The organism is Acinetobacter rudis, from assembly GCF_031157835.1.
Lineage (GTDB): Bacteria > Pseudomonadota > Gammaproteobacteria > Pseudomonadales > Moraxellaceae > Acinetobacter > Acinetobacter rudis_A.
Genome location: NZ_JAVIDR010000002.1, coordinates 1 through 412,137, shown reverse-complemented (window position 1 = coordinate 412,137; position 412,137 = coordinate 1). Strand labels below are relative to the sequence as shown.

At 38.1% G+C, this 412,137-nt stretch carries 399 protein-coding genes, 11 tRNA genes, 1 other RNA gene and 3 pseudogenes; 246 read left to right on the top strand and 168 right to left on the bottom strand.

Annotation, left to right across the window (positions count from 1 at the left end; translation table 11 throughout):
* From RFH42_RS03980 to RFH42_RS03970, 3 genes are all read left to right on the top strand, one after another.
* Positions 1 to 798, top strand: a 798-nt coding sequence (locus RFH42_RS03980; protein ID WP_308974260.1) for an aminotransferase class III-fold pyridoxal phosphate-dependent enzyme, incomplete at its 5' end; no start/stop codon positions are given.
* A 9-nt stretch (positions 799 to 807) separates the two neighbouring features.
* Positions 808 to 1,866, top strand: coding sequence for a GNAT family N-acetyltransferase (locus RFH42_RS03975; protein WP_308974259.1), 1,059 nt, complete (start codon positions 808 to 810; stop codon positions 1,864 to 1,866).
* A gap of 5 nt (positions 1,867 to 1,871) precedes the next feature.
* Positions 1,872 to 2,759: a hypothetical protein gene (locus tag RFH42_RS03970; RefSeq protein ID WP_308974257.1), complete on the top strand. Its 888-nt coding sequence runs from the start codon at positions 1,872 to 1,874 to the stop codon at positions 2,757 to 2,759.
* 61 nt (positions 2,760 to 2,820) lie between these two features.
* Here RFH42_RS03970 and RFH42_RS03965 read toward each other — a convergent pair whose 3' ends face one another.
* The 8 genes from RFH42_RS03965 to RFH42_RS03930 form a co-directional block, all read right to left on the bottom strand.
* Positions 2,821 to 3,315 (bottom strand): Mpo1 family 2-hydroxy fatty acid dioxygenase, encoded by a 495-nt coding sequence (locus RFH42_RS03965; RefSeq protein ID WP_308974256.1) that lies wholly within the window; start codon positions 3,313 to 3,315, stop codon positions 2,821 to 2,823.
* Between the two features lie 225 nt (positions 3,316 to 3,540).
* A complete protein-coding gene (locus RFH42_RS03960) occupies positions 3,541 to 4,152 on the bottom strand; it encodes a septal ring lytic transglycosylase RlpA family protein (RefSeq protein WP_308974255.1) in 612 nt (203 codons plus the stop codon).
* Between the two features lie 284 nt (positions 4,153 to 4,436).
* On the bottom strand, positions 4,437 to 5,438 hold the full coding sequence (mltB, locus tag RFH42_RS03955; protein WP_308974254.1) for a lytic murein transglycosylase B: 1,002 nt from the start codon (positions 5,436 to 5,438) through the stop codon (positions 4,437 to 4,439).
* 16 nt (positions 5,439 to 5,454) lie between these two features.
* Positions 5,455 to 6,597 carry a rod shape-determining protein RodA gene (rodA, locus tag RFH42_RS03950; RefSeq protein WP_308974253.1) on the bottom strand — a complete coding sequence of 381 codons (1,143 nt, stop codon included), beginning with the start codon at positions 6,595 to 6,597 and terminating at the stop codon, positions 5,455 to 5,457.
* Positions 6,598 to 6,726: 129 nt separating this feature from the next.
* On the bottom strand, positions 6,727 to 7,377 hold the full coding sequence (locus RFH42_RS03945; RefSeq protein ID WP_308974252.1) for a hypothetical protein: 651 nt from the start codon (positions 7,375 to 7,377) through the stop codon (positions 6,727 to 6,729).
* 17 nt (positions 7,378 to 7,394) lie between these two features.
* Positions 7,395 to 8,216 carry an NADPH-dependent 7-cyano-7-deazaguanine reductase QueF gene (queF, locus tag RFH42_RS03940; protein WP_308974251.1) on the bottom strand — a complete coding sequence of 274 codons (822 nt, stop codon included), beginning with the start codon at positions 8,214 to 8,216 and terminating at the stop codon, positions 7,395 to 7,397.
* Positions 8,213 to 8,986, bottom strand: coding sequence for an ABC transporter permease (locus RFH42_RS03935; protein WP_308974250.1), 774 nt, complete (start codon positions 8,984 to 8,986; stop codon positions 8,213 to 8,215). Before RFH42_RS03935 ends, queF begins: the two co-directional genes overlap by 4 nt.
* Positions 8,983 to 9,918: an ABC transporter ATP-binding protein gene (locus tag RFH42_RS03930; protein ID WP_308974249.1), complete on the bottom strand. Its 936-nt coding sequence runs from the start codon at positions 9,916 to 9,918 to the stop codon at positions 8,983 to 8,985. Before RFH42_RS03930 ends, RFH42_RS03935 begins: the two co-directional genes overlap by 4 nt.
* Before the next feature lie 183 nt (positions 9,919 to 10,101).
* Here RFH42_RS03930 and RFH42_RS03925 point away from each other — a divergent pair.
* Positions 10,102 to 10,177, top strand: a tRNA-Arg gene (locus RFH42_RS03925).
* A gap of 598 nt (positions 10,178 to 10,775) precedes the next feature.
* Here the strand turns inward: RFH42_RS03925 and RFH42_RS03920 are convergent.
* On the bottom strand, positions 10,776 to 10,985 hold the full coding sequence (locus RFH42_RS03920) for a type II toxin-antitoxin system RelB/DinJ family antitoxin (RefSeq protein ID WP_308974248.1): 210 nt from the start codon (positions 10,983 to 10,985) through the stop codon (positions 10,776 to 10,778).
* Positions 10,986 to 11,092: 107 nt separating this feature from the next.
* On the opposite strand from RFH42_RS03920, the gene RFH42_RS03915 reads away from it, so the two are divergent.
* Positions 11,093 to 11,575: a hypothetical protein gene (locus RFH42_RS03915; protein ID WP_308974247.1), complete on the top strand. Its 483-nt coding sequence runs from the start codon at positions 11,093 to 11,095 to the stop codon at positions 11,573 to 11,575.
* 254 nt (positions 11,576 to 11,829) lie between these two features.
* On the opposite strand, the gene RFH42_RS03910 is transcribed toward RFH42_RS03915, so the two are convergent.
* The gene (locus RFH42_RS03910) at positions 11,830 to 12,186 is read right to left on the bottom strand and encodes a lysozyme inhibitor LprI family protein (protein WP_308974246.1); all 357 of its coding nucleotides are present in this window, start codon (positions 12,184 to 12,186) and stop codon (positions 11,830 to 11,832) included.
* Positions 12,187 to 12,586: 400 nt separating this feature from the next.
* On the opposite strand from RFH42_RS03910, the gene RFH42_RS03905 reads away from it, so the two are divergent.
* The 5 genes from RFH42_RS03905 to RFH42_RS03885 all read left to right on the top strand — a co-directional run bounded on the left by RFH42_RS03905 (position 12,587) and on the right by RFH42_RS03885 (position 21,279).
* Positions 12,587 to 13,864: a 2-aminoadipate transaminase gene (locus tag RFH42_RS03905; RefSeq protein WP_308974245.1), complete on the top strand. Its 1,278-nt coding sequence runs from the start codon at positions 12,587 to 12,589 to the stop codon at positions 13,862 to 13,864.
* Entirely contained in the window at positions 13,864 to 15,249 is a 1,386-nt protein-coding gene (hglS, locus tag RFH42_RS03900; protein WP_308974244.1) for a 2-oxoadipate dioxygenase/decarboxylase HglS, read from the top strand. Before RFH42_RS03905 ends, hglS begins: the two co-directional genes overlap by 1 nt.
* A 46-nt stretch (positions 15,250 to 15,295) precedes the next feature.
* Positions 15,296 to 16,789 (top strand): L-piperidine-6-carboxylate dehydrogenase, encoded by a 1,494-nt coding sequence (amaB, locus tag RFH42_RS03895; protein ID WP_374990804.1) that lies wholly within the window; start codon positions 15,296 to 15,298, stop codon positions 16,787 to 16,789.
* A gap of 154 nt (positions 16,790 to 16,943) precedes the next feature.
* On the top strand, positions 16,944 to 18,227 hold the full coding sequence (amaA, locus tag RFH42_RS03890) for an L-pipecolate oxidase (RefSeq protein ID WP_308974243.1): 1,284 nt from the start codon (positions 16,944 to 16,946) through the stop codon (positions 18,225 to 18,227).
* A gap of 97 nt (positions 18,228 to 18,324) precedes the next feature.
* Positions 18,325 to 21,279, top strand: a complete 2,955-nt coding sequence (locus tag RFH42_RS03885) for an FAD-binding and (Fe-S)-binding domain-containing protein (protein ID WP_308974241.1) — start codon at positions 18,325 to 18,327, stop codon at positions 21,277 to 21,279.
* Between the two features lie 50 nt (positions 21,280 to 21,329).
* On the opposite strand, the gene RFH42_RS03880 is transcribed toward RFH42_RS03885, so the two are convergent.
* From RFH42_RS03880 to RFH42_RS03870, 3 genes are all read right to left on the bottom strand, one after another.
* The gene (locus RFH42_RS03880; RefSeq protein WP_308974240.1) at positions 21,330 to 22,265 is read right to left on the bottom strand and encodes a LysR substrate-binding domain-containing protein; all 936 of its coding nucleotides are present in this window, start codon (positions 22,263 to 22,265) and stop codon (positions 21,330 to 21,332) included.
* 284 nt (positions 22,266 to 22,549) lie between these two features.
* Positions 22,550 to 23,713: a hypothetical protein gene (locus tag RFH42_RS03875; RefSeq protein ID WP_308974239.1), complete on the bottom strand. Its 1,164-nt coding sequence runs from the start codon at positions 23,711 to 23,713 to the stop codon at positions 22,550 to 22,552.
* Between the two features lie 48 nt (positions 23,714 to 23,761).
* Positions 23,762 to 25,033, bottom strand: coding sequence for a Glu/Leu/Phe/Val family dehydrogenase (locus tag RFH42_RS03870; protein WP_308974238.1), 1,272 nt, complete (start codon positions 25,031 to 25,033; stop codon positions 23,762 to 23,764).
* Between the two features lie 445 nt (positions 25,034 to 25,478).
* On the opposite strand from RFH42_RS03870, the gene RFH42_RS03865 reads away from it, so the two are divergent.
* The 4 genes from RFH42_RS03865 (at position 25,479) to rnk (ending at position 30,544) form a co-directional block, all read left to right on the top strand.
* Entirely contained in the window at positions 25,479 to 26,870 is a 1,392-nt protein-coding gene (locus RFH42_RS03865; RefSeq protein WP_308974237.1) for an amino acid permease, read from the top strand.
* Positions 26,871 to 27,055: 185 nt separating this feature from the next.
* Positions 27,056 to 28,459: an amino acid permease gene (locus RFH42_RS03860; protein ID WP_374990810.1), complete on the top strand. Its 1,404-nt coding sequence runs from the start codon at positions 27,056 to 27,058 to the stop codon at positions 28,457 to 28,459.
* 13 nt (positions 28,460 to 28,472) lie between these two features.
* Complete coding sequence (locus RFH42_RS03855) at positions 28,473 to 29,489, top strand: Ldh family oxidoreductase (protein WP_308974235.1); 1,017 nt, start codon at positions 28,473 to 28,475, stop codon at positions 29,487 to 29,489.
* A 650-nt stretch (positions 29,490 to 30,139) separates the two neighbouring features.
* On the top strand, positions 30,140 to 30,544 hold the full coding sequence (gene rnk / locus RFH42_RS03850) for a nucleoside diphosphate kinase regulator (RefSeq protein ID WP_308974234.1): 405 nt from the start codon (positions 30,140 to 30,142) through the stop codon (positions 30,542 to 30,544).
* Between the two features lie 73 nt (positions 30,545 to 30,617).
* On the opposite strand, the gene RFH42_RS03845 is transcribed toward rnk, so the two are convergent.
* From RFH42_RS03845 to RFH42_RS03820, 6 genes are all read right to left on the bottom strand, one after another.
* A complete protein-coding gene (locus RFH42_RS03845; RefSeq protein ID WP_308974233.1) occupies positions 30,618 to 32,165 on the bottom strand; it encodes a DUF4139 domain-containing protein in 1,548 nt (515 codons plus the stop codon).
* 98 nt (positions 32,166 to 32,263) lie between these two features.
* A complete protein-coding gene (locus RFH42_RS03840) occupies positions 32,264 to 32,677 on the bottom strand; it encodes a DUF3106 domain-containing protein (protein ID WP_308974232.1) in 414 nt (137 codons plus the stop codon).
* The gene (locus tag RFH42_RS03835; protein WP_308974231.1) at positions 32,667 to 32,990 is read right to left on the bottom strand and encodes a hypothetical protein; all 324 of its coding nucleotides are present in this window, start codon (positions 32,988 to 32,990) and stop codon (positions 32,667 to 32,669) included. The genes RFH42_RS03840 and RFH42_RS03835 overlap by 11 nt, the downstream gene beginning before the upstream one ends.
* On the bottom strand, positions 32,980 to 33,594 hold the full coding sequence (locus RFH42_RS03830) for an RNA polymerase sigma factor (protein ID WP_308974230.1): 615 nt from the start codon (positions 33,592 to 33,594) through the stop codon (positions 32,980 to 32,982). The genes RFH42_RS03835 and RFH42_RS03830 overlap by 11 nt, the downstream gene beginning before the upstream one ends.
* Positions 33,595 to 33,790: 196 nt before the next feature.
* Positions 33,791 to 34,567, bottom strand: coding sequence for a TrmH family RNA methyltransferase (locus tag RFH42_RS03825; protein WP_308974229.1), 777 nt, complete (start codon positions 34,565 to 34,567; stop codon positions 33,791 to 33,793).
* A gap of 84 nt (positions 34,568 to 34,651) precedes the next feature.
* Positions 34,652 to 35,626, bottom strand: a complete 975-nt coding sequence (locus RFH42_RS03820; RefSeq protein WP_308974228.1) for a class 1 fructose-bisphosphatase — start codon at positions 35,624 to 35,626, stop codon at positions 34,652 to 34,654.
* A gap of 176 nt (positions 35,627 to 35,802) precedes the next feature.
* On the opposite strand from RFH42_RS03820, the gene RFH42_RS03815 reads away from it, so the two are divergent.
* Complete coding sequence (locus RFH42_RS03815; RefSeq protein ID WP_308974227.1) at positions 35,803 to 35,985, top strand: NF038105 family protein; 183 nt, start codon at positions 35,803 to 35,805, stop codon at positions 35,983 to 35,985.
* A gap of 80 nt (positions 35,986 to 36,065) precedes the next feature.
* Here RFH42_RS03815 and pal read toward each other — a convergent pair whose 3' ends face one another.
* From pal to ybgC, 7 genes are all read right to left on the bottom strand, one after another.
* The gene (gene pal, locus RFH42_RS03810) at positions 36,066 to 36,638 is read right to left on the bottom strand and encodes a peptidoglycan-associated lipoprotein Pal (RefSeq protein ID WP_308974226.1); all 573 of its coding nucleotides are present in this window, start codon (positions 36,636 to 36,638) and stop codon (positions 36,066 to 36,068) included.
* Between the two features lie 45 nt (positions 36,639 to 36,683).
* A complete protein-coding gene (gene tolB, locus RFH42_RS03805; RefSeq protein WP_308974224.1) occupies positions 36,684 to 37,967 on the bottom strand; it encodes a Tol-Pal system beta propeller repeat protein TolB in 1,284 nt (427 codons plus the stop codon).
* A gap of 414 nt (positions 37,968 to 38,381) precedes the next feature.
* Positions 38,382 to 38,837, bottom strand: coding sequence for a cell envelope integrity protein TolA (locus tag RFH42_RS03800; RefSeq protein ID WP_308974222.1), 456 nt, complete (start codon positions 38,835 to 38,837; stop codon positions 38,382 to 38,384).
* Positions 38,838 to 38,936: 99 nt separating this feature from the next.
* Positions 38,937 to 40,346: a cell envelope integrity protein TolA gene (tolA, locus tag RFH42_RS03795; RefSeq protein ID WP_308974221.1), complete on the bottom strand. Its 1,410-nt coding sequence runs from the start codon at positions 40,344 to 40,346 to the stop codon at positions 38,937 to 38,939.
* A gap of 3 nt (positions 40,347 to 40,349) precedes the next feature.
* Entirely contained in the window at positions 40,350 to 40,802 is a 453-nt protein-coding gene (gene tolR, locus RFH42_RS03790; protein WP_308974220.1) for a protein TolR, read from the bottom strand.
* Positions 40,802 to 41,500, bottom strand: a complete 699-nt coding sequence (gene tolQ / locus RFH42_RS03785; RefSeq protein WP_308974219.1) for a protein TolQ — start codon at positions 41,498 to 41,500, stop codon at positions 40,802 to 40,804. The genes tolR and tolQ overlap by 1 nt, the downstream gene beginning before the upstream one ends.
* Before the next feature lie 24 nt (positions 41,501 to 41,524).
* Entirely contained in the window at positions 41,525 to 41,932 is a 408-nt protein-coding gene (gene ybgC / locus RFH42_RS03780; RefSeq protein ID WP_016655396.1) for a tol-pal system-associated acyl-CoA thioesterase, read from the bottom strand.
* Positions 41,933 to 41,990: 58 nt separating this feature from the next.
* On the opposite strand from ybgC, the gene RFH42_RS03775 reads away from it, so the two are divergent.
* Positions 41,991 to 42,134 (top strand): hypothetical protein, encoded by a 144-nt coding sequence (locus RFH42_RS03775; protein ID WP_308974218.1) that lies wholly within the window; start codon positions 41,991 to 41,993, stop codon positions 42,132 to 42,134.
* A gap of 139 nt (positions 42,135 to 42,273) precedes the next feature.
* On the opposite strand, the gene ruvB is transcribed toward RFH42_RS03775, so the two are convergent.
* From ruvB to RFH42_RS03760, 3 genes are all read right to left on the bottom strand, one after another.
* Positions 42,274 to 43,281, bottom strand: coding sequence for a Holliday junction branch migration DNA helicase RuvB (gene ruvB, locus RFH42_RS03770; RefSeq protein ID WP_308974273.1), 1,008 nt, complete (start codon positions 43,279 to 43,281; stop codon positions 42,274 to 42,276).
* Between the two features lie 15 nt (positions 43,282 to 43,296).
* Positions 43,297 to 43,899: a Holliday junction branch migration protein RuvA gene (ruvA, locus tag RFH42_RS03765; RefSeq protein WP_308974217.1), complete on the bottom strand. Its 603-nt coding sequence runs from the start codon at positions 43,897 to 43,899 to the stop codon at positions 43,297 to 43,299.
* A 92-nt stretch (positions 43,900 to 43,991) separates the two neighbouring features.
* On the bottom strand, positions 43,992 to 45,332 hold the full coding sequence (locus RFH42_RS03760) for a deoxyguanosinetriphosphate triphosphohydrolase (RefSeq protein WP_308974216.1): 1,341 nt from the start codon (positions 45,330 to 45,332) through the stop codon (positions 43,992 to 43,994).
* A 309-nt stretch (positions 45,333 to 45,641) separates the two neighbouring features.
* On the opposite strand from RFH42_RS03760, the gene purL reads away from it, so the two are divergent.
* The 4 genes from purL (at position 45,642) to RFH42_RS03740 (ending at position 50,764) form a co-directional block, all read left to right on the top strand.
* Positions 45,642 to 49,478, top strand: a complete 3,837-nt coding sequence (purL, locus tag RFH42_RS03755) for a phosphoribosylformylglycinamidine synthase (protein WP_308974215.1) — start codon at positions 45,642 to 45,644, stop codon at positions 49,476 to 49,478.
* A gap of 224 nt (positions 49,479 to 49,702) precedes the next feature.
* Entirely contained in the window at positions 49,703 to 49,849 is a 147-nt protein-coding gene (locus tag RFH42_RS03750; RefSeq protein WP_308974214.1) for a hypothetical protein, read from the top strand.
* Between the two features lie 182 nt (positions 49,850 to 50,031).
* Positions 50,032 to 50,448: a hypothetical protein gene (locus RFH42_RS03745; RefSeq protein WP_308974213.1), complete on the top strand. Its 417-nt coding sequence runs from the start codon at positions 50,032 to 50,034 to the stop codon at positions 50,446 to 50,448.
* Between the two features lie 4 nt (positions 50,449 to 50,452).
* On the top strand, positions 50,453 to 50,764 hold the full coding sequence (locus tag RFH42_RS03740; protein WP_308974212.1) for an NGG1p interacting factor NIF3: 312 nt from the start codon (positions 50,453 to 50,455) through the stop codon (positions 50,762 to 50,764).
* A gap of 131 nt (positions 50,765 to 50,895) precedes the next feature.
* On the opposite strand, the gene RFH42_RS03735 is transcribed toward RFH42_RS03740, so the two are convergent.
* Positions 50,896 to 51,696 (bottom strand): enoyl-CoA hydratase-related protein, encoded by an 801-nt coding sequence (locus RFH42_RS03735; protein WP_308974211.1) that lies wholly within the window; start codon positions 51,694 to 51,696, stop codon positions 50,896 to 50,898.
* A gap of 100 nt (positions 51,697 to 51,796) precedes the next feature.
* On the opposite strand from RFH42_RS03735, the gene RFH42_RS03730 reads away from it, so the two are divergent.
* The 4 genes from RFH42_RS03730 to RFH42_RS03715 all read left to right on the top strand — a co-directional run bounded on the left by RFH42_RS03730 (position 51,797) and on the right by RFH42_RS03715 (position 54,795).
* On the top strand, positions 51,797 to 52,381 hold the full coding sequence (locus RFH42_RS03730; RefSeq protein ID WP_308974210.1) for a nicotinate-nicotinamide nucleotide adenylyltransferase: 585 nt from the start codon (positions 51,797 to 51,799) through the stop codon (positions 52,379 to 52,381).
* Positions 52,382 to 52,538: 157 nt separating this feature from the next.
* Positions 52,539 to 52,886: a DMT family transporter gene (locus tag RFH42_RS03725; protein WP_308974209.1), complete on the top strand. Its 348-nt coding sequence runs from the start codon at positions 52,539 to 52,541 to the stop codon at positions 52,884 to 52,886.
* An 85-nt stretch (positions 52,887 to 52,971) separates the two neighbouring features.
* On the top strand, positions 52,972 to 53,517 hold the full coding sequence (locus RFH42_RS03720) for a hypothetical protein (RefSeq protein WP_308974208.1): 546 nt from the start codon (positions 52,972 to 52,974) through the stop codon (positions 53,515 to 53,517).
* A 3-nt stretch (positions 53,518 to 53,520) separates the two neighbouring features.
* The gene (locus RFH42_RS03715) at positions 53,521 to 54,795 is read left to right on the top strand and encodes a glutathionylspermidine synthase family protein (RefSeq protein WP_308974207.1); all 1,275 of its coding nucleotides are present in this window, start codon (positions 53,521 to 53,523) and stop codon (positions 54,793 to 54,795) included.
* Between the two features lie 6 nt (positions 54,796 to 54,801).
* Here RFH42_RS03715 and RFH42_RS03710 read toward each other — a convergent pair whose 3' ends face one another.
* Positions 54,802 to 55,704, bottom strand: a complete 903-nt coding sequence (locus RFH42_RS03710; protein WP_308974206.1) for a LysR family transcriptional regulator ArgP — start codon at positions 55,702 to 55,704, stop codon at positions 54,802 to 54,804.
* 113 nt (positions 55,705 to 55,817) lie between these two features.
* On the opposite strand from RFH42_RS03710, the gene RFH42_RS03705 reads away from it, so the two are divergent.
* Entirely contained in the window at positions 55,818 to 56,426 is a 609-nt protein-coding gene (locus RFH42_RS03705; protein WP_308974205.1) for a LysE/ArgO family amino acid transporter, read from the top strand.
* A gap of 37 nt (positions 56,427 to 56,463) precedes the next feature.
* On the opposite strand, the gene RFH42_RS03700 is transcribed toward RFH42_RS03705, so the two are convergent.
* From RFH42_RS03700 to dapD, 5 genes are all read right to left on the bottom strand, one after another.
* The gene (locus tag RFH42_RS03700) at positions 56,464 to 56,931 is read right to left on the bottom strand and encodes a peroxiredoxin (RefSeq protein ID WP_308974204.1); all 468 of its coding nucleotides are present in this window, start codon (positions 56,929 to 56,931) and stop codon (positions 56,464 to 56,466) included.
* 106 nt (positions 56,932 to 57,037) lie between these two features.
* Positions 57,038 to 57,442 (bottom strand): hypothetical protein, encoded by a 405-nt coding sequence (locus RFH42_RS03695; RefSeq protein WP_308974203.1) that lies wholly within the window; start codon positions 57,440 to 57,442, stop codon positions 57,038 to 57,040.
* A gap of 14 nt (positions 57,443 to 57,456) precedes the next feature.
* On the bottom strand, positions 57,457 to 58,128 hold the full coding sequence (queC, locus tag RFH42_RS03690; RefSeq protein WP_308974202.1) for a 7-cyano-7-deazaguanine synthase QueC: 672 nt from the start codon (positions 58,126 to 58,128) through the stop codon (positions 57,457 to 57,459).
* Between the two features lie 41 nt (positions 58,129 to 58,169).
* Complete coding sequence (gene queE / locus RFH42_RS03685) at positions 58,170 to 58,880, bottom strand: 7-carboxy-7-deazaguanine synthase QueE (RefSeq protein WP_308974201.1); 711 nt, start codon at positions 58,878 to 58,880, stop codon at positions 58,170 to 58,172.
* Positions 58,881 to 58,956: 76 nt separating this feature from the next.
* Complete coding sequence (gene dapD, locus RFH42_RS03680; protein WP_308974200.1) at positions 58,957 to 59,778, bottom strand: 2,3,4,5-tetrahydropyridine-2,6-dicarboxylate N-succinyltransferase; 822 nt, start codon at positions 59,776 to 59,778, stop codon at positions 58,957 to 58,959.
* A 316-nt stretch (positions 59,779 to 60,094) separates the two neighbouring features.
* Here dapD and carO point away from each other — a divergent pair, with 316 nt between their 5' ends.
* Positions 60,095 to 60,835 carry an ornithine uptake porin CarO gene (gene carO, locus RFH42_RS03675; protein ID WP_308974198.1) on the top strand — a complete coding sequence of 247 codons (741 nt, stop codon included), beginning with the start codon at positions 60,095 to 60,097 and terminating at the stop codon, positions 60,833 to 60,835.
* A 92-nt stretch (positions 60,836 to 60,927) separates the two neighbouring features.
* Here carO and RFH42_RS03670 read toward each other — a convergent pair whose 3' ends face one another.
* The 6 genes from RFH42_RS03670 to RFH42_RS03645 form a co-directional block, all read right to left on the bottom strand.
* The gene (locus tag RFH42_RS03670) at positions 60,928 to 61,857 is read right to left on the bottom strand and encodes a CysB family HTH-type transcriptional regulator (RefSeq protein ID WP_308974197.1); all 930 of its coding nucleotides are present in this window, start codon (positions 61,855 to 61,857) and stop codon (positions 60,928 to 60,930) included.
* Positions 61,858 to 61,906: 49 nt separating this feature from the next.
* The gene (locus tag RFH42_RS03665) at positions 61,907 to 62,971 is read right to left on the bottom strand and encodes a sulfate/molybdate ABC transporter ATP-binding protein (protein ID WP_308974196.1); all 1,065 of its coding nucleotides are present in this window, start codon (positions 62,969 to 62,971) and stop codon (positions 61,907 to 61,909) included.
* 14 nt (positions 62,972 to 62,985) lie between these two features.
* Complete coding sequence (gene cysW / locus RFH42_RS03660; protein ID WP_308974195.1) at positions 62,986 to 63,876, bottom strand: sulfate ABC transporter permease subunit CysW; 891 nt, start codon at positions 63,874 to 63,876, stop codon at positions 62,986 to 62,988.
* Positions 63,873 to 64,706 carry a sulfate ABC transporter permease subunit CysT gene (cysT, locus tag RFH42_RS03655; RefSeq protein ID WP_308974193.1) on the bottom strand — a complete coding sequence of 278 codons (834 nt, stop codon included), beginning with the start codon at positions 64,704 to 64,706 and terminating at the stop codon, positions 63,873 to 63,875. Before cysT ends, cysW begins: the two co-directional genes overlap by 4 nt.
* A gap of 78 nt (positions 64,707 to 64,784) precedes the next feature.
* Positions 64,785 to 65,411: an RBBP9/YdeN family alpha/beta hydrolase gene (locus tag RFH42_RS03650; protein ID WP_308974192.1), complete on the bottom strand. Its 627-nt coding sequence runs from the start codon at positions 65,409 to 65,411 to the stop codon at positions 64,785 to 64,787.
* 38 nt (positions 65,412 to 65,449) lie between these two features.
* Positions 65,450 to 66,460 (bottom strand): sulfate ABC transporter substrate-binding protein, encoded by a 1,011-nt coding sequence (locus RFH42_RS03645; protein ID WP_308974191.1) that lies wholly within the window; start codon positions 66,458 to 66,460, stop codon positions 65,450 to 65,452.
* A 158-nt stretch (positions 66,461 to 66,618) separates the two neighbouring features.
* Between RFH42_RS03645 and pabC the strand changes: the two genes are divergently transcribed.
* The 7 genes from pabC (at position 66,619) to RFH42_RS03610 (ending at position 70,982) form a co-directional block, all read left to right on the top strand.
* The gene (gene pabC / locus RFH42_RS03640; protein ID WP_308974190.1) at positions 66,619 to 67,443 is read left to right on the top strand and encodes an aminodeoxychorismate lyase; all 825 of its coding nucleotides are present in this window, start codon (positions 66,619 to 66,621) and stop codon (positions 67,441 to 67,443) included.
* The gene (mltG, locus tag RFH42_RS03635) at positions 67,436 to 68,503 is read left to right on the top strand and encodes an endolytic transglycosylase MltG (protein ID WP_308974189.1); all 1,068 of its coding nucleotides are present in this window, start codon (positions 67,436 to 67,438) and stop codon (positions 68,501 to 68,503) included. The genes pabC and mltG overlap by 8 nt, the downstream gene beginning before the upstream one ends.
* Positions 68,503 to 69,111 carry a dTMP kinase gene (gene tmk, locus RFH42_RS03630; protein WP_308974188.1) on the top strand — a complete coding sequence of 203 codons (609 nt, stop codon included), beginning with the start codon at positions 68,503 to 68,505 and terminating at the stop codon, positions 69,109 to 69,111. Before mltG ends, tmk begins: the two co-directional genes overlap by 1 nt.
* 103 nt (positions 69,112 to 69,214) lie before the next feature.
* A complete protein-coding gene (locus RFH42_RS03625) occupies positions 69,215 to 69,628 on the top strand; it encodes a PaaI family thioesterase (RefSeq protein ID WP_308974187.1) in 414 nt (137 codons plus the stop codon).
* Between the two features lie 131 nt (positions 69,629 to 69,759).
* On the top strand, positions 69,760 to 69,963 hold the full coding sequence (locus tag RFH42_RS03620; RefSeq protein WP_308974186.1) for a hypothetical protein: 204 nt from the start codon (positions 69,760 to 69,762) through the stop codon (positions 69,961 to 69,963).
* Positions 69,964 to 69,975: 12 nt separating this feature from the next.
* A complete protein-coding gene (locus RFH42_RS03615; protein WP_308974185.1) occupies positions 69,976 to 70,143 on the top strand; it encodes a hypothetical protein in 168 nt (55 codons plus the stop codon).
* A gap of 20 nt (positions 70,144 to 70,163) precedes the next feature.
* The gene (locus tag RFH42_RS03610; RefSeq protein ID WP_308974184.1) at positions 70,164 to 70,982 is read left to right on the top strand and encodes a helix-turn-helix domain-containing protein; all 819 of its coding nucleotides are present in this window, start codon (positions 70,164 to 70,166) and stop codon (positions 70,980 to 70,982) included.
* 61 nt (positions 70,983 to 71,043) lie between these two features.
* On the opposite strand, the gene nadB is transcribed toward RFH42_RS03610, so the two are convergent.
* Complete coding sequence (nadB, locus tag RFH42_RS03605) at positions 71,044 to 72,702, bottom strand: L-aspartate oxidase (protein ID WP_308974183.1); 1,659 nt, start codon at positions 72,700 to 72,702, stop codon at positions 71,044 to 71,046.
* Positions 72,703 to 73,025: 323 nt separating this feature from the next.
* Here nadB and RFH42_RS03600 point away from each other — a divergent pair, with 323 nt between their 5' ends.
* Together RFH42_RS03600 and RFH42_RS03595 are read left to right on the top strand one after the other, a co-directional pair.
* Positions 73,026 to 74,417 carry a Do family serine endopeptidase gene (locus tag RFH42_RS03600; protein ID WP_308974182.1) on the top strand — a complete coding sequence of 464 codons (1,392 nt, stop codon included), beginning with the start codon at positions 73,026 to 73,028 and terminating at the stop codon, positions 74,415 to 74,417.
* Between the two features lie 256 nt (positions 74,418 to 74,673).
* Positions 74,674 to 75,684, top strand: coding sequence for a L,D-transpeptidase family protein (locus RFH42_RS03595; protein WP_308974181.1), 1,011 nt, complete (start codon positions 74,674 to 74,676; stop codon positions 75,682 to 75,684).
* Between the two features lie 86 nt (positions 75,685 to 75,770).
* Here the strand turns inward: RFH42_RS03595 and argG are convergent, their stop codons facing one another.
* On the bottom strand, positions 75,771 to 77,126 hold the full coding sequence (argG, locus tag RFH42_RS03590) for an argininosuccinate synthase (RefSeq protein ID WP_308974271.1): 1,356 nt from the start codon (positions 77,124 to 77,126) through the stop codon (positions 75,771 to 75,773).
* Between the two features lie 244 nt (positions 77,127 to 77,370).
* On the opposite strand from argG, the gene RFH42_RS03585 reads away from it, so the two are divergent.
* Positions 77,371 to 78,441, top strand: coding sequence for a 4-phosphoerythronate dehydrogenase (locus RFH42_RS03585; protein ID WP_308974180.1), 1,071 nt, complete (start codon positions 77,371 to 77,373; stop codon positions 78,439 to 78,441).
* Entirely contained in the window at positions 78,434 to 79,417 is a 984-nt protein-coding gene (epmA, locus tag RFH42_RS03580) for an EF-P lysine aminoacylase EpmA (RefSeq protein ID WP_374990803.1), read from the top strand. Before RFH42_RS03585 ends, epmA begins: the two co-directional genes overlap by 8 nt.
* A 42-nt stretch (positions 79,418 to 79,459) precedes the next feature.
* On the opposite strand, the gene RFH42_RS03575 is transcribed toward epmA, so the two are convergent.
* The 6 genes from RFH42_RS03575 to ahcY form a co-directional block, all read right to left on the bottom strand.
* Positions 79,460 to 80,692, bottom strand: coding sequence for a multifunctional CCA addition/repair protein (locus tag RFH42_RS03575; protein WP_308974179.1), 1,233 nt, complete (start codon positions 80,690 to 80,692; stop codon positions 79,460 to 79,462).
* Positions 80,693 to 80,781: 89 nt separating this feature from the next.
* A complete protein-coding gene (locus RFH42_RS03570; protein WP_308974178.1) occupies positions 80,782 to 83,052 on the bottom strand; it encodes an NADP-dependent malic enzyme in 2,271 nt (756 codons plus the stop codon).
* A gap of 109 nt (positions 83,053 to 83,161) precedes the next feature.
* Positions 83,162 to 85,936: a putative bifunctional diguanylate cyclase/phosphodiesterase gene (locus RFH42_RS03565; RefSeq protein WP_308974177.1), complete on the bottom strand. Its 2,775-nt coding sequence runs from the start codon at positions 85,934 to 85,936 to the stop codon at positions 83,162 to 83,164.
* Between the two features lie 113 nt (positions 85,937 to 86,049).
* The gene (locus RFH42_RS03560; protein ID WP_308974176.1) at positions 86,050 to 86,772 is read right to left on the bottom strand and encodes a 16S rRNA (uracil(1498)-N(3))-methyltransferase; all 723 of its coding nucleotides are present in this window, start codon (positions 86,770 to 86,772) and stop codon (positions 86,050 to 86,052) included.
* Positions 86,773 to 86,795: 23 nt separating this feature from the next.
* Complete coding sequence (gene metF / locus RFH42_RS03555; RefSeq protein ID WP_308974175.1) at positions 86,796 to 87,632, bottom strand: methylenetetrahydrofolate reductase [NAD(P)H]; 837 nt, start codon at positions 87,630 to 87,632, stop codon at positions 86,796 to 86,798.
* Positions 87,633 to 87,716: 84 nt separating this feature from the next.
* Positions 87,717 to 89,099, bottom strand: coding sequence for an adenosylhomocysteinase (gene ahcY / locus RFH42_RS03550; RefSeq protein WP_308974174.1), 1,383 nt, complete (start codon positions 89,097 to 89,099; stop codon positions 87,717 to 87,719).
* Positions 89,100 to 89,418: 319 nt separating this feature from the next.
* On the opposite strand from ahcY, the gene RFH42_RS03545 reads away from it, so the two are divergent.
* The 9 genes from RFH42_RS03545 to RFH42_RS03505 all read left to right on the top strand — a co-directional run bounded on the left by RFH42_RS03545 (position 89,419) and on the right by RFH42_RS03505 (position 97,254).
* On the top strand, positions 89,419 to 89,871 hold the full coding sequence (locus tag RFH42_RS03545) for an acyl-CoA thioesterase (RefSeq protein WP_374990759.1): 453 nt from the start codon (positions 89,419 to 89,421) through the stop codon (positions 89,869 to 89,871).
* Positions 89,872 to 90,271: 400 nt separating this feature from the next.
* Positions 90,272 to 92,092, top strand: coding sequence for a translation elongation factor 4 (gene lepA, locus RFH42_RS03540; RefSeq protein ID WP_308974172.1), 1,821 nt, complete (start codon positions 90,272 to 90,274; stop codon positions 92,090 to 92,092).
* Positions 92,093 to 92,105: 13 nt separating this feature from the next.
* On the top strand, positions 92,106 to 92,960 hold the full coding sequence (lepB, locus tag RFH42_RS03535; RefSeq protein ID WP_308974171.1) for a signal peptidase I: 855 nt from the start codon (positions 92,106 to 92,108) through the stop codon (positions 92,958 to 92,960).
* 196 nt (positions 92,961 to 93,156) lie between these two features.
* A complete protein-coding gene (gene rnc / locus RFH42_RS03530; RefSeq protein ID WP_308974169.1) occupies positions 93,157 to 93,849 on the top strand; it encodes a ribonuclease III in 693 nt (230 codons plus the stop codon).
* A gap of 5 nt (positions 93,850 to 93,854) precedes the next feature.
* Positions 93,855 to 94,883, top strand: coding sequence for a GTPase Era (era, locus tag RFH42_RS03525; RefSeq protein WP_308974168.1), 1,029 nt, complete (start codon positions 93,855 to 93,857; stop codon positions 94,881 to 94,883).
* A 30-nt stretch (positions 94,884 to 94,913) separates the two neighbouring features.
* Positions 94,914 to 95,111: an NF038104 family lipoprotein gene (locus tag RFH42_RS03520; protein WP_308974167.1), complete on the top strand. Its 198-nt coding sequence runs from the start codon at positions 94,914 to 94,916 to the stop codon at positions 95,109 to 95,111.
* 24 nt (positions 95,112 to 95,135) lie between these two features.
* On the top strand, positions 95,136 to 95,849 hold the full coding sequence (recO, locus tag RFH42_RS03515) for a DNA repair protein RecO (RefSeq protein WP_308974166.1): 714 nt from the start codon (positions 95,136 to 95,138) through the stop codon (positions 95,847 to 95,849).
* Between the two features lie 9 nt (positions 95,850 to 95,858).
* Entirely contained in the window at positions 95,859 to 96,584 is a 726-nt protein-coding gene (gene pdxJ, locus RFH42_RS03510) for a pyridoxine 5'-phosphate synthase (RefSeq protein ID WP_308974164.1), read from the top strand.
* Position 96,585: 1 nt separating this feature from the next.
* The gene (locus RFH42_RS03505) at positions 96,586 to 97,254 is read left to right on the top strand and encodes a tRNA-(ms[2]io[6]A)-hydroxylase (protein ID WP_308974269.1); all 669 of its coding nucleotides are present in this window, start codon (positions 96,586 to 96,588) and stop codon (positions 97,252 to 97,254) included.
* Positions 97,255 to 97,323: 69 nt separating this feature from the next.
* Here RFH42_RS03505 and RFH42_RS03500 read toward each other — a convergent pair whose 3' ends face one another.
* A complete protein-coding gene (locus tag RFH42_RS03500; RefSeq protein ID WP_308974163.1) occupies positions 97,324 to 97,848 on the bottom strand; it encodes a GNAT family N-acetyltransferase in 525 nt (174 codons plus the stop codon).
* A 156-nt stretch (positions 97,849 to 98,004) separates the two neighbouring features.
* Between RFH42_RS03500 and RFH42_RS03495 the strand changes: the two genes are divergently transcribed.
* Positions 98,005 to 98,646, top strand: a complete 642-nt coding sequence (locus RFH42_RS03495; RefSeq protein ID WP_308974161.1) for a tetratricopeptide repeat protein — start codon at positions 98,005 to 98,007, stop codon at positions 98,644 to 98,646.
* Between the two features lie 45 nt (positions 98,647 to 98,691).
* Here RFH42_RS03495 and RFH42_RS03490 read toward each other — a convergent pair.
* A tRNA-Asn gene (locus RFH42_RS03490) sits at positions 98,692 to 98,767 on the bottom strand.
* Positions 98,768 to 98,937: 170 nt separating this feature from the next.
* On the opposite strand from RFH42_RS03490, the gene RFH42_RS03485 reads away from it, so the two are divergent.
* Complete coding sequence (locus RFH42_RS03485) at positions 98,938 to 99,357, top strand: GFA family protein (protein ID WP_308974160.1); 420 nt, start codon at positions 98,938 to 98,940, stop codon at positions 99,355 to 99,357.
* 60 nt (positions 99,358 to 99,417) lie between these two features.
* Here RFH42_RS03485 and RFH42_RS03480 read toward each other — a convergent pair whose 3' ends face one another.
* Positions 99,418 to 100,653: a pyridoxal phosphate-dependent aminotransferase gene (locus RFH42_RS03480; RefSeq protein ID WP_308974159.1), complete on the bottom strand. Its 1,236-nt coding sequence runs from the start codon at positions 100,651 to 100,653 to the stop codon at positions 99,418 to 99,420.
* Positions 100,654 to 100,869: 216 nt separating this feature from the next.
* Between RFH42_RS03480 and RFH42_RS03475 the strand changes: the two genes are divergently transcribed.
* On the top strand, positions 100,870 to 101,037 hold the full coding sequence (locus tag RFH42_RS03475; protein WP_308974158.1) for a hypothetical protein: 168 nt from the start codon (positions 100,870 to 100,872) through the stop codon (positions 101,035 to 101,037).
* A gap of 206 nt (positions 101,038 to 101,243) precedes the next feature.
* Here the strand turns inward: RFH42_RS03475 and RFH42_RS03470 are convergent, their stop codons facing one another.
* Entirely contained in the window at positions 101,244 to 102,023 is a 780-nt protein-coding gene (locus RFH42_RS03470; protein WP_308974157.1) for an A1S_2505 family phage non-structural protein, read from the bottom strand.
* 310 nt (positions 102,024 to 102,333) lie between these two features.
* Between RFH42_RS03470 and uvrB the strand changes: the two genes are divergently transcribed.
* The 12 genes and pseudogenes from uvrB to mdlD all read left to right on the top strand — a co-directional run bounded on the left by uvrB (position 102,334) and on the right by mdlD (position 116,251).
* Positions 102,334 to 104,355, top strand: coding sequence for an excinuclease ABC subunit UvrB (gene uvrB / locus RFH42_RS03465; protein ID WP_308974156.1), 2,022 nt, complete (start codon positions 102,334 to 102,336; stop codon positions 104,353 to 104,355).
* A 110-nt stretch (positions 104,356 to 104,465) separates the two neighbouring features.
* Positions 104,466 to 105,026 (top strand): lipocalin family protein, encoded by a 561-nt coding sequence (locus tag RFH42_RS03460; protein WP_308974155.1) that lies wholly within the window; start codon positions 104,466 to 104,468, stop codon positions 105,024 to 105,026.
* 36 nt (positions 105,027 to 105,062) lie between these two features.
* On the top strand, positions 105,063 to 105,983 hold the full coding sequence (gene rarD, locus RFH42_RS03455; protein ID WP_308974154.1) for an EamA family transporter RarD: 921 nt from the start codon (positions 105,063 to 105,065) through the stop codon (positions 105,981 to 105,983).
* Positions 105,984 to 106,157: 174 nt separating this feature from the next.
* A complete protein-coding gene (locus RFH42_RS03450) occupies positions 106,158 to 107,615 on the top strand; it encodes a glyceraldehyde-3-phosphate dehydrogenase (RefSeq protein ID WP_308974153.1) in 1,458 nt (485 codons plus the stop codon).
* A gap of 406 nt (positions 107,616 to 108,021) precedes the next feature.
* Positions 108,022 to 108,732 (top strand): MFS transporter, encoded by a 711-nt coding sequence (locus RFH42_RS03445; RefSeq protein WP_374990809.1) that lies wholly within the window; start codon positions 108,022 to 108,024, stop codon positions 108,730 to 108,732.
* Between the two features lie 12 nt (positions 108,733 to 108,744).
* Positions 108,745 to 109,425 (top strand): annotated as a pseudogene (locus RFH42_RS03440) (hypothetical protein).
* 137 nt (positions 109,426 to 109,562) lie between these two features.
* Positions 109,563 to 109,937: a winged helix-turn-helix transcriptional regulator gene (locus tag RFH42_RS03435; protein WP_308974151.1), complete on the top strand. Its 375-nt coding sequence runs from the start codon at positions 109,563 to 109,565 to the stop codon at positions 109,935 to 109,937.
* Positions 109,938 to 110,076: 139 nt separating this feature from the next.
* Positions 110,077 to 111,288 carry an Obg family GTPase CgtA gene (cgtA, locus tag RFH42_RS03430; RefSeq protein WP_308974150.1) on the top strand — a complete coding sequence of 404 codons (1,212 nt, stop codon included), beginning with the start codon at positions 110,077 to 110,079 and terminating at the stop codon, positions 111,286 to 111,288.
* A 36-nt stretch (positions 111,289 to 111,324) separates the two neighbouring features.
* Entirely contained in the window at positions 111,325 to 112,458 is a 1,134-nt protein-coding gene (proB, locus tag RFH42_RS03425) for a glutamate 5-kinase (RefSeq protein WP_308974149.1), read from the top strand.
* A 162-nt stretch (positions 112,459 to 112,620) separates the two neighbouring features.
* The gene (locus RFH42_RS03420; protein WP_308974148.1) at positions 112,621 to 113,625 is read left to right on the top strand and encodes an AraC family transcriptional regulator; all 1,005 of its coding nucleotides are present in this window, start codon (positions 112,621 to 112,623) and stop codon (positions 113,623 to 113,625) included.
* A gap of 180 nt (positions 113,626 to 113,805) precedes the next feature.
* The gene (locus tag RFH42_RS03415) at positions 113,806 to 114,921 is read left to right on the top strand and encodes an NAD(P)-dependent alcohol dehydrogenase (RefSeq protein ID WP_065995598.1); all 1,116 of its coding nucleotides are present in this window, start codon (positions 113,806 to 113,808) and stop codon (positions 114,919 to 114,921) included.
* A 19-nt stretch (positions 114,922 to 114,940) separates the two neighbouring features.
* Positions 114,941 to 116,251 (top strand): NAD(P)-dependent benzaldehyde dehydrogenase MdlD, encoded by a 1,311-nt coding sequence (gene mdlD / locus RFH42_RS03410; protein ID WP_308974147.1) that lies wholly within the window; start codon positions 114,941 to 114,943, stop codon positions 116,249 to 116,251.
* Positions 116,252 to 116,320: 69 nt separating this feature from the next.
* Here mdlD and RFH42_RS03405 read toward each other — a convergent pair whose 3' ends face one another.
* Positions 116,321 to 116,971 (bottom strand): HAD-IB family phosphatase, encoded by a 651-nt coding sequence (locus RFH42_RS03405; RefSeq protein WP_308974146.1) that lies wholly within the window; start codon positions 116,969 to 116,971, stop codon positions 116,321 to 116,323.
* Positions 116,938 to 118,146, bottom strand: coding sequence for a DUF1615 domain-containing protein (locus RFH42_RS03400; RefSeq protein WP_308974145.1), 1,209 nt, complete (start codon positions 118,144 to 118,146; stop codon positions 116,938 to 116,940). The genes RFH42_RS03405 and RFH42_RS03400 overlap by 34 nt, the downstream gene beginning before the upstream one ends.
* Before the next feature lie 210 nt (positions 118,147 to 118,356).
* On the opposite strand from RFH42_RS03400, the gene RFH42_RS03395 reads away from it, so the two are divergent.
* The 3 genes from RFH42_RS03395 to dusB all read left to right on the top strand — a co-directional run bounded on the left by RFH42_RS03395 (position 118,357) and on the right by dusB (position 120,833).
* The gene (locus RFH42_RS03395; RefSeq protein ID WP_308974144.1) at positions 118,357 to 119,319 is read left to right on the top strand and encodes an acyltransferase family protein; all 963 of its coding nucleotides are present in this window, start codon (positions 118,357 to 118,359) and stop codon (positions 119,317 to 119,319) included.
* 99 nt (positions 119,320 to 119,418) lie between these two features.
* Entirely contained in the window at positions 119,419 to 119,673 is a 255-nt protein-coding gene (locus RFH42_RS03390; protein WP_308974143.1) for a hypothetical protein, read from the top strand.
* Positions 119,674 to 119,831: 158 nt separating this feature from the next.
* Positions 119,832 to 120,833 carry a tRNA dihydrouridine synthase DusB gene (gene dusB, locus RFH42_RS03385; protein ID WP_374990808.1) on the top strand — a complete coding sequence of 334 codons (1,002 nt, stop codon included), beginning with the start codon at positions 119,832 to 119,834 and terminating at the stop codon, positions 120,831 to 120,833.
* A gap of 20 nt (positions 120,834 to 120,853) precedes the next feature.
* On the opposite strand, the gene RFH42_RS03380 is transcribed toward dusB, so the two are convergent.
* Complete coding sequence (locus RFH42_RS03380) at positions 120,854 to 121,288, bottom strand: cytidine deaminase family protein (RefSeq protein ID WP_308974141.1); 435 nt, start codon at positions 121,286 to 121,288, stop codon at positions 120,854 to 120,856.
* Positions 121,289 to 121,693: 405 nt separating this feature from the next.
* Here RFH42_RS03380 and glnA point away from each other — a divergent pair, with 405 nt between their 5' ends.
* The 4 genes from glnA (at position 121,694) to RFH42_RS03360 (ending at position 129,191) form a co-directional block, all read left to right on the top strand.
* Complete coding sequence (gene glnA, locus RFH42_RS03375; protein WP_308974140.1) at positions 121,694 to 123,109, top strand: type I glutamate--ammonia ligase; 1,416 nt, start codon at positions 121,694 to 121,696, stop codon at positions 123,107 to 123,109.
* 139 nt (positions 123,110 to 123,248) lie between these two features.
* The gene (hrpA, locus tag RFH42_RS03370) at positions 123,249 to 127,079 is read left to right on the top strand and encodes an ATP-dependent RNA helicase HrpA (RefSeq protein ID WP_374990807.1); all 3,831 of its coding nucleotides are present in this window, start codon (positions 123,249 to 123,251) and stop codon (positions 127,077 to 127,079) included.
* 40 nt (positions 127,080 to 127,119) lie between these two features.
* A complete protein-coding gene (locus tag RFH42_RS03365) occupies positions 127,120 to 128,235 on the top strand; it encodes a beta-ketoacyl-ACP synthase III (RefSeq protein ID WP_308974138.1) in 1,116 nt (371 codons plus the stop codon).
* A gap of 344 nt (positions 128,236 to 128,579) precedes the next feature.
* Complete coding sequence (locus tag RFH42_RS03360; RefSeq protein ID WP_308974137.1) at positions 128,580 to 129,191, top strand: glutathione binding-like protein; 612 nt, start codon at positions 128,580 to 128,582, stop codon at positions 129,189 to 129,191.
* A gap of 71 nt (positions 129,192 to 129,262) precedes the next feature.
* On the opposite strand, the gene RFH42_RS03355 is transcribed toward RFH42_RS03360, so the two are convergent.
* The 5 genes from RFH42_RS03355 to RFH42_RS03335 form a co-directional block, all read right to left on the bottom strand.
* A complete protein-coding gene (locus RFH42_RS03355; protein WP_308974136.1) occupies positions 129,263 to 130,048 on the bottom strand; it encodes a thiazole synthase in 786 nt (261 codons plus the stop codon).
* Between the two features lie 14 nt (positions 130,049 to 130,062).
* The gene (gene thiS / locus RFH42_RS03350) at positions 130,063 to 130,260 is read right to left on the bottom strand and encodes a sulfur carrier protein ThiS (RefSeq protein WP_308974135.1); all 198 of its coding nucleotides are present in this window, start codon (positions 130,258 to 130,260) and stop codon (positions 130,063 to 130,065) included.
* A gap of 13 nt (positions 130,261 to 130,273) precedes the next feature.
* The gene (locus RFH42_RS03345) at positions 130,274 to 130,651 is read right to left on the bottom strand and encodes a DUF423 domain-containing protein (RefSeq protein WP_308974134.1); all 378 of its coding nucleotides are present in this window, start codon (positions 130,649 to 130,651) and stop codon (positions 130,274 to 130,276) included.
* A gap of 176 nt (positions 130,652 to 130,827) precedes the next feature.
* Complete coding sequence (gene rpoH, locus RFH42_RS03340) at positions 130,828 to 131,697, bottom strand: RNA polymerase sigma factor RpoH (protein WP_308974133.1); 870 nt, start codon at positions 131,695 to 131,697, stop codon at positions 130,828 to 130,830.
* 139 nt (positions 131,698 to 131,836) lie between these two features.
* The gene (locus RFH42_RS03335; RefSeq protein WP_308974132.1) at positions 131,837 to 132,061 is read right to left on the bottom strand and encodes a sulfurtransferase TusA family protein; all 225 of its coding nucleotides are present in this window, start codon (positions 132,059 to 132,061) and stop codon (positions 131,837 to 131,839) included.
* A 412-nt stretch (positions 132,062 to 132,473) separates the two neighbouring features.
* On the opposite strand from RFH42_RS03335, the gene RFH42_RS03330 reads away from it, so the two are divergent.
* Positions 132,474 to 132,686, top strand: coding sequence for a cold-shock protein (locus RFH42_RS03330; RefSeq protein ID WP_016655492.1), 213 nt, complete (start codon positions 132,474 to 132,476; stop codon positions 132,684 to 132,686).
* 107 nt (positions 132,687 to 132,793) lie between these two features.
* The gene (gene rhlB, locus RFH42_RS03325) at positions 132,794 to 133,945 is read left to right on the top strand and encodes an ATP-dependent RNA helicase RhlB (RefSeq protein ID WP_308974131.1); all 1,152 of its coding nucleotides are present in this window, start codon (positions 132,794 to 132,796) and stop codon (positions 133,943 to 133,945) included.
* 71 nt (positions 133,946 to 134,016) lie between these two features.
* Here rhlB and RFH42_RS03320 read toward each other — a convergent pair whose 3' ends face one another.
* Positions 134,017 to 134,802, bottom strand: coding sequence for a pseudouridine synthase (locus RFH42_RS03320; RefSeq protein ID WP_308974130.1), 786 nt, complete (start codon positions 134,800 to 134,802; stop codon positions 134,017 to 134,019).
* Between the two features lie 343 nt (positions 134,803 to 135,145).
* On the opposite strand from RFH42_RS03320, the gene RFH42_RS03315 reads away from it, so the two are divergent.
* Positions 135,146 to 135,652 (top strand): hypothetical protein, encoded by a 507-nt coding sequence (locus tag RFH42_RS03315; RefSeq protein WP_308974129.1) that lies wholly within the window; start codon positions 135,146 to 135,148, stop codon positions 135,650 to 135,652.
* A 328-nt stretch (positions 135,653 to 135,980) separates the two neighbouring features.
* Here the strand turns inward: RFH42_RS03315 and RFH42_RS03310 are convergent, their stop codons facing one another.
* The 10 genes from RFH42_RS03310 to RFH42_RS03265 form a co-directional block, all read right to left on the bottom strand.
* Positions 135,981 to 136,259 (bottom strand): DNA-binding protein, encoded by a 279-nt coding sequence (locus tag RFH42_RS03310; RefSeq protein ID WP_308974128.1) that lies wholly within the window; start codon positions 136,257 to 136,259, stop codon positions 135,981 to 135,983.
* Entirely contained in the window at positions 136,259 to 136,954 is a 696-nt protein-coding gene (locus tag RFH42_RS03305) for a phage antirepressor KilAC domain-containing protein (RefSeq protein ID WP_308974127.1), read from the bottom strand. Before RFH42_RS03305 ends, RFH42_RS03310 begins: the two co-directional genes overlap by 1 nt.
* Entirely contained in the window at positions 136,951 to 137,334 is a 384-nt protein-coding gene (locus tag RFH42_RS03300; RefSeq protein WP_308974126.1) for a hypothetical protein, read from the bottom strand. Before RFH42_RS03300 ends, RFH42_RS03305 begins: the two co-directional genes overlap by 4 nt.
* Positions 137,331 to 137,564 carry a hypothetical protein gene (locus RFH42_RS03295; RefSeq protein ID WP_308974125.1) on the bottom strand — a complete coding sequence of 78 codons (234 nt, stop codon included), beginning with the start codon at positions 137,562 to 137,564 and terminating at the stop codon, positions 137,331 to 137,333. The genes RFH42_RS03300 and RFH42_RS03295 overlap by 4 nt, the downstream gene beginning before the upstream one ends.
* Positions 137,564 to 137,749, bottom strand: a complete 186-nt coding sequence (locus tag RFH42_RS03290; protein WP_308974124.1) for a hypothetical protein — start codon at positions 137,747 to 137,749, stop codon at positions 137,564 to 137,566. Before RFH42_RS03290 ends, RFH42_RS03295 begins: the two co-directional genes overlap by 1 nt.
* Positions 137,746 to 138,114: a hypothetical protein gene (locus RFH42_RS03285; RefSeq protein ID WP_308974123.1), complete on the bottom strand. Its 369-nt coding sequence runs from the start codon at positions 138,112 to 138,114 to the stop codon at positions 137,746 to 137,748. The genes RFH42_RS03290 and RFH42_RS03285 overlap by 4 nt, the downstream gene beginning before the upstream one ends.
* A 9-nt stretch (positions 138,115 to 138,123) precedes the next feature.
* On the bottom strand, positions 138,124 to 138,912 hold the full coding sequence (locus RFH42_RS03280) for a hypothetical protein (RefSeq protein ID WP_308974122.1): 789 nt from the start codon (positions 138,910 to 138,912) through the stop codon (positions 138,124 to 138,126).
* A gap of 2 nt (positions 138,913 to 138,914) precedes the next feature.
* Positions 138,915 to 139,130, bottom strand: coding sequence for a hypothetical protein (locus RFH42_RS03275; protein ID WP_308974121.1), 216 nt, complete (start codon positions 139,128 to 139,130; stop codon positions 138,915 to 138,917).
* A 221-nt stretch (positions 139,131 to 139,351) separates the two neighbouring features.
* Entirely contained in the window at positions 139,352 to 140,518 is a 1,167-nt protein-coding gene (locus tag RFH42_RS03270; protein ID WP_308974120.1) for a type I restriction endonuclease, read from the bottom strand.
* A gap of 82 nt (positions 140,519 to 140,600) precedes the next feature.
* Positions 140,601 to 141,281, bottom strand: a complete 681-nt coding sequence (locus tag RFH42_RS03265) for a LexA family protein (protein ID WP_308974119.1) — start codon at positions 141,279 to 141,281, stop codon at positions 140,601 to 140,603.
* Positions 141,282 to 141,358: 77 nt separating this feature from the next.
* Here RFH42_RS03265 and RFH42_RS03260 point away from each other — a divergent pair, with 77 nt between their 5' ends.
* The 46 genes from RFH42_RS03260 (at position 141,359) to RFH42_RS03035 (ending at position 172,398) form a co-directional block, all read left to right on the top strand.
* On the top strand, positions 141,359 to 141,550 hold the full coding sequence (locus tag RFH42_RS03260; RefSeq protein ID WP_308974118.1) for a Cro/CI family transcriptional regulator: 192 nt from the start codon (positions 141,359 to 141,361) through the stop codon (positions 141,548 to 141,550).
* 68 nt (positions 141,551 to 141,618) lie between these two features.
* The gene (locus RFH42_RS03255) at positions 141,619 to 142,110 is read left to right on the top strand and encodes a phage regulatory CII family protein (protein ID WP_308974117.1); all 492 of its coding nucleotides are present in this window, start codon (positions 141,619 to 141,621) and stop codon (positions 142,108 to 142,110) included.
* A 41-nt stretch (positions 142,111 to 142,151) separates the two neighbouring features.
* Positions 142,152 to 142,337, top strand: coding sequence for a hypothetical protein (locus RFH42_RS03250; protein WP_308974116.1), 186 nt, complete (start codon positions 142,152 to 142,154; stop codon positions 142,335 to 142,337).
* Positions 142,334 to 143,221: a hypothetical protein gene (locus RFH42_RS03245; RefSeq protein WP_308974115.1), complete on the top strand. Its 888-nt coding sequence runs from the start codon at positions 142,334 to 142,336 to the stop codon at positions 143,219 to 143,221. The genes RFH42_RS03250 and RFH42_RS03245 overlap by 4 nt, the downstream gene beginning before the upstream one ends.
* Positions 143,221 to 144,594 carry a replicative DNA helicase gene (locus RFH42_RS03240; protein WP_308974268.1) on the top strand — a complete coding sequence of 458 codons (1,374 nt, stop codon included), beginning with the start codon at positions 143,221 to 143,223 and terminating at the stop codon, positions 144,592 to 144,594. Before RFH42_RS03245 ends, RFH42_RS03240 begins: the two co-directional genes overlap by 1 nt.
* Complete coding sequence (locus RFH42_RS03235; RefSeq protein ID WP_308974114.1) at positions 144,591 to 144,992, top strand: HNH endonuclease; 402 nt, start codon at positions 144,591 to 144,593, stop codon at positions 144,990 to 144,992. Before RFH42_RS03240 ends, RFH42_RS03235 begins: the two co-directional genes overlap by 4 nt.
* The gene (locus RFH42_RS03230; RefSeq protein ID WP_308974113.1) at positions 144,989 to 145,261 is read left to right on the top strand and encodes a hypothetical protein; all 273 of its coding nucleotides are present in this window, start codon (positions 144,989 to 144,991) and stop codon (positions 145,259 to 145,261) included. The genes RFH42_RS03235 and RFH42_RS03230 overlap by 4 nt, the downstream gene beginning before the upstream one ends.
* Before the next feature lie 129 nt (positions 145,262 to 145,390).
* On the top strand, positions 145,391 to 145,597 hold the full coding sequence (locus RFH42_RS03225) for a hypothetical protein (protein WP_308974112.1): 207 nt from the start codon (positions 145,391 to 145,393) through the stop codon (positions 145,595 to 145,597).
* On the top strand, positions 145,594 to 146,019 hold the full coding sequence (locus tag RFH42_RS03220) for a hypothetical protein (RefSeq protein WP_308974111.1): 426 nt from the start codon (positions 145,594 to 145,596) through the stop codon (positions 146,017 to 146,019). The genes RFH42_RS03225 and RFH42_RS03220 overlap by 4 nt, the downstream gene beginning before the upstream one ends.
* Positions 146,020 to 146,098: 79 nt before the next feature.
* Positions 146,099 to 146,434, top strand: coding sequence for a hypothetical protein (locus tag RFH42_RS03215; protein WP_308974110.1), 336 nt, complete (start codon positions 146,099 to 146,101; stop codon positions 146,432 to 146,434).
* Between the two features lie 87 nt (positions 146,435 to 146,521).
* Positions 146,522 to 146,923: an endonuclease domain-containing protein gene (locus tag RFH42_RS03210; RefSeq protein ID WP_308974109.1), complete on the top strand. Its 402-nt coding sequence runs from the start codon at positions 146,522 to 146,524 to the stop codon at positions 146,921 to 146,923.
* The gene (locus tag RFH42_RS03205; RefSeq protein WP_308974108.1) at positions 146,916 to 147,077 is read left to right on the top strand and encodes a hypothetical protein; all 162 of its coding nucleotides are present in this window, start codon (positions 146,916 to 146,918) and stop codon (positions 147,075 to 147,077) included. The genes RFH42_RS03210 and RFH42_RS03205 overlap by 8 nt, the downstream gene beginning before the upstream one ends.
* Positions 147,078 to 147,087: 10 nt before the next feature.
* Positions 147,088 to 147,597: a hypothetical protein gene (locus tag RFH42_RS03200; RefSeq protein ID WP_308974107.1), complete on the top strand. Its 510-nt coding sequence runs from the start codon at positions 147,088 to 147,090 to the stop codon at positions 147,595 to 147,597.
* Between the two features lie 238 nt (positions 147,598 to 147,835).
* Positions 147,836 to 147,912, top strand: a tRNA-Arg gene (locus RFH42_RS03195).
* A 31-nt stretch (positions 147,913 to 147,943) separates the two neighbouring features.
* The gene (locus tag RFH42_RS03190; RefSeq protein WP_308974106.1) at positions 147,944 to 148,126 is read left to right on the top strand and encodes a hypothetical protein; all 183 of its coding nucleotides are present in this window, start codon (positions 147,944 to 147,946) and stop codon (positions 148,124 to 148,126) included.
* 89 nt (positions 148,127 to 148,215) lie between these two features.
* Positions 148,216 to 148,599: a hypothetical protein gene (locus tag RFH42_RS03185; protein WP_308974105.1), complete on the top strand. Its 384-nt coding sequence runs from the start codon at positions 148,216 to 148,218 to the stop codon at positions 148,597 to 148,599.
* Positions 148,600 to 148,601: 2 nt separating this feature from the next.
* Positions 148,602 to 148,823 (top strand): hypothetical protein, encoded by a 222-nt coding sequence (locus RFH42_RS03180; RefSeq protein WP_308974104.1) that lies wholly within the window; start codon positions 148,602 to 148,604, stop codon positions 148,821 to 148,823.
* Positions 148,813 to 148,983 carry a hypothetical protein gene (locus tag RFH42_RS03175; RefSeq protein ID WP_308974103.1) on the top strand — a complete coding sequence of 57 codons (171 nt, stop codon included), beginning with the start codon at positions 148,813 to 148,815 and terminating at the stop codon, positions 148,981 to 148,983. Before RFH42_RS03180 ends, RFH42_RS03175 begins: the two co-directional genes overlap by 11 nt.
* A 2-nt stretch (positions 148,984 to 148,985) precedes the next feature.
* Positions 148,986 to 149,306: a hypothetical protein gene (locus tag RFH42_RS03170; protein WP_308974101.1), complete on the top strand. Its 321-nt coding sequence runs from the start codon at positions 148,986 to 148,988 to the stop codon at positions 149,304 to 149,306.
* Positions 149,299 to 149,682 (top strand): HNH endonuclease, encoded by a 384-nt coding sequence (locus RFH42_RS03165; RefSeq protein WP_308974100.1) that lies wholly within the window; start codon positions 149,299 to 149,301, stop codon positions 149,680 to 149,682. The genes RFH42_RS03170 and RFH42_RS03165 overlap by 8 nt, the downstream gene beginning before the upstream one ends.
* Positions 149,683 to 149,739: 57 nt before the next feature.
* Positions 149,740 to 150,186, top strand: coding sequence for a phage terminase small subunit P27 family (locus RFH42_RS03160; RefSeq protein ID WP_308974099.1), 447 nt, complete (start codon positions 149,740 to 149,742; stop codon positions 150,184 to 150,186).
* A 12-nt stretch (positions 150,187 to 150,198) separates the two neighbouring features.
* Positions 150,199 to 151,920 carry a terminase large subunit gene (locus RFH42_RS03155; protein ID WP_308974098.1) on the top strand — a complete coding sequence of 574 codons (1,722 nt, stop codon included), beginning with the start codon at positions 150,199 to 150,201 and terminating at the stop codon, positions 151,918 to 151,920.
* Complete coding sequence (locus RFH42_RS03150; protein ID WP_308974097.1) at positions 151,920 to 153,146, top strand: phage portal protein; 1,227 nt, start codon at positions 151,920 to 151,922, stop codon at positions 153,144 to 153,146. The genes RFH42_RS03155 and RFH42_RS03150 overlap by 1 nt, the downstream gene beginning before the upstream one ends.
* On the top strand, positions 153,127 to 153,795 hold the full coding sequence (locus tag RFH42_RS03145) for an HK97 family phage prohead protease (RefSeq protein ID WP_308974096.1): 669 nt from the start codon (positions 153,127 to 153,129) through the stop codon (positions 153,793 to 153,795). The genes RFH42_RS03150 and RFH42_RS03145 overlap by 20 nt, the downstream gene beginning before the upstream one ends.
* Before the next feature lie 3 nt (positions 153,796 to 153,798).
* Positions 153,799 to 154,998 (top strand): phage major capsid protein, encoded by a 1,200-nt coding sequence (locus RFH42_RS03140; RefSeq protein ID WP_308974095.1) that lies wholly within the window; start codon positions 153,799 to 153,801, stop codon positions 154,996 to 154,998.
* Between the two features lie 58 nt (positions 154,999 to 155,056).
* On the top strand, positions 155,057 to 155,260 hold the full coding sequence (locus RFH42_RS03135; RefSeq protein ID WP_308974094.1) for a hypothetical protein: 204 nt from the start codon (positions 155,057 to 155,059) through the stop codon (positions 155,258 to 155,260).
* Complete coding sequence (locus RFH42_RS03130) at positions 155,217 to 155,537, top strand: head-tail connector protein (RefSeq protein WP_308974093.1); 321 nt, start codon at positions 155,217 to 155,219, stop codon at positions 155,535 to 155,537. Before RFH42_RS03135 ends, RFH42_RS03130 begins: the two co-directional genes overlap by 44 nt.
* A 3-nt stretch (positions 155,538 to 155,540) precedes the next feature.
* Positions 155,541 to 155,888 carry a phage head closure protein gene (locus RFH42_RS03125; RefSeq protein ID WP_308974092.1) on the top strand — a complete coding sequence of 116 codons (348 nt, stop codon included), beginning with the start codon at positions 155,541 to 155,543 and terminating at the stop codon, positions 155,886 to 155,888.
* On the top strand, positions 155,878 to 156,327 hold the full coding sequence (locus RFH42_RS03120) for an HK97-gp10 family putative phage morphogenesis protein (RefSeq protein WP_308974091.1): 450 nt from the start codon (positions 155,878 to 155,880) through the stop codon (positions 156,325 to 156,327). The genes RFH42_RS03125 and RFH42_RS03120 overlap by 11 nt, the downstream gene beginning before the upstream one ends.
* Positions 156,324 to 156,680: a DUF3168 domain-containing protein gene (locus tag RFH42_RS03115; RefSeq protein ID WP_308974090.1), complete on the top strand. Its 357-nt coding sequence runs from the start codon at positions 156,324 to 156,326 to the stop codon at positions 156,678 to 156,680. The genes RFH42_RS03120 and RFH42_RS03115 overlap by 4 nt, the downstream gene beginning before the upstream one ends.
* A gap of 256 nt (positions 156,681 to 156,936) precedes the next feature.
* Positions 156,937 to 157,095 (top strand): hypothetical protein, encoded by a 159-nt coding sequence (locus tag RFH42_RS03110; RefSeq protein WP_308974089.1) that lies wholly within the window; start codon positions 156,937 to 156,939, stop codon positions 157,093 to 157,095.
* A 71-nt stretch (positions 157,096 to 157,166) separates the two neighbouring features.
* Entirely contained in the window at positions 157,167 to 157,637 is a 471-nt protein-coding gene (locus RFH42_RS03105; RefSeq protein WP_308974088.1) for a phage tail tube protein, read from the top strand.
* A gap of 50 nt (positions 157,638 to 157,687) precedes the next feature.
* Positions 157,688 to 158,173: a phage tail assembly chaperone family protein, TAC gene (locus tag RFH42_RS03100; protein ID WP_308974087.1), complete on the top strand. Its 486-nt coding sequence runs from the start codon at positions 157,688 to 157,690 to the stop codon at positions 158,171 to 158,173.
* Positions 158,174 to 158,365: 192 nt separating this feature from the next.
* A complete protein-coding gene (locus RFH42_RS03095; protein ID WP_308974086.1) occupies positions 158,366 to 158,932 on the top strand; it encodes a hypothetical protein in 567 nt (188 codons plus the stop codon).
* A gap of 130 nt (positions 158,933 to 159,062) precedes the next feature.
* The gene (locus RFH42_RS03090; protein ID WP_308974085.1) at positions 159,063 to 159,476 is read left to right on the top strand and encodes a hypothetical protein; all 414 of its coding nucleotides are present in this window, start codon (positions 159,063 to 159,065) and stop codon (positions 159,474 to 159,476) included.
* A 59-nt stretch (positions 159,477 to 159,535) separates the two neighbouring features.
* Positions 159,536 to 163,696 (top strand): tape measure protein, encoded by a 4,161-nt coding sequence (locus RFH42_RS03085; RefSeq protein WP_308974084.1) that lies wholly within the window; start codon positions 159,536 to 159,538, stop codon positions 163,694 to 163,696.
* Between the two features lie 2 nt (positions 163,697 to 163,698).
* Positions 163,699 to 164,178 carry a hypothetical protein gene (locus RFH42_RS03080; protein WP_308974083.1) on the top strand — a complete coding sequence of 160 codons (480 nt, stop codon included), beginning with the start codon at positions 163,699 to 163,701 and terminating at the stop codon, positions 164,176 to 164,178.
* Complete coding sequence (locus RFH42_RS03075) at positions 164,175 to 164,660, top strand: hypothetical protein (protein ID WP_308974082.1); 486 nt, start codon at positions 164,175 to 164,177, stop codon at positions 164,658 to 164,660. Before RFH42_RS03080 ends, RFH42_RS03075 begins: the two co-directional genes overlap by 4 nt.
* A complete protein-coding gene (locus tag RFH42_RS03070) occupies positions 164,660 to 164,980 on the top strand; it encodes a hypothetical protein (RefSeq protein WP_308974081.1) in 321 nt (106 codons plus the stop codon). The genes RFH42_RS03075 and RFH42_RS03070 overlap by 1 nt, the downstream gene beginning before the upstream one ends.
* Positions 164,977 to 167,829, top strand: a complete 2,853-nt coding sequence (locus RFH42_RS03065) for a host specificity factor TipJ family phage tail protein (RefSeq protein ID WP_308974080.1) — start codon at positions 164,977 to 164,979, stop codon at positions 167,827 to 167,829. Before RFH42_RS03070 ends, RFH42_RS03065 begins: the two co-directional genes overlap by 4 nt.
* A 57-nt stretch (positions 167,830 to 167,886) precedes the next feature.
* Positions 167,887 to 169,839: a CotH kinase family protein gene (locus tag RFH42_RS03060; RefSeq protein ID WP_308974079.1), complete on the top strand. Its 1,953-nt coding sequence runs from the start codon at positions 167,887 to 167,889 to the stop codon at positions 169,837 to 169,839.
* Positions 169,840 to 169,847: 8 nt separating this feature from the next.
* Complete coding sequence (locus RFH42_RS03055) at positions 169,848 to 170,927, top strand: hypothetical protein (protein ID WP_308974078.1); 1,080 nt, start codon at positions 169,848 to 169,850, stop codon at positions 170,925 to 170,927.
* 12 nt (positions 170,928 to 170,939) lie between these two features.
* Complete coding sequence (locus tag RFH42_RS03050; RefSeq protein ID WP_308974077.1) at positions 170,940 to 171,185, top strand: hypothetical protein; 246 nt, start codon at positions 170,940 to 170,942, stop codon at positions 171,183 to 171,185.
* 67 nt (positions 171,186 to 171,252) lie between these two features.
* Positions 171,253 to 171,546, top strand: coding sequence for a holin (locus RFH42_RS03045; protein WP_308974076.1), 294 nt, complete (start codon positions 171,253 to 171,255; stop codon positions 171,544 to 171,546).
* Positions 171,533 to 172,036, top strand: a complete 504-nt coding sequence (locus RFH42_RS03040; RefSeq protein WP_308974075.1) for a lysozyme — start codon at positions 171,533 to 171,535, stop codon at positions 172,034 to 172,036. Before RFH42_RS03045 ends, RFH42_RS03040 begins: the two co-directional genes overlap by 14 nt.
* Entirely contained in the window at positions 172,033 to 172,398 is a 366-nt protein-coding gene (locus tag RFH42_RS03035; RefSeq protein WP_308974074.1) for a hypothetical protein, read from the top strand. The genes RFH42_RS03040 and RFH42_RS03035 overlap by 4 nt, the downstream gene beginning before the upstream one ends.
* Before the next feature lie 154 nt (positions 172,399 to 172,552).
* Here the strand turns inward: RFH42_RS03035 and RFH42_RS03030 are convergent, their stop codons facing one another.
* Positions 172,553 to 173,272 carry an HIRAN domain-containing protein gene (locus tag RFH42_RS03030; RefSeq protein ID WP_308974073.1) on the bottom strand — a complete coding sequence of 240 codons (720 nt, stop codon included), beginning with the start codon at positions 173,270 to 173,272 and terminating at the stop codon, positions 172,553 to 172,555.
* A gap of 6 nt (positions 173,273 to 173,278) precedes the next feature.
* A complete protein-coding gene (locus tag RFH42_RS03025; protein ID WP_308974072.1) occupies positions 173,279 to 174,244 on the bottom strand; it encodes a hypothetical protein in 966 nt (321 codons plus the stop codon).
* A 104-nt stretch (positions 174,245 to 174,348) separates the two neighbouring features.
* Here RFH42_RS03025 and RFH42_RS03020 point away from each other — a divergent pair.
* Positions 174,349 to 174,537 (top strand): annotated as a pseudogene (locus tag RFH42_RS03020) (hypothetical protein); the annotation flags it as partial.
* 65 nt (positions 174,538 to 174,602) lie between these two features.
* Here the strand turns inward: RFH42_RS03020 and RFH42_RS03015 are convergent.
* The 5 genes from RFH42_RS03015 to RFH42_RS02995 all read right to left on the bottom strand — a co-directional run bounded on the left by RFH42_RS03015 (position 174,603) and on the right by RFH42_RS02995 (position 177,893).
* Entirely contained in the window at positions 174,603 to 175,268 is a 666-nt protein-coding gene (locus RFH42_RS03015; RefSeq protein ID WP_308974071.1) for a hypothetical protein, read from the bottom strand.
* Positions 175,261 to 176,613, bottom strand: a complete 1,353-nt coding sequence (locus RFH42_RS03010) for an integrase family protein (protein WP_308974070.1) — start codon at positions 176,611 to 176,613, stop codon at positions 175,261 to 175,263. Before RFH42_RS03010 ends, RFH42_RS03015 begins: the two co-directional genes overlap by 8 nt.
* A gap of 155 nt (positions 176,614 to 176,768) precedes the next feature.
* Positions 176,769 to 176,953, bottom strand: a non-coding RNA gene (gene ssrS / locus RFH42_RS03005) — 6S RNA.
* 101 nt (positions 176,954 to 177,054) lie between these two features.
* Entirely contained in the window at positions 177,055 to 177,339 is a 285-nt protein-coding gene (locus tag RFH42_RS03000; protein WP_308974069.1) for a cell division protein ZapA, read from the bottom strand.
* A 2-nt stretch (positions 177,340 to 177,341) separates the two neighbouring features.
* Positions 177,342 to 177,893 carry a hypothetical protein gene (locus RFH42_RS02995; RefSeq protein WP_308974266.1) on the bottom strand — a complete coding sequence of 184 codons (552 nt, stop codon included), beginning with the start codon at positions 177,891 to 177,893 and terminating at the stop codon, positions 177,342 to 177,344.
* A 65-nt stretch (positions 177,894 to 177,958) separates the two neighbouring features.
* On the opposite strand from RFH42_RS02995, the gene RFH42_RS02990 reads away from it, so the two are divergent.
* The 5 genes from RFH42_RS02990 to RFH42_RS02970 all read left to right on the top strand — a co-directional run bounded on the left by RFH42_RS02990 (position 177,959) and on the right by RFH42_RS02970 (position 183,007).
* Positions 177,959 to 178,585: a UPF0149 family protein gene (locus RFH42_RS02990; RefSeq protein WP_308974068.1), complete on the top strand. Its 627-nt coding sequence runs from the start codon at positions 177,959 to 177,961 to the stop codon at positions 178,583 to 178,585.
* Between the two features lie 131 nt (positions 178,586 to 178,716).
* Entirely contained in the window at positions 178,717 to 180,036 is a 1,320-nt protein-coding gene (gene pepP, locus RFH42_RS02985; RefSeq protein WP_308974067.1) for a Xaa-Pro aminopeptidase, read from the top strand.
* A 110-nt stretch (positions 180,037 to 180,146) separates the two neighbouring features.
* The gene (gene ubiH / locus RFH42_RS02980; protein WP_308974066.1) at positions 180,147 to 181,358 is read left to right on the top strand and encodes a 2-octaprenyl-6-methoxyphenyl hydroxylase; all 1,212 of its coding nucleotides are present in this window, start codon (positions 180,147 to 180,149) and stop codon (positions 181,356 to 181,358) included.
* Positions 181,355 to 182,599, top strand: coding sequence for an FAD-dependent monooxygenase (locus tag RFH42_RS02975; RefSeq protein ID WP_308974065.1), 1,245 nt, complete (start codon positions 181,355 to 181,357; stop codon positions 182,597 to 182,599). The genes ubiH and RFH42_RS02975 overlap by 4 nt, the downstream gene beginning before the upstream one ends.
* Before the next feature lie 159 nt (positions 182,600 to 182,758).
* On the top strand, positions 182,759 to 183,007 hold the full coding sequence (locus RFH42_RS02970) for a hypothetical protein (protein WP_308974064.1): 249 nt from the start codon (positions 182,759 to 182,761) through the stop codon (positions 183,005 to 183,007).
* A gap of 106 nt (positions 183,008 to 183,113) precedes the next feature.
* Here RFH42_RS02970 and rsmI read toward each other — a convergent pair whose 3' ends face one another.
* A complete protein-coding gene (rsmI, locus tag RFH42_RS02965) occupies positions 183,114 to 183,974 on the bottom strand; it encodes a 16S rRNA (cytidine(1402)-2'-O)-methyltransferase (RefSeq protein ID WP_308974063.1) in 861 nt (286 codons plus the stop codon).
* A gap of 192 nt (positions 183,975 to 184,166) precedes the next feature.
* Between rsmI and RFH42_RS02960 the strand changes: the two genes are divergently transcribed.
* Genes RFH42_RS02960 through RFH42_RS02950 form a run of 3 tightly spaced genes read left to right on the top strand, consistent with a single transcriptional unit; the run spans position 184,167 to position 186,213 of the window.
* Positions 184,167 to 184,574 (top strand): YraN family protein, encoded by a 408-nt coding sequence (locus RFH42_RS02960; protein WP_308974062.1) that lies wholly within the window; start codon positions 184,167 to 184,169, stop codon positions 184,572 to 184,574.
* A gap of 57 nt (positions 184,575 to 184,631) precedes the next feature.
* Positions 184,632 to 185,318 carry a BON domain-containing protein gene (locus RFH42_RS02955; RefSeq protein WP_308974061.1) on the top strand — a complete coding sequence of 229 codons (687 nt, stop codon included), beginning with the start codon at positions 184,632 to 184,634 and terminating at the stop codon, positions 185,316 to 185,318.
* A complete protein-coding gene (locus tag RFH42_RS02950) occupies positions 185,305 to 186,213 on the top strand; it encodes an alpha/beta hydrolase (protein ID WP_308974060.1) in 909 nt (302 codons plus the stop codon). Before RFH42_RS02955 ends, RFH42_RS02950 begins: the two co-directional genes overlap by 14 nt.
* A 3-nt stretch (positions 186,214 to 186,216) precedes the next feature.
* Here the strand turns inward: RFH42_RS02950 and nudC are convergent, their stop codons facing one another.
* Both nudC and dnaQ read right to left on the bottom strand, forming a co-directional pair.
* On the bottom strand, positions 186,217 to 186,984 hold the full coding sequence (gene nudC / locus RFH42_RS02945) for an NAD(+) diphosphatase (RefSeq protein WP_308974059.1): 768 nt from the start codon (positions 186,982 to 186,984) through the stop codon (positions 186,217 to 186,219).
* Between the two features lie 130 nt (positions 186,985 to 187,114).
* Positions 187,115 to 188,491, bottom strand: coding sequence for a DNA polymerase III subunit epsilon (gene dnaQ, locus RFH42_RS02940; protein ID WP_308974057.1), 1,377 nt, complete (start codon positions 188,489 to 188,491; stop codon positions 187,115 to 187,117).
* Between the two features lie 219 nt (positions 188,492 to 188,710).
* Here dnaQ and RFH42_RS02935 point away from each other — a divergent pair, with 219 nt between their 5' ends.
* The 6 genes from RFH42_RS02935 (at position 188,711) to RFH42_RS02910 (ending at position 198,795) form a co-directional block, all read left to right on the top strand.
* Positions 188,711 to 191,830, top strand: coding sequence for a LysM peptidoglycan-binding domain-containing protein (locus tag RFH42_RS02935; RefSeq protein WP_308974056.1), 3,120 nt, complete (start codon positions 188,711 to 188,713; stop codon positions 191,828 to 191,830).
* 42 nt (positions 191,831 to 191,872) lie between these two features.
* Positions 191,873 to 193,717 (top strand): extracellular solute-binding protein, encoded by a 1,845-nt coding sequence (locus tag RFH42_RS02930; RefSeq protein ID WP_374990802.1) that lies wholly within the window; start codon positions 191,873 to 191,875, stop codon positions 193,715 to 193,717.
* A gap of 53 nt (positions 193,718 to 193,770) precedes the next feature.
* Positions 193,771 to 194,841 (top strand): microcin C ABC transporter permease YejB, encoded by a 1,071-nt coding sequence (gene yejB / locus RFH42_RS02925; protein ID WP_308974055.1) that lies wholly within the window; start codon positions 193,771 to 193,773, stop codon positions 194,839 to 194,841.
* Entirely contained in the window at positions 194,841 to 195,854 is a 1,014-nt protein-coding gene (locus RFH42_RS02920; RefSeq protein ID WP_308974054.1) for an ABC transporter permease, read from the top strand. The genes yejB and RFH42_RS02920 overlap by 1 nt, the downstream gene beginning before the upstream one ends.
* On the top strand, positions 195,829 to 197,466 hold the full coding sequence (locus tag RFH42_RS02915; RefSeq protein WP_308974053.1) for a dipeptide ABC transporter ATP-binding protein: 1,638 nt from the start codon (positions 195,829 to 195,831) through the stop codon (positions 197,464 to 197,466). Before RFH42_RS02920 ends, RFH42_RS02915 begins: the two co-directional genes overlap by 26 nt.
* A gap of 84 nt (positions 197,467 to 197,550) precedes the next feature.
* Entirely contained in the window at positions 197,551 to 198,795 is a 1,245-nt protein-coding gene (locus tag RFH42_RS02910; RefSeq protein WP_308974052.1) for an NADH:flavin oxidoreductase/NADH oxidase family protein, read from the top strand.
* Positions 198,796 to 198,837: 42 nt separating this feature from the next.
* Here the strand turns inward: RFH42_RS02910 and RFH42_RS02905 are convergent, their stop codons facing one another.
* From RFH42_RS02905 to pyrC, 8 genes are all read right to left on the bottom strand, one after another.
* The gene (locus RFH42_RS02905; protein ID WP_308974051.1) at positions 198,838 to 200,787 is read right to left on the bottom strand and encodes an acyltransferase family protein; all 1,950 of its coding nucleotides are present in this window, start codon (positions 200,785 to 200,787) and stop codon (positions 198,838 to 198,840) included.
* 267 nt (positions 200,788 to 201,054) lie between these two features.
* Positions 201,055 to 201,130 (bottom strand) — tRNA-Glu (locus tag RFH42_RS02900).
* A gap of 31 nt (positions 201,131 to 201,161) precedes the next feature.
* Positions 201,162 to 201,237: transfer RNA gene (locus tag RFH42_RS02895), tRNA-Glu, on the bottom strand.
* A gap of 143 nt (positions 201,238 to 201,380) precedes the next feature.
* On the bottom strand, positions 201,381 to 202,250 hold the full coding sequence (locus tag RFH42_RS02890; RefSeq protein ID WP_308974050.1) for a hypothetical protein: 870 nt from the start codon (positions 202,248 to 202,250) through the stop codon (positions 201,381 to 201,383).
* 84 nt (positions 202,251 to 202,334) lie between these two features.
* The gene (locus tag RFH42_RS02885) at positions 202,335 to 203,759 is read right to left on the bottom strand and encodes an amino acid permease (protein ID WP_308974049.1); all 1,425 of its coding nucleotides are present in this window, start codon (positions 203,757 to 203,759) and stop codon (positions 202,335 to 202,337) included.
* 95 nt (positions 203,760 to 203,854) lie between these two features.
* Positions 203,855 to 203,930: transfer RNA gene (locus RFH42_RS02880), tRNA-Glu, on the bottom strand.
* Between the two features lie 678 nt (positions 203,931 to 204,608).
* Positions 204,609 to 205,271: a ribonuclease T gene (gene rnt / locus RFH42_RS02875; protein ID WP_308974048.1), complete on the bottom strand. Its 663-nt coding sequence runs from the start codon at positions 205,269 to 205,271 to the stop codon at positions 204,609 to 204,611.
* Positions 205,256 to 206,290 carry a dihydroorotase gene (pyrC, locus tag RFH42_RS02870; protein WP_308974047.1) on the bottom strand — a complete coding sequence of 345 codons (1,035 nt, stop codon included), beginning with the start codon at positions 206,288 to 206,290 and terminating at the stop codon, positions 205,256 to 205,258. The genes rnt and pyrC overlap by 16 nt, the downstream gene beginning before the upstream one ends.
* 415 nt (positions 206,291 to 206,705) lie before the next feature.
* On the opposite strand from pyrC, the gene RFH42_RS02865 reads away from it, so the two are divergent.
* From RFH42_RS02865 to RFH42_RS02855, 3 genes are all read left to right on the top strand, one after another.
* Positions 206,706 to 208,091, top strand: coding sequence for an L-cystine transporter (locus RFH42_RS02865; RefSeq protein WP_308974046.1), 1,386 nt, complete (start codon positions 206,706 to 206,708; stop codon positions 208,089 to 208,091).
* A 167-nt stretch (positions 208,092 to 208,258) separates the two neighbouring features.
* On the top strand, positions 208,259 to 209,092 hold the full coding sequence (locus RFH42_RS02860) for a PhzF family phenazine biosynthesis protein (protein WP_308974045.1): 834 nt from the start codon (positions 208,259 to 208,261) through the stop codon (positions 209,090 to 209,092).
* 108 nt (positions 209,093 to 209,200) lie between these two features.
* Positions 209,201 to 211,963 carry a M16 family metallopeptidase gene (locus RFH42_RS02855; protein ID WP_308974264.1) on the top strand — a complete coding sequence of 921 codons (2,763 nt, stop codon included), beginning with the start codon at positions 209,201 to 209,203 and terminating at the stop codon, positions 211,961 to 211,963.
* Positions 211,964 to 212,012: 49 nt separating this feature from the next.
* Here RFH42_RS02855 and RFH42_RS02850 read toward each other — a convergent pair whose 3' ends face one another.
* Positions 212,013 to 212,561 (bottom strand): GNAT family N-acetyltransferase, encoded by a 549-nt coding sequence (locus RFH42_RS02850; RefSeq protein ID WP_308974044.1) that lies wholly within the window; start codon positions 212,559 to 212,561, stop codon positions 212,013 to 212,015.
* 99 nt (positions 212,562 to 212,660) lie between these two features.
* Positions 212,661 to 213,053, bottom strand: a complete 393-nt coding sequence (locus RFH42_RS02845) for a DUF3144 domain-containing protein (RefSeq protein WP_308974043.1) — start codon at positions 213,051 to 213,053, stop codon at positions 212,661 to 212,663.
* Positions 213,054 to 213,196: 143 nt separating this feature from the next.
* Here RFH42_RS02845 and RFH42_RS02840 point away from each other — a divergent pair, with 143 nt between their 5' ends.
* Positions 213,197 to 213,829, top strand: coding sequence for a hypothetical protein (locus RFH42_RS02840; protein WP_308974042.1), 633 nt, complete (start codon positions 213,197 to 213,199; stop codon positions 213,827 to 213,829).
* A 79-nt stretch (positions 213,830 to 213,908) separates the two neighbouring features.
* On the opposite strand, the gene RFH42_RS02835 is transcribed toward RFH42_RS02840, so the two are convergent.
* Together RFH42_RS02835 and RFH42_RS02830 are read right to left on the bottom strand one after the other, a co-directional pair.
* Complete coding sequence (locus tag RFH42_RS02835) at positions 213,909 to 215,396, bottom strand: alanine/glycine:cation symporter family protein (RefSeq protein ID WP_308974040.1); 1,488 nt, start codon at positions 215,394 to 215,396, stop codon at positions 213,909 to 213,911.
* Between the two features lie 402 nt (positions 215,397 to 215,798).
* Positions 215,799 to 216,290, bottom strand: a complete 492-nt coding sequence (locus RFH42_RS02830; protein WP_308974039.1) for a DUF2938 family protein — start codon at positions 216,288 to 216,290, stop codon at positions 215,799 to 215,801.
* Between the two features lie 72 nt (positions 216,291 to 216,362).
* Between RFH42_RS02830 and RFH42_RS02825 the strand changes: the two genes are divergently transcribed.
* Both RFH42_RS02825 and RFH42_RS02820 read left to right on the top strand, forming a co-directional pair.
* A complete protein-coding gene (locus RFH42_RS02825; RefSeq protein ID WP_308974038.1) occupies positions 216,363 to 216,752 on the top strand; it encodes a MerR family transcriptional regulator in 390 nt (129 codons plus the stop codon).
* A gap of 126 nt (positions 216,753 to 216,878) precedes the next feature.
* Complete coding sequence (locus tag RFH42_RS02820) at positions 216,879 to 218,564, top strand: ABC transporter ATP-binding protein (protein ID WP_308974037.1); 1,686 nt, start codon at positions 216,879 to 216,881, stop codon at positions 218,562 to 218,564.
* A 62-nt stretch (positions 218,565 to 218,626) separates the two neighbouring features.
* On the opposite strand, the gene RFH42_RS02815 is transcribed toward RFH42_RS02820, so the two are convergent.
* The gene (locus RFH42_RS02815) at positions 218,627 to 220,084 is read right to left on the bottom strand and encodes a CYTH domain-containing protein (RefSeq protein ID WP_308974036.1); all 1,458 of its coding nucleotides are present in this window, start codon (positions 220,082 to 220,084) and stop codon (positions 218,627 to 218,629) included.
* Positions 220,085 to 220,338: 254 nt separating this feature from the next.
* On the opposite strand from RFH42_RS02815, the gene RFH42_RS02810 reads away from it, so the two are divergent.
* The 4 genes from RFH42_RS02810 (at position 220,339) to RFH42_RS02795 (ending at position 224,802) form a co-directional block, all read left to right on the top strand.
* Positions 220,339 to 220,716: a DUF962 domain-containing protein gene (locus RFH42_RS02810; protein WP_308974034.1), complete on the top strand. Its 378-nt coding sequence runs from the start codon at positions 220,339 to 220,341 to the stop codon at positions 220,714 to 220,716.
* Between the two features lie 352 nt (positions 220,717 to 221,068).
* Positions 221,069 to 221,701, top strand: coding sequence for a thiamine phosphate synthase (gene thiE / locus RFH42_RS02805; RefSeq protein WP_308974033.1), 633 nt, complete (start codon positions 221,069 to 221,071; stop codon positions 221,699 to 221,701).
* Between the two features lie 40 nt (positions 221,702 to 221,741).
* Positions 221,742 to 223,043 (top strand): glutamate-1-semialdehyde 2,1-aminomutase, encoded by a 1,302-nt coding sequence (gene hemL / locus RFH42_RS02800; protein WP_308974032.1) that lies wholly within the window; start codon positions 221,742 to 221,744, stop codon positions 223,041 to 223,043.
* Between the two features lie 235 nt (positions 223,044 to 223,278).
* The gene (locus RFH42_RS02795; RefSeq protein WP_308974031.1) at positions 223,279 to 224,802 is read left to right on the top strand and encodes a TerC family protein; all 1,524 of its coding nucleotides are present in this window, start codon (positions 223,279 to 223,281) and stop codon (positions 224,800 to 224,802) included.
* 117 nt (positions 224,803 to 224,919) lie between these two features.
* Here RFH42_RS02795 and RFH42_RS02790 read toward each other — a convergent pair whose 3' ends face one another.
* Entirely contained in the window at positions 224,920 to 225,378 is a 459-nt protein-coding gene (locus RFH42_RS02790; protein WP_308974030.1) for a DMT family transporter, read from the bottom strand.
* The gene (locus RFH42_RS02785) at positions 225,375 to 225,815 is read right to left on the bottom strand and encodes a DMT family transporter (protein ID WP_308974029.1); all 441 of its coding nucleotides are present in this window, start codon (positions 225,813 to 225,815) and stop codon (positions 225,375 to 225,377) included. Before RFH42_RS02785 ends, RFH42_RS02790 begins: the two co-directional genes overlap by 4 nt.
* Before the next feature lie 105 nt (positions 225,816 to 225,920).
* Here RFH42_RS02785 and RFH42_RS02780 point away from each other — a divergent pair, with 105 nt between their 5' ends.
* Entirely contained in the window at positions 225,921 to 226,844 is a 924-nt protein-coding gene (locus RFH42_RS02780; protein ID WP_308974028.1) for a LysR family transcriptional regulator, read from the top strand.
* 32 nt (positions 226,845 to 226,876) lie between these two features.
* Here the strand turns inward: RFH42_RS02780 and RFH42_RS02775 are convergent, their stop codons facing one another.
* Positions 226,877 to 227,806: a LysR family transcriptional regulator gene (locus RFH42_RS02775; protein ID WP_308974027.1), complete on the bottom strand. Its 930-nt coding sequence runs from the start codon at positions 227,804 to 227,806 to the stop codon at positions 226,877 to 226,879.
* 90 nt (positions 227,807 to 227,896) lie between these two features.
* Here RFH42_RS02775 and RFH42_RS02770 point away from each other — a divergent pair, with 90 nt between their 5' ends.
* The 4 genes from RFH42_RS02770 (at position 227,897) to RFH42_RS02755 (ending at position 231,957) form a co-directional block, all read left to right on the top strand.
* The gene (locus RFH42_RS02770; RefSeq protein WP_308974026.1) at positions 227,897 to 229,135 is read left to right on the top strand and encodes an acyl-CoA dehydrogenase family protein; all 1,239 of its coding nucleotides are present in this window, start codon (positions 227,897 to 227,899) and stop codon (positions 229,133 to 229,135) included.
* A 107-nt stretch (positions 229,136 to 229,242) separates the two neighbouring features.
* On the top strand, positions 229,243 to 230,364 hold the full coding sequence (locus tag RFH42_RS02765; protein WP_308974025.1) for a phosphotransferase family protein: 1,122 nt from the start codon (positions 229,243 to 229,245) through the stop codon (positions 230,362 to 230,364).
* Positions 230,361 to 231,116: a histidine phosphatase family protein gene (locus RFH42_RS02760; protein ID WP_308974024.1), complete on the top strand. Its 756-nt coding sequence runs from the start codon at positions 230,361 to 230,363 to the stop codon at positions 231,114 to 231,116. The genes RFH42_RS02765 and RFH42_RS02760 overlap by 4 nt, the downstream gene beginning before the upstream one ends.
* A 97-nt stretch (positions 231,117 to 231,213) precedes the next feature.
* Complete coding sequence (locus RFH42_RS02755; protein ID WP_308974023.1) at positions 231,214 to 231,957, top strand: SDR family oxidoreductase; 744 nt, start codon at positions 231,214 to 231,216, stop codon at positions 231,955 to 231,957.
* Between the two features lie 71 nt (positions 231,958 to 232,028).
* On the opposite strand, the gene RFH42_RS02750 is transcribed toward RFH42_RS02755, so the two are convergent.
* The 4 genes from RFH42_RS02750 to RFH42_RS02735 all read right to left on the bottom strand — a co-directional run bounded on the left by RFH42_RS02750 (position 232,029) and on the right by RFH42_RS02735 (position 236,738).
* Positions 232,029 to 232,814, bottom strand: a complete 786-nt coding sequence (locus RFH42_RS02750; RefSeq protein ID WP_308974022.1) for a 3-hydroxybutyrate dehydrogenase — start codon at positions 232,812 to 232,814, stop codon at positions 232,029 to 232,031.
* Between the two features lie 48 nt (positions 232,815 to 232,862).
* A complete protein-coding gene (locus RFH42_RS02745; RefSeq protein WP_308974020.1) occupies positions 232,863 to 234,296 on the bottom strand; it encodes a GntP family permease in 1,434 nt (477 codons plus the stop codon).
* A gap of 432 nt (positions 234,297 to 234,728) precedes the next feature.
* Positions 234,729 to 235,730, bottom strand: coding sequence for an aldo/keto reductase (locus RFH42_RS02740; RefSeq protein WP_308974018.1), 1,002 nt, complete (start codon positions 235,728 to 235,730; stop codon positions 234,729 to 234,731).
* 105 nt (positions 235,731 to 235,835) lie between these two features.
* A complete protein-coding gene (locus RFH42_RS02735) occupies positions 235,836 to 236,738 on the bottom strand; it encodes a helix-turn-helix domain-containing protein (protein WP_308974017.1) in 903 nt (300 codons plus the stop codon).
* Between the two features lie 398 nt (positions 236,739 to 237,136).
* Between RFH42_RS02735 and RFH42_RS02730 the strand changes: the two genes are divergently transcribed.
* On the top strand, positions 237,137 to 237,733 hold the full coding sequence (locus RFH42_RS02730; RefSeq protein WP_308974263.1) for an RluA family pseudouridine synthase: 597 nt from the start codon (positions 237,137 to 237,139) through the stop codon (positions 237,731 to 237,733).
* Positions 237,734 to 237,888: 155 nt separating this feature from the next.
* Entirely contained in the window at positions 237,889 to 240,726 is a 2,838-nt protein-coding gene (rapA, locus tag RFH42_RS02725) for an RNA polymerase-associated protein RapA (RefSeq protein WP_308974016.1), read from the top strand.
* Positions 240,727 to 240,810: 84 nt separating this feature from the next.
* Here the strand turns inward: rapA and RFH42_RS02720 are convergent, their stop codons facing one another.
* Together RFH42_RS02720 and fabR are read right to left on the bottom strand one after the other, a co-directional pair.
* The gene (locus RFH42_RS02720; protein ID WP_308974015.1) at positions 240,811 to 241,830 is read right to left on the bottom strand and encodes an AI-2E family transporter; all 1,020 of its coding nucleotides are present in this window, start codon (positions 241,828 to 241,830) and stop codon (positions 240,811 to 240,813) included.
* 168 nt (positions 241,831 to 241,998) lie between these two features.
* Complete coding sequence (fabR, locus tag RFH42_RS02715; protein ID WP_308974262.1) at positions 241,999 to 242,694, bottom strand: HTH-type transcriptional repressor FabR; 696 nt, start codon at positions 242,692 to 242,694, stop codon at positions 241,999 to 242,001.
* A gap of 138 nt (positions 242,695 to 242,832) precedes the next feature.
* On the opposite strand from fabR, the gene RFH42_RS02710 reads away from it, so the two are divergent.
* The gene (locus tag RFH42_RS02710) at positions 242,833 to 243,894 is read left to right on the top strand and encodes a flavin reductase family protein (RefSeq protein ID WP_308974014.1); all 1,062 of its coding nucleotides are present in this window, start codon (positions 242,833 to 242,835) and stop codon (positions 243,892 to 243,894) included.
* A gap of 12 nt (positions 243,895 to 243,906) precedes the next feature.
* The gene (locus RFH42_RS02705) at positions 243,907 to 245,001 is read left to right on the top strand and encodes a fatty acid desaturase family protein (RefSeq protein WP_308974013.1); all 1,095 of its coding nucleotides are present in this window, start codon (positions 243,907 to 243,909) and stop codon (positions 244,999 to 245,001) included.
* A gap of 71 nt (positions 245,002 to 245,072) precedes the next feature.
* Here the strand turns inward: RFH42_RS02705 and RFH42_RS02700 are convergent, their stop codons facing one another.
* Positions 245,073 to 245,777 (bottom strand): SIMPL domain-containing protein, encoded by a 705-nt coding sequence (locus tag RFH42_RS02700; protein ID WP_308974012.1) that lies wholly within the window; start codon positions 245,775 to 245,777, stop codon positions 245,073 to 245,075.
* A 487-nt stretch (positions 245,778 to 246,264) separates the two neighbouring features.
* Between RFH42_RS02700 and RFH42_RS02695 the strand changes: the two genes are divergently transcribed.
* Together RFH42_RS02695 and RFH42_RS02690 are read left to right on the top strand one after the other, a co-directional pair.
* The gene (locus RFH42_RS02695; protein ID WP_308974011.1) at positions 246,265 to 247,638 is read left to right on the top strand and encodes a diaminobutyrate--2-oxoglutarate transaminase; all 1,374 of its coding nucleotides are present in this window, start codon (positions 246,265 to 246,267) and stop codon (positions 247,636 to 247,638) included.
* 1 nt (position 247,639) lies between these two features.
* On the top strand, positions 247,640 to 249,172 hold the full coding sequence (locus tag RFH42_RS02690; RefSeq protein ID WP_308974010.1) for a pyridoxal phosphate-dependent decarboxylase family protein: 1,533 nt from the start codon (positions 247,640 to 247,642) through the stop codon (positions 249,170 to 249,172).
* A gap of 132 nt (positions 249,173 to 249,304) precedes the next feature.
* Here the strand turns inward: RFH42_RS02690 and RFH42_RS02685 are convergent, their stop codons facing one another.
* The gene (locus tag RFH42_RS02685; RefSeq protein WP_308974009.1) at positions 249,305 to 249,799 is read right to left on the bottom strand and encodes an Lrp/AsnC family transcriptional regulator; all 495 of its coding nucleotides are present in this window, start codon (positions 249,797 to 249,799) and stop codon (positions 249,305 to 249,307) included.
* Between the two features lie 129 nt (positions 249,800 to 249,928).
* Here RFH42_RS02685 and RFH42_RS02680 point away from each other — a divergent pair, with 129 nt between their 5' ends.
* From RFH42_RS02680 to sohB, 7 genes are all read left to right on the top strand, one after another.
* Positions 249,929 to 251,650, top strand: coding sequence for an alpha-keto acid decarboxylase family protein (locus RFH42_RS02680; RefSeq protein ID WP_308974008.1), 1,722 nt, complete (start codon positions 249,929 to 249,931; stop codon positions 251,648 to 251,650).
* A gap of 116 nt (positions 251,651 to 251,766) precedes the next feature.
* Entirely contained in the window at positions 251,767 to 253,137 is a 1,371-nt protein-coding gene (locus tag RFH42_RS02675) for an amino acid permease (protein ID WP_308974007.1), read from the top strand.
* A 524-nt stretch (positions 253,138 to 253,661) separates the two neighbouring features.
* On the top strand, positions 253,662 to 254,687 hold the full coding sequence (locus tag RFH42_RS02670) for a substrate-binding domain-containing protein (protein ID WP_308974006.1): 1,026 nt from the start codon (positions 253,662 to 253,664) through the stop codon (positions 254,685 to 254,687).
* Positions 254,688 to 254,782: 95 nt separating this feature from the next.
* Positions 254,783 to 256,162, top strand: a complete 1,380-nt coding sequence (gene pstC, locus RFH42_RS02665; RefSeq protein ID WP_308974005.1) for a phosphate ABC transporter permease subunit PstC — start codon at positions 254,783 to 254,785, stop codon at positions 256,160 to 256,162.
* Positions 256,159 to 257,553: a phosphate ABC transporter permease PstA gene (gene pstA, locus RFH42_RS02660; protein WP_308974004.1), complete on the top strand. Its 1,395-nt coding sequence runs from the start codon at positions 256,159 to 256,161 to the stop codon at positions 257,551 to 257,553. The genes pstC and pstA overlap by 4 nt, the downstream gene beginning before the upstream one ends.
* A gap of 16 nt (positions 257,554 to 257,569) precedes the next feature.
* Positions 257,570 to 258,478 (top strand): phosphate ABC transporter ATP-binding protein PstB, encoded by a 909-nt coding sequence (gene pstB / locus RFH42_RS02655; RefSeq protein WP_308974003.1) that lies wholly within the window; start codon positions 257,570 to 257,572, stop codon positions 258,476 to 258,478.
* A gap of 139 nt (positions 258,479 to 258,617) precedes the next feature.
* On the top strand, positions 258,618 to 259,580 hold the full coding sequence (gene sohB, locus RFH42_RS02650; RefSeq protein WP_308974002.1) for a protease SohB: 963 nt from the start codon (positions 258,618 to 258,620) through the stop codon (positions 259,578 to 259,580).
* Between the two features lie 36 nt (positions 259,581 to 259,616).
* On the opposite strand, the gene RFH42_RS02645 is transcribed toward sohB, so the two are convergent.
* From RFH42_RS02645 to RFH42_RS02615, 7 genes are all read right to left on the bottom strand, one after another.
* Entirely contained in the window at positions 259,617 to 260,267 is a 651-nt protein-coding gene (locus RFH42_RS02645) for a DUF2238 domain-containing protein (RefSeq protein WP_308974001.1), read from the bottom strand.
* A gap of 218 nt (positions 260,268 to 260,485) precedes the next feature.
* The gene (purB, locus tag RFH42_RS02640) at positions 260,486 to 261,874 is read right to left on the bottom strand and encodes an adenylosuccinate lyase (protein WP_308973999.1); all 1,389 of its coding nucleotides are present in this window, start codon (positions 261,872 to 261,874) and stop codon (positions 260,486 to 260,488) included.
* Positions 261,875 to 261,926: 52 nt separating this feature from the next.
* Positions 261,927 to 262,664, bottom strand: a complete 738-nt coding sequence (gene hflD, locus RFH42_RS02635) for a high frequency lysogenization protein HflD (protein WP_308973998.1) — start codon at positions 262,662 to 262,664, stop codon at positions 261,927 to 261,929.
* Between the two features lie 12 nt (positions 262,665 to 262,676).
* Positions 262,677 to 263,810 (bottom strand): tRNA 2-thiouridine(34) synthase MnmA, encoded by a 1,134-nt coding sequence (mnmA, locus tag RFH42_RS02630; protein WP_308973997.1) that lies wholly within the window; start codon positions 263,808 to 263,810, stop codon positions 262,677 to 262,679.
* Between the two features lie 4 nt (positions 263,811 to 263,814).
* Positions 263,815 to 264,300, bottom strand: coding sequence for an NUDIX hydrolase (locus RFH42_RS02625; RefSeq protein WP_308973996.1), 486 nt, complete (start codon positions 264,298 to 264,300; stop codon positions 263,815 to 263,817).
* Positions 264,301 to 264,394: 94 nt separating this feature from the next.
* Positions 264,395 to 265,543 carry a D-alanyl-D-alanine carboxypeptidase PBP5/6 gene (gene dacC / locus RFH42_RS02620; RefSeq protein ID WP_308973995.1) on the bottom strand — a complete coding sequence of 383 codons (1,149 nt, stop codon included), beginning with the start codon at positions 265,541 to 265,543 and terminating at the stop codon, positions 264,395 to 264,397.
* 109 nt (positions 265,544 to 265,652) lie between these two features.
* Positions 265,653 to 266,072 (bottom strand): MCR_0457 family protein, encoded by a 420-nt coding sequence (locus RFH42_RS02615; protein WP_308973994.1) that lies wholly within the window; start codon positions 266,070 to 266,072, stop codon positions 265,653 to 265,655.
* A gap of 341 nt (positions 266,073 to 266,413) precedes the next feature.
* Between RFH42_RS02615 and surE the strand changes: the two genes are divergently transcribed.
* The 5 genes from surE (at position 266,414) to RFH42_RS02590 (ending at position 271,197) form a co-directional block, all read left to right on the top strand.
* The gene (gene surE, locus RFH42_RS02610; RefSeq protein WP_308973993.1) at positions 266,414 to 267,193 is read left to right on the top strand and encodes a 5'/3'-nucleotidase SurE; all 780 of its coding nucleotides are present in this window, start codon (positions 266,414 to 266,416) and stop codon (positions 267,191 to 267,193) included.
* A 151-nt stretch (positions 267,194 to 267,344) separates the two neighbouring features.
* On the top strand, positions 267,345 to 268,145 hold the full coding sequence (locus RFH42_RS02605; RefSeq protein ID WP_308973992.1) for a peptidoglycan DD-metalloendopeptidase family protein: 801 nt from the start codon (positions 267,345 to 267,347) through the stop codon (positions 268,143 to 268,145).
* A 95-nt stretch (positions 268,146 to 268,240) separates the two neighbouring features.
* Complete coding sequence (locus RFH42_RS02600; RefSeq protein WP_308973991.1) at positions 268,241 to 269,173, top strand: LysR family transcriptional regulator; 933 nt, start codon at positions 268,241 to 268,243, stop codon at positions 269,171 to 269,173.
* A 205-nt stretch (positions 269,174 to 269,378) separates the two neighbouring features.
* Positions 269,379 to 269,720, top strand: coding sequence for a Grx4 family monothiol glutaredoxin (gene grxD, locus RFH42_RS02595; protein ID WP_308973990.1), 342 nt, complete (start codon positions 269,379 to 269,381; stop codon positions 269,718 to 269,720).
* Positions 269,721 to 269,961: 241 nt separating this feature from the next.
* The gene (locus RFH42_RS02590) at positions 269,962 to 271,197 is read left to right on the top strand and encodes a threonine ammonia-lyase (RefSeq protein ID WP_308973989.1); all 1,236 of its coding nucleotides are present in this window, start codon (positions 269,962 to 269,964) and stop codon (positions 271,195 to 271,197) included.
* Positions 271,198 to 271,281: 84 nt separating this feature from the next.
* Here the strand turns inward: RFH42_RS02590 and RFH42_RS02585 are convergent, their stop codons facing one another.
* A complete protein-coding gene (locus RFH42_RS02585) occupies positions 271,282 to 273,966 on the bottom strand; it encodes an ATP-binding protein (RefSeq protein ID WP_308973988.1) in 2,685 nt (894 codons plus the stop codon).
* A gap of 191 nt (positions 273,967 to 274,157) precedes the next feature.
* On the opposite strand from RFH42_RS02585, the gene RFH42_RS02580 reads away from it, so the two are divergent.
* The 4 genes from RFH42_RS02580 (at position 274,158) to rpmE (ending at position 278,345) form a co-directional block, all read left to right on the top strand.
* Positions 274,158 to 276,305 carry an AmpG family muropeptide MFS transporter gene (locus RFH42_RS02580; RefSeq protein WP_308973987.1) on the top strand — a complete coding sequence of 716 codons (2,148 nt, stop codon included), beginning with the start codon at positions 274,158 to 274,160 and terminating at the stop codon, positions 276,303 to 276,305.
* A gap of 37 nt (positions 276,306 to 276,342) precedes the next feature.
* Complete coding sequence (gene gloA, locus RFH42_RS02575) at positions 276,343 to 276,744, top strand: lactoylglutathione lyase (RefSeq protein WP_308973986.1); 402 nt, start codon at positions 276,343 to 276,345, stop codon at positions 276,742 to 276,744.
* Positions 276,745 to 276,912: 168 nt separating this feature from the next.
* Positions 276,913 to 277,887, top strand: a complete 975-nt coding sequence (locus RFH42_RS02570; protein ID WP_308973985.1) for a bile acid:sodium symporter family protein — start codon at positions 276,913 to 276,915, stop codon at positions 277,885 to 277,887.
* A 230-nt stretch (positions 277,888 to 278,117) separates the two neighbouring features.
* Positions 278,118 to 278,345 (top strand): 50S ribosomal protein L31, encoded by a 228-nt coding sequence (gene rpmE, locus RFH42_RS02565; protein WP_016655580.1) that lies wholly within the window; start codon positions 278,118 to 278,120, stop codon positions 278,343 to 278,345.
* Positions 278,346 to 278,400: 55 nt separating this feature from the next.
* On the opposite strand, the gene RFH42_RS02560 is transcribed toward rpmE, so the two are convergent.
* Both RFH42_RS02560 and epmB read right to left on the bottom strand, forming a co-directional pair.
* Positions 278,401 to 280,125, bottom strand: a complete 1,725-nt coding sequence (locus RFH42_RS02560) for a hypothetical protein (RefSeq protein ID WP_308973984.1) — start codon at positions 280,123 to 280,125, stop codon at positions 278,401 to 278,403.
* Positions 280,126 to 280,128: 3 nt separating this feature from the next.
* The gene (epmB, locus tag RFH42_RS02555) at positions 280,129 to 281,145 is read right to left on the bottom strand and encodes an EF-P beta-lysylation protein EpmB (protein WP_308973983.1); all 1,017 of its coding nucleotides are present in this window, start codon (positions 281,143 to 281,145) and stop codon (positions 280,129 to 280,131) included.
* A gap of 392 nt (positions 281,146 to 281,537) precedes the next feature.
* Here epmB and efp point away from each other — a divergent pair, with 392 nt between their 5' ends.
* The 4 genes from efp (at position 281,538) to RFH42_RS02535 (ending at position 285,715) form a co-directional block, all read left to right on the top strand.
* Positions 281,538 to 282,107 carry an elongation factor P gene (gene efp, locus RFH42_RS02550; RefSeq protein WP_308973982.1) on the top strand — a complete coding sequence of 190 codons (570 nt, stop codon included), beginning with the start codon at positions 281,538 to 281,540 and terminating at the stop codon, positions 282,105 to 282,107.
* 194 nt (positions 282,108 to 282,301) lie between these two features.
* On the top strand, positions 282,302 to 284,407 hold the full coding sequence (locus RFH42_RS02545) for a carbon starvation CstA family protein (RefSeq protein ID WP_308973981.1): 2,106 nt from the start codon (positions 282,302 to 282,304) through the stop codon (positions 284,405 to 284,407).
* 14 nt (positions 284,408 to 284,421) lie between these two features.
* Entirely contained in the window at positions 284,422 to 284,724 is a 303-nt protein-coding gene (locus RFH42_RS02540) for a YbdD/YjiX family protein (RefSeq protein ID WP_308973979.1), read from the top strand.
* 202 nt (positions 284,725 to 284,926) lie between these two features.
* Entirely contained in the window at positions 284,927 to 285,715 is a 789-nt protein-coding gene (locus RFH42_RS02535) for a bestrophin-like domain (RefSeq protein WP_308973978.1), read from the top strand.
* 205 nt (positions 285,716 to 285,920) lie between these two features.
* On the opposite strand, the gene leuA is transcribed toward RFH42_RS02535, so the two are convergent.
* Positions 285,921 to 287,615: a 2-isopropylmalate synthase gene (gene leuA / locus RFH42_RS02530; protein WP_308973977.1), complete on the bottom strand. Its 1,695-nt coding sequence runs from the start codon at positions 287,613 to 287,615 to the stop codon at positions 285,921 to 285,923.
* Between the two features lie 96 nt (positions 287,616 to 287,711).
* Positions 287,712 to 288,476 carry an AraC family transcriptional regulator gene (locus RFH42_RS02525; protein ID WP_308973976.1) on the bottom strand — a complete coding sequence of 255 codons (765 nt, stop codon included), beginning with the start codon at positions 288,474 to 288,476 and terminating at the stop codon, positions 287,712 to 287,714.
* Between the two features lie 347 nt (positions 288,477 to 288,823).
* Between RFH42_RS02525 and RFH42_RS02520 the strand changes: the two genes are divergently transcribed.
* The 4 genes from RFH42_RS02520 to RFH42_RS02505 all read left to right on the top strand — a co-directional run bounded on the left by RFH42_RS02520 (position 288,824) and on the right by RFH42_RS02505 (position 292,807).
* Positions 288,824 to 290,698: an amidohydrolase gene (locus RFH42_RS02520; protein WP_308973975.1), complete on the top strand. Its 1,875-nt coding sequence runs from the start codon at positions 288,824 to 288,826 to the stop codon at positions 290,696 to 290,698.
* 94 nt (positions 290,699 to 290,792) lie between these two features.
* A complete protein-coding gene (locus tag RFH42_RS02515) occupies positions 290,793 to 291,470 on the top strand; it encodes a YoaK family protein (protein WP_308973974.1) in 678 nt (225 codons plus the stop codon).
* A gap of 32 nt (positions 291,471 to 291,502) precedes the next feature.
* Positions 291,503 to 292,210, top strand: a complete 708-nt coding sequence (locus tag RFH42_RS02510) for a YoaK family protein (protein WP_308973972.1) — start codon at positions 291,503 to 291,505, stop codon at positions 292,208 to 292,210.
* A gap of 9 nt (positions 292,211 to 292,219) precedes the next feature.
* The gene (locus tag RFH42_RS02505; protein ID WP_308973970.1) at positions 292,220 to 292,807 is read left to right on the top strand and encodes a TMEM175 family protein; all 588 of its coding nucleotides are present in this window, start codon (positions 292,220 to 292,222) and stop codon (positions 292,805 to 292,807) included.
* 128 nt (positions 292,808 to 292,935) lie between these two features.
* Here the strand turns inward: RFH42_RS02505 and RFH42_RS02500 are convergent, their stop codons facing one another.
* Positions 292,936 to 293,523 carry a TetR family transcriptional regulator gene (locus RFH42_RS02500; RefSeq protein ID WP_308973969.1) on the bottom strand — a complete coding sequence of 196 codons (588 nt, stop codon included), beginning with the start codon at positions 293,521 to 293,523 and terminating at the stop codon, positions 292,936 to 292,938.
* A gap of 125 nt (positions 293,524 to 293,648) precedes the next feature.
* On the opposite strand from RFH42_RS02500, the gene RFH42_RS02495 reads away from it, so the two are divergent.
* From RFH42_RS02495 to RFH42_RS02475, 5 genes are all read left to right on the top strand, one after another.
* Positions 293,649 to 294,341, top strand: coding sequence for an SDR family NAD(P)-dependent oxidoreductase (locus RFH42_RS02495; RefSeq protein ID WP_308973967.1), 693 nt, complete (start codon positions 293,649 to 293,651; stop codon positions 294,339 to 294,341).
* A 43-nt stretch (positions 294,342 to 294,384) separates the two neighbouring features.
* Positions 294,385 to 295,002, top strand: coding sequence for an FMN-dependent NADH-azoreductase (locus RFH42_RS02490; RefSeq protein ID WP_308973966.1), 618 nt, complete (start codon positions 294,385 to 294,387; stop codon positions 295,000 to 295,002).
* A 286-nt stretch (positions 295,003 to 295,288) separates the two neighbouring features.
* Positions 295,289 to 295,414: a hypothetical protein gene (locus RFH42_RS02485; protein WP_308973965.1), complete on the top strand. Its 126-nt coding sequence runs from the start codon at positions 295,289 to 295,291 to the stop codon at positions 295,412 to 295,414.
* Between the two features lie 134 nt (positions 295,415 to 295,548).
* Positions 295,549 to 295,677 carry a hypothetical protein gene (locus tag RFH42_RS02480; protein WP_308973964.1) on the top strand — a complete coding sequence of 43 codons (129 nt, stop codon included), beginning with the start codon at positions 295,549 to 295,551 and terminating at the stop codon, positions 295,675 to 295,677.
* 474 nt (positions 295,678 to 296,151) lie between these two features.
* Complete coding sequence (locus tag RFH42_RS02475; protein WP_308973963.1) at positions 296,152 to 296,301, top strand: hypothetical protein; 150 nt, start codon at positions 296,152 to 296,154, stop codon at positions 296,299 to 296,301.
* Positions 296,302 to 296,404: 103 nt separating this feature from the next.
* Here RFH42_RS02475 and RFH42_RS02470 read toward each other — a convergent pair whose 3' ends face one another.
* Both RFH42_RS02470 and RFH42_RS02465 read right to left on the bottom strand, forming a co-directional pair.
* Complete coding sequence (locus RFH42_RS02470; protein ID WP_308973962.1) at positions 296,405 to 296,896, bottom strand: hypothetical protein; 492 nt, start codon at positions 296,894 to 296,896, stop codon at positions 296,405 to 296,407.
* A 350-nt stretch (positions 296,897 to 297,246) separates the two neighbouring features.
* Positions 297,247 to 297,323: transfer RNA gene (locus tag RFH42_RS02465), tRNA-Val, on the bottom strand.
* 168 nt (positions 297,324 to 297,491) lie between these two features.
* Here RFH42_RS02465 and RFH42_RS02460 point away from each other — a divergent pair.
* From RFH42_RS02460 to RFH42_RS02445, 4 genes are all read left to right on the top strand, one after another.
* On the top strand, positions 297,492 to 297,716 hold the full coding sequence (locus tag RFH42_RS02460; protein ID WP_308973961.1) for an HD domain-containing protein: 225 nt from the start codon (positions 297,492 to 297,494) through the stop codon (positions 297,714 to 297,716).
* 147 nt (positions 297,717 to 297,863) lie between these two features.
* Entirely contained in the window at positions 297,864 to 298,400 is a 537-nt protein-coding gene (locus RFH42_RS02455) for a hypothetical protein (RefSeq protein WP_308973960.1), read from the top strand.
* Positions 298,401 to 298,855: 455 nt separating this feature from the next.
* On the top strand, positions 298,856 to 300,175 hold the full coding sequence (locus RFH42_RS02450) for an NCS2 family permease (RefSeq protein ID WP_308973959.1): 1,320 nt from the start codon (positions 298,856 to 298,858) through the stop codon (positions 300,173 to 300,175).
* A 92-nt stretch (positions 300,176 to 300,267) separates the two neighbouring features.
* Positions 300,268 to 301,266 carry an adenosine deaminase gene (locus tag RFH42_RS02445; RefSeq protein WP_308973958.1) on the top strand — a complete coding sequence of 333 codons (999 nt, stop codon included), beginning with the start codon at positions 300,268 to 300,270 and terminating at the stop codon, positions 301,264 to 301,266.
* Between the two features lie 142 nt (positions 301,267 to 301,408).
* Here RFH42_RS02445 and RFH42_RS02440 read toward each other — a convergent pair whose 3' ends face one another.
* Positions 301,409 to 301,963: a cytochrome b gene (locus RFH42_RS02440; protein ID WP_308973956.1), complete on the bottom strand. Its 555-nt coding sequence runs from the start codon at positions 301,961 to 301,963 to the stop codon at positions 301,409 to 301,411.
* A gap of 197 nt (positions 301,964 to 302,160) precedes the next feature.
* On the opposite strand from RFH42_RS02440, the gene rnhB reads away from it, so the two are divergent.
* Positions 302,161 to 302,745: a ribonuclease HII gene (rnhB, locus tag RFH42_RS02435; RefSeq protein ID WP_308973954.1), complete on the top strand. Its 585-nt coding sequence runs from the start codon at positions 302,161 to 302,163 to the stop codon at positions 302,743 to 302,745.
* Between the two features lie 73 nt (positions 302,746 to 302,818).
* On the opposite strand, the gene csrA is transcribed toward rnhB, so the two are convergent.
* The 3 genes from csrA to alaS form a co-directional block, all read right to left on the bottom strand.
* The gene (gene csrA, locus RFH42_RS02430; protein WP_004989721.1) at positions 302,819 to 303,073 is read right to left on the bottom strand and encodes a carbon storage regulator CsrA; all 255 of its coding nucleotides are present in this window, start codon (positions 303,071 to 303,073) and stop codon (positions 302,819 to 302,821) included.
* Between the two features lie 240 nt (positions 303,074 to 303,313).
* Positions 303,314 to 304,594, bottom strand: coding sequence for an aspartate kinase (locus RFH42_RS02425; RefSeq protein WP_308973952.1), 1,281 nt, complete (start codon positions 304,592 to 304,594; stop codon positions 303,314 to 303,316).
* 63 nt (positions 304,595 to 304,657) lie between these two features.
* A complete protein-coding gene (gene alaS, locus RFH42_RS02420) occupies positions 304,658 to 307,351 on the bottom strand; it encodes an alanine--tRNA ligase (protein ID WP_308973951.1) in 2,694 nt (897 codons plus the stop codon).
* Between the two features lie 344 nt (positions 307,352 to 307,695).
* Between alaS and RFH42_RS02415 the strand changes: the two genes are divergently transcribed.
* Both RFH42_RS02415 and RFH42_RS02410 read left to right on the top strand, forming a co-directional pair.
* The gene (locus RFH42_RS02415) at positions 307,696 to 308,751 is read left to right on the top strand and encodes a type I glyceraldehyde-3-phosphate dehydrogenase (protein ID WP_308973950.1); all 1,056 of its coding nucleotides are present in this window, start codon (positions 307,696 to 307,698) and stop codon (positions 308,749 to 308,751) included.
* A complete protein-coding gene (locus RFH42_RS02410; RefSeq protein ID WP_308973949.1) occupies positions 308,752 to 309,339 on the top strand; it encodes a hypothetical protein in 588 nt (195 codons plus the stop codon). It abuts the gene before it with no gap.
* Positions 309,340 to 309,477: 138 nt separating this feature from the next.
* Here RFH42_RS02410 and RFH42_RS02405 read toward each other — a convergent pair whose 3' ends face one another.
* Entirely contained in the window at positions 309,478 to 309,891 is a 414-nt protein-coding gene (locus RFH42_RS02405; protein WP_308973948.1) for an Lrp/AsnC family transcriptional regulator, read from the bottom strand.
* Positions 309,892 to 310,014: 123 nt separating this feature from the next.
* Here RFH42_RS02405 and RFH42_RS02400 point away from each other — a divergent pair, with 123 nt between their 5' ends.
* Positions 310,015 to 310,575, top strand: a complete 561-nt coding sequence (locus RFH42_RS02400; RefSeq protein ID WP_308973947.1) for an isochorismatase family protein — start codon at positions 310,015 to 310,017, stop codon at positions 310,573 to 310,575.
* A 7-nt stretch (positions 310,576 to 310,582) separates the two neighbouring features.
* Here RFH42_RS02400 and RFH42_RS02395 read toward each other — a convergent pair whose 3' ends face one another.
* Entirely contained in the window at positions 310,583 to 311,371 is a 789-nt protein-coding gene (locus RFH42_RS02395) for a class I SAM-dependent methyltransferase (RefSeq protein WP_308973946.1), read from the bottom strand.
* A gap of 161 nt (positions 311,372 to 311,532) precedes the next feature.
* On the opposite strand from RFH42_RS02395, the gene RFH42_RS02390 reads away from it, so the two are divergent.
* The 4 genes from RFH42_RS02390 (at position 311,533) to RFH42_RS02375 (ending at position 315,488) form a co-directional block, all read left to right on the top strand.
* Positions 311,533 to 312,699: an ATP phosphoribosyltransferase regulatory subunit gene (locus RFH42_RS02390; protein ID WP_308973944.1), complete on the top strand. Its 1,167-nt coding sequence runs from the start codon at positions 311,533 to 311,535 to the stop codon at positions 312,697 to 312,699.
* A gap of 62 nt (positions 312,700 to 312,761) precedes the next feature.
* Entirely contained in the window at positions 312,762 to 314,081 is a 1,320-nt protein-coding gene (locus tag RFH42_RS02385) for an adenylosuccinate synthase (RefSeq protein WP_308973943.1), read from the top strand.
* A gap of 192 nt (positions 314,082 to 314,273) precedes the next feature.
* On the top strand, positions 314,274 to 314,591 hold the full coding sequence (locus RFH42_RS02380; protein WP_308973942.1) for a hypothetical protein: 318 nt from the start codon (positions 314,274 to 314,276) through the stop codon (positions 314,589 to 314,591).
* A gap of 117 nt (positions 314,592 to 314,708) precedes the next feature.
* On the top strand, positions 314,709 to 315,488 hold the full coding sequence (locus tag RFH42_RS02375) for a M48 family metallopeptidase (protein ID WP_308973941.1): 780 nt from the start codon (positions 314,709 to 314,711) through the stop codon (positions 315,486 to 315,488).
* 71 nt (positions 315,489 to 315,559) lie between these two features.
* Here the strand turns inward: RFH42_RS02375 and RFH42_RS02370 are convergent, their stop codons facing one another.
* Positions 315,560 to 316,687, bottom strand: a complete 1,128-nt coding sequence (locus RFH42_RS02370; protein ID WP_308973940.1) for a DUF6670 family protein — start codon at positions 316,685 to 316,687, stop codon at positions 315,560 to 315,562.
* A gap of 102 nt (positions 316,688 to 316,789) precedes the next feature.
* Entirely contained in the window at positions 316,790 to 317,668 is an 879-nt protein-coding gene (locus RFH42_RS02365) for an ATP-binding protein (RefSeq protein WP_308973939.1), read from the bottom strand.
* A 171-nt stretch (positions 317,669 to 317,839) separates the two neighbouring features.
* Here RFH42_RS02365 and RFH42_RS02360 point away from each other — a divergent pair, with 171 nt between their 5' ends.
* The 5 genes from RFH42_RS02360 (at position 317,840) to RFH42_RS02340 (ending at position 320,604) form a co-directional block, all read left to right on the top strand.
* Positions 317,840 to 319,348 carry a DUF3336 domain-containing protein gene (locus RFH42_RS02360; RefSeq protein ID WP_308973937.1) on the top strand — a complete coding sequence of 503 codons (1,509 nt, stop codon included), beginning with the start codon at positions 317,840 to 317,842 and terminating at the stop codon, positions 319,346 to 319,348.
* Positions 319,341 to 320,168: a protein kinase domain-containing protein gene (locus RFH42_RS02355; protein WP_308973935.1), complete on the top strand. Its 828-nt coding sequence runs from the start codon at positions 319,341 to 319,343 to the stop codon at positions 320,166 to 320,168. Before RFH42_RS02360 ends, RFH42_RS02355 begins: the two co-directional genes overlap by 8 nt.
* Positions 320,169 to 320,275: 107 nt before the next feature.
* Positions 320,276 to 320,360 (top strand) — tRNA-Leu (locus RFH42_RS02350).
* A gap of 44 nt (positions 320,361 to 320,404) precedes the next feature.
* Positions 320,405 to 320,478, top strand: a tRNA-Trp gene (locus RFH42_RS02345).
* A gap of 41 nt (positions 320,479 to 320,519) precedes the next feature.
* A tRNA-Leu gene (locus RFH42_RS02340) sits at positions 320,520 to 320,604 on the top strand.
* 222 nt (positions 320,605 to 320,826) lie between these two features.
* On the opposite strand, the gene RFH42_RS02335 is transcribed toward RFH42_RS02340, so the two are convergent.
* Both RFH42_RS02335 and gloB read right to left on the bottom strand, forming a co-directional pair.
* Complete coding sequence (locus RFH42_RS02335; protein ID WP_308973934.1) at positions 320,827 to 321,030, bottom strand: hypothetical protein; 204 nt, start codon at positions 321,028 to 321,030, stop codon at positions 320,827 to 320,829.
* Positions 321,031 to 321,489: 459 nt separating this feature from the next.
* The gene (gloB, locus tag RFH42_RS02330) at positions 321,490 to 322,221 is read right to left on the bottom strand and encodes a hydroxyacylglutathione hydrolase (protein ID WP_308973933.1); all 732 of its coding nucleotides are present in this window, start codon (positions 322,219 to 322,221) and stop codon (positions 321,490 to 321,492) included.
* A gap of 139 nt (positions 322,222 to 322,360) precedes the next feature.
* Here gloB and hutC point away from each other — a divergent pair, with 139 nt between their 5' ends.
* The 20 genes from hutC to RFH42_RS02230 all read left to right on the top strand — a co-directional run bounded on the left by hutC (position 322,361) and on the right by RFH42_RS02230 (position 355,883).
* Entirely contained in the window at positions 322,361 to 323,110 is a 750-nt protein-coding gene (hutC, locus tag RFH42_RS02325) for a histidine utilization repressor (RefSeq protein WP_308973932.1), read from the top strand.
* A complete protein-coding gene (locus tag RFH42_RS02320) occupies positions 323,107 to 323,688 on the top strand; it encodes a HutD/Ves family protein (protein ID WP_308973931.1) in 582 nt (193 codons plus the stop codon). The genes hutC and RFH42_RS02320 overlap by 4 nt, the downstream gene beginning before the upstream one ends.
* A gap of 226 nt (positions 323,689 to 323,914) precedes the next feature.
* A complete protein-coding gene (hutU, locus tag RFH42_RS02315; RefSeq protein ID WP_308973930.1) occupies positions 323,915 to 325,591 on the top strand; it encodes a urocanate hydratase in 1,677 nt (558 codons plus the stop codon).
* Positions 325,592 to 325,685: 94 nt separating this feature from the next.
* Entirely contained in the window at positions 325,686 to 327,215 is a 1,530-nt protein-coding gene (gene hutH / locus RFH42_RS02310; RefSeq protein WP_308973929.1) for a histidine ammonia-lyase, read from the top strand.
* A 62-nt stretch (positions 327,216 to 327,277) separates the two neighbouring features.
* Positions 327,278 to 328,687: an amino acid permease gene (locus RFH42_RS02305; protein ID WP_308973928.1), complete on the top strand. Its 1,410-nt coding sequence runs from the start codon at positions 327,278 to 327,280 to the stop codon at positions 328,685 to 328,687.
* Positions 328,688 to 328,809: 122 nt separating this feature from the next.
* A complete protein-coding gene (gene hutI, locus RFH42_RS02300) occupies positions 328,810 to 330,024 on the top strand; it encodes an imidazolonepropionase (RefSeq protein ID WP_308973927.1) in 1,215 nt (404 codons plus the stop codon).
* 69 nt (positions 330,025 to 330,093) lie between these two features.
* Entirely contained in the window at positions 330,094 to 331,029 is a 936-nt protein-coding gene (hutG, locus tag RFH42_RS02295) for a formimidoylglutamase (RefSeq protein ID WP_308973926.1), read from the top strand.
* A 34-nt stretch (positions 331,030 to 331,063) separates the two neighbouring features.
* Complete coding sequence (locus tag RFH42_RS02290) at positions 331,064 to 332,332, top strand: Glu/Leu/Phe/Val family dehydrogenase (RefSeq protein WP_308973925.1); 1,269 nt, start codon at positions 331,064 to 331,066, stop codon at positions 332,330 to 332,332.
* Between the two features lie 503 nt (positions 332,333 to 332,835).
* Entirely contained in the window at positions 332,836 to 334,386 is a 1,551-nt protein-coding gene (locus RFH42_RS02285) for a TolC family protein (RefSeq protein ID WP_374990806.1), read from the top strand.
* Positions 334,383 to 336,524, top strand: coding sequence for a type I secretion system permease/ATPase (locus tag RFH42_RS02280; RefSeq protein ID WP_308973923.1), 2,142 nt, complete (start codon positions 334,383 to 334,385; stop codon positions 336,522 to 336,524). Before RFH42_RS02285 ends, RFH42_RS02280 begins: the two co-directional genes overlap by 4 nt.
* Complete coding sequence (locus tag RFH42_RS02275; protein WP_308973922.1) at positions 336,521 to 337,711, top strand: HlyD family type I secretion periplasmic adaptor subunit; 1,191 nt, start codon at positions 336,521 to 336,523, stop codon at positions 337,709 to 337,711. The genes RFH42_RS02280 and RFH42_RS02275 overlap by 4 nt, the downstream gene beginning before the upstream one ends.
* A 913-nt stretch (positions 337,712 to 338,624) precedes the next feature.
* Positions 338,625 to 345,047 (top strand): BapA/Bap/LapF family large adhesin, encoded by a 6,423-nt coding sequence (locus RFH42_RS02270; protein WP_308973921.1) that lies wholly within the window; start codon positions 338,625 to 338,627, stop codon positions 345,045 to 345,047.
* 193 nt (positions 345,048 to 345,240) lie between these two features.
* Positions 345,241 to 346,902 carry a poly alpha-glucosyltransferase gene (locus RFH42_RS02265; RefSeq protein ID WP_308973920.1) on the top strand — a complete coding sequence of 554 codons (1,662 nt, stop codon included), beginning with the start codon at positions 345,241 to 345,243 and terminating at the stop codon, positions 346,900 to 346,902.
* A 60-nt stretch (positions 346,903 to 346,962) separates the two neighbouring features.
* Entirely contained in the window at positions 346,963 to 348,012 is a 1,050-nt protein-coding gene (locus RFH42_RS02260) for a YheC/YheD family protein (protein WP_308973919.1), read from the top strand.
* 9 nt (positions 348,013 to 348,021) lie between these two features.
* Positions 348,022 to 349,746, top strand: a complete 1,725-nt coding sequence (locus tag RFH42_RS02255) for a hypothetical protein (protein ID WP_308973918.1) — start codon at positions 348,022 to 348,024, stop codon at positions 349,744 to 349,746.
* 4 nt (positions 349,747 to 349,750) lie between these two features.
* Positions 349,751 to 350,116, top strand: coding sequence for a capsular biosynthesis protein (locus tag RFH42_RS02250; RefSeq protein WP_308973917.1), 366 nt, complete (start codon positions 349,751 to 349,753; stop codon positions 350,114 to 350,116).
* A gap of 10 nt (positions 350,117 to 350,126) precedes the next feature.
* The gene (locus tag RFH42_RS02245) at positions 350,127 to 350,843 is read left to right on the top strand and encodes a capsular biosynthesis protein (protein WP_308973916.1); all 717 of its coding nucleotides are present in this window, start codon (positions 350,127 to 350,129) and stop codon (positions 350,841 to 350,843) included.
* Positions 350,840 to 352,405 (top strand): hypothetical protein, encoded by a 1,566-nt coding sequence (locus RFH42_RS02240; RefSeq protein WP_308973915.1) that lies wholly within the window; start codon positions 350,840 to 350,842, stop codon positions 352,403 to 352,405. The genes RFH42_RS02245 and RFH42_RS02240 overlap by 4 nt, the downstream gene beginning before the upstream one ends.
* 34 nt (positions 352,406 to 352,439) lie before the next feature.
* Positions 352,440 to 353,936, top strand: a complete 1,497-nt coding sequence (locus tag RFH42_RS02235) for a glycosyltransferase (RefSeq protein ID WP_308973913.1) — start codon at positions 352,440 to 352,442, stop codon at positions 353,934 to 353,936.
* 663 nt (positions 353,937 to 354,599) lie between these two features.
* Complete coding sequence (locus RFH42_RS02230; protein ID WP_308973912.1) at positions 354,600 to 355,883, top strand: DcaP family trimeric outer membrane transporter; 1,284 nt, start codon at positions 354,600 to 354,602, stop codon at positions 355,881 to 355,883.
* A 225-nt stretch (positions 355,884 to 356,108) separates the two neighbouring features.
* Here the strand turns inward: RFH42_RS02230 and RFH42_RS02225 are convergent.
* A pseudogene (locus RFH42_RS02225) lies at positions 356,109 to 356,456 on the bottom strand (NUDIX domain-containing protein); the annotation flags it as partial.
* A 330-nt stretch (positions 356,457 to 356,786) separates the two neighbouring features.
* Between RFH42_RS02225 and RFH42_RS02220 the strand changes: the two are divergent.
* Positions 356,787 to 357,386 (top strand): LysE family translocator, encoded by a 600-nt coding sequence (locus RFH42_RS02220; protein ID WP_308973911.1) that lies wholly within the window; start codon positions 356,787 to 356,789, stop codon positions 357,384 to 357,386.
* A gap of 34 nt (positions 357,387 to 357,420) precedes the next feature.
* On the opposite strand, the gene RFH42_RS02215 is transcribed toward RFH42_RS02220, so the two are convergent.
* Together RFH42_RS02215 and RFH42_RS02210 are read right to left on the bottom strand one after the other, a co-directional pair.
* A complete protein-coding gene (locus tag RFH42_RS02215) occupies positions 357,421 to 357,843 on the bottom strand; it encodes a hypothetical protein (protein ID WP_308973910.1) in 423 nt (140 codons plus the stop codon).
* A 207-nt stretch (positions 357,844 to 358,050) separates the two neighbouring features.
* Complete coding sequence (locus RFH42_RS02210; RefSeq protein WP_308973909.1) at positions 358,051 to 359,358, bottom strand: MFS transporter; 1,308 nt, start codon at positions 359,356 to 359,358, stop codon at positions 358,051 to 358,053.
* A gap of 477 nt (positions 359,359 to 359,835) precedes the next feature.
* Here RFH42_RS02210 and RFH42_RS02205 point away from each other — a divergent pair, with 477 nt between their 5' ends.
* Both RFH42_RS02205 and RFH42_RS02200 read left to right on the top strand, forming a co-directional pair.
* Positions 359,836 to 360,327, top strand: a complete 492-nt coding sequence (locus RFH42_RS02205; protein WP_308973908.1) for a MarR family winged helix-turn-helix transcriptional regulator — start codon at positions 359,836 to 359,838, stop codon at positions 360,325 to 360,327.
* A gap of 195 nt (positions 360,328 to 360,522) precedes the next feature.
* Positions 360,523 to 362,160 carry an AMP-binding protein gene (locus tag RFH42_RS02200; RefSeq protein WP_308973907.1) on the top strand — a complete coding sequence of 546 codons (1,638 nt, stop codon included), beginning with the start codon at positions 360,523 to 360,525 and terminating at the stop codon, positions 362,158 to 362,160.
* Positions 362,161 to 362,220: 60 nt separating this feature from the next.
* Here the strand turns inward: RFH42_RS02200 and RFH42_RS02195 are convergent, their stop codons facing one another.
* The 3 genes from RFH42_RS02195 to RFH42_RS02185 form a co-directional block, all read right to left on the bottom strand.
* Entirely contained in the window at positions 362,221 to 363,624 is a 1,404-nt protein-coding gene (locus RFH42_RS02195; RefSeq protein ID WP_308973905.1) for an amino acid permease, read from the bottom strand.
* Between the two features lie 163 nt (positions 363,625 to 363,787).
* Entirely contained in the window at positions 363,788 to 365,284 is a 1,497-nt protein-coding gene (locus tag RFH42_RS02190; RefSeq protein WP_308973904.1) for a CoA-acylating methylmalonate-semialdehyde dehydrogenase, read from the bottom strand.
* An 85-nt stretch (positions 365,285 to 365,369) separates the two neighbouring features.
* Positions 365,370 to 366,701 carry an aspartate aminotransferase family protein gene (locus RFH42_RS02185; RefSeq protein ID WP_308973903.1) on the bottom strand — a complete coding sequence of 444 codons (1,332 nt, stop codon included), beginning with the start codon at positions 366,699 to 366,701 and terminating at the stop codon, positions 365,370 to 365,372.
* Between the two features lie 101 nt (positions 366,702 to 366,802).
* Between RFH42_RS02185 and RFH42_RS02180 the strand changes: the two genes are divergently transcribed.
* Complete coding sequence (locus tag RFH42_RS02180) at positions 366,803 to 367,726, top strand: LysR family transcriptional regulator (RefSeq protein WP_374990805.1); 924 nt, start codon at positions 366,803 to 366,805, stop codon at positions 367,724 to 367,726.
* A gap of 296 nt (positions 367,727 to 368,022) precedes the next feature.
* Positions 368,023 to 369,204: a hypothetical protein gene (locus tag RFH42_RS02175; RefSeq protein WP_308973901.1), complete on the top strand. Its 1,182-nt coding sequence runs from the start codon at positions 368,023 to 368,025 to the stop codon at positions 369,202 to 369,204.
* Positions 369,205 to 369,287: 83 nt separating this feature from the next.
* Here RFH42_RS02175 and RFH42_RS02170 read toward each other — a convergent pair whose 3' ends face one another.
* Positions 369,288 to 370,271: a LysR substrate-binding domain-containing protein gene (locus tag RFH42_RS02170; protein ID WP_308973900.1), complete on the bottom strand. Its 984-nt coding sequence runs from the start codon at positions 370,269 to 370,271 to the stop codon at positions 369,288 to 369,290.
* Between the two features lie 100 nt (positions 370,272 to 370,371).
* Between RFH42_RS02170 and RFH42_RS02165 the strand changes: the two genes are divergently transcribed.
* The 6 genes from RFH42_RS02165 (at position 370,372) to cntB (ending at position 377,896) form a co-directional block, all read left to right on the top strand.
* Positions 370,372 to 371,463 carry a tartrate dehydrogenase gene (locus tag RFH42_RS02165; RefSeq protein WP_308973899.1) on the top strand — a complete coding sequence of 364 codons (1,092 nt, stop codon included), beginning with the start codon at positions 370,372 to 370,374 and terminating at the stop codon, positions 371,461 to 371,463.
* A 34-nt stretch (positions 371,464 to 371,497) separates the two neighbouring features.
* Complete coding sequence (locus RFH42_RS02160; protein WP_308973898.1) at positions 371,498 to 373,150, top strand: BCCT family transporter; 1,653 nt, start codon at positions 371,498 to 371,500, stop codon at positions 373,148 to 373,150.
* Entirely contained in the window at positions 373,147 to 374,076 is a 930-nt protein-coding gene (locus RFH42_RS02155; RefSeq protein ID WP_308973897.1) for an alpha/beta hydrolase, read from the top strand. The genes RFH42_RS02160 and RFH42_RS02155 overlap by 4 nt, the downstream gene beginning before the upstream one ends.
* Positions 374,077 to 374,114: 38 nt before the next feature.
* The gene (gene cntA, locus RFH42_RS02150; protein WP_308974261.1) at positions 374,115 to 375,239 is read left to right on the top strand and encodes a carnitine monooxygenase subunit alpha; all 1,125 of its coding nucleotides are present in this window, start codon (positions 374,115 to 374,117) and stop codon (positions 375,237 to 375,239) included.
* A 79-nt stretch (positions 375,240 to 375,318) separates the two neighbouring features.
* Positions 375,319 to 376,770 (top strand): NAD-dependent succinate-semialdehyde dehydrogenase, encoded by a 1,452-nt coding sequence (locus RFH42_RS02145; protein ID WP_308973896.1) that lies wholly within the window; start codon positions 375,319 to 375,321, stop codon positions 376,768 to 376,770.
* Positions 376,771 to 376,936: 166 nt separating this feature from the next.
* Positions 376,937 to 377,896: a carnitine monooxygenase, reductase subunit CntB gene (cntB, locus tag RFH42_RS02140; protein WP_308973895.1), complete on the top strand. Its 960-nt coding sequence runs from the start codon at positions 376,937 to 376,939 to the stop codon at positions 377,894 to 377,896.
* Positions 377,897 to 377,950: 54 nt separating this feature from the next.
* On the opposite strand, the gene RFH42_RS02135 is transcribed toward cntB, so the two are convergent.
* From RFH42_RS02135 to RFH42_RS02125, 3 genes are read right to left on the bottom strand one after another with little or no spacing between them, the layout of a single operon-like run.
* Positions 377,951 to 379,381 carry an ABC transporter ATP-binding protein gene (locus RFH42_RS02135; RefSeq protein ID WP_308973893.1) on the bottom strand — a complete coding sequence of 477 codons (1,431 nt, stop codon included), beginning with the start codon at positions 379,379 to 379,381 and terminating at the stop codon, positions 377,951 to 377,953.
* A complete protein-coding gene (locus RFH42_RS02130) occupies positions 379,369 to 380,034 on the bottom strand; it encodes an energy-coupling factor transporter transmembrane component T family protein (protein ID WP_308973892.1) in 666 nt (221 codons plus the stop codon). The genes RFH42_RS02135 and RFH42_RS02130 overlap by 13 nt, the downstream gene beginning before the upstream one ends.
* Positions 380,035 to 380,646: an MptD family putative ECF transporter S component gene (locus RFH42_RS02125; RefSeq protein ID WP_308973890.1), complete on the bottom strand. Its 612-nt coding sequence runs from the start codon at positions 380,644 to 380,646 to the stop codon at positions 380,035 to 380,037.
* 245 nt (positions 380,647 to 380,891) lie between these two features.
* Here RFH42_RS02125 and RFH42_RS02120 point away from each other — a divergent pair.
* The 6 genes from RFH42_RS02120 (at position 380,892) to RFH42_RS02095 (ending at position 386,390) form a co-directional block, all read left to right on the top strand.
* Positions 380,892 to 380,968: transfer RNA gene (locus RFH42_RS02120), tRNA-Met, on the top strand.
* A 476-nt stretch (positions 380,969 to 381,444) separates the two neighbouring features.
* Positions 381,445 to 382,863 (top strand): TolC family protein, encoded by a 1,419-nt coding sequence (locus tag RFH42_RS02115; protein WP_308973889.1) that lies wholly within the window; start codon positions 381,445 to 381,447, stop codon positions 382,861 to 382,863.
* Positions 382,860 to 383,996 (top strand): ABC transporter permease, encoded by a 1,137-nt coding sequence (locus RFH42_RS02110; RefSeq protein WP_308973888.1) that lies wholly within the window; start codon positions 382,860 to 382,862, stop codon positions 383,994 to 383,996. Before RFH42_RS02115 ends, RFH42_RS02110 begins: the two co-directional genes overlap by 4 nt.
* A gap of 18 nt (positions 383,997 to 384,014) precedes the next feature.
* Positions 384,015 to 384,755, top strand: coding sequence for an ABC transporter ATP-binding protein (locus RFH42_RS02105; RefSeq protein ID WP_308973887.1), 741 nt, complete (start codon positions 384,015 to 384,017; stop codon positions 384,753 to 384,755).
* Positions 384,752 to 385,660 carry an HlyD family secretion protein gene (locus RFH42_RS02100; RefSeq protein ID WP_308973886.1) on the top strand — a complete coding sequence of 303 codons (909 nt, stop codon included), beginning with the start codon at positions 384,752 to 384,754 and terminating at the stop codon, positions 385,658 to 385,660. The genes RFH42_RS02105 and RFH42_RS02100 overlap by 4 nt, the downstream gene beginning before the upstream one ends.
* A complete protein-coding gene (locus tag RFH42_RS02095) occupies positions 385,647 to 386,390 on the top strand; it encodes an MtnX-like HAD-IB family phosphatase (RefSeq protein ID WP_308973885.1) in 744 nt (247 codons plus the stop codon). Before RFH42_RS02100 ends, RFH42_RS02095 begins: the two co-directional genes overlap by 14 nt.
* 59 nt (positions 386,391 to 386,449) lie before the next feature.
* Here RFH42_RS02095 and RFH42_RS02090 read toward each other — a convergent pair whose 3' ends face one another.
* From RFH42_RS02090 to madL, 9 genes are read right to left on the bottom strand one after another with little or no spacing between them, the layout of a single operon-like run.
* On the bottom strand, positions 386,450 to 387,364 hold the full coding sequence (locus tag RFH42_RS02090; RefSeq protein ID WP_308973884.1) for a malonate decarboxylase subunit epsilon: 915 nt from the start codon (positions 387,362 to 387,364) through the stop codon (positions 386,450 to 386,452).
* Positions 387,342 to 388,232: a triphosphoribosyl-dephospho-CoA synthase MdcB gene (gene mdcB / locus RFH42_RS02085; RefSeq protein WP_308973883.1), complete on the bottom strand. Its 891-nt coding sequence runs from the start codon at positions 388,230 to 388,232 to the stop codon at positions 387,342 to 387,344. Before mdcB ends, RFH42_RS02090 begins: the two co-directional genes overlap by 23 nt.
* A complete protein-coding gene (gene mdcG, locus RFH42_RS02080; protein ID WP_308973882.1) occupies positions 388,177 to 388,875 on the bottom strand; it encodes a malonate decarboxylase holo-[acyl-carrier-protein] synthase in 699 nt (232 codons plus the stop codon). The genes mdcB and mdcG overlap by 56 nt, the downstream gene beginning before the upstream one ends.
* Positions 388,876 to 388,887: 12 nt before the next feature.
* The gene (mdcE, locus tag RFH42_RS02075; protein ID WP_308973881.1) at positions 388,888 to 389,604 is read right to left on the bottom strand and encodes a biotin-independent malonate decarboxylase subunit gamma; all 717 of its coding nucleotides are present in this window, start codon (positions 389,602 to 389,604) and stop codon (positions 388,888 to 388,890) included.
* On the bottom strand, positions 389,594 to 390,493 hold the full coding sequence (locus tag RFH42_RS02070) for a biotin-independent malonate decarboxylase subunit beta (RefSeq protein WP_308973880.1): 900 nt from the start codon (positions 390,491 to 390,493) through the stop codon (positions 389,594 to 389,596). Before RFH42_RS02070 ends, mdcE begins: the two co-directional genes overlap by 11 nt.
* Entirely contained in the window at positions 390,486 to 390,803 is a 318-nt protein-coding gene (gene mdcC / locus RFH42_RS02065; protein ID WP_308973879.1) for a malonate decarboxylase acyl carrier protein, read from the bottom strand. Before mdcC ends, RFH42_RS02070 begins: the two co-directional genes overlap by 8 nt.
* Before the next feature lie 16 nt (positions 390,804 to 390,819).
* Complete coding sequence (gene mdcA / locus RFH42_RS02060; protein ID WP_308973878.1) at positions 390,820 to 392,475, bottom strand: malonate decarboxylase subunit alpha; 1,656 nt, start codon at positions 392,473 to 392,475, stop codon at positions 390,820 to 390,822.
* A 15-nt stretch (positions 392,476 to 392,490) separates the two neighbouring features.
* Positions 392,491 to 393,252 carry a malonate transporter subunit MadM gene (gene madM, locus RFH42_RS02055; RefSeq protein ID WP_308973877.1) on the bottom strand — a complete coding sequence of 254 codons (762 nt, stop codon included), beginning with the start codon at positions 393,250 to 393,252 and terminating at the stop codon, positions 392,491 to 392,493.
* Between the two features lie 44 nt (positions 393,253 to 393,296).
* Positions 393,297 to 393,704, bottom strand: a complete 408-nt coding sequence (gene madL / locus RFH42_RS02050) for a malonate transporter subunit MadL (RefSeq protein WP_308973876.1) — start codon at positions 393,702 to 393,704, stop codon at positions 393,297 to 393,299.
* A 135-nt stretch (positions 393,705 to 393,839) separates the two neighbouring features.
* On the opposite strand from madL, the gene RFH42_RS02045 reads away from it, so the two are divergent.
* Positions 393,840 to 394,508, top strand: coding sequence for a GntR family transcriptional regulator (locus RFH42_RS02045; protein WP_308973875.1), 669 nt, complete (start codon positions 393,840 to 393,842; stop codon positions 394,506 to 394,508).
* 167 nt (positions 394,509 to 394,675) lie between these two features.
* Here RFH42_RS02045 and RFH42_RS02040 read toward each other — a convergent pair whose 3' ends face one another.
* Positions 394,676 to 395,842, bottom strand: coding sequence for an MFS transporter (locus tag RFH42_RS02040; RefSeq protein WP_308973874.1), 1,167 nt, complete (start codon positions 395,840 to 395,842; stop codon positions 394,676 to 394,678).
* 92 nt (positions 395,843 to 395,934) lie between these two features.
* Between RFH42_RS02040 and RFH42_RS02035 the strand changes: the two genes are divergently transcribed.
* On the top strand, positions 395,935 to 396,885 hold the full coding sequence (locus RFH42_RS02035; protein ID WP_308973873.1) for a GlxA family transcriptional regulator: 951 nt from the start codon (positions 395,935 to 395,937) through the stop codon (positions 396,883 to 396,885).
* 401 nt (positions 396,886 to 397,286) lie between these two features.
* Here the strand turns inward: RFH42_RS02035 and RFH42_RS02030 are convergent, their stop codons facing one another.
* On the bottom strand, positions 397,287 to 398,114 hold the full coding sequence (locus RFH42_RS02030; RefSeq protein ID WP_308973872.1) for a restriction endonuclease: 828 nt from the start codon (positions 398,112 to 398,114) through the stop codon (positions 397,287 to 397,289).
* Between the two features lie 624 nt (positions 398,115 to 398,738).
* Here RFH42_RS02030 and RFH42_RS02025 point away from each other — a divergent pair.
* Positions 398,739 to 399,227 (top strand): GNAT family N-acetyltransferase, encoded by a 489-nt coding sequence (locus RFH42_RS02025; protein WP_308973871.1) that lies wholly within the window; start codon positions 398,739 to 398,741, stop codon positions 399,225 to 399,227.
* Between the two features lie 99 nt (positions 399,228 to 399,326).
* On the opposite strand, the gene RFH42_RS02020 is transcribed toward RFH42_RS02025, so the two are convergent.
* The gene (locus RFH42_RS02020) at positions 399,327 to 400,235 is read right to left on the bottom strand and encodes a LysR family transcriptional regulator (protein WP_308973870.1); all 909 of its coding nucleotides are present in this window, start codon (positions 400,233 to 400,235) and stop codon (positions 399,327 to 399,329) included.
* Positions 400,236 to 400,336: 101 nt separating this feature from the next.
* Here RFH42_RS02020 and lysA point away from each other — a divergent pair, with 101 nt between their 5' ends.
* On the top strand, positions 400,337 to 401,587 hold the full coding sequence (gene lysA / locus RFH42_RS02015; protein WP_308973869.1) for a diaminopimelate decarboxylase: 1,251 nt from the start codon (positions 400,337 to 400,339) through the stop codon (positions 401,585 to 401,587).
* Positions 401,588 to 402,086: 499 nt separating this feature from the next.
* Here the strand turns inward: lysA and RFH42_RS02010 are convergent, their stop codons facing one another.
* Positions 402,087 to 402,380, bottom strand: a complete 294-nt coding sequence (locus RFH42_RS02010) for a hypothetical protein (RefSeq protein ID WP_308973868.1) — start codon at positions 402,378 to 402,380, stop codon at positions 402,087 to 402,089.
* 623 nt (positions 402,381 to 403,003) lie between these two features.
* Here RFH42_RS02010 and RFH42_RS02005 point away from each other — a divergent pair.
* A complete protein-coding gene (locus RFH42_RS02005) occupies positions 403,004 to 403,327 on the top strand; it encodes a hypothetical protein (protein WP_308973867.1) in 324 nt (107 codons plus the stop codon).
* Positions 403,328 to 403,351: 24 nt separating this feature from the next.
* On the opposite strand, the gene RFH42_RS02000 is transcribed toward RFH42_RS02005, so the two are convergent.
* From RFH42_RS02000 to RFH42_RS01955, 10 genes are all read right to left on the bottom strand, one after another.
* The gene (locus tag RFH42_RS02000; protein ID WP_308973866.1) at positions 403,352 to 403,648 is read right to left on the bottom strand and encodes a hypothetical protein; all 297 of its coding nucleotides are present in this window, start codon (positions 403,646 to 403,648) and stop codon (positions 403,352 to 403,354) included.
* A 131-nt stretch (positions 403,649 to 403,779) separates the two neighbouring features.
* A complete protein-coding gene (locus tag RFH42_RS01995; protein WP_308973865.1) occupies positions 403,780 to 404,115 on the bottom strand; it encodes a hypothetical protein in 336 nt (111 codons plus the stop codon).
* Entirely contained in the window at positions 404,108 to 404,488 is a 381-nt protein-coding gene (locus RFH42_RS01990; protein ID WP_308973864.1) for a hypothetical protein, read from the bottom strand. The genes RFH42_RS01995 and RFH42_RS01990 overlap by 8 nt, the downstream gene beginning before the upstream one ends.
* Entirely contained in the window at positions 404,481 to 404,828 is a 348-nt protein-coding gene (locus tag RFH42_RS01985; protein WP_308973863.1) for a hypothetical protein, read from the bottom strand. Before RFH42_RS01985 ends, RFH42_RS01990 begins: the two co-directional genes overlap by 8 nt.
* Positions 404,825 to 405,151, bottom strand: a complete 327-nt coding sequence (locus RFH42_RS01980) for a hypothetical protein (protein WP_308973862.1) — start codon at positions 405,149 to 405,151, stop codon at positions 404,825 to 404,827. The genes RFH42_RS01985 and RFH42_RS01980 overlap by 4 nt, the downstream gene beginning before the upstream one ends.
* Positions 405,152 to 405,155: 4 nt before the next feature.
* Positions 405,156 to 405,386 (bottom strand): hypothetical protein, encoded by a 231-nt coding sequence (locus RFH42_RS01975; RefSeq protein WP_308973861.1) that lies wholly within the window; start codon positions 405,384 to 405,386, stop codon positions 405,156 to 405,158.
* 2 nt (positions 405,387 to 405,388) lie between these two features.
* Positions 405,389 to 406,723 carry a hypothetical protein gene (locus tag RFH42_RS01970; RefSeq protein WP_308973860.1) on the bottom strand — a complete coding sequence of 445 codons (1,335 nt, stop codon included), beginning with the start codon at positions 406,721 to 406,723 and terminating at the stop codon, positions 405,389 to 405,391.
* A complete protein-coding gene (locus RFH42_RS01965) occupies positions 406,720 to 407,835 on the bottom strand; it encodes an ATP-binding protein (RefSeq protein ID WP_308973859.1) in 1,116 nt (371 codons plus the stop codon). The genes RFH42_RS01970 and RFH42_RS01965 overlap by 4 nt, the downstream gene beginning before the upstream one ends.
* Before the next feature lies 1 nt (position 407,836).
* Entirely contained in the window at positions 407,837 to 408,145 is a 309-nt protein-coding gene (locus tag RFH42_RS01960; protein WP_308973858.1) for a hypothetical protein, read from the bottom strand.
* Positions 408,146 to 408,562 (bottom strand): hypothetical protein, encoded by a 417-nt coding sequence (locus tag RFH42_RS01955; RefSeq protein ID WP_308973857.1) that lies wholly within the window; start codon positions 408,560 to 408,562, stop codon positions 408,146 to 408,148. It lies immediately after the preceding gene.
* A 242-nt stretch (positions 408,563 to 408,804) separates the two neighbouring features.
* Between RFH42_RS01955 and RFH42_RS01950 the strand changes: the two genes are divergently transcribed.
* On the top strand, positions 408,805 to 409,044 hold the full coding sequence (locus RFH42_RS01950; protein ID WP_308973856.1) for a hypothetical protein: 240 nt from the start codon (positions 408,805 to 408,807) through the stop codon (positions 409,042 to 409,044).
* 4 nt (positions 409,045 to 409,048) lie between these two features.
* Here the strand turns inward: RFH42_RS01950 and RFH42_RS01945 are convergent, their stop codons facing one another.
* From RFH42_RS01945 to RFH42_RS01935, 3 genes are all read right to left on the bottom strand, one after another.
* Entirely contained in the window at positions 409,049 to 409,228 is a 180-nt protein-coding gene (locus RFH42_RS01945; protein ID WP_308973855.1) for a hypothetical protein, read from the bottom strand.
* Between the two features lie 477 nt (positions 409,229 to 409,705).
* Entirely contained in the window at positions 409,706 to 410,005 is a 300-nt protein-coding gene (locus RFH42_RS01940; RefSeq protein WP_308973854.1) for a hypothetical protein, read from the bottom strand.
* A 31-nt stretch (positions 410,006 to 410,036) separates the two neighbouring features.
* A complete protein-coding gene (locus tag RFH42_RS01935) occupies positions 410,037 to 410,777 on the bottom strand; it encodes an XRE family transcriptional regulator (RefSeq protein ID WP_308973853.1) in 741 nt (246 codons plus the stop codon).
* 118 nt (positions 410,778 to 410,895) lie between these two features.
* Between RFH42_RS01935 and RFH42_RS01930 the strand changes: the two genes are divergently transcribed.
* Genes RFH42_RS01930 through RFH42_RS01915 form a run of 4 tightly spaced genes read left to right on the top strand, consistent with a single transcriptional unit; the run spans position 410,896 to position 412,031 of the window.
* Positions 410,896 to 411,129, top strand: a complete 234-nt coding sequence (locus RFH42_RS01930) for a transcriptional regulator (RefSeq protein WP_308973852.1) — start codon at positions 410,896 to 410,898, stop codon at positions 411,127 to 411,129.
* A gap of 8 nt (positions 411,130 to 411,137) precedes the next feature.
* Positions 411,138 to 411,410 carry a hypothetical protein gene (locus tag RFH42_RS01925; RefSeq protein WP_308973851.1) on the top strand — a complete coding sequence of 91 codons (273 nt, stop codon included), beginning with the start codon at positions 411,138 to 411,140 and terminating at the stop codon, positions 411,408 to 411,410.
* 43 nt (positions 411,411 to 411,453) lie between these two features.
* Positions 411,454 to 411,765 carry a hypothetical protein gene (locus tag RFH42_RS01920; RefSeq protein WP_308973850.1) on the top strand — a complete coding sequence of 104 codons (312 nt, stop codon included), beginning with the start codon at positions 411,454 to 411,456 and terminating at the stop codon, positions 411,763 to 411,765.
* A complete protein-coding gene (locus RFH42_RS01915) occupies positions 411,762 to 412,031 on the top strand; it encodes a hypothetical protein (protein WP_308973849.1) in 270 nt (89 codons plus the stop codon). Before RFH42_RS01920 ends, RFH42_RS01915 begins: the two co-directional genes overlap by 4 nt.
* Positions 412,032 to 412,137: the final 106 nt, after the last annotated feature.

Genomic DNA, 412,137 nt, shown 5'->3' with positions numbered 1-412,137 from the left:
TTAGTTGCTGAATTTGCACGTTTATTTGAAACAGAGTATCACGGTGTTTGGGACCCTAAAGCGAATGAAAGCGAGTTTGCTGCATTCTATATTGAAACGATTCAGGGTACAGGGGGGTACGTTATCCCACCAATGAACTTCTATCCTGCATTGAAGAAAGTATTGGATCAATACGGTATTTTGTTGGTTGTAGATGAAGTACAAATGGGCTTCTACCGTACAGGTAAACTTTGGTCATTTGAACATTTTGGTATTAACCCAGATGTTGTGGTATTTGGTAAGGCATTAACAAACGGTCTTAATCCATTGGCTGGTTTATGGGCACGTGAAGAATTGATTAACCCAGAAATCTTCCCAGTTGGCTCAACTCACTCTACCTTTGCATCTAACCCATTAGGTACTGCACTTGGTTTAGAAGTGATGCGTATGACTGCTGAAAAAGATTATGAACAGCAAATTATGCAAAGCGGTGCTTACTTCTTAGAGGGCTTAAAAGATCTACAAAGCCGTCATCCAGAAATTGGTGATGTGGATGGTTTAGGTTTAGCTTTACGTGCAGAAATTTGCCAAGCAGATGGCTTTACACCAAACAAAGCATTATTAGACAAAATGGTTGATATCGGTTTGTCTGGTACTTTGGAATATCAAGGTCAGAAGTGTGGTCTTGTGTTAGATGTGGGTGGTTATTATAAGAACGTTATTACTTTTGCACCGTCATTAGAAATTAGCCGTGCTGAAATTGATCAGGCATTGGTTCTTCTTGAGCAATTATTGTTGCGTGCTAAGCGTGAGCTTTAATGCTTAACTATGAATAGGTTTCGCAATCAGTTAGAACCACAAAGTTTGGTGGATGCTTTTTTAAAGCATCCACCAGCGACTTTTCAGTTGCATCATGAATGTGGAAATTATTTCTTTTCAACAAATTTCGATTTGTTGACCACACTAGAAACACCTTTACGTCAGCGTTTGTTGGCAAGCCCAGGTTATCGTTATTGGTCTAAATTATTACAACGACCAAGTAGTTTTTTGGGAACGACAGTTACCGAATATTCAATTTTTCCGCAAGAACAAAGTGTAGAGCAGGTTATTGAAGGGCTGGCTGTTGCTATGCAGACCCAAGATTTAACCATTATTAAGGACTTGCCTATAGACTCTCCTTTATTAAGTGCTGAGGACAATCTGTATAGTCAACAATTAGTTGAGTATGCAACACAGCATGGTTTTCTTTCTGTTGAAGGTCAGGCTTTGGCTTATGTAGCGATTGATTTTCAGGATCAGGCAGATTATTTATCACGATTGTCTAAAAGTAGAAGAAAAAATCTAAAACGTAAATTGAGAAGTTTGGAGCAGCTAGATGTTGAAGTTGTTGCCACAGGCGATCCACGTTTTCAGGATGCTGCATTTCGTGCTGAATTATATGCCTTGTACCTTGAAGTATATCAGCAAAGTGAGATCCATTTTGATTTGCTGACGGCTGAATTCTTTGATCAAATCTTACAAGATCAGCAGGCACAAGGCCGAGTCTTTTTTTACCATGCCCAACAGCAGCTAGTGGGTTTTAATATTTGTTATGTTCATCAAAACAATTTAGTTGATAAATATATTGGTTTTAACTATGACTTAGCTTTGCAATTTAACTTGTATTTTGTCAGTTGGTTTGTGAACTTAAACTATGCAAAACAACAGCAATTAGACTTTTACATTGCAGGGTGGATTGATCCAGAGGTTAAGTCACAGTTGGGTGCCGAGTTTACTTTTACCCGTCATTTGGTTTGGATTAGACAGCCCATTTTGCGTTTTGTTCTGTCTAAGTTTAAACATAAGTTTGAGTCAGATGCACATTGGCATCAACAAAAAGTGGAGTAGAGAATATGTTGGAGGCCGAAAAGCGTCAGGCTTGGGTATTAAATTTCGATGATTCAGCTGGTCGGCCACAACAGAGTGCACAACTTGAGTTGCAGGACTGGCAAGAACGCATTCGTTTTTCATGTCAGTGGAAGACTTTTAAACAGTTTACAACTTTACTTGAACAACATTTACCTGCGGCCTCTGCCTTGGGTTGTACCTTATTGGGGAGTGGTGATTATCATCATGTTACGCAAGCGCTTTTATCTCGCTTAGACCCAAATGAGCAGATTCACTTAATTGTTTGTGATAATCATCCAGATAATATGCGTTATCCACTCGGGATTCACTGTGGCTCATGGGTGTATTGGGCAAGTCGTTTACCACAAGTTGCACGTATAGATGTGATTGGCATAAGTTCACCCGATATTAGTCTTAAGCATGCTTGGGAGAATCACTGCACCTCACTGATACGTGGCAAACTGCATTACTGGAGTGTGAATCAGTCAGCTGCTTGGACACGCTGGATTGGTGCGCAAGGGTCATGGCATGGGTATGAGCATCCTGATGCATTGATGCAAGATTTTATACAACAGTTAGGCCATGATTTACCTATTTATCTTTCTATAGATAAAGATGTATTTTCACAAGATGTGGTACAGACCAATTGGGATCAGGGGAGTTTTGCCGAGCAGCATTTGCTTGATTTAATTCAAGCATGTAGTGGTCGTTTGGTTGGAGCTGATATTACCGGAGATGTTTCAGCTTATCGCTATAAAAGTATACTCAAACGGATGTTAAGTGCAGGGGATGGTCAGAGTGAGCCATCTGAGGAAGATGTACAGCATTGGCAAGTGGAGCAGAAGCGCTTGAATCAACGTTTGATTGATGCGATTGATCAGCAATGGCGGTAGCGCAGTGAAGTAAGAATGAATTGAAAAGAGCAAGTTAAGTACTTGCTCTTTTTTTATGTATTTAACTCATTGAATCTATATGAGGCGATTCAGGCATAGGTAAAGATTGTATTTGAGATGATTGGCGCGATTTCCATCGACTTGGCCATAGTTTGGCAAGATAAGCGTCCATACACCACAATGGACCAATAAGTAGAAATTGTAGATCTTTGAAGAAGGATGGTTTTTTTCCTTCAACTTTGTGTCCATAAAATTGTCCGATCCAAGCAATTACAAACAACGCAATATAAAAACCTTGACCAAAAGGGAGGAGCAAAACAAGCCAGGCCATAAGAACAAGTAAAATGGCCATTACGATACTAAGAACTAAATCGAGTCGTGCATAGAAAACTAACATTAAGATGAGAATTAGCGCGGTCAGGGCTGCGCTCCACTGTGCCAGTATACCAATGATGGCGAATAATATCGTAGGGACACAGACCCAATGGATCTTTTTGTTGGTTTGATTTTGATGACTATCACTGTACTCCTCAAACCATTCATTTATGGACTTCATCTTGTACTCCACTTATGTAATATTCTTTTATGAAATATTCTATCAATACATATTACTGACTTTTTGTTTTATTGGGAATCTGAAAAACTGACTGCTATGTTTAGAGCCTAGAATAACCTATTCGAATCATTATGGGATATGACTAGCTTATTTCAGGACGGGACAACTTTTAAAATAAAAAAAGCCACTTTAAGTGGCTTTTTACGTTAAATGTGTCAAACCCAATTAAGAGTTAGGGCCATCAACACGTTCAATATTCACTTTGGCAGTACCAGAGTTGGTAATTCCTAGGCGCTTTGCTGCACCATAAGATAAGTCTACAACACGGTTGCCATGAAATGGACCACGGTCATTCACTTTTACCACAACGCTTTTACCATTTTCTTTATTGGTTACGCGAATATAACAGTTAAGCGGTAAGCTACGGTGTGCAGCAGTCAATTCGTTCATATCGAAAGTGTCACCACTTGCAGTCTTACGACCATGGAATTGACGACCGTACCAAGAGGCTACGCCTGTTTGGCTGAACTTACGGACAGTGTTGGATGCAACAGTGTTCAATTTATCAATGACTGAAGGTTCGTCAGCTGGAATTGCAATTTTGGCTGCAATAGTTTGGCGACGGATTTGATCGCCTGAAGTTTCAGTAATTGCCAAACTGTTTAGGTTTGAAAAGCGAGAGTTGAAGCCAGCAGCGTCTTTGCTAACAACACGGGATGCTAAACTTGAAGTATCAGCATTATTATTTAAATAAGATGATTGAACCATCTCGGCATTTGCTTGTGTAAGACCAAAACTAGTGGCCAATGCAAGCGCATATTTCAGCGATGTATGCATCTTTTAACTCCTTGGAACCCTATAATAAACTTTCTAAACTACAGAAAATTTAAACGATAGGTCTGTAAATTTAATGGTGCGACTACATTTAACGGTACGAGATAATATTCATGCAGCTATTAAGCTGTCTAGTATTATTTTTAAAACTCGACGAAAAAATACAAAAAAATGCTTATATTGGTTAATAATTAATCAAAATTGTAACAATATTTTTAAAAATGCCAAAATTTGATTAATTTCACAGTAAAAAATCTTGACATTTATAAAAGTTTTAAATTTCACACTTATCTATTGGCGATTTCTGTGCCTAATAACCATACAGCAGTTGCATATAAGCGGCTGCGATTATATTCAGTAATAACTTGATAATTTGGGTAAGTAATATAGTAAACGGGACCAAATTTCTCTTGTAATTGAATGACATTAACCATATCGAGGTCATCAATTTTTACCATAGGGTTAATTGGAGTAACCCCTAATTTTCGGATCGCACCATAGGGGGTAGGTTGCTTGAGATCCTTAGCAATAACTTCATCAGGTTGGTTACCCATATAACTTGCTTGAAAGCCTATAGGCTGATTTTTTTGCCATCCATGTTGAACCATGTAATTTGCAATAGAGCCAATTGCATCAACAGCAGAATTACGTAAATCGATATGTCCATTACTATCATAGTCAACGCCATATTTGGTAATGTTACTTGGCATAAATTGTGGATAGCCAATTGCACCTGCATATGAGCCAACAACAGAGCTGGTTGGGCTGCCATCTTTATATGTCCAAGCAATTAGAGCAGCTAGCTCATCTTGGAAGTATTCTGCACGTCTAGGGAAACCAAAACCAAGCGTTGCTAAAGCGTCACGGGTGATGAAACCACCTTTATTAGACCCAAAGCCTGTTTCCACACCTAAAATGCCTAAAATAACGGCTTGAGGAACACCAAATTCTTGTTCTGCACGGCGAAGCGTATCGGCATATTGATTTTTAAAGTTAACGCCTTTACGAATAGTACCTTCTGTAAGAAACATTGCTTTATAGTCGTACCAAGGTTTACTTTCACCTGGACGATTCATAATATTAATAATATTAGGTAGGTTTCTAGAACCGTACATGGCATTGTCAACTTGCGCTGCAGTTAGGCCATAGGTTTGCATTGTCTTTTGTTTGAAAGCGGCGTAGTCTGGATGTTGTGAAAAGTCATTTGCTTGGCAAAAGCTGGTGAAAGAAAGCGCTGCACTACATAAACCGATATTACGAATTTTTTTCCATAATTGTTGATTAAACATATATCAATATTCCAGATTAACGATGTGTATGAATGGACATGACAATTCCAAAGGTTGCCATTAAAGTAATAATTGCAGTTCCGCCATAACTCATGAAAGGCAAAGGAACACCTACAACAGGCAAAATGCCACTCACCATTCCCGCATTGACGAAGACATAAACAAAGAAGGACAAGCCAAAGGCACCAGCAACGAGACGTCCAAAATTGTGAAAACTTTGTAGGCTAATTTGAAAAGTTCTAAAAATCATACAAAAGTATAAAGTAATCAAGATAATGATTCCAATCAGCCCGAATTCTTCAGAGTAGGCCGCAATTACAAAGTCAGTATGGCCTTCAGGGAGGAAGTGTAAATGGGCCTGTGTGCCATCTAAAAAACCTTTGCCACTAAATCCACCAGAACCAATTGCTGTTTTTGATTGAATAATATTCCAACCTGTACCAAGTGCATCCGCTTCAGGGTCTAATAATGTCAAAACACGTTGACGTTGATAGTCATGCAATAAAAACATCCATGCAGGGGGGATCACAATGGCTACAGTCGCCAGTGCAGCTGCAATCATTTTCCAAGACAATCCACTTAAAAATAATACAAACATGCCACTAGCAAGAATAAGGAGAGAGGTTCCCAGATCTGGTTGTTTGGCAATCATGACAAATGGAACACAAATTAAAAGTAATGAAATCACAACATTCTTGAAGCTTGGGGGTAATGGTCTTAATGCTAAGAACCAAGCAATCATCAGTGGCATGCCAATTTTCATAAATTCACTTGGTTGGACACTACCAAAACCTGGAATATCAATCCAGCGCCGCGCCCCCATGCGAACTTCACCTATAAGCATAACTGCAAGTAAGCACACAACACCAAATGTATAAAAGTAAGGTGCAAAGGCTTGATAGACTTTCGGTGGAATTTGAGCCATTGCAATCATGACGGTAAAACCGATTGCAAAACTAATCGCCTGACGCGTGACAAGCATCGTATCTTGTGCAGATGCGCTGTAAAGCACAGTTAAGCCGAGTGCTGCATTCAAGATGAGAAACAGACATAACCATGGATCTATGTGTAAGCGTTGCCAACGTGTAGGTTGCATTGACGTGCTTAAACCATCACGTGGTGCTTGGCGTAAAAATTTATACTGGGAACTTGGTGACATGAGCAGATTTGTGAATTATACATTTGTTTTACGCATGCTATCACAAACAACTTTGAAGACAATCTGTAGACTCAAATTGAATAAAAAAAACCGAGCAATTGCTCGGTCTTGTTCATTTACAATGGGAAATTAGACATAGAACAAAGTGTCGTGATATTCAGCCAATGCATGAAGTTCCTCTTTAGTTAAATGAGGAATCAAACGATCTACTGCAATATGAACGGCTTTAGTCACGGCAGAAGTAGCAAGATCTGCAGCTTTGCGTTTAATCATCCCTAGATCCAGAGTCTTATTGAAGTCTGTCATAAAGTGACGAATCGCTGCATCAGCAAATTGTTTATACAGTTCACTTAACGCAGTACGGTTTACATCATTGCCTAACAAAATTTCAGCAAATTGATCTTTGAGGTCTTGAGTAAATTTAGAATCAAGTGCAAAACCAACACGGGTATTTTGTGCGGAATCTTTAAATAGGCTTGATTCTGAGAACTCAATGGACTGTCTTACAACTTCATTTGGTGACTTACTTAATAGTTGTTTAAGTAATACAGCAACAGTTGATTGAATAAAACCTGCAAGCTTTTCAGCTGTTTCTCTTTTGTCACTTACTGGGAAACGGTGAATAACTTCAATCAAAATTGCGTTAATAATCTCATCATTAATTAATAAAGCAGTTTCATCACGGGTAGGGTAAAGTGGTTCAGATGCGTTTTTTTTCTGTATACCAAAATGAATATTGTTGATTAACTTTTCAGATGGATTAAAACCAAAAAAAGACATGTATTTTCCTTAATATCTTATTGACGAGCTAAACGTATCGGGGTTGGCATCCATGATGGATCAGATACACGGCAAGGATTAATATCTAAACCACCACGTCGTGTATACGTTGCATAAACCATGAGTTGCTTTGGAGATAGTTTTTGCCAAATGTCTGCATAAATTTGCTCAACACATTGTTCATGAAAGCCATTATGCTGACGATAAGAAATAATATAAGCCAAAATACTTGGATAACAAGGTTTTTTGCCTTGATAGCGAATAAAAACTGTTCCCCAGTCTGGTTGACCTGTAACGGGGCAATTGCTTCTGAGCAGATGAGAATATAATTGTATTTCCTCAATCTGTTCATCTTGAGCCTCATGATCAAGCTTTAATAAACTTGCATCAGGGTGGGCAGAGAAGCCAGTAGGCTGTAATTGATCAAGGCATATTCCTTGAGGTTGAGAGATTGCTAAATCATCGACTTGAAACAGCTCAATTGTAACTTTAGCTTCGGCTGCACGTGAGAGATCTTGCTCTACAGTAGCAATAAAGTCAGCCTGACTATTAAAGCGAGTGAAATTTAAACTATTAAAATAGAGTTTGAGTGATTTCGATTCGATTAAGTTTGGTGATGATGCAGGCAAGCTCATGCGCGCAATCGCAACTTGTGGGACAGCATGTTGATTTAACCAAGATACCTCAAATATATGCCACCAATCTTGGCCCTGATAAATACCTACAATATCTTTATATTGTTCGCGTGCAGTAGCACGGGCGATAGGAAATAAAATGTCAGGTTGATATTCAGTAGGGTAAACAGTGTCTTTACCTAATAAAGAGAGTTCTACGGTCATTCACGCATTCCCGAACTATTTGCAAGTAAGTAATAAGCAATGCCATATAAAATGGCACAACAGAGAGTGATGACAATGAGTGAAATACTGACATTGACATCACTGTGTCCCAAAATGCCATATCGAAAAGCATTTACCATATAGACGATTGGGTTGATCAGCGACAGATTTTGCCAAAAAGGGCTAAGTGCGCTGATGGAGTAGAATACACCACCTAAATAGGTAAGCGGTGTAAGTACAAAGGTTGGAATGATGGAAATATCATCAAATGATTTGGCATAAACTGCATTAATAAAACCACCTAATGAAAATAACAATGAGGTGATAATAATGGTATATACCGTCACGAAGACATTATGTATTGTTAGTTCAGTGAAGAATAAACTCATTGCAGTGACAATGGCACCCACTAAGACACCCCGAGTTACACCACCAATGACATAACCCCAAAGTACGAGGTATAAAGGTACTGGACTCATAATGAGTTCTTCAATACTCTTTTGGAATTTTGCACTGAAAAAACTTGAAGAAACGTTAGCATAGCTATTGGTAATCACGGCCATCATGATGAGACCAGGGACAATGAATTGCATATAGCTAAAACCACTCATTTGTCCTATGCGTGATCCGACTAAATTACCAAAAATCACGAAGTATAGGCTCATTGTAATTGCTGGTGGCAATAATGTTTGCGGCCAAATACGCATAAAACGACGAATTTCTTTGTGCACTAGAGTAAATAGCGCAATCTTCATTTGGTTGAAATTCATGGTTGTGCTCCATCAAGATTTTTTTCAACCATTTTTACAAACAGTTCTTCAAGTCGGTTTGATTTGTTACGCATACTCCGTACTTGGATGCCTTGCGCTTGAAATAAAAGAAAGAGGTCATTCAGACTGTGTGCCTTATCCATGGTGACTTGTAAGGTCATTGGATCAATGAGCTCAAATTTAAGTCCAACAATTTCAATTTGTAAGGGTTCAATGGCTTGTTCAAGGTCAAAAATAAATGATTCTTCATTTAACTGGTTGAGGAAAGCTTTCATGGTTGTGTCTTCTTTTATGACACCACGATCAATGATTGCGATCTTACGACAAAGCATTTCTGCTTCTTCTAAATAGTGGGTTGTTAAAATAATTGAGGTGCCTTTCTCATTCATTTCGATTAGAAAGTCCCACATGGAACGACGTAACTCAATATCAACACCCGCAGTTGGTTCATCTAAAATGAGTAGTTTAGGCTCATTCATCATTGCACGGGCAATCATGAGGCGGCGTTTCATCCCACCTGAAAGCATACGTGCTTGCACATCTCGCTTGTCCCAAAGACCAAGTTTTTCAAGATAATGTTCTGCACGTTGTGACGCAATCGCTTTGGGTATACCGTAGTAACCTGCTTGAGTAACTAAAATATCTAAAGTTTTCTCAAAATGACCAAAATTGAATTCTTGTGGTACAACGCCAAGACATTGTTTGGCTTGAGATGGTTGCTGATCGAGATCATAGCCAAAAATATTGACTGAGCCTGCAGTCTTACGAGTTAATGAACTAATAATACCAATAGTAGTTGATTTTCCTGCGCCATTTGGCCCAAGTAGGGCATAAAACTCACCCTCAGGTACAGTCAAATTAATGCCTTTAAGTGCCTGAAAACCATTTCTATAGGTTTTAGATAAGTCCGTTAATGTCAATGCTGCAGTCATAAACCACCCACTTCGTTTAATGAGCCACTATTGTGAGTGATCTAGTACAATAAACCAAGTATTCTGTAAGTAATATACAGTTTCATATTTAGGACATTGAACAAAGTATAGACAGCAAAATCAGTGTATTTAGATAATCGCTTTACCTTGGGGTTTTTTTTGATATGATGTGCTCTACTTTTTGCGCTCATAGCTCAACTGGATAGAGTACAGGTCTCCGAAGCCTGTGGCGTGGGTTCGAGTCCCGCTGAGCGCACCACTTAACTAAAATAAAACATTAAATATCAATAACTTAATTTATATGCATGTGTATATTATATGTGATTTTAGCCCTAAAAATTCCCATTTCATTCCCATCAAAATAGCCGGAATAGTATAAAAAAAGAGCAAAATGCGTAAATGCTAGAATGTTTTTAAATTTAGGAGCTATAGAATTTTAGAGGTAATAAGGTAATATTATATAATTAACTATTTAAAAACAATATCTTATATTCATTTCACTAAGTAATTTTAAAGTAATATCAAAGTAATTTATTACTGTGTAAAATTGTCATTTATATGTTCTAAAACAAATAATAAAATCAATAACTTATAAAATATTACTTGTATTATTACAAAGAATTACACTTAAAAGTAATGTATTTATTTTATATATATCAATATGTTAAGAATAGTTATTACTTTATTACCTCACTTTAATTATAAGTCATAGAAAAAGATATATTTATGTTCGTTTTTTGGCATAGCGGTAATCACTGAGTGCTTGATCATAGTCGAACTTTATTTGTCATTTGGGCAAATGTGACGTTTTGCAGTGGAATGCAGTATTGAAAAATTCCCATATTGACTGAAAGTACCTATATATAGTCAATACTTGATACTTTTTCTGCTATTCCGTGCCTTGCAGTAAAACAGACACATTTAGAACGGGCTGGAGGGGTGCCAGTCATTGCAACGTATTCAAGGACATTTGTAAAAAACTCAGTAGGTGCAATACCGTGTTCTCTAAGAATTGAATAGGATTTTTCTTTAAGGGCTTCATCAACCCTGAAGTTAACAGTAGCCATCACTTTTCCCATATATTGAATGTATAGAAATATTGTAATGCGAATTGCATTACGTGTATGGTTGGCATAATGTGCATTATGTTAATTTTAGAAAAAGTGAACGATAAATGAACGACATAGAAAAATTTCAGTTCAAATTAGAATTAATATTAAATCTAAAATCGGCTAAAGATATTCAAGATTGGGCTATAAATAGAATAGAGAAAAATGTTACAGCTTTGGAAGCTTTGGAAATCTGTTTTTTTTCTAAAGAAGAACAAGTTTTAGATTACTTTTATAACATTAAATTTGAATGGTTGAACTTACCCTCTACTTTAAAGAAAAATTTTTTAAGGGAGGTGTTAAGACAATATATTGAATCATCACAAGCAATCGAATATTCAGAAGAATTAATAAGAAATATCTTTAGAATGTTACTTGAGCTTTCAGAAATTGCTGAAGACGAAGATTTATATGACTTCATAATCCACTATGATGATGAATTCTATTTGGCTTTAGATGGTATTTCTAACCTAATACCCGAAGAAATATGGCCAACATTCCTGTATGATCTTAAGAATTGGCTTTTATCAGATTTATTGTCCGCTTAATATAATAGCGCTTATGCTGCCTTTATTCTCTTGCTCAATCAGTGCTTCGATGTTCATTAGCAATTACGCCTAGGTTGATTCTTGTTTTGTCAAAAACGGTCTAAAGGATCACTTATAAGTAAATACCATTACTTGGTATTTGCTTTTCTAGATCTGAAAGCAAGTTATCAAGCTTTACTGTTCTACTAAGCAGATGATGGGCTATAGCTAGTTTTTTGATAATAAATGCTAATGTTATAAAAGCTTAGCCGAGTTTAGTGTAAATAACCTTGTAGCTCTTTTATTCTTTCGGCTGTTTTGTTCGCTACACAACTTAAAGTATTTAAGTAATTACCTGCACCAAGTGATTGTGAGCTGAAATAAGGCATTAAACCATTGCATTCTTTTTCTCGATAATCTATCCATGCTTTTTGTGATTCATTTAAAACAAGTTTTCCTTCGTCATCTAAAGAAGCATAAAAACCATTGTAGATTTTATTTAATTCACTTTTATCTACTTTGAGCTGTTTCTCATAACAAGCAATATCACTATAGACATTGTTTGTTTGGCATTCAGCGTGTGCATTTGAGTATGCCAGTACGAAGAGTGGTAGTAAAAATAACTTTTTCATTTTATTAGCCAATAATATAAATAATTAAACTTATGATAAGGCACTTACTGAAGAAAACAATAGTGTTTATGGTGTTATACACACACTTAAATAGAGGGCATATGTTTGAACATAAGTATGTGAATTAAGGACTTTATCTTGGTCGTAATAAAAGCGACTTTATGTGAAGTGACCAAGGTGAAAAAAATACCAGATGGCGCGTTTAATAGACTTATTTTTGGGTGGGTAAATTTTATTTATCTATCAATAAAATTAACTTTATTTGTATGATTTTAAATATTAAAAAATAAAAAAATAGCTTAAGAAAAAAAGGAATAGCACAAACACTTTTATTCGCTTGAGACATTTTGAACCAACTCTTAAATTGGCTTTATGAAATGGAGAACATAAGAGAATCTGAGTGGATAACCAAGGAATTTCTCAGGCACTAGGTCTGATTCACCCAATTACTTTAAGTCATGGCTTAAATGCTGAAGTTTGGGATGAAAATCAAAAACGATATATTGATTTTGTTGGTGGTATTGGTGTTTTAAATTTGGGGCATTGTCATCCTGATATTGTTGAGGCAATTCAAAAACAAGCTGGTTTATTAACACACTATGCATTTAATGCTGCTCGTCATCAGCCTTATTTATCTTTGATGAAAAAGTTAATTGAGTTTATTCCAATGCAACAGCCAGTTGCAGGGATGTTTACCAATAGTGGGGCAGAAGCTACAGAAAATGCACTTAAAATCGCAAGAATTAATACTGGTCGAACTGGTGTAATTGCCTTTGATGGAGGCTTTCATGGGCGAACTTTGGCAGCAGTAAATCTAAATGGTAAGACAACACCTTATAAAGATGGACTGGGAACTTTACCGGGGCCTGTTTATCACTTGCCATATCCGAGTCGAGATAATGATATTTCAGCTGCACAAGCACAGGCTGCATTAGAACGTTTGTTTCAAGTTGAAGTAGATGTGAAAAATATTGCTGCAATTATTTTTGAGCCTGTATTAGGTGAAGGCGGTTTTCAATTATTAGATGCAGATTTTGCGAAGTATTTAAGGGATTTCTGTAATAAACACGGCATCTTAATCATTATTGATGAAATTCAATCTGGTTTTGGCCGTACTGGTCAGGCCTTTGCATTCCCTTATTTAGGTATTGAACCTGATCTTTTATTACTTGCAAAAAGTATTGCTGGTGGTATGCCTTTGGGTGCTGTAATTGCAAAAAAAGCGCTCATGGATAAACCCATCAAAGGTGCTTTAGGTGGTACTTATTCGGGTAATCCGATTGCCTGTGCAGCAGGTTTGGCAACACTGCAAGTACTGGAGTCTACAGCTTTTCAACAGAGTTCAGCACATTATACGCAGCAGATTGAAATGCGCTATCAACAATGGAAAGAGCAAGCTTTAACACCATGGTTAGGTAAGTTAACTGGTATTGGTGCAATGCGTGGTATTGAGCTTCAGCATGTGGAACAAGGTCCGGGAACGGATCTTATGGGCAAAATACTGCAAAGAGCAAGAGAAAAAGGCTTGCTGTTGATGCCAAGCGGAAAGCATAAAAATATTATTCGATTATTGCCTCCGCTCACGATTACCGCTGAAGTATTAAAAGAAGGTCTCGATATTTTAGAAACAGTATTGGCCGAGACACGAGAAGAATCATTTTTTAAGGAAAGTGCTTGATGACTTTAATCAGTTCAAATGAAATTCGATCCAAATTCTCAGCATTAATGTCTGAGATGTACAAAAATGAAGTCCCCCTTTATGGTGATTTATTGGATTTAGTTAAAACAGTCAATCAACAGACGCTTGCACAAGATGTTCAATTACAAGCGCAATTGAAAATGACAGGTGAGCTAGATCGCCTTTCCTTAGAACGTCATGGTGCTATTCGCTTAGGAACAGCAGAAGAGTTGTTTAATATGCGACGTGTTTTTGCTGTGATGGGCATGGAACCAGTGGGATATTACGATCTTGTTCCAGCAGGCGTTCCTGTACATTCAACTGCTTTTCGGGCAGTTCGGGCCGATGATTTAAATCAAAGTCCATTTCGTGTATTTACTTCATTATTGCGCTTGGAGCTCATAGCAGATGAAAAATTACGTCAACTGGCAGAACAGACCTTAAGTCAGCGTCAAATTTTTACAGAACAGGCACTTGCTTTAACAGAGAAATTTGAACAGCAAGGTGCATTATCGGCACATGATGCTGATTGTTTTGTAAGAGAAGTATTAGAAACCTTTAGATGGCATACACAGGCCCCAGTTACAAAAGAGTTGTACGACTCATTGCATGAACAGCATCGACTCATTGCTGATGTGGTGGCATTTAAAGGGCCTCATATTAATCATTTAACGCCTCGCACATTGGATATTGATTTGATTCAAATGGGTATGATCAACCAAGGTATGGCACCCAAAGCGGTAATTGAAGGGCCACCACGCAGAAAATGCCCAATTTTATTAAGACAAACCAGTTTTAAAGCTTTAGAAGAGCAAGTGGCTTTTAAAACAGCTCAAGGTCAAGAGCTTGGAACACATACTGCTCGTTTTGGTGAAATTGAGCAACGTGGTGTGGCACTTACGCCTAAGGGTCGTAAGCTTTATGATGAATTGTTAAATAAAACCCGTCATCAGCTAGGTGGAGCACCAACTGAAAATAATGCTCAGCAATATATGGCGTTACTTGCTCAAAACTTTATGGCGTTCCCTGATAGTTATGCAGAATTACGTCAACAAAAGCTGGCATATTTCCATTATTTTGCAGAAGTTAAAGCAGATTGCTCATTGCAGATGTCAGATTCAACGGATGTTGAGGCGCTCATTGAACAAGGTTTACTTCATTTTGAACCTATCGTTTATGAAGACTTTTTGCCTGTTTCGGCTGCGGGAATTTTTCAGTCCAATTTAGGTGAAGGCTCACAGACAGATTATGTATCTGTATCTAATTTAGCAGTTTTTGAGCAGTGTTTAGGGCGTAAGGTGATTGATGAAATTCATCTATATGAAGGTATACAGCAAGATTCTTTGAAACGCGCTATCACCAAACTTACTCAATCAACAACATAAACATTTTAACCATTATTTTATTCATACATTTACCAAGGAAAGCATCGTGATTCAGGAAATTTTAAACAAAATTGGTGTAGATACAGCACAGTACCAAAATGGTCATTTAGAAGTTCGTACACCAATCGATGGCAGTGTGATTGCTCAAGTTGTTGTAAACAATTCGGAACAAACTGAGCAAAAAATTCAACAAGCACAGCAAGCATTTAAACAGTGGCGTAAAGTCCCTGCACCGCGCCGTGGCGAGTTAGTCCGAATTTTTGGTCAAGTACTACGTGAATATAAAGAAGAATTGGGCGCATTGGTTTCTTGGGAGGCTGGAAAAATCACGCAAGAGGGGCTTGGTGAAGTACAAGAAATGATAGATATCTGTGACTTTGCATTAGGTCTATCGCGTCAACTTTACGGTTTAACCATTGCATCAGAGCGTCCAGGGCATCATATGCGTGAAACTTGGCATCCACTGGGTGTAGTTGGGGTGATTTCTGCATTTAACTTTCCTGTTGCCGTATGGGCATGGAATACAGCATTAGCACTGGTTTGTGGTAATACCGTGATTTGGAAGCCATCTGAGAAAACACCATTAACAGCACTGGCTTGTCAGGCGTTGTTTAATAAGGCATTAGCAATTTTTGGTCAAGATGCACCAGAGCACGTATCGCAACTCTTAATTGGAGATGCTGAGATTGGTAATCTGTTGGTGACTGATGAGCGTATTGCATTGGTCAGTGCTACAGGAAGCACAAGAATGGGGAAAATCGTTGGGCCAAAAGTGGCAGAACGTTTTGGTAAATCGATTCTTGAGCTAGGTGGCAATAATGCAATGATTTTGGCACCAAGTGCAGATCTAGAATTGGCAATTCGTGGCATTTTATTCTCAGCTGTAGGTACAGCAGGTCAGCGTTGTACAACTTTACGTCGTCTAATTGTGCATAAATCAATTAAAAATGAAGTGGTTGAGAAGCTGAAAAAAGCATATGACACAGTAACAATTGGCAGTCCTTTGGAAGGTCACTTAGTTGGTCCTTTAATTGATCATGTTATTTTTAATCAAATGCAAGAGATGTTAACTCGTGCTCAACAGGCTGGTGGCAAGGTTTATGGTGGTCAGCGTGTGCTACAAGATCAGTATCCAAATGCCTATTATGTTCAACCTGCTTTGGTAGAAATGGATGAGCAAAATGATGTTGTGAAAACAGAAACTTTTGCACCTATTTTATATGTCATGACTTATGAAGATTTTGACGATGCAATTGAAATGCAAAATGATGTACCTCAAGGTTTATCTTCGTGTGTGTTCTCAAATGACCTTCGTGAAGCTGAAAAGTTTTTAAGTGATGTTGGTAGTGATTGCGGGATTGCAAACGTCAATATTGGTACCAGTGGTGCAGAAATTGGCGGTGCATTTGGTGGCGAAAAAGAAACTGGTGGTGGTCGTGAGTCAGGTTCAGATGCATGGAAAAATTATATGCGTCGCCAAACAAATACAGTGAATTATTCTCGTGAATTGCCATTGGCGCAGGGGATCAATTTCGGTTAAGTCTTAGGCAGTACATGAGTGTGCTCATGTACATTGTCACAATTGGATTCAGTAGCGGAAAATTCAAATAATATTTGTCGTGATCAAAATTGAAGTCGTTTTTGCTCAAAGACTGCCGCTACTGATAAAACGTTATGCTAAGGAAAGATAAGCTATGGTTAAAGATCAAGTTTTGTGGTCTGTTCTTGTTGATGAATGTCCAGAGTTTCCTCAAATACACCAAGATATTCAGGTTGATGTATGTGTAATTGGTGCCGGTTTTACTGGTCTTTCAACTGCAATCCATTTGGCTGAAAAAGGTTATACCGTCACTGTACTTGAGGCGCAGCGTGTAGGTTCAGGTGGGTCAGGACGAAATGTAGGTTTGGTGAATGCTGGAACATGGGCACAACCCGATGAATTGAACGTATTTATGGGGGAAAAAGCAGGTGAAAAACTCACTGCAGCTTTAGGTCAAGCACCAAAGCTGGTTTTTGACACCATTGATCGTTTGGGAATTAATGCACAGGAAACGAGAACTGGCAATCTGCATATGGGGCATAACCGAGAAGGTGAAGCCGATGTAGACACACGTTATGAACAGTTAAGCCGTCGTGGTGCTGACGTTGAAGTATTAACAGGGAGTAAATGTCATGAATATTGTGGTACTACAACAATTCATAAAGCATTACTTGATAAGCGTGCTGGTACAGTAAATCCTTATGCCTATGTAACGGGCTTAGCAACATCAGCAGCAAAGCTGGGGGTGAAAATCTATGAAAAGTCTTCAGTTTCTGGGGTAACCAAGCAAAACAATCAATGGTGTGTACATTCGACAGACTATAATGTGACGGCAAATAAAGTTGTGATTGCCACTAATGCATATACCGAAGGTGAATGGCATGACATTCTTAAAACAATTTACTTCGTACAGTATTATCAGATTGCTTCAGAGCCATTAACAAGTCAACGAGCAGATCAAATATTGCCTCATAAAAATGGTTCGTGGGATACACGTTTAGCATTATCTAGTATTCGCCGTGATAAAGATGGGCGTTTACTGTTAGGAACAGTGGGTGCTTATCAAGGTAAGGCTGGGCTTTATCAATCTTGGGCCAATCTGATGCAAAAAAAATATTTTCCAGAGCTTGGTAAAGTGAATTGGCAATATCAGTGGACGGGTAAGTTTGGTTTTACTCAGGACCATATTATGCGCATTTTTGAACCCGCTCCAGGGATTGTTGCAGCAACAGCTTATAATGGCCGAGGTATTACAACGGGAACCATGATGGGCAAGGCATTTGCAGATTATCTACATCATGATGACCGTGAACAGCTGCCCTTACCCTTTACAACGATTGAAGAGAATACGCTGTCTTGCCGTAATGCACGTTCGTTATTTTATGACACAGGGATTGCGCTTTATCATGCAGGGCAATGTTTGCGGATTATTCAATAATTTTTATATCTACTGATCAATATTAAAAATTTCTTGTACATATATGTTGATGTACAAGAGTTTTTGTCGCTAATTTTTTAATGGGTCACTTTGTTTTATGAATGATCATCCTCAACAATCAATAACCAAGCAATTTTTAAAGCAGCTAGATGCTGATTTTATGGGGGATATTGATTCATCAGATGCAGTGCGGCAAGTATATTCGACGGATAATTCGATTTATCAGCTAAAACCACAAGCCGTGATTTATCCTAAAAATACCAATGATATTCAAAAAATTTTAAGTTTATTAGTATTGGAACAATATCGTGAAGTGGTCATTACTGCACGGGGTGGTGGGACAGGAACCAATGGGCAGTCATTGACTCAAGGTATTGTTATTGATTTATCACGACATATGAATCAGATTTTACAGATTGATCCTGTTGCAAGAACTGCAACTGTACAAGCTGGTGTGGTGAAGGATCAATTGAATGCGGCATTAAAACCTTACGGATTATTTTTTGCACCTGAACTTTCAACATCAAATCGAGCAACAATTGGTGGCATGATCAATACAGATGCCAGTGGGCAGGGGAGCTGCCGATATGGGAAAACACATCATCATGTGCTGGATTTAAAAACAGTAATCTTATCGGGTGAATTGCTTGAAACGAGTGCATTAAAACGAACAAACTGGCAAACTGAAACAGAAGTTAAAACGGTATTACAACGTAATATTTATAAAAGCGTATTTGAAATTACAGCTGAGAATAAAACAGTTATAGATAAAAGTTTCCCCAAACTCAACCGTTCTTTAACGGGTTATGACTTACCACATGTGTTAAATGAAGAGGAATTTAATCTCAATCATTTGATTTGTGGGAGTGAGGGAACGCTCGGAGTTGTTGTAGAAGCTAAACTTAATTTACTCCCAATACCTGCGCACCGTATGTTAATTAACATTGGTTATGCGAGTTTTCATGAAGCTTTACTTGATGCAAAAGCTTTAATGAAGCTACAGCCATTATCAGTTGAAACGATTGATTCCAAAGTTCTGCATTTAGCGAAGAATGATATTGTTTGGAACAATGTTGCAGCCTATTTTGGAGAGTCCGAACAAGCAGAATTAATCCAAGGTATTAATTTGGTTGAAATTGATGCATCGAGTGAACAGCAGTTGATGCAATTACAGCATGAGTTTCTACAACATATTCAATCTGACCAGACTGTACAGCGTCTGACTATGAGTACAGCTGTGGGTGAGCTTGCAATTCATCATGTTTATGCTATGCGTAAGCGAGCAGTCGGATTATTGGGGAATGTACAAGGTGAAAAGCGCCCCCAACCATTTGTTGAAGACACCGCTGTACCGCCTGAGCATTTAGCAGATTATATTGCTGAGTTTAGAGCTTTGCTTGATCGTGAACATTTGGATTATGGCATGTTCGGCCATGTAGATGCTGGGGTCTTACATGTTCGGCCATTGATGGATATGAAAGATCCTAATGCCTTAGCATTGATGAAAAGAGTCACCGATCAAGTTGTGGAATTAACCCATCGTTATCATGGGGTACTTTGGGGAGAGCATGGTAAAGGTTTACGCTCTGAATATGCGCCTATTTTTTTTGGTGAATCTTATCCACTGATTCAAAAAATAAAGGCCTTATTTGATCCATATAATCAACTTAATCCAGGGAAAATTGCAACACCTGCATCAAAACCCCATGCCCAACTTATTTCTATCACAGAAGTTCCATTAAGAGGAGAGGCTGATCGTCAAATTGCCCCACAAGATTGGAGTGAGTTTGGAAGTACAATGCATTGTAATGGTAATGGTGCATGTTTTAACTATGATCTTGATGATCCAATGTGTCCATCATATAAGGTGACACGAGATCGGATTCATTCGCCTAAAGGTCGTGCAACTTTGGTTAAAGAATGGTTGCGAAGAGAGCAAACACAGCAACAAGATCAAATATTTGAACAGCAAGTTTATGATGCTTTACATGGTTGTTTATCTTGTAAATCGTGTTCAGGACAATGTCCAGTTAAAGTTGATATTCCAGATGTGAAAGCTAAATTTTTACATCGTTATTTTCAAAAAAACAAACGCCATATTCGTGATCATCTCATGAGTCGTTTGGAAATCTTTATTCCGAAATTGTCTCCAGTTTCTGCCATTTATAATCTGCTACAAAAATTTAGCCCGATGATTTATTTACAGCGTAAGTTATTTAAATTGGTTGATATTCCTTTATTTCATCCGCAAGCAAAAGCCGATTTAGCAAGATACGGTGCAATATTGTTAGGGTCTGATTTAAGTCAACTTACATCACATCGTTTGGATCAGGGCGATTGCATTACTGATAAGCGAGTGATTATTGTTCAAGATGCCTTTACTCGATATTTTGATACGCCAGTCTTGTTGGAAACAATAACTGTATTAAAGAAAATAGGGATAACACCGTATATACTGCCTTTTATGCCCAATGGGAAGCCACTTCATGTACATGGGTTTTTAAATCAGTTTGAACAATTGAAACAGAGAAATATTGAAATTTTAAATCAGGCTGCTGCAACAGGAGTTCCCTTGTTGGGTATTGATCCTGCGATGACGTTAGTATTTAGACAGGAATATCTACCAGCAGATATGGCGAATAAAGCACAATACCAAGTACAAATGCTGCAAGAATGGATGAGTCAATATTTGCAACAGCATCCATTAAATAGTAAGTGCAAACAACAAGAAAAGTATTTTCTTGCCGCACACTGTACAGAGCGCACTCAATGTCCTCATTCTGTCCATCAATGGAAATCGATCTTTGCTCAATGTGGTTTAGAGTTGGAGGAATTAGCTTTGGGGTGCTGTGGTATGGCAGGCACTTATGGACATGAGGCTGAACATCGGGAGTTATCTTTAAAAATTTATGCTCAGTCTTGGCAAAGTAAAGTGAGTCAACTTAGCCCACGTGTTTTAGCGACAGGGTATTCATGTCGAACTCAGGTGAAGAGGGTAGATGAAAAACAGTTATTGCATCCGATTCAAATATTAAATCAGTTCATCACTTAAATGAAAAATCGAGTTGATCACGTTGATGAACTCGATTTTTATAAATTAAATTAGGCTGATAACTTGATGGGTACTTTCTGTTCTTGAATGGATTTCTGAACAAAGTTTTGAATCCATTCAACCATCGTACTGACTTTATTGGTATTGGTCATTGATGTTGGATAGGTCATATAGTAAGAGTGTTGCGTCTGCATTTCATAAGGCCAAGCCACTACTAGTTCACCACTTTGTAGTTCTTTAGCGATTAAAAACTTAGGAACTAAAGCAATTCCACATCCAGACATTGCAGCATGAATACACGCATAGAAGGTATCAAATCTAGGGCCAAACAATGGATGTTCTGTCATTGTTTCCTGCATTTGAAAATACTCTTCCCAAGCTCGAGGACGAGATTGGGTTTGAATTAATACATAATTTTGAAAATCATCTAGACTGTTGAAGGGTTGATCTATTAACTCTGGAGAACAAACAGCAATACAGTTTTCTGGAAATAACTCAATGCTGGTCATATCACGCCATACACCTGAGCCGTATAAGAAGGCAATATCAATAACGCCGTTGTCTAAATCAGACGAACACGTTTGTTCCTGAATATCGAGATGAAAATTAGGATATTGTTTACAAAAACCTTTGAGAGCGGGAATTAACCAACGTGCACAAAGTGTTGGATGTATTGAAATTTTTAAGGTTTCTGCTTCAGATCCATGTGAGAGTAAATTCAAAACTGACTGTTCAATTTGGCCCAAAATTTGTTGAGTTTCTTTGAAAAAAAGCGCTCCACTTGGGGTGAGCTGTAGACCATGTAAACAGCGTTCAAATAACTGTGTTTTTAAACTACACTCTAAATGTGCGACTTGTTTACTCACAGCACTTTGAGTCATGTGCAAAATTTGTGCTGCTTTGGTGAAGCTTAAAAAACGAGCAGATGCCTCAAAACAACGTAGTGATGTCGTAGACGGGTAGGTTCTAGCGGTCATTTTTTGCATATCAATCCCTTTACGTATGGCATTTATAAAAGTCATATGTCTTGTATGCCAAAAACTAACTTTGATCTTATTGAATGAATATCTTAGATTCACATCAGGGAAAGCCCTTTTCTCAATGATGTGAAATCATGTACTTTAACGAGATAATCTAAGTGGTTTTAACATAGATATGCAGATGAAAACATTATCTAAATGTATCATCTTATATGATATAAATTTATTTGCTGTATAAACAGCCAGCGAGCACCTGAAAGTTACTCAGGTGGCTGTTTATTTGAAATGACTTAAAACTTATAAAGAAAAATTAAATTAAATAGATTGTTGTGTGAAGCAGATGGGTCACCTTGTGCAAATGAGTATGTATTTCCTCCAACAAAAGCATCATTTTTGGAAATAATGTATTCACCAATGAGCGATATGCTTTTGTAATCTAATTGAGTACCGAGTATGTAGCGTGTGGAATCACTGGAATTTGAGGTTGATTTCTGTAGCTGACTAAATGTTGCATATGGGCTAATCTGAATATCGTTCGCTAAAGCAAAACTGTAGAGTAAATCCGCAGTATAAAAATAGCCTTTATTTGCTACAGCATAATTCATATCAAAAGACCCAAACATGGAGCTATCGGTGAATATTGGGTCATGATTGTTAATATCATTATGTCCACCAGTTAAGGTAATTTTTAGTGGTTTATAATCGAGTTGACCGAATAAAGCCCAACTTTTACGTTCACCAGATTGCTGATTACTTTTATTTTTAATTTCAGATAACCAATATGAACCTCCTAGATTCAAATTTAATCGCTCAGCATCGTCTAGCGCCCATTGGTGTTGTGCTCGCATAAGCCACATATTTTTTTCTTCTAATTGACTGTGTGCAGAATCTGTTTGTACTAGATTTGCACTATACCGTGCAGCATCGCGACTTTTGCCAGTATAGCTACCAGCATCACCAGTAAAGTAAGCGAACTCTAACTGTGTTGAGCCAATGGGATATTGATATTTTATCCCTAAGTTATGAACATCTTCTAAACCCATATTAACCAATATGCCACCATACCAATTACTAGACCAACTTCTCGCTGGGCCGAAAGGAATTTCTTGTACGCCGACTTGGAGCAGATGATTCGGGCTAAATTGGTAACGAATATTGGCATCGACTAATGATGAAAAATCGCATAATTTATCAAATTGATAACAACGGTATTCAAAATTTCCTTCAAATTTATCACGTTGATATTTGAGTGCTAACTTTGCAGCATCAAATTTGAGCTTATGCTCTTCATCAGAATAGCTTTTGTTTTGAATATTGGCTCTGAGCCAACCTGATATTTCTAATTGCCCCATTTTTTGCTCAGCACTGCCAAAGCTGAATGGAGATGCAGCAACTGTAAAAGGTATCAAGCTCATACTTAGAGGAAAAACGATTGTGTTAAAAGAAAATCTCATGTTTAGGCGCTTCCATATGCCAAAAGTTGAAATGATGCTAGGGGGTAATTACCCCGGATAAGTACCGCGTTCTTTACGAGCAATTAAAATTCGTTCACAAGCAACGATATATGCAGCGGTACGCAGTGAACAATTTTTATCTAAGGCTTTGTCCCAAACTGTATTTATTGCATGGCACATAATGCGATCTAGGCGTTGATTAATTTCATCCTCACTCCAAAAGAAACTTGCCAAGTCTTGAACCCATTCAAAATAACTTACAGTGACACCTCCTGCATTACAGATGACATCAGGTACTAAGGTAATATGACGCTTTGCTAAAATATCATCTGCTGCAGCGAGTGTTGGTCCATTTGAACCTTCAAGAATTAATCGAGTTTGTATGCTTTGCGCTATTTCGGGGGAAATGACATTTTCAAGTGCAGCAGGAATGAAAATCTCTGCTGGAATTTTCCAGAATTGTGTAGACTCAATTTCATTGTTGGGACAATAACCTTGAATTTTGCCATGTGTATGTTGATAGTGTTGTAATGCTTCTATATCAATGCCATCTTCCTGATATAGCGTGGCACTATGATCTTGGATACAAATGATTTTTGCACCAGCTTGTGCAAATAAATATGCAGCCTCAGCACCGACATTACCAAATCCTTGAACACAGACTTTGGCTTGTTGAATTTTTAATTGAATTTTTGCGGCAATTTCATTTCCAGTAATGAAAACGCCACGGCCTGTTGCTTTAGAGCGGCCCAAAGAGCCACCAAGATGGACGGGTTTTCCTGTGACTACGCCAGTAACGGTTGAACCAGCATTCATTGAATAAGTATCCATCATCCAAGCCATCACCTGAGCATTGGTACCGACATCTGGGGCAGGAATATCTTTTTGTGGCCCAATAATATTATTAATTTCTGCAGTATAACGACGCGTCAAACGTTCGAGTTCTCGTTTGGATAATAATGATGGGTCTACACGGACTCCACCTTTAGCACCACCAAAAGGAAGGTCTATTGCTGCACATTTAATGGTCATCCACGCTGAAAGTGCCATAACTTCATTTAAATCAACACAAGGATGAAAACGAACACCGCCCTTGCCAGGTCCACGTGTTAGGCTGTGTTGAACGCGAAATCCCTCAAAATGCCGAATAGTACCGTCATCCATTTCTACGGGGATATTTACGATCATCGCTCGTTTGGGGCGTTTTAATGTATCGAGTTGATCATTTAAGTCCTCCAAATAAGGAGCAACTCGGTCTAATTGAGTTAAATAGTTATTCCATGCAGATTGGTCTTGATGTACATATGAGAGTTGATTCATAGCGCAACCTAATAAAAGTCCTTTTATTTATCATTGTTCTAGATCAAAGCTTTATTTGTCGATCTGTATTTTAAATAGATCTATTTTTTATAGTATTTACATTATTTTAAAATAAAAATGTAAATGAATAAAAAATTGAAGCTTAATGTAAAACAGTGGGTTTGAAATAATGTTGTTTATATTATTAGATGAATAAAAATAAAAAGTATTAAATAAAAATAAAATATTTATGAAAAGAAGTTGTGAGGGTATTCCCTTTTTTCGCTTGTTAAAAGTAGCCTTGCTAAAGATACTCAAACGAAAGTTGAGAAGTAATCACAATATCAATATTTTCCTCTGTAAAAGCATGAATACAACATAACAGTATATTGTCATTCAAGTCAGGATGGTGGGGATTCACCGATCTTAGAGGTATTGATAAAACTATTTAGAAAAAGGGATTTTAATGGGCAATATTTCACAAGGATCATCTACCTTAAGTGCGAGTTTATCTAACCGCCAAGTGACCATGATTACCATTGGTGGGATGATTGGTGCTGGGCTTTTTATTGGTTCAGCTTCCGCAATACAAGTTGCAGGCCCCGCAATTTTAATTTCTTATGCGTTAACTGGCATATTGGTGTTTTTAGTGATGCGAATGCTAGGGGAAATGGCGGTGTTGCAGCCAGACTCAGGATCGTTTTCTACTTATGCCGCAAGTGCAATTGGTCCTTGGGCAGGCTTTAGTATCGGTTGGTTATATTGGTGGTTTTGGGTATTAATTATTCCAGTTGAAGCAATTGCTGGGGCAAATATTTTACATCATTATTTTCCATCCTTACCTTCATGGGTTTATGCGGTAGGCATTATGCTGGTTTTGACCATCAGTAATTTATTGAATGTGAAAAACTTCGGTGAATTTGAGTATTGGTTCGCTTTAATCAAAGTGGTTGCCATCATTGCCTTTATTGCCATTGGACTTGCCGCAGTATTGGGTTTCTGGCCACTGGCAAAGGTAGGTGGCGTGTCCCATTTATATGCTCATGGTGGCTTTATGCCAAATGGTATTGGTGCTGTGTTCTCTGGCATTTTAGTGACAATCTTTTCTTTTTTTGGTTCTGAGGTTGTATCTATTGCTGCAGCAGAGTCTAAAAATCCACAGCAACAAATTCGTAAAGCAACCAATCTAGTGATTTATCGAATTGCACTATTTTATATCTTGTCGATCTTTTTGGTTGTAGCTTTGGTTGATTGGAGTGCTCCTGGTCTTACTGAAATGGGGACTTTTCAATATGTACTGCATGTATTGAATGTACCAGAAACCAGACTAATTATTGACTTTGTAGTATTTATAGCAGTGTGCAGCTGTATGAATACGGGTATTTACATTGCCTCTCGGATGTTATTTTCACTTGGTGTACGTCAAGATGCTCCACGTATGGTAATGAAATTGACTCCAAATGGAGTACCTCGTGTGGCTGTATTGGCATCTAGTGCTGCTGGTTTTGTAGGTTGTTATGCAAACTATGCCTTTCCTGGTCAAGTTTTTAGTTTCTTACTTTCTTCAACAGGCGCCATTGCATTAATGGTCTATTTAGTCATTGCGATATCACAACTAAAAATGCGATATCGGATACAGCAAAACGGTGTGGTTTTAGAGTTTAAAATGTGGCTCTTTCCATGGTTAACTTGGGCTGTAATTGCTGTCATTTCAACTGTACTAGGATATATGTTTTTCTCACCAGAATATCGCTATGAAACCTATTTCTCGATCAGTATTACTATATTGGTAGTTTTACTTAGTAAAATTGTCACTCGAAAAAGAAATCGTGAGGAATTGTTTTTAAAAGTCATGTAGTTAATATTTTATATTTATTTTAATAATCGCCTGAATAAGGCGATTTTTTATTATTCGAATTTGAAAGAAAAAAAGAATTAGATTATTCTAAAAAGTCCTGCACTTTATAATAGGTGGTAATTTACATTTAAATGTATGGATGTAAATATTTAATCTAATCAAATTATGATTAAAGGGATTTTATGATTAATAATACAAATGACACAAAACTAAAACATGCATTATCAAATAGACAAGTTTCCATGATTACTTTGGGAGGTATTGTCGGTGCTGGTTTATTTGTTGTCTCCGCCACAGCGCTTAATACGATTGGCCCAGCGATTCTACTTTCATATGCTCTAACAGGAATTATGGTGTTATTTGTCATGAGAATGTTAGGTGAAATGGCCATTCGTAAACCAGATTCTGGTGCATTTTCGACCTATGCAAGTGAATCTTTAGGGCATTGGGCAGGGTTTACTATTGGTTGGTTGTATTGGTGGTTTTGGGTTTTGGTTGTTGCATTTGAATCAATTTTAGGGGCGAATATTTTTCATCATTATTTCCCTGAAATACCTGCTTGGTTATTTGCCGTAATCTCAATTGTTTTATTGGCTTGTAGCAATTTGATGGATGTTCGCAAGTTTGGTGAATTTGAATTTTGGTTTGCGTTACTGAAGGTCATTGCAATTATCGGTTTTTGTTTATTTTGTACATTGGCTATTTTTGGGTTTTGGCCATTAGTAGAACAAAAAAATATTAGTGGTTTTAGCAACATGCTTAATTATGGTGGGTTTATCCCTAATGGTTATGGTTCCATTTTGACGGGGATGATGATTTCCATGTTCACCTTTTTTGGGGTGGAAATGTTATCAATTTTAGCAGCTGAGGCTAAAAATCCAGAAGTACAAATTAAAAAAGCATGTAACTTGGTTATTGCTCGGATTGCACTTTTCTATATTGTTTCAATTTTCTTGGTGTTATGTATTGTGCCTTGGAATGATCCTGGGCTGCAAGAAATGGGGACTTTCCAGTATGTTTTATATCGGTTAAATGTACCAGGTGCACGTCTTGTAATGGATTTAATCGTTTTTATTGCGGTGACCAGTGTTCTAAATTCAGGATTATATACTGCCTCACGTATGTTGTTTTCATTAAGTCAACGTGGCGATGCACCGAAGTTTATTGCTCAGGTTTCAAATAATGGTGTACCTCGTTATGCCGTTGTTGCTTGTACAGTAATAGCCGTAGCTGCTGTAGCGATTAACTATTGTTTTCCCGAACAGGTCTTTATGGTGCTGTTGTCGACCATGAATGCGATTGGATTATTAGTTTATTTGGTCATCGCATTTTCTCAGTTGGTTTCACGCTCACGTTTAGAAAAACAAGGTGTCAAACTCAAATTTAAAATGTGGCTCTTTCCTTGGTTAACCTATTTTATTATCGCGGTAATGTTTAGTGTGCTGGGCTATATGTTCTTTTCTGAGCAGCATCGTTCAGAAACTATTGTCACATTATCACTGGCTGGATTTATTTTATTGATGAGTTTTATTCGGAAAAAGAAACAACATCAATCTTCAGTACTTTCTTCAACATTAGCTGACAATTAAAAAGGATTTTAAAATGATAACACTGACTCATACACAGGCAAAGCAACTCTGTAATCAGGTCTTGATGAAGGCTGGCTATAGTACAACACATGTTCAAGCCATTGAAAAAGTATTAATGCAAGCACAGCTTGATGACTGCCACTCACATGGTTTATATCGTTTACTCAATTGTGTGGTGTCTTTAAAGAAGGGTAAAGTTTCAGCAAGCTCATTGCCTATAATTCATGATCTAAGTCCTAGTGTTATTAAAGTTGATGTTCAATCCGCAATGGCGCCATTTGCTTTGCAAACATCTATACCATTGGTCGTAGAGAAAGCTAAAGCTCAAGGTGTTGCATTGTTAGCTTTAAATAATAGTGTGCATACTACGGCTTTGTGGTACGAAGTTGAGTTATTGGTAAATCAAGGTTTGGTGGCTTTTGTATGTACTTCAAACCATGCTTGGGTTGTACCAGAAGGTGGAAAAATACCATTATTGGGCACCAACCCAATGGCATTTGGATGGCCAAGACCTGATGGCGCTCATCCATTTATTTTTGATTTTTCTACTACAGCTTTAGCAAGAGGGGATATCGAGTTATATCGCAAAAATGGTCAACTATTACCTGATGGTTGTGGTGTAGATGCTGAAGGAAAGCCAACAAATGACCCAGAGATTATTCTAAGTTCTGGTGCAATGAAAACCTTTGGTGCGCACAAAGGTTCAGCTTTAGCTGCAATGATTGAGCTTCTTGCTGGGCCATTGATTGGCGATGTACTTAGTATAGAGTCGCAACAAAAAGATGCAGGTGCTGGTGGGTCACCTTTAGGTGGTGAGTTTATTTTGGCCATATCTCCAGAAAAATTATTGGGTGGTTTAACATCACAGTATATGAATAATGCTGAACAATTATTTAATGGTTATGAAGATCAAAAGATTCGTCTTCCTTCTGCACGACGTTATCAGGCGCGTGCTAAAAATTTGGCTTCTGGAACAGTACAATTAAATCAGAGTGTCTATGAAGATTTGCTGGAGTACCTCAACAGCTAAACACTAAATCATGCAGAGTATGTACTTTGTTTATTATGAGCTATTCATGAGTGGATTAAAGCTGACCTGAATTAATGTTGACTTGGCTATAGGGCATTGAATATGACATAAAACAATGTCCTAGGCTTCAAAATAAATCTTGTTATTTATAAATAGGTTAAAATGGGGGCAGTAAATTTAGCTTTAACTCATTGAACTTTACTTCAGTTGGTATGGGTTTTTAATCCACCTTATTTTTTAAATTAAATCAGCATGTTGCTTAATTAGTATATGATTCAGTATTCGAAAATATAGAATACCTATTTTTTAGGAATGTTTTAGGTTATTCATAACCAATCAAGGTTTACTTCGTGTGCTATTTTGCTTATTATCGAAGCTATGTTCGTTTTACATGTCTAACGATTAAGCTATCTTTTATTAATTGTGAAAGGGCTTAGTTGTCTATCTGATGTGCTAATGCGCGATCAACTCTTTCCGCTTGTTGAGTTTTAGATTGTTGTCCCGTTTCGGGGCTTTTTTTATGGATGCGATAACGGTTTTCTTAGATATTACTCAAAGTATTGTGTAAAAAATCAATCTGTATTATTTGTAAGATAATTGACACACTAAACCAAACGGGGCAGGTGTTGATTTAGCTTAAGGAGTCAAAAATGGCTAAACCCAATATTATTATTTCTTCACAGGATCTACATCGACTAGAAACGATGCTAGATAACCAAACTAATTTGACTCCAACAATGCAGCATTTGGAGGAAGAGTTAGCACGTGCAGATGTAGTAGAGCCACAAGATCTACCTGCAAATGTTGTTAGTATGAATGCCAAAGTATTGGTTGTTATTGCTCCTGCTACCGAAGCTACAGAAATCACGTTGGTTTATCCGCATGATTTTAAAGGTGAAAAAGGGCAAGTTAATATTGTTGCTCCAGTAGGTGCTGCAATTTTAGGTCTAATGGAAGGCCAAGAAATTGAATGGCCACAACCCGATGGCCATATGATGTGTGTAAAAATTGAAAAAGTGCTTTATCAACCGGAACGTGAGGGTAACTTCCTTTAAGTTATTTTGTATCATTTGAATAGCAACAGCCCAGTCATATGACTGGGCTGAATTTTTTAAAGGGTGTTAGCAACTAGAACCCAGAAGTATTTCCTTTTGCAGGATATTTAAATTGATGCTCTATTTGTACTTCAAACTTCTGTTTTTCAGCCAAAGGAATTATCCATTGGTTAATATTGGGTTGGTTTTTCCATTGGGTTTGCGTAGGAGGTACACTGTATTTGGATAGCGTTGTTAATAAACTATTTCTGCTTTGTGGTGCAGCATCCATTAATACCAGTTGAATCGGGTAGCCATGCTGATTTTCAATCATGTACTTATATTTCTGCTGAGTTTCTTGTTGCGCATTAGCTAAGTTTGTTTTTTTATCCATTAAATCAATTTTTTCTACTTTAACTTGAGGGTCCACACCAAAATTAATTTGAGGTTGTTGCTCTGTAAGTTGATCTACATTTTGCTCGCCAATATAGTCACCATCACGATAAAGTTTGATACTTCCTGTAGTCCACTGTTGATTAAAGTCTGGAATTTCAACATTGAGCATTGCTTGATCCGATTGTTTTGGTATGACCCATGTACTCAATTGGATTGCATATTGTTCTGATTTCAGCGGGAGCTGTATTTGTTGTTGACCACTACTGATTGAGGTTGTGGTATCTGCATGAAACTCTGCACTGAAATTACGAATTTCTTGGTTAAACTGCGAAGAGAAGGCGAGAACTTCTTGTTTTGCCAAACTTGTTTCAGTTAGTTTATCCCTTGATTCTTCATAGATAGCGATCGGTGCCGGTACTGGATGTATTAGGCGTGGTTGTGGGGGCGAATAATTCACCCACCATGCTTGAGGTGAGAGCTGTTGTACGTGATTGCTTGGTACGTTTGTCGATAAAGTCAGTTTGATATTGCTCCAATCTTCACCTGTTTTTTGTACAATCATCGCCATATGGGTAAGCGTTAATTGTTTGTTTTTACTGTCGAGTTCTGCTTTATAGATAGGTTGCCAATACGCATAAGTAGGCACAATATAACTTATGCGGATCTCTCCACTGCTATTGGTTTGTAAAAAAAATTTGAGTTGTCTTTGATTAAAACGATGATCACCGATTCTATTTAAATCGGCTTGTAATTCAGATAAACGTTGCTCTAAATCTTTTTTCTGTTTATTGGCTTGATCAGCTGCAACAAATGCGTCATAGGCTTCACGTCGAACTTTGGAGCCAGAACCACGCGTTAAGTGTTCTAAGAAACGGTTTTGCAGCTCTGCTGCATTAATTATGGCGTTTTGACTGGCGATTTCATCTCGGAGTTTTTTAATTTGCTCTTGTAGCTGCTGTGACTCTTGACCAGATGGTTTATTCAGAGAACTATCACTGTGTACAAATGCACTAACCTGTACCCCTTGAGTTTGATACTGTAGTTGAGAAATATCAAAATTTGCAGGGAGGCCATCTAAACTAACCACAGTTTCCCCAGGTTTTACTTTTAATATGCGTTCAACTTTTGCAGCATTGGGATAAAGTGTAACGTGTTGGATAGGGGCCTCTTTCAAACTTAATGCAAACAGATTTGTACTTGGAATAATTAAGGATGAAATGACTAAATATAAGTATTTGATTTTCATTGGTGTGAATACAATAAGTGACTGTTTATTAGCCATTATTGTAGAAGATATTGATTGAATTACAAAGAAATTTGAGACTCACTTTCTTTTACTTGCATTTAGTTTTTCATTGGTGTGACAGAAACATATTTTTGCAAATATTGATTACGAATCTCACTACGCTGTTCTACAGTGGTTGCCTTTTCCAGTTTCCGACGCATCTCTGTACGATCTGCACTACTCATTTGTTGCCATGCTTCACGCATTTTTTGTTTTTCTTGTTCTGGAAGTTGAGTGAACCAGTCCATACGTTGCTGTAATGACTGGTTTTGATCGGCAGGGAGTTCTTTTAAATCTTGGTAACGTTTAATCAATGCACGTTGTTCATCACTAGATAACTGTTCCCATCCTTCATCTAGATTTTTACTGTTATCTGATGATTTGGAAAAAAACCAAAAACGGTCAATTCCTGCAAAACTTGTTTGCAAAATGCCAAAGGTACAACAAGTAATCAAGATTAATCTAGCTACCATGACTGGCTTTATCCTCAGCAAACACTGATAACATCTCTAAGTCTTCAACCATTTGTGGAGATAATTTAGGTGAAGCAATGGTTTGATGCTCGTAATTTTGTTGATTAAGATCAAGTGAGTTGGGTAAGACAAAGATTCCCATCACTGCGGCAGCAACAGCAAATCCAGTCATTTTCCAGCTACGGCGGTCAGACGATTTTTTTTGCTGTATATGTTCAATGACATGGCTCATCACCAACGGCTTATTGGGGTGTTGTTGTGCTAGCTGATCGAGCTTGGCAATCACTTGTTTTCTTAGATCATCATTCTTCATTTCTAGACCCCTTCAAATTTGGATTGAGATGAGCCAATGCTGTTCTTAACCCTTGAATAGCACGGTGATAGTGAGTTTTTACACTCCCTTCTGAGCAATCCATAATTTGTGCGGTAGTTTGAGTATCAAAACCTTCCCAAGCCCGAAGCATAAAAGCTTGTTGCTGTCGTTGTGGGAGCTGTGCAATAGCATTCTGAATTTCTTCAGCAGTCACCGCTTGATCCAAAAAACTTAATGGATCTAGCGTAGATTCATCGATAACATCAATGATTTCATCTTCGTCTGTATCGAGGCTTTTCTTACGAAACAAAGAAAAGGGCGCTGCACGTCGTGCTTCTTTACGTCGCCAATCTTGTAATTTGTTATTTAAAATAGTGTAAAACAGCGGATACCACTCTTCAGTACTTTTCTCTGCATAACTTTTATGTAATGCAATAAAAGCTTCTTGTACTAAATCCATGGCTATACCATCTTGTCCACGAGTCGCATTTTCCATCATGACTAACGCACGACCAGTCACTTCTTGCATGAAGAATTTTAGGCGTTGTTCAGCCGTGCTCTTAGAAACACTGGCTGTTTGAGACTGATTGGGCGTTAGATCCATAGAGATGGAAAATCCCCGCATAGGGTGTCGACCTTTGTTTAGACTTTCATCTGCAAATAACGTCTAAACAACTATATTGGTTGACAACGTGATGAACTATTTTTCTACAGTGTAAATGATTTTTATCTAGAATCTGCTGTAAATAAAATAATTTAACGATTAAGTTATGTTTGAAACTTCCTTGTTAAGTCTGAAATTACAGTCGTTGACGTACCATTTCAAAGAAACATACCGAGCCAGCTATGGCAACATTTAATGACTCTTGGCCACCAGGCTGAGGAATAGTGACAGCATGTGCATGTTGTAAAGCAAAATCGGATACTCCTTGACCCTCATTGCCTAAAATCCACGCACAAGTACAGCTGAGATCTTGTTGATAGATACTACTAGCATGATGCGAGCTTGTCGCATAGAGCGGAATTTCAAAACGAGGAATAATTTGCTCTACTTCATAGTTTTCAAAACAACGTAGAGAAAAATGGGCACCCATACCAGCACGAAGAACACGTGGTGACCAAAGCGCAGCAGTCCCGGCTGTGGCAATGATTTGTTTAATTCCTGCAGCAGCGGCAGAACGGAGCAGTGTACCTACATTGCCAGGGTCTTGGATGTTTTCAAGAATTAAAGTGTCAACAGTATAGTCAATACCACTGTCTGCTTGAGGAAGATCAATAATTGCTAAGCAGGCAAGAGTTGTACCTAAGGTACTGAGGTCACGGTACTGGGCTTCACTAACAACAAAAACATGGCCTTGATATGCATCAATAACTTGTTGTAGCTCAGGGTTTTCCAAGGCTTTTTCAGTGGTAAATAATGAATGGATACGGTTTTGCTGTGCAAGCCACGCTAAACACAAATGAGTACCTTCAAGTACAGTTTGTCTTTGTTTTCTACGGAAACTGGCTTGAAGGATTAATCCACGTAAGTGCTTAATTTTAGGATTATCTTTTGATTCTAAGAAAATCGTCGACATAACAATGAGTCCGGCATAAACGGCACTGGGCGGTTGAAATGATCACCTTTTAAATGATCAGCTCAATCGCCCAGTACGTAGATATTATTGATGATATTGAGTAACTAAGTCGACTTCATTTTTAGAGCCAATCACAACAGGAACACGTTGGTGTAGTTCAGAAGGTTGGATTTCCATAATGCGTACACGACCTGTGGTTGAGGCGCCGCCAGCTTGTTCAATCAACATACTCATTGGATTTGCTTCATACATTAAACGTAAACGACCAGCTTTTTTGGGGTCTTTTAGGTCGTATGGATATAAGAAAATACCGCTACGGCAGAGGATACGGTGAATATCACCCACCATACACGCGACCCAACGCATATTAAAATCTTTAGCACGAACTGAGGTTTTTCCTGCTTGTAGTTCATCAATATAACGTTTTATTGGTGCTTCCCAGTGACGTTGGTTTGAAGCATTGATTGCATATTCTTGAGTATCAGCAGCAACTTCAACTTTTTCACTGGTGAGTAAGAAAGTTTGACTTTCAGGATCAAAAGTAAAGAACACAACACCAGCGCCAACAGTAAGCACAAGCATTGTTGATGGACCATAAAGGACATAACCCGCAGCCACTTGTTGTGTTCCTGCTTGAAGGAAATCTTCAGCCTGAGCTGGTGAGTTTACAGCAGGTAAGATGGAGAAGATGGTACCGACACACATATTGATATCAATATTGCTTGAGCCATCAAGTGGGTCAAATAATACTAAATATTGACCACCATTTTGGGCTGGGGTAAATTCATCCAATTCTTCAGATGCTAAGCCAGCAACATTGGGATGAGATTGTAATGCAGCAATAAGATGATCATTTGAAATGACATCTAGTTTTTTTTGTGTTTCGCCTTGTACGTTTTCGTGTCCAGCACTGCCAAGAACACCAGCTAAAGCACCTTTTTGCAAATCTTGATCAATGATTTTGGTCGTTTCAGCAATTTGCTCAATAACAGCAGCTAGTTCCGCTGTTAAATTGCCTTCTTGTTGTGATAAATATTGCGACAATGTGCGATAGGCCATAGCAAAGATGCTCCACGATACAAAAATTAAGAGTAAATAAAAATCAGCGGATAGTTTAGAGGAGTTCCGCTGAAAATAGAAATATTAAGCACGCATTTGTCCTGATTTTGCACTTGCATATGTAATGGAACCTGTTATGTTGATGTAAATGGAGTTGCGATATCAGGAGAATGGATATGACGACAAAAAAATTTGATGAGATGCCTTCACCAAATGAAGGGATTGATTTTGCTAATATTAGTGCAGATAAAGTCAAAGATGCTTGGAAAGATTACGATGTTAAACCAGAATATAAACAATTCAATAAACACGATCTAATCGAATCTATGCAAGATCAAGAAACAAATAAAAAGTCTTAATCTATGAGCGTATAGAACAAAAAGCACCCCATGTGGGGTGCTTTTTCATATCGGGATCATTTAGAAGATCATGATATAACTTATTTTAACAATGGTGGCACTGCTTCATAGTTGATTTCCACACGACGGTTTTCTTTCCATGCAGCTTCGTTATGACCAAGATTGACTGGCGCTTCTTTACCATAACTTACAGCTTCAAGCTGATTGGCATTGACACCACTTGTAATCAGGTAGCTTTGAACAGCTTTTGCACGACGTTCACCTAGAGCCATGTTGTATTCACGTGTTCCGCGTTCATCGGTATGACCTGTTAAAGCAACTTTTGAATTGGCATTGGCACGTAAGAATTGCGCATGAGCTTGTAATGTTTGGTAATCAACATTCGATAACTCACTACTGTCATAGCTAAAATGCACAACACGTTTGGCTAAGAATGCTTTATTTTCTTCAGTGACACCTTTTGCAGAGGCACCAGCTAAGTTTTGTGCATTGATTGCTGCATCTTCACTTAAACCGTCTGTACTTACCGAAGTACCAGGTAAGTTTGTTGTACCCAAGTTATTTGTATCTGTAACAGGTTTACGGCTAGCGCAACCAGTCATGATAAGACTAACAGCAAGAACGGGTAGAGCTAAAGTTTTAAGTACCTGCATGGGAATCTCCATATTTTAAGGTAATCTTTGTTGTAAAGGTTGAAATTATTTCGGGGCCCAAGCAGGTTCACGAACCTCACCTTGTTCACTTGGTAAATTCATACGGAAACGGCCATCAGTAGACATAATAGAAAGTAAGCCACGGTTTCCTTCACGAGTTGCATAGACTACCATCTGTCCGTTTGGTGAGAAACTTGGTGACTCATCAAGACTGGTTGGTGTCAAAATGTTGGTTACACCAGTGGCAATTTCTTGAATTGCAACTTTATAGTTACTACCAGAAGGACGGTGAACTAATGCAACATATTTACCATCGGCACTTAAGCTACCTCGTGCATTAAATGCACCACGGAACGTTAAGCGTTTAACACTACCATCGGCAAAAGTGTAACGATAAATCTGTGCCGAGCCGCCGCGATCAGAGGTAAAGATAAACGACTTACCGTCAGGGGCATAGCGTGCTTCTGTATCAATTGCACTGTCATTGGTCATGCGCTGAATTTGACGAGTATTGAGATCCATTTGGTAGATTTCAGGGTTACCATGCATTGAAGCAGTGAATAACATTTGTGTACCATCTGGAGAGAAACTTGGTGCGCCATTTAGACCAACAAATTTGGCCAGAACTTCACGTTGTCCTGTAGCTAAATCTTGTAAATAAATGGCTGGACGCTTAGTTTCAAAAGAGACATAGGCAATTTTTTTCGCATCAGGTGTCCAAGCAGGTGACAAAATTGGGTCACGTGAGCGTAATACCGTTTTAGGTTGCTCACCATCTGTATCTGCAATTTGTAGCGTGTATCGTTCAGCTGGTGTAGCTTGATTACGTAGCACATAAGCAATACGTCCAGTGAAATCACCTTTGATTCCAGTCAAGGCTTCATAGATGGTATCACTGATCATGTGTGATGCAGCGCGTAGACGAGATGCAGGTACAGTCAATAATTCATTGAGCAAATATTTTTGCTTGTCCACATCATAAAGTTGGTAGTGGATTGCATAACTACCATCTGCATTGGTTTTGATTTCACCAAGTACAACATATGGTACCCCAGCAGCTTTCCAGCTTTGAGCATCCACATTATTGAGTGTGGCGCTGGCAGGAAGATTTTTTGAGCTGCTGGTGAAACGTCCTGAACGATTGAGATCTTGTTCAATGACAGGATAAACGGATTGATCATTGCTAAAAGGAATGACAGCAATTTGTGGGGCTTGCTCAGGTGCTTTTGCAATCTCAAAATAGAGTTGCGCATAGGTATTCGTTGTAACGACTGGGCTTATCGCCACAACCATTGCTAAACCGATTAAACGTGTAGACAAGATCTTCATTGTTACTTATTTACTCAAACATGTTGTTGGTTCAATCATTCTAGATTTGTATCATAACTACATAATTTTAATCTATATAAAGCATGTAATGATGAATATAGGATGAAGAAAAAATTAATTGATCATGATCATAATCGACCCAGCAGATAGTGTCATGTAGTTTTATGCTGTGATGATTAAAATTAACTAATGCTATACCAAAAAGATTTACTGATTTTGTAGCCGTGACTTGTAATAAGATTTTTGTGTATTGATCATACAACAAAAATATAATGCTTGTTGAAATAGAGCAATAGACTAGGCACAAAATTCGCGTAAAAAAATGTGGATCTTATAAAAAAATAATATGACTAAATCTCTTTAATCTAAACAGAAAAAACCTGCCGAAGCAGGGTTTATACATGGTGTACTGATTTATTTAACGGTAAATGCAACTTTAAAGGATTGGGCTAAACGCCGTGTCTCAGGATCACTTGGCATTGGAAAGGGTGCAGCTGCACGAACTGCTTGTTCGACACTGGTTTTAACTTCGGGATTTGATGCCTGTATATAGATTGAAGATATCAAACCACTATCCGTTAAGATGACTCGTGCTGTTGCAACATCTCCTTTGCAGTCCATTGGAACCTGCCATTCGCGATACACTCGGTTGCGAAAGTCTCGTCCTATAGCTGCTAAGGTAACTTTTTGAGTGGAAGGTTGAGTTGGGTGCAACAGTAATGCTTGATATTGCGCTGGTGACATGCCTTGTGGGACTGCATCAGAGCGAATTTGCAGTGTTTGTGATGTAGTACTGAGGAGGGGTGTGGTCTGTGCATATAGATTCAGTGTGCAGCTCAGTGTGGTAAAAATAAAGAGCAATTTTTTCATTATAAAAGACAATGCTATATAAGCTTAAAAATTCATAATAATGTGATGCAGTTTAAAAATAAACCCTGCCGAAGCAGGGTTTATACGTAGTGTAATGATTTATTTTACAGTTAATGTTGATTTAAAGGATTGCGCCAAACGCCGAGCTTCTGGATCACTTGGCATTGGGTACGGTGCTGCTGCACGAACCGCTTTTTCGGCACTGGCCTTAACGGCAGGGTCTGAAGCAGAAACATAAACAGAAGCGACTTGGCCGCTTGGTGTAAGCGTTACACTGACAGTCGCTTTTTCACCTGTTTTACCCACAGGTGGTTGCCACGTGCGATCAACCTTATTACGGAAATCACGTGTTGCATTCGATGCCGTAGTTTTTGCTTGCGCCGTTTTGGCTTGGGCAGAAGCCTTTTTCGTGTCAGCAAGCTCATCATCGAGTTCGCTATTTAAACGTTTTCGATTTGCTTCAGCTTGTTTACGTTTTGCTGCATCAGCTTCAGCTTGTTTGCGTTTTGCCGCATCAGCTTCTGCTTGTTTACGTTTTGCCGTATCAGCTTCTGCTTGTTTACGTTTTGCCGCATCAGCTTCAGCTTGTTTACGTTTTGCCGCATCAGCTTCAGCTTGTTTGCGTTTTGCTGCATCAGCTTCAGCTTGTTTGCGTTTTGCTGCATCAGCTTCGGCTTGTTTGCGTTTCGCCGCATCGGCTTCAGCTTGCTTGCGTTTTGCCGCATCGGCTTCAGCTTGTTTGCGTTTCGCCGCATCGGCTTCTGCTTGTTTACGTTTTGCTGCATCGGCTTCGGCTTGTTTGCGTTTTGCCGCATCAGCTTCAGCTTGTTTGCGTTTTGCCGCATCAGCTTCAGCTTGTTTGCGTTTTGCTGCATCAGCTTCGGCTTGCTTGCGTTTTGCCGCATCGGCTTCAGCTTGTTTGCGTTTTGCTGCATCGGCTTCAGCTTGTTTGCGTTTTTGCTCAGCTGCAATAGCATCTTTACGTTTTTGCTCAGCAGCCGCAGCTTGTTGGCGTGCACGTTCAGCTGCAAGTTGTTGTTGACGTGCTTGCTCCTGAGCTTTCGCTTTTGCTTCAGCTGTCTTCGCATTACGCGCATCTTCAATTGCTTTTAGACGAGCTTTTTCAGCAGCAACAGCTTGAAGGCGTGCTTGTTCAGCAGCTTGAGCCTGAGCTTTTTGTTCAGCAGCATGTTTTTCAGCAGCAAGTTTAGACGCGGCCAATGCTTGTAACTCAGCAGGAGAAGGGCCAGATGGTTGTTCAATTGCAGGGCTGGGCTCTGCAATATCAACCATAACAGGTTCAGTCTCATCTGTTGTGTCAACAGCAATAGGTTCAGGTGGTGGCAAATCCTCTGGTTTAATCAATATGGTTTTGATTTTTTTCGGAGGCTCTGGTGGTTTACTTAGGCCTAGATATAACAGGCTACCAATCGCTACAATATGCACGGCTACAGTAAAACCAATGGCTATCGCTTTGTCTTTAGACACTACTGGTTTCGAATTTTTCATAGCTTATTTGTTCGGCTCAGTTAACAGGCCAACCTGAGAAAGGCCAGTTTCTTGCAAACTCGACATTAATGCAATGACATCACCATAAGGCCGCTCTTTATCACCTTTAACTAATACAGTGAGTTGTTGTTGATTGCTTTTCGCGTCTGTTTGCGCTTGGGTTAATACCTGTTTAAGTTGTTCCAAAGTGATTGGTTCACTTTCACTATGTGATTTATAGCTTAAAAAGATTTGTCCAGACTTATCTAAAGATACAATTGCTGGTGCCTCTTTGGACTCAAAGGTTGTGCTATTTGCTTGTGGTAGATCAACATCAATACCTGCAGTAATCATAGGTGCAGTAACCATAAAGATCACGAGAAGTACTAACATGACATCGATATAAGGCACCACATTCATTTCACTTTTCAGTGGTTTTTTGACGCGTTGAAAGCGTCTAGAACGTTGGATAGCCATTATTCTTCTTCCTGTGCTGTACCCACAGAACGGCGTTGAAGTAACGCAACCATTTCTTCTGAAAATAATGCGCGATCAGAGTATAGTTCTTCACTTTTTGCTGTGTAATGGTTAAAAGCAAGTACAGCAGGAATTGCGGCGAATAGACCAATCGCAGTTGCAATGAGTGCTTCAGCAATGCCAGGAGCAACAGTTGCTAAAGTGACTTGATCAACTTGAGCAAGACCAATAAAGGCATTCATAATGCCCCAAACTGTACCAAACAGACCAACATAAGGTGCAACCGAACCAATACTGGCTAAGGCACTTAACCCTTTTTCGAGTAGACCTTGATCACGGCTTAAACCAACTGACAAAATACGTTCAGTGCTGTCGATACAATCACGTGGAGTTGCTTGGCGTTTTTCAAGTTTATAAAATTCACCTAAACCGTGATAAAAAATATCTTCTAAACCTTCGCGTTTTGAATTGAGTTGTGCATTATTAAAGAGGGTAGAGAGCTCTGCACCTGACCAAAAGATTTTTTGGAAATGTTCATCGCCCTTACGCGCTTTTTTATAACTTAAATGTAATTTAGCAATGAGGTACCAGCTCGTTAGTGAAGCAAGTACCAAAGCCAGCATGACCAGTTGAACAACTGGACTTGCTTGTAAGATTAAATCAGAGATATGCAGTGTAGATTCGAGTTGTGTTGCCATAGATAGTTGTGCCAATCATAATTTTTATTCATGTGCTAATTCCTTTTGAATTAGTTCATGGATTTCGCTTGGTAAGCGGAGAGGTCTCATATTTGCACCGATACATGCCAACTCAACCTCACCAGATGCAAGCATGATTTCACCACGATAAATATTTTGTTGCAACACAAAAGATGTTGCTTTACATGAAACTACATTTGCACTCACAGTAATTAAATCATCCATTAAAATCGGACGCATATATTTAACAGCAATTTTATGTACGACAAAATTATAATCTTTTTGGTGCCAATAATGACCAATGCCTGAAGCACGTAACCATTCAGTTCGTGTACGTTCCATAAAACGAATATGATTGGCATGATAAACGATGCCACCAGCATCAGTATCTTCCATATAAACACGGATTTGGAATTCGAATTGGTTTGCCATGTAAAAGTATCCCAGTGTTAAAAGGCATATGTCAGTACAGATGCTCTAACAGGTTAAAATGAAAATATTGTTATGCGTTGCCTTAGACATGCACGTGCATGAGCGCTGTGCGGATTTTAGCATATTGCCTGCGTGGGCAAATGGCGCAAGTCGCCAAACTGTAATTGATGTAATGGCGTTAAAAACACCAGTTTTACTTTAGTAGAACTTGCTCGTTAGCAACAAGATTTAAAAGCTAAAACTTTTCTTTTAAGCTAATATTTTGTTTTACTTTATTGAAATTTAAAAATATTTTTAATTTTACGATAAGCTGAATTAATCAGCCTATCGTGAATGTTTGCTTATTTTTCTTTAGGTTCAGGTGGTGTCATACCAAACTGTAAATAGGCCTTATGAGTGGCAATACGGCCTCTTGCTGTTCGCATCGCATAGCCTTGTTGGATCAAATAAGGTTCAATGACATCTTCAAGTGTGCCAGCATCTTCGGCCATAGCTGCTGCTAAAGCATCAACGCCTGCTGGTCCTCCATCGAAACGTTCCAACAATAAACTTAAGTAACGACGATCAAGTGTATCTAGGCCAGCTTTATCTACATTAAGCATATCAAGTGCGCGCTGAGCCATTTCTTGGGTGACTTCACCTGTGCCTTTTACTTGAGCATAGTCACGGACTCGACGGAGCAAACGATTGGCAATACGAGGAGTACCTCGTGATCGTCTAGCAATTTCTTCTGCACCTGTGTGTGTCGTTGGTACATCCATTAAATGTGCTGAACGGCTAACAATATGGGTGAGATCTTCAACTGAATAAAACTCAAGACGTTGCACAATACCAAAACGATCACGCAAAGGAGAGGTAAGTAAGCCAGCACGGGTTGTCGCTGCAACTAAAGTAAATGGAGGGAGGTCCAACTTAATTGAACGAGCTGCAGGGCCTTCTCCAATCATGATATCCAGTTGATAATCTTCCATGGCTGGATAAAGAATTTCTTCAATCACAGGAGAAAGACGATGAATTTCATCAATAAATAAGACATCACCTTCCTCTAGGTTGGTGAGCATAGCGGCTAAATCACCCGCACGTTCAAGCACTGGGCCAGAGGTGGATTTTAAATTTCCACCCATTTCTCTTGCAATAATATTAGCTAAGGTCGTTTTACCTAGACCCGGTGGACCAAAAATTAAAGTGTGATCGAGTGCTTCACCACGTCCACGTGCAGCACCAATAAAGATTTCCATTTGTTCACGTACCACTGGCTGACCAATGTAGTCACTCAGACTGGTAGGGCGAATGGCTCGATCAAAATGATCTTCGGGTTTCTCACTGCCACTAATCAGGCGATCTTGCATCATGGTTATATCAACTTATTTCATCATCGATTTGAGTGCTGCACGGATCAGGTCGGCAGACTCAGTAAATTCGGCTTTAACAGCTGCAACAGCTTTTTGTGCTTCTACAGGTTTATAGCCCAGTGACTGTAAAGCTGCTTCTGCCTCTGCCACAGCAGAGTTTGCATTAAACTGAATTTGTGTGTGTGTGCCAGCTGCTGCATTTGCTGGTGTTGCTAATTGTTTAAAGCGGTCACGTAATTCAATCATTAACCGTTCTGCTGTTTTCTTACCCACACCTGGAACTTTAATGAGTGTATTAATGTCTTCTGTTTCAACTGTTTGAATCAGTAGGTCTACACTTAATGTCGATAAAATTCCTAATGCCATTTTAGGGCCAACACCATTTACCTTAAGTAAGGTGCGAAAAATTAATTTTTCTTGACCGTGCATAAAACCGTAAAGCTGTTGTGCATCTTCACGTACCACTAAATGGGTCCATAGCGTAATTTTTTGCCCTTTTTGTAGTTGGCAAAAAGTAGATAAAGGAGTATCAACCTCATAGCCAACACCATTAACATTAAGTAAGACGCAGGGCGCCTCTAGGGCTAAAACTTCACCAATTAAACATCCAATCATGTTTGTGTCACTTCTTTATATGTATGGTCTAATGCGGCCATAGTAGTCGGCATTGTGAGGAAAGGCAAAATATCGTTTGTTGATATGTTCATCTAGAGAAAACCAATTTTATTGCCTTGTAACTCTTGGGCCAGTTGATACGCTTGATGGTCTGAAAATTTACTAATGACATCGAGTACCTGCATGATATTGTCATAATGTTGTTCTCCAAGATCAGCGCCAGCATGATGTAAAATGGTCATTAGGCGATTTTCCTTAAAACTTAGACTCTTACCAGGCGTAGTTAATGGAATGAAAGCATTAAGCAGGTGTTGTAGGCTTTCATGAGCAATAATTTCTAACCCTGACTTTTGTGGATGTTGAAAAATTTTGGTCCGCGCTAGTTGTTTAGCATCTTCAATGCCTAATTCAATATCAGGACTACAATATTGCAATAAGCTGCCTTTTAGTTGTCCAGATAGAATTTGAAAATGATGTTTGGCAAAGGCAGAACTCACTTCTTCGACTAAACGTTTCATTACACGGCCACGCAAAGCTGCAATTTTTTGTTGCCAAGTTGTATTGGGTATTGCCAGTTCTTCTGGTTGAGGATATTCGCCAATCAAGTTTAGAAAGATGGGTTCAACCTCAGCATAGGTGAGCATTTGTAAAGTAATACCATCTTCTAAATCGATTAAGGCATAACAAATATCATCTGCTGCTTCTAATAAATAGGTGAGGGGATGACGGCAATAATGATAGTCACCTAATTGAATTAGACCGAGCTGTTGCGCAATCTGTTGTAAGATGTCTTTTTCTGATTGATAACAACCAAACTTAGCACGTTGGCTTGCTGGAATATCACCTTGTGCAGCAATGGTTTTAGATAGCCAAGGATATTTAAGATATGCCCCCAAAGTGGCATATGTCAGACGCATACCGCCATCGTAAGGGTGATAATCAATTTTGCTGAGGAGTCGTAGACCTTGAGCATTCCCTTCAAATTGTCGAACGTCTGCTTGTTGTTCTGGGCTTAAATCTTGTAAAAAGTTAGTGTGGGAAGCATCATCAAACCACTCACGAATCGCATATTCGCCAGCATGGCCAAAAGGTGGATTGCCAATATCATGTGCGAGACAAGCAGCCTGAATAATGGCACCAACATCGGCAGGGGAAATCCACATGGGTAATTCGTGCTGAATTTTTTCAGCAGTGAGCATCCCCAGAGAACGTCCAATACAAGAGACTTCAAGAGAGTGGGTTAGTCGAGTGTGAATGCCATCATGTTGGCTTAATGGGTGTACTTGAGTTTTACGGTTAAGTTGACGAAAACTCTGTGAAAAAATAATACGGTCATAATCTTTGTGAAAAGGGCTACGTGCTTGTTCGGAATTGTGTTTTTTCGTTCCAAGTCTTACTGTTGATAACAGTTCTAACCAACGCATTTGTGTCATTTATCATTATTCACTCTGTATTTCTTGGCATCATGCCAAAAAAAAAGCTAAAGCACTAGATCTTAACGATTTCAAAAGCAGTGCTTTGTTCTTTTAGGCGACATAGTTTGTCTCTTTACTGCTTTCATGGGTAAATGTCTAAGCAGATCTACAATGTAGATGTCTCTAAATAAGCCAATCTTGTGAAATACCTATATTTAAAAAGTGGATATGACTAGCTGAAAAGCTGCTTTCGAAGTAGAATATGCGCTCTCTTCAAAGTCACATTGTGGTAGGTTGAGCAAACTTGCCCGTGGAGCCAAAATCAGCATGTTTATCGTGGCCGGTGCCCCAGCACACTCATCTTTTAAGAAAACTCAACTCCTAAACCGTTTAACGTCCGTGAGTTCTGTTCAGTCTTTTGACAGCCAATGGGTTTATTTGTTTGACCAAGCGCTTAACGAGCAAGAGCAGCAATCTGCGCTCCAACTGCTTAATGATGGTGAACACTATACTTTACGTAAAGCAACGAGTGATGAAATTCAGATCCTTGTAACGCCACGTATTGGTACAATCTCGCCGTGGTCTTCTAAGGCAACTGATATTTTTGCCAACTGTAATACGCCTATACACCGCCTTGAACGCGGTGTTTTATTTACTCTAAAAGGCGTATCAGAACTTAATGCAGATTTAAAACTCGCATTACATGATCGTATGACTGAAAGCGTATTTGAGCAAATTGATGCTGCAACAGCGCTATTTTCAGAAACTGAACCAAAGCCTTTAAATGCAATTGATATTTTAGGTCAGGGTCGTGAGGCATTGGTAAAAGCCAATAATGAGTTTGGTTTTGCTCTTTCTGCTGAAGAAATTGATTATTTAACTGAAGCATTTATTAAACTTGGTCGTAATCCACACGATATTGAATTAATGATGTTTGCACAGGCAAACTCTGAACATTGTCGTCATAAAATTTTTGGTTCAGAGTGGACAATTGATGGTGAAGTACAGCCATTGTCACTGTTCCAAATGATTAAAAATACATATAAAGAGTCACCTACAGATGTGTTGTCAGCCTATAAAGACAATGCTTCTGTAATTGTTGGTTTTGATACTCATCGTTTCTATCCGAAGCAAGATCAAGATACTGGCCATTATGTATATAAATATAAGAGCCAAGCTGCACATATTTTGATGAAAGTAGAAACCCATAACCATCCAACAGCAATTGCGCCATTTGCGGGTGCTGCGACGGGTTCTGGTGGTGAGATCCGTGATGAAGGTGCAACTGGTCGTGGCGGTAAACCTAAAGCAGGTTTAACTGGCTTTACAACTTCAAATTTAAATATTCCTGGTTTTGAACAGCCATGGGAAGAAAATTACGGTAAACCTTCACGTATTGCTTCACCTTTACAAATTATGATTGAAGGACCATTAGGAGGGGCGGCATTTAACAATGAATTTGGTCGTCCAGCACTGAATGGTTATTTCCGTACTTTTGAACAAAACGTTAATGGTGATGTAAAAGGTTTCCATAAACCGATTATGATTGCTGGTGGTTATGGCAACATTCGTCCTGATCATGTAGAAAAAGATGCGATTCAACCAGGTGATTTGCTCATCGTTCTTGGTGGCCCAGCAATGCTTATTGGCCTTGGTGGTGGTGCTGCATCTTCAGTTGACAGCGGTACAATGGGTGAAAGCTTAGACTTTGCTTCGGTACAACGTGAAAACCCGGAAATGGAACGTCGTTGTCAAGAAGTGATTGATACATGCTGGCGTTTAGAAGATGCGAACCCAATCGTATCTGTACATGATGTTGGTGCAGGTGGTATTTCTAATGCAATGCCAGAACTGGTAAATGATCATGAGCTTGGTGCGGTTTTAGATTTACGTAAAATTCCTTCGCTAGAGCCTGGCATGTCACCAATGGAAATTTGGTCAAACGAAGCTCAAGAGCGCTATGTTTTGGCTATTCGTCCAGAATCATTGGAACAATTTGAAACTATTTGTGCGCGCGAACGTTGCCCATTTGCTGTACTTGGTGAAGCAACAGAAGCGCGTGAGCTTGTTGTTGAAGATCCATTATTTGAAAATAATGCGGTTGATATGCCAATGCAAGTATTGCTTGGCGGCACACCACGTATGAGTCGTAGCTATGACAGTGCGCCACGTAAAGGCAATGATTTTGATGAAAATACAGTCGATTTAAAAGATGCGATCTTCCGTGTTTTGAAGAATCCAACTGTTGCATCAAAGTCTTTCTTAATTACGATTGGCGACCGTTCTATTACTGGTATGGTTGCACGTGACCAAATGGTTGGTCCTTGGCAAGTTCCAGTTGCAGATGCTGCTGTGACAACGACAAGTTTACAAGGCTTTACTGGTGAAGCAATGGCAATGGGTGAACGTCCACCAGTTGCATTATTGAATCCAGCTGCTTCTGCACGTTTATCTGTTGCTGAAGCCATTTCTAATATTATGTGTGCCAATATCGACCAAATTAGCGATATTAAATTGTCTGCAAACTGGATGGCAGCGGCAGGTCAACCTGGCGAAGACCAAGCTTTGTTTGAAGGTGTAAAAGCCATTGGTATGGAAATGTGTCCAGCACTTGGCATTGCCATTCCTGTAGGTAAAGACTCATTGTCAATGCGTACAACTTGGCAAGATGAAGGCACAGATAAGTCAGTGACTTCACCAATGACAGGCGTGATTACAGCATTTGCTCCTGTTGTTGATGTACGTAAGACATTAACTCCAGAGCTTAAAGCAGACTTTGATAGCGTATTGGTACGTATTGACTTGTCTAAAGGTCAATTCCGTTTAGGCGGTTCGATCTTAAACCAAGTGTATAAGACCATTGGTCAAGTGACACCAGATGTTGACAACTTTGATGAGTTCAAAGCTTTCTTTGCATTAGTACAAGATTGGAACAACCGTGGTTTAATTCAAGCTTATCATGACATTGGTGATGGTGGCTTGTTGGCTACTGTTGCTGAAATGATGTTTGCTTCACGTCTTGGTGTTTCTTTACAAGATCAAACTGTGGCAGCATTATTTGCTGAAGAAATTGGTGCTGTATTGCAAATGCGCCGTGCCGATTGGGATGCTGTTCAAGCAGAACTTAGCAATACTGCAATGCAAGATGCCTTAAGTGTAGTGGGGCAATTGAACCAAACTGAACACTTAAATATTAATGGGTTAAGTTTGACTCGTGTAGAGTTGCAACAGGCTTGGACTGAGGTGTCTTACCAGATTCAGCGTTTACGTGATAACGTAGAAACCGCAGATCAAGAATATCAATTGATTGCTGACTCTGAACATAAGGGTTTAATTGCACAGCCAACATTTGATTTAAATGAACCAATTGAAGCACCATATTTAAATTCACGTCGTCCAAACATGGCGGTATTGCGTGAACAGGGTGTCAATGGTCATGTTGAAATGGCTGCAGCTTTTGATAAAGTCGGCTTTAATACTGTTGACGTTCACATGAGTGACTTACTTGCTGGTCATATTGACTTGGATGATTTCCAAGGGCTTGTGGCATGTGGTGGTTTCTCTTATGGTGACGTGCTTGGTGCTGGTGGTGGTTGGGCGAAATCAGTATTGTTCAATGCAAAATTACGTGACCAGTTTGAAAAATTCTTTAACCGTGAAGAAACATTTAGCTTAGGTGTTTGTAATGGTTGTCAAATGTTGTCTCAGCTTGCACCATTAATTCCAGGTGCAGATGCTTGGCCTCGTTTCCATCGTAACCGTTCGGAAATGTTTGAAGCTCGTGCAGTGAATGTTCGTGTTGAGAAGTCAAATTCGATTTTATTGGCAGACATGCATGGTTCGATTTTACCTGTAGCAGTTGCGCATGGTGAAGGTCGTGTGGTTGCCAATCTTGAGCAATTTGCAACATTAAAAGCACAGGATCAAGTGGTGCTTCGCTATGTAGATAGTCATGGTAAAGCAACAGAACAATATCCATTAAACCCGAACGGTTCTCCAGATGCGATCACAGGTTTAACGTCATTGGATGGTCGTGCAACAATTATGATGCCACATCCAGAACGTACTTTCCGTGCAGTACAGCATTCTTGGAAACCTGAAGAATGGACAGAAGATGGTGCATGGTTGCGTATGTTCCGTAATGCACGTAAGTTCGTGGGTTAATCTCTACTGAATTGTTTATTACAGACTATATTTTAATAGCATAAGCCACCTTGGGGTGGCTTTGTTGTTTTTAGAGCACTGGAAATATCAAGGTAATCAATATAATAGATATTAAGTCGCCTAAAGTAATGCATCTGAGTAACAATTGGAGATTTTAAAAAAATTGCTTTAATGTGATGGATAGATTAAATATTAGACATAAAGACTTCAGGGAGGTGCAGATTATGTTCAAGCCAGTCGTTTTACAGCATATAAATTTACAATCACAACAACGTTTACGTCAAAGGGGTTGGCGTTATTTCATCTTAGTAGTTTTAATACAGTTTTTCTTTATTCTTTGGGCTGCACTCAGTTATACGGCATCAGCATGATATTTATAGGCTTTAACTTTAGCGCAATGTGCAATACACTGCGTTAAAGTATTGCTTATAGTGTGGTTATGTTAACTCTGACCTATGCACATCATTCTTAAAAATTCAAACCTCACTTTTTAATGACAATGATCAATTTACAACAGCTAAAGTATTTATTTGTTTTACTGAGCGGTATGTGTATGACTGCTTGTTACCCAGTCTATAAAACTTTACAGCCAGAGTTAAATGTTCAAATACAGGATGAACAAGGTCAATTATTAGATCAAGTCCCCGTAATGTTAATGCGTGAACCGAGTGTGGGAATGGGGTATAGATATAGTGTTATAGATACTCAGCAGGGGCTTGCGCATTTCCCAAAACTTGCTGAGTGGAGAGTAGAGTTTATGCTGATTCATGGGGCTGTAGACTATCGGTGGTATGTATGTGTTGCTAAGCCTGGTTATGAAACCCAATCAAATGTTGATGTCGATCAGGAAGACCTTAAAATTGTTTTAAAAAAAATAGCCACTAAAAAGCAGAATTTTGAGGGATCATCTACAGCAAGTTGTGATCAATATCCATTTTTTCAAATTACTCCAGCCAATGAGATAGGTTAAAACAATGTTGAAACTTGTGTATTACGTACCGGAATCACACTTGGAACAGACAAAGACTGCCATTTTTACAGCAGGAGCTGGTCGATTTAATGGTTATGAGCACTGCGCATGGCAAGTTTTGGGCATGGGGCAATTTAAACCCATGATGGGGGCACAGCCATTTATTGGTCAGCCTGGGGTTTTAGAAAAAGTCCCTGAATGGCGAGTAGAGTTGGTTCTTGAAGAATCGTGTGCGAAAGCCGTATTAGCAGCATTAAAAACCAGTCATCCATATGAAGTACCTGCATATGAGTTTAGTCAACTGATAGAGGTTTAGTGTTGGCTGAATAGTCATTGCCACATAAAGATTGACTAAACTCACCCACAAGAACAAGTCTAATCAATCTTTACTAAATTTGGCTAATCGGAAACAATGGTAGATTAGATAGCGCTAGGAATAACGAGCTATTAGTTAAACTGAGTAAAGTCTGGTTTGCGTTTTTGCATAAAGGCTTGTACTGCTTCCTGCATTTCTGCCGATTTGACTCGGCGCATAAAAATTTCAGCTTCATCATCAATACATTGAATAATTTCCGCTAAATCTGATTTCATTAGTGCTTTGCTTTGTTTAAGAGAAGCTAAAGGAAGTGCGGCAAGATGTTGTGCTTGTTGCTGTGCATGGGCATAAACATCATTTTCAATACTGGTAATTAAACCTGCATTTAAGGCTTTTTCACTATTAAATTTTTGTGCTGTAAACATCAGTTCAGCAGCTTTTAAATAACCAGCTTGTTTGCTGAGGAGGCGACTGGCAGCACCTTCGGGTGAGAGACCAAGGCTAACAAAAGGAATTTGGAACAGCGCTGTTTCATCACTGTAGACCATGTCAGCATGCAATAAAATAGTTACCCCAATGCCAATGGCAACACCGCGTACTGCAATGATAAGAGGTTTAGAAAAACGAGCAGCAGATTTTAGAAGTACAAAAGGTGGCGCATCACCTGCTTTTTCTGGCAAAGGCATTTGGATGAATCGCATAAAATCTTGCATATCATTGCCTGCTGTGAAGTCGGCATCGGCACCTCTTAAGATGACCACTCGAACATCATTACTTTGGTCAGCTTCATCTAAAGCTTGGGCAATACATAAATATAAATCACTATATAATGCATTTTTAGCTTCAGGACGTTGAATGGCAAGCGTTAAAATGCCATGTTCTATTGTTGCTTTTAAATGTTGATGTGGCTGCTGAATACAATGCAATGTCATCGTGCTATCCTTGTTATATATTTCACTAGCTTAACTTAAACATTATGGCGTAAAAGAGTGACAAATATGTAACTCATGCGTCATGATCAATGAACAGACTATGATTGAACGATTTGATGATCTTATCTATATTGGCCGATTCCAACCTTTTCATGTTGCACATATGCAAACAGTACAAATTGCACTTGAGCAAAGTGAGCGGGTGATTCTCGCCTTGGGTTCTGCACAAGAACAACGCAATATTAAAAATCCGTTTAGTGCGACTGAACGTGAGCAAATGATTTTATCGAATTTTTCAGCTGCAGATCAGCAGCGTATTCGTTTTGTCCCCATTATAGATGTCTACAATGATGTTAAGTGGGTTAAATTGGTTAAAGATCAAGTTAATCAAGTGGTTGATCCAAAATCTAATGTTGGTCTCATTGGTCATTTTAAAGATGATTCGTCATATTATTTAGAACTGTTTCCAGAATGGACTTTATTGGAATTAGAAAGTCTAAAAGATGCGATTTCTGCAACGCCTTTACGTGAGGCTTATTATCGTGGTGAAATCTCCCAATCTCAGTTTCCAGCAGGAACAATTGCTTTTTTAGAGCAATTTAAACGTAATCCTGTTTATCAGCAGCTTCAGCAAAAATATCAAAACCGTGACCAAGGTAACCTCAGTTCATTTACTGTGGATTAAGCAGAGTATGTGACTATCTAGGTTTTGATTGTGTTGTGGTTGTTTTTTAAAAATGCTATATACAACATGATGTTGAATTTAATTTTATAGCTAACAGCAATTTTATCTGAACAGGGCAGATTAAAATATGGTGGGGCTGAAATTTGGGAATAGATGATTGGCATTATCTCAATCCACTGTAGGTTTAATTTGGTTATCGGGTGCAATTGCAGCTGATGTTTTATCTACTTTTTTCTCTGCAAAAGCCAATGGCTTAGAAGATAAGCTCAGCCAAGGCATAGCGGGTTTTCTCTATCTTGCTTCTTTTATTTGCTGTGCTATTGCATTGAAGTATATTCAAGCTGGTGTACTTTATGTGCTTTGGGCAGGTATTGGTGCAATAGCAACTGCATGTTTAGCGCAAGCGGTTCTTGGGCAGAAACTGGATTTGGCTGCTTGGATTGGTATGGGATTTATCATTATTGGGGTAACGGTTATTGCACAGTATTCCTCAATAGATGTTTAGCCAATTTTCTTCTATTACACATTATTGCAAATGAGCTGTCGTGACATGTCTTTTGTTACGGCTATATCCAAGATTAGGAAACTGAATGAAGTACAGTAAAAAGAAAATCATATTGTCCATTGTGCCTTTTTTTATTGTTTCTGCTTGTTCTAATGATGATGAACAGGCAATGTATTATGAGAATAGTAATAGTCGAACAATTGAAAATAGTGATGGTTCAATCAGTACTTGGTCAGAAGCAGATGAACAAATATTCAATTCCTATGATGATGCCAAGTGTAATGGCTACAATGGTAGTTTTGAGGATTGGGTTAAATTAACACAACTTTATCCAGGTAATCCTGATTTAGCTGCGCAGCATGCTGAGGAGGCAGGATTTAATGGGGGAAATGCAGTATTAGCAACAGTTGCTGGTCTTGCCATTGGTGCACTCGCAATGAATGCAATGGCTGGGCGTTCTGGTGTAAGTTATGATAGTTATACTCAACAACGTGCACGACAGCGTGTTTATGCAGCTCAGATGCGTAAACGAGAAGAAGAAAACTCATCAACCAGCTCACGGGTGGGAGGAACTGGATATAAGCATGTGTCACGTAATGGCTTCGGTGGTGCCATTTCAACAGGTGGTTAATTTGTGAAACGACATCATTTTCCAAAACGTGCAGATTATATTCAACAACTTGAGAACATTGGTTTTAATTATTGGGATTTACCTTCAGGACCAGAACAATTACCTTACTGGCAAGAGGGGGTAACTTACGCATTTTCAGAGACTCAAATTGATCGTATTCAAGAGGCTACGCAGTGTCTACATGATATGGCGATTGAAATGGTATCCTCAATGGTTAAGGCTGGAGACTATCCAGATTATTTTGCTTTAGATGAGCAAAGTAAACACTTGATTGAACAATCATGGTATCGGGCTGATCGTTCATTGTTAGGGCGTTTCGATCTGGTTTATGACGGCCATACCGAAATTAAAATGCTTGAATACAATGGCGACACACCTGTATCAATATTAGAGTGTAGCGTTGCACAGTGGCATTATATTGAACAATTAAGTCGCTTTCCTGAATCTTTGTCTGAAATCGTACCTGAGTTAATTTTTCCAGATCAGCTCCGTATTCAATATAATTTACTCGATGAGCATTTGCTTGAATATTGGCAACAATATTATAAACCACAGACTTTAATTCATTTTGCCGCATCTGGTGGATTTCGCCATGAGGATTGGGGCAATCTCATCTATATTATGGATACTGCAAGTCGAGCAGGTATGAAGGTCAAGGCATTGCAAATGCAAGAGATTGGCTGGACGGATACTCAGCAATTTGTTGATTTACAAGGCAGTGAAATTAAAAATATCTTTAAGTTATATCCGTGGGAATGGATGCGAGAAGAAAGCTTTGGTCAACATGTGAGTCAGGCTCGAACGCGGTGGATGGAACCTGCATGGAAAATGTTATTATCTAACAAAGCGATGCTAGTAAAACTGTGGCAGATGTTTCCTCACCATCCCTATTTACTTGCTGCGTATAGTGAAAAAGATTTAGCTCATATGCATGATGGGCAGTGGTGTAAAAAGGCTATACATGGTCGTGAAGGTGCCAATATTCATCGTGTACTGAAACATGAGGGTCAGATTGTGAGTGACCAGCTAGCTCAAGGCAGTCATTTTGTTGCTGAGTATGTCGATTGGGGATATGTATATCAAGCGTGGCATGATCTTCCTGTTCATGAGGGTTATCGCCCCATTATTGGCTCATGGGTTATTGATGATCGTGCATGTGGCATGTCAATTCGAGAAGATAAAAATTTAGTTACGGGCAATGACGCTTATTTTGCTAGCCATTTTTTTGTGCCTTATGCGCTCGAATCACGTTATCAGCGCCTCTATTCTGATGAGTAACAGACGTTAAGTGCTGGGGAGGGCAAGGGCTTGTGCTGCATTGGGGAGTAGTTGATGCATAAGCTGAATCAATGGTGGGCTTTGTTGTTTCCAATGATGCCAATATAAAGGAACATCTACACTGAATTGGGGGGCTAGCTCAATCAATTGATTTTGGTCTAATTCGGTACGCATCTGAATCCAGGGCACGAGGCCATAGCCGAGCCCAGCTTTGATGCACTCTAAAAAAGCACTTGATGACGGAATAAAGTGATGCGGATACTGTTGAAGTTGTAAACCATAGTGTTGAAAGAGCAATTCTCGATGCATCATATCATCTTGATTAAAAATCACAGCAGGTGCATTTAAAAGGCTTTGACGTGTTAGGCCTTGTTTAAAGTACTGCGTGATAAAGTTTGGGTTAGCTACCAAGAGATAACGCATATGACCTAAAAACTGTGCTTGGCACCCAGCAATCGCTTTGGATGATGTAGAAATACAAGCATTCACGATGCCTGTTTCAAGTAAATGCTGTGTCTGTGTTTGATCTGCAATGCATAATTCCAGCACAATTTTTTCAGTCTGCAAGCAATCTTTGAGACTAGGCAGTAACCATGTTTCTAAACTATCAGCGTTGCTGGCAATACGAATCTTATAAAAATCTTGAGATTGCTTTTGATTGTTTAGGTCTTGCAAAAAACTTTGTTGTAATAGTCGGCTATGCTGGAGGTGCTGTAAGAGCATGTGGCCCGTTTGAGTTGCCCGGCAAGGTCGTTCACGAATAATGAGAGCATGGCCTAAATGCTTTTCTAGTGATTGAATTCTCAAACTCACAGCGGCTGCTGTGATGTGTAAAATTTGGGCTGCAGCCTCAAAACTCCCTGTTTCAATCACTGCTAAAAAGGCTTCGCTTTGTTTGCTTTGCAACATATTTTTTACAAGCTAAGAAAAACTTAGTTTATCTGATTTTTATTTAGCTTTCTTTAATTTCTCTCACTTTAAATGATAATAGCACTTTGTTTACTCATGTGATGCTATTGGTTATGTTTTGGGTTTATGTAAAAGGTTTTTCAGTGAGTATGGGGCTTATTGTTGCCATTGGTGCACAAAATGCTTTTGTGCTCAAACAAGGGTTGAAACGTCAGCATGTATTTTGGTTGTGTTTGGTTTGTGCTCTATCTGATTCTATTTTAATTACTTTAGGGGTATATGGTTTCGCTAATGTTGTGACACTATACCCACAGCTACTACGGTTAGCTCAGTATTTTGGCGTGGTGTTTTTGCTTTGGTATGCATTTATACACTTTCGTCAGGCATTATATACGCAGCAAATACAGCCTTTAGATTTGAGTTCATCATCTACACTTGCACAATCAATATTGCTTTGTTTGGGGCTTACATGGCTGAATCCCCATGTTTATTTAGATACAGTCGTATTAATTGGCTCAATTTCAGCCCAGTTTAGTTCAGATAAACTTTACTTTGCTTTGGGGGCAATCTCAGCATCTTGGTTGTTCTTTTTTACTTTGGGTTATGCTGCAAGTATTATGGCGCCGTTGTTTCAAAGTGTAAAAGCGTGGCGTGTACTGGATTTAATCATTGGCTTGGTCATGGTGATGATCGCAATTTCTTTATTCAATATGCAGCTATAAGTCATCAGACGATCATCATAGGATACCGATTAAAAACTTAAACGTTTGCTTGTAGTGTTTTGAGGTCAGCTAAAATTTGTTCAGCATGACCCGCTGCTTTCACTTTACGATAGCTTTTAACTAAAGTTGATTGATGGAAGATGAAACTTGAACGTTCAACGCCCATAACTTGTTTGCCATACATGTTTTTTTCTTTGATGACATCAAATAGATTGCATAATACTTGCTCTTTATCACTAATTAAATTGATGCTTAGAGATTGTTTGGTTGTAAAGTTTTGATGTGCTTTCACTGAATCACGTGATACACCAATTACAGTACAGTTAAGCGCTGTGAATTGTTCTTTCATAGTTGAAAAATCAGTGGCTTGTGTGGTGCAACCTGGGGTTGAGTCTTTAGGATAAAAATAGATAATCAACCATGGAGTCTCAACTTGAGTTAAGTTAATTTCACCTGTTGTGGTTGGGAACATTTGGTCTGGTAGTTGAATTGTTTCTAATGACATTAAGCTAAACACCCTGTAATGATATTAATTTGTAAAAAAAACGAGCCACGTTGGAGTGGCTCGTTTTTCACTTAAACAACATATTGAATACTATACATGTTATTTATTATTTCGCTTGCGCAGCTTTCATTGCAGCTTCAGTTAATGTTTGCAATTTAGTGGTGAGCTGAGGACCAAAACATGTTTTGAGTGCTTGGTTCTGTTGTTGTACAAAGGTTAGGGTAGAAGGACTTTTCTTTTGGTTGATCGTACTTTGAATTTGCCATTTTTGTGCATTTGTCAATTTACCATCAGACTCAATTGCACAGCTACAGTATTTTGCAACTTCAGCAGCAGTTAATTTACCACCCTTACTTGTTTCAGTTTTACATACATTAATTAATGCAGATTTTACATCGGTGCTTTTATAGGCTTGTTGTAAATCAGCTTCTGCTGCAAAAGCAGCTGACGTTACCCCTGCAGATACTGCAAATAAAGCTGATGTTAATACGCGAGTTGTTAAAATATTCATATAAGTGTACCTAATTATTGAGGAATATAGCGTGTAGGATCCGTGATTCCTGCATCGATGAAACCTTGTTTTCTTAAGCGGCAGCTGTCACATTTTCCGCATGCACGTCCTTGATTATCTGCCTGATAACAAGATACTGTCTGCGCATAGTCTACGCCATGTTCTAGGCCAAGACCAATGATTGCTGCTTTGGATAAATGTAACAAAGGTGTTTCAATTTTCAAAGGTTTTCCTTCGATGCCTGCTTTTGTCGCAAGTGATGCAAGTTGCGCAAATGCTTCAATAAATTCAGGGCGGCAATCTGGGTAACCAGAATAGTCAACAGCATTAATTCCAATAACAATTGCATCTGCTTGATAAACTTCAGCAGCAGCGAGCGCATAGGAAAGGAAAATGGTATTTCGTGCAGGTACGTAAGTTACAGGTATACCTTGTTGTTCTTGAACAGGAATATCAATTGAGTGATCAGTAAGAGCAGAACCACCCAACTGACCTAAATCAATATTAATGACACGATGTTCAACGCCAGCTGCTTGGGTTAGCGCTTTGGCTGCATCAAGCTCTGTATTTGAGCGTTGTCCGTACATAAAGCTGATGGCAATACATTCATAGCGTGCCTGTGCCCAAGCTAAACAAGTAGTTGAGTCTAAGCCGCCAGATAATAAAACAATGGCACGAGGGCGCATGAGTATTCTCCACATGTTACATAAGTTTAGGATGTTAAAGCTTAACGTCCTGTTTCATCATTCCAAAGTAATTTATGTAATTGCAATTGAAAGCGAACAGGTAAATGATCTTCTAAGATCCACTGAGCTAGATCTCTTGCAAGCTCAGGTAAGCGAATTGCCCCTTTTTCAATTGCAAAGGCAGGTGAGAACCAAACGGTGCTGACTTTATCTTGCAATTGATGTTGTATCAGTTGTTCTTTTGCCCAGAGATAATCTTCTCTATTACAAATGACAAACTTAATTTGGTCATGTGGGGTGAGATGGTTAAGGTTACTAAGTAAATTACGCTGTTGTTCACCAGAGCTTGGTGTCTTTAAATCGAGTACTTTTGATATCCGTGGATCAACTTTAGCAACATCTAAAGCACCACTGGTTTCTAAAGAGATCTCACAGCCTTGTTGAATAAGACGATCCATTAATGGATATACGTTGGGCTGTGCTAAAGGCTCACCACCTGTTACACATATATAAGGGGTATTAAAGGCAAGCGTAGTTGCAATAATTTCATCTAAGGAGCGACGTTCTCCTCCCTCAAATGAATAGGTTGTATCACAATAAGTACAGCGCAGCGGGCAGCCTGTTAAACGGATAAACACCGTAGGAAGTCCGGCTGCATTGGCTTCACCTTGCAAAGAGTAAAAAATCTCAGTAATGCGTAATCCCGCAGCTGGATCTGAGACAGGAATTGCAGTTGAACGAAGCGTTTGCATAGCACCTTTGACCATAGAATAGAAAATAAAAAATCTCTACGATCATGACTAACCGTAGAGACTTATAAAGAAAAGATTAGTCTTCGCGTAGTAGATCATTCAGACTAGTTTTAGCACGTGTTTGAGCGTCAACTTTTTTGACAATGATTGCTGCATATAGGCTGTATTTACCATCTTTAGAAGGTAAGCTACCTGGCACAACAACAGAACCAGCTGGTACACGGCCGTAATGGATTTCACCAGTTTCACGATCATAAATACGTGTTGATTGACCAATGTAAACGCCCATTGAAATTACTGCGCCTTCTTCAACAATTACACCCTCAACAATTTCAGAGCGTGCACCAATAAAGCAGTTATCTTCAATAATTGTTGGGTTTGCTTGTAATGGTTCAAGTACACCACCAATACCTACACCACCTGACAAGTGAACATTTTTACCAATTTGAGCACATGAACCTACTGTAGCCCATGTATCTACCATTGTGCCTTCATCTACATAAGCACCAATGTTGACATAAGATGGCATCAACACAACATTTTTTGCTTGAAAACTACCTTTACGTGCAACAGCTGGTGGTACAACACGAACGCCAGCAGCTTTGAATTGTTCATCTGTCCAACCTGCAAATTTAGTATCTACTTTATCGTAGAAACCAAGTTGGCCAGCTTCGATTGGTTGATTATCATTGAGTTTGAAAGAAAGCAAAACTGCTTTTTTTAACCATTGATGAACAACCCATTCACCATTTATTTTTTCAGCAACACGTAAGCTACCATTATCAAGTGCTTCAATGGCTTGTTCTACTGCTTGACGAATTTCAGCAGGGCAGTCCGTTGCTGAAAAATTTGCACGATTTTCAAAAGCTTGTTCAATGATTGTTGAAAGCTGCGACATAATCTTCCTTCCCAATAAAATTTCAAGGATTTTACACTATATTGTAGCATTGGGCGCTAAAAAATAGTCCATAGTCACGAACTTATGTTTTAAATTGCATAAAGTAAAAATAGCACAGGGCCATATAATTAATAATTTTTAAATAATTGAATGAAATAAAACATGAAATTAATTTAAAATGTATCAAAAAATAACAAAAAAAATCAAATTTTTTATTAAATAGTAATTATTAGTCGTATATTATTTAGCAAGTTAAGAAAAATCGCTATTACTAAAATATCAATCAATTAACCAAAGTTTCTTAAAGGAAATATATATGAAGATTGTGAAATACACAGCAGCTGTCGCAGCATTAACCGTTTCAAGTTTGACCATGGCTGATTCTGGTGTGATTCAAAGTGGCAGTACTTTTGATAAGAACCAACTTATACCATCTGGAGTACGTGCTGAAGTAGGTACTACAGGTTATGGTGGTGCAATTCTCTGGAGTATTAACCCATATGTAGGTTTGGCTTTAGGCTATAACGGCGGTGACATTTCATGGTCTGATGATTTAAAAGTCAATGGTTCTAAATATGACATGGAGATGGATAACAAAACAGCATATTTAAATGCTGAAATCCGTCCATGGGGTGCCAGTGATAATACTTTTGCCAAGAGTTTCTATGTAGCTGCGGGTGTGGGCTATATTGACAATGATTATGATCTTGATCGCCGTGTGAGCGCAAACCGAGGTTTCTCTGTAAATGGTAAAGACTTTATTGCTGGTGAAAATGGTGTGCATATTGCGGGTTCAATGAAGTATGACAACGATATTGCACCTTATGTAGGCCTAGGTATTGCACCTAAATTTAATAAAAACTGGGGCGTATTTGGTGAAGTGGGTGCTTATTATACTGGGAATCCAAAAGCCAGTTTAAGTCGTGTTTCAGGCGATGCAATTCCTGGACCCAATGATTTAGGAACAGAGCTTGCGAATGAAGAGCGTAAAATCCAAGACAAGAGCCGTTATGAGTGGATGCCAGTTGGTAAAGTTGGTGTGAACTTCTATTGGTAATTTAAAGTTTATAGTTGTCATATTTTTGTCATAAAAAAACGAGCCTTGGCTCGTTTTTTTATTATTAATTAAAGTTAAAAAATAAAGACTACTTATTCATCAGGATAAGCCATTTTTTTCAATGATTGAATATCGGCATGTGGGATACATTGAGAAATAAATTCATAGCCATAACCCCGTAATAAATGTCCCTTCCGTACAGCAATCCAAGTGGTATTGATACCAAATAATTCAGTTGGGATTTGTTTTAAACGACGGTCACGTTCATGGTCATATGCAACATCATTGACAATGCCAATCCCCATACCTAGCTCAACATAGGTTTTAATCACGTCAGCATCTAGAGCTGCCATAACAATATTGGCTTGTAGGTTGGCTTGTTCAAATGATAAATCAATTTTTGAACGTCCAGTAAAGCCGCCATGGTAGGTAATAATTGGGTATTCAGCTAACTTTTCTAGGGTAATCTGCTCTGGTTCAAGCTGAGTGAGTGGATGGTCTTGAGGTAAAATAATCGAGTGCTTCCAATTATAAAAAGGAACACTGGCTAGGTTATCTTCATTGGTCAAAGACTCTGTAGCAATTCCGATATCAACACTGCCAAGCAAAAGTAATTCAGTGATTTCAACTGGACTAGCTTGTTGTAATACTAAATGTACTTTAGGAAATAGCTGTTTGAAAGCATTTACAATTGGAGGTAATACATAGCGTGCTTGCGTATGTGTAGTTGCAATGGTCAAAGTACCTTCATCAACTTTGTTAAAATTATCAGCAAGACGTTTAATATTATCTGCATCTATAAGCATGCGCTCAACGATGCTTAGTAGTGCTTGACCAGGTTCAGTAAGTCCCAATAGACGCTTACCTTTACGGACAAAGAGTTGTACGCCTAGTTCATCTTCTAAATCTTTAATATGTTTACTTACACCTGATTGTGAGGTGTAAAGTGCAGCTGAAGCTTCGGTCAGATTAAAGTTCTGTCTAACTGTTTCGCGGATGATTCTAAGTTGTTGAAAATTCATCGTAGTAATACCTTAAATATAATCAGCCCATGATGTTGTTTGGAATCTATTAAGCATGATCATTTACAAATAAGTGAAGGTTAACAGGGCGAATCCAGACTGATTGATTGGGTCTGAACTGATGAAGTTTTGCTTCTTCAGCACTTAATTCGATTTCAATGAGTCGACCATTTTGGTCTTGAAGTTCCGCCATAATTTTTCCAGCAATCCAAACTTCACGGGTAAACGTGGCTTGTAATGTATTTTCAACAGGCTGTGGGAAAATCTGTAGTTCATCTGGTCGAGCAAAAGCAATCACTTTACCAGTTGGCTCATTTTGTAATTGTGGTAGGTGCAAGCGATCTTCGTTCACTTGGATAATACCATTATTGAGATGTTGTGCATCAAATCGATTTGCTTGGCCTAGAAAATCAAAGACAAATGGCGTCTTAGGTTGTTCATAAACTTCACGTGGAGAGCCTATTTGTTCTACGTTGCCTTTATTCATGATAATAATTTGATCTGCAACTTCAAGAGCTTCCTCTTGATCATGGGTCACAAAGATAGAGGTAATATGCAATTCATCATGTAAAGTACGTAGCCAGCGGCGTAACTCCTTACGAACCTTAGCATCTAAAGCGCCAAAAGGTTCATCAAGTAATAAAACCCGTGGTTCAACAGCTAAAGCACGTGCTAAAGCAATACGTTGACGTTGACCACCAGATAATTGTGCTGGATAACGATCGGCCAAGAAGCCCAATTGAACCAATTCGAGTAATCGATCTACTCGTTTTTTGATTTCGGCTTCAGACGGGCGAGTTGAGCGAGGGCGAACACGTAAACCAAATGCGATATTGTCAAAAACAGTCATATGACGGAATAGGGCATAGTGTTGGAAAACGAAACCTACTTGACGTTCACGAACATGTACATTGGTGGCATCTTGGCCTTCTAAAATAACCTGACCTTGGTCAGCAGATTCAAGTCCCGCAATGATACGTAACAGTGTTGTTTTACCACAGCCAGAAGGCCCTAATAGTGCAACCAGTTGTCCTTCAGGAAAGTCTAGAGAGATATTATTCAGCGCGTGGAATGCACCAAAACGTTTGTCGATATTTTTAACTTGAATACTCATGTTAACATTCCTGTTTATACGCTTGAATCTTGTTTATGTTGAACTTGTTTTTCCTGACGAATCTCTACCCATGTTTTAATGATGAGCGTAATAATCGCCAAGAAGGCCAGTAAGGACGACACTGCGAATGCTGCGCTGAAAGTATATTCGTTATATAAAATTTCAACGTGTAAAGGGAGTGTATTGGTTTCGCCACGAATATGGCCCGATACTACCGATACTGCTCCAAATTCACCCATTGCACGTGCATTACACAAAATTACTCCGTAAATGAGTCCCCATTTAATATTGGGTAAGGTCACTTTCCAAAATGTTTGCCAACCAGAAGCACCCAGTACGATTGCAGCTTCTTCTTCCTCTGTGCCTTGTGCTTCCATTAAAGGAATCAGTTCGCGTGCAACAAAAGGTACAGTAATAAAAATTGTGGCAATGACAATTGCTGGTGTGGCATATAAGATTTTAATATCGTTATCAAGCAGCCATTCACCCATCCAACCTTGTGTGCCAAAAATCAGTACCAGCATAAGCCCTGCAATAACTGGAGAGACTGAAAATGGCATATCAATAATCGTTGTTAAAATTGATTTGCCACGAAAGTCAAACTTAGCTACAGACCAAGCCGCAGCAACACCAAACACGACATTTAGAGGTACGGCAATTGCGGCTGTAATTAGAGTCAGTTTTACTGCTGATAAGGTATCTGGATGTATCAATGCTTGAAAATATACACCAAGACCTTGTTTAAACGCTTCGACAAAAACCAAAATCAGCGGCAAGATGAGGCAACCAAGGAAAAATAATGCAGCAATGGTTAACAGTGTCCAACGCACCCAAGTGGGTTCTCTTGTTGCATCACGAGACTGTAGTTTTTGTGCTAAAGCATTACTGGAAGAATTAAAACTCATCGTGCAGTTCTCCCTGTGCGACGGCTAGCCCAAGCTTGTAATAGATTAATAAAGAATAAGATAGCAAAAGAAATAACCAACATCATGACTGCAATGGTTGTTGCGCCAGCAAAATCATATTCTTCTAAACGAGAAATAATCATTAATGGTGCAATCTCAGTTTTAAAAGGTTGATTCCCTGCAATAAAGATAACAGAACCATATTCACCAACACCGCGGGCAAAGGCCAGCGCAAAACCAGTCAATAGAGCAGGTAATAAAATAGGTAATATGATTTTAGTCACAATTTGTAGTCTACTTGCACCTAGAGCAGAAGCCGCTTCTTCAAGTTCAGTTTCTAAGTCACTGAGTACTGGTTGTACGGTACGCACAACAAAGGGAATCCCAATGAAAATCAATGCTAAGGTAATACCTAAAGGTGTATAGGCAACATGTATACCTATAGGCTCTAAATATTGGCCAATCCAACCAGTAGGTGCATATAAGGCTGTTAAGGCAATACCAGCAACAGCTGTTGGTAATGCAAAGGGTAAGTCAATGAGCGCATCTACGACGCGTTTGCCTGGAAAATTGTAACGTACTAAACACCAAGCAAGCAGTAAACCAAACACAACGTTGATGAGTGCAGCAATGAGTGCAGTACTAAAGCTGAGTTGTAATGATTTTAAAATACGCTCAGAAGTTAAAATCTCCCACAAACCAGACCAACCAATTCCCATGGATTTAATAAAAACCGCAGATAAGGGAATTAATACAATAAAAGACAAATAAGCTAGGGTAAAGCCTAGTGAAAGACCAAAACCTGGCAGCACTCGGGAACGCTGCGACATGACGACACCTCAAAACGAGAAATGCTTATTGAATTCAATAAGCCTTAAAAATTAAGTAATAAAAAAGAATCTTGCGCACTAAAAAGAAAGTTTCACTCGGTGAATCCAATCCTCTGCGTTCATTGCTAAGCCTTGATGTTTGCTATGAAGTAAATGATCAAAAATTTCAGGAAAATATCCAAATCCTGAAGCAACATTGATATGACCTACTTGACCTAAGTTACGACATGGAACTTGCCAAATCTGACTAAGTTGTTGTGCAACCTCAAAAGATAACCAAGGATCATTTTCACTAATGATCATTTCTGTTGCTACTTTAGGCTTTAATGCTAGGAAATAATCACGGTAATTTTCCTTGGTTCCTTCAGGTGAAGAAGCATTTTCTGCTTGTGCAAAACCTGTCGAGGAGAAACGAGCAGGATTTGCAGGTGCAACCAAAATTAACTTTTTAACTTTACTGCATAGCTCAGGGTATTGTTCCAGCGTTGCCAAGCTTGTTAAGCAGCCAAAGCTATGAGCAACAATTTGAATTGCTTCTGGTGCTTGTAAAAGTGCTTCAGCCATATTTGCAACCCACATAGAGAGCACAGGATGGTTCCAATCTTGTTGAACACGTGAAGTCGATTTAAGTTGACGTTCAAGCCAAGACTGCCAGTGGTCAATATTACTGCCACCTACTCCTGGAACAATCAGCGTATGAATCATGTCGGTGCCTCTATGTTGCGTGAATAGCAAATGGTTGCTTAATTTTTAACAGTATTTTGTTTGATAATTTGATCAAAAATACCGTTATTGTCGAAGTGTAACTTTTGAACTTTTGTCCAACCACCAAACTCTTGATCAATCGTAACTAACTTTAATGGTTTAAAAACTTGAGCATATTTTTGTAATACAGCTGTATTACGTGGGCGGTAGAAATTCTTTGCAGCAATTTCTTGAGCCAATGGAGAATAGAGAAAATTGAGATAACCCAGTGCGACATAGTGATTACCATGTTTGTCAGCATTTTTTTCTACTATAGCTACAGGTGGTTCCGCTAAAATTGACAGTGATGGTGTGACAATTTGAAATTTACCTGGTTGTTCACGTACAGCCAAGTACGCCTCATTTTCCCATGCTAAAAGTACATCACCAATGCCACGTTCAGCAAAAGTAGTCGTTGCACCACGTGCACCCGAGTCGAGTACTTTGGTTTGTTTATAAATCTGCGCAACAAAACTTTGAGCTTTGGCATCAGTTCCATACTGATGTTTTGCCCAAGCCCAAGCAGCTAAATAGTTCCAACGTGCACCACCCGAAGTTTTAGGGTTTGGTGTAATGATTGCAACGCCTGGTTTAACTAAGTCATTCCAATCCTTGATATTTTTAGGGTTATCTTTGCGCACTAAAAATACGATTGTTGAAGTATATGGGGTTGAGTTATGGGGAAATTTCTTTTGCCAGTCTTTAGGCACTAAATCTGTTTTTTCTGCTATGGCATCAATATCTGCTGCTAACGCTAAAGTAACTACATCGGCTTGTAAACCATCAATCACTGCTCGTGCCTGTTTGCTTGAGCCCCCATGCGATTGTTTGAAGTTAATTACTTGTCCCGTTCTTTTCTTCCAATAGGCAGCATATTCTTTATTAATATCTTCGTAAAATTCACGAGTTGGGTCATAGGATACATTTAGAAAATCTTTAGCCCAGATATGGCTACTTGTTGCTGTGACAAGTACAGCAATAAGTCCAAGTTTTAATTTTGAAAAACTCATATAATTGTTCCTATTTTTGCTGAGCTAAGTAATGATGAATGCAGGATAGCTCGTGATGTAATTCGTAAAAAATAATAAAAAACGAATTTAATATGATGAAAAGAGATATTGTGCTTGGATTTTTATTTTTGAAATTATAGATATAGAGGTTTTGGTCGATGCAAGTGTGTTTTAAAAATGCTGTTCCAGTGCAATCAGTGGACTTAATGGATCGTGCTTTTCATTATGGTGATGGGTGTTTTAGTACCGTTGCTGTGATTGATGATGTGGTTTTACTGCATCAACGTCATATTGATCGTTTGAGAAATGCAGCTAAGCAACTGGCTTTAGATTTGGATTTTGCACTCATTGAACGCAGCTTGCAGCAATTACGTCAGAACCATGGTGTTCTCAATGGTAGTCTGAAGATGTTAATTAGTCGGGGTGTTGGACAACGCGGGTATGGTTTTCCAGATCATTGTGCTGATTTTTATTTGTTTTATTATCCAAATCAGCGCCGTGAGTTTGTAGCGGAATATATTCATAGCGGCGTATTAAAGACACAAATGGGTCTACGAACAGCACAGTTGGTTGGGGTGAAAAGTTTAAATTGTTTAGAACAGGTATTGTTCAAACACGAAGCAGAACAGCAGCAATGGACTGAGGCATTGGTGACAGATTTAAAACAACATGTCGTGGAAGGCATTAGTAGTAACTGTTTTTTTTATATAAATGATGTTTGGGTTAGTCCTCTCTTAAGCGATAATGGCGTACATGGCGTGATGCGCGCAGAAATTCTACAGAGAATGCAACAACATCAGTTAAACTACCAATTACGTCATGTTGATGTTGCAGAAATTGCTCAGATAGAGAGCTTATTTTTTTGCAATGCTTTGGCACCAATGAAAATTGTGCAAAAATTGCAGCAACGCGAATTAGCGGTTCAACCTTGTGTTGAATTGTTTAATACCTTAAAACTCAATCAGTTAGATAGTTATGCCTAAAACCAAGTCCAAATCCAAAACACAGAAAAAAAATGGTTTTTTTTCGGAAAATCCTATAGTTAAGTTGTTTTTTGTTCTTTTTGTGGCTGCGAGTTTATGTCTTGCTTTTGTGCTGCAACAAAGTTTATTTAGCGATTATCCTGTACAAGGTAAAAAGCAGAAGCTATCTATCAATTCTGGTGAAACGTACAGTCGTTTTATTGATCAGTTGGCGGCAGAACATAAAGTTAAATTTCCTTTAGTACTTAAAGTTTATCGTAAATTTTTTATTCAAGACTCATTAAAGGCTGGCATCTATGAAGTCAAGGCAGGCATGAGTGTACGTCAGGTCTTGGAGATGATTGCGAATGCGGAAAATGCCCAAATGAATCGTATTTTGGTTATTGAAGGTACTACAGTAAAACAACTACTCAATACATTAAATAAAGATCCTTTAGTAGAGCATCAGGTAGGTCAAAAATCAGCTGAAATTATTAAGGCCTTAAATATTCCATATACTCATTTAGAGGGCTTATTTGCACCAGATACGTATTTCTTTGACAAAGGTACAACCGATCAACAGATATTAACTGACCTCTACCAACGTCAAATGAAGATACTGGATACAGCTTGGGAAAAACGTGACTCCGATTTGCCTTATAAAACTAAATATGAGGCGCTTATTATGGCTTCAATTATTGAAAAAGAGACCAGTGTTGATAGTGAGTTACGTCAGGTTTCAGGCGTATTTGTTCGTCGTTTGAAGCTGGGTATGCGTTTACAAACAGACCCAACTGTTATTTATGGTATGGGAGATGCTTATAAAGGCAGCATTACACGTCAGGCATTACGTACACCAACAGCTTATAACACTTATACTATTAATGGTTTGCCACCAACACCAATTGCACTCCCAAGTAAAAAAGCGATTGAAGCCGCAATGCATCCTGATCAGTCCGATGCGATTTACTTTGTAGCAACAGGTAATGGTGGGCATAAGTTTAGTCGAAATTTGGAAGAGCATAATCGTGCAGTTCAAGCATATCGCGCTGTTCTTGCTGAAAAAAATAAGGAGTCCTAATGTTTATCAGTTTTGAAGGTACCGAGGGTGTAGGTAAATCAACACTGATTGCCAAGTTAAATGAATACTTCATTGAGCAAAATAAGACAGTATTATTAACTCGTGAACCTGGTGGAACTGCGGTTGCTGAACAGATTCGCCATTTGTTGCTTTCGACAGAACATACTGAAGCGATCAGTCATGATACTGAGTTATTGTTGATGTATGCAGGGCGTGCTCAACATTTGGAAAATAAAATTTTACCTGCCTTAATGGCGAATAAAATCGTTTTATGTGATCGTTTTTGTGATGCAAGTTTTGCTTATCAATGCGCTGGTCGTGGGTTAAGTCGTGAGAAATTAGCACTACTCAATCAAAATTTTGTTTCTCGCATGCCTGATTTAACTTTTTGGTTAGATGCACCGATTGAAACAGGTATGGCCCGTGCGCGTGCGCGAGGCGCGCTTGATCGTTTTGAGCAAGAAAAAGCGACATTTTTTACACGTGTACGTGAAGGTTATACTGAATTGTATCAACAACAACCACAACGTATTAAACGTCTAGATGCAACTTTGTCAGCAGAGCAAGTTTTTGCACAAGCTTTGGTATATTTACAAGCCATACTTTAAAGCCAGTCCGCTGCTTATTTCAAAAAACTTTGTTTTAACACTTTCCTTTCATTGTTAATTTTAATATGTTGGATAACATAAAATAACATTGCAAAGGATCGTGATGATAGTACAACAGCATGAAATAGAAGCTTTTTTACAGCAAGAGTTTCCCCAGAGTCTTGAAAAATGCAGTATTGAACACGTTGGTGAAAATACTGCTACTTTACGTTGTCATGTCAACGAACAGGATTTACGACCAGGAGGGACTGTCTCTGGCCCAACCATGATGATGTTGGCTGATATTGCATTGTATGTCGCTATTTTGGCTGAAATTGGTTTGGTTGCACTTACTGTAACAACAAATCTCAACATTAACTTTTTGCGTAAACCCATTGGTGGTCAGGATATTCGCGCAGTATGCAAGCTGATCAAAGTGGGGAGAACTTTGGCTGTTGGTGAGGTGTGGATTTATTCAGTTGGTTCTGATGACCCTGTTGCGCATGTCGTGGGTACTTATGCCATACCACAAAGTTAACATCTCATCATCGTATCCAGTTTGTTTAGGTAAGAAATGGCTGGATTACCCTATTTTTTGGCTGAAAGTTCAGATGTGGTAAGATTTGATCCTCGATAAAATAATAATCATTCTTATTTGGAGTGTTGATTATGTTTATCCAGGATACGCAAAATTTTCCAGTGGTTAAGATTAGTTATGAAAGTACGGATGGAATTAGTCTTGAAGAAAATATTGCTCGCTTTGAAGCATTGTTAGATCGGCAGCAGCCCTTTGTTTTGGTTGGTGAAGGACCAACCCCAACACAGCAAGCAAGCCATGAGGAACGCAAGTTTATTGCTACATGGGTCAAATAAAAACGTCAGGATTTGGCTGAGTTTGTAAAAGCTTTAGTTCATATTGAAGCCGATGAACAAGCAAGATTGCTGATGCAAAAGTTCGCTAATAATTATGTGAAATTTGCTGGATATCCAATGTTTGTTGTGACTGATCAACAACAGGCGCAGCAGATTGTTCGTTCAGTACTGAAGCATTAAATTGAGGTGAAGCTTAAAGGATGCTAGCAAATGAACACCATTGTCTCGCCGATCGATTAGATCGTTCTATTGTTATTTTAACAATGCAACAGCGAGTTCCTGATTGGGAACTCGCAATGCATCACCACTTAAAAAACCAATTTGTTGTTTGTTTGTCAGGACTGATCACTCTACAGACAGAGCAGGGTATTTGGATTTTACCTCCCAATACTGCGCTCTGGATTCCTGCAATGACTGAACATCAAGTAAAAAGTTATGGTTATTCTTCAGGTTATGTACTGTTTATTGATTTAAAGTTAGATATTGAAATTCCTGATCATTTTCAAATGTATCATACCAATGAGTTTTTAAAGGCATTATTGGCACGAACAGCGACGATTACGCATGATTATATTTTAGAGCAGGAACAGCGGTTGATGGATTGTTTGCTAGATGAAATTTTAGCAGCACCGAAACAGTCTTTTTATTTGGCGATGCCACAAGAACAACGTATAAAAAAAATCACACATCATTTATTGGCTCAACCAGAATTGAACCTGAGTTTGTCTGAATGGGCACATCTTTGTTGTATGAGTGAGCGTAGTATGACGCGGGCTTTTCAACGTGAGACTGGCATGAGTATTAATCAATGGCGGAAAAAACTGCACATTATTATGGCATTACAGTGGTTAAGTGAAGGGGAAAGTGTACAGCGTATAGCCCATCGTTTGGCCTATGATAGCGATACCAGTTTTATTGTCATGTTTAAAAAGTTTATGCAGGTGTCTCCAAAAAAATATTTAAAGTCTCATCCAGAGTTGCTAGTTTCAGCTTCAACATTGCTTACAACATCTATATGAATGAAAAAACTGTAGCTCATTTTGAGCTACAGTTTTTCAAGAACGTATAGACTGAATCAATCTAAACTGTCGCTAATGTGTCTGTAGGGCTTGCATTTACAACTTGTAATTGAACTTGTGTGTTCTGAGGACTTAATACTGTTTTATATAACTGTTCAGCCAGTTCTGGATAATCAAGTGTGTAATGAAGTCCACGTGATTCTTTACGTTGCATCGCACAGCGTACAATCATTTCAGATACCAAAACTAGGTTCCGTAGCTCAATTAAGTTTTTACTGACATGATAGTCTTGATAATACTCATTAATCTCAGATTTCAGCATTTCAATTCGGTGCAAAGCCCGTTCTAAACGTTTATTTGTACGTACAATACCTACATAGTTCCACATCGTTGCACGTAGTTCATCCCAGTTTTGCAAGATAACGACATCTTCATCTGCATCTTTTACTTGTGAGGTATCCCACTCTGGAATATAGGGATATTCAAAGTTAGCATTGAACTGTTGCTGAATATGTTGTGCGGCACTCATTCCATAAACAAAACACTCAAGTAAAGAGTTGCTGGCCATGCGGTTAGAGCCATGTAAACCCGTATAAGAGGTTTCTCCAATCGCATAGAGACCATCGAGATCCGTTTGACTATGTTCATCTACCATTACACCGCCACAAGTGTAGTGTGCAGCTGGTACGACAGGAATCATATCTTTTGTGATATCAATGCCGAGTTCAAGTAAACGTGCATAAAGAGTTGGGAAATGCTCTTTAATAAAATCTTCAGATTTATGCGTGATATCTAACCAAACATGGCGTATACCTAGTCGTTTGATTTCAAAATCAATAGCGCGCGCAACAATGTCCCGAGGCGCTAATTCTGCTCTTTCATCAAAGCGCAGCATAAAACGTTCACCATTAGGTAAGCGTAGATAAGCACCTTCACCACGCATCGCTTCGGTAATAAGGAATGAGCGTGCTTTTGGATGATAGAGGCAAGTCGGGTGGAATTGGTTAAACTCCATGTTGGCTACACGACATCCCGCACGATAGGCCATTGCGATCCCATCACCCGTTGCGATATCTGGATTAGAGGTGTAGAGATAGGCTTTCATTGCACCACCACAGGCGAGCGCTGTAAAGGGAGCAAGGAAAGTGTGTACACAATCGTTATCTATATCAAGTGCATATAAACCTAGCGCACGGTCTTTTTGTGCCGTGTGGCCAAGCTTATGTTGAGTAATCATATCGATTGCTATGAAATTCTCAAAGATATGAATATTGTTTTGTTGGCGAGCACGTTCAACTAAAGTGGTTGAGATTGCTTTTCCTGTAGCATCAGCGGCATGAATGATGCGGCGCTGTGAATGACCACCTTCACGCGTAAGATGTAATTGCTGGTTTTGGTCTAGAGTAAAATTTACCCCATGCTGTAATAAAAAGTCGACAGATGCTTGTCCACCATTGACTGTTTGAGCAACTGCATCTAATTCACACAATTGCACACCAGCAATCATGGTGTCATCAATATGCTGCTGAATAGAATCTGCTTGATCGAGTACTGCTGCTACTCCCCCTTGGGCGTAGTAGGTGCTTGCATCATGTAAGTCCGATTTTGCAAGTACAGCAATGTTTAAATGCTTTGCCAATGAAAGTGCGAGACTTAAACCTGCACCACCACTACCGACAATGATCACATCAAACTGATGTGTGGTCCCTTGTTTAGACATGTCATCCTACAACGTTTTGATCGTCCAGTTATGACACTCCTTTTTGGCACAAAAAACAAGTCTTGAATGCAGGCTTTTGATGAATAAGCATTAAGTTGTATCGTTTAGTTAGAAACTTTGCATGATTTGAAGCTGAATAATAAGCTGAGCTAAAATTTTGTGAAGTGTTGTAGTCACGCTGGCAGAAAAAATTTATTTTAAATTCCATAATATTAACTAAGATATTGTTTTACAAAAATATAGAAACATATTTTAACGCAATTTCTAAAATGAATATGTTACAACCACTTTTATCAACTTAATTACTAGAGAGTTCAAGCTTCATGAAAGGTCGCTATTTACAACAAGGCATGTTTGCAGCAGTGTTTGCCGTAGCCGCACAAAGTCAAGCTGCTTCTGCGGTTGATTTTTCTAATTTGGTCGAGCAAGTCAGTCCAGCCGTCGTGAGTGTTAATGTCGTTAAAAAAATGACACAGGATGAGTTGTTACAACAGCAAGTACCTGAAATTTTGAAGCGTTTCTTTGGTAATCAAGTGATTATTCCTCAACAACGTATGCCACAAGAAAAAACAGCATATGGTAGTGCTTTCTTCATTAGTAAGGATGGTTATTTGCTCACTAACCATCATGTGGTTGAAGATGCATCAAAGGTTACGATTGTGTTGAACGATCGTCGTGAAATTGATGCTAAGGTCGTTGGAAGTGATGCACGTACAGATGTTGCATTATTAAAAGTAGAGGGCAATAGTTACCCTGCATTAACACCTGGTAATGTCGAACAACTTAAAGTTGGTCAACCTGTACTTGCAATTGGTTCGCCATTTGGATTTGACTATTCGGCATCAGCTGGAATCGTTAGTGCTAAGTCCCGTAATATGCAACAAGGCGAAACATCAGTGCCTTTTATTCAGACCGATGCTGCTTTAAACCCAGGTAACTCAGGTGGGCCTTTATTTAACCAAGCAGGTCAAGTTGTTGGTGTAAACTCACGAATTTTTAGTGGCACAGGTGGTTATATGGGACTGTCTTTTTCCATTCCAATTGATGTCGCTATGGATGTTGCAGACCAGTTAAAGAAAAATGGTAAAGTTACACGTTCTTATTTAGGTGTGGTGATGCAAGATGTTGATCGCAACCTTGCTGAAGCTTATAAGTTACCTAAACCAGAAGGTGCTTTGATCATTCAGGTTGCGCCTAACTCTCCAGCTGAAAAGTATGGACTAAAAGGTGGTGATGTTATTTTAAAATATAACGGTACTGCAATTTCGCGCACTTCTGAACTTCTTAACTATTTGAATAGAACCTCTCCAAATCAAAGTATACAACTTGAAATTTTACGTGATGACAAAACTCGTCAAATTCAAGCGACTTTAACAACAGCTCCAGATGATACGCCTGCAAAAAATACGGGGAATAACGGAAATGTTGCAAGAAAGGGCCCAGTATTAGGTGTGGCGATTCGTAGTTTGAGTGAAGTTGAGATAAAACAATTAGGGATTAAAGGCGGCATATTAATCCAAGATGTGAATCTTGGTGGACTTGCTGCACAATCTAAAATGTTGCCAGGTGATGTTGTAACCAAAATTAATAACGTTAATGTATTAAATGCCAATGATTTTGTTGAAGCGGTGTCTGAGTTAAAAAATAACACCGTGGCTCGTGTGGGTATTATTCGTGCGGGTCAGCCTGCAATTTTAGGTCTACGGATTCAATAATGGTGTAATACAGCTTAAAAGGAATTTTTCCCTTTTCTCTTATATGCTATGAAAGTCCCCAGAAGGGGACTTTTTTATATGTTGCAAGTCAGATTGTGTCGCACAAATAAAAATAAAGTGTTAATTGATCTACACAATAATGAAAATATTAGTAAAATAACCAGGCTCGAATGAAATTGAATCATTTTGAAACATAATGTTTTATGTTCATCAATTTTAACAATTAATGGTTTTGACTGTGAGATGTGAGTTTATTATGGGGTTAAATCAGGTTAAATTCGTTTTCTTCATCAGTTTGTGCTTATTTCAGCTACCTGTTTATGCAAATAAAACAGCAGGTTCAGCAAATACAACAACAGCAGCACAAGGAAGTTGGGGAATCGATCAAATTAATTCAGCAGTATGGTCTGTTCCTGGAAATGGTCGTTTTCCAGTTTATGCACGCGCACAAGTCATGTTGAATAATTTACATGCTTCACCAGGTGCAATCGATGGTAAGAGTGGGCAAAACTTTTTAAAAGCAATATCTGCATATCAACAGATGAATGGCTTGCCAGTGACAGGTGAGTTAAATCAGCAGACTTGGCATCATTTATTAATTCGTCAAGAAAAGCCTGCATATCAACATTATTTGATCACTGCAGAAGATTTAAAAGGGCCATACGTTAAGTCTATACCACGTAACTATGCAGAGCAGGCCAAAATGTCTGGTTTACATTATACTCGTGTGAGTGAAATGCTCGGCGAAAAGTTCCATATTGATGAAGAATTTTTAAAAATTTTAAACCCACAAGCACGATTCAATAAAGTGGGTGAGCGGATACTCGTACCAAATGTACGTAATGAATTACCTACAGATATTCGTTTAATCGTGGCACATAAAGGGGCACGCCAACTCTATTTATTTGACTCAAATAATAAGATGATTGGTGCATTTCCTGCGTCAATTGGTGCAACAAATACTCCTTCACCTAAAGGGACACATACAATTGTCAAGGTTGCTCCCAATCCAGTTTATGGTTATTCGCCAAAAAACTTTGTTCAAGGGAGTAACAATAAACCTTTAACCTTGCCACCAGGACCGAATGGGCCTGTGGGTAATATTTGGATTGCACTAAGTAAACCAACCTTTGGTATTCATGGTACACCCAATCCTTCTTTGATCTCTAAGTCGAGCTCACATGGCTGTGTACGTTTGACCAATTGGGACGCAAATGATTTGGGTCGTAAGGTACAAAATGGGGTGGTGGTAAAGTTTATTGATTAAGCCTAAATAGAGATTTTTGACAAAAAATAACCGCTTAAATAAGCGGTTATTTTGTTATTACCATAAATTATGGGCAATAAAACATATTATTTTTTAGTTTCAAGCTGAGGTACAGCAGAACCTTGGCCAAGTGACAATAAACCTGTATTGGTATATAGGCTTAATTTTGCACGTGTATCAGTGATGTCAAGGTTACGCATAGTCAACTGACCAATACGATCCATTGGGCTAAACATTGAATCGCCTTTTTCCATAGTTAAGCGTTCTGCTTCATAGGTCAAGTTTGGAGATTCGGTGTTCATGATGGTGTAGTCATTACCACGACGAAGTTCTAAAGTCACATCACCAGTAATTGCTTTAGCAACCCAACGTTGAGCAGTTTCACGTAGCATGAGTGCTTGTGAATCGAACCAACGACCTTGGTAAAGTAAACGACCTAAACGTAAACCATTAATACGGTATTGTTCAATCGTATCTTCGTTATGAATTCCCGTAACTAAACGCTCGTATGCAATGTGTAGTAGCGCCATACCTGGAGCTTCATAAATACCACGAGATTTAGCTTCGATAATACGGTTTTCAATTTGGTCAGACATACCTAGACCATGGCGACCACCAATACGGTTTGCTTCAAGAATCAGTTCAACTGGATCTTCAATGCGCACACCGTTTAATGCAACTGGCATACCTTCTTCAAAGCTGACAGTTACTAACTCTGGTGCAATAGCAACTTCTTCTTTCCAAAATGCAACGCCCATGATTGGATCAACGATTTTGATCCCAGCATCTAGGTATTCAAGATCTTTTGCTTCATGCGTTGCACCTAACATATTTGAGTCAGTTGAATACGCTTTTTCCTTTGACATTTTATAGTCAAAGCCATTGTCGATTAGAAATTGTGACATTTCAGCACGACCACCTAACTCATCAATAAAGTTTTGATCGAGCCATGGTTTATAAATTTTTAAATTCGGGTTAGTTAATAAACCATAACGATAGAAACGCTCAATATCGTTACCTTTATAAGTAGAACCATCGCCCCAAATATTTACATCATCTTCTTTCATTGCAGTAACAAGCATAGTTCCTGTTACAGCACGACCAAGTGGAGTTGTGTTGAAATATGGAACACCACCAGTACTAATGTGAAATGCACCACACTGGATCGCAGCAATACCTTCAAGCGCAAGTTGTAAGCGGCAATCGATTAATCGCGCTTTAACTGCGCCATATTGCTCCGCTTTTTTTGGAATTGCGTCATAGTCGTCTTCATCTGGCTGGCCAAGGTTTGCAGTATATGCATATGGCTCAGCGCCTTTTTGTTTCATCCACAGCAATGCTGCTGAAGTATCTAGGCCACCAGAAAAGGCAATTCCTACTTTTTTACCTACTGGTACATGCTGCAAGATGGTTGCATTGTCAGTCATTATGATTCCTATCAGAACAGTTTGAGCTGCGCTAATTATGCGCTGCCTAACAAGTTTTAGTCGAGGGGGATTGTAGCACTATTCATCAATCTTGTTTCTCAAAAAAAAGCTTTTCTATGCAAAATATAAAAAGTAATGATTGATCTGTTCAATCATGGTGGAAATAAATGGATTCTTTGCAGTAATTGAGGGGGGAGGTTGTGTAGTCAGGTTTATCTTGACAGCGTATTATAGAGCGACTTGAATTTAGGGATGGGTTATGAAGATTGTTGCTGATGAAAATCTAGCGTTGACCGATTATTTCTTTGCTGACATCGGGGAGATTCACAATGTTGCTGGCCGTCATTTAAAGCACCAAGATGTTCAAGATGCAGAACTTTTATTAGTACGCTCTGTGACTCAGGTCAATGCAGCATTAATTGAAAACACAGCGCTTAAGTTTGTGGGTAGTGCCACGATTGGTACAGACCATCTAGATCAAGCGGCTTTAGCAGAACAGCACATTGTGTGGTCAAATGCAGCAGGGTGTAATGCACAGGCCGTGGCAGAATATGTAGTTACAGCAATTTTTCATTTAGAGCCTATTTTATTTGAAAAAAATAAGCCTTTTTGCCTTGGAATTGTTGGATTGGGCAATGTCGGTAAACGCTTAGCTCATCTTGCTGGAGTGTTGGGATGGCAAGTGATTGCATATGATCCATATGTTGTACATGACACAGTTGAACAAGTTGATTTAGAACAATTATTACAACAAGCAGATGCAGTATCTTTACATGTACCATTAACACGACATGATGAACATGCTACCTATCACCTCATGAATGCTAAAACACTGTCTTTAATGCCAAAGCATAGTATTTTAATTAATGCGGCACGTGGCGCAGTGGTTGAAGAAGCTGCTTTGATTACTGATATTGAGCAAACTGGGCGCCGTGTGGTACTTGATGTGTTTGAACATGAACCTGTAATTTCAAGCAAGTTATTACAGCTACTTCGTTTGGCAACGCCCCATATTGCGGGCTATAGCCTAGAAGGTAAAGCTCGTGGAACGCAGATGATTTATGAGGCATATTGTAAAGCATTTGATTTACCACAATCTAAAGATTTCAAAACTCAGTTAGCCGCAGCCGAACAGTATTTCCAAGATCAAGACATCTATAGTGTGTTAAAACAACAGCTAAATTCAATTTATAACATTGCTCAAGATGATGCGGCACTTCGCGCATGTTTACATGATGGTATTGTAGATCAGGAGGCATTTGATCGTTTACGTAAACAATATCCACTGAGACGCGAATGGGCAGCACATGGGGGGCCTTGTCATGACTAAATTGGTAGACAGTTTTCAACCTAGCTGTAGTCTAGCTGCAATACAGGCACGTGCGCAGCTGTATCGTCAATTACGTGATTTTTTTCAACAACGTAATGTACTTGAAGTAGAAACTCCAATAGTGTCGCAGGCTGCAGTGACAGATGTCCATCTTGCTTCTGTTGCAGTAGACCGCCATATTAATGGCCAGTTAAAACGTCAGTATTTACAAACTTCACCTGAGTTTCCAATGAAGCGTTTATTGGCTAGTGGGAGTGGGCCAATTTATCAAATCTGCAAAGTATTTCGAGATGATGAGCATGGTCGTAAACATAATAGTGAATTTACCATGTTGGAATGGTATCGACCGGGTATAAGTTTACTGGCACTCATGCATGAGGTAAGTGATTTATTAAATGTGGTATTGGCTAAACGCTTTGGTGAACTAAGACCTGTTATTCTCAGTTATAAACATGCCTTTATGCAGCGTTTAGATTTAAACCCATTACAAGCAACACTTGAGGAACTGAAACAAAGTGCTCGACGTGTTGGTTTAGATTTAGATTTAGGGGATGATCGTTTGGCCTATATAGATCTACTCTTTTCTCATATGGTTGAACCTAGCCTTGGTTTTGATACTCCTGTATTTTTAACTGATTTTCCACCAGAAATGGCATCACTGGCTAAAGTTAAACAAGATGAGGATGGGGAGTGGGTTGCAGCAAGATTTGAACTTTATATTGAAGGGTTAGAATTGGCAAATGCTTATGATGAGTTACTTGATGCAGATGTTTTATTGGGGCGTTTCCAACAAGATAATGCTGAGCGATTACAACGTGGTTTAACGGCAATGCCTATTGACTATCATTTATTAGCTGCACTTCCACATATGAGTGAATGTAGCGGTATTGCACTAGGAATAGATCGTTTATTAATGGTCATACAAAACAAAATGCAACTTTCTGATGTTATTAGTTTTCCAGCTCCAATTGCTTAATTGTACTTACCTCCCTGAATCTCAGGGAGGTTCAATAAAGTGTTATTCAGTTAAGGCGGATGCTTTTTTAAACTCAGCAATTGCTTCAATACGTTTGCTAATCAAATATTCACCAATTTCCGACCCTTGCAGCTCTTTAGGAATATCTTGGACTTTGACATCACGTACAGCCTGCATTGCACCAAGTAAATAATCAGCTTGTGGGTAATCACGATCTTCTAGTCCTAAACGTCCTTTGGCATCACATTGGCAGGCCTGAGCAAAAGCTTTTACACGTTCAGGGCGGCGCATAACATCTAAACGTTGTAATAGACGCCAAATGGTTCCGGGTTTAAGTTGCAAGAGCTGGTGGCATTTGAGGTGCTCTTTGCATACAACCTGAGCCAAAAGTCTAATATTGGTCGGAACTTTTAAACGTTGACAAAGCTCTGTGACAGGCACTAAGCCTCTCTCTTCATGCATGATATGTCTAGGAAGTTGATCCTTAGGAGTTAAAGCTTTACCTAAGTCATGAACGAGTACGGCAAAGCGAACATCTAAAGCGTAATTTGCCTGACAAGCTTGTTGTAGTGCCATTAGTGTATGCACACCACAATCTATTTCAGGATGATATTCGGGACGCTGTGGAATACCAAAGAGCACATCAATTTCAGGAAAAAGTACTTTTAGCGCCTGACATTGTCTTAGTGTTTCAAAATAAACCTCAGCATGTGGTTCCATCAGGGCACGAGAAGTTTCTTTCCAAATACGTTCAGGAGTTAGGCAACTTAGCTCACCTGAATTTGCTAATTGTTTCATTAAGGCGATGGTTTCATCTGCGACACGGAAACCATAAGTTGCGTAACGTGCTGCAAAGCGTGCAACACGTAATACACGCAGTGGGTCTTCAGCAAAAGCCGGAGAAACGTGACGTAATATTTTATTATTTATATCTTCTTGGCCATGATAAGGGTCATAAATTTTCCCTTGTTCATCCATGGCGATTGCATTAATGGTGAGATCACGACGAATGAGATCTTGCTCTAGACTGACATCTACATCGGTATGAAATTCAAAGCCATGATAGCCTTTACCTGATTTACGCTCAGTTCGTGCTAATGCATATTCTTCTTTGCTTGATGGATGTAAAAAGACAGGGAAATCCTTACCCACAGGCTGATACCCTTGAGCAAGCAATTGCTCTGGGGTGGCACCAACGACTACATAATCTTTTTCTTGATAGGGATGCCCGAGTAACTGATCTCGAACTGCACCGCCTACTAAATAAACTTGCATGAAAAAACCTCTATACTTCAAGCAATCATGCTACAGAATAGAGGTTTTAACAAGAGAGCAAATGCAAAAGCACTTGCACTCTAGAGGAATTAAGCTTGTGCTTGTTGAATTTCAGCTACAGTTAAAGCGGTCATATTCACAACACGACGAGTTGTTGCAGTCGGGGTTAAGATATGAACAGGTTTAGCCGCTCCTAACAAGATTGGACCAACAGTTACATTGTTGCCCGATGTTGATTTGAGCAAGTTAAATGAAATGTTAGCTGCATCTAAGTTAGGCATAATTAACAAGTTTGCAGAACCCTTGAAGCGTGAGTTCGGGAAAGCAAAATGACGAATATTTTCATCTAATGCTGCATCACCATGCATTTCACCTTCCACTTCAAGCTCAGGCGCAATGCGGCTAAGTATTTCATAAACTTGGCGCATTTTTTGTGCACTTGGGTCAGTTTGATCTGAACCAAAGCTTGAGTGTGAAAGTAAAGCAATACGTGGTGTAATACCAAAGCGTCGTACTTCTTCTGCAGCTAAGATAGTCATTTCAGCCAACTGTTCAGCAGTTGGATTTGTATTGACATAGGTATCTGCAATAAAGAGGTTACGATCTTCAAGCATTAATGCATTTAGTGTAAAGAAGTTATTCATGCCTTCTTTTAGACCAATGATATTTTTAACAAACTCAAGGTGAATATCATAGCTTGAGTAAGTACCGCAAAGCATACCATCGGCTTTACCAAACTTAACTAGCATTGCAGCAATTAAGGTAGAGCGACGACGTGATTCACGTTGAGCATATTCAACTGTCACACCTTTACGTTGCATAATTTGGTGATAGTCATTCCAGAATTCCTCATAAAGAGGATTATTCTCTTGATCAACAATTTCAATATTTTCGCCGTGTTGTAAACGTAGGCCCAATTTTTTGATGTTGGCTTCAATCACAGCTGTACGACCAACTAAGATTGGGAATGCAATTCCTTCATCAACTGCAATTTGTGCACCACGTAGTACACGTTGGTCTTCACCTTCTGCATACACGATACGTTTTGGATCTGTTTTTGCTTGAGCAAAAATAGGTTTCATCATGAAAGCAGAGTTGTAGACAAACTCAGATAGACGTTGACGATACGCTGAGAAATCTTGAATTGGGCGTGTAGCAACACCTGAATCCATTGCTGCTTGAGCTACGGCAGGGGCAATTTCAAGTATTAAACGTTGATCAAGTGGGCGTGGAATTAAATAATCACGACCAAATGATGCAGATTTTTCACCATATGTAGCAGCATCTGCTTCAATGTGTGCCATGCGTGCAATCGCATGAACACAAGCAATTTTCATTTCTTCATTAATTGTAGTTGCACCAACATCGAGTGCGCCACGGAAGATATAAGGGAAACATAAAGCATTGTTTACTTGGTTTGGATAGTCTGAGCGACCAGTTGCCATAATGACGTCAGGACGGACTTCATGCGCATGTTCAGGTAAAATTTCTGGATCTGGGTTGGCCAGAGCAAAAATAATCGGGTCAGTGGCCATTTCTTTAACCATTTCTTTGGTTAAAATGCCTGCCGCAGAAAGACCAAGGAACATATCAGCACCTGCCATCACTTCATGCAATTGTGTTGCAGTGATGTCTTGCATATAGCGTTTCTTAGACTCATCTAGGCCTTCACGTTGTGTCGTGATTAAGCCACGTGAGTCAGCAACGGTAATGTTCTCTTTTTTTGCACCGAGTGCACAGAGTAGGTCTAAACATGAGAGTGCTGCTGCACCTGCACCAGAAGCGATAATTTTAATCTCTTCGATCTTCTTACCATTCAATTGTAGTGCATTAAGTAGCGCAGAGCCGACGATAATCGAGGTTCCATGTTGATCATCATGGAAGACCGGAATATTCATACGTTCACGTAATTTACGCTCGATGTAGAAACATTCAGGTGCTTTGATATCTTCGAGGTTGATCCCACCAAAAGTTGGTTCAAGTGCAGCAACGATATCAACAATTTTGTCAGGATCATTTTCTGCAATCTCGATATCAAAAACATCGACACCAGCAAATTTTTTGAATAAAACACCTTTACCTTCCATCACAGGTTTAGATGCTAGAGGCCCAATATTACCTAATCCTAAAACCGCAGTACCATTACTGACTACAGCAACCAAGTTGCCGCGGGCAGTATAGAGTGCAGCTTTTGCAGGATCTTTTTCAATTTCAAGACACGGTGCTGCGACTCCAGGTGAGTAGGCGAGTGCCAAATCACGTTGGTTAACTAGTTGTTTACTTGGAGTAACACTAATTTTTCCTGGAGTTGGAAACTCATGGTAATACAAAGCTTGCTGTTTTAAAGATTGTTCGTCCATTTGAATCTCGATCGTAAATAATAGCCTAAAAGGCTGAAGGTTTTGGCGTATCTAAACCAAACATAACATGTGTACTGTCATAGTGAAATGACAACTCACATCATCAGGCTTACTGAGACAATGAGTGAGACACCAAAGAATGCTTATACTGACTCAAGTAGGCGGTAGTTTCAAGCGCTGTCAAGGGTTTAGAGAAATAGAATCCTTGTAGAACATCACAATTATGTTGTTGTAAATATTTTAATTGAGCTTGGTTTTCCACACCTTCTGCAATAAGGCTCATTCCCATTGCTTTGCCCATTGCAATGATTGCATTTACGATAGCTTCTTCTTTTTGATCACCAATACGTGAAATAAATGCTCGATCAATTTTGAGCTTGTCAATTGGATATTGACTAAGATAGGCAAGTGATGAATAGCCCATACCAAAATCATCGAGTGAAATTGAAATATCTCGTTCTTTTATTTTTGATAGAAAATCAATAACCTGAGAACTATTCTCCAATAGAGAAGATTCAATTAATTCAAGTTCGAGTTGGTCGCCTTTGATTTGGTACATGGCCATCGCAGTATCTAAATCGAGTAGCAATTGTCCACGTAAGACTTGCTGTGCCACAATATTGACTGATACGCGGATATCACTAAAACCCAGTTCACGCCATATTTGTAGTTGTTTACAGCTTTCAAAAATAACAAACTGACCAATTTCAGTAATGAGGCTGGTTTCTTCTGCGAGTGGAATAAAAATATTGGGTGATATTAATCCATATTGAGGGTGTTGCCAGCGAATAAGAGCTTCAAAACCAACAACTTGTAAGGTAGTGCTGCTGACCTGAGGTTGGTAATATACAACCAGTTGTTTTTTCTTGAGAGCCTGCTGGAGGTCACCTCTGAGAATAATTTTATCACTTAAATGTTCATAGGATTGTTCATTAAATAAGTGGTAGGTATTGCCACCAAGTTGTTTTGCCTTGAGTAAAGCATCTTCTGCCTTACGTAATAACACATCAACTTGTGTACCTTGTTTAGGGTGAATTGCAATACCCATAGAAATTGAAATGAATTTTTCCTGACCATTGATGTGAAAAGGTGCTTGGAAGGCAGTTAAAAGACCTTGTGCTAGATGGTCGACATTGTTATTTGCATCTGAAATTTGTAAAGCAACTACAAAGTCATCATTATTCAGATATGCAGTTAATAAAGCATTATTACAATACTGGCTTAGTCGTTCAGCAAATTTTCGCAGTAGTTCATCACCCGCAGGATTGAAATATAAGTCATTGAAAAGTCTAAAGCGATCAATATTAAGACGAAATAGCGCAAATGAACATGGTGGCTCTTGAGTAATAAGTTTATTAAGGCGGTAGTGAAAGTAAAAACGGTTCGGAAGATCAGTCAATAAATCATATTGTTTCAGATAAGAGACACGTTGTTCTTGTTGTTTTCGTTCAGTTAAGTCAACTGCGTTACCTACATATGTTGCAGCAGGATCTTCTGTGTTGTTGAGCCGATTAATTCGAATACCGATACTTTGTTTATTGCCTGACATATATTGTTCTTGTAATTCAGTACGATATTCACCAAAGAGGGAAACTTGTTGCAATATTTCTTCATGTTTTTTTTGCAATAAATCTTTTTGGCTAAATCGTGAGGAAAAGAAAGGTTGGCCTATAAGCTGGTTACGCTTGAGTCCAGTAAGTTTTTGAAAATAATTATTAACACTAATATAACGGAGGTCTTTATCTAAAACAAATAGACCTTCTGTTATTTGATTAAAAAGGTTAGCTGCAAGGCGAAGTTGTTGATGAACATCTTTTTCTTCATTGATATCTTTAAAAATACCAATCATTTGTAAGGGTTTCTGACTGACTGGATCGCGAGCAGTAATTTTTCCTACATCATGAATCCAAAACCACTGATCATCTTTTTTTACACGATACTGTAATTCAAATAATTCAGATTGGCCGCGTAAGTATTGCCGCATTTTTTGCCGATAAAGCGCTAGATCTCTTGGATGAATAATAAACCGTGTTTGTCCATTATCATATTTAAGATTTAGATCAAATTGTTCATTGCTTACTGTGAATTGTCTAGCGCTGATGTCCCAAAACCACGTGTTTACTCCAGCATTTTCTTGAGTAAAGCAGAGATCGGTTTGATAACGCATTAAGTGCTGGTTCATGCTTTCAATTTCAGTACGATGTTGTTGAACAACTTGTCGGAGTTGTTTAATTTTTAATGCTTGTTGATTTTTCTCATGTAGCAGATCATGATTTAAACAGCGCCAACGCATGCGTAGATGTGAATAAAACACAATCATAACAGCAAGCAGAAGCGTTACAAGCCATATGCCAATGAGACTGTTGAGGTGTGAGGAAATATGCTGTAAAAATAATATGTGCAGTGATAAAAATGTAATAATTGATGGAATAAAAATGAGTAAGAAATAGAGTGGCCGTTGATTAAAAGTGATTAAGGCTGAGACATAAATAATACTCAATGGCAACATTAACCAAAGAAAGACATCCATATATCCAATAGCATCTTGGGCGAGAAAATCCATGACTACGGCATAATTTATAAGTCCTAAGCCCAACCCTAAAATAAAGCTGATCACTCGACTATGACAATCTAAGGGTTTTATAGAGCGTGAAACGAGGAAACGACGATTAACATAAAGCGCAATCATCAAAGCAGTTTCAATAAAAAGCAGTAATAGTGTGACGGAATTAGATAGTTGAGTTGGTTCAAAGGGATAGATGAGGAGGTAGATCATAATAATCACAGCTAGGCCCGCAATAAAAAATTGCATTTTTGGGGCCGCACCAAGGATCAGATTACGATCCATATGATGCGAAAGTCGCTGTTTATGCATATCCATCATCTTAATGTGATCCATCGCACGTATTGTTTAAAATAAACTTGGTTTTTGCGAAATCAAACTACTGTTTATTATAGCGAAAAGCAATGTTTTTTTTGATGTAATTCACAAAAAAATTAAATATAGTTTTGTAGTTTATAGATAATTATAGAGAGTGCGACGATTGGGGCAGTCTCTGTGCGTAATACTCGATCACCTATACACCAATTTTTAAAACCGTGAAATTGTGCCAAGTCTATTTCTGTATGACTAAGTCCACCTTCTGGGCCAATGAGTAAAGCAATATCTTGGGACATGTCAGCCAAAACATCTGTTTTTTCAGTGTCTGGTGCCATAACGAGTTTTGTTGTTGGTAAATCTGTCGCTAGCCATTGTTCTAGACTTAGTGGAGCAAGTATTTCTGGAATAATGTTCATTCCACACTGCTCACAAGCTGCAATTGCTATTGCCTGCCAGTGATCAATTTTCTTTTGATCACGTTCATACTTTAAACGCATTTCACAGCGTTCCGAAGTGAGGAGTTGAATTTTACGAACGCCGAGTTCTGTTGCTTTTTGGACCATGAAATCCATGCGGTCACCTTTACTCATGACTTGACCAATCACCACGGCCGCATTAGGTGTTCGATTATCAGGGTTGAATTGGTCAACACTTACAACAGCATCTTTTTTGTTAATTTCAATTAATGTGACTTGGTATTCACCACCTTGTCCATTAAATAAGGTGGCAACTGCACCAAGCTGCGCACGGAGCACTTTAACCCAGTGATGAAAGACTTGATCTGTCAGTTGCAGGTTTACACCAAGTTCAAGTGTTGCATCAATAAAAAAACGGGACATATCAGTTACTCTGTGCGAAACAATTAAACGAGATTAAGGTCGTGAACCAATTGGCGAGTTGGGTCTGTTTGGTTCATTGTATAGAAATGTAGCGCAGGTGCACCACCAGCCAATAGACGTTCACACAACTTCACAACAACTTCATGACCAAAAGCTTTGATGCTCTGTTGATCATCGCCATAAGCTTGCAGTTGTTTACGTATCCAACGTGGAATTTCAGCACCTGTACCATCTGCGAACCGTATTAAATTACTGGCATTGGTGATCGGCATAATCCCCGGTGCAACAGGAATGTTGACACCTGCCTTGTGTAAACGATCAATAAAGTAGAAATATGCGTCTGGATTAAAGAAAAATTGAGTGATGGCGGCATTGGCCCCAGCATTTACTTTATTGACAAAATTTTTAATATCTACATCTAAGTCAGCAGCTTGTGGGTGCATTTCAGGATACGCTGCAACTTCAATTTGGAAATGATCTCCAGAGTGTTCGCGAATAAAGCGAACCAAATCTTGTGCATACGGTAATTCACCTAAACCAACTTGACCAGAAGGAAGATCACCACGTAAAGCAACAATACGATCAATACCCTTTGTTTTGTAGAGGTCAAGTAGCTCAGCAATACGTTGTTTATCATCACCTATACAAGATAAGTGTGGTGCAACGGGAGTACCTTTTTGATAGAAGTCATTAATCGCTGCTAGTGTGCGTTCACGTGTTGAGCCGCCAGCACCATAAGTGATAGAAAAAAATTCTGGATTCAGTGTTTGTAATTCTTGGTGGACAGTACGAAGCTTTTCAGCACCAGCATCAGTTTTTGTAGGGAAAAATTCAAATGAAATAGGAACATGTTTACTCATGTGGCCATCCTTATTTTTGTTGAGCCGAAGCTTGCACAGAGAGGGCATCTCTTCAAAGATGACCTCTCAAAGCAAAAGCTAAACTTAGTATTTATAAGTTTCAGATTTAAATGGACCTTCAACAGCTACACCAAGGTAGTCTGCTTGTACTTGAGTCAGTTGAGTCAGTACGCCACCAAAGCCTGCAACCATTGCAGCTGCAACTTCTTCATCTAATTTTTTCGGTAAGATTTCTACACGAATACGTGCAGCTTTTTCTTCACTAGGAAGATCTGCAAATTTCTCAGCAAATAAGTGCATTTGACCCAAAACTTGGTTGGCAAAAGAGCCATCCATAACACGTGATGGGTGACCAGTAGCATTACCAAGGTTCACTAGGCGACCTTCTGATAGTAATACTAAGTAGTCTTGCTCATTTTCACTACGGTACACTTGGTGTACTTGAGGTTTTACTTCAACCCATTTGTAACCACGTAAGTAGTTTGTATCAATCTCAGTATCAAAGTGACCAATATTACAAACTACAGCACCAGCTTTAAGAGAATCAAGCATTGCAGCATCACAAACGTGATAGTTACCAGTTGTTGTTACGATTAAATCAGTGTTTTGTAGTAAGTCTTGATTAATATCTGCTTTATTACCTGTTTGTACGCCATTTTTATATGGAGAAACAACTTCATAACCATCCATACATGCTTGCATTGCACAAATTGGGTCAACTTCGGTAACACGAACAATCATACCTTCTTGACGTAATGATTGAGCAGAACCTTTACCTACATCGCCATAACCAATAACAAGGGCACGACGACCTGAAAGTAACATATCAGTTGCACGTTTGATCGCATCATTCAATGAGTGACGGCAACCATACTTATTATCATTCTTAGATTTGGTTACTGCATCATTTACATTGATTGCTGGTACTTTAAGTGAGCCATCTTTCCACATTTCAAGTAGACGCTGTACACCAGTCGTTGTTTCTTCTGTTACACCATGAATATGGTTTAAAAGATCGCTATATTTTTCATGAACGAGTGCAGTTAAGTCACCACCATCGTCTAAAATCATGTTGGCATCCCAAGGTGTACCGCCTACATTGATTTGTTGTTCTAAACACCACATATATTCTTCTTCTGTTTCGCCTTTCCAAGCAAATACAGGAATACCACGTGCAGCGATTGCCGCAGCTGCATGATCTTGAGTAGAGAAGATATTGCATGAAGTCCAACGAACCTCTGCACCAAGCTCAACCAAAGTTTCAATTAGTACCGCAGTTTGAATGGTCATATGAATACAACCTAAAATCTTGGCACCAGCAAGTGGTTTAGCTGCTGAGTAGCGACGGCGAAGACCCATCAATGCTGGCATTTCAGCTTCAGCAAGTTTGATTTCTTTACGGCCAAAATCAGCAAGTGAGATATCAGCAACTTTATAATCTGTAAATGTAGCGTTTCCCGCGTTCATCAGGATCTCCTAATTTCTATCTGGTATTGATCATTCTGTTCGCGGATGCCGTTGTTGACTGTAGATGAACACTACTGTCGATCGTCGAGCCTGGCAATGAAATTAGAATTATCACTGTACTTCGTCAGTAAAAATTGATGTCATGTCGCAGCATCCCTCGACTAGCGCACTATTCTACTTGGAAATTCGTTGACATCCAATGCTATTTGCTTTGTGCTTAGGGATATTTCTGCTATAAAGATCAAAATTACTGCTTAAGGCAACGCATTGTCGAATCAGTTAAGGTATGCAGAGCAATAAAACGGTAAAAGGAAGAAATGTGACAACAACATTTGATTTGCCATATCAGGTACAAGAGAAAGATATTGATGTATTAGGACATGTAAACAATGTGGTTTATGTGCAATGGATGCAAGATATTGCAACAGCACATGTAGATAGCTTGGGTTTGGGTTTAAAACAATACCTAGAACTTAAACATGCTATGGTCGCTGTTGAACATCAAGTTCAGTACCGTAAAGCTGCTTTGTTAGGGGAGCATTTGATCTTACGGACATGGTTAAGTGATCTTAATGCACTCTATTCAACACGCCAATATGTGTTTTTTAGACCATCTGATCAAAGTATTATTTTTACAGGACAAACCAAATGGGCTTGTGTGGAGATTGCTACAGGGCGGCCTAAACGTTTGTCTCCAAGTTTTACCCAAGCATATCAACCCTTAAATGATACAGCGGATGCGCTAAATTTTACTGCCTATCAAGGTGACTAAATCTTTTAAAATGCTTTTGTTTGTTTTGGGTTCATGTTTGTGTTCTTCTTTATAACATACAAAATGTTATGTCTTATATATAAAGATAATTAACGATGTGCTTCAAAAGACTGTGATGCCTTAGATAAAGCAAAGAGATAAGATCGATTTTGTTTTTATGAAACTTAGTCAATATATTTAGGCTGTTTATTGGGAAAGTGATGACATTTATCATGCATTGGGTTTGACGGGTTTTATGGAGCAAAATGCTAATTTTTATAGAATCGTACTATTTTTAAAAGCTCTATGTATTTTTAAGCATTGACTGCTTATACTGTGCAACATCTTCGAACATTCATCTTTCATATCATTTGTACTGTATATCGAGTACATGATTGAGTACTTATTTTTAGAGTGGTATATGGCAGTAGCTAAAAAATCCGTTAATATCAATAATATACGAAATTTTTCGATTATTGCTCATATCGATCATGGTAAGTCGACTCTCGCTGACCGCTTTATTCAAACTTGTGGTGGTTTGCAGGCGCGTGAAATGCAGGCGCAAGTATTAGACTCCATGGAGCTTGAACGTGAACGTGGTATTACCATCAAAGCGACCTCGGTAACGTTGTATTATACCCATCCCAATGGTGAAGAATATCAATTAAACTTTATTGACACGCCTGGGCATGTGGACTTTTCGTATGAAGTGTCTCGCTCATTAGCTGCCTGTGAAGGTGCTTTATTGGTTGTCGATGCCGCTCAAGGTGTGGAAGCTCAGTCAGTTGCGAACTGCTATACCGCGATTGAGCAGGGTTTAGAAGTTCTACCTGTTCTAAATAAAATTGATTTGCCTCAAGCTGAACCTGAACGTGTGATTCATGAGATTGAGGAAATTATTGGGATTGAAGCCACAAGCGCGCCGACTTGTTCAGCAAAAACAGGTTTGGGTATTGAAGCGGTTTTAGAAACACTCGTAGATGTTATTCCAGCACCCGAAGGTGATCGTGAAGCACCGCTACAGGCTTTGATTGTTGACTCTTGGTTTGATAACTACTTAGGCGTGGTGTCTTTAGTTCGTATTAAACAGGGTCGTGTCCGTAAGGGCGACAAAATGTTAGTTAAATCAACTGGCCAAACACACATTATTACTTCTGTAGGTATTTTTAATCCAAAACATACTGAAACAGGGATGCTTGAAGCTGGTGAAGTTGGTTTTGTTATTGCGGGTATTAAAGATATTTTTGGTGCGCCTGTAGGGGATACCATTACTTTATCTACTACGCCAGATGTTGCAACATTACCTGGTTTTAAAAAGGTAAAACCTCAGGTTTATGCAGGTTTGTTCCCAATTGATGCTAGCGATTTTGAACCTTTCCGTGAAGCATTACATAAATTACAAATTAATGATTCGGCATTATTTTTTGAGCCTGAAAGTTCAGATGCGCTTGGTTTTGGTTTCCGTTGTGGCTTTTTGGGTATGCTACATATGGAGATTGTACAAGAGCGTTTGGAGCGTGAGTATGATCTAGATCTGATTACCTCAGCACCAACAGTAATTTATGAAGCAGTGATGAAGTCGGGGCAGACTATTTATATCGATAGTCCTTCAAAAATGCCTGATGGTTCAACTGTTGAAGATTTACGTGAACCAATCGCGGAATGTCATATCTTGGTTCCACAAGAGTATTTGGGTAATGTGATGACGCTGTGTGTTGAGCGTCGTGGTATTCAAAAAGATATGAAATTCTTGGGTAATCAAGTATCTATTACTTTCGAAATACCAATGGCTGAAGTGGTGATGGACTTCTTTGATCGCTTAAAGTCATGTTCTCGAGGTTTTGCGTCACTGGATTATAATTTTGTTCGTTTTGAAAGTTCATCTTTGGTTAAAGTTGATGTCTTGATTAACGGCGATAAAGTTGATGCATTGGCAATGATTTGTCACCGTAACGATGCGCGTCATCGTGGTATTGCCTTAGTTGAAAAAATGAAAGATTTGATTCCTCGTCAAATGTTTGATGTCGCGATTCAAGCTGCGATTGGTGCTCAAATTATTGCACGTTCAACAGTAAAGGCTATGCGTAAAAACGTGTTAGCAAAATGTTATGGTGGTGACGTATCGCGTAAGAAAAAATTGTTATCCAAACAAAAAGAAGGTAAAAAACGTATGAAACAAGTGGGAAGTGTTGAAATTCCACAAGAAGCGTTTTTAGCCGTTTTACAAGTCGATAAAAAATAAGAGAGTATAGTCCATGGATTTTGATTTTAATTTGATTCTCGTTCCAGTCACATTGGTGTTTTTTGCCGTGTGGTTGTTGGATAAATTGGTACTGAAACAACGTAAGACCAAAGGAAGAAACAATGAAAATTTCTTAGTCACATGGGCATATGATTTCTGGCCAGTATTGGCTGTGGTATTAGTATTGCGTTCATTTTTATTTGAACCATTCAATATTCCATCAGACTCTATGGTGCCAACTTTAGAGACCGGTGACTTTATTTTGGTGAACAAATATCAGTATGGTGTGCGTTTACCACTGACCAATACCAAAATTTTCAATGTCGGTTCACCACAACGTGGAGAGGTTTTTGTCTTCCGTTATCCTGTTGATCCAAAAGTAAGTTTTATTAAACGCGTTGTTGGATTACCGGGTGATCATATTGTTTATGATCAGGGTAAACTTTTCATTAATGGTGTTCAGGTTCAAGAGAAAGTTGTTGATTTTAGTCGTGATAAAGACCGTTTTGAACGTGCGAATGTAAGTTATACACGTGAACAGTTAGGGCAGCATTCTCATTTGGCACGTCATCTAGATGCTGGTGATCCAGTGCTTGATGGATACAATTCTGCACCAACCAAGGATAAAGCTCCATTCGTAACACAACAGAATGATCATTTTGTGAAAACAAATGGTCGTAGTTGGGAAGTTACCGTTCCGCAAGGGCAATACTTTGCCATGGGGGATAACCGTGATCAGAGTTTAGATAGTCGTTTTTGGGGATTTGTACCAGAAGAAAATCTAATTGGTCATGCAGTTTATGTTTGGATGCATAAAGAACCTGGTTTTAATCTACCTCAATTTAGCCGTAATGGTGCAATTGAATAATCTCAACTGGATTTATTTCAATTGGGAAATGTGATTTTGGTTTGATGTTTAGATACAACCAAAATTGAAATGACCATCCTGCTTATAAATGGCTTCGGTTGTTTATAGTGAACAGGATGGTTTTAATTTTTTATAAATGCTTGTAGTTGATGATCAGCTGCAATCCATTCATTTAGTCATAGATTTGAGAAGAGTTTTGAGCAAAGCACAGTTGAAATTAAGTGATCCGCGTCTAGTTAGCCGAATCGGGTATCAATTTAAACAACCTGAGCTTCTGCAACTTGCGTTGACCCATCGCTCTGTTAGTCACAGATATAATTATGAACGTCTAGAATTTCTAGGGGATTCTTTGTTGGGCATGATTATTGCCAATTATTTATATCAAACCTACCCCAATGAAAATGAGGGGCGACTGACAAGAATGCGCGCAACTTTAGTGCGTCAAGAGGCTTTGGGTAAAATCGCAAATGATTTAAAACTTAGTCAAAGTTTAATCTTAAGTACGGGTGAATTAAAGTCTGGTGGTCACCACCGTGAGTCGATTTTAGCTGATACAGTAGAAGCGATTATTGGTGCTATTTATATCGATTGCAGTGATTTAAAGACACTGCAAAACATTGTATTGCATTGGTACGTGCCTTATCTGGAAAATATTGAGCCTACAGATCAACTTAAAGATCCGAAGTCTCGTTTGCAAGAATATTTGCAAGCACGTAAAAAAGCTTTGCCTATATATGATGTAATTGATATTCAAGGTGATGCGCCGAACCAGCATTTCAAAGTAGAATGTACAGTAAGCGGTTTGCCAACCTTACAAGGTGAAGGTTCAAGTCGTCGATTTGCAGAACAAGCCGTAGCGGCAGAAATTTTAAAGTTATTGGAGCAATAATCGTCATGTCCACAGAAAATGATCAAAAGCAAACTGATCTTGATCCAGCTGCTGAAGATTCAAATCTGATCGATCAGTTCTTTAGTGCCCAAGAAAATGTCATTCCTGCTGATTATAAAAGTGGTTTTGTTGCAATTGTTGGGCGTCCTAACGTTGGTAAATCGACACTTATGAATCACTTGTTGGGTCAAAAGTTGTCAATTACTTCACGAAAGCCTCAAACAACTCGACATAAAATCGTAGGTATTGACAGCCGTGAAAAATCGCAAGCGGTATTTGTAGATACTCCTGGAATGCATAAGAAAGAAGTACGTGCAATCAATAAAATGATGAATCGTGCTGCTCATTCAGCATTACGTGATGTAAACCTCGTTCTTTTTGTTATTGATGGCCATAAATGGACACAAAATGACGAACTGGTTTTGGAAAAATTACAAAATGCACAGATGCCTGTGGTTTTAGTCATTAATAAGATTGATACGCTTGAAGATAAAAAAGAATTATTGCCATTAATTCAAGAGCGTACTAAGTTAATGAATTTTGCTGAGATTGTACCTGTATCGGCATTGCGTAATTCGAACTTAGAGCATTTACGTGAGGCAATTGAAAAGTATTTACCGTTCCAGCCACCACTTTATTCTTTGGATCAATTAACTGATCGTTCCGAACGTTTCTTAGCAAGCGAAATTATTCGTGAAAAAATCATGCGTCAATTGGGTGAAGAGTTACCTTATGACTTAACGGTGCAAATTGAGTCTTATAAGATTGAAGAACCTGTTGTAAATGAAAAAACAGGTCGTTTAAAACCAGCATGTACTTATATCGATGCCACCATTTTTGTTGAGCGATCTGGTCAGAAAGCGATTGTAATTGGTGAAAAAGGCGCTAAATTGAAACGTATCGGCATGGATGCTCGTGTTGATATGGAAAAAATGTTTGAGCAAAAAGTGATGCTTACCTTGTGGGTGAAAGTGAAAGGTGGCTGGTCTGATGATGAACGTGCACTAAAAAGCTTAGGTTATAGTGATATTTAAGTAATTGAAAAGAGGTCTGTAGTTAACGCCATGAAGATTAAAGTTTTTACATTGCTCGTCGTTGTGGGGTTGCTACAGGGCTGTATTCATAAAGTTGTTACTGTCCCTGTAAAAGTGGCATATAAAACAACCAAAGGTGTTGTAAAAGGAACAGTTGCGGTTGTGGAGGCTGTTATTCCAGATGGTGACGATGAAGAAGATGAAAAGGCTAAGAAAAAATCAAAATAACTTGATTTAGGCAGTGTAGTACTGATGCGTAATGAGGTTCTGCATGGCTATTTGATCCATCATCGTAAATATCGTGATCGTAGTCATATTATTCATTTGTTTACTCAAGAATATGGGCGTGTAGACGGTATTTTAAGACAAGTACCAGCACCCCAATATCAACCGTTATGTTTGCAAGCATCAGGAAAATCTGCTCTTAAAAATTTTTCTAAATTAGAAATTGTCAGCCAGCCTGTCTTTTTTTATGGTGATGCTTTCTTTGCAGGATTTTATCTCAATGAAATTTTGTTGCGTCTATGTCCAGTCGAAGAATCAATGCCACAAACATTTCAACAATACCATATCACTCTATCTGCGTTACAGCAGTTAGGCCAACAGGCTGAAACAAATACTTATCTAAAACAAATTTTGCGTCAATTTGAATATGTACTGTTAGAAGAGTTAGGCTATGCATTAAGTTTTGATGTTGATGCCCAACAACAGCCGATTCAAGCGCAACAATGCTATGAATTGATGCTTAATGATGGTTTTGTTGCAGTATCACATCGTTCAAATGCAAGTGTGACGGGTGAACAGATTTTAACGATGATCGATTATGAGGTGGGCCAAGAATTTAATCAGGCGCAATTACAACTGTTGACTAAGTTGTATCGCCAGTTAATAGCGGCTTTACTTGGAGACCGACCGTTAAAGAGTCGTCAATTGTGGATTCAAAATATTCAATCTAAAAGTCAGTAGGGGAAGACTATGCCTGCAATTCTTGGTGTTAACATCGATCATGTCGCTACACTTCGTCAAGCACGTGGTACGACCTATCCAGATCCAGTAAAGGCCGCACTTATTTGCGAGCAAGCAGGTGCAGAGGGGATTACTTTACATTTGCGTGAAGATCGTCGCCATATTCAAGATGATGATGTGCGTCGCATGCGTCCATTATTGAAAACACGGATGAATCTAGAAATTGCAGTTACAGATGAAATGGTGGCTTTTGCGCAAGAGATTCGTCCACAACATGTTTGTTTTGTTCCAGAAAAACGTCAAGAATTAACCACTGAAGGTGGTTTAGATGTGGTCAAGCATTTTGAGCATGTTAAGGCAGCAACTCAAGCCTTGGTGGCAATAGGTTGCGATGTGTCATTATTTATTGATGCTGATTTTGCACAAATTGATGCTGCTATTGCATGTGGAGCACCAACGATTGAGCTACATACTGGCGCCTATGCAGATGCAACGACTGAGGCTGAACAGCAAAAAGAATTACAACGAATTGAAGAGGGTGCTGCATATGCGGCAAAACTTGGTTTGGTTGTTAATGCAGGTCATGGCTTAAATTTAGAGAATGTAAAACCAATTGCAGCGATAGCTGAAATTCATGAATTAAATATTGGACATTCGATTATTGCCGAAAGTGTATTTGTTGGATTGAGTCAAGCTGTTCAAGATATGAAAGCTGCAATTCAGGCCGCAGTTTGAGATTAGCCGCATGAATTATGATGAATTAATGCAACCTGTATTGGCATTTTTAGGTTGTAGAACACCACAGGCTTGGCTGAATGAAGCGGTAAATAATTTACCTTTGCTTATGCAAGATCATGCTAACTGTGAAAAAAAAGCAGCGGGCACGGCCATGAACTTGATGTTCCGCTATAGCTTCTTTACAGATCTACAGGTAAAACTTGCCCAGCTTGTACGTGAAGAAATGCTGCATTATGAACAAGTACTTGAGTTCATGAATAAACGTGGTCAAGCGTGGCAGGCTTTAAGTGCAGGGCGTTATGCTGGCGGTTTACGTAAAGAGGTGCGCACCTATGAGCCTGAGGCATTAATTGATATTTTGATTATTGGTGCTTTTGTTGAGGCACGCTCATGTGAGCGTTTTTATGCGCTTGCACCGTTGGTAGATGATGAATTAGGCCGTTACTATCGTTATTTACTTAAGTCTGAGTCTCGTCATTACGAAGACTATTTGGCTTTGGCTTTGGATGTGGCGAAAAGCAACCAACTTAAAGATCCTGAAGAAGATATTCAAAGCCGTATTGAGCATATTCGTGCAGTGGAACAGCAGTTGATTGAAAGCCCTGACCCAGTGTTTCGTTTCCATAGTGGCACACCTAAGTTAAAACAGCCACGTACGAGCAATTAGGATCATTGTGTTCATTATAGCAAAGCCCTAATCATATGATTGGGGCTTTGTTGGTTTTACGGTTGCTGCTTAGTGCAGATTGTGTGTTAAAGCTGGGATTGCGTAGGTGACAGATTGGTATTTGGGTTTTTTTTCTTGCTGATAGATCGTGCCACCCAGTGCTTCAGCAATCGCACGACTCGCAAGGTTATCAACTGCAACAGGGTAAATAAAGTGTTCAATATCGAGATGTTTTGAAGCCCAGTCTGCAAGTGCGTAAATCGCTGTACGACCATAGCGTGAACCATGACGATCCTCACGAATCCAAATGCCCAGTTCAGGTGTTTTTGATTGCAGTTGGTGTAATGCCGCGACTCCAAGAAATTCATTGAGCGTGTCATGACGAATGATTAAGACTAGCTCTTTTTCTGTTTCAATATCTTTAAGCCACTGTTGCCAGACTTGTTCAAATTCTGCTGGATTGGTGGGGGGATTCCATGACATATAGCGTGTCAAGGTTGGGGTAATGTGGCGATAGACCTCGGTGGCATCGGTAGCATGAAACGTGCAGAGTTTGAGTGGTGAAAATTCAATGATGAGATCAGTGTAGGTCATAGTTTATATAAAATACTTTGCAATTAAGTTTAGTTATCTCATAAACATTTTGTTTTTACCATGAAAGTAATAATGAGTTTTTTAGAGTAAAAATAGAAATATTGAATAATTACATTTATCTTTGATTTATTTTTATATGGGAACATTATATTTCATATGCGCTTAATTCAACTTTTAGTTTCGGCTGTGACGATGTTTAGTATTCAGTCTATCGTGGCTGATCCAATAGGCACATCAATGAAACGAGAGCATTTGCCAATACAGAGTAGCCCTAAGCCAGCAGAGAGTGTACAAGAGATGTTTGTACGTACATTGCAGGAAGCTGAGCAAGGTGATGCTAAAGCACAGTTTTTTATTGGAGCAAGTTATGCAGACGGTCGAGGTGTAGAGCAGAATATTCAGCTTGCAATACAGTGGTATGAGAAAGCGGCAGCACAGGGCTATGGTTCAGCACAAATTCGATTGGGAAATATATATGAAACAGGTCCCGCAACGGTTCAAAACTATAGTAAAGCAGTTAAATACTATCGTCAGGCTATAGCAAATGGCTATACAGCTCAATATCTTGCGAAGATGTATTATGATGGTCGTGGTGTTAAACAAAGTTATACTGAGGCGTTTAAGCTGTATTTGAAATCTGCTGAAGCTGGCGATATTAATTCTCAATATCAGGTGGGGCAGATGTATCGAACTGGAGAGGGTACGGTAAAAGACAGTGCTAAAGCGAGATATTGGTTTGAAAAAGCTGCACAACATGGGCAATCATTAGCTAGATTGGCTTTGATGGAAGATATGTAGACACAATAAAAAAAGCCCACTTCAATGAGGTGGGCTTTTAGAATTTGGCTCTCCAACCTGGGCTCGAACCAGGGACCTGCGGATTAACAGTCCGTCGCTCTACCGACTGAGCTATTGGAGAATCTGAGTGCGATTATAAGCAGATTTTGAGTAGGGTCAAGGTAATTTTATGCTTTGTGCTATATTTTTACGTTGGATGTTCTATATTTGAACAAAAATAGTCAAAGAAAGAAAAATTGAATATTATTTAGACTCTTAGAATAATCAAGAGATTAAGGGGAGAGGGATACAATGAAAGGTCAATGTGTATGTGGTGCAACTCAATTTGAGGTGGAATTACAGAATCATCATGTTCATAGCTGCCATTGTTCAATTTGTCGTAAACAAACAAGTGGCGTCATTATGACAATTGATGTTGTACCTGAGAGTTTGAAATTTAGTCAGCAAGCACAACTTGCTATTTATAATTCATCTGCTTGGGGAGAACGTGGTTTTTGCAAACAATGTGGAACCAGTCTATTCTGGCGCAGTAAAGATCAAAGTTATTGTAATATCAATGCATTCGCTATAGATGAAACACCAAGTGATTTGGATTTAGATTTGGAAATTTATATTGATAATAAACCAGACTTTTACCAGTTTGCTGGGCAACGTAAAACCATGACAGAAGCAGAAGTTATTGCGATGTTTCAAGCATCTTCAGAAGTTTAATTCGTATATGTAAAAAAATACCGCATCATAAGATGCGGTATTTGAGTTTAGCTCAATATATTATTGTGCTGCTTTTTCAGCTTCGATAGAAGCGATTGCAGCATCCACGCCTTCAATTGAATCCGCTGCTTTCTTAATACGTGCTAGTGCATCTACTAATACTTCGTCAGCGGTTGCATAAGAGATACGCATAAAGCCACCTAGACCAAAAGCATCACCAGGTACAACAGCAACACCAGTTTCTTCTAATAACCATTCAGAGAATTCAGTGCAAGATTTTAAACCTTTAGCACGAATCAATGGGCGGATATTTGCATAGGCATAGAATGCGCCATCAGCAGGTAAGCAAGAAATTCCGTTGATTGCATTGAGGCCATTCATCACTAGATCGTGACGGCGTTTAAATGCTTCAATCATTGGTTTAAGTACGTCTTGAGGACCATTTAAAGCAGCTTCAGCAGCAACTTGCGAAATAGAAGTTGGGTTTGAAGTTGATTGTGATTGAATTTTTTTCATCGCACCAATCAATTTAGCAGGACCTGCAGCATAACCAATACGCCATCCAGTCATCGCATATGCTTTTGATACACCATTTAATACAATTACACGGTCATAAAGGTCAGGTGCAACAGTTGCGATATTGTAGAACTCATCATCCCAACGAATAGGTTCATACATATCATCTGAAGCAACCATCACTTGTGGGTGTTTACGCAATACATCAGCTAAAGCTTCAAGTTCAGCTTTGGTATAAATCATTCCTGTTGGGTTTGATGGGCTGTTGAGTACTACAAGACGAGTTTTGTCAGTAATAGCAGCTTCAAGTTGAGCAGCAGTGATTTTAAAACGTTGATCTTCACCACATTTTACGATTACAGGCGTACCTTCAGCGATGATCACCATATCTGGATAACTTACCCAGTAAGGTGCAGGGATGATAACTTCATCACCTTTGTTTAACAGTGCTAGAGCAAGGTTAAAGAATGACTGTTTACCACCACAAGAAACCAAGATTTGGTTTGCTTGATAATCAAGTTGGTTATCGCGTTTGAGTTTAGCAATAATTGCTTTTTTCAAACCAGGAGTACCGTCAACAGCGGTGTATTTGGTGAAACCGTTGTTAATGGCGTTAATCGCCGCATCTTTGATGTGTTGAGGGGTATCAAAATCAGGTTCACCCGCGCCTAGACCAATAACGTTTTTACCAGCAGCTTTAAGTTCTGCAGCTTTGTTGGTCACCGCAAGGGTAGGGGACGGTTTGATGGCATTGACACGATCAGAAAGACGAACGTCCACGGCAATATTCCTCTTATGGGGATAAAAAAATAAAAACAGCTTATCTTAGCCTAAAAATTTATATTCAGGGACGAATATTGAAGAAAAATAGTAAATTACTATATTTTTTTTGATAATTTGAAAATTGTTGCAATTTTGGGTGTTCAGTAATATCAAGACTCGCTTATTACGTTAAAAATAATTAAAATCAGCAATACGCTATTTGAGGTCATACTCATGTCTAAAACACCAAAGCGCAAGGTAAGCTTGCCCTTTCCTGTTCCTGTACAGCAAGAAAATGCAGAGGATGTGACGCATAATGCCGTGCGTCCTAAACCAGAAGGTTATGCCGATAAAACTTGGCCACCACCACGTGGTACACGACGGTCAATGGGCAAACGTTAAGTCGTATAATGCGAATTAACATAAAAAGACACCCTGAGTAATTTACCCAGGGTGTCTTTTTATTATTTAAAATATAATCTTAACCATCAATCAATTCATTAAATTTATTTTTAGATATCATTAAATTATGAATATGTAGTGATGTCAGTAAAGGGGACAGGAATAATGTAGACCATGCTTGGTCTACATCAGATTAAACTTTAAAATTATTTTTTAGCATGATTTGCAGCAGATGGTGCTGAAATCTCACGTTGTCCTAAATACACATCTACAAAGTCTTGTTCATTGATACGATAAAGCTCCAATAACGCCAAAATGACACCACCTACAGGAAGTGCAGTTGCATCATTAGCAATAAACCGTGGAATTTTATTGTTTAAAGTGTGCAAGATATCTTGAATTTCAAAGTCACGTTCACGTCCATTGCTATCTACAGGAAACATTGGGGTATTAAGTAAAATCGTTGCAAGACTTCGTTCAGCAGCAGTTAAGTGAAGTGTTTCAAGTACTTGTTCAGGCTCACTTGCGAGAATTAACTGAGGATCAATCACTTGTTTTAAGAAATGTTGATTTATTTTAGGTAAGGTCTTTTCAACAAATGGACGAAATGACTCAGGAAAAATAACATTATGTGCAATGCCTTTAAACATAGGGGCGATTTCCTCTACTTTATAACCTGCAACTCCACAGCCAACAGCAGTAATAAAGAAAATTGTTTGGGCATGATTTTTAACATAAATTTTGAAATCATCAATATAGTATTCGATTTGAGATAAAGGCATTTGTTGTAAATGCTCATTCATCGTTGGAATGGCGAAGCTTTGCCCAGCCCAACCACGACCTACACCACGTGTTGCGCCAAAGTGTTGTAAAGCAATTTTAGCTGCACCACCGGCATGGGTGCCTGCCATATTGCTTCCAAAGACAAATACCATGTCTTCAGCTAAGTTTTTAATAATTGTCTCATTGTGATAATGGTAGCTCATGATCATTGCATCAAGAAGGTGTGGATTGCTTCATGTTGCAGAGCTTTGTTTATTGGGTCAAGTGCTTTGTTCATTGATTCATGATCTTGTAGATTACAGATTATGTATTGGGTAAGACTTTTAGAGTCTTTAGGGCTGCTGAGTTTTGGATTTAAAATAATTGATCGAAAGATATAATTGTTTTTGCGTCACGAATATTCTTTATAATGCATTTTAAGATCAAGCGTTGAGAAAGATCTGAACTCAACGAATTGATTTGTTGGCGCTAAAAATTATTTTTTGAATATTGGTTTTGAGGAAGTGATCTGCAGTGAATGAAAAGCAACCCTTTGAGTTAGTCACCCATTATCAACCTGCTGGCGATCAACCACAGGCAATTGAGAAGTTAGTGCAAGGGGTGCATGCAGGCCTAAAAGATCAATTATTATTAGGGGTTACGGGCTCTGGTAAAACCTATACCATGGCCAACGTCATTGCACAGCTACAGCGACCAACAATTATTATGGCGCATAATAAAACTTTAGCAGCGCAATTATACGGAGAGTTTAAAGCATTTTTTCCTCACAATGCCGTTGAATATTTTGTGAGTTATTATGACTATTATCAACCAGAAGCATATGTACCATCTTCTGACACTTTTATTGAGAAAGATGCAGCAATTAATGATCATATCGATCAGATGCGTTTATCTGCAACTCGTTCTCTGCTTGAGCGTCGTGATGCAATTATTGTTGCTTCGGTCTCGGCTATTTATGGTTTGGGTGACCCAAATGCCTATATGAGTATGTTATTGCATGTTGTTCAAGGTGATCGCGTGGTTCGTGATGAACTTATTCGCCGTTTGGTTGAAATGCAATATAGCCGTAATGAACTTGAGTTTTTGCGTGGTACATATAGGATTCGTGGTGAAATTTTAGATATTTTCCCTGCCGAATCAGATCAATATGCAATTCGCATTGAATTATTTGACGATGAAGTTGATTCAATTCGTTGGTTCGATCCAATTAATGGCAAAATGGTGCGCAAAGTTCCACGTGTAACCATTTATCCTAAGAGTCATTATGTTACACCTAAGGATCATTTAGCCCGTGCGATTGACAGTATTAAAATCGAATTACAAGATCAATTAGCTTTTTTTAAAGAAAACGATAAGTTATTAGAAGCTCAGCGTATTGAACAACGTACACGTTATGATTTAGAGATGATGCAGCAATTGGGTTATACCAATGGCATTGAAAACTATTCACGTCATTTATCTGGTCGTTCAGCTGGGGCAGCGCCACCAACTTTATTTGATTATTTACCAGATGATGCATTGTTGATTATTGATGAGTCACATGTAACTGTGCCACAGATCGGTGCGATGTATAAAGGTGACCGTTCACGTAAAGAAAATTTGGTGAATTATGGTTTCCGTTTGCCTAGTGCTTTAGATAACCGACCAATGAAATTTGAGGAATGGGAACGAATTATCCCAACGACAATTTTTGTGAGTGCAACTCCTGCAGCTTACGAGTTAGAAAAGTCTGAGCGCGTAGTTGAACAGGTGGTACGTCCAACAGGATTGATTGATCCTGAAATAGAAATTCGCCCAGTGTTGACTCAGGTTGATGATGTTCTGTCAGAAATTAATATACGTAAAGAACTTGATGAGCGAGTATTGATTACCACACTCACGAAGCGTATGGCTGAAGATCTCACTGCTTATTTAAAAGAATATTCAATTAAAGTTGCGTATCTGCATTCTGATATAGATACGGTAGAGCGGGTAAAAATCATTCATGAATTACGTACTGGCGTATATGATGCTTTGGTTGGTATTAACTTACTTCGAGAAGGGCTTGATATGCCCGAAGTTAGTTTAGTCGCAATACTCGATGCTGATAAAGAGGGTTTCTTACGCTCTGAGCGTTCATTAATTCAGACGATTGGTCGAGCTGCACGAAACGTAAAAGGTAAAGCTATTTTGTATGCTGACCGCATTACAGATTCGATGCAAAAAGCAATTGATGAGACAGAGCGTCGACGTTTAAAGCAAATTGAGTTTAATGAAGAACATGGTATTGTTCCAAGAAGTGCTGTTCGTCAGGCTGTTAGAGAGATTGATACAGGTGAGGACTTAGAACAAGAGCAATATGATGAAGCATTGTTTAATCAGTTTAGCAGTATGAGTGCAGATGAGCGCCATATTCTTTCTGATCCTAAATTATTTGCACGCCACATAGGAAACTTAGAAAAACAAATGTTGAAGGCATCGAAGGAATTACAATTTGAGCAAGCAGCACAAATTAGAGATGATATTCTTCGATTGAAAGCACAGATGATTGTGTAATGCATATTACATTTAATTTATTGTTTATTCTGTGATTTGGCGTTACAAAGTTTAAAGTTTAGGCTAAACTCGTCTAGACTTTAAAAATAAGAAAAACCACAGGAATCACCATGAATAATGTGATGATCAAGCAATGGCTGACGAATACTGTGTTGACTGTATGTGGAGTGTGCGCGTTTTCTCTCTCCACTCAAGCTGCGGATTTATCTGCGGTAGAGAAAGTTGAAATCGATAAGTTTCTTGGGGTTTGGTATGAAATTTTAAGCAAGCCAAGTTCAACGGAGAAACGTTGTAGTCGAGATATTACATCAACCTATACATTAAATGAATACGGTCATTTGTTGGCTGAACGGCAATGTTTAGATCAAGATGCTAAACCATTGACTTTGGTTGGTGAAGCCTATCCAGTAAATGCACCACGCTATAGCAAATTTAAACTGAGTTTTATGCCAGAAGCGATCCGTTGGTTACCTTTGGCACAAAATGATTATTGGATTTTAAAGCTAGATGACCAATATCAAATGGCTTTGATTGGTGAACCAAATAGACAAGCCTTATGGTTATTATCACGGCAACCACATCCAAACCAAGCACTGATCCAACAGTATTTAAATTACGCCAAAAACTTGGGTTATAAAGTGGAAGATGTGATATACACAACACATCAGTAGTAAAAATCAGACAGTTAGAGCAGGAGCGTATTAGCTGTGTTTAAAGGGATTGTGCTCTCTGTATTGGCTTCAGTAACCTTTGGGGTATTGTATTTTTATACTCAATTATTGGGTATGTTTGATAGTGAACAGACATTTGGTTGGCGTATATTAGCAACCTTGCCATTTCTTACTGCATTTATGTATTTTACTGGTGAAATTGGCAATATAGCTGTGATTTATCGCAGGATTTGTAAAAAACCTATATTGCTTTTGGGGCTATTACTGACTTCAGCCCTATCTTCATTACAACTTTGGTTGTTTTTATGGGGCCCCATTCATGGTCGAGGTTTACAGGTCTCTTTAGGTTATTTCTTATTACCTATGGTCTTGGTTCTTTTTGGCTGTGTGTTTTTTAAAGAAAAACTATCAAAGTTTCAGCTTCTCTCTGTGATATTGGCTGCATTTGGCGTAGCTTTAGCGATATGGCGACAGGGTGGAATTGCTTGGGAAACTATTGTTGTTGCTGTGGGTTATGCACTCTATTTTTTACTCAGAAAAAAGCTAGCAACAGATCATCTGGGCGGGTTTTGGTGGGACTTATTACTATGTCTTCCTGTTGCAATTTATTTTATTGATACGCAACCACAAATTTGGGTTCAAATTTTATTTGATCCAATAACGCTGCTTATTGTACTGGGTTTAGGATTACTAAGTTCGATTGGGCTGGGAAGTTATATTTTAGCGAGTCGTTATTTGCCTCTGATCTTATTTGGTTTATTAAGTTATCTGGAACCTGTACTTTTGGCTTTAGTATCAATGTTGCTGGGGGAAAGTATAGAAGCTTCCGAATGGTGGACATATATTGCGATTTGGGCCGCTGTACTGGTGTTGGTACTTGAAGGTTCTTGGCATATTTACCAACAACGTAAACAGGCGCAACGGTTGAAAAAACGGATACAAAACATAGATCAGTAAAATAAATAAACATATTTATCAAAAAAATGAGCTCTAAAAAGCAGTATTTAAAGGGCTTTTTGTTTAAAAATAGCTTTGCTGGTCAGCTTTTGATTCAATCTTGGTGCGTTTTACATTACAATTGTGGCGATTTAAATTTCAAGTCTATATAGATATTTATTAGAGGACGTATCTGTGAGCAAAGACACTATCATCGCCTTACACGCAGAGCACCAAGGTCGTTGGAAAAACCGTGAAGAAATCGCGGAACGTATGATTGCCTTAATTGGCCAACTTTACCGCGAAAAAAATGTTGTGGTATCTGTTTACGGTCGCTCTTTGATTAACCGTTCTGTTATTCAAATTTTAAAAACACACCGTCGTACCCGTGTATTGGATGTTGAACTGTCAGTTGTAAATACTTTCCCAATTCTTGAAGCATTGATGAAAGTTGAAGATATGGGTACTGCAGAAGTAGATATCGGTAAACTTGCAGTAGAGTATAAGCAGCAAGGTGGCGATATTGACGCATTTGTTGCAGCAGCTGTTGCTGGTTTAAAAGGCAATGCAACTGTTGAAACTCCAAAAGACGTTGTACTTTATGGTTTTGGTCGTATTGGTCGTATCTTAGCGCGTTTAATGATCAGTCAATCTGGTCTAGGTCGTGGCTTGAGCTTAAAAGCAATTGTTGTACGTAAATCATCTGATGGCGATTTAGCAAAACGTGCTTCACTTTTACGCCGTGATTCTATTCATGGTACTTTTGCAGGAACTATTTCTGTAGATGAAGAGAATGAAGCTATTATTGCAAATGGTAACTTCATCAAAGTGATTTATGCATCTAACCCTAGCGAAGTTGATTATACTGAGTATGGTATTGAAAATGCGCTTGTGATTGATAACACTGGTAAATGGCGTGATGCTGAAGGTCTAAGCCAACACTTGAAATGCCCAGGCGTTGCACGTGTTGTATTGACTGCACCTGGTAAAGGTGACATGAAGAACGTTGTATTTGGTGTAAACCAAGCAGATATCGTTGATGAAGACAAAATCATTTCTGCTGCAAGCTGCACAACAAACGCAATTACACCAGTATTGAAAGTTCTTCATGACAAATACACTGTAATTAATGGTCATGTTGAAACAGTACATTCATTCACTAACGATCAAAACTTAATTGATAACTATCATAAAGCTGACCGTCGTGGCCGTGCTGCAACATTGAATATGGTGATCACTGAAACAGGTGCTGCAAAAGCCGTTGCAAAAGCATTGCCTGCATTACAAGGTAAGCTAACAGGTAACTCTGTACGTGTACCTACACCAAACGTTTCTTTAGCTATCTTAAACTTAACACTTGAGAAAGCTGCAGATCGCGAAGAAGTGAACGAGTATATTCGTCAAATCTCGATCAACTCTAACCTACAAGGTCAGATTGGTTATACCAACTCAACTGAAGTTGTTTCTAGTGACTTTATTGGTTCACGTACTGCGGGTGTTTTTGATGCTCAAGCTACAATTGCAGCTGGTACACGTTTAACTGCATATGTTTGGTATGACAATGAAGTAGGTTATAGCTGTCAAGTATTACGTATTGCTGAACAAATGTGTGGTGTTAAATACGCAAAAGTTCCTGCTGAAAAAAATGCTTAATGACTAATTTGTAAAACGAAAAAAGGGTTTCATTGAAACCCTTTTTTTTGTTTGAAAAATCATTACGTTTGAGGAGCTTAGTGTTGAATTTATTCATTTAATCACTTTATTTGTATTGCAATGCAAGTTGTAAGAGAAATAATTAAAATCACATTTAAAGTAAAAATTTTAGAAAATATATAAATAATCAGATGAATTTTTTAGGCCTAACTTCGTTGGCTATATTTTATAATAAATTGAAATATATTAATTTTTTCATTGTTGGCTAAAATTTTGATGATGCTCTATTGACCGTTGTAACGGCATTGTTGAAAAATGTGCAAATCCAATCACAAAAAAAACAGTTACACTCAAGAAAATAGATAAGCGTTTTAAGGATAGAGCGTTGAAAATTAAAAAACTAATAATGATATTGGGTTTTCTGATCGTTGCCGCTGTTTGCGGCGTTCTTATTGCGATTTGGGTATTCAAGCATTTTAATATTTATATTCCTCTTGAAAATCAGGCAGTAAACATTGAATTGCAAGAGGCATTAAAAGCAAAAGTCACAATACATGATGCTTTAGATGTTGATGTAACAGGAAATGTGCAAGCAGTCATTCCAATCAATGAGCAATTGACTATTCCAGTTAATCAAACACTTATGCCACATGTCTATTTTGATAATATGGTCCCAATTAAAACAACAATTCCAGTGAAAGAGGTATTAAAAGTCGAACAAGATATGCCGATTGATACCAAAGTGAAGGTAAATGTTTTTGGTAAGGATCTAAGCTTTCCTTTAAAAGGTGTCATTCCAATTAAAATGGATGTACCTATTGAATTACAAGTGCCTTTAGATCAAGCAGTGCATTTAAAGTTTGACAGCAAAGTTAGAACTGATTTGAAAGAGAGTTTACGCGTACCTTTGGTTACCACCTTAGATACACAAATTCCAATTAATGGGCGTTTAAATGTACCAGTAAAAACACCACTCAATGCGACTGTGAATGTAGAAAACGTCTTACCTGTTAAGATTCAACAAGGTAATCTTAAAATTCCACTAAATAGTGTCAAGTTATTACGTGATCCTATGAGTGCGCCTGTGAGTCATCCTGTTGCAACGACTCAGCCTTAAGGAGGGAATGCGATGAAAACTTTTCGCTCGGTATTTCCTTGGCTCATCTGCTTTGTCATATTGATGATGTTAATTGCTGCATTATTTTGGTTGTATTTGAATGTACAGGCATCTATGTATGTCACTGCCCAAAAGGCAAAAATATAATTGTCTGACCGTTTGGAAACAAAAATCCATGTATCTAATTATTTGGAGACTAAAGCTAAGGGTAAATTAAATACGATTATTAATATGGATCAACGGTTGGATTTGCCATTAAAGGGGCGCTATCCTGCAAATTTGAAGTTCGTGGTTGAGACACCTGTAAAGGTCAATATTGATTATCAGACTACGGTAAAAATTAATACGATCTTGCCATTAGATGCAACGACCGATTTGGTTTATCAAAAAAAATATTTACCTCGATTTCCTCTTAAGGTAGATATCCCCATTCAGTTAGATGTGCCGTTTCATTTAAAACGAAGTTATGTTGTTCCAATTAAAATTATGTTTGATGGGAAAACCTATTTTGTATTTGATGAGGTTTTAAATGTTCCAATTAAGCATAAATTAACACCAACTATGAGCATTGATGATCCAATGACAATGAAAAGGCTCGCTGATTTTTCTGCAACTATGCAAAATATAGAACGGGACTCTACAGCAAATTTAGAAATGAATATTGAGTTACCGTTAAAGAATGTTCATCCTTAAACCTAAATTGAGATCTGTCCGATCTGCTGATATAAATAATATTGTTTATTTTATCAGCAGAGTGCTATGATTTATACCTGATGCTATCATTGTGTAAGTTTATATCTTATCGTAAGCAAATTGCATTTGGAGCAATTATGAGTCTCTATGCCAGTAGTGCGATCATTGGTCAGGTTTTATCAAGTCAATGTCCTTCAAGAGAAATCTTAGAACATCTTACTAATAAGTGGTCTGTATTAATATTACGTTGCCTGAGTGAAGGGGTGCATCGTTTTAATAGCCTGTTTAAGCGTATCGATGGTATTAGTGAAAAAATGTTGGCGCAGACATTAAAAACGCTGGAACGAGATGGCTTTGTATTACGTACAGTGTATCCTGAAGTTCCCCCACGTGTTGAATATCAATTAAGTATTACGGGTGCTCAAGCAGCAGAAAAAGTGAATGCCTTAATTGTATGGATTGAGCGTAATCTACCAGAATTGGTTGCACAACAAACCTCATGTGCAAGATAAAATGATGTTGTATGACCTTGTTCTAGGCTTCCTATCTCAGATGTTATGAAAAAAAATCATATAAGCCATAATATTATTCGAGAAATTTTACAAAATATGGCAAAATATGCGGTTTCAAAGATTTTAGAGGATTGGCAGCATGCGCTTTGTTGATGAGGCAGTCATTACTGTAGAGGCTGGCGACGGTGGCAATGGCGTAGCCAGTTTTCGCCGTGAAAAATTTGTCCCTTTCGGTGGTCCAGATGGTGGCGATGGTGGTCGTGGTGGAAGTGTTTTTGTTGAAGCAGATGAAAATACAGGTACGCTAGTTGATTACCGTTATACCCGTCGTTTTCGTGCAGAACGTGGTAAAAATGGTTCTGGTGCAAACTGTGCAGGCCGAGGTGGAGAGTCAGTTGTATTGAAGGTACCTGTAGGTACAACAATTGTAGATACAGATTCTGGCGATATTATTGGTGATTTGGTTGCACATGGCCAGAAAGTCATGGTTGCGACTGGTGGTGATGGTGGTTTAGGTAATACTCATTTTAAATCATCAACAAACCGTGCGCCACGTAAGTGTACTCACGGGATTAAAGGTGAAATTCGTGAGATTCGTTTAGAGCTTAAGGTATTGGCAGATGTTGGTTTGTTAGGCATGCCGAATGCTGGAAAATCGACTTTCATTCGTGCAGTTTCTGCTGCGAAACCCAAAGTTGCTGATTATCCATTTACAACGATGGTACCTAACCTTGGTGTGGTAGATGCAGATAGTCATCGTTCATTTGTGATGGCAGACATTCCTGGTTTAATTGAAGGTGCTGCAGAGGGTGCTGGTCTTGGTATTCGTTTCTTAAAGCATTTGGCACGTACTCGTATTTTGTTACACATTGTCGATGTTGAGCCGATTGATGGTTCTGATCCTGCATACAATGCGAAGGCAATTATGCAAGAACTGCAAAAGTTTTCACCAACTTTAGCAAAATTGCCTGTTGTGCTGGTGCTAAACAAACTTGACCAATTGAGCGAAGATACACGGGAAGAGTGGTGTCAACATATTCTTGAAGAATTAGAGTGGACAGGTCCTGTATTTAAAACTTCGGGTTTATTGGAACAAGGAACTAAACCTGTAGTGTATTATTTAATGGATCAGATTGAGCAACAGCGTGAACGTGAGCTTGAAGATCCAGAATATGCAGCACAAATTAGAGAATTCCGTGAGCAGTTAGAAGCTGAGACACGTGAACAGACCATCGCAGCAAAAGAAGCTTATCGTGCTATGCGCCGTGCACAACGTGAAGGTGACATGGATGACGATGATGACTTTGATGATGAAGATGATGGCGAAATGGAAGTATTCTACGTACGTTAATTTTAATCTGTACGAGAATGAGAGCTGAGGAAAATCATGATAGAAGTGGTAGATGGACAACGTCAACTTAAGGCGTGTAAACGTATCGTTGTCAAAATCGGATCTTCTCTACTTACAGCAAATGGTGCTGGTTTAGATCTTGAGGCGATTTCGCACTGGGCGAAGCAAATTGTAGATCTACATCAAGCTGGTCACGAGATGATTTTAGTATCATCTGGTGCTGTAGCAGAGGGGATGGTGCGGATGAAGTTGTCAAGTCGACCCACTGATTTACCCAGTTTACAAGCCTGTGCTGCCATTGGTCAGATGGGTTTGATTCAGACTTGGTCAAGTGTACTTGATCGACATCATGTTGGAACAGCACAAGTATTACTTACGCATGACGATCTTAGTGATCGTCGTCGTTATCTTAATTCTTGTGATGCAATGCAGCAGTTATTAGAGTGGCGTGTTATTCCAGTCATCAATGAAAATGATACGGTCTCAACTAATGAGATTCGTTTTGGTGATAACGATACATTAGCTGCAATGGTTGCAGGGCAAGTTCATGCTGATTTATTGATTATATTGACGGATCAACAGGGCATGTTTGACTCTGACCCCCGCAGTAACCCTGATGCAGTATTACTTTCAACTGTGCGTGCACTAGATGATGGCCTGTTTGAAATGGCTGGTGGTAGTGGTGCTTTAGGCAGCGGTGGTATGTTAACTAAAGTTCGTGCAGCACGTTTAGCCGCGAAGTCAGGTTGTCCGACTTTGATTGCAAGTGGTGAAAGTGATGGTGTTTTATCACGCCTTATGGCTGGTGAAATGCTAGGTACTTTGTTTGTTGCTGACAATGATCGTATTACTGCTCGTCAGCAATGGTTAGCCGCACATTTACAAACAGCAGGTCGTTTAGTTATTGACGATGGTGCTGTACAAGCGATTAAAAAACAGCATCGTAGTTTATTGCCTGTTGGGGTAAAAGCAATTGAAGGCTATTTTGAGCGTGGAGATGTGGTGGAGTGTGTTGATGTTAATGGCAAACGTGTTGCTGTTGGTCGAGTAAACTTTAGTTCCCGTTCCGCAGAATTAGTCAAAGGTCTTGCATCAGATAAAGTGTATCAAGTCCTCGGCGAATCTCGCTCATTGGAAATGATCCATCGCGATCACATGGCGATTTATTAATGATCGTCTTCAATTTTAAATGATGTATTCAACCTCGTAATTTATTACGAGGTTTTTTTTAGGGACTTGAAAAATTGTAAGGAAAGATTCATTCTGTATGCTGTGAAAAAAGTCAGTTTATTTAAAAGCTAATTGCATCATAGAGAACATGGAGTGTTTTTGATGTCGATTAAATACTATTTAGATCAAGGTGTAGAAAATAGTCTTTTCCAAAAACAAATGAGTTTTGAGCAAGATTGGGGGCTGATTCAAAATTGGTCTGATCAAGTTTATTTACCATTTCAAGTAAGGCCAACAGGTGAGATTTATGATCCTACAGCCTATATGTCACGTATTAATATTGGTCAATTTATATTGACTCGATTTACTTATGGCATACCTGTTGAAATATCAAAATTTTCTGAAAATTGTTCGAGAGTATTATTATTAACGACAATTCATGGTCATGCACGACATAAGATTGATAAGACGAGAAGTATTGTTACAGGTCTAAACCAATCTTATATTATGGATTCGAGTTATCCAGATGATTATGCTTTTTTATGTAGTGAAGATAATATCCAGCTTAATTTAAGTATTCCAAAACATGCTCTACAGGAACTTACTATTGCCAATTTTGGGCATGATGCACCTTTGAGTCTATGGCAGTCTCGTAGCCGCTTTGATGGAGATCAAGCAAGTTGGATGGCCTTACTACACTATGTTTATCATTGTTTAAAAGAAATTCCTGAACAGGCTTTGGCACTAAAAGCAGGTCAACATTTACAGCAAATGATGGGGCTACATATTATTAATGCATGGGCACGCCGAGAGAATATAGACCTCAATCAGCCGATTGATGTTGCACCTCATCATATTAAGCGAGCAGTAGAATATATCTATGCAAATTACCAATATAGTCCAACCATCGTAGAGATTGCACAGGCTGTAGGTGTGAGTATTCGAACACTTTCATCAACATTTAAACGACATCAACAAATGACTGTTGGGCAAATGTTGAGAAAAGTTAGATTGGAGCAGGTGCGAGCAAGATTGTTGGCTGCGGATGCTGCAAGTAATGTAATGGATATTGCTTATGCGTGCGGATATATAAACTTAGGTGACTTTGCTAAACAATATAAACAAAAATATGGTGAGTTACCCTCAACGACCATTAAAAGGAATTGACAGCTTTATTGCCGAATATTGACATTGTTTGCCTATTTTCGGTAACCGATGTGAATTTGCTGTGTTTAAAATCGAAGTTGTAGTACAGCACAATGTTTATGTAATCCATGGCTTAGCATTGGAGTTTACAGTGTGTTGTGTACTACGAATTTTTAAATATAAGCAAATGGAATATGCACAATGAAAGTAAAAGCCGCTGTAGTAAATGGTGTAAATCAACCTTATACCTTTGAAACCCTTAATCTTGCCGAGTTAAAAGACGATGAAGTTCGTGTACGAATTGTGGCAACAGGAATTTGTCATTCAGATGATGCCTTGCGTCTAGGGCATGCTGCTTATGAGTTTCCTGGAGTATTGGGGCATGAGGGTGCTGGTATTGTAGAAAAAGTTGGTGCTGGTGTAAGCAACGTTCAAGAAGGTGATCATGTGGTGTTGGCTTACGCATATTGTAGCCATTGTCATCATTGCCTAGAAGGAATTCCTGCTGCCTGTACAGATTGGCTTGCGCTAAATTGGGGAGAGCTTCATCCCGATGGCACTCCATTTTTCACCCGTGACAATGGTGAAGTTGTACGAAACTTTTTTCATCAATCTTCATTTGCAAGTCACATCAATGTAAAAGCAACGAATATCACTCAAGTTGATAAAGATGTTGACCTGCGTTTGGTTGCACCTTTGGCTTGTGGGTTAATGACAGGTGTTGGAACTGTAGTCAATGGATTAGCGGTGAAACCTGGTTCGAGCATTGTGATTTTTGGAACAGGTGCAGTAGGCTTAGCTGCAATGATGGCTGCAAAAATTAGTGGCTGTACAACCATTATTGCAGTGGATATACATGATGCGCGTTTAACTTTGGCCAAAGAGCTTGGTGCGACACATATTATTAATAGTAAATCGACAGATGTGCTAGAGAAAATTCGAGAGATTACCAATCAAGTTGGTGTGAACTATTCTGTTGATACCACTGGTGTAGAGTCGGTAATGAAGCTTTCACTGGATGTTTTGGCAATTCGTGGCGTAGCTGCGCCAATTGCAGTGACTAATCAAAATATTACTTTGAATACCCTGACAGACTTAGCACTCTCAAGCAAAAAAATGATTGGTGTATTAATGGGGGCAACAGTCCCACAGCTGAGTATTCCTAAAATGATTGAATATTATAAAAATGGACTGTTCCCTTTTGATCGTTTAATTCAGTTATATGATTTTGAGGATATTAATCAGGCCTCAGCAGATTCACTCTCTGGCAAAACCATTAAACCAGTTTTGGTGGTTGATAAAAATTATCATATTTAATTTACAGGATGTAGATAGAATGAAATTCACAGATCAAAAAACAATACAGTCTATTTTTAATCAGCAAAAAGCCTTTTTTGCGAGTGGTGCAACAAAAGATTTGGCATTTAAGAAAGCACAATTACACAAATTGAAAGATGCTGTTTTGTCTTTTAAGGAACAAATCTATGTTGCTTTAGCGCAGGATTTGGGTAAAAGCAAGGCGTTTGTAGATTTGGCTGAAATTGGTGAAGTGGTAACAGAGGTTGATTTTGCTTTAGATCATATCGACCAATGGGTACAAGCAGAGAAAGTACCGACTTATGCGTTGCTAGAGCCTGCTCAATGTTTTGTTGAACATGAGGCTTATGGTGTTACGTATATCGTTTGTCCATTTAACTATCCTGTTAATTTGGCTTTTGCACCTTTGGTTGCAGCTATTTGCGCAGGAAATACTGCGATTATTAAACCCTCAGAAAATACACCAGCAACTTCGATTTTAATTGCAGAGATTGTTGCGGCCACATTTGCTCCCGAACACGTTGCTGTTGTGCAGGGGGCACGTGAAGAAAATGAATTTTTATTATCACTCAATTTTGATTTAATTTTCTTTACAGGTAGTACAACTGTTGGAAAACTCGTCATGCAAGCGGCGGCTAAAAACCTAACACCCTGTATTTTAGAGTTAGGTGGTAAAAGTCCGTTCATTGTTATGCCTGATGCAGATTTAGATCAGACTGTTGCTCAATTGGTTTTTGGTAAATGTGCGAATAGTGGTCAAACTTGTGTAGCGCCAGATTATTTGATGGTACATGAGAGCATAAAGAAAGATTTACTAGATAAATTAATAGCAAAACTGAAAACTGATTTTCCCGATGTAGATTCTAATGGCAAGGTCATTAGTAGTCAGCAAATTCAACGTCTTGCAGATATGCTAGAACATACAGGTGGTGAGGTTGCTTTTGGTGGGGCGTATGATGTTGAACAACGTTATTTTCAAGCGACGGTAGTGGATCAGGTGGATTGGAATGATGCTTTAATGCAGCAAGAACTCTTTGGGCCAATTTTACCTGTATTGAGCTTTAGTGATATCAATTTAGCAATAGAAGCGATTAATTTTAATCATCCAAAACCTTTAGCTGCTTATGTTTTTAGTAAAAATACAGATCAAGCACGTCAGGTTTTATCCAAAATTCCTGCAGGTGATGTCATTGTAAATGGTGTAATGCTACAGGCATTTTCGCCTTATTTACCATTTGGTGGTAGCGGTCTTTCAGGTATTGGTGATTATCATGGGTATTATGGTTATCTTGCTTTTACTTATAAAAAATCAGTCGTTGTCTATGAATAAAACTTTATCCTAAAAGTGATTATTGAATTTGATGAGTTAGAGATGAAAGAAAGGGGTGTGTGATATAGATCATGCACCTCTTTTTATTTTGGACTGTACTGTAGGGAGCTGTTTATCAGTGCCAACCATATAGGGGAAATCAGCGAGCTCTAACATGGCGCGGTCTTCCTCGCTATTACCATAAGCATAGATATATTGGTACTTTTCAAGAGAATAACGTTCTTGAATACGTAAAGATTTCTGTGCTTCACTACAATCAGGAGTGTTATATTTTCCAGTGAGTGTGTGTCCAATACGCTCAGTTTCACTACAAATCAGGTCTATGTTGAGTAATTGACAGACAGTTTCTAAGTAAAGATCTATAGATGCTGATACCAACACAACATCGTCACCGTGCTGTTGGTGTTTTAAGAGTTGTTGGTACATTTTTTCATCTAGTCTTGAAATGAGGTACTGGGCATAATCTGGAATAATCGGTGTTAACTCACTCAGTGTGGTTTGACTAAATATGGCTGAAAATAGTTTTGGTCGCATTGATCGAGCAGGATATAGTTTTAAATAATAGGCTTGAATCCAAGGTAATATTTTCAAGCCATTTTTAATAATATGTCGTTTACTGCGCGTATAAAAAATAAAACCAGTGAAACTATCACCTGGGTATAAGGTACCATCAAAGTCAAATAGGGCTAAATTTTTATATGTTTTGCGCGTTGCATACATGTTTCAAATCGTCCATTTACCCGGCTTGCATACCAATTGGTGTTATAATCGCGGCTCAGTTTTGGTCCTGAAATTACAACTTCAGGCATGATGGCATAAATTGGATTTTTTCCTGTTTTCTCTTGATAGAGTTTGGAAATGGCAAGATATGTTTGTGTTTTTTCAAAGTCAGCACTTTTCTCATCTTTTAGGTCATTACGTATCTGACGTGGTGTAATAAGCACTTTATTGGTGATAAAAAGTGTGTTGATGGCCTTTTCTGATGATGTTGCAGCGATTAAAGGCTTAGCATTTTTGTCATACGAGAGTAAGTCACCATCCAAACTCAAATCAATACCTGTAAGTTTCTCCACCATTTTTTGTACTGCAGCATTGCGGCTTGAATACATTCCTGAGTTGTAGTCAGCGAAACGATAAATTGCTTTGTCATATGCAGCAGGGTAGAGCATCAAGCGGTGAATACCATAATACAAACCACCGTATTGGGTATATAAATCATCCCGTAACTCATTATTATTCATAGAGTTGCGTTTATGCTCTTTTGCATAATTAATATGCACCTGCATTGAACCCAATGTGGTGATTGGATTCATTTTTTCTGCTAAATCTTGACCAACAAGCTTTGCTGCGCCTGTTAATGCACTGACATGGTAGTGCTGAGACATGTATTCAAAAATTTCTCGATACAATACATCAAGTTGTTGTTCATTTTTGACCTTGCTCATTTGTTTTAAGTAATTATCTTCAACAGAGGGTTGCGTACGCAGCACATCGTTAAAATAATTTGCTAAAGGGCCACCTAATGTTTCACCGAGTTTATCTTCAAATTTTTCTTGTAAACGGTTACTGACCTCTTTGACGGCCTTTTGTCCAAGACCAGGCACGTTCGGATTGGCAACGAAGTTCGATTCTTGATCAACGATGGCAATGATGCTACAGATATTTTCTTTACTGTTTTCAATTTTAAGCGTGTTTGTAATACTGGCTATATCTTTCGCCCATGAGGCACGATCATTGACACGTGCTGGGATTAATTTTCTAATTTGATCTTCATTAAGAGACTTCGTTTCATCATTGGACCACCAACCACCTTTGCCACAAGCAGATAAAGTGAAAGCGAGACCAATAATCGTGGTCAACTGAATGACATTACGGAGATGATGATGTGTTTTCATATGAACGAAGAGCGCTCAAGAATAAAGGAAATATACCTGATTAGTATACGCAATCTTTGGCGAATTGTTAGGCTTAAAATGTATTTTATGGTTATTAATATAAGAAAAGAGAATTGATTATAATGAATATCTCTTGCTGAGTTGATTGATAATCTTACTGAGTTATTGCAGACTTTCAGCAAAATAGTTTTCTTTAATACTGAGTTTGTCATGCGAGATCCACTTATCGATCGTAGTAAGGGCGTATTAATTTTTCTCGTTGTTTGGGGACATTTTCTAGAACGTTTAGTCGGTTGGGGGATTGATGAGAGTCGTATTTTATTAACAACTATTTATGCAATTCATATGCCTGCTTTTATATTTATTTCAGGGATGTTGTTTAAGAATAAAAATATTGTAGATAAGATAATTTATTTCTTATCACTTTTAATCCCATTCCAACTTTTCTATTTATTGTTTAATTATGCATTCACGGGCCAGTGGAGTACAGCATGGTGGTATCAACCCTATTGGATTCTATGGTATTTGTTTGGCATGATTTGCTGGTCATTACTACTTCCTGTTATTTTAAAAACTAAGTATCCACTTTTTGTTTCAATGTTATTGGCCGTCTTGGTTGGCTTTTCACCTATTAATAACTACATATTATCCATTGGACGAGTTTTTACTTTTCTTCCATTTTTTGTTCTCGGGCATTTGTATGGAAAAGATTTGCTTGGATGGTTAAAACGAAATCCTAAACTTAATATATTGGGTTTTATTGTTATATGTGTAATAGCTCTAATTTTTGCATTTTTTCCTATTTCTTCAGCTTGGCTCTATGGAAGTTATAGTTTTAATCAACTTCATGTTTATGGATTAACAGCAGTCGGGATGCGAGTAGGCTTGATGTTATTATCGACTATTGGCTGTTTGGCTTTATTGGCCTTAGTACCAAATACAGAGTCTAAATATATGTTACAGCTCGGTCAGAATACATTGGCAGTCTATTTGCTACATGGGTTTGTTGTGATCATCATAGCAAATAGCCTAAGTTTACCAGGGTCTTTTGAGCTAAAAATTCTGCTTTGTTTTCTTTTGAGTGTGGTGACATGTTATTTATTTCAACAGCATATTTTTAGTCATATGATTGATAAAATAACAAAGTTGTTTCACTGGAATAAATCAACGTAGCTTGGAGCTAGTACTTAATATGTTGTGATTATAGCTTTCATTAATCTTTCATATTTTATCAGTACTATTCTCAATCATTTATATTGGTTTGGATTAAAAATGCTTAACTTTAAAACAGTTTCAATTGTTGTATTGGCTACAGCAGCTTTGGCTTTTGTTGGATGTTCTAAAAAGAAAGAGGAAGTACCGGCTTCAACAGCTTCTGATGTGCCAGCAGAAGTAAGCAATGCTGTACCAGTTGAACCAGTTGCAGCACCATCAACAGAAACAAGTACGTCAGTAGCAGAAACACCTGCAACTGAAGAAAAAGCAGATAACCAAGCAATTGCTACTATAGATAAACCATCAACCTAATAAAAATAAAGCAAATAAAAGCCTGCAATCGCAGGCTTTTTTAATCTAATGGAAATTTAAAAGGAAAATCCCTAAACTAGCCGCTGTAAATTTAACGCATCAACGAGGTTCATCCATTGAGTCAGCATCAGGTTATTCAAGGTTTATTTGATCGTCCTATAGATCAAAAAATCTGGGTTGCCCCTATGGCAGGAGTAACAGATCGCCCTTTTCGTACCTTATGTAAATATTTTGGTGCAGGACATGCCGTCAGCGAAATGATGACAGCAGACAAAACCTTAAGAATGAGCAAAAAGAGTCTGTATCGGGCAAACTTTGATGGTGAAATTGCACCGATTTCAGCACAGATCGCAGGGGCAGATCCTATTGATCTGGCAGAGGCTGCGCGTTATCAAGTAGCAAATGGTGCACAAATTGTTGATATTAATATGGGATGCCCTGCGAAAAAGGTTTGTTCCAAGTTAGCAGGTTCTGCTTTATTACAAGATGAAGATTTAGTCGCACGCATACTAGATCATGTAGTTGCCGCTGTAGATGTGCCTGTAACGTTAAAAACTCGATTGGGTTTTTTAAATGGTCATGAAAATATTTTAAGAGTTGCACAACGTGCAGAGCAAGCCGGCATTGCCGCTTTAGCTTTGCATGGTCGAACTCGGGAAGACATGTACTTAAATACGGCGCGTTATGAGTTGATTAAACAGGTCAAAGCCAATATTACTATTCCTGTGATCGCTAATGGTGATATTGATAGCCCTGAAAAGGCACAAATGGTTTTGCGTGAAACTGGTGCAGATGCATTAATGATTGGTCGTGCAGCACAAGGCCGACCATGGATTTTTCGTGAAATAGCACATTATTTAAGAACAGGGACTCATTTAGCTGCTCCAGAAATTATTGAAGTTAAACAAGTGTTACTCGGGCATTTGGCTGAACTTTATCAGTTTTATGGTGAATATTCTGGTTGCCGTATCGCACGTAAACATATTGCTTGGTATACCAAAGGCTTACATGGTAGTAATGAGTTTAGGCAACGGATGTATCAAGTTGAGACTACTGCAGCACAGGCACAAGTGGTGGAACAGTATTTTGACCACTTATTAGGGCAAGGACAGATAATGAGTGATGTCCAGACAGAGCATGTTAATTTGCTAGATGTCTAAGTGCGATATCGTAAATGGATTTAGTCTGTGCTTAACATTTGCGGTTTTAGCCGTTGCGTTGTTTTCCAGTCAAAAGGTAATAATTGTTCTAAACTTAAGATCTGCCCATTGCTGATTTCGATCTCTGCATTTAGGTTATCTTGACTGAGTTGACTTAATAATTCACGGCAGCGACCACAAGGTGGAATTGCTTGTCCTAAGCGATTGACGGCAACACATGCACGGATTTGATACTCGCCGTGTTTAAGCATTTCAGCAACTGCTGCATGTTCAGCACAGAAGCCCAATGAACATGCAGTATCAAGACAAATTCCAGTATAGACTGCACCAGATTGACTCAAAATTGCCGCTGCAACACTTCCAAAGGCAACATTGCGGTTAAGTTCGGTTGGAGCAAGTACAGCAGTTGCAGCAGAACGGAGTTCTAAGAAATCAACTTGCTTAAGTCTATCCATTTATTTTTCCTATGAAAATAATCGTTATTTTGACTAAAAGTATTTTACAGGGGCACGTTTTTGAGCACATTTGACTGAGCAATATGCCATAAATAAGGAAATTAACACAAATTCTGTCGAAGAATGCTGGAGTAAATTGCGAAATAATGAAAAATTCATATTTGTTATGCACCATTTTGGTACTTGTTCGTATAGTTTTAGATCAATTCAAAATAACAGTGTGTGAAGATGGTGCAATTGTATTGGCACACAGTATAATGAGTCTCGATAGAGCAGTTATTACTGTATGATCTACGAGGAAATTCAGCAGCTTAACTTTTTTTGAAAGTTGGTACGGGATTTGCATTGATATGATCAATAACTCACACGCACTTGATAAGTGCAACAAAATTTCATTGGAGCAAAATGAGCATGGCGAATAAAGTCCTTCAACTCATACAAGAAAGTGGCGCAAGATGGGTCGATTTTCGCTTTACTGACACTAAAGGGAAAGAACAACATGTTACTTATCCTGCTGACTCAATCGACGAAGATACATTTGAAGACGGTAAAATGTTTGATGGTTCTTCAATTGCGGGTTGGAAAGGTATTGAAGCATCAGACATGATTTTACGTCCTGACGAAGACTCATGTTTCTTAGATCCGTTCTTTGCTGAACCGACTGTCGTTGTTACTTGTGATGTTATCGAGCCATCTACTGGTCAAGGTTATGAACGTGATCCACGTTCGATCGCTCGTCGTGCTGAAGAGTATCTAAAATCTACAGGTATTGGTGATACTGCTTTCTTTGGTCCTGAACCAGAATTCTTTGTTTTTGACGAAGTGAAATGGGACATTGATATGTCTGGCGCTCGTCATACATTGATCGCAGAAGAAGCTGCTTGGTCAACAGGTAAAGACTATGAAGCAGGTAACTCAGGTCATCGTCCACGCGTTAAAGGTGGATATTTCCCAGTACCACCTGTTGATTCTTCACAAGATATGCGTGCAGAAATGTGTGCCAAAATTGAAGAAATTATGGGACCAGGTCGTGTAGAAGTACATCACCATGAAGTTGCATCTTGTCAGTTAGAAATTGGTGTTAGCTTCAATACTTTGGTTCGTAAAGCAGATGAAGTTCAACAATTCAAATATGCTGTTTGGAACGTTGCACATCAATATGCAAAAACAGCTACATTCATGCCTAAACCAATGGTTGGTGACAACGGTTCTGGTATGCATGTACATATGTCTATTTCTAAAGATGGTAAAAACCTTTTTGCTGGTGATGAATACGCTGGTCTTTCAGAAATGGCGCTGTACTTTATTGGCGGTATCATTAAACACGCACGTGCGTTGAATGCGATTACAAATCCATCAACAAACTCATATAAGCGTTTGGTTCCACATTTTGAAGCACCAATTATGTTGGCGTATTCTGCACGTAACCGTTCTGCTTCTATTCGTATTCCTTACGTTTCAAGCCCTAAAGGTAAACGTATTGAAGCGCGTTTCCCTGATCCAATGGCGAACCCATACTTGTCATTTGCTGCTCTGCTTATGGCTGGTCTTGATGGTATTCAAAATAAAATTCATCCTGGTGATGCAGCTGATAAGAACTTGTATGATCTTCCACCGGAAGAAGAAGCAAAAATTCCAACAGTTGCTCATAGCTTAGAAATGGCTCTTGATGCATTGAAAGAAGATCATGAATTCTTGCTCAAAGGTGATGTATTCACTAAAGACATGCTTGATGCTTACATCGAATTGAAAACTGAAGACGTACGTCGTTTAAATACAACGACTCACCCCGTTGAATTTGATATGTATTACAGCTTGTAATCCATTGTTGGTGTGAAAAGAAGCCTCGGTTAATCCGGGGTTTTCTTTATTGAACATTACAGCGTAAAATAGCGCGCTCTATTGTTTGCTTTGGGATAAATTATCTGTGCATAGTCATTTAAATGTCGATCAATTGGTCATGGTCCGTGACCGTCATCGTTTAAATCGGCTGAAAAAAGGTAAACAGGCAAATCTCGAACAGTATCAAGCGTTATTTGAAAAATCTAATGTACAAGTGCGCCAACGCTTGTCTCGTCTTCCTAAAATTACACTTAATCAAGATCTTCCTGTTACTCAACATGCAGATAAACTTATAGCTGCGATTCAAAAGCATCAAATTATTATTGTTGCAGGGGAAACAGGCTCAGGTAAAACAACTCAACTACCACAGATTGCAATGTTAGCAGGCCGTGGTCTAACAGGAATGATTGGACATACTCAGCCACGTCGTTTAGCAGCACGTAGTGTTTCACAACGTATTGCTGAGGAAGTTGGGGAAAAACTGGGTGAATCCATTGGTTTTAAAGTCCGTTTTACTGAGCAAGGTTCGCAAGATTCAATTGTTCGATTAATGACAGACGGGATTTTGCTTGCAGAGTTAACTAATGATCGCTACTTAAATAAATACGATACGATTATTATTGATGAAGCACATGAACGTTCATTAAATATTGATTTCATCATGGGCTATATCAAACAATTGGTTGCTAAGCGCCCAGATTTAAAAGTCATTATTACTTCTGCAACACTCGATGTGCATCGATTTAGTGCGTACTTTAATCAAGCGCCTATTTTTGAGATTGAAGGGCGAAGTTATCCAGTTGAAGTGTTATATCGTCCAATTTCTGAAATGAGTATTGGTGGGAGTGATGATGATGACTTTGATGATTTTGAAGAAAATTTACCTCGTGCAGTGGTGCAAGCTGTAGAGGAATGTTTTAAGGATGCTGAAACAAAAGGTCATCCAGAACATGCCGATATTTTGATTTTTTCAAGTACAGAACAAGAAATTAGAGAGTTACAAGAAACCTTACAGAAGTATGGGCCGCGTCACACACAAATTTTACCTTTGTATGCACGTTTGGCTTTAGCAGAACAGCAAAAGATTTTTAATCCGACTGGAGGCGGGCGGCGGATTATTATTGCAACAAACGTTGCTGAAACTGCACTTACCGTACCAAACATTCGTTATGTGATTGATAGTGGTTTTGCACGTATTTCGCGTTATAACTATCGTTCACGTGTACAGCGCTTGCCAATTGAAGCCGTTTCTCAAGCTGCTGCTAATCAACGTAAAGGTCGTTGTGGGCGTATTGCGCCTGGGGTCTGTATTCGTCTTTATAGTGAAGAGGATTTTCAAAGCCGTCCAGAATTTACAGAACCTGAGATCAAGCGAACCAACTTGGCATCTGTGATTTTACAGATGCAGCATTTGGGCTTAGGTAGTGTAGAAACGTTTGATTTTATCGAACCACCAGATCACCGTTTAGTTAACGATGGGCGTAAATTGCTCATTGAACTTGGTGCGTATAACGATCAGAAGGATCAACTTACTAAAATTGGCGATATGATGGCTCGCATGCCAATTGATCCACGTTTAGCTCGGATGATTTTAGCCGGTTCGCATTTTGGTGTGTTGAAAGAAATTCTGATCATTGTTGCAGCATTAGCTGTACAAGATCCTCGTGAACGCCCTGTAGATAAACAGACTCAGGCTGATCAGAAGCATGCTTTGTTTAAACAAGCCGATTCCGATTTCTTGTTTTACACTAAGTTATGGGAAACCTTACAAAATAATCGTGAAGTTTTAACAGAGAATAAGCGTCGTCAATTTGCTCGTCAGCATTTTCTCAGTTGGTTACGTTTGCGTGAGTGGAGAAAAACCCACGAACAATTGCAAGATATGGCCAATAGCCTAAAGTTGTCTACAAATGACAAACCTGCAAATTATGAAAATTTACATCGTGCATTACTCACGGGGCTTTTATCATTTATTGCCAATAAGACCGACGAAAAAAATCTCTATCAAGCTGTACGTCAACAAAAAGCACGTATTTTCCCAGCATCAGCGTTACATAAAACACAAACATCGTGGGTTATGGCGTTTGAAATGGTGGAAACTTCACAAGTGTATTTACGTACATTGGCGAAGATTGAACCTGAATGGATTTTGTTAGCAGCACCTGATTTATTGAAGCACCATTATTTTGAACCACATTGGTCAAAGAAAAATGGTGTAGTAAATGCTTATGATCAGATTTCGTTATTTGGTTTGATTATTGAACCAAAACGTTTATGTAATTATGAGAAAGTTGATCAGGCCGCTTCAAATGAAATCTTTTTAAGAGATGGTTTAACAACAGGTCATCTTGGAATTACTCCTCCATTTTTAAAGCATAATTTACTTAAACTTGAAGAAGTTGAGCGAGTTGAAGATAAATTACGTCGCCGTGATTTGGTTGTAGATGAAGAAACGATTTACCAGTTCTATCAAGCGAAAGTTCCGACAGATATTGCAAGTCGACGAAGTTTTGAAGACTGGAGAGCAACGGTTGAAGCTACTGATCCACGCTTTTTATTTATAGACGATGAAAGTATTTGGCTCAATGATCGTCCAACAACAGCGCTCTTCCCAGATTATTTACGTAATGGTCAATTGCGTTTGGCTGCGAGTTATCGTTTTGATCCGAGCCATGCTGAGGATGGTGCGTCAGTTAAAATTCCTCTACAGGCATTGGCACAAGTCGATGAGGGCATATGGTCATGGGGAATACCTGGATGGCGTCAAGAACTTATTGAAGCTTTGCTTAAAACCCTGAGTAAAGAGCAACGTAGACAACTGGTTCCTATCCCAGATACTGCTATGAAATTGATGCGTAATATTAATGAGAAAGATCTAAATGCTCATTTATTTGATTATTTAGCATTTCAATTGCGTGGTGAGCAGATTAAGTCACAGGATTTTTCTTTTCAGCGAGTACCTGATTATTTGATTCCTTTTATTAAGGTGATTGATGAAAAGGGGCGTATTGTTGAAAGTGGTCGTGATTTGGCTGAGTTAAAAGCCCGTTGTCGGACTGAAACACATAGTCCAGTTCAACAGTTACAAGGAGAATTTGCTCAATTCCCTGAACAGTTTATTTTCGAGGCTTCTAAAAAAGTTACAGGTGTTGTGGTACAGCAGTATCAAGCCTTAGTTCCTGTGACGAGTTTTGAACAATTGAGTCAACAAAATAATCAAAAAATAGCGGGTGTTGTGATTCAGACGTTTAATGATCAGGCTGAAGCTATGCGTCAACATCGTGAGGGAATAATTCGTTTAGTCTATATGCAGTTAGGCGATTTAACCCGTCAATTGAAAAAGCAAATTTCCAAAAATATGGCATTGGCTTATTCGCCATTGGGTGAAAAAGCCAAACTCGAACATATGTTGATTTATGCAACTTTACAAATGTCACTAGATCACCTTCCTGTTAATAAAGCAGATTTTGATCAACAATTAGTTAAAATCAAAAAAGATTTTCTAAGTCATGGTCAAGTTGCATTGAGCATGATGTCTGATATATATATACAGTGGCAAGAAATTAGGCATAAGCTACTGCAGGTGGATCAAAATATTTTTGCAAAAAGTATTGATGATATTGAAGATCAACTAGATTTGATGCGTTTATCTGATTTTGTTTATAGTAAACCTGTCGAAATTTGGCAAGAATTCCCACGGTATTTAAAAGCATTATTGATCCGCTTAGATCGCTTAGATCATAATTTAAATCGTGATGTAGACGCGATAGCGAGTATTGATACTTGGATGGACAAGCTATTTAAGTATAAAGGTGATTCACGCTTAGATACATTGTATCGTATGGTTGAAGAATACAGAGTTTCATTGTTTTCACAGCCAATGAAAACAAAAATTCCGATTTCAGCAACACGGTTGCAGAAAGTGTGGAATGAATTGGCACTAGGCTAAGTAAATCATTAATTTAATAAACCAAGATAAGGAACTTTACATGAGCATACGTATTACGGGTACAGGTTTATATCATCCTGAGCATGTGATCAGTAATGAAGAGTTGGTAGAAAGTTTAAATGCCTATGTGGAGCAATATAATCTTGAGCATGCCGCAGAAATTGAAGCTGGCGAACTTGAGGCATTACGTGGTTCTAGTGCTGAGTTTATTGAAAAGGCCTCTGGAGTAAAGCGCCGCTACGTGGTTGAAAAAACAGGTGTGCTTGACCCTAAGCGCCTACGTCCATATTTACAAGAGCGAGAAGATGATGAGCTTTCACTTCAAGCAGAGTGGGGCGTATATGCGGCTAAACAAGCAATGGAAAATGCAGGTGTAAGTGCAGAAGACATTGATGTGGTGATTTTAGCTTGTTCAAATATGCAACGTGCTTATCCTGCTGTTGCTGTTGAAATTCAAACTGCATTGGGTATTCAGGGTTATGCCTACGATATGAATGTTGCGTGTTCAGCTGCAACCTTTGGTTTAAAGCAAGCTTATGATGCTATCCAATCGGGCGCACGTCGTGTCTTGTTAGTGAATGTTGAAATTACATCAGGACATACTAATTATCGTTCACGTGATTGTCATTTTATTTTTGGTGACGTGGCGACTGCATCTATTATTGAAAATACAACCACTAAAACAGGCTTTGAAATTGTAGATACTCATTTGTTTACACAGTTCTCAAATAATATTCGAAATAACTTTGGCTTTTTAAATCGTAGTGAAGATGCAGTAAAGGATGATAAGCAATTCCGCCAAGATGGCCGAAAAGTATTTAAAGAAGTTTGTCCGCTTGTTGCAAAAATTATTACTCAACAATTAGAGAAAAATCAAATTGCTCCTGAGCAAGTAAAACGTTTTTGGTTACACCAAGCGAATGCTTCAATGAACGAATTGATTTTAAAACTGGTCGTTGGTAAACAAAAAGCGGAGACTGATCCAGAATTAGTGCCGATTATTTTGGATGAGTTCGCGAATACTTCTTCAGCAGGTGTAATTATCGCATTGCATCGCAGTCAACACGAGGTTGCTGATGGTGAATATGGTGTTTTATGCTCATTTGGTGCTGGCTATTCAGTGGGTGCAATTTTAGTACAGAAGCATGTTGTTTAAGAAGTAATAACCTTGTTTTACTATTTAAAGTCCGATGATATTCATCGGACTTTTTTTTGGAATTTGTCCTGCGATTGCTATTTCAACTTAGATTTAATCATAAGTTATGCTGTGAATTGATCTAGCTTGGTTAGAATCCTTATTTTGTATCTGTTTGGAATGTCTAGTTAAATTAAAGTTTGATTGATGGGAGTATTATTGAATGTGTTGAGTGCTCTTTATTGGGAGAAACATCGGATTATATTCTCAACTTACTAGAAAATAACGTTTTCTACTTGCAAGTCGCTATAAAGCCCATTAAAACATATAGAGAGATTTATAATTTTATACAACAAGGAAAGACCATGAAACTTTATTATACGCCGGGAGCATGTTCACTCGCTGCGCATATTATTTTAAATGAAATAAATGTTGATTTTGATTTAGAACGTGTTGATTTAAAAACACATACTACAGAAAAAGGGGTTGATTATTATACTATTAATCCAAAAGGCTATGTACCTGCTTTAGAGATCAATCCTGGTTTAATCCTTACAGAAATTGTTGCGATCTTACCTTTTTTAGCACAACATGATCCTAAGCAAGATCTGATTCCTCCATCAGGAATGGGGCGTGCAAAAGTTTTAGAATGGCTTGGTTATCTAAATTCTGAATTACATGATGCTTATGCAGTATTTTTTGGTCGTACACTTGATGATGAGCAAAAACAACGTGCATATCAAGAAATTGACCGTTTACTAAAATATATTGAAAATTATTTGGCAAATACAGACTTTGATTATTTAATTAATGATCGATTTGGACCTGCTGATGCTTATCTATTTGTTATTACAAATTGGTCTAAATTGATCAAACATGATCTTTCGGCTTATACAAATATCAATTTATTGCGTGATCTTGTGGCACAGCGTCAGTCTGTACAAATCGCAATGCGTGATGAAGGTTTAATTAAATAAAATCTAAATGTAAGGTAAAAGGCTCACGAGTCTCTAGAGCCTTTTACTTATCAGGATGATTTACTGGGTCTTTATTTAAAGAAGTAACCTGTTTCTGGAGAGCTTGCATTAGCGAGGCGTTTTTGTGGCATACGGCCTGCTAAGAATGCTTCACGTCCTGCTTCAACAGCTTTTTTCATTGCTGATGCCATGAGAATTGGATTTTGTGCCGCAGCAATAGCAGTATTCATAAGTACACCATCACAACCTAATTCCATTGCGATTGCAGCATCACTTGCTGTTCCTACACCTGCATCTACTAAAATAGGAACTTTGGCATTTTCTTTGATAATTGCAATAGTGTGTGGATTTAAGATACCTAAACCAGATCCAATAAGACTACCAAGAGGCATAACCGCAACGCATCCCATACTTTCGAGTTCTTGTGCAACAATTGGATCATCAGAGGTATAAACCATCACTTCAAAACCATCATCAACTAAGATCTTTGCAGCTTTAAGGGTCTCAGTAATATTAGGATAAAGCGTTCGTTCATCACCAAGTACTTCTAGCTTAACCAAGTTGTGACCATCAAGTAGTTCACGCGCTAACATACACGTGCGTATTGCACTGTTAGCATCAAAACAACCTGCGGTATTAGGCAGAATTGTATACTTCTCTGGTGGAATAACTGAGAGTAAATTCGGTTGGTCTGGATGCTGTCCAATATTGACACGACGAATAGCAACCGTCACGATTTCAGCACCACTGGCTTGAATCGCAAGATCGGTTTCATTGAGATCTTTATATTTGCCAGTACCTACCAATAGACGTGAATTAAAACTTCGGGAACCAATGATCAGAGGGGTGTCTTGCATGCTTAACTCCATGTTTAGCCGCCACCAACGGCATGAATAATTTCGATACGATCTTGAGCAGAAATCGTTGTATTTTCGAGTTGGCTTTTGCCAATAATTTGCTCATTCGCTTCTACAGCAAAGCGTTTTCCTTCCAGCTCTAGCTGCTGAACCAGCTGTAAAAGATTTTTACAGTGGGTGTCTATGGCTTGGCCATTCAGATAAATTTCCATAATGAACCTGTAGTTAGGCAATGTTTGATGGCTTAAATTTTATAGCATTGTAGGCGAGGGCTAGCCAACCGATGATCATGAGTGCACCACCCATAGGAGTGATTGCACCTAAACCACGAGGTAAGCCTAAGCCCATGATATAAAGTGATCCACAAAAAAGTACAATACCAAGCTGTATGCTCATAAAGCTAAATTTAATGGGGAACTTTGGATGTACTTGCTGCAAAATCGCGAGTGCTAATAAAGCTAAGCCGTGATAAAAAAAGTATTCTGTTGCAGTATACCACCACGATAGTTGGTCAGGACTGGCGAAAGTTTTTAGACCATGTGCGCCAAATGCCCCTAATACAACTGCAAGGGCTAAATTGAGTGCTGAGATAGCGATCCACATAGTGAAGATTCGTTTGTACAAATGAGGTTTAACCTTAGCATAAAAAATCTGAGAATTTAAGGCTAAGCAAAAGAACGACAAGCAATGCTTGGAGATGATGAAATACAATACAAAAGTAAAGAGCCTGATGGCTCTTTACTTAGGTGAATAAGTTGAAAAGTGTAATTGCGTTAGAACTAGTTTGAAGACATTGCAACTTTAATTTTTTCCATTGCATTCTTTTCTAGTTGGCGAATACGTTCTGCTGATACGTTGTATTCAGCGGCCAATTCGTGCAGTGTAGACTTATCATCATCTAACCAGCGACGTTGTAAAATATTCCGTGAACGATCGTCAAGTTGACCCATTGCTTGATGAAGTGCTTGAGTGCTTTGCTCTTCATAATCTTCATTTTCCACTAAACGAGCAGGATCATAGCGATTATCTTCTAGATACAAGGCTGGGGCGACATAGGTTGGTGTTTCATCGTTATCTTCACCCTGAGCTTCAAAAGCAGCATCATAGGCTGTTAAACGACCTTCCATCTCAAGTACTTGTTCTGGCGTAACATTCAGGTCGTTAGCGATGGATTTTGCTTCTTCCAACGTTAACTTTTTGCTCGATTTCTTTAAGCTTCGTAAGTTGAAGAATAATTTGCGCTGCGCTTTAGTCGTTGCAATTTTAACAATACGCCAGTTACGAATAACGTATTCGTGAATTTCAGCTTTGATCCAATGCACGGCAAACGAGACCAAACGTACACCCATATTAGGATCGAAACGTTTAACGGCTTTCATTAAGCCTAAATTGCCTTCCTGAATTAAATCACCCTGGGGTAATCCATAGCCAGCATAACTACGGGCAATATGGACAACAAAACGCAAATGCGACATTACCAGCATTTTAGCAGCTTCTAAATCTTGGTCATTAAAATAACGCTCAGCTAACTCTTTTTCTTGCTCAGCTGTTAAGATTGGAATTTGATTGACAGTGCTTATGTAAGCACCAAGATTTACGCCAGGTGCAGATAAGGACAGGGGCATCAATTGATTGCGGCTGTCACTCATAATATCTCCTTGCAGGTTTTGCGTTCACTTACCAAAGCATTCATCTTAAAGTGAATATGTGCAATTGATAAGGAACATTGGGTATAAAAATGTAAATTAAAATATAAAAACAGTTTCACAATAGATTGATTAAAAAAACTTAATATTCAATAAAGTAATGATATTCTGTCGCAGATATTTTTTCAGCACGACATGAAATACCATTCAGCCGACAGTAACGGACAATATCAATCTCACTATGTGGATCACTTGAGAGTAGGTGAAAGCAGTGTGATTGTCCCGCTTGTTTTATAGCACGTTTCAACATTAATAGCGGCATCGGACAAGGTTTTCCCCTTGCATCGATTTCAACAATTGAATTCATTTATATGTAGAATAAACCAAAAAAATAGATGACTAGTATAACCAACTCTAGTGAATTTCAACAACGCTTAATGGTAATTCTCTTTTTATTTCAAATGTATGACTTTATGGAATAAAACCAAAGATTTCACCGATTCCATGACATATTTATCTTAAATCTGGTTTAAAATAAAATAACTAAAAAAAATCTATTAATTGACCCTAACCCATGTTAAGCTCGATGCGAAATTGGGTTTTAAGCTATAAGAAATTTGTACTTAGGCTCTTATTTTTAATGGATGTAACCGGAATTTGTTAATAGTAATACAGAATGACTATAGGCTTTGAAATAAAAAAATATTTTGAACTCTTGTTTGCTCTGCTGTTTGCAACACCGGGTGGTCCTTTTATTCTTGATAACAGAGGATTAACTTATGACAGCTCGCGAACAAGGCGTTGTTAAGTGGTTTAATGATACTAAAGGTTTTGGCTTTATTCAACGCAGTGGCGGTGACGATGTATTTGTTCACTTCCGTGCGATTATGGGTGAAGGCCACCGTTCACTTCGTGACGGTCAACGCGTTGAATTCAGCGTTGTACAAGGTCAAAAAGGTTTTCAGGCTGAAGAAGTTCAACCTTTAGACTAATTCCCTTGTGTAAAACACTTGGTGAGAGCGCCTCAATTCTTATGAGTTGAGGCGTTTTTATGTATATAATGGTTTAAATTTAAATCATTGACTGTAGAGCTCCATTTATGTCATTTGCTTTCCAAATCCTGAAATTACATCCGCAATTACAACAAGCGATTGATGCTTTAGGGTTTACTGAAATGACCCCTATCCAACAAAAAGTATTGAAATATACTTTGGCTGGACATGATGCAATTGGTCGTGCACAAACAGGTACTGGTAAAACTGCTGCGTTTTTGATTAGTGTTATTAATGATTTATTAAATAATTCATTAAATGAAACACGTTATCGTGGTGAGCCTCGTGCGCTTATTTTGGCGCCAACACGTGAACTGGCTATCCAGATTGAGAATGATGCGAAAGAGTTGGTTAAATTTACTCAGCTTAATGTTGTCACATTGGTTGGTGGTGTTGATTTTGACAAGCAACGTAAATTATTAGATGAAAATTTTGTTGATATCATGGTGGCAACACCAGGCCGTTTGATTGACTTCACTGAGCAAAAAGAAGTTTGGTTAGACCGTTTAGAGTTCTTAGTGATTGATGAGGCGGATCGTTTACTTGATATGGGCTTTATTCCTTCAGTTAAGCGAATTGTGCGTTATTCTCCACGTAAAGAACAACGTCAAACGTTAATGTTTTCAGCTACTTTTAGTTATGATGTGCTTAATTTAGCGCAGCAGTGGTTGTATGAACCTGTTACGGTTGAGATTGAGCCTGAAAAGAAAACCAATGCAGATGTTGAACAGCGTGTGTACTTGGTTGAGAAAAAAGATAAATATAAGTTGTTATGTGACATATTAAAGCAAGAACCTATTGAAAAAGTTATGATTTTTGCAAATCGTCGTGATCAAGTACGTAAACTGTATGACAATCTCAAACATGATGGTTATAAGGTTGTTATGTTATCGGGTGAAATTGCGCAAGATCGACGTTTAAAAATGTTGGATCAATTTAAAAATGGTCAACATAACATCATGATTGCAACAGATGTTGCTGGGCGTGGTATTCATGTTGATGGTGTATCACATGTAGTTAACTTCACTTTACCTGAGCAATCAGACGATTATGTTCATCGTATTGGTCGTACTGGACGGGCAGGGACTCAAGGGGTAAGTATTAGTTTCTTGTCTGAAGATGATGCTTTCTATTTACCAGAAATCGAAAAGGCAATCGGACAAAAACTACCGCTAACCCGTTTGGACGGATATTGTTAAGCATAAAGATATTTCGTTAAATAAAAACCGCTTAGATCTGTAAAACTAAGCGGTTTTTTTCTTTGGTAAAATTATCTACCTCGGCCACGGCCTCGGTTTTTATTGTTTGGTCGTGTAGTACCATTGGTTTTACGGCGTGGACGTTCGCTTTCATCCATTTGCCAAATACGTTTAGTCCCTGATTTTTTCTTTTCACCTTCTTTATTATTTTTTTGGTGCATAGGTTTGCCACCTTTACCACCTGGTTTTTTAATATAAGAACGTGAACGATAAGGCTCATCTGGTGGTAAGTCTTTAAAATCTGGATAGAGTAACGGCTCAATTTCAGTTTGCTCACCTGGTTGCAGCTGTAATTGAATTAAGTCGATGCTACCCACTTTGGTTCGAATTAAGCGTAATGTAGGAAAACCAACAGCAGATGTCATGCGTCGCACTTGACGATTACGTCCTTCGCAGATTTGGATTTCTACCCAAGAAGTTGGAATATTTGCACGATAGCGCACAGGTGGTGTTCTTTCCCATAACCACTCAGGTTCGCTTACTTTATTAACACGCGTTGGTAAGGTCATTCCATCATTGAGTTCAACACCTTGTTGTAGTTGTGCTATTGCTTCTTCAGTAATATCACCATCTACTTGGGCCAAATAGGTTTTGTATTTTTTGTTATTTGGATGAGTAATAAACTGATTGAGACCACCATGATCAGTTAATAGTAATAATCCCTCAGAATCTAAATCAAGTCGTCCAGCAATACGTAAAGATGGATCTTCAATAAAGTTTGCCATCGTTGGGTGTGTATCATCCTCGCGAAACTGAGAAAGTACATTAAAGGGCTTATTGAGGATGATGATTTTCATAAAAAAAGGCAACTTTGATCAAGTAAATGCAAAATGATGTTTGGTTATAATAGATAAATTATATGAAATTTCTCTATATGAACCAAAAGAGCAGATTGTGGATAGGATAATCTTTGTTGTCTAAAGTTAAAAGACTTGCTTACATTGCTACGATGTTTCTAAGTGAAAAAATAAAAGATTATTTGCAAAATAGTGAAAAGTAAGCATGAATTGCGAGCTTGATTTATTGAACTACTATGCAAAAGTGAGCGTCATTAGCCCTGAAATTGGTCCAAGATCTTTTAAAAAATCCAGATTTTTCAAAAGGTATTGATAAGATTTTAAAATATTTAGGAATTACCAAATGACTTTCATTAATTCTAAAATGAGTTTTTTTCTTTCTCAGGGGAGTTTTTTAACTTTACCTGTGCAATTACATGAACTGATAAAAAAAGGTGTTACTTTTGATCAGGAATACTTTTTATTTAAGGCTTTTCATAATGAACATGAGCCTATTGATAAAGAATGGGTTAGAAAGAATTATACAGATGATACAGGATTCGAATGTGCTGTTAATAGTTTTCATCTTGAAGATTACTGTAAAACAGATCTTCAAAGTTTAGGTCAATTGGCTAATATAGGTCTTAAATTACTGAATGAATTTAAAGAGTACTGGCAGGAAAATTTTAAGGTGTCATGTGTGGCTATATTAACAATGCAATTAGACACTGAGTTTGGTCCAGATGCTGTATTTAGGTTTCACAAAAAAAGGCAAGGTCAATTTTGGATTGATTTGAATTCAATCGAGTTAAGTCAAGAGGCAATAATGGTAATGGAAATAGACCCTGTAAATAATCCTGCGGTCTATTAATGGTATATTTTTTAAAAAATTAAGTAATAGGTCTATTGGGTGGGGGATTTTGAAATATTGTAAGTTATTGTTTTTGTAGTCTAAATAAAGTCTCCAGAGATGCCGCTGCATGTCGTTACCCTTGAACCCTTAAAGTTCAACGGTAAAGTCATTTTTATTCAATATTAAGCAATAATAAAGCATATTTATTGTAATAAAATCAATGATTAATGTGTTTATCCAATAATAAGCAATAATAGGAAATATTTAGCTATTTATTTTTTGGCTACATGTAGGCTACATGAAATTTAATGTTTGTGGCTACATGGTGGCTACATGAAAAAGCAGCTCAATGGCTGCTTTGCATGGTTGTGTGAAGCACTGTCTTTTTATTGAAGAACTCCACCGCATCTTTCTTTTTGTATAAGACTCGCCGTGGTCCTGACTTTACATATGGTATTCCATCACCAGTGCAACGTTTCAACTGCAACCATGGTATCGATACATCGAAAACAAGAGCAATTGTTTTAGAGGGGAATAGCGCATCATCGGGAGATACCCAAAATCTTTGAGTTTCGGATAATCGCTCCTCTGGACTAATTTGATCTAGCTTTGTTAATTTAGCCATTACGCTTTTTCCTCTAATTTTTTAACCAACCCAGTAATACGAGTAAGACCAAACGCCGTGACTCGCATGTGTAAATGTACTTTTTCTTCACCTGTATATTTATTAACAATCACATTAGAAGGACGATTGATAAATACACCAGATGTAACTTTATCGGCATAGGGCTGTAATTTTTGACCATCTCGATAACACCACTTTTTATCAAGTAATAAAGCAATCAGTTTACGCTCACCAATACCAATGGTTTTTGCACATTCACGAATATTGTAGGTGCCATCAGTACTGGCAATAACATCAAGCGCCTGTGCCTTAGGCTCTAACACTTGGATTTGAGATTGTGCTAACTCAAGTTGTTTGGCTTGATCTGCTGCAAGTTGTAGGGCATCAGCATAAGTTTGTGGTACAGCCAAGCTTTTGAGCTTGGCTAGTACATTTTTACGAACACCTTTAGATTCACGCATACCAATTAAGGTGCATTGGTCGATTGTTAGGTTATAAGCAATCGATGTTGTATTGTTCGGATTTTGAACTACGAAACTTTCGTAGTGCTCACCTTCAAGTTCATCCGTAATGCGATTATTAAAATCATTGAGGCGAACTGGATTTTCATTAAACTCAGCGCGGACAGCATTGATTATTTCTAACAAATCTTTGCTGCTCATGGTTTGAGTTTGGAGATTTGCAAGTGCATTCATAGGCTTTTATCCTCTGCAGCTTCGATCATTTTTTGCCAAATTTTTATAATTTCAACATCAATGTGATCTTTACCAATTCCAGTGGCAATAACAGCTAAAGCGTTAATCATCATCTTTTCAGTAGGTTCCTTCGGCACCAAAACAAAACCTTCTGGTACGGCTTGGGCTTTAGCAGCCAACCAAGTCTTGAACTGTAATTCGCGTTCACACTGAGCACTAAAATGTGAATATATCCGACGATACAATTCAGGGTATTCGCTCTCATCGATATCGGTAGAGATATTTGACCTCCAGTCCTGATAATGCCATGAGTCAAAAGCTTCGGATTCTTTTTGAAAATTCACCAAGTCGCTATTTGGTTCTTTCTGAATATCCATCATGCTGCCGACTCCTTGTGCTTCGTGCGAATATCAACACCACAGAAAGGACAGTGATTTAATACAACACGGTTTTTCTTAAAACGACCTGCAACGATTTGAAGTCGTACAGAGTCAGCGGCACGATGCGACATGCGTTGTGCTTGAATATCACCATATTCATTGCGTGTGACTTCTGATAGTGCTTCGCACATTTCAAGCCAGTTTCCAGTATTTTTGCAGTGTTCAGTCATCACTCCACCTCACTCACTTCAACACGATATATCTTGTTAAAATCTGGACATTCGCCAGTGTGAACAACTACTGTGTCGCAACCACCTTTAATAAATGAAATACGCTCTGCCTTGGTTGTGTCGACTGACATATGTGTAATACGTCCATCACACAAGCCGAGTAAAATAGGTTTTCTTTCAGTCATACTCCAACCTCACTTTCAGAACGAACTTCCTTAGCAAACCAAGCTACTGGGCCGTCATCTGTATCATTGATTAATACCAAAAACCATCTTCCACTAGGAGGAGGTGTAGGTTGCCATTCTTTTACAGCATCAATATCACCATCACCCCAGTATTTTTCAGCCAACTCTTCAGAACAATCCCACTCCATTTCTCTTCGGTAGAAATGAACATTGAAGTGAAGAGCCATTTTTGAATGCTCAGATTCAGTCATAAATTCACGTTCACCAAGTATCTCGGTAAGATATTTATCCAGTACTGGGTGAATCCAAAAACCATATTCACCACGTACTACTTCAACAGGTGTTAATTGATTAGATGTTTTCATGCTGTCACCTCAATACTCATTCGGGTAGTAAATATCTTCAGGATCAAAATCATCCAAAACCAAGTAAGCACCACCAAAATAGAGGGCACAGATTAATTTTTCATACTCGCTGTAAGGTTTAATTACTTCTTTACCAAGAATGTCGCCACGAATTTTGCCAGCATAAAGTTCATAGCATTCATTCCCTTCATGAAGCTTAAATTCTTTATTCTTTCGATCGATGAAGACTGGGCTTAGATTTAAGCAATTTTCAAAACTAAAAGTATGTGTTTTAGCTGACATATAACTACTAGTTGTCTCTGGCTCCGCTTCAAATCCAATGCTCCAATATCCATCAACACTCTCAGAGTCTTTAAGTAAAATATTAGGTTTTTCCCAACCATTTTCTGCAGCCTCATCTTCATTGCTTTCAATAAATGCTTCAAAAAGTTCAGACATTAATACAAATTCTGGAATCTTTAGATTATTGATTGCATCTATTGCCACGGATTTAATTTTTTGTACCGCATTGTCTTCAATGCCTGATTCGCCCCACTCAGTCTTTAATGTATTGGTTATAAGGGTGTTGTATTTTGCTAAGTCAACAAAATTACCAATATCACTAGGCATGGCATTTTTAATAGCCTCTTTTACACGATCTGGAAACTCTCCCCAGCGAAACACATCATCAATGGCACCTGTATAAAGTTTTTTTACAGCAGCCGTGATCATATCTTTGTATTCTTGGGACTCTTCAAAGCGCTTGCATTGATCTGCAATATTTTGTGCTAAGGCTGATACATTAATATTATTTTCCATGATTATTCTCCTTTAACCGACAACATAACCGCATGATCCTGCGCTGTAATAGTTTGACGCTCCACTTCATCAGAGCAGCCTTTAAACATCACAAAGGACAAAGTCATAATAATGATGAATACTGACACGGCGACAAGACCTGAGCCTTTAGGTTGTGGTGATGGCGGTGGATCGTAAAGGATCGCCGTGGTTTGACTTTTAGGGTGAAGTTTTTTCATAATGATCTCGCTTTAGGGCAAAGGCACATCAGTAGTTAAGAGGATTGATGTGCCTTTTTTTTGTTTGTTCGAGATAAATATAAGAAAACTTAGTTTTATTGTCAATAAGAAAACTTACTTTTAATTTTGGTAACTTATTTTTTTGATAAAGAAAAACCCGCAGAATATTCCGCGGGTTCATATTGTGAATCTGGATTTAGGTTAGAATTAATATGTAATTTTTAGGATGTTTGTCCACGCTTAAAGTTATCGTCATCTATACAATAATCTAGTGAATCTCTTAGAACACCAACAGCCCGGTAAATATATTCAGGTTTATCCAAAAAGATAGAACCATTTGCTTGTACTTCAAGTCCAGCTCTTTCAAGTTCCGATCGCTTAGCTTGATCCATCGGAACAATAAATTGGATGGTTGGGCGCTTTCTATTTACATCATATCTAAACAACCATCGATTATTCTTCCCTTGGTAAAGGATAGAGAAATAGCTCTCAGTGTCCTTCGAAATCAACTCAATACCAGGGAATAAATCTGTAATAATTTTTTGTAATTCCAGCTCTTCTTTGGTGGTAATGATTTTTTCGTTGTCTGGATTAACGATATAATCTACGACCTCAACAACTTCTTGATCTTCTGTAATTTTTTGCTTTTGTTCAACAGGTTGTGCAGTGATAATTGTTGGTGATGATAGCCCTTTTACAACAGTATCACTGATAACTTGTTGAACTGCCTGTTTAACAAAAGGCTGAATTGATTCTAGAAACTTTGTATTGAGTTGGCGTGGTACAGTAGCCTGCTGAGCAACATAGCGAACAAAATCTATATCCGACTCGTTTATACATTTCCGTATCACTGTTTTAAATTGCTGTATATATTGATTTTCTTCCGCAAAATAACGTAATTTCTCTGCATGAAAGTTATCATGTCTAAACTCAGCAAGTTGGACCAAATCCTCTGGCTTTGACTTGGTGAAATCAATAGTCAGGAATGGTCGTTCATCCATTACATTGGTATTAATTAGATCCGTAAAAAATCTCCACTCCCTGCCATTTGTAATAGCACCTATTGTCACACCAAGACTGCTATTAAAGTATCTAGATAACTGGGGAGCATGATTGGTTAGATCTGAAGCATAAGATTTCGCCTCAATAAACATCACGGGCTGATTATTGCAATACAACGCATAATCAACACGCTCAGTAGCCTTGACTCCGGGGAAATCTGCTGCGAATTCAGCCAATACCTTGGTTGGGTCATATGGACTAAATCCCAATATATCCAAAAGCGGTAAAATTAAGGCCTGCTTGGTGGTTTCTTCTGTTGAGCAGTGTGCACCAACTTTTTTTACATGCTCAATATGGCCTTTGAGTTTGTCTACAAAATTTTCCATATATCCCCCAATGAGTTAATTAAATTATAAAGAAGTATGTTATTGAGTTTATGTCTTTTGATGAGACATTGTGCTTGGTACTTTATTTCCCAAACTGCCTTACATGCTCTACAACCACGCCAATTATACGGATCTCTTGTTTAGTGGAGTCCATAACAGGAAAGTCTTGATTAAGTGGGATTAATTCAAATGTTTCTCGGCCATGCTCGTCATAACCAATTGCTCGATATTTCTTAAACGTAGCCTCATGACAGCCATTCTGAGCAATTACATAACATCCTGGATAAGCAAGTTTTGAGGCATCCACCACAAGCTTATCACCAGGGTTAAATTCAGGGGTCATGCTTAAACCTGATACCTCAAGCGAAAATACACTTTCAGGTTTTGAATTTTCATACGTGGTGTAGGTTTCACCTTTGGCATTTATGCCATCATAACCAGTTTCATGAAATGTTCCGGCTTGTACAAAATCCAGAACAGGAATGCGTCTTAACGGTTTTTCATTAATACGTACATTACTGAAAGAGCTATCGGTTGGAGTTTTGTGGGTGGAACTACCATTACCAGTCAGAATGTATTCAGTAGTAACACCAAATAAATTAGCCATAGCTTCTAAAGATGCAGCCTTAGGCTGGTAACTATCTTTTTCCCACTCTGTAACAGCAGGTGAACTCACCCCCGCAACTTTGGCCAACTGGGCTTGCGTTAATTTTTTCGATCGTCGAAGGGTGCGAATGCGCTGCCCAATAGTTTCAGTATTCATATAAGTTATCTTACATCTTGTAAAAGTAAGAATTCTTTGATTTAATACTAAGAAATCTTACTTTTATGGTGAATTTTATGACTAAACAGGAAGCCTGTGCACTCCTGGGGGTTAATGGGGTTGGCTTGGCTGCTTTATTGAAAATTAAACCTGCCGCTGTTTACCAGTGGCCAGAAGAGAAAATTCCTTTAGCTCGGGAATATCAGGTTCTCGATTTAGCTGCTGGAAAAAAACCAATCTTACGCAACACCCAATCTTTAACTGCTTAAAAATAACCATGAGTAAAGTATCTCAACTCATCATCATCAAATAAACGTGAATAAACCCAAGGATTCACATGGAAATTTCCAAAGAAACAAAAACAGCATTACACAAGATGATTCATCACTCCACTGGTATCACGCCAAAGGATGTTGCTGATGTTCTAGGTGTTTCGCACAAAACCGTTTTGAACTATGCCAATCCAAACATGGACACGCATTTACCGAGCCTCAAAGCTTTTGAATCAATGCTTGTTTACACGCAAAACCCTGCCTGCCTAAAAGTATGGTCTCACATGCTTGGCTTTATGTTGGTTCCAGTAAACAACACAGATGGAAAGGATCACCACCTAACTGTCCTTGAGTCTTTATTGGGTACAAATATCAATGTAGGGCAAGTCAATCAACAAGTTCATGACGTTATGGCAGATGGAGTAGTAACACCATCTGAAATGGATGAAACAGATCAAATTTTAGAGCAGCTAGAAGTAAACATTAGAGCATTGCGTCAAGCAATGAAATCAGAGTGTGCAAAGTATTTGTCAGCTCTACAAACAGAAAAAGCCTGACGGTCGAGGTCAGGCTTTTAGTATTCAATTAGGGTCACTAAATGAACATGAATATCTTAACAGATATTGAGCTAAGTCAGAAGATTCACTTACTCGAAATCGCAGTCGAAAACCACGTTAAGTGTAAGAATTTACACACTTCTTTTGAACTGGAAACGGCTCGTCAGAATCTTTATAACTCTGTGAAAGGACAGAAGGCAAAAATGCCTAAAGGGGTTGAAGCATGAGTAGATTACTAATCAATGAATCACCTCTACAGGTACAACCATCTTTAGCAAAAGCGATAGGCTTGAATGAAGCTATTTTTTTACAGCAACTCCATTACTGGATGGGTGCATCTAGATTTGTGCGTGATGGTCGAAAGTGGGTTTATAACAGTTATCAGGAGTGGGTGGATCAGCTTAAATATCTGTCTATTTCGACTTTAAAACGAGCTATCAATTCATTAAAAAATCAAGATTTACTGATTGTGGAACAATTCGATAAGGTTCGCTCAAATCAAATTAATTTCTACTCAATTAATTATGAAAATTTAGCCAAATTAGAGGCTGAAATCATGCAACCTATTGATTTTATTCATGAGGTCAAAATGAGCCAATGCATAGGGTCAGATTGCACCAATGCATTGGGTCAAAATGAACCAATGGATGAGGTCAAAATGAACCAATCTCCATTGGGTCAAAATGAACCAATCTATACAAGAGAATTACAAGAGAATACTCAAGAGAGTACTAGTGCGCACACACTTGAAAAATCTTCTAAATTTTCAGCTAAAAAATATCTCATTGAAAACGGTGTTTCTGAAAACACTGCAAACGAATATCTCAACTTGAGAAACAAGAAAAAGAAATCGGTTACTGAGACTGTGATCAAACTTGTTTTAAACCAAGCCAAGAAAGCAAATATCTCGAACGAACGTGCTTTCCTGATCATCGCTGCAAAGGGGTGGGATTCGTTTAATTCAAGTTGGAATTGGCAAGAAATCAACGCTGAGTTAGATCAACTTGAAAACAACGCCGTGAATAACACAGAAACACAACCACAGGTTAATCAAACACCAGTGATCAACCTCCCATTAAAACCAAAAGGATTCTTGGGAGCAGCACAATGATCGACACTAAAATTCATAGCATCCAAATCGAACAAGCTGTGCTGGCTGCGCTCATGACCGTTTCAGGGTCATATGCACGAGTTGAAAATATTCTGACTGAGGATTGCTTTCACGCTACGCGCCACAAAGTGATTTTTAAAACCATCACAGACTTGGATTCTAAAAACTCACCGTACGATGTGGTACTGGTCAATGAGTCGTTAGAACGCAATAGCCAAATTGAAGCATCAGGCGGTGAGCAGTATTTGATGCAAGTCATGGGTGAAGCGCCGTCTAGTTATCACAACCTGATTTCATACGCTGAAAAACTCAAAGATCTATCGATTCGTCGCAAGGTTGAAGCGGAAGCGTTCAAAGTGATGAATTTAGCTCGTCACTCAGATGTAAGCCGTGGTGATTTGGTTTTAAACGCTCAGGGTATGTTTGCTGATATCAACACAGATCAGGGTAGTGAATCACTGGCACACATCCACGATGCAGCCGCAAATACGTTTGGTGAGATACATCGCAAGCTTGAACAGTATGCGAGTGGTCAAACGATGATTCGCGGTATTCAGACTGGTATTCATGACTTGGACAAAATGCTTGGTGATGTTGAACCAGGGTGTTTACTTGTTTTGGCTGCTCGTCCTGCAATGGGTAAAACCACAATGATGCAGACCATTGCCAGTCACGTTTCAATCGTTCAAGGCAAACCTAGTGTGATTATGTCGGGTGAGATGCCTAAAGAACAGATCGCAATGCGCCTGTGTTGCGCTGTAGGGCCTGCTGACATAGGTAAGGTGCGTAATGCTCCACACGAGTTGTCAAAAGACGAATTTACGGCTTATACGAACGCCGTGGCTATGCTTAAAAACGTACCAATGGAGATTAACGATACTTCACGCCCATCAATCGCAAATATTCAAGAGACTATTCGCAAGGTTAAACACAAATACGGTTCTGTTGGTGTGGTCCTAGTGGATTACTTGCAGATCATGAAAACCAGTAAGAACTTTGCACGTGAAGATTTGAAGATTGCGTATTTCACAGGTGAGCTCAAGGCAATGGCTAAGGAGTTTGATTGTGTGATTGTACTTTTGTCACAGCTTAATCGTGAACTTGAGAAGCGACCAAACAAACGACCAATGATGTCAGATTTACGTGAATCAGGAGCCATTGAACAAGATGCTGATCAAATCGTTTTCTTGTATCGGGATGAGGTCTACAACAAAGAATCTAAATACGCAGGTATTGCCGAGGCCATTGTGGGTAAAAACCGACATGGTGAGGTGGGTAGAGCATTAATGCATTCACAGTTGAAGTACTGCCAGTTTTCTAACTTGGATAGTAGTGCAATTGAGCAGATTCAGGGTATGGAGAAGGTGGCATGAAATTGAGCAAAATCCAACGCGCCGAACTCAAGCAAAAATTTAATGGCCATTGTGCCTATTGTGGTGAATTGCTTGGTGATAAGTGGCATGCAGATCATATCGAAGCTGTTAAGCGTGAACTTGAGTATGTTGGTGGCGGTGTGTTGCGCACAACCAGTGAAATGCTGCGACCACATAACGACACACTGGAAAATCTTAACCCTGCATGTGTGCCGTGTAATACCAATAAGTCTTCTATGTCACTGGAAAGCTGGCGACACATGCTTGGTCATTATCGTGATGTTCAATTACTTCGGGATAGTACTCATGCAAGACATTTACATCGTTTTGGATTGATTGAGATTAAGCCTAATCCTGTTGTTTTCTTCTTTGAGACGTTTGGAGGGGCTTGTCAGTGAAACCAATCCGTTTAACTCCAGAAGAACGTCAGTTAATCATATCAAGACGAGAAAAAGCTGCCCAAAAGCTTGCTTTAGAAAAGTTTCAAGAGAAAGCACTAGATGTGGCAAACCATTGGGTTAAGTGGTCAAAAAAGAATGGTGAGGGTCTGAGCTTTTCTACATTCGTTAATAGCTTCAATTATCAGGATGGTGATGGAAAGCGGATGTATACAGCTGTTAAAAAAATTCTTGAAACTGTTTATCAGTTGGGTGGTGAGCATGAATAAGGTCACTTTCGAAGCCAAGTTTTTTGCAATAAATCTTAAGTATTTACGTTCACTACATACAGCGCATTGCAAGGCTAATGGATATCACTACGACACGGGTGTTTATTTGACAAGTTGTAGAGGGTGTAAATGAGTAACTTCCTTATCGGTTTATTGATTGGTGGCATCGTAGCTTGGTGGATATGTGGCAATTACATCCACAGAATGATCGCAGCTGAATGTGAGCGTCTAGGTGGGTTCTTTCTAGGTAATAAGACTTTTAAGTGTGTGGCCATTGTTGATCGTGAAGTTAAGACGGGTACACCAGAGGCAATATTGGAGGCAGAGCGGAAATGAATGAATTAACACAAGAGGAACTAACAGTTATTCGTCGTGCTGCTGAAGATGCTATTCATGCTGCAAATAAGCACTACAAGCCATTTATTGATGTGGTGGCTCATCCATTAAACATCATTGCACTTGTTGATATGGCAGTTAAGCAGACTGAGATTGATCATTTAAATATCGTGTTGGAAGAGCGCACCAAGGAGTGGTTAAAAGCAATTGAGCTGGGTGATTACTTTAAAAATGTAGCAAAGACTTTGAAGGCTGAGTTAGATCAAAAGGATGCGCAAATTAAAGAGCTCGAGGCTAAGAGAAAATCATTGAAGTACCTTTTTGATAGCTTAATTTCTGAATGTGAATTATGGGGGTATGAGTCCAATCAATCTGACAGGGCTATTGTGTTATTAAAACAAGCTTTGGTGGCTGCCCAATGAGACTAAGCCTTTTACTTCTAATTATCTTCTGCGCCGTGGCTGGTGCAGGTAGTAATCAACATCATGCGTTGGGGTATTTATGAAAAGCGAAGTGTCTGAATTAGATCTGCGAATGCCTGAATTTAGAGATCCTAAGTTAAAACTAGAAGACCTTGAATTTGATGCTGATGGTCAGGTGGTGCGCAAAGATCGTTTTGAAAGAGCTATGCGCCAAATCTCTGGAATGTTGCATGGTGTTAATGGTTTGAGTGCGAGTACTGGCTGGACTTGTGATCAAGTTATCGAGGCTGTTCGTCAGTTAAGAGATCAGGGTGTACCAAATATTATCAACGGGACAATTCAGAATAAAAGGAATGTATTTGACTGGCACAAAGGAGATTGGGTGGACGTAAAGGGTGGAACCCATGACACCTAACCAATTCCTAATTTGCATGCTAATTCTCATTGTTATCGCCGTGTTTGCATCATCACAACAGAGTGTGCATCACGCACTAGGTTATCTATGAGCAGTATGTCGATAGCTGAGTACAAGCAGCTTGTTAAGAAAAAGCCCGTAAGACGTAAGCGTCCTGCGGTCAAAACTCAAAAGGTAGTGAGTGAGGGTGAAGCAATACTGGCTCAGCATTTAAAAGTTCACGGGATTGGTTTTGAGACAGAGTTTAAGTTTCATGAGACAAGAAAATGGAGAGCTGATTTTTATTTAACTGGAACTAAGTTGTTGATCGAGGTTGAGGGCGGTATCTGGAGTAATGGAAGGCATACAAGAGGCAGTGGTTATCAGGCAGATATAGAGAAGTATAACGCGGCTGCAATGTTGGGTTATACGGTGCTGAGGTTTAGCACGGCGGATGTGAAGAGCGGTAGGGCGATAGAGCAGATTAAGGGGATGGTGAACGATGCGTAAGAAAAAAGATAAGTCATGGCTGTATGTGGTGTTGTTCATGATCTTTGTTGTTGTGGCTTTAGCACTTAATACATTCAACACAATACAGGTCTGTAAAACACAAGATGTATTTTGGGTAAATGGTACACAGTACACGTGCAAATGGTTTAAGTGAGGGTATGACAATGAGTTCAGCAATAACGATTATGCAGGCAACAAACTGGAAAAAGTATAGTTTTGAGGAATGGTGCCGTCAGCTTGGTGCGTGGATCAATGGTGATAATGAAACCATGGTGCGTATCGTAAAAACCATGCCACTAAAACGAATTACTCAAAAACATAGAGAAAAGTTACTAGCCATGTATATGAGTGATGAAAACTTAAAAGATCGATTGTGTGTGCGCCGTAAAGGAACGTGCTGTGAATTGGATAGTAACGAAGCTCGCGCGATTCAAAAACTCTTAATTGATCTTCAGTCTGTTGATGATGAAGTTGTACAAGAGTGGATTGGGGCAATCTGGTGGCATTATGTGATGGGTGAGTCGATTCGTGATATTGCAAAGAGCAATGATACATATATAGCTCAAATACAACAGGATATTAAATGTGGATTGGCATTTATTAAATCTCGTTACCCACATTTTCAAATTGAAAAGTTTGCTAAGAACGTCAGTAATGAAATTGAGTTTGCTTGACTGCATATACGGGGTGTGGCATATTTGTGATACCGTGGCGATTTATGTATTTAACGCCATCAAAAAGCCTCGCATTTGCGGGGTTTTTTTGTTGGAGCTTCTTTTAGTTTCAATATTGTCGTACGCCCCAGTTCGTGGCATTAGAACCCTTTTCTAGCACGCCATAGGTGCATAACGAATTAGACAACCTTAGTGAGGTTTCATGACGACCGCCTGTTCGTGTCGATACGGGCATTATGCGCCTATAGCTCAGTTGACTAGAGTATCCGCCTTCTAAGTGGATGGTCACAGGTTCGAATCCTGTTAGGCGTGCCAAATTTTATAAAATCACAATTAGGATATCAGAATGAGTAAAGAAGATATGAATCAAAAAATTAAAAATCTCGATGCAGAGATTACTGAAATGAAATCAGATTTTTGCGTTGAGCACTTGTTGCCTAATGAAGGTGAAGATCAACTTGAATCGATTATCACGAAAGCAATTAAGTTTGGTGAGTTGGTTGCTCAGCGAGATTCAATCTCAAGTTAAACCTTTTGAATTTAAAACCATGTTTAAAACATAAGTAATTTAATACAGCCCACCTTGTGTGGGTTTCTTTTTGCGTGGAGGAAAGTGTAGTGAAGAATCAAAAAGGTAATGCAGTTGTTGGTATTTCAATTGCTGGTGCGATCATTGCACTTATTGTTCTGCTATTTGTATGGCCGCAATACCGAGTATGGCAACAGGGCATGAGTGGTCAGGCTCGTTTAGCCGAGGCACAACAGTCAAAGCAAATTGCTATTGAAACCGCTAAGGCTGAACTAGAAAGTGCTCAGTTACGTGCACAGGCTATCAAGGTAATTGGCGAAACAGCAAAGCAATATCCTGAATACCGCAATCAAGAGTTCATTGGTGCGTTTGGTGATGCTTTACGTGATGGCAAGATTCAGCAAATTGTTTATGTGCCAACCGAGGCAAATATTCCAATCCTTGAGGCTGGTAAGCGACCAGTTGGTGAATAACCATGAAGAAAGCAAAGCGACTTATTAAAAAGCTAGGTGTGGATAAGGTGCGTGAGATTGTTGATAAGGCTCACTCTGATGCACACTACTACGTTGATGCTTGGACTGAGAACTTTGGTGGTGTTCATGGGTTCTATGCAGATAAGTGCATTGTTGGTGTTCATAACCATCACACGCATTACAAGTTGTCTGAATTGAAGGAGGCGTTAGCTAATGTCAATTGAATCACTACTAACAAAGATCGTTGAGCAGAACACGGTGCTGATCGAAAAGATAGAAACAAAAGATCAAATCATTCTTGATTTACTTCAAGAGAACAATGAGCTGTTGATGCAGATCAGCGATGAAGAAACAACTAATCAAACTAAGAACTTGGATGATTAAATATGATGCCACTCAAACAATACAAAGAGAATCGCTTAACAGTTGTCGGTATTGAAGCGCCAGACAATAAGAGTAAATCCTTAACTGGTACTAGAGTGTGTTTAAGCAATGGTCAGTACCTTGGTGATGTGAAAGATATTCAACTTACTGGTGGTGTTGATAATGCATGGAAAGTTCAGGTCACTACCTCAAGTGTTTTGACCAATGAGCAGGTGTCCAATCTATTTGCTAAAGGTGGGTATGTTTCACCACTTGAACAGATGGATCGCGGTTCCATCAATGGTCATCCTGCTTGCGCACCTAAAGAAGAAGGTAATGTCTAGACCGTGCCGTGAATGGGGTTGCCCTAATCTTGTTAAGTCTCGAAGTCAGAAAGGTTATTGTGATAACCATGCCGATAAACGATCAGGTTGGTCACGCCGTGAAGATCGAACAGGTTCAACGACTGAACGTGGCTATGGTCACACGTGGCGTAAGCTGCGTGTTCAGGTGCTAAAGCGTGATAACTATCTCTGTGTTGCACACATGGCCAAAGGGCAGCTTGTAGAGGCTACTGATGTCGATCACATCGTTAATAAAGCGAATGGAGGTACGGATAATATGGATAACTTACAGTCGCTTTGCTCGCCGTGTCATAAAGAAAAAACAGCCACAGAAGGGAGGGGGGAGTCAAAAAGCTCTAGCCTTTGCGCTAAATGACCGCCCCCTTAACCATTTTTTTACGTGAGCGAAATTAAAAATTGAGGGTCTTGACTTATGGGTGGAATTAAGGCAGTCGCAGGAGTCGGGCGTAAGCCAAGAGTTAAGCCAGACCCAAGCAATGATTTTGAAAATGTTTACGATATTGATGTTCCACTTCATCTTCAACAAATGGATCAAGCAGTTGTTATGTGGAGATCAATTGTCCCTGAATTATTAAAGCGAAAAATCCTAAAGCTAACTGACATGCACAACGTAGAAATGTTTTGTATGGCTTACCACAACTTGCGCGAAGCCCAGCATGAGGTTGTTTTATATGGGGTTACGATTCAAACAGAGTCGGGACGGATTAAGAATCCTGCATTGACAGTAGTTAATGAGTCGTCAAAACAAATTGCCTCATTTGGTGCGATGTTGGGTCTAGATCCTGCATCACGAACTCGGCTGATGGCTGGTGGTGGCAAGCCAAAAAATAATGCATTTGCAGGGGTATTAAATATGTAGTGAGGTCGTTAAATGGCAGCTTACCCAAATGTAGACATTGCAAATAAGTGGGCTAGGCAAGTCGTTTTAAACAAGATTCCTGCATGTAAATGGATAAAATTAGCCTGTGAGCGTCACTTAAATGATTTAAAAAGTAGTAAAAAAAAGGAATTTCCATACAAATTTGATGCTCGTTTAGCTGAAAAGAAGATCGCTTTTATTGAATTGTTGCCCCACACAAAAGGTGAATGGGCGATGAAGCGCATGAAGTTGACTCTTGAGCCTTGGCAAAAATTTGGAATAGCGTGCACCTTTGGTTGGGTTCGGAAAAAAGACGGTTATCGTCGTTTTCGAGAAAGTTATTGGGAAATACCGCGTAAAAATGGCAAGTCTGCAATTGCAGCTGGTGTCGCTCTCAATATGTTTGCAAATGATGGTGAATTTGGTTCAGAGGTTTATGCTGGCGCTACCACTGAGAAACAAGCATGGGAAGTTTTTAAGCCTGCACGCTTAATGGCCTTACGTTCACCTGATTTTGTAGAGGCTGCAGGAGTTTTGGTTAATGCAGGAAGTCTCGAAATACCAGAAGATGGTTCGTTATTTGAAACGATTATTGGCGATCCACCAGATGGTCAATCACCACACTGTGCTGTTATTGATGAATTTCACGAACATCAAACATCTGCAATGTATGACACGATGCAGACAGGTATGGGGGCAAGGCGACAACCCTTAATATTCACGATTACAACGGCTGGCTTCAATATTGAGGGGCCTTGTTATGATTTGCGTGTCCGAATCCAAGAGATGCTGCTAGGCACTGTTCCAGATGATGAGTTGTTTGGAATGATTTGGACGATAGACGAGGGTGATGACTGGACTAATCCTAAGGTGTTGGCAAAGGCTAATCCCAATTATGGTGTTTCGGTTTATGCAGACTATCTTGAATCACAACAAAGACGAGCCATACAAAGCGCAGCAAAACAAAACGCATTTAAGACAAAGCATTTAAATGTATGGGTTTCTGCTAAATCTGCTTTCTTTAACATGGAGCAGTGGAATAAGTGCAAAGATGAAAATTTAAAGCTTGATGACTTTAAAAATGATGCATGCATGATTTGTGTGGATCTCTCCTCAAAGATTGATATTGCTGCGCGTATCAATCTTTTTTATCGAATTATTGAAGGGAAAATTCACTACTACAGTATTAAACCTAGATTTTATTTGCCATATGACACTGTTTATAACGGTGAGGAAAAGCAAGTTATTGAGCGATATCAAAAATGGCTAAATCTAGAGTTACTTACAGTCAGTGGTGATGCTGAGAATGATTTAAATGAAATTGCTCAAGAGATTATTGATGATGCGATTAATTTAACGATTAAAGAAGTCCCATACGATGAATGGGGTGGTTTTCAGATTGCAAAAAACATTGATGATGCTGGTTATGATTCAATAAAAATGCCAAAAATCACCAAAACATTTTCTCCAGCAATGAAAGAGCTTGAGGCTGCAATAGCAGCAGGTCGCTTTCATCATGATGGGAATCCGATTTTATCTTGGATGATTGGTAATGTGATTTCAAAAACAGGAAAGAACGAAACTGAATTTCCAGATAAGGAAAAAAGCTTTAAGAAAATTGATGGTGCGGTAGCTGCCTTAATGGGCATTAGTCGAATCCTTACACTTAACAGCAATCCATCAGATGATGATCTTTCAAGTCATATTGAAAAACATGGGGTTAGAAGACTCTAATGAGCATAAAATCAAAAATAGGGGGGTGGCTTGGATTTAAAGCTGCTCCCCTTGTTGTTTCTGGACCCGATGAGTTGGCTCGCATATTTGGTGCGGAATTTGTGACTAGTTCGGGTCAAACAGTTACTCCACTAAGAGCTATGCAGCTCTCGATCGTATTTTCGTGTGTCAGAGTACTTTCAGAGTCTATGGGGATGCTGCCTTGTAGACTTTATAAGCAGGATGACAAGTATAAGCACCCTGCAGTAAGTCATAAGCTTTATGATCTTTTGAATCTCGCACCAAATGACTATATGACAGCTCAAGAGTTTTGGGAATTACTCATGGTTTGTCTTTGCTTGAGAGGAAACTTTTATGCTTACAAGGTTTATGCACTTGGTGAGATTGTTGAACTACTTCCTCTTGATCCAAGTTCAGTTACGCCAAAATTAAAGGATGATTGGACAGTTGAATATCAGGTTAATTTTAAGAATGGCGGTATCAGGACACTGAGTCAAAATGAAATTTGGCATGTTCGTTTATTTACTTTGGATGGCTTAACTGGTCTAAATCCTGTGGCATATGCACGTAAATGTATAGGTCTAGGGTTAGATACAGAAGAACATGGTGCAAAGTTATTTAAAAATGGTGCTGTTACTTCGGGTGTTTTAGAAACTGAAGAGTCATTGACTGATGTTGCATTCAATCGTTTGAAAACCGAATTTGAAGAAAACTACACGGGCTTAGCTAATACATACAAGCCAATGATTCTTGAGCAAGGTTTAAAGTGGAAACCAACAGCATTAAATCTTGAAGATTCTCAATTCTTAGAAACACGTGAATATCAAAAAAGCGAAATCTGCGGATTGTTCCGAGTGCCTCCACATTTAGTGGCAGCGATGGACAAGATGACTTTAAACAATATTGAACATATGGGGATGAGCTTTGTGAATTATTCACTGGTCCCTTATATGACACGAATTGAATCAAGAATCAGAGTTGGACTGCTCAATGAAAAAGATCGTAAAAATCACTATGCAAAATTCAATGCTGGCGCACTTTTACGTGGTGACTTGAAAACACGTTATGAGTCTTATGGAAAAGGTATTCAATGGGGATGGTTAAGCCCTAATGATTGTCGAGAACTTGAAGATATGAATCCACGTGAAGGTGGGGATATTTACTTAACCCCGATGAATATGACAACTAAACCTGAGGATGATAGTGATGCAAAAAAAGCATCTTAATGTGCCTTTTGAAATCAAATCTGTATCAGCCACAGGTGAGTTTGAGGGCTATGGTTCGGTATTTGGTGTTAAGGATAGCTATGGTGATGTGGTTATGCCAGGCGCATTCAAGCGAACACTAAATGAATGGTCTCAAAAAGGTCGTTTACCTGCCATGTTATGGCAGCACAAATCAGATGAACCCTTGGGACCATATCTGGAAATGAAAGAAGATGAAAACGGCCTTTATGTAAAAGGCCGTTTGCTTATTGAGGATGACCCACTGGCAAAACGTGCACATGGTCATTTGAAAGCAAAATCAATAGGTGGCTTATCTATCGGTTTTATTCTTCGTGATTACGAATACGACAAACAGCTTGGTGTCTACAAGCTAACAGACATTGATTTGTGGGAAGTATCACTTGTGACCTTTCCTGCAAATGATGAAGCGCGAGTTTCGGATGTGAAATCAGCGTTGGATCGAGGGGAAACCCCATCTGAAATGGAAGTAGAGCGAGCATTGCGAGATGCTGGTTTCACACTTCAACAAGCCAAAGCTTTCATGGCTAAAGGTTACGGAGCGATTAGTGCACAGAGAAATACTGAGCAAACTGATGACGCGCTTCAATCACTCAAAGACTTAAAATCCATTTTTACAGCAGGTAAATAAATCATGGCTATTGAAAAAAAAGATATTGAAGAAGTTGCAGCAGACCTTAAAGGTACGTTTGAAGACTTTAAGAAGAAAAATGACCAAGAACTTGAAGCAATCAAATCTGAAAAGGGCAAACTGGGTGAGCAAGTTGAAAAACTTAACGAAAAATTAGGTGATATCGACAAGCTTAAAACTGAACTTGAAAAAGAGCTTAAAGCAGCTAGGCGTCCAGGTGTGGCTGGTGGTGAAGGTGTTGATGAGCATAAAACTGCTTTTTATCAATTTCTTCGTAAAGGCGTTGATGATGGTCTTGCGGACTTGGAGCGCAAAGCTGTTCAAACCACTACTAATCCTGATGGTGGCTTTGCAGTCCCAGAAGAACTAGATCGCACGTTGCTGGAACTTTTGAAAGATGAAAGTCCAATGCGTAGCGTATGTTCTCAAATAACCGTTGGATCGTCTGATTATAAAAAATTGGTCAATCTTGGCGGTGCTGGTTCAGGTTGGGTGGGTGAAACAGATCCACGACCTGTAACAGGAACCCCGACACTAGCTCAGCTTCAAGCAACAATGGGTGAAATTTATGCAAACCCTCAAGCAACACAGACATCATTAGATGACGTGTTCTTTAATGTTGAAAGCTGGATTTCGACAGAGGTTGCGCGTGAGTTTGCAGAAAAAGAAGGTCATGCATTCTTGCTTGGAGATGGTTCTAAAAAACCGAAGGGCATTCTAGCCAACACATTGACCACAGAAGCTGATAAAGATCGTGCATTTGGTTCAATTCAGCAAATACTTTCAGGTCAGGCAGGTAATTTTAATGGTGACAGCCTTATTGATTTGATCTACTCATTGAAGAAAGGCCATCGCAATGGTGCCTTATTTATGATGACGAACCTAACTCAAGCAAAAGTGCGAAAGTTTAAGGACTCTGAGGGTAATTACTTGTGGCAGCCTGGTTTGCAATTAGGTCAACCATCAACATTACTTGGTTATGGCATTGAAGAAAATGAAGATATGCCAGAAGCTGAAGCAGATGCTAATGCAGTTTTGTTTGGTAACTTTAAGCGTGGTTATTTGATTGTAGACCGCATGGGAACACGTGTACTACGCGATCCATACACCAATAAGCCGTATGTTGGTTTTTATACAACAAAACGTACAGGTGGAATGCTTTTAGATAGCAATGCAATTAAGGCTTTAACATTGGCCGCATAAACTTAATTATTTATATATGCCTCACATTTAGTGAGGCATATATTGGGGTGGAAAAATAATGCCAATCATCACAGTTAAACAAACATTCAAAATTGCAATTGAGAATGGAAATAAAATTATTGTGGTAGAAAAAGGCGATCAGGATGTATCTGATCGTATTGCGAATGTGGCTGTAAATCATTTAAAGGTTGCAGTATTTAAAGCTAAAGGTAAGCAAAATGAGTCAGTTTCTAACACTGGAACAGGTAAAACTACACCTTAAAATTGATCAAGATGACGAGGACTCAGATATTGAGGCCTTGATTGAGGCCTCCTTTATAGCATTTGAGGAATCTACAAATAGAAAGTTGTTTGCTAAAAATGTTGAAATTCCAGATGACATAAAAAATGGAGTTCATGTTAGTTCAGCAATTATTCAAGGCGCAAAACTACTTATTGGCCATTGGTATAAAAACAAAGAGGCGGTGGGGAGTATGCAGAACATGCCACTTGCTACCGAGTGGCTTTGGCGCAGACATCGGTTTGTGAATATGGGGTAAATCATGGGTATTTCAGCTGGTGAACTACGCCATCGTGTCACCATCCAAAAATCTAATAGTGGTCGTGATGAAAACAACTACGAAGTTGACGAACTGTGGTCTGATCACATCAAGTTATGGGCCAAAGTCACTCCATTATCAACCAAAGACCTTATAGCGGCTCAAGGTGCACAAGCTCAAACCGTTGCTCGTATGAAAATCCGCTATCGAGAAGATATAACTACCCAAATGCGTGTAATTCATCGTGGCCTTATCTATGCGATTGATGGACCACCACAAGCAGACGCTGAAAGTGGTCTTGAATATCAGACGTTTATGCTGAGCGATGGGGTGGAAAAATATGCAGGTTAATCTCACTGGCTATGATGAGGTTAAGCGAAAGCTCGATGCTCTTGCAGACCCCAAAGCAGCAAAGCGAATTGCTCGCCGATCTGCTCGAAAAGCGATGAATATTGTTCGTGATGCTGCTCGACAAAATGCTAAAGCTATTGATGATCTTGATACCGACGAAATGATTTGGAAAAACATCTCTACACAAGGCGGTAAGACTCGAGATAGAAATGCAATCAAGATGCGAGTCGGTGTGCGTGGTGGAGCTTCATTCTCAAATCCCGAACCACCTAATACAAGTGGCGGTGATACTCGGCATTGGAGATGGGTTGAGTATGGTCGATCAGGTGCAATGGCATTTCCATTTATGCGCCCTGCATTGGCCACCAATATTGATGTTGTGACAGCCAAGTTTGCTGAAGAATTTATATTTGGTGTTGATGAGGAGTTAGCGAAGTGACGGTTTTGCCAATTTTCAAGATGATTCGCACTAATGCAGATTTGCTTAAAATTTTTGGTGATCGTATCTACGACTCAGAGGCACCACTAGAAACAAAAGCACCATATATTGTGTGGCAAATCGTATCAGGCACTCCATATCGTGGAATTGATTGTGCTGGCGATACTGATAACTTGATGTTTCAAGTCATGATCTACGATACAAATCAGCTGAAAGCTATGCAGCTACGAGAACAGGTGCGACAAGTGCTTGAGAATGACTGCATTATTAATAATTCACAAATCAATCTAAAAGATCCAGTAACAAAACTTCATGGCCGTGGCTTTGATGCTAATTGGATTTTAGAACGTTAAGGTGTTTAGATACAAATATATACATCGATAAGATTGACATGAAAAAAGCATGATATAAATGTTTGAATTTTAAATGTTTTTAGAAGTCGCACTAATAAGATAGAAGTTATATAGGATTTTAGAATTTAGAAAGAGTTACACGTATAAGATGGGATGGATTTATTAGTCTTCATCTAAGAGAAAGCAAAACCCCGATAGCTACCAACTGTCGGGGTTTTTTATATCAACTTACAAAGTAAGGAGACATTACAAGTATATGTTAGAAATTATATCAGCAATTCTGCAAAAAGTAGAGGTTGTAATGGATAAATACGGTTATTGGAAGGTATCAGGAGTGGTTTTACTTGGGATCACCATCTGGCAGCTATCTAATATTATTAACGCATTCGCAACATTGGCTGTGGTTCTGAAATAAACCAAGCCTAAATAAACTATAGCACCCAATCGGGTGCTTTTTTATTGCCTGAAATAAGGAGCACCTCAGATATGGCAAGCAAGAAACTAAAAGTCCAAGGTTCGCGATTCTTCGCGTTCGATGGCGAAAATATTAAACGCATGCAATGTTTAAAAACTTTTGACCCTGGTAGCGACTCAACCACAAAGATTGATGATACGTGCTTGGATGAGCCTGATACAAAATCTTCAGTACCAGGTCTTTCTGATCCAGGTGATGGTTCGCTTGGTTTTGATATTGATATCAAAAATCCTAGCCACCTAGAAATTGTTGAATGGGCAAATCAGAAGAAGCAATTAACAATCATTGTTGGGTCGGCAGATTCGGATGCTGTTCCAACAGTTGAAGATGGTGCTTTGATTTTCCCTAAAACTCGAACTTGGTGGGTGTTTGATGCGACATTAACAACTCCTGTGTGGAAGTTTGACCAAGACACTTTGGTCAACTGCACCATTACAATGCAACGTAAGTCCAAAACAGATTTTAAGCCCGAAACAACCTAATCAACTCAAACCATAGCCCCTCAATCTGGGGCTAATTTTTTGGTGAAAAAATGAAAAAACTAAGTATTGATCAAATTAAAAGTGGTGTGCTGGTCGGAAAACCTGAGAAAATTACCGTGACAGTTAAGGTTCATGGTGAAGAACATGAGTTTGATTCTTATATTACACCATTTGGTTATGAGGCAGTGATTGCTCAAATGCGTGCTTTTGGCGAGAAAAAGGAAGCACTAGCAGGAATCCTTGCATCAGTCATGTGTGATGAAAATGGTGTGTTAATCTTCACAGAAGATGATGTTCGCAGTAAGTTTAATCAGCCATTTATCGAGACGATGTGGGCGAAAGTGGTCGAGATTAATATGTTGGGAAAGAAACCGACATCGACATCGAAGACGAGCTCTTCATCGAAATCGGCATCGCGACAGGGCGGACGTACTCGGAAATCAAATCGCTCGAATACCGCGAAATCAAAAAATACGAAGCCTACGTCAGAAAGTATGGAAGCCTCAACTTTGGACGACGAATCGAGCAAGAAATAGCACGTATTCACCACTCGTTACTTGTATCTAAAGGTGTTAAGGATGTTACAGCAGTAGATTTGATGTTACATGAATCCAAACCAGTAAATGATGAAAACTACGATAGTAATGATGAATTGACCAATGTAATGATGGGAACCTTATAGACCGATTCTTAGGAGTCGGTTTATTTTTTGTTGGATTATTAGTATCTTGGCTGTAAATAAGATTTATGGTTGGGATGATGTGAGATATTTAATAATTTTTGGTTTGTGTGTATGTTTTGCCGCTAATGCACTTGCTGTTGATCTTGAGAGTAATGTTAAGGATTTTGTAAAAAGTAAAGACTGGTATAGTTTTTCGATAGCAGACACCTTTTTTGGTAGCACAGTGGGAACAAGAGCAGCTACAGAAGATAAGAGGATAGATGCCACACTTGCTTTAAATTACATAGCTAATAACAAGTGTGTGCCAGAGTCAGTAGAAATAATTTATAAAACCAATAGTGTTGCTGAGGAGGATACTAAAAATACGATTTATGGAAATATTCAGCTTGATGGATCTAATGCTAATAGGGTAATGGCTTCACTTCATGAGCAAGAAGGATCAGAATTTGTTTTTATTGTGGTCGATGATAAATATTTTGATGAAAAGATAAAAAATGGTAATTCATTATTTGTGAATTTTAAAGGTTTTGGAGTGGCTGAGTTTTCTCTAGCAGGGGCAAAAAAAGCAATAGAAAAAGCCAGATCAGATTGCAAAGATCATGTATATGAGTAGCTGATAAGACTTAATAGTTCTGCAATTACGGTATCTTTGTTGATGAAAACCTTATAAGCAGATTCCTGGTAGTGGGTTTATTTTTTGTTTAATTTTTAGTATGTTGGCCTAAATGTTTTGGATTTAAGATATGAAAAAGCTATTTATAATGACAATGATATTTGTGATGTCATCTGTGTCATTCGCAGCTACTACAGATAAGATTGCTAATAATCAAACATATAAGATTGAAATGCGTACAGGAGAGGATAAAAGCATTTCTGTGCCTATAACTGTTATTTTTGATCAAAGATTTGAGAAATCAATTTCAAAAAAATATATAAGTGATATTTCAAATAGTGCTTTTGAAAAAGCAAAAAAAATGAATTTGAAAAATCCATACTCGTTTAAACCACGAGAGGTTACTGTTGAGCAGGTATCCAATACTCTGGAGTTTATTGCTAAGTATACCGCAGAAAATAGTTACGGCTCTGATGTTATTGGTGAAATCAGGATTGTGAAATTTTTATGGGATGACGGTCTATATCACGATAAACCTCAATAAAATGTTACTAAACTTGCCCTGCAACTGCAGGGTTTTTTATTGCCTGAGGAAAAGTAAACATGGCTAATCTAGGAACTCTTACGCTGGACTTGGTTGCTAAAATTGGGCAATACGTTGAGCCGTTAAATGCTGCAGAGCGTAAAACAAAAGATGCCTCTTCAAGCATGGTTAAGCAAGTTGACTCTGTTACTGAGGCTATGAAGAAACAACAAACAGAAGCTGAGAAGACAGCTAAAGTTATTGGTTTTTTTGCATCTTCAGCAAAAGCATTACTTGGTGGCATTACTATTTCAACTATGGTCAATATGGCTGATGGTTATGGTCAAATGGCTGCGCAGATTGAAATTGCAACCAAAGTTACTGATGATGCTGCTAAAAGTGCAGAAAAATATAACTATGTTCAAGAGCGTTTACTCAAGACAGCTAACACTACTTATCGCCCATTAAAAGAAGCACAACAAGTATGGCTTGATGTTGGTGGTGCACTTGAAAAAGTAGGGTATACAACCGAACAAACATTGAATATTACGGATTCAATGTCATTTGCATTTACAGCAAATGCTACAGCAGCAGACAAGGCTACCAGCGCAACCAATGCTGTAACAAACTCAATTATTAAGAATAAAGTTGAGGCGGATTCGTGGTCTAGCATCATGGCTGCTATTCCAACAATTACAGCAGATTTAGCAAAACAAACAGGTAAAACAGAGCAAGAAATTCTTAAATTAGGTGCTACAGGAAAACTATCTGCTAAAGATTTAGCTGCTGCATTTGAAGTATCTCGTGAGAAGAATGAAGAACTTGCAAATAGTATGCGAAACAGTGTGCAAGATGGTTTTACACGTCTTGTAAATGAGGCAACTGTCTATATTGGAAAGCTAAATGAAACAACTGGTGCAACGAATAGTTTTGCAGCCATGTTGTCTACACTTGGTGAGAATATTGATATTGTTGCAAACGCTAGTGCTATAGCTGGTGCAGTCATTATGGGGAGAATGGTTGGTAGTTTGTATACGTCAACCGCTGCAACTATTGCGGATTCCATAGCAAAACAAAAGAAAATCATGACTGATTATGAGGTTGCTAAGGCTGAATTAGCTGCTGCAGCTGCAATGGCTAAGGCGACAGGTGCTGCAAATGCTGAGACCGTTGCTATGGTAGCTAGTGCTAGAGCTACATATCAAAAAGCTGCTGCTGCAAAAGAGGCATCTATAGCAGGAATGACTCTTAGTAAAGCTGGTTCTGGATTGCTAGGTGTACTCGGTGGCCCTGCTGGCTTGATATTTACACTGGCAACAGTAGCTGGTGGTTATTACATGATGAAGGGTAATACTGACAAAGCTACCGAATCGTTAGATGAGCATGGCAAGACCACAGATGAGCTTATACAAAAATACAATGAGCTTTCAGAGTCTCAGCGTCGCGCATTTAAGTATACGGAAACCAAGGAACTTAAAGAGCTTACAAATGAATATGAGGCTGCTGAGCAAAAAATCAGTCTTTATGCTGGTGCTATTGCAAAATATGCAGCCAAAGATGAGGAGACTAGAGATTTAATTGAGGGGTGGATTGAGGCTTTTAATAAACAGCAAATAACCTCTGAAGAATTGGCCAATAAAATAAATAGCCTGACAACAGTATCTGATGATTATAAAAATGTATTGGATACCCATATAGGCACTTCCAATAAAGCAAAGGAGGCAATGTCTAAACAGCAAAAAGTTGTTGAAACACTTACTGACAAAGAGGCAAAGATCAAGAAAGCACATGAAAGCACTACTGCAGCTGTAAAAAGCCAAGCCGATGCTTATAGAGATCTTTCTGAGAGTCAGCAAAAGGTTATTGATAAGATTAATCAGGATGCTTGGCGGACTGCATATATTAAAGAAAAGGTTGCTGCTGGCTGGTCTGCTGAAAGAGCTGCTTATTATGCCGATACTGGTATTACTGGTGGTTATTATGATCCAAATCCTAAGGAGGGTTTATCTCAGAAAGATGCTACAGCACTACAATCAGCTTTGGTTATTACTAATTCTTTAGTATCCACTATAACAGGTAAGCCATCATTAGCTGGCTATCAAGTCGCAAGTAGTGGCTCAAGCAAACCATCAGATCAGTTAAAATTGGATGATTTCTCTAAGAAAAAACTTGAGGAGGATTTTAATTCTAAATACCACCAGATAGACAAGAATGAACTTAAAGCATTTATTAAGGTTCGAGAGAATGCTATTAAATATAATTTTGCTGATATTGAGAAATTAAATGGCTTACCTAGTGGTCTCTTGTCCGCAATTCACATGAATGAGTCGCGAGGAAATGCAAAAATCGTTGGTCCAATGAATCCTGGTTTAGGGACTGCAAAAGGTGGATTTCAGCTTTTAGATGGAACAGCAAAGCGATTTGGATTACAGGGAGATGATGTTTTTGATCTAAGTAAATCTGCAAATGCTGCTGGTAAATATTTAAAGTATTTATATGGGATGTTTGGTGATTGGGAAAAAGCAGTTTCTGCATATCACGCAGGTGAGGGCAATGTAAAAGCTGGAACTAAGATTGGACCTGTTAATAGAAAATATGTAGCTGATGCTAAGCGATTTACAGCAGCAGCTAATAATAGCACCCAGATTGACTCCACTTTTTCAGCACCAACTACTGAGGATATCCTGAAACTCCAAAATGATGCAGTGGTAGCAAAGCAATCATCTGACGAAGCTAAGAGAGCAATGATGATTCAGTTGGCACCATCGCCACTTAAACAAATGGAGATGGAGAATGAAGACTACATAAAGCAAATCTATAAAACATTTGCCGATCAACCCGAAAAACTCAAGGAAATGCTTGATAGAAATAACATTATCTATCAAGAGAATCGTCAGAAACTTATTCTTGATACACAGGCTGAATATGATCAATATTTTGAGTTTGAGAAAGATCGTATTACTCAGATTACAAATAGCTATGATACGCAAAAGTCGCTTTTAGGTACTAACTCTAAATTAGGTGTCAAGGAACGAGCAGACGCAGTTGAAGCTTTAGAACGTCAAAAACAAGCTGAGATAGAGGCTGTTAAGTTGGAGGAAAGACAGCAGATCTTACAGGCTCAGGAACTCTATATGACAGAAACCGAAATTGTCATGAAGCGTTACCAACTTGAACGTGATGAGATTGCCAAAAACACCCAACTTACTAAAGAAACTCGCGAAGCTTTGTTAAAGACTTATGATTTATCGCTTGGCAGTCAGATGGATCGAAACGATCAGAAAATTGATGACATTCATTATGAAAGTCTCAACTATTTATTCCTCAAGAAACAACCAGACCGAGCAGCGTGGAGTGATTTACAAAATCAATATGATGGTGAGAGTGGTGGTTTAGATAAAGCTTACTCTGAACAGCGTGCTGGTATTTTCTTAGGCATTGAAGACGAGGAAGAGCGTAATGCTAAATTGCTTGCTGCCCATGAAGAGTATCTTCAAGCAAAACAGGCTTTAAATGACAAGTACGATGAAGAGGAAAAGGATTTAAAGAAAGCTCAACTTGATTCACAACTTGCTTCTGCTGAGGCTGGATTTGGATCCATGACCGAAATGCTTCGTAAATCAGGTGATGAGCGCTCAGGTATTTATCGAACAATGCTTGTGATGGAAAAGAGTGCTGCAATTGCTCGATCTATTATGGCCATTCAAACCGGTATTGCTGAAGCATCTGCTAATCCATTCCCTTATAACATTGCTGCTATGGCTTCTGTAGCCGCTGCTACTGCAAACATTGTTTCTAGTATCCAGTCTGTATCTGCTGGATTTTATGATGGTGGTTACACTGGTGATGGCGGTAAATATGTTGCTGCAGGTATTGTGCATAAGGGCGAGGTCGTCTGGTCGCAGGATGATATTGCACGTTGGGGCGGTGTGGCCAATGTTGAGGCGATGCGTTTAGGTCGTAGTCTCGGTGGCTATTCTGATGGTGGGATTGTTGGATCTAGTTCAACAAGATCATTTCCGAATATCGATTTTTCAAGCAGCCAATCAGCACCAACAGTAAACATTCATACATTACCTGGTCAAACAGCTGATGTTGAGTGGAATGATGGAGTTTTAGAGGTTCGGATGCGAAAGATCGCCGAGGATGTTAATAAGCAGTCTTGGAGAAATCTAGGCCGACCAAGTTCAGATGAGTCAAAAGCTATTCGACAGCACACAACAGCTGGGCCTCGGAGATAATTATGCACACATTAATGTATTGCTCCACTCAAAGTGGATATTCGGCACAGGTCGGTGATGGTGTGATTTCCCAAGAGCTTGATGGTGGCGCACCTCGCCACCGTAGGGCTTTAAAAGGAACATACCATACAGCAAGTGTGCGATGGGTGGTTAAAAAAAGTGGTTATCAATACTTAATGGCCTTCTATCGAGTGTGGGCAAGAAATCCATCACAACGGTTCTTGGCTAAGCTTTGTATTGATGATCCGATCGTTCAGCCTTACCAGTGTTATTTTATTGGCACTCCAACATTGAGTAGTAAAGAAGGATCGATCTATACAGTGACAGCTCAGTTTAGAGTTAAGCCATTGAATATAGATCCTGCCATGGATGATTTGATTGTTGGTGTTAGTGACGAAACACAAGATCTTGCAGAATTAAACAACCTGTTAGACCACATTGTGAATGAAGCTATGCCAAATGCATTAAAGGGGATTAAATGAGTAATTACGCTTCTTTTTATCTTGATGCACCAGGATCAATTGTGCAGCTTGAATGTATAGAAATATCACATCCAAGTTTTTCACAAGTTCATCGTTATGTCAGAAATGATGAAGATGGCGTGATTGCTGGTGGTAATGCATATCTCTATCAACCTATGTCGATTAAGCGAAACAACGTCACAAATGATTTAGAGCAAACTACAGCGATTACATTTGCCGATATGAATGATGCACTTGCTAAAGCAATCAAGAATATTCAAAAAAGCCAATGGCCACGTGAACGACCTAAATTTGTGATGAAGATTTTTCGTGATGATGATTTAAGTCAACCGATGGACCAATTGCAAACACTAGAAATCCCAACAGTATCTAAGGATAGTAAAGGATTGGTAACTTTTGATGCTCAGGCACCAGAGTTGAATAGCGTTCGCACTGGATTGCTTTATAACTTCAAAGATTATCCGTTGTTGAGGGGTATTTAATGTCTATCGATAATTTATTAGATCGAACATGGTCTAACGAATACACGTGTAATGAATTTGCTATTGAGGCTTGGAAGCAAATCACAGGTGAAAATATAGATTTAAGATCCTTTGAAACAGCCAATGGCAAACAGTCCTTTGAAATATTAAATAAACCAATATCCCCCTGTATTGTCTATATGACAAATAACAATCGAAGCTCGACTCATGTCGGGCTTTTTTATTGCGACAAGCTTTTGCACTTAACACCATGTGGCGTCCAGTTTATTCCGCTTGAGATGGTGAAAAATCATTTTCGGGAAGTGAGATTCTATAAATGAAGAAAATCGTTATTGTTCATGATAGATATGACAACTCAAAAAATGAATATTATGAGGCTGAAGAGCTAAGTCCATTCTTGTTTGAGTACTTCAAGGGAAAGCGTCCTGAAAATTTGAGGTTTTACCATGAGTCTATGTCGCATGAAACAGATGTAACACCTAAGACCATTGCTGATGTAGATCGATTAGAAGCGCTAACGGGTACGATTTATGTTGAGATATGTGGTGCTTGGATTTGGTATGTTTATTATGCTGTTGTTGCTATTGCTGCAATATTCAGTGTTTATTCAATACTTACAATGCCAAAACCCAGTGCGAATGGTGGTGTTGGTTCATCAAATAATGAGTTGTCAAATAGATCGAATAAGGCTCGTGTAAATAGTCGAAAACCCGATATTTATGGCACGGTTCGTGGATTTCCTGATTTAGTAGCGGCAACATATACCTATTATGAAGAAGATAACGGCAGGGAGGTTGAAGAGTGCTTGCTAGAGATTGGGCGAGGGCATTTCCAAGTACATGATTGTCGAGATGGTGATACTGCTGTAGAGGGTATAGATGGTGTATCTATTTCCATTTATGATCCAGGTGTAAATATCCGAGGAAACACAACGATCTATAAATCAGGTGACTCATTTACATCATTGCCATTAGCTGTCAGAAAATCAGATGCCATAAATGGTCAATCGCTTGAAAAGCCAAATGACTTAAAACTTGAATCAAGTTCGATTTACTTCATGACTGGTGGTGTGATTCGTTCAACTGATTCATCTATTGATTTTACAAAGTATTTTAAAACTGCTGATGGTATTGCTATTACTGGTGCCCAGTATGGTGTTAGAGATGCAATATTGTCTGGAAGTGCAATTGTTACATCTGATTTTAAAGTGATTGTGCAATCAGTAAAAAATATTGAAAGTTTTGCCGAGTACAAAGGCTTACTATTGACTGGTGCAACTTTTGAGTATGTCGTAGAAGAAACGACTATTGATCCTGAAACAGGCGCATCAACGACAAAAGTGATTGAAAGATCATTCCGTGATATTTCTGGGCAGTATGAGGTAGCTAGTGTTATTCAAACACAGGTAGGAAGTGTTTTTACATATACGATTCAGTTGAGTTCGCCAAAACAAGTGAACTATAACTGGAATTATGTGATAGAGAATCAAACAATTAGTGCTGGTATCGTGTTAAATAAGAATGCTAACACAATGAACCTTGATGATAATTATTCAGCATCAATTGTGACATCTTCGCAGATAACATTAGCAAATGCTTCTACAGTGAACCAAGACTGGCTTAAGTTGCCAACATTGTTTAATGGATCAACGCAGGGCTATACAGCAAATGTAAATTTGGACATTGTTGCCAGCAAGTGGGTTGGTTGGTTTAACATCTTTTTTGATGGTGCTACACACTTAACATTTAATATTTATGCACCACAAGGAATGTACTCAACTACTGATTCAGGTGGTGAGCGACAGGCTGGTTGTACTGTTACGATCCAATACCAAATGCTTGATGATAATGGCGCACCGATTGGTGAGATCATTACAAAGGATTGGGCAATTTGGAATCAAACAAAAAGCAGTTTTGGTCGTACAGCTCGATATGCTTTACCAGGAAAAGGTAATGTTAGATTTCGTTTATCAAAGACATATGCGAAGGAAAATAATAGACCTGTTACTGAGGTTAAAATCAAAGATGTATATGCATCATATGCTCACTCAAAATCAACTTATCCTGGTGTAACTATAGTTCGATCAAAGACGGTTGCAACTGATGGTGCAATGTCAGTGAAAGATCGAAAGTTAAATTGCCTAGTTACTCGTAAACTTAAAGTCGATGGCACTGGCCAATTGGTTGTAACAAGAGATGCAGGTCAAGCATTAATTGATATGGCACTTGATCCATACGTTGGTCGGCGCTCTATCAATGAAATAGATATTGATCAAATTAAGTCGGAGATTCAAAAAGTCAAAGACTATTTTGGTAGCGATAAGGCTGTTGAGTTTTGCTATACATTCGATGATGACAAGCTCTCATTTGAGGAGATGGTTGGCATGGTAGCGAGTGCCTGTTTCTGTGAAGCATATCGTTATGGCAATAAGATCAGATTTAAGTTTGAGCAACCGCAGCCTAACTCTGTATTACTGTTTAATCATCGAAATAAAGTGCCTGGTTCTGAAAAGCGTACGTGGACTATTGGAATCAATAAAGACTATGACGGTGTTGAGTTGGAGTGGACAGATCCAAGTGATGATACTCGAACGACATATTCTGTTCCTGAGGATGGCAGTGCTAAGAATCCACTTAAGATCACAACGTCTGGCATTAGAAATGAGGCACAGGCCAAAACACGTGCTTGGCGTGAATGGAATAAGCTTCTGTACCAAACAGAGTCGGTTGAATTTGATGCTCTAGATGAGTCTAATTTACTGCAGCGAAATGATCGAATACTTGTTGCAGATGGAACCAGTCTTGAAACACAAGATGGTGAGATTGAAAGTGTAGATGTTTTAACGCTGACCTTGTCTCAGGATGTGAATTTTGAGGATGGCCAGATTTATTATATTCACCTTCAAATGCCTGATGCGTCAATTGATATTATTCAATGCCTAAAGGCAGAGCAGAGTAATCAGGTGATTTTAATCCGTGCACCACGTATGCCATTGGTAATTGATGATGATCGTTATATCAGAACAACATATTCCATCATCAAGGCAACCGATACGGACAGGCAGGCTTTTCTACTTACTGAGATGTCACCTAATGATGCAATGACCAATAAACTCACTTGTATTAACTATGATGATCGTTACTACGAGAAAGATCATTCATTTTTCTAAATAAACTTAAATTCAGGCCACCTTCGGGTGGCTTTTTTATTGCCTGGAGAAAGACAGATGGCAGATAAAATTGTGACTGCACAAAAGCTCAAGGATGCAGATAAAGATTGTGATGCACTTGATCAAGCTGTCAATGGTGGGGATAGCGAGTATGTGAAAACTCGTCGTGGTAAAGAATATCCGACTATGCCCAACGCAATTCGCCAAATCATGGAAAATGGTGGGTTTATGCCATTTGCTACTGAAGCAGAGCTACTTGTCTATATGCCTAATATTAGTCCCAGTGCAGCCAAGGCTATGGATACCAAAAAAGTTTGGCTTTGGGATGGTCTACGATGGAATAACACTGGAGATAGCGAATTAGATTTAGCAAAACAATATGTAAATACCTTAGTTAGCTCAGTACACACTAATCTCCTATCAGGATTTCATGCTTTAACAGAGGCCGTAGCTTTAAGCATTCCAAATGACGGTGATGGGATTAAAGATAATTCAAGTCAGAACCTGCATCTTGGATTAAGTGTTTTATCTACTTCTGTTCATGAAGTATTACTGCATATGGGAGGGTATTTTGAGGAAAAGCAAAAACTTGAAAGATTGATGTTGATACATAACTTATCAAATGCTTTATCTAATTTGGATGGTTTTGACCCAGCCAATACTGGCAGCAATAAATATGTCGAAACTGAGCATATTGTGGTTTTACCAACACCTAATCAAATCGCTCGTATCGATATAGAAACAACAGAGGCACTACCTAACTCAAAAGGGCCAACAATTAAATCAATAACGAATTTAAATGTTGATGGGCAGATTCTTCAATGCTTTGGAACACTTTCGGTACAAGGTTCTTCAAGCGCTGTTTTTCCTAAGAAAAATTGGACATTAGCATTTTTTAGTGATGAGGCTAGAGAAAATGCAATCAACATTAAACTTGGAAATATGTTGCCGCATGATGAGTTGGTATTTAAAGCCAATTTTGTTGATAACACCCAGTGTCGGAATATTGCTGTTAATCGATTGTGGGACCAAATGCAGTTATCTCGTAATGGCTACCCAAAGCGTGAGGTTGATTATGTCAATATGATCAACAATGAAGCCTTACAGAAAGAAAATTTTAAAGGGTTAGATTATGAGCCAACTGGGGCTACAGGCCATGTTGATGGCTATCCATGCGTCATGTATATCAATAATGAATTTTATGGAATAGGTACTTTAAATATTGGTAAAAAGCGTGGTAACTACAACCTAAAGAAAAACAATCAAAAGCATATTCAGCTTGAGTCTCAGGGCGGTGGATTAAATTTACAAGATTTACCCAGTACTCCAACGGGACCAGCATCTTCAGCATATCCTGAAATCGAAGCATTTGAAATTAGACGACCTGCTGAATGGGGTAGTGATGCACAAGCATCATATGATCGATTTTCTGCATTTCTAAAGTTATCTGTAAATGAGATGCGAGATGCTGGCATTGATAACTATCTAGATCGTCACACAATGTTCGATTACATCATTCTCTTGCAGGTTGCTGATCTTTGGGATCATCTAGGAAAAAATACACTCTACACAACATGGGATGGCAAGATTTGGCATTTCTTACCCTATGATGTTGACACTGTATTCGGCTTATATTTCACAGGAATTTATTTTAACGCAGAGACGGGAAAAGCATATCGTCCAGCGACAAATAAACTTATCACCTCATCAGAATCTGGAAATACAGGTGTAATCTCAAAATTTAGAAAAGTTTATGGCGAGGATATAGATGCTCGTTATGCTGAGCTGCGCGGTAAAGATATTATTTCAGTGAATAACATTATGTCTATTTGTGAGGAAATTAATAGGAAATTTCCAAATGATTTATTTTCTGCTGAAGATCAAAAATGGAATAAAGGAACTTCCAATATTTACACATCATTGATGCAAACTGGTTCGCTGTATCAAATTTATACATGGCTTACTGTACATATGCCAGTTGTAGATAGCTACTTCAATTATCAATCATAGGTATTCATATGAGCACTATTTTAATCAAAGATACATTACGCCAAGCTGTAGAGGCTGCAAGTGGTGGGGCGCAAACAGTTTTATATACCGCAAAGAATCAACCGACCTACATGAATATTATTGAAAAGTTTGATTTATCGAAGGTTAGTCCTACATTAAGTGGGACACATCCAGCTTTCATTATTGATGGAAAGGAACATGATGTAATCTACATTGGAACATATCAGGGTGTATTAAGAAATGGTGAACTTTTAAGTTTACCAAATCAAGCAACAACAGTATCAGTTGCTTATGATGATTTTTTAATGGCTGCAAAAGCGAATGGGAAAGGGCATCATTTAATTACAAATGCTGAATGGTCTGCACTCGCTCTTTATAGTGAGATGAACAAGACGCAACCCAAAGGTAATACGTATTATGGACAAAGTGTAGAAGCATCATATTTATTCGGGCGCAGAACGGATGGAAAGAAACCAGGTGATGCATCATCAACACTTGATGGTCGAACATTTACAGGATCAGGTCCTGTTGAATGGCGGCATAACGGGCAATATAACGGAGTTTCTGACTTGTCAGGTAATGCACATGAGATTTGTTCTGGTGCAAGGCTTGTCAATGGTGAGCTTCAAATTATCGTAAATAATAATGCAGCTTCAATAAATATAGATATGTCAAGTAACTCAATGGAATGGAAAGCAATTGATGGGAGAACTGGATTATTCATTCAACCTAATGGGCTTGGTACAACTCCCACATCTGTAAAGTACACAGATGATCCATTGGTCAGCGCAGATTTTACATTACGTGTTGGTAATTTTGGCAGTATTGTAAATACCTCAGTACAAGCACCTGTTCAGGAAGCAGCATTAAATGTACTTCGTACATTGCTATTTTTCCCAGTCTCCAAGAATCCAAACGTTTATGGTGGAAACAGAATTGGGATATTAAAGAGTGGTGAAGTGATACCTGCGCGAGGTGGAACTTATCGAGAAGGTTTATACGCTGGAATCTATAGAAATTATATGGCATTTCCACGTGCTTCTGTAAATGGTGAAACTGGGTCGCGTCCTGCATTCTATAAGGCTTAACGGAGAGAGAAGATGACAACACTAACGATTGTAAATAATAATGGTGAATGTGAAGTTCATAGTGTTCGTATTGATGATGGGCATATTTCAGTACTTTCAATTGAAGATGGGAGTGCAATTAAGATGGCTGAAATGGAAAGTTTATTCCCAGGCTTTAAAGAAATAATCAAATCAGCAGATAGTACTTTAAGTCTATTAGAAAACCTTCAAAGTCTTCGTGGTGATTATATTTGGGCGCATGTCAGTGGAAAGTTATAGAAATTTGTTAGGTACAAAGTGGGCGCAATAAGCGCCTTTTTTTACGTCTAAAATTTTGGGGAAACGTATGAGTGATAACACTCAATATCTAGAAGCAAGTGCAACACTTGTATCAAAAGCAGCACCAGCGATGTATGCAGGAGGTGGAGCTTCTGCAGTTGCATTACTTATGTCAATTGATTGGCTTGCAGTCATTGGTGTTGTACTTGCTATTGCTGGTTTTATTGCAAACCAACGTTACCAGCGCAAGAAGAATAAGCGTGAGGAATTTGAGTCACAAGCTCGAATGAAGCGTGATCAAGAAATCCACGAGCTTAAATTGAAAAAGCTAAAGGAGAAAAACTGTAATGTCAAAGACTAAGTATTGGGTAACAGGATTAGCAGCTTCGGCTGCTTTTTTTATAGGCCTAGAAAAGTATGAGGGGTTTAGCCCTAAAGCATATTTAGATAGTGGCAAGGTCGCAACTATTGGTATTGGCTCAACTGTTTATGAGAATGGCCAAAAGGTGAAAATGACCGATAAGCCAATCAGCAAGGAACGTGCGGTCGAGATTTCTAAGGCTCATGTCTCCAAAGATGAGGTTAAGTTTCGCAAGTCACTAGAAGGCGTAAAGCTTAGCCAAGTTGAATATGATGTTTATCTAGATTTTGCTTATAACTTTGGCATGGGAAATTGGCAGTCATCTTCAATGTTGCGTCAATTAAAAGCAGGGCAGCATGTTCAAGCATGTCAGTCATTGCTTAAATGGAAGTTTGTGGCCAAAAAAGATTGCTCAGTGCGTTCAAACAATTGTTGGGGTGTATGGGTGAGACAATTAGATCGGCATGATAAGTGTATGGGTGCTCAATGAACTTATATTTGATTTGGAAATACAAATACTGGATCGCAATTGCGGTCCTTTCTTTTATCTGCTTGGGGCAATTGGCTTACACCAATCATTTAGCCGGTAAAGTTAAAAAAGCTGAAATCCAATGTCAGCAAAAGATTCAGAAGCTTAAAGATGATCAACAAAAAGAGTTAGTCAAAGCACAAGATAAGGTAAACCAAGCAAGTACTGACTATGAAAAACTTAAATCAGAACAGCGAGTCAAAAATGAAGTGGTTATTAAAGAAGTGCAAAAAATCATTGATCGGCCTGTGTATCGGAATATCTGTATTGACGATGACGGGGTGCGTCAGCTCAACAGCCTTATCTCCAAAAATACCAGCTAATCTACTTGCACCTTGTCCTGATCTACAACAACTAGAATCAGGGCAGGGTAGCGTATTAATTCTGTGGTCGCTTGATACAGTGATCAAATACAATGAATGTCAGGCGAAACATGGTGCGATTGTGGAAGCCCTCAGGTGAGGGCTTTATGGATGACTAAAAGTCTTGGAACTCTTCATTGTTACAGGATTGAAAATTTTTTGGCCACTCAGCAATTGTTCTGCATAACAATCTAAATTGTTCAGGGGCATCGACATTGACTTTAATAATCTGAATTTTAATATCAACACCACACTTATTTAGATTTCGTAGATCTTCAGTTAAATAGCGAGGGTAATAACCAATCATCGTATGTTCTGAGTTTTCTAATAAAAGAACAGCATGAGGATCATTTACATTATCATCTTCAAATTTATAATCAATTTGATATCCATCTTTGAGTTGAGCAATCTTATTCTTCTGCTCATCTGATAGGTAGCGAATACCACTAACAAAAAAGGTACTAATATATTGACCATTAGAATTCTCTGGAAGACTTATGACACGATAATTATCAGTAGCTTTTTCACCACCTGAAATAGCTAAAAGTTCTAAATAATTTGATTGAGTATCTAAGTCACACCATTGAAATAGTGCTTCGTGTTCTGGTCTGCTTTCTGGAGGGATCCTATTTTTAAGGAAATTGAAAAGCTCATTAGACTCATATTTTTTGGATTTATCCGCCATTTTTACGAATGGTTGAAATCGAGGGTTTTTTGCTCCAATAGTATAGTTAAGCAAGTAAGTACCTGAATTGGTTAAGTTAATTTTAGCTACTGTGTGCCACATTCTCCCACTATAAGATGAATCTTGCCAAAGAATATAAACAGTTTTCATTAAAAGTTACTCAGAATTAGGGGTGTTCAATGAATCAGGGATTACTAGACTAGCTATGATAGCTTGCTTATTACATTTAATCATCTCAAATGCGAATTTTTTAGATATTTCGCTCATTAATTCACTAGGTATATTCCAGATAATTTCTTCAATTGCGTTATCATTAATTTCTGATAGACGATGTATCCATGCTTCATAAGCGCAAGGGTAGAATTTACCAAAAGTATTAAAAGCCTCCAATACTTTAAGTCTTGAAGTCTTTTCGTTATTTAAATAAAACCAAGATTTAGCACGAGATGTGAAATTGGCAACAGATCTACCCTTATCCGAGGTAAGTAACCGCTCTTTTTTTTCACTATCCTTAAGATTCTTACCCAAACTGGCTCCATGATCAAATGATATAGCTAGGTGCCTTTTTCCATCTACTCTTTGAATCAACCCCCAGTTTTCGTTATGTCTATCTTGATTAGAAATCAAAGCATCGAGCATTAAATAGCCAGTAAAATATTCCCCAGCAGATTTTATGTTTTCTAATGAGTTAAAATCCATAGGCTTTCTCTTAATAAGATGTTCCATAATAATAAATACACGAGTTATTCTTTGATGGACTTGTTCATTGTTGGAATCTAAATATAGTTTTTCGAGTAGCTCTTTTCCTGAGACTAAAAATTCTCCTTTATTTTTGGAGATAAAATTTTTAGAAATAACTCCCCTCAATCCTTTATAATCAGCTAATTCATAGTGAGCATGTGGAATATGTAAGAGTTTAGCGATTTCACATGCAATTTTTTCTGAACAGTCCTCCCCAATTCGAAGATGGCTCACACCCTCTTTTGTCACCTGGATAGACTTAAAAAGGTAAGTTTCATTTTGTTCTATATACCAAAATTTATCTTTTGTTCCTTGAGACTCAATATTATCTTGATTAATATGAGATATATCAACAATTGGATATGTATTATTTATTGCCATGAAAGTGAAATTTAATAGGTTTGATTTGTCTCTAATATATCAATAAATAGAAAGGTATTACATTTGATTATGGGTTAAATATATTACATAAAACAACATATGAAATTTCAAAGCAACTCGATACAGCCAAAAGCCGTATGTCCACAGCTCCCAAAGAAACCATCATTAAGTACACCAATACCAGCTCAGACATACTCCAGGAGTGCGTCGCTGAATATCGAACGATGGCAGAAGCGGCTGATGGACACGCAGTTGATGTCGGGCGATTGAGTGATGGGTGGCCCTCTGAGTGAGGGCAGTGTTCTGCAATTACCTTCTAAAAGAATTTGTGTAATTTAGCTGTATATTGACAGGCTCATTATCGGAGACTAACCTCTCGCTTAAGTTTTTGAAGTAAATCATTATAATAAGTTGTTTCAAACTTTATTTTTGCACTTGGTGCTAACACTCTATGAGTTTTAATACTCTCCAAATCTCCATTACTAGCACAGGTGTACATATTTGATATGTGGTAAGCAAAGCTTGGAAAGTTGAATGCTCTATTCTCCTCTTTAATCAACGTTGATCCTGAAACAGCCTCATATATATCGATCTTTTCATATAATATTACAAGCAACTTATCTAACTGTATTTTGTATTCTTCTTTTTGTTGCTGAGAGTTTTTTGCACTGTACAGCCTATCTTCTACAAACTTGCCGGATATTTGAGGGGTTTCTTCTTTCAGGAAGTAACTATCTAGGTGGTAATTTGCTTCAAAATAATTATTATCTATATGGGTCTTTAGTTTGATTAAAGCGATAAGGGCCTGCTTAGTAATTTCATGCCTTTGAACATCCTTCCAATCAGTATAAAGATAAAGAGCCACCACAGCTGCAGCCAATGTAGCAAATGCAGAAAGATAATCGCCATCCATGCCAAACCATTTCTTCACAAGAATAGAGATTGATAGGCATGCTAAAAATAACCCAATAATGATGAAAGGTTTAATCCAATGATCTTTTATCAGCTTTAAAATTTTATCCATTTAATTGGCAAACCTTTTCAATATTAGCACTCCAATCCTCTTCAAAATTTCTTCGCTTACCTTTCTCAAAATAGATCCGGTTTTTGATTAGGCTTTTAGCATCTTCTGATAACACGACATTTTCAATTAAGTTCATAGCTTTTCGCAAGTCATCAAAAGAGACCTGTACATAGGCATCAGTTACATCATGGTTATTATCATCCATGGTGTGATTGATTAGTCTTTTGATTGTGTAGCTACCTATGGCCAAGCTGTTGGCAATAGTACTAAATGTTCGACGCAAATCATGAAAGGTAAACTGGATGCCAGACTTTTCTATAATTTTCTCTCTAGCAATTCGCCGATCTACAATATGTGTGTCAGCAAACTTACCAGGGAAGACATACTTGGACCCTTCAGAGCGCAATTTTCGTGACTTTAGAATATTCCAAAGTACTTCACCAACTGGCAAAGTTAGATCTTCACCATTTTTAGTATCTGTGACTGTTATAGCACCATACTTTAAATCAACATTGGCCCACTCGATACGCTCAGCTTCTTCTCTACGAAACCCAGTCAAAGCAATTAAGATTAAATAATCCTGATTGGTATAGGCATGCTTATTGTCATTTTGCTGACCTTCCCAATGAGTGGTTGTCACATGGAAAGACCAGTCATGTTGTTGATCTGATCGAATATAGTTACGTCTGCGTTTAATTTTATTGAGTGATTTCGTTTCGGTGATGATCTTAGCTGGATTTTCGCTAGTCAAAACCTTTTGATCATTATCACCAAGATAATTATCGGAACAGAAATTAAAAACAGCGTGTAAAAATTTGATTGCTATATTGGCCCTAGATTGGCTGTGCTCTGATAGTTCATAGAATTTATCTTGAACCATCTTCTTGGTGATATCTGAAAGTTTGGTATCTTCCCAATCATTGAAGTACTTACTTACACACAATTCATATGCAACAAGCGATGCTTCAGACAATTTCTTTTTAGATTTATAGAAGTCATATGCTTCACGAAGTGTGGGTATTTGTTTATTTAGTGCAATATTGTTTTTAATGTCGTTTGATTTTTCTTTTTTGATTGTATTGGGGTTAATGCCTTTAGAGATCATTAATAAATATTCTCTAGCAGCCTCTCTTGCTTGAGCAACAGTCCAGACCCCATGTTGACCGATAGTAACTCGACAGGTGACACCACCAGGTAGTTTTTTTTCGACAATATAACTTTTGACTTTTGTTACACGCAGGGCAAATCCTACTAGTTCAGCATCTTTATAAAAAACTTGTTTTTCTGGTGAAAAATCCAAATTATCAACGAATGTTTTAGTTAATTTAAATCGCTCAACTGACATGTGTATTTTCTTTGCAATACGTTAATAAGCAATAATAAGAAATAGTTAGATATAAAGCTAGTGGCTACACAGTGGCTACATGGTGATTTTAGTTTGATATATGAATGATATTTAAGGTTTGTATTTGTTGTAAGTTGTTGTTTTTAATCTAAAATAAAGTCTCCAGAGATGCCGCTGCATGTCGTTACCCTTGAACCCTTAAAGTTCAAGGTGGACGTGACGCATACTTGCTGGGTTTCCTACACAAGGCAGGCATACGCTCTAAATATGCAGAACACATCCTAAGATGTAGATATCGGCTCAGGGGAATTCGACCGGCTGGCAAACATCCTAGAGTGGTTTACAGTATAACTAAACTATGTAAATTGGCAAATGCTGAAATTCACTTTTTCTACAAATAAATGGTCGTAGATAAATTGTTTGGACAAAGAAAAAGCGGTATTAAACCGCTTTGTTAATTTCTTCGATCATACTACTGAGCAGACGTTCGCAGTGTGAATATTGCTGTAAGGTTTTATTTAAAGATAAAACCTCTTGCATTAATTCAAGAGCAACCAAAATGACTAATTTATTGTGTTCCATATTGGGTGCTTTGCGACGAAACTCTTGAAACTTTTCATTCAGTTGTTGACCTGCACGTTCAAGATCAGCTTGCTGATCTACGGTTGTGGAGAGGCGAAAACTTTGTTCGATGAGTCGTAATTCTAAAGCCACTACATCAGACATGATTAAATTTCCTCATGCAGTTCTGTTGGGTGAGCAAGTTGTTGAATTTCTTGCGCATGTTGATCTTGTTCAGTACCAAGTGTTGCTAAACGCTGAATAATCGCTTCAACTTTAACCTTTGCATGATCATTTTTTTGGATTAAACGTCCACGCTCAGCTTGAAGCTCTTCAATTTGCTGGTGAGTTTTTTTCTGATCACCCAACATCTTTTCTTTGACCGCACGTAACTCATTACGTTCAGTGAGAATCTCCTGAAAGCGGTTTTTCAGATCAGTACAACTTTTTTCCAAACGGCCATAGCGTTCAGCCAAAGCGGTAGCGTCGGTATTGAGTTGTTTAAATTCTGATTTAGCTTGCGAGAGTTGATGATTTAACTGATCAATTTGCAGTTGCTTCTGCTTTATACTTTCGTCTTTTTGAGAAATTTGCTCACGAAATTGCGCCTCGCTGTTGGCTTGCGTTTGCTGCAGCGAAGCATTTTCATTTTCAACTTTCTCAAGGCGTTTGTTTAAAGCATCTAGATGCGTTTTTAAACGCTGTAATTGTTCTAACATAAGATGGTCGCACAGAGTCGCAATCAAAGGTAATATATAACGCAGTATAGAGATTGGATAAACGAATGCAAGACGATATTTCAGGTTGGTCAACGTGGAACGCATTTTTTCAGGGTATTGAAGAAATTTCTAGCCCAAGTGAGCTACATGGTTTGCTTACAGGTATAGTTTGTGTAACACAAGCACCTAGCCGCGATGAATGGTTACAAATCATGGACACGTTAAATGTACCTGAATTAGACCAAGAGGCATTAGCAGTATTATCTGATGAAGCAGAAGATGTTGCCCATGCATTAAGTGAGGACGAGCTTGATTATTTACCCATGCTACCTGATGACGAACATGGTCTGGAGGAGCGAGTACAAGCTTTGGCAGACTGGTGTGCTGGGGTTGTGTTGGGCTTTGGTTTAGCTTCTGGACATTTGCGTAGTGATGAGCGTGACCTCATAGAGCATTTACAAGAAGTTGCGGCTGTCGAATTTGAGGCAAGCGATGATGATGAAGAAGGTGAGATGAGTTATCAGGAGCTATTTGAGTTCGTGCGCCTAATTCCTGTCTCATTGGCGATGGGGCGTAAAAAGATTGAAGTTACAGAGAGTAGTCTGTTAAAACATTATCAGCAAAAGTTACATAAGCGTTCAGTACAGACAGACTCAGTGGTTGAGATGTTTACTCCACATCGTCCGAGCTAAGGCCATGTCATGTACAGTGTGTTAATTTTACACTGTTTTGTATTAAGCTTTTAGTTTTGATCCCCATGCAGTCATTTTCCCATGCGTAAATTTGGCTGCATCTTTATTCTATTGGAACAGATTGGCACCTTATGAAAATAGCTCAAACAGAATTTAAGCAGCGTCGTGATCAACTTGCACAAACAATGGGGCCGAATAGTGTTGCGATTATCGCGACTAGTCCGGTGGCGATGCGTAATCGGGATGCTGACTACAAATATCGTGCAGATAGTAGTTTTTATTATCTAACCGGATTTGCAGAACCTGAAGCAGTTGCAGTCATTGAGACGGGTGAAGATCCGAGCAATTATCTGTATAGCTTATTTTGCCGTGAGCGTGATCCCGAAATGGAAATCTGGAATGGTTATCGCGCAGGAATAGATGGGGCTATAGACGATTATGATGCCGATGAAGCTTATGCAATTGATCTGCTTGATGAAGAAATCCTAAGTAAAATCACACATAGTGATAATTTTTATTATCGCATCGGTCAGAACTCGCAGTTTGAAGCTCGTATTACATCTTGGCTTGGTAAATTAGCACAGAGTCGTCAATTTAAAGTTCCAATGCAAATTAAGTCATTAGATTGTATTGTCGATGAAATGCGTCTAATTAAATCTGCCACTGAAATTGAGATGATGCAGATTGCTGCAGATATTAGTGCCAAAGCTCATGTACGTGCTATGCAATGTGTACATCCTGGCATGATGGAATATGCTTTAGAGGCTGAAATAAATTATATCTTTGGCCAAAAAGGTTGTGTACCTGCATATGGCAGTATTGTTGGTGGTGGTGCAAACGGATGTATTTTACATTATGTTGAAAATGATCAAGAGCTTAAAGATGGTGATTTGGTCTTAATTGATGCTGGTTGTGAATATCAATTTTATGCAGGTGATATTAGCCGTACTTTCCCCGTCAATGGTCGTTTTAGTCCGCAACAAAAAGCACTATATCAAGTTGTACTTGATGCACAGTTAGCCGCAATTGAACAAATACAGGTGGGTGTGTCATATAAACAACCTCATTATGCAGCAGTTCAAGTTTTGGTGAGTGGGTTGGTAGCGTTAGGGCTACTAAAAGGTGAGGTTGAAGAGCTTATTAATACCGAAGCGTATCACCGTTTTTATATGCACGGCACAGGCCATTGGCTCGGGATGGATGTTCATGATGTCGGTGAATATCAAATTGATGCTGCACCACGACAGTTTGAGGCAGGTATGGTGATTACTGTTGAGCCGGGTTTGTATATCGCTCCTGATGATATGACGGTTGACGAGCAATGGCGCGGCATAGGTATTCGCATTGAGGACGATGTGCTAGTGACGGCTCAAGGACCTCATGTTTTAACTGCAAATGTAGTGAAAAGTATTGATGATATTGAACAATTAATGGCTAAAGCTCAAGCATAGATATTAGAGAACGTATTGAGACTAAATTAGCGTTTAAAGAAAATGTAATTAGATAATTAAAGCATTCATTATCAGTGTATTGGCTAGAGCTTAGTCAATGAGGAGTAGAAATGGTACAGCAACAAGTGGTGATTGTTGGTGGGGGAATGGTTGGTTTAAGTTTGTCACTGATGTTGGCAAAGGCCAATATACAGGTCAAATTAATTGAGGCAATTCAATACCCTGACGAACAACAAGCTGCACAGTTACCTTATCACTCAAGTTTTGATGCACGTAACACGGCATTGTCACGTCGTAGTGTTGAAATATATCAAAAACTTGGACTTTGGGATGCTTTACAACAGCATGCAACACCAATTCTACAAGTTCATATTACGGAACAAGGTGGTTTTGGTAAAGCTCGCTTAGTGGCAGAGCAAGAAAAAGTCGAAAGTTTTGGACAAGTAATTGAAAATGCATGGTTAGGGCGTGTATTACTGAGTCAGGTTCGTGCCGAACCACTAATTGAATTAATTGACGCTGCAAAAGTTACTGATCTTGAACAAGATGATCAACAAGTAAGATTAAATTATAGCCGAGATGGTCAACAACACCAGTTGTCCACTTCATTATTGATTGCTGCTGATGGACGTGATTCTTATTGTCGACAGGCTTTAGGCGTGGCTGTAGATGTGCATGATTATGATCAAGTTGCGATTGTAACGAGTGTTGAAACATCAAAGCCACATCAACATGTCGGATTTGAACGTTTTAGCGCCTTAGGACCCTTGGCATTACTTCCTTTACCCGGTGATTATCGTCGCTCTGTGGTATGGCCTGTTAAAAAGGGTACGGAACATGAGTGGTTGGGTGATGAAAACGATCAACACTTCTTGGATGCTTTACAGCAAACTTATGCTGACCGAGCAGGCAAATTTATACGAACAGGTAAACGGTTTTGTTTTCCGTTATCACAGGTTTTAGCTGAGCGTCAGGCAATTGGACGTGTTGTTTTAATGGGTAATGCAGCACATACGATTCATCCAGTGGCTGGTCAGGGCTTTAATTTGTGCATGCGTGATGCCTATGTATTAGTGCGTTATATTACTGAGCAGATTGCGCAGGGCCAAAATATAGGTGAGCCTGAGATGCTTAAGAACTATGAGCAAGCACGTTTGAGTGATCAACGTCGTGTAATTAAATTCTGTGATACGGTAGTCCGTGGTTTTAGCACCACAAATCCAGCACTTAAATTATTGCGTAATACTGGATTGTTGGCATTTGATTTAATTCCTGGCATTAAACCACTTATTGCCAACTATGCCATGGGATTAAAATCATGAGTGAAGTTCTAGATGTCGTTATTGTTGGTGGTGGCCTTGTCGGTGGTTTAACTGCTTTACTTTTAGCGCAGGGTGGAGTTCAGGCAACGGTTCTAGATGTTGCACCTGTACTTGATTCTGAACAAGTATTAAATACGCCTAATCCTCGGGTATTGGCACTTAGCCAAGCAACTTTACACTTACTGGAAACAGCAGGTGTTTGGCAGAAAATTCAACGTTATATGCCGTATAGTGGTATGCAAGTTTGGAATAGCGATGGTTATGGAGATATTCATTTCGGTCAAGCCTGTACAGAAACACCAACATTGGCTAAAAGTTTGGGGGCGATGGTTGAGCCAAGTATCCTAAATTTGGCAATTCAACAACGTATGTTTGAACAGTTACAAGACTATAGAACAGAAGTTAAAGTGGTGGCTGTTGAACAAACTGTTAAAGGATGGCGTTTAACCTTAGCTGATGGCCGCAGTATTGAGACCAAGTTGTTAATTGGTGCAGATGGTGCTCAATCTTTTATACGTGATCAGGCGATGATTGAGCTTGATGTCCTCGATTACCAACAAGCAGGGGTAAGCTGTGCAATTCGTACAAGTCAGCCCCATGAGCATGTAGCACGTCAGATTTTCTTAGCAACAGGGCCATTGGCATTTTTACCAATGGCAAGCTTAGATGATGAGCAAAATGGTTTTTGGCAATCCATTGTATGGACTTTAGCTGATGACTATGCAGATGAATACTGTCAGTTGGATGATCAGGCATTTTGTCAGTTACTCACTCGTGAAAGCCAACATATGTTGGGAGAAGTGTTAGAAGTAACGCCTCGAGCTAAATTTCCTTTAAAAGCGCGTGCAGCAAAACATTATGTTCGTGCAGGTTTGGCTTTAGTCGGTGATGCTGCGCATGTGATTCATCCTTTAGCTGGTCAAGGTGTGAATATAGGTTGTTTGGATGCAGCGGTTTTATGCGATGTATTACTAAACGACTTAAAACGGGGTGTTTGGGCGCATGAACAAAGCTTAAAGCGCTATGAGCATCGTCGCAAAGGGCAAAATGATGCCATGATGCACAGTATGTCTGCGATTGGTTGGCTGGAGCGACAAGCATTTTTTCCATTGATTTGGGCAAGGAATTTTGGTTTAAAGCAGGTCGACAACCGTCCGATATTGAAAGAAGTTTTTATGAATAATGCGAATGGTTTATCTACGCTAGCCGCGACCCGTTATGCTAAAGTTGATGCCTTGTGATATTTTTTAGCCACCTGTTTAACTTTTATTACCAATTGGGTTAAAAAAAATACGTTTTTATTGTAATTAACTCTAGTCTAAAGCCAAAGAGCTTGCTACATTTCTCGCTAAATCCTAGGCCCTTAGGGTAGGGGTGAAGTCATTGATGGGGAGTTTGGAATGACGGATATAAATGACTATGCCGAGAACGAAGATCAGGCAGTAGATGAAGATGAAGCGCAAGCAGCTGAAAAGGGTGCGGCTGATAACGAGCCGGCGCTTTCAGATGCAGATTTAGCAGAAGCAGAGACCTTATCTGTTACGGCTAAAAATAAGCAACGTCAAACTTTAGAAGATGAAGTTGCTGCATTTTTAGCGCGTGGTGGTAAGATCACTGAGGTACCACCTGATGAATCTGCTTATGATTAGTTGAAATCGTAAAATCAGATTTAAATCAGCAGTATTGTTATGATTAACACTCAGCTGTTTAGCATAAAGCATCACAATAAGTGATGCTTTATGCTTTTTATGTAAATTAATTATCTGTATCAGCTTGGGATTGGCTTAACTCAAGTGCACGTTGATATGCTACTTTCTTTTTTATACCTGTTAAATCTGCAGCAAGTTGTGAAGCTGCTTTAACTGATAAGTCTTGTAGTAAGCGTGATAAAAGTTGATCAAGTGCCTGTTGTTCTTGATTGAGTTCTGATGTGGCTGTTGCCCCCCCAACGACTAAAACAATTTCACCTTTTTCTTGGTTGTGATCTTGTTCGATAAATTCTACGAGCTGTTGTAGCGTCATTTTCTTAATGGTTTCAAACGTCTTAGTAATTTCTCGTGCGAAACCAACTGGTCGATTTGCTCCAAATACCTCACACATATCTTTTACACAGGCCAAAATACGATGTGGCGCTTCATAGAAAATAAGTGTTTGACTTTCATCTTTTATTTTTTCGAGTTGTGCTAAACGCTGGGTTGATTTTGAAGCAAGAAAACCAACAAAACTAAAACGATCACTAGGTAGGCCAACACTACTTAAGGCAGCAATTGCAGCACAAGCACCTGGAATAGGGGTAACACGAATATTATTTTCTTGAGCTGCACGTACAAGTTTAAAGCCAGGATCACTAATTAATGGAGTACCTGCATCACTGACAAGGGCTATGTCTTCCCCATTTTTAAGTTTTTCAATGAGTGAATGAATTACATGGCTCTCATTATGATCATGGCATGCAGTGAGTGGAGTCGTGATATTAAAATGCTTTAGAAGTTGAATCGACTTACGTGTATCTTCGGCTGCAATAACGGTAACATTTTTCAAAACTTCAACCGCACGAAAAGTCATATCATCCAAGTGCCCAATTGGGGTCGCCACGACAAAAAGTTGAGCACTCATAGAGAATTCTCCAAAAATAAAAAAGAAAGGAACGGGAATAAGTAGGGCTATTTTACGTTGGTTAAGCTTCAAGTGTGCAAATAAGCACAGCTATTCTACCTGAATCAAGCGACTTGGCGGGAGCTTCTTCAAACAAACCTACAGAATGTGCTGTATGAGCGATGTGTAAGGAAATTAAATCGGGAGGTTTTAGTGAGGCTTGGACAATGGGCTGAATTAGAGGCCATGCAGCATTTGAAAATAGCGGGTTATGAGCTGGTCGCAAATAATTACCATAGTCGTTATGGGGAAATAGATATAATTGCTTTAAAACATCGACAACTGGTTTTTGTGGAAGTGAGGGCACGTGCAGTCAGTCAATATGCCAATGCTGTTGAAAGTATTACTTTGGTTAAACAAGTAAAAATTATTAAAACAGCCCTGTTATATTTGCAAGACCAGCCTAGACTGTTAGAGTATGACCTACGCTTTGATGTTATCTGTTTTGATTTTTATCGAAAAATTGCAAAAAATGTACAGTATGATTTCTCGAAACTTTCGTATGATTGGCAGTGGATTGAAAATGCATTTCATGTCGATATAAATTTGATTAATTTGTAATTATGCATCTGTCATTGAACAGATTGTTTTAAAAAATATCAGTAGGAGTTTTTCAGCGTGTTAAAACCGATCGTCATCACATTGTTGTGCGCTGTAAGTCTAGCAGGATGTACAAGCTTAATTTCAGGCGGAACTGGGTCTACGCCTGTGGGGACGGAGAGTGGTGTTCGCTCTTTGGGGCAGGTATTTATTGATTCATCTATTGAACGTACAGCCAAAATCAATCTATTAAAATTGGATAACCGTTTTAAAAAATCACGTGTAAATATTAATAGTTTTCATAGTAATGTCTTATTGACAGGGCAAGTGCCTGATGAGCATTTGAAAAAATTAGCAGAAGAAAATTTACGTGCAATGAGTGACGTAAAGAGTGTGCATAACTATCTTACTGTTGGCGAACAAATTGGTTATAACACAATCATGCAAGATTCAGCAGTTACTGCAAATACGCGTGGTTTATTAATGAGAGCCCCAGTTATTTCAGATAGTAAGGTGCTTGTACATACTGAAAATGCTGTTCTGTATGTAATGGGCAAGTTAAATAATGCTGAAGTTACCGATTTAAACGATGTGCTCTCTAAAGTAGGTAACATAACTAAAATCGTGACATTAATTGATAATACTCAGCAAAATAGCGCTGTTCGTGGTGCTGAAGTGAGTACTGTGCCACTCAGCAGTGAACAAACTCCAGTTGCGATAGAACCGAATGCATCAGAGCAGCAGAATTCGAATGTTCAGCAGTAAGTACTCAAATTTAAAACAGTTTGTGCAGCAGAATAGTCAATATATTAAACAAAGACTAAATGATTTTAGAGTGTATGACTTGGCAAGTCATGCACTTGATCGCTGTACTTCTCGGCAAGGTTATCGTCGAGTTGAAAACATTGCTTATGGTTTAAAAGCTCGTCATCGTTTAGATCTTTATCTTTCAGAAAAACAACGGTTTTCTACTCGTCCTTTGGTCATTTTTGTATATGGCGGGGCTTGGCTGCGTGGAGATAAGTCACATTACCGATTTGTAGGTGAGGCTTTAACCAGTTGTGGCTATGATGTTGCTATCATAAATTACCAACATGCACCGCAACACCAGTTTCCAAGTTATGTTCATGATGTGGCATTAGCACTACAGTTTTTAAATATGCAGCAAGAGAAATATGGCATTTCAACTGCTCAAACTGCATTGATGGGGCATTCTGCTGGTGCATTTAATATTGTTTCGCTATTGCATCATCCAACCGTTATAGACAATAGCTATATTGATACTGTACGTGCAGTAATTGGTATAGCTGGACCTTATCATTTTGATTATGTGGGTGATCCGATTGCAGCAGATGCATTTGATCAGAACATACCCTATCAACAAGTGATGCCTTATTATTTTGTTCGGCCACACAATGCTCGACATTATTTGTTTTTGGCAGCTAAAGATACCGTCGTAATGCCAAGTAATAGCTATGATTTGCATCAAAAGCTGTTAGATCAAGGAAACCATAGTGAGTTGACGGTTATACCTCGGACGAATCATGTTTCTGTGATGGGAAGCTTTGCAAGTATTTTTAGTCGTTTTTTTAGTACCAAAGCACAAGTTATAAAAGCTTTGGATGAGTCTTTTCAAGATTTACTCATCCAAAAATCATAGGTCTTATTCAGTCACTATACCGTTAATCGGATGGTCATGAATAACATGATGAATCATTCTATAAGCGATACTGCCTGCAATTGGAATTTCAGGCAGTTGGTCGAATTTAAAGAATTTTGCATCGCTAATTTCTTCTTCTTGTAAAACCAAATCACCAGAATGATACTCTGCCTTGAAAGCAAGCATAAGATTACTTGGAAAAGGCCAAGGTTGGCTGGCAAGATATTCAATGTTTTTAACGTGTATACCCACTTCTTCAAGTGTTTCACGTTGTACAGCATCTTCTAAGGTTTCACCAACCTCAACAAAACCAGCAATTAAGCCATACATCTGACTTTTGCTATTGGCATTTTTTGCTAATAAGATTTCATCTGTACCGCGTGTAATGACTGTAATAATACAAGGCTGTACACGTGGATATTGTCGATAAGAACAGTCAGGGCAAACCATGGCATATTCAGTAGGATGTACCTGTGTTTCACTGCCGCAGTGGCTACAATATCTGTGATTACGTCGCCATTCAAGTAATTGGACAGCACGACTGGCTTGTTCAAATTCAGCAGTGGACCAAACACTAATGAGCTGGCGGATAGAGATTAATTGATAACCTTCAGGGATGTGATCATCTGGATTTAAGTCACGGGCTATCACTTGATCACCTGCCTGAAAACACAGATCGTTATCTAATTTTTCTACTTTGGGGAGTTGGAAATTGGCATCTACCAAAAGCTGATCATGATGAAAGATATAGGCAAGGGATAGTTCGGACATAAGAAATAACCACTGTAGAGGAGATTGAGAGCACTTATCTAATACCATCTTCAGGCAAGGTAAAACAAGCAGTAATGCATAAAAAAATGCGTTATAAAACGCATTTTAAAATTAAGGTTTATTGAATAAATTAAACTTTAGCAAAAATACACGGTTCTCCATTTTTTTCTTGGTATTGTTGCATCCATTGTTCATGAGCTGCCAGTTCTTCTGCTGAAGGTATAATGATAGGTAAATTAAGTTGAGTTGTTTGAAACTCAATATGCTGCGTATTATGTTCTGTATGTTGTGATAGGGCATCAATATTGAGTGAGACCTGACCACCAGTCATGGCTAAATAAACATCAGATAAAATTTCAGCATCGAGTAAAGCGCCGTGGAAAGTACGATCACGCTGTACAATTTCATAACGTCTCACCAGTGCATCAAGTGAGTTCTTTTGACCTGGATGTTTATTTTTTGCTAAGGCGAGGGTATCAACAACACTACAGACCTCAGAGAGTGCAGGTAAACCACAGCGAGTAAACTCCATATCAAGGAAGTTCATATCAAAGCTCGCATTGTGAGCAATGATTTCACTACCTTTTAAATAATCAAAAAGTATGTTGGCAATTTCATGATATTCGGGTTTATCTACAAGAAATTCATCTGTAATACCATGCACATTGACTGAATCGCCAACTGGTTTTTTGGGATTAATATAAATATGTATAGAATTACCCGTTAATTTACGGTTGATCATTTCAATTGCACCAACTTCAATAATACGGTCGCCATCTGAATAGTAAAATCCAGTGGTTTCTGTATCAAGGATAAGCTGACGCGGCCCGTGTAGCTCACGCGTTGTTGGCGTAATAACAATATGAGGATGAGCAGTAACTGAACTCACTGAAGTATCTACATTAGTATTTGTATCTTCATGGAGGGGAGCATTAAATTCTGCTTCTGCTTCTGCTTCTGCTTCTGCTTCTGCTTCTGCTTCTGCTTCTGCTTCGTTTGATATTAAATCAAAGCCAAAAGGGTCATCGAGCAACCAATCTGTTTCAGATTTTTTTTTTGTATTGTCATCGTTACTCTTTAGGCTAGCAAGTGTTTGATCTGCGCCACGGTTAGCCAATTGGTCTGCTTTTTCATTGCCTTCATTGCCTGCATGACCTTTTACCCAATTCCATTCTATATCACGGCCTTGACAGATTTGATCGAGTTTTTTCCATAAGTCTGGATTTTTAACATCTTTCCAGTTTTTCTTTTTCCACCCCTCAATCCACTCTGTAATGCCTCGTTTTACATAGTTTGAGTCGGTCCAGATAATGAGCTTATCTGTTGGTGAGCAAAATGCAATTCCTTCAATGGCCGCAGTTAATTCCATACGGTTATTGGTTGTATCGGCTTCACCACCACATAGTTCATGTGTTTTATCCGTAGTAATGATATAAGCACCCCATCCCCCTAAACCTGGGTTACCACGGCAGGCGCCGTCGACATAGAGTGTGATTGTTTGTGTCATAACTTAAACCAACGAAATGTGAAAATGCAGTTGAACATTGGGGGGTAAGAATTTATTGTATATGCAATCTTGGGGTTTCTGCGATAAATCTCCAAAAAATTTAATTTCTTGTAACATTTGTAATCATTTTGAATGAAATAATAGCCTTGTAGATACACACTGCTTCACTAAAATGGCTGCGATAAAACAATTTTACTGTGTTGTTGTCTGGAACTTTATATGTCAAAACCTAGTAGTACAGCGTGGAAAACCACCACATCCACAATTTTTAAACTTTCAATCCTAACATCTGCGCTTGCAGCTTTAGGTTTAACCGGATGTGCTTCTACTCAAAGTTCCAGTACAGTCGCTCGTACCCAACCAAGTGGAATGCTCGATGCAAATAGTCTAGATTCACTTGAAGATTTACTTTCCGCAACGGATATGCGTGCTGTGGAAGGTGATCGCCTTTTAATTTTGAAACATGGTGATGTGTGGAAACGCATGACTGTGGGTTTCAAAATGGATTTAAATCATTGGGACCCACGAATTGAAGCACAACGAGGTTGGTTCGCATCACGTCAACCTTATTTAGAACGACTCAGTGCTCGTGCTTCGCGCTATCTTTATCATACAGTTAAAGAAGCTGAACGCCGTGGTATGCCAACTGAATTAGCATTACTTCCTATTATTGAAAGCTCTTATGACCCGGCAGCAACAAGTAGTGCAGCAGCGGCAGGTATGTGGCAGTTTATTCCAAGTACTGGGCGTATTTATGGTTTAAAACAAAGTGGTGCCTATGATGGTCGTCGTGATGTGGTTGAATCTACACGTGCCGCATATGAGTTTTTAGGTAGTTTATATAATCAGTTTGGTTCATGGGAATTGGCTTTAGCTGCTTATAATGCTGGCCCTGGACGTATTCAACAAGCCATCAACCGTAACCAAGCTGCAGGTTTGCCTACCGATTATTGGTCATTAAAATTACCACAAGAGACCATGAATTATGTACCACGTTTCTTGGCAGTAGCACAGATTGTTAAAAGTCCAAATCAGTATGGAGTGAGTTTACCTCCTATTGCAAACCGTCCACACTTTAGAGAAATTTCAGTTCCTGCTGGTGCGCAACTTAACCAGATTGCGAGCATCACGGGGTTGAGCCGTGGTGAACTTTATGCTTTGAACCCAGGTCATCGAGGTGAAGCAGTGGATGCATCTAGTCCAATGCGTATTTTGATTCCTGCAGATTTGAGCCCAAGCATTGATAAAAAATTAAAAACATTATCAGGTTCTGATTATAGCGGAGGTAGTTATTGGGCAAGTAATAACAGTACGCCTTCATCACCTGTGTCTGCACCTACGACTATGCCAAGTGGCACGGTAACTCATTCTGTTACTACACGAGCACCAGGCAGCTCTGTAACAACAAGCAGTAACCAGTACACTGCGAGTTCAACAAATACGGTGAAAGTGGCTGAGACAGCACCTATCACCACAAGTAAATTAGCTACAACTCCAAAAACAGCAAGTGCTTTAGCGAGCTTTGCTGCGAATGCAGATACACCAAGTGCACCACGTATTCCTGTGGCTGTAACTCAAGCGCCAAACATTAAGCCTGTTGTGACTGAACCACCAATTTCAGCAAAAGAACGTGAACAAATTTTAGCTTCGGTAAAACGAGAAGAAGATAAGGCGGCACTTAGAGAGGCTTTCAACCCTCAAGCAACCGCAGCAGAACGACAAGAAGTGGTTAAAGAGTTGACCGCGATTGCGCCTCAAGGCACTGAGGTTGTTGATCCCTTAGATGGAAAAATTAAGTTAACAGCAATTCAAACAAGCCAGTCGGTAGCAGAGCAACAAGGTAAAGAAGTAAGTGTTGGCTTCTCTTATCCAAAAGGTGTTGCAGATAATACTTCTCCAACTTCAGTTGAAGCCAAGTTAAACAGTGGTAAGGTATTTGAACGTCAGAATGATGATGTAGTGGTTGTACCACCTAAAGGTAAACGTACTACATATAATGTAGTATCAGGTGATACGCTTGCCTTAATTGCGACTAAAAATGGGGTGAACTGGCGTGACGTTGCAAAATGGAATCAGATTGATCCAGAAAGCACACTATATGTCGGAACAACGATTTATCTTTATGACGCCAAACCTGTAGCAGCAGTAACACGTGAGCCTGTAGCAACTAAAAATGAAAAAGTGACGAGCTACGTTGTTAAACCGAATGACAGTTTGACTGGGCTTGCTGAGCAATTTGGTATGAGTATTGCGCAATTGGCAAGTTATAACGGTTTATCAGTGACCAGTAATTTGTTTGTAGGACAAAAGCTTACTTTGGTAGATCCTTTACGTAAGGGGGTGACCGAAACGAATACGGTGAAAGAACAACAACGTAGTGTTCGTAAGGAAAGCCAAATTAAGACCAAGACTTATGTGGTGAAACGCGGCGAGTATTTAAAGATGATTGCTGATCGTTATGCTATGAGTAATCAAGAGCTTGCAGATTTAAATGAAGATTTAACTGCTGGCAGTCAGTTGATGGTTGGACAAAAAATTCAGGTTCCGTTACAAGAAGTAAATACGAGTACGAAAGAGCCTGTTGAAACCTCTAGATCTGATGCGAAGACAGTTGTTCGAAATACAAAGCTAGATCATATCAAGACTGAAAACTATAAAGTACGTTCAGGTGAAACATTGTCTAGTGTTGCCGTTGCTTCGGGTATGAGCTTGAATGATTTAGCCAGCTTAAATCAAATCCCTGTACATAAACCATTATTAGTAGGTCAGACCTTAAAGGTGCCAGCTGGCAGCCAAGCACCTGAATTTCATACAGTTCAAGCAGGGGATAGTTTAACGGCAATTGCTGATAAATATGGTATTCCATTATCTCATCTTGCCAATATTAATAAACTAACCACCAGCTCAGGAGTGCGTGTTGGGCAAAAACTTAAATTGACAGGTGAGCCCGTTGCTGAAACTAAAACAGCACCACGTACAACCACACATGCCGAAGACAAGGTTGTTGAAAAAGTAGCAAGTAAGACCACTGTTTCAACGAAAAACACTGAGAAATATACTGTTAAGCCTGGAGACAGTTTAACCAATCTAGCAAATAAATCTGGTGTTTCGGTACAGGCTTTGGCAGAACTCAATAATATGAATCCTCGTGCTAATCTGCTTCGTGGTCAAATGATTTTACTGCCGAAAACTACGACACAATACAAAGTGAAGAGTGGAGATTCTCTCATTCGTTTGGCGGGTAAATATGGTTTGGAAACACAAGCCTTGGCTGATATGAATGGTATTGAGGCGAACACTAACTTGCGCATTGGCCAAGTAATCACAGTTCCAAACTAACTTGATGGTTTAATTTAACTTTCAAGTATCATAGGTGATTACATGTTTGGTTCAAACTTGCAGTTAGCATGTGTAATCTGTATGGGGCTACTGATTTGTAGCCCCATGACCTATGCTAAGCCACAAACGACAGCATATTTATCGATGTATGGTCATACTCGATATGCACAAGTTCCTTATCTACCTTATGCAAATCCACAGGCACCTAAAGGTGGTCGCCTGATTCGAGCAGAATTATCTACTTTTGATAATCTCAATAGCATGAATGGAAAAGGGAGCTATGCCGATGGAATTGAAAATGTTTTTGATTCTTTGATGAGTCGTTCATTGGATGAACCTGGGGTGATGTATCCGTTATTAGCGGAAAAAGTCACTTTTGATCCAGAACAAAGCGATTATATTATTTTCCATCTTAATCCTCAGGCTCGTTTTAGTAATGGGCAGCCTGTTACTGCTGAGGATGTGAAATTTACTTTTGATACCTATCAGACAAAGGCCAATTATGGTTTGCAAATGTATATTGCAGATTTGGCTAAAACAGAAGTGTTATCTAAGCATCAAGTTAAGATGACTTTTAAAACAAAAAACAATACTGAGATTGCTAGTATAGTTGCTGAACTTGCTATTTATTCTAAGGCAGATTGGCAAAATAAAGATTTTAGCAGAATTACACTGCAACCTATTATTGGTTCTGGGCCATATATTATTGACACTATTGATGCGGGTCGAAGTATTAGCTATAAACGCAACCCTAATTATTGGGGGCGTGATTTAATGGTGAATCGCGGACGTTATAATTTCGATCAAATAAAATATCTTTATTTTCGCAGTACAGACGCTGCTTTTGAGGCATTTAAAGCTGGTCAATACACATTACATAATGAAAAATTCACCAAAAATTGGATGGTCGGATATCAATTTCCAGCAGTGCAGGCTGGGGTAATTAAGAAACAGGCTTTACAAACACATAATCCAACGCCAACTCAAAGCTATGTATTTAATAACCGCCGAGCTCCCTTAAATGATATTTATATGCGTCAAGCACTTAGCTATGCCTATGATTTTGAGTGGCTCAATAAGACGCTTTTTTATGGGCAAACACAACGTTTAAATAGTTATTTTCAAAATAGTGAGTTAGAGGCTAAAGGGCCACCCAGTAAGGCAGAACTTGAAATACTTGAACCTTATTTAGCGCGTTTGCATCCCTTGCAGCGTAAAGGGGTGCTAGAGAGTTGGGCTTATCCTGTATCCGATGGTGGCGGTTTTAATCGTGATAACTTACTCAAAGCACGGCAGATATTACTTCATGCTGGGTATCGTTATAAAAATGGTGTTTTAGTCGATTTAAAGGGTCAACCGATTCGATTTGAATTTCTTATCCATCAACAAAATTTACAACGCAGTATTTTACCCTTTATTCGTAATGTAAAAAAATTAGGGATTCAAATTGATTTACGTTTAGTTGATTTACCACAATATTTAGAAAGGATGCGTAATCACGATTTTGATTTAACCACTTTAGTCATGCCACAGTCTATTAGTCCAGGTAATGAACAAGCACAAATGTGGGGTAGTCAGGCTGCGGATGAGGCAGGGAATTATAATTACGCTGGAATTAAAAATCCTGTTTTAGATGAGTTAATAGCCAAATTAGTTCAAGCACCGAATAGAGAGCAATTGGTACTTTATAGTCGTGTGGTCGATCGAGTCGTTCGAGCAGGATATTATCAACTGATGACTTATAACAATCCTTATAATTGGTATGCCACATGGAATATGTATCAACAGCCAACGCAAAGTCCACTTTTATCAACAGGAATTGATTATTGGTGGGTTGATCCTGAAAAGGCAGAAAAAGTTAGCCATTATTTTAAAGGCAATAAATAATCATCGAGCGCATTTATTTAAATTTGCCTATAGCTTAAAAGGATTAATCAGCCATGAGTAGCTATATTTTTAAACGTTTATTATTAATGATACCAACATTACTTTTAATCTTGGTTATTAACTTTGTTGTTGTGCAATTGGCTCCAGGTGGGCCTGTAGAGCAAGCGATTCAGCGAGCAGAGCAGGGTTTTAATGCAGATGCTTATAGTGGTGCAGAAACAGTAAGCAGCAATAATAGTCATTATCGGGGAGCACGTGGTTTAAGTAATGACATGGTAGAACAAATAAAAAAACAATATGGTTTTGATCAATCCGCAGATCAGCGCTTTTTTTTAATGCTAAAAAACTATCTTACTTTTGACTTTGGTGTGAGTTTTTTTAAAGACAAACCTGTGACTACATTGCTTTGGGAGCGAATGCCTGTAACTGTTTCTTTAGGCTTATGGAGTACTTTACTCATTTATATGATTTCCATTCCTCTAGGCATTAAGAAAGCTAAACAACATGGTTTAATGTTTGATCGTGCTAGTTCTTTAATTTTAGCTGTGGGCTATGCAATTCCTGCCTTTGTTTTTTCGATTGTGCTGATTATGTTGTTTGCAGGTGGCTCATATTGGCAGTGGTTTCCTCTACAAGGTTTAGTTTCGGATGATTTTTCTAGTTTAAGTTTGATTGATAAGATTCGAGATTATTTTTGGCATCTGATTTTACCACTTCTGTCTATTGTATTGGGCGGCTTTGCAGGCTTAACCTATTTAACTAAATACGCTTTTATGGAAGAGTTAGGTAAACAATATGTACTTGCTGCCCGAGCTAAGGGACTTTCTGACTCAAAAGTGCTTTATGGTCATGTTTTTCGTAATGCAATGTTGATTGTGATAGCGGGTTTACCAGAGGCATTAATTGGTATTTTTTTGATGGGAAATTTATTTATCGAGATTGTTTTTAATCTTGATGGTATTGGCTTGTTAGGTTTTGAAGCCATACAACAGCGTGATTATCCAGTGATTTTTGGAACCTTATATATTTATACCCTATTAGGGTTAGCCTTACGCTTAATAAGTGATATTTTGTATCAATGGATTGATCCTCGTATTGATTTTTCTGCACGAGGAGGTGATTAATGTCGCCATTAATGCAAGCGAGATTAGAACGCTTTAAACAACATCGTATAGGATATTTTAGCTTTATCTTGTTTAGTGTAATTTTGTTTTTGAGCACTTTTGCTGAGTTCATAGCAAATGATAAACCTCTGATTGTAAGATATCAGCAGTCTTATTATTTTCCTGTTTTTAAGACTTATCCTGAAACGACTTTTGGCGGAGTGTTTGAGACAGAGGCTGACTATCAAGACCCTGTCGTACAACAACTTATCGAACAGCAAGGTTGGGCTATCTGGCCAATCATCCCATTTTCAGCTCAGACCAGTAATTATGCTCTGCAAGTCCCATTTCCCTCTCCACCCAGCCATGAAAACTGGTTAGGTACTGACGATCAAGGCCGTGATGTCTTTGCGCGTTTGCTTTATGGTTTACGTGTATCTCTAATATTTGGATTTGCTCTTACTATTTGTTCGGCAGTTTTAGGTATATTTGTTGGTGCAATACAGGGTTATTATGGTGGATGGATTGATTTACTCGGCCAGCGTCTACTTGAGGTCTGGGGGGGATTACCTATGTTATTTATGGTAATGATCTTGGTCAGTATGTTTAATCCAAGTGTGTATTGGCTCTTTTTAATCATGTTGTTTTTTGGCTGGACAAGTTTAGTTGGCTTGGTGCGTGCAGAGTTTCTACGTGCACGTAATTTTGACTATGTTCGTGCCGCACAGGCATTGGGCATACCTGAATATCAAATTATTTTTCGGCATATTTTACCAAATGCCATGAGTTCTAGTTTGTCACAGTTACCTTTTATGTTAACCGCTAATATTACCGCATTAACAACATTAGATTTTTTAGGCTATGGTTTGCCACCAGGTGCGGCATCTTTGGGAGAGTTACTATTACAAGGTAAGAATAACTTGAATGCACCTTGGTTGGTTTTGTCAGGCTTCTTCTGCTTGGCAATTGTATTGGCTATGCTGATTTATATTGGGGAGGCGGCTCGCGATGCTTTCGATCCAAGACAACACTAATACACCTACGCTTTATTTATCATTAGATCATTTACAGATTAAATCGGCCGAAAAAACATTAGTACATGATTTAAGTTTTAAACTGCATGCTGGAGAGACACTGGCTATTGTTGGTGAAAGTGGTTCTGGTAAGTCGGTGAGTTGTCTTGCTTTGTTTGGATTATTAGCGAAAAATTTGCAGTTACAGGGGCAAGTGTATTTTCATCGACAAGCTCATTTGGCTTCACAGGATTTATCCTCACAAGTGGGTACAGTAGATCGTCAGATACGTGTACGCAGAATTGCAATGATTTTTCAGGAGCCGATGACTGCGCTAAATCCCTTACATCGTGTTGAGAAAATCTTAGCTGAGTCATTGCGTCTTGTGGGATGCACTAATAAAGATGAAATTAAACAACGTAGCTTAGTGTTGCTAAATGAAGTCGGTCTTGAACAGGCTGAGGATAAACTTTCACGTTTTCCACATGAACTATCTGGCGGACAGCGCCAACGGGTGATGATTGCAGCTGCTTTAGCACTAGAGCCAGATATTTTAATTGCAGATGAACCTACTACAGCATTAGATGTGACTTTACAGGCACAGATTTTAGATTTATTACAGCGCTTGCAGCAACAACATCAAATGGCAATGGTTTTAATTAGTCATGATTTACAGCTTGTCAGACGTTATGCTGATCAGGTTATTGTGATGCAACAAGGGCAAGTGATTGAACAAGGCGCAGTACAAACTATTTTTGAACATGCTCAGCATGATTACACCCGTGTGTTATTAGAGCATGATTTTGGCGAGTGCGAAGCAGAGCCAGATCAAGCGAGTCTTTTATTAGATATCAAACAATTGAGTGTCCGCTATCCTATTCGTGCTGGGGTATTCAATCGAGTAAAAGCGTGGCATACAGCTGTAGAAGCCCTAAACTTATCATTAAATGTAGCGCAGAGTATTGGGATTGTCGGTGAGAGCGGTTCTGGTAAAAGTTCATTTGCATTGGCTGTAGCACGTTTGATTCAGAGTCAGGGTGAAATTATTTTTTCTGGCCATGACTTAAATCATTTGACTGCCCAGCAATTGGCACCGATGCGTCAAAGCTTTCAAATTGTTTTTCAAGATCCTTTGAGTAGTCTTAACCCTCGAATGAGTGTGGCTGAGATTATTGCTGAGGGGCTACAGCGGCAACACAGTGATCGGCATCGAGTACAAGCTAAGGTTGACCATGTTTTACAGCAGGTCGAACTCACAACCGCATTTAAGCATCGCTATCCTCATGAATTGTCTGGTGGACAAAGACAACGTGTAGCTTTAGCTCGCGCATTAATTTTGCAACCAAAGTTATTAATTTTAGATGAGCCTACCTCAGCATTAGACCGTACTACACAGCGGGCAATTGTTCGCTTACTGAGAAAACTACAGACAAAATATCAAATGAGTTACTTGTTTATCAGTCATGATTTACATGTTGTACGTGCTTTATGTCATCAGGTTATGGTATTAAAAAATGGTCAAGTTGTTGAATTTAAAGAAACTTCAGAGCTGTTTCAACATGCTGAACACGCGTATACACAACAACTTATTGCTGCTAGTCAATATGAAGAAATCAATGCATCTATAAATTGACAAAACAAATTGTCAAATTTACACTCGATTGGATGAAACACAAAATCGTATCTTGCTATTCAAAAATGCTAAGTGAGTAAACCTATGAACCACGTTGCCAGCGATTTGAGCATTCGAAAGATTAATTTTAAAAACCGTATTATTAAGGGCGCTATGAGTGAGGCCTTGGCCAATGATTTAGGGCAACCCAATCATTTGCATTTAGGTTTATATGAAGCATGGGCCGCAGGTGGTTTAGGCTGTGCCATTACAGGTAATGTGATGGTCGATTGGCATGCTAAGAATGAGCCAGGAGTGGTTGTTGTTGAAAGCGAACGTGATTTGGATGTGCTTAGACAATGGGCTGAAGTCGGAAAGCGTCATGGGATGGTCCAATTGATTCAGCTTTCTCATCCTGGTCGCCAATGTCCCAAGGGTTTAAATAAAGAAACAGTTGCACCCTCAGCAGTTGCATTTAGTCCAATGCTTGCTACGACTTTTGCAACACCACGCGAGTTAAGTGAAGCCGAAATTTTAGATATTATTCAGCGTTTTGCTGAATCAGCGCGTATTTGTGAAAAAGCGGGATTTGAAGGCGTACAATTGCATGGTGCACATGGTTATCTCATAAGCCAATTTTTATCTCCTTTAACCAATAAACGACAAGATCAATGGGGTGGCTCTATTGAAAATCGTATGCGTTTTTTAATGGAGATTTATCATGCTGTGCGTGCAGTGACTCAGCCAGAATTTATTGTTTCGGTTAAGTTGAACTCTGCGGATTTTCAACGCGGAGGCATTACAGAGCAAGAAGTCATAGAAGTATTTAAAGTGATTGATGCTGCTGGTATAGATCTGATTGAAATTTCAGGGGGTACATATGAGGCACCCGCTATGGCAGGAGCAAAACAAAGCCAACGGAAAGCCAGTACGATTGCACGTGAAGCATATTTTCTTGATTTTGCTGAGAAGATTCGACAGGAAGTAAGCTGTAAACTCATGGTGACTGGTGGTTTTCGTACAGCCGCAGCAATGAATGCTGCACTCGCCAGTGGCGCATGTGACTTTATTGGTATTGCTCGACCACTTGCAGTTGAACCTGATTTAACTCAGCGTTTAATCAATGGGCAAGATGTACGGTATGCTGTGAAGCCAATTAAAACTGGCATTCCTTTCGTAGATAAAATGGCAATCATGGAAATTATTTGGTATGCATCACAGTTTAAAAATATTGCACTGGGTAAGGGCGCAAATCCTCAATTATCCCCACTTAAAGTATTTTTGAATTATGCTAAAAATAATGTGATGGCAATTGTACGCGGTCGGGTAAATTCACGTCGCCGTGCCTAATAATATGGTCGATGATTAGAAGTAATTAAAAAGGTGCTGTAATTACAGCACCTTTTTAATTGGTGCAAACATGGGTGTTAAAAATTTATTGCCATATTCACTCATGTGGTCACCATCATAGTAGAGTGGTCGTAGTTTGTATTGCGCCAGACACTGACCACTTTTGCACAGTAATGGCATAGGATCTAGCACTGTTGCATGACAAGCTTCAGCAGCTTCTTGGATAATGTGACGAAGCTTAGCGTTTTGATGGAGATAGTTTTGCCGAGATAGGGAAATCTGATCAACTGGTTGATGGTGTAAAATTAATCGGCTCAGTTTTTTCGGTACATTTGCTGTCATCTCTGGGATGGGTTGAGTGATAAATACTTTACTTTGAGCAGGTAAAGCACAAAGTGTGCTTTTAAGATGGTGCGAAAAAGCACTGAGTAGCGCGGCTTCAGTTTGATCTTTTTGTTCATCGAAATAGATAGAAGCGCCCATTTGATCTTTGTGTACGCGACTTGGGTCTGTTTGACCATAAAGATAAGCATGCCAACGCGAAACAATGACGATAGGGGTATCTGGTTGAACTTGTTTTAACGCAGCAATACGCCGGAAATTGTCTTTATAACAAGTATCATTATTGTGGCGACTTTTGGCATGTAGTAAAAAAGGGCAAGAGGCTCGAGTAATGACAGTAATGCCCTCATTTTTTTGATCAAAAGCTGCTAGTAAACCTGTAGCAACGGCGTCTGCATGACTATCGCCAACTAGTACTGCTTTAATATGTTGGGGATTACCAATATGACAAGTGCTTAACTGGCCTTGATCTTTATTTTCATCTTGTAGACAAGTATGGGGGTTACTATTTCGTGCCTCTAAGCTCGCGGTTACAACAGATTTTGGATAGTGCCAAGACGCTCCTTGGGTGAAATATAATGCTGTTGATAGGGCTGCTATGGTTAAACTCATCCAAAGTGCTTTATTAGTGATGAGTTGACGCCAGTTGCTTTGTGTATTGAATTTAAATTGTTCAATGTAACGGTAGCTTAATGCACCTAAAACAATAGAGAGTGCTATAGCAAAAAACCACCACCAAGCAGGTAAGGCAAAATACCAAGCCATCACAACAAGTGGCCAATGCCAAAGATAGATTGAATATGACCAACGTCCAAGCGCCTGTAATATAGCATTTTGGCTGAAATGGCTGTGCTGTAAATTTGCTGTGAGTATCAGTACTGCACCAAACAGTGGTAGTAGAGCTGCATAGCCTGGCCAAGCTAGGGCATCGGAGAGAAATAAGCTTGAAAAGAGGATTAAAAAGAGCCCAAGGTATTGCATCCGATATTGGATTTTAGTCTTTAGTTGGAGCGGGTAAAGAAAGACGAAAGCGCCAAGTAACATTTCCCATGCACGTGTAGGGAGAAGATAATATGAAAAACTTGGAGCAATTTGGCTCAGGTAGAGGTTTAAACCAAAGAGAGAAATTAAAAGTAGCAATAATATTTTCTTAGTTTGGTCAATATTAAAAAATTTATGCAGTAATAAAAGTAATAACGGATAAATTAAATAAAATTGCCATTCTACTGAGAGTGACCAAGTATGTAATAACCATTTTTCTTGAGATGCACTATCAAAATATCCAGCTTCACTGAAATACATAAAGTTGGAAAGAAAGCTCATGCTTGTTGCAACATGCTTACTTAGTTGAGCATAGTCTAAAGGGGGTAAAAAAAACCAAGCAAAGATAAGCAAAGAAAAGCACAGTACACCTAAAGCAGGGATGATTCGGTTAGCACGTGCAATATAGAAATTGAGTAAATTAAAACGTTGTTGGCTAAGTTGAGTGAATATTATCGAACTCATTAAATAGCCAGAGATCACAAAGAAAACATCAACGCCGATAAATCCGCCACTAAGCCAATTGGGTTTAAAGTGGAATAACATGACACTAAATACAGCAATAGCTCTTAAACTATTGAGATCTTTTCTAAAAGCGAGCGTTTTCATTCTCTAATGTTTTGTTTAACAGGGCGTCAGTATATAGAACAATTTCAATTAGAACGACTGAATAAAACAAAGAAAAAAATTAAGTCGATATATGGTTACAACTCATTATTTAGAGCGAGTGCTTTTTATACTGGATGCAGGATGTAAATATTGATTTTAAACTTTTAAATAATAGATGATCACAAAATTTAGGTATAAAAAAACCTGAGTCGTAGTGCTCAGGTTTTTTAAGAGTGCTCTCACTTAAAGTGAAAGTTAACTCAAATATGGCGACCCTACGGGGATTCGAACCCCGGTTACCGCCGTGAAAGGGCGATGTCCTAGGCCTCTAGACGATAGGGTCTAATAAGATGAGGCAAGTTAGTTCTGAAAATTGGCGACCCTACGGGGATTCGAACCCCGGTTACCGCCGTGAAAGGGCGATGTCCTAGGCCTCTAGACGATAGGGTCGTTTCAGAGGTGGGCGTATAATAGGGTGGATTTTAAAAGGTGTCAAACCCTTTTCTTAAATTAAATTCAAATATTGGTTTAACCGAATAAAATAAGATCAATATCATCATATTTTACTGGTTTTTGTTTGAAATTTATACTATTTATCGGTTGTTAAGGATGCACTGTATCACGTCTGGGTGTTGCAAATATCCAGCAATATGATGTGGACGTTGATCAAAAGTATGAATCATTTGGTTAATAATTGAGGGTTTAAATAAAAAAGGTGCTTTTTGTAGAGGGAAAGCAGTTAAAAAATCTTCTGCTGAGTAAAAATTATACCATTGCCCTAAAATATTTGATGGGCGTTGGATTGGGGGGATAATCTTTTCTTGGATTACTCGAAAAGCAAGAGGAGAACCCAGTGTAATTAAAGTATGGATTTTAAATTGGGGGTTTAGCCGTAAAAAATTATAGGCAATAACAGTTCCTAAAGAGTGAGCAATAATCAGATTTTGTTGTTGGCTATCAAAACAATTATAAAGTCGTTGATGAACCTTTTGATTGAAATCAGTATTTGCTAAATACATATAGGTTTCGATTAAGAATTTATGAATTAATTGACCATGTAATTTGGGAAAATGGTTTATCAGTTGTGTAAAATCTTTAAGGATGTGATCTTCCAAAGAATAGGCATAGTGACTTAAATGGCTAGAGAAATTGAAAGTTGGCTGAGTAAAATCTGGGTTGCATACAGTTGAATGAAGGGGATTGTCATGTAAAACAGTTTGAGGTCGATTAAAATTTAGAAATTGCCAAGTTTGTGGAAGTAAGCGAGTGCTTTTCAGTACATTATGAAGTTTGTATGTTTCGAGTAGGTCTGCATAAAAGGCCATATTCAGATCATCAAGCTTAAACTGATCACCCTGCTTTGATGATTTGATTCCTTGATTAAGAATATCTAGCCAATACTGCTTGAGCTCTGTGGCATTAAATTGCTGCTGATTCATGCCATGGATTAATATAATTTTCATTGCAATGACACTAATTTGTAATTATTTTTTATTATAATCAAAAAAAGAGCGATAAAAATCGCTCTTTGTATACATAAGTTCTATTTAATCATGTTGTTTTCGATAAAATAAAAAATAGCTGATATAGCATCCTGCAATGAAGATCAAACATCCAATAAAGCCAGTAAGCATCCCTGGATTAAAAGTCATACTAATGGCTGTAATCGTACAGAAAATAAAACCTAAAATCGGTACTACTGGATACCAAGGTGAAGCATAGGCTAGATCTGCCTTACTATGTCCTTGCTGATACCATTGGCGACGAAAATTGAACTGTGATAAGCAAATGCTCATCCATACAACAACCATGGTAAATGCAGCAATACCTAATAAGTTTTGAAATATCAGTTCAGGTGCAAATTGTTCGGAGAGTAAACCAGGTACCGCGCCAAACATCGTTACAATTAATGCAACAATTGGAGTACCAGAAGCGCTTAGCTTTGAAAAGACAGTGGGCAATTGTTTTGCTACAGAAAGTGAATACATCATACGTGATGCAGCATATAAGCCCGAATTTGCTGCAGATAACAAGGCCGTAATAATAACAAAGCGGATAATATCTTCTGCATATGGAATACCAATGTAAGAAAATACTGTCACGAAAGGACTGTTACTTACAGATTGATCGGCGCTTAAGCCAGCCAGATTATAGGGTAGTAAGGCGCAAATAACGATAATTGTACCAACAAAAAAGATTAGCAGACGCCATATAGCGGCATTGATAGCTTTAGGTACATTTTTTGCTGGATCTTGTGTTTCACCCGCAGCGACACCAATCAGTTCTGTTCCTGAGAAAGCAAAGTTAACAATGAGCATAGTGTTAAGGATAGGCATTATACCATTCGGGAACCATCCATGAGAGGTCAAACTGCTGAACAAGGGTGCTGTTTCTGCGCCTTGGAATGGAATTAAACCAAAAATAGCCAGTAGACCCAGTAAGATAAATGCTAATACTGTAATCACTTTGACCAAAGAGAGCCAAAACTCTGATTCAGCAAACATGCGAGTAGAGCTGATATTAAGAATAAACACAATACCAGCAAAGATAATCGTCCATAGCCAAACAGAGACTTGCGGAAACCACTCTTGCATCAGTAGAGCTGCTGCAGTGAATTCAGTTCCTAGTGTTGCTGTCCACGTGAGCCAATAGACCCACGTAACCATATAACCTGTACCTGGACCAATAAATTTAGTCGCATAAGTACCAAAGGAACCAGCAACTGGCATGTGTACTGCAAGCTCTCCTAGACATAACATCACCATATAGGCGATTAAGCCACCCAAGATGTAAGCTAAAATTGCACCAATAGGGCCAGTATTTGAGATGACTTCACCAGAACCTAAGAATAACCCTGTTCCAATTGCACCGCCCAAAGATAACATGACCAAATGACGTGTAGTCATAGCACGTTTCAAATTTGACGGTTGTTCAGAGGTGGAGGTGCTGTGTTGATAATCTTGTTCTGACATAGTCTAAATGGGTTACATGTGCAAGAAGGACTTATTTTAGTCAAAACTTAATAATGTGCAAGGCAGTGAAATTTTGAAAAAGGAGAGAAAAATAATGGCGACCCTACGGGGATTCGAACCCCGGTTACCGCCGTGAAAGGGCGATGTCCTAGGCCTCTAGACGATAGGGTCGTTTAGAAGTGCGGCCATGATATGAAGATTTTAAAAGTTTGTCAAAACTATTTGCATTGGATTGAGTGAAATTTGACTATTAATAAGATCAACTGATCAAAATATAGCAAACAAGTGTGAAATTTAAGTTAACAATCTACTTAGCTCTAAAAAAGATAAATCATCAGAATATAAATTTTTTTAATCTAAAATTTAATTTCATGAAAATAGTTCAAGATATTTCCTTCTTAATATTGGAAATTTAGTGAGTGTTTGCTTAAATTTTAGTACGCTATTTTGTGGTATTTGCCAATATGGTTATATTACATACAGTCTGGATGTGTAATTATTAGTTAAGTGGAATAAAAAATAAGCAGGCTAAACTCAATTAACATTAGCATTGAGTATAAAAATAAAGCTTTTTCCCAATTATTCTCATCTGGTCATTTCCCTAAAAGAAAATATTTGCTCTTGAAGTACTCATACAAAGTCATGTGGTTTAGATTTTAATATGGTCTAGAGCATAAGAAAATAAAGGTGGGCACAATCTTTAATTTCATTTTTTCCAAAATGTAGTCGTGTTGTAATTCCGATGATCGGTAGTGATATTGTCGGTATTTGCTCAAAATATGATCGAAATATATGGGGGAGATACGCTTGTCCGTGTGAACAGTGAGAAATCAAAAGATGATGGTTCCCTTAAGTGGGATCCACCATCATATTGTTTAGGATTTGCGGTTCTAGTTTATTCATAATTGAACAAAAAAGTTCAGCAGTTTTTTGTGTATCGTACAAAGCTGAATGCGCCTCTTTGCCATCAAACTCAATACCTGCTTGAATACAAGATTTAGCGAGTACAGTTTGTCCAAACATTACAGCACTTAGAGTCACAGTATCAAAAACTGAAAAGCTATGAAATGGACTTTGATTTTTCGTGGAGGTACGAAGTATTGCTGCTTTTAAAAAGGCTAAATCGAAATGTGCATTATGTCCAACCAAAACGGCATGTGTACAGTTTTGTTGTTTACGCACTTCATTTATAGATTTGAAAATGCGCTTTAGTGCAGTTTTCTCATCTTCAGCCATGGCAATTCTTAACGGATTAAATGGATCGACTCCAATAAAGTCGAGTGAGCGGCGGTCTAGATTTGCACCTTCAAATGGATTGATATGGGCATGGTAAGCAGCCCCAGGAACAAACTGTTGCTCTGCATTATAGATGATAGGAATACAGGCAATTTCTAGTAAAGCATCTGTATCGGCATTAAAGCCTGCAGTCTCAACGTCCACAACTACAGGGAGGAACCCTCGGAAACGTTGGTCGATTACAGGCATATTTTCAACAGTCACACTTTTCTCCATGAAAGGGTTTGACCCGCATGTAACGGTATTATTTTTTGATCTTCGAGATAATCGAGAGATTCAACAACAGTTTGTGGTTGTTTCACCAATGTAATTTGTTTGGTGTTACGTGGTAAACCATAGAAATCTGCACCAAAATGACTAGCAAAGCCTTCTAATCGATCTATTTTACCTACTTGATCAAATGCTTGGGCATAAAGTTCAATCGCATTAGGTGCACTATAACAACCCGCACATCCACATGCATTTTCTTTGGCATTTTGTGCATGTGGAGCACTGTCTGTACCTAAGAAAAATTTAGGGTTTCCACTGGTCGCAACCTCAAGCAGGGTTTGTTGATGGTTTAAGCGTTTTAAAATCGGTAAACAATAAAAATGCGGTTTAACGCCACCCACTAATAAATCATTGCGATTGAATAATAGATGTTGTGGGGTAATTGTTGCAGCAACATTACGGTCGTGTTCAAGTACAAAATGAGCAGCTTCACTCGTGGTGATATGTTCAACTACTAAACGTAACTGAGGGAATTGTTTTAGCAAAGGTGCTAAGACTTCATCTAGGAAACGTTTTTCACGATCAAAAATATCAACATGTTGGTGAGTGACTTCACCATGAAGCAATAATGGAACTTGATGCTTTTCTAGCTGTTCGATGACTGCATATACTTTACGAATATCACTAACACCGTTAGCTGAGTTCGTTGTTGCTCCAGCTGGATAAAGTTTGATTGCATCAACATATTCAGAATCTTTAATTTTACTGATTTCTAGGGGAGAGGTCTGATCAGTAAAATAAAGCACCATACGTGGATCGAAATCAACACCTTCAGGTACATGCGCTAAAATTCTTTGGCGATATGAAAGTGCTTCCTCAACAGTTTTGACTGGAGGAACCAAATTTGGCATACAAATTGCGCGTGCAAACTGTTTGGCTAGATCAGGTACGGTACGCTGTAATGCAAGTCCATCACGTAAATGCGCGTGCCAGTCATCTGGCTGAATAAGGCTAATGCTGTCCAATGTAATTAATTCAAATAAAAAAATAAGATTGATAATAATCTATTAAGGCAAAAAATGATAATGCGGAAAGCTGCAATCAAAAATAATTCAACAAAAAATATTCAACGTCGTATAAAAATATGGATATTGCGCAAGTATTTTGATTAAAACGTTCAAGATAACAAGAACGATATAGCTTTAGCAGGGTGTTCATTGACAGGAGTGATGTGTCGAAAACTTGTGCATTGAGCACCTAATCTATTATTCATAATTCTTAGATGCTCAGCATAATTTAGTATATACAATATATCTTATTGAATATTATGATAACTTTTATTTAATTAATATAAACTAAAAATGTGCATGTGTTTAGAGTTGACTGTCATGCACTGCACGCATGACTTATAATTCTTATATCAAAACTCGTGGAATTTTAATGGATATTAGCCTAATTTTGAATATAGCCGTATTCATCCTACTCATATTGTTATTATTACAAATGCGAAAAACCCAGTGGAGTTTAGCGAAAAAGGTTTTCGCTGGGTTATGTTTAGGTATGTTTTTCGGTTTAGGCTTGCATTGGATTTATGGGCCAGAGTCGACAGTTCTACAACAATCCATTCAGTGGTTTAATATTGTTGGTAATGGTTACGTGAAACTATTACAAATGGTTGTTATGCCATTGGTTTTTGTTTCTATTTTAAGTGCGGTGATTAAACTACATAATGCTTCATCCTTAGGGAAAATTAGTATTTATAGTATTGGTACTTTATTGTTTACCACAGCAATTGCTGCTTTAGTGGGTATCGGGGTGACCAATCTGTTTGGATTAAGTGCTGCGGGTTTAGTCCAAGGTAGTCAAGAGAGTTCACGTCTAGACCAGATCAACAGCGATTATATTGGCAAAGTATCTGATTTAAGTGTTCCTGATTTTATTTTATCTTTTATACCGCAAAACCCTTTTGCAGAATTGACTGGTGCACATGCGAACTCAATTATTAGTGTCGTCATATTTACTGTATTTTTGGGTATAGCGGGGCTAAAACTCATTCAGACAGATACAGTTAAAGGGCAACACATCATTACTGGGGTGAATACATTACAATCTTGGGTGATGCATTTGGTTCGTCTGGTTATGGCTCTAACACCTTATGGTGTATTTGCTTTGATTACCAAGGTTGTTGCAAGTTCTAAATTAACTGACATGATTAATTTGGGTGGCTTTTTAGTTGCGTCTTATGTTGGACTTGCCATCATGTTTATTGTGCATGGCTTAATACTGGCCTTCAGTGGTGTTAATCCAGTGCGTTTCTTTGAAAAAGTAACGCCAGTTTTGACCTTTGCTTTTACCAGTCGTTCAAGTGCAGCCAGTATTCCATTAAGTATAGAAGCTCAAACACAACGACTAGGTGTTCCTGAGTCTATTGCTAGTTTTGCGGCATCATTTGGAACAACAATTGGTCAAAATGGTTGTGCTGGATTATATCCTGCAATGTTAGCTGTGATGGTTGCTCCAACAGTAGGTATTAATACCTTTGACCCTGTTTGGATTATTACTTTGGTTTGTGTGGTGACATTAAGTTCTATTGGTGTTGCTGGTGTTGGTGGTGGTGCAACTTTTGCAGCACTTATTGTTTTACCGATGATGGGCTTACCTGTCACATTGGTCGCGTTATTAATTTCAATTGAGCCTTTGATTGATATGGGGCGTACAGCACTGAATGTAAGTGGATCAATGACAGCGGGAATGGTCACCAGTCAGTGGATGCAACAAACAGATCGTACCATACTTGATGCGGACCAAGAAAAAACCACTGCTTAATTACAATAACTGCATTTGAACTGGCCAAGACTAAATACTGAATTTAGTTTTGGCTTTTTTAATTACATAATTTAAGACTGTCTCATTTTTTTCTTTAATCTGTCACTTTTATTCTTTTTTTTTAAAGTTAATATCACTTAACTGCAAGTTTTATCAGGTTGTTAGATATGAAGATGTACCAAGTTGATGCGTTTAGTCAAAATTTGTTTAAAGGTAATCCTGCTGCTGTGTTAGTGCTGACAGAATGGTTATCAGATGAACTTATGCAACAAATCGCACTAGAAAATAATTTAGCTGAAACCGCATTTGTAAAAATCATTGATGAAGTTAATTATGAAATTCGTTGGTTCAGTCCTCAAGTTGAAGTAGAGTTTTGTGGGCATGCAACATTGGCTAGTGCCTTTGTATTATTTAAAGATTATTGCTCAGCAACTCAGCTGCGTTTTCATGTAAAGAAAATGGGTATATTTATTGTCGATCAGGCTGCAGATGGAAAAATTCATATGAATTTCCCAATCCGTCGCGCAGAAGCATTAAAAGAAATTCCAGCTTTAGTTTATCAAGCAATAGATCGTCCTGTTGTGGATGTATATATCAATGCGCAAGCTTACATTTTAGTTTGCGAGTCTGAGCAAGATGTTCGTGAAGCGAAACCAAATTTCGACATTATCCGTGAGCTTGGTTGTGATCAATTATTGCGTACAGCAATTACCGCAGCTGCAAATACTCGTGATGTTGCGATTACAGCATTAGCTGAGCATTATGATTATGTTGCTCGTTATTTTGCTCCACATATTGGGATTAATGAAGACCCAGTGACAGGTTCTTTACATACCGGTTTAGCACCTTTTTGGGCTGAGCGTTTAAACAAGACTGATTTAATTGCTTATCAAGCTTCACAAAGAGGGGGAACCTTATATTGTTCATTAAAAGCTCATGAGCGTATTGAAATTTCTGGCTACGCTAAATTATTTATGATTGCAGAGTTGAATTTAGTATAGGGCAGCTATTCTGCCCATTTATTGCTTGGTTTTCAAAAAGCTACTATTCATTTTAATTGAGCTTACCTAAGATAGGTGCAATTTTTGAATATTACAATGAAGGCTTTTATGTTAACTCAGTTAAAACAACTGACATTATCAATTTGTATCGTTGGATTTAGTGCAGCATCTTGGGCGCAAACAGTATTAGTAAAATCTGAACACCAAGTTGAAGAATATACGCTTGATAATGGTTTGAAAATTATTCTAGCCCCAAATGATAAAGAAAATAAAGTATTTATGAATACCATTTACTTTACAGGATCATTGAATGATCCTGAAGGTAAAGGTGGCTTGGCACATTTACTTGAGCATCTCGCATTTAAAGGTACTCAAAATATTAAAGAAGAAGAGTTTCAGCGTCGTTTAGATCAATATACATTGATGACCAATGCCAGCACAGATTATTACTCTACAAAATACACCAATATTATTCGACCAGATCAACAAGCAATAAATCAAATTCTTGAGCTCGAAGCTGAGCGTATGGATAAATTAGTTTTACAAGAAAAATATGTTCCAGCTGAAATTGCGATCGTCATGCGTGAGCGTGAAATACGCATGGATCAGCCTTTTGCTGTATTACTCGATAAAATGTGGAAAGCTGCGTATGGTAATCAATCTTTAGGACGCTTACCTATTGGCGATTTAAATGAATTGCAGTCTATTAAAATGGCTGAATTGAATCAATTTTACCGTCATTGGTATGCACCTAATAATGCCACTATGGTGATTACTGGTAAGTTTGATCGTGATGCGGTATTAAAATCTATCGATCAAAAATTTAGTCCAATTGCTGCACGCTCATTGCCAGCACAGTCCAAAGTTCCAGCGCTTGATTCTGCCAAAATTCAACCACGAGAATTCCTAGTGCAAAAAGGAAGTGACCTTGCAAAATTCAACATTTATTTAAATGGTAAAAATGAGAAGATTAAAACAACACTTGCACTAGCACCGTTCTTATATACTTTGCAGCCTAGTGGTCATTTATATTCAAGTATGGTGGAAACAGGTACAAGCACAATGGTGCAATCGAGTACTTGGTTGGAGCGTGATTTTAATGTGGTATTTATGGGGGCAATTTATGCACCCAACCATGATGAGAAAAAAGTAGCAAAAGCATTGGTCAATGGTGTTGAACAAACCAAAGACTTCAATGATGTTGAATTAAAACGTGTGAAAACATTAGTGCAAAATCAGGCAGATAATGTCCGAAATAATGCTGCTGCTATGGGTGGAAGACTCAGTGATTATGTGGTCAGTTATCAAGGTGGCTGGGATCAATATTTTAAAGATTTAGATCAGGTACAAGCTTTAAAAATTAAGGATGTCAATCAAGTACTCAAGCAGTTTTTAGTACCAGCCCATCGTATTGGTGGTGATGTTAAACCGACACCTGAAGATCAGAAAAAAGCGTTAGAGCAAAAACAAGGTCAAGTTGCTAAAACATTAGATCAAAGCCAGGAAAAGCCAGAACCGTTCAAGGATATTAAAGTTTATCAAAAAGAAGTTGCAGAGCATGTACAAGCTTCACAACAGAAACTTACTGCGATTGAATCTAAGATTCAGCAAGGTCAACTTGAGAATGGAATGCAGTACGCATTTTATCCAAGTGCAACACCTGATGATAAGACTTATGCTTCAATACATATCGGTTTTGGTAAAGATACAACTTTGATGAACCAAGCTGAAATTATTGAGTTAACCGCTTATTTATTACTTCGAGCATCGGATCGATATAGTTTACAAGACATTGCTGATCAATCATTGCAGGCAGGTGGTATTGCTGTTGCGCAAGCAGATGAAAATGGCATGACGATTCAAATTAATGCAAAAAAAGAAAAGTTTGAGGACTTTTTTAATTATATTGTTCAAGTGATGAAGAATCCGAAATTTGAACAAACTCAATTTGATCTCATTAAACAGCAAAGTTTATCGTTACTAAATCGACCATATACAGAGCCGGAAACCGTTGCTGCATTAACGATGGCACGATTGCTTGAACGTTATCAACCAGGTGATTTACGTTATCATTTTGAACCTGAGTTTGCGAAGAAACAAATGCAGGCTGCAAGTAATGAACAAGTGAAGGCTTTATATAAAAAGTTCTTTGGTATGGAGCATGCACAAATTGCAGTGACTGGTCAATTTGATACAAGCAAGATGAAAAAAATCTTACAGCAATCTTTTGGTGATTGGCGTTCAGGGCAGGAGTATCAACGTTTAAGTGCACCTTATGAAATGTATACTGCTCAAAAAGTACATGCTTTAGCAGAACAGCGTGAATTTGGTAATTATCAAGCTTTATTAGCACTTCCTGTAAAATTTGATCATCCTGATGCTGCTGCACTTCATGTATTTAGTTATGTTTTGGGTAACTCCCAACTATCCTCTCGTTTGGCAATGGAGTTACGTGAAAAAAATGCTTTAGTTTATGGTTTTGGTAGTGATTTAGATTTGGGGCAGTTTGAGGCATCTGGTGCACTTTCTATCCAAGCAAATTACAGTGCTGGGAAGTCAGCTCAAGTGTCAAGCGCCGTACATAAGGTACTTAAGCAGTTGATTGATCGTGGTATTACAGTTCAAGAATTAGAAGCGGCGAAAGCGAATATGATGAAAAAACGGGTAACAGCCTTAGATGATGCACGGAGTATTCATGGCATGATTAGCACACAGTTGTTGACTCAGACCGATATGCATACGCGCCAAAAACGTGATCAGGAAATTGCAAAGTTAACTAAGGCTGATGTTGATGCTGCTATCAAGAAGTATATTCAATTAGATCATTTAGTTGAAACAATGGCCGATCAATATGGGCAAGCCCAGAAGTAATGGTTATACATTCAGGCCACTCATCAGTGAGTGGCCTGAACAGGGAGGATTAGAAATTAAGTGTTTTAGACATAATATGTAGTTGGTGTTGTTGGCCAGTATATTGATATTCTGCATCGGCAATGATTTGCATTCCTTGCCTTAAATAAAACTGCTTAGCTGCAAGATTATCTTTTAATACTTCAAGCCAGAAATACTGACAAGTTTGTTGCTGTAAATGCTGCTCAACAAATTTAAAAATTTGTTGTCCTAAGCCTTGGCCAGTATATTGAGGGAGCAGATATACTTTGTTTAAACAACAGCCATGAGATAAAGCATCAATCTGTATATGGGGATAATGCTCACTTGGTGTTTGAGCTAAACTTAATTTAATGAAACCTATTGCTTCATTCAGTGAATTGACAATGATCCACCACTGCGTATTTTCTTCATTTAAACTTTGTAGAATAGAAGTAAGGTGGTATTCATGTGCAACATAATCTTTTAATTCGTCAAAATCATTCCAGATTGATTGAAAATGATGAAGATAACTAATATGTCCAATTTGAGCGATGCTATTGGCATCTTGTAAAGTGGCACGCCGAAAAGAAAGCGTCATATTATTCCTTGTTATATGTTGGCCATATTTGATTTTTTAACGATAGCGAACAAGCGTAGTTCTACATTTTAAATTGTAGAACTACTTGAGTGAGATGAATTAATGCTCATGATCGTGTTTATGGGCATGGAACTCTTCATTTTTACGAAAACGTAAGTAATTATCAAATTGTTCACAATATTCATCAAAGTTGTCTTCAAGCATCATTTGGAATTGCTGTAAGACATAACTCATGATTTGTTCTTTGGCATCACTCATTTCCTTGCCATCTTTAAAATTATTCGCAGCAACCCAAGTGTTGAAACGTGCTGTCGCAAATAACATTGCTGCACTGACTTGACCACGGATTTCTGCTGGATTGTCTACTTTTTTACCAAGTTCAGGACTACAAAATTGATTGGCCTGTTGAATAAATTGGTCAGCACGCTCAAAAAAAATCGCATTTAATGCGTCTTCTTCGGTGATATCAGTAGCATCAATTTTTTGAGACATGGTGTATTCCACAAATTTAATATTGCACTATTATAAGCAAAGCCTTGCCCAAACTAAACCATTGTCTTATTCTAAAATAGCCTAAGTAGTATGATGCTACTAGCGCATAAGATTGGATGTATAACCTAGGGCTGAGGTGTGTGATGCAAGATGCAATTGCAGTACAGAGTTTAAAAAGTGATATTGCTTTATTGAGGCAAAATATTTGGCCACCCATAGACTTAGCACAGGTTGAAGGTTTACCTATTTATTATGGTAGTGCTTCAGCAGTAGCTGCTTACTATACGCAATGGTTGGGTCTAATTGAGCGAGCACAAGATTTATATCAGCCATTTATGCAAGATGAGGTGGTTGATGCAATTCATTTACCGAGTCATTTGAATTTACCTTTATTTTATTTCTCTGTAGACCGTATCAGAATAAATAAAACGCAAGCGAAGGAATCAAAAACTTTTCGTGGTGTTGCAAGTTTAATCGACAAATGCGGGCAGTTTGAGCCTGAACAAGTAATGAAAATGCAGCAATGGTTGGATAGTGATGATACTGCTGTATTGGTTGCTCACCGTGAATTTATTGACCTACGGACTTATGTATTCCAGCATGGTCAAAGTGATTACACACGAACTCGATTTTATGTAAATGGTATTGTATTGAGCACAGTAGATGATTTTGTCTTGGTTGATGCAAGAGAGAAACCACGTAAACAACGAAGTGATAGCTATAAAGATCCGCTAGCAGACAATAATACTTGGAAGATTTATGCAAAAAATCGGTGAGTGTTAAAAAGAATAATCTTAGCCATTATGGGTAAAATATAAAAAAGCTTGGACATGTCCAAGCTTTTTTATGTACTTATTAATTTTTCTTGTCAGACCAAATATCACCACTGACTTTTTTCTTAAGTTCAGGATACTGATCAATCTTAAACTCAGGCTCTTTTACACCACGTTTAAGTTGACTGGTATAGTCTTTCAGTAAAGTACGTGCCATTGGTGTTAGTAGTAAAATAGCAGTTAGGTTAATAACAGCCATAATACCCATGAACATATCAGCCATGTTCCATACTAAAGGCACACTACTAATTGCGCCAAAATACACCATAACTAAAACGCAAATACGGAATATCAGCATGAGCTTAGGGTTGTTATTAATAAACTGCACATTACTTTCAGCATAAGCATAGTTACCAAGCACGGCTGAGTAACAGAACAAGAATAGTAAGATTGCAAGTAAATCACCACCCCACATACCGATTTGGCTTTCTAGTGCGCGTTGAGTAAGTTCTACACCAATAAACCCTGCATCATGATAAACACCTGAAACCAAAATAATCATTGCTGTACTGGTACAGACAATGAATGTATCAACAAATACACCAAGCATTTGTACAAGGCCTTGATTTACGGGATGCTTAACATCAGAAGCTGCGGCAGCATTAGGTGCTGAACCCATACCTGCTTCGTTCGAAAATAAGCCCCGTTTAATTCCTTGTAATAAGGTAATTGAAATCATACTACCAAAGAAACCACCTGCAGCAGCTTTGAACTCAAAGGCAGAAGTGAAAATCAATTTAATGATGTCTGGAATAATGGCGTAGTTACTTAAAATAATGTACAAGGCAATTAATAAATAAAGACCTGCTTTAAGGGGTACAAACATCTCTGCAAATCTAGCGATACGTTTAATACCACCAAAAATAGCAATTGCAACAAGTACAACCAGTGCTAAACCAACCCAAGAAATAACAAGGTCGATACCGCCTAATGGGAGAATAATATTGGCTTTATCCCATCCCCATGAGTGGCTTGAAGCACTAACAATGGCATTGATTTGTACTGAATTAAAGACAAAACCATAAGTAAAAATAAGCGATAACGCAAACACAATACCGAAGGTTTTATTTTTTAGTCCCTGGGTAATATAGTAGGCTGGGCCACCACGAAATTGTTTTGTGTTGCTATCTCTGACTTTAAATAATTGTGCAAGCGTAGATTCAATAAAAGCTGAACTCATACCAAGTAATGCTGTAACCCACATCCAAAACACAGCACCAGGGCCACCAATGGCGATGGCAATAGCGACACCAGCAATATTACCAACACCAACTCTGCTGGCTAGACCTGTTACAAATGCTTGAAAGGGGGTTAAACCATGATCATCTTTTTTATTGCGGCTGTTCTTCATAATTTTAAAACTATGGAAGAAGAATCGTACTTGGACAGCCTTAGTCGATATCGTATAAAAAATACCAACAGCTAGTAAAAAAATAACCAGCAAATCCCAAAGGGGTTGATTGACGCGATCAATCATTGATAAAAAAAAGGTACTGATTGATTCATTCATGTGGCGAATATATCCATGTTCAAGTGCTTAGCGGTGTAAGGTCAATCGTAAACACTTCATGATTGCTCTAAGTAAACAGCTAAAGTTGAATGAGTAAAGTGGCGCATTATAGAGTAAAGAAAAACTGAATGATATATTGACTAAAGTTAGGCTTTATAACTTTTCCATAGTAAAAAGGTTGGTTTTTGGTGGAAAAATTAAACAATAATTCGGTTTTTTTCTTAATTATGAGTATGTTAATTATTTTCTCATTCTTTGCTTGGGGTTGTGTGTTTTTTACACCAATTAAAACTAATAATATAAAAAATATAGTATTAAAAAAAATAGAAGGAGTGATTATTGCTCCTTCTATAATCAAAAATAGATATATTTGAATAATTTGTTAATTTTCAAATGAGAATTTTAAAGTGTTAAAAGATGTGAAAAAAACAGATAAGACAAATAAATCGCTATACCAAAAACAGAGTGTGAAATTAAGCTATTTTTCATTGCTAATTTAGGATGAGGGGTGCGCTGTGCAAAGTAACCAAAACCAAAAGCAGGTTGCATGATTAAAAAAGGTACGAAGACTGTAATTAATCCATATGCAATGCTACTAAACAGATGGATTGAATATAAACCTAGTGTATTGAGGAATAAAAATAAGCTTACCCAAATGATTCCTATAAGATAGTGAAAAAACCAACCTATTATAATTTCACCTGATTTTGATGGGGATTGCGCAATATTTTTATGCCAATACTGACCATCAAACCATCCTAATATCCAACGTGCAACAAAAGCATAGTTAAGCGGTTTTACTTTTGATATTTTTTCTCGTAGGTAAGCAAAGATATCCATAAGAAAGGTTGCTAAAATTCCAATGATTATGCTGTGAATCAATAACTCAGTCATACATCTTGCCTAAAATAAAATTTAAGATGATGATAGTATTCAACTTCAAGTTAACTTTAAGTCAAGTGTTCTATGAAAGAAATAGATATTGGTGATTTAGCAAAACAAACTAAGTTGTCTACAGCAACGATCCGTTTTTATGAAACTAAAGGATTAATTAAATCTATAGGGCGAAATGGATTAAGACGTCAGTATCCGATCGAAGTTAAGCAGACGCTTGCGTTGGTCAAACTGTTAAAAAGTGGGGGAGTAAGTCTTAAAGAAATTGAGGACATATTTCTTATGAAGAATACGATCAAAGTCAATCGTGAGACATTGGATGGTAAAATTACTGAGATGAAGGATAAAGTGATTAAATTAAACACATTAATAAAGACGCTAGAACATATACAACATTGTCCACATGAGGATCATTTGTCTTGTCCTGAATTTATTAAGTTATTGGCTTCGCATCAAGCATAAGCATAGGGCTTAGGTGGTTTATGGTACTGAATTACTGAGTATCTATAGCTATATGGCTTCTAAACTTTAAAAAATATTATTTTAAATCAAGATATAAATAGAATGAAGAAGAATAGGGTAATTTAAATGAAAGCGAAGCAACCATTGGTCATTTATATCAGTATATGGAATGTATTGAGGCAATATTATCAGCACCCCATTCGAGATATGTTCAGTTTAGGGTGCTTGAGTATTCTTAGTATTTTATTGACTGTATCTGTGCCATATATTATGAAGCAGATTGTTAATATATCTCAATCAAATTCAGCAAGTTTTAGTTGGGAAATGATCTGGCAATGGGAAAATTTATATCTTTTGGCAGCATGTTATGCTCTCGCATGGTTTATAGGTAATTTATTACAGCATTTGAGTCAGCGTTATAGCGCTTTTTTTCTTATTCATATAGAAGCTGCTCTTGTTTATATGGGTTTGAAAAACTATTTTGATTTGACTTTCAATGAGCAACGAAAAATAGAAATAGGAAACATAAATACTGATATTTGGCGTGGAGCGAATGCTTTTGGTCAATTAACTTATACCAGTCTTTTTATTTTATTACCCTTATTATTTGAACTTGTTGTAATGATGTGGATATTGGCACAAAGCATTAGTTTAAGTTTTGCACTGATATTTCTTGTTTTTGCTGTCGTTCTTTTTGTGGTTACTTTATGTATTGCTGTAAAAAGTAAGGATGTTTTTTCAGTATTTTATGAAGCTCAAAATCAGATTAATCAATTCTTTATTGAAAAAGTACAAAACCATTATGATATTCAAATTAATGCTGCAAAAGAATATGAGCTCAGAAGCTTTGATCAACGTATTAAAGACTACCAACTGAAAAAATCAAAAAGTCATGGTCATTTAATGATTTTAATGTTGATACAAGTGTTTGCAGTAGCCATTTTCTTATTTATTTTTATGCTGCTAACTGTGTATTTATTTGAAAATAAACAGGTAAGCACAGGGGATTTTGTACTCATTAGTGCATATATTGTCGGCCTAACTTTACCTATGTTAAGAGTATCTCAAAGCATAATGATGTTAAAAGGAGAATATATTTCTTTAGTTAAGTTTTATGATTATTTTCAATTAGAGAAAAATATTTATCAAATAACAGAAATAGAACCATCAACATTTTTTTATTGTTTTGAGCATGCACAGTTAGATTTGGGAAAAAATCAACTTCAAAATTTTAATTTAATTATTCAACAGCATCAGTGTTATGTAATCACAGGACAAACAGGTATAGGAAAAAGTAGTTTTATGAACCATTTGATTGGATTGCAGAAAATTCAATCAGGAAAACTATATTATAAAAATATTGATATTAGTGTTGAATTTTCTACTAATATTTATCATGAAATTGCAGTTGTAGGCCAAACGGTAGCGGTTTACTCTGGCACATTAAGGCAAAATTTAGTTCACAATAGTCGATATCATTATTCAGATTTAGAGTTGTTACATTGGTTAGAGGTTTTTCAGTTAACTCAGCTATGTACTAAGAATAATCTCAGCTTAGATGATGACCTTGAGGAGCGTTATAAGAGTTTCTCTGGTGGAGAAAAACAACGATTAAATATATTAAGGGCACTACTTAAGCAGCCAAAATGTTTGATTATGGATGAACCTACTGCAGCACTAGATGAAGTAACAGCGATCCATCTGATGAAAGTCATTCGTCAACAAGTGAGTACAGTTATCATGATTTCACATGCACCTTATGCAAAACAGTTTGCAGACCATCTTATTGATTTTGATAAATTATTAGATTGAAATTAAAACTGATTTTTTAACATAGTCAAATCGGTTTTAGGAGAAATGACTATGTCTTTAGGTTATTTTAAAAACTTACGACTCAATAAGAATTGTTCAGTCGCTTGTAATAAGGTTTCAGCATAAGATTCTTGTTTTGCAGTTAGCCAGCCCAGTGCAAACCAGTCGCTGGCTTCTAGTTCACTTTCTTGTAAGTATGAAGCTGAAGCCACAAGAACTTGATATTGTTCAGCTGCTTGATGTGCATCATGCAAAGATTTGCTATATTTTTGCAGATTTTTGACATCATATACTTGTGTTAATAGCGGGAAACTGAACTTAAGTTCTTTAAGATTGAGTGCAAGCTGTTGTAACGTATCTAGGTCCGCTAGGTCAACTTGGTTTAGGCTCTCTTGTAGTCGTTTATATTGTTGTTGCAAAGTTAGTTGAGCATTATGTTTTAAATCTTGCTTTTGAGTTTGGCTAGCAGGAGCCAAAGCAAATAAGAGTAGCTCTAAATAGTGTTGAACATTTTGAGTTGACTTGACTAAATTTTGCAGTTTTTCTTGTGCATAAAGAATATCCTGATCCAAACTAAGTGCTGTCTTTGGGTTGTTTAATAGCGTACCAAGCGTACTTTGCATATGTTGAATATGCTCTAAGTGTTCAAAGTGTTGTGCAAAGGCATTGAGTTGCATTGCCCATTTATCGGAAGGGTCCTGACTCCAATCTTTGAAAATAGATAAACTTAAATGTAGGTGTTGCAGTGCTAATTGTGCTTGTGCAACATGTTCATCTTGAGCAACTTGGGCAGAGATAGCAGCAATATTCGGTAATAAATGCTGTAATTGCTCTGATATTAAATATCTGAGATTGTAATCTGCATTTTCTTTTTTATTGAGTTGCAAGTTCGGTGCGGCTGTAGCTGGGCTGACCTGCAGTTGTTGACTCAATAAATGACCAAACTCAGCTTTACTGCGCACATCTAACCACAGTTGATATTTCTTCACCCACTCTAAACTAAATTTAAGCAGATTATCGATTGAACCTTGTTTTAATTCAAACTCAACTTCATAGATTTCCTGAACCGCTTGCCCACTACGAATTTCACCAATATCTAAACTAATCTCAATTGCTGCATCTTCATATTGGATAACTCGATTTGTTCGCTGAATATCAGTTTCAAACTGTAGGGTAAGTTCAGTGTTTTCACTTCCCAAGACCTGATTTAGCTGTGCAAGTGCTTCAGGATGTTCTTGATAAAGTGCTAAATCAAGTGCTACTGGTGTCTCAGAGCCTAAGTCAATGTTGTGTTCAAAGCGATGTAAGTGGCTTTGTCCAGCCGTTTTTAGTGTTTGAATCCAACGATCACCTTCAAGACGTTGTCGTAGGGCTGCACGGTTATTAGATAAAGACTGTTGATTTGTGTCGTAATAACGTGCTTTTAATTGAATAACTTCAGATTTTTTAGGGTCTAATGCTTTGAGTAAGGCATTACGGCGACTGGGGTTAATCTGAAATTTTAATTCAATTTCTACCATGGGGCAGGTATCCTACATTTTGTAAATAAAGCAATCATCAATAAGCTTGCGTGTATTTCTCTTGCAGTTTTATCTTGAATGGGAACTACATAGATGTCTTGTATTGTAACTGATTCCACATGAGATCAAAGTCCTCGCTGCAATAGATCTTTGTCACCGTGATAATTTCTAAAGGTATTTGTATTTTTTATCAACAATAAGCAGTATAGGAGAGTAAATTTAAGCTTTATTGAGATGATGCAAGGAGCAAAAACATGAATCCTCAATTTGAAATACAAGAAGTAGCTTCATCACAAGTCGTTTTTCCAATACGAGACTATTCGGAATTCTATCGGTTTTATTTAACAGAACATCGTCATATTACTAGCCGCCGTTTACACTGTTTGGGGAGTTCAATTGCCTTGTACTGTGCGTATAAAACCATTAAAACACGGCAAGTAAAGTATTTAGCATATGGGGTATTAGCAGGTTATACATGTGCATGGGTTGGACACTTTATGTTTGAGAAGAATAAACCTGCCAGTTTTAAACAACCTATTTATAGTTTTATTTCAGATTGGCACATGTTTAAAGATATTATCACTGGACGTTTAAGTTTACTTGACCGTCAGCGAGATAAAATACCAAGCTAAAGCCTTATCACTTCAAACAAAATTTAATTTGTATCGCATCAGTTAGCTCAATGGATCGTATATTTGTAATGGTTGTGATGAGAAATAAGTTGTTGATTAAAAGTGACTGTACCACCAACTCATGATTAGTGTTGTTTTGTTGGTGATACAGCTGCAACTGAGTTTCTATTTTTGTTTTGGTTTTTTTGCTTGATTATGCAAATTTGTTGCCAACTTTATTTATATTGCTAAAAAAGGCATGAGATAAGCCAATTATTTTTACTGATAAAATAGTACAGGCTATAGCTAACTGTTTCACTTCATTGCTTTTTAGTGGGTATAATCTTGTAGTATATCATTTCTGGAAAATTTGATGCGTGGCTTATATTTAATTACCAATGATGACCCAATTGAATTATTGCTACAGAAGCTAGAGGCTGCTTTAGCAACAGGTCAAATTGCAATTTTGCAGTATCGACGCAAAAAAGTTGAAGCTATAGCTCAACTAGAAGAAGTAAGTAAAATCAAAGCATTATGTGAGAAATATACCACACCATTTGTTATAAATGACAACTTAAAGCTTGCTGTTGAATTTGGTTTAGGTGTTCATTTAGGACAGGGTGATGGTGCAATAGTAGATGCTGTAAATCAATTAGGAACCAATCAAATTATTGGTCGTACTTGCGCAAATTCTTTAGAGTTTGCCTTACAAGCGCTTAAAGACGGTGCAAGTTATGTTGCTTTTGGTGCAATTTTTCCAACAGCAACTAAACCAGAAGCTGGTCATACCGGTGTTGAAATTATTACGCAAGCGAGAGCTCTTTTTTCTGCACCCATTTGTGCTATTGGTGGACTGACTGTAGAAAATGCAGCAGAAGTGATTGCTGCTGGTGCTGATCTCTGCGCTGTAATAAGTGATATATTGGCACTATCGGTAGAACAGATTCCAAGCCGTGTTGAGGCCTGGGCAAAATTGTTTGCTACTACAGCGAGCATTGAACATTAATATTTTTTGATCTCTATATTTACTTGAGTTGAGCGTATTCATGAGTTTATCTCCTAAGCAAGAACAGTTATTTAAGCAAGCTAATAAACATATTCCTGGTGGTGTAAACTCACCAGTGCGTGCGTTTAATGGGGTTGGAGGTACGCCGATTTTTATCGAAAAAGCCCAAGGTGCATATTTATATGATGTCGATGGTAAACGATATGTCGATTATGTTGGTTCATGGGGACCAATGATTTTAGGTCATGCTCATCCAGCGATTATTGAAACTGTTCAAAAAGCTGCTCAAGATGGTTTAAGCTTTGGTGCACCTACTGTTTATGAAACGACTTTGGCAGATATTATCTGTGAAGTGATGCCATCAATTGAAATGGTACGTATGACTAACTCTGGTACCGAAGCAACAATGACCGCTATCCGCTTAGCACGTGGATATACGGGTCGTGATAAAATCGTAAAATTTGAAGGTTGTTATCACGGTCATTCAGATTCTTTATTGGTTAAAGCTGGATCTGGAATGCTTACCCTTGGTGAACCTACTTCTAAAGGTGTACCAGCAGATTTTGCACAGCATACAATTACCTTACCTTATAACGATATTGAAGCTGTAAAAGCTTGTTTTGCTAAGTATGGACAAGAAATTGCCGGTGTAATTGTAGAGCCAGTAGCTGGAAACATGAATTTGGTTAAGCCTGTTAAAGGTTTCCTAGAAACAATTCGTGAACAGTGTGATTTGTATAAATCAGTTTTTATTATTGATGAAGTAATGACAGGTTTTCGTGTTGCTTTAGGAGGCGCTCAAGCTTACTACAATGTTAAGCCTGATTTGACCACACTTGGTAAAATTATTGGCGCTGGTTTGCCTGTTGGTGCATTCGGTGGTAAACGTGAAATTATGGAATGTATTGCACCTTTAGGTGGTGTATATCAAGCTGGGACTCTTTCTGGTAATCCATTAGCAATGCGTGCTGGAATAAAAATGTTTGAATATTTACGTCAGCCAAATTTCTATACTGACTTGAATGCTAAAATGACCCGTTTAATGACCGGACTGCAAAACGCTGCTGATCAAATTGGTTTGGCGGTTAGAACAGAGCAGGCAGGTGGTTTGTTTGGTTTATATTTTACTGATCAAACAGAGATTAGTAGTTTTGATCATATTCTTAAATGTAATGTGGAACAATTCCGTCAGTTCTTCCATGGTATGTTACAACGCGGTGTAAACTTTGCACCTTCTGCATTTGAAGCTGGCTTTATCTCAATTGCGCATAGTGATGAAGATATTGATTATACAATTGCAGCAGCAGCAGAAGTGTTTGCTGAGATCAAAGCACAGGCTTAAGAAATAATTTATTTTTCTTTAAGTATAGTGTTATAAAAACCGATCTTATTTAAGATCGGTTTTTATATAGAACAATTACTAAAAATAACGAAAAAAATGTAAAGTAAATTTAATATTTTTATGCATAATAAATTCATCTTTAGGTGAATGGAGTTATATATTAAGTGGACCCCTCGTCTGTTAAAAAAAATAAGCTGTTGAAGGATTTTACTCGTAATTCTAGGAGTAAAAATTAATGGAGTTTCTATTAGATCCGAGTATTTGGATTGCTTTACTTACTTTAATTGTATTAGAAATTGTTTTAGGTATTGATAACCTCGTTTTTATTGCTATTTTGGCAGATAAATTACCTCCAGAGCAACGTGATAAAGCACGCGCTATAGGTTTATCCCTCGCGCTAGTTATGCGTCTAGGATTATTATTTGCAATTTCTTGGTTGGTTACTTTAACTCAACCATTTATTACTCTTTGGGGTTGGGTATTTTCAGGGCGAGATTTAATTTTGCTCTTAGGTGGTTTATTTCTCTTATACAAATCTGTTGGCGAATTGCATGAGCGTATAGAAGGTGTACCTGAGGTTAAGGTGACTCGAAATGTAGCATATGCAGGTTTTAGTGCAGTTGTTTTACAGATTGTTGTATTGGATGCAGTATTTTCTTTAGATTCAGTGATTACCGCAATTGGCATGGTAGATAATATCTACATCATGATGGTTGCTATGATTGTCGCAATGGCGGTCATGTTATGGGCTTCTAAACCTCTGACAGATTTTGTAAACCGTCATCCAACAGTGGTAATTTTATGTTTGAGCTTCTTGTTATTAATTGGTGTGAGCTTAATTGCAGAAGGCTTTGGTTTCCATATTCCTAAGGCGTATATTTACTCAGGTATAGGTGTCGCAATTCTAATTGAAGCATTCAACCAATTTACACAACGCAACGCCGTTAAACATGCTGCAAAAATTCCAATTCGTCACCGTACTGCTGCATCTATTTTTAAACTTATGGGCGGTAGTGTAGAGACAACAACGGATCTTGCACAGCATCAAGAGGCTCAAAAGACATTTGTTGATGAAGAGCGTTATATGATTGGTGGAGTGCTTACACTCGCTGAACGATCAGTTGCAACGATTATGACACCACGTAATCATATTTCTTGGGTAAATCTTGAAGATAGTCCGCAAGAAATTCGTGAACAGATTTTATCTGTTCCACATAGTTTATTTCCAGTTTGTCGAGGTAGTTTAGATCGGGTTTTGGCTGTTGTACGTGCAAAAGAATTATTAGCAGTATTAGATCATCCGCAACAGTTAGATGAACTCATTAAGCAACAACGCCCAATCTATATTTTTGAAAAAATGAAAGTCATAGATGCCATTAACACTTTGCGTAACTCAAAGGGTTCATTGGTATTGGTGACTGATGAATTTAGTATGATTCAGGGATTAATTACTCCACTTGATGTTTTTGAAGCCATTGCTGGTGAATTTCCTGATGCTGATGAACAACTAGATTTAGAGAAAATCGATGCAACTATCTGGAAAGGTTCTGGCATGCTGGATTTATATCAATTGGAACTGGCTCTCGGGTTGGATATTGTAACTCAAGATGCTGATTATACTAGTGTTTCTGGGTTGATCTTAGATCAATGTCAAGGCATGGTTGATGTTGGTACACGCTTAAAATATCAGGGTGTGGAGTTTGAGGTTACTGAGCTTGATGGCACACGGATTGTGGCGGTCATGATTTATATCCAGTAATTGATAATGCGTATTGGAGCTTATGTTCAAATTTTTTAATGAGCATGAGTTATTAAAATTAGCCCCATCGTGTTGATTTAGACATGTGGGGCTTTTTATGTGGATGTTCTTAGTAGATTAGTTGGACATAACATTGTGTGTTTTATTGCTTTTATAAATAAAAATTAGCGCGATAAAGAGGAAAAAACTTGCCAGTGCATGATGCCATGAAAAAGTAATAATCGGATTATTAAACCATCCATACTGATCAATCATTAAGCTCATCAATAATTGACCCAAAATAACAGCTACAGTAGCTATTGCTACTCCAACCCGAGGTACAGCAAAGGTCATGATGAGTATATAAGGAACACCTAGAAAAGCACCCATGAGTTGCCATTTAGGTACGCTGAGCAAATGCTGAGTATGATTTGATTCCAAAAAAATAGCCAAAAGAAAAGTTATTAATGCACCTAATGCAAAGGTTAAAAATGTAGTAGATAGGATGCCAACTGTTTGACTAAGACGGGCATTGATTGCGGCTTGTATACTCAACAAAGCCCCTGAAAATATAGTGAGGCATAATAATATAATCATGTAGCTGCTCCTAATAAACACAGTATTGCTAATACCATCATTAGCATGGCCATGATTCGATACCTATCAACAGGACGTTTAGAGGTGAAGAACCAACCAAAGTGATCAATCATTATGCTTTGTGCAATTTGTCCTGCTAAAACACCAATCATCGTGAGTGCTATGCCAATGATTGGTGTGGCTAGAGTTAAAATAACAACATATGCAGGGCCGAGTATACCTGCTAATAATTCCCATGCAGGGCGCGTAGTAAAGGAAATCATTTGACGTGGGGTAAAAAAAAGCATGAGTAAATAGCTCAGTATTGCGCCTATTGCAAAGATGCTAAAAGTCGCCCAAAGGTGGCCGACTTGTTGCCCGAGAGGCCCGATAATACCAGCTTCAATAGATAGCCCCATACCTGCGAAGACTATAAGACCAATAAGAAAAATATACATAACTGTATTTCATTGAAAATAATGGTGCAGTATAGCCTTATGCATTTTAGGGAAAACGCGCTAAGATGACGAAAGACTTTTGCGAAATTTGCACAAATGGATGAATTGAAGAATATCAATGCTCATGCTTTATTTATCTTTACTTTGGTGTATGAATATAAAAGTTTTTCACATGTTGCTAGGCAACAAAATGTTGTGCCTTCAAGTATTTCTAGAGTGATATCACAATTAGAACAAAGTTTAGGCTGCCAACTATTTTATCGGAATACTCGATCCGTCATTGCAACAGAAAATGCGGAAATATTAATTGAGTATGCCCGTAATATTCATCAAAATTTAACAGAAGTATTTGAACACATTGGTGAGCAGCAGAGTGAAATTCGTGGTCGTGTACGATTAAATGCCCCAGTATTATTTGGACAACTACATATTGCGCCTTGGTTAGCTGAGTTTAATGAGCTTTATCCAAAAGTAGTGATTGATTTGACACTAACCGATGAATATATAGATCCCTATAAGACCTCGAGTGATTTGATTTTTCGAATTGATGCTTTGCCAGATTCAAATTTTCATGCCAGGGTGCTGCATCAAGTGAAATATTACTTATTAGCAAGCCCAAGATATCTAAATAAAAGCCACAAACTTTACCATCCTCAAGATTTAATACATCATCAATGCTTGGTCTATCAGGGCGTTTATGGGCCAAATATTTGGCGTTTTAAAACAGATGATCAATTACAAGAGGTCCCAATTCAGACCACCTTCACTTCTAATAATGCTGCTGCATTAATGATTGCTGCGGAGCAGGGTATGGGACTGGTATTATTTCCAGATTGGCTGGTACACCAACAAATACAACAACAAACTCTTATGCCCCTATTAACTGAATTTCAGGGCTCTATTTATAATACTCAGCAGTCTATTTCTGTGATCTATCCACATATGAAGACAATGCCCACTAAAATACGAGTCATGATTGATTTCTTTGTTAAAAAGTATGGTACACCGACTTATTGGCAATGTGATTGAAAAGGGTACATTAGAAGATGATAGTAAATAGCCTAAGCAAATAATGCTGTGATTTGCTGTTTTAAATATGAAATGCGAGGATTATCATCGAGACTTTTTAGCCAAAATAAATTGAGGTTCATTGCGGGAAAATCAAAAGGTGCATCAAAGATATTAATATTATCTGCAATTTTTAAATGGACTAAAACATGTTTGGGTAGGGTTAAAACAGCATCAGGTTGTTGTGCCAAAATTTGCAGTGCAGTGGAATAGTGCTGACATCTTAAAAAAATCTGTCTAGATGAGTGCTCATGTTTAAGATAGATATCTTCGATAAGTATGCCACTACGCCGTGATGAAACACCGATATGTTGTAGCTGTAAATAGTGATCCTTGTCCATGAATGCTTGTTGACTACATACAACAAATTGGTCTTGTACCAAGGTTTGTGACGCAATTTTTTCACTAAAATTGTGTTCAACATCTATAAAGAAATCGATTTGCTGTGCATTGAGTTCTGCTAGAACATTTTTGCGATTCAATTTAATACTGGCAAATTGAACTTGATTATTGAGTTGTTGAAAGTGTTCAACGATTCTAGGAAAAATAACAGGTTCAACTTCATCATGAACTGCAATTTTCAGGTTGTGTAGCATATTGGATGTAAATTGTTTTTGCGGAAAACTAATGGATTGAATTTGAAGCAAAGCTATTTTAATACTTGGATAAACTTGTTCTGATAAAGCTGTAGGGCGCATTTTGTGGCCGCTGCGTAAAAATAACTCATCTTTTAAATGACTTCTTAAACGTTGTAAGGCATGGCTCGCAGCAGACTGGCTAATACAAAGTAAGTGTGCCGCCTTAGAAATACTTTGTTGTTCAAAAATAGCAATAAATAATGGATATAAATTAATATCAATGCCGTGAAACTGGCCTAAATCTAAGGTTTGCATAGGAGTGTCTATATTATGAATATTATGCATAGTCTTGTATGGTATTAAATCATTTAATTCATAATATATTTTAAGTTATGTTGATAGCCAGCACTTCATTTGACTGTTGAGACATTGCTTATGTTTGAATTATCTCCACGCGCACAAGATTTTATTCAGCGTAGCCAAACTTTTATAGAACAAGAAATAGAGCCGATAGAAGCTTATTTTTGGCAACAAGTTCGTGAACTCAATGTCGGAGGAGATTGGACGACATGGCAATGGCCAGCACTACTTGAGCAATTAAAAGATAAAGCTAAGGCTGCTGGTCTTTGGAATATGTTTTTACCTGATCCTGTATTAGGGCAAGGCTTAACAGTACAAGAATATGCCCATATCGCAGAAATCTCTGGGCGCAGTTTGATTGCACCAACCGTTTTTAACTGTAATGCGCCAGATAGTGGCAATATGGAAGTACTTTGGCGTTATGGTTCTGAACAGCAGAAACAGCAATGGTTAGTTCCATTGTTAGAAGGAAAGATTCGTTCAGTATTTTGTATGACAGAACCTGCTGTTGCATCTAGTGATGCGACAAATATGCAGGCTACTGCGATTATTGATGGCGATGAGATTGTACTAAATGGTCGAAAGTGGTGGTCATCTGGTTTGGGTGATCCAAATGCAAAAATTGCGATTTTTATGGCACATACACCTGATGAAAATAAAGATCGTCATCATCAACATTCCATGGTTTTGGTTCCACTTGATAGTCCGGGTGTAACAATTGAACGGATGTTACCTGTATTTGGTGATTATGATGCGCCACATGGTCATGGTGAAGTTAGTTTTGAAAATGTGCGTGTTCCAGTACAGAATTTTATTGGCGGTGCTGGACAAGGATTTGAAATTGCACAGGGGCGTTTAGGGCCGGGTCGTATTCATCATTGTATGCGTTGTATTGGTGCTGCAGAAAAATCCTTAGAGTTAATGATTGATCGTGGTATGCAGCGTCATGCTTTTGGTACAGAAATATTAAAGCTTGGTGGTAATTTAGAACGTGTGGCAGAAGCACGTGTTGCAATTGATCAAGCTCGATTATTAACTTTATATGCTGCGAATAAGATGGATCGTTTAGGCAATATGGCAGCTTTAACTGAAATTTCTGCAATTAAAGTTGTGGCACCAAGTGTTCTTCAACAGGTTGTAGATATGGCAATTCAAATTTTTGGTGGGGCAGGCGTATCACACGACAGCATGTTAACGGGCTTTTTTGCACAAGCGCGTTCACTACGATTGGCAGATGGTCCAGATGAAGTTCATAAGGCAATGATCGCGAAACTTGAACTAAAAAAACGCGGTTACCGTGTTAAATCAAAATGAAGCCATCATGTTTCAATTGGTGGTTAAGCAATGTAATTCATTGAGCTTAAATAACCGAAAATTGATGATGCATTCGCTAATAACACAACGATTTAAGGATAATGAATATGTCAGTGATTGATGTTGGTGGACAAGTTAAGACGGGTGAAGCCTTAGATATTCAAGCAGTACAACAGTGGTTAAAGTTGCAGGGTATTGAGTTGATTGGAGATGTTGAGCTCACTCAATATTCTGGTGGGGCTTCAAATTGGACTTATCGTTTAAAGTATGACAACACCGACTTAATTTTACGTCGTCCCCCTCAGGGAACAAAAGCTAAATCAGCACATGATATGCAACGTGAATTTGAAGTACAAAGTCATCTTGCTGCTTTTTATCCTGTCATACCAAAAATGCTCGCGCTATGTCAGGACCCTGCTGTGATTGGTTGTGACTTTTATGTCATGCAGCGCATAGAGGGAATTATTCCTCGTGCAAATATGCCAGCGCAATTACAACTGAGTGAATCTGATATTGAGCGTTTGTGTCTGAATGTTATAGATAAACTTATTGAATTACATCAAGTTCCTTATCAAGGTACAGCACTTGAACAACTTGGTAAGGGAGAGGGTTACTGCCGCCGTCAGGTAGAAGGTTGGGATCAGCGCTATGCTAAGGCATATACAGATAATGTTCCTACATTTGAATGGGTACGTGCATGGTTGTTAAAGAACATCCCAGAAGATTCGACCAGTTGTGTCATTCATAATGATTGGCGTTTTGATAATGTGATTTTAAATCCAGCGGAGCCGACACAAGTGATTGGCGTATTGGATTGGGAAATGGCTACGATTGGAGATCCCTTGATGGATTTGGGGTCGGCCTTGGCTTACTGGGTTGAAGATACTGATAATGCTTTATTTAAAGCAACAAGGCGTCAACCAACACATTTAAAAGGAATGCTGACTCGTAAACAAGTTGTAGATTATTATTTGAAAAAAACAGGATTAAAACCGAAGAACTGGGTCTTTTATGAGGTATTTGGAGTATTCCGTTTAGCGGCAATTGCACAGCAAATTTATTATCGTTATTACCATAAACAAACGCAAAATCCAGCATTTAAAGATTTCTGGATCATGATCCATGCTTTACATATTCGTGCTTTACAACTTCTAATAGGGTATGAAAAAGATGCTCAACTTTTGATTGCACAATATCAGCCTCAACTTGAGGAAATATTAGCAAAATGACCACGATTTACTTGGTTCGCCATGCTCAAGCAAGTTTGGGGCAAGCCAATTATGACCAGCTTTCTGCATTAGGGCAACTTCAAGCCAAAGTGTTAGGCCAATATTTAACAACGTTATTTGAGCAGCAACCTTATATCGTGACAGGGACAATGCAACGACATTTGCGTACTGCAGAATTGGCATTGCAAACACATACTTCTGACTACCAGTTACAAAGTAGTACTGATTGGAATGAGTTTGATCATCGTGATATTTTGAAGCAATACACAGTGTCATTGGGGTTGACTGAGCAGCTGCAACAGGCATTGGAACAAAGTAAAACAACCCCTAAGCCGCTCATGACTTTGTTGAATACAGCAATGCAACATTGGATGTCTAGTCAAGATGATTCATTGTATACCGAGTCTTGGAATGGTTTTTCACAGCGAATCGAAAAAGCGTTGGGTGAATTATTTACCGTGATACGACAACAGCAATGTCATCACGTTGTCGTTTTTAGTTCTGGCGGCGTAATTTCGACAGTATTAGGGAAAATATTAGCCCTGAGTCCAGCTAAGACTTTGCAGCTAAATACTGCATTAACCAATGTCAGTATCAGCACTATACATTTACCTGTTTCAGCAGCCTCGTGGCGTGAAGCTCATGTATTAAGCATAAATGAACATTATTATTTAAGAGCCAGGAAGTATTGGATAGGTCAAACTGAGCAAGATCAAATCATATCAGAGCAGGCTTTATTGACCTGGGTATGATTCATAATACATTGATGAGATTGAATGCCATGAGAATTAAGTCAAAGATCAATTTAAGCGTATTGAAAAATAGCCTTATTAACACAAGGATCACATGATGACAAAAACAATTTTAATTACAGGTGCAAGTTCAGGGCTTGGTGCAGGCATGGCTCGTGAGTTTGCACGATTAGGATATAATCTCGCGATTTGTGCACGACGTTTAGAGCGTTTAGAACAGCTTAAACAGCAATTAGAAGCGGATTTTGGGATTAAAGTGGTGACTGAAGTTCTAGATGTCACTGATTATGATCAAGTATTTAAGGTGTTTAAATCCTTTCAGCAACAATGTGGCACTATTGATCGTATTATTATTAATGCTGGTATAGGTGATGGGCGGCGCATTGGTAAGGGGTATTTTGAAATTAACCGAGCAACTGCGGAAACAAACTTTATTTCTGCATTGGCGCAGTGTGAGGCAGCTGTTGAGATTTTTCGGGCGCAGAATCACGGCCATCTCGTTATGATTTCATCAATGAGTGCAATGCGGGGGTTACCTAAGCATCTGTCTACTTATGCAGCAAGTAAAGCAGCAGTAGCACATTTGGCTGAAGGTATTCGTGCTGAATTGATGAATACACCAATTAAAGTATCTACCATCTTTCCTGGTTATATTCGTACTGAACTTAATGAAGGCGCAAAAAAACTGCCTTTTGAAATTGATGAACAGACGGGAGCACGCTTGCTAGTCAAAGCGATTGAGAAACAACCAGTAAAGGCTTATGTACCTCAATGGCCATGGCAACCGTTAGGTTTGGCGATGAAAATACTACCATTAAGTATTGTAAATAAGCTGGGTTAACTCATTGTCTTATCTATAAAAAACAGCCATGTTCTATAATACGAGCATGGCTGTTTTAGTGTTAGGATCGATTATTGAATCGTATAACCACCATCCATAACCACTGCTTGTCCTGTCACTCCTGCAGCTTTATGGCTAGCGAGGAATACAGCATAGTCAGCAATTTCTTCAACAGTTAATAATCGTTTTTGTGGCACCATGGCCAAAATTACATCTTCCAAAGCACTTTCAAGACTCACATTACGAGTTTTTGCTAAATCGGCAATTTGTCCACGTACTAGTGGCGTATCCACATAACCAGGACATAATGCATTGACTGTAATACCATCACGTGCACATTCTAGTGCAGCGACTTTGGTTAAACCAATGACACCATGCTTAGCGCTGTTATAACCAGCTTTACCTGCAAAACCAATTAAACCATTAATAGAAGCCATGTTGATGATACGGCCATATTGCTGTGCTTTCATGATTGGAAATGCGTGTTTTATTCCAATGAAAGAGCCTGTTAACATGACTTGAATCAGTTTTTGATAAACTGCTGTTGGAAAATCTTCAATTGTAGCAACGTGTTGAAAGCCAGCATTATTAATTAAAATATCTAGACGGCCAAAGTGTTGTTGAGTCTGTGCAATGGCCTGTTGATAGGCTTGTTCATCAGTAACATCACAAGGTGCAGAAAGCACATCAAAACCTTGGGCTTGTAATTGAGCTACAGCCTGATCACATTTTTCAGCATTCATATCAGAGATGACTACTTTTGCACCTTCTAGAGCAAATTTATGTGCTATCTCTAAACCAATACCACTGGCAGAGCCAGTAATAAAGGCGACTTTATCAGCTAGGAGTTGAGTCATGTTAGATATTTCCTTTATATAAGCAATTGCTTATGTTGAATGGATGAATTAAACGATGCCAAACCATGTAAATGCTGCAATCACAACAAATACTGCAAGTGTTTTTATCACTGTTACGGCAAAAATATCTTTATAAGACTGTTTATGGGTTAAACCTGTCACTGCTAATAAAGTAATGACAGCGCCATTATGTGGAAGTGTATCCATACCACCAGAGGCCATAGCAACAACACGGTGCATGACTTCAGGTGGAATACCTGCTGCTAAAATAGCAGCATTATATGTTTCTGCCATCGCACTTAAAGCAATACTCATCCCCCCTGAAGCAGAACCTGTAATTCCAGCAAGTGCTGTGGTCGTTACTGCGCCATTCACCAGTGGGTTGGTAAATGTATTACCAAGTGCATGACTGATTAATGCAAAACCAGGAAGGGCTGCAATAATAGCGCCAAAGCCATATTCAGACGCAGTATTCATAACTGCGAGTAAAGAACCACTAATGCTGCTATTTACACCATCTTTAAAGTTATGAATGACTCGTTCATAGTCAAATAAAATTGCACTGAGAATACCCACAATAAGGGCTATACCCACAGCCCAAATCGCCCCAGTTTTAGCAACATCAACGGTATAATTAGCTAGACCGATTGCATTAAAATCAAAACCATTTGGATACCAAGTTTTTATGGCTGTAGATAGATATTTATTCATCACAGCAACAAGAATTAATGGTGCAAAGGCAAGGGCTTGTCGAAGCACTGTACCATTATCTTGATTGATTATATGAGGTACTTCAGAGGTTGTTGTGGTTGTATCATTTATTTGCTCATGTGCAAAACCAGCATAACCTTCACCTGCATGAGCAGCAGAACGACGACGTGATTCAAGATAAAGCATGCCCATTGATAATACGAAGATTGCACCAATAAAACCCAATAGTGGTGCCGCATAAATATTCGTGCCAAAGAATGTCGTTGGAATAACGTTTTGAATCTGTGGTGTGCCTGGTAAAGCATCCATGGTAAAAGTAAAAGCACCTAAAGCAATCGTACCAGGAATTAAACGTTTAGGAATATTGGCCTGTTGGAAAAGCTGATTGGCAAAAGGATATATTGCAAATACTGCAACAAATAAACTGACGCCACTATAGGTTAAAATTGCACCTAGAATAACAACAGTGAATATTGCCTTTTTAGCCCCAATTAAACTGACAATGGTTTTGGCAATGGATTGAGCAATGCCAGACATTTCAATTACTTTTCCGAAAATGGCACCCAGTAAAAATACCAGAAAGTAGTCTTTTATAAAGTTAACCATTTTAGGCATAAATACGCCTGAGTAAAAGGGTAGGACATTGCCGGGATTTATTAAAAAGACAGCAAGCAAAGCACAAATGGGTGCCATAAGGATAACTGAATAGCCGCGATATGCGGTATACATCAGTAATCCTAATGACATGAGAATGACAAATAAATCCCACATATTCTTTTACTCCATTCTAAAGAATACTAATTGTGTGGAACCAAAAACACTTTATAAAATCCTTGAGATGATTATTGGTATGTACATGTGAAGGATGATTGTTTTTATGCCGATTGCATGACATAAAGTGATTTTGGTTTTTATTTTTTTAAAATAACATTATTAATTTTTTATTCAATATGCAGAAAATCAAAATTATTATTTTATTTTTTTTGTTATAAAACAGTAGTATATGCTTATTTTTTGCTGTGTTTTTCTTCTTATTATTTTGGCAAATATATTAATTTATAAATTTAACTCATTAATATGGTGGTATATTAAACAACTCTTGGGGTTTTTATTGGTATTGGGAGAGCAGCAAAAGTAAAAACCCTGAGCGAGTCAGGGAGATTGATTTGAATTAAAAAATAGAGATGATCAAACAGGATTCCCTTAATGATTTACTGCGGCAAATTGCTCAGGGTTATATCGTTCACCTGTATGCGGAAACTGTTGAATAATTTTATCAATATTGAGCAAATCATCTGTAGTTAAACTAAGCTGAATTGCTTCAGCATTTTCAGTTAGTCGATCAATATGTCGTGTCCCTGGGATTGGGATAATATCTTTGCCCTGCGCTAATATCCACGCTAAAGCAAGCTGAGCAGCAGTGACATTTTTACTGACAGCAAAATCACTAAATGCCTGAGCCAAGGATTGATTATTCTGTAAATGATTGCCCTGATAACGGGGTAACTGTCTACGAAAATCATCGGCATCTAGCTGATCTACGGTTAATGTATTGGTGATTAATCCTCTCGATAATGGTGCATATGCGATGAGACTGATGCCTAATTCACGAATGGTCTGTAGATGTGTTTGTTCTACTTCTCGTGTTAACAGTGAATATTCGTGTTGAACTGCGGCAATAGGATGTATCGCATGTGCTTTACGAATTGTATCTGCACTGGCTTCACTCAAACCGAGATATCTCACTTTGCCTTGTTTAACCAAATCAGACATGGCACCAACTGTTTCTTCAATCGGGATATTCGGATCAATACGATGCGCATAATAGAGGTCAATCACATCGGTATTGAGGCGTTTTAAGCTGTTTTCAACTGCGACCTTAATCCATGCTGGAGAAGCATCAATATAACAATCGAGTGAACTGCTGGTATGCTGATTTTCATCTTTAGCTCTAAAACCAAATTTGGTGGCTAAAAATACCTGATCACGTTTATTTTTTAAAACTTGTGCAAGTAACTGTTCATTTTTACCATTGCCATACATATCGGCAGTGTCCCAAAAGTTAATGCCTAAGTCCAAAGCCTTTTCCAAAGTTACTAAGCTCTGTTTATCATTTGATGCGCCATAGGCAAAACTCATTCCCATACAACCCAAACCGAGTGCTGATAATTTTTCACCTGTTTGTCCTAATAATTTATATTTCATTATAGTGCTCTCGTAAAACGATCTAGAGTACAACTATAAAATAACGCTCAGGACTTTGACGTATATGATTCAAAGCGATATTTATAAAATTCAAATCATGTAATGTCAGTTGATCAAGCTTTCACGGTATTTTTTCGGTGAGACACCAACATTTTTTTTAAAGAATTTAGTGAAATATGCTGAATACTCAAAGCCTAAGCTGTAGGCAATTTCTGAAATATTCCAATGAGTATGCTGCAACAAACTAATCGCTTCTTGGGTAATTCTTGAAGCAATATGTGCTGAGGTGGTTTTTCCTGTAGATGCTTTGACCACTTTGTTGAGATGATTAACATGCACCGAGAGGCCATAAGCATAGTCAGTTGCACTTTTCATTTTGAGTTGAAAGTGGGGTGAGTCGATGGGAAACTGCCGCTCTAATAACTCAAAAAATAAATGGGTGATACGCACCGCTGCATTACGCTGTTGCTCAAACTGTTGTGTAGGTCGTATTTTTAAGGCTTGATGTAACAGTAGATGTAAATAGTTTCTGAACACATCATATTTATAGACATAATCAGAATCTTTTTCTAGCATCATTTTTTCAAAAATAAATGTTATTTCATCAAGCTGCTGTTGATCTAAAAAATATAAAGGATCGCCATTCACTTTAAAAAGAGGGGATTTTTTTAAGATAACCTGGCGAGATTCTTGACGTATAAATTCTTCGGTAAATAAGCAAAACCAACCGGCCTGTTGAGGTGAATCCATTTCCCAGGCATAGGGAACGATTGGGTTTGAAAATAATAATGCAGGTCGATCAATCCTAATCCAACGGTTTGCATAATGCAGCTGCCCAGTACCAATAATCAATGAAATTTTATAATAGTCACGTCGGCTATACGGTGTTAGAAATGAACAAGCATCACGTTGGAAAACATTAAAATGGTCAAACAAGTGAGCTGAAGTAGGATCAGCAGTATTTTTAGTTAAAGCAAAGCGTTGATAAAAGTCATGTATGGTTTCCATAGCTCGCCTATACTGATTTATATTGACTTATATTTAGTTATTACGATAAATCTCAAACATTCTCTCTGCTGTGCTGCACTCATTATGGTTACAGCAGCATTTTAAAGTTTAAAAAAAATCCAAAACCACACCGTTGTAATCAAGTTATCTTTTATAGTAATAAAAATTTTGGTCAGGTTATTAAGATACAACATATGAAAGCGTGACTGCCCAATGAATTAAATATTAAGCCAGTATAATTGGGCAATAATCAGTAAGTTCTACAATAAACTTATCAATTTTTCATTGAATTTTAGTCACAAGCTTTTTATTATTGCTCGCCCAAAGTCTATGTTACTTGGAATCAAGTCTTGAATAATTTCCTCACAGATCATCTTATCCATCGTGATGAAGCCTTTATGCTGATTCATAAACCTGCTGGTCTATTGACTGTGCCTGGGAAAACACCAGATTTACAAGATTGTTTAATCAATCGTTTACTTGAGCATGAAGCGCGGACTTTGTTAATCCATCGTTTAGATCGAGACACTTCAGGGCTTTTGGTTTTTGCACTCAATAAAGAGGCGCAAAAAAGTATTTCCCGTCAATTTCAAGAACGTGAAACTGATAAACAATACCAAGCTTTAGTTGCAGGTCGTTTAAATGGTGAAGGTACGATAGATATTCCAGTGGTTTACGATCCAAGTCGTCCTCCTTTGCATCAAGTCGACCCGAACGAAAAGAAACCAGCATTGACTCAATGGCGTGCTGTAGAACATTTTCAATTAAATGGTGAGCATGTAACTCGAGTTATTTTGACTCCAATTACAGGGCGTTCACATCAACTGCGTGTACATATGCAGTATTTAGGGCATCCAATCATTGGAGATACTTTGTACGCAACTCCTGCACAGCAACAGCTCATGCCAAGATTGTGTTTACACGCACAAGAACTGAGTTTTTATCATCCCACTACGGGACAACGACTTCAATTCCTATGTGAAGTCCCATTTTAAGTTAAAAAAGTCTAAACACTCATCGAATATACTGACTATTCTATGTGCTTTATGTCAAAATACATCGTTGCAAGACACTTAGATTGCTCATTTTGGCTGGATCAATAGATTTTTCAAGTTGGGTTATTTGATTGTCCTTATTTAAAGAATTAAAGGTGGAAAAATTGCATCAATTTGCTATTGGTCAACGTTGGTTATCAGACACGGAAACAGAGCTCGGCTTAGGTGTACTTATTGATGTTGATGAGCGATCGATCAGTATCTTATTCCCTAAAAGTGATGAGACTAGAGTTTACGCACGTAACACTGCACCATTGTCACGAATTGTGTTCAATGTTAATGATGAAATATATGATCAAGAAGGTCATGTTTGGTTAGTCGAATCTCTTGATGATGTTAGAGGTGTCATTCGCTATAACGTAGTTAGAACTAACGAGAGTGGCGAAAAAATCCAAAAAGCGTTGAATGAAACACGCATTGGTGCTCAAATCCAATTGTCAAAGCCGTTAGAGCGTATTTTGGCAAGTCAAATTGATTATAAAGAATGGTATGACTTACGTATTGAGGCATTGCAAATGCAAGCCAATATGCAAAGTAGTCCATTGCGTGGTTTGATTGGATCACGAGTTGGTCTAATTCCACATCAACTTTATATTGCACATGAGGTTGGCAAGCGTTTTGCACCTCGTGTTTTGCTTGCTGATGAGGTTGGTCTAGGGAAAACCATTGAAGCTGGTTTAATTATCCACCAACAATTAAAGACAGGTCGGGCTGAACGTATTTTAGTCTTAGTTCCTGATTCACTTCAGTACCAATGGATGATTGAAATGCGTCGTCGTTTCAATTTGAAGTTCTCAATTTTTGATTTAACACGTACAGCCTCAATCAAAGAGCATGATCCTGAGCTTAATCCATTCCTCACTGAGCAATGTATTATTGCCAGTGTTGACTTAATGATTGACCATGATGATTTACGTGAACAAGCTATTGAAGCGGGTTTTGACGTTTTAGTCGTGGATGAAGCACATCACTTAATGTGGAGTGAAGAAGAAGGGGCAAATGATCGTTATGACTTGGTTGAAGAATTAGCAGAAAAAATTCCAGGTGTATTGCTATTAACAGCGACACCTGAGCAACTTGGTGTAGAGAGTCATTTCGCCCGTTTACGATTACTTGATCCACAGCGCTTTAGTAGTTTAGATGTGTTTCTAGATGAGGAACAACAGTATCAACATACTGCAAAAATTGCAGAAGTTTTGATGTCTGATGAAGCTTTGTCGGCTGAACACTTAGCTACAATTGAACAATTATTAGGTCATGTAATTCAAGATGAACCTGAGCAACGTTACCGTGCGATTCATGAATTATTAGACCGTCATGGTACTGGGCGAATTTTATTCCGTAATACTCGTGAAGCGATTCAGGGCTTCCCAGGCCGTGATTGTCAACCTGTTGCACTTCCTGCACCAGAACAATGGTCTATGGATGGCAAATTACGTGAGCAAATGTGGCCAGAAGAAGCGCAGCTTGATGGGGCTTGGATGGAGTATGATCCACGCGTCACTTGGCTGATGGAAGCACTACGTAAGGACTTAAAACATAAGAAAGTTTTATTGATTGCGCGTAGTGGACCAGTTGTTGAAGCTTTAGAAAATGCTTTGCGTTTGCATGCTGGTATACGTACAGCAATGTTCCATGAGGGTATGAGCCTTCTTGAACGCGACCAAGCTGCGGCATATTTTGCAGAAGACTCTTATGGTGCACAGATATTATTGTGTTCAGAGATTGGTTCAGAAGGACGTAATTTCCAATTTGCTTCTGACTTAATTTTATTTGATTTGCCTGCAAACCCAGATGTGCTTGAGCAACGTATTGGGCGTCTTGATCGTATTGGTCAGGAAAATCGTATTCAAATTCATGTGCCATATCTTATCGGAACTGCACAAGAGCGTATGTTCCGTTGGTATAATGAAGCACTCAACATTTTTAGTAATATTTCTCCTACAGCTCAGACATTACAAGAAAACTTTATTGTTGAGCTAAAAGACTGTCTGTTGGCTGATTTAGGTCAACAATTTGAGGATTTGTTGCAAGCTGTTGTAGTACAACGTGAAGCACTTGAGACAGAATTACAAGAAGGGCGTGATCGTTTACTTGAATACAATTCATGTCGCCCTGTTGTTGCAGACAAGATCGTAACTGCACTTGAAGACTATGATGACAACAGTCATTTACCTATGTTCATGAAGCGATTTATGGCTTCAACCAATATCGATTTTGATGAGCAAAGTAATGGTACAGTAATCATTAAACCTACAGATCAGATGCAAGTTCAAGGTCTTGAAATTGATGAAGAAGGTATGACTGTTACTTTCTACCGTGATCAAGCATTAATTCGTGAAGATGCACAGTATTTAACATTAGAGCATCCATTTACTGAAAGTGTGATTGAAATGATTCAAACACAATCTTTCGGTAGTACCAATGTTGCTTTGTTAAAAACCAATGCCTTGAAACCAGGAACAATGTTAATTGAAGTTTGGTTTAAAGTAGATGTTGTTGCACCGAAGGCGTTAAATTTACCAGAGAGTTTACCTACTCAATTGATTCGTGTACTACTTAGCGAAAATGGGCAAGATCTTTCTGCAAAAATTGATCCAGAAATTATTAAGCCTTATTTACATCATTTAGATGGCAATAGTGGTCGTCAGGTTGTCAAAGCACGACGAGAAATTATTGAGCAGCGTTATGCACAATCACTTGAAATTGCTCGTACAGCTCTACCTGAAATGAAGCAACAAGCAAAAACTTTCTTTGCGAAGAAGTGGCAGTATGAGATTGATCGTTTGAGTTACTTAAAACAATTCAATCCAAGTATTCGCCAAGCTGAGATTCAAGGTTTGGAAAAACTACAGAAAGAAGGTCTTGAGCTACTTGATGGTTTAGCCGTAACTCCAGAAGCAATTCGCGTTATTGTGGTTGTTAAACCATAATTGTTTGTTAGCATTAAAAATGCCTGACTTGATTACAAGTTCAGGCATTTTTAATGTTTAAGTCTAGATTTAACTTAAGCTGTATTAGATTAATTTTGCTTCTTTTAGCTCTAGTTTAATATAAGCATAAAACACTGGTGCGGCGATCAGACCTGTAAAACCAAAGATAGATTCGCAGAGCAACATTGCCAGTAAAACTTCCCAAGATTTTGCATGAATTTTACCACCAATAATTTTAGCATTGATAAAGTATTCAAGTTTGTGAATAAAAATTAAGTAACCCAAAGACATTGCCGCAACAGCCATTGAAATAGTGAGACCAGCAAGTGTAATTAAAGTATTGGTAATTAGATTACCGATGATTGGGATGAGACCAAAAATAAAGGTTAAAATTGTTAGGGTTTTGGCGAAAGGTAAATGTACATCGAAAATAGGTAAAAATGCATGAACATACAGCATAAACAACAAGGTATTAATTGCTGAAATCTTCACTTGTGCAAATACAACGTTTTTAAATGAGATTGATAAATTACGTATACGCTGAATTAATGCATGTTTAAAAACTGGTTGATATGGAGAGTGATGCAAACGGTTGAGTGAGACTAAAATCCCGACAACCATACCAATAATCATGGTGGCGAAATTGTGCATCAGCTCGGTGCCAGTATGCTTTAGCGTAGATATGTTTTCTCTTAATAAGCTAAAAAAAGTGTCTTTTATTTCAGTTAATGTATAGGGAATAAAACTTGGGATATATTGCACAATTTCTAGCTGCAAGCCTTGTAATGCAAGATCCATTTTTTGCCCAATAATTGCTCTATTATGGCCTTGTAAGTCGTGGATGACAAAACTCATCAAGCTACTAATCGCCAAACAGAGAAAAGTAACTACAACAATGCTGAGGATAATGCTAATACTCAGTCGTGCACGTTGCCCATCAATATATTTTTCTAGATAGGTCCCTAAGCTATCAATGATTTCATAAATGACAAAACCTGCAAAAAAGCATGCAAGTAAATGCATAGGTATGAGTAAGATCAAAAAAATTGCCATGAGTAAATAACTGGCAAAAATACTGTACTGATCAACACGAGAAATAGACATTTTGATCCCAGGAAATCTAAATTAAAACATGAGCAAAAAAATTGTTATCACCTACTATACATGTTTATATGTAAAAATCGCTATATTTATAGATGGTTAAAATTAAAAAAACCAATTTGTAATATTACACATTGGTTTATTTAAAACGGTGATAGGATCTATTTTATTTTATAAAATTTTAGATTGGTCGATATGTCGAGCCCCTTCTAAAAGCATGCGGATCATGATCATGGTCTGTTCCGCTACTTCTTTGCGTGTTTGCTGAGGCATATCAATAACTTTTGCCCCCATATTAAAGACTAATTGGGTAATTGCTTTAGCAACAAGGTCAGAACGTGAAAGTTGGCTATGATTGAGTCTTTCAAGTCGGATAAGATCTTCATTCAGTTCTTGTTCAAAATAAATGAGTTGTCTTTCTACGGCTTGTTTATAAGAAGTTGAACCCGTGTAGCCCTCACGTAATAGTAGGCTCAAATTACCTTCATCTTTATCAAGCTGTTGAATAAACACCTCAACAGAACTACGGATAATGCTATTTTGTTTATTTGCTTGAATACGTGCTTGTTGCAATATCTGACGTAGCACTATGCCAGAGCGATCAATCAGTTCAATTGCTAATTCATCAATATCTCTAAAGTGTCGATAAAAACTATTCGGTGCAATGCCTGCTTCACGTGCTACTTCTCTCAAACTTAGTGAAGAAATACTTTTTTGTGGGCCAATTAAGTTGAGCGCTGCCTGAAATAATTCATCTTTAGTAATTGTCGCTTTACGTCCTACAGAACGAGCAACAGTTTTCTCTTGAAGGTTTTTACTATCAAGTTTCGTTACAGGAACAGTGGGTTGCACGGATTTTGGGTTCATATAAGAAGCTAATTTAAACGACTTCACTATTATAGCCATGGATATTCAGCTTGTGAAACGAATAGATACAAAACACTTGTATATATGAATATATATACAAGTGTATAGTAAATCAAATTTTGCTTCGGACCATGAGTTATGCATACATCAATAAGTCAAATAAAGTCTAAAATATCATTGTTAAACAGCGTATTAGATAATGATATGGCAAACTTTTGGTTGCAACGTGTTAATGCTATTTGGTCAGTGGATCAAGCATTGGGTCGTGTTGTTGCAATTGATCAAAGTGTTGCTTCAATGACAAGTCTGAAACTTAAAGTAAATAGACATTTTAAATTCGGTCAAGCAGGTCAGCATCACCCTGTAATAATTGAAATTGCTGGGACTCGTTATGAACGTAGCTATAGTTTGACCCAAGTGGATGCACAACACGTATTGCTGAGTGTCAAAAAAATGACGGGTGGGTTGGTAAGTACATATTTAAATGAAAAGATAAATATTGGTGATGTACTTGAATTTGGTCAACCCTATGGTGATATGTGCCTGACTGGACAAATGAAAAGTTTGTTGTTATTTGCAGCGGGTAGTGGCATTACACCAATGTATAGCTTAATTACACAGTGGCTTATAGATGGTGCATCTTATCCTGTTCAGCTGTTTTATTGGGTAAAAAAACATGAAGATGCGGCATTTAAAAACTACTTAGAACAATTACAACAGCAACATGCAAACTTTAAATTCAATATTTACTATACACAAGAGCAGCCAGCTGACCGACGTTTAAATCAAGAGCAAATACAGCACATCGATCTTCTTGAACAATGTCATGTTTATGCTTGTGGCCCATCAGCATTTGTAAATACTGCTGAGCAGTTATTGAAATCTGCCCAAGTATTTAAAAGTGAAGCATTTAGTCTGAATTCTGATATGAATGCCAGTACTGAAACTGTTCAAGTGATCTTAACCAAGTCTAATACCACCGTAACTATTCCTAAGGGGCAGTCTATTTTGGTGGGATTAGAGCAACAAAATCTTAAACCCACTCATGGTTGTCGGATGGGCATTTGTAATAAATGTGTATGCCAAAAAGTTCAAGGATCGAGTCGAAATTTGGTCAATGGAAGTACCAATCATGAACCACGTAATTCACTGAAAATTTGTGTGAATTCAGCTGAAACTGACCTAATTATTGATCTATAAGCGAGCTTGACTATGAATATGCCAGTAAAAGTACAATACTTTAAAAATCCAAAGAATCGTGAATTAACACAAACTGAACTTGATCAATTAGCTGCTGAATTGGATGCTATTCGTCAGGAGGTGTTGGACGATATTGGGGAGAAAGATGCTAAATATATTAAACGTGTATATGCATCTATTCGTTATAGCAGTATTTTAGGCCGTGCTTGTTTGTTTGCAGGTTGGTTCCCTCCAGCATGGTTACTTGGTACAGGATTACTTGGTTTTGCTAAAATTATGGAGAATATGGAACTTGGCCATAATGTAATGCATGGCCAATATGATTGGATGAACGATCCTCGCTTTAATGGCAATGATTATGAGTGGGATACAGTAGGTACATCCGATAACTGGCGCCAAACGCATAATTTTAAACATCATACTTATACAAATATCAAAGGAATGGATGATGATATCGGATATGGTTTAGTTCGACTTTTCCCAGAACAACGTTGGAAACCAGGTTATTTATTACAACCAATTTATAGCATTCCTTTTTGTTTATTATTTCAATGGGGAGTGGCTATTCAAAATTTAGAAATCGGTAAGCTATTGATTGGTAAGAAAACAAAAAAACAACTTTATCAAGATTGGAAGCCTGTACAGAAAAAGGCAGCACAGCAGATGTTTAAGGACTATGTGTTTTTCCCACTCATTGCTGGGCCTGCTGCTGCACCTGTATTCTTGGGTAACTTAGCTGCAAACGGGATTCGTAATGTTTGGACATTTAGTATCATTTTCTGCGGTCACTTTACTAAAGATGTTGAGGTTTTCCCGAAAACTGTAATGAAAGATGAGAGCCGCGGTCATTGGTATATGCGTCAAATTCGTGGTTCTTCAAACTTGACTGGTTCAGAGGCATTTCATATTTTGACAGGGCACTTGAGTCATCAAATCGAACATCATTTATTTCCAGATATTCCTGCGCGTCGTTATCGTCAAATGGCACCTAAAGTTGAAGCAGTGTGTAAAAAATTTGGTTTAAATTACAACAATGCTAGTTTGTTTAAGCAATATGGACAGGTACTGGGACGTATTGCAAAATATGCTTTTCCATTCAAAAAATAATATGTAACGTGAAGAGGTAAATAAAAAACCCAAGTTTTTTAAACTTGGGTTTTTTGTTTGGCTTTTAAGGCTTATTTAAATTGGATACTACCATTTGCACTAACGGTGATTTTACTTTCACCCGCTTCCATATTTTGTGGAGCTCCTGCATCTGCCTCAGCAAATCGAGCTGATTTTGCAAGCATCATAACGGGTTGTGGATAGCTATTACGTGTATTGATATTTAGGTTAACTAAGTTGTAGCCAGATTTATTCCACGCCTGACTAAGTGTTTGTGCACGTTGCTGAAAGCCTTTTGATGCTTCAACCATTAATTCATTTTCAACTTTGGTACGCTGTGCATCAGAAACATTGAAGTTAATTGATTCTGTTTGGAAATTTTGCTGTAGTTCACTAATCAATTGACTCGTTGCTTTAAAGTCGCTGCTTTCTAAACGAATATTGGCTCGAGAACGCCATTCTTTAAGTTTACGGTTGTCATTATCATAAACAGGGTAGGTATTTTGGCTGTCTGTTTTGATTTTTACTTGAGGATATTTTTTAGCAAGTTGTGTTGCCTGATTCATTAATTGGTTGATTTCATTTGCTAAGACAGCAGGTTGTTTGTTACTTTTTTCAATGAATAATACGGCAAGCATTTCATCATTCACCACATCACGTGAAGCTTCTGCTTGGACTGAGACAATATTATAGTTAATGTCATTATTGCTATTAGCATGAGCGATACTACTGAATGTACCTGCAGCAAGTAGGCTAGTTAAGATAAGCTGACGCATACAATTCCCCAGAAAATAAGTGTGTGGTTTGATTAAGTTAAATGTTAATTACATGGTTTTAGCAATGTTAAGTGCTGAAAAATGATATGCTATGAAAGTATTGTGGTAAGTTTGTAGACAAATGATGTGAATTTGAAAACTTATCCCAATATTTAATATGTATATCAACTGTTTATGTTATACATCTGTGATGCAGATAGAGTAAAGAAAAAACATATTGAATCACTAAGTATGCTGTGTTTTTCTTTTCTTTGTCACATAGTATGATGATAATTCACAATTAAAGCGATATTAGTGTTTTTTCCAATCGTCTAATGTGTGATAACAACGGTCTAGATGTTTCTTTTTTGGGAAAAAGCTGTATTATCGCGCTCCTAGTTTGGATTATCTAAAAACATCACTAAACTAGTTAAAAAAGCACCGAGTCAAAGGACCACAAGTCACCCGACTTATTTCTATCAACCCATATCAGAGATGGTAATTCGATATGAGCGTTACTTCTGTAAATCCTGCCACCAATTGCACTAACGAATATTATTTGACTCGCCAAAGTCAGATGGAATCAAATGTTCGTAGTTATCCACGTAAATTACCGTTAGCGATAGCGAAAGCACAAGGTTGCTGGGTTACCGATGTTGAGGGTACAACGTACCTCGATTGTTTAGCTGGGGCGGGAACATTGGCATTAGGCCATAATCATCCTGCGGTCATCCAAAGTATTCAAGACACAATCGCTAGCGGTTTGCCTTTACACACTTTGGATTTAACAACACCTTTGAAAGATGCCTTTACTGAGGCGTTGTTGTCTTATTTACCGGGCGGTCAAGCAGAATACTGCTTACAGTTCTGTGGCCCATCTGGCGCAGATGCGACAGAGGCTGCAATTAAACTTGCTAAAACCTATACAGGTCGTGGTACCGTGATCAGTTTCTCTGGTGGTTACCACGGTATGACGCATGGCTCTTTAGCAATGACAGGTAATTTGAGTGCTAAAAATGCTGTCAATAACCTGATGCCAGGCGTGCAATTTATGCCGTATCCTCACGAATACCGTTGTCCTTTGGGCCTTGGTGGTGAAGCAGGTGTTGATGCATTAACTTATTATTTTGAACAATTCATTGAAGATGTTGAAAGTGGTGTAACCAAGCCCGCTGCTGTAATACTTGAAGCAATTCAAGGTGAAGGTGGTGTGGTTACTGCTCCAACAAAATGGTTGAAAAAAATCCGCGAAGTAACTGAAAAACATAATATTATGTTGATCTTGGATGAAGTCCAAGCAGGCTTTGCTCGTTCAGGCAAAATGTTTGCTTTTGAACATGCGGGTATTGAACCTGATGTTGTGGTGATGTCTAAAGCTGTAGGTGGTAGTTTACCACTTGCTGTGTTGGGTATTAAACGTAAGTTTGATGCTTGGCAACCAGCAGGACACACAGGAACATTCCGTGGTAACCAATTGGCTATGGGTACTGGGCTTGCGACTTTAGAAACAATTAAAGCACAAGGTCTTGCTCAAAATGCACAAGAACGTGGTGACTTCCTACAAGCTGAATTGAAAAAGCTTGCTGTTGAATTCCCATGTATTGGTCATGTCCGTGGTCGTGGTTTGATGATCGGGGTTGAGATTGTTGATGAGCGTCAGGCGGCAAACCATATTGGTGCTTACCCTGCAGATTCACAATTGGCTGCTGCAATTCAAACCGCTTGCTTTGACAATAAATTACTCCTAGAAAAAGGTGGTCGTAATGGCACAGTAATTCGTTTACTTTGCCCACTGATCATCAATCAAGAAGAGTGTGTTGAAGTAATTGCTCGCTTTAAACAAGCATTAGCACAAGCTCTAGTTGCTGTTCGAGGCGCTTAATATGGTAGATTTTGCACAACATCGTCAGGCGTTGTTATGCAACGATGCTCAGTCTATTGCAGATTATGAGCAAGCTATGACTGCAGCAGTGAAAGCCGTTGCAGACTGGTTGCAAAATGACAAAATGTACACAGGTGGTAGTATTAAGCAATTGCGTGAAGCAATTGCATTTAAACCAAATAAAGAAGGAATGGGAATCCAGCAGTCGCTTGAGCGTATGGTGGAACTTTTCCTAAATAAAAGTTTAAAGGTACATCATCCACATTCTTTGGCACATTTGCATTGTCCTACTATGGTGGCGAGTCAAATTGCTGAAGTATTGATTAATGCAACAAACCAATCAATGGACTCTTGGGATCAAAGCCCTGCAGGTTCATTAATGGAAGTGCAGTTAATTGACTGGTTGCGTCAAAAAGTGGGCTACGGCTCAGGCCAAGCAGGGGTATTTACCTCAGGTGGTACACAGTCAAACCTTATGGGTGTGTTATTGGCTCGTGATGCATGTATTGCTAAACATTGGAAAGATCAAGATGGTCAAGCTTGGTCTACACAGCGTTTAGGTATTCCAGCAGAAGCTTTGCAAAAAGTAAAAGTCATTTGTTCTGAAAATGCACATTTCTCAGTACAAAAGAACATGGCGATGATGGGAATGGGCTTCCAATCAGTTGTGACTGTTCCTACCAATGAATTTGCTCAAATGGATGTAGAAGCTTTGGAAAAAACCATGGCTCATTTACATGCAGAAGGTAAAATCGTTGCGTGTGTTGTTGCTACTGCTGGAACTACAGATGCAGGTGCAATTGATCCGTTAAAACGCGTTCGTGAATTGACAGACCAATACGGCGCTTGGATGCATATTGATGCGGCATGGGGTGGTGCACTGATTTTATCAAACAACTACCGTTCAATGCTTGCAGGTCTTGAGCTTTCAGACTCTGTGACTTTAGACTTCCATAAACATTACTTCCAAAGTATTTCTTGTGGTGCGTTCTTACTTAAAGATGAGGCGAATTATCGCTTTATGCATTATGAGGCTGAGTATCTTAACTCAGCATATGATGAAGAGCATGGTGTTCCAAACTTAGTATCTAAGTCATTACAAACTACACGTCGTTTTGACGCGCTTAAGTTGTGGATGACAGTAGAAGCGCTTGGTGAAGAACTTTATGGTTCGATGATTGATCATGGTGTTGATTTAACACGTGACGTGGCAGATTACATCAAAGCAACTGCAGGCTTAGAGTTGTTGGTTGAACCTCAATTTGCATCTGTGTTGTTCCGAGTAGTACCTGAAAATTATCCTGTTGAATTGCTTGATACTCTAAACCAAAACGTTGCAGATGAGTTATTTGCACGCGGTGAGGCGAATATTGGGGTAACTAAAGTTGGACAGGTACAGTCTCTGAAAATGACGACTTTAAGTCCAGTTGCAACACTTGATAATGTGAAAGCGTTGCTTGATTTGGTTTTAAAAGAAGCAGATCGTATTAAGGGACCAATTCAGTTAGGTCAGTATACACCTGCAATTGATTAATCATTCATGAGCATTGAAGTTACTGCAAAGTGATTTTAACTAAAACTGGACTAAGTCATTAGTCCAGTTTTTTTATTTGTAAGATAGGCTGGAATTAAATTATTGTGATCGTATTTGTGAATTTCACAATAATCACAGTATGTTGGGATGGGGATGATAGTCTGAATTTTTCTGTGTAGAAATAAAGTAATTTTGCTCTTTAATTTTTTTTAAAACAATATAGGACTTTACATGTCCAATAAAGGAAAAAGAAAGCAAATGCTCAGTGACAAATTGAGATAATTGTTCAAGGTTCTTTGCTACAACTTTTAAAATGAAATCAGCATCGCCACTAATGGAAAATGCATCTTGTATATATTCCTCAGTTTCAATGAGCTTTTGAAATTCTTGTTGTGAACTTGCCTCATGTGTGCGCAAATTAATATGGATCATTGCTGTTACCTCCAAACCTAGGGCCTGCTGATGTATACGTGCGGCATAGCCTAAAATGATCCCTTTTTGTTCAAGTAACTGTCTTCTCCTTGAGCATTGTGAAGCGGATAAACCAATGATATCTCCAATCTCCTGATTGGTTAGACGTCCATTTTTTTGTAATGATTGAATGATTTGCCAATCGAACTTATCCATTGCATAAAATCCTTTTATGATACACAAATCTTGTATTTTTATAAAAAATCGTTTTTATTATGCACGAAATATAGTTTAGAGATGAAATATTATTTTTCTATGTCATAAAAATGCTTGAAGGATGAAGCAATGTTCATGGAAATAGGCCAATTTTTAAATCTACGTCTAAAACAAATGGGAATACAGCATTTATTTGGGGTGCCAGGTGACTTCAATCTCTCTTATCTTGAACAGGTTGAAGCAGATCAAGAATTAAAGTTTATTGGTAATTGCAACGAACTTAACGCCGCATATGCTGCTGATGGTTATGCACGTATCAATGGTTTTTCTGCTCTAGTGACGACCTATGGGGTAGGCGATTTAAGTGCAATTAACGGCATAGCAGGGGCCTATGCGGAAAATGTAGCTTTGGTGCATATTTCAGGAATACCACCCTTAGCGGCCGTACAACAAGGTCAGTTGATTCATCACACTTTAGTTGATGGTAATTACGAAAATATTATGAACTGTATGAAAGAGTTTAGCGTTGCTCAAACTCGACTCACACCTGAAAATGCAGTAGATGAAATAGACCGAGTGTTACGCCAGTGTATTATTAAACGTCGACCTGTACATATTCAGCTTGCTTCGGATATTACACACATTAAAATTAACTGTCCGTATAGATTATTAGATTTAAGTGATCCGCAAATTGAAACTGATGTTTTACAAACAATCGTAACGCAATTATGTGATGTTATTCATCGGGCAGATCGCCCTGCATTGCTAATAGATCAAGAAGCATCAGTATTTGAAGTCACAAAAATAGTGGCAGATATAGCACAAAAATGTTCCATCCCCTTTGCTGTTATGCCCACTGCTAAAAATATTATGGATGAGGGTGCTCAAGACTTTGTTGGGTGCTATATGGGAGGTGCGAGTCAAAGCCATGTGCGTCATGTGATTGAACAGTCAGATTGTTTAATAGGCGTTGGTGTCCGCTTTAGTGATATAGGTACGGCAGTATTTAGTCATCAAATATCAACTCAGCAATATATAGAAATTAGACCACATACTTTAAATATTTTTGGTCAAAGTTTTTTAAAAATTGAGATAAAACAATTATTACAGGAGCTATATATAAATTTATTACCACGTCAGTTAATAACACCACCAAGAGAAAAGCAACAATATAAATATATTAATGATTATGGAAATCAAAAACTGAACCAAGAGGTTCTTTGGCAAAATATTGAAGCCTTTTTAAAAGAGGACGATATCATTATTGCTGAGGCAGGAACTGCACACGCTTCCTTAGTTGGCCTAACCTTACCCACCACAGCTCACTATATTGCTCAACCCTTATGGGCATCTATAGGTTATACATTACCTGCATTATTGGGAAGTTCGCTCGCTGCTAAAGACCGTCGACAGATTTTATTTATTGGCGATGGCGCATTTCAGATGACTGCGCAAGAACTATCAACCATTATTCGTTATCAGCTCAAGCCCATTATTTTTTTAATCAATAATGGTGGTTACACCATTGAGCGTTTAATTATGGGTGAAAATGCGAGCTATAACGATATTCAAAATTGGCAATACACGGCATTGGTTGATGTATTTAGTGAACAGAAAAACTATTTTAGTAAAGTGATTGAAAATACAGAACAATTAAGAGAGGTTTTGAGTGACCTTAAGCAAGAAAATCGGCTGTGTTTTATAGAACTGAAACTGTCAGCATTGGATGCACCTTTAAGTTTGAAAAAATTTGCTGCTACGATAGCGCATTTTGACTATGGACAGCACTGCATTACTGAGTCTAAAAAAATCTCATCCAAGGTAGATTGTGAACAAGCATTGAATATCTAGAAAGAATAATAATTATACAAAAAGATCAATCTTAAAGAATCAAAAAGTGGTTCTTAGGATTGATCATTAAGCAAGACATTTCATAGAAGGGGAAAATAATATAAGGGAGATTAACAATGAATGAAAATCATAATAATGAACTGAAACATGAGTTATCTAATCGACATGTACAATTAATTGCATTAGGAGGTGCAATTGGTACGGGATTATTTTTAGGACTTTCCGAAACGATTCAATTAACAGGACCTGCAGTTTTACTGGGTTATGCAATTGCTGGCCTAGTTTCCTTTTTGTTTATGCGCCAATTGGGTGAAATGACGGTTGAGGAACCAGTAAGTGGATCTTTAAGCCACTTTGCTAATAAATACTGGGGGAAAATGGCTGGTTTTATGACAGGGTGGAATTATTGGGTGCTTTATGTTTTGGTTGGCATGGCTGAATTGAGTGCAATTGGTACTTTTGCTCAATTTTGGTGGCCCGAATTGCCAACATGGGTGACCGCTTTATTTTTCTTTCTTGTGATTAATGCCATTAACCTCATGAATGTAAGATATTTTGGAGAAACAGAGTTTGTATTATCTTGCATTAAAATTATTGCGATTTTGGGCATGATTATTTTTGGGATTTATTTATTATTTAATAGTCATGGAGATGCGCAAGTTGGTGTCGCAAACTTATGGACACATGGTGGGTTTTTTGCAAATGGTAGCTATGGATTTATGCAGGCCTTGGCTGTAATTATGTTCTCTTTTGGTGGGCTTGAAATGGTGGGGATTGCAGCGGCAGAAACACGAAATCCAACTCAAACAATACCTAAAGCAATTAATCAGATAGTCTATCGCATTTTAATTTTTTACATTGGTTCAATTGGCATTTTATTGTGTCTTTATCCTTGGGATAAAATTGCAACAGGCGGCAGTCCTTTTGTTTTAATCTTTCAGTCACTAAATAGTGTTGGCGTAGCAAATGTCTTGAACTTTGTTGTGCTTATTGCAGCTGTTTCTGTTTATAACAGTGGTATTTATTGTACGAGCCGAATGTTATACGGCTTAGCGGAACAAGGTAATGCTTCACCTGTATTGAAAAAAGTGAACGCTCATGGTATTCCTGCATATGCTGCCATCGCCTCTGGTTCCTTATCAGGAATTGGGGTGCTAGTAAATTATTTGATTCCTAATCAAGCTTTTCAATTTTTTATGTTGTTAGTTACAACTGCTCTTATCATTAATTGGATTATTATCTCAATTACTCATTTAAAATTTCATAAAGCTATGCAGTTAAAGCAATATCAAACTAAATTTAAAAGTATTCTTACTCCTTGGAGTAATTATTTTAATTTAGGATTTTTCTGTTTACTGCTCATCATTATGCTCATTACGCCAAATATGCGTATAGCTGTATTATTTGGTCCTGTTTGGTTAGCTATTTTGGCATTTGTTTATTATCTTAAATACTATAAAAAGGAGAGTAGAGTATTTGATGTATAGTTTTAACTTATATTTCAGTCAGTCAGGCTATTGAGTACAAAGTTAGTTTGTGGCTAAGCAATATATTTTTTTAGACTCAGCTCTTGGGCTGAGTTTTTTTATTGTCATCTAAGTAGTTATATTTAAATCGAAATTGTTTAGTCTTGAGTATAGTAGGCTAAATTATTTAAGTGATGATAGCTTCAATGTAAAAAAACGCTTGTGAGTATTATAGATGACTTAAACTTTGCAGTGAATGTGAATGTAAGTTTTAGTGATTATGGCTGATGTTATGGTAGGATGTGTTCTATAATTATATGAAAATTAACAATTAAAAATCATTTTTTATCTAAGTTTTAAGAAATAAAAATCATTTTATAAAAGAATTAAATGTAAGCTTTGTACAAATCATTAAAGCGTCATGTAACTGTCACCTAATTGTCATAATTTAAAATCAAAATGCAGTTAATCCAAGTACACCGCTGCATAGTTAAATCGGTGCTACGACAAGATGAGCAGCTAACCTATTTATTAAGAGAGAAAAAATGCGCTTAAATCATATCGCACTTGCTATTGCTGTTACTGGTGCTACTTTAGCTACAGCAGCGAATGCCGCTCGTGAAACTATTCAAATCGCGGGTTCTTCTACAGTACTTCCTTATGCAAGTATTGTTGCTGAAGAATTTGGTAATACTTTCCCACAATTTAAAGCACCTGTTGTAGGTTCTGGTGGTAGTTCTGCTGGTCTTAAACAGTTCTGTGCTGGTGTTGGCGACAATACAATTGATATCGCTAACGCTTCACGTAAAATCAAAGATACAGAAATTGCAGCGTGTAAAAAAGCGGGTGTAAATACAATTTTAGAAGTTAAAGTTGGTTATGACGGTATCGTATTTGCTTCAAATTCAAGTAAAGCGGCTTATAAATTACGTCCACAACATGTATTTACAGCGATGGCAGCTGAGTTACCTTCAAATGGTAAATTAGTTCCAAACCCTTATACACGTTGGAACCAAATTGACAGTTCGCTTCCAAACGAACCAATCACACTTGTTGTGCCAGCATCAAACCATGGTACACGCGAAGTATTCCAAGAAAAAATGATTGAATCTGGTTGTGAATCTTATGCGTACTTCAAAGCATTAGATAAAGATGCTCAAAAGAAAGCATGTTCAAACTTCCGTAAAGATGGTCGTGTAATTGAAATTGCTGGTGACTATACTGAAACATTGGCACGTTTAAAAACTTCTCCAAGTGCCGTTGGTGTATTTGGTCTAGGTTTCTATGAGCAAAACCGTGATAAATTACGTGTTGCTACAGTAAATAATGTCACTCCTTCAGAACAAACCATTTTAAATGGTTCTTATCCTGTATCACGTCCTTTATACTTCTACGTTAAAGGTGAGCACTTGAAATCAATCAAAGGCTTAAAAGAATATACTGAATTTTTCCTTAGTAAGAAAGTTTCAGGAAAAGGTTCTAAATTGGATAGAGCTGGTTTAATCGCGATGTCTGATGCAGAGCGTGCTAAAGTGCTTGCTGCATTTAAAGCAGGTCAAGGCGTTAAGTAATTCAAAACATATAGGGCTGATGATTGGAAACGATCATCGGCCTTTTGTGCTAAGTCAGGTTTTTTCAATCTAAGAAAGAACACTGTGGAGAATACATGAATCTGTTACTTATTGGTGTGTTATTAGCTCTTGTAGCAATTGCATATCAAATTGGACTCAGAAAGAGCCGAAGTATTGCTGGTAAAGAAAATAATTCGGCAACACTGCATTCACGTCCAGGATATTACGGTGCTTTGGTTGCGCTTTGGTGCGGTATTCCTGCCTTTTTAATCCTCATTGTTTGGAATATTGTAGAGCCAAATATTTTAAAACACTTGGTGCTTAATCATGTACCTGCATCAATTGTCAATGCGACGGACCCTGCTGGTATTCAGGTAATGGTTGAACGCATTAAGGCAATTGCATCAGGTTTTGGTGTGAGTGATCAAGCAGCAGCGTATGAGATTGCCGCAGCTGCGGAATTGAAAAAATTCCAATCTGTTGGAACTTTTGCCAAAATCGCAGTGGTCGTATGTAGTGCACTACTTGGTTTATTGTGGGCAAGAAAGAAAATTGCCGAGCAGTATCGTGCGCGTAATCATGTTGAGCGTATTATTAATATCTCCTTAGCACTATGTTCTGGTGTTGCAATTTTAACGACAGTGGGCATCGTGATGTCCATGTTTAGTGAAGCTTTACATTTCTTTAAATTTGTTAGCCCATTTGATTTCTTTTTGGGTACAGAGTGGAATCCTGGCTTTAGCACTTCGGGGAGTGCAGAAGGGAGTTATGGTTTATTACCATTACTTTGGGGTACGCTCATGGTTAGTATTATCGCCCTACTTGTTGCAGTACCAGTAGGTTTGATGATTGCGATCTATTTAGCTGAATATGCCTCACCACGTTTTAGAGCTTGGGCAAAACCTGCAATTGAAATTTTGGCTGGTATTCCGACTATTGTTTATGGTGTTTTTGCTTTAATGTTTATTGGGCCTATATTTAAGGCTGCTGGCGACATGATTGGCATAAATATCAATGCGACTAGTGCTTTAACTGCTGGTTTTGTGATGGGGATTATGATTATTCCTTTTGTATCATCACTCTCAGATGACATTATTACTCAGGTGCCACGATCTTTACGTGATGGTTCATTGGGCTTAGGTGCGACTAAATCTGAAACAATTCGCCGTGTGGTTATGCCTGCCGCATTGCCAGGCGTTATTGGTGCATTTTTATTGGCTGCATCACGTGCAATTGGTGAGACGATGATTGTGGTGCTCGCTGCTGGTAATAGTCCATTGCTGCATATCAACCCACTTGAAGCTGTTTCAACAGTAACAGTAACGATTGTGAATCAGTTGACCGGTGATACTGACTTTGCAAGCCCGCAAGCCTTGGTGGCATTTGCATTAGGCTTGACATTGTTTGTCATTACTTTGGGTCTTAATATTGTTGCGCTTTATATTGTGCGTAAATACCGAGAGCAATACGAATGAGTACATCAAATACATCTCCTGCGGATCAAAGTGTATTTGATCCTCGCGTTGCTGCTGAGTTACGCGAAAAGCGCAAAGCAAAAATTGAAAAATCATTGGCACAGCGTCATCGTAAAGAAAAGACCTTTAGAATCTTTGGTTTTTCTGCGGTAATGATTGGTCTTGCTTTTGTTGCTGTCTTATTTAGCAGTATTTTATACAAAGGTTTACCTGCATTTTGGCAAGCCAGTATTACGGTTCCAGTATATTTCGATCCTAAAATTATTAATGCAGGTGCTGCACCTGTACAAAATAAAAATGAAACGCCAGCACAATTTAATGAGCGCTATATAGCTTGGCAAACAGAAATGGGGATGGTGGATTGGGATGCAATTATTGTGAATGCAATAATTGCAAAAGATCCAGTATTAACGAAAGATCGTGATGAATTAAATACAATTTATACCAGTTCAGAAGCATACCGTATTCGTGATATGGTCTTTAAAGATCCATCATTAATGGGTAAAACAGTTGACATTAAATTGCTTGCTGATGCCAATGTAGATGTTTGGTTAGCAGGGAATATTGATCGTAGTCTGCCAGATGATCAGCAGCAGCTGAGTCCAGAAGTTCGTAAGATTGCTGATCAAATGTATGCTGATGGTGTAATTGAGCGTTCTTTTAACACGCAACTATTTACTAATCCTGATTCTCGTAGTTCGCCTGCAACTGCTGGTTTAGCAGGGGCATTCATGGGTTCATTGTTCATGATGCTTATCGTCATTTTTATCTCAATTCCAATTGGGGTGGCGAGTGCGGTTTATCTTGAAGAATTTGCAAAGAAAAATTGGTTAACTGATGTTATTGAAGTCAACATTAACAATTTGGCTGCAGTACCATCGATCGTATTTGGTTTATTGGGTGCAGCAATCTTTATTGGTTGGATGCATTTGCCAATTTCAGCACCACTTGTTGGTGGCTTAGTATTAAGTTTAATGACTTTACCAACAGTAATTATTACCACACGTGCTTCTTTAAAAGCTGTACCACCTTCAATTCGTCAAGCGGCGTTGGGTCTAGGTGCATCACGAGTACAAACCATTTTCCATCATGTTTTACCTCTTGCTTTACCAGGGATATTAACAGGTGCGATTATTGGTGTAGCACAGGCACTTGGTGAAACTGCTCCATTATTGTTAATTGGTATGAGTGCTTTCGTAGCCAACGTACCTTTATCACCAGTTGATCAAGCAACAGCACTGCCGGTACAAGTTTTCTTATGGCAGGGCAACGAATTACGTAACTTCTTTGAAGGTCGTACCGCAGCAGCCATTATTGTATTGTTGGGTCTAATGATTGTCTTAAACAGCTTTGCAATTTGGTTGCGTAAAAAGTTTGAAGTGCGTTGGTAATGAAGGGCACAAAGATATGAGTACTACAGAAATTAAGAATTCCTTAGAACAGGATAAAGTCGTGAATCAGAAACAAACAACCTCAACAGAATTTGAACAGAAACAGCAGAGTACTTCGTTTGTATCGCAGTTTGAGTCAAGCAAACCAAGTAAAAAAGAAAAAAGCACTACTGTGAAAATCAGTGCTGAAGACGTTCATGTTTATTATGGTGAGTCTGAAGCGATTAAAGGTATTGATTTACAAATTTACGAAAATGAAGTGATTGCTTTCATTGGCCCATCAGGTTGTGGTAAATCAACATTCTTACGTACTCTAAACCGTATGAATGACACAATTGATATCTGCCGTGTAACAGGCAAGGTTACTTTAGACAATCAAGATATTTATGATCCTAATCTTGATGTTGTGTTATTACGTGCGCAAGTAGGAATGGTATTCCAAAAACCTAACCCATTTCCAAAATCAATTTTTGAAAATGTGGCTTATGGACCAAAACTACATGGTTTAGCACGTGACAAGTATGATCTAGAGGAAATTGTTGAAAATAGCTTACGTAAAGCAGGACTTTGGGATGAAGTAAAAGATCGTTTGAATCAGCCTGGAACGGGCTTATCGGGCGGTCAGCAACAGCGTTTATGTATTGCACGTACTATCGCTGTTAGTCCTGAAGTGATTTTAATGGATGAGCCTTGTTCTGCACTAGATCCGATTGCAACTGCGAAAGTTGAAGAGTTGATTTCTGAATTATCTACTCAATATACGATTGCAATTGTGACCCACTCTATGCAACAGGCTGCACGTGTTTCTGATCGTACTGCTTATTTCCATTTGGGTGATTTGATTGAAGTCAACTCAACTGAGAAAGTCTTTACTCAACCTGATCATCAATTGACTGAAGCTTATATTACAGGACGTTTTGGTTAAAAGACGCTTGAACTGAAAAAGGGCCTTTTAGGCTCTTTTTTTGTGCTCTTCATGTATTTTAATGAAAACAGTGTTGAAATTCTTTGGGATTAACCTAATCTAAGAACAATAACGATACGCATACGAGTAAATACAATATATGTTATTTCATCTACCCAAACTACCTGCTGAAGTTCGTATCAGCCATTTAAATGCTCGTCTGAATGAACAACGGAAAAAAGTTGCTCAAGTAACTGCATCTAAATTGGAAATGTTACAACTTGCTCAACAAATGTCTAAAGAGACACGTTTACGTAAAAAGAATAACCAAAAAGTTTTCGTGATTGATTTTAAAGGAGACATGCAAGCTTCGGCGGTTGAAAATTTACGTGAAGAAATAACTTTGGTCTTGGCGACTGCCAAGGCTGGACGTGATCGTGTAGTACTACGCTTAGAAAGCCCTGGTGGTATGGTACATGGTTATGGTCTTGCTGCTGCACAATTAGTTCGTTTACGTGATGCTGGTTTCCATTTGACCATTTGTGTAGATAAAGTGGCTGCAAGTGGCGGATACATGATGGCTTGTATAGGCAGTGAAATCCTTTCTGCGCCTTTTGCTGTTATTGGATCAATTGGTGTTGTTGCTCAAGTTCCAAACTTTAATCGCTTGCTCAAAGAGCATCATGTAGACTTTGAATTATACACTGCTGGCCAATATAAGCGTACTGTGACAATGTTTGGTGAAAACACAGCAGAAGGTAAAGAGAAGTTTGAGGAAGAGCTACAGCAAACACACGTGTTATTTAAACACTTTGTAGAAAAGTATCGTCCACAGTTGAATGTTGAAAAAGTATCAACAGGTGAACACTGGTATGGGCAGGACAGTTTGCAGTTAAATTTAGTGGACAAACTCCAAACCTCAGATGAGTATTTATTAAGTTTATTGCCACAGCACGATGTTTATCTAATTCAGACTCGCCGTAAGCCTAGCCTTGGTGAAAAATTAGGTTTACAAGCTGCACAAGTCGTTGATCAAATTGTGCCAAGCGTAGTTAACAAAGTTTTTGAACAACTGCTTAAGGCGAATCAATCTTTGACTCAATTACGAGACCCTAAACTATAACCTTAGTTTGATTTGTCTTCGGTCAGCAAAAGCGTATCAATTTGATACGCTTACTTGTTTTAGGTTAGGCGTTATTAGTAAATAAAGACCACAGGCAATAAGAGTACCAATTGTGGCGCATAACATGTCCTGATGAGCATCCCAAGGGTCTCCTTGTTGGCCATTGTATTTCTCAGCATCTTCAGGAGATAGGCTGAGGGCTAAATACCACTCAACCCACTCATAAAATAAACTCGATGCCATTACAAACTGTACCACGAGAAATAAACGTTTAGCACGGCTAGTTTCGGGGAAAAAATATTGAAAAATGCGATAGAAAAATGGAAACAGCAGTAATCCATAACAAAAATGGACGAGTCGATCATACATGTTACGATCCCAACCCATATAGCGATTTAAGCTAAAGCCAAAGTACTGTTTAAACCATTCATCATAAGGCACATAAGAATATAGATAATGTGCAGCAATAACGTGGATTAATAAAAAAAGTAAATAAGAACAAAAACTAAAGAAACTTAAGCCATATTTTTTTTGTACTAAAACAAGCACAACCAGCATTAGAATTGTACCGACTTGGTGCAGAAGATAAGACTCAAACTCAAGTGGGTTAATGCTTGCGATGGTGATCGCCAAAAATAAAATTGCAAAAGCTAAATAATGTTTTAAGGTAAATTGATGAAAGATCATGTCAAATGAGGAATGATTGACTGGAGAATATTGTAGCTGAGTTCTAGGTTAAATTAAAAACACAGTATTGTGATTTTATAGCTCGGCAGTATGGTGAGATGCTTAGAAGTATTTAGGGGAAAATTTTACTTATCCATGGTTAATTAAAAAGCGACCAATATCGCTTGTCTATTGGTCGCTTTGAGACTTATTTCAGTCGATTTTCACTTTTGAGAAGCTTAAATCTTTTCAATAAAGTCTTTGATTTGTTTGGCTTGTTCTTCAGCATTCCCTGTGTAACTTGCTGGAGTCATTGTTGCTAAACGTGAGCGATCAGCATCAGGTACGCCTTGAAGCTCAGGACCATTTACAAAATCAACCATCATTTCGCGAGTCATGGCTTGACCACGAGTTAGCGCTTTTAGTTTTTCATATGGTTTTTCAATGTTATAACGACGCATAACAGTTTGAATTGGTTCTGCAAGAACTTCTTGTGCTTGGTTTAAGTCATCAAGTAGGTTGTTTGCATTGAGCTCAAGTTTACCAATACCTTTAAGACAAGCATCAAAAGCAATCAGACTTTGAGCAAAACCAACACCCATGTTACGAAGTACAGTTGAATCGGTTAGGTCACGCTGCCAACGGGAAACAGGAAGTTTTTCACCTAGATGACCCAAAATAGCATTTGCAATACCTAGGTTACCTTCTGAGTTTTCAAAATCAATTGGGTTGACTTTATGAGGCATCGTTGATGAACCAACTTCGCCTTCTTTGAGTTTTTGTTTGAAGTAGCCAAGTGAAATATAGCCCCAAACATCACGGTTAAAGTCAATTAAAATGGTATTGAAACGGCGTAGAGCATCAAAAAGTTCAGCCATGTAATCGTGAGGTTCGATTTGAGTCGTGTATGGGTTGAATACTAAGCCTAAAGACTCAACAAAAGCAGCAGAGTGAGCAGGCCAGTTGATTTCAGGATAAGCAGAAAGGTGAGCGTTGTAGTTACCTACTGCACCATTAATTTTCCCAAGCAATTCAACTTGTTTAAATTGTTTGATTTGGCGAGCTAAACGATAAGCTACGTTAGCCATTTCTTTACCCAAAGTTGTTGGGCTTGCTGTTTGACCATGTGTACGAGACAACATAGGCTGTGCTGCATGTTTTTCTGCTAAGTTAACAATTGCATCAAGAATGCTTTGCATGCTGTTTACAAGAACTTCACGTCCATTTTTTAGCATCAATGCATGAGATAAGTTGTTGATATCTTCAGAAGTACAAGCAAAGTGAATGAATTCACCTGTTGTTTCTAATTCTTGAATACCAGCTGTTTTTTCTTTTAAGAAATACTCAACCGCTTTTACATCATGGTTGGTTGTACGTTCGATTTCTTTAATGCGATTAGCATCAGCTTCAGAAAACTCAGCAACAATACGATCAAGTGCAGCATGGGTTGCAACACTAAATGCTGGCACCTCTGTGATTTCTGCATGGTTGGACAACGCTTGTAACCAACGGACCTCTACAGTAACGCGTGCATGGATGAGACCGAACTCAGAAAGGAAAGGGCGTAATGCATCGCATTTGCTAGCATAACGACCATCAAGAGGAGATAGTGCGGTTAAAGCATTCATATTGGTGTCCTAAACTAGGCTATGAAACATATAAATAATTGCTTGATACAGATCAAACAGCTTGATACTGCATTTGGGCAAGTTCTCGAATATCTTGCAGTAATTTACGTTTACTAAAAATCATATTCCATGAGCTACCACCGAGTTGGCGCCATAGATGTGCCATTTGTAAACCAGTAAAGAGTGAAGCGCGAATGCGGTTGGTATGCGCAGGATCTTTAAAGGCCTCTGCATGACCACGTACCATAATTCGTGGATTAATTTGGCCAGCCGTATCGACATAAGTTTGTGCTAGGTTGGCTAAAATACTTGGGTGAGTATAATTATTATCAAAGAAAGAGAGTTGCTTTAAGATTTTTTGTTGTGAAGCTTCAATAATTTTAACAAACTCAGGTTGATTATATACTTTCTTTTCCAAGCTCAATAAAGCCATAGCATAAGACATCGGGAGTTTGATCGTACTTCGTTTTGGTAAGGGAATGGGAGATTTTGGCGCAGTACTAAAGGGTTGGTGTATGCTACTTTCCAGCGTTTTAAGACCAAGTGAAATATCTGTAAGCTGATTAAAAAAATCGAGCGTTTGACAACTGCAATTTGCAGTTGGTCGAACGTTCAGACTTGCTTTTAATAGCTGTTCAAAATAGTAATTGCCACTCTCGCCAATACTTTGTCGACCATTAAGTGCTGTCATATGCGTTAGCTGCGCTGCTTGAAACACAGCGGCTAATGCAAGGGCACGGTTCTGGCGATTATTGAGTAATTGATGTTGCTGAAAGGGTAACTCAACCATGTCGAATTTCCGTTATATAAAATGGGGTTTAGCGGCATTAGTGTGATGAATCACACCACCACCTAAACAAACTTCATCTAAATAAAATACGACACTTTGTCCTGGTGTCACAGCACGTTGTGATTGATCAAAAACAACGTGTACCGCATTTTCATTTTCTGTATCACGATAAACAGTACAGGTTTGGTCCGGTTGACGATAACGAGTTTTCGCTGTGCAAACTAGGCCAGTGGTAGGAATATCCATTTCACCAGCAACCCAATCAATGTTTTCACTCCAAAGCTCAGTGCTGTGCATCAATGGATGCTCGTGTCCTTGGCCAACAACCAATTGATTTGATTCAATATCTTTATGTAAAACAAACCATGCACCTTCTTCTGCACCTTTCATTCCACCTAAACCTATACCACCACGTTGGCCGAGCGTATAGTACATGAGACCATGATGCTCACCAACCTGTTTGCCATCATCTAAAACAATTTTTCCAGGTTGTGCTGGTAAATATTGTTTAAGGAAATCATTAAAACGACGTTCGCCAATAAAGCAAATACCCGTTGAATCTTTCTTTTTGGCTGTAGCTAATCCTAATTGTTCTGCAATTCTACGGACTTCTGGTTTTTCAATTTCGCCTACAGGGAACAAGGTTTTATTAATTTCACGACCATGTACAGCGTGAAGGAAATAAGTCTGGTCTTTATTTTGATCTAAGCCACGTAGTAAAGGGGCATAGGCTTCACCACGACTATTAATGGTACTTGCACCTCGTCGTGCATAATGTCCAGTCGCAATAAAGTCAGCGCCTAAAGTCATTGCATGATCTAAAAAAGCGCGAAATTTAATTTCTTTATTACATAAAATATCTGGGTTTGGTGTACGTCCAGCCGCATATTCTGCTAAAAAGTGCTCAAAGACGCGATCCCAATATTCCATTGCAAAGTTGGCAGTATGTAATTTGATACCAATCTTGTCACACACTGCTTGTGCATCAGCTAAATCTTGCATTGCCGTGCAGTATTCCGTTCCATCATCTTCTTCCCAGTTCTTCATGAACAGGCCTTCAACTTGATAACCTTGTTGAAGTAACAGTGCTGCAGAAACAGAAGAATCTACACCACCTGACATACCGACGATGACACGTTGTTGCATAGGACTAAGCATCCTGTATTAAGTTAAAAGGACTATTTTTATGCTCATAGATGAGCGAGAGAGGGTATCGTTGACCACTTAAAGCATCTTGAATGGCTTTGGTCACTAAAGGACTACGTGCACGTGCAGAATTTTGAAGTTCTTCAAGGCTCATCCACACAGCAGTAATAATTCCTTCATCAAGTTTGGCATCTGGAAAATGCTGAACGACATCACCTAAGAAACAAAACCGATAGTAGGTACGGTCTGGAAACATGGGAGGAGTATAACTATAAATTCCAAGTAAAGCTTGGATTTCAACTTGATAACCTGTTTCCTCCATGGTTTCACGTTGTGCAGCTTCAATTAGACTTTCAGCACACTCAACATGTCCGGCGGGTTGATTGAATACAGGATGACTGATACCAGTACTATATTCTTCGACCATCAGAAACTTACCATCTTGTTCAATGACAGTTGCGACTGTGACATGTGGCATCCATTGCGTCATAAAAAAAGCACCATGGGATAAAAAGCGTATTTTACGAAATTTATGCCCATGATGCTATGTTTAGACAGCAATTGATGCTGATTTTTAAAGAAAATTAAAATAAATTACTAAAAAACAGTTTGATATGATCAATGATGCGAGAGAAGAAACCTGCTTCTTCAACAGCATTAAGTGCAACCAGTGGTTTTTCAGCAATAACTTTACCATCAAGTGTTGCTGTAAGTTTACCAACAACTTGTCCTTGTTTGAGTGGCGCATCTAGATTAGGTTGTACAGAAATTTGTGTTTTAATTTCATTAGCCTGACCTTTAGGCATGGTGACATTGAAATTTTCTAACAAACCAACCTGAACGGTATCTTCTGTACCAAACCATACTTTAGATGTTGCAAGTACTTTTTTCGCAGGATGAACTGCGATAGTTTCGTAGTTTGAATAACCCCAAGCCAGTAGTTCACGTGTTTGTGTTGCACGTGCTTGAATATCTGGTGCACCAAAAATAACAGAGATTAAACGCATTGGACCACGTTTAGCAGAGGTGGTTAAACAGAAACCTGCTTCGTTGGTATGACCTGTTTTTAAACCATCAACACTTGGGTCTGTATAGAGTAAGGCATTACGGTTGCCTTGTTTGATCCCATTGAAGGTGAATTCTTTTTCTGAGTAAATTGGGTAGTATTTTGAACTATCATGAATAATGTGCTGCGCTAGAATCGCCATATCTTTTGCAGTTGAGTAATGGCCTTCTGCTGGCATACCAGTAGAGTTGATAAAGTTGGTATTGACCATACCAATACGTTTCGCCTCTTGGTTCATACTATAGGCAAAAGAGCCTTCATTACCTGAGATATGCTCAGCCATTGCTTTAGAAGAGTCATTACCCGATTGGATAATAATACCGCGTAACATTTCTAAAACTGTTGCCGTACCATTTAAAGGAACATACATACACGATTCAGTACTACTTCCTTTACACCAAGCAGATTCGTTCATACGAACCTTTTCACCTTCTGTAAGTTCCCCCTTCAATAGTTTTTGTTCAATGATGTAGCTTGTCATCATTTTTGTCATTGATGCTGGTGCCAACTTCTCATTTTCATTTTTGGCAGCCAGTATTTGGCCTGTTTCAAAATCCATTAAAACGTATGATTTATTGTTCAATTCTGGTGGATTTGAGAGGACGGTTGCAGCATAGCTAAAGCTAGGAATTAGCAGGATTGCTGCAATGGCGCTTTTTTGAATCATTCTCGGTATTCCAATTTACTTTATAGTGAGATGGTAGAGCTATTCTAGGTCAAAGCAAAGCTGACCGCTACGAAAAGTAACGGCAGATTACATACAGAATGTAACGATATTATTTATAGGGCTGGTAGTTGACTACATCTTGGCAGATTTCTATATTCGCTTGATCTCCTGCTGATTTAGCATCTTCACGAGCTTGTTTTAATACTGCTTTAAAATGACTTTGTTGACTAAGATTACTTAAATAATCTGCAGGTTTTTTCTCCTGTGGCAGATAATCTTTTAGTAGGTTGTTATACCCTTGCTCGAAACCCGATTGTTTTTTAAGTAGCGAAGGACAAATCTCAGAAAGTACATAAATAGCAGCAAGTTCTTCAGGCGTAACATTTTGCTGTGTAACTTCAATATTTTCTTGTGTATGTTCAGCAGACTCATTTGCTGCAAAACTATTTGTACTAAACAGACCTGCACTTGAAAGAATAAATGCAAGTAATATTTTTGAGATTCGAGTGGTAGAAGTAAATATAGGCATAATAAATCGAGGCTCAGCTTAACTAAATGATTTGTTTAGGTTAAACAATAATAATCTAAACAAAATAAATAAAATGTATTGATGATGTAGGTTTTCAATGGAATATTCAAATAACAGCTTGAGTAAACTGAATATAACCTAAAAAGTGACCTCAATTTAATTTAAGTACTGAGGAAATGAATTTTAATTAATCTGTTTGTTTTATTCATCATTTATTTGTTATCAGGGCAGATCAAGTATACCCTTGCTAGAATTATCATTCACTGTGATTGCTTAATGAGTCAAACTAGGCAGTGAATGAGTGATCATTTATGGAATTAAATATTCACAATGGAGACCACATGAATATATTGGTAGCGAATGATGATGGTGTATTTGCACCAGGTATTCAAGCCTTGGCCAAAGCACTGCAACCTTTGGGTCGAGTGGTAATTGTTGCTCCCGAAAGTGAGCGTAGTGGTTATTCAAGTGCCTTAACACTGGATCGACCTTTGCGCCCAGTGAAAGTTGCTGAGGATGTGTGGGCAGTAAATGGCACACCTGCAGATTGTGTCTATTTGTCTATGAATGGTATGTTTGACTTTGAGTTTGATCTCGTTGTTAGTGGTATCAACAGTGGTGCTAATTTAGGGGATGATGTCTTATATTCTGGAACAGTAGGGGCTGCATTTGAAGGACGTTTAATGAAGCATCCTGCGATTGCTGTGTCTTTAGCTGGACCCAATGTACGCGCGCATGAGTCTGTCGAAGATTATGCTCAGGCTGCACAATGGGTACATGATTTTATTGCACGAGGTTTGCCTGTTTTACCTGCTAGACATATTTTAAATATAAACATTCCTGATGTTACTGATATTCAAGGTATGTTGTATACCTATCAAGGACAACGTACTCAATCTAAACCGATCACAAGTCAAGTCGATCCGCGTGGGCGTCAAGTGTTTTGGATTGGATTGGCAGGTGAGGCGGTGGCAGATCCAGTGAAGCAAGCTGCAAATATACAGTCTGATTTTTTTGCGATTGCGAATAAGTATGTCAGTATTACTCCAGTGCAAATGGATGCCACTAATTATGGTTTGCTTGATCATTTGCAAACAGAACATCAACTTGATGTACTGTAACACAATGCCAATATGGTAGTTTTTATAGGCTTAAAGCGAAACTTGCGTTATAGCTTTGTAGTGAATGGTGAATAGCGCCCATTGATTGGCTGTATTTTTGCTAATTTATACATAATGTTAATTTTATTAATCAATTAGAGAGAGGAAGCCCATGCTTTTGGCACGATTACAATTTATGCGTGGATTGCCTAAGTTTTGGACAAATAGTGTAATAATTACTGGTGCAGTCTTAAGCAGTATTTACTTAACAGGATGTGCATCAAAACCACAATACAGTACAACAACACGATATGCTGCGGCACCTGACCGTTATGTTGTACGCTCAGGAGATACCTTAAGTGCTATCTCTTCACGTTATGGTCTAGATTATATTAAGGTAGCGCAAATGAATGATATTGCGTCTCCTTACCGAATTTATGTTGGTCAGACATTACGTTTAAAAGGCAATGTTCGTAATGATCGAATCACTACACAGCCTTTGAATACCAATGCTGGACAAATTCAAAGACAGCAGGTAGTTGTACCAAATACTACGAATACAAATACCAACACGACAACAGCTACAGTTCAACCAAATCGCTCAGCAATTCGTTGGATTCGCCCAACAACAGGTGCAGTAATTGAAAACTTTAATGCAGCGAAAGATATTAAAGGTATTCGTTATGGTGGAAATGTAGGGGACCCAGTTTATGCAGCTGCAGATGGACAGGTCGTTTATGCAGCAGATGGATTACCAGAATATGGCCGTTTAGTTTTAATTAAACATAATGGTGGCTACATCAGTGCTTATGCTCATAACAGTAAGTTGCTGGTAAAAAGCGGTGAAAACGTAGTTGCTGGTAAGAAAATTGCAGAAATGGGCTCAACAGGAACCAATCGTGTCATGTTGGAATTCCAAATACGCTTGGATGGGAAACCAACTGACCCAGTAAATTTATTACCAAGTAATTAATTATATTTTACGCAAAACATAAATTTCTCCGTATAATACAAATAGTTGCTTCTGTGAAAATGTGTTAACCATTTCATGGTTTTAGAGGGAAATTTATGTTAGATCAACTTCGGGCAATGGGCGTTTTCGCTTGTGTAGTTGAAAAGAGTTCATTCAGTGGGGCTGCCCGTGAACTTGGGATTACCACAAGTGCTGTAAGTCAGCAGGTGCGTTCTTTAGAGAATGAGATGGAAGTTACTCTTCTACATCGCTCTACTCGCAGACTCAGCTTGACTGAGGTCGGACAGGCTTTTTTTCATAGCTGTCAGGAAATGCTCGCCGCCGCAGAGCGCGGAAAAATCCGAATTAATGAGTTGAGAGATGATTTAGTCGGTGATTTGCGTATTTCAACCACACCAGAACTTGGTGCAACTCATGTTGTACCTGCTTTATCGCATTGGATATCAGCACACCGCGGTTTGAATGTTTTTTTTGAAACAGATAATAAGGGTGTTGATATTGTTCAAGAAAAGATTGATATTGCGATTCGTATGCAAGCTAAACTTGAGGAATCAAGTATTTTAGCACCAACAGTACTCGCTCATGTCGATCAAGTTTTAGTTGCTTCTCCAAGCTACCTAAATCAATCTATGCCGATTTCACGACCTGAAGATCTTTTGAATCATGAATTAATTCCGATTAATAGCATGAAAGATTATCAACATTTGTCGTTTGAACATGGCGTTACAAAAGAAGCGATTACGCTTGATATGAAGCATCGCTTAGAAACAAATAACGTTTTTGTTGCTAAGTCCTTATGCCAAAAAGGTCATGGTATTGCACGATTACTATATTTAGATGTACAAAAAGATTTAATCAACGGTTCTTTGGTAGAAGTATTACCTGCTTGGAAATTGCCAACTTTTTTATTGACTGCGACGACTTTAAAAAGAGAATTACAACCGATGAAAACTCAACGTTGTCTTGAAGCGTTGAAGCAGTATTTTAGCCAGCTTCCAGGTGGACGTGTTTACCAAGAAGCCTCTTAAGCCTCAAGATTCGCTAAAGAAGTCGCATCATGCGGCTTTTTTTAATCAGATTTTTCACACTATATTTATTTAATGAAAAACCCATCACAAAACCTATTTTGTTGATATTTACAGCTGTAAGAAATTCCATTGAAAAACTTGATTAAAGATACTGTTTCACTCTGATTTGGGTATAATGCGGCAGAGAATAGTTGAGGATTTATCAATGACTGAACAAGCACGAGATACAGAAGCTTTAATTCGCGATCAAATTGCTAAACACGCAGTTTTGCTTTATATGAAAGGCACTCCACAATTTCCACAGTGTGGATTTTCTGCACGTGCTGTAGAAGCATTAAGTCAAATTGGACGTCCTTTTGCTTATGTAAATATTTTAGAAAATCAAGATATTCGTACAACATTGCCGCAAATTGCTAATTGGCCTACATTCCCACAACTTTGGATCAATGGTGAGTTGATTGGTGGTAGTGACATCATGTTAGAAATGTTCCAAAACGGTGAGCTAAAAGCATTAGTTGAGCAATATAGCCCTACACCAGAAGCATAATGATTTATTTTCATGATGAGTAAAGCTCAAAGCTTTACGCTGTATGAATAAAAAGGGATGACTCCAAGTAGTCATCCCTTTTTTATTTGTAGATCGGATGTTGATTAAAAGGCGGACAATTAAATAAACTTAAAAGAAATATACTGCAGTTTAGCTAAAAAATCATGCACACTGTAAAACTCAAAGTAGTAATCATTTAATCTCACATGCTGCATTTATGTGCAAAAATAGGAATAAATAAATGACACAGCCTATTGCTTCCAGAGCATTACCCCAATTTAAAGATGTACAGGCTGCCGTTGAGCGTATACAGGGTTTAGTTGTTGAAACGCCGTGTTTATGTTCTGAGACTATTTCACGTAAATTTTCTGCGAATATTTGGTTAAAATTTGAAAATTTACAATTTACTGCTTCATTTAAAGAGCGTGGTGCATTAAATAAATTACTTAGCTTAACTGACCATGAAAAACAGGCTGGTGTTATTGCTGCCTCTGCAGGAAATCATGCTCAAGGCGTTGCTTATCATGCTCAGCGATTAGGTATTTCAGCAACAATTGTTATGCCTGAGAATACACCTATCGTAAAAATTGGCCGTGTTAAAGAATATGGTGCAGAGGTTGTGCTATTTGGGAAAGATTTTGCAACAGCAGCGGCACAGATGCAGACTTTATCTGAGGCTCACGGTTTAACAATTATTCATCCTTTTGATGATGCTGAAATTATTGCTGGTCAAGGAAGTGTAGCGGTAGAAATGTTGAATACGGTACCTGACTTGGATGTATTGTTGGTCCCAATTGGTGGTGGGGGATTGATCTCTGGTATGGCAATTGCGGCAAAAGCAATTAAGCCTTCTATTCAGGTGATTGGGGTACAGTCTGCAGTATATCCCAATATGGCTAAAATTTTTTATCAGCAAGACTATCCAAACTCAATGGGATCAACTGTTGCTGAAGGTATTGCTGTAAGCCAGCCAGGGCAACTCAATCAACAAGTTGTCATGCAATGGGTCGATGATATTATTGTTGTACATGAAGATATGATCGAAGAAGCGATCGCATTATTGTTAAATATCGAAAAAACAGTGTGTGAAGGCGCTGGTGCTACAGCAATGGCTGCAGTGATGTCTGATCCAAAACGATTTACAGATAAAAATGTTGGGATTGTACTTTCTGGTGGCAATATTGATACGCGTGTAATGATCTCTGTTTTACAACGCCATTTAACGCGTATTGGGCGTATGGTGCGTATCCGTGTTGATCTATCGGATCATCCTGGTGCATTGGCACGCTTAACAGCGATTATTGCTGAGCAAGGTGGGAATATTTATGAGCTACGTCATGAGCGCTTTGCTGCAACGAGCCGTGCGAAGAATAGTGCTGTAAGTATTGATATAGAACTAAAAATTGCTTCTGATTTAGCACCACTTGTTACAGCAATTGAAAAAGAAGATTACGTTGTACGTATAGAAGAAATTTGATGGTCTGTTCATTTTAAAATACCTTTGTTCGTCAAAGGTAAATTGAAACCCCTATAAGCTGAATACAGCTTATAGGGGGGTGTTTTATTTTGATTTTACGCTGGATTTTTGACTCTTATCGGTTGCAACGACTATGGCCTCTGCTGCAGCTTCCGCAGGGGTATCTGTTGTTTGTTGCTCCGTTGTTTTTACTTTAGTGTCTGCTTTTTCTTTGGCTTTCTTTTTCGATTTTTTCTTGGCTTTCTTTTTCGGTTTTTCTTCCTCTAAGATTTCACCATCTTCAATTGCTTGCCAATATTCAAGTTGTGCCATCACAGCGGCATAGATCGAGTCTTTACAGTAACGACCTTTTTTGTTGAGACGGCCAACTGGACGTGCCATTAAGATTTCTAAAGCTTGATCAATCGTGTCAATCGCATGAATATGAAATAGTCCTTGCTCAACAGCTTCGATGACATCATGACGTAACATCAGATGTTGCATGTTTTGTCGTGGAATAATTACACCCTGTTTCTTGGTTAGACCTTGTAATTTACAAGCATCAAAGAAACCTTCAATTTTCGCATTGACTCCACCAATAGGTTGAACTTGACCTAATTGGTTCATGGAGCCTGTAATTGCCCATGATTGGTCAATAGGGAGCTGACTAATAGCAGAAATTAGTGCAGAAAGCTCAGCAACTGTTGCACTGTCGCCATCGACTTGACCATAACTTTGCTCAAAGGCCAGGGCGGCAGAGAAGTGTAAGATTTGTTCACGACCAAAGTGGGCTTTTAAAAAGCTCGACATTAAAAGTACGCCTTTAGCGTGTAAAGAACCACCCAGCTCAACACTACGTTCAATATCTAAAATGTCTCCACCACCTTGGTAAACTGAAGCAGTTAAACGTGAAGGTAGACCAAATTCAACATCTGCGTAGTGGATGACTGATAATGCATTAATTTGACCTAAACGATGACCACGAGTTTCTATCAATTGTGTGCCGCGTGATAGATCTTGCCAATATAATTCTCTTAAATAACCTAAGCGATATTGACGGTGTTTAAGAGCAGTGTTGATATGTTCAGCTGAAACAAACTTTTCATTATTTTGTGCTGCATGATGATGTGATTCACGAATCAGATCACCCAAGGTTAATGCATGTAATGATAACGAGCTTTGATCCTCAGCCTGACGACTCGAATCTGTTAGCAAGGCAGCTAGGGCAGAGCGGTCAAAAGGAAGGAGTTTGTCTTGCTGTACATAGTCTGCAATTAGTTGCATATATGCTTGTTCATTTTCATGATTACGCTGCAAGGTATCAGTAAAGTCAGCACGAATTTTAAAGACACTACCTAATTCGGGCTCTAACTCTAAAATTTCATAATAAATATCGGGTTCAGCTAACAAGACTACTTTTAGATCGAGTGGAATAGCAGCAGGTTCAATGGAAATGCTTCCTGTGAGTGTGAGCATATGTTCCAGTGAAGACAGTTTTAATTGTCCAGATTTAAGCGCACGTTTTAAACCCTGCCATGCATAAGGTTGTTCTAATAATTGCTCTGCTTCTAATATGAGGAATCCACCATTGGCACGATGTAATGAACCTGGTCTGATAAGAGTAAAATCAGTGGTAATGGTCCCATTTTGAGTTAGCTGTTCTACATGCCCAAGCAAATTATAATGTGTAGGAAAATCTTCAAAAATAACAGGTGCGCCACTGTTGGCTTTGTGACTGACTACAAGGTTAGCTTGATAGCGTGAAGGAACACGGTTAAAAGCAGTAGGAGAAAACTCGACCTCTTCTTGTTCGAGGATCATCTCAACATTATCAATAATATCATTGGCATAGGCTTTAAGATACTGCTCTAGACCTTTAATATTTTCAAACTTATGCAGCATGGACTCAATTTTTGGCATGACAACTTGTTTGGCGATGTCACGGTTTAGCTCTGATACTTGGTCTCGAGCATCTTCTTCAATATCACCCAAGTGCATACTTAGACGCTGTAGTTTTTTATCCATATAGCGGATTTTTGTTGCGATCTCAGCACGTTCCTTGTTGTCTAGGGCATTGATTTCCTCTTGCGTCATTTCTTGCAGTTGATCATTTTTAATATGCGTCGGCACAAAGCAATGTTCATCATGACGATTAATCAGTTTGAGTTCGAGCTCTTCACCTTCTTTGGTTAGCTCTACAAGTGCCTGTTGTTGCTCATTACTGGTAATTAGGCGTATGCGTTCTAAGCGATTATGATAATTTTCTGCACTAAAACGGCGTTCTAATTGTTTAATAATGTTTTGCCAATTTTGATGTAGTAAATGACTAAACTTACTGCCCATGCCTGCTTCAAAACATAGCGCGATTGGCTGACGACTAACTTTGAAATTATTGACATAAACCCAGTCGTGAGGAGTAGGCATTTTTTTGGCGTGTTGTTGTAACAAACGCTTAATCATTGTGCGTTTGCCAAGTCCTGCAGTACCTACAGCAAAAATATTATAGCCCGAATAAGGCAAAGCGATACCAGCCTCTACAGAAGCTCGTGCGCGGTCTTGGCCTAAAAAGTTATTTAGAGGCTTGAGACTGCGTGTTGAACTCGGAATCGAACTCAAATCAGCTTTGTGCGCGAGCTGTGCAGCCTGTAGTCGAGTTTGTGTCAATGTGGTCTGAATAGCTTCTTGTTCGAATACAGAAGGAAAGAGTGGTTCAGTATTTTCTGTGCTTATTGTAGTTGGTTGAGCGTTGGTACTGGTACTATTGCTAACTTGATCATGTCTTTGAGCCACTGCAGAAATCCAAAACTATATAAATGTGGAAAACTTAAGGGTATACAGGTTTAGTCTACAAATACAAGGGTATGGGAATAAATATTATTAATTGTGTATTAATCACTAGAATAGATACATAAAAGTATTGAAACTAAGGCTATTAAACGATTGAATAGCACTGTTTCAATTATATAGAAAATAATAACGCAATGAATACGCAAGCTTCTGGATTCAAATCTGCGATTAGTTCGTTTTTTGATCGACGCGCCCTAATTATGCTGTTTTTAGGGTTCTCTTCTGGTATCCCTATTTTTTTAATATTTGCGACGTTATCTTTTTGGTTAAGTGAGGCAGGGATTGCTCGTAGCACGATTACGATGTTTTCTTGGGCAGCCTTAGCTTATGCGTTTAAATTTATTTGGGCACCTCTGATAGATAAGCTACCATTACCGTGGCTGACAAAGAAGATGGGCCGTCGTCGGAGTTGGTTATTACTCTCACAGATTTTGGTTGTGACAGCTATTTGTTCGATGGCTTTTATTAACCCACTTCCACACCTACATAATTTTGGTTCCCTTTCTAATTTAGTGCTTATGGCTATGGCCGCTGTATTTCTGGGTTTTTCCTCAGCGACACAGGATATTGTAGTAGATGCTTATCGAATTGAACTCACACAAGATGCAAATTTACAAACCGTTTTAGCTTCTACATATAATGCTGGTTATCGATCTGCAACGATTATTACTCAATTAGGTGGTTTGTTATTTGCTGCATCGTTGGGTACAGCGATGGGGAACTATATTTATGAAGCTTGGAAAGCAACTTATTTATTAATGGCATGTTTGATGTTAGTTGGGGTTGTGACTACATTATTAATTCATGAACCGCAGATTGAAAGACCTAAAAATCATTATCAAACAAAAGATTATGTACAACTTTTTGTAGTCTTTGTTGTTTCCACAGCAGTTTTTGTGGGGGCATTTATTCAGTTAGGCCCATTATTTAATTTATTACAAGTTAGCGATTCATTTTTAAGTTTCTTACTTGAGGCTTTGCGTTTTATAAGTAGTGCTGCTGCCGCTGTCATTATTGTTGGCTTGCTAATAAAAGTTAAAATATTTAACCGTGATATTATTTTTGATACTTGGGTGGCACCCTTAGCAGACTTTTTTAAACGTTATGGTTTAAAGGTTGCATTGGCAATTTTACTACTTATTGGATTTTATCGAATTTCAGATATTGTAGCTGGTGTAATGGCTAATCTGTTTTATTTGGATCTTAACTTCGATAAAGAAGAGATCGCATGGTTTAATAAGTTATTTGCCGTCTTGTTTGTGATTTTAGGTGGCTTCATTGGTGGGGTGTTATCTCAACGTTATAACATCATGAAAATGATGTTACTTGGCGCAGCCTTAGCCAGTAGTACCAATTTAATTTTTGTCGGCTTAGTCAAGTCAGGCGCAAGCATGAATGATGTACATGTGAATATTGGTGTTCAACAGTACACAGTAAGTCCAGATGAGGTCGGTAATTGGTCGCTCGAAGTACCTAAACAGGTTTTTGCGCAGTCAAATCAAATACAGGTTAGAAGTCAACCACAAAATTATGAACACGCATTAAATTTAACGGTTCCAATTGATCGTTTTAAAAGTGCAGATCCTACTCAACTGTACATACAGGCAATTGGTGGGAATAATCATCTTTACCAAGATCAGTTGAAAAAAGATGTCATTATTCATGGTAGTTTAGCCAACCTACCAGCTAAAGCACAAACAGCAGAAGTAAAAGTTAAGCTCTCAAATGCAAGTCCAATCGTTGCAAAACTTGAAGAAGGCAATTGGAGCGCCGTTGTTCCTGGAGAGCTGTTGGCTAAACATCATCAAATTGATGTTGAGGCGATTTATAATTTAGCAAATCAACGTCATGTTTTACATCAGACACAATCTTATGTAACAGATTTGCAGCAAGCGCAGCCTAAGTATCGTTTAAGCATGGCTGATGTTACTGCAGTAAATTATAATGAGCAGGGCAATGTCAGCTTAAAAGGTAAGGTGATTGTGCCTTATAGTAAAGTATGGCTCGTTTTAGGCATCATTTTTGATAATATGGCCTCAGGTTTAGCTGGAGCAGTATTTATTGCCTTTCTATCTAGTTTGACTAGTGTTTCATTTACAGCAATGCAATATGCTTTGTTCAGTTCGCTCATGTTATTGTTGCCAAAAACAATTGCAGGATATTCAGGAACAATAGTTACTAATTTTGGTTATTCCAAATTTTTCTTTATTACCTTCCTTATGGGTATTCCAATTTTGTTCCTCGTTACATGGGTCGCTGGTTTATTGAAACAACGACAATAGAATTACTGAATTAAATTTGTTTTTGGAGAATATGATAATGCGTATGTTACATACCATGTTACGTGTAGGCAATTTAGAACAGTCGATCCTGTTCTATACTGAAGTTTTAGGTATGACTTTACTACGCAAACGTGATTATCCAGAAGGTCGTTTTACTTTAGCCTTTGTTGGATATGGAGATGAAGCCAATCATACGGTGCTTGAATTAACTCATAATTGGGATACAGCACATTACGATTTAGGTAATGCTTATGGTCATATTGCTTTAGGCGTACCAGATGCTTATGCCGCTTGTGAACAGATTAAAGCGCGTGGCGGAAATGTGGTGCGTGAAGCAGGACCCATGAAAGGTGGGGTAACTGTGATTGCATTTGTTGAAGATCCAGATGGTTATAAAATTGAATTAATTCAACAAGATGAAAATGCACGTAATAACTAAGTGTAGTAAATAAATAGCGAATATTTATTTAGAAACATAGCATTATGATGCAAGCTTAATTAAGCTCAGTGGAATTGATCTTGATAATGAGGTCGAGTCCACTGAGTTTTTTTAATCGAAAAACATAATGAATGCAGTATCAAAGATACAGGAAGTGAGGAGAATCGGATGTTAAAACTACTCGCACTTGACCGTTTTACAATTTCACTCTTTGTAATGGTTATACTTGCGACCTTCATCCCAGTACATGGACAGGCAGCTAGTGTTTTTTCTAGCGTGACAAATATTGCAATTGCCATTTTATTTTTTTTACATGGTGCAAAACTATCACGCGAAGCCATTATTGAAGGAGTATTGCACTGGAGATTGCATGGGGTGGTTTTTGCAATTACCTTTGCCGTATTTCCAATATTGGGTTTATTAAGTAAACCAATTGTTGAGCCTTTACTCGGTGAGCAATTATATTGGGGCTTTTTGTTTATGTGCTTTTTGCCATCAACAGTACAGTCTTCAATTGCATTCACTTCTGTTGCCAAAGGAAATGTAGCCGCTGCTGTATGTAGTGCCTCTTTTTCAAATCTTGTTGGTATGTTTATTACCCCAGTGTTGGTGAGCTTATTTATCTTTGGGCAATCACAACATGACTATGATCCAACTTCATCGATTATAGAAATCGGGCTATTATTATTGGTTCCATTTATTATGGGACAGATATTACGTCCTTATATGTTCCCAGTAATGCAAAAAGTGCCTGGTATTGTTAAAGCATTTGATCAAGGAACGATTTTACTTGTCGTTTATGGTGCATTTAGTAGTGCAGTAGTTGCTGGATTATGGCATCAAGTCAGCGGTTTAACCCTACTTTATTTAACATTAAGCTGCTCTGTATTATTAACATTAATTATGCTGTTATCTTTGTATATTCCAAAGTGGTGTGGTTTTAATCGTGAAGATCAAATCGCCGTGTTTTTTTGTGGTTCCAAAAAAACATTAGCGAGTGGTGTTCCTATGGCACAGATTTTATTTGCAGGCCAACCGCTTGGGATGATTGTGCTACCAATTATGATCTTTCATCAGATTCAATTGATGGTTTGTGGTGTGATTGCGAATCGTTGGTCAAAGCAGCAAACTGAAGAACATTAATTGGCTTTGCGCGTACTTCGGGTGTTTGTTAAAAACACTCGCAAGTGCAGAATATTTCACGTATAATCGTTGCACTTGTTGTGCTTAGCCCTGACGAATGATGTCTCGGTGGGCCAAAAGAAATGGTCTGTTGTGGTGTTGATCTGTTTGTTTTACAAACCATTTCCTCGTTTACGAGAGTGATCAATTGCGATGACAGCAAAACCTTTCTTCATTAGGAGTAATCGGACATGCGCGCTGATATTCACCCAAAATACGAAAACCTTGTTGCTACTTGTTCTTGCGGTAACGTAATTGAAACTCGTTCTGCGCTTGGTAAAGAAACAATTTACCTTGACGTATGTTCAGCTTGCCACCCATTCTATACTGGTAAACAAAAGAATGTGGATACTGGCGGTCGTATCGACAAGTTCAAACAACGTTTTGCGGGTATGTCACGTTCTATCAAGCGTGGTTAATTCGCACAGCGAAAGAAAAAACGGGCATTGCCCGTTTTTTTTTGTTTAAAATTAACTAGAGTTGTGCCATAAGTCGATCGAGTAATTCACGTAGGATTGGAAGCTGACGAATATTTTGAGTTTGGATTTCAAATTGAATAAAGCTTTGGGTAACCATTAAAGTTTTTTTACGCAATAACTGTATTTTTAGCTCATGTAATTCTAAGTGAAAAGAATCAATTTTATTTAAATGAGTAAAATTGGGTAGAACAATAGAAAGTTGAATTCTACCTGTATAGGTGTGTGCAAAGAGTAAACCCGCCATTGGTGGATGTTCTAGAGTCTGTCGTGGTAAACGCACATTACAGGCAAAGACATGATCAGATAAAACCTCTAAACCAATTGCAAAATTATTCTGATAGGATTTTTTCATCCAACGAATAATACCTACTTTCCAATTAATATCATTTTTTTCCCTTAGAATAATAAGCTCACTATTTTGTAAATTCTGCGGTAGTACAGAGTCCCATTGAATACGATATCCATGGGAACTCATGTCGAGAACCTGCGCAGTATAAATTTGTTTTAGCTCTTTATTCAGTTGTGGAGATATTGGTGAGCTTATTTCAAGACTTGGATCATGTGTAATAAGGAATAAATTGCACATGTTTGGATTGGTTTGTTGTGACTCTATATGGTCTGAATGATAATGAGGATGACTAAGTAAAAAGTGTGCAGTTTCAAGCCCTAAGCTAATTTCTAATTCCGCAGAATGTTGATAACGTGGATAACGACGTTCAATACTTGTTGTACCTAAAACATTTTGAATATGAAATTTTAGCGATGTGCTCAAATATTTTTTCTCTTTATCTGTGAGATTTTTAGCATTATTTTGAATGGTATTATTAATATGCTCAAGTAGGTTATGTGTTGATAGATAGTGGTCAGCTAAGAAAAATTGTTGCTGTTTATGGTTGAAAATAGGAGGAAGATCCTGCTGACTATCAATCATATAGCGCGATGTAGCGTGGTTTCGATGGCTGAGCTCAATGAGATGAATCCATTCAGTGCCACATTCATAAAGGGCTTGAATTTCATTTGGACGAATTTGATATGTATAACAAATGTCTAAGAGCAGAATTTGAATATAGCATTCTTGGATATTGCTAAAGGCATAACGGCTGCCTTGAATGCGGTTAATATTAATGAGATGTTCATTATTTTTAAAAGCATATTGATAAATTTCGTGAGTGTAACGCCATTGATTAATGAGTACATCAAGATAATTAAGTTGCTGTTGGAGCAACAGGTAACCCATATGCTGTAAGGCATAGTAGCAAGATAAAATTCGATTTACTTTTATATTATGATTTTCATTATGTCGCCAAAATTGCCAAGGATTTTGAGTGGACTTATTACAACGAAAAGCGATATCAATATAGAGCTGAATTAAACTCATACGCATTTGAATATCAAGATCAACCAATTGAGTTTGTCTTTCAGCCTGCGGTGAATTCGCTGTAATGAAATTCTTTTCAATATTACTTAAAACATGCTCAATGAAAGGGTGTAACTCTTGTAACATGTCAAAGCGTTCGGTTTCTGTACATATTAGGCTGGAGAGTTCATGCAGTGCTGTAAATATTGCAGCACTACGATCACCGAGTGGGCGAGCAGATAAAGAGGTAGTCCATAAACGAAAAGCATCAACATTACTTTCACAAAAACTAAGCTCTTTACGGTTGAGAGGCGTTGGGATGTGAAAACTTTGAAAATGCTTATTGTTTATGCCTAAGTTCATATATTAATCGCTTTTTGTACCATACAATGGTGTTTTATTGGGTTCACCAGCAATTTCCCGAACCAGTTTGGGAACAAGATAACCTGGTAAGCTTGCGAGTAGTTGTTGATATAATGCATCGACAATCGTGGATGGTAAATCAAAATGTTGTGCGCCTTTTACTTTATCTAGCACATGTAGATAATAAGGAATGACATTGGCACTAAATAAACGATGACTGAGTTGTGTCAAACTATCTACATTATCATTTACACCTTTGAGTAGTACAGCTTGATTGAATAATATAATGCCTTGTTGCGCCGCTCGTAATAATTGTGAGCAAGTAAAATCATCTAGCTCTGATGCGTGATTACTGTGTACGACTAAAACAACTTTAAATTTACGCCTAGTAAACAGTGCTAAAAACTCATCATTAATACGCGCTGGAATAACAATTGGTACACGAGAGTGTATCCGTAAGGTATGAATCTGCTCTAAGGACTCTAACCGATCAAGCCATAAAGCAAGTTTACGATCAGATAGCGTGAGTGGGTCTCCACCACTGAGTATGACCTCATTAATTTCAGGGTGTTCTAGTAAATAGCTACGGATATTGAGCCAATCTTCATTTTTAGGTAGATTCTCTTGATAGGGGAAATGACGCCGAAAACAGTATCTGCAATGAACTGCACATGCTCCGGTTAACGTAAGTAAAAAACGTGAACGATATTTATGGAGTACACCCGCCAATTGATTTGCAGCTTCTTCTCCCAATGGATCAGTTACAAAATCGGGATGTTCTTCCATTTCTAAATGGTGAGGCAGAACTTGTAACAATAAAGGGTCTAGTGGTGTGGATAACTGCATCTTTTCTACAAAAGCTCGTGGTACACGTAACTTAAATTGCTGACTTGCAAGCAGGGCACCTGATAATAATTGATCAGGTTGCAATTGTAATTGCTCTAGTAATTCAGCTGGTTCAGTAATGAGGTCACTGAGTTGAGATTGCCAGTTTTTTTGTTGAAGTAAATAAGTTGTCATGCCACAGCTAAAAGAGATATCAATACCCAATGAATTATAGACAATTCACGAAATAATTGCTGTATCAATCCCAGCCTACTATTTAATAGGCTGTAATTTCGACGGCATTATTCAATGAATATAAGATGAACTTTTTTGTCATTGATGATCTTGGCTAAGAGCACCGCTGAATTACACTACAAAAAGCCAGAATAACTGGAAAAATTAAGCTATAGACTTGGGGCTTAGTCATTTTAACGTTGCTTCATGATGTGATGCTCATTTAGAATACGCAATATCTTGTAGTGTCAGCCGTGTACTGATACGCATGCTGCTTGCTTTGACTGCAGTTTGACAGTGATGCAATGCGCAAGATTTATCAAATTATTTAGTAAGTTTGGAGCGTGCCTTTCATGGCCAATTATTCTACAAATGACTTTAAGCAAGGCTTAAAGGTAATGCTTGATGGCAATCCATATTCAATCATGGAAAATGAATACGTAAAACCAGGTAAGGGCCAAGCCTTTAACCGTGTAAAATTACGTAACCTTCGTTCAGGTAAAGTACTTGAAAAAACATTTAAATCTGGTGAGCAACTAGAGGGTGCGGACATCGTAGAAGTAGAAATGAACTACTTGTATAACGATGGTGAACTCTGGAACTTCATGGATCCTGAATCTTTTGAACAAATTGCAGCAGATAAAGTTGCAATGGGTGATGCAGCAAAATGGCTTAAAGATGACTCTAACGAGCTTTGCACTATTATGTTATTTAATGGTGTACCTTTAACAGTTAGCGCACCTAACTTTGTGGTACTAAAAGTTGTTGAAACTGATCCAGGCGTACGTGGTGATACTTCTGGCGGTGGTGGTAAACCAGCTAAACTTGAAACAGGTGCAGTAGTACGTGTTCCTCTTTTTGTTCAACAAGAAGAAAGTGTTCGTGTAGATACACGTACTGGTGATTATTTAGAACGTGCTTAATGCTCGATTTATCTAAGTAATAAAAAAGAGTGATTTAATATCACTCTTTTTTTTGTCTGTTATATTGAATGAATATATTTTAAGCTAAAAAAGGGTTTTAATAGGACTAAAATAGAATTTACGCTATTTCAAAAAAATTAAATAATTAATTAAATCCGATGAAGCAGCGCTCTTAGGAGAGATGTGAGGTATAAATGGAAAATATACAAACGAAAATGACGTTTTTTAGCAAAATGATGTGGGTTGTGATCGCTATTATTGGCGCAGTGTCTTTTGGCATACTTGCAGTCAGTCGTGGTGAGCATGTAAATGCAGTATGGTTAGTACTGGCGGCAATCTGCGTTTATAGCATTGCTTATCGATTTTATAGTTTATTTATCGCAAATAAAGTTTTTGGTTTAGACTCAAGACGTTTAACGCCAGCGCATCGACTCGCTGATGGTTTAGATTATGTTCCAACAAATAAACATGTACTTTTTGGACATCACTTTGCAGCCATCGCAGGTGCAGGTCCGTTAGTCGGTCCTATTCTTGCTGCGCAGATGGGGTATTTACCAGGAACGTTATGGCTGTTAATCGGTGTGGTTTTAGCTGGTGCTGTGCAAGATTTCTTGGTGTTATTTATCTCAACACGTCGTGATGGACGTTCCTTAGGTGAAATGGCCAAACAAGAGTTAGGCTCTTTTGCTGGTGTAATTGTGATGTTAGGTGCATTAGGAGTCATGGTCATTATTTTGGCTGTACTTGCACTTGTTGTTGTTAAGGCATTAACACATAGCCCTTGGGGTGTGTTTAGTATTGCAGCAACGATTCCAATTGCTATATTTATGGGCGTATATATGCGCTATATACGTCCAGGGAAAATTGCTGAAGTTTCTATTGTTGGTTTTATTTTAATGATGTTAGCCATCATTTATGGTGGTGAGGTTGCACAACACCCTTATTGGGGGCCATTTTTTGATTTAAGTGGAACTCAATTAACATGGGCACTGGTTATTTATGGCTTTGTCGCTTCGGTTTTACCAGTATGGTTATTATTGGCTCCACGAGATTACCTTTCAACCTTTTTAAAAATTGGCGTTATTGCTGGGTTGGCTGTGGGTATATTATTCGCAATGCCAATGTTAAAAATGCCAGCAGTGACCCCATTTATTAATGGTACTGGTCCAGTTTTTGCGGGTAGTTTATTTCCATTTTTATTTATTACGATAGCATGTGGTGCAATTTCAGGTTTTCATGCACTCGTTTCTTCAGGTACAACACCTAAACTGGTCGATAACGAAGTGAACATTCGTATGATTGGTTATGGCGGTATGTTAATGGAGTCTTTTGTGGCAATTATGGCCATGATTTGTGCCACCGTACTGGAACCTGGAATATATTTTGCGATTAATGCGCCTGCTGCAGTACTGGGTACAGACGTACAATCCGCTGCTGAGGCTGTACGTAATTTAGGTTTTGTGGTTACGCCTGAAGCGTTGTCTACATTGGCAAGTGAAGTCGGGGAAAGCTCTATTTTGTCACGAACTGGTGGAGCACCAACATTTGCTATTGGTATGGCACATATCATCAGTGAAATCTTTAATAACCGTTCCATGATGGCCTTTTGGTATCACTTTGCTATTTTATTTGAAGCATTATTTATTTTAACGGCAGTTGATGCAGGTACACGTGCTTGTCGTTTTATGGTGCAGGATACAGTTGGGATTGTGATTCCAGCAGTGAAAAATTCAAGTTCATTTATTGGTAATATGCTAGGAACTTTAGTTGCTGTTGCTGCGTGGGGATACTTTGTTTATCAAGGTGTTGTTGACCCACTTGGCGGGATCAATAGCTTATGGCCATTATTCGGTATTGGTAACCAAATTCTAGCTGCTATGGCTTTAATCTTGGGTACGGTCATCTTGTTTAAAATGAAGAAAGAAAAATATGTATGGGTAACTATTCTCCCAACAGTTTTTCTGTTCATTACATCAATGACTGCTGGTTGGCAAAAGATTTTCCATGAAAATCCGAAAATTGGCTTTTTAGCACAGGCAAATCGTTTTTCAGATGCAATTGCCAATGGTGAAATTATTAAGCCAGCCAAGAGTATTGCTGAAATGCAGAGCATTGTATTGTCTAATCAGATAAATGCTGTTCTTTGTGCTTTCTTTATGATTGTTGCAATAGTAATGGTTTTTGCGTCAATCTCAGTTGTTCGCCGTGCATTAGCGAGTAAAACACCAACTGTAAATGAGGCCGAAGCGATTTATCGTGATGAAGACAATGTTGCTGATTCAACCACAAGTCATTCTTAACAGTGGAGGGTATTATGCAATTAAAATTTCCAGGGCAGGGTAAATCAGTCATTTTTAAAATTATAAAAATGACTGTAATGTCACAGAAAAGTGTAATTCTTTCACCTAAAAACTGGTCAAGAATAGCGACACTCTGGCAACGGCTACAGCAAAGTTTTCGTTTGATGGTTGGAGTACCTGATTATCAAACTTATCTGAATCATATGAAAACACATCATCCTGATTTAGAAGCAATGGATGCGAAAACTTTTTATCGTCACTGTGTGGATGCACGTTATCCATCTGCTGGTGGCGATATGAAAAAATGTCCATGTTGATCAAATAGATGATTTATCTTAAGCGGCTGGTTATAAATCAGCCGCTTTTTTATGTCGTGTTTGAAAGTATTCTTCTTTATAATTATTCATAGCGAACAAGAACAAAATCTATTTAAATTTTAATTGGTTAAATTTATTCTGCTTGGTCTTGCAGCCTTATATGTTAAGCGTGCTTAATTTTTTCTAAAAAAGGATTGTGAATATGTCATGGGTGCATGAGTTGGTGAATGAACTACCAATAAGTTCTGCATATATATTTTGGTGTACATTTATTTTATTGGGTAGTGCGGCCTGTGGTGGAAAGTATTTTTTCAATAAGCACAATCCTCATTTTAACGATGATCAAGCCAAAATTGTACTTGGTGCGATCTTATCTTTATTGGGTTTGTTAATCGGATTTGTCCTTTCAATTTCGATTGGAGGATATAATGAGCGACAAAAAACAGAAGAAAATGAGATGGTTGTTATAGGTGCAGCTTTACAACGTACTCAATTATTAGCATCCCCACAACGTGAACAAGCAGAGAAATTATTACATCAATACTTAGATGCACGGATTGAGTTTTTTAGAGCCGATAATCGAGCCGAAAATAAAAAATGGCGTATTACATCTGTAAAAAAACAAACTGAATTGTGGGAAATTGCTGTAGCTGAAGCTAATCAAGCACCTAATCCAGTCATTGCTTCTGTACTTACAGCTTATAATGACTTGTATATTTCTCAGGAAAAAACCACAGTAAGTTGGCGTTATCAAATACCGAATATAGTTTGGGCTTTACTTATTTTCTTTGCAATCGTGTCAAATTTTTTGATTGGATATAATGCCCGTAAAGAGCAAGGTATAAATACCATCATTTTACTTCTTCCCTTTTTGATTACCATGGCACTTTTTATTATTGCTGAGATTGATATACCAGGAAAAGGGGTGATTCATGTCACACCAGATGACTTATTATCATTAAGAGAAGTTTGGGATAATCCAAACAAGTAGAATATGGTGTTACTGAACATTTTAAATAGGTTTTTAAAAGCGCCATTAGATCAGTTGGCTTTGAGTGAAGTTTGATCTAGATTCACTTCTGAGCCAAGAGGCTCATTAGAGAAAGGGTGTATTGCCCACTTCGTAATTCATGACACCGTGAATCTGCTAAAGTGGGCAATTTTATTGAAGGCTTATATACATTGTATAAGATGTATTAGGTTGATAAATTTTCCAAATTATTTAACTTATACGATTTATAGAATGCATTTAATAATGCTTGAATTGATGCAGTTGCAATATCAGTATCAATAGCAGTACCCCAATATATGTTTCCATTATTATCGGTACAACGAATATAACTAATAGAACGACTACTACTCTGTTTGCCTAAAGCATGTTCTGAATATTCAGCGATGGTTATTTTATGTGGCCATTTGGTATTTAGAGCATTTACAGAGGCTGATAATAATCCATTACCAATACCTGAAAGATGGACAAGTTCATTATTTACTTGAATTGAAATTTTGACTTGATAAATATCATCTTGTTTACTTGATTGATAATTTACGAGCCTAAATTCACTATCATGTGTATTGACTCCGTATTCAGCTCGAAATAATGTCCAAATTTCAGCATGTGATAACTCTTTTTTATTATTGTCCGTCACCTTTTGTACAATTTGGCTAAAATCTTTTTGTAAGTTTGCAGGTAGATCTATGCCATGATTTTGCTGCAATATCCAAGCTGCACCACTTTTACCTGATTGGCTATTTACACGAATCACAGCTTCATAACTACAGCCCAAATCTGCTGGATCTATAGGCAAGTAGGGAACTTCCCAATAACTGTGCTTTTGAGTGCTTCTGGCTTGAAAGCCCTTTTTAATAGCATCCTGATGGCTACCAGAAAAAGCGGTAAAAACTAACTCACCAACATAAGGGTGTCTTGGGTGAATCGGAAGTTCATTGCATTCTTTTACTACTTCAGCCACAGCCATAATATCGGAAAAATCAAGCTCAGGAGCAATGCCTTGGGTGTACATATTCAAAGCAATATTAACAAGGTCAACGTTTCCTGTACGTTCACCATTTCCGAATAAACAACCTTCAATACGATCTGCACCTGCAAGTAAAGCAAGTTCAGCTGTTGCTACACCAGTACCTCGATCATTATGCGGATGTACGCTAATACAGACCTGCTCACGTTTTGAGAAGTGTTTACAAAAATATTCAATTTGATCTGCAAAAATGTTAGGTGTACTGACTTCAACAGTCGTTGGTAAATTAATAATCATTGGATTTTCTGGACTAGGCCCCCAAACTTCAGCTACTGCTTCACATATTTCAAGTGCAAATTCAATTTCAGTAAAGCAAAACGTTTCTGGAGAATATTCATAAGTCCATTTTGTCTCAGGATATTGCTCGCATAAGGCTTTAATTTGTTTTGTTGAGGTAACTGCTAAGTCAATGACTTCTTGCTTGGTTTTTTGAAAAACGATTTTACGGAAGACCTCAGCTGTTGCATTATAAACATGAACGATGGCTTGTTTAGCTCCAACCAAAGCTTCAAATGTTCTTTCTATTAAGTCCGCTCTTGCTTGAGTCATAACTTGGATACAAACATCATTTGGGATTTGGTTTTGTTCAATGAGATAGCGTACAAAATTAAAGTCAGTTTCCGATGCGGCAGGAAAAGCAACTTCAATTTCCTTAAGGCCACAGTCAACTAACAATTTAAAAAATTTAAGTTTTCTATGATGATCCATCGGATTGGCCAATGCTTGATTGCCATCACGTAAATCTGTAGAGCACCATATAGGTGCAGAGGTAATTTTTTTACTTGGCCAGCTTCGTTCAGAGAAATCTAAAAATTCAAATCGGCGATACTTATTTTGAGGATGACTTAACATGATGTTCTCTCAGTATTTCAATAACACCATCATGCATGATCTGTTTTAGTCGCTCTTTAGATCAAAAGACAATTTATATAGAGTAAAAGACATTTTTTAATATGTCTTTTTCTTTAGGTACTCTGTTGGAGTCATCCCCATTTGTCTTTTAAACATATAAGAAAAGGCACTCGAACTTTCATAGCCTAAGTCTAATGCGATATTCAGTATGGGTTTATTCATTTCTAAATCAGTCAGTGCTTGTAGGAGCTTTGCTTGTTTTAGCCATGTGCTAAAACTCATGTTTAGCTCCTTTTGAAATAATCTTGAAAGGGTTTTAGAACTAAAATGGTATTGTTTTGCAATTTCTTCTAAATGGTTAACAGCAGAAAGATCGGTCTTAATATTTTGACAAATATTTTTGAGTAGCTCTGAGTGTGCTTCAGGTAATTGGAATGGAATTTCTTCTAAAAATCTAAGCTCATCTAAAATAAGTTCTAACAGTCTTTCATTACGAGTATGAGGCAAAACTTCTTCTTTTATGTGTATCGCTTGATTAATAAGTTCGGACAGGAAATTAGGAACAGCAACTACACAACATTGGCTATTGAAATCTGCACGTGCAAATGGGTCAACAAATATGCCACGGGCTTCTACATTGCCAAAGATTGTAATGGAGTGTTTTTTATTTTCTGGAATCCAAATGCCTTTACATGGTGGAATCACCCATATTCCTTCTGAGGTGCGAACGTGAATAACGCCAGTGAGAGTATGTAGTAACTGGATTCGCTCATGCTGATGGATATTTTCTATATATCCATCAGTATAAGATTTCGCATAAGCATAAACTGGATAATTTAACTGACCATGGGTGTAATGCACAATATTTATCTTAGTAGAGCTTATGGATCGATTTTATATACGATTAAAAAGTAATGAAAGACCATGATTCATTTAATAGTTTATTGGAGGTTTTTATTTAGAGAAAGATTCACTTTTAGAGAAAATCTACAAAAACAAGCTAAGAATTTCAATCATATCTTCTAAATTAAGATACAGCGTTCCAAAAAGATTACTTTCTGAGAAAGATAAAAAAGATAGTATTTTTCACATATATACATATAACTGCCCTAGAGCCTTCAACATGAATAAGTCAATGCTAGAGCAATGTTCACCTGATAATTTTCAAGTTATTTATATTTGAATAGCACTAATCAATGGAGAAAGTTATGACTGATGTGCAATTGATTTTAAGAAATGGAAAAATCACAACACTTGATCCAAATCATCCTGAAGTATCAGCAATTGCGATAAGTAATGGGGAAATTATTGCGACTGGTGATGAAAATAGCGTTATGAAATTGGCAAATGATGCAACTAGGGTTATTAATTTAAATGGTCGCCGTGTTATTCCGGGTTTAAATGATAGTCATCTACATATTATTCGTGGTGGCTTAAATTACAACATGGAGTTACGTTGGGAAGGGGTTCCCTCTATTGTTGATGCACTCAAATTGTTAAAAGAACAAGCAGATAATACACCTGCACCACAGTGGGTACGCGTTGTTGGTGGTTGGACAGAGTTTCAGTTTGTTGAAAAACGCTTACCAACGTTGGCTGAGATTAACAAGGCCGCTCCAGAAACTCCAGTTTTTATTTTACATTTATATGCGAGTGCATTGCTGAATCGAGCAGCGCTTAATGTACTTGGTTTTAATAAAGATACACCTGATCCACCAGGGGGAAAGATTCAGCGAGATGAAAAAGGCGAGCCAACAGGATTATTGTTAGCCGTTCCATCTGCAGCGATTTTATACTCTACTTTAGGAAAAGCACCGAAATTACCTATTGAAGATCAGATAAATTCCACACGCCATTTTATGCGTGAGCTGAACCGTTTAGGTTTGACTTCAGCAATTGATGCAGGTGGTGGTGGTCAGAATTATCCTGAAGATTACGATGTGATTCGAGTACTTCATGAAAAAGAGCAAATGACAGTACGGATTGCCTATAATCTTTTTGCTCAAAATGCTGGTTCTGAGCTTGAAGATTATAAAAAATGGACAGAAATGACTTTCCCAGGCGATGGTGACTCGTTATTTATGATGAATGGAGCTGGTGAAAATCTGACGTGGTCTGCTGGTGATTTCGAAGATTTTTATGAGCCACGCCCTGATTTACCAGAGAAAATGGAAACTGAATTAGAGGCAATTGTTGAGCATTTATCTGAAAAAAAATGGCCATTTCGTATTCATGCTACTTATGATGAAAGTATTACTCGATTATTAAATGTTTTTGAGCGTGTAAACGCAAAAAAACCATTTGAAACTCGCTTTATTATTGATCATGCCGAAACAGTATCTGAGAAAAACATTGAACGTATTGGGACATTAGGGGGAGGGATTGCCATTCAACATCGTATGGCATACCAAGGAGAAATTTTTGTACAGCGTTATGGTAAAGAGGCTGCAAAAGATACCCCACCAGTGAAAAAAATGCTTGAGCTCGGCGTACCCGTGGGGGCAGGTACGGATGCAACGCGTGTAGCATCTTACAATCCTTGGGTGTGTTTAGCTTGGTTAACTACAGGTGAAACTGTTGGGGGGTTACCCTTATATGATGAAAAAGATTTGCTCGATCGACAGACTGCGTTAAGGCTTTGGACTAAAGGTTCTGCATGGTTTTCAGGTGAACACAGTCAAAAAGGTGCATTAATCGCAGGTGAATATGCAGATCTAGTCGTGCTTTCGGATGACTATTTTACGGTTGAAGGAGATCAGATTCAGTTTATTGAATCTGTAATGACTGTGATGAATGGTAAAGTAGTATATGCTGGGGCTGAATTTAAACAACAAGATCCACCACTGCCACCAGCCTCTCCTGAATGGTCTCCAGTAAAACGTTTTGGTGGCCAATGGCGTTTTTCTGAAAATCGCAATGCTTCATCCTCACAACCCCTACAAAATAATTCAGCACTTTGCGCTTGTTCGAGTAGTTGTAACATGCACGGGCACTCACATGCATGGATGCTTGATGTTCCTATAAATGATCAAGATAAAAAATCATTTTGGGGTGCGCTTGGTTGTTCATGTTTTGCTTTTTAAGTCGGATTTCCCTCTATGCTGGGTATGCTAGAGGGAGTACTTAATCGCAATGATCAAAAAATTAATAACCTAAATTATAGTTTTGGAATAAACGATGAATATTCATCTAGGGAAAATTTTAAGTTTTAATGCAGGTTATGTTGATACAGCAAGCTTTTTGGCATTGCATGGACTGTTTGCTGCGCATGTCACAGGTAATTTTGTGACTTTGGGAGCGGCTTTAGTGACAGATAGCCAAACAGGGGCATGGGCGAAACTGGCTGCATTACCTATGTTTGGTATAACTGTATTATTGACAAAACTCATTGATCAGCAATTTTTAAAACGTCAAAAAATTTCGTATACATTTCTGCTTAAATTGATGTTTACCTTTTTTAGCTTAGCCGTAGTACTTTCGATTTTTTATTTACCATTTCCTCAACATGATACGATGATGAGTTTTACTGTAGGGATGCTGTTGGTTGCTGCAATGGCGATACAAAATGCGATGCATCGTATTTATTGGGCAAAAGAAACACCCACGACGGTGATGACCGGCTCAACGACGCAGAGCATGTTAGACATAGGTGAACTTTTTTCTAGACCATCTAATGAGAAAAAAGCACAAATTTTTCAACGTCTAGCCTTAATACTACCCACAATACTAAGCTTTGCTTTGGGATGTGCAATTGCTGCGATTATATATAAGTTTGCTTTTTTATGGTTGTTTGTTATTCCGCCAATCTTATCAATTTTAGCTTATTTTTATCGTGAAAATTATAAGAAAACATAATCTTGATAAGGTAAGTGATTTGGGATTTAAAAATGGAAAATGTAGAAATAGCCAAAACTAAGAAGTGGTGGAGTGTTTGTCGAGATCCTGTTTTACTTACTATTGTAGGTGGAGCAATTGATACCATTGGTTTTATTGCATTATTTGGTTTTTTTACTGCACATGTAACGGGAAACTTAGTTTTAGCAGGTGCAGCATGGGTTAAAGATGGTGGGGGGATTTGGATTAAACTGAGTGCAATCCCCCTATTTATTTTAACTGTAGCACTGACTAAATACTGGATTGATCAAAGTACCCAAAAACATACCATATTAAGCTATTTGTTTTTAGCAGAAGCGGTTTTTCTATTAGGGTTTATGTTTGCAGGCATATGTTTTGAGCCATTTAAAGATGCCAATAGTGTGGCCGTAGCAATTACTGGTGGCTTAGGTTTAATTGCTTTAGCAATTCGAAATACTTCAAGTAAAACACTTATTAAACATATTAGCCCCAGTACGATGATGACAGGTAATACTACGCAATTGGGAATAGATATTTCTAATTATCTACGCAATAAAACAGATGAAAATAAACAGAAGTTACAACACAGTCTAAGTATTGTTATTGGTTTTGTAGTTGGTGTATTTTTAGGCGCTTTTTTATATATTAATTCAGGCTTTTGGAGTGTTGCTTTCTTCATTATACCTGTACTGTACTTATCATATCTTGCAAAGAAACAGCAGTTCATTGCAGAAAGCTAGGAGTATTCAATGAATAGAAATAGATTAGAAGCAATCAGCGATGGTATTTTTGCAATTATTATTACTGTTATGCTTTTAGAGTTGAAAATTCCAGAAGGTGATAGCTTATCTGCACTTAGGGCGGAGTCACATTTAATTTTCAGTTATATCTTAAGTTTTATTTATGTGGGCATATATTGGAATAATCACCATCATCTATTTCAAGTAGTGAAAAGTGTTAATGGGAAAATTTTATGGGGAAACTTGCATTTAATGTTCTGGTTAACCATGATCCCCTTAACCACAGGGTGGTCCGCACATTCAGGTTATGCTCAAACACCTACTGCGCTCTATGCTTTTATATTATTTATGTGTTCAATTTCATATCATATACTCGAAAAAATATTGATGAAGTCAGAAGGTGTAAACTCTTTAGCTGTAGAGTTACTGGGCAGAAATAATAAGTTATTAATATCAATTTTATTTTATGGAACATCAATTTTTCTGAGTTTTATTGATACTAAATTAACATTACTTTCATTGGGTCTATTGGCAGTTTTTTGGTTCTTACCAAATAAAAAAATTGAACAACATTTCAAACACAACAAAAATCAATAATCAGTGAGAGATAAAAATTTTGAGTGTGTATGAAATGGAGTAGATTTTGTTACAGCCTTACGCAGTAGAATACTCATGGGATAATCTTCTACAGCACAATTGAACTCATGCATAATCAATATTCAAAGTTAAGCAACTTGTATTAAGCGTTTAACTGCTTCAGCAATAAGTGCTTTACGTGCAGTATGATCAGATTCCCTATCAATAGGTGAGAGCATGCGAGCCATTTGGGGGAGTGTAAACCAACTATTGGCTAAGGAAAGTACAAGAAAAGCAATATATTCTGCATCTAATGTATTGGTTATTTTTCCTGCTTTTTGACCCTCAATGATTGCATTAACCTTGTAGTTATAGTGCTTTTTTCTTAATACTTCATTGGGTACTTCATTCTCGTAAGTTAAGCCTTCCCAAAGGAGAAGTCGACTTAATGCTGGATGATCTCGATGATAATCATATGCATTTTCTGCATATTCTATAATATCTTCTGTCGCAAATGATTTAATTGGGAGGGATTCTGCAACTTTGATTAATTCATTTTGTAAAATGTGTTCGAACAACTTATGCTTATCACCATAATAATTATATATACGTTCTTTATTAACCTTAGCTAATTTAGCGATTTTATCAATAGTTGTTCCATTAGGACCATATTTAGCAAATTCTTGTATTGCTGCCTCTAAGATTTTTGATTTAGTACCTTCAGTGTCCCAAGCCATTTTTTTAACTCTTTTTAGATTTAGTATTATCATAAATTAAAAACCAACCAATAGGTTGGAAATTTCTATTGCTTTTTTGAAAGAGTATAATAAAATCAAAACCAACTAAAAGGTTGGAAAATAAAATGAAGAAATCTTTGGTAATATTTGGATATGGTTTAGGCATTTCTAGGTCTGTAGCAATACGTTTTGGTCTGGAAGGTTTTGAGCTAGCTATAGTTGCTAGAGATAAAAGAAGATTAAAGGATGCTGTTAGTGAGCTTAAAGAGTTTGGTATTAAGGCACATGCATTTAATGCCGATTTAAGTGATTTAAATAATATACCCAGTCTAATTGATGATATTAGAAATAAATTGGGCAGTATTCAAAATATTTTATGGAATGCATTTCAAGATGATCGTGGGGATTTAATTGAGTTAGATCCTAGTCGTTTAACTCAAGCAATGCATCTTCGTGTATCAAGTTATATAGCAGTTGTTCAAACTTGCCTTAAGGATCTTGAAATAAATAAAGGATCAGTATTATCAACAAATGGAATGATGGCTCTTGATAGACCTGAGGCCAATGTTTTTGCAATTGATTATGCATCTTTAGCAATTGCTGCTACGGCTCAATATAAAACCACAAATATTTTAGTGCATACACTAATGCCTCAAGGGATATTTGTTGGGCAAATTATAGTGAATGGATTTGTACAAGGTACTGCTGGTGTTCAAAACTCACCTGAAAATATAGAGCCAGAAGCTGTTGCCAATAAATTTTGGGAATTATTTCAACATAAAAACACTCATTTCGATATTGTTTCGAAGGAAAGTTAATTATTGTCATAGATTCAATAAGTTTTTACCTAGGAAAAGTAACATGAAAGTACTTCATATTAATTCATCTACACGAGATGAAAACAGCCAATCTCTATTAATTGCAAAAAAAATTATTGATAGATTAAAGATAAAATATGCTGAAAATATTATCTTAGATGAATTCAATTTGTTTGAAGATGAGTTACCAGCTTTTGATAAAACTGCTGTTGGCGCGAAAATGGCATTATTTACAGGTCAAGATTCAAATTCTCGTGAGAAAGAAGCATGGGAAGGGATAAAAAAAGTATTTGATCGATTTGCTGATGCGGATGTATATGTATTTAATATCCCACTTTGGAATAATAATATTCCATATATTTTAAAACAATTTATTGATGTTGTATCTCAACCTGGTTGGGCCTTTGGTTTTGATCCAAATACAGGTTACACTGGTCTGTTAAATGGCAAGAAAGCATATTTAGTATTTGCTAGTGGCGTGTATTTTGACGGTATTCAAGCTAATTTTGGTGCTGACTTTGCTACTCCTTATATGAATGATTGGTTGAAATTTATTGGTGTTACTGATGTAGAGAATATCCATGTTTCTCCTACTGTTTTAAATGCTGATTATGAAAAAACGAAGGCAGAAGCGATTCAACACGTAAATCAATTAATCTGAATTAGATTAGCTATAATTACATAAGTTAATAATTTAGTTAAAGCCTATTATCTAATAAAGATAGTAGGCATTAGAACAAAACCAAACCAGATAAAATTGTAAAACTAATGAGTATTTAGAATGAGTATTGGCTTAACTGGAATACTCGTCAGCTAAAATTCTAACATCTGTAATAGTTGGTGACGTTGTAGATTTACCTAGGACTGAAGCGAGAATAATACGAGAGATATGGTCTGAAGCGTATCGGATAACACATTAGAGTAGGTGACATATTTGGATTTAATTCATGATTTTGATTCTACATATTTGGTGTATGGTTCATGAATTAAAATATGGTAATACATTGGTTTTGGGTGGATGTTCATTACCTGAACGAATCTGTGGTAATGTAAAATATGAGATTACGCTTTAATGAATCTGTGGATGGCGAAAGAATAGTCTAAGTAACTATTAAAAACGTAGCAAAATTATAATGTTAAAATTAAGGAAGTCAGTTGATGCTATTAATACTAGGTTCATAGCCAGTTCAATACAGCCAAAAGCCATATGTCCACAGCTCCCCGTGAGACCATCATTGAGTACGCCGATACCAACTCAGACATACTCGAAAAGTGCATCGCTGAATATCGAACGCTGGCAGAAACAGTTGATAGACACGCAGTTGATGTCGGGTGATTGAGTGATGGGTGGCTTGAGTAGTTTAGATTGCCTTTATAATAAGCATGGAGCATTGATTGAATAGTAGACGTGAAACCATATAAACGGATAAAAATGCCTTATTACTTTGAATAGGGCGTTTAGGTGTATATTAACTATATGATTTTAAATAAACAGTTAAATTGATTTCGCATAAGGTGTATTATGTTAATTTTAGGAAAGCTTAAATAGATATTATTTGGTATTATTGATAATTATTCTTACTTATAATTTTTGATGAAAATATTAAACAAACTCCTTAGTCTTGAATTGGCAATTGGTTCTTCATTAAGTCAGAAGACTAATTTAATCCTCTCTTTTTTATTTGCTTTAATTTTTACAGGAATTGCTCTTTCTATTGAGAATAAAACTTACATATGTATTTTTGCAGGAATGCTACTTTTTTGGCAAAGATACGTTGTTTTAAAGTTAAGAAATACAGAGCTAAAGTAAATGAAATTAGTAAAAAATATTCCTTACCCTGATTTGCAGAAATTAGAATCAGGACAAGGTAGTGCTTTAATTCTATGGTCACTTGATGTCGTTGTTAAATACAATGAATATCAGGCAAAGCATGGTGCTATGGTGAAAGCCCTTAGGTGAGGACACGCAATTGGTGTTGAGGGGGCCAGAGTGATGAAAACCCAGTCTAATGACTGGGTTTTGTACATGTTGTATTGTTTTGATCTTATAAATCTAAAATAGATTATTGTCGATTCAAAACATAATGATGAGGTCTGCCATTTCTAGTCCAAAAACTTAACAAATAATCTCCTTTTTTAACTTCCAGTGTTTTAAACCCACCAACTATGGCTCCATCTGTTATTTTTTCCCCAGTTAGGATACGTTCAAAAGTAAACATACTAATATTTGCTGACGGTTTAGTGCAAATGACAAAGGCATCTTTCTCTTGCTCCTTGTAACGACCAATACACTCTTTACCATTTAATTGGAGAAGTTCATTTTTTGAACTTAATATTTCAATATTCATTTGATTATTTTCATTTGAAATCTTAAATGATGAAAAGTTTTTGTAATCATCATTGCGACTATCAACAACTTTATAGTTTCCAACTAATTCATTAAGAGACTTGATGAGCTGATTTTTTTGTACATCTGGCGATCTCGGATCTTTATATGGAGTAACACATGCTGATAATGTGAATGCTAAACTTAAAATTATTATTGATTTCTTCATATTAATTTCTCAAATTTAAAAGTTTAAAATTTAGCATAAAAACTATGTAATTAACATATAGTTACCAAAGCTGCCCTGTCCTGATCTACAGAAATTAGAATCAGGACAGGGCGGTATTATCTTGTTATGGTCTATTGATGCTGTAGCTAAATACAATGAATGCCAGATGAAGCATAGTGCTATTGTGAAAGCCCTCGAATGAGGTGGTTGTTAGGTATTTATTAAATTCAAATTTAAGACTTATCAACATGTAGGAGTAACTTAATATCCCGAATAAACCCCGAAAATATCCCTAATAAAAAAGCCCACTTTAAAAGTGAGCTTTAATATGTTGATTTAACAACGAAATTTGGTAGGCATGACCAGATTCGAACTGGTGACCTCTACGATGTCAACGTAGCGCTCTAACCAACTGAGCTACACGCCTAAGTGGGATGCATAATAGTGATTTTTTGTTGCAATGACAAGCGCTTTTCAAAAAATAGGGCTTATACGTTGATTCTTTAGGCAAATAGTATTGTTTAAATTAACTACTGCTCATAAGGGAATTTTTCTATAATATATTGCATTGGTATAAACTAAATGTGAAAGTGAAGTGAATATTGAAATCATACAAGGTCATTTGCAATTTCTAAAACAGATTGAAAATCTTAAAAATATTATACGTACTTCTCATACTTCACAGGGTCGCCCAGAAAGTACAGCTGAATATACTTGGCGATTAGCACTGTTTGCTATGATCTTTGCTGATGAGATGGCAGATTTAGATTTACTCAAGGTGATTAAAATGTGCAAGAACGTCGAGACTTTTTATTATTAACGCAATCACTTGATACTCCAGTCAAGGAATCTTTGCTGGCACTTTGGGAGTAATGGCGTGTACTGAGAAATCTATAGGCTTAATTCGACTTGCATAAATTTGCACTTAAATTAAACTCTTATTTACCAATAAGTTAGTGCATATATTATGTCATATGAAGATATATTTACCCTGATCGTGGATCTGTGTACGATTGCAGCATTTATCGTGGCTTTTGTTGCATGGAAAAATTGGAAAAAACAGCAAAATTACACCTTAATTTTAGACCAAATTTTTGAGTTTGAGGTGGCATTGAATGCTTATTTTAGTTTAGAACTTGCTTTAATCGAGATTGAAATTGAGCATATTAAGCAATACCAATCTAAAAATAAATTTTTTCGTTGGCCAATTATGTTGTATCTCGATCGGTTTAAAAATAAATTCCGTTATAAATCTATCGAAAATAAAATTCATCGCTATAATGATGCTTTGTCGACACTACAAATTTTAGACGTTAAATATGACCCATTGAAAATTCAAAATGCAGCACATTATGAACATCGAATTTCACGGTTATATCAGCAATTAGATCGTTCACATACAGTGGATGAAATTTATGCAAAATGTGATGAAATTCACCAATATATTTTGCAAAATATGCAAGTTGCCCTTGAGGAAGTTAAGATAATACGTAAGGCGGTTTAAAGAAACTTGCTGAAGGTAAGCTGTGAAATAAAGTATAAAGTCTTTAAGATGAAGTATTGATTTATCTATTGCATAAATAGCCTAAGTAAACCATTTGTTTTACTTGTTGAGGTGAGTGCAAAATTATATGCTGAGTATCATCTAAACAATATCATCTCTTTCGGATGAGTAGGTAAGGTAATTGCGATTGGCGGTGATGGGGATAGATTTATTTTGTAGTGTATTATGCTATAATTACCTCGTTTTAAAATCGAAGCCGTGCATAGCATTTTAATACAAGATTTAAGGTTATATATGAAAAAGCTGCCCAATATGCAGCTTTTTTTAGTTTTATCTTAAGTGTAAAAATTGAAGGCTCTGTTACGTTTTATGTATATAAAACAATTTAATGGCAACGCATTTGATGTTGTTTAGATTTTCTATTTTATAGCTCAACGTTCACAGGAGCTCAGCCCATGGCACATCCAAATTCTGCACCGAATTTGTTAGAACGCTTATTTAAACTCAGTGAGAATAATACCAATTTTAGAACCGAGTTACTTGCCGGATTTACCACATTTTTAACCATGTGTTATATCGTCATTGTCAACCCAAGTATTTTGTCATTAACTCAAATGGACTTTGGCGCGGTATTCGTTGCAACATGTTTGGCTGCTGCAATTGGCTGTTTTGTTATGGGTTTGATTGCTAATTACCCAATTGCATTAGCGCCTGGTATGGGATTAAATGCCTATTTTACTTTTAGTGTATGTCAGGGAATGGGTGTGCCTTGGCAGACAGCATTAGCAGCAGTTTTTGTCTCTGGTGTAATTTTTATTAGCATCAGTATGTTTAAAATTCGCGAAGCAATTGTTAATGCAATTCCGATGTCACTTAAGTTTGCCATTGGTGGTGGGATTGGATTATTCCTCGCGCTGGTAGGTCTGAAAAACGCCGGTATTATTGTACATAAAGAAGCAACAATTGTAGGTTTGGGTGATATAACTCAGCCTTCCGTTTGGCTCGTGATTCTTGGTTTCTTTATGATTGTCGTATTACACCATTTTAAGGTGCGTGGTGCGATTATTATTAGTATCTTAGCCTTAACTGTAATTGCAACTTTCATGGGAATCAATGAGTTTAAAGGCATTGTGGGCGAGGTGCCATCTTTAGCTCCGACCTTTATGCAAATGGATTTTGCGGGTTTATTTGAAGCCAGTATGGTTGGTGTGATATTCGTCTTTTTCTTGGTTGATCTATTTGATTCAACAGGTACTTTAGTGGGTGTTTCTCATCGTGCAGGTTTACTTCAAGATGGTAAATTACCACGTCTGAAGAAGGCTCTTTTCGCTGATTCAACCGCAATTGTTGCTGGTGCAGCTTTAGGAACATCATCAACTACTCCTTATATTGAATCTTCTTCAGGTGTTGCAGCAGGTGGACGTACAGGTCTGACGGCAGTATTTGTTGGTATATTCTTTTTACTTTGTTTATTTTTAGCTCCACTTGCTCAATCTGTTCCAAGTTTTGCAACTGCACCAGCACTAATGTTTATTGGGGTGTTAATGATTCAGGGGATCACCAATATCGATTGGGATGATGTTACTGAAGCCGCACCTGCATTTTTAACCATTGTATTTATGCCATTCACCTATTCGATTGCTGATGGTATTGCGATGGGCTTTATTAGTTATGCTGCGATTAAGCTGTGTACAGGTAAGGCGGCTACCGTACCTTATATGGTGTGGATTATCGCTATTCTTTGGATTGTCAAATTTATTGCATTTGGCGGTTAAACAGATTTTAGGTGTAGGGTAAATTAAGTTTATTCCTGCACCATTTGATTATTTTTCGATTATTTCAGATTATATGATTTGGGGACTATTGCATGCAGCAACTTGAGCTTATCCGTGCCATACCTAAGGCTGAGTTACATGTCCATATTGAGGGCACATTTGAACCTGAGTTGATGTTTGAAATCGCTCAACGCAATCAAGTCACGATTCCGTATAAGAATATTGAGGAAGTAAAGCAGGCTTATAATTTTCATAATTTACAGTCATTTCTTGATATTTATTATGCGGGTGCGGCAGTTCTCATTCATGAACAAGATTTTTATGATCTTGCTTGGGCCTACTTTAAAAAATGTCATGAAGATCATGTTGTACATACCGAAATCTTTTTTGATCCTCAGACTCATACTGATCGCGGTATTGCATTTTCTACTTTTTTTAATGGTTTTAAACGTGCTTGTATAGATGCTAAGGCTCAGTTTGGTATTAGTTCACATTTAATTATGTGCTTCTTAAGACATTTAAGTGAAGAAGCAGCATTTGCTACTTTGGCACAGGCAGAAGCCTTTAAAGACGATATTATTGCGGTTGGATTAGATTCAAGCGAGTTAGGACATCCTCCTGAAAAGTTTGAACGTGTCTTTGCACAAGCATCAGCACAAGGTTATTTATTGGTGGCACATGCCGGTGAAGAAGGCCCAGCTCAATACGTATGGCAAGCTTTAGATGTATTAAAAGTTAATCGTATTGACCATGGTGTGCGTTCTGAAGAAGATCCAGATTTACTTGATCGTTTGCGTAGTGAGAACATGCCACTAACCGTATGTCCTTTGAGCAATTTAAAACTGTGTGTTGTGGATGATATGAAACAACATAATATTCAACGCTTATTGCAACAAGGTTTGTGTGTTATGGTGAATTCAGATGATCCATCTTATTTTGGTGGGTATATGAATGACAATTTTATTGCTATTACTGAAGCATTAAATTTGTCGAATGATGAGATTAAACAGCTTGCAATCAATTCATTTAACGCTTCATTTATTAGCGATGAAGATAAACAACATTGGATTGCAAAGATTGAGCAGCTTTAATCATTCTAGAATGAGATGAATACGCCAAAGCTTGCATAATAAATGTGAAGTGAGAGTAGGGAGTTAAATTGGAGAATGTCTCCAATTTAACATTTAAATTATGGTTGGTGATACCACACCATTTGAGGTGTGCAAGATAAAATTATTTATCACTTCCAACCATACTTCGTAAAACATGGTCTTTATCAATAAAGTGGTGTTTGAGCGCAACGAGAATATGCCCAGCGACTAACAAGCCAGCAAACCATGACAGATAAATATGTAATGGACGAACAATAGCGACAATAGCTGGGTTTTCCTGTAGTAGGCGAGGGAATTCTGTTAAATAAATAATCGGTACAGGATGGCCTGCGCTCCAACTGAACAAGGCGCCACTAATAGGCAAGGCTAGGAGCATGAGGTACAACATAAAGTGCCCTATATGCGCAAAGGTCTTCATTGTAGGCGACATGGTTGCAGGTAAGTCTGGTACAGGATGTGTGTAACGCCAGAAAATACGAATGACAACTAAAAATATTATGAGTACAGCAATATTTTTATGTAATGTGATAACTTCTCCTTTGAAACTACCATCTACATCGTAGCTCAGAAAATTACCACTGTAAAAACCGATTAGCCACGCAGCGATAAAAATAATCGCCATAACCCAGTGTAGATACTGTGCCGTACGGGTATAGTATTGGGATTTTTTTTGCATTATTGTTTAGTCCAAGTGTTTAGTCATAGCTTGGTTGGTATGATAACCAAGCTTAGGATACAGAAAAAGGTATAAAAACTTAACGGTAAGGATTATTTTTGCAACGCTGAACATGAAAACTTATTTACATCGTGATGGCTATTATTGATTTCATGTTAAAATTTTCCGCTTAAGATGAAACAAGATATGGATTAAAAATGAAACCGCTTTATATTGCTGGGGTCGATGAGGCTGGTCGTGGACCTTTGGTTGGATCAGTTGTAGCAGCAGCTGTAATTTTAGATCCATTGCGACCTATCGATGGTTTAACTGATTCTAAAAAATTAACAGCAAAAAAACGTGAAAAATTATTTGTTGAAATTCAGGAAAAAGCATTAGCTTGGTCGATTGCTGAAGCAACGCATACTGAAATTGATGAGCACAATATTCTACAAGCTACGTTTCTAGCAATGCGTCGTGCAGTTGATGGTTTAGCCATTCAGCCCAATAAAGTCATTGTAGATGGGAATCAAATACCGAAAGGGATCACCATTGAGTGTGAGGCGATTGTAGGTGGAGATTTAAGTCATGCAGAGATTAGTGCTGCAAGTATTTTAGCGAAGGTCACACGTGATCAACAAATGGTTGAGCTTGATCAACAATATCCAGAATTTGGTTTTGCAAAACATAAGGGATATCCAACCAAAGCACATTTTGAGGCTATTGCAGCACATGGTGTAATTGCAGAACACCGTCGAAGTTATGCACCAGTACGTAAAGCCTTGGCTGCGGGTGATGAGTAAGTTTTGAATTACCCCAGACTAAAAAGTTTAAAGCGGCTATAAAGCCGCTTTAATCGTGGAGAACATTAAATTCTTAGCGATTGAAATTGTTCTGTGAAAAATTATCGTCTTCAAAAGAAGGTTGATAATCCTGATCAAGGTGCTGTAGGTGTTCGTGCATTGCACGTTCGTGTTGAATTCGTTGGTAGATTTCTTCACGGTGTACAGAAACTTCTTTTGGTGCATTCACACCAATACGAACTTGGTTACCCTTCACACCAAGTACAGTTACACTGACTTGATCCCCAATCATTAATGTTTCTCCGACACGACGGGTCAGAATCAGCATGTTTATCTCCTTGCTTAAGCGCTAAACCTGCGATAGTTTTTTTCTAAAATGAAAAGAACAACCTCGGTATCAGACGAAATTCTAACAGTTTATTGTGACGAAATACTCGATTTTTCAATGACTGTTGGAACTTTTCAAAACTACGCGTTCTAATATATCAGAGCCACCATAAAAAAAACTATGCTGGCTCTACTTTTTGTTGAGATTTAGAGCGATAAACAGGGCTTATCTGTTTAATATTTAAGCGCGAGCGCTTGATTCACCATGTTCGCGATCTAAACCAAAAGCTGTGTGTAAAGTTCTTACAGCCAACTCTAAGTAATTTTCGTCAATAATTACAGAGATTTTAATCTCTGAAGTTGAAATCATAAGGATATTAATACCTTCTTCTGCTAGTGCTGTAAACATTTTACTTGCAACACCTGCATGAGAACGCATACCCACACCTACAATTGACACCTTCACAATGTCGTTACGTGTAGCTACTTCACGTGCTCCAATATTGTTTGCTGTTTCTTGTAGGATTTTCGTTGCTTTGGCTAAATCAACACGATTTACCGTAAAAGTAAAGTCAGTAGTACCATCTTCTTCTACATTTTGGATGATCATATCAACTTCGATATTCGCAGCACCAATAGGAGCCAAGATTTTAGCTGCAATACCAGGTTCATCTGGAACACCTAAAATAGTCAGTTTGGCTTCGTCACGATTAAATGCAATTCCTGAGATGATTGGCTGTTCCATATTGTCTTCCGATTCAGTAGTAATGAGTGTGCCGACGTTATTTTTAAACGTCTCATCAAAAGCACCATCTGTGTCATTATCAAAACTAGAAAGTACACGTAGTGGTACTTGATATTTCCCTGCAAATTCAACTGCGCGAATTTGTAAAACTTTTGAGCCTAAAGATGCCATTTCAAGCATTTCTTCAAAAGAAATACGATCAATTTTTTTCGCTTTAGGTGCAACACGAGGGTCAGTGGTATAAACACCATCTACATCTGTATAGATTTGGCACTCATCTGCTTTTAAAGCAGCAGCAATTGCAACACCAGTTGTGTCTGAGCCACCACGTCCTAAAGTTGTCGTGTTGCCTTTTTCATCAACGCCCTGGAAGCCAGCAACCACAATAACACGACCTGCATTGAGGTGATGCATCATAACTTCGTTATCAATTGATTCAATGCGAGCTTTATTGAACGCATTGTCCGTTTTGATACCTGCTTGGCGGCCTGTTAAAGATTGTGCTTCTACACCAATCGTATTGAGCGCCATCGCCAACATGGAAATCGTCACTTGTTCACCGGTAGACACCATTTGATCGATTTCACGTGGGTCAGGGGTGTCGGTAATGGCTTTAGCTAGAGCCAATAAGCGGTTGGTTTCACCACTCATTGCTGAAACTACCACAACCACCTGATGACCGTGGTCGTGCCAGCGCTTAACACGTCGAGCAACATTTAAAATGCGCTCTGGTGTTCCCATTGAAGTACCGCCATATTTTTGAACGATTAAAGCCATAGTTGTTCCATATAAGCCATGATCTTGGTGGCCACACCAAGATCAGTTACACAAAAGGTGAAATTAGTGCTGTGTTAGCCAAGCTGGGAGATTGGCCATTACTGCATCAAATTTCTCGTTAAGTGGCGCGCCACCTTGTGCCAAATCAGGTTTACCACCACCTTTACCTCCGAGCTCGGTTGCAAGATGTTTAATGATATCGCCTGCTTTAATGTTTGCAGTAAATACTTTAGCCACAGAAGCGATCATGCTGATTTTGTCTGTATCGCTTGCAACCAAAATAATAACTGCATCGTCTAGTTTAGACTTAATACCATCATGTAGGTGGCGTAATGCTTTTGCATCCATACCTTCTACATGCGTGATGAGTGTAGAACGACCTGCAATAGTTTGAACTTGGCCTAAAAGTTCATTTGCTTGTAAGTTTGCCAACTTTTGGTTGAGCTGTTCAATTTGCTTTTGCAGTAGGGAGTTTTGCTCTACAGCAGCTTGAACACGTTCTACAGTTTGATCTTTTTGAGCTTTAAGTAAGCCATTGATCTGTTGGATATCGCTATCTGATTTTTGTACTAATTCAAGTGCTTTACTACCTGTTACGGCTTCAATACGACGCACGCCAGCAGCAACACCACTTTCAGAAGTAATTTTAAATAGACCGATATCACCAGTACGTTTTACGTGAATACCACCACAAAGTTCGATTGAGAAGTTTTGTTCGTCAACCATTGAACCCATTGAAAGTACGCGAACTTCGTTGCCGTATTTTTCACCGAACAACATCATTGCGCCTTTTTCTTTTGCTGCATCAATTGCCAATAATTCAGTATTGACCGCAGTATTTGCTAAAATTTCAGCATTCACTAAGCGTTCTACTTGTTGTAATGTTTCAAACGCAACAGGTTGATCATTGGCAAAGTCAAAGCGGAGTACATCGCTCGCAACCAAGGAACCTTTTTGTTGTACATGGCTACCTAATATTTGGCGTAGCGCAGCGTGCAGTAAATGTGTTGCTGAGTGGTTACGAGCAGTCGCATCACGTAGATCAGCTTGTACAGTTGCATCCACTGTTTGTTGGACTTTTAAACTGCCCATGGTCACAATACCTTGGTGTACAAAAGCTGAGCCAGACTTTTTAGTGTCTTGTACTTCAAATATACCACTCTCATTTTTAAAGAGACCAGTATCGCCGACTTGACCACCGCTTTCAGCATAGAAAGGTGTTTGATTGAGGACAATCAAAGCCTCATCACCTTCATGAACTTCTGTAACTTCTTGACCATCTTTGTATAAGGCAATAATTTGGCCTTGACCTTGAGTTGCGTCATAGCCATCAAATTGAGTTTCACTGTCTGTCTTCACAACACTATTGTAGTCAACAGCAAACTTGCCAGCATCACGTGCACGTTGGCGTTGAGCTGCCATTTCTTTTTCAAAGCCAGCTTCATCAATTTCCAAACCACGTTCACGTGCAATATCAGCGGTTAAATCAGTTGGGAAACCGTAAGTATCATAAAGTTTGAATACAGTTTCACCTGCAATTACTTTACCTTTGAGGTGAGCCAATTCGCCTTCAAGTAGTTTTAGACCCTGCTCTAATGTCTTAGCGAAAAGTTCTTCTTCACGAACCAAGATGCTTTCGATACGTTCTTGTAATTGTTCAAGCTCAGGGTACGCTGCACCCATGACTTCAATCAATGGTTTTAGCATTTTGAAGAAGAATGTACCTGTGGCACCCATTTTATTACCATGACGAACTGCACGGCGAATGATGCGGCGTAGAACATAGCCACGTCCTTCATTTGAAGGATTTACACCATCAGCAATGAGGAAGCAGCAAGAACGAGCATGATCGGCAACTACTTTTAGTGAGGCAGGGTAGTCAAAAGTTTCACCTTTTTCATTTGCTTGCGCTTGTAACGCTGCAATATCTACCCCAATGATTTCTGCAGCTGCTTTAAGCAAATGTTGGAATAAATCGATGTCATAATTTGAATTAACATGTTGCAATACTGCTGAAACACGCTCCAGCCCCATGCCTGTATCTACTGAAGGTGCTGGTAGTGGGTGTAATACGCCATCTGCAGTACGGTTAAACTGCATGAATACGTTATTCCAGATTTCAATAAAGCGGTCACCATCTTCTTCTGGAGAACCAGGTAAGCCACCCCAAATATGTTCACCATGGTCAAAGAATATTTCTGAACAAGGACCACAAGGACCAGTATCACCCATAGCCCAGAAGTTATCTGAAGCGTATTTTTCGCCTTTGTTATCACCAATACGAATAATGCGAGAAGCATCTAGACCGATGTCTTTATTCCAAATATCAAAAGCTTCGTCATCGGTATGATAAACCGTGACATATAATTTATCTTGAGGTAATCCTAGCCACTGTTCAGAAGTTAAGAAGTCCCATGCAAATTTAATAGCATCTTGTTTGAAGTAGTCCCCAAACGAGAAGTTACCTAACATCTCGAAAAAAGTATGATGGCGTGCTGTATAGCCTACATTGTCAAGGTCATTATGCTTACCGCCAGCACGTACACATTTTTGAGAAGATGTTGCACGAACATAATCACGTTTTTCCAATCCTAAGAAACAATCCTTAAATTGGTTCATTCCAGCATTGGTGAATAATAATGTTGGATCGTTGGCTGGCACTAAAGAACTCGATGCGACACGCGTATGTCCTTGTGTTTCGAAGTAGCGCAAAAAGGCTTCACGGATTTCTGCTGATGTCATAGAACGAGTACTCACGACCAAGTCACTCCATATTTTTGAATTTGGCTAAATGTATATCTTCTTGTAATGGTACTTTTCCAAAGAAAGTAAAGTGTAATACAACAAGCTATACGCGGCTTATAAGTTAAAAACGACGAATTATAACGGAAAAAGCCAGTGTGACCAACGATTTTAAGCTGTTTCGTTGACAATTCTAAGCTTTTCTCAGTTGCATCAGAATGACAGTACTGAACTTTGCCAGATAGGATAGAGAATCTTTGTGAATTATTGCATGAATATGACCAACATAATTGTCTGTAAGCATGAAAAATCCGATAACATAGCAGCGAATTGAAAATCGTTAAGGCGGGATAAGGCTCATGCAACGTGTGGCAATCAATGGATTTGGTCGAATTGGACGTAACGTATTGCGTGCGTGGTTTGAAAACCCTAAGAATTTTCAATTTGAGATTGTTGCTATTAATGATATTGCCGATGTGGAAACTTTAGCGCATTTATTTCGTTATGACAGTACTCATGGTGGCTTTCCTGGCACAGTAAATATTGTACAAGATGACGAACGCAATTTTTTGTGCATTGAAAGTGTTGGATTAAGTGCACGCGTTGAAGTTTTACAAATTGAGCAGCCTAATCAATTGCCTTGGCAGGCATTGGGTGTAGATATTGTTTTGGAGTGTAGTGGTCTGTTTAGATCGCGTGCTGCTGCTAGTCAACATCTACATGCAGGAGCGGGTCGTGTTGTGATTGGCGCAGCTCCTTTTGATAGTGTGGATGCAGCTATTGTATATGGTGTGAATCATCATGAGCTTAAAGCAACAGATCAAATTATATCGAGTGTTTCTTGCACGACACAAGCTTTGGTGCCTTTAGTTAAAATTATTGATGACGTATATGGCATTGAAACCGCATTAATGACAGAAATTCATGCTGTAACAGCTGACCAAACGGTGTTGGATCAGGCACATCGTGACTTACGTCGTGCTCGTGCTTCAGGGCAGAATATTATACCAACCACATCATCTGCATTGGGTGCTTTAAAGCAAGTATTGCCAAAAATGGAAAATCGAATTGATGGATATTCAATTCGTGTACCCACCATTAATGTTGCTGCGATTGATCTTAGTTTTGTTGCTCAACAACCAATGAGTGTTGAACATTTAAATGCGGTTCTTACAGAGGCCGCAATTCATGATTATGCTGAAATTATGCAAGTGACTCATGAGCCTTTAGTCTCAAGCGACTTTAATCACTCACCCTTTTCTTTGATTGTAGATTTAGCTCAAACGATGATTGTTGGACAGCAAGCAAAGGTATTTGCTTGGTATGACAATGAATGGGGCTATGCAAATCGTTTGTTAGATTTGTGTGAGGTTATGAGTGCTAATTCAAACGTTGTAATTAAAAGCAGTAAATAAATGATGGGCGTATTCATTAATTGCATTGCATTTATTGCTGTATGCGTTGGAATATCTGCCTTTATCTATGCGGTTAAGTTGTTTATAAGCATTTTTCGTGCCCCAATATTTGCACAAATGACGGCAGATAGTTCATCTCTTCAGTTTACGCTTTTGGAGGCAAAAACCATTGCGATTTGGTATGAGGGGCCAATTGGTCAACGATTAGTTAAAAATATGTTACGGCCCCGAATAGTGGCGCTTGCTACAGGTTATGAGCCTAAGTTACAGCATTCATGGGGGCGTGCGAGTAAGACTGGTTTCACTCGTGCCCGAACACTGCTTTTTTATGCTGAATTAGCTGCTGGAGATTATCAGCTCATGCAGTCTGATCGGGCTTTGATTTCTCCTATTGAAGAAACAATTACAACAGCTATTCAGTCGACCTTTGGCTTATCAACGGCAAAAACATCGCAATGTAGTATTGTCCTTACAGACGCACTTTCTTATCGCCAACGTTTATACATGATTGCCGCCGTGTTTATCGGGCTTTTTAGTACGTTGTATGGCCTAATGACATTATTGAATCACTATGTTGTGGGGCGGTAATAGAATCATCTAACTATAGAGTTAATAAAGCGATGGAATTGCAAATCGAAAGATCAAATTGCCTAAAAGATCCAAAGTACATCTGTACAATCAAAATTTTTTATTTAAATAAAGTAGATGTATAAAATAGGGGGGTGTTTAAGGAGAATGATGAACTTCTTTAATAACACTATCAACAGAATAATGTCCCCACTGTGATAAGAGCTCAATAAAATTTTTAAATTCTATTTCATTAAAATGAGTGATGATCATATAGCAAGCTGAACCTGATGTTTTATAACAAGCCGTTAATTTCTCTTGTTGACTGATAAATTTTTCAAAACTTTGAAATTGATTGTTTTGCATTAATAATCGAACAAACTGAGTGTGTTGATGCTGAATTTCAATGGTGTATTTTTGTATACAACCAAGTTCTTGTAAGCGATTGATTCGTTGACCCACCGCTTGGCCAGTACGGTGTACCTGCAAGCCAATTTCTTTGTGACTCATTTTTGCGTCTTGCTGTAAGAGTTTTAAAATTTTGAGATCGGTTGAGTCCAATGAGGTAGACATGGCATTCCTTTTTCATGATTTTTCAGTGTGAAAGAGTTTTTGGAAAAGTGCTTTCATCTAACTATTCATCATTATAACTTTCCTTGTTAGTTTAAAGTTATTCAACTTCAAGAGGATAACACAATGACAAACACAGCATTATTGGTTATTGATGTACAAAATGATTATTTTGCTAATGGTAAAATGGCGCTACACAATCCCGAAATAGCCTTAAAGAATATTCAATTATTAGAACAATATTTTAGACAGATTCAACAGCCTGTTATCTATATACAACATATCTATCAAGATGCTGCTGCTCCATTTTTTGTGAAAAATACACATGGGGTGAAGTTACATGCTGAACTTCAACTTGATGATGATCCAATTATTATTGTGAAACATTACCCGAATAGTTTTTTCCAAACCCAATTGCAACAACAACTCGAACGGTTTGATATTACTAAATTGGTGATTACTGGAATGATGACACATATGTGTGTGGATGCAACAACACGTGCAGCGCGAGAGTTAGGTTATGACACTGTGGTGGTTAGTGATGCAACCGCAACAAAATCGCTTCAATTCGAAGAGCATATTGTTGATGCGGTCACAGTGCAGCATACTTTGTTAGCAACATTACAAATGCTGAGTGCTGTAAGTCATACTCAAGCCATTATTCATGCAGATGGGATTGAAGAATAAGTTTGATTTAAACAAGTTTTTGACTTCGTGTTGCAATAAAACTTGGTAAATATTTTTCAATTTCAAAACGTGGGGTAGGTTGTATTTCTTCAAAATAATCCACAAGAACCAAACCTGTTTGCAATTGCCCCTGAATTTGATTCAGTAAACTATGACCAAAAATCATAGCTTGCTGTTGCTCAAATTTTTGTTTGAGTTCATCTGCTGGTAGATCATACAGGTCTGCATAGGGCAATTTATAACGTGGTTTTATCAGCCCTTGTTCAGCATAACAGGGGTTTCGATCAGCTATAAAAATGGCAGGATTAAAAAAGCTTGCTAATAGTGTGCCATTGATCTTAAGTACACGGTGGCACTCTTTCCAGACTGTTTCAATATCAGGAACATATTGATTAGAAATAGGATGGATAATCAGGTCAAAACTGGCGTTAGCGAAGCGTGATAAATCCTGCATATCTCCTTGTTCTAGTTTTAAATGTAAGCCATCACGTTTAGCAACCATTTCATCTTTAGCTAATTGTTCAGCGGATAAATCAAAGACAGTGACATGTGCACCAGCCGCTGCAAGTATTGGTGCTTGTTGACCGCCAGCAGACGCTAAACATAAAATATGTTTCTCTTGAATATTACCTAACCATTTTTGTGGTAGAGGTGTTGGGGTGAGATGAATTCTCCAATCACCCTTACGAGCAGATGCGATAAGTTCTGAGCTAACTGGTTGAGACCATGGACTATTTTGTTTGGCTTGTTGATCCCATGCCTGATTATTATGTGTAATTAAGTCAATTGAAGGCACGATTCATTTCCTAGTATTTCATTGAATGTGGATAAATCGATAATAATATAAAAACTCTGATGCATGCTTTAGTTGATCGTGCTAGACTAAGAGAAATCGGGTGTGCTCCCGATTTTTTTATGCGGAAAACGACCGCTTTGGCAAATATTTAGGTTTACAACATGCCGATTGCAGAGACCTGGTTATTACCTGATGGTGTAGCTGATGTACTACCAGAGCAGGCGCAAGTCATAGAAACTTTGCGTCGTAAAGCATTGGATTTCCTCGCTCGTCGAGGTTATCAGCTGGTGTATACTCCATTTATTGAATATATCGAATCACTTTCTTCTATTAGTGACTCAAATCAAGATTTAGATCTTGCCACATTTAAGATTATCGATCAGCTTAGTGGTCGTTTGCTTGGTGTACGTGCGGATATGACGCCGCAAGTTGCCCGCATCGACGCACATGTGCATCCAATACAAGGCATTGCACGTTATTGTTATGCTGGCACTGTATTACATACCAAACCTCAAGGTTTTAATACGAACCGAGCACCTTTACAGCTTGGTGCTGAGTTATTTGGTTCAAATTGTATAGATGCAGATGTTGAGCTTGTCGATTTAATGCTGGGTTTACTTGAGCATGCAGGCTTTGCTGAGGATATCCATTTAGATCTCGGCCATGTTGGCTTATTTAGAAGCCTGGTTAAGCATGCCAAATTAGACAAAGATGCTGAACAACATTTATCTGATCTATATCAGCGTAAAGCATTGCCTGAGTTAGCAGCATATACCCAAGATTTACCATGTGGTGCCGATTTTAATGCTTTGGGCCGTTATGCAAGTGATTTAAATGCATTGGCTGAGCATTTAAGTGCGGAAGTTTGGGCAGATGTAGAATTCTCAAAAGCATTTAAAGCATTAGCAACAACAAGTGCTGAAATTCAAAAGCGTTGGCCAAACCTACATATTGGTATAGATGTCGTAGAGTTGCGCTCATATCACTATCACACTGGATTAACTTATGCTGTGTATGCACCGCATCGTGCTGCACCTTTGGCACAAGGTGGTCGTTATGACGGGATTGGTGAACACTTTGGTCGAGCTCGTCCAGCGACAGGATTTAGTTGTGACCTTTATGCACTTTGTGCAGGTCAATTTGAACCAGTTGCAGTTGTGGTTGCACCCAATGGTCACCAACAAGATTTACTAGAAGCAATCGCACAATTGCGTGCACAAGGCCGCAATGTTGTACAGCTTTTAGGTCAAGATGATGTGGATTCGGTAGCGTATGCGACGCATCGATTAGAGCTCATCGATGGACAATGGTCCGTTAAACACATTTAATTACGGGGTGAGCATTTGCTCACTAAGTTACAATTTTAACAGCATGATGTAATGAGGCTATTATGGGCAAGAATGTTGTGGTACTTGGTACCCAATGGGGTGACGAAGGTAAAGGTAAAATCGTCGACCTGCTCACCGATCAAGCAGCAGCGGTAATTCGCTATCAAGGTGGTCATAACGCGGGTCACACACTCGTCGTAGGTGGTAAGAAGACTGTATTACACCTCATTCCGTCAGGTATTTTACGTGAAAACGTAATGTGCTTAATCGGTAATGGTGTTGTACTTTCACCTGCAGCATTAATTGACGAAATGAGTATTCTTGAGAAAGAAGGCGTGCCAGTTAAAGAACGTTTACGCGTTTCTCCTAATTGTCCATTAATTTTGCCAAACCATATTGCACTAGACCAAGCTCGTGAGAAAAAGCGTGGTAATGCTAAAATCGGTACTACTGGTCGTGGTATTGGGCCTGCTTACGAAGATAAAGTTGCACGCCGTGCAGTGCGTGTAGCTGACTTGGTACGTGGTGGTGAACATCTTAAGACACTTCTAGTTGAATTACTTGAGTATCATAATTTCCAATTGACTCAATTCTACGGCGTAGAAGCGGTTAAATTGGAAGATGTATTGGCATTATGTGATCAATGGCGTGAAGTATTAGCTCCGTTAGTGATTGATGTTATCGGTGAATTACATACGTTACGTAAGAACGGCGAAAACTTAATGTTTGAAGGCGCACAAGGTTCTTTACTTGATGTTGATCACGGTACATATCCATATGTTACGTCTTCAAATACAACTGCAGGTGGGGTAAGTTCTGGTTCTGGTTTAGGTCCATTACACCTTGATTATGTATTAGGTATTACTAAAGCATATACTACGCGTGTTGGTGCTGGTCCATTCCCAACAGAGTTGGTTTATGATGCTGCAAACGATGTAGGTGATGCGATTGGTAAGCATCTTGGTACTGTAGGGCATGAGTTTGGTGCTTCTACTGGTCGTCAGCGTCGTTGTGGTTGGTTTGATGCTGAAATACTTCGTCGTTCAGTTGATGTAAACTCACTTTCAGGTATTTGTTTAACTAAACTTGATGTACTTGATGGTTTAGAAGAAGTAAAAATCTGTGTAGGTTACGAATCTGTTGATTCTGGTTGTGTGGGTTCTTCTGATGCGCTTGCATTTGAAACATTAAAACCAATTTATGAAACTATGCCAGGTTGGAGTGAGTCTACTGTTGGCTTAACTCAAGTTGACCAATTACCTGAAAATGCATTGGCTTATGTTAAACGTCTTGAGCAGTTGATTGAATGTCCGATTGATATTATCTCAACTGGTCCTGATCGTGATGAAACGATCATTCTACGTCATCCGTTTGATGCTTAATATTTAGTTTTAGGACTGAGCACGAGTGGTTCAGTTTGAAACAATAACAAAGCCCTGTGAATTCAGGGCTTTGTTATATGCGCGTGTTAAAATGATTATTGATTTAATTGTGATTAACTTCAGACTAAAGTCCAGTGTTCTCTCCTTATATACATCGCTCAAACTCGCTATAAGCTTACAAATGGTTTAGACATGAAATTACTGCCTAATATCTCTAAAACAATTTTTCATTCTTTTATTTTTGCTTTGGGTGGAGCACCGACCATTGCAATGTGGTTGAGTGTACAACGTGTCGCTGATCCAAATTTGTTTTTTAGTGCTTTTATTAGCTTAACAATTTTGCTGGCATGCATTTTACTGCCTATAATTTTTATTCAAAATCTCTTTTTACTGATAAAACGACAAAGTGTGGTTGTTGAAGATCGAGTGTTATATTTAAGTCGGTTTTATTTGATTTTGAATGTAATTTGTCTTGTATATTGGTTGCTTCGAGTGGCTAATTTGCTCTAGCTGAGTGATGCTTTTACAAATCTTGTATAGCTTCTCCATCATGTAGTGATTTTAATCACACATTAACTTGTCTATAATGTTGAAAAATATAAGTAATGATCTGTTTGGAGTGGAGTTATGTGGAATAAATCGGCTATTGCTGCTTTGCTTGCTGGTTTAGTAACCTTGTCTGGGTGTACGACAATGGCTGATTTGGCAGGAGCTGATACTCAGAGCCTGAATGTAATGTCAACGAAAGCCTTTAATGAAACTGTTGCAAAAGCTCAAGCAAATCGTACTTTAGATACAAGTTCAAGTACTTACCGTCGTGTCAATGCGATATTCCTGCGTATGAAACCTTATGCAGATCAAATGAATCAAACAGGTACAGCTTTTGACTGGAAACTTGCAGTATTAAAGTCAGATGTTATTAATGCATATGTTGCTCCAGGTGGTAAGGTTGTCTTTTATACCGCGATTGTGGAAAAGTTAAACTTAACAGACAACGAGATTGCTGCGATCATGGGTCATGAAATGATCCATGCGCTAGAAGAGCATTCAAAAAGTAAAATTGGTGCGCAAGCCTTAACCAATATTGCAGTTGGTATTGGTCAAAGCTATGCTGCTGGAGCCGGAAGTAATATTGGTTCAGCTTTAGAGTTGGGAAGTGTGATTGGGGTTGGTTTGCCATATTCACGTAGCCTAGAAAGCCGAGCTGATGTGGGTGGTTTAATGTTAATGGCTCGTGCTGGGTATGACCCACGTGCTGCCGTAACTTTGTGGGAAAAGATGGCAAAATTTGATGGTGCACAAGGTGCATCGTTCTTGTCTACTCACCCTGCAAATAGTAAGCGTATTGAAGATATGCGTAAGAATCTTCCTGCTGCTCAGCAATTATATAATGCAAGAGCAAAATAAGAATGCATTGAAATTAGATTTAAATAAACCCAGCTTTGTGAGCTGGGTTTATTATTTGATATGCAAATAACTTATGCTTCTGTTTCAACTAGTTCATTGGGGTCATCGATAAAACTTTTTTGATCTTCGACATTAATGTATTCCATATAGCCACGTCCCAGAATGGGTTGTTGGTTAAAATGACCGTTATATTGAAAACTATTGACATAACCACGACCACGTCCAAAGTGAAAAGGGGCATCAGCTGTTGCAAATATTTCAAAAAACTCATTGCCGTTTTGGTCGAATGCTTGCCAAGAGAAGTTCTTTGGTAAGCGCATTTTTTCACCTTTGGGTGAGCTATAATCGTCTAGGTGGTGTGCAATGACTTTAAAATTGACATGCTGATAAACTTCATTATCTTGATGGAGTCGACGTACATACATGCAAATCATGGCTGGTGTATTAATCAAATTGGCTTGGATTAAGACAATCTGCGTTTGATCATCAATATTAATAATATGGTGTGTAAAGAAATCGATTGGAATCTTGTACTGATCACTGATTCGAGTTTGAATGAGGCTGTGTATTCCTACTGCACGCGCATATTCATAGCTACAAAGCCCTTTTTGTTCAATACATTGTTTCTGGTACTCAATTCGACCATGATACTGACTTAATAAACTAAAGTGGTCGTAGACAGGTGTTTTAATGTACCAAGATACTTGGTCGCTAATATGCAGAAAAAAGTGAAACTTTAATTCTTCGTATTCACCATAAACCTCAATATGCGGTAGGGCACCACTAATGGTAATTTCCTTGCCAAACTGTAGTAGGTGCCCGTCATTTTGAATATGTGTTTCTTCAGGAATAACATAGGCCTTAAGTAAAGGCTGTGCAATATTTGCGGTACTAGAAAAAACCGAAGCCTGTTCTCTAGGAGATTGATGCTCCTCATTGTCACTGTCAAAGGCTAAAGCACCAGGAGTACCTAATAATATGACAATGTTTAAATATCGAAACGGTTCATCTAAATCGGGAAAGAAGATGCTGTACTGTGTCCAGCTATAATACTTTTCATTTAAGCGTGGCAAAATAATGTTATGTTGTTGAAATGGTTGAGTTGAATGAGCAATTGCGCTGTCGACAAGGGGTTTTCCCCAGAGCATGCCCAGTCCCATCACTTTACTTAAAATTGATATTGGTGGGTTAACTTTCATTTTCTTGTCCATACACTGGCATAGATATTCAGTCTATGGACAAGTTCACTGTCACTCAAATATTTTTGAGGACAACAGCAATGCATTTTAGGACAAACATTGTCATTTATTGTTACTTTGCAATGTTTGTGACCCGATCCAATGCTTAGAAAATTGATATGCTGCACGACCACTGCGTTGCCCACGCGCTTGACACCATCTGAGGCTTTCAGCACGTACATGCTCATCAAAGACTAATCCGGCACGGGTTAGGTAGTGTTCTATGATTTGTAGGTATAACTGTTGATCCATTGGGTAAAAAGAAAGCCAGATACCAAAACGATCGGATAAAGAAATTTTTTCTTCAATTGCTTCTTGTGGGTGCAATTCCTTGTATTGAGGAACACCAACTTGAGTAACTGGTATATTTTCAGACATGAATTCGGGCAAAAGATGGCGGCGGTTACTTGTCGCATAAATGATGAAATTATTGGCGCCAGATTGTAATGAGCCATCTAATACACTTTTTAGACTACGATAGTTTTCGTCCTCAGCATTAAATGCCAAGTCATCACAATAAACAATAAATTTTTCTGGGCGATCTTTAATGAGCTTTTGGATTAATGGGAGATCAGATAGATCATCACGTTCAATCTCAATAAGTCGTAGTCCTTGGTCATGGTAGTGACTTAATAGGGCACGTACCACAGAAGATTTTCCTGTACCGCGAGAGCCAGTGAGTAAAATATCGTTGGCAGGTAGACCAGCCAAAAATTGTTCTGTGTTTTGCAGAATAATTTTTTTTTGACGGTCAATTCCCATAAGATCTTCTAATTGGAATTTCTTAGGTTGCAAAATGGGTTTGAGTTGCTTTTCTTGCCAATAAAAGGCAGGTGCCGAAAAGTCCGGATCTTGTATAGGAGGGGGAAGTGTCTGTTGAAGCTGCGCTAAAACAGTGGATAACGATTTTAATAAATCGTCAGGTAATTCAATGTGTGCCATAAAATTCTTCAGTGATATGAAATCTTTGTATAGTAACAAACCTTGAAAGTGATGTGCAGTCTAGCAGATGCGGAAAAATAATACTTTCAGCCAAGGCAATATCCTTATATTATCGCTAGGGTAAACAGGTGTTGATTAAGTTGATAAATCGAAAAATGTCAAGAGGTATATATGATCTTAGACTACAACCATGATCTAAATCCGCATCAAGCGTATCGAATAAAAAAACTAAAACGCCAACTTAACCAGGCCCAAAGCTATACCGAATGGAAGTCAATTGCCCTGAAGCTGGATGAAGAATCAGGGGCTCAAGAATGGAAATACGATAATAGCTCACCTTATTTTGATACTGAGATTATTTCCCATCGTTTAAATATGTTGCGACGTTATCGCAGCCAAGCGCGTATTGCTGATCTCATCTATATTCTGCGTGAGGGCTTTAGTTATGATATTGGCAATATTGGCCATCCAATGTTATACGGCTCTACTTATATTGGTACAAAAAAAATTATTGAGGATTATATTGACGAAGTTAGTAACGCTTTGTTATTTATCGCTTCTGCTGCCTGTGAAAGTTTGAGTTTGCAAGAGAAACTAAACTTTTTTCACAATTGTAGTAAGGCTTATGGCCAACCTGCGATTATGTTTTCAGGTGGGGCAACCTTAGGGCTATTTCATACAGGTGTATGTAAGGCACTATTAGAGCAGGATCTTTTACCGAAGGTATTATCGGGTTCAAGTGCTGGTGCGATTATGACTGCAATGTTAGGGACAAGGGCACCAGAAGATATTCATGCGACACTCAAAGGTGATTACTTTTATACTGAAGCTTTTAAGTTCCGCTCACTGCGTGACATCCTCAAGGGGAATGGAGGGATATCGGATGTACGTTATTTAAAGAAATTTTTAATTGAAAATCTTGGGGATGTAACTTTTGAGGAAGCCTATCAGCGCTCTGGTTTAGATATCAATATTACCGTTGCACCTTATGACGCCTCTCTTGAGGGCGGGCGCATTATGAATAAATATACAGCTCCAGATCTATTGGTATGGAGTGCAGTATTGGCTTCTTGTGCAGTGCCTATATTATTCCCACCAGTTCGTTTAACCAGTAAACGTTATGATGGTCTACACACACCTTATATGGCAAATACGCGTTGGGTCGATGGCAGTGTACAAAATGACTTTCCACAAGAACGTATGGGTAAATTATATAACTTGAATTATACCATTGCTTGTCAGGTCAATCCCCATATCGTGCCTTTTATGCAGACTGATGAAGAGCGCTATCGTAAAGATTTATTAAGCTGGCCAGAGCGTATTATTCGTAAACAAGGGAAGAGTATTGCAATGAGTGCAATGGATTTTAGCCGCAGTAGGATGGCTAGATTACCTTCGTTACGACGTATGCTTGATCAGGGGTATGGCATTATTGACCAACGCTATTATGGTGATGTTAATATTATTGGTCAGTTTAACTTAAAACATTATATGTATATGTTACAAAACCCTAGACCAAGTTTATTTAATACATTGCAGCGTGAGGGAGAACAAGCAACTTGGCCTAAAATTTCAAGTATTGAAACTCATGCACGTATTGGTAAAACCATAGAACACTGTTTGGCCGACCTAAATGCAAAGCAGCGAGAACATACTGAAATGCAAGTTAGTAATGTTTAGTGGAGCTCTAGGACTGCAAAGTTCTGGTCGATGTATTCGTTCTGATGCACAGCGAGGTCGAGGGTTGTACTACGTTGAGCATCAGCAGGAAGCTTATTGGCTGAAGTTACAGCAATCTATTGGTGATTTGCAAAGTGAAACTGCTTTTTTGCATGAATTGGCTTTTTATCAAAAGATGCAGCAGGCAGTTGATCTACACCATAAGTTAATCGAGCGTGATAAATTATCTGTATGTTTGCCGTTTGACATATTAGACGTTGCATCAATAAATGACGCTCCAGCAAATAGTATTTCACAAGTTTTATGTATTCGAGATAGCCAAACGCTATTTTCGACCTCTGAGGATCTTAGTTTATCCGATCAAATTCATCGCTTAATTCTGAGTTTAACAGTATTAGAGCGGTTGTATGGCTGTGGTTATTTACATGGCGATCTTAAAAACACGCATTTTCGTTTGCATCAAAATCAGTGTTATTTGATTGATTTTGAGCAGAGTGTAAACATTGATGCGGCACGGGCAGTGGAGCAAACAGCAACTCCACGTTATATGGCTCCTGAGCTTTTTCATGCGCAACCGAAAAGTGTGCAATCGGATATTTATGCTCTTGGTGTGATTTGGTTGCAGTGGCTCAATCAACAGCGTTGGTTTAATCGAAGTTATTTAGATTGGGCATACTGGCATTGTCAACAACTTGAGGTTGAACTGGTTGATCGTTTTAGCATGTTAAAACCTATACTCATGCGTATGTTGGCGAAAAAGAAGTCAAATCGTTATGCGGCTATTGAGGAAATTAAATTGGATTTGGCACGAATTGTTTGAAAAATATATGAAAATCACAATATTGTTTTATATTTAAACAAACAAGAAGCTTTTTTATCAAAAAAGCTTGTCAGCTCTGAGCGATCTCTATAATATACACAGCCATCGGGGGCGTGGCGAAATTGGTAGACGCACTGGATTTAGGTTCCAGCGCCGCAAGGTGTAAGAGTTCGAGTCTCTTCGCCCCCACCACTTATCTTTATACTGTGTTATATCAGTGTGTTGATAAGTCGATTAGAGGATTGGTGTAATGGTAGCATGACGGTCTCCAAAACCGTTCGTCAAGGTTCGAATCCTTGATCCTCTGCCAGATTTAAGTTGTTAAGAACCAAATATATAATTTTTTATATTGGGGGCGTGGCGAAATTGGTAGACGCACTGGATTTAGGTTCCAGCGCCGCAAGGTGTAAGAGTTCGAGTCTCTTCGCCCCCACCATTTTTACAGGACAAGATCTCTATCTTGTCCTTTTTTTTATCTATTATTTTTTTACTAGCTAAGATTGGTGCAACATTTATATGAAAAAGGCACTACATTGCTGTAGTGCCTAAAAATAAAAAAATAACTCAATGATGAAGATTACATGGTTGTTTAATTTCTAATGTTACAAGTTCAATCTAAAAACAATTGAATATATTGAATAAGGTTTATGTTGAAATCTTAAGCCTTAAGATGATCTTCAAACTCCTCACCTAACTGTACTGCCAAAGAATTACCCGCTAGGTCACAGGTCACTAGACCATATTCTTTTTTAAAGCTAAATGTAAATCCTTTGTTATCAGCTAGGTTTTTCACTGAATATCCAAGTTTTTCCAACCAAATTCTAAATGCAATTAAATTCTTTGCTTTAACAACTTTTTTCATCCTAAATCTCCTTCAAGCTTGCATGGGAAATTAATAAGGGTTAATGACAAATTTTTAAAGGGCTAATGATGCTTATCATACGCTTAAATGCTCAAAATACATCAAGACACTGATCTTGAAAAAACTGACAAAGATTAGAAATAATGAATATAATTCGAATGTTATTTTTTAAAAATATTAATTATCAATAGGTTAGGGTTTCGGTGCTCGGGGTAGTCGTGTTAATAATGCCAATAAAAATAACTGATTTTTTATCATTTTATTTTGTTGATTTTATTATTGAAGTTGTAAAAAAAAATGTCAGTGTAAGTTGTAAGTAACAAAATAATGGCATGAAAGATCTTGATAAGGTTTCATAAATAAAAACAAGCAAGTTTTAGAGTGAAAATTATGACTGTACTGCTAATGGCAGTACAGTCATAATTTGAATACTGTTGTTTGGGATTTTGTCGACAAAAATTAAAAATTATCCTTAAGCTGTCGGAGCTTAGTAAAGGCAGCTAAGTCTTCGGCTCTTAAAAAAGGATTTGTTGCTAATTCCAATTCAATGTTGCTGGGTAAGGTGATTTCAGAATATTTTCGTTGTTCACGTACTTTATTTAGTCTTTGTTGTAGAGCGAGGTTATCAGGCTCTACGGTAATCGCAAATTCAGCATTAGAAAGCGTATATTCATGAGTACAATAAACTTGAGTTTGGATGGGTAGGGCAGCCAAACGATTTAAGCTATGGAACATTTGTTCAGCACTGCCTTCAAAAAGCCGACCACAACCCATTGCGAAAAGTGTATCGCCACTAAATAGACTTTGTAAGGATTCAATAAAATAGACAATATGGCCAAGTGTATGGCCTGGGACAGCAATGATATCAACACAAAGATCATGAAAATAAAATTGATTTTGGTCATCGAGAGGATGATCAATAAAGGGGATTTTGCTGAGTTCGGCACGAGGACCATAAACTGCAATATGTTGTTCTGCGATTAAAGGCATCACACCACCAATATGATCTTTATGCCAGTGTGTTAACCAAATTTGTTTGAGTGTTAGTTGGTGTTCATGACAAAACTGTTGTACCAAGTTGGCTTCAGTTGGATCGATTACAATGACTTCACGGCTCGCTTGGTGCTCAATTAGCCAAATATAATTTTGTAATGCATTTTTAACATCAATGACATGAATTTTATAGGCCATACAGATCTTCCTTGTGAGACAAACGACATTATCTAAGAACAATGTCAATAATGGATTAAATCTAATGTAATCTTGTATATACAACTATGACAAACATAGACTAAACTCAGTATAGCACCAAGACGAATTGAGTTTGAGCATGTCAACCGAATTAAACCTAGATGATTTTGATTTATCAAATAATGATGAACCGTTACCAATTTATGCCCGTGTAAAAAAACAAATTCAGCAACGAATTAATGATGGGAGTTGGAAAAGCAATGACAAAATTCCATCTGAGAGTGATTTTGTCAAACATCTAGGTTGTAGTCGTATGACGATTAATCGGGCATTACGTGAATTAACCCAAGAGGGTTTATTACTCCGTATTCAAGGAGTAGGCTCTTTTGTGGCTGAAGGTCAACGGCATAGTGCTTTGTTTCAAATTAATAATATTGCTGATGAGATTGTGGCGCGGAATCATGTGCATCGTGCTGAAATCTTGATTTTAGAAAAAATAAAGGCAAATGCAGAACAGAGTATGCTAATGCAAAAAAGAATTGGAGATGCACTCTTCCATTCTGTGATCTTACATTTTGAAAATGAAGTACCCGTACAAATAGAAGATCGATTGGTGAATGCAGCTTTGTTGCCTGATTATATAAATCAGGATTTTCATGTGGTTACACCTAATGCTTACTTAATGTCTAATGCACCAATGAGTGAGGGTGAACATGTGGTAGAGGCTGTTTTAGCAACACCAGAACAGTGTCGATGGTTAAAGATTAATAAGTCGGAACCGTGTTTACAGATTCGACGTAGAACTTGGTCAAATAAACAATTAATTTCCAGTGCACGCCTTGTTTATCCAGGGAGTCGTTATAGTTTAGAGGGTAGATTTGTCTCATGATACAAGTACTGACATCAGCCGATTATCGGCAAATGCCATGGAAAAATGGTTTAGGTACAACCATTGAATTAGCTCGTGACTCTGGTCAAGACTTACAGCATTTTTTCTGGCGTATTTCTATGGCAGATGTCAGTAATGACGGGGCATTTTCAATATTTCCAGCAAAACAACGTTTATTAAGTATTCTTGATGGTCAGGGTCTCAGTTTGGACTTGCAGGATTCTGGAAAACAGCAGATTGTGAGTGGAAATGATGTGTTTAGCTTTTCTGGTGATGAAAAAATAGACTCAAAGTTAATAGCCGGTCCAATTCGTGATTTTAATTTGATTTATAATCCAGCTCATTTTAGTGCACATATGCGAATGTTTAGGGATGAATCTATTGAGATTAATAGCTGTGCAGATATTGTTTTTATCTATAACCATAGACAAAAAATAAGCATTGAAATTAATCAACAATGTTATGTATTAAATGCTGGGGCAAGCTTGAAAATTGAAGAAAATAACTCAATGAAGCACATTAAAATTTTAGAAAATCCTCTTTTTTATGGTGTAATTGTTGAATTAAATTTTAAATAATTGCCGAGATTACATGAAAAATAACGTGTAAATTTAACTTATTTTAAAAAATATAAATATAAAAAACAAAGCTATACCATCTATTCAAATTTTTTTTAAATTAGCATCTTCACAAGTGCTTATTTTGCTGTGTATTATGTACTTGTATAGATAAGTAAATACATATCCATGTATGTTTATTAGGATGGGCTTTAAAGACCTAACTGTTCAATAAGGAGCTTTGACAGTGTCAACGGAAATTACAAAATATAGAGATGTAGAAATTCGAGCACCACGTGGTACAACACTGAATGCTAAAAGTTGGTTAACTGAAGCACCTCTGCGTATGCTGATGAATAATCTAGATCCTGATGTTGCAGAAAACCCAAAAGAACTTGTTGTGTATGGCGGTATTGGTCGTGCAGCACGTAATTGGGAGTGCTATGACAAAATCATTGAAACACTAAAAAATCTAGAGAATGATGAAACATTGTTGGTGCAATCAGGTAAACCTGTTGGTGTGTTTAAGACACATGTTGATGCACCAAGAGTTCTCTTGGCTAATTCTAATTTGGTTCCACATTGGGCGACATGGGAACATTTTAATGAGTTAGATGCCAAAGGTTTGGCTATGTATGGTCAAATGACTGCAGGCTCATGGATTTATATTGGTAGCCAAGGCATTGTGCAAGGCACATATGAAACCTTTGTTGAAGCAGGTCGACAACACTTTAACGGCGATTTAACCGGTCGTTGGGTCTTAACTGCTGGTCTAGGTGGAATGGGAGGCGCACAGCCTTTGGCTGCAACTTTGGCTGGTGCATGTTCATTGAATATTGAGTGCCAACAAAGCAGTATTGATTTCCGTTTACGTACGCGTTATGTCGATGAACAAGCAGCTGATCTTGATGATGCTTTAGCACGAATTAAACGCTATACAGCTGAAGGTAAGGCAATTTCTATTGCATTACATGGAAATGCTGCTGAAATCTTACCTGAATTGGTACGTCGTGGTGTGCGTCCAGATATGGTGACCGATCAAACCAGCGCACATGATCCTTTGAATGGTTATTTGCCAATAGGTTGGACTTGGGAAGAATACCGCCTACGCGCAAAAACTGAGCCTGAAGTTGTGGTAAAAGCAGCTAAACAATCTATGGCTCAACATGTTCAGGCGATGCTAGATTTCCAAAAAATGGGTATCGCAACATTTGACTATGGTAATAACATTCGTCAGATGGCTAAAGAGCAAGGCGTAGAAAATGCCTTTGATTTCCCTGGTTTTGTACCAGCGTATATCCGTCCATTGTTCTGCCGTGGCATTGGCCCATTCCGTTGGGTCGCATTGTCTGGTGATCCAGAAGATATTTATCGTACAGATGCGAAAGTTAAAGAGTTGATTCCTGATGATGCACATTTGCATCGTTGGTTAGATATGGCACGTGAACGTATTAGTTTTCAGGGTCTACCTGCACGAATTTGTTGGGTTGGATTGGGCTTACGTGCCAAGTTAGGTTTAGCATTTAACGAAATGGTTCGTAGCGGTGAAGTTTCTGCACCAATCGTGATTGGACGAGATCATTTAGATTCTGGTTCAGTGTCAAGTCCTAACCGTGAAACTGAAGCAATGCAAGATGGTTCAGATGCAGTATCTGATTGGCCTTTGCTAAATGCTTTGTTGAACACAGCAGGTGGAGCAACTTGGGTATCTTTACATCACGGTGGTGGTGTTGGTATGGGCTTTTCGCAGCATTCAGGTGTAGTAATTGTATGTGATGGTACAGATGAAGCAGCAGCACGTATTGCACGTGTATTAACCAATGATCCAGCAACAGGTGTTATGCGCCATGCAGATGCTGGATATGACATTGCTGTACAATGTGCCAAGGAACAAGGCTTAAATCTTCCAATGATTACTGGTTAATCAGTCAATACAAGCTAAAAATATACCTAAACAATAGTGATCGGATTCACTGTTGTTTAGGTGAAAAATAATTTAAATACATTTGGAAATTAAAATGAATATACATCTACACCCAGGACAATTGAAACTCGCTGATCTGCGTGCAGCATATTTAAATCCTATCAAAGTTAGTCTTGATGCAAGTGCACATGCGGCAATAGAGGCAAGTGTTGGCTGTGTAAATACCATCATTGCTGAAGGGCGTACGGCATATGGTATTAATACTGGTTTTGGTTTGTTAGCTTCAACAAAAATTGCTAATGAAGATTTAGAAAAATTGCAACGCTCTTTAGTCCTATCACATGCTGCTGGGGTAGGTGAAGCACTAGATGACAATATGGTGCGTTTAATCATGTTGCTTAAAGCAAATAGCTTGGCACGTGGTTTCTCTGGTATTCGTTTAAAAGTCATTGAAGCGATTTTGGCTTTAATTAATGCTGAAGTTTATCCGCATATTCCGTTAAAAGGTTCTGTAGGAGCTTCAGGAGATTTAGCACCTTTAGCTCATATGTCACTCGTTTTATTGGGTGAGAGTAAAGCTCGTTATCAGGGACAGTGGTTGCCTGCTGTAGAAGCATTAAAAATTGCAGGACTTGAACCTATTTCTTTGGCTGCAAAAGAAGGCTTGGCACTTTTAAATGGTACTCAAGTTTCAACGGCTTATGCTTTGCGTGGATTGTTTGAAGCTGAAGATTTGTTTGCTGCTGCAACTGTTTGTGGTGGTTTAAGTGTAGAGGCAATGTTAGGTTCTCGTGCACCATTTGATGCACGTGTACATGCAGTACGTGGTCAAAAGGGACAAATTGATGTAGCAGCGGCTTATCGTGATTTGTTAACTGATGGTAGTGAGGTTGCTGCATCTCATAAAGATTGCTCAAAAGTACAAGATCCATACTCTTTACGTTGCCAACCGCAAGTGATGGGTGCCTGCCTCACTCAAATTCGTCAAGCTGCTGAAGTACTGGCGATTGAGTCAAATGCAGTCTCTGATAATCCATTGGTATTTGCATTAGAAGGTGATGTGATATCGGGCGGTAACTTCCATGCTGAACCAGTTGCAATGGCTGCAGATAATCTTGCATTAGCTATTGCTGAAATAGGTTCATTGTCTGAACGCCGTATCTCTATGATGATGGATCGACATATGTCACAATTGCCGCCTTTTTTAGTTGCTAATGGTGGGGTGAATTCTGGATTCATGATTGCTCAGGTGACTGCAGCTGCTTTGGCAAGTGATAACAAAGCACTCGCACATCCAGCAAGCGTGGACAGTTTACCAACATCTGCAAACCAAGAAGACCATGTATCAATGGCGCCAAATGCAGGCAAGCGATTGTGGGAAATGGCTGAAAATACTCGAGGTGTGTTGGCTGTTGAGTGGTTAGGTGCTTGTCAGGGACTTGATTTTCGCGAAGGTTTAAAAAGTTCGCCAAAACTTGAACAAGCAAGAACAATTTTAAGAAAACAAGTTCCTTACTACAGTGAAGATCGTTTTTTTGCTCCAGATATTGAACAAGCAAGTGAATTACTTGCAAGTGGTTGCCTAAATACGCTGATCATTGGTGATTTATTGCCAAGTATTTAGTCATTCATGACGTTGTCTAGGGAGCAGTATTAAACATCAAAACTTCAAGGATTGGAGATGACATGTCAAATAATTCTAAGTTAGCGCGTGGATTGAACACGCGCCATATTCGATTCCTTGCTTTGGGATCTGCAATAGGAACAGGCTTATTTTACGGTTCTGCGGCTGCAATACAGATGGCTGGGCCATCTGTATTGTTGGCGTATATTATTGCAGGAATTGCAATTTATATTGTGATGCGAGCATTGGGTGAAATGGCAGTAAAGGATCCTGTTTCAGGATCATTTAGTTACTATGCAACAAAATATATAGGGCCATTGGCTGGATTTACCACAGGATGGACCTATGTCTTAGAAATGATCATTGTTGCTTTAGCAGATGTGACCGCATTTAGTATATACATGGGATTTTGGTATCCAGATGTACCAAGGTGGATTTGGATTTTATCCTTAATCATGTTCTTGGGTGCAATTAATCTTATACACGTCAAAGTGTTTGGTGAGCTGGAGTTTTGGCTTTCCATTATTAAAGTGACTGCGATTGTCGCGATGATCTTAGGTGGTTTGGTGCTGATGTCTTATGGCTTTCAAGTCGACCATCATACTGTGGTTACAGGTGTTCAAAACTTATGGATTCATGATGGTTTTATGCCACATGGGATTATGGGATTTATTGCATGTTTTACCGTAGTGGTATTTGCTTTTGGTGGTATTGAGATTATTGGTATTACAGCTGGTGAATCGGAAGATCCTAAAACATCGATTCCAAAAGCAATTAATGCTGTACCTGTGCGTATTTTACTTTTTTACGTACTCACTATTTTTGTGCTCATGTCGATTTTCCCGTGGAATCAAATTGGTAACCAAGGTAGCCCATTCGTACAAATTTTCAAGAATTTAGGGATTGAGTCTGCGGCAACAATTTTAAATATAGTGGTGATTACTGCTGCTATATCTGCGATTAACAGTGATGTTTTTGGTGCGGGTCGAATGCTTTATGGTATGGCAAGCACAGGTCAAGCACCTAGAATATTCCAAAAAGTATCTAAAAATGGTGTGCCTTGGATGACAGTCGTCATGATGGTTGCAGTATTACTTATTGGTGTAGTGCTTAATTATCTCATGCCTGAAGATATCTTCTTATTGATTGCTGCAATTGCTACTTTCGCTACGGTGTGGGTGTGGTTGATGATCTTGGTTTCACAAGTATTTATGCGCCGTAATATGACCGCTGAGAGTGTAAAACAGCTTGGTTTCCCAATTTTCGGTTGGCCTTATGCACCTGCACTTGCAATTATGTTTATGTTGGCAGTATTGGGTATGATGGCTTATTTTCCTGATTCTAGACCTGCAATTTATGTCGGTTTTGGTTGGTTGATGTTACTCAGCATCGCCTATACGATTTGGATGAAGCCTAAATTACAAAGCAGTACTTCAACAGCAAAAAATGTAGAACCTGAGTTTAAACCTTAGATTCTACTTGAGTAGATGAGTTACATTGCAAATAGAAAACATTTAGAAGCAGTAGGGTTATTTATATTGCAGTGTTACTCATCATCTTAAAACAAATAAAAACTTTGGTGATGGAGTGAGTGATGAAAAAATATTGGCACAATTGCCATATAGCAACCATGCAGAATGGTCGTTATTCAATCATTGAAAATGCTGGCTTAATTACTGAAGCAGAAGATATTGTTTGGATTGGCCCTGCCACCGATGCCGAAGCTCAGCTCAATTCTACATCCTTTCAATCTATTGATATGAATGGCGCTTGGTTAACACCAGGTTTAATTGATTGTCATACACATAGCGTTTTTGCTGGTAACCGTAGTATTGAGTTTGAACAACGGTTACAAGGGATGTCCTATGCGGATATAGCAGCGCAAGGTGGGGGCATCATGAGCACTGTGCGCGCAACGCGAATGGCCAGTGAGCAAGAATTATTGGCTGAGGCAGAACAAAGAATTGAACAATTGCGTTTAGAGGGTGTAACCAGTATTGAGATTAAATCAGGTTATGGTCTAGATTATTTATCTGAACGAAAAATGCTACGTGTTATTCGCCAACTCGCTCAAAAACTCCCGCTAACAGTTAAAAGTACTTGTTTAGCTGCACATGCACTTCCACCTGAATATACAGGACGAAGTGATGATTATATTGATTACATCTGCACAGAGATGTTGCCTAAATTACATGAAGAACAATTAGTTGATGCTGTAGATGCATTTTGTGAGCATTTGGCTTTTCAGCCAGCGCAAGTTGAACGTTTATTTCGAACAGCGAAAGCACTTGGTTTAAATGTGAAATTGCATGCTGAACAATTATCTTCCCTTGGTGGATCTCGTTTAGCAGCAGAATATCAAGCTTTGTCGGCAGATCATTTGGAATATATGACTGAAGATGATGTTAAGGCAATGGCGCAATCGGGCACTGTCGCGGTGTTATTACCTGGTGCATTTTATTTGCTACGTGAAAAACAGTATCCACCTATTCAAAGTTTACAGCAGCACGGTGTTGCGATTGCTTTGTCAACAGACCTTAACCCTGGTACTTCTCCAGTATTATCACTGCGTTTAGTTATGAATATGGGATGTACATTATTTTCACTTACACCTGAACAAGCTTTGGCTGGGGTGACTTTATATGCTGCGCGAGCACTAGGTCTTGAAGCACAGTGTGGAAGCCTAGAAGTTGGGAAAAAAGCAGATTTTGTCGCATGGCAAATTCAACATCCTGCGGAAATCAGCTATTGGTTAGGTGGGGATTTATCTAAAAGAGTGATTCGACATGGTCAAGAAGTACATTTTTAAAAGACCAAATGATTGATTGCTTGTGCGTATGTTTTAGATACAGACGATATAAAAATAGTGGACATAAATATGCAACAAAAATTTAAATGGCAAGGACGGCATGATGGAGAAGGCGCAGCACATAAGCGAATTCATCATATTATGAATCATACGATACAGCCTGAATACGTTTTATTAGGCTTTGCTTCCGATGAGGGGGTTAAGCGTAATCATGGACGCGTGGGTGCGGTAGCAGGTCCACAGGCGATTCGTCAGCAACTATGTAACTTACCAGTACATGAGCCGTTGAACATTGCCGATTTGGGTGACATTGTTTGTCAAGGTGAGCAGTTAGAGCGAGCACAAGATGAATTATCTAGTGTGTTGACACAAAACTTAGCTAAAGGACATAAGCCTATAGTGTTGGGAGGTGGACATGAGGTTGCCTTTGCAAGCTTTAAAGGTTTATTTGATTACAATCAACAATACCATCCAGAGCGTAGGATCGGCATTATTAATTTTGATGCGCATTTTGATCTTAGGCAAGATCCGATTGCTAGTTCAGGTACGCCATTTTTTCAGGCGGCACAATTAAGCCAACAATCTGGTCAAGATTTTAATTATTTGTGTCTTGGTGTCGCTCAACATTCGAATACCAAAAAACTGTTTGATACAGCAGAGACATTGCATTGTCAGTATGTATATGACTATGAATTTACAGATGCAAAAAAAATGCAAATTCAGACGAAAGTAAAACAGTTTATTACAGAAATTGATGATCTATATGTCACGATTGATCTCGATGTTTTTAGTGCTCATATTGCTCCTGGGGTAAGTGCACCAGCAGTAAAGGGTATTGATTTAACACATTTTGAGTGGATTTTTCAGCAGATTGTACATAGTTCGAAAGTTCGTTTACTTGATTTTGCTGAATGTAATCCATCTTTTGATGTCGATAATAAAACTGCGCGATTAGCCGCGTATATTATTTATCAATATTTGTTTATAAATCAGAAGCCTATATAGGTTAAGTTAAAAGCTGTGTAAAGGACGGTAAAATATGGATCTTTCGTATGGCAATGACAATCATGGTGCTTGGCAGACATACCTTGCTCAAATTGATCGTGTTGCCCCTTATTTGACGCATTTGTCAGATTATATTAATACATTGAAACGACCAAAACGTTGTTTGATTGTTGATGTTCCAATTGTAATGGACGATGGAACAATCCAACATTTTGAAGGTTACCGCGTGCAACATAACTTATCACGTGGCCCAGGTAAGGGTGGTATTCGATATCATCCTGATGTTGATTTAAATGAAGTAATGGCATTATCGGCTTGGATGACCATTAAATCAGCAGTTGTTAATTTACCTTTTGGTGGGGCAAAGGGTGGAGTGCGTGTAGACCCAAGTAAGTTGTCTAAACGTGAACTTGAGCGCTTAACTCGCCGTTTTACCGCGGAAATTAGTCCCGTTATTGGGCCTCAAAAAGATATTCCTGCACCAGATGTTGGAACTAACGGTAGCATTATGGGCTGGATGATGGATACTTATTCATCCTCTGTAGGCTATACGGTTACAGGTGTTGTTACAGGGAAGCCAATTCATCTTGGCGGTTCACTAGGTCGAGTGAAGGCAACTGGGCGAGGGGTATTTATTACTGGACGTCACATTGCTAACCGTATTCAATTGCCAATTCAAGGTGCTAAAATTGCAGTACAAGGATTTGGTAATGTAGGTAGTGAGGCTGCATTACTCTTTGCAGAAGCTGGAGCCAAAGTGACTTGGGTACAAGATCACAGCGGTACAATATTTAATGAAAACGGTTTGGATTTAAATAAATTAGTTCAGCATGTAGCAGAGCATCGTGGCGTTAAAGGCTTTAGTGATGCACAAGAAGCAGCTGATGAGGATTTCTGGGATGCGGCTGTTGAAATTATTATTCCTGCTGCTTTAGAAGGTCAGATTACAGTTGAACGTGCACGTCGTCTAAATGCAAAAATGATTTTGGAAGGTGCCAATGGTCCAACCTATCCAGAAGCAGATGATGTCATGGTTGAGCGTGGTATTGTTGTTGTCCCCGATGTGATTTGTAATGCTGGTGGTGTAACTGTTAGTTACTTTGAATGGGTACAAGACATGGCCAGTTATTTCTGGACTGAAGAAGAAATTAATCAACGTCTTGATAAATTACTCATTCAAGCCATAGATGATGTATGGAATAGTGCTGAGCAACATCAGTGCACATTGCGAACAGCAGCATATATATTGGCTTGTGAGCGAATCTTAAAAGCACGTCAGGAACGAGGTATATATCCTGGTTAAATAATAGAACAAACAAAGCATATTTTTCAATTTCCAAGACCTTCCTTAATTAAAAGGAAGGTTTTTTTTGTTTTATGAATGAAGAATAACTATTAATCCTTATCTTTTTTATTATTTATTAAATTTAAATAATTTTATTAAAAACCTAACTTATATCACATGTTTTATTTAAAAAATAAATTTTTTATTATAGTTTTACGGTTTTATTTTAGTTTAATTGATGAATTTTTAAAATACAATTATGTAGTCTATATAAGTTTAACAATCAAATAATAAAAGATATTTTGAGTTTTTTATCTTCTAACATATTGAAATAAATAATCTTTTTAAATTTTAGTGAAAATTATTTTTCTTAGTTAAATTAATTGATGAATTATTGAATATAATTATAATTAATATATTAATAACATGTATACTGCTGCGCTATAAGTGTAAGTATAGTTTTGAGATTCTACGTGCTTGGTTATCACTACTCATTTTTAAATAAAAGATTAAGTGTTTATATTCTTTTGTTGGTTTTACATCCTGCCACTGTTTTTGCTCGTCAAGAGGCAGAACAGACTAGCCCTGTTGTACAAAATAATGATTTATCTTCTTCTCAATTATCAGGAGTTGGTGCTTCTTTAAAAAATGGGTTGAGTCAAATTAATCGTCTTTTTGTACCACAGACGAATGATGAATTTAAGTCGATTTATTTAAATCGACTGGCTAAATATGAATATGATCAAACTCAGTTAGATCAATTGCCCACAGTTGTTTATCAACCCAATCGTAATGTGACTCAGCAGGGTTACCAAGCACAATATACACAACAATCAGCTTTTGAGAGTTTGGACTTTTATGGTGCAATTCAGCGTGCAGTTAGCCGCCATCCACAGATTAGCCAAAGTGTGGCAAATTTATCAGCACAAAATGCCAATATAGATGTAGCAAAGTCCAATTATTACCCACAACTTTCGGGTGGAATCTCAACTGGTGATATGGGGCATGGTGAAGGTGGACGTCAACTTATTAGCCTTAATGCAACCCAAATGTTATATGACTTTGGTAAAACCAAAAGCCTCGTGAGTGAGCAGCAGGCAAAACTGTTGGTTAATCAAGCAAATGTGCTTATGAATATTGATGATATTGCCAGTCAAACTGCTGATGCCATTGTGAATATCAATCGTTATCAAGTTTTATGTCAAATTGCTCAAGATCAAATAGCGGGTATTGCGCGGATTGCTGAAATTGCAGATTTACGGGCTAAGGCGGGGATTAGTAGCCAAGCCGATCCAGTTCAAGCGCAATCATATTTACAGGCTGCACGCTCTAGTTTGATTTCTCAGCAAGCTCAGCTTTCTATTTATCAAGAAAAATTAAGAACATTATTAAATTTTGATCCACGTGGGACAGTTTGGGCACTCCCAACAGCATTATTGCAAAACTCTAAGGTTTATGAAGAAACTGAGTTTAGCCGAGTGCCTAAAATGATGGCCGCTCAGGCCGAAATTGAAGTTGCTAAATTGCAAAAGCAACAAGTTGACCTGAGTAGTTATCCAACACTAAATGTGAAAGGCTCCTTGAGTCAGGCAGTAAACGGTGTAAACCCAAATAACCGTGAAGATAATGGTATGTATAGTTCTATTATGCTTGAGGCCAACAGTAATTTTTATCAAGGTGGAGCAACAACCTCACGGTCACGTTCGGCAAGTTATGCAGAACAAGCAGCACGGGCTCAAGTCAATGCCATACAACTCGAGGTCCTCAATCAGGTACGCTCAACACGAGATAATATTGAAAATAAAAAAAGGCAAATGGACGTATTGATGCAACAACAGCAAATATCAATGCGTACCAAAGAGCTATATCAAGAACAGTATAAATTGGGTACACGGACCGTGGTTGATCTATTAAATGCTGAACAAAGTATTCATAGCGCAAGTATGCAAATCGAAACCAATCGTTATGACATTTATAGCCATTTAGTACAGTTTATTGCCGTTAGTGGTAATGCACGTGACGTATATCAGCTCAATAAGCTTAATATTCAAGGGGTAGAGATTCAGCCATGAGTAATAACATCAATACCCAGCCGTGGTTACAAGCAGTTTTGATTGTAGCTAAACATTATCGAATAGAGCCCTCTGAGGAGCGAATTCGTTTAGAACTCAATTGGGGTGAGCATCAAACTTTAGATGATGCTTTACATATGATCACTCGTCAGGTGGGGTTAAGCTTAAGAAAAGCAGAGTTTGGTCCTGAATTACTTAATCCTTGGCGTTTACCATTGGTTGTTGGATTTAAAAATGGTCAAGTTGGTGTTATTGACAAGGCTGATGATCAAGGTAATTTGAGTGTACAAATGAGTGGCGATCAGGGGCTAGCACAAAGTTTTAGCGCTGATGATTTATTTGAGCATATTGAAGTTTCTTATATTTTACGTCCTGAAATTTCCGTTGCCGATGCGCGTGTTGATGAATATATCAAGCCGTTTGAAGAGAATTGGTTTTGGAGTATCGTTCTTAAAGATTGGAAGCGTTACTTTGATATTTTATTTGCCTCATTACTGGCAAATATTTTAGCACTTGCAACTATTGTATTCTCAATGAACGTATATGACCGAGTTGTGCCCTCACAGTCTATTCCAACCTTATGGGTTTTGTTTAGTGGTGTGATTTTGGCTGCACTTTTTGAGTTTGTATTACGTCTAGCACGAGCACATATCTCAGATATGATCGGAAAGCGTGCAGACTTGAAAATCTCAGATCGTGTATTTGGCCATGCTTTAAGAATTACCAATCGTGAGCGTTCTAAGTCTACGGGAACTTTTATTTCTCAGATTCGAGAATTAGAAAGCGTTCGAGAAATGGTAACTTCTACAACAATTTCAGCAATTGCGGACTTACCATTCTTCTTTTTATTCTTGGCGATTTTTTGGTTAATAGGCGGTCATTTGTTTTGGGTGATTGTAATCATTGTACCTGTAATGATTTTACCTGGCATTCTTGCTCAAAAACCTTTGGCTAAATTGGCACAAGAGGGAATGCGTGAATCATCAATCCGAAATGCAATTCTGGTTGAAGCTGTGCAGGGTATTGAAGACATAAAGTTATTACGTGCAGAATCTCGTTTTCAAAACCAATGGAATCATATGAATGAGGTTGCGGCAACGATAAGCATGAAACAGCGTAAGATTACGCACTTTATTTCAACATGGACACAGAAAATTCAAGGTTTAACCTTTGCTATTGTTGTTTTAGTTGGGTGTTTTGCCGTAATGGATGGTGAAATGACAACTGGTGCACTCGTTGCTTGCTCTATTTTATCCTCACGTATGCTTGCACCAATTGCAAGTATTTCATCAGTATTAGGGCGCTTACAACAGACAAAAACTGCTAAGCAGGGTTTAGATGAATTGATGCGTAAGCCTGTGGATCAACCTGATCGTGCACAGTTAATTCAACGTGCTGCAGTTAATGGTTTTTATCAGTTTGATAATGTGTCTTTTAAATATAGTGAAGATGATCCAACTCCACGTCTAATGATCCAAAAATTACAGGTTAAACCTGGTGAGCGTATTGCAATATTAGGACGAAATGGGGCAGGGAAATCAACATTATTGCAGCTGATGTCAGGAATGCAACGACCTGATCAGGGGAATCTACTCCTTGATGGTGTGGACTTGCATTTACTTGATCCTGCCGATGTGCGCCGTGATGTAGGCTTGCTAAATCAAAATGCACATTTGTTTTATGGAACAATTCGAGAGAATTTGACCTTAGGTGCACCATTAAGTAGTGATGATGACATTTTAAAAGCATTAAGTATCACCGGTGCTTTAAGTTTTGTACAAGAAAAGAAAGAAGGATTGGAACATATTGTACTTGAGGGAGGGGGCGGCTTTTCTGGAGGTCAACGTCAGGCCTTGTTGCTTACACGTTTATTGCTTTGCCAACCCAATGTATTGTTATTAGATGAACCAACAGCATCTATTGATGATGTTGCTGAAAGACAGTTGATTGATCACTTAAAAACTTGGTTAGGACATCGAACCTTGATTGTTGCTACACATCGTCGTGCTGTTTTGGAATTAGTTGATCGGATTATTGTGGTTAACAATGGCCGCATTGTAATGGATGGACCACGCGATCAAATTTTAAATAACAGTCAAGCCAAACCTGAGAAATCTGCAGTTGGAGCACAAACATGAGTGGTATGGGCAATAAGAGTAAAAATACATTACAACTTAGCCATAAAGAACCACCTTTACCTAAAGCAAGTTATTTAATTTGGATTATTTGTATTGGTTTGGGAGTCTTATTAACTTGGGCTATTTTCTTTGAGTTAGAAGAAGTATCTACTGGTACAGGTAAGGTTGTTCCATCTTCAAAAGATCAGGTTATTCAATCACTTGAGGGTGGTATTTTAACTAAACTCAATGTTAAAGAAGGTGATATGGTAAAAGAGGGGCAAGTTTTGGCTGAACTTGATCCCACCCGTTTTGCTTCAAATGTAGATGAATCAAAATCACTATTACTTTCAGCTCAGGCTACAGCAGCACGTTTACGTGCTGAAGTGAATGGTACAAAATTATCTTTTCCTGATTCAGTACAAGCAGATCCAAAACTAGTACAAGCGGAAACACAGCTCTATCTTTCTCGTCGTGAAAATCTTTCTGCTTCAATTGCTGGTTTAAAGAGAGCACTATCGCTTGTTGAACAAGAATTGAATATGACTGAACCACTGGTAGCGAAAGGTGCTGCAAGTGAGGTTGAGGTATTGCGTTTGAAACGACAAGCCAATGAGCTGCGTAATCAAATGAGTGATATTCAGAATCAGTATTTTGTAAAAGCACGTGAGGAATTAGCTAAAGCGAATACAGATATTGAACAACAAGGTCAGGTGGTAAAAGGTCGTTCTGATGCACTTAACCGAGCAGTATTTAAAGCACCTGTCCGTGGGATTGTGAAAGAAATTGATGTCATGACCATAGGCGGTGTAGTTCCACAAAATGGTAAGTTAATGACAATTGTGCCATTAGAAGATCAACTTTTAATTGAAGCCCGGATTTCTCCACGAGACATTGCATATATTCGACCAAATCAAGAAGCCTTGGTTAAAATCACTGCTTATGACTATTCGATTTATGGTGGTTTAAAAGGCAAAGTAAAAGTGATTTCACCAGATACCATTCGTGATGAGGTTAAACAAGATCAGTTTTATTATCGTGTTTATATTCGTACTGATACTGATAAATTGCAGAATAAAGCAGGTAAGTCTTTCTCTATCACACCAGGTATGGTCGCTACAGTAGATATTAAAACAGGCCAAAAGACTGTTCTTGATTATCTGCTCAAACCATTTAATAAGGCAAATGAAGCACTACGAGAACGTTAATATTTGTTTGGAAATGCTGTGTTTTTTCAAAGCACCTAATTTATGATTGGGTGCTTTTTTGTTTGATGGGTGGCTAATCTGTATGTTTATACGAAGTGGGACTCATTTTTACACTATAAAAATTATAAAATAATTTCATGTTATGTGATTTTAATCACATTATTTTTTAATCTCACACCCTTGAAAAAATCAATCGATCAATAAATGATCAAACGATCGGGGTTTTGATTAATAAATCCAACTATTTTAGTCTGAAATTTTATTGCAAAATACTTGTTGTTACTTGTTTTATATGTGATTTATTACGCATTTATTTTTGTTGAAGTGTTAACACAATAATTCTAAATTTTTTAGTTTTACTACATAAATATTGTTGACTAAAAAGAAATTTATTTTTTGATTCGAAACCAAATTTACTAGATAAAAAAGTCAATCATACAAATTTGAGTAATTTGGTATGGTTTTTAGTTAATATCTTAATTAAATTTTATGCTAAAAAGAAAGATAATCATTTATTAAATGCCCATTCATTTTTTAAAATAAAATAATGATCGATATTAAATATATTAATTAAGAAAAAATTAAAATTTAATTTAAGAGTAATTATAGCTATTAAAAATAAAAAATTATTATTTTCAATACAATGGATATCTTTTTTTGATAGTTAAGTTTTTTTAATATAAATTAATATTAAACCATATATATCAATGGGTTATATTTAATATTTGTTGTTTTAATTAATGATTTTTAAATTTTAATTTATAAAAAATCCAATTTTCATGTAGTAACGGTCGTAAGTTATTTTCTCTAGACATATATGTTTTAATGATAGTTTTAAAATACATGTTTATTGAGTCTCTATGTTTTAAGTCATGGCTAAAACTGTGGTTTAAATTATAGTGCTAGGATTTTTATGGCAGATATTAAAGTTGTAGCTAAAGGTAGTCACGAAACTTTAGTTGCTCTTTCTGGGGCATCTGTGAAATTAAAAGAACCTTCAGTTGTTCTTGTAAAAGTTTCACCAAAGGATGTTTTAGAAGTAAAAAGGGAAGGGACAAGTGTAGTTATTCACCTTAAAAATGGTGAAACAATTATTATTGAAAACTTCTTCAGTGAAACAACGGTAACCGATAATAGTTTAGTGATTGGCGATGATTCTGAGCAGCTGCTTTGGATCCGTTTTACTAATGATGAAGGTTTATTACTCGATACAGTACATTATCAACCTTTAGAAAGTATTGAACCATTACTTTATGGTGATAATTATAACCCACTTGTTTGGGCAGCAATTCCTATCACTGCTGGTGGTATTTTAGCTTGGGCTGATAGTAGCTCAGGTGACTCAAGCAGAGACTCTGATAGCGACTCTGATTCGGACAGCGACTCTGACTCGGACAGCGACTCTGACTCTGATAGCGACAGCGATTCAGACAGCGACTCTGACTCTGATAGCGACAGCGATTCAGACAGCGATTCGGACTCTGACAGCGATAGCGATTCTGACTCAGACAGCGACAGTGATTCGGACAGCGACTCTGACTCAGACAGCGACAGCGATTCAGACAGCGACTCTGACTCTGATAGCGACAGCGATTCAGATAGCGACTCTGACTCAGACAGCGATAGCGATTCAGACAGCGACAGTGATTCGGACAGCGACTCTGACTCTGATAGCGACAGCGATTCAGACAGCGACAGTGATTCGGACAGCGATTCTGACTCTGACAGCGATTCTGACTCTGACAGCGATTCTGACTCTGACAGCGATTCTGACTCTGACAGCGATAGCGACTCTGATTCGGACAGCGACAGTGATTCGGACAGCGACTCTGACTCTGACAGCGACTCTGACTCTGACAGCGACTCTGACTCTGATAGCGACAGCGATTCGGACAGCGATTCTGACTCTGATAGCGACTCTGATTCAGACAGCGACTCTGACTCTGATAGCGACTCTGATTCAGACAGCGACTCTGACTCTGATAGCGACTCTGATTCGGACAGCGACTCTGATTCAGACAGCGACTCTGACTCTGATAGCGACTCTGATTCAGACAGCGACAGCGATTCGGACAGCGACTCTGACTCGGACAGCGACTCTGATTCTGATAGCGACAGCGATTCTGACTCAGACAGCGACAGCGATTCGGACAGCGACTCTGACTCTGATAGCGACAGCGATTCGGACAGCGATTCAGACTCTGATAGCGACTCTGATTCGGACAGCGACAGTGATTCGGACAGCGACTCTGACTCTGACAGCGACTCTGACTCTGATAGCGACAGCGATTCGGACAGCGACTCTGACTCAGACAGCGACAGTGATTCGGATAGCGACTCTGACTCTGATAGCGACAGCGATTCGGACAGCGACTCTGACTCTGATAGCGACAGTGATTCGGACAGCGACTCTGATTCAGACAGCGACAGCGATTCAGACAGCGACTCTGACTCAGACAGCGATTCGGACTCTGACAGCGACTCTGATAGCGACAGCGATTCGGACAGCGACTCTGACTCTGACAGCGACAGTGATTCGGACAGCGACAGCGATTCGGACAGCGACTCTGATTCGGACAGCGACTCTGACTCTGATAGCGACAGCGATTCGGATACGGATGAACCTAAAGATCTTCAATTCAATGAGGATGGTTCAAAATTAACTGGTACAGCTGAAGCTGGTGCAACCATTACTGTAAAAGCGAAAGATGGAACTGTATTAGGTACAGCTACTGCTGGAACTGATGGTAAATTTGAAGTGTCATTAACACCTGCTCAAGCAAATGGTGAGACAGTTGATGTTACTGCACAAGTCGAAGGTAAAAACGAGTCAACTGCGGTTGAGGCTGTTGCACCAGACATTACTGCACCTGAAGCACCAACTGACGTAGCTGTTACAGAAGATGGTTCTCAAGTAACTGGTAAAGGTGAACCTGGTACTACAGTAAACGTTACTGATAAAGACGGTAATGTGATTGGTACAGGTACTGTTGATAAAGACGGTAACTTTGTTGTTGATCTAGATAAACCATTAACCAATGGTGAAGATGTAACAGTTCAACTTGAAGACAAAGCTGGCAATAAATCACCAGAAGTAACAGTGACTGCACCTGATACAACTGCACCTGAAGCACCAACTGACGTAGCTGTTACAGAAGATGGTTCTCAAGTAACTGGTAAAGGTGAACCTGGTACTACAGTAAACGTTACTGATAAAGACGGTAATGTGATTGGTACAGGTACTGTTGACAAAGACGGTAACTTTGTTGTTGATCTAGATAAGCCATTAACCAATGGTGAAGATGTAACAGTTCAACTTGAAGACAAAGCTGGCAATAAATCACCAGAAGTAACAGTGACTGCACCTGATACAACTGCACCTGAAGCACCAACTGACGTAGCTGTTACAGAGGATGGTTCTCAAGTCACTGGTAAAGGTGAACCTGGTACTACGGTAAATGTTACTGATAAAGACGGTAATGTGATTGGTACAGGTACTGTTGATAAAGACGGTAACTTTGTTGTTGATCTAGATAAACCATTAACCAATGGTGAAGATGTAACAGTTCAACTTGAAGACAAAGCTGGCAATAAATCACCAGAAGTAACAGTGACTGCGCCTGATACAACGGCACCTGATGCACCAACAGATCTTGAAGTCACTCGTGATGGATTAATTCTGACTGGTAAAGGTGAACCAAATACGACTGTAACTATTAAAGATGTTACAGGTGCTATTGTTGGCACTGGTACCGTGGGTATTGATGGTAACTTTGTTGTTGATCTTATCAAGCCATTTGTAAATGGAGAGAAACTCAATGTGAGCCTGAAAGACAAGGCTGAAAATGAGTCTCCAAATGCATCTGTTAATGCACAAGACACAACTGCACCTGATGCACCAACAGATCTTGATGTACATCAAGATGGATTGAAACTAACAGGTAAAGGTGAGCCAAATACAACAGTAACTGTAAAAGATAAGTCTGGAACAGTTGTTGGTACTGGTGTTGTAGATGCTGCTGGCAATTTAATTGCGCATCTAGATAAACCGTTTACGAATGGTGAACCACTGGATGTAACATTAACTGATGCCGCTGGAAATACTTCAGCACCTGCAACTGTTAATGCGAAAGATACTACACCACCTGATGCACCAAGTGATTTAGTCTTTGCAGATGATGGCGCATCAATTACAGGTAAAGCTGAACCTGGTTCAACAGTTATTGTTCGTTTACCGAATAATGGTGCTGTAGTGGGCACAGCAACTGCTGATGAGCATGGTAACTTTACGGTTCCTGTGAAACCTGCATTGATTAATGGTGAAGAAGTTGATGTTGTTGCTGTGGATCAGGCTGGTAATGAATCAGCAGAAGCACCAATCAATGCACCTGATTTAGTTGCTCCAGAGATCATTGATGTTCAAATTGATACAGACAATATTGTATTGACTGTTGAAACTGAGCCTCACGCAACAGTGAAATTGTATGACTCAGAAGGTAAACCATTGCTAGATAAGAATGGTAATCAAATTGAGTTTAAAGCGGATGATCAAGGTAAAGCATCTTATAGCTTCGACCCTGCAATCGAACGCGGCAAGATTGTAAATATCACTGCGACAGATGCTGCTGGAAATGAATCTGATCCATATAAACTCATTGCTGGATTAGCTGAAATTTTGGCTCCTGCGGACAATGTAATTGACTTGATCTTGGATGCAACTCCGTTATCAACTACAGATACAGCACTTAAAGGAAGTTCAAAAACTGGTTTAACAGTGGTGAACGTTGGTTTAGGCCCTGTGTTGGGTGCTGATGTTCTTGCTAACCTTGGTGATAGCTCTGTTGTAATCGATGTTGGCGCTAATCAAGTTAAAGACGTTACTTTGCAAGGTTCTGCTTTTGGTGTTCAAGTGGTCGGTACCATGGACTTGTATGTGTACAAGCTCAATGAAAGTACAGGACAGTGGGAACAGCATGCGGTTAAACCAAACTGGGTAGTGAGTGTATTGCTTGGTGGTAAGTCTAAAGAGACAGAGTTTAACCTAGGTCAAGGTAAGTGGATGTTTGTCATGGCTTCTGGTCAAGGCATACAAGCATTAACTGGTTATACCTTGAAAGTGACTAATGCGATTAACCATGACTATAACGAAGCAACTTCAGTAAAAGGTTCAACTTCAGGCAACATGTTGACTGATGAAGATCCGAAGTTTGGTAAAGATGATTTACCTGAAGGAACAACTATCACTTCAATTAATGGTCAGCAGCTTGCTGGTCATGGAGAGGTGGTTATTCAGGGTCTCTATGGCAAGCTGACTGTGAAAGCAGATGGTTCATATACTTACACAGTTGATCCTGATTTCCGTGGTCCATTTGGTGCGAAGGATGTCTTCAACTATGTGGTAACTTCGCCAGCAGGTAATAGTGCAGAAGCGAAACTTGAGATTGAACTTAATATCACTCCAAGTGAAGATCGTATTGAAATTCACAATACCGTAGTACTTGAGCTAGAACCACAAGTTACCCTAGATACGGATAAATCAACTATTAAGTCTGCGACTGGATTTAAGCTTCTTGATCTTGGTTTATTAGGTCCAATTTTGAGTGCTGATGCCTTAACAGGTGCTGGTGCAATGGAATTCTCAGTAGGTGAAAACCAAGTTCGAGAATTAACATTCCACGGTAGCGCGGGTGGTATTTCACTTGGTAAAGTATTTGACCTCGTGATCTTTAAGCTTGATCCAGCTACAGGTAATTTTGTACAAGTCCATTATGAAAAGGATTGGTTCAAGATTATTTTACTCGGTGGTAAATCAGACCAGTTAACTATGCAGTTTGGTGAAGGTGAATACCGTGCCATGCTCAACAGTAAGGGTCTATTGGGTGTAGCAGAAGGTTCAGGTTTATATGTTGATCATGACAAAGTTTATGACTACAACATACCAACGAAGTACCAAGGTTCCGTTACTGGTGATGCAACAGCTGAAGACTCTACTGCTTTATTGAAAGTAAATGGTAAAGACGTTGAACCAGGTAAGGCTACAACTGTAGAAGGCAAATACGGTACTTTAACGATCAACATCGATGGTACTTATACTTATACAGTTGTTAAGCCAGCAAATGCCGGTGCTGGTTGGAAACCACCTTATGGTGCAGTGGATACTTTCCGTTTAGTTACTCAGGATGCCAATGGTAAGTCAGTAGTGGAAACTTTAAATATTAAAGTGGGTACTCATGCTGCACAGGATGATTCTGCGGTAACTATTGTTGAACAACATAATGTTGTCTCAACAGTGGAATTCCATGAAAAAGATGGTTTAGGTAATTACGGTAAGGCTTATTCAAAATCTTTTGAAATTAAAGAAAAAGAAATTGGAAAAGGCTTTAACTTGAAGGTGACTGGTACTTCAGACTTAGGCGATGGTTTCCTTGGCTTAGGTAAAAAAGACATGACCATGACCTATGTATTGAAAAATACAACAACAGGTCAACAGTGGACATTTACTTCAGTCAAAGGTAAAGATGCTGGACTTGATTTATCTGGTCAAACTTTACCTGCTGGTTCATATACACTGAATGTTACTTCACAAGACGGTGTCATTGAACAAATTGATTTTGTTGCTAACATTGTTCATCTGGATGAGTATGTCAGTTCAGCTGCACAAGTTGTGACTGGTAATATCTTGGCAAATGATGATGGTATAACCAAAATTGATTCATTGAGAGTTGGTGCTAAAGAAGTCTTCGTAAACGATCCGAAGAAAGGTGCAGCATCAATTGAGATTGAAGGACAATATGGTACTTTAACAATCAATAAAGATGGTTCTTATAGCTATAAACCAAATGGTAAAGCGTTTGGCGTAGAGCACTTCACTTATGAGACTATTTCTAAGTTGGGCGTGAAAGAAGTTGCAGTTCTTGAAATCAATGTTGGTAAGAATGTTGTAGCTTCAGAATATGCAGACCATGTTGAAAGTTCATCTGCTAACGATACATTTACCCTCGGTGCTGGTGCTGATACCGTTATTTATGACGTATTGGATAGTACGATTGCCAACGCTGGTGGTAATGGTGGTAATGGTGTTGATACTTGGACTGACTTCAATGCCAACGATGGTGACAAGATTGATATTTCTAAGTTGCTTGATGGAAATCAAACAGCGGACAATATCAAAGACTATGTGACTTATGAAAATGGTGTATTGAAAATCGATCGTAATGGTCAAGCAGATTATTCTGGTCAGCCAGAAGGTAAGTCAAATTATGTTGATTTAATTAATATTAATTCTGATAAGACCTTGGATGAATTGTTGAACAATAATAATATTGTTTGGCATTAATTATAATCTATAATTTTTTAGTATAAAAAAGGACCTTCGGGTCCTTTTTTATTGAAAAACTTATTTTAAATTTTGAATTAGAATAAATAAAAGTAAATATTGTTTTATATTTAAAAATTAATTAATATGTGAAATAAATATTGAATTATGTTATTATTAAAATGTTTAGACTACAATATTTTTAGTGTGTAATATGGCAATTAGTACATATAGTGAGTTATTAAATTTTAAAGAAAAATTAGTATCCTGGATTGAGGGAAAAGTCGAGGATGAGAATATACAACAAAGTAATTATGTTGTTTTCTTATCTTATGGGAATATACAGAAACGTTGCCAAGTCTGGGAGAATTGTGATTTACAATTGTCAAAAGTTATTAAGCGTTTATTGAATTTTATTGACAAAATATATAAGAAAGATAATAAATTATTAGAATTGGTAAAAATTGATATTGCATATAATGTTGAGAAAAAAATATTTCAAGATGTTGTTCATGAGTTGAATAATCAAAAGCACAATAATCATATGCGAAAGGGTATTAGTTTAAAGGAAAATTTTGAAATAAGTTTTTTGGAACAAGAAATATATGGAAAATCTATTATTAAAGGTGTTGTATATAATGAACCAAACTTCTTTGATGAACAAAATTTAAATGATGCAATAAATAAAAAATATCCAGGATTTGTTAAAAAAATATTTTTGGAAAAAATAAAATACGTATGGTTATTTGATACATATTCAGTTTTTTATGAGAATGGAAAGCTAATTGATCTAAATAGTCAAGGTTGTGAAAATGGTATACGACTTTTAAATGAAGGTAAAAAAGAGCATATAATAGAGTTAATTAAAAAAAATGCTGAATTTTTACATAATGAAATCCAAGAAGATGGGGAGTTTATATATGGATATTTCCCAGCATATAATCGTGAAATAAAAAGTTATAATACGGTTAGGCACTGTACTGCAATATATGCTCTACTTGAGACACTTGAAGTTGATTATAAAGTTGAATATTTGATACAAATTAATAAATCTATTCAATATGCTATTGAGCACTTTTATCGAGAAATAGATGGTAAAGGTTTTATGATTGATGGAAGTGCAGATAATTTAGAAATTAAATTAGGTTCTAATGCAACAGCAATTTTTATGTTTGCTAAATATCAAGAAATTACCAAAGATGACCAATATATTACTTATGCAGAAAAGTTAGCAGAAGGGATACAATTTATGGTGGATGAGCATGGTGAAACTACCCATGTACTTGATTATCCATCTTTAGAAACCAAAGAGAAATTTCGTATTGTTTATTATGATGGTGAAGCAGCCTTAGGCTTATTACGTTTATATCAAATTAATCAACATCAGCCTTTACTAGATACAGTTAAATTGATGTTTGAGCATTTTATTAATAAAAATTATGATAAATATCATGATCATTGGTTAAGCTATTGTACTAATGAATTGACAATAATTTGTCCAGAAGAAAAATATTTTAAATTTGGGATAAATAACTACTTAAAACATATGAGTTTTATTAAAGATAGAAAGACAGCTTATGCAACATTTCTAGAAATGATGATGTCAGCCTATAAAATGTTACAACGATTAAAGGATACAGAGTTTACTGAGTTATATGCATCAGCAAAGGTAGAGGATTTAAAGCTACTCATTGAACATAGAGTTGAATTTCAACGATCAACTGGTTTTTTCTATCCTGAAATGGCTATGTACATGGCTAAACCGAACAAAATATTAAATTCATTTTATGTAAGACATGATCGTTTTAGAACACGAATTGATGATCAAGAGCATAACTTATCTGGTTATGTGGCTTATGTGAATTTTTTAAATTAAGTAGAAAAAGCTTAAAGAAAGAATTTAATTTTATTTATCTAGATTATTTAGGAGATCAAAATGTCTATTTTTGCTGTGTTGAAGCCGAATGCTGTTATTACTGATGTTGAAGAAGTTTTTCTCACTGTTGCACAAAATAGAGGACATGAAGCATTTGTTTTTACAGCAAGAGATGTTGATTTTATTAAAATGAAAATATCAGGGAAAACAATCAGAAATGGACAAATTGTTCAGGAATACTTTGATTTTCCAGATATAATCCAAAACAGATTAGCAGTAAAAAAAGAAGATAAAGAAACATATTTAAAACTTGCTGAAATGATTCCTTTTACATCTAATAGAGTGGGAACAAAGAAACAAGTTGATATTAAATTAAGAGCTATTGAGGAAATTAAAGAATTTCTAATAGATGTTGAAAATTGTAATTCAGTTGAACAGATAATAGTCGCCTTGAAAAGTAATAAAAAAATAATTTTAAAACCAGTATCAGGTAATCAGGGTAAAGGTATCTATACATTAGAAGAAAATGATAATTTAATTAAAATTAAAAAACTGGAAGAATGTATTGAAATAAAAAAAGAACAACTTAATTTGTTCTTTGAGGAAAATATTAAATCGAGAGGATATGCAATCAGTCCTTATTTTAAAAGCCTAACGGTTAATAACTTTAACACCGTGTTTAGAATGCAGATAAATAGAGGTGTTAATGGGAAATGGCAATTGATTAAATTTTTTCCATATATAAATATTGATCAAAATATAGATATAACAAATGGTATGCAAGGGGCATTAATAACTTTAAGAGAGAAAATGTTTTTAGAGCAATATTATCCAACTTGTTATAAAGAAATTGAAAAGAAGATACAGAAATTATTTAAAGTATTTCCATTGGAATTTCAAAAAAAATATTTGTGGAGATTAGATTCATTAGGTTTAGATTTAGGAATTGATCAAAGTGGAAATATAGTTATTTTTGAGGTAAATGCAGGCCCTGGTATTGGGTTTATGGCCTTTCCTGTAGCAAAGGCGCAAGTGCAATATTATGAGTGGTTGAAAGAAAAAGCAGTTAAACCATATATTAATAATTTTTTACCATTAAACTTAAGATAAGGTTGTAAAATGAAGCGTCTATGGGTTGTTATTTGTGGGAATATTCGCGATATACTTGATTTTAAGTTAACGTTAAGTAAATGCGTAATGCTACGAAATGAAGGAAAAATAAATCAAATTGTTTTTTCAACATGGATAGGTGAAATTGATAGATATGAAGATTTAAGGAATATATTAGAATCCTTAAATATTTATGTAATAGAGAATAATATTATTAAGGAAGATCTTCAGTCTGCAGCAACTTTAAGTGTTAATTTCTGGAGACAAAGCCGTCAATTACATGCAGCACTGGATGTTATTCCCAAAGAGGATTTTATTTTAAGGGTTAGAACTGACAGAAGTATTAATTATATTAATCAAATGGAACGTTTAAATATATTTGATCAATATGATATTCCTGTTAAAGAGCTTGGTAAATTTCCAAAAATATTTGATAGTAAAATTACTGTATTTGGACCTAAGACAGTAAGATTACTGCATATGCTAGATTTTACGATTTTAGGTAAAAATAGAGATTTATCAAAATTGATTAATTTTGAAGTCAATGAGTTATTTTATCACAAACCAATTGTTGCAAATGCACAATGGTATCAAAATCCATTTTTAAAAGAATTTCCAATTTTAAGACAGTATCAAGAGTTATCTTTATTTACAAATAAAATAAAGATATTGAAAGAATATGTTAATAAAAATAAAAACTTATCTTTTTTTCCAGAGATTGATTATAAGGTGTATTCTTTATATGTAATGATACTCCATACACATTTTAATATCATGTATATGGGTGAATTAAAAAAGAGAGAAGATAAACCAATGAGTTTCTATAATTTGTTTACCAATTATGGAGATGGTTTAATTTCAACAGTGCTTGGCTCATCTATCAGGGATCAAAAAATTTTAGATGATATGATTAATGGAAAAATGACTAAAGATTTAAGTTATGACAAATTTATGTATTATATACGTAAGTTAATTTCTGATGGGGTGACAGCTGAATTTAATATGTCCTATAGTGATTATATGGAGGTTTGGAATTTAAATAAAAATAAATTTTATGGTACTGATGTTAAGTGGTTTAAACCTTTGGAGAATGGACCGTTAAATCCATCAAGGTTTGTTAATCATGGTGAGTGTGATTTTAATCATTTAAGACAATTAAATGTGAATAGTCAAGATTGGTTAGCATTGGTTAACTCAATAAAAATTGAATCTGATTTATTTAAGATTTGGAAACAGAATTTAAATAATATTGAAGAATCAGAATTAATGCTAATGTCTCCAGCTAAAACAGGTAATATTTATGCAATATTTGTTCTGTTGCGTTTATGGATATCTGAGAGGTTGAAACCTATTAATTTTGATGAAGTAAAAAGATTGACTTTATTTTACATAAACTATTATGTGAATAGATCTATTGATTCTTTGTTGATGAAACGTATTATTATTTTATTTTACATAATATCAATAAAGTTTTCTTATAGTGAATTTAAATTAAAAAAATATTTAAGTTACTCTTTTGGTAATGATTTTAATAATATTAATATTGATGACTTAAATTTTAATATGCATTCAATTATATATATTAAAAATAAATTAAAAGATATGGTTGAGAGTGAGAAAATATTGGTAAAATTATTTTTATATGATCTTGGTGAAAAAAATTATTATAAATCACTAAAAGATTTTATTTCCTCGAATATGAAATCAGATGATTTAATAACTTTAGAGGTTTGATTTTATGAAACGCCTTATTTTTGATATTGATGATACGATTTGTACTACTGTGGAAGGAGATTATAAAAACTCTATTCCTAATGTTAATATTGTTGAAAAAATTAGGGAATATAAACTAGCGGGTTTTGAAATTTGCTTTTCTACAAGTCGTAATATGAGAACATATGATGGTAATGTTGGGAAAATTACCGCTCATACTTTACCTATTATTATTGAGTGGTTAAATAAACATAATATTCCATTTGATGAAATCTATATTGCTAAACCATGGTGCGGTTTTGATGGATTTTATGTCGATGATAAAGCTATCAGACCTGATGAATTTTGTAATTTATCATATGAAGAAATTTGTAAATTAATTAATAGGTAGTCGGTTTGTTATGATAGTTATACCCATGGCAGGGCTAAGTTCTCGATTTTTTAATGCAGGTTATACATTACCCAAATATATGCTTGCTCTTGATCATCAGACAGTTTTTGAGTGGTCAGTATCTTCTTTTAAACAATATTTTGAAACTGATTTATTTATCTTTGTTGTATCAGATAAATTTGATACAGATGTGTTTGTTAAAACACGTGCAGAGAAACTTGGTATTAAAAATTTTCAAATTGTGAAGCTAAATCATGATACTAAAGGTCAAGCACATACAGTATTTCTTGGTTTAGAAAACGCACTTGAAGATGAGCTATTCATATTTAATATAGACTCTAAACTTAATAATTTTGTAAAAATGACTAATTATCTTGAGTGTGATGGATATTTAGAGGTTTTTAAAGGGGAGGGAGTGCATTGGTCATTTGTTGAGGAAGGCATCAATTATACGGTAAAGAAAACAACTGAGAAAAATAGAATTTCAGACTTATGTAGTGATGGACTTTACTATTTTAAGTCCTCAGAACTATTTAAAGAAATTGTTGCTAATAAACTATTGGAATATTCTAATGAAGAGCTTTATATAGCGCCTTTATACAATGACTATATTTCTAGAAATAAGCACATTAAATTTAATCTTGTTGATATTTCAGATATAGATTTTTGTGGCACACCTCAAGAGTATATAGAGACTTTAGAAAAAATTTCTGGTAGTAAAATATGATTTTAATTGCTTCGGGTGCATATGTTATTCCTGAGTTTCAGATTGAATTGGGAAAAATACCACCATGTTTATTGCCTATAGGTAATAAAAAATTAATTGAGCTACAAGTGGGTAGATTGAATCAGGATTTTCCTGATGAAGAAATATATCTAACTTTACCTGAAAGTTATATTGTATCTAACTATGAGTGGAAAATATTTGAATCATTAAAAATTCAAATTACTTTTATTCCTGATGCATTTAATTTATGTGAGTCTTTGCTTTATTTTATTAATACTACTGGTAATTCGTTTAAAGATGAGAGCTTATACTTACTCCATGGAGATACATACTTTTCTGATTTCAATAACTTGACTGGTCAAGATTTCTTAACTGTTTCAAGAAGTACAGACAATTATAATTGGGAGGTTGTACAGCAAACAGATTGGTTCTCATTGGTATGGAGTGGCTTCTTTAATTTTTCATCGATTAGTTATTTGTTAAGAGCATTAACTATTAATAGGGATAATTTTGTTGATGCTGTTAAATATTATAGGGAACATATTTCTCTCGATTTTCTTGAAACTAATAAATGGTATGATGTAGGTCATACAAATACATATTTTAACTCTAGAGCTAACATTACAACACAACGTGCGTTTAATGTGTTGAATATTGAAAATGGCATCGTTCAAAAAAGAGGCTCTCCCTCTGAAAAAATCAGAGCAGAAGCTCTATGGTACGAAAATATACCATCTGTTTTAAGACAATATATTCCAATATTAGTTAAACATGGGGAGCAAAATGATTCTTATTATTATGAAATAGAATATTTACCTTATATGCCATTAAATGAATTATATGTACATGGTAAAAATGATATTTTTCAATGGAGTAAAATTTTAGATAAATTTAGTAAATTTATGGACTCATCCTTAATTGATGATATGAGTTTATCTCAAACCGAAGAAATTGATTTAGATTTAGAAAGTTTGTATGTTGTTAAGTCTAAAAATAGATTTCTTCAATATTTATCTGAAAATAATATAGATATTCATAAAAAATTTAATTTTAAAAATACCAATCTACCTACTCTAGAAGAAATTCTAAATGAATGTATTGATAAAGTATTACAATTAAAAAAACTTTATGGAGTAATGCATGGTGACTTATGCTTTAGTAATATTTTATATGACTCACGTGGAGATCGCATAAAAGTTATTGATCCGAGAGGAATGAACTATAATGCTAAAATGACTATTTTAGGTGATATAAAATACGATTTTGCCAAGCTAACTCACTCTATTGTAGGTATGTATGATTACATTATCTCTGGTTATTATAGCATTGAGGAGTCAGCAAATGGTTCTATTCAAATCGTTTTTGATATCGATTCTAGAGTTCAACAAGTTATAGATAAATATATTTCAGATTTTGAGATTGATGGTTTAACTGTTAAAGAGGTTATGCCTCTAGTGGTGTTGCTCTTTTTTTCAATGCTTCCACTACATAGTGATCGTCCTGATCGTCAAAAAGCAATGCTTTTAAATGGGTTAAGACTTTATCACCAATTTTTGTACTAATACGCATATTAATTTCTAAATGATGTGTTCAACGATGATTTCTAGCAATCTTTATTTTTTAAATGCTCCCTTAAACTATAAGTTAACTGGTATTGAGCACGCTTCTCTACGCAGATTTTTTTTGTTTAAAAAGAGTGGCTTATCTCCAACAATTGTAACTTTAAACTTTAGTAGTGATCTATCTAGAATAATAATGTTTCACAAAATTACTGAGGAGCATTTTTTAAATTTTTATCGTTACTATCAGAACTTTAATGAAGATCACAAATATGATCTAGATGATTTAAAATGTAGATTGATTAACGCAGTTTTTTCACATGTCGAAGGAGTTCCTTATGATTATCGAGTTAGTTGTAGTGCTCAATACACAATGTATGTTCGATGTTTTGAAAAAACTGCTAGAATTTCATATATAAACTATTTTGATCAGAATAGACGAAAAATTCGTAGAGAAATTTATGATTTTACGGGTTATAAAAGTAAAGAAATTATTTTATTTAATGGGAAAACTATTCAGGAAAATTACTTTAATCATAAGGGGGAGATTTATCTAACTGTTAATTTAGATAATGATTTAAAGCATTATTGTTTGAAAGATAGAGATTCTATTTACTTCTTTAACTCTGAACTGGAATTATATAGGTATTGGTTAAAAAGTATAATTAATGGGCCAACTGTCTTTTTTATCGATAAAAATCGTATTTATAATCCTATTGTTGGACCGATTAAACATCGAAATTTGAAAAAGGTATCGATTGTACATAGCACTCATACAAGTAACCCAAATGAAATTAATAACAATAGGATTAATTATAATTATAAATATCTATTGGAAAATACTGAACAATTTGATGCTTGTGTTGTTTCTTCGTCAGTTCAACATGAAGAGTTGCTATCTAGATTTGATGTATCTTTCTCTACACATGTGATCCCTCCAAGTTATATTAATAATTATAGAGTTAACCTTGATGATACGATAAATGATCATTTTAGGATTTTATCTATTGGAAGAATTTCAGTTGAAAAACGCCATATTGATATGATTTTGGCAATGAAAATTGTCAGAGCATTTATACCTCAAGCACAACTTGAATTTTTTGGTATGGGAAATGTTGATCTAAAAAAACAGTTAGAAGAGAAAATTAAACAAGAAGGACTCGAAGATTGTGTTTTTTTTAAGAATTATAGTTATGATATTCAATCAGAACTTTTTAATTCGGATTTAACATTAGTTACAAGTACTGTGGAAAGTTTTTGTATTTCTATACTTGATAGCTTAGAGCAAGGTACTCCTGTAATTGCATATGATATAAAGTATGGCCCATCTTCTATCATAGAAGATGGCGTAAATGGTACTTTAGTTGAAAATGGAAATATCGACAAGTTAGCACAAGCAATTATCGATTTTTATTTTAAGCATAAGCTAAACTATACTAAGAATACAAAATATGTAATGAAGAACTATTCATTTAACCATGTTTCAAATCTGTGGATTAATTTTTTAAATAAATTAAACTCTGAAATACTATAGGTTTTGTTCTATAAAGATTTAGATATTAAACTATCTATTTTATCTAAAACATGACATGAGTATAGGAAGTGGTAAGTATTGTAAATTTATTCAGAATTTATCAAATTGATCTTACATATTTAATATGTCAGAGATAATACAACAATATAATATCGGTTGATTGATAAAGTCCGATTGTATTTGAATTTATGGTTGTTCAATTTATCTTTGATTTAGACTCACTCATCTGGGTGTTACGTTGTTGTATAGACTACTCAATAGGAGATCAGAGCAAGACTTTGTAAATAATGTCAATTCAAATCACCATTTGATGAACACTGTTCATCATTTGCTCAACACTCCACCCTAAAAGTATAAATCCATACCTAACACAGGCTCAAAAAAGAAATCTATTTACTATATTCTTTGAACAATTGGTTAGGAATAATTCTTTTGTCTTTCACTACTTAAGTAGTTTTATTTGGAAATACTTTAGTCTAATAGTCCTTTTTTTTATTACACTAATCAGGCAATTTATTTGCGTACAGTTGTATATTATCGGCTGAAGGAATCAGCAAATAATATAAGCAGTTAATCGAGATGATTATATTGCGCATAACAATGGCATGGATTGATCACTGAGTCAGGAATTGACTAATTATTAAGCACAGGAAGAAATTGCTTATGAATAAACTAAAGTTAAATACTTTGGCTGTTGCATTGGGTTTGAGTTTTTCTGGGGTTACTCACGCTGCAGCGAATTCGGAAGTCACTCAATTGCGTAACGAAGTCAGTCAGTTACGTGCAATGATAGAACAATTACAAACGGAACAGAAAAAACAAGCGATTGTTTATGATGTTCAAGCGACTAAGGTGGTTGCTCCAGTTGTAAAAGTTGATACAACAGCAAGAAAAGGTTTAGGTTTTACAGCTGGTGGGGCTGAATTTAATATTTATGGTAACGTTCGTGCAGATGCCGGTTACCAGTTTGAAGGGGCGACAGGTGGTACGCCTTATAACCAAATAGCAACTGCTGAATTGTCAGGTGACAATGGTAAAGATCGTCTTCGATCTACTTTGTCTGCTACACGTTTAGGTCTTGATTTTAAAACAGCGACTCAAAAAGGTGATGTTGCTGGTAAAATCGAAGTTGATTTCCTTGGCAGTAATGACTCCTTACGCATTCGTCATGCTTATATGACTTATGATGATTGGCTCATTGGTCAGACTTGGTCAAACTTTGCAGTACCAGATTATATGGCAGAAACCATTGATGCCATGGGCTATGTGGGACAATCTGTTAAACGTACACCTCAAGTACGTTATACCAATAAGTTTAATCCAAATACCAGTTTGATTATGGCACTGGAAGATCCTAAAGATGGTCAAGCGGATATGAAGATGCGCTTACCAGCTTTGACTGCACGTGTAACACATAAGTTTGCTGATAACTTCTCGATTGGTGCACGTGCGATGCTGCATGATAAAAAAACCAATGAAGATAATGAAATGGCTTGGGGTGTGGGCTTAGGAGCGAAATACGATATTACTCCAAGCACAACGTTAAAGGCGGACTATTATCATGTTGATGGTGATAGTAGTTTTATCTATAACTCAAACCAAGGTTTTGTGACTGATGCTAATAAGAATATTAAGGAAACCAATGCCTTTGATTCTATTAACGTTGGTGTAACACAGAAGTTTAATCAACAATGGCGTGGAACTTTAGGTTTTGGTTATATGAAGGCAGATAATAACAAAGATTATCTTGGCTACTTCACAGACAAAACCAAAGTAAACAAAGATATTTGGCAAGGGTGGGGGAATGTATTCTATAGCCCAGTACAACCACTTAGCTTTGGCCTAGAATATGTATATGGTGAACGTCAAACTTTCTCTACTGCAACTATGGATAGTAAGACCGGTAAAGATAGTCGTTTAAATGCGGTTGCAATGTACAACTTCTAAACAGTTTACACCCTTGTTAAATCATGCGTTAACAAGGGTGTTTTTTACACAATTGTGCGATGAATAAATGACGCTATGATGTCATTTAAATTTTTAGGATGAATATATTAAGTAAATAGTGTAATCAAATAGCAAACTTCTCATGGGAGTAATCTAGGAATGAATCGCTATTACTTGGTTATTCTATTTGATGCGCTATTTAGAATGCATTGTTGAGATCTTTGTCTATATTTGATGATGGATAGGGTAACTCGCCCAACGCTCATCATGTCTTTCTTTTTTCCATATGTTGAGCATTACTTTAGATGCAGGGAATAAGTTACTTGGTAAATCTGATAAGGGGAACCAACGCCAACTTTGGAAAATATGAGGCTCAGTAACTGCAATTTGTTCTTTCAACTGATCATTATCTAACTGACAAAATAGTCCTACCGTTGTGTGAATATAGGGAGTATTTTGTTCCACCAGTAGAGTAAATGCTTTGATATCATGGATATTTAAAGCTAATCCTGTTTCTTCGTAAAACTCTCTTGCTGCTGCTTGTTCAAGCGTTTCTCCTGCTTCAATTTTTCCACCAGGGAAGCACTATGTATGTTCTTCACCTGCTTTAATACGTAGCCCTAGTAATACATTTTGGTTTTGGTCTAATAACATGACACCTACACCAACAATTGTTGCTACACTTAAAGTCTCGGACATGTGCTATTTACTCCTATAACTACAAAGACCATTGTTTTTGTCTCTTATATTATAATAGTGCTGCCAAAATTTTATTATTTCTAAAGGCAAGAATATCTAAGAACATTTTAGTCGTGGTGACTTCAATATTCTCTTGTTGTTTTGCATATTATCTTTTTATCGTCTAATTGTTTATAAGATGAATTATTATAAATAGGGGGTGAGGTGGAACTTAGTTTATATTTTGCATTTATTTTATATGCCTTCGTAACTTCAATCACGCCAGGGCCAAATAACTTACTTGTACTTAGTTCAGGGGTAAATTTTGGTTTGAAGAAAACGATACCTTTAGTGATTGGTATTTGTTTTGGCTTTAGTATTATGTTTATAGTGGTTGCTTTAGGAGTAAACCAAGTCTTTATACGCTTTCCTATTGTGATTCCAGTCCTTAAAGTCTGTGGTAGTTTATATATTTTATATTTGGCATATTTAATAGCCCAAGCTGGCAGCATAAAAAATGATAATAAAATAATGCTTAAATCACTTGGTTTTTGGAAAGGAGCAATTTACCAATGGATTAATCCTAAGGCTTGGATTGTACTCATGGGGGCAGTAACAAGCTACACTTACAATATGACCGAGATAATCGAAATTATCTCAATTGCAGCACTTTATATGATTGTGGGTTTTCCATGTGTACTGCTGTGGGCTGTACTTGGAGATAAATTAGCTCAATTTTTGATAATAGGTAACCGTATGCAGATTTTTAATCGTAGTATGGGGCTATTATTGGCTCTATCTTTGATTCCGATCTTAATGATGTGATTTGATTATATTGAGCTGTAATTAGATGTTTAAGCTAAAGTTTTGCAGCAGATTTACATAAATCTTCAATCATGTAGCCTTCTAGGCTATCACTTTTGCTTGAGCTCATTTTAAAGTTTGGTTGATCATTTTCCATCAATATACGGCCATCTGGTTTATGAATGACTTGTACACTTTGAAAGGCTAGGGTTTTGGCTTTACAGTCAATCAGTAAATTGGCTCTACTGTTTACCTGATTGAGCATGCTTTTGGGAATATCATTACTTTCGATAAAACCAATTAAATCTGCGCTTACATTAAATTTTGTCTTTTGCTTATTCAGTGGTTGGATGGTACGTAAATCGACTAGGAAGCCTTTACCATTTCTTTCATAATGACCATAATTTGCCTGAGCTAGTGGTGAGATAAATAGACAAACACCTAAAAGAAATAGTGTCCCTTTTTTGAGTTGATTCATTAGCCCCATCCTCTAATTTCCATATTGTCATTAATAACATTTTGCTCAAAGATATATTATTGTATTGAGAAATAATAGTATTTAGATATTTATAATAGAATATCTGATATTAAATCATAACTTGTGGTAGGGATTACTTATCTATAAACAGAAAATCCCTGCAGAAGAGCAGGGATAGGTTTTACAAGAATCACTTTTATATGACGATTAATTTGCTGATTTATGATGGTTAATAAAAGCCAAAGCAATTGCACCAATAATACCTGCTGAGGCAATAACTAAGAAGTTTTGTTGTAGCGGTAAGTTTAACATGACAATATAGCCAATAATGAGTGGGGCACAGATTGCACCTAAACGACCAACACTTGAAGCAGCACCAATACCCGTAGAGCGAATGTCACCAGGGTAGAATTGGCCTGTATAAGCATAGGCGATTAACTGCGCACCTGTGGTACAAGCACCAACACAAGCAATCAGAATATAAAGCAGCTCTGTAGAGAGTTTAAAAGTCATGCCAAAGAGGAATACACTACCTAAGGCATACATAATGACCAATACCCATTTGATATTAAACTTATCTGCTAGCCATCCCCCCAAGTTTGCACCTATAACAGCACCTACGTTAAGCGCAATAACAAAACTTAATGCTGAACCCAGACTATAGCCAGACATAGACATCAGTTTAGTGAGCCATGTACTAAGTGCATACATCATAAATAGGCCAGTAAAATAGGCTACCCAAAACATTAAGGTACTAAAGCCACGACCATCTTGAAATAAGCGAGCAACAGGCGCTGCTGTGGAAGTTGATGTCTCTACTTTGGCAATTTTGGCTTCTGGATGCATATTAAAGTCAGGATTAATATGCTTTAGCGTGTTTTTAATTTCATGCTCACTGTCTTTTTTCATTAAAAAACTAATAGATTCAGGCATGAACTTTAATAAAAATGGAATAGTGATTAATGGTGCTGCTGCAACAAAGAATACAATTTGCCAACCAAACTGAGCAATAAATTGCTTACCAATTAAAGCTGCTACAATTCCGCCAACTGCATAGCCAGAGAACATGAGTGTTGTTAAAAAACTACGTAATTTTTTTGGTGAAAACTCAGTCATTTGCGCAATAATATTGGGTAATACACCACCAATTCCAAGACCGGCAATAAAACGTAGAATACTAAAAGTTACAGGATCATGGGTAAATCCAGCCAGTGCAGTAAATAAACTAAAAATGAATACGCAGATGACAATGGTTTTAACTCGACCTATTTTTTCAGATAATATTCCACCACTGATTGCACCAAACATCATACCGAACATTGCAGAACTGGCCATGAATCCTGCGGTTGCCGCAGTTACACCCATATCAGACATAATTGAGGGTAATGCAGCACCAGCAATTGCAATGTCATAACCATCTATGACGATAATAAGAAAACACCAAAATAAAACCTTATAGTGAAATAGGCTTAGTGGCGCACTATCAATATTTTGTTGTACATCTATGTACTGCATAAAAATAGTCCTTTAAACATGTCATGTTATTTACATAAGCTTGTTTGAAATTATTTTGCCTCTTTATTCCTTAAAGGGGCTGTTTATCTTGTGTTTTGATCAAAATAACACCTCATAAAACTAGATTGGATTTATTTTATAGTCAATATGTTGATATAAATAAAAAATTTATTTTTTATAATTGATTGAAAAATAACAATATATATTTATTTAATATAGTTGTTGGTTGATATGTTTCTCTTTTTAATTTCCTCGCGTTATTTTCACTGATAGTGAAGTTTTTATAAACCAAGTTGTGTTTTGGATATATGATAATATATCAATATATTTACATAAAATTTAAAATGACTTTTATTGATTTGTTGTTAAGTGCTGATGAGGTCTGGCTTTGAGGTGATTTTTATTATTTAAATTCGCTGCAATTGTGCTGTAATCAGTTATGCTGCTAAAAATTAAATGTGAAGAGTATGAATAAAAATGACATCTAAAGCGATCCCAGAGGTCGATCAGTCTTTATACGCTGTACATAATCGTTTGTTTTTTAGATTGTTTCAGGCAGGGATTATTCTTGATCGTCAAAGTAGCAAAGAAATGGGAGTTTCTACAGCGCATTGGTCTGTATTGGGAGCTTTATCACGTGAAGTTGTTGAACAAGGGATGTCATTTTCTGATTTAACGCATTACTTAGGTTTTAGCAGACAGAACCTAGATGGAATATTGAAACGTTTGGAACGTGATCAATATGTGAAGCGTACTTCTGATGAGCAGGATCGTCGAATTAAAATTGTACAATTGACAGAAAAGGGGTGGGAATACTGGTTTGATTTGCAAGAGAAGACGTATGAGTTTTATCGTCAAGCACTCGCTGGGTTATCTCTCGATGATAAAATTGCCTTTCTACATTTGATGAATAAAATTAATCAAAATATGCAAACTGTCGAATTAAAGCCGCATTCACAGGATAATTAGACCTAAAGACCATTCAGTTAGATTGATTTGAAAAATATTAAATTACTTAAGTAATTAAGTAGCTTGACTTAGAAAAGCAGCTACTTCATGTTGATATGAGTATAAATACGCCATAACAAGCGATATTAAAGTTAAAACAAGCCCATGTTTTAAAATAGTAAAGCGTATTACTGAATAACAACAAGGAGTAAGTAAATGGAGTTTGATGCTGTATTACTGCCACCACGTCGTGAGAAGATGTTAGAAAAAGGCTATTGGCTGAATAAAACGATTTTGCAATTTTTGGATGAGGCTGTTCGCTGTAATCCAGATAAACAAGCCTTGGTCAGTTATAAAGCTGAAACAGATACGGAAGAAAGTTTTAGTTACCGCGATATTTTTACCCTTTCAAATAAAATAGCACTGGGTTTAAAACAATTGGGAATAAAAAAGAATGATGTTGTTTCGTGTCAGTTACCCAATTGGTGGGAATTTAGTTTACTTTACATTGCCTGTCGTCGTATTGGTGCAGTATTTAACCCTTTGATGCCGATTTTTCGTGAGCGTGAACTTAGTTTTATGTTGCAACATTGTGAGTCTAAGGTGTTGATTGTTGCAAAACAATTTAAGAAATTTGATCATGAGCAACTGGCTTCCAAACTGCAAGCTGGATTAGAGCATCTAGAACATGTAGTCGTTATTGGTGGGCAAGGTTCTAATAGTTTTTCTGCTTTATTATTAGATCATGGCTTAGAACAAGACCCACAGCATTTACAGACTTTGCATCAGCAGGTTATTGGACCAGATGATGTCGCTCAAATTATTTTTACATCAGGTACGACTGGAGAACCCAAAGGGGTTATGCATACAGCAAATACCTTATTTGCTAATTTAGTTCCTTATGCTCAACGTTTACATTTGGATCAACATGTAGTTGAGTTAATGTCTACACCACTTGCGCATCAAACCGGCTTTTTGTATGGCGTTGTGATGCCAATTTATTTAAATGCGAAAGTTGTATTACAAGATATTTGGGATGCAGACAAAGCCTTAGCGCTTATTGAAAAACATCAAGTGACTTATACAAAAGCTTCTACACCATTTTTAAATGATTTGGCCGAAGCAGCACTATTAAAACCACCCACTGCTGTTCAATCATTACAAACATTTGTATGTGTAGGAGCACCTATTCCTCCTGCCTTAGTGAAAAAAGCACGTTTAAATTTGCAGGCAACCATTATTTCTGCTTGGGGGATGTCTGAAACAGGTGGTGTTGCCACGACTTTACCTGAAGATCATGAAGAACGTGCTTTTAATACAGATGGTGTTGCATTGCCTGGTGTTGAAATAAAAATTGTTGATGATAATGGACAAATTAAAGCAATTAATCAGGCTGGCCGGTTAATTGTCCGAGCTTGTTCTAATTTTGGTGGATATTTAAAACGACCACATTTAAACGATACTGATCATGAAGATTGGTTTGACAGTGGTGACATCGCTTTTCAAGATGAACATGGATACATTCGAATTTGTGGGCGCAATAAAGATGTAATTATACGAGGTGGAGAAAATATTCCAGTAATGGAAATTGAATCCTTATTATATCAACACCCCAATATTGCTTTAGTAGCACTGGTGGCTTATCCAGATGAGCGTCTAGGTGAACGTGCTTGCGCGGTAGTGAAATTAAAACAAACAGAGCAAAGCTTAAATTTAGAACAAGTCACAGACTTTTTAAAACAACATCAGCTTGCCATGCAGTATTTACCAGAACGATTGGAGATCATGAATGAGTTTCCAATGACGGCATCAGGTAAAATTCAGAAATTTAAATTAAGAGAACTTTTCGCTTAGTATTAAAGTGTATGTACAAATGAAGTCCTCTTTAGCTAAAGAGGACTTTTTTGTTTAGGGTTAAACTGTAGGATGAATATCAGACTGGGCTGCTGCATTGGCTTTATTTTTACGTGTAGCAATTACACTAAATACAACCACCATAAGGCTGACACCTAAGGACATGAGTGTTTCATAGCGATAGTCAGGTGAGAAGAACATATATCCTAAAACCGCAAGAATTGTCACAATGACTAACCATGTAATCCACGGGAAGAACCACATTTTATAAGGGATTTCTATATTTTGTGCTTCGCAGCGTTTACGTAATCGTAATTGTGAGATTGCAATCACTAAGTAGACCAGCAAAGCAATAGCACCAGTAGTAGAGAGTAAGAATGTCAAGACTTGCCCAGGGAAAAAGTAGTTGGCTGCACAGCCTAATATACCTACTGCACAAGATAATAATACTGCGACGCGAGGAACATTATTCGGTGTTAGTTTAGTAACAAATGCTGGGGCATTTTTACGTGCACCTAATGAAAACAGCATTCTAGATGCAGTATAAAGTGCGGCATTCATACAGCTTGCAACAGCCACAAAAACTACACTGTCCATAATGAGTTTAGTGCCAGGTACATTTAATGTCATGAGTACATATTGGAATGTACCGTATTCTTTAAAACCAGCAGAACGCCAATCTACTAGCGCAACGGCAAGAAAAATTGAAACGACAAAGAATAAAATAATACGATAGATTACAAGATTGGTTGCACGGCGGATTTTTTCTGCTGGGTTTGCTGATTCTGCAGCTGCAATTGATAAAATTTCTACACCAAAAAAAGAAAATGCAGTAATTAAAATTCCACCCATGATGCCGCCAAATCCATAAGGCATAAAGCCGCCATTTTGATACAGATTTGCAATACCACTGACGTCTGCAAGTGGCCAAAAACCAAATACTGCTGAACCACAAATGATAATAAACAGTAAAATGGCAATGACTTTAATGGTTGAAAACCAAAACTCGAAAACACCAAAGTTTTTGACTTCAAATAGGTTGGCGAAACTTAAAAGGATGACAAATAGTAATGCATAACTCCACGTTGGTAATGCGGGGAACCAAGCATGTAAAATTTCAGCACCTGCAATTGCTTCAACAGGGATAACCAATACCCAAAACCACCAATATAACCATCCGATTGTACAACCTGCCCAGTCGCCAATGGCCTTACTGGCATAGGTAGAAAAAGACCCCGTATCTGGTTGCATGACAGCCATTTCGCCAAGCATACGCATGACGAAAAAAACCACAATACTGGTAATAAGATAGGACAGGATAACTGCAGGGCCAGCTTTTGCAATAGCTGCTGAGGAACCAATAAAGAGTCCTGCGCCAATTACACCGCCAATGCTGATCATCACGATTTGCTTGTTTGTTAATCCTTCAACAAGCTTAGGTTGAAAATTATTAGGTTGAGCCATTTTGATTCCTTAAAATGATTTCTTATAGTTAAATTGGGTATTCCTAACTACGCTCTCCTGAGTTTATCGATCTGCAAAATATCAAGTTCCAAGTTATGCAGCAAAAAATATTGAGCGCTTAACAAGCAATGAGGGGCATCCATCATGTTTGCCCCTCAATAGATTAATTCAGTGTTGGCATTGCAAACTGAGTTTTTTCTCGTACATCTGCAGCAGGCCAACGTTGGGTAATTGTTTTACGGCGTGTATAAAAACGCGCACCATCTGGACCGTAGGCACTTAGATCACCAAAGAGAGAACGTTTCCAGCCACCAAAACTATGATAAGAGACAGGTACAGGCAATGGAATGTTAATTCCAACCATGCCTACTTGTATATGTGTACTAAAGTAGCGTGCTGCCTCACCATCACGGGTATAAATACAAGTTCCGTTACCATATTCATGGTCATTAATCAGTTGCATTGCCGCTTGCATACTATCTACACGAATAACTTGTAATACTGGGCCAAAGATTTCTTGTTGGTAGCTAATCATATCTGCCCGTACAGCATCAATTAAAGTTGGCCCAACAAAGAAACCTTGTTCATAGCCTTGTACTTTAGCTTGACGACCATCAACAACAATTTTGGCACCTTGTTGTTCAGCACTGTCAATATAACCTTCAACTTTGCTTTGGTGAGCTGCAGTAATTAATGGACCAAAATCATTAGATTGATCTGAATAAGCACCAAATTTGAGTTTTTGCATTTCCATGCTGATTTTTTCAATCATCTGGTCTGCAATTTCATCACCAATCGCCACTGCAACAGAAAGTGCCATACAGCGTTCACCTGATGAGCCAAAAGCAGCACCAAGGAGTGAATTTACGACGTTATCTAGGTCTGCATCTGGCATCACGATGGCGTGGTTTTTGGCACCACCGAGTGCCTGACAACGTTTACCATTTGCAGTTGCTGTTGTATAAATATATTCAGCAATTGGAGTAGAACCCACGAAGCTCACTGCCTGAATACGTGGATCGTGTAGTAAAGTGTCAACAGCCTCTTTATCACCATTGACTAATGCAAAGACACCATCGGGTAAACCAGCTTGTTTGAGTAACTCAGCAATAAATAAAGTGGATGAAGGATCACGTTCTGATGGTTTTAAAATAAAGCAGTTGCCACAGACCAATGCCATAGGGAACATCCATAACGGCACCATAACAGGGAAATTAAAAGGAGTGATGCCTGCAACCACACCTAGAGGTTGGAACTCACTCCAAGAGTCGATATCCGGTCCGACATTTTTGCTGAATTCACCTTTTAAAAATTCAGTTGCGGCACAGGCATATTCAACATTTTCAATGCCTCGTTGTAATTCACCCATCGCATCATGTGAAATTTTGCCATGTTCCTGACCAATGAGCTGGCAAATTTTTTCACTATTTTCTTCTAGGAGTTGTTTAAACCGAAACATAATTCGGACACGCTTAATCAAAGGAGTATCTCGCCAAGCAGGGAAGGCTGCACTAGCAACTGCAATGGCATGTTCAACCGTTGCAGCACTTGCGAGAGCCACTTGTTTGGTGCTTTCACCTGTTGAGGGATTATAAACAGCTTGTGTCCGTGTCGACTGAGTGTCGATTTGCCCATTAATGAAATGACCAATAATATCCATGAATCTTCCTTAATATCGTTGTAATGCTATTTGGTTTAAATATTGAGTTGTTTTATGCGTGATTCTTACTTCTTACTAGTCCGTATTAATCAATTTTTTGCAAATGAGAAGCCACAGCGTCAAATACACGATCTAAATCAGATTGCTTACTATTGAACATTGGGCCAAACTGCAGTGTATCTCCACCAAAACGTACATAGAATCCATCTTTCCAGAGACGCATACCCAGTTCAAAAGGACGAATAGATGGATCACCATCACGCGCTTGAATTTGTACTGCACCAATCAGACCACAATTACGAATATCGACAACATGAGGGCTTGATTTGAGTTGGTGCAAGCTATTCTCAAAACCTGAACTTAGTTCAGCAGCTTGTTCAATCATGGATTGATTTTCAATCACATCTAATGTGGCAAGTGCTGCAGCACAGGCAACAGGATGTGCTGAGTAGGTATAACCATGTGTAAATTCAACTGCATGTGCAGGAAGATTTTGCTGCATGAAGGTGTCATAGATTGTACTGTTTACTACAACGCCACCCATTGGAATGACACCATTGGTTATTTGTTTGGCAAAACATAAGATATCAGGGGTTACGCCAAAATACTCTGCACCAGATTTCGTACCTAAACGACCAAAGCCAGTAATGACTTCATCGAAAATCAAGAGAATATTGTGTTGATCGCATATTTCACGTAGGCGATTGAGATATCCTTTTGGTGGGACAATTGCACCAGCTGAGCCAGATACAGGTTCTACAATTAATGCTGCAATATTTGAAGCATCATGTAATTCAATCAGTTTTAACATTTCATCTGCTAAAGCAATACCGCCATCTTCTGCCATACCGCGAGTAAAAGCTTTGTCTGCTTGTAGGGTATGTGGAATATGATCAGCATCTAATAATTGCCCAAACATTTTACGGTTACCACCAATACCACCAACACTACTGCCACCAATATTGACGCCGTGGTAACCGCGTGCACGACCAATGATTTTGGTTTTACTCGCTGCACCTTGAATGCGCCAATACGCTTTGGCCATTTTGATTGCAGTATCTGCTGATTCAGAACCAGAATCAGTGAAAAATACGTGATTGAGTTGACCAGGTAACCACTGTGTAATACGTTCTGCAAGTTCAAATGACAAGCGATGCCCAAATTGGAAAGCTGGAGAATAGTCAAGCGTCGCCAATTGTTGACTGACTGCTTGAGTAATTTCAGGTACACAGTGCCCAATGCCACAAGTCCATAAACCAGAAAGGGAATCATAGACTTCACGGCCATGTTGATCTTTTAAATAGGCGCCATTGGCTGAAACTATGATACGAGGATCTTGATGAAAGTTACGGTTCGCAGAGAAAGGCATCCAGTGTGAACGAAAGTTTAAGGTATTAATGTCCGTATTAGTTGACATGTTAGCACTCCATTGTGTGATCTTTTCATTGATAGTACTGATATTTTTGTGTTAGATATATTCAAACTAATACATCTTTAGATTTGAAAATTAATACCTATATCAATATGAGCAAATTTAACCAAGTATCTGATTTTGATATAAAACTTCTTAGGATATTTAAGACTGTATGCGAGAGTGGCAATTTTACTTCAGCAGAAAGCATCTTAGGGATTAGTCGATCAGCCATCAGTTTACATATGAGTGATTTAGAAGGTCGTTTAGGCATGCGCCTATGTCAACGTGGGCGGGCGGGTTTTGCAATTACGCCAGAAGGCAAGGAAATTTTAAAAAACGTTGAGGTGTTATTTGCAGCAATTGAAGATTTTCGAATACAGGCAAACCAGATTCAGAAACAATTAAAGGGTGAGTTTAATATTGGTCTTATTAATAATTTAGTGACCATGCAGAGTTCTTATATTACTCAGAGCTTGGCTGAATTAACCGCCGAGAGTAGAGATATTCGTATCAATATTAGTATGAGCACCGTATCCGACATTGAATGTAAAATTATGGATGGTCGTTTACATGTAGGTGCAGTGCCTTTAATGACACCTTTATCTGGTTTGGATTATTTTGATTTATATGAAGAAAATAATTATTTGTATTGTGGACATAACCATCCTTTGTTTAAACAAACACAATCGATACAAGCAACTGAGTTGTTAAAATACCATACAGTTATGCCTAGTTACAGCATTCCACAAGCAGCTCAACAACTACACCAAAAAATGCGAAGTACAGCAAATGCAAGTGATCGTGAAGGCATAGCATTTCTCATTCTAACTGGCCAGTTTATGGGTTTTTTACCTGACCATTTTGCTAAAAAATGGTTGCTAGAAGGAAGTATGAAAGCAGTATTACCTGAGCAGTTTCAATATAGTACACGCATATGTATGGTGACTAAAAAAGGAGTTAAACCCAATATGATTTTGTCATTATTTTTTGAAAAACTGAAAAAAGTGAAGGCGACTCGGTTATTTTAAAATGGATAAAATATATTATTAGTAAACATTTAATTTAATTTTCATCTGCATTTTAAATAGATGATCTATAGATTATATAATCTGTTGCTATAACGATGTCTGTGACAGATGCATTCATATGAATAATTATATTGATTTTAAAAATTACGATAAATATAGTTTTATTTCATTGAGCTTTTAAAGTGTAAAGTGACTTGCATTGAACACGGAGTGTGAAGGTAAAGTTTATAGATCATACATTGATTGCAGCGGGATTTATATTCAACGTATACATCTTTTAATCACGGACGTTTATTATGAAGAATTTAGGGATTTTGATTTCAACTATGGGGTTAACACTAAGTACATTAAGCTATGCTGATGGCTTGGTATGGGGAGATCGGCAAGCACAATCAGGGCAGTTTTCTGTTTCTGGGGGAGTGCGTACACGTTTTCAAAGTAAAGATTTTGCAGATGCATCGAGTGAGGGCAAAAATAATGACTGGCGGTTGGCTGATTTAAAATTAGTACTCAATTATGAAAATCCGCAGTGGTTGGCACAGTCCGACATACGCTGTTATCAGTATGACCGTTTATGTGATGCAGTATTTTTACATAGTGCTTGGTTAGGCTATAAGATTGATCCTCAACAAACCGTGAGTGCTGGTTTACAGGCTGTAGATTTTGGTTTTGGGCGCTTCTGGGGAAGTAGTTATTATGAAACTTTATTTAATACGCTTGGCTATGAAGATGTACATAATTTAGGGTTGAAATATCAATTCAAAAATGATGATTATCAGTTAACACTAGGGTTTTATCCTACAGATGGTGGTAATTTCAAAGGTACTTCAAAAGATTCAAGTCGTTATACTGGTAACTTTGTTGAGGCTGATGATCTTGAACAGGGCACATATATTGAAGAAAAGAATATGTGGGTCGCTCGAGCTGCAAAGAATTTTGTTTGGGATGTTGAGCATCAAGCCAATACTCAAGTGGGGGCTTCCGTATGGTATTCTCAACTAGATAATAAAAAAACGGACTCTACTGGACATAAAACCAATTGGAATATTTTTAGCACTACCAATTATCAAAATTGGCAAATGATGCTACTTGCTGGGCAACAGAAGATCAATAACAAGGATCAACTGATGCCAAATAGTTCAACATTGGGTGCATTTGATTATTCTTATAATATCGCTAATGATGGTCAATATGCGATGGCAGAATTAAATTACGCTGTTCAGGACGAGTTTAAAGGCATTAAAGGCATCAAGCCTTATATTTCATATAGCCAGTTTTTTAAAGATCAGTCTGGGTATAAAGATTCCAATCGAATCATTACTGGTGTTGCAATGAACTATAAAAAGATTGGGGTACAGCTTGAATATATATTATCACGCAATGATGCAATGATTGGGGGAAGTAGCAAAGCTTTAGCTGAGGGTGATAACAACAAGTGGAATAAATTATTGTATTTAGCTGTCGGTTATTATTTTTAATTTTACATTAATAAGTTGATCTTTAAACGATAAGGGTATTTAAACGCAAAGGTTTAAATGGCCCTATCGTTTTGGGCTACGGACTAAAGGAAAACTTTATCTCGTGACAGATTAATATTTTCCACTTTAGGTAAAATCGGTTTACCTCGAATGAGCATATTTAAAAATTGCAGTTTATTGAGCAGTTCAGTTTGTATAAATAAAATACAGGTTTTAAGTTTAGACGAACTTCTTAAACGTGAAGGGTAGACCGCCCAAATATCTGCATCTTGCCAATAACTGGTGAGAACGTGTTGTAACTGACCATTTTGTAGTTCCTCCATAACATCCCATACTGAACATAACATAATGCCTTGATCATCCATTGCGAGTTGTTTGATGATTTCACCATTATTGGAGATAAACTTCGGGCTGATAGAAACGCACACATCTTCCATTGGGCTACGGAGTTTTAATACGTGGCGTGATTGATCTCGTTCGCGAATTGCGAGGAACTGATGATTCGCTAATTCATCTAAATCATCGGGTTCGCCATTTATTTGTAAATAACGAGGTGAAGCACATAAAATGCGGAAATTTGATAAAAGTCGTTTGGCAATCATATTGGGGGAAATCTCGTTTCCCACAAAAATATCTAAATCTAAGCTATGTTGGATTAGATCTACTGTTTGATCAATCGTATTAAATTGAATATCTAATTCGGGATACATTGTCATGAGCTTGGATAAAATAGGCGCAACATGACAGCGGCCAAACCCAAAACTACTGACAATATCAATTCGTCCTGAAGGTGTATTTTGTGGGTTATTAATTAAATCACTTAATTCATCGAACTCATTAAGAATATTTGAAACTCTCTCCAAAATAAGTTTGCCATCTTCGGTAAGACTGACATGGCGCGTACTGCGGTGAAATAAAGTACAGTTTAAATTGGTTTCTAATATATTAATTCGTTTACTGACATATGCAGGCGATGCCCCAAGCTCATCGGCTGAAGCAACGAAACTCTTCCTTTTAGCAACAACACAAAAGACCTTTAAGTCTGAAAGATTAGGCAGATTATTCACGATTCGTGTCCATTGGGTTAATGATTACCTTGTTGATCTTTAATGCCCGAAAAAGCATCTTAGCTGGACGGAGTAAGCGTAGATGCAAAAGGGAGTTTTTATGACCAAAGTTTGGAAAATCGCAGCGATTGCAGGCGATGGAATCGGTTCAGAGGTTTTACCACAAGGGATTAAGGTAGTAAAGGCTGCAGCGAATAAACAACATATTGATGTGCAGTTTGATTATTTTGATTGGGCCAGTTGTGACTATTATTTACAACATGGTCAAATGATGCCAGATGATTGGTTTGAGATTTTACAAGGTTACGATGCCATTTTCTTTGGGGCGGTGGGTTGGCCTGAAAAAGTGCCAGATCATATTTCACTCTGGGGGTCTTTGTTACAGTTCCGCCGTCGCTTTGACCAATATGTGAATTTAAGACCTGTTCGTTTAATGCCTGGTGTGAAATCACCACTTGCAGATAAGCAGCCTGGTGACATTGATTTTTATGTTGTACGTGAAAACAGTGAGGGCGAATATTCTGCAATCGGTGGTAAGGCTTTTGAGGGGACAGATCGGGAAATAGTATTACAAGAGGCCGTATTTAGCCGTCATGGCGTAGATCGTATTTTAAAATACGCATTTGAAATGGCACAGTCTCGTGATGCAAAAAAACTTACTGCTGCAACTAAATCAAACGGTTTAGCCGTGAGTATGCCGTATTGGGATGAGCGTGTAGATGCAATGTCTACACATTATCCAGAAGTTACTGCTGATAAACAGCATGTTGATATTTTAGCGGCTCGTTTTGTGTTGCAACCAGAGCGTTTTGACATTGTGGTTGCATCAAACTTATTCGGCGATATTTTGTCAGATCTCGGTCCTGCTTGTACTGGCACGATTGGTTTGGCTGCTTCTGCCAACTTAAACCCTGAACGTCATTTCCCTTCTTTGTTTGAGCCTGTACATGGTTCAGCGCCTGATATTGCTGGTAAAAATATTGCCAATCCAATTGCAGCGATTTGGTCTGGGGCGATGATGCTCGAATTTTTAGGTGATGGCGATCGTGCATTTGAACAAGCCAGCCAAGATATTATGCAGGCGATTGAACATGTTTTAGTGCATGGACCAAAGACTGCTGATGTTGGTGGGCAGGCAAAAACGGATGAAGTTGGCGATGCAATAGCATCATTGATAGCGAACAGGGACTGATCAATCCAGATCAAGTTTCATCATATAAGGATTTATGGATATGGATGGTAATCAAACCGTTAAGGTGAAGATGGATAAGGTATTGGCCACAATTAGCTTATCTATTGTTTTCCTATCTGTACTTGCACTGGCAATTTATTCAAAAGAATCGATTGCATTTGCAGAAAAGATTTTATTTTGGAGCACTTCTATTTTTTCAGCTCCTGTATTGTTATTTGGATTTTTTGCTTGTGTCTTTGTTATCGGTTTAGCGTTTAGTAAATTTGGCCATATTAAGTTAGGTGAAGGAAAGCCCGAGTATAGTACAGCATCTTGGATTTTTATGTTCATCTTGGCTGGACTAGGGTCATCTACTTTATATTGGGGGTTTTTGGATTGGGCCTATTATTATCAAACCCCAGGTTTGAATATTCAGCCACAATCAGCCGATGCCTTAAAATATAGTGTGCCTTATACCATGTTCCACTGGACGATTAGTGCATGGTCAATTTATGCCTTAGCATCTATTTCAGTGTGTTATAGCTTTCATGTTCGTAAAAATAAAGGCTTAAGTTTAGCAGCCATTATGGAATCGATTACGGGCTTTAAAGCAACTGGCGTGGTCGGTCGTGCTATTGATTTAATGTTCTTGCTTTGTATGTTTGGTGCATTGACGATTTCTTTAGTATTAACAGCGATTACTTTTACCAATATTTTATCGGCTCTCACGGGTATTCCGAATACCTTTATGACCAATGCCATTATTGTTCTGTTTGTATCTGTACTTTTTGCTTTGAGTTCATATGTTGGAATGGATAAAGGCATGCAGCGTTTAAGTTCTATGGTGTGTTACGCCGTGCTTGCTTTTGCTGTTTATGTATTCTTCTTTGGACCAACACAATTTATTTTAAATAACACCATTACTAGTATTGGCGTAATGTTCAGTAACTTTGTCAGTATGAGTCTATTCACCGACCCATTAGGTGATGGCAAATTTACCCGTGAATGGACGGTATTTTATTGGTTATGGTGGACCTCCTATGCACCTGGTGTTGCATTATTTGTGACCCGTGTTTCTAAAGGGCGCACCATCAAGGAAGTATTGCTTGCAATGGTACTAGGTGGAAGTGCAGGAATGTGGGTCTTCTTTGGCATCTTTGAAAATTACAGCATTTATCAATTTATTCATGGAGCCGTGAATGTTCCTGAAATATTGAGTACCCAAGGTGGTGAGGTGGCAATTTCTCAGTTATTGAGTCTGTTACCTGGGGGCACATTAATGATGTGGATTTTCCTTGGCATCATGGTGATTTTTTTAGCTGCACATATGGATGCAGTGGGCTATGCAGTTTCTGCAACATGTTCTAGAGGGTTAGAAGAGGGCCAAGACCCATCACCGAATATCCGTTTGTTCTGGTGCGTGATGTTAACTTTAGTTCCTTTGGCCATGATCTTTTCTAAAGCACCTTTGGATACGATGAAAGCAGCAACAATTGTGACTGCACTACCATTTATTGTGATTATCCTGATACAAACATTTGGTTTGGTGAGATGGCTGCGTGAAGATTATGCAAAATTGCCAGCCCATATGATTGAGCAAGGTGAAAAGACTGAGACCTTAAAGTTCATTCAACAAAATAATGAACCACTGCTTCCGAATGTATTGAAAACGAAGTTGAATACTGAGAATAAAAGGACATCCATATGATGGGTATTGATCAGATTTTAACTGAAGAAATGCAATTGTTTGATTATTGGAGCGGTGTTTATAGTCCTGCTGATCAACATATAGATTCTTTACGTGCAGCTTATGATGCTTTTCAACAACATTACACTCTACCACGGACAGAGGAAATGCAAGTTGAGGATTTTAATCTCGCGCTGAGTAGTCACTGTATTAACATGCGAGTATTTCAACATGTGGCATGTCAGGAACAAAGCCAACAAGCATGGATTTTTTATATCCATGGTGGTGGAAATGTTGTTGGTAGTGCTGATTCACATGAATATATTGCTCGGCAATTGGCACGTGATTTAAAAGTAAAAGTTTTTCTACCTGAGTATGGTTTGGTGCCTGAGTTTGATTGGCAGCAAGGCTTACAAGACTGTATTGAAGTTTATCAGCAACTACAGCAACAGGCGGAGCAGTGGAATATTCAACCTGAACAAGTCGTTATTGCTGCTGATGGTTCTGCTGTAGCAACTACGTTACAAATGCAGCAAATGCTGATGGCCGACCAACAACCTCAAGCATTAGCCTTGTTATTTCCATCTTTTATGCCGCAAAACTTACAGGCGAATGTTCAGCCAAGTTTGATTTATCAACTTGAAAATCAGCAGCTTATGCAAGAGTGGACAGGCATTTGTGCTGAACATGCAAAACGAGATGTGCCTAAAATTGACCAAGCCGTACCTAATAGCTTTGTGGCATTAACTGAATATGACCTCTGTGCTCAGGCAAATGCTGCGTTGCTTACCCAATTGAGATCGCAAACACAGCATTTAGAAGTTGAAACCGGACAAGGTCTGCGTGGCAATTGTTTGCCTTTATTACGAGATTGTGCGGCAACTGCTCAAGTCTATGAGGCATTACTCAAATTTTTACATCCCTATTTGAAAGAACTGAAAATTTAATTTTTTGTGAGGAGAACGTTTTGAATTCACTAAAAAAGATTGCGACTGTAGACGCAATAGAGACATTACCTGAAGATTTTTGTCAGGATGCGGATAACGCATGGACGCTGCCAAAGACGTTTTATACCTCTGAACAGGTTTTTAACAAAGAAAAAGACAGTATCTTTGCAAAGAGTTGGATTTGCGTTGGTCATTACAGTGAAGTCGCTAATCCAAACCAATATTTTACTCGTAAAATTATTGGTGAAAATATCATTGTTATTCGTGGCAAAGATAGTGTGCTTCGTGCATTTTACAATGTGTGCCCACATCGCGGACATGAATTATTAACGGGTGCAGGTAAATCTAAAAATGTCATTACTTGTCCATATCATGCATGGACATTTAAATTAGATGGCTCATTGGCCTTGGCACGTAACTGTGAAAATGTTGCAAACTTCGATAAAGAAGGTTCCAATTTAGTTGCGCTTAAAGTCGAAGAATGCGGTGGTTTTATTTTTATTAATATGGACCCTGACGCCACTTGTGTTGCTGATCAACTACCAGGCTTTGCTGAAAAACTGAATGAAGCATGTAAAGTTGTGAAGGAACTGAAATTGGCAGCGCGCTTTGTTACTGACACCGCAGCGAACTGGAAAATTATTGTAGATAACTATATGGAATGTTATCACTGCGGTCCTGCGCATCCTGGCTTCTCAGATTCAGTACAGGTAGATAAGTACTGGCATACTATTCATGAAAATTGGACGTTGCAATTTGGTTATGCACGTTCTTCTGAAAAATCATTTAAATTAGATCCTTCTGTTAAAGACCCTTCGTTTAGTGGTTTTTGGACTTGGCCAAGTACAATGTTTAATGTGCCACCTGGTGGTGATTTCATGACGGTCATTTATGAGTTTCCAGTCGATGAAGAAACAACCTTACAACACTATGATATTTACTTCTTAAATGAAGAGTTGACTCAAGAACAAAAAGATTTGATTGAGTGGTACAAACATGTCTTCCGTCCTGAAGATTTAAATTTGGTTGAAAGTGTACAGCGTGGTTTGAAATCAAGAGGTTATCGTGGTCAAGGCCGTATTATGACGGATCAGCAACGTTCGGGTATTAGTGAGCATGGCATTGCGTACTTCCAAAGTTTAGTTGCAAAACATCACCAATAATCAAGCTGAATTATTTTAGATATGAGAGATAAGCCCATTCTTATCTTTCTGTCTAAAATGGTCATCGAAGGATATAACCATGCAAGCATTACAAAACAATACGTTATTTCAGCAAACCGCCTTTATTCATGGGCAGTGGCTAGATGCACACGATCAAGATCGGCTGTGGGTGAGCAATCCTGCAACGGGTGAACAGATCGGTTCTATCCCTAATATGGGGCAACAAGAGGCCGTACAAGCGGTCGAAAGTGCTCATCAGGCGTTGGCAGAATGGAAAGCATTAACTGCACAGGCTCGTGCAGATTTACTGCTTACTTGGCATAAGTTAACTCTAGAACATGCAGAAGATCTTGCGCGAATCATGACTATTGAGCAAGGAAAACCTTTGGCAGAGGCATTGGGTGAGGTGAAGTATGCTGCTTCTTTTATTCAATGGTTTGCAGAGGAAGGCAAGCGTGTTTATGGTGATGTCATTCCAACGACAAATGCAGGACAACGTTTTTTAGTGACCAAAGAAGGGATTGGCGTTGTTGCTGCAATTACGCCGTGGAATTTCCCACTTGCAATGATCACACGTAAGGCGGCGCCAGCCTTAGCTGCTGGATGTACAATCGTTATCAAACCTGCAAATGAAACACCATACTGTGCTTTGGCAATTGCAAAACTTGCTGAAAAAGCGGGTATTCCTGCGGGTGTTATTAATGTGATTACAGGTAAATCAGAAGCGATTGGTTCAGTTTTTACTACACATGAAAAAGTAAAAAAACTCACCTTTACTGGTTCAACCCCTGTTGGGCGTTTGTTGATGCAGCAATGTGCTTCTACGGTGAAAAAGCTTGCCTTAGAACTAGGGGGTAATGCGCCACTGATTGTATTTGAAGATGCCGACCTAGATAAAGCAGTACAAGGCGCAATTTTGGCAAAGTATCGCAATGCTGGACAAACTTGTGTGTGTGCTAACCGTATTTATGTACATCAGCGAGTGTATCAAGCTTTTACAGAAAATTTTGTTGCTGCTGTCAAAGCCCTAAAAGTTGGTAATGGCTTAGATGAGGGGACTCAAATTGGCCCACTTATCAATGAAAAAGCGTTGTTAAAAGCACAGAAACTCATTGATGATGCATGCAGTAAAGGTGCAAGCATTGCATGCGGTGGTCAGCGCCATACTTTGGGGCAAAACTTCTATGAACCTACAGTTTTAACTGGTGTTACACAGCAGATGGAGATCGTTGCTGAGGAAATCTTTGGCCCTGTTGCACCTTTAATTGCCTTTGAAACAGATGAAGAAGTCATTGAGCAGGCCAATGCCACCATTTATGGTTTAGCCGCTTATGTTTATACCGAGAATATTTCACGGATTTTCAAAGTTTCAGAACAGTTGGAATATGGCATGGTGGGCATGAACTCTACGGCCATTTCCAATGAAGTGGTGCCATTTGGTGGGGTAAAACAATCAGGTATTGGTCGTGAAGGTTCTAAATATGGTTTAGAAGAGTTTATGACCATGAAGTATCTCTGCTTGGGTGTTTAACACTGGGATATGAGAAAGGTATTTAAGTTATTTGGTCTGTAGATGTAATTCATCTACAGATCTAAAGAAGTGAATGTGTTCGGCATTATGTGGTGCAACACATAAAGATTATGCAAATTAAAAGACTGCTGTGGCAGCACTTTTTAGTCAATATCAGGATTAAACGATGACTGACAGTTATCAAATGTTTCCCTCTGTTGTGACAGCAATAGAGCAACTTACACCTTTAATCAAACGTTTTACTTTTAAGCGTCAAGATGGTGCGAATTTCCCAGCTTTTACTGGTGGCAGTCATGTTATCGTGAAAATGAATGACAAACTGTCAAATGCATATTCATTAATGAGTAGTCCCCAAGATTTATCGACATATCAGGTTTGTGTACGTAAAGATATTGAAGGTAAGGGCGGATCGGTTTTTATGCATGATCAGTGTTTGCAAGATTTTAAACTTGAGATTTCATCGCCTAAAAATCTATTTGCTTTAGCTGAAACAGGGAATAAACATATCTTAATTGCTGGTGGTATTGGTATTACCCCTTTTATTCCACAACTCGATGAGCTCGCAGAACGTGGCGTAGACTATGAATTACACTATGCATTTCGTTCTCCAGAACATGCAGCACTCTTAGACCAGCTCAAGCAAGGTCAACACGCATCACATGTATATAGTTATGTTGATAGTGAGGGGGGGCAGTTAAATCTAGATCAATTGATTGCAAGTCAACCTCAAGCAACACATATTTATGTATGTGGGCCAAAGCCTATGATTGATGCCGTGATTGCAACATGTCATCGGCATCGTTACCGTGATGAATATATTCACTGGGAACAGTTTGCATCGACAGCTCCTGAACATGCCGAGGCCTTTACGGTTATTTTGGCAAAATCAAATCAACGTATTGAAGTTATGGCGGAGCAAACCATTTTACAAGCTATTGAAGCTTTAAATATTGATGTTGAGTGTTTATGTCGTGAGGGTGTGTGTGGCACATGTGAAACTGCAATTTTACAAGGCGAGGCACTGCATTTTGATCAATACTTAGATGATGATGAAAAAGCTTCACAACAAAGTATGATGATCTGTGTATCACGAGCCAAAGGAACAGAAATTACGCTCGATTTATAAAACATCGTATTTGACTAAAACAAAGCCTGTAACTTTAAACAGGCTTTGTGCGATTTATTCGGTAGTTAAAAAGTTTAAAATACGTTGTTCATTACTTTTCACCGTAATTAACGCTGAGGTGGTTTCTTGTAATAGAATTGCTCGATGACAAGTTTTTAAAATAAACTCATAATCGTGACTAATAATAAAAATTGTTGCTGTCTGTGCCTTATTTTTTAGTATGCGCGCTACATTTAACATTCGGGCATAATCTAGACCAGAGGTGGGCTCATCTAAAATTAAAAAAGGGACTTGTTGAACACAGGCAGCAGCAATACAAATCCGCTGCTTTTCTCCTCCTGAGCGCATTTGTGGCAGTTTGGTGCGCATATCCCATAGATCGAGTTGCTGTAATAATTGCTTGGCGAATTGCAATTGTTCGATTTGGGTTTGCCCAGCTAATAATTCTTGTTCAATGGTATCAAAGAATAGCTGTGAGTCAGTATCTTGCATGACATAATAACTATTTGCGAGGCGCTGTTTTATATTCTGTCCAGTGCAAACCTGCCCAGTTTTGATTTTATTTAAACCACAAAGTTGACGTGCCAATGTCGTTTTACCTATACCATTTTTACCCAAAATAGCAATGATTTCACCTTGATAATAAGGCAGTGTAAGCTGATTTAATAAAACTTGTTTGGGATGTTGAATAGTTAAATTTTGGCATAATTCAAGTTTAGCCTTTGTAGTGGTTATTTCTGATTCAGCAGTGAGGGAGTGATATTGTAGAGGCCGTAGTGTGTATTCAGTTGGATCAAAACTCGCTAATTCTTCTGAAGAAATAATTTTGCTAATTTCTCCATGTTGCATAATAACCAAGCGATCAAGAATATCTTTAAGATAAAATAAGCGATGTTCTGAAATAATAATGGTTTTACCCATTTGTTTTAATTGTTTCAGAATTTCGCCAAGTTCATAAGAAGATTTTAAATCCAAATTTGCACTAGGCTCATCCAGCAAAATGATAGGAGTGTCATAGACGAGCGTAGATGCAATTGCAACTTTTTGCTTTTCTCCTGATGAGAGTTTATGTACCTCAGCCGACATTAAATGTTCAATGTTTAAGAGCTGGCAGGCACGACGTACACGATGTATTAATTCTTTTTGTGGTATTCCAAAATTTTCTCCAATTAAAGCAATTTCATCTTCAACAATAGTAGAAAAAAATTGCGATTTTGGGTTTTGAAAAACATTAGCAATCCATTTTCCGAGTTCACCAGCAGCCATCTGATGAATTGATTGGTTTTGCACTAGAACGTCACCACTTAATTCACCTGGGTAATATTTCGGAATAAGACCATTAATAATCTTACTCAGCGTGGTTTTTCCACAACCTGAACGACCTGTTAGTACGACAAGTTCACCTGTATCAACTTTGAGTTGAATATCTTTTAAACCTGTTTCTTGGCCTTGGTAACGGAAGTTAATATTTTTTAGTTCCAACATAGAGCACCCACTAATATTGATAAAAATGCGAAAAGTACAAGTAGGTCTTGAACTTTGAAACTTACTTCGTGGTAACAACTACGTTGACCTTGGTATTCGATTCCTTTTGTTGTAATTGATTCGGCAATATCACTTGCTGTATTCAGTGCCTTATAAATTAAGGGAATACTCAGATATCGAAATGAGCGATAGGGGTGTAAGAAGCCCACTTTAAATTTGCGAATTTTCATACTGTCACGAATATTAGCCATGGACTCGGTAAAGTCTGGGAAATACCGTAAGGCAATTGCGAGTGGAATAATGACCTTAAGTGGAATGCGTAGTTTAATTAAGGCGGCAACTAAATGGCCTGTAGAATAACTTCGCATTAAATCGACAAGTATTAAAATAATAGTAAAGCGATATAAGAAAAAACTTAACATGCCAAAAAATTTAAAAGCGATTGAGGACTCCGAATAAATTAATAACAGATGTAGCGAATAAGTGATGACACCATAAATGAGGTACTTATAGAGCGTTGATCGTTTTTGCAATATTGCAGTAATGATGGTCAATAGCAGAGCAGCAAAATAAAATGCAGTAGGTAAACTTGCTAATCCAATGCCTGCCATAAGCATTAAAATAAAAACACAGCGTGGATCTAGTTTCATCATTTATATCTGATCCAATACACTGGTTTTATTATCTTCAGTGAAGAATTTTTGATATAGAGTTATACCTAATATGCCACCTGCACAAGCAAATAAAGAGGTGTAAATGAGTATCTGAGCAACAAAGCTAAAGTTGGTATATTTGGCAACGTGTGCAATTGCATCAGCTTCAGTAAATATTTCAGGAAACTGACTCATTAAACCAGCTTGACCTAAAATCCACACAAAAAAACCTGGGTGTAAACTATAAATAGCACCATAAACAGTATAGGCAAGCACAATACGTAAGTTAGATTCATAGCCATGACCAGCTAAAATGAATTCTCCAATGAGCGTTGCAGGAATAATCACAAAGCTCATTTGCCAAAGGCCCATTAAGCTAAATAAAATTGAAAATACGACGCCAAATAGAAAAAAACAGCCTGGTTTAGCAATCTTTTTTAAAATGACGATAAAGATAATCCCTGCCAATAATAAAGAAGGCCCAACGTGTGCATAAATACCAATGTCTCCGAGAAGTGGTGTAATAAATGTAGCTACAAGTGAGTTACAAATAAAAGCGAGAGTAGAAAGTACGCCTATAATGGAGAGATCTTTAATATTTAAATTTTTCACAGTGTTTAGCTCAATGTAAATGCAATTGAGAATCTACTGCATTTGATTATTAGTCTCAATGCTATGCATGGCTCAGTTGCTGCATATGTCTGAATCACGGTATCAATGTCTGATTTTCTTATTATTTAAATGAGAATATTAAGCATTGTTTTTACTTAAAACCTAAAATTTGTGTGGTTATTAACCATGTAAATGTACTAACCTTGATTTTTTCTTATATACCACGTATAAAGTCACCACATTGATGCGGGATGGAGCAGTCTGGTAGCTCGTCGGGCTCATAACCCGAAGGTCGTTGGTTCAAATCCAGCTCCCGCTACCAATGTAAAAATTAAAGCCGAACTTTATTGAGTTGGGCTTTTTTTGTATCAGTAATTTAAAAAGTCAGCATACGAATAAGATTTGGACTCAAATTCATCTAATAATTTAGTGGTGAGTACAGCACCTTATTATTAAAAAAAGATTGATTAGAAATAATTAAAAAGCAAAGTCGTTGTTATCTCTAAAATTATTTCTTGAAATTGTGGCTGGTGCAAATGTGCGCAAATGTTTTTAATTGTTAAGATTGTGATTTGGATGGAAATGTAATTTTAATTGAGTGTAATGATTGTTATATCAAATATCTTTTTGAATTTAAAAACTATTAAATTTATCTGACAATGAAATCGGTTTTGCATATAATGAAAGCGATAACAATAACCCCAAATACTCCATCAAATCTACACATAAACTTGATGGCTGGGCAACATTTCTCAAGTAAAGTAACTCAATTACGAATTAGGCTGTGGTAAAGAATCAATGATCACTCAGGAATATACTTTCAAGAATGGCTTTTTATTGATTCTTTTGTTGGCAGGTTTACAAGGCTGTGTCAGTCCTCAAAAACCTGCTTTACCACAAACTGTACTAAGCTATTGGGATGCTCAATCTTCATCAGAAGGGCAACTGATTGCATTACGTTCATGGTGGAAAAGTTTTCATGATCCTGCCTTAGATCAATTGGTTGATGAAGCTTTGAAGCATAATCTTGATATTGCACAGGCCAGTGAATTATTGCTCAAAGCCAGACGCTTAAATGGACAATTGAGTAAACAATATTTTCCTCAAGTAACAGCAGGTGTTCAGCCAGTACAAGATGCAGCAGCGCGTGAAAATTTTATTCATGCAAGTGTGGATATGACATGGGAACTGAGCTTGTATGGTGAGTCTGAATATCGTAAACAAATTGGCGAAGCCGTTATTTTATCTGCAGAGGCACGTGAACAGGCTGTTCGTATAGCCACTGTGGCAAGTATAGTAGAAAGCTATTTGCGGTACAGTTATACCAATCAACAGCTTGAGTTGGTTAAACAGCAATTAGCGCTTGAAACGCAATTACAGAATTTGATTTCAATTCGACAAAAAGCACATATTGCGACTGTTCAGGAGCAATTAGATTCAAAATTAAGAGTTGCGCGTTTACAAGCAAAATACTCTGATTTAACCCAGATTCAAGATCAATCAGCTCGTGTTTTGGCATTATTGACTGGAAAAAATAGAACGGACATTATAGCTCAGTTAGGGCGCTCCAGTCCTTCAATTCCAACAATTCATTTCAAGCAGATGCCTGCAGATTTACTGCGTACACGTCCAGATATTCGTCAAGCAGAAGCAGATGTCTTACAAGCGGCAGGTGAGGTTGGACTTGCACGAGCTGCACTTTATCCTCGGTTGATTTTGAGTGGCTCATTACTCTTATCTTACAATGTGACAGATAACTATAATTATATGGGTGGACGTAGTACACCTGGTTTTGGCCCCGTGATTGATATCCCTTTGTGGGATTGGGGACAACGTCGTAATGAAAAACACGCCAAAGAACATGAGTTACAAGCAGCACTGATCGGCTATCGAAAAACTGTTTTAGCTGGAGTAAGTGAAACTGAAGAAGCTTTGTCTGCTTTAGCTTATCAAGATCAACGTATTCATGCATTTGATGATGCCGTAGCTCAACAGAAAGGTTTAGCACAGATGCAGTTAAACTTGAAAAAACTAGGTTTATCGAGTGACTATGACGGCTTGGCAGGTCAAACCCAAATGTTGGAAATTGAGTCAGAGTTAACAGAATCTCGATTTAACAAAGCTATAGCGGTCGTGACTTTATATAAGGCTTTAGGTGGAGCGCCATTATCTGCAATGACCACATCATTAGCGACTAAAGCTGAGGAAAAACAATGATTTCATTGGCACGGAAAACGCTAATTTATGAATGGCGCCGTTTTATACCTGTGGGTCTTTCTGTTGGATTTGCTGGTGTTTTACTCATTGTTCAAACAGCATTAGTACTGGGTATTTTTGGTAGTGCAGCGATTTATATTAAAGCTTCTTCTGCTGATGTATGGGTAGGATATCCAGGTACACAAAGTGTCAATTATGGTCGTATGATTGATGCAGATGTCAAAATGCGTTTACAAATGGACCCAGCGATTGGACAAGTAGAGTCTTATCAGTGGGTAGATGGTGAATGGTATTCCCCGAATACTGAGGGGGGCAGTGTATCTGTCTATCTTTCTGGAATTTCTACACAACCTCAGGCATTGATGTTTTCAAAACTACTGCCAGAAGATTTAAGAGCAAAGTTGCGTGAGCCTGGTGCTGTTATTGTAGACCCTGCTGATTTAAATACTCTAGGCAGCAAGCTTGGAGAACGTGCTTGGATTAATCAACAACCCGTTCGTATAGTGGGCTTACTCAAGGGCTTACGTGGTCTTGGTGGCGTAAACATATTGTCCTCCAAGGAAAGTGCGTTACAAATTGCAGGTTTGGCGAATTCTGAAGCCAGTACTTATTATCTCGCTCGGCTAAAACAACCCGAACAACTTCCTGAACTTCTAACACGATTTTCACAGCCCGACAAACGATTCGGACGTTATGAAATGTGGTCTGCCGATGACTTTGCTTTGCGTTCACAGCGTTACTGGTTGTTAGATACTGGTGCTGGTGTGGCTGTGCTTTTTATGGCGGGTCTTGTGTGTTTGGTCGGTGTGATGATTACCAGTCAAGCATTGAAAACCGTCATTAATAGTTATAGTCGTGAGTATGCGACCTTAAACGCACTTGGTGCGAGTCGACGTTCATTGGCTTGGGTTGTCATTGAGCAATCATTATGGATTGGTGCTGCTGGATTAAGTTTTGCAGCCGTGGTTAGTACGCTGTTACTCAATATTGCTAAGCATTATCAGGTTCCTGTTGCGATGACACCGATTGCAGCTGTGGCTTGTGTACTTTTGATTATTGTGATGGTTTTACTCTCAAGTTTATCTGCGATGAGGAGTCAGTTACGTGTTGACCCTTCATTATTACTACGTTGATTCAAAGGTGAGTAAATAGTGCAAGCATCTTCTTTCGCAACAGACAAGCCTGTTTTACAAGCAATAAAGCTGAGTAAATCTTTTATATCAGGAACGCTGACCGTTCAGGTATTACGTGATTTATCTCTGACTGTATATCCTGGTGAGTTGACGCTAATTTCAGGTCCTTCAGGCTGTGGTAAGAGTACCTTATTATCCTTATTGTCTGGCTTACAACGTCCTGACAGCGGTCAGGCGCTTGCCATGGGGGTGGATTTAAGTGGTTTTAATCGCGCTGAAATGGATGCATTTCGGTTAAAACATACGGGATTTGTTTTCCAAGGTTTTAATTTGTTTCCAGCTTTAACCGCAGTAGAACAGGTCCAATTGCCACTTGGTTATTTGGGTATAAGTGAACAAGAAAGTAAAAAATTGGCTATAGATGCACTTGAAGAAGTGGGAATGTTACATCGTGCCGATATGCGACCTGCACAGTTGTCTGGAGGTGAAAGACAGCGAGTTGCAATTGCTCGTGCTGTAGCAAAAGCACCACAACTGTTATTTGCTGACGAGCCGACAAGTGCGCTAGATGCAGAAAGTGGTCAACGTGTGATTAATATTTTGCATCATATTGCCAGAACGCGTGGCGTTACGATTCTTTGTGTGAGTCATGATCCGCGCTTAATTCAGCATGCTGATAGGCTACTGTATATGGAGGATGGAATCATTCAAAAAGACAGTTATGCATCAGATAATCAACATTCAGGGCAAAAGCTATGAATCTAAATTTGCCAAAAAGCATGAAGATCGCTGTATTGATTACAGCTGGATTACTTGCAGCATGTCAAGATGACACATCTAAAGCCAAGCTTGGATCAGCAGCAGAAGTGAAACAACCTGCAGCAATTGCACGCGGAAAAATAGATGTTGAAGGCGGGTTAATGCCTTTATCTTTCTCTACAGAGGGCAATGTCACTCAGGTATTGGTAAGTGAAGGTCAACAAGTTGAACAAGGGCAATTGTTGATTCAACAAGACAAACGCATGTTTGATGCCGAAAAAAATGTCTCTTTAAGCGAGATGGCAGTGGCTAATGCAGAGTTACAAGGATTGCAAAAGCAAGTTCCAGAGCTAGAGCAAAAAGTTAAGCGGTTGAATCTGGCTGCTCAAGCAGGTGCCGCACAAATGCAATTAAGTGATGAAGCTCAATTGGCTTTACAACAACTGCAAACTGAAGTGGGTACAGCTCAGGCACAGTACAATTTGGCTAGAAGTAAGTTTAATCAGATTAAAACACGTGGCGCCTTACTGGATTTGCGAGCGCCATTTGCAGGCACAATTGTCAAATTGAATACTCACACTGGTGAATTCCTTACACATGGACAAGAAGCATTGGTTTTATTACCACAAAAGCCATTGATCGTTCGTGCTGAATTAAACGAGAGTTTTTTACAGTCTGTGAAAGTGGGGATGCCTGCAAAAATCCAAGTAGATAACGACAATGGACGTGTTGATTTGGCAACAGCGCGTGTGACACGAATTAGTCCGATATTTATTCATAGTCAGTTACAGGACAATACGCAGCAAGGTGCAGGGCGTGTTGTGGAATGTATTTTAGAATTTAGTACTCAGCCTATAACTCGGGTTGGACAAAACGTAGTAGTGAGTTTTTATGACCAGCCATAATTTAATTTTATCTAATATTCAGCGACCTTTTGTTGATTTTGTGACTCAGTCTGAGCAACAAGTTGATTGGGTTGTACAATGTGATTTTGATGGAACAATTAGTCTAAGTGATGTCACGGATACTTTATTAGAGCGTTTTGGCCAACCAGGTTGGGAGCGTTTAGAAGAAGATTGGGAAAATGGAAAAATTGGTTCTAGAGAGTGTATGCAAGGTCAAGTTGCATTGCTTGATATGTCTGCTGAGCAACTTGAACAGCATTTAAAAACGATCGAGATTGATCCACAATTTCCAAAATTTGTGTCGGAAGTCAGTCGCTTAGGTTGGCCTATACATATTGTTAGTGATGGCTTGGATTGGTCAATACGTTCTATTTTAGCCCGCTATGATTTGGCACATTTACCTATTTTTGCTAACCGTTTGGTGCAACAGGGTGAGCGTCAATGGCGTCTAGAAACACCATGGTTCCAATCTGGTTGTGAAAAGGCAAGCGCAAACTGTAAGTGTCAGTTGTTATATAAACAACAGCAACAACAACAGGTATTGTATATTGGTGATGGTAATTCAGATTTTTGCGTCTCAGCTAAGGCTGATATGGTGTTGGCAAAGTCTCGTTTGATTCATTACTGTGTACAGCAGAACATACCCCACCAGAGCATAACCAATTTTCAAGATGCGATAGATTTATTGCATTTGGTTAAAAAGCACTATGCACAAGAGATCAGTGCTTAAGCTGTTTTGATCGCGAGAGTGTATTATCCCAGCAATCAATTTATGATTCAGCTGGGGTATTATTCAAAACGAGACAACCATTGTACTACACCATCAAAGTGATTAAAGTCATCAATACTACGCACATGTATATTTGGCATTACTTCCGCAATCATTTTACTAAGTGCATTACCTGGACCAATTTCAAGAATCACATCGGCTTGATATTCTTTAAGTGTTTCCATGCAATTTTGCCAATCTAGAGCATGGTTGATCTGTTGAGATAAGATCTCAGTGGCTTGTGCATGGGTGAAATATTTTTGGCCAGCGCTGGCACTAATGATTGGAAACTGCATTTGGCTATGGGGCAAAGTATTTAAATAGGCAGAAAACTTTTCTGCTGCATTATCCAAAAAAGAGCTATGCGAAGGAACTGAAACTTTTAATTTATTGATATGCTGTGCGCCTTGCGCTTTTGCCGCAGCAATAAGTTGTTCTACAGCTTGAGTCGTTCCTACAATAATATAATGTATTTCATTGAGTTTAATTGAAATTTGTGTTGCTGTGCTTTGCAGTAGTGGAAGGAGTTGTTGAGGGTTGAGTCCTTGTATTGCAGCCATACTACAAGACGTATGCTGCACTTGTTCAGTCATTAAATCTGCCCGAACTGTGATTAATTCAAAGGATTGATTAAAGCTGAGTGTTGAACTACAGCAAAATGCATTGGCCTCGCCTAATGAATATCCCGCGAGAAATTCAGGCTGAGGTAAATGTGCTTTAACTTGCAACCATCTTAAATACTGCAAGCTAAAAATAAAGGGCTGCGCCAATTGATTAGAAAAAATGGCATCTTGTTCAGATTCAGCAGATTCTAATTGCGCAAATAAAGTTGCTAGTTCTGTCGTTAAACCATATTGCGCTGCATTGTGCTTAATTTCAGCGATATGTTTAGTGGACTGTAAACCTTGTCCACTAAAGATTACAGCAAAATTCATGTTCCACCTTATGAAAGAAAAGAGTTACACCAAGTAAATCGGCACTACCACCAGGGCTAAGTCGATGTTTAATAAAGTATTGATTAATTTTTTTGAGTTTATCTTCCCAGTTAGTCTGTAGTACACCACCATCATGAATAAATTTTTGTGCCATTTCTTGAACAATAAATAAGGCACTCATCCCGCCACGCCATACAATATTAGTATCAGGCAATTGACTGATGAGTATCATTAAACATTGCAAAGCAGCATGTTGTTCTGATTGTGTCTGTGCCAAGGTTGATTGAAAACAAGGTAGAGCAACGCGTTGTACAATGTCAAAACCATAGGCAACTTGTTCTATAGCGCCTGAGATACCATATTTTTTGCGCATCTGTTGACCATGGCTATCAGGATTACGATCAAGTTTGTTGAGCAGTTCTTGTTGCCAACGTAACTGAATTTGCTTACAGATATTTTCGCTATTAATGGGGAGTTGTAGACTTAAACACCGACCTACGCCAGCACTAGCAAAGCCTAAATTGAAAATTGCCCCTTTATGAGTATTGATTTGATTCGTGGCTAACAGCATGCGTTGTTCGCATTTTATGCCTGCTTGTTGAATATCTTCAAAAGCATAATCATGAAAAGCATACTCACATAGTTGAGCATAATAACCTTTGAGTGAAGTAATACTTTTGATAAACAAAGCATGGTTCATATCATGATGACTACCTTGGCTAGAAGGACAAACCAAACCAGGTTTGAGTTCTAGACTGACTTCATCATATAGTGCAGATCGAGCCAGCTGATCTAGATGCTTACTAAGATTACTAATATGTTGTATTGGTGCTTGATCTTGGACTATGGTGGTATTGTTGTAAGGCATAAAGGCTCCCTGCAAAAAGTTCGGCTAAGCTTTGTAATTTGATCGCATACAATTCCTTGACGATGATGCTGTCTTGTTGCTGATCTAAAGCAAATAGTAGTTCGTTAAATGAAATATTTTGTCCGTGTAATAAAGCAAGTTCACCATCAATACGGATGGGCAGTTGGGTTTTAAGCTGGGCAAGTGCCTGAATAATCTGTGCTAATGTTTGCATATCTCTAAGCTCTAACAATAGATCGAGATCAGACTGAGCATGAATAAACTGTTCTTGATATAAATATTGACAGGCGTAGGAACCATAAACATGCACTGAACATGATAAGGTCTGCATATGCTGAATGAACTGTTGGAGGATGTGTTGTATGGGGAGATCCAACATGTCCAAAATACTCGACAAGAGTGGAGGCTGCTGGCTGACTTGGGGAGTGCATTTTAAGCCTAATGCCACACGAAACTTTTGTCCTTGTACTAGACAGTTGGCCGCCACTTTAAAATAAGCTTCAGTATCTTGACGACATACCGTAAAGGGGAGATTCTGCTGAATCATCTGCTGTACTTTTTGCTGTACAGACGTTGTCAAAGATGAATCTAGCAGACTAAAGGTATCGTTCGGCTGAAGATAAATTAAATGGTGGCGGTTCATACAACATACTCCTTAAGCTGAAAGTACGGCTTGTACAATGTCATGACACAAATGACGACCTTGTCGTTGTTGTGCCGTAACCCCACGTTGATCATCAAGGTAGCACTCGATTTGTGTGCGTTGCTGTTCGATGGTCTGTTCGATGAGCTTCTCATTCAGCTCATACCAAATGTCAGAAATGGCGCCCATTTTGTAAAAATTCTCTACGCCTGGTGCAAAAATAGCTGAACTTTGTGATAACTCTCTGAGGCGTTCTATTGGAATTTTAGTTACTCTGGCCATAGCATTAAGATCCATGACCTTGACTTGACTATTTTCTAATGCAAATACTTGATTTGACATGAGTCCATAGGAAAGGAAGCCACCACTGACAGCCTCACCTAAAATAATGGCAAGGTTGGGATGCTGTTTTCTACGAAGTAAATCGACACAACTAGCCAAATGAGCGAAAGTCCGATTAAGGCATAAAAGCTCATCTGAGCGTGACAATGCTTGGCCTTGAGTATCAACAATAAAGACCACAGGAGTTTGTGCATTTTCAGCAATAACATCGAGCACCTCGGCAGCAATCTGCATTGCAATTTGCTGATTAATTGGTGCTGAATTGACTGTACCTACAATCCTGACTTTTCCTTGAGCGGTTTGTGCTGACCCTTTAATGAAGTGCCCTTGAATGTCGTAGTGTAAATCATGAGGAAAGAGTTGTTTAAGAATTACTTCAGTTTCCATGACGAACTCCTTGTTTAATTTGTATTACTTCTACAGCATTCAGCATTGGAATATGTTCAGCATTGTCAATATTCATTTTTTTCCAAATTTCTAGACCATCTTTGGCACCAAACCACTGTGTGTATTGTTGTTCAAGTGAATGTTGATTTTGCTGTAAGGTGTTTAAATCGAGTGTTGAAGGTTTTTCTTTGAGTGCGTGAATAATGCACTGGCGTATATCATCAGTATCATCTTCGGCTAATTGATCTACATGATTGAGTAGATAACGATGTTTTCCTCCAGTTACTCGCCAAACCAAGGCACGATCTTTAGAGTCAAACTCTTCTACACCTTTTACTGTTTCAATAACTTCTGGGCCTGAAAGTGCTAATCGACCTTCTTCAGACATGATGATGTAACTGCTTAAACAAGCACTAATGCCCATGCCACCAAATGCACCGCAACTACCACCAATGACAGAAATAATTGGAATCCCTGCATTTCTTACTTTGAGCATGGCACGCATAATTTCGGAAATCGCAATGAGTCCAGCGTTGGCTTCATGCAAACGTACACCACCAGAGTCCACTAAGAAAATGACTGCTGAAGATTGATCTTGAATGGCTTTAAGCAGTAAACCAACAATTTTGGCGCCGTGAATTTCACCTACTGCACCGCCCATAAATTGGCCTTCTTGAGCAATGATATGGACTGCTTTGGTCGCAATTTGAGCTTGACCAATAATTACACCATCATCAAAACTACCAGGGATATCGAGTGCCTTTAAATTGGGGCTTAATTCAACTGTACCGGGTTTAAGAAATTCTATAAAACTGTTTAGGTCAACGAGACTCTGGATTCGATGACGTGCAGTTCGTTCATAAAAACTTTTTTTAATCATTTTATGCATGTTGATCATCCTTGAGCATCGCCACTGCTTGACTTAAACGTAAACTAACAACAGCTGGTGTTGCACCCATGTCGTTAAGTTGAAACTTTAGACCACCCACCTGATGTCGATGACAAAACTCTGTGAGTACCGCAGTCCAAACATGTTCAAAGCCTACAGCGGAGGTGTTGACTGAAATTTCGCAGAGGTGCTGATGTGTTAGAGGACTCACCAAAACTTCTAAATTACCTGAACCGACCACGCCACAAATCATATCGTGTTCTGTTTGTGCTGCTTGCTCAGAACGGAGGCTAAAATTGAGTTGTTCCATATCATTTACTCCATAATTACCAGTTTCTGAAGCGACTAGGTGGGGTATACATGCCTTCAGACCATTTCACGAGATCTTTAATGGATTGAGCTGCAAGTAAGTCACGCGTAGCCTGAGATGGATCAATCGCTAAATCTTCAGGTCGTTGGATAATGCCTCTACGACGAAGATCAGCAACCATGTCATGGTTACGTTGCATGCCTACTGGGGTATAGCCTGCAACACCTCGAATAGCTTGCTCACGTTCTTCTTCAGTACGGCATAGCAGTAAATTTGCGATACCTTCTTCTGTAACGATATGCGTTACATCTTCTCCATAAATCATGATTGGAGGGAAATCACTGGCCATTTTATCTTGTAGCTGCCAAGCATCTAATTCTTCTACAAAAACAGGATGCATATGTTCACGGTAAGTTTCGACCAGTTGTACAACCAATTTGCGTCCTTTAATTGCTTTACCATCTACAGCTTCTTTACCTGCTTTTTGGTACGCATAACTTGAATGGCGTCGGCCATGTGGGTCGGAGCCCATGTTTGGCGCACCACCAAAACCTGCTATACGGTCAACCGTTGCCGTTGAGCTGTTTCCTTGTAGATCAATTTGCAAGGTAGAACCAATGAAAAGATCACATGCATAAAGTCCAGCGGTTTGGGAAAAAGCACGGTTAGAGCGCATACTGCCATCTGTACCAGTAAAGAAAACATCCGAGCGATTACGGATATATTCTTCCATCCCAACTTCAGAGCCAAAACTATGGATCGACTCAACAAAGCCACTTTCAATTGCTGGAATTAGGGTTGGATGTGGATTGAGTGCCCAATTGGTACAGATTTTTCCTTTTAAATTGAGTTGATCTGCAAAGGTTGGCAAAAGCAATTCAATGGCAGCAGTATCAAAGCCAATACCATGATTAAGCCGCTGAATCTGGTAAGGTGCATAAATACCTTTAATGACCATCATAGCCATTAAAATTTGAACTTCGGTAATCTGCGCTGGGTCACGGGTAAAAAGTGGTTCGATGTAGTTGCTTTTTGGACTGACAATAAAGAAGTCAACCCAATCTGATGGAATATCTACACGTGGAACTTTGTCTACAAGTTCATTTACTTGTGCGATGACAATACCGCTTTTAAATGCAGTAGCTTCAACAATGGCTGGTGTATCTTCAGTGTTTGCACCAGTATATAAGTTACCCTCAGCATCTGCTGAATGTGCAGTAATGAGGCAAACATTGGGAGTCAGGTCGATAAAATACCGCCCATAGAGTTCTAAATAAGTATGAATTGAACCAATAGAAATTTTTTGTTGTTGAACCAATTGAGCAAGACGTAAGCTTTGTGGCCCTGCAAAAGAGAAATCAACTTTTGATGCAATCCCTTTTTCAAAGACATCCAAGTGACTAGGGAGAGCAAGTACAGATTGCAAAATATGCAAATCATGGAGCACTTGAGCATTACACTGGCTTAATGCTTTTGAGAGAAAATCGGCTTGCTTTTGGTTATTTCCCTCTTGGCAAACTTTATCACCACAAGAAATGACGGTTTCAAGTAATTCAATGACACGTGAATGAATCACCTGTTTTTCAAAGCCCTTTTGTTTGGCAAGTTCCAGCTTTTCTTTACGCTTGGTTTTTTGACTATCCCAAATGCGTTTATTGATCATATTATTCATCTCTTCACCTGGTGTTTAACCAAAAATTGCATTGACTGTCAGGAAAAATATAGATGGGCCTAATAAACAGCCTAGACCGGTATAAAATGTTGCAACCAACGCACCATAAGGAACGAGGCGAACATCTGTTCCTGCTAAGCCTGCAGCAGTACCACTTGTTGTTCCAGCCATACCACCAAAAATCATTGCTGAGCGCGGACTTTTTAGGTACATAAATTTTGCAAGTAAGGGCGTTCCTACCATGAAAAATACAGATTTGATTAAACCAATTGCAATTGAAAGTGCAATCACTTCTGAGCTTGCACCAATTGCGGTTCCTGTGATTGGTCCAACGATATATGTCATTGCACCAGCCCCAATCGTAGTCATTGAGATCGGGTCTTTATAGCCCATCATCCATGCCACAGCGACACCAGCAACAAAAGGAATTACACAGCCAAGCATCAAGGCGATCATGCCAACTTTGCCAGCTTTTTTAACTTCTTTAACATCAACTTCAAATGCTGTAGAGGCAATAGCAAGATCCCGTAGCATTGCACCACCTAATAAGGCGAAGCCAGAGAAAATTGCAATGTCAGAAACACCTTTGCTGCCTTCGGTATAAACACCAGCAAAATATGCAATAACAAGCCCTAAAGTAATTGCGATGGCTGAACTTTGTAATTTACCCTGAGTCAAATATTTAGAGAGCAGATGTGAAACAAACATCATGAGCCCTGTAACAGCGAGTGCTGTAATTAGTGCATTTTTAGTTAGTACTTGAATTAAAACATCCATACAGTAACTCCTGAAATCCTTTATATATGAGGAGTGATAAGCTTTTATGCTTTGGTGGCTTGGTCATTTTGTTCAATAGGCCATTCGAAACTTTCATAATCATTACTGACTTTGTTGAGAATTCTAATCACCAGTACAGTTGCAATGAGCGATACAACAGCAACAATAAGCCCGACCATACCACCTGAAAGTGCTGCGACAACATTTTGTCCTGCAGACATGGCGACCACAATCGGGATATACATACCAGACCAATACAGCACACCAAATTGAGTTACTTGCGGTAAATAGCCTTTTTTAGCGAGGAGTTCTTTGCTCAGAATCAGTAAAATCATCGCAATAGCAACACCACCTACATTTGCTTTTACACCAAGTAAAATACCAAGTGTATTACCTAGGTAATCACCCAGTAGATGACAGATAGCGAGTAGTGCAGTTCCGTAAATAATCATTTTCGATCCTCCATGGACTGAAATTTTAGTAGTAATAAATATCCCTATATTTTGATATAGTTATATAGGGAATGTATTCAAATAACAATATATTTGTACTCAAAATACAAAATATTGTATACAAAATGGTGTAATATGAATTTAATCAAAGACTTACCTTTGTCCATACAGGTCAGCAAAAAAATAGAAGATGACATTATATTTGGACACTTTTTGCCAGGAACGAAATTGGATGAGGTTGAGTTATGTGAGAGATACGGAGCATCTCGTACACCTATTCGTGAGGCTTTGAAACTATTGGCAGCAGAAGGTTTGGTTGAAATTAGACCAAGACGTGGGGCAATCGTGCCAGAAGTTAATCCCATGACACTGTGTGAAATGTTTGAAGTGATGGCTGAATTAGAAGGCATGTGTGGCCGTCTTGCAGCTAGACGGATTCAGGAACATGAAAAAGAAAAATTATTGAGTATGCATAAAAGCTGCGCAGAATATGTGGAATTAGGTGACTCTGAAAATTACTATGAGATGAATCGTCAGTTTCATTATCAAATTTATCAAGCCAGTCATAATAGCTTTCTTATTGAGCAGGCTGGGAGTTTACATAAACGATTACACCCTTACCGTCGTTTACAACTCAGAGTAAGTAATCGTATGCATAATTCTTTTGCTGAACATGAAGGCATTGTTCGAGCAATTCTTGAGGGCAATGAGGTTGAAGCTGAACAACGCCTACGTGAACATGTGGTGATTCAAGGGCAGAAGTTTACTGACTTTATTGCCACGATCAGTACTTATGGCAAGTGAGTCATTATCATTTTACTTTTCTAGGTCATAACAAAGACAAGGCCCTGATAAACTCATCGGGGCCTTTTTATTTGCATGTATTAAATCACTTTTTTGTATTAAGATGATCTGCCTTAATGAAGTACTATAAATGACGATGAAGTATTATGTTGTGTACACTAAAGAAATCAATATATGGTTGTTTTTCTTTCATGCTTCAATAGCCATATTAAACCTATTGTTATTATTACAATAGGAAGGCTTGCATATAAATTGACTATTTTCCATCCCAATAAATTGACTAAAGTTCCTGATAACATCGTAACGATGGTTACACCTAAGAATACAAGTGTGTCATTGAAAGCTTGTATACGAGAGGCTTCTTCTTTAAGAATGCTCTCTGTGAGTAATGAGGTTGCACCTACATAAAGAAAGTTCCAGCCACCTCCCAGTAAAACTAACGCCACTTTAAAATGAATGAATTCATTTCCAATTAAATTAACAACTATACCTGAAAAATTTAATAGGCAGCCTAATAGCATAATGGTTAAAACACTCGTTTTTTGGATCAATGTACCTGTAAAAAAAGACGGGGCAAACATGGCAACTATATGCCATTGAATAATGGTTGCAGTTTCAGAAAAACTAAAATGCGCGTGCAACATGGCTAATGGGGTGGCTGTCATTAATAGATTCATTACGGCATAACCTAAAACCCCACCAAGTACTGCAATAATAAATTTAGGCTTTTTGATGATCTCGGCCCAAGATCGTTTTTCATGTTGATTATCAACGGCTGCTATTGGCGGAAGACTAAGCCCTATAGCTAAAATTGCTCCCAATAATGCCACTCCACTTAGTGATAGAAAACTGGCATAGAATGTTGGACTTAAGGCATCTTTTGTCCATAAAGCAAGGGCAGGACCTCCAATAGCAGCAATGATACCACCTGCTAAAGTTAATGATATAGCTAGATTTTTTTGCTCACGTTTCACGGCATTAACAGCAGCAAAACGGTAATATTGTCCTACAGCTCCAAAAGTCCCAATTAGAAAACCAGCTGCAGTAAACAGAATAAAGTTGTTGAATTTTATAGCAATAGCTGCCCCTATTAACCCTATTGCTCCGATTAAGGCCCCGCCACAAAAAGTCAAACGATGACCAAACAATTCTATGAATCGTGCAACTGGATATAACATGACCATAGTGCCTAAGTATTGGACTGCTAACGGTATAGTTGCCAAACCTGGGGATGCGAGCTGAGTACCAACTAAAGCAGACGATGCTAGCGTTAAACTAATGATGGTCATCATCGCTGCTTGAGACAGGGCCAAGAAAATAATGTTTCTATTCATAGATTATTCCATTGACATTATGAATTATTTTTAATTGACATTATGTTCTAAGCAGCTATTGTTTAAATGACATAGATCCCTCTAATTCTGCCATGACTCATAAAATAATTTGCGTTGTTTTTCATAATTTTCAGTTACTTGATTTATCAGGGCCGATTGCTGCTTTTGAAATGGCTAATCGCTTCATGCCAAAAACGTATGAACTGGTCTTGGTCAGTCAAGAGGGTGGAGCTATAGCAAGCTCATCAGGTATAACTGTATTCACAACCTCTTTTATTAGTATTCAGCAGGAAGAAATGATAGACACTGTCGTTATTGTTGGTGGTGAGGGTGTGATAAATGCTGTAGCAAAATCAGAAATAACAGCTTTTATTGTAAGACTTGAAAAAACTGTCCGTAGAGTCGTGAGTATTTGTTCTGGAGCATATGTATTAGCTGCAGCTGGATTATTAAAAGGTCGTCAAGTCACAACACATTGGGGGCGAAGTGTTGATTTTAAAAAGCGTTATCCAGAAGTTAATCTGGATGCAGACCGTATATATGTTAAGGATGAACATATATGGACATCAGCAGGAATTAGTGCTGGCATAGATCTTACTCTGGCTTTGATTACTGAAGATCTCGGGGAGAAAATTGCACGTCAAGTTGCTCATCAATTGGTTGTATATTATCAACGTCCAGGAGGACAATCACAGTATTCAGAATTACTAGAAATGGCTGTAGGAAATGGCCAGTTTTCCGATCTATTTAATTATATTCGTAACAACTTAGATAAACCTTTAATGGTTGAAGACCTCGCGTATCAAATGTGCATGAGCCCAAGACATTTTTCGAGATGCTTTACCTCTGAAGTTGGAATAACACCTGCAAAGGCAGTCGAGCGTATTAGGGTTGAAGCTGCAATCTTAGCTTTAAAAGGAGATCATAGCTCAGTACAAATTATTGCACGTCAGTGTGGGTTTCTTAATGCTGAGAGAATGCGTAGGGCTTTTATTCGCTTAAAAGGTATTCCACCATCAATGGTGAGGCATAATTACCATTAAGAGCTGGTTCGTTTAGTTATCCTTTATTCAAGAGACTGAAGCTCTAAAGTTTCTTTGTTGCCTTTTCTTTTTTTGTTTCTATTTTAAATGACAAACGTTGAACCATGATGGGGGCGTAAGCTCAACAATTTTATCTCCAAAAAATAAGCTAATTTAAATGATGGACACACAATTGATATCTGGTGATTGAGCGAGGGATGGCCTGAGTAGTTCATGTCTGCTTTATAATAAGCGTGAAGTGCTGATTGAATAGTGGACGTGAAACCACATAAACGGATAAAAAAGCCTTATTCATAGGAGTAAGGTATTTAGGTGTTTCTTAACAATATGATTTAAAACAAATAGTTAACTTAATTTCGCGTAAGGTGTATTATGTTAATTTTAGATAAATTACATAAATGTTATTCACCTAAATCAGGTATGAATATTTTTTTCAAAGGAATTAAAGCTCTATATTGGGGGCTGAAACTGTCGTAATATCTATAAATCAAATTAATTATTTCTTTTCCATCAATTAATCTTAACTTAGATTTATTTGTAGCTTTATTCCTAGCTTGAATAGTATAACTACCTAGGTTAACAAATAAAGCGTATTCCTCATCACCTAGAGTCCCAAGAAGTTGATTTATTTCAGGTAATCCATTGGAAGTTAATGTTTTTTTACACTGTACTTTTATTATTGGCGGTTCAAAACCAAGAATATCTTTATGGGCAATAATATCAACTCCACCATCCCCAGATTTTTGAGTAATTCTTGCCACATACCCCATACATTCTAATAAGTGAGCTACAAACTCTTCAAATTGGTATCCATTTAAATTTTGATGTAATTTTCTGATAATGAAATCTTCTGTAGAAATTTTAGTTGTTTCAGTAATTGCTTTAGTCGCAATTTCATCATCAGGGGGCTCAATTGACTCTTCTTCTAGATTGGGTAATAAATCAATATTTTCTTGATTAGGATTTAATAACCCAATAGAGCCTAGTATTTCATTAGCAGTATGAGATTTAATTGCAAAAATACTAATGAAAGCACCTAACTCATTTAATGTGGCTTGGCTAAAACTATTTCTAGGAATTCCATTTGGAGTAATCCACTCAACATTTCTTCTATTCTTATATTCATCCTCTTCTAAATTACTGTGATATTCGTAGTTGCCCTTAATTACTCCAACATAAATCATACGATCTGTTTTTGATGGATAAATAATATAATCATCAATTTGCATTTCATGAGTAAATCGGAAGATAGGGCTAGCTTGAGCTCTTACTGATGCATCTGTTGCATTAGGTTGACTGTTTTTTAAAGCAGCCTTAAACGAATCTCTATTTGGTAATAATTTAGATAAATCACCTAATTCGGACCAACCAATCCCTATATAATTTTGTTCTATAGGTGTTAATCCTACTGATCGATCTATATGGATTCCCCAAATATTTTTTGCATCAAAGTAATCTCTTTAACTCATTGTAACAGAGAGATTAAATTACTTCTCCAATAAAATCACTCTGTTTAACATAATGGGTATCATACGAAATACTATATGTAAGTCCAAAATAGAAATGTCCGTTTTCTCCAAAGTAAAAATATCCGCTTTAAAAAACTCCCCCATCCAAATCTACAGCCATTAGATTCAGGACGGAGAAGTGTATGAATGCTTTAGTCATCTGATACCGTGATTAAATACAACGAGTGTCGAGCAAGGGGCTATGCACGTAGTTGATATTGAGCGATTAAGGGATGGGCTTGAGTAATGAGTACAAAACCCAGTATCGCAACTGGGTTGCGGATATGTGTATTATGTAGGCTTTAGAACATAGGGTTATATCAAAGATATATGCAAAAATGTTATTTGACTGATTTATTATTCGCTGACGTATCTAATTTGGTTGGGATTTATACAAATCCAATAACCCGAAAGTTTTTGGGTGGCCCATTATCAGATTCTGTAGCTGAGTTACGTGCTTTGGATGATATTCAAAAATTACGGGATTTGCCTGTATGGGCTATAAGGATGGCTGAGAGTCACGATTTTGTTGGTACAATCTCTTTAGATAATCATCATGATGGTTTAGATATCGAAGTTTCGTATGAATTACTTCCAGAATTCATGGGTAAAGGGTATGCCACAGAAGCACTTAGTTTGGTTTTATCTTGTGCATTTAATGAAATGAAGCTTCAAAAAATAATAGCTGAAACTCAAACTAAAAATAAATCATCAGTGAAGTTGTTGGAGAGAAGCGGATTTAGTTTTGAAAGGCATGTAATGCGTTATGACTCACAGCAAGCCATTTACTCAATTACTAATCATCATTATTCTAATAAAGAAGGTGACAATTAAATTTGCAACCTGCATCAGCTCAACAGTCTCCTTACCCAAATACCAGCTAATTTAACAGCATGGTCTGAACATGCAAATCATAGCGATAAATTATAGAGCTTATAGCGAGTAATGGTGGTCCCAGTCGGCACTGGCTTTGCGAATGGTGTCTGCGAGAACACCCCGCATAGGGTGTGGAGCTGCGATTTCAGGAAGAAGCATATTCACTTGGTAACCGATGGAAACGGTAAGCGACCGCACTACTAGGTCTGGTCCACTGAGTTCCATTGCGGTGAACGGGTTTACGATGGCAACGCCCAAACCTTGACGCACCATGGCACAGACGGCCACTGCACTCGTAGTTTCAAGTAGGGTTGTGCGATTTATTTTAGCGTCCTCGAACATTCTATCAATGGCGGTTCGATATGGGTCGCCAACCGCGAGGCTAATAAAGCGCGCACCTGTAAAGTCGCGTGGTTGCAGTCGCGTCTTGCGGCACAGGCTGTGATCACGTGGCAAAACAGCTACTTCATTCACTTTCAGTAAGGGCTGTAAGGCAACTCCAACCGGTGCTTTTTGAGTTTCACTCAGCCCGAGGTCAAAACGTTGTTCACTCATGGCTTGTTCCAGCCAAGGTGACTCTAAGGGATGGACGCTGACTCCTAGTTCAGGATATGCATGTGAGAGATATACCAGTGCACGTGGTACCAAGGCATGGGCCAATGCTGGCAAACACGCAATGCGCAAGCGACCGGTCGCTTGCGTGCGCAATTCATTGGCGCGTGCTGCGATCTGTTCCAAGCCTATAAATGAGCGTTCCACTTCCTGCATCAGCGCGAGTGCCCGAACGGTAGGTCGTAATCGGCCCCGAACTCGGTCAAAAAGGTTAAACCCTAGTAACTGCTCCAAACGACTCAGTTCGCGACTCAAAGTGGGCTGGCTTGACGCACACGCATCAGCTGCACGCCCTAGATTGCCATGCAACATGATGGCACGAAACATTGTCAGCTGGCGATGAGTTAAGTTCATATCAATATTGAATAGTTAAACAATAACAATAGCATTGATTGAATTGACTATGAAGGGGATCATCTATTTATGAATCCTTTTACGCTTACTATTATCTATCTATGAATCCTTTTACTCCCACTACCATCGCTCCTTTGGCCCAGAAATTCGGTACCCCGTTGTGGATCTATGATGCCGATACCATTACTCGTCAGATTGCTGCTCTGCGGTTGTTTGACATAGTGCGTTTCGCTCAGAAAGCCAACTCCAATACACATATCCTTCGTCTCATGAAGCAACAGGGCGTAGTGGTGGACTCGGTGTCTTTGGGTGAAATTGAACGTGCATTGGCTAGTGGTTTTACGCCGGGCTTGCACAACGGGCACGCAGACATCGTATTCACGGCTGATCTGCTGGACCGTGCTACGCTTGCGCGCGTGGTGGAACTAAATATTCCTGTGAATTGTGGCTCCATGGACATGCTGGACCAATTGGGTGCGGTCAACCCAGAGCACCCAGTGTGGTTACGCATCAATCCAGGTTTCGGGCATGGCCATTCCAAGAAAACAAATACTGGTGGCGAGCATAGCAAACATGGCATCTGGCATGGCGATCTAATACGCGCCTGCGAAAAGATTAAGTCCAATAGCTTGGCCTTGCAGGGCCTGCATATGCACATCGGCTCAGGCGTAGACTACACGCACTTGCAAGAAGTGTGCGGTGCCATGCTAAAGTTGGTGGAGGTAGTGAATGCGCAGGGTTTGGACCTGCACGCTATCTCCGCGGGCGGTGGTCTATCCGTTCCTTATCAGCTTGGTGAGCCCACGATTGATATAGCGCACTACTTTTCATTATGGAATGCAGCGCGCCATGCCGTGGAACAACTACTAGGGCACCCAGTGAAACTAGAAATAGAACCAGGTCGCTATTTAATCGCCGAGTCTGGTGTGTTGGTCACTGAGGTACGCGCTACGAAGCAACAGGGCACCAACCATTTTGTGATGGTGGATGCCGGCTTTAGTGATTTGGTTCGCCCAGCCCTATACGGTGCCTACCACGGTATGGAGTTGATCCACTCTAATGGCACAGCGGTTAATGGCCTACAGTTAGATACGGTAGTTGCCGGACCTTTGTGTGAGTCAGGAGATGTATTTACTCAGGGAGATGGTGGTGTGGTGTTGCACCGGTCTTTGCCGCAGGCGCAGGTGGGGGATCTACTGGTGTTGCACGACACTGGTGCATATGGCGCTTCAATGTCATCGAACTACAACGCGCGCCCACTGATTGCTGAAGTGTTGATGGAAAATGGTGAGCCTCGGCTTATTCGACGAAGGCAGACGGTGGCTGAGCTGCTTGCGTTGGAGGCAGTGTAAGCTGATTAGACAAATTATTAACTTAAGTGATCCCTGATCTAAGCCGAACCGCCTCAGTAGGGCAGTGAACTTAATTGATCGTATAGATGAACAGCCTTGGCACACATGGCTATCTGAACGCGCTCGTGGTGAGGGGATTTGAGGTTTTGACTTACAATTCCAACAAGGTTAATTCAGAACTTTACGGAAAATCAATGGATCTTAGAGTACGAATTTTTCAGTTTCGTGAGTAGTTCCAAAATTTGATCTGACCCCAATAAGTTGGACGGTTTGATTAAGCGGCTTTAATGGTCTGAGTAGTTTATATTGCCTTTATAATAATCATGGAACTTTGTTTAAATAGTAGGCATGAAACCATGTAGAAGAGTATAAAAGCCTTATTCACAGGAATAAGGCTTTTGGGTATAACTTAACCATGTGATTTAAAAAGAAATAGTCAATTTAAATGGGTTCTAACATCCGCGATTCGCATAAGACCATTTATGTCAAATGGATGAATTTAAGGTTGATAAAACACCTCGTAGTTACTTCCTAACTCTAGCTGTAATGCTTTTTTTATTTCATGTCCTATTTCAATAAATTTTTTTTCATCTATTGCTGTTTCAAATTCTGAATCAGAAGGGTCATCATCTACATAAATGGATTGATATTGATTATCCCATGCTTCGATTTTTTGTTTTAATTCAGTGGAAATATTTAATTCATAATGATTTATGGGTAGAAAAATATTGCCTTCTTCCATCCAAATGGGATAACACATAAATTCTGGTGATAACTTAACGTATTTTTTCATTTTCTCGTTAGAAATTCTAAAATTAACATAATACGCCTTATGCGAAATTAAGTTGTAAGTCCAAAATAGAAATGTCCGTTTTCTCCAAAGTAAAAATGTTTACTTTAAAAATATTCCTTATCTTAATCTACAACAAGTAGAATCAGGGTAGGGTAGCGATTTAATGCTTTGGTTACTTGACACTATTATTAAATACAATGAGTGTCAGGAGAAGCACGGCGCTATTTTTAGATGAATACGTTGATGTTGGAGAGGTGGCATATTTGGCTTTATTATTTTTGCTCGTTGAGCACACCATTTTTTTATCATTGTAGGTGTTAGGTCATGAATTGATTCTTCTGCATCTGCACCCAAATACTTTTTAATGCGAAATATGAAATAAAAAAGCCTCAAGTTTTCACTTGAGGCTTTTCTTGAATCTGGAGCGGGAAAGGAGACTCGAACTCCCGACCCCAACCTTGGCAAGGTTGTAAAATATATTAAAAAACAATTGCTTATATTTTTGTGGTGTCTTCGTGGTGTCGGGCTAAATTATCGTAACAAAATATTTATTTTATGTGCTTTTTAACTATTTTTGATTATTACTATTTTATCACTGGTTATTTTAAAAAAAGGGAAAGACTGTGTCAGTAAAAATTACACAAGACTTTGGTGGTTTAAATAAGCTTGTTAAAAATGTTGAGTCATTCGCTAGGAAGGATTCAACAACTCTTGGAGAGATAATATCTGAGGAGTTCCTTAAAGAACACACTTGCTTTGAAAGCATAAATGATCTTTTTAAAAAGGCTGGCTTTGATGTACAAACAGAAGACGATTTAAAAGCGGTCCCTCAAGAGGAATTAGATATCTTTGTTAAAAAAAATACGAAATTTGCGAGTTTTGCTGAATTACAGCAATATGCTGTTTCAGCATTTTTAAGAACTCAAATACTTAGTGGTTTTAAATAAAAGAAAAGGGCACGAGGCCCTTTTTTAATTCTTACGTCTAGAATCCCGTTGGGCTTTCAGTATGTTGATATTCTCTAAGATTGGCATAACTTCTTTAGGATCGTAGAGGTGTTTGTTTTCATCACCTCTGTTGTACATACCTACTTTAGTAATAATGGTTTTTCGAGATAAATTAAATCGTTCCGAAAGCCAAGCTGCAGTAACTCGGTTAGGAAACTCTTCAGCTTTTAGCTCAATAACTTTTCCAATATTTGGTACAACTTCATGTAAGAAAACTTGAGGCGGTTTTTCTGATTCAAATGTCAAAACATATTTAGCCATCATAACTCCAACATACAACACTCTCAGAAATAATCGCAGAGGATCAGCAATACGATTACTTCTGTAGAGCGTTGTTAAATAACGTCCTAATTAATAGTTTTAAAATTACCTAAAGGGATGTTCGAATACGTCTATCGATTTTCATTTATTTCCTCCTCCGCAGCTTTGATCATGGCCTTATAAACAACGGTTTGTTTTTCATAAAAAACACGTCTATTACCTGAAGGCCCTCCCGCTGGTGGTGCTTCCCATGCAGCTCCTAACATTTCTTCTGTTGGCTCTTTAGGCACTAACATAAAACCAACCCTTTGAACTGAAGCAAGCCACGCATGCCACATCAAGTTTAAAGTAATATCTTTAAAAACCAGAAGTTGGGCATCAAAGTAATAATCGAGAGTTTTAAACTTGATTGATTTGATCAACTTGCTATCTAAAAATAGATTTTTCTCATTTTCAAAATCAGGCATTGTGATTTCCCATAGTCTCAACCATAGCGTTATAAACGTGAAACATACGGTTAGTAATAATTGAAAGGTCATTAACCTCTAGATATTTATGTATAGCGGTGCTGAGCATTTTTTCTGTTGGAGTTTTTGGCATCAATACAAAATCTGCTGGTATGGCTTGGGTTTTAATTCCACCAAGGAAAAACAAATAAGCTGTATTTAGCGTAATTGATGCGAATAACAACTCTTGGTCAGTTAGATTGTCTCGGACACCTGTAGGGATGTATTTCCCATGTTCCTGTGAAAACACAAAATACTTAAAGTGACCATTGCTTTGAATCCAAAGGCTTTCAAAAGTTTCTCGGCTTTTATGTTCATTTTGAATATTAAGCACACCACACCTCCAATTTCTCAGTCCACAAATGACGTTCTTTAGATTTTTTATCTACACCAAGCCACTCTGCAAAAGTCCCATCGAACCAATCAGCATTGCGGTATTCTTGGTAGCGCTTTTGTCCTGCAGTCATTCTTCTAACAGTGCCTAAATCCAAGTACTGCATATTCCAAGTAGGGTGCCAGTATGTTTTTATACCTGGTTTATCTTCATCAAGATTTACAGCGATATGAGCATTGTTAGTACCAATAATGACACCAGATTTTCCATTGGCTATAACACGACGACCAACACAGGCATTTACACCATAGGTTCGATTGATATATTCAAAGCCTGTCATGCCTTCACCTCAAGATTCTTAAAGTACTCACACATATTCCCAAGGATTTGAGCCAGCCACTTTTTCTCACGTTTGCTACATTGAGTTGCTCTTATGAAAAGATTAATCAAATGCTCTTTAATACCGCGCTCACACCAGCATTCTATGAAGTAGTCTTCTAGTCTATCGTGTCCACAACCACCACGGTAAGCAGTCCAAGCATGGTCCCAGCAACGTATAGTTATTTGAAAAGCTTGATCTCTATACCAAGTAATAAAGACATCAATTGAATCAACATTGTTTTGAGCAGGGATGTGATGAACATGGGTTTTAGGTGTACTCATTACTTCACACTCCAATAACTTCAGGATAATTCGGACTAGTCAAATGATCTTCAAATTCAGCACCAAGCTTTTGAGCCAATGTATTGCCAGTCAATGCCGCTGTTACCATGCCGTACTCTTTTTTAAATCGAAAATTAAAGCCTCGTCCGTCCTGCATTTCTTTGACTGAATATCCAAGCTTTTCTAGCCAAATTTTAAAAGCAATGAGGTTTTTAGGTTTCACGATCTTTTTCATGGCTACATGTTCTCCAATTCAAAGCGGCGTTTTACAATTTCTGCCATTAATACTTTTTGCATATCAGGGGCACGTGAACTCACATCAATTTCAAGTGCATCAAGCTCTGTTAAATCTTGGGCATTTTGAATGTCACGCATGAGAGAAGGTGCAGGATCTGAAACGCTATCTTTATTTAATTCAGTTAGGCGTTTGCTGATTGCTCTATGTAGTGGTGCAAGTTGCGCCTCAGTCCAGCCCTTTGTATATCTGATTTGTGCATTTGCTTCTGCTGGTGTTTCAGCAATTGATGCTCGATACATTAGATTTTCAAGCTTTTCATCGTACTCAGCATTAACAATATCTTTTTTACGAAGATCACCCAATTTAAGAAGGTCTGCTTTATCCTCTTGTGTTAAATCTTCATTTTTATTAATCGAGCTTATGACATTTTCAACGGTTAAAACATTTTGAGACCTAGATAGTTCAGTCTGAAAGGAAGCTTTTAGGGCCTTTGATTTAACCTGATTTTCAGTTAATGCTTCTTCTGCAGCTAAAGTTAGATCTTTAAGTTTATCTATATCGAGACTTTCAGAAGCTTTAAGCTTTTGTGACTTTTGCTCATAAGCAGTCATTACTGTATGGCCAGATTCACCATGTAACTTTTTAAGCTCAGGTAATAGAGCCTCCAAGTCTTCAATTTTTTCTGCTGCAGCAATTCGATCACGTAAAGACTTTTCAGCCGTCATATCTGCTTTCACAGAATCGAATGAGATGAAATTGTCTTGCTTAACAATGATCTCACCACTGGTTTCAATTTTCACATTATCAGGAGTGGTGGCCTTAAAAGCCTCAACCACAACATCATTGGGTGCATCCAATACAGTAGTGGTTTCCTTTTTAGTTCTAGGTTTGCGTGATGATTTTGGTTTTTCTTCAGCACCAAGAGGGGTCAGAGAACAGTCAATTGTTAACTCACGGCCCAACACTTTACTTAGAGCCTTTAATTGCAGTCTTGCATTTTCCTCATCACGTTGAACAAAACCACTATTAATTGACTTAATAAGCGCATCCGTCTTGAAGTTAAATACATAAATAGATGGGCTATAGGTACAGATCACATAAACTTTTTGACCATCTTGGTATTCATCCAGCGCCAAAGGCTTAGTAAAAGTAATACCAGCCACTTCAATAGTTTCAATCTTGATGCAGAACTCATAATCAGGCTTAGCAAAGATAGTTGCAGGGAATTGATCAAGATCATCAAAGTCCATCAATTCACCTACAGCACGGCAAAGCACATGCTTACCTGCCACTACTGCGTTAAATGCTTCTTGAGCTGAAATTAGATTGTTCATGCTGCATTGACCTCTTTGGCATATTTTTCAATTTCTTGTTTAACGGCTTCTAACTTTGAAGATTCAATTTGGGTGAGAGCATCAATACCGAAATATTCGCAGACAGATTTAACATCAAGTCCACGTGATGATATGAGGTCCTGAAGTTCATCACGCTGTTGGTCATTGAGAGTGTTAACAACCTCCATTTCAAACCATTTAGATTTTTGCTTGTTGTAGCTTAGACCAAGCTGGTAGGCGTAATGTTTCATGCAATCCCACATTGATTTAAAGTATGGATGCTCTTGATTAAGCTCTGACATTAATGTGTTAAAGTCACTTGGAAACTTGGCTTCTGAACATGATTTATTCCATTGTTCCCATTCAAGTTTTAGCTTTTGAGCTTCTTGCTGTTCAGGTGTCATGGTATTGAGTGTGGTTTTCACACTCTCAATTAATCCACCTAAGAAATTACTATGTTGACTTTCACGCAGATCGGGGACGGGGACATTGCCCAAGCCGCCTGCATCTTTAGAGTGATAACCCTCTTGAGATTGGAACTTAAGCACACGTTCTTGAACACCTTTCTTGTTGGTTTCTAAGCAGAGATATGCCATAGCATCACACAGACGGTAAATTTCTTGACGATTCTTACCACCTAGATCAGGTCTAATTAGTGTTAGGTTATCGTTCTTGTCTTCTGTAGCGTGAGCAATGAAAACAACATCACGGCCAGTAGAGATGATCCGATTAACAAAGGTGCTAAACATATTGTTAGCAACACCTTGGACATTGAGCTTTAATGTGCCATCACCTTTAGTGTTTTTAGAATCATTCGCAAGGTGTGATTTAATTAAATCAAGTACACGGCCAATGGTGTCAAAAACAACTGTTTGATATGGTTCAAGATCATCAGGAGAGATATTTACAATATCATTCCAGCATTCAGCTACAACAACGTCAGCACGTCGGTTAACACCAGTACGATATGCACCTTTATCAGCATCGATAATCAGAGCCTTATTTGCAGTCATACCAAGAGTAGTTTTATACATACCAGGATCACCGTAAAAATAGACCTTGATTGCATTTACAGTGATAGGTTGTGTTGGAGAAATAATATTAATAGCCATATCAGATCACCCCATTAGACTTAGCATTGTGATAAGCAATACGTTGATTGCGGCTGTACTTGTGTTCACGTTTAAAGCAAGGTTGGTCAAGCATGATTGCCATTTCTTTGCGACGCTGATAACCAATCTCTTGCTGCATGTTGCGCATAATCCAAGGCTTGGCTTGTAGATCAGCAGGGGATAGCATTACAAGAGTATTGCCACGCTCAACAAAGATTTCCTTCAATTGGTATGTAGATACATAAACGGTATGGCCAAGGCGTACACGGTAATTAATACCTTCTTTGCCTTTAAATTCGCGGAAGCTCATTTACACGCCCTCCACTAAATGATGCTGCAAGATATAACCAACGATCATTGCATTGATTTGCTGGTGGTCATTCGCATTTGTGAAGTCACGGAACTCTGTGCCATCTAGAGTTTTGATCTTAATTTCTTTTAGTTCTGAAACTTCAACGTTAGTGAACTCAGTACCATGAGAGCCATAGCTATCAGGTACAGTTATATAGTTGAAATCAACATTTAGAATGAAATCATCGAGGGTGATAATCGCCGTGCCAGTTGTTGGGCTGGTAAGCTTTAATGACTCAAGGCCATAAGTTGAAGGTGTGTAAGCTGAGATAGCAGGAAGGGTGACTTGCTGATTAGCTTTACCGCTGTAAATAAAAAGGCCTGTAATTGGCAGCGTAACGGCTAAAACAAACGCACTAAACGGTCTGCGTAACATAAGACCTATAGTACTGGGATTGATTGATGGGTTTTTTACGTTCATAATTCACCTGTTGTTTAGAAAAAGCGCATTAGATTTCTCAGGTCGGTGCGCTTTTTTGTTGTCTTGGTGAAATAAATATAGGTTAAACTATAATTGTAGTCAATAGGTTTAACTATAATATTATAGGCGAGCTTTATTTTTTTATGTTTTAATAGACAAAAGAAAACCCACACAGGGTGGGTTGTATGGAGTTTGTTATGAGCTTAAGTGAAGAAATATTTGAATGGCGTAAGCAGATTGTAGAGAAATTACTACTCCAAGGTAATGACATAAAAGCGATTGAGGAAAATGTCAAAAAGGCAGAACAGGTAATTTATGGTGACTGTATCTCTACATTTCGCTTTACTTGTGCAGCAAAGTACTCTAAAGAATTACTAACAACACTCAATGACTTTGCAATTAAAAATAATTGCTCCGTTGATATTTTGGATGACTAAATGATTAAACCATCCCCTTGATTCTTCTAGCACCAACAGCAGGTTTTGTTTTCTCAGGAATGGTTGCCTTAATTTTTCTCTCCGACTCTAAATAAGTCTGAACCCAAAGTTCGGCATTTTTAGGGTCGGCGATGGTTGCTTTAGTAAGCTCTAGTGCCAAAGCTTCGATAATTTCTTGTTTCATAGTTTCTCCACCCGATCTGTTCTAAAGGACTGCGTCGGGTTCACAGTATCTGAATAAATTATTTATTTTATGTGCTGTAAATATAGGTGAGGGGTGGTAGCAGCCACCCCTCGGTCTACACGAACCAAGATAAGATTGCAGCTATCACATAAAGGTTAATTTTTATGGATAACTTTGAGCCTCTCTTTGTTCGTAACGTCAATGAAAACATGGCATGAACCTTGTAATTCACTGGCGGACGTCCACCAATTGTTTAGTATTGGTGTGTATTTATATAGCGCCATGCCTAGCGCTTGATCCGAAAGTGTGGCCACACCGCAGGATCGACAGCTCAGGTAATTTGGTTATAGCATCACGCTACTGCCCCTAAGGCATTCACTGCATCACCATCACCTTTAGCGACTTATCAGGTCGCAATTCGAGATTGATAGTCTCGAATTAATGAACCTCAAGCATTTAGGTGCTTGGGGGTATTTGTTATTCAGAATACTTTTCCAAAAACTCATCTATCCAACCTTGAGCCAATTCAAGGTTGGTAATGTCAGCCAGCTTTAGATTAGTACCTTCTGCCTCGTTAAAGCCTTCAATAATAGCCTCAAAGATATTTGCCTCACTAATGACCTCGTTTGCCATTTCAGCAGGGTCGTAGCTTTGTTTGGCTCTTTTAAGTGCGGCGATTTGTTTTTCAATTCCTTCGTCTATTTTTGCCAATGCTTGCTTAAATTCTTGGCGATTAATCGTTAGTGCTGTTTTAGATTTATTGAGTGTTGCTATCATCGTGATTTCCTTTTTTAAGAATTCTTACCCATTACCCAGCACGCCATATTTGGCGACCCATTACTTTGAAATTTGCACCATTTTCTTCGGTAACAACTTTATCTCTGTACTTATCGTTAAGGCTATGAAGAATAAGTGATCCATCAGCCTCTTTAAAAACCTGCTTAATCATCCCTTCGCCAGCAAAATAAACCGCATAGATCTCACCATCTATGATATTTGTTTGAGACATATCAATACCAACTAGATCACCATCAAATATGCGTTCAGCCATGCTATCACCCTTAGCCTTGATGATTTTTACATTGGCTGGATCAATCCCTTTCTTGTAGAAGAAGTTTGGAGCAAACGGTTGTTTTCCATTGATCACATCAAAGTGAAATTCAATTGATTCACCTTCACCACATGAGAAACTAGCCTCAACAACATCGATCCAAATAAACTCATTCCCATCACCATACTCAACAATGACAGGGCTTTGAATATCATTTACATCAAAACCAGATTCATCTTTCTGCGCTAAGTTGTGCTTATTCATAAAGTCTTGCATGTTGAAATTAGCAACTGGCTTCTCTTGAGTGCCTGTTTGTAGCCAAATTGGGTCAACATTTAAAGCTTGCGCTATAAGCGGCAGGAATGACGATTTTAGACTTTTACCTGACTCTAGAGCCTGATAACTAGGTTGTTTCATTCCAACCTCTTCAGCTAATGCAGCTTGGCTCTTTCCTGACCTTTTGCGCGATTCTTTAAGTCTAGTAGATAAATCAGACATCACAATACTCCAATAATTCCTATATTTTATAGCTGAAACTATAACTGTTCAAATAGACAAACCTATTGACACATAATAGATATAACTATAAATTACCTATAAATAAGGAGGCGCGCACATGAGCACACCATTAATTCAAACTTACAAAGAACTTGTTCAGTTCTTTGGCTCACAAACATCTACTGCTGTAGCTCTTGGTGTTGAGCAACCATCTGTCAATGCATGGTTATCAGGAAAAGCAAAAATGTCTGCAGATACTGCTTTTCGTGCACAAGCTGAAACCAACGGCAAGTTTAAGGCGACAGATTTACGACCATCATTGCGAAGTAGTTTTAAGAAGTTAATTGCATAGGAAAGATTATGAGTCTTGAGAAAGAAGACCTTCGGACGAAACATGATCCAGAAATCATGGATAAGCTTCGTGATATTTCTGCGTATTACGGTATGGAGATGAGTAGACAAGCCGCAATCCTCTTTGAAAAAGCTGTTGTTGGTGAATGGCATATCGTTAATTTAGGACTTGAGCGAATCAAAAGAAATGAGCGAATGAGGGAGATTGTGGTCGGTGATGGGAGTGGTGGGGATAGTTCGGTCAAATACCCATTGCAAGTTTTAGGTAATAAAAAAGCCTGACGGTCTAGGTCAGGCTTTTAGTAATTCATTAATTTTGAGACCAATGAATATGAAATCAAATATACCAAAACAGCCAACACTAGGCAATCAACAAGACACCCCTGATCAGGATTATGCGATCGGTGATGTGGTGGTAATTATGCACCATTGTGCCAGCAATTCATTACATGAGGTCATTGGACCAATCAATGAAAATACAATCGGTGTTGCCGCAATTAATCATGTGATGGGTTGTGTGATGGTTGACTACAGGAAGCTTGTTGCACCTAAATTTTTACGTGCAGCCACTACAGCAGAACTCAAAGCCAAACGCCGTCTTTCTGAAACTGAGCAATCATTAGCGGAGGTTTCATGAGCACAGATCAACAAAGTATCCAGTCATTCTTTGAGCCTGCTTTGCAGGTTCTTAATCAATTACATGACCACAAGCGTAAAAACTTACGCTCTAAGGGTTATGACGAAAATAATGCAGCAGCTACACGTGAAGAGTTTTCACAAACCATGGCACAGCGTTTTCGCATTAATCAATGGTTAGCAGGGCAGATCGTTACTGGTTTGGTTAATGCTGGTTTAGTTCAAGCGTTTGGTGGCTATGTTAAGCCTAAGGTGGTGACAGTATGAGTTTATTTAGTACTGGTCATGATGTTGTAGATCAGGTTGGTAGTGTCCATCTAGAGGGCAATATTTTGCCTACAAATTGGTTTAGCACTTTCGTTTTGGATAGTGG

Coding starts and splice junctions, on each gene's coding strand:
- RFH42_RS03975 (WP_308974259.1), top strand. CDS start 808: ATGAATAGGTTTCGCAATCAGTTAGAACCACAAAGTTTGGTGGATGCT.
- RFH42_RS03970 (WP_308974257.1), top strand. CDS start 1,872: ATGTTGGAGGCCGAAAAGCGTCAGGCTTGGGTATTAAATTTCGATGAT.
- RFH42_RS03965 (WP_308974256.1), bottom strand. CDS start 3,315: ATGAAGTCCATAAATGAATGGTTTGAGGAGTACAGTGATAGTCATCAA.
- RFH42_RS03960 (WP_308974255.1), bottom strand. CDS start 4,152: ATGCATACATCGCTGAAATATGCGCTTGCATTGGCCACTAGTTTTGGT.
- mltB (WP_308974254.1), bottom strand. CDS start 5,438: ATGTTTAATCAACAATTATGGAAAAAAATTCGTAATATCGGTTTATGT.
- rodA (WP_308974253.1), bottom strand. CDS start 6,597: ATGTCACCAAGTTCCCAGTATAAATTTTTACGCCAAGCACCACGTGAT.
- RFH42_RS03945 (WP_308974252.1), bottom strand. CDS start 7,377: ATGTCTTTTTTTGGTTTTAATCCATCTGAAAAGTTAATCAACAATATT.
- queF (WP_308974251.1), bottom strand. CDS start 8,216: ATGACCGTAGAACTCTCTTTATTAGGTAAAGACACTGTTTACCCTACT.
- RFH42_RS03935 (WP_308974250.1), bottom strand. CDS start 8,986: ATGAATTTCAACCAAATGAAGATTGCGCTATTTACTCTAGTGCACAAA.
- RFH42_RS03930 (WP_308974249.1), bottom strand. CDS start 9,918: ATGACTGCAGCATTGACATTAACGGACTTATCTAAAACCTATAGAAAT.
- RFH42_RS03920 (WP_308974248.1), bottom strand. CDS start 10,985: ATGGCTACTGTTAACTTCAGGGTTGATGAAGCCCTTAAAGAAAAATCC.
- RFH42_RS03915 (WP_308974247.1), top strand. CDS start 11,093: ATGAACGACATAGAAAAATTTCAGTTCAAATTAGAATTAATATTAAAT.
- RFH42_RS03910 (WP_308974246.1), bottom strand. CDS start 12,186: ATGAAAAAGTTATTTTTACTACCACTCTTCGTACTGGCATACTCAAAT.
- hglS (WP_308974244.1), top strand. CDS start 13,864: ATGACTTTAATCAGTTCAAATGAAATTCGATCCAAATTCTCAGCATTA.
- amaA (WP_308974243.1), top strand. CDS start 16,944: ATGGTTAAAGATCAAGTTTTGTGGTCTGTTCTTGTTGATGAATGTCCA.
- RFH42_RS03885 (WP_308974241.1), top strand. CDS start 18,325: ATGAATGATCATCCTCAACAATCAATAACCAAGCAATTTTTAAAGCAG.
- RFH42_RS03880 (WP_308974240.1), bottom strand. CDS start 22,265: ATGCAAAAAATGACCGCTAGAACCTACCCGTCTACGACATCACTACGT.
- RFH42_RS03875 (WP_308974239.1), bottom strand. CDS start 23,713: ATGAGATTTTCTTTTAACACAATCGTTTTTCCTCTAAGTATGAGCTTG.
- RFH42_RS03870 (WP_308974238.1), bottom strand. CDS start 25,033: ATGAATCAACTCTCATATGTACATCAAGACCAATCTGCATGGAATAAC.
- RFH42_RS03865 (WP_308974237.1), top strand. CDS start 25,479: ATGGGCAATATTTCACAAGGATCATCTACCTTAAGTGCGAGTTTATCT.
- RFH42_RS03855 (WP_308974235.1), top strand. CDS start 28,473: ATGATAACACTGACTCATACACAGGCAAAGCAACTCTGTAATCAGGTC.
- rnk (WP_308974234.1), top strand. CDS start 30,140: ATGGCTAAACCCAATATTATTATTTCTTCACAGGATCTACATCGACTA.
- RFH42_RS03845 (WP_308974233.1), bottom strand. CDS start 32,165: ATGAAAATCAAATACTTATATTTAGTCATTTCATCCTTAATTATTCCA.
- RFH42_RS03840 (WP_308974232.1), bottom strand. CDS start 32,677: ATGGTAGCTAGATTAATCTTGATTACTTGTTGTACCTTTGGCATTTTG.
- RFH42_RS03835 (WP_308974231.1), bottom strand. CDS start 32,990: ATGAAGAATGATGATCTAAGAAAACAAGTGATTGCCAAGCTCGATCAG.
- RFH42_RS03830 (WP_308974230.1), bottom strand. CDS start 33,594: ATGGATCTAACGCCCAATCAGTCTCAAACAGCCAGTGTTTCTAAGAGC.
- RFH42_RS03825 (WP_308974229.1), bottom strand. CDS start 34,567: ATGTCGACGATTTTCTTAGAATCAAAAGATAATCCTAAAATTAAGCAC.
- RFH42_RS03820 (WP_308974228.1), bottom strand. CDS start 35,626: ATGGCCTATCGCACATTGTCGCAATATTTATCACAACAAGAAGGCAAT.
- RFH42_RS03815 (WP_308974227.1), top strand. CDS start 35,803: ATGACGACAAAAAAATTTGATGAGATGCCTTCACCAAATGAAGGGATT.
- pal (WP_308974226.1), bottom strand. CDS start 36,638: ATGCAGGTACTTAAAACTTTAGCTCTACCCGTTCTTGCTGTTAGTCTT.
- tolB (WP_308974224.1), bottom strand. CDS start 37,967: ATGAAGATCTTGTCTACACGTTTAATCGGTTTAGCAATGGTTGTGGCG.
- RFH42_RS03800 (WP_308974222.1), bottom strand. CDS start 38,837: ATGAAAAAATTGCTCTTTATTTTTACCACACTGAGCTGCACACTGAAT.
- tolA (WP_308974221.1), bottom strand. CDS start 40,346: ATGAAAAATTCGAAACCAGTAGTGTCTAAAGACAAAGCGATAGCCATT.
- tolR (WP_308974220.1), bottom strand. CDS start 40,802: ATGGCTATCCAACGTTCTAGACGCTTTCAACGCGTCAAAAAACCACTG.
- tolQ (WP_308974219.1), bottom strand. CDS start 41,500: ATGGCAACACAACTCGAATCTACACTGCATATCTCTGATTTAATCTTA.
- ybgC (WP_016655396.1), bottom strand. CDS start 41,932: ATGGCAAACCAATTCGAATTCCAAATCCGTGTTTATATGGAAGATACT.
- RFH42_RS03775 (WP_308974218.1), top strand. CDS start 41,991: ATGAAAATATTGTTATGCGTTGCCTTAGACATGCACGTGCATGAGCGC.
- ruvB (WP_308974273.1), bottom strand. CDS start 43,281: ATGCAAGATCGCCTGATTAGTGGCAGTGAGAAACCCGAAGATCATTTT.
- ruvA (WP_308974217.1), bottom strand. CDS start 43,899: ATGATTGGATGTTTAATTGGTGAAGTTTTAGCCCTAGAGGCGCCCTGC.
- RFH42_RS03760 (WP_308974216.1), bottom strand. CDS start 45,332: ATGACACAAATGCGTTGGTTAGAACTGTTATCAACAGTAAGACTTGGA.
- purL (WP_308974215.1), top strand. CDS start 45,642: ATGTTTATCGTGGCCGGTGCCCCAGCACACTCATCTTTTAAGAAAACT.
- RFH42_RS03750 (WP_308974214.1), top strand. CDS start 49,703: ATGTTCAAGCCAGTCGTTTTACAGCATATAAATTTACAATCACAACAA.
- RFH42_RS03745 (WP_308974213.1), top strand. CDS start 50,032: ATGACTGCTTGTTACCCAGTCTATAAAACTTTACAGCCAGAGTTAAAT.
- RFH42_RS03740 (WP_308974212.1), top strand. CDS start 50,453: ATGTTGAAACTTGTGTATTACGTACCGGAATCACACTTGGAACAGACA.
- RFH42_RS03735 (WP_308974211.1), bottom strand. CDS start 51,696: ATGACATTGCATTGTATTCAGCAGCCACATCAACATTTAAAAGCAACA.
- RFH42_RS03730 (WP_308974210.1), top strand. CDS start 51,797: ATGATTGAACGATTTGATGATCTTATCTATATTGGCCGATTCCAACCT.
- RFH42_RS03720 (WP_308974208.1), top strand. CDS start 52,972: ATGAAGTACAGTAAAAAGAAAATCATATTGTCCATTGTGCCTTTTTTT.
- RFH42_RS03710 (WP_308974206.1), bottom strand. CDS start 55,704: ATGTTGCAAAGCAAACAAAGCGAAGCCTTTTTAGCAGTGATTGAAACA.
- RFH42_RS03705 (WP_308974205.1), top strand. CDS start 55,818: ATGTTTTGGGTTTATGTAAAAGGTTTTTCAGTGAGTATGGGGCTTATT.
- RFH42_RS03700 (WP_308974204.1), bottom strand. CDS start 56,931: ATGTCATTAGAAACAATTCAACTACCAGACCAAATGTTCCCAACCACA.
- RFH42_RS03695 (WP_308974203.1), bottom strand. CDS start 57,442: ATGAATATTTTAACAACTCGCGTATTAACATCAGCTTTATTTGCAGTA.
- queC (WP_308974202.1), bottom strand. CDS start 58,128: ATGCGCCCTCGTGCCATTGTTTTATTATCTGGCGGCTTAGACTCAACT.
- queE (WP_308974201.1), bottom strand. CDS start 58,880: ATGCAAACGCTTCGTTCAACTGCAATTCCTGTCTCAGATCCAGCTGCG.
- dapD (WP_308974200.1), bottom strand. CDS start 59,778: ATGTCGCAGCTTTCAACAATCATTGAACAAGCTTTTGAAAATCGTGCA.
- carO (WP_308974198.1), top strand. CDS start 60,095: ATGAAGATTGTGAAATACACAGCAGCTGTCGCAGCATTAACCGTTTCA.
- RFH42_RS03670 (WP_308974197.1), bottom strand. CDS start 61,857: ATGAATTTTCAACAACTTAGAATCATCCGCGAAACAGTTAGACAGAAC.
- RFH42_RS03665 (WP_308974196.1), bottom strand. CDS start 62,971: ATGAGTATTCAAGTTAAAAATATCGACAAACGTTTTGGTGCATTCCAC.
- cysW (WP_308974195.1), bottom strand. CDS start 63,876: ATGAGTTTTAATTCTTCCAGTAATGCTTTAGCACAAAAACTACAGTCT.
- cysT (WP_308974193.1), bottom strand. CDS start 64,706: ATGTCGCAGCGTTCCCGAGTGCTGCCAGGTTTTGGTCTTTCACTAGGC.
- RFH42_RS03650 (WP_308974192.1), bottom strand. CDS start 65,411: ATGATTCATACGCTGATTGTTCCAGGAGTAGGTGGCAGTAATATTGAC.
- RFH42_RS03645 (WP_308974191.1), bottom strand. CDS start 66,460: ATGAGTTTTTCAAAATTAAAACTTGGACTTATTGCTGTACTTGTCACA.
- pabC (WP_308974190.1), top strand. CDS start 66,619: ATGCAAGTGTGTTTTAAAAATGCTGTTCCAGTGCAATCAGTGGACTTA.
- mltG (WP_308974189.1), top strand. CDS start 67,436: ATGCCTAAAACCAAGTCCAAATCCAAAACACAGAAAAAAAATGGTTTT.
- tmk (WP_308974188.1), top strand. CDS start 68,503: ATGTTTATCAGTTTTGAAGGTACCGAGGGTGTAGGTAAATCAACACTG.
- RFH42_RS03625 (WP_308974187.1), top strand. CDS start 69,215: ATGATAGTACAACAGCATGAAATAGAAGCTTTTTTACAGCAAGAGTTT.
- RFH42_RS03620 (WP_308974186.1), top strand. CDS start 69,760: ATGTTTATCCAGGATACGCAAAATTTTCCAGTGGTTAAGATTAGTTAT.
- RFH42_RS03610 (WP_308974184.1), top strand. CDS start 70,164: ATGCTAGCAAATGAACACCATTGTCTCGCCGATCGATTAGATCGTTCT.
- nadB (WP_308974183.1), bottom strand. CDS start 72,702: ATGTCTAAACAAGGGACCACACATCAGTTTGATGTGATCATTGTCGGT.
- RFH42_RS03600 (WP_308974182.1), top strand. CDS start 73,026: ATGAAAGGTCGCTATTTACAACAAGGCATGTTTGCAGCAGTGTTTGCC.
- RFH42_RS03595 (WP_308974181.1), top strand. CDS start 74,674: ATGGGGTTAAATCAGGTTAAATTCGTTTTCTTCATCAGTTTGTGCTTA.
- RFH42_RS03585 (WP_308974180.1), top strand. CDS start 77,371: ATGAAGATTGTTGCTGATGAAAATCTAGCGTTGACCGATTATTTCTTT.
- epmA (WP_374990803.1), top strand. CDS start 78,434: ATGACTAAATTGGTAGACAGTTTTCAACCTAGCTGTAGTCTAGCTGCA.
- RFH42_RS03575 (WP_308974179.1), bottom strand. CDS start 80,692: ATGCAAGTTTATTTAGTAGGCGGTGCAGTTCGAGATCAGTTACTCGGG.
- RFH42_RS03570 (WP_308974178.1), bottom strand. CDS start 83,052: ATGGACGAACAATCTTTAAAACAGCAAGCTTTGTATTACCATGAGTTT.
- RFH42_RS03565 (WP_308974177.1), bottom strand. CDS start 85,936: ATGATGGATATGCATAAACAGCGACTTTCGCATCATATGGATCGTAAT.
- RFH42_RS03560 (WP_308974176.1), bottom strand. CDS start 86,772: ATGTCCCGTTTTTTTATTGATGCAACACTTGAACTTGGTGTAAACCTG.
- metF (WP_308974175.1), bottom strand. CDS start 87,632: ATGAGTAAACATGTTCCTATTTCATTTGAATTTTTCCCTACAAAAACT.
- ahcY (WP_308974174.1), bottom strand. CDS start 89,099: ATGAACGCGGGAAACGCTACATTTACAGATTATAAAGTTGCTGATATC.
- lepA (WP_308974172.1), top strand. CDS start 90,272: ATGGCAGTAGCTAAAAAATCCGTTAATATCAATAATATACGAAATTTT.
- lepB (WP_308974171.1), top strand. CDS start 92,106: ATGGATTTTGATTTTAATTTGATTCTCGTTCCAGTCACATTGGTGTTT.
- era (WP_308974168.1), top strand. CDS start 93,855: ATGTCCACAGAAAATGATCAAAAGCAAACTGATCTTGATCCAGCTGCT.
- RFH42_RS03520 (WP_308974167.1), top strand. CDS start 94,914: ATGAAGATTAAAGTTTTTACATTGCTCGTCGTTGTGGGGTTGCTACAG.
- recO (WP_308974166.1), top strand. CDS start 95,136: ATGCGTAATGAGGTTCTGCATGGCTATTTGATCCATCATCGTAAATAT.
- pdxJ (WP_308974164.1), top strand. CDS start 95,859: ATGCCTGCAATTCTTGGTGTTAACATCGATCATGTCGCTACACTTCGT.
- RFH42_RS03500 (WP_308974163.1), bottom strand. CDS start 97,848: ATGACCTACACTGATCTCATCATTGAATTTTCACCACTCAAACTCTGC.
- RFH42_RS03495 (WP_308974161.1), top strand. CDS start 98,005: ATGCGCTTAATTCAACTTTTAGTTTCGGCTGTGACGATGTTTAGTATT.
- RFH42_RS03485 (WP_308974160.1), top strand. CDS start 98,938: ATGAAAGGTCAATGTGTATGTGGTGCAACTCAATTTGAGGTGGAATTA.
- RFH42_RS03475 (WP_308974158.1), top strand. CDS start 100,870: ATGTCTAAAACACCAAAGCGCAAGGTAAGCTTGCCCTTTCCTGTTCCT.
- RFH42_RS03470 (WP_308974157.1), bottom strand. CDS start 102,023: ATGAGCTACCATTATCACAATGAGACAATTATTAAAAACTTAGCTGAA.
- RFH42_RS03460 (WP_308974155.1), top strand. CDS start 104,466: ATGAATAATGTGATGATCAAGCAATGGCTGACGAATACTGTGTTGACT.
- RFH42_RS03445 (WP_374990809.1), top strand. CDS start 108,022: ATGATATTGGGTTTTCTGATCGTTGCCGCTGTTTGCGGCGTTCTTATT.
- RFH42_RS03435 (WP_308974151.1), top strand. CDS start 109,563: ATGAGTCTCTATGCCAGTAGTGCGATCATTGGTCAGGTTTTATCAAGT.
- cgtA (WP_308974150.1), top strand. CDS start 110,077: ATGCGCTTTGTTGATGAGGCAGTCATTACTGTAGAGGCTGGCGACGGT.
- proB (WP_308974149.1), top strand. CDS start 111,325: ATGATAGAAGTGGTAGATGGACAACGTCAACTTAAGGCGTGTAAACGT.
- RFH42_RS03420 (WP_308974148.1), top strand. CDS start 112,621: ATGTCGATTAAATACTATTTAGATCAAGGTGTAGAAAATAGTCTTTTC.
- RFH42_RS03415 (WP_065995598.1), top strand. CDS start 113,806: ATGAAAGTAAAAGCCGCTGTAGTAAATGGTGTAAATCAACCTTATACC.
- mdlD (WP_308974147.1), top strand. CDS start 114,941: ATGAAATTCACAGATCAAAAAACAATACAGTCTATTTTTAATCAGCAA.
- RFH42_RS03405 (WP_308974146.1), bottom strand. CDS start 116,971: ATGTATGCAACGCGCAAAACATATAAAAATTTAGCCCTATTTGACTTT.
- RFH42_RS03400 (WP_308974145.1), bottom strand. CDS start 118,146: ATGAAAACACATCATCATCTCCGTAATGTCATTCAGTTGACCACGATT.
- RFH42_RS03395 (WP_308974144.1), top strand. CDS start 118,357: ATGCGAGATCCACTTATCGATCGTAGTAAGGGCGTATTAATTTTTCTC.
- RFH42_RS03390 (WP_308974143.1), top strand. CDS start 119,419: ATGCTTAACTTTAAAACAGTTTCAATTGTTGTATTGGCTACAGCAGCT.
- RFH42_RS03380 (WP_308974141.1), bottom strand. CDS start 121,288: ATGGATAGACTTAAGCAAGTTGATTTCTTAGAACTCCGTTCTGCTGCA.
- glnA (WP_308974140.1), top strand. CDS start 121,694: ATGAGCATGGCGAATAAAGTCCTTCAACTCATACAAGAAAGTGGCGCA.
- hrpA (WP_374990807.1), top strand. CDS start 123,249: ATGGTCCGTGACCGTCATCGTTTAAATCGGCTGAAAAAAGGTAAACAG.
- RFH42_RS03365 (WP_308974138.1), top strand. CDS start 127,120: ATGAGCATACGTATTACGGGTACAGGTTTATATCATCCTGAGCATGTG.
- RFH42_RS03360 (WP_308974137.1), top strand. CDS start 128,580: ATGAAACTTTATTATACGCCGGGAGCATGTTCACTCGCTGCGCATATT.
- RFH42_RS03355 (WP_308974136.1), bottom strand. CDS start 130,048: ATGCAAGACACCCCTCTGATCATTGGTTCCCGAAGTTTTAATTCACGT.
- thiS (WP_308974135.1), bottom strand. CDS start 130,260: ATGGAAATTTATCTGAATGGCCAAGCCATAGACACCCACTGTAAAAAT.
- RFH42_RS03345 (WP_308974134.1), bottom strand. CDS start 130,651: ATGTGGATCGCTATCTCAGCACTCAATTTAGCCCTTGCAGTTGTATTA.
- rpoH (WP_308974133.1), bottom strand. CDS start 131,697: ATGAGTGACAGCCGCAATCAATTGATGCCCCTGTCCTTATCTGCACCT.
- RFH42_RS03335 (WP_308974132.1), bottom strand. CDS start 132,061: ATGAATTCAATTGTTGAAATCGATGCAAGGGGAAAACCTTGTCCGATG.
- RFH42_RS03330 (WP_016655492.1), top strand. CDS start 132,474: ATGACAGCTCGCGAACAAGGCGTTGTTAAGTGGTTTAATGATACTAAA.
- rhlB (WP_308974131.1), top strand. CDS start 132,794: ATGTCATTTGCTTTCCAAATCCTGAAATTACATCCGCAATTACAACAA.
- RFH42_RS03320 (WP_308974130.1), bottom strand. CDS start 134,802: ATGAAAATCATCATCCTCAATAAGCCCTTTAATGTACTTTCTCAGTTT.
- RFH42_RS03315 (WP_308974129.1), top strand. CDS start 135,146: ATGACTTTCATTAATTCTAAAATGAGTTTTTTTCTTTCTCAGGGGAGT.
- RFH42_RS03310 (WP_308974128.1), bottom strand. CDS start 136,259: ATGGCTAAATTAACAAAGCTAGATCAAATTAGTCCAGAGGAGCGATTA.
- RFH42_RS03305 (WP_308974127.1), bottom strand. CDS start 136,954: ATGAATGCACTTGCAAATCTCCAAACTCAAACCATGAGCAGCAAAGAT.
- RFH42_RS03300 (WP_308974126.1), bottom strand. CDS start 137,334: ATGATGGATATTCAGAAAGAACCAAATAGCGACTTGGTGAATTTTCAA.
- RFH42_RS03295 (WP_308974125.1), bottom strand. CDS start 137,564: ATGACTGAACACTGCAAAAATACTGGAAACTGGCTTGAAATGTGCGAA.
- RFH42_RS03290 (WP_308974124.1), bottom strand. CDS start 137,749: ATGACTGAAAGAAAACCTATTTTACTCGGCTTGTGTGATGGACGTATT.
- RFH42_RS03285 (WP_308974123.1), bottom strand. CDS start 138,114: ATGAAAACATCTAATCAATTAACACCTGTTGAAGTAGTACGTGGTGAA.
- RFH42_RS03280 (WP_308974122.1), bottom strand. CDS start 138,912: ATGGAAAATAATATTAATGTATCAGCCTTAGCACAAAATATTGCAGAT.
- RFH42_RS03275 (WP_308974121.1), bottom strand. CDS start 139,130: ATGAAAAAACTTCACCCTAAAAGTCAAACCACGGCGATCCTTTACGAT.
- RFH42_RS03270 (WP_308974120.1), bottom strand. CDS start 140,518: ATGGAAAATTTTGTAGACAAACTCAAAGGCCATATTGAGCATGTAAAA.
- RFH42_RS03265 (WP_308974119.1), bottom strand. CDS start 141,281: ATGAATACTGAAACTATTGGGCAGCGCATTCGCACCCTTCGACGATCG.
- RFH42_RS03260 (WP_308974118.1), top strand. CDS start 141,359: ATGACTAAACAGGAAGCCTGTGCACTCCTGGGGGTTAATGGGGTTGGC.
- RFH42_RS03255 (WP_308974117.1), top strand. CDS start 141,619: ATGGAAATTTCCAAAGAAACAAAAACAGCATTACACAAGATGATTCAT.
- RFH42_RS03250 (WP_308974116.1), top strand. CDS start 142,152: ATGAACATGAATATCTTAACAGATATTGAGCTAAGTCAGAAGATTCAC.
- RFH42_RS03245 (WP_308974115.1), top strand. CDS start 142,334: ATGAGTAGATTACTAATCAATGAATCACCTCTACAGGTACAACCATCT.
- RFH42_RS03235 (WP_308974114.1), top strand. CDS start 144,591: ATGAAATTGAGCAAAATCCAACGCGCCGAACTCAAGCAAAAATTTAAT.
- RFH42_RS03225 (WP_308974112.1), top strand. CDS start 145,391: ATGAGTAACTTCCTTATCGGTTTATTGATTGGTGGCATCGTAGCTTGG.
- RFH42_RS03220 (WP_308974111.1), top strand. CDS start 145,594: ATGAATGAATTAACACAAGAGGAACTAACAGTTATTCGTCGTGCTGCT.
- RFH42_RS03215 (WP_308974110.1), top strand. CDS start 146,099: ATGAAAAGCGAAGTGTCTGAATTAGATCTGCGAATGCCTGAATTTAGA.
- RFH42_RS03210 (WP_308974109.1), top strand. CDS start 146,522: ATGAGCAGTATGTCGATAGCTGAGTACAAGCAGCTTGTTAAGAAAAAG.
- RFH42_RS03205 (WP_308974108.1), top strand. CDS start 146,916: ATGCGTAAGAAAAAAGATAAGTCATGGCTGTATGTGGTGTTGTTCATG.
- RFH42_RS03200 (WP_308974107.1), top strand. CDS start 147,088: ATGAGTTCAGCAATAACGATTATGCAGGCAACAAACTGGAAAAAGTAT.
- RFH42_RS03190 (WP_308974106.1), top strand. CDS start 147,944: ATGAGTAAAGAAGATATGAATCAAAAAATTAAAAATCTCGATGCAGAG.
- RFH42_RS03180 (WP_308974104.1), top strand. CDS start 148,602: ATGAAGAAAGCAAAGCGACTTATTAAAAAGCTAGGTGTGGATAAGGTG.
- RFH42_RS03175 (WP_308974103.1), top strand. CDS start 148,813: ATGTCAATTGAATCACTACTAACAAAGATCGTTGAGCAGAACACGGTG.
- RFH42_RS03170 (WP_308974101.1), top strand. CDS start 148,986: ATGATGCCACTCAAACAATACAAAGAGAATCGCTTAACAGTTGTCGGT.
- RFH42_RS03165 (WP_308974100.1), top strand. CDS start 149,299: ATGTCTAGACCGTGCCGTGAATGGGGTTGCCCTAATCTTGTTAAGTCT.
- RFH42_RS03160 (WP_308974099.1), top strand. CDS start 149,740: ATGGGTGGAATTAAGGCAGTCGCAGGAGTCGGGCGTAAGCCAAGAGTT.
- RFH42_RS03155 (WP_308974098.1), top strand. CDS start 150,199: ATGGCAGCTTACCCAAATGTAGACATTGCAAATAAGTGGGCTAGGCAA.
- RFH42_RS03150 (WP_308974097.1), top strand. CDS start 151,920: ATGAGCATAAAATCAAAAATAGGGGGGTGGCTTGGATTTAAAGCTGCT.
- RFH42_RS03145 (WP_308974096.1), top strand. CDS start 153,127: ATGCAAAAAAAGCATCTTAATGTGCCTTTTGAAATCAAATCTGTATCA.
- RFH42_RS03140 (WP_308974095.1), top strand. CDS start 153,799: ATGGCTATTGAAAAAAAAGATATTGAAGAAGTTGCAGCAGACCTTAAA.
- RFH42_RS03135 (WP_308974094.1), top strand. CDS start 155,057: ATGCCAATCATCACAGTTAAACAAACATTCAAAATTGCAATTGAGAAT.
- RFH42_RS03130 (WP_308974093.1), top strand. CDS start 155,217: ATGAGTCAGTTTCTAACACTGGAACAGGTAAAACTACACCTTAAAATT.
- RFH42_RS03125 (WP_308974092.1), top strand. CDS start 155,541: ATGGGTATTTCAGCTGGTGAACTACGCCATCGTGTCACCATCCAAAAA.
- RFH42_RS03120 (WP_308974091.1), top strand. CDS start 155,878: ATGCAGGTTAATCTCACTGGCTATGATGAGGTTAAGCGAAAGCTCGAT.
- RFH42_RS03110 (WP_308974089.1), top strand. CDS start 156,937: ATGTTAGAAATTATATCAGCAATTCTGCAAAAAGTAGAGGTTGTAATG.
- RFH42_RS03105 (WP_308974088.1), top strand. CDS start 157,167: ATGGCAAGCAAGAAACTAAAAGTCCAAGGTTCGCGATTCTTCGCGTTC.
- RFH42_RS03100 (WP_308974087.1), top strand. CDS start 157,688: ATGAAAAAACTAAGTATTGATCAAATTAAAAGTGGTGTGCTGGTCGGA.
- RFH42_RS03090 (WP_308974085.1), top strand. CDS start 159,063: ATGAAAAAGCTATTTATAATGACAATGATATTTGTGATGTCATCTGTG.
- RFH42_RS03085 (WP_308974084.1), top strand. CDS start 159,536: ATGGCTAATCTAGGAACTCTTACGCTGGACTTGGTTGCTAAAATTGGG.
- RFH42_RS03080 (WP_308974083.1), top strand. CDS start 163,699: ATGCACACATTAATGTATTGCTCCACTCAAAGTGGATATTCGGCACAG.
- RFH42_RS03075 (WP_308974082.1), top strand. CDS start 164,175: ATGAGTAATTACGCTTCTTTTTATCTTGATGCACCAGGATCAATTGTG.
- RFH42_RS03070 (WP_308974081.1), top strand. CDS start 164,660: ATGTCTATCGATAATTTATTAGATCGAACATGGTCTAACGAATACACG.
- RFH42_RS03065 (WP_308974080.1), top strand. CDS start 164,977: ATGAAGAAAATCGTTATTGTTCATGATAGATATGACAACTCAAAAAAT.
- RFH42_RS03060 (WP_308974079.1), top strand. CDS start 167,887: ATGGCAGATAAAATTGTGACTGCACAAAAGCTCAAGGATGCAGATAAA.
- RFH42_RS03055 (WP_308974078.1), top strand. CDS start 169,848: ATGAGCACTATTTTAATCAAAGATACATTACGCCAAGCTGTAGAGGCT.
- RFH42_RS03050 (WP_308974077.1), top strand. CDS start 170,940: ATGACAACACTAACGATTGTAAATAATAATGGTGAATGTGAAGTTCAT.
- RFH42_RS03045 (WP_308974076.1), top strand. CDS start 171,253: ATGAGTGATAACACTCAATATCTAGAAGCAAGTGCAACACTTGTATCA.
- RFH42_RS03040 (WP_308974075.1), top strand. CDS start 171,533: ATGTCAAAGACTAAGTATTGGGTAACAGGATTAGCAGCTTCGGCTGCT.
- RFH42_RS03035 (WP_308974074.1), top strand. CDS start 172,033: ATGAACTTATATTTGATTTGGAAATACAAATACTGGATCGCAATTGCG.
- RFH42_RS03030 (WP_308974073.1), bottom strand. CDS start 173,272: ATGAAAACTGTTTATATTCTTTGGCAAGATTCATCTTATAGTGGGAGA.
- RFH42_RS03025 (WP_308974072.1), bottom strand. CDS start 174,244: ATGGCAATAAATAATACATATCCAATTGTTGATATATCTCATATTAAT.
- RFH42_RS03015 (WP_308974071.1), bottom strand. CDS start 175,268: ATGGATAAAATTTTAAAGCTGATAAAAGATCATTGGATTAAACCTTTC.
- RFH42_RS03010 (WP_308974070.1), bottom strand. CDS start 176,613: ATGTCAGTTGAGCGATTTAAATTAACTAAAACATTCGTTGATAATTTG.
- RFH42_RS03000 (WP_308974069.1), bottom strand. CDS start 177,339: ATGTCTGATGTAGTGGCTTTAGAATTACGACTCATCGAACAAAGTTTT.
- RFH42_RS02995 (WP_308974266.1), bottom strand. CDS start 177,893: ATGTTAGAACAATTACAGCGTTTAAAAACGCATCTAGATGCTTTAAAC.
- RFH42_RS02990 (WP_308974068.1), top strand. CDS start 177,959: ATGCAAGACGATATTTCAGGTTGGTCAACGTGGAACGCATTTTTTCAG.
- pepP (WP_308974067.1), top strand. CDS start 178,717: ATGAAAATAGCTCAAACAGAATTTAAGCAGCGTCGTGATCAACTTGCA.
- ubiH (WP_308974066.1), top strand. CDS start 180,147: ATGGTACAGCAACAAGTGGTGATTGTTGGTGGGGGAATGGTTGGTTTA.
- RFH42_RS02975 (WP_308974065.1), top strand. CDS start 181,355: ATGAGTGAAGTTCTAGATGTCGTTATTGTTGGTGGTGGCCTTGTCGGT.
- RFH42_RS02970 (WP_308974064.1), top strand. CDS start 182,759: ATGACGGATATAAATGACTATGCCGAGAACGAAGATCAGGCAGTAGAT.
- rsmI (WP_308974063.1), bottom strand. CDS start 183,974: ATGAGTGCTCAACTTTTTGTCGTGGCGACCCCAATTGGGCACTTGGAT.
- RFH42_RS02950 (WP_308974060.1), top strand. CDS start 185,305: ATGTTCAGCAGTAAGTACTCAAATTTAAAACAGTTTGTGCAGCAGAAT.
- nudC (WP_308974059.1), bottom strand. CDS start 186,984: ATGTCCGAACTATCCCTTGCCTATATCTTTCATCATGATCAGCTTTTG.
- dnaQ (WP_308974057.1), bottom strand. CDS start 188,491: ATGACACAAACAATCACACTCTATGTCGACGGCGCCTGCCGTGGTAAC.
- RFH42_RS02935 (WP_308974056.1), top strand. CDS start 188,711: ATGTCAAAACCTAGTAGTACAGCGTGGAAAACCACCACATCCACAATT.
- RFH42_RS02930 (WP_374990802.1), top strand. CDS start 191,873: ATGTTTGGTTCAAACTTGCAGTTAGCATGTGTAATCTGTATGGGGCTA.
- yejB (WP_308974055.1), top strand. CDS start 193,771: ATGAGTAGCTATATTTTTAAACGTTTATTATTAATGATACCAACATTA.
- RFH42_RS02920 (WP_308974054.1), top strand. CDS start 194,841: ATGTCGCCATTAATGCAAGCGAGATTAGAACGCTTTAAACAACATCGT.
- RFH42_RS02915 (WP_308974053.1), top strand. CDS start 195,829: ATGCTTTCGATCCAAGACAACACTAATACACCTACGCTTTATTTATCA.
- RFH42_RS02910 (WP_308974052.1), top strand. CDS start 197,551: ATGAACCACGTTGCCAGCGATTTGAGCATTCGAAAGATTAATTTTAAA.
- RFH42_RS02905 (WP_308974051.1), bottom strand. CDS start 200,787: ATGAAAACGCTCGCTTTTAGAAAAGATCTCAATAGTTTAAGAGCTATT.
- RFH42_RS02890 (WP_308974050.1), bottom strand. CDS start 202,250: ATGAAAATTATATTAATCCATGGCATGAATCAGCAGCAATTTAATGCC.
- RFH42_RS02885 (WP_308974049.1), bottom strand. CDS start 203,759: ATGTCAGAACAAGATTATCAACACAGCACCTCCACCTCTGAACAACCG.
- rnt (WP_308974048.1), bottom strand. CDS start 205,271: ATGGAGAAAAGTGTGACTGTTGAAAATATGCCTGTAATCGACCAACGT.
- RFH42_RS02865 (WP_308974046.1), top strand. CDS start 206,706: ATGGATATTAGCCTAATTTTGAATATAGCCGTATTCATCCTACTCATA.
- RFH42_RS02860 (WP_308974045.1), top strand. CDS start 208,259: ATGAAGATGTACCAAGTTGATGCGTTTAGTCAAAATTTGTTTAAAGGT.
- RFH42_RS02855 (WP_308974264.1), top strand. CDS start 209,201: ATGTTAACTCAGTTAAAACAACTGACATTATCAATTTGTATCGTTGGA.
- RFH42_RS02850 (WP_308974044.1), bottom strand. CDS start 212,561: ATGACGCTTTCTTTTCGGCGTGCCACTTTACAAGATGCCAATAGCATC.
- RFH42_RS02845 (WP_308974043.1), bottom strand. CDS start 213,053: ATGTCTCAAAAAATTGATGCTACTGATATCACCGAAGAAGACGCATTA.
- RFH42_RS02840 (WP_308974042.1), top strand. CDS start 213,197: ATGCAAGATGCAATTGCAGTACAGAGTTTAAAAAGTGATATTGCTTTA.
- RFH42_RS02835 (WP_308974040.1), bottom strand. CDS start 215,396: ATGAATGAATCAATCAGTACCTTTTTTTTATCAATGATTGATCGCGTC.
- RFH42_RS02830 (WP_308974039.1), bottom strand. CDS start 216,290: ATGACTGAGTTATTGATTCACAGCATAATCATTGGAATTTTAGCAACC.
- RFH42_RS02825 (WP_308974038.1), top strand. CDS start 216,363: ATGAAAGAAATAGATATTGGTGATTTAGCAAAACAAACTAAGTTGTCT.
- RFH42_RS02820 (WP_308974037.1), top strand. CDS start 216,879: ATGAAAGCGAAGCAACCATTGGTCATTTATATCAGTATATGGAATGTA.
- RFH42_RS02815 (WP_308974036.1), bottom strand. CDS start 220,084: ATGGTAGAAATTGAATTAAAATTTCAGATTAACCCCAGTCGCCGTAAT.
- RFH42_RS02810 (WP_308974034.1), top strand. CDS start 220,339: ATGAATCCTCAATTTGAAATACAAGAAGTAGCTTCATCACAAGTCGTT.
- thiE (WP_308974033.1), top strand. CDS start 221,069: ATGCGTGGCTTATATTTAATTACCAATGATGACCCAATTGAATTATTG.
- hemL (WP_308974032.1), top strand. CDS start 221,742: ATGAGTTTATCTCCTAAGCAAGAACAGTTATTTAAGCAAGCTAATAAA.
- RFH42_RS02795 (WP_308974031.1), top strand. CDS start 223,279: ATGGAGTTTCTATTAGATCCGAGTATTTGGATTGCTTTACTTACTTTA.
- RFH42_RS02790 (WP_308974030.1), bottom strand. CDS start 225,378: ATGATTATATTATTATGCCTCACTATATTTTCAGGGGCTTTGTTGAGT.
- RFH42_RS02785 (WP_308974029.1), bottom strand. CDS start 225,815: ATGTATATTTTTCTTATTGGTCTTATAGTCTTCGCAGGTATGGGGCTA.
- RFH42_RS02775 (WP_308974027.1), bottom strand. CDS start 227,806: ATGCATAATATTCATAATATAGACACTCCTATGCAAACCTTAGATTTA.
- RFH42_RS02770 (WP_308974026.1), top strand. CDS start 227,897: ATGTTTGAATTATCTCCACGCGCACAAGATTTTATTCAGCGTAGCCAA.
- RFH42_RS02765 (WP_308974025.1), top strand. CDS start 229,243: ATGTCAGTGATTGATGTTGGTGGACAAGTTAAGACGGGTGAAGCCTTA.
- RFH42_RS02760 (WP_308974024.1), top strand. CDS start 230,361: ATGACCACGATTTACTTGGTTCGCCATGCTCAAGCAAGTTTGGGGCAA.
- RFH42_RS02755 (WP_308974023.1), top strand. CDS start 231,214: ATGACAAAAACAATTTTAATTACAGGTGCAAGTTCAGGGCTTGGTGCA.
- RFH42_RS02750 (WP_308974022.1), bottom strand. CDS start 232,814: ATGACTCAACTCCTAGCTGATAAAGTCGCCTTTATTACTGGCTCTGCC.
- RFH42_RS02745 (WP_308974020.1), bottom strand. CDS start 234,296: ATGTGGGATTTATTTGTCATTCTCATGTCATTAGGATTACTGATGTAT.
- RFH42_RS02740 (WP_308974018.1), bottom strand. CDS start 235,730: ATGAAATATAAATTATTAGGACAAACAGGTGAAAAATTATCAGCACTC.
- RFH42_RS02735 (WP_308974017.1), bottom strand. CDS start 236,738: ATGGAAACCATACATGACTTTTATCAACGCTTTGCTTTAACTAAAAAT.
- RFH42_RS02730 (WP_308974263.1), top strand. CDS start 237,137: ATGCTGATTCATAAACCTGCTGGTCTATTGACTGTGCCTGGGAAAACA.
- RFH42_RS02720 (WP_308974015.1), bottom strand. CDS start 241,830: ATGTCTATTTCTCGTGTTGATCAGTACAGTATTTTTGCCAGTTATTTA.
- fabR (WP_308974262.1), bottom strand. CDS start 242,694: ATGAACCCAAAATCCGTGCAACCCACTGTTCCTGTAACGAAACTTGAT.
- RFH42_RS02710 (WP_308974014.1), top strand. CDS start 242,833: ATGCATACATCAATAAGTCAAATAAAGTCTAAAATATCATTGTTAAAC.
- RFH42_RS02705 (WP_308974013.1), top strand. CDS start 243,907: ATGAATATGCCAGTAAAAGTACAATACTTTAAAAATCCAAAGAATCGT.
- RFH42_RS02700 (WP_308974012.1), bottom strand. CDS start 245,777: ATGCGTCAGCTTATCTTAACTAGCCTACTTGCTGCAGGTACATTCAGT.
- RFH42_RS02695 (WP_308974011.1), top strand. CDS start 246,265: ATGAGCGTTACTTCTGTAAATCCTGCCACCAATTGCACTAACGAATAT.
- RFH42_RS02690 (WP_308974010.1), top strand. CDS start 247,640: ATGGTAGATTTTGCACAACATCGTCAGGCGTTGTTATGCAACGATGCT.
- RFH42_RS02685 (WP_308974009.1), bottom strand. CDS start 249,799: ATGGATAAGTTCGATTGGCAAATCATTCAATCATTACAAAAAAATGGA.
- RFH42_RS02680 (WP_308974008.1), top strand. CDS start 249,929: ATGTTCATGGAAATAGGCCAATTTTTAAATCTACGTCTAAAACAAATG.
- RFH42_RS02675 (WP_308974007.1), top strand. CDS start 251,767: ATGAATGAAAATCATAATAATGAACTGAAACATGAGTTATCTAATCGA.
- RFH42_RS02670 (WP_308974006.1), top strand. CDS start 253,662: ATGCGCTTAAATCATATCGCACTTGCTATTGCTGTTACTGGTGCTACT.
- pstC (WP_308974005.1), top strand. CDS start 254,783: ATGAATCTGTTACTTATTGGTGTGTTATTAGCTCTTGTAGCAATTGCA.
- pstA (WP_308974004.1), top strand. CDS start 256,159: ATGAGTACATCAAATACATCTCCTGCGGATCAAAGTGTATTTGATCCT.
- pstB (WP_308974003.1), top strand. CDS start 257,570: ATGAGTACTACAGAAATTAAGAATTCCTTAGAACAGGATAAAGTCGTG.
- sohB (WP_308974002.1), top strand. CDS start 258,618: ATGTTATTTCATCTACCCAAACTACCTGCTGAAGTTCGTATCAGCCAT.
- RFH42_RS02645 (WP_308974001.1), bottom strand. CDS start 260,267: ATGATCTTTCATCAATTTACCTTAAAACATTATTTAGCTTTTGCAATT.
- purB (WP_308973999.1), bottom strand. CDS start 261,874: ATGAATGCTTTAACCGCACTATCTCCTCTTGATGGTCGTTATGCTAGC.
- hflD (WP_308973998.1), bottom strand. CDS start 262,664: ATGGTTGAGTTACCCTTTCAGCAACATCAATTACTCAATAATCGCCAG.
- mnmA (WP_308973997.1), bottom strand. CDS start 263,810: ATGCAACAACGTGTCATCGTCGGTATGTCAGGTGGTGTAGATTCTTCT.
- RFH42_RS02625 (WP_308973996.1), bottom strand. CDS start 264,300: ATGACGCAATGGATGCCACATGTCACAGTCGCAACTGTCATTGAACAA.
- dacC (WP_308973995.1), bottom strand. CDS start 265,543: ATGATTCAAAAAAGCGCCATTGCAGCAATCCTGCTAATTCCTAGCTTT.
- RFH42_RS02615 (WP_308973994.1), bottom strand. CDS start 266,072: ATGCCTATATTTACTTCTACCACTCGAATCTCAAAAATATTACTTGCA.
- surE (WP_308973993.1), top strand. CDS start 266,414: ATGAATATATTGGTAGCGAATGATGATGGTGTATTTGCACCAGGTATT.
- RFH42_RS02605 (WP_308973992.1), top strand. CDS start 267,345: ATGCTTTTGGCACGATTACAATTTATGCGTGGATTGCCTAAGTTTTGG.
- RFH42_RS02600 (WP_308973991.1), top strand. CDS start 268,241: ATGTTAGATCAACTTCGGGCAATGGGCGTTTTCGCTTGTGTAGTTGAA.
- grxD (WP_308973990.1), top strand. CDS start 269,379: ATGACTGAACAAGCACGAGATACAGAAGCTTTAATTCGCGATCAAATT.
- RFH42_RS02590 (WP_308973989.1), top strand. CDS start 269,962: ATGACACAGCCTATTGCTTCCAGAGCATTACCCCAATTTAAAGATGTA.
- RFH42_RS02580 (WP_308973987.1), top strand. CDS start 274,158: ATGAATACGCAAGCTTCTGGATTCAAATCTGCGATTAGTTCGTTTTTT.
- gloA (WP_308973986.1), top strand. CDS start 276,343: ATGCGTATGTTACATACCATGTTACGTGTAGGCAATTTAGAACAGTCG.
- RFH42_RS02570 (WP_308973985.1), top strand. CDS start 276,913: ATGTTAAAACTACTCGCACTTGACCGTTTTACAATTTCACTCTTTGTA.
- rpmE (WP_016655580.1), top strand. CDS start 278,118: ATGCGCGCTGATATTCACCCAAAATACGAAAACCTTGTTGCTACTTGT.
- RFH42_RS02560 (WP_308973984.1), bottom strand. CDS start 280,125: ATGAACTTAGGCATAAACAATAAGCATTTTCAAAGTTTTCACATCCCA.
- epmB (WP_308973983.1), bottom strand. CDS start 281,145: ATGACAACTTATTTACTTCAACAAAAAAACTGGCAATCTCAACTCAGT.
- efp (WP_308973982.1), top strand. CDS start 281,538: ATGGCCAATTATTCTACAAATGACTTTAAGCAAGGCTTAAAGGTAATG.
- RFH42_RS02545 (WP_308973981.1), top strand. CDS start 282,302: ATGGAAAATATACAAACGAAAATGACGTTTTTTAGCAAAATGATGTGG.
- RFH42_RS02540 (WP_308973979.1), top strand. CDS start 284,422: ATGCAATTAAAATTTCCAGGGCAGGGTAAATCAGTCATTTTTAAAATT.
- RFH42_RS02535 (WP_308973978.1), top strand. CDS start 284,927: ATGTCATGGGTGCATGAGTTGGTGAATGAACTACCAATAAGTTCTGCA.
- leuA (WP_308973977.1), bottom strand. CDS start 287,615: ATGTTAAGTCATCCTCAAAATAAGTATCGCCGATTTGAATTTTTAGAT.
- RFH42_RS02520 (WP_308973975.1), top strand. CDS start 288,824: ATGACTGATGTGCAATTGATTTTAAGAAATGGAAAAATCACAACACTT.
- RFH42_RS02515 (WP_308973974.1), top strand. CDS start 290,793: ATGAATATTCATCTAGGGAAAATTTTAAGTTTTAATGCAGGTTATGTT.
- RFH42_RS02510 (WP_308973972.1), top strand. CDS start 291,503: ATGGAAAATGTAGAAATAGCCAAAACTAAGAAGTGGTGGAGTGTTTGT.
- RFH42_RS02505 (WP_308973970.1), top strand. CDS start 292,220: ATGAATAGAAATAGATTAGAAGCAATCAGCGATGGTATTTTTGCAATT.
- RFH42_RS02500 (WP_308973969.1), bottom strand. CDS start 293,523: ATGGCTTGGGACACTGAAGGTACTAAATCAAAAATCTTAGAGGCAGCA.
- RFH42_RS02495 (WP_308973967.1), top strand. CDS start 293,649: ATGAAGAAATCTTTGGTAATATTTGGATATGGTTTAGGCATTTCTAGG.
- RFH42_RS02490 (WP_308973966.1), top strand. CDS start 294,385: ATGAAAGTACTTCATATTAATTCATCTACACGAGATGAAAACAGCCAA.
- RFH42_RS02485 (WP_308973965.1), top strand. CDS start 295,289: ATGATTTTGATTCTACATATTTGGTGTATGGTTCATGAATTAAAATAT.
- RFH42_RS02480 (WP_308973964.1), top strand. CDS start 295,549: ATGTCCACAGCTCCCCGTGAGACCATCATTGAGTACGCCGATACCAAC.
- RFH42_RS02475 (WP_308973963.1), top strand. CDS start 296,152: ATGAAATTAGTAAAAAATATTCCTTACCCTGATTTGCAGAAATTAGAA.
- RFH42_RS02470 (WP_308973962.1), bottom strand. CDS start 296,896: ATGAAGAAATCAATAATAATTTTAAGTTTAGCATTCACATTATCAGCA.
- RFH42_RS02455 (WP_308973960.1), top strand. CDS start 297,864: ATGTCATATGAAGATATATTTACCCTGATCGTGGATCTGTGTACGATT.
- RFH42_RS02450 (WP_308973959.1), top strand. CDS start 298,856: ATGGCACATCCAAATTCTGCACCGAATTTGTTAGAACGCTTATTTAAA.
- RFH42_RS02445 (WP_308973958.1), top strand. CDS start 300,268: ATGCAGCAACTTGAGCTTATCCGTGCCATACCTAAGGCTGAGTTACAT.
- RFH42_RS02440 (WP_308973956.1), bottom strand. CDS start 301,963: ATGCAAAAAAAATCCCAATACTATACCCGTACGGCACAGTATCTACAC.
- rnhB (WP_308973954.1), top strand. CDS start 302,161: ATGAAACCGCTTTATATTGCTGGGGTCGATGAGGCTGGTCGTGGACCT.
- csrA (WP_004989721.1), bottom strand. CDS start 303,073: ATGCTGATTCTGACCCGTCGTGTCGGAGAAACATTAATGATTGGGGAT.
- RFH42_RS02425 (WP_308973952.1), bottom strand. CDS start 304,594: ATGGCTTTAATCGTTCAAAAATATGGCGGTACTTCAATGGGAACACCA.
- RFH42_RS02415 (WP_308973950.1), top strand. CDS start 307,696: ATGCAACGTGTGGCAATCAATGGATTTGGTCGAATTGGACGTAACGTA.
- RFH42_RS02410 (WP_308973949.1), top strand. CDS start 308,752: ATGATGGGCGTATTCATTAATTGCATTGCATTTATTGCTGTATGCGTT.
- RFH42_RS02405 (WP_308973948.1), bottom strand. CDS start 309,891: ATGTCTACCTCATTGGACTCAACCGATCTCAAAATTTTAAAACTCTTA.
- RFH42_RS02400 (WP_308973947.1), top strand. CDS start 310,015: ATGACAAACACAGCATTATTGGTTATTGATGTACAAAATGATTATTTT.
- RFH42_RS02390 (WP_308973944.1), top strand. CDS start 311,533: ATGCCGATTGCAGAGACCTGGTTATTACCTGATGGTGTAGCTGATGTA.
- RFH42_RS02385 (WP_308973943.1), top strand. CDS start 312,762: ATGGGCAAGAATGTTGTGGTACTTGGTACCCAATGGGGTGACGAAGGT.
- RFH42_RS02380 (WP_308973942.1), top strand. CDS start 314,274: ATGAAATTACTGCCTAATATCTCTAAAACAATTTTTCATTCTTTTATT.
- RFH42_RS02375 (WP_308973941.1), top strand. CDS start 314,709: ATGTGGAATAAATCGGCTATTGCTGCTTTGCTTGCTGGTTTAGTAACC.
- RFH42_RS02370 (WP_308973940.1), bottom strand. CDS start 316,687: ATGAAAGTTAACCCACCAATATCAATTTTAAGTAAAGTGATGGGACTG.
- RFH42_RS02365 (WP_308973939.1), bottom strand. CDS start 317,668: ATGGCACACATTGAATTACCTGACGATTTATTAAAATCGTTATCCACT.
- RFH42_RS02360 (WP_308973937.1), top strand. CDS start 317,840: ATGATCTTAGACTACAACCATGATCTAAATCCGCATCAAGCGTATCGA.
- RFH42_RS02355 (WP_308973935.1), top strand. CDS start 319,341: ATGTTTAGTGGAGCTCTAGGACTGCAAAGTTCTGGTCGATGTATTCGT.
- RFH42_RS02335 (WP_308973934.1), bottom strand. CDS start 321,030: ATGAAAAAAGTTGTTAAAGCAAAGAATTTAATTGCATTTAGAATTTGG.
- gloB (WP_308973933.1), bottom strand. CDS start 322,221: ATGGCCTATAAAATTCATGTCATTGATGTTAAAAATGCATTACAAAAT.
- hutC (WP_308973932.1), top strand. CDS start 322,361: ATGTCAACCGAATTAAACCTAGATGATTTTGATTTATCAAATAATGAT.
- RFH42_RS02320 (WP_308973931.1), top strand. CDS start 323,107: ATGATACAAGTACTGACATCAGCCGATTATCGGCAAATGCCATGGAAA.
- hutH (WP_308973929.1), top strand. CDS start 325,686: ATGAATATACATCTACACCCAGGACAATTGAAACTCGCTGATCTGCGT.
- RFH42_RS02305 (WP_308973928.1), top strand. CDS start 327,278: ATGTCAAATAATTCTAAGTTAGCGCGTGGATTGAACACGCGCCATATT.
- hutI (WP_308973927.1), top strand. CDS start 328,810: ATGAAAAAATATTGGCACAATTGCCATATAGCAACCATGCAGAATGGT.
- hutG (WP_308973926.1), top strand. CDS start 330,094: ATGCAACAAAAATTTAAATGGCAAGGACGGCATGATGGAGAAGGCGCA.
- RFH42_RS02290 (WP_308973925.1), top strand. CDS start 331,064: ATGGATCTTTCGTATGGCAATGACAATCATGGTGCTTGGCAGACATAC.
- RFH42_RS02280 (WP_308973923.1), top strand. CDS start 334,383: ATGAGTAATAACATCAATACCCAGCCGTGGTTACAAGCAGTTTTGATT.
- RFH42_RS02275 (WP_308973922.1), top strand. CDS start 336,521: ATGAGTGGTATGGGCAATAAGAGTAAAAATACATTACAACTTAGCCAT.
- RFH42_RS02270 (WP_308973921.1), top strand. CDS start 338,625: ATGGCAGATATTAAAGTTGTAGCTAAAGGTAGTCACGAAACTTTAGTT.
- RFH42_RS02265 (WP_308973920.1), top strand. CDS start 345,241: ATGGCAATTAGTACATATAGTGAGTTATTAAATTTTAAAGAAAAATTA.
- RFH42_RS02260 (WP_308973919.1), top strand. CDS start 346,963: ATGTCTATTTTTGCTGTGTTGAAGCCGAATGCTGTTATTACTGATGTT.
- RFH42_RS02255 (WP_308973918.1), top strand. CDS start 348,022: ATGAAGCGTCTATGGGTTGTTATTTGTGGGAATATTCGCGATATACTT.
- RFH42_RS02250 (WP_308973917.1), top strand. CDS start 349,751: ATGAAACGCCTTATTTTTGATATTGATGATACGATTTGTACTACTGTG.
- RFH42_RS02245 (WP_308973916.1), top strand. CDS start 350,127: ATGATAGTTATACCCATGGCAGGGCTAAGTTCTCGATTTTTTAATGCA.
- RFH42_RS02240 (WP_308973915.1), top strand. CDS start 350,840: ATGATTTTAATTGCTTCGGGTGCATATGTTATTCCTGAGTTTCAGATT.
- RFH42_RS02235 (WP_308973913.1), top strand. CDS start 352,440: ATGATTTCTAGCAATCTTTATTTTTTAAATGCTCCCTTAAACTATAAG.
- RFH42_RS02230 (WP_308973912.1), top strand. CDS start 354,600: ATGAATAAACTAAAGTTAAATACTTTGGCTGTTGCATTGGGTTTGAGT.
- RFH42_RS02215 (WP_308973910.1), bottom strand. CDS start 357,843: ATGAATCAACTCAAAAAAGGGACACTATTTCTTTTAGGTGTTTGTCTA.
- RFH42_RS02210 (WP_308973909.1), bottom strand. CDS start 359,358: ATGCAGTACATAGATGTACAACAAAATATTGATAGTGCGCCACTAAGC.
- RFH42_RS02205 (WP_308973908.1), top strand. CDS start 359,836: ATGACATCTAAAGCGATCCCAGAGGTCGATCAGTCTTTATACGCTGTA.
- RFH42_RS02200 (WP_308973907.1), top strand. CDS start 360,523: ATGGAGTTTGATGCTGTATTACTGCCACCACGTCGTGAGAAGATGTTA.
- RFH42_RS02195 (WP_308973905.1), bottom strand. CDS start 363,624: ATGGCTCAACCTAATAATTTTCAACCTAAGCTTGTTGAAGGATTAACA.
- RFH42_RS02190 (WP_308973904.1), bottom strand. CDS start 365,284: ATGGATATTATTGGTCATTTCATTAATGGGCAAATCGACACTCAGTCG.
- RFH42_RS02185 (WP_308973903.1), bottom strand. CDS start 366,701: ATGTCAACTAATACGGACATTAATACCTTAAACTTTCGTTCACACTGG.
- RFH42_RS02175 (WP_308973901.1), top strand. CDS start 368,023: ATGAAGAATTTAGGGATTTTGATTTCAACTATGGGGTTAACACTAAGT.
- RFH42_RS02165 (WP_308973899.1), top strand. CDS start 370,372: ATGACCAAAGTTTGGAAAATCGCAGCGATTGCAGGCGATGGAATCGGT.
- RFH42_RS02160 (WP_308973898.1), top strand. CDS start 371,498: ATGGATATGGATGGTAATCAAACCGTTAAGGTGAAGATGGATAAGGTA.
- RFH42_RS02155 (WP_308973897.1), top strand. CDS start 373,147: ATGATGGGTATTGATCAGATTTTAACTGAAGAAATGCAATTGTTTGAT.
- RFH42_RS02145 (WP_308973896.1), top strand. CDS start 375,319: ATGCAAGCATTACAAAACAATACGTTATTTCAGCAAACCGCCTTTATT.
- cntB (WP_308973895.1), top strand. CDS start 376,937: ATGACTGACAGTTATCAAATGTTTCCCTCTGTTGTGACAGCAATAGAG.
- RFH42_RS02135 (WP_308973893.1), bottom strand. CDS start 379,381: ATGTTGGAACTAAAAAATATTAACTTCCGTTACCAAGGCCAAGAAACA.
- RFH42_RS02130 (WP_308973892.1), bottom strand. CDS start 380,034: ATGATGAAACTAGATCCACGCTGTGTTTTTATTTTAATGCTTATGGCA.
- RFH42_RS02115 (WP_308973889.1), top strand. CDS start 381,445: ATGATCACTCAGGAATATACTTTCAAGAATGGCTTTTTATTGATTCTT.
- RFH42_RS02110 (WP_308973888.1), top strand. CDS start 382,860: ATGATTTCATTGGCACGGAAAACGCTAATTTATGAATGGCGCCGTTTT.
- RFH42_RS02100 (WP_308973886.1), top strand. CDS start 384,752: ATGAATCTAAATTTGCCAAAAAGCATGAAGATCGCTGTATTGATTACA.
- RFH42_RS02095 (WP_308973885.1), top strand. CDS start 385,647: ATGACCAGCCATAATTTAATTTTATCTAATATTCAGCGACCTTTTGTT.
- RFH42_RS02090 (WP_308973884.1), bottom strand. CDS start 387,364: ATGAATTTTGCTGTAATCTTTAGTGGACAAGGTTTACAGTCCACTAAA.
- mdcB (WP_308973883.1), bottom strand. CDS start 388,232: ATGCCTTACAACAATACCACCATAGTCCAAGATCAAGCACCAATACAA.
- mdcG (WP_308973882.1), bottom strand. CDS start 388,875: ATGAACCGCCACCATTTAATTTATCTTCAGCCGAACGATACCTTTAGT.
- mdcE (WP_308973881.1), bottom strand. CDS start 389,604: ATGGAAACTGAAGTAATTCTTAAACAACTCTTTCCTCATGATTTACAC.
- RFH42_RS02070 (WP_308973880.1), bottom strand. CDS start 390,493: ATGCATAAAATGATTAAAAAAAGTTTTTATGAACGAACTGCACGTCAT.
- mdcC (WP_308973879.1), bottom strand. CDS start 390,803: ATGGAACAACTCAATTTTAGCCTCCGTTCTGAGCAAGCAGCACAAACA.
- mdcA (WP_308973878.1), bottom strand. CDS start 392,475: ATGAATAATATGATCAATAAACGCATTTGGGATAGTCAAAAAACCAAG.
- madM (WP_308973877.1), bottom strand. CDS start 393,252: ATGGATGTTTTAATTCAAGTACTAACTAAAAATGCACTAATTACAGCA.
- madL (WP_308973876.1), bottom strand. CDS start 393,704: ATGATTATTTACGGAACTGCACTACTCGCTATCTGTCATCTACTGGGT.
- RFH42_RS02045 (WP_308973875.1), top strand. CDS start 393,840: ATGAATTTAATCAAAGACTTACCTTTGTCCATACAGGTCAGCAAAAAA.
- RFH42_RS02040 (WP_308973874.1), bottom strand. CDS start 395,842: ATGAATAGAAACATTATTTTCTTGGCCCTGTCTCAAGCAGCGATGATG.
- RFH42_RS02035 (WP_308973873.1), top strand. CDS start 395,935: ATGACTCATAAAATAATTTGCGTTGTTTTTCATAATTTTCAGTTACTT.
- RFH42_RS02030 (WP_308973872.1), bottom strand. CDS start 398,114: ATGCAAATTGATGATTATATTATTTATCCATCAAAAACAGATCGTATG.
- RFH42_RS02020 (WP_308973870.1), bottom strand. CDS start 400,235: ATGAACTTAACTCATCGCCAGCTGACAATGTTTCGTGCCATCATGTTG.
- lysA (WP_308973869.1), top strand. CDS start 400,337: ATGAATCCTTTTACTCCCACTACCATCGCTCCTTTGGCCCAGAAATTC.
- RFH42_RS02010 (WP_308973868.1), bottom strand. CDS start 402,380: ATGAAAAAATACGTTAAGTTATCACCAGAATTTATGTGTTATCCCATT.
- RFH42_RS02000 (WP_308973866.1), bottom strand. CDS start 403,648: ATGGCTAAATATGTTTTGACATTTGAATCAGAAAAACCGCCTCAAGTT.
- RFH42_RS01995 (WP_308973865.1), bottom strand. CDS start 404,115: ATGCCTGATTTTGAAAATGAGAAAAATCTATTTTTAGATAGCAAGTTG.
- RFH42_RS01985 (WP_308973863.1), bottom strand. CDS start 404,828: ATGACAGGCTTTGAATATATCAATCGAACCTATGGTGTAAATGCCTGT.
- RFH42_RS01980 (WP_308973862.1), bottom strand. CDS start 405,151: ATGAGTACACCTAAAACCCATGTTCATCACATCCCTGCTCAAAACAAT.
- RFH42_RS01975 (WP_308973861.1), bottom strand. CDS start 405,386: ATGAAAAAGATCGTGAAACCTAAAAACCTCATTGCTTTTAAAATTTGG.
- RFH42_RS01970 (WP_308973860.1), bottom strand. CDS start 406,723: ATGAACAATCTAATTTCAGCTCAAGAAGCATTTAACGCAGTAGTGGCA.
- RFH42_RS01965 (WP_308973859.1), bottom strand. CDS start 407,835: ATGGCTATTAATATTATTTCTCCAACACAACCTATCACTGTAAATGCA.
- RFH42_RS01960 (WP_308973858.1), bottom strand. CDS start 408,145: ATGAGCTTCCGCGAATTTAAAGGCAAAGAAGGTATTAATTACCGTGTA.
- RFH42_RS01955 (WP_308973857.1), bottom strand. CDS start 408,562: ATGTTACGCAGACCGTTTAGTGCGTTTGTTTTAGCCGTTACGCTGCCA.
- RFH42_RS01950 (WP_308973856.1), top strand. CDS start 408,805: ATGAGCTTAAGTGAAGAAATATTTGAATGGCGTAAGCAGATTGTAGAG.
- RFH42_RS01945 (WP_308973855.1), bottom strand. CDS start 409,228: ATGAAACAAGAAATTATCGAAGCTTTGGCACTAGAGCTTACTAAAGCA.
- RFH42_RS01940 (WP_308973854.1), bottom strand. CDS start 410,005: ATGATAGCAACACTCAATAAATCTAAAACAGCACTAACGATTAATCGC.
- RFH42_RS01935 (WP_308973853.1), bottom strand. CDS start 410,777: ATGTCTGATTTATCTACTAGACTTAAAGAATCGCGCAAAAGGTCAGGA.
- RFH42_RS01930 (WP_308973852.1), top strand. CDS start 410,896: ATGAGCACACCATTAATTCAAACTTACAAAGAACTTGTTCAGTTCTTT.
- RFH42_RS01925 (WP_308973851.1), top strand. CDS start 411,138: ATGAGTCTTGAGAAAGAAGACCTTCGGACGAAACATGATCCAGAAATC.
- RFH42_RS01920 (WP_308973850.1), top strand. CDS start 411,454: ATGAATATGAAATCAAATATACCAAAACAGCCAACACTAGGCAATCAA.
- RFH42_RS01915 (WP_308973849.1), top strand. CDS start 411,762: ATGAGCACAGATCAACAAAGTATCCAGTCATTCTTTGAGCCTGCTTTG.